The organism is Streptomyces sp. NPDC023527, assembly GCF_055560115.1.
Window position 1 is genome coordinate 53,678 of record NZ_JBVHJJ010000007.1, and the last position, 329,289, is coordinate 382,966.

Consider the following 329,289-nt stretch of genomic DNA (forward strand, 5'->3'; position numbering starts at 1 on the left):
GGACTGCGTCGTGGGGGTGGGTGTCCGCTGCGGCGGGGGGTGGGGGCGGGCTCGCCCCCGGTGGTCGGTGGCCGGCGGGGTGCAGCGGTCGGCTGCGTGGTGCGGCTGTCTCGGTGCCGCTTTCTCTTGCCGCCGCGACGGCGCGTCGTGAGGTGGCGGGATTCGGCGGTGCCGGACGGATGTGTGGGTTGAGGGTGGCTCGGCACCGCCGGACTGCGTCGTGGGGGTGGGTGTCCGCTGCGGCGGGGGGTGGGGGCGGGCTCGCCCCCGGTGGTCGGTGGCCGGCGGGGTGCAGCGGTCGGCTGCGCGGTGCGGCTGTCTCGGTGCCGCTTTCTCTTGCCGCCGCGACGGCGCGTCGCGAGATGGCGGTGTTCGGCGGTGCCGGACAGACCTATGGCCGATGAGGGCTTGGCACCGCCGGATCGCGTTGAGGGGGCGGATGTCCGCTGCGGCGGGATTGTGGGGGCGGGCTCGCCCCCCTCGTCCACTGCGGGCAGGTGGCCGGCGACAGGCCCGTAGGCCGGTGGCCGTTCCGCGTTGTCAGGGGCTGATGTGGGGTCTGGACTGCCGGCGGCATGCCGTTTAGCGTCGGGGCTGTCTGGATGATCACCGTGGAGGCTGGCATGTCCGTACCCCCGTCGTCCTCGTCGTTCGACCCGCGCGATCCCCTCGGCGTCGACGACCTGCTGGCCCCCGAGGACCTCGCCGTGCGCGAGACGATCCGTCGCTGGGCCGCCGACCGCGTCCTGCCGCACATCGCGGACTGGTACGAGCGCGGCGAACTCCCCGGCATCCGCGAACTCGCCCTCGAACTCGGCGCCATAGGCGCCCTCGGCATGCAGCTCACCGGCTACGGCTGTGCCGGTGCGAGCGCCGTGCAGTACGGGCTGGCGTGCCTGGAGCTGGAGGCCGCCGACTCCGGCATCCGCTCCCTGGTCTCCGTGCAGGGCTCCCTCGCGATGTACGCGATCCACCGCTTCGGCTCCGAGGAGCAGCGGCAGCGCTGGCTGCCCGGCATGGCCGCCGGGGAGCTCATCGGCTGTTTCGGGCTGACCGAGCCCGACCACGGCTCCGACCCCGCCGGCATGCGCACCCACGCCAAGCGCGACGGCACCGACTGGGTGCTGACCGGCCGCAAGATGTGGATCACCAATGGTTCCGTCGCCGACGTCGCCGTCGTATGGGCGCGGACCGACGACGGCATCCGCGGTTTCGTCGTGCCCACCGACCGCCCCGGATTCTCCGCCCCCGAGATCACCCACAAGTGGTCGCTGCGCGCCTCCGTCACCAGCGAGCTCGTCCTGGACGAGGTGCGGCTGCCCGCCGACGCGGTCCTGCCGGAGGTCACCGGGCTGCGCGGGCCGCTCAGCTGCCTGAGCCACGCCCGTTACGGGATCGTCTGGGGTTCGATGGGCGCGGCGCGCACCTGCTTCGAGTCGGCGCTCGACTACGCGCGGACGCGCGAGCAGTTCGGCCGGCCCATCGGCGGCTTCCAGCTCACCCAGGCCAAGCTCGCCGACATGGCGGTGGAGCTGCACAAGGGCATCCTGCTCGCCCACCATCTGGGGCTGCGGATGGACGCCGGGACGCTGCGGCCGGAGCAGGTCAGCTTCGGGAAGCTCAACAACGTACGGGAGGCGATCGACATCTGCCGCACGGCCCGGACGATCCTCGGCGCGAACGGGATCTCCCTCGAATATCCCGTGATGCGGCACGCCACCAACCTGGAATCGGTGCTCACCTACGAGGGCACCGTGGAGATGCACCAACTGGTGCTCGGCAAGGCGCTCACCGGCATCGACGCCTTCCGGTGAGCACCTGGGATGTGACGGTGGGCTAGCTCTGGTTGAAGAAGCCCCCGTTCGTGCGGGCCTGCGGCTCGCCGCTGAGCACCTGGTAGTCGGCCGGGGTGAGCAGGAAGACCCGGTTGGCCACGCGCTCGATCGAGCCGCGCAGCCCGAACGTCAGGCCGGCCGCGAAGTCCACGACCCGCTTGGCGTCGTTGGGCTCCATGCCGGTGAGGTTGACGATCACCGGCACGCCCTCACGGAAGAGCTCGCCGATGCCGCGGGCGTCCCGGAAGCCGTCCGGGGTGACCGTGGCGATGCGGGTGCCCTGTTCCTGCGCGGCCTCGTCCGCCACCCGCACCTTGGGGTTGGTCACCCAGGAGTCGCCGGGCTCGGGCCCCTCGGCGTAGTCGTCGTCGTAATAGCGCTCGTCATCGCTGTCGTCGACGAGGCCGAGCCAGGCACTCGCCTTGCGCACCGATCCCATGGACGCCTCCTCTCACACGCGGTGTGGTCCGACCGCTTCTCTATCGTCGTCCATGATGCGGATGATGTGCCAAGTGGATAGCCGCCAAGCGAGGATTTCGTGACGCATCTGGTGCAAAGCGGTTGGCGATGCGTCAGAAAGCCCGAGAGGCGTGCCATACGCTCCGGACCTGGGCATATGCCATACAGGGGGTGGTCCGCGGGCTGCGGACCGGTGTGGTTGTCCGGTGATTAGGATGCCCGGGTCCATCCACACCACACCCGGGGGAGAGAATTGTTCGGGATCATCAGGCCATGCCGGCACCGGCTGTCCGAGTCGATGCGCACGGAGTGGATGGCCCACCTGTGCGGGCTCTGTCTCGCCCTGCGCGGGGACCACGGACAGTTCGCGCGCGTGGCCACCAACTATGACGGGCTGGTCATCTCGGTGCTCGTCGAGGCGCAGTCGCCGCGTACCGAGGGTGCGAACGCCTGGCGGCGCACGGCCGGCCCCTGCCCGCTGCGCGGCATGCGCACCGCGTCGGTCGCCCAGGGCGAGGGCGCGCGGCTGGCAGCCACCGTCTCGCTCGTCCTGGCGTCGGCGAAGATGCGCGACCATGTCGCCGACGGCGACGGACTGTTGGCGCGCCGTCCGGTCGCCGCGGCCGCCCGCAAGGTCGCCGCGACCTGGGACCGCGCCGGTGCCCGTACCGGCGCCGACCTCGGCTTCGACACCGCCGTCCTGGTCGACGCGGTCGGCCGGCAGGCCGGGGTCGAGGCCCTCGCGGGCGTCGGTACACCGCTGACGGAGATAACCGAGCCGACCGAGTCGGCGACCGCCGCGGCCTTCGGCTACACGGCGGTGCTGGCCGGTCGGCCCGCCAACCGGGCGCCACTGGAGGAGGCGGGACGGCTCTTCGGGCGGCTCGCGCATCTCCTCGACGCCGTCGAGGACCTGGCGGAGGACGCCGAGAGCGGGGCCTGGAACCCGATCGCCGCCACCGGCGCGGACCTCGCGGACGTGCGGCGGCTGTGCGACGACGCGGTGCACGGCGTCCGCCTCGCCCTACGGGACGTCGACTTCGCGAGCAAGGCGCAGGGCAGGCTCGCGCACCTGCTGCTGGCGCACGAACTGGACCGGGCCGTGGACCGGGCGTTCGGCACCACCGGCCACAGCCACCGGCACGACCACGCGCCCGACCGGGCGGGGGGCGCACACGCGCACGGCCAGGCGCCCGAGGACAGGGGTGCGCGTGCCGCGTTCGGTCCGCCTCCGGTCATGCCGCCCGGCGCGCCGCCCGAGCCGCCGAGGCGTGGGCGGCAGCGCGGGCTGATCGCCGGCTGCGCGGTGTGGACCGGGCTCTGCTGCACCGGTCAGGTGTGCTGCAAGGACCCGTACAACGACCCGTGGGACGGGCGGCCGCGTGAGGGCTGGTGCGCCAAGTGCTGCGACAACTGTGATGGCAGCTGTGGTGACTGCTGCAACTGCTGCGACTGTTGCGGGGAATGCGACTGTTGTGACTGCGGGTGCGACTGCGGTTGTTGAGCAGAGTGATGCGAGGGGAGGAGCGGCCGAACCGCCGCTGATGTGAAGGCGCGAGGGCTCGCGGTCGGGTGCGGTCAGCCCTGCCGCGGGCTCGGACACGAGCCCGGGAGACATCCGGGAGAGCCGGGACACGACGCCGACCACACCCGACCGAAGTCGATGTGGTCCCGGGTGACCAGCCGTTGCCCTGAGTGCATGGGCCAAGTGGAACAGGCATCCGTTTCCTCGTCAACAGCGCCGAGACGGAGTGCCCACAGTGTGGACGGGTTGCCGGGCATTGCTTGACAGCAGACCATCACCCGGGCATAGCCTCGGAGTTCGGCCGTGCTGAGGGGCGCGGGCCGTGTGAAGGCGCACCTCCCCGTGTTCGATCCACGCATCCACGGAGCCTTCGCATGCCCGCGCATTCGGCACGTCCCTCTTTTTCGGCCCCCGCCGGCCCCGCCGCCGATCATGGCCGGACCTGCCACCGCCTGACCTGCCACGGTCGACCGCTCGGGCCACGTGCCGCCGCGCGGCCCTGTCGCCGGGGCCCGCGGCACGCCCGGCGGACCGCCGGCCGCCAGCCCCGAGGACGGCCGCGTCCTCGGCCATGACGGCCGCCCACCCCTACGCCGCCCCGCCCTCCGGGCCCGCGAGTCCGGCGCCCTCGCCGGCCAGGCAGCGCAGCCACCGCGCGCGCCGCCCTCCGGACGCCGACCGCCCAGGGCGGTGGCGCGCCGAGGGTGACATCACCCTTCTCAAGGGCCGCCGTGCCCGTACGAACCCGGTGACTTCGCCGACGACTTCGCACGACCGGCGGACCGCGCCGGCCGTCGAGCCGCGTCGCCGCGCACTGTCCGCCCGGACAGCGGGACAGTCAACTCCCACACCCCCAGGGAACGCCATGCCCGTACCCACCCGCCCCCTCCACCTCGCCGTCGCCCTCGACCGGCTCGCAGGCACCGCCGGTGTCGAGGCCTACCTCCGCGCGGCCCGGCTCGCCGAGCGCGGGAGGCTGGACTTCGTCACCCTCGGCGACACCCTCGGTCCGCCACGGCGTGGCGAGGCCCGCCTGGACGCCCTCGCCGTTCTCGCCCGGGTCGCCCCCGCCACCGAACGCATCGGCCTGATCCCTTCCGTCACCACCACCCACACCGAGCCCTTCCCCCTCTCCGCCGCGGTCGCCACCCTCGACTGGGTGAGCCGTGGCCGCGCCGGCTGGACCGTGGACGTCTCGGCCGACGAGGCCACCGCCCGCCACTTCGGCCGCGGCCCCGCCGCACTCGCCGCCGCGCTGTGGCACGAGGCGGGCGAGGTCGCCGACGCCGTCGCCCGGCTCTGGGACAGCTGGGAGGACGACGCCGAGATCCGCTCCACCGCCACCGGGCGCTTCATCGACCGCGACAAGCTCCACCGCGTCGACTTCACGGGCACCGGCTTCTCCGTCCGCGGACCCGCCGTCGTGCCCCGGCCCCCGCAGGGCCACCCGGTGATCGCCGTCGACGCCACCGACCCCCTGCCGCGCGCGTTCGCCGCCGCCCACGCGGACGTCGCGTTCGTACGCACCGGACGCCCGGGCAGGCCGGCCGACCCCTGCGCCGTACGGGCCGCCCGCGACGAGCTGCACCGGCGCGCCCGCGCCCACGGCCGGGACCCCCGCCGTGTCGTCGTCCTCGCCTCGCTGCCCATCGCGCTGTACACGGCCGCCGACGCGGTCGCCCTCGCCGACCTGGCCGGTGCCTGGTACGCGGACGGTGTCGTCGACGGCTTCCACTTCCGGCCCGAGGACCCCGGTCGGGATCTGCCCCTCCTCGTCGACGGGACCGTGTCCGTACTCCAGCACCGCGGCCTGCCGCGCTCCTTCTATCCGGGCGGAACCCTGCGCGAACACCTGTGCCTGCCCCGCCCCGCCAACCGTTACGCGCCCGCCAAGGGGACCGTATGACCCGTGTGCGCCCCCGTCCGCGGATACACCTCGCCGTGCGCTTCCCCGTCGGCGACAGCAGCACCGTCTGGCAGACCCCGCCCGCCGGCCCGGCCACCACCCCTGCCAAAGGCTCCCCATCGCGCCGCCCCTCTCATGTCGGCAGCCAGATCGACTTCGCCTCCTTCGAGCACCTCGCGCGCACCGCCGAGCGCGGCCTGTTCGACTGCTTCCTCCTCGACGAGGCGCTGCGACTGCGCGAGCACAAGGGCCGCGCGGCTGGAGGAGTTCGTCACCGCCGGGGCGGCCGACGGCTTCGTCCTCGTACCGCAGGTCGCCCCCGGCGGGCTCGACGACTTCGTCGACCGCGTCGTGCCCCTGCTGCAGGAGCGTGGCGTGTTCCGGACGGAGTACACGGGCACGACCCTCCGCGAACACCTCGGACTGCCGCGACCCGCGGCCCGAACGGCTGTGAAAGGTTGAACGGTATGAGCACCGAAGCACAACGGCAGTGGAAGGCGTGGCACGAAGAGCGCACCGGGACGGTCTCCACCCCCTACGGACCGCTCTCGCTCACTGGCACCTTCTGGCTCGCCGACCACCCGGAGGGTCGAATTCCGGCCGGACCGGGGCGCTGGACGGACGACGGTGACACCGTGCTGCTGACCGCCGCGCCCGACGACGGGCTGACCGTCGACGGACGGCCGGCCGAGGGCGAGTTCCGCCTCACCGCGGACAGCGGCCCCTCGGCGGCGCGGGTCGCGCACGGCGGCCGCAAGCTGCTCCTGCTGCGCCGCGAGGGGCAGTGGGCGCTGCGCGTCTTCGACCCGGAGTCGGCGGCCCGGAAGGCGTTCGCCGGGATCGACGTCTTCGACCACGACGAGCGCTGGGTGCTGCCGGGGGAGTTCCGCCCGTACGAGGAGCCGCGCACCGTCACCGTGGAGAACGCGGACGGGCGCGAGCGGGGCCTGGGCCTCGCCGGTGAGCTGGTCTTCGCCGTCGACGGCGCGGAGCACGCCCTGCGCGTCGCGCGGGAGGCGGACGGTTCGCTGTGGGCGGTGTTCGCCGATGCCACCGGTGGCCGGTCCGCCTACCGCTTCCGCTTCCTGCGGCCGCCCGCGCCCGGCCCGGACGGCCGGGTGAGCGTGGACTTCAACCGCGCGCTCCTGCCGCCGTGCGCCTTCGCCGAGCACTTCATCTGCCCGTTCCCGCCGCCCGGCAACACCCTGCCGTTCGAGGTGCCGGCGGGGGAGCGGAACGTCCTCACCCGCTGACACGTCGAAGCGTTGACCCGGGGTCGTCACACGCCGACGCCCCGGCGGCGCAGGGCCGTCGGGGCGCTTCGCGCTGCCGGGGTACCGTCCGAAAGATGCTCTTGCGCCATCCGGCCGTCGCCCCGAATACTCCCCACAGCGCTTGTCAGGGGCACGGCGAAAGTGGAACGCGGTGTGCCTCTTGGCTGCGCCTCACGGGCCCGCCCCACCAGCGGTCCCCGACCCCACTCGGGAGGAAGAACGTGAGGATCAAGCGCACCACCCCCCGCAGCACCACCGCTCTCGGCACCACCGCTCTCGGCACCACCGCCCGCAGGGCCAGGATCGTCGCCCTGGCATCCGGTCTCGTGGCCGCCTCCGCGCTCGTCGCCACCAACGCCCACGCCGACGCCGGCGCCACGCACTCCGCCGCCCAGCTGTCCGCCGCGAGCGCGGCCGTGCAGTCCGCGGACGTCGCGGGCACCGCCTGGGTCGTCGACAAGGCCAACGGTGACGTCGTCGTCACCGCCGACTCCACCGTCTCCGACGCCGCGATCGCGAAGATCAGACAGCAGGCCGGTGCCGCCGCCGACGCCATACGGGTCGAACGCACCCCGGGCACCTTCCGCAAGCTCCTGTCCGGCGGCGACGCGATCTACGCGCCCAGCTGGCGCTGCTCGGTCGGGTTCAACGTCCGCAAGGGCAACACCTACTACTTCCTGACCGCGGGCCACTGCACCGAGGGCAAGCCGGCGTACTACGCCAACTCCAGCCACACCACGAGCATCGGCCCCACCACGGGCACCAGCTTCCCGGGCAACGACTACGGGATCGTGCAGTACACCAACACCTCGATCGCCCACCCCAGCGCCGTGAACCTCTACAACGGCGGCTCGCAGCGCATCACCGCCGCCGGCAACGCCACCGTCGGGCAGTCCGTCCAGCGCAGCGGCTCCACCACCAAGGTGCACGGCGGCAAGGTCACCGGCCTCAACGCCACCGTCAACTACGGCAACGGCCAGATCGTCCGCGGCCTGATCAAGACCAATGTCTGCGCCGAGCCCGGCGACAGCGGCGGCGCCCTCTTCGCCGGCTCCACCGCCCTCGGCCTGACCTCCGGCGGCAGCGGCAACTGCACCTCCGGCGGCACGACCTTCTTCCAGCCCGTCGGCCCGGCGCTGAAGGCGTACGGGGTGAGCATCTTCTGACCCGCGCCGCCTGAAACCGGGGCGGTCGATACCGGGCCGCCTCGGCCCTTCGACCCTGACCGCGAGCGAGCACACCCCTTCCCCAAGCCTTGCGGCCAGCAGCACAGGAGCCCCCGGCCCGGACCCCCGGGCCGGGGGCTCGACCCCTGTTGCGGACGGGCATACCGTGGAAGAGGAAACCTGACGCGCAGGGCAGGGGGCCGTGCCATGGTCGAGGAACTGGTAGTGGCGGCGGCGAGTGCCGCGTCCGCGGGCGTGGTGTACGTGATGGCGGGCGCCCGCGTGGTCAAGCAGTACGAGCGCGGCGTCGTCCTGCGCCTCGGCCGGCTGCGGGAGCAGATCCGCCCGCCCGGCTTCACCATGGTCATCCCGGGCGTCGACCGGCTGCGCAAGGTCAATATGCAGATCGTCACCATGCCCGTACCCGCCCAGGAGGGCATCACCCGCGACAACGTGACCGTGCGCGTGGACGCGGTCGTCTACTTCAAGGTCGTCGATCCGGCGGAGGCCGTCATCCAGGTCGAGGACTACCGCTTCGCGGTCTCCCAGATGGCCCAGACCTCCCTGCGTTCGATCATCGGCAAGAGCGACCTGGACGACCTGCTCTCCAACCGCGAGAAGCTCAACCAGGGCCTGGAGCTGATGCTCGACAGCCCGGCCATCGGCTGGGGCGTGCACATCGACCGGGTCGAGATCAAGGACGTGTCGCTGCCGGAGACGATGAAGCGCTCCATGTCCCGGCAGGCCGAGGCCGAGCGCGAGCGCCGCGCCCGCGTGATCAACGCCGACGCGGAGCTGCTGGCTTCGAAGAAGCTCGCCGAGGCCGCCGCGACGATGGCCGAACAGCCCTCCGCCCTCCAGCTCCGGCTGCTCCAGACCATCGTGGCGGTCGCCGCCGAGAAGAACTCCACGCTGGTGCTGCCGTTCCCGGTGGAGCTGCTGAGGTTCCTGGAGCGAGCGGCGCAGCAGCCGTCGGCCGCGGACGCCGGTCCGTCCGCCCCGCCCGCTCCGCCGTCCCCGCCTTCTTCGTTCTCCCCGCCTTCACCGCCGGTGTGACACGCGTGACGAGGGCGCGCGCGCAAGCGTGCGCGCAACGCCAATTCCGCCTTGTACGCGCCCTCTTACGGTCGGGATACTCGACGGGCAACTTGGCATGGACGCGGCTTTCGTAAAGTCGGGAGCGCCGCGCCCGATGCCGACTGTCCTCCGGGTTCAAGGCACCTCCACTGCCGGGCCCGCCCCCCACTGGAGGTGTCCAGTTGAAGCCCAGCCGGATCCGTGCGCGGGCCGCTTCGGCCGCCCTTTCGGTCGCCGCCTTCGCGGCCGTGACCCTCGGTCCGCAGAACGCCGACGCATCGACGAGCGAGTCCCCACTCGGGCAGGGCGCGACTTCGACGGTGACATCGACCGCGGCATCGGCGGTGCGGCTCGCCACGACACTCGCCGCGAGATTGGGGGGTGTGGGCGCCGGCTCGTACTACGACAGCGCGGTGGGGAAACTCGTCGTCAACGTCACCGACCCGGCGGCCGCGGGCACGGTCCGCGAGGCGGGCGCCGAGGCCCGGGTCGTGCGCTTCTCGCAGGTGGAACTGGACTCCACCCAGGCCACGTTGGACTCCAGTGAGGCGATCCCCGGCACCACCTGGGGGGTGGACCCCAGAGCCAACCGCGTCGTCGTCACCGCCGACCCCACGGTCACGGGCGCGAAGCTGGCTCGGCTGAAGGAGATCGCCGAAAGCCATGGGGAGAAGGTGGTGATGAAGAGAAGCGCCACGAAGCTCACGCGGTTCATCCAGGGCGGCGACGCGAGCTACGGTCTCGACTTCTCCGCGAAGTGCTCGCTGGGTTTCAACGTCAAGCGGGCCGGCAAGCCGGACGCCTTCCTCACGGCCGGGCACTGCGGAAACCCGGTCAAGAGCTGGGCCGAGGCCCAGGGCGGGCCGGAGTTCGCGCACACCGCCGCGTCCAGCTTCCCCGGCGACGACTACGCCATCGCCGATTACACCGCCGCGGTCACCCACCCGAGCTCCGTGAACCTCTACGACGGCACCTCGCTGCCCATCACCGGGGCCCGTGACGCGGTCGTGGGCGACAAGGTCGGGCGCGGTGGCGGCACCACCCACGTGCACTTCGGCACCGTCCAGGCCCTCAACCAGACGGTGACCTACAAGGAGGGCCGGGTCACCGGCCTGGTCAGGACCAACGCCTGTGCCGAGCCCGGTGACAGCGGCGGTCCCTTCTTCACCTACGACCCGGGCGACCCACCCGCCGGCTCCACCGCCCTGGGACTCCTCTCGGGCGGCGACGGCGACTGCCTCCTCGGCGGGACCACCTTCTTCCAGCCTGTGACGGAGGCCCTCACCGCGTACGGCGCGACCATCGGCTGACGGCATCCCACCAGCGGGCGGCCCCCGGACACACCTCCACGGTGTCCGGGGGCCGCCTCATGCGCGAGGGCCGTCAGAGCGTCCGGCCGTCAGAGCGTCCGGCCGTCAGAACTCGAAGACCAGGCCCTTGCCTGCCTTGAACGCACACGGGTTGGCGAAGGTGTGTTCATAGCTGACCCGACGGCCTTCCCACACGCCTTCGGCGGTGACGACGATCGGGTTCCATTCCTTGGTGCAGATGGTGTCGGCCTTGACCGCGGTGACCTTGTCGAAGTCGCCACCGGCCGAGCGCAGCGCCGTGCAGGCATCCGCGGCTGCGGGGTGGGTTCCGGTGGCCTTGGGCATACAGGTCAGCGTGACCGCGCGCTGTACGCCGGAGTCGTCCCTGCTCGCGCCCTGACCGACGGTCAGGACCAGTGCGGACGGTGCGTACAGACTCTGTGTCTGCGCGGCGGGCGCGGGGGCGGGTGCGGCGTTCGCAGCCGTTGTCCCGGCCGCCACCAGGCCGCCCAGTGCCAGCGTGGCGCCCAGTGCGATGCCCCCAGTGATGTACCGCATTCCGAACACTCCCTTGTTCGTCGCTTCAGATAACGGACCGGAGTCTTGCCCAAGTTGGGCATGAACGCACACCGAACCGACACTTTCGGTCGCTGGTTGAAAACCCTGAGTAATGGCCTGAACTGGCGCGGGGCACATCGTCCCCTGGCGGCCCGAACGTCACTTAGGCTCGCGCGCATGTCTGGATTGGCAGGAAAGATGGGGAATTAATGTTACGGGGATGTTGACCAGCGAAGATTCCTTGTAATCGTCGCTGGATTCCGTGGGTGATCTTCGAAATCGCTGTTTGGGGTGACCCTGACCATCAGATCCCATGAGGTGCACCCCAGGGTGGGCGGCCCCCACCTCCCGGCCGAAAAGAGGCCCGCCAGATCACCCACCGGCGGCCCGAACGATTCAGGAGTGCGGCAGCAAATGGCCGAAGTGCACTCAGGAGGCCCCCCGGGACCGTCGTCACGTGGCCCGTACGCCCCAGGCGTTTACGCCTTCGGCTGTGAGAGCTACTCGCGGCCACCCTGGAGGGCCCCCGCGCCGCCACCCGTGGAGGGGACGGGCGGCGGCGCGGGCCGCCGGGGCCGCAATAGGTCGACGGGTGCCCCGGCGATGTCCTCGGTCAGGCTCAGCCGCCGCCCGTCCAGGGGGAGTTCCCGGCTCTCCCCGGGCGGGCTCATCCAGAGGGTGAGCGCTTCGGTGTAGGCCGAGGCCGCCGACACCGCCTCGGCCGGGAAGCGCCTCGGCGCCATGTCCCGGTGCAGGGCGGAGAGCGCGAGCCGGAACGCTTCCCGCCGGGCGGCGAGGAGTTCGGGGGGGAGCTCCCGCTCCCGGGGGCAGGAGAGGACGGCCGCCTCGTCGATCGCCCGGAACGACGGCAGCGCGCGGACCTCGGGCGGCACCTCGTACCCCCCGGTGTACTCGATGAGGTCGAACAGCGGCCGGGCCGCGCTCGCCGCCGGCCAGGACCCGGCGAACTCGCCGAAGTGATCGAGGAAGCGCTCCCGCCACCGCGGCGACATCACCGGGGCGACCATCCGCCAGGCGTCGGCCAGTCCCCTTTCGAGCGCCGTACGGGCGGGGGGCGTGCGGCCGGTGTCCGGGGGGAGGAAGTCGAGCAGGGTGTCGGCGAACGCGGGGGACTGGCCGCATTCCTCCGACCGGTCGTGAAAGATGAAGAACCATACGAGCCAGGCCGAGCCCCGCTTGAGCCGCCCGCACTCCGCGTCGGGCATCACCCGCGCCGCGAACTCCACACAGCCTGCTCTGCGGAAGCGCCGCTGGGCGGAGAAGGACTGTATGAGACCGGTCCGGCGCACCCAGCGGTCGACGAACACAGCGGCCTCCGCGGCATGCGGGTTCATCCGGCGACCGGTGACCGGCGGGCGGCGACTGGGCATGGGATTCCTCACCGGGTAGCGCTCTCGCGAATCCTCAAGGGTCTACCCGGCGCCGCGTCCGGACCACGGCTCATCAGCGCACATGTCAGCGCGCGATGCCCCACCGCGCGCCGGGTGCGACCGGCGCGCGACCACTCCGTGCGCGCCGCTTCACAAGGACGGTGGCACATGCGTTCTTCTGCGGAACGCGGCGCACACCATCGTCACCGCCGTGCCGGCCACCGCCCAGGCGGACAGCACCAGCAGCGGACCGGTCAGCGCGTTGCCCCCGAAGTAGGCGATGGAGCGGGCGGACCAGGTGCCCGCCCCCGGCGGGAGGGCCGGGCCGATGGCCCGCCAGAACGGCGGCAGCAGTGGATAGGGGTAGGCGCCGCCCGCGCTCGGGTTGCCCAGCACCACGACGATCGCGATCGCGATGCCGATGCCGACGATCCCGGCCAGCCCCTGGAGGGCCAGCGTCGTCGCCCCGACCGCGAAGACCACCAGCGCGCCCAGCCCCCACAGGGCCGGCACGCTGCCCGGCAGCGCGTCGAGGACCGGACCCGTGATGACGGCGCCGAGCAGGCCCGAGCCGATGGCGTAGAGCGCGAGCGCGGCGAGCCGGAAGCCCGCCCGCCGGGGGTTGGCGGGGCGGGCGCCCGCGCTGATCGCGAGGATCGCGGCGCACAGATAGCCGCCCACGCACCAGCCCACCACCAGATAGAACGAGGTCAGGCCGCGGGCGTCGCCGGCCGCGGCCGGCGCGGTGTCGACGACCCGCACCGAGCGCTTCTCGGCGGCCTCGGCGCGGGTGACGACCGCCTCGGCGGCCTGGGCGAGCGAGGCGCCCGCGCCGCCGGAGACGAGCAGGGTGTCGGTGGTGCCGCGCGGGTCGACGATCAGCGCCGCCTCCAGCTCGCGGTCGCGCAGCTGCCGGCGGGCCTCCCGCTCGTCGCGGACCGAGCGCGGGTCCAGCGGGCCGCCCGGCAGTCCGCCCAGCTTGCTCACCAGCTGCTCGCTGATCTGCCGCGGGGCGACGACACCGGTCGCGATGTCCGCCGGCTCCGGGCTGTGGAAGGCGCCGACGTAGGAGGTGATGAACGCGAGCTGGAGCACCAGCGCCCCGAGCACCATCAGCGCGGCGCGGGCCGTCACCGCCTCCCGTACTTCCTGGAGGAACGTCGGGTGCGCGCTGTCACCGGGGGTGCGGTCCATGCCCCGAGCCTGCGGGGTCCGGCGGGGTGCCGCAGGTGGTGCGGGCCGTTCGAGCGATCCCCGCCGCTGTTCGTACGAATGTTCGAGAAGTGGTTTATGGTGGAGAAGGAGGGGCGGAAATCGGCCATGGGGGTGCGCGACAGCGAAGACCAGCGAGAACGGGCAGGAGGCGCGCGATGACGGGATTCACGCACCTGCGCACCACCTCGGGGTTCTCGATGCGCTACGGAGCCTCGCACCCGGAGCGGCTGGCCGGGCGCGCCGCCGAGCGCGGCATGGACGCCGTCGCCCTCACCGACCGCGACAGCCTCGCCGGAGCGGTCCGCTTCGCCCGGGCGAGCGCCCGGGCCGGGGTGCGGCCGCTGTTCGGCGTGGACCTGGCCGTACGCGAGAGCCTCCCCGAGCCGGGCCCGACCGTCCGGCGGCGCACCCCCGTGCGCGGTGGTGCCTTCATCGACGAGTCCGCGCCCCGGGTGACCTTCCTCGCCCGCGACGGCGCGCCCGGCTGGGCCGCGCTGTGCGGACTGGTCTCCGCCGCCCACGCGGACCCGGGCACCGGCGGCGGGCAGCCCGCCCGCCCCGAGCTGGCCCGGGAGGACCTGGCGGCCGCCGCGGCCGGGATCCGCGCCCCGCTGACCGTGCTCCTCGGCCCCGATTCCGAACCCGGCCGCGCGCTCGCCGCCGGCCGCCCCGACCGGGCCGCACGACTGCTCGTACCCTGGCGTGAAATGTTCGGTGACGCCCTGCGCCTGGAGGTCGTCTGCCACGGCCGCGCCGGCACCGGCCCCGGCTCGCTGCGGCACGCCGCCCGCACCCTCGGCCTCGCCGCCGAACAGGGCGTACGAGCCGTCCTCAGCAACGCCGTGCGCTACGCCGACCCCGGCCAGGGACCCGTCGCCGACGTGCTCGACGCGGCCCGGCGGCTGGTGCCCATCGACCCCCGGCGGCAGGAGAACCTCGACAGCGGCGAGCGCTGGCTCAAGGGCCCCGCCGACATGGCCGCCCTCGCCGACCGGGTCGCCGAGGCCGCCGGCTTCCGGCGCGGAACCGCGCACCGGCTGCTGGCCATGACCGAGGAGACCGCCGCCGAGTGCCTCGTCGACCCCGAGGACCACCTGGGCCTGGGGTCCGTCCACTTCCCCGAGCCGCACCTGGTCGGGGCCGACCGCCGCACCGCCGCCCGCGTCCTGCGCTCCCGCTGCGCCGGCGCCATGGTGCTGCGCGGATACGACCGCGACCGCCGCTACTGGGACCGGTTGGAGGAGGAGCTGCGCACCATCGGGACGCGCGGCTTCGCCTCGTACTTCCTCACCGTCGCCCAGGTCGTCGACGACACCCGCGCGCTCGGCATCCGCGTCACCGCCCGCGGCTCCGGCGCGGGCTCCCTGGTCAACCACCTGCTCGGCATCGCCCACGCCGACCCCCTCGAACACGGCCTGCTGATGGAGCGCTTCCTGTCGGTGCGCCGGACCGCGCTGCCCGACATCGACATCGACGTGGAGTCCGCGCGCCGCCTGGACGTCTACCGCGCGATCTTCGACCGCTTCGGCGCGGACCGGGTCGCGACCGTCGCCATGCCCGAGACCTACCGGGTGCGGCACGCGATCCGGGACGTGGGCGCGGCCCTCGGCATGGACCCGGCCGAGGTGGACCGGCTCGCCAAGGCGTTCCCGCACATCCGCGCCCGCGACGCCCGGGCCGCCCTGCGGGAACTGCCCGAACTGCGCGGTGTGGCCGCCGAGGAGCACGGCCGGCTCTGGGAGCTGACCGAGGCCCTCGACGGGCTGCCCCGCGGCATCGCCATGCACCCGTGCGGGGTGCTGCTCTCCGACGCGTCGCTGCGGGCCCGTACGCCCGTGGTGCCCACCAGCGGCGAGGGCTTCCCGATGGCCCAGTTCGACAAGGACGACGTGGAGGACCTCGGGCTGCTCAAGCTCGACGTGCTGGGCGTGCGGATGCAGTCCGCGATGGCGCACGCGGTCGCGGAGATCGAACGGGCCACCGGCGACCGGCTGGACCTCGACGACCCCGCGCGGGTGAGGCCGGGCGACCCGCGCACATACGAACTGATCCGCTCCGCCGAGACGCTCGGCTGCTTCCAGATCGAGTCGCCCGGCCAGCGGGACCTGATCGGCCGGCTCCAGCCCGCGACCTTCCACGACCTGGTGGTCGACATCTCGCTGTTCCGGCCGGGCCCGGTCGCGGCCGACATGGTGCGGCCCTTCATCGAGGCCCGGCACGGCCGGGCCCCCGCCCGCTACCCCCACCCCGACCTCGAAGAGGCGCTGCGCGAGACCTACGGCGTGGTCGTCTTCCACGAGCAGATCATCGAGATCCTGCGGATCATGACCGGCTGCGACCGGCACTTCGCCGACGAGACGCGCCGCGCCCTGTCGAACCCGGAGCTGCTGGGCCGGGTGCGCGCCTGGTTCGCGGCGCGGGCGGCGGAGCGCGGCTACGCCCCCGACGTCGTCCGCCGCACCTGGGAGATCGTGGACGCCTTCGGCAGTTACGGCTTCTGCAAGGCGCACGCCGTCGCGTTCGCGGTGCCGACCTACCAGTCCGCCTGGCTGAAGGCCCATCACCCGGCCGCCTTCTACGCGGGGCTGCTCACGCACGACCCGGGGATGTACCCCAAGCGGCTGCTCCTGGCGGACGCGCGGCGGCGCGGGGTGCCGATCCTGCCGCTGGACGTGAACCGGTCGGCGGCGGCCTATCGGATCGAACTGGTGTCCGGTAATTCCGGAAGGGAGCGCTTCGGCATCCGTCTCGCGCTCTCCGAGGTGCACGGCATCACCGAGGCCGAGACCCGGCGGATCGTGGCCGGCCGGCTGGAGGGTCCGTACACCTCGCTCCAGGACCTGTGGCGACGCGCCCACCCGGGCCGCCCCGTCGCCGAACGGCTCGCGCGGGTCGGGGCGCTGGACGCCTTCGGCCCCAACCGCCGCGACCTGCTGCTGCACATCGCCGAACTCCACCGGCAGCACCGGAAGTCCACCTCCCAGCTGCCGCTGATCGACAGCGCGCGGGCCGAGCCGGTGGGCCTGCCCGACCTCGACGACGGCGAACGCCTCGGCGCCGAGCTGAGCGTCCTCGGCATGGACACCTCCCGCCACCTGATGTCCGACCACCGGGCGTTCCTGGCGGAGCTGGGCGCGCTCCCGGCGAAGCGGCTGCGCGACGCGCGGCACGGCGAGACCGTCCTGGTCGCGGGCGCCAAGGTCGCCACCCAGACCCCGCCGGTCCGCTCCGGCAGGCGCGTCATCTTCACCACCCTCGACGACGGCACGGGCCTGGTCGACTGCGCGTTCTTCGACGACAGCCACGAGGCGTGCGCGCACACGGTCTTCCACTCCTGGCTGCTGCTCGTGCGGGGCGTCGTCCAGCGGCGCGGACCGCGCAGCCTGAGCGTGGTGGGCGCGGTGGCGTGGGACCTGGCACGGCTGACGGCGCTCCGGGCGGAGGGCGGCCTGGAGGCGGTGGCGACGGTCCTGGCGGAGCCGGCGCCCGCACCGGCCCCCACGGGGCCGGACCGCCGCATCCAACTGCCCACCGGCTACGCCATGCACCCGTGGGCGGACCTCCAGCCCGCGGGCGAAGGCACCGCTACGGGGCGCAAGTTGTGGCATGCGAGCCAGGGGAGTGCGGGATGAGTACGGTGCTGCGCGTGGTTCCCTCGGACGCCGGAATTCCGGCCCGTCCGGTGATCGAGGACCGGGGTCCGGGGCAGAGCCCCGGGATCCTGTACGTCCACTTCCACCCCGCCGGAGGCGCCGCCGCGATCCTCCACGAGGAGACCTACGACGGCCTCCTCGGACTGCTCGCCGAGATGACACCGATCGTCCAGGCGCTGCCCCCCGACGCCGCGCTCATGGACGTCCGCGGCGCCGTGCGCTACTTCGGCCACGATCCGGCCGAGCTCGCCGAGCTGCTGCGCGTCCGCACGCTCGCGCGGTACGGCGTGGACTGCACGGTCGGGATCGCCGGCAACCCGATGCTCGCGCGGATGGCCGCGCAGGACGGGCTGCCCGGAGCGGTCCGTGCGCTCCCCGGGGGACCGGACGCCGTGGCCGCGTTCCTGGCCCGCAAGCCGGCCGCCGCGCTGTACGGCGTGGGGCCCGCGACCGCCCGCACCCTGTGCGCGTACGGGCTCGACAGCGTCGGCCGGATCGCCGACGCGCCGCTCGGCGCGTTGCAGCGCATCCTCGGCGCGGCCGCCGGGCGGCGGATCCACGAGCGGGCGCGCGGCATCGACCCGACGCCCGTCACCCCGGGCGCGCGGGCCCGCTCCATGGGCGCCGAACACCGCTTCACCGGCGACGAACTGGACCCCGACCACCGGCGCCGCGCGCTGCTCGCGCTCGCCGACGGGCTGGGGGCCCGGCTGCGGGGGAGCGACCAGGTCGCCCGCGGGCTGACCCTCACCGTGCGCTACGCGGACGGCTCGTCGACCACCCGCGCGAAGACCTTCGCCGAACCGACCGCGCACACACCGGAGCTGACCGCCACCGCGTACGCGCTGCACGACGCGCTCGGCCTGCAACGGGCCCGGGTGCGGGCCGTGGCGCTGCGCGCGGAGGGCCTCGGGGACGGCGAGCACGCCGCGCACCAGCTGACGTTCGACCCCGCCGACGAGAAGGCGCGCCGCGTCGAGGCGGCCGTCGACCGCGCGCGGGCACGCTTCGGCGTGGCGGCGGTGGGGCCGGCCGCCACCTGGAACGTGGCCTGATTCACTCCGTCCGACGTCTGTCAATTTGCTTGACGACAACAACAAACGACCTTCAACCTACTCGCAAGTAAGTTTACGCCTCTGTAATGCGCCGGAAACATGATTTTCCGGTGCTGCCTCGGCGTGACTACCCCCCACCTGCGAGGAGTTCAGATGAAGCTGCGTCGGAGATCCCTCCGCGACCTGCTGACCGCCCTGGCGCTGACCGTGGCGGCCGCCGCGGCCCCGACGACCGCGACGGCCGCCCCGGCCCACGCCGCGGCCACCACGAGTGGCTGGAACGACCACTCCTGCAAGCCGACGGCCGCGCACCCGCGCCCCGTCGTCCTCGTCCACGGCACGATGGAGAACTCCACCAACAACTGGTTCGCCCTCGCGCCCTACCTGGTCCGGCGCGGTTACTGCGTCTTCTCCTTCGACTACGGCCAGTTGAAGGGCGTGCCCACCTTCTACGGCCTCGGGTCGGTCACCAAGAGCGCCGAGCAGCTCTCCGCCTACGTCGAGAAGGTGCTCGGCGAGACCGGCGCCGCCAAGGTCGACCTGGTCGGCCACTCGCAGGGCGGCATGATGCCCCGCTACTACCTGAAGTTCCTCGGCGGCGCCCCCAAGGTGGGCACGCTCGTGGGCATCGCGCCCAACAACCACGGCACCACCCTGTCCGGCCTCACCAAGCTCCTCGACGTGGTCCCCGGCGCCCGCGGTGTCCTCAAGGACATGACTCCCGGCCTGAACGACCAGGTCGTCGGCTCCGACTTCATGCGCCGCCTGAACGAGGGCGGCGACACCGTCCCAGGCGTCAACTACACCGTGATCGCGACCCGCTACGACGAGGTCGTCACGCCCTACACCTCGGGGTTCCTGACGGGCCCGAACGTCAACAACATCCTGATCCAGGACCGTTGCGCGGTCGACATCTCCATGCACCTCACCCTCGGCACGATCGACCGCGTCGCCTTCCACGAGACGGCGAACGCGCTGGACCCGGCACACGCGACGCCGTCGGGGTGCTCCTCGATGATCAGCTGACCGGCGTGGCGGGGGACGGCGTGCCATCGCGGTCGGCCCGGTCGATCCAGGAGAGCGAGGCGACGCCCCCCTCTCCCTCCGGCGCTCCGCCGACGACCCGGGCCGCCCACGCGCGGGCCGTCTCGACCAGCTCCGGCCAGGGTGCCTCCCAGTCGAGCTCCCCGTCCGGGGCCGGCCCGCGCAGCCAGGATGCGCCGCCGCTCGCCGTCCGCCAGAACTGCACGGACAGCACGGCCTGGCCGTGACCGGCCAGGTCGTCCACCACCGCGGCCAGCCGGTCCGGCGGCCAGGCGTCGCCGAGGCCCGGGGCACCGGCGCGCAGGGACGCCGTGAGCGACGGCATCACCGGTGTACGGGCCCCGAGCTGCGTCAAGGCGCCCCGGATGCCGTCCGGCTCGGTGGTGTCCGGCGGCGTCCGGCGCTCCTGGCACGCCCGGTAGGCGCGCCACAGCGGCTCTACGGCCTCGACGGCGCCGAAGATCCCCCAGAGCGATGGCCGACCACTCCCGGACGGTGTCGTGCTCACTGCCCAGAAGCTCCACGAGGGCGGGCACGCACCGTTCGTCCTCCAGCGCCTCGAAGACCTCGATCGCGGTCAACTGCCCGAACCGCCCGGGCCGCGTCAGCCCGCCCACGATCGCCGAAAGCACGGCCGGGCCCAAGTAGATGAGCGCGGCACGGGCGTCCATGGAGTCGCCGGCGCTTCCGTCCAGCATCCGCACGAGCTCGTCGACGTCGTACTCCGGGGGCTGTTCCATGGGTGAAGGGTCTCAAATCCTTCCGATCGCTGCGGCCCTCAGGCCCGCGGCTGGGTAGGGGGCCGACGGATGTACCCCTGCCTCGTCCCCGGCGAGCGGCCAACTCCACTTACCCCCGGACATACGGCGTCGGTACCGTTCGAGTGACGAGCTTGCGGACCGGACGGAGCCACGATGCCTTGCCGAACTCATGAGTCTTCCCGGAATGCTCCCGTGCAGGCGGGTCGGGGGGTGCGCTGATGTTGGAGGAAGCCGAGGAGATCGGCCGCCGGGTGCGTCGAGCCCGCCTGCGGCTGGGCATGCCACAGGCCGATCTTGCCACCGCCCTGGGGAAGTCGCAGGGCTGGGTGTCGAAGATGGAGCGGGGCCTGATCGAGCTGGACCGGGTCGGGTTGCTCAACCAGGTTGCGTCCGAACTTCACATCCACCCCAATGACCTCGTAGGACGGCCGTACACCAGCTCACCGGCTGAGAACCAATGGCAGGTCGCTGCCGCCTCGATCTTGCGGGAACTCCGCCGGTACGACCTGACTCCGGTGTTCGAAGGAACCCCACGTTCGTCGACGGTTCTGTGGCAGGACATGAAGCGGCTTCACCGCCTACGCGACGCGGCGGCAAACGTGGCGATCCTGCGTTGCTTGCCGGATCTGTTCCGAGAGGCCCGAGCGCTCACCGAAGTGTCCAACGGCCACGAGCGAGAGGAGGCGTTCGCCGTCTATGCGGTCTGCTGCAAGTTCGCGCACACCGCTGCTCACGCGCTCGGGCATCCGGAGTTGATCGCCATGGCGTGCGAACGCGCCGCGTGGTCGGCCCAGCTCTCCGGCGACTCCCTGATGCCGGCTGTCGCCGACTGGATGCGGGTGTGGGACATGTGGGCCACCGCGGACTGGGCCGACGCTTTGGCCTTGTCCGACAAAGCTCTGCGCAGTGTCCAGCGGGAGTACGACCAAGGCGATCCCCTCGCCCTGCGGCTGTGGGGTTCGCTGCAACTTCGCGCCGCCGTATCGGCTGCCCGTGCGGGGAACGATCACGAGACCGATGACCGGATCCAGCACGCCCGAGTGGCCAGCGACCGGGTGGACGCCTATACCGGCGGTCCTCTGTACGACCGGCATTCGCTGACCTTCTCGGCCGGCAACGTGGAGATTCACTCCATCAGCGTGGCGCTGGAGATGGGTGACCAGACCAAGGCTCTGGCCATAAGCCGACGGGTCGACACCGCGACCCTCGAAGCCTTGCCCCACTCCCGCAGGGGTCACCACCACATGGATCTGGCCCGTGCGTGGTTGTGGGACGGCAACCGGGACAAGGCTGTCACCGAGCTGGAGAAGGCCGAACGCATCGCGCCACAGCTCATCCGTAACCACCCCATTGCGCGAGCCACCCTGCGGAAGATCGTCTACGCGGAGCGAACGATCACCCGGGAGAAGCTTCGAAGGATGTCCGACCGCTTCCACCTGGACGGATAGAGGTCGTATTACTGCGGTTCATATTCGCCCCCGGGAGCGGCTCTAACTTCTCGGGGTATGACCGGACGACGCACCGAGCAAGAGCAGGGACCGCGTCCCGCGTTACCCTGCGTGGCGCGGAACTGGAAGCCCCGACTCGGCGACCTGGCCTATGACATCACTCGTGGACGCAACGGTGTTGTCGTAGGCACCCCCGACGGCGCCGCCTGCCTGACCTATCACCTTCGGACCCCCAGCGGGGGCGACGAGTGGTCTGCCGCCGCCGACTCCTCCACCCTCCGGCCCGCTTACACGGTGACTCATGCGACTCCGACGGGGCCGGCGACGTTCGGCGACCGCGCGAAGCGGTGTGCTGTGCCGATCGCGCTGCACCACGAGGACGGGACAGTCGAAGAGACGATCCTGATCATCGGCGAGGACGAGCTGAGGCAGTACGCCGGGCAGCTGGAGAAGATCTGATTACTCCCGCCCCGGAAACCACAGTGTTGCCGAGGGCGGAGTGGGACGTTTCCCACGGCACGAGTGCGCGAACGCATCCACCACCGGAGAGGGAGAGAACCGTGACATCCAACCTGTCCGATCTCTTGGCCGAATTCGAGGGGAAGACCGTCGTCGTCACCGGCGGCGGTGGGCTGATCGGCAGCCGCATTGCCGTCCGGCTTCGCGCCGTCGGAGCCCGCGTGATCTGCGTCGGAAGGCTGGATGCCTACCCGAGCGAGGTCTACTCCGAGTTGTTCGGTATCGACACCGGACACCCGGACACCGTGGTCGGAGACGTGACAGACCGGGCCCTTGTGCGGCACGTCGTCGAGCAGTCCGACTACGTCGTCCACGCGGCAGCGATGGCGGATGTGGCCGCCTGTACCCGCGACCCCCGGGCCGCGCTGAAGACCAACGTCATCGGGACCCAGGTGCTGCTGGACGAGGTGGCTTGTTCCCTCCGTATCCGGCGCTTGTGCTTCACCTCCTCCGCGAGCGTTTACGGGAACGGTCACTCCCGCTACCCGGGGGAGCCGGTGCGGTTCAGCGAGGACGACGCCACGTCGCCGCTGTCGGTCTACGGCAACACGAAGCTGTGGGGCGAGCACCAAGTGAAGATCGCCATGGAGGCCGCCCAGGTCTCGTACGCCGTGGTCCGGTACTTCAGCGTCTACGGCGAGCCGCAGACCGTGAAGCAGGGCTCACACTCGTGGGTCGTGGCCTGGCTGGCCATGCGTGCCAGTCTCGGACTGCCGCTGGAACTCAACGGTGGCGGCTACCAGGTCCGCGACTTCGTGCACGTGGACGACATCGCCGAGGGCACGATTCGCGCGCTTGCCGCTCCCGGTGCCGACGGGCAGGTGTTGAACATCGGCACCGGGCGGCCGACGACGATTCGCAGCATCGCCGACCGTGTCCTGATGCACTACCCCGAGGCCGAACTCGTGGAGCGACCGCTCCCGGCCGGTGATCCGATGGGTGGATACGCGGATACTCGGCGCATGCACCGGTCGCTGAGCTGGAAGCCGCAGATCACCATAGAGGACGGTGTGGATCGTTACGTGAAATGGATCAACGAGCGCCCGGAGGCCACGCCGGAATGGATGCGTCAGCTGGCAGCCGCATCAAGCGTCCGGGCAGTGTGAACCCGGACTAGATGATCGGCGGGCGGCCCAGCCTGGTCATGCGCCACACCGTGGCCCATCTGATCGGTTGGCGTCGCCCGCACGGCATCCGGACCCCTTCGACGAAGCCGCCGGCCCATGCCTTCAGCCCGCCGAGGGAGCGGTTCCGGGCGAGAGTGAGCAGCGCCCACACGCTCAGGTAGGCGGGCACCAGAACAGCCGGCAGATGGCGCTTGGCCAGCCACACCCGGTTACGGGCCACCATCCGGTGGTAGACCGCGTGGCGGGTCGGCAGGGTGCGCGGATGCTGGAGGACGAGCCCGGGTTCGTAGAGGATCTGCCATCCGGCGTCCAGGGCCCGCCACGCGAGGTCGGTTTCCTCGTGCGCGTAGAAGAATTCCTCCGGCCAGCCGCCGACCTGTTCCAGCATGGGCATCGACAATGCGTGCCCACCCCCGAGGAACGTGGTCACCAGGCCCCGGCGCATCGGGTCGCCGGCCCGCAGCCGGGGGACGTGTCGCCGTTGGGTATGCCCGGTCTCGTCGGCGATCCGGAAGCTTACGATGCCGAGTTGGTGGTTCTGCCGGTACAGGTCCTGGATCCGCCCGAAGACGTCCGGGCTGATCAACAGCCCGTCGTCGTCCAGGTCGACGACGATGTCGACGTCCCTGAACTCTTGCAGGATCCGCAGTGCGACGTTGCGCCCACCGGAGACGCCCAGGTTTTCGTCGAGCTCCACCGCGGTCACATTGTCGGGCAGTGGTGGCAGCGGCGAGCCGTTGCCGACCACTACGACGCGAGTCGGGGCAGCGTCCTGCTTGGCCACGGAGTCGAGGAGGGCTCGCAGCTCTTCGGGCCGGTTGCCCATCGTCAAGATGGCGACGCCTACACGCGGGTGACGCACGGGTGAACGCTCCCTTCCACACCGGTGGTTCCGCGATGCTAGCGGCTCACCGGCCGCAGCCGGACGGAAGGGACGCCTTGAGCAGTCGGAGCTTGTGCTGACCGAGGGCGTGATGCTGCGCTGGTTCCCCGGAGCAATGGTTCCCCGACTGGTCATGGCGCCGTGGGCGCGGGGCGTGATTGAGCAGTACGAGGCCAGGGCGGCCACGCTGGCTGAGCCTGAGGCCATCGACCGAGATCCGTGAATGCGGCGACTCGTGGTCAGTCCGATGAGCTGAATCGTGAGCGAGGCAGCCTGGACGGCCTCCTGCAGCACTCCCTTGAAAACCGCTGGCCCCACCGCCCGTCGCCGGGAGAGGCTGACGCGCCGATGGTTCAGGGAACAGAAGGAGACAAGGGCAGGATGAGCGAGACGTTGACGGCGGGCAGCGAGGTGGCTGTGCGGTTGGTGAAGGCGGCGCGTACCAAGGTGCGGTATCCCGCGGTCGTGGTGAGCGACGACGGTACGCACCTCGTGATGCGCGCGCCGTGGGCCGGCGCCGAGGCCCGCGACTTCGGGTTCGTGCGCTTCGAGGGCGGCGACGTGTTCACCGAGCACTACTGGCGCGACCGCTGGTACGCCGTGAAGGAGGTACGGGCCGCCGACGGCACCCTCAAGGGCTGGTACTGCGACGTCACCCGCCCCACCGACGTCGGCCCCGACGGGATCGTCGTCGAGGACCTGGATCTCGACCTGTGGGTCTCGGCGGACGGAGCCACCGTGCTCCGCCTGGACGAGGACGAGTTCGCCGCCAGCGGCATCGAGGAGCGTGACCCGGACGCGGCCGGCCGGGCCGGTCTGGCCCTGGACGAGCTGGAGGCGCTGGCCCGCGGGGGAGGCTTCGCCGAGTTGCTCGGTGCCGGCTGAGCGCTTGGCCGCAGGTTCGAGTCCTGCCGGGGGCGCTCCGTTTGTGCCGCACGCCCCTCCTGCCGGGAGGGGCGTTTTTGTTCCTCGGCCCGCCCTTTCCAGCCGCGTTACATCCGGCCGCATGTGCCGCCGCAGTCCCGTCTGCTCATTGCGGAGCACGCTCCATCTTTGCCGTCGGCTTAGCCGACTTTCGGTATATCTGCAGTCGGTGCGCGCTATACAAGGAGCGTTACTGCAGTACGGCACCCATGTGGCGCTGCGGGGGAACGGGGATTGGGCATGTCTGAGGGTCCCGATACGATCTTCATCAGCCATGCAGGGCCGGATCGTCAGTGGGCCGAGTGGGTCGCGTGGCGCCTGGAGGAGGTCGGCCACCGGGTCGAGCTCGGCGTGTGGCACTGGCGCGCCGGCGACGACTTCGTGCGGAAGATGAGCGAGGCTCTGGCGAGGGCCACAGCGGTCATAGCCTTGTTCTCGCCTGCCTACTTTGCCGCAGGGCGGTTCACCGAGGATGAGTGGACGGCGGCCCTGGCCCGTAGGGATCGTCTCATCCCTATGGTCATCCAGCCGCTTGAGGCCAGCGAGCTGCCGCCGATCCTGGCGTCGCGAATCCGGAAGGAGCTTCACGGTCTCGACGAGACGACAGCTATCGCTGCTGTCGTGGAGGCGGTGCGTGGCCCCGCACCCCCGACCAGTCCACCCGCTTTCCCTGGCGCCCTCATCCAAGGTTCGCCCGCCGCCCCGGCGGCTCGACCCGCACAGGAGCCACGTTTTCCGTCCAGCACCGGTCTCCCTGATGTGTGGAACGTGCGTCGGCGCAATCCGCACTTCACCGGCCGCGAGACGGTTATCGACGATGTGCGGAGCAAGCTGCTTGCCGACCGACACGCCGCAGTCCAGGCACTTCACGGGCTGGGCGGGGTAGGCAAGACACAGGTCGCGTTGGAGTACGCGCACCGTTTCGCCGGGCAGTACGACCTCATATGGTGGGTCGACGCCGAACAAGTCGAGCACGTTCCACTGCGGTATGCGGAATTGGCAGCACGCCTGAAGGCAGCCAAACCCGACGCCGGCACCGAGGCCAACGCTCGTAACGCGATGCGGTGCCTGCGCACGTTGGACCGATGGCTGATCATTCTGGACAACGCCGAGGACCGAGACGCGTTGGAGGCGTGGCTGCCCGAGGGTTCCGGCCACGTCCTGATCACCTCCCGGAACCCCGCATGGAATGTGATCGTTCCTGGCCCACGTCTGGATGTATTCTCCCGCCAGGACTCCCTGACCTACCTGAACAGGCGTCTGCCCGCCCTCGCACCCGAACAGGCCGATTCGCTGGCCGACACCCTCGGAGACCTCCCCCTCGCTCTCGCCCAGGCCGCAGGTGTCTTGACCGATGGCATGCCGTTGGCACGCTACCGGCAGCTCCTGGACACCAAAACCAGTGGCCTTCTCGACCAGGGTGACACCCCGGGGTACCCCGCCTCACTAGCGGCCACCGTCACCATCGCCAGCGACCGGCTCAACGCCCGCCAGCCTGACGCGACAGCGCTGCTACGCCTCATGTCCTTTCTCGGTCCCGACCCCATCCCTACCCCCTGGCTCGCCGACGCACGTAGTCGATTGACCACCATCCCGGGCGACCACGACGACCTCATGTGGCCTCAGTCCGCCGTCAAGCCGCTCGCCCGCCTCGGCCTTGCCCAGGTTGACCACGAAACAGTTCAGATCCACCGGCTCACCCAGGCCATTGTGCGCGATCAGACCCGTAGAGGTGACACCGCCGCGATTCACGCCGACCTTGCGACGCTGCTGTCCGCTGCCGACCCGGACAACCCCGAGCTGCCTGAAACCTGGTCGCGGTGGGCCACGCTCACGTCCCATCTCACAGCAGCCCAGCTCCCGATCGGGGCACTCTCCACCCTGCGGCCCACACTGCTCAAGGCCGCCGAATACCTCATCGAAAGCGCCCAGCTGAGTGCAGCCCTCGACCTCGTCGACGCCCTTCACCATTCTTGGGCCGCCAGCCTCGGTGAGGACCATCCCGACACTCTGCGTTCCAGCCAAGCGCTCGCCGACGCCCTGCACAGCCTCGGCCACCACGCCAAAGCACGCCTTATGACCGAGGACACACTGGAGCGACGCCGACGTGTGCTGGGTGAGAATCACCCCGACACCCTCTGCTCAACCCACGACCTCGCCAATACCTTGTACGAGCTCGGGCATTACGATGAAGCCCACCGCATGCACGAGGACACACTGCAGCGACGCCAGCGGGTGCAGGGCAAGGATCACCCTGACACCCTCCAATCCGCCTGCCACCTGGCTGTCGTCCTGCATGAGCTCGGGCACCACGCCGACGCCCGCCCCATGCACGAAGACACACTGCAGCGACGCCGGCGAGTCCTGGGTGAAAACCACCCCGGCACCCTCCACTCCGCCCACGTCCTTGCCGGCACCTTGTACGCACTCGGGCACTATGACGAATCCCGTCGCATGTACGAGGACACCCTGCAGCGACGCCGACAGACGCTGGGCAAGGACCATCCCGACACCCTCCACTCCGCCCACGAACTCGCAGTCACCCTGCACCAACTCCGCCGCTACACCGAAGCCCGCCGCATGTACGACGACACACTGCAGCGACGCCAGCGGGTCCTGGGCGAGGACCATCCCGACACCCTCCGCTCCGCCCACGTCCTTGCCGGTACCTTGTACGCACTCGGGCACTATGACGAATCCCGCCGTATGGACGAGGACACACTGCAGCGACGCCAGCGGGTCCTGGGCGAGGACCATCCCGACACCCTCCGCTCCGCCCACAACCTCGCAGTCACCTTGTACGAACTCGGGCACTATGACGAATCCCGCCGTATGGACGAGGACACACTGCAGCGACGCCAGCGGGTCCTGGGCGAGGACCATCCCGACACCCTCCATTCCGCCCACAACCTCGCAGTCACCTTGTACGAACTCGGGCACCATGACGAATCCCGCCGTATGGACGAGGACACACTGCAGCGACGCCAGCGGGTCCTGGGCCAGGACCATCCCGACACCCTCCGCTCCGCCCACGAACTCGCAGTCACCTTGTACGCACTCGGGCACTATGACGAATCCCGTCGCATGGACGAGAACACACTGCAGCGACGCCGACAGACCTTGGGCGAGGACCATCCCGACACCCTCTGCTCCGCCCACGAACTCGCAGTCACCCTGCACCAACTCCGCCGCTGTACCCAAGCCCGCCGCATGCACAAGGACACACTGCAGCGACGCCGACGGGTCCTGGGCGAGGACCATCCCGACACCCTCCGCTCCGCTCGCGAACTCGCCACGTGTTGACGCGCGTTGGGTCAACGCGCCGCATGAATCCCACTCTCCAGTCCCGAGCACGCAGGGCTGCGCTCCAACCGGAACAGTCACTTCCGGTGGATACGCGCTGGCGTCGAACGCCACCTTCTCCGATGGCACTGCCCCACCGCAGGTGAGAGCGGGGATCACGGTGAACTGCCTATGCGCCTTCTGAGCGCCGCCCCCGTTTGCCGGGGCGCCCGCGGCGGAAGGCTAGCCCGTGCTGCCGAGCCCGGGAGGAACACGCATGAGACCGTCGACCACGGGGGCTGGTGGTCCGGGCCGGCTGAACGTGTTCCTCAGCCACCGCTACCACTCCCCGGCGGAGAATCAGTACTTCTGGGAGCTGCTGCGCTCCGTCGAGGACGTCTCCTTCCGGGTTGACGAGGGCGTCTCGTTCACCAGCCCCGTCCGGCTGGAGCGCATGATCAGGGACGCGGACGGGTTCGTCGGGATCCATCCGCTGATGGGCGATCCGCGGCAGACCTACCCGCTGAGCTCCCTGCGGCATCAAGCGCGCTACTTCCGGCTGGAACTGAGCATGGCCGTCCGGGCCCGCAAGCCCGCGCTGGTCTTCCACGACCGACGCCTGGACCTGGTGCTGCGGGCCCCGTCGGAGGTGCGGCTCGTCGACTACGACCCGCAGGAGATCGGTACCGAGACCCGCTCCGCACTGCCCGCCAGAGTCGAGGCCGCCTACCGCGGATTCCTCGCGGAGGCCCACACGGCGTCGTCGGCCGCCGGGGTTCGCCTGTCTCACCTCCGGCGCCATGTCGGGCTGGTCGTCTCACGGCGCAACCACGCGGTGGTGCCCGACCTCTGCGCGACGCTGCACGACCACGCCTGGGAGCCGGTGGTCCTGCCTTGGCCGCCCTACCTCAAGCTCGACCTCATCACCCGGTTGCGCCGGTGCGACTGGGTCGTCGTCGACCTCGACGACCCCGCCACCCGGCTGCTGGCGGCCTACACCCACGGCCAGTTCGTCCCGACCCTGCCGATCGCCTCGGCCACTGACGCCGAGGACGCGGTCCCGCTGGTCCCCGGCGAGGAGACCCTGTACGGGGACGCGGAGACGGGACACCGCAAGGCCATCATCCGTTGGGCTGGTCCCGAGGACCTGAGACAGTCCTTCGAGACCCACCTGGGCGTGATCGACGAACAGCCGCGCTACATCGACGGCGCGGACCGGGCCGTCGAGTACTTCCGGTCGGCCGCCAAACGCAACGAGCGTGTCTTCCTCAGCTACGCCGCGAAGGACGCGGAACCGGCCGAGGAGTTCTCCCGACTGCTCAACGACCGCTTCCACGACGTCTTCGACTACCGGTCCGCCGGGGCGTTGCGGGCCGGTGAACCCTGGATGGACGGCCTGCTCAGCGGGCTGGCGCGGTCCGCGGTCGGCGTGCTGCTCCTGTCCGAGGCGTATCTCACCAGCACGTACTGCCAGATGGAGGCGCGGGAGCTGTACCGGGCGTCGGTGGAGGGCCGGGTGAAGCTCTGGCCCGTACGCCTGGACCAGGCCGAGCTCCCCGAATTCCTCAAGAGCGTCCAGTACCGGGCGCTCTACCACCACGCGCCGCAGACCATCGTCGAGGAGCTGGTGACGGAGCTGGCCGCGGGGCGGCCGGCGCCGGAGGGGAGGTGAGCGCACATGGAGCGCGCGGGGGCGGCCCCGCGGCCCGGCTCAGCCGGAGACCAACCGGTCCGCCGCCCGCCGGCGCCGTCCCCACGCGCCGAAGCCCAGGGACGCCGCCCCCAGTGCCACCGGGATCAGCAACAGCACCCCGGAGAACGCCAGTACCCCCGCCGTGAGCAGCGCGCTGCCCACCGCCGCGTGCCAGAGGACCGTGCGGCGCGGCAGCAGGGTCAGGGACGCCAGGAGGCCGGCCAGGGTGACCGCGGCGAGGCAGGTGGACGTGGCGCGCATCAGGCGGTCCAGGTCCGCCGCGCCGAGCGCCGCCACCGTGGCGACCGCCGTGCACGCCACGGCCAGCACGGCCAGGCTGCGGCGCGGCACCTGGCCGGGTGCCGCGCCGCGCGCCAGCCAGCGGGGCGCGGCACCGTCCCGGCCGAGCGCGGCGCCCAGCCGGGAGGCGCCCGCCAGATACGTGTTGACCGCGCCGAAGGTCAGGAACAGGGCCGCCGCCGCGGCGACCGGGCGGGCCGCGGTGCCCGCGCTCCGCTCCAGCAGGGCCGTCAGCGGGGTGTCCGTCGTGGCGGCGGCCGGGCCGAGCGCGCCGATCGTCGTCACGGCGAGCGCCAGATAGAGGACGGAGACCGCGGCCAGGGTGTAGACGGTCACCCGGGGCAGGTCACGCCCGGGGTTCGCGAACTCGCCCGACAGATGGCTGGCCGCCTCCCAGCCCGCGAAGGCGAAGAAGAGGACGCCCGCGGCCGAGCCGACCGAGCCCCAGCCGTGCGGCATGAACGGGGTGAAGTGCGCGGCCCGCATGTGCGGCGCCGCCGCCAGCGCGGCCCCCAGCAGCACCGCCGCCAGCAGGGCCACGAGCAACAGCTGCACCCGCCCCGACAGGTGCAGGCCCACGCAGTTGGCGGCGAAGGACGCGGCGATGACCAGCGCCCCGACCGCCGTCGCCCCGGCCGTGCCCCAGCCCAGCGCGCCGGCCACGTAGTGCCCGCCGATGAGCGCCGCCGACACCACACCGATCGGCACGGCACCGTAGAACCACCAGCCGACCACCGCGGCAGCCCGCGGCCCCGCCGCCCGGTGCACGAAGGTCGCCACCCCGCCGCCGTCGGGGAAGCGGGCGCCGAGCGCGGCGAAGGAGACCGCCACCGGCACGCTCGTCACGAGCAGGACGAGCCACGCCACGATCGAGGCGGGGCCGGCCGCGTCGGCGGCCAGCGCGGGCAGGGCCAGCACCCCGGGCCCGAGGACGGCCCCGGCGCACAGGGCCGTGCCGCTGCCGACACCCAGCCGCCGAACGACCGGTTGCGGGGGAGCGGGAGCATGAGTGGTTCGTACGGTCATGTCGGCAGAAGCTAGCCATATCCATGACCCATTGGAGCCTCGGCCGAACTTCATTCGGTTCGTGCGCCACCATGGGGCGCATGGACGACATTGATTCGGCGATAGTGCGTGAACTCCAGCGCGACGCACGGCAGACCAACCGCGAACTGGCCGCCACGCTGGGCATCGCGCCTTCCACTTGTCTGGAGCGGGTACGGTCCCTGCGCCACCGCGGCGTGATCACCGGCTACCGCGCGACCGTCGACCTCGGGGCGCTCAACCGGCCGGTGCAGGCGCTGCTCTCGGTCCGTATCCGGCCGATGAGCCGGGAGGTCATCGAGGGCTTCAAGGCGTATGTCATCGCGCTTCCCGAGGTGCTGAACGTGTACGTGGTCGCGGGCGGCGACGACTTCCTCGTCCATGTCGCCGTCCCGGAGGTGGGTCGGCTGCACACCCTCCTGATGGACCGCTTCTCCGGGCGCCGGGAGGTGGTGGACTTCCGCAGTTCGGTCATCTACCAGCATGTGACGAAGGATGTGGTGGAACCGTTGGCTCCCTGATCCTCCGCGGCGGCGCCCGCCGTGGCAGGGTGATCACCATGACTGCGAACAGCCCCCGCTCGTCCGCCCTCGACCTCATCGGAACCGTGGTCGACCCCGGCAGCTGGACCGGCTGGGACGAGCCCGTCGGGGTGACCACGGACGATCCCGCCTACCGCGCCGACCTCCTCGCCGCGCGCGAGCGCACCGGTCTGGACGAGTCCGTCGTCACCGGCGAGGGGCGCGTCCGGGGGCGCCGAGTCGCGCTGGTCGCCTGCGAGTTCCGCTTCCTGGCCGGGTCGATCGGGGTGGCGGCGGGCGAGCGGCTCGTACGGGCCGTGGAGCGGGCCACGGCGGAGCGGCTGCCGCTGCTGGCGGCGCCTGCCTCGGGCGGTACGCGGATGCAGGAGGGCACCGTCGCCTTCCTGCAGATGGTCAAGGTCGCCGCCGCGATCACCGACCACAAGGCCGCCGGGCTGCCCTACCTCGTCCACCTCCGCCACCCCACGACCGGCGGCGTCCTCGCCTCCTGGGGTTCGCTGGGCCACCTGACGTCCGCCGAGCCGGGCGCCCTCATCGGCTTCCTCGGGCCGCGCGTCCACGAGGCCCTGTACGGGGAGGAGTTCCCCCAGGGCGTCCAGGTCGCGGAGAACCTGCTGGCGCACGGCCTGGTGGACGCGGTGCTGCCCGCCGACCGGCTCGCGGAGATCGCGGCGCGGGCGCTCGCGGTGCTGAGCGGTGAGCTTGCGGGCGCCGGGCCCGTGGATGCCGGATCCGCGCATGCCGGTCCTGCGGACGCGGGCTCCCCGGGCGCCGGACCTGCCAACGCCGGACCCGCGGAAGCGGACGCTCCGCCCTCCTCGCCCGCGCCGCCCCGCGACGTCCCCACCGCCGAATCGATTCGCCGCTCCCGTCGGCCCGAACGTCCCGGCGTCCGCGAGCTGCTGGAGGCCACCGCCACCGACGTCACCCCGCTCAGCGGTACGGGCGCGGGCGAGCGCGACCCGGGCCTGCTGCTCGCGCTGGCCCGGGTCGGCGGCGCGCCGTGCGTCGTGCTCGGCCACGACCGGGGCAGCCGCACCGCACCCGCCTCCGGTGTCCCGGCCGCGGGCCAGGCGCTCGGCCCGGCCGGACTGCGCGCGGCCCGGCGCGGGATGCGGATCGCCGCGGAGCTGGACCTGCCGCTGCTCACCGTCGTCGACACGGCCGGCGCCGCGCTCTCCCGGGACGCCGAGGAGGGCGGCCTGGCGGGGGAGATCGCCCGCTGCCTCGCCGACCTGGTGAGCCTGCCCGCGCCGACGCTGTGCCTGTTGCTGGGCCAGGGCGCGGGCGGCGCCGCGCTCGCCCTGCTGCCGGCCGACCGGGTGGTGGCGGCCCGCCACGCGTGGCTCTCGCCGCTGCCGCCGGAGGGCGCCTCGGCGATCCTCCACCGCACCACCGAGCGGGCGTTCGAGGTCGCCGACCGGCAGGGCGTACGGTCCGCCGATCTGCTGGCGAACGGCATCGTGGATCTGGTCATCGAGGAGGACGGGACGGAAGGGCTGGAAGGTGTATTTCTGCCACGCCTCGGTGTGCTCCTCGGGGCAGAGCTTTCCGCTCTCGCCGCGCGTGAGCAGGGCGAACGTCTTGCCGAACGCCGTGCACGCTATCGGCGGATCGGGCTGCCCCGATGAGTTCCGGCCAAGAATAAAAAGGGCATTGAGGGTATACGTTCGAAGGGAATTGACAAGGTAAGCCTTACCTAACCTAGTGTCTTCCTCGTGACCGAGACCGACCTCGCCCCACCCCGGCCCGCCGCCGGGCGCCCGCCCGCCCGCCGGACCGCCCTGCTGGTGGCAGGCGTCGCCGTGCTGGCCCTCTGCGCGGCGCTCAGCCTCGCCGCGGGCTCCCGCCCGGTGCCGCTCTCCACCGTGTGGCACGCGCTGACCGACGGGGACCACAGCCGCGACGGCCTGGTCGTCACCGGTCTGCGCGTGCCCCGCACGGTCATCGGGATCGTGGTCGGTGCCGCGCTCGGCGTCGCGGGCGCCGTCTCACAGGGCGTCACCCGCAACCCCCTGGCCTCGCCCACCACTCTCGGCATCAACGCCGGGGCGGGCTTCGCCGTCGTCACCGCCATCTACGCGCTGCGGCTCACCCACCCCGCGCAGTACCTCTGGTTCGCCTTCGCCGGCGCCGCGCTCGCCACCCTCGCCGTGCTGGCGCTCGCCCGCCGCGCCGGCGACCTCGACCCCGTACGGCTCGCGCTCGGCGGCACCGTCCTGGCCGCCGTGCTCACCTCCTGGACCTCCGCGGTGATGCTCGCCAGCCACCGCACCCTGGACGAGGCCCGGTTCTGGCTGGCCGGCTCCCTCGCCGGACGGCAGACCGACATCCTGCTGCCCGTCCTCGCGCCGCTGATCGTCGGCTTCGTCCTCGCCCTCGCCATCGCGCCCGCGCTCAACGCCCTCGCGCTCGGCGACGAGACCGCACAGGCGCTCGGCGTGCCCGTCGCCAAGGTCCGGGCCGCCGGCGGGCTCGCCGTGGTGCTGCTCGCCGCCTCCTCCGTCGCCGTCGCCGGGCCCCTGTCCTTCGTCGGCCTCGCCGCACCCCACCTCGTACGCCGCACCCTGGGCGCCGACCACCGCTGGCTGATCCCCGGCTGCCTGGTCGCGGGCCCCCTGCTGCTGCTCGCCTCCGACGTCCTCGGCCGGGTCGTCCTGCACCCCACCGAGCTGGAGGTCGGCATCGTCACCGCCTTCCTCGGCGCGCCCATGCTGGCCCTGCTCGCCCGGAAGGCGGCCCGATGAGCCCCCAGAGCCTGCGCACCCGGCGCACCCCGCTCGCCGCCCGGCCCGGCGCCCTGGCCCGGCAGCGCCGCCGGACCCTCCTGCTCGCCACCGGTACCGCCGTCCTCCTCCTCGCGCTGCTCGCCCTCGCGCTCGGCAGCGGCGAGGTGCCGGTGCCGCCCCTGGACGCGCTGCGCGCCCTCGTCGGCTCCGGCGACGCCGGGAACGTGATGCTCGTACAGGAACTGCGCGCGCCCCGGGCCGTCGCCGCGATCGTCGCCGGCGCCGGACTCGCCGTCGCCGGCGCGATGATGCAGCGCGTCGTCCGCAACCCGCTCGCCTCCCCAGACGTCATCGGCGTGACCGGCGGCGCGTCCCTGGGCGCGGTGGCCGTCATCGCCTCCGGCGCCTCCACCGCCTTCACGCCCCTCGGCGCCCTCGGCGGCGGGCTGCTGTCGGCGCTGCTGCTCGCGGTGCTCTCCTGGCGCGGCGGGGTCACCGTCAACCGGATCGTGCTGGTCGGCCTCGCCGTGCAGCAGGGGCTGGCCGCCGTGGTGAACCTCTTCATCGTCCAGTTCCCCGCCGAACTGGCCGCCGACGCCCTCCAGTGGACCACCGGCTCCGTCTACGGGCGCACCTGGACCGAATCGACCACCGGGGGAGCCCTGGTGCTCGCCGGGATCGCGCTGGCCCTCCTCGGCCACCGGCGGCTGTCCGTCCTCGACCTCGGCGACGAGTCCGCGGGATCGCTGGGTCTGTCACCGAACGCCGCCCGGCTCCAACTGCTGCTCCTGGCCGTCGTCCTGGCCTCCGTCGCCGCCGCCCTCGCCGGGCCCGTCGGCTTCGTGGCCCTGGCCGTCCCGCACGTGGTCCGCTTCCTCGCCGGCCCGCCCACGGTGGGCACCCTCGTGCTCACCGCCCTGACCGGAGCCGTGCTGCTGCTGGCCTCCGACCTCGTCGTCCTGCACGTACTGCCGGTGCACGGGCTGCCCGTCGGCGTGGTCACCGCCACCCTCGGGGCGCCCTGGCTGCTCGTACTGATGCTGCGTCAACTCAAGCCGAACGCTGGGAGCACCACCCGATGACCGAGAAGGCGACCCCGAACCAGCTCGCGGCCCACGGCCTGAGCCTCGGCTACGGCGCGAACGTCATCGTCGACGGCGTCGACCTGGCGATCCCCGGCGGCCGGGTCACCGCCATCGTCGGCCCCAACGCCTGCGGCAAGTCCACCCTGCTGCGCGGCCTCGCCCGGCTGCTGGCCCCCACCGCCGGCACCGTCACCCTCGACGGCGCCGACATCCACCGGATGTCCGCCCGCGCGCTCGCCCGCCGCCTGGGGCTGCTCCCGCAGCAGGCCATCGCCCCCGAGGGCGTCACCGTCGAGGCGCTCGTACGGCTCGGCCGCTACCCGCACCAGCGGATGCTCACCCCCTGGTCCAAGGCCGACCAGGCGGCGGTCGAGGCGGCGCTGGCCCGCACCGGCACCGACGCGCTGCGCGACCGGGCCGTCGACGAACTCTCCGGCGGCCAGCGGCAGCGCGCCTGGATCGCCCTCGCCCTCGCCCAGGACACCCCGCTGCTGCTCCTGGACGAGCCCACCACCTTCCTCGACCTGCGCCACCAGCTCGATGTGCTGGACCTGGTCGAGGAGCTCGACGCCGAGGACGGACGGACCGTCGTGATGGTCCTGCACGACCTCGGCCAGGCCGCCCGCTACGCCGACCACCTGATCGTCATGAGCGACGGCCGCCCCGCCGCGGCCGGACCTCCGGCGACGATCCTGACGGCCGAACTCGTCGAAAAGGTCTTCCAGGTGGAGTGCCGGGTCGTCCCCGATCCCGAGACCGGCACCCCCCTGGTCGTCCCGCGCGCCCGCTCCGGCAGACGCGCGGCCCGCTAGACACCCCCCACCGCGAGAAGCTCCCACCGCTCGAAGACAGGAATCCGCCGTGAACCCACTCCGTCCCACCCTCCTCCGACTCCGCAGAGTGATCGCCGTGTTGCTCGCCGTGCTCGTCGGCACCGCCGCGCTCGCCGCCTGCGGTGGCGACGACACCCAGCAGGACGAGAGCAAGGGCGCGTCCGACGCGGGCTTCCCCCGCACCGTCACGCACGCCATGGGCAAGGCCGAGATCAAGAGCAAGCCCAAGCGCGTCGTCGTCCTCGACACCGGCGAGCTCGACGACGTCACCATGCTCGGCATCAAGCCGGTCGGCGCGGTCTCCCCCCACATGAAGACCGAGGGCGGATTCCCCAAGTACCTCTCGGACAAGACCAAGGACACCAAGGACGTCGGCCCCATGGCCGAGCCCAACATCGAGCGCATCATGTCGCTCAAGCCCGACCTGATCCTGTCCTCCAAGGTCCGCCACGCCAAGGCGTACGACCGCCTCAAGGGCATCGCCCCCACCGTCTTCACCGAGACCACCGGTGCTCCGTGGAAGGAGAACCTGAAGGTCCACGCGGAGGCGCTCGGTCTGGAGAAGGAGGCCGCGAACGCCATGGACGCGTACGAGAAGCGCGCCAAGGCCCTCGGTGAGGAGATCAAGAAGAAGAACGACGGCAAGATGCCCACCGCCTCCGTCGTCCGCTTCGTCACCGGACCCACCCGCCTCTACCAGAAGCAGTCCTTCAGCGGCATCGTCCTGTCCGACATCGGCCTGCGCCGCCCGGAGTCCCAGGACGTCGACAAGCCGATGCTGGACGTCTCCCCGGAGCAGATCGACAAGGCCGACGCCGACCTGGTCTTCGTGACCGTCGCCGACGACCCGAAGAAGACCCAGCAGGCCGCCGTCGAGTCCAACCCGCTGTGGAAGGGCCTCGGCGCCGTCAAGAACGACAAGGTCTTCCAGGTGCCGGACGAGACCTGGATGTCCGGCATCGGCATCCAGGCCGCGAACCACGTCCTGGACGACATCGCCAGGTCCGCGGGCGTCGAGATCCCCAAGTAGCCCCGCGGGCCGCTCCTTACGAAGACACCTCACACCCCGCCGGGCCGCCGCGTGCGGTACGGCCCGGCCGGGCACCCCCTCACACCCCTGTTCACCCCGCAGCCTGCCGAAAGGCGTACCCCCATGCGGCTCTTCCTCCTCGCGCTCAACCCCACCGACTCCGTCACCGAGGGCTTCCTCCCCGCGGCCGCCCGCCTCGGTCTGCGCGTCACCCTCCTCACCGACCAGCCCGACGCGCACCGCCGCGCGTACGAGAAGGCCGTCGCCGAAGGCGGCGACCCGCTGCCCGAACTCGACGTCGTCGACTGCGACGTACGCGACTTCCGCGAGGTCATCGGACGGATCTCCCTACTCGGCCGGGCGGCACGGCCCGACGCCGTCTTCACCAACAGCGACCACCTCCAGACCCAGGCCGCGCTGGCCGCGGAATACTTCGGACTGCCCGGCAAGGACTGGAAGGCCGCGCTGCGCACCAAGAACAAGGCCCAGCTGCGCCGCAGCCTCGCCGAGGCCGGCGTCGACACCGTACGGTCCGCCGAGCTCGCCCCGCACGAGGACCCGGCCGTCCTCGAAGACCTCGACCTGCCCTTTCCCTGCGTGGTGAAGCCGCGCGAGGGCGTGGCCAGCGAGGACGTCGTCCTCGTCGCCGACGCGGACGAACTCGTGGTCCGCTGCCAGGAGATACGGGAGCGCAGGCCCGATGCCGCGCTGCTCGTCGAGGAGTACCTGGAGGGGCAGCTGTACACCCTGGAGACCCTGGGCGACGGCCACACCCTGCACACCATCGGCGCCTTCCGCACCGAGCTGTCCCCGCTGCCGTATTTCATCGAGGAGCGGCTCGACCTCCTGCCCGCCCCACCGCAGCCGCACAGCGATCAGGTCCTGGACCAGCTGCGCGCCCTCGGCGTGGGCTTCGGCGCCTGCCACACCGAGTACGTCGCCCAGGGCGACCGCGCCCGCCTCATCGAGGTCAACTACCGCGCCATCGGCGACCAGTGCGACCTGGTGCTCGCCGAACTGCTGGGTATACCTCTCTTCGAGCACATCCTGCGCACCCACCTCGGTGAGCGGCTCCCCGCCGACCTGGGCGCCCGCACGGACGGCCGGGTGCGCATGGAGTATGTCTGCGCGGAACGCGGGGGTACGCTCGAAAAGGCACCCCCGGCGAGCGACACCGAACGCGACGGCGTGCGGCTGGTCTACCGGCCGCTGCGCCAAACCGGCGAGGCGCACCCGCTCTATCGCACCAACCGCGACTACCTCGGCGTCCTGCGGGCGACCGGCACCGACCAGGGCCGGATCGACCGTGCCGTCGAGGCATTCCTGGCCGAGCGGAGCTGGGAGATCGTGTCATGAGCCTGACCAGTACGGACGTCCTGGAAGGTGAGCTCCTCCAGCGTGTCCTCAGCACCCTGCTCCGCGAGGACACCTACGGCCTGCGCAGCGGCGCCCGCGGCGAGACCCGTTCCGACGGCGACTGGCTGAGCGTCCGCGCCGGCGAGGAGACGCTGCTGCTGCCGGTCGGCCCCGACGGCTTCCAGTGCGAGATCGCCGCCCGCCGCCCCGTCCTGGAGACCGCCGACGGCACCCTCACCGGCCTGCGCCCCGTCCTCGCCCGGCTGCGCGCCGCCGCCCCGGCCGAGGACCGCGCCGGATACGACGCCTTCCTCGCCGAGTGCGACGAGGCCCTCACCGCGATCCGGCTGCACGGCGCCGTCCGCGACGACGTCGTCGCCCGGCTCGCCGCCACCTACGGCCCCCGCACCGCGAGCTGGACCGGCCTGCGCGACTCCCTCGCCTACGACGCCCTCGCCGCCTACCGCGACCACCCCGTCTACCCCACCGGCCGCGCCCGCGCCGGCCTCACCGAGGCCGAACTCCGCTCCTACGCACCGGAATTCCACCCCTCCTTCGCCCTGCGCTGGCTCGCCCTGCCCAGGGACGCCGTGCGCGGCGACACCGCCGGCCTGCCCCACTGGTGGCCCACCCCGGGCTCCCTCGGCCTGACCGGCCTCGACGCCACCCACCTGGCGATGCCCGTCCACCCGCTCACCGCCGGGGCCGCCCTCACCGAGGCGCTGCGCGCCACCGGCCTTCAGGGCTCCGCGCACCTCGCCGAGAAGCCCTGGCTGGACGTGCTGCCGACGCTCTCCACGCGCACCGTCGCCGTCGCCGACGACCCGGACACCCACCTCAAGCTCCCGCTCGCCACCGCCACCCTGGGCCTGCGCAACCGCCGCACCATCAAGCCCGGCACCCTCCTCGACGGCGAGGTCGGCCAGCGGCTCCTGGAGGAGATCACCGCCCGCGAACCGCGCTTCGCCGGCACCGTGCTCCTCGCCGACGAACGCACCCACCTCCAGGCCGACCACGAGCTCCTCGCGACCCTCGTCCGCCGCTACCCCGCCGGGCTCCACGACGCCCACGTCGTGCCCGTCGCCGCGCTCCTCGCCCCCACCCCCGGCGGCGCCCTGGTCGCCGAGGAACTCGCCGAGCGCTACTACGGCGGCTCCCTCACCGCCCTCCTCGACGCCTACCTCACCCTCCTCCTGGACTGGCACACCACCCTCTTCGGCTACGGCATCGCCCTCGAATCCCACCAGCAGAACACCTCCCTCGTCCTCGACGAACACGGCGGCACCACCCGGCTGCGACTGCTGCTGAAGGACAACGACGGGCCCCGCGTGCACGCCGTCCGCCTCGCCGCCCGGCTCGGCGGCGAGGCCGCCGACCTCCTCGGCTTCGACGACCGGCGCATCCTCGTCGCCGGCGACGCGCCCGTCGCCGACGTCTTCGCCACCATCACCGTCCACCTGTGCGCCGGCGCCCTCGCCTTCGAGCTCGCCCGGCTCGGCCGCGCCCCGCTGCCCGACCTCCTCGGCCGGCTCCGCGACCGCCTCACCGAGGCCGTCGAACGGCTGCGGACCACCGCCCCCGGCGCCGCCGCCGTCCTGCGCGCCCGCGTCCTGGAGGCCGACCGGCTGCCGGTCAAGGCCATGGTCACCGCCGGCACCCTGCTCACCAAGGAACGCTCCGGCGCCGCCGACATCAACAAGCACTACGTCGAAGGGCCCAACTACCTCCGGGGCGCCGCGCGATGACGGCCGTACTCCACAAGACCCGCACCCGCGAGGAGCGGCCCACCCTGGGCAACCGCCAGATCCACGCGGTGGCCGCCTGCTACTTCGTCGCCTCCTTCGCCGCCCTCGGCCTGCCCCCCTACCTCACCGAGATCCTGCCCTCCCTCGGCGACCGCGAGGCCCGCTGGGCCGGGCTGCTCTACATCGTCCCCACCGTCTTCGGCGCCCTCGGCGCCCCCCTGTGGGGCCGGCTCGCCGACCGCTACGGACGCAAACGCCTGCTGCTGCGCGCCCAGCTCGGCCTCGCCCTGTCCTTCCTCCTCGCCGGCTGGGCCGACAGCCTGCCCGCCTTCACCGCCGCCCTCGTCCTCCAGGGCATCCTCGGCGGCACCTTCGCCGCCTCCAACGGCTACCTCGCCGCCGCCCTCGACGGCAGCCGCCTGTCCTGGGCCCTGACCCTGATGCAGGGCAGCGCCCGGCTCGCGCTCGTCGCCGCGCCGATCCTCGTCGGCAGCCTCTCCGCCTGGATCTCCCCCCACCGCCAGTACGCGCTGCTCGCCGTCCTCCCGCTGGCCGCCGCCCTGATGCTCGCCGCCCTGCCCGAACCCCCGCGCGCCGAACCGGCCGGGCCGTCGGACGACACCGCACCGCCCCCGGAACCCGACCGCCCGGCGCTGCGCACCCTCTACGCCCTCGAATTCGCCTTCGTCCTCGCCACCGTCATCTCCTACCCGTACCTGATCACCCTGGTCGGCGAGCGCCTCCCGGGCCTGGGCCCGGCGGCGAGCGGCGTCCTCTTCGCCCTCCCGCACGTGTGCTACCTGCTGCTCGCCAAGCCCGTGCACACCGCCGTCGCCCACCGCCCCCACCTCGGCGCCGTGACCGGCTTCGCCTGCGTGGCCGTCGCCCTCGCCGGACACTGGGGCGCCGGCTCCGTGGCCTCCTTCGTACTCCTGCGGCTGCTCCTGGGGGCCGGCATGACGCTGGGCCTGGTGAGCCTGTCCGCGCTCGCCGCCGACGCCTGCCGGGGCCGCGGCCCCGGCCGGATGTTCGGCTCCCTGGAGTTCATATCCAAGGCCGGGGCCGTCGTCGCGGGAGCGGTCGCCGCCGCCTCCAACGACGCATGGGGCCCGGCCGCCCCCGTCGTCGCGGGTTCCGCCGTCGCGGCCCTGACGGCCCTCGTCAGCACCCCCACTCTCCTCCGCACCCGCTGGAGCCGCTGAATGTCCTCCGCACCCACCGCCCTCGCCGGCGTGGCCTCCGCCGACCACGTGGTCGCCCACACCCTCCTCAACTGCCTGCTCCGCGAGGTCTCCGGACCCGAGCACCAGACCGCCGTCACCGACGGCCGGCTGCTGCTGCGCCTGCCCCGCTGCGGCGTCCTGCTCCGCGCCGAACTGCGGCGCGCCTCCCTCATCGGCGCCCACCGCCTCACCGGCCCGGTCGCCGAACAGCGCGACGGCGTCTGGACCGAGCTGAGCTGGCAGCGGCTCGCCGAGTACATCCACCGCGAGCTGGAGCTGCGCACCGGCGTCCGCAACGACGAATTCCTCGGGCAGGTGGCGTCCAGCCACGCCGGCGTCAGCGCCGCCCTCGACGCCTCCCGCCCCGCCCCGGCCGGCGACGCCTACATGGACTCCGAACAGTCCCTGCTCTTCGGCCACCGCTTCCACCCCACCCCCAAGGCCCGCACCGGCGCCTCGGAGGACTGGGGCCGCTACGCCCCCGAGACCCGCGCCCGCTTCCCCCTGCACCACCTCGCCGTCCGCGAGGCGAGCGTCCGCGAGGAGAGCGCGGTGCCCGGCGCCCTGGCCGCGCTCGACCGGCAGCGGCCGGTGCCCGACGGCTACCGCCTGCTGCCCGCCCACCCCTGGCAGTACGCCATGCTGCGCACCCACCCCGCCCTGCTCGCCGCCCTCGACCGCGGCGACGTCCTCGACCTCGGCCCCGGCGGCACCCCCTTCGAGCCCACCGCCTCCGTGCGGACCCTCTACGACGGCCGGGACTTCCTGAAGTTCAGCCTCAACGTGCGTATCACCAACTGCCTGCGCAAGAACGCCGAGTACGAACTGACCGGCGCCGTCGCCCTCACCCGCCTCCTGGAACCCGTCGCCGCCGACCTCGCCGCCCGCTTCCCCGGCACCGACCTGCTGCGCGAACCCGCCTACCGCACCCTCGACCTCGGCAGCCGCGAACTCGCCGAGGGCTTCGGCGTCATCGTCCGCGAGGGCCTCGGCGCCCGCCTCGCCCCCGGCGTCACCGGACTGCTGGCCGCCGCCGTCGCCGACGAGTACCCCACCGGCGGCGCCCACCTCGGCCGCCTCCTCGACGGCGCCGGCCCCGCCGAGGCCCTCGCCTGGTGGGACGCCTACCTCGCCCTGCTCGTCCCCCCGGTCCTCGCCGCCTACTTCGACCACGGTGTCGTCCTCGAACCCCACCTGCAGAACGTCGTCCTCGGCGTCGACGCCGACGGCATGCCCCGGCAGGTCCTCTTCCGCGACCTGGAGGGCACCAAGCTGCTCCCCGGCCACCACGCCGCCACCCTCGCCGGCCTGCCCGACGACGTGGCCGGGCCCATGACGTACGACCGCGAACGCGGCTGGGACCGGGTCGTCTACTGCCTGCTCGTCAACCACATCGCCGAGATGCTCGCCGCCCTCGCCGACCGCCACCCGCGCCTGGAGCCGGAGCTGTGGTCCGCCGTCCGCCGCACCCTGGCCGCCCGGGCCGAGGCGCACGGCAACCCGCCCCTGCTGCGCGCCCTGGTCGCCGGGGTGCCGCTGCCCGCCAAGGCCAACCTCCTCACCCGCTGGGAGCGCAAGGCCGACCGCGACGCCGGCTACGTCCGCATCGCCTCGCCCCTGGTGTCGGACCTGCTGTCCGAAGCCGCCCGCACCGAGCCCTGGAGCACCACGCCGTGATCACCCCCCGCGTCGCCGCCCACGCCGCGCGCCTGCCCGCCGACGACCTGCCCGCCTACGTCTACGACCTCGCCGCGCTGGCCGAGCACGCCCGCGAGGTCCGCGCCGCCCTGCCCGGGTCCGTCGAGCTCTACTACGCGGCCAAGGCCAACCCCGCCCCCGAGATCCTCACGGCCCTCGCCCCGTACGTCGACGGCTACGAGGTCTCCTCCGGCGGCGAACTCACCCATGTCCGCAAGGCCGTCCCCGAGCTGCCGCTCGCCTTCGGCGGACCCGGGAAGACCGAGGCCGAGCTGCGCCGCGCCCTCGAACTGCGCGTCGAGCGCTTCCACGTGGAGAGCGAGAGCGAACTGCGCCTCCTCGCCGACCTCGCCGACGAACAGCCCGGGGACGCCCCCCTCGACATCCTGCTGCGCGTCAACCTCCCGGCCGGCGAGGGCGAGCTGGGCGGCGCCGCGCTGGCCATGGGCGGCCGGCCCAGCCCCTTCGGCCTCGACCCGCGCCGCGCCGAGGCGTGCCTGCCGCTCCTGCGCGGCCGGCGGCTGCGCCTGCGGGGCATCCACGCCCACCTCGCCAGCGGCCTCGACGCGGCGGCGCAGCTCGCCGTCGCCACCCGCGTCACCGACTGGGCCGCCGACCTGACCGCCCGGCACGGTCTCACACTGAGCGAGGTCAACGTCGGCGGCGGCATGGCCGTCGACTACACCCGCCCCCACACCCGCTTCGACTGGACGGCCTACGGTGCCGGCCTCGCCGAACTGGCCGCGCGCCACCCCGGATTCACGCTCCGCATCGAGCCCGGCCGGGCGCTGGCCGTCCACTGCGGCTGGTACCTCACCGAGGTCCTCGACCTCAAGCACAGCCACGGCGAGGCGTTCGCGGTACTGCGCGGCGGCACCCACCACATGCGCACCCCGGCGGCGAAGGGGCACGACCACCCCTTCACCGTGCTGCCGGTCGAGGACTGGCCGCGCGCCTGGCCGCGCCCGGCGGCCCTGGACGAGCCGGTGACCCTCAGCGGACAGCTGTGCACCCCCAAGGACACCCTCGCGAGCCGGGTGCCGGTCGCCGAGCTGAGGGTGGGGGACCGGGTCGCGTTCGCGATGGCCGGCGCGTACGCCTGGAACATCTCGCACCACGACTTCCTGATGCACCCGGCGCCGGGCTTCCACTTCCTCTCCTGAGGAGGCCCTGGGACGACTCCGCGGCGGCGCGCCTCCGAAAGTTTTACCCACCTATAGATGGTGAATGCATCTATGCGGGTCTAGCGTGATCGCCGCGGCCCGCGCGCCACCCGCGCGGCGGACCGTGACCCACGGGGGCAGAGCCGCGCCCGGGCCGGCCGGCCCCGGCGGCCTACCGAGAGGGGAGACCGCGACCATGTGCGGGATCACCGGATGGATCTCCTACGAACGCAACCTCACCACCGAGCACGGCACCCTCGACGCCATGACCCGGACCATGGCCTGCCGCGGCCCCGACGCCGCCGGGGCCTGGCTCGACACCCACGCCGCGCTCGGACACCGCAGGCTGGCCGTCATCGACATCGAGGGCGGCACCCAGCCCATGACCGTCGAGGAGGACGGCCGCACCCTCCTCGTCACCACCTACAGCGGCGAGGTCTACAATTACCGTGAACTGCGGACCGAACTGCGCGCCCGCGGCCACGACTTCCGCACCCGCAGCGACACCGAGGTCGTCCTGCGCGCCTACCTCGAATGGGGCGAGGCGTTCACCGAACGCCTCAACGGCATGTACGCCTTCGCCCTCTGGGACCCGCGCACCGAGGAACTCCTCCTGGTCCGCGACCGCATGGGCATCAAACCCCTCTACTACCACCCCACCCCCGACGGGGTCCTCTTCGGCTCCGAACCCAAGGCCATCCTCGCCCACCCCGCCGTCCGGCCCACCGTCGACGCCGAGGGCCTCGCCGAGATGATCGCCCACACCAAGACGCCGGGCCACGCCGTCTACAAGGGCATGTACGAGCTGCGGCCCGGCCACACCGCCCGCGTCCGCCGCCAGGGCCTGACCGTCAGGCGCTACTGGGCCCTCGAAGCCCACGAACACACCGACGACCTCCCCACCACCGTCGGCCACGTCCGCGAGCTGCTCGACGACATCGTCGCCCGCCAGCTCATCGCCGACGTCCCGCTGTGCACCCTGCTCTCCGGCGGACTCGACTCCTCCGCCATCACCGCCCTCGCCGCGAAGGGCCTCGCGGCCGGCGGCCGGGGCGCCGTACGCTCCTTCGCCGTCGACTTCGCCGGCCACGCCGAACACTTCACCCCCGACGCGCTGCGGCCCACCCCCGACGGCCCGTACGCCCGCGCCCTCGCCGAACACGTCACCGCCGACCACAGCGAGATCGTCCTCGACACCGCCGCCCTGATGGACCCCGTCCACCGCGAGGCCGTCCTCACCGCCCGCGACCTGCCCTTCGGCTTCGGCGACGGCGACACCTCGCTCTACCTCCTCTTCAAGGCCATCCGCGAACAGTCCACCGTCGCCCTCTCCGGCGAGTCCGCCGACGAGCTGTTCGGCGGCTACCGCTGGTTCCACACCCCCGAGGCCGTCCACGGCGACACCTTCCCCTGGCTCGTCGAGGGCGGCATCGACGACTTCTCCGGCCCGGGCGCCGGCCGCACGGCCCTCCTCGACGGCGGCCTCCTCGCCAAACTCGACCTGCCCGGCTACCGGGAGGCCCGCTACCGTTCGGCTCTCGCCGAGGTTCCGCGGCTGCCCGGCGAGAGCGGCCCGGAGCGGCGCATGCGCGAGATCGGCTATCTGCACCTGACCCGCTTCGTGCAGACCCTGCTCGACCGCAAGGACCGCGTCAGCATGGCCGTCGGCCTGGAGGTCCGGGTGCCCTTCTGCGACGACCGCCTGGTCTCCTACGTCTTCAACACCCCCTGGGCGATGAAGACCTTCGACGGCCGCGAGAAGTCCCTGCTGCGCGCCGCCGTCCGCGACGTCCTGCCCGCCAAGGTCGCCGACCGCGTCAAGAGCCCCTACCCCAGCACCCAGGACCCGCGCTACGCGGCCGCGCTGCGCACCGAACTCACGAGGGTGCTCGCCGACAAGGACGCGCCCGTACGACCGCTGCTCGACGGCGCGGCGGTGGCGGACGCGAGCGCGTACGCGGACGCGAACGCCTACCGCAGTGCCACGGAGCTCGTCCTCGGCCTCGACACATGGCTGCGCCGCTACGGCACGACCCTGGAGCTGTAGCCCCGGGGGGCACAATGGGTGGCACAACCGCCCATCAGCCAGGAGACCCACCGTGGCCTTGCACCTGACCGTCGATCCGGACGCGGCCGAACCGCCCTACGAGCAGATCCGCGCCCGGATCGCCGAGCAGGCCCGCTCCGGCGAACTCCCCGTCGGCTACAAGCTCCCGACCGTACGCGGCTTCGCCGAGGAACTGGGCCTCGCCGCGAACACGGTCGCCAAGGCCTACCGGGCCCTGGAGGCGGACGGCGTCATCGAGACGCGGGGCCGCAACGGCACGTTCGTCGCCGCCCTCGGCGACAGCGCGGCCCGCGAGGCCGCGACGGCGGCCCAGGCGTACGCGCAGCGCGCGCAGCGCCTGGGCCTCTCCCGGGAAGCGGCCCGCGCGGCGGCGGAGGACGCGCTGCGCGCGGTATACGGGTAGCGGCGGTCGGGCACCGCCGGTCCCGCCGGTGGGGGTTGCGCACCGCGGCGGCGGAAGGAAAGGTGCGACGCACCTTTCATCGGCCCCGCGCCGGGTCCCATAGGGGCAGGCCCGCCCCTATGTCCCCGCCACGACGGCGGGCAACCCCCATGGCGCAGCCCGGCGGTGCCGAACCCGCCGTCACGGGGCTACAGGTACAAGCCGGCGTCCGCGCCGTCATGCTGAGCCGGCACCGCCGCCGGCCCCGTGCCGCGCCGTAGAGCGAACAGCTCCGCGAGTGTCGCGCCCTCGCGGCCCACGCCCTCCTCCGTGCCGAGCCAGCCCGTCGCCTCCTTGCGGGTCAGCGGGCCCACCTCGATGCGGGCCAGGCAGCGGCCCGGGCGGACGACCGCCGGGTGGAGGCGCTCCAGGTCCTCGTTCGTGGTGACGCCGACGAGGACATTGCGGCCCTGGCCGAGCAGCCCGTCCGTGAGGTTCAGCAGCCGGGAGAGCGCCTGGCCCGCCGTGTGCTTGGCCTCGCCGCGGATCAGTTCGTCGCAGTCCTCCAGCAGCAACAGCCGCCAGCGGCCCTTCGCCGACCCGTCGTCCTCGCCGATCGCGATGTCCATCAGATAGCCGACGTCGTTGAACAGCCGCTCCGGATCCAGCACACAGTCCACCTGGCACCAGTCCCGCCACGACCGGGCCAGCGTCCGCAGCGCGGACGTCTTGCCCGTGCCCGGCGGCCCGTGCAGGAGCAGCAGCCGGCCCGCGATGTCGTCGGGGGTGACCTTCATCAGCCGGTCCATCGCGTCGGCGACCGGCGCCGTGTAATTGGCCCGGACCTCCTCCCACGTGCCCGCCGAGATCTGCCGCGTCGTACGGTGCGGGCCGCGCCGCGGCGAGACGTACCAGAAGCCCATCGTGACGTGCTCGGGCTGCGGTTCCGGCTCGTCCTCGGCGCCCTCGACCGCCTGCCCCAGCACCGACTTGGCCAGCTCGTCGGTGGTCGCTGTCACGGACACGTCCGCGCCGCGGTTCCAGCGGGAGATCAGCAGGGTCCAGCCCTCGCCCTCGGCGAGGGTCGCGCTGCGGTCGTCGTCCTTCGCCGAGCGCACCACGCGCGCCGCCGGCGGCAGCAGCGTCTTCCCGGACTTGACGCGCTCCACGGAACGGCTGTGCGCGTACGGCTGCTCGCCGGTGGCGAACCGGCCGAGGAAGAGCGCGTCGATGACGTCGGACGGCGAATCGCTGTCGTCCACGTTCAGCCGGATCGGCAGGGAGCTCTCCGCCGGGGTGGGGGCCGGGTCGGTGGACAGGGTCTGCCTCCTGGCTGCGGGACGTCGTTCGGCACACATGAGCCCCATGATCCGGCACCCGGGGCGCTCGCGCACCCAGGTTTTCTCCGGATCCGCCGGAGTTCGCCCGGAAGGCACCGCACACCGATTCGGTCGCGGATACCCTTGCCCGTGATGGGACGTCATCGGGTGGGGCGGGGGATTTCCGGGGCGAGGCGGTGGCGGGTCATCGCCCTGTGCGGAGTCGGCGCGGTCGCGCTGGCCCTGTTGATCACCGTGCTCGTGGGCGGCCTGCCGACCGGCGCGCCGGACGGCCCGGCGGCCCGGGTGCCCGCCGACGTCGGCTGGGGCTTCACCCACACGCAGTACAGCGCCGACCACGGCGAGGACACCGCCCGCAAGGCCGCGGAGAAGCTCCTCGCCGACGATCCCATGCCGCAGAACCAGCACATCATGGGCTGGGGCGCCGACAACCCCGAACCCCGTCCCGGCGCCTACAACTTCAAGGACCTCGACCGGCGCGTCGCCCTGATGCGCAGGACCAGCGGCACGCCCGTCCTCACCCTCTGCTGCGCCCCGGACTGGATGAAGGGCGGCGGTTCCCGTACCGACTGGTCGCAGAAGTCCCTGGAGAGAGCGCCCGACCGCGCGCACTACAAGGACTTCGCGAAGCTCGCCGGAGTGATCGCCAAGCGCTATCCGGACGTCCGCTACTTCATCGTCTGGAATGAGTTCAAGGGCTTCTTCGACGAGTCCAGGAACCGCTGGAACTACGAGGGCTACACCGAGCTGTACAACCTCGTCCACGCGGAGCTGAAGAGGCAGAACAAGGCCAACGCCGTCGGCGGCCCCTATATGAGCCTCGACAGCCATGCCCCCGGCGACAGCTCCAACGCCTCGTCCCTGCGCGGCCCCTGGGGCGCCGTCGACCAGCGGGCCCTCGACGCCATCACCTACTGGAACGACCACAAGGCGGGCGCCGACTTCGTCGCCGTCGACGGCTCCAGTTACACCCGAGACGACAACCGCCTGCTGCCCGACGAGTTCGGCGCCACCCAGAAGTTCGCCGACGCCACCACCTGGCTCCGCAAGACCACCGGCCTGCCTGTGTGGTGGTCCGAGTGGTACGTGGAACCGGGCGACGCCAACGACGACCGCAAGGGCTGGACAGAGCAGCACCGCACCGCCGTCCAGGCCACCGCCATGATGCGGCTGGCCGCCGCCGGCGCCGCCGCGGCCTTCTACTGGAACCCCCAGGAGACGACCGCCGACTGCCCCGGCTGCCTGTGGCGCAGCACCGAACTGAAGGACGGCGGCAGCGGACTGTCCATGCTGGACCTGCTGTCCCGCTTCGCCAAGTCCTTCCCGCCCCGCGCCGTCCTGCGGACCCCCGAGCTCACCGGCACCGGCCGCGACCAGGTGCACGCCCTGGCCACCGACGACACCGCGCTGGTCGTCAACACCCAGGACCGCGCCCTCACCGTCACGGTGGACGGGCGGGACGTCGACCTGGGCCCGTACGAGGTCCGCTGGCTGCCCTGACGGCCCGCGCTACGACAAGGTCGCGAGCCGCTGCACCAGCGCCGCCAGCAGAACCACCAGCAGCGGCAACGCGAACCAGTACGAGCCCTGCAACCACCGCAGCTGCCGCACCCCCGGCCCCGCCATCACCCGCACCAGCTCCCGCGCCGTCAACAGCACCAGCAGCGCCCCCGCCGCCAGCGCCCCGACCACCGTCACCGGCGTCCACGTCACCCGGGGGCCGGCCGGACCCGGCCGGGGCCGCGGGGCCTCACCGGCGGGCGGCGACTTCAGTTCGTACAGCACCGCGTCCTCATTGGACAGCACCCGCCTCAGCTCCGGCCGGCCGTCCAGGGCGCGCCGCATCCGGCCGTCCCAGTCCGGGGCGTAGCCCGCGTCGAGCTCCAGATACACCGACTGGCCGCGGTTGACCATGATGTAGGAGTGCGGACCGGCGCTCCGCAGCGCCGCGAGGAGGTCGTCCACCCGGGCCGGGTCACGCGGGGCGAGCGTCGGTTCGTACAGCACCCGCTCCATGTCCCGCGCGCCCCACGGCATGGCGGGGGTGACGCTCTTGACCGGGTCGCCGCTCATCCACAGCAGCCTTACCGTCGGCCGGTCGTGCGCGTACACGAAGTCCATGGCGGCGACCTCGCCGGGGCGCACCCGTTCGAAGGGCTCGTTGCCCCAGCGCGCCACCAGGAACCCGAAGACCAGGACCAGCCCGGCCACCAGCGCGGCCAGCGGCCCCGCGACGGCCCGCCGGGGCGCGGCGGTGCGGGGGAAGAACGCGAGCGCGACCAGCACGCAGGCGCCCGGCAGTGCGAACAGGAAGACGCGCAGGGCCACTTCGCCGCCGTAGGACTGCATGCCGAAGGCGAGGAACGGCACGGCGGTGAGCACCAGCAGCGCGACATCGCCGAACCCGGCCCGGCGCCGCCGCCACCAGCCGAACGCGGCGAACGCCAGGACACCGGCGGCCAGGGCGACCCGGACGTAGAGCACCAGCTTGTGGGTGGCGCTGCCGCCCTCGATCCGGCCCGAGACGGAGGAGGAGACATTGCCGCCCAGGGAGCCCAGCCCGCCGAACAGCTCGTCGAAGTGGCCCGACCAGTACGGCTCCGCCAGGAACCCCACCCACACCGCCAGCATCACCCCGCACAGCAGGGGCAGGCCGCGCAGCGTGGAGCGGCGCGTGAGGACCAGCGCCGTCAGGACCCCCAGCATCACGAACGGCGTGAGCTGGTGACTGGCGACCGAGGCGGCGAACAGCGCGATCAGCACCACCAGCAGCGCGCCCTGCTCCCGGCGGCCGGTCGGCGCCACCTCCGACTCGCCCGGCAGCAGCCTGCCGCGCAACTGCCGGGGCCAGCGGAACCACACCAGGAGCACGGCCACGAACAGCAGATAGAAGAGGTAATTGAGGGACTGCGGGGAGAAGTAGTCCTGCCCGACCCAGCCGCACAGGACGAACAGCCAGGCCGCCGTCCACTTCGCCCGCCAGCCCGCCCGCACGGCCCGCAGCAGCAGCGCCAGCGGTGCCAGGCACAGCAGCTGCATGACCGTCGGCCACCAGCAGATCACCTCGGTCAGGTCCACCACACCACAGGCCCTGGCCGCGAAGGCGGCGACCGCGAAGAACCCCGGCCAGCTCCAGCGCGCGTCCAGGTCCGGCGCGGCGACGCCGGTGCGGTCGATGAAGTCCAGGAAGCCCAGGTGCTGCCAGGCCGTCGCGAAGCGCGGCGCGTCCTCCAGCACCGCGGGCACGGCGTGCAGCGACACCACCGTCAGCAGCAGCACCGCCGTCAGCAGCACACGGCGCTGCGTGCCCAGCCACAGCGCGGCCGCGAACGCCACGACCAGCAGCGCGGCACCCACCAGCGTGGCCACCGGCAGCACGGACACCAGGCCCAGCCCGCCCATGGAGTCCAGATCCGCCTCGCCCATGGAGGCCAGCGGCGTCCAGTACAGCGCGAGCGCGGCCACGAGCAGCAGCCAGACGCCCGCCTCGGCGACGCGCCGCCACGGAACCGGCCGCCGGGCCGGCGCGGCCTCCGGGGCGGCCGGGCCGGGCGGCGGGGACTTCGACACGGAGACCTTCGGGGCGGACGGCGTCGGCGCGGCGGGCTTCGGCGGGACAGCGGGGGACAAGGCGACGGCCTCCGGGGCGTGACGGAGATCGGGGCGCCTCTCCAGATGATCGAAGTCCAGCCGCACCCCCAGCGGCATCGTGTCCGCGTCCAGCGCGGCCCGCAGCGCCCAGCGGGTGCCGTAGCCGCCGCCCTCGCGCTTCCCGGCGGCCGGCGGGGAGCCGGCCTCCTGCCCTAACCCCCGGCCGATGCCGCGGCGCGCCTCCCGCGGGGCGTCCCGCCGGTCACCGCGGACCGCCAGATCCGCCAGATCGCCGTCCGGCGCCACATCGGGCGCGTACGCCACCGGCGGCGCCGAGGGCGGCCCCGCATCGGCCTTCAGTGTCCGGCGCAGCCGGAACGCCGCGATGGAGGCGATCACCGTGAGGCTGCAGATCTCCGCGACGCCCGCGCCGATCAGCCCCATCCGCGGCAGGAGCAGCAGCGTCAGCCCCAACACCAGCACGCACAGCAGCCCCTGGAGATAGGCCAGCCCGGCCGTGCGGCTCTGCGCCCGAAGCACCGCGAAATAGACCTCCATCACCACCCGCAGCGCCGCCCCCACCGCGAACCAGCGCAGCAGCGGGGTCGCCGCGTCGGCGTACCCCTGGCCGAAGACCCGCAGGATGTACGGCGCCAGGAAGAACAGCAGCGCGCAGCCCGGCACCATGATCTTGGCCATCCGGCGCAGCACCGCCCGGCAGTTCTCCGCGAGCCGGGCCGGGTCGTGCGAGCTCTCCACCGTCAGGGACGCGCCCATGTTGATGGCGAGCAGGTTGATCGTGCCGCCGATGGTGGAGGCGATGTAGAAGTAGGCGTTGTCGGCGGAGCTGACCTGCGCGGCGACGATCACCGGGATGAGGTAGACCACGGCCAGCGAGAACAGCGAGCCGGTGTAGTCACCGGCGAGGAAACGCCCCACCTCGCGGTAGGACACCGGCCGCGCCGTCGCCTCCGTCGCCGCCACATGGCGGGGGACCAGCCGCCGGAACACCAGCCAGCCCAGTGGCAGCACCGATACGCCGATCGAGACGACCCAGGACATGAAGACCCCGGACGCCGGCAGCGCCGCCGCCATCCCCACCAGCAGCACCAGCTTGACCGCCGAGAAGACCGTATTGCCCACCGGCACCCAGAACGCCCGGCGCAGCCCGGTCAGCACCCCGTCCTGGAGGGTGAGCAGCGACCAGGCCACGACGGCGACGACGAACCCCAGGCCCGGCAACGGCCCGTCCAGGAGGCCGTACCCCCACGGACCCCACTGATTGAGCACCACCAGGAAGACACCGGCCGCCGAGGCGACGAACAGCGAACTCCCGGCGTACGTGCCGAAGACGAGTCGGCCCGTCCTGCGGCCCGCGACGGGGATGAACCGGGCCAGGGCCCCCGTCAGGGTGACCGCGGCGATCCCCGCCAGGAGCTTCATCATGGCGATGGCCGCCGAGCCCTGGCCGACCGCGTGCACGGAGTAGTACCGAGCGGCGATCAGCCAGTAACCCACACCGAGGACGGCGCTGATGCCGGTGTTGACCATCAGCGCGAAGGCGTTGCGGAACAGCGGGCTGCCGCCGCCCCGCCCCGGCAGCCGCAGCCTGCGGCCCACCGACCCCTCCGTCTCCCGAGCCTCGGTGCGGGTGGACGTGTCAGACACGGGCTTCGCTTGCCTTCCTGACGACCTGGCGGGTTCTGCGGACCACGGCATACCCCTTCGTCAGGGTTCTGTCCCTGACGAAGAGCCGGGCCACCCCTCGGCCCTCGACGAGCCGTTCGAACTCCGCCAGCCCGGTCGTGCGGCGCACGGTCACCCGCTCCAGGGCGTACGGCCCCTGCGGACGGGCGGCCAGGCTGTTCCCCACGGCCAGGGACACGGCGAAGCCCGCGTGGCGCACCGTGCGCCGCACCCGACGGTCGGAATAACCGTAGGGATAGGCGAACGACACGGGCGGGTCGCCCAGTTCCTCGGCCAGGATCTCACGACAGCGCTGAACCTCGAACCACAGCTCGTCGTCGGGCAGTTGATCGAGTTGCGGATGTGTGTGGCTGTGCCCGCCGATCTCGACCCCGGCCGCGGCCAGCTCCCGCACCTGGCCCCAGCTCAGCATGAGATCGAGCGCGCCACCGGCGTCGTGCTTCCCGCGCAGCCATCCCGTGGAAGCGAACAGCGTCGCCGTGAAACCATGCTCGACGAGCGCCGCGAGGGCGTGCCGGTGCACGCCCTCGTAGCCGTCGTCGAAGGTGATCAGGACCGGTTTCGCGGGGAGCCCGTGGCCGGTGCGCCACGCCTCGGCCAGCCGCCGGGCCGTCAGCGGGGTGAACCGCAGGTCGGCCAGCAGCCGCATCTGTGCCGCGAACGCCTCGGGGGAGACCGACAGCCCGTACGTCGCACGGGACGGCGAGTGCGCCACCGAGTGGTACATCAGTATCGGAACACGGTCCTCGGTCATCTCCCGACCTCTCCCGGTCTGGTCCGGTCGGGGGGTACCGTCACCTCCGCCACCGCGAACCGGCCCCCGCCCCGGTGCGCCCGAACCCGGCCGAGGGCGTAACCCCCGGCCGCCGCCGCCATCCCCGCCACGATCGCCCCGGCCCGCGCCGCGCCGCCGGGCCTGCCCAGCAGGGCGTCCCGCACCCCCCGCGCGATGCCCGCCGGCAGCACGCGCGTGGTGTACCGGCGCTCCGTCTCCAGGCCCGCGCGGGCGCCCACGCTCCGCGCCACCAGGGCCTTCGACAGGCCCTCGGCGTACGCGCGGGTGCGGAAATAGCCGAACCGCTCGCGGGCGGCCGGCACCCGGTGGTGGATCACCGACCGGTCGTCGATCAGCAGCACCGCCTCCGGCATCGCCCGGGTCAGCCGGATGCACAGCTCCGTCTCCTCGCAGCCCAGCGGCAGCCGGTCGCCGTCCCGCCCGATGCCGCTGGCGAAGCCGCCGGCGACGGCAAACGCCGACCTGCGGAAGGAGGCGTTGCCGCCGAGGACATTGCGCACCGGGACCCGCCCCGGCGGCAGCCCCCGGTAGGTGCACCCCACGACCCAGTCGAACTCCTCGGGGAACCAGACGGGCCGGCGGCGGGACTCCCAGACGGGCTGGGTCCGGCCGCCGACCGCCATGACCCGGGGGTCGGCGTACGCCTCGGCGAAGTGCCGCAGCCAGTCCCGCTCGGCCACGGCGTCGTCGTCGAGGAAGGCGATCACCTCGCCGGACGAGGCGGTGACGCCGGTGTTGCGGCCCGCGGACAGGCCGCGGGGGCCCGCGTTGGCGAGCACCCTGACCCCGTCCGCGGCCGCCCCGGCGCCGTCGTCCCCGTACCGCTTGGCGAGCCTGCGCAGCAGCGCGGGGTTGTGGTCCACGACCACCAGCGTCTCCAGCGCGGGCCACGACTGGTCGCGCACCGAGGCCACCGCGGCGAGGATGTCGTCCCAGCGGTCCTCGGTGTAGACACAGATGACCACCGAGACGTCCGGCACGGCGGCCGGGGCGGTGGGGGAAGTGGGGTTCAAGACACTTCCCCGCGGTTCGCGGCGGGTGCGATGGCCAGGTGTTGCGGCCGCCGGCGGCGCGCGCCGCGCTCCTGCAGGATGACCTTCAGGACCCGCAGTCCGTCCCGTACGGCCCGCAGATTGCTGGTGCCGTGGATGCGGACGAACTCATGGCTGGGAATCTCCTGGACGCGCAGTCCGGCCTTGACGACTCTGATGTTCATCAGGGTTTCGACCTCGAACCCGGCGCAGTCCAGGGCGATCTCGTCCAGGCAGCGCCGCCAGAAGGCGTTGTAGCCGTAGCAAAGGTCGGTGTAGCGGGCACCGAACTTGTGGTTGACGATGGAGCACAGGACGCGGTTGCCGAGCTTGCGGATCGGCGTCATGTCGTCCGTGCCGCCGCCGTTGGCGAAGCGGGAGCCCTTGGCGAAGTCCGCGCCGCCGACCAGCGCGGAGACATAGCTGACGATCTCATTGCCGTCGGCCGAGCCGTCGGCGTCGACCATGACGATGATCTCGCCGGTGCAGGCGGCGAAGCCCGTGATCAGCGCGTCGCCCTTGCCCTTGCCCAGCTGCTGGACGACCTTGACGTCCGGCCGCAGCTCCCGGGCCACCCGGATGGTGTCGTCGGTGGAATTGCCGTCCACGAGGACCACCTCGTGGATCCACTCCGGCAGCGTCTTGAAGACGTACGGGAGGTTCTCCGCCTCGTTCATGGCCGGGATGACGACGCTCACCGGTGGCGCTATCGCGAAGTGCGATGTCACCGGGCGATAGTGGCCGGTGGTCACCGGCTCTTGATCGGCCGCAGGCCGCAGGAAGGAACTCATTCCGAAGATGTCCCTCTCGTCCGGTGGACCGCCCGCCCCGGGCGGTCCAGTGATGTATCCGGTTCGAAAAGGGGGTTTCCCGCCTCACCCGGGCGGCGACGAACTACCGCATGGGCAAGGTGAGTTGGTAACGGTTGCTGGTCGCGCGACAGCGCGACTCGGCGACTGTGGTGACCGAACGCGGCACCCCCCACCGCGCCCCGCCCCGGACACCATCGCGACGCTTGAGCCCTCCCCTTGAGCCGCTCTCATGATGGGCCGATGCGGGTGGATGTACGACGGTATTGATGGTTGAGACTGTATGGCAAGAGGTGGTGCGGTGACTCCTCCTTTGGGGGTTTTTTGGGCCCGATTCCCACGTCCGGTTGACGTTCCGCGCCATTGACGGCGCACGCCCGGCGTGGTGTGCCTCAACTCCCCTCGCGAAAGCGCCCCAACCGCTTGAGCAGCCGGTCGGCGGGCTCGAAGAGTTCGGGCCGGGCCAGCACGGTGTTGCGCAGCGCCCGCACCGGCGCACGCCGTACCCGGTGCCCCAGTGCGACGGGGTGACGCCGCGTCACCCACCCCTCCCTGACGCTGAGTTCGCGGGTCTTCAGGGAGTCCTTGTACGCCTTCTCGCCGCGCCCCAGGTCCAGGTAGGCCATGCCCGCGGCGGCGGCTCCCTCCGCCATCCGCAGGTGCAGCACCAGGCCCGGCGAGTACTTCGCGTAGGCCGGGTCGTAGGCCGGGAACCAGCAGGCCAGCACCGAACGGGAGCGCAGCCCGAAGTGGGCCGCGATCGGCCGGTCGCCGGCGTAGAGGACCGACAGCAGCCCGCCGAAGGTCTCCGTGCGGGTGTGGAAGAGCTGCTCGACCAACAGCTGTATCCACGGCCGTGCGAAGCGGTCGCTGCGGCCCGTCCTCCGGTATTGCGCGGACTTCCAGCCGATCAGCGTGCGCAGCGCGGCCGGATCGCGTTCGTCGTGCACGTACCGCACCTCGCCGATGTCGCGGCCGAGCCGGCGCTCCTTGGCGAGGGTGGTGCGGGTGAACTTCGGCGACTGCTTGCGCAGCACCGTCAGATAGGGCTCGAATCCCTGCTCGACATCGACGACGGGCGAGCTGTACGAGCCGGAGGCGCCGGTCTCGAACGGCTTCTGTCCCTCCACCAGATGATCGAACTCCCACACGGACAGCCCGCATGCGAGCAGCAGCTCGCGGGCGTCCCACTGGAAGCCGGGCCGGTGCACCAGCCCCTGGGCGTCCGAGACGCCCAGGCCGATCGCGCGCCCCACGCCCAGCGCCGACCGCTGGTACGGGAAGAAGCCGGCCGGCCGGCCGTCCTCGCGGACGACCGCTATCCGCACCCCGCTCCGGCAGCGCCCCACGGCCAGGGTGAACTCCGGTGCGAGGAACGGATTGGCGAGCTGGGGCGAGCCGTCCTCGGCCGCCCGTGACTGCAGGGCCGACCAGGCGGCCCGGTCGGCCGCCGAGAGCTCACCGGGCCGGTACACGCTGATGTCCACCTCAGGAAGCCCGACTTCTCGCCGCGCGGCCCCGATGCCGCCGCGCGTGGGCCAGCAGGAACAACAGAAGGCTGACGGCCGCCACCGCGGCGACACCGCCCCGCACCGTCCAGGCGTGCAGCGCGAGCATGATCTGGGCGACGAGTACGTCGACGGCGACGGCACCACCGGCCGCCACCACCGAGCGGCTGAGCGGATCGAGCCCCCGCAGCGCGGCCGCCACGGCGCACGCGGGCGCGACGATCAGGAAGAACAGGGTGAACGGCGCGCGCAGGGGTGAGCCGATGTCGGCGAGCGCGAGCGCGGCGCCGGCCCCCGCGATGGCCGCGGCGGCGCCCGCGACGACGGGGAGGGACTCCCCGGACGGTGCTCTCCTCCCGGTGTCACCCGAGCCGGCGGACGAAGCGGCGGCCGATGGGTCGGCTGGACTGTTGGGATCGGTGAGACCGGTGGGATCTGTGAAGCTCTGCATTGGCGACTTTGCCCCCCGAAGCGCCGGATGCCGAGCTTCAATGTCGCGCAATCGGCGGAGGCCCGTCAAGATGTGAAGGCCGTGCAAGCGGGCTCCGGTTACGCCGTCGAGCCGCAACCGGAGTCTTTCCCGTGGATGAACTTCCGCGGAAATCTGTCGGCCCGTCAGAACTCCGCTTGCACCCCCTCCGGCGTGCTGTTGAGTGTTCCACTTTCCTCACACTTTTGTCATGGACACTTCCGGAAACCCTGGGTGGCTGCTACCACGAACACAGCAGAAACCCTGGTAAAGGAGGTTCCATGAAACTGTCCTGGTTCGTGAGTTCCGTGTCCGCGCTGTCCCTCACCGCCGCCCTCGCCCTCACCGGAGCCGGCCCCGCGCAGGCCGCCGAAAAGGCCGCCGGCACCGGCTATGTGGCCCTCGGGGACTCCTATTCGGCGGGCGTCGGAGCCGGCGGCTACTACCCGGACAGCGGCAACTGCAAGCGCAGCGCCAAGTCCTATCCCGCGCTCTGGGCGGCCGCGCACACCCCATCGAGCTTCGCCTTCACCGCGTGCTCGGGCGCCCGTACGGGTGATGTCCTCAAGGGCCAGCTCGGCCCGCTGAACGCCTCGACCGCACTCGTCAGCATCAGCGTCGGCGGCAATGACGCGGGGTTCGCGGACACGATGTCGACCTGTGTCTTCAGCGGCGACAGCGCCTGCCTGAGCCGGATCGACCAGGCGCGTACGTACATCAGCGGCACCCTGCCCGGTGAACTCGACAAGGTGTACTCCGCCATCACCGCCAAGGCCCCCGCCGCGCGCGTGGTCGTCATCGGCTATCCACGCTTCTACAGACTCGGCGGCGGCTGTGTGGGTGGACTGAGCGAGACCAAGAGAACCGCCATCAACGCCGCCGCCGACCACATCGACTCCGTCATCGCCAAGCGCGCCGCCGACCACGGCTTCGCCTACGCCGACGTCAACACCACCTTCACCGGCCATGAGCTGTGTTCCGGCAGCCCGTGGCTCAACAGCGTGACCCTGCCCGTCGACGAGTCCTACCACCCCAACGCCAGCGGGCAGTCCCGCGGCTACCTGCCGGTCTTCACCTCGGCCGCCTGACCCGCCCGCGCCGCGGCCGGCCGGCGCCCCGGCCCGTACGGCGACGCCGAGCTCCCCGAGGGCGCCGGTGAGCGCGAGGGGCTCACGGAAGCGGACCCGCCCGACGAGGGCTCGCGACACACCACGGTGAAAGGAACACGATCGGACGTCAGCTTCCGCGGATCCCTGACCTCGACGGCGATCCAGTCCTCCGCCGGGTCGGAGGAGTCACGCCCGGACTCGGTGTACGCACGCGAGTCCTGCCGCCGCGCGGTGAGGTCCAGGCTCCGCCAGCGGTCGTCGGAGACCCTGCCGCTGCCCGTGACCCAGCGGTAGACGACGTGGGCCGGGGTGCGCTCGACCCGGAAGGTCGCGCGGAACGAGGGCCCCTTGCCGCCGGGCGGGCAGGGCCCGCTGTACCGGTCGCGCACCGCCTCGACCGTCACCCGCAGACCGTAGGAAGAGGGACCGGAAGAAGAGGAGAGGGAAGGGGAAGGCTTTCGCGCACCACCGGACGCGTCCGTGCCCGCGTTCTTGCCCGGATCGGCGGTGGCGGCACCGCCCTGCGGCGAGCCGCCGCTGTCGTCCCTCGTCAGCGCCCACACCAGCGCCCCGGCCAGCAGCGCGAGCACCACGGCGGCCACGGCGAACACCACCCCGGCCCGGCTCCGGCGCCCGCCGTCGGGGGCGTCCCCGGGCGCGGGACCGAAGCCCGCGTCCGGCCCGCCGTCCCCGGCCGGTGTCGCCGGGCCGGGGGTGGGCCCCCGCGAGGGGAACGCCGACAGGGTCGGGGCGTGCGGGGCGGCCACCGGGGGAGGGGCGGCGCCACCCGCCACCGCCCGCAGTATCCGCTCCGCCTCCGCCGACCCGAGCCGTTCCGCCGGTTCCTTGCGCAGCAGTCCTTCCAGTACAGGCCCGAGCGCGCCCGCCCGGCGGGGTGGTGGAAGTTCCTGTTCCACCACGGCCCGCATGGTGGACAGCGGGGTGTCCTGGCGGAACGGCGAGAAGCCCTCGACCGCCGCGTACAGCATCACCCCGAGCGACCACAGGTCGGACTCGGGACCGGGCGGGCGCCCCAGCGCGCGCTCCGGCGCGAGGAACTCGGGCGAGCCCACCAGCTCCCCGGTCCGGGTCAGCGCCGAGCTGCCCTCCACCACGGCGATGCCGAAATCGGTCAGGACGATCCGCCCGTCGTTCGCCACCAGGACGTTCCCGGGCTTCACATCGCGGTGCACCACGCCCACCCCATGCGCGGCGCGGAGCGCGGCGAGCACCTCCGCGCCGATGTGCGCCGCGCGCGCCGGAGCGACACAGCCCTCGGCTTCAAGAACTTCGGCCAGGGACAGACCGCGCACCAGCTCCATCACGATCCAGGGGTGGCCCTCCTCGGACGCCACGTCGTACACCGTGACGACATTGCGGTGCGCGATCCGCGCCGCCGCCCGCCCCTCGCGCTCCAGCCGCGCGTAGAGCTGCCGCACCTCGTGGTCGAGGAGCCCGTCGGGCGCCCGGACCTCCTTCACGGCCACCTCGCGATCCAGCAGCTCGTCCCGCGCCCGCCAGACCACGCCCATGCCGCCGTGCCCCAGCCGGTCCGTCAGCCGGTAACGGCCCGCCACCAGTCGCCCGCCCCGGTCCGCCCCGCCACCCTGTCCCGCCCCGGAATTCCCGCTCATCGCCGGGCCCCCTCCCGTAAGAGAGCGATTCGGGGTGAATCTACCGCAACGGAGCGTGATTACCCCCGGTTCGGCAGGTCAGGGCCTCGGTCAACTCGCCGAGGGTGACGGCAGGTTCACGCCAGGTTTGTCAACGCCCTTGACGTTACGGTGAATCCGCCCCGCCGATGCGTGGGTGACGCGACGGGGCGGTAGGGTTACCCTGCCTGGGCCGGGTGCCTCGTACGGGTGGGGAGTTTTCGATGGATCAGATAGCAATGCGCGGCAGAGCACGAGTGCCTGCCATCAACTGCAACAGCGGCGCGACCAGCGCGCGGCTCGACCGCCATCTCGCGGTGCTGGGCGGACCCGCCCTGCCGCAGCGTGAGGTCGAGGGCGCGACCCTGCTGATGCGTGAACTGACGGCGCGTGACCAAGCGCGCGCCAAGCAGGGCCGCACCGCCAAGGTCTCGCTCTTCGCTCCCCTGAGAAGGCTGCGCCGCTCACTGTTCGGCAACCACGGCTGACCCGGACCCCGACCCGGATCGCGGAGCCCGCCGCACCTGCTCGGACCGGCGCCGTCGGCCGCATGCCCTCTCCCCGGGGGCGGTCGCACGGCGCTGCCGCACGCCCGTCCCACCCCGAGCCCCCTCTCTCACCGCCGGCATGCCCCGCGCCTGCCGTGCCGCCCGTCCGGCTCACAGCAGCGCGAACTGCCCCTCAGGCCCCTCCTCCTGGTGCTCCAGCACGGTCGCCGGACGCCGGGCCGCAGCGGGGGGCGGCAGGACGCCGGCCCGCCGCAACTCCTCCACGCCGGGCCCGGCGCCACGGCCGACCGCCTCCGCGAGCTCGCGGAGGCTCGGGCCCAGGCCGGCCAGGAGCGCCAGGACGGTGATCAGCTCCAGGAGCTCGGAGGTCCACTCCGGCGGCCAGGCGGCCGGCCGCAGCGCCTGGAGCGTGCCGGGCTCGACCGGGCCCGTACGGGCGGTGAACCAGCTCTCCAGCACGCGCACCCCGGCCACCCGGAACTCCCAGGCCGCGGCGGGCACCGGCGCGATCCGGCCGTCGCCCACGCACAGGGTCTCCTCGGCGGCGTCGTACTCCAGGCGCGAGGGCAGGACACCGGCGGGGGAGAGGGGCGCGCGGACGTAGGGCCGTCGGCCGCCCGGCATGCGGGGGCGTTCACCCGGCGCGGGGGCGCACCGCGCGCCGTAGGTGTGCAGCCACAGCGTGCGCCGGCCCAGCGCGAGCCCCTCTTCCCACTGTTCGGGCGAGGTGGTGAGCGGCACGGTCAGCCCGGCGCGGGTGGGGCGGGCCACGGCGGCGGTCCAGGCGAGGAAGTCCTCGGCGGACACCGCCCGGCCCAGGAGCCCGGCCAGCACCTCCAGGAGGCCGGGCGCGAGGTTGGATTCGAGGCCGCCGGGGCGGCGGTGGAGCGGCCGGATCCGGCCGGGCCGTCCGCCGGGGGAGTGCCCGTCCGGCAGCAGCGCCGAGAACGCCGGGCCGTCCGTGCCGGGCGCCGGTTCCAGCAGGTGGATCTGGTGCTCGTCGGCCACCCGCCACAGCTCCGGCCGGGCCGCGTCGAGCAGCCGGTGGTCGGGCAGCAGCCACTGCCGGTCGTACGGGCCGTGGGCGACGCGCACCGGCTCCGGGCACGGCCCGGCCCCGCGCGCCAGCCGGCCCGTGGGCGTGGCCTGGCCGGGCAGCTGCGCCACCGCGCTGTGCGGCGTACGGGCACGGGTCGGCCGGAACAGCGCCGTGCGGGTGGCCTCGTCCGGGGCGTCCGCGAGCGCCGCCCAGCGGGCCCGCAGCGATCCGGTGTCGGGCGCCAGCACCCAGTCACGGCCCGGCCGCGGCGGCGCCACCGACCACGGCATGAGGTCGGCCAGCGGGGGCGCGTCGGCCCGATTCGCGGTCACGCGGCTGTCCCTCCCGGAGCCGTTCGGTCGCCGGGGGCATCGTAGCGGCGCTTCAGTGCGCTTCGAGGGTGACCGTGAACGAGAAGCGGTCGCCGCGGTAGCGGATGCGCGCGACGTCCACCACCTGGCCGCTCTCGTCGTAGGTGACGCCGGTGTAGTGCAGGATCGGGCTGAGCAGCGGCACCTGGAGCAGCCGGGCCGTCTCCGGGTCGGCCAGCCGTGCCTCGACCGTGTCCGTGATGCGGCTGATGCGGACGCCCACCGCGTCGCGCAGCACCTTCGTCATCGGCCAGCGGGTGAGGTCCGCGAGGTCGATGCGCTCGGCGAGCTCGGGGCGCACGAGGTTCTCCGCCCAGTTCGTCGGCTCGCCCGACGCTTCGTCGCAGCGCAGCCGCCGGTAGGCCACCGCCTCGTCCAGGTCCGGGAAGTGCTCGGCCAGCTCGGCCGGGACCTTCTCCGGCCCGTGGCCGAGGACGGCCGTGCGCTCGCCGGACTGCTGGGCGACGATCGTGTCGACCGAGCCGAGCAGCCGCACCGGCGCGCCCCGCCGGGCGCTCGGCTCGATGAAGGTGCCGCGTCGGCGGTGCCGGGAGATCAGCCCCTCCGTCTCCAGCTCCTTGAGCGCCTGCCGCATGGTGAGGACGCTGACGCCGTAGTGCTCGGCCAGGGCGTCCTCGGTGGGCAGCCGCAGCGGGTCGCCGGTGCGGCGCCCGAGTATCGAGGCGCGCAGCGACTGCGAGACCTGGTACCAGAGCGGCAGCTTGCGGTTGAGCGCGAGGGAGTCGGGGGCGAAGGTGGTCACGGGAACTCCCTCACTGGCGGAAATGGCGTTCCAGACCCTCCCACACCGCGTCGTAGCGCGCCTGGAGGTGTCCCGCCGTCCGCGCCCGCTCGGTCACCGTGATCGGCCAGCGCGTCTCGAACATGAAGGCCAGCCCGTCGTCCACCTTGCGCGGCTTCAGCTCCGCCGCGCTCGCCTTGTCGAAGGTGTCCCGGTCCGGGCCGTGCGCCGACATCATGTTGTGCAGCGAACCACCGCCCGGCACGAAGCCCTCCGCTTTCGCGTCGTACGCGCCCTCGATCAGGCCCATGTACTCGCTCATCACATTGCGGTGGAAGTACGGCGGCCGGAAGGTGTCCTCGCCCACCAGCCAGCGCGGCGCGAAGACCACGAAGTCGACGCCGGCCAGCCCCGGGGTGTCCGACGGAGAGGTGAGCACCGTGAAGATCGACGGGTCGGGATGGTCGTAGCTGATCGAACCGATCACATTGAAGCGGCGCAGGTCGTAGACGTACGGGACGAGGTTGCCGTGCCAGGCGACGACGTCCAGCGGCGAGTGGTCGTAGGTCGCCGTCCAGAGGTTGCCGCAGTATTTGTTGATCACCTGGACCGGGCGTTCGACGTCCTCGTACGCCGCGACCGGCGCGAGGAAGTCCCGGGCGTTGGCCAGCCCGTTGGCGCCGATCGGCCCGAGGTCGGGCAGGGTGAACGGCTGCCCGTAGTTCTCGCAGACGTATCCGCGCGCGCTCCCGTCGAGCAGCTCCACCCGGAACCGCACCCCGCGCGGGACGAGCGCCACGTGCCCGGGCTCGGCGCGCAGCACCCCGAACTCCGTGCGCAGCAGCAGCCCGCCGCGCTCGGGAACGATCAGCAGCTCGCCGTCGGAGTCGCTGAACACCTTGTCCGTCATCGAGGCGTTGGCCGCGTACAGGTGCACGGCCATGCCCGAGCGCCGGCCGACGTCGCCGTTGCCGCCCAGGGTCCACAGCCCGGCGACGAAGTCGGTGCCCTCGGGTGGCTCGGGGAGCGGGTTCCAGCGCAGCCGGTTGGGGTCGGCCACCCCGTCGGCGAAGGGCGCGCTGCCCAGCTCGCCGTTGCCGAGCCGGGTGAACGGCGGGTGCGCGGCCGAGGGCCGGATCCGGTAGAGCCACGACCGGCGGTTGCTGTGCCGGGGCTCGGTGAACGCGGTACCGCTCAGCTGCTCCGCGTACAGCCCGAGCGGCGCGCGCTGCGGCGAATTGCGGCCGTGCGGCAGCGCCCCGGGGACGGCCTCGCTGCTGTGCTCGTTGCCGAAGCCGGACAGATACGCCGGCTCCTCGGCGGACTTCCGCGCCTGCTCGTGGTCCGTCTCGCTCATCGCGTGCTCCCAGCGCCGATGGATTCCTATGGGAGACCGTAGGATTCCCGGCCCCGCGCGTCAATGGATCAGCGCCGCGGAACACCGACAGCCGGCCACAAGGGCGGAACGGGTGCCTCTGGTGCCTTCCCGCCGGTGCCCATTAGGTTGAGATCGCACGGGAGTTCTGGACGTTCGTACGTTCGGCACGGCACCGACACTTCGAGGAGATGACCTGTGATCGCGCACGACGGGATGTACATCGACGGAGGCTGGCGGCCCGCCGTCGGCACCGAGACGATCGAGGTCGTCAACCCGGCCGACGAGCAGGTCATCGCCACCGTGCCGGCCGGCACCGCGGAGGACGTCGACGCCGCCGTACGGGCCGCCCGCGCGGCGCTGCCCGGTTGGGCCGCCACCCCGCCCGCCCGCCGGGGCGCGTATCTCACCGCGCTCCGCGACGCGCTCGCCGACCGCGCGGACGAGATCGCCGCCACAGTCACCGCCGAGCTCGGCTCGCCGGCCGGCTTCGCCCGGCGGGTCCACACCGGCCTGCCCATCGCCGTCGCCGGGTCCTTCGCCGAACTGGCCGCGACGTACCCCTTCGAGGAGAAGATCGGCAGTTCGACCGTCCTGCACGAGCCGGTCGGCGTCATCGGCGCGATCACCCCCTGGAACTACCCGCTCCACCAGATCGTCGCCAAGGTCGCCCCCGCCCTCGCGGCGGGCTGCACCGTCGTCCTCAAGCCCGCCGAGGACACCCCGCTCACCGCCCGGCTCTTCGCGGAGTGCGTGGCCGCGGCGGACATCCCGGCCGGTGTCTTCAACCTCGTCACCGGGCTCGGCCCGGTCGCCGGCCAGGCGCTCGCCGAGCACCCCGGCGTCGACCTGGTCTCCTTCACCGGCTCGACCGCCGTCGGCAAGCGGATCGGCGCGATCGCGGGCGCCGCCGTCAAGCGCGTCGCCCTCGAACTGGGCGGCAAGTCCGCGAACGTCATCCTGCCCGGCGCCGACCTGGAGAAGGCCGTCGCCGCCAACGTCGCCGACGTCTGCCGCAACGCCGGCCAGTCCTGCAACGCCCTCACCCGCACCCTCGTCCACGCCGACCACTACGAGGAGGCCGTCGCCCTCGCGGCCGAGGCCATCGCCGCGTACGTCCCCGGCGACCCGGCCGAGCCCGACGTCCGCGTCGGCCCGCTCGTCAACGCCCGCCAGCACGCGCGCGTGCGCGGCTACATCGACCAGGGCGTCGCGGAGGGCGCCAGACTCGTCGCGGGCGGCTCCGAGACCCCCGAAGGCCGCGACAAGGGCTACTTCGTCCGCCCGACGGTCTTCGCCGATGTGCGCCCGGAGATGACGATCGCCCGGGAGGAGATCTTCGGCCCGGTCCTGACCTTCATCAAGTACGAGGACGAGGACGAGGCCGCCCGCATCGCCAACGACTCCGTCTACGGCCTCGGCGGCGCCGTCTGGGCCGCCGACGAGGCCACGGCCGCCGCGTTCGCCCGCCGCATGGACACCGGGCAGGTCGACATCAACGGCGGCGGCTTCAACATCCTGGCGCCCTTCGGCGGCCACAAGCAGTCGGGCGTCGGCCGCGAACTGGGCCCGCACGGGCTGGCGGAGTACCTCCAGACCAAGTCCCTCCAGTTCTGAGCGCCCCGCGGGCCCCCGAAGAGGGCCCGCGGACCCGACGAGAAGGGAACGGCATGGTCCGCGCCGCCGTACTGACCGCCGTGGGCGCGCCCCTGCGGATCACCGAGATCGACCTGCCCGCGCCGGGCCCCGGCCAGGTGCGCGTCGCGCTCGCCGCCGCCGGGGTCTGCCACTCCGACCTCTCGCTGGCCGACGGCACGCTGCGCCAGCCCGTGCCGGCCGTTCTCGGCCACGAGGGCGCCGGCACGGTCACCGCCGTCGGCGAGGGCGTCGGCCATGTCGCGCCCGGCGACCGGGTCGTCCTCAACTGGGCGCCGGCCTGCGGCGGCTGCCACTTCTGCGGGCTCGCCGAACCCTGGCTGTGCGCCGAGTCCTCCGCCGCGGCCCAGGTCCCGTACGCCACGCTCACGGCGGACGGCACCCCGCTCCACCCGGGCCTGGGCACCGCCGTCTTCGCCGAGGAGACCGTCGTACGGGCGGCCGCCGTCCTCCCGCTGCCCGACGGCATACCGCTGACGGAGGCCGCGCTGCTGGGCTGCGCGGTGCTCACCGGTTACGGGGCGGTGCACCACAGCGCGCGGGTCCGGGAAGGCGAGTCCGTCGCGGTGTACGGCGTCGGCGGCGTGGGGCTCGCCACCCTGCGGTCCGCGCGCATCGCCGGCGCGGGGACCGTCGTGGCCGTCGACGTGTCACCGGAGAAGGAGGAGCTGGCGCGCGCCGCCGGCGCCACCGAATTCCTCCTCGCGGACGACACGACGGCCAAGCGGGTCCGGGCGCTCACCGGCGGTCACGGCGCGGACGTGGCCATCGAGTGCGTCGGCCGCGCCGACACCATCCGTACGGCCTGGTCCTCGACCCGACGGGGCGGGCGCACCACGGTCGTCGGCATCGGCGGCAAGGACCAGCGGGTGACCTTCTCCGCCCTGGAGCTGTTCCACTTCGGCCGTACGCTCGCGGGCTGCGTCTACGGCAACTGCGACCCGGCGAAAGACCTCCCGGTCATCGCCGAGCACGTGCGCGCCGGGCGCTTCGACCTCTCCGCACTGGTGACCGACCGCATCGGGCTCGACGGCATCCCGGCCGCCTTCGACGCCATGCCGGCCGGGCGCGGCGGCCGGTCCCTGGTGGTCTTTCCGCAGCCCTGAACGCCCCGGGGGGCTCAGCCCGGCGGCGTCCGGTCCATCGGGAGATGGATCAGTACGAGCACGAACCCGGCCACCATGAAATTGCGCCCGGCGGCCTGCAGGCCGTTCCACTTCGCCGACTGCCACATCGCGAACCACTCGCCGCCTATGGCGATGAAGCCCATTCCGAAGAGCAGCATCAGCATCACCAGCCCCACCGTGGTGGCGCGGCGGGCCGCCCCGTACCCGGCCCGCTGCGCCCCGCGCGCGGCGAGCCCGCGCGCCCAGAGCGTGGTGGCCGCGAGGAGCGCGAGCGCGGTGAGCGTCTCCCAGACGACGATCGCGACGTAGACGACGTCCTGGAGCGTGCGATCGGTGATCGCGCGCCACATCAGGTCCTTGTCCCGGAAGGTCGTGTCCATCGCCAGGACGTGCCGGACGAACTCCCGGTTCGTGCCGAAGTCGGTCATATTGCCTATGGCGACGAACGTGATGTAGAGCGCGACGGTCGCGGTGAGCGCCGCCGCCGCGACCGGCAGCGCGCCGAGGCGCAGCGGCCCTCTGGTCCGCCGGCCGCCGTCGAGCCCGGCGAGCTCCCTGAGCCGCCGCCCCCTCCCGCCCCGGCCCTTCCGGCTGGTGGCCATCCGACCTCCCGTCCGCGCGACGCCCCTGCCCCGGACCCATGCATGCCCCCGCGGCGGTGCCCCTACGCCCGGTACGGGCCTAAGCGCTTGCTCAGCCCCGGGGTATGGTGTTCGTTCCCGCCGGCGGAGGGTCCGGGGCGGGCCGGGAGAGCGGGGCGTGGGAATGGACGCGGAGGCGAAGCGTACCGAGGAGTGGGCCGACGTCACGCCGGACGCCGCCCGGCGGCTGGTGACCGCGGCCGTGGCGGCCTTCGCCGAGCGCGGCTATCACGCCACCACCACCCGCGACATCGCCGGCCGGGCCGGGATGAGCCCCGCCGCGCTCTACATCCACTACAAGACCAAGGAAGAGCTGCTCTACCGGATCAGCATCGTCGGCCACCGGCTCGCCCTCGACATCCTGCGCCGGGCCAGGGGTGCCGAGGGCGGTCCCGCCGAGCGCCTGGCCGGCGCCGTACGGGACTTCGTCCGCTGGCACGCCGAGCACCACACCACCGCCCGCGTCGTGCAGTACGAGCTCGGGGCGCTCGGCGAGGAGCACTACACCGAGATCGTGGGGCTGCGCCGGGAGACGGACGCTGTGGTCCGCGCGATCATCGAGGACGGCGTCGCGTCGGGCGACTTCGACGTCCCCGACGTACGCGGCACCACCCTCGCGGTCCTCTCCCTGTGCATCGACGTCGCCCGCTGGTTCGACTCGGAGGGCAAGCGCACCCCGGACGAGGTGGGCGCGCTCTACGCCGACCTGGTGCTGCGCATGGTCGGGCACCCCGTCGCCTGACCGGAGCCCCGGCCGGGGCTCACCAGGCGAAGCGGCTCAGCGACTCCGCCACGCACACCGGCTTCGTGCCGCCCTCGCGCTCGACCGTCACCGCCGTCGTCAGCTGGACGCCGCCCTCGACCTCGGACACCGCCGTGATCCGGGCCCGCGCCCGCAGCCGGGAGCCGGCCGGCACGGGGGCGGGGAAGCGGACCTTGCCCAGCCCGTAGTTGATGCCCATCCGCGCGCCCTCGACCCGCATCAGCGGTGGCACGAGCGCCGCCAGCAGCGACAGGGTGAGATAGCCGTGCGCGATGGTCGTGCCGAACGGGCCCGCCGCCGCGCGCTCGGCGTCGACGTGGATCCACTGGTGGTCCCCGGTCGCCTCGGCGAACAGGTCGATCCGCTTCTGGTCCACCTCCAGCCAGTCGCCGGGCCCGAGTTCCTCCCCGACCGCCGCCCGCAGCTCCTCGGGCGAGGTGAAGATCCGGGGTTCCGCCATGCCGCCGCCTCCCGTACGCGTCCTTGCATTCCAGGGCGCCTTCTAAGCGCTTGCTCAGGGTGCGGTGCGCACGGGCCGAAAGTCAACGCCCACCCCTGGCGTAAGGTCGTGACCCGTGCCGCAGATTTCGAACAATGTCCAGGAACTCACGGTCGGTCAGCTGTCCGCGCGCAGCGGCGCGGCCGTCTCCGCACTGCACTTCTACGAGTCCAAGGGCCTGATCACCAGCCGCCGCACCTCCGGCAACCAGCGCCGCTTCGACCGTGACGCGCTGCGCCGGGTCGCCTTCATCCGGGCCGCGCAGCGCGTCGGCATCCCGCTCGCCACGATCCGCGAGGCGCTCGCCGAGCTGCCCGACGAGCGCACCCCCAACCGCACCGACTGGGCGCGGCTGTCGGAGGCGTGGCGCGGCGAGCTGGACGCCCGGATCAAGCAGCTCGGCCGGCTGCGCGACCACCTGGACGACTGCATCGGCTGCGGCTGCCTCTCGCTCGACAGCTGCGCGCTGTCCAACCCCGAGGACCGCATCGGCCAGCTCGGCAGCGGTTCGAGGCTGCTGGTCGAGCGGGAGCGCTGAGACCGCGCGCGTACCGGCTCGCGGGGTCCGTTCCCGCAGTCGCCCCCGCGCGCGTACCGGCTCCGTACGCGCGCGGTCGCCGTCACCACATCGCGGGACGGCGGTCCGCCCAGGGCCTGGCCTCCTCCAGCTGGGCCGACAGGGAGACGAGCGTGGCGTCGTCCCCGTACCGGCCGGCCAGCATGACGCCGATCGGCAGCCCCTGCGCGGTCCAGTGCAGCGGCACGCTCACCGCCGGCTGACCGGTCGCGTTGTACAGCGGGGTGAAGGGCATGAAGGGGACCAGCGAGGCGAACTCGGCGGCGGGGTCACCGTCGTCGCGCAGCGCCCCCACCGGCAGCGGTGGTCGGGCCAGGGTCGGCGAGAGGATCACGTCATAGCCGGTGCCCGGTGCCTGGAGGGCGTCGGCGACCAGCTGCCCGATCATCCGCAGCCGGTAGAGGGCCGTGGCGAACTCCACCCCGCCGACGCGCCCGCCCCGCTCCCGCAGATGCCGGGTCAGCGGCAGCAACAGCTCCTCGCCGCCCTCCGGCACGGGCCGCGTCGCCGCCATCACCTCCCATACGCGCGTGAAGGCCTCCGCGAGGGTGGGATCGGCCGGAGCCGTCACCTCCTCCACCCGGTGACCGAGGTCCCGCAGCAGCGCGGCCGCCTCCTCCACCGCCCGCAGGCAGTCCGGGTGCGCTTCCAGATCCGGTATCGGAGGCCGCGCCAGCAGTGCCACCCGCAACGGCCGGGGCGCGCGCCGCGCCTGGTCGAGGAAGGTCTCGCCCGGCGGCAGCGACGGCGCGGCGTAGGGATCGCCGGGCGCCGTGCCCGCGAGCACGTCGAGGAGCGCGGCCGCGTCGGCGACCGTACGGGCCAGGGGACCGGAGGTGCCGAGCCCGGTGACGTCGTGCAGCACCGGCCCGGAACTCACCCGGCCGCGGCTGGGCTTGATGCCGAAGAGCCCGCACGCCGACGCGGGGATCCGTATGGAGCCGCCTCCGTCACTGCCGTGCGCCAGCGGCGCGAGCCCCGCCGCCACCGCGGCCCCCGCTCCGCCGCTCGAACCGCCCGCGGACCGGGAGAGGTCCCACGGGGTGCGCGCCGGCGGCGCGATGTCGTTCTCGGTGTGCGAGGCGAGGCCGAATTCCGAGGTGTTGGTCTTCCCCAGCAGGATCGTTCCCGCATCCCGCAGCCGCGTGACCACGTGGTCGTCGACGGTCGGGACGTACCCGGTCAACGCCGCCGATCCCATCGTGCACCGCACGCCCGCCACGAAGTTGAGGTCCTTCACCGGCACCGGCACGCCGTGCAGCGGTGACAGCGCGCGCCCCTCGCGGCGGGCGGCCGACGCCTCGCTCTCGGCGTCGGCCGCCTGCTTGCGGGCGAGCTCGGGGGTGACGGTGATGAACGCCCCCACGGAGGCGTCCAGCCGCTCGACGCGCTCCAGGTAGTGCTCGGTGAGTTCGACGGGCGAGATCCGTCCCGCCCGTATCGCCTCCCCCTGCTCCAACGCGGTCAGATCGTGCAGCTGACTCATGCCGTCCGCCTTCTCGTCGCCCGATGTCGCCGTGCGGGGAATCCTCGCACCGCGCACGGGCGGCGGTCACCCCCCCGCGAAGGGCTCAGGCGACGGCGTACCGGTCCTCGAACATCCGGCGCCGCGCGGCGGCCAGCGCGCCGGTGGTGAGCACGGGCACCGGCACCACGATGCCGCAGTCCGCGCAGACGGGTCCTTCCATGGGGTAGCGCTCCAGGTCGGAGTGCCATTCGAGCCGTTCCTGCGAGCACACCGGGCAGCGGTCGCCGGGCCCGGCCTCCATCGCGGCGATCACCCGGCGCAGCACATCGGCCAGGCGCGGGGCCGGGTAGGCGGTGGGGCTGACGCACGGCACGATGTCGCAACCGCCCCAGGTGTTGCGGTGCCAGTCGTCCACCGCGCTGGGCTGGCGGATGCCGTCGTGCTTCTCGCGCTTGCGGCGGTCGGCGAAGGACGCCTCGTACGCCAGCCACACCGCGCGGGCCTCCTCCAGCTCCGTCAGCGCCGAGGCCAGCCGCACCGGGTCGGGGGCGCGGTCGGCGGGGTCGAGCCCCGCCAGCTCGCACAGATGGTTCCAGGTCGCCCGGTGGCCGTACGGTGCGAAGCGTTCGAGGCATTTGCGCAGGGAGGTCCGCCGCAAGGCGATGGTGTTCCGTGGATTGCGCACCTCTCGTGCGAGTGCTCTGAAACCTGCCACTGCATCCCACCTCCGACAGCGCGGACTCGGATCGACATGGAAGGGACGTAACGCGTCGCGATTCGGATCCCTCGGGCCGGATACCGGCGGCGCGCTACGCAGTCGACCCCGCTCTGCTACCCCGAACTCGCCCACAGATGTGAGGCGGGGGGCGAGAAGGCGCGAAGGTGGCGGATCCTCACCCTCCGCTCACCGTACGATCCGACCGGCCAGCAGGACGATACGCGCCAGCTCCTCGTGGCAGATGTCGCTGTGCGCGCCCGTGGGCGGCCCGCCGCGCGCCACGACCGCCGCCGCGTCGACATTGGCGCAGCCGTCAGCCGGCAGCCCGCCGGCCAGCGCCTCCCGGAGGGAGAGCGCCGCGCAGCCGTCCACGGCCTGGATGCCCCGGCGCCCGATGGCACCCCACCGCGTGTCGTCCAGGCCCAGCAGCGAGTCGTCGTCCCCGGCCACCCGCGACGCCAGCGGATACAGCACCTCCAGCGCCGTGTCATGGCGCGAATGGCAGCACACCACGGGACCGCGCACCCGGCGGTGCAGCCCGCGCAGCGCCCCGCCCCGGTCAGAGGCGAACGGCAGCCGGGACGCGAAGGCGTACTGCGAGAAGGCGCCCTGAATCAGGGTCAGCGAGGCGACGCACCCCGTGCCCTCCGGCAGGCCGCGCAGCGCGAACGCCACCAGCCGCGCGCCGAAGCTGTGCCCCGCCAGATGCACCCGCACGCCGCCGCCCGAGCGGTCGAGCAGCCCCAGCGCGGGACCCAGGCCGTTCTGGCCGACGACGCCGGCGCGGTGCTTCATCGTGTAGTACGACGCCTGGCGCAGCAGCTCGTAAGCGCCGTGCCAGAGCTTCTTCAGCCCGCCGAACAGCTCCGGTGGGAGCGCTCCCACGCTCGCCAGCGCCGCCGTGAACATCTCGCACACCTGTACGGCGTCGGTGGTGAGCATGTCCGGCGGCGCGGCACCCGTCTCCAGGTCGGCCACGGCTGCGGGCCGGTCCGCGGTCGCGACCAGGCCGCGGACGAGCGTGACGAACTCCTCCAGCCGTGCCGGGTCCTCGGACCGCTCCGCGAGGAGCACCGCGAGCCGGTCCGCCACCGCCTCCTCGCACGGGAGGACGTCGACGAGGGCCTGCCGGGTGGCGGCGTCCAGGACCGGCGGACCGGCGGCCGCCGCCTGCCGGTCCGGGAAGTCGGGTACCGGCTCGTCGGCGAAGTGCATCGAGGGCCAGATCACCCCGACATAGCCGACCCGGGCCCCGTCCGCGCCGCCGAGGATGCCCGGAAACGGCGCGAAGAAGCGGTCGTACAGCCGCGTCGCCCTCGGCCGGTCGTTGTTCCAGCCGTGCGCGAACACCACCAGATCGGTCACTCCCGCACGCGCGACCCCGCGTATCAGCTCCTCGCGCTCGCCGGGGTCCACGTCCCCGTCGGCGTCGAACGTCAGCTCCCAGTACGGCTCCACACACATGCCCGCCATGGCGCGTCCCTCTTGAGCGGTCCGATGTGCGCTGCATCGTCCCGCCGTCAAGGGGGCCTGTCCAGCCTCGTCGGCCCGCTTCACGCTTCCGTGGTGCGGGGCGGCGGGGATCAGGGCGCCAGGAGGTCCGCCGCCCGGACGCGGTGCAGGTGGACGAGGACGTCGTAGGACCCGCGCAGCGCGGTCGTGTACTCCGGCTCCGGCCAGGCCGTGCCGATGTTCCGGGTCGGCCGCCCGGTGTCCAGCCAGGCGCGGGCGGGCTCGGGAACCCGCCGCATGTCCAGCGCCCAGGCGCGGTACGGCACTTTGTCGAGGGTGTGCTCATTGCTGCCGGGAGCGGCCGGGCCGAGGGTGACGACCCGGGTGCGCTCCTCCTCGTCCATGGCGTTGAACGAGCCCTCGGCGAAGGTGAGCCGGACGTTCACGTACGCCGCGCCCAGCCGGTCGCGCAGGAACGCGCCCTGGGTCTTGGGATACTGCGCCGGCTTGTCGGACGCGTAGGAGACGTGGGCGTTGTGTGCCGACAGCAGGATCCGCTGCCCGGTGTGGCGGAGCCACCAGGCGGTGTTGGCGGCCATCACCTCGTCGCGGTAGCGCATGCACGCGGCGACCGACTCCGGGTCGTCCAGGTCGTAGAGGTACATGCCCGCGACCTGCGAGATGGCCCGCGCGTGCTGCACGGTCAGGGCGAACTCCCGCTCGTCGCGCCCGGGTCGCCGCGCGGCCAGCAGGTCGAGCGCCTGCCGCGCGTGCTCCGCGATGGTCCGGCGCTCGCTCATCGGCCGCTTGAAGTAGGCGTCCATATAGGCGTCGGTGCCGACGCCGGGCGCCGGTCGCTGCAGGCGGTAGAGCTCGGTGAAGCGGGGGAGCAGCTCGGGGTGGTGCTCACGGACGTACGCGGTCACCCTGTCGAAGAGCTCGGGGCCGGCATAGGCCGCGTCGTTCCCCACGAAGCGGAGCTTCTCGGCGTGCCGGGTGTTGTACGCGCGCATCCACTCGAAGAGGTCGAGGTATTCGCGGGTGTTCCACATGCGGTACGCGTTCTGGAACTCCTCCCGCATGATCTGCCGGATGTCCCCCTTGCCGTGCACCACGTAGTCGTCGATGCGCGCCCCGGCGCTCCAGTTCGCCTCCAGGGCGAAGGTGGTGAAGCCCTTCTCCTCCACGAGGTGGCGGAAGACGCGGTGCTTGTTGGTGACGAACTCGTGGGAGCTGTGCGTGGCCTCGCCCAGCCCGACGACCTTCGCGTCGCCGACCATGGCGCCCAGCGGCCGCAAGTCCCGCAGGTCACCGCCCGGTTCCGTGGTCCGTAAGGGATGTGCCGCCCGGGTCAGGGCGGGGACGGGATCGGCCGGGCCGGTCCGGGCCGTGGCCGGAGCGGCGGTGACCAGTGAGCCCAGGCAGAGCAGCACGGTGAGCAACAGGGCCGGTCGGCGGGCGTGGGGCGGGGACGCCATCGGGAGCACTCCTCGGATCGCGGTGGGTGGCTGTGGCTTCGCCGCCCACGATCGCGCGGGCGGCGGACGCGCCACCAGCCGGACGGCCCCCCGAACCGTGGGGGGACAGCCCCACCCGCCCCCTTCCGCAGGTACATACCGACTGGTTAGTCTGCCCGTGCAGCCGAGCCGAGGGAGATGCGAGCGTGGGCACAGTGCGGGACGCGGGAGTCGTGGTCACCGGAGCGGGAGGCGGCATCGGAGCGGCGCTCGCCCGCCGGTTCGCCGCCGAGGGGGCCCGTGTCGTGGTCAACGATCTCGACGTCGACAAGGCCCGGGCGGTCGCGGAGGAGATCGGCGCCACGGCCGTCCCCGGCGACGCGTCGGGCGTCGTGCCGGCCGCCCGCGAGGCGCTCGGCGGGAAGGTCGACATCTACTGCGCCAACGCCGGCGTCGCCCCGGCGGGCGGCCCCGAGGTCGAGGAGGACCTCTGGGAGGCCGCCTGGGACGTCAATGTCATGGCGCACGTACGGGCGGCGCGCGAGCTGCTCCCCGAGTGGCTGGACCGCGGCAGCGGCCGCTTCGTCGCCACCGTCTCCGCCGCCGGGCTGCTCACCATGATCGGCTCCGCCCCGTACAGCGTCTCCAAGCACGCCGCCCTCGCCTTCGCCGAATGGCTCTCGCTCACCTACCGCCACTGCGGCATCGACGTCCACGCCATCTGCCCGCAGGGCGTCCGTACGGACATGCTGCGCGGCACGGGCGCGGCCGGCGAACTGGTCCTGGTCCCCACCGCGATCGAGCCCTCGCAGGTCGCGGACGCCCTCTTCGAGGGCATGGCCGCGGGCCGCTTCCTGATCCTCCCGCACCCGGAGGTCGCCGACTACTACGCGGCCCGCGCCACCGACCCCGACCGCTGGCTGCGCGGCATGAACCACCTCCAGCGCAGGCTCGAAGAGGTGCCCGGGCAGCCCGCGGGGGGCCGCGCGTGACCACGACGGCCGCGGTGGACGGCGGCGGCAGACCGGTGCCCCGGCGGCTGCTGGCCGCCGCCACCCGCCTCTTCGCGGACCAGGGCTACGACCGGACGTCCGTACAGGAGATCGTCGAGGCGGCGGGCGTCACCAAGGGCGCGCTCTACCACTACTTCGGCTCCAAGGACGACCTGCTGCACGAGGTGTACGGGCGGGTCCTGCGCCTCCAGCAGGAGCGGCTGGACGCCTTCGCGGAGGCGGACGCGCCCGTCGAGCGGCGGCTGCGCGACGCCGCCGCCGACGTGGTCGTCACCACCATCGAGAACCTCGACGACACCAAGATCTTCTTCCGGTCCATGCACCACCTCGGCCCGGAGAAGCACAAGCAGGTGCGGGCCGAACGCCGCCGCTACCACGAGCGGTTCCGCGCGCTGATCGAGGAGGGCCAGCGCACGGGCGTCTTCACCGCGGCGACCCCGGCCGATCTGGTGGTGGACTACCACTTCGGCTCGGTCCACCACCTCGCCAACTGGTACCGCCCCGAGGGCCGCCTGAGCCCCCAGCAGGTCGCCGACCACCTGGCGGACCTGCTACTGAGGGCGTTGCGGCCATAGCGGCCCGGGAGGCCGTGTGTACGGCTCTTCGGCCGCGGGCCCGCCGTTGCCGCCTTCGGCGGCGGGCGCCCTGCGGGCGCGTCCTCGAACGCCGGACGGGCTGGTTTGCGCCGAGCTCATCCGACACCAGCCCGTCCGGCGTTCGAGGACACCGCCGCGCAGCGGTGGTGCGCACGACACGACCCGCGGCCACTGCCTAGCGATACCCCCGCAACTCCCGCCGTGCCAGCGACCGCTGATGCACCTCGTCCGGCCCGTCGGCCAGACGCAGCGTGCGGGCCGCGGCCCACAGTTCGGCCAGCGGGGTGTCCTGGCTCACCCCGGCCGCCCCGTGCAGCTGGACCGCCTTGTCGATGATGTCGACGACCGTCCGCGGCGTGGCGATCTTGATGGCCTGGATCTCGGTGTGCGCGCCACGGTTGCCGACCGTGTCCATCAGCCAGGCGGTCTTCAGCACCAGCAGCCGCAGCTGTTCCACCGCGACCCGGGAGTCGGCGATCCACTCCTGGACCACGCCCTGCCGGGCGAGCGGTTCGCCGAAGGCCGTACGGGCCACCGCCCGCCGGCACATCAGCTCGATCGCCCGCTCGGCCATGCCGATCAGCCGCATGCAGTGGTGGATCCGGCCGGGTCCGAGGCGGGCCTGGGCGATGGCGAAGCCGCCGCCCTCCTCGCCGATCAGATGAGAGGCCGGGACGCGGACGCCGTCGAGGACTACCTCGGCGTGGCCGCCGTGGTAGTGGTCCTCGTAGCCGTAGACGCGCATGGCGCGCCGGACCTCCAGGCCGGGCGTGTCACGCGGGACCAGGATCATCGACTGCTGGCGGCGGGGGTCCGCGCCCTCGGGGTCGGTCTTCCCCATGACGATGAAGATCTCGCAATGGGGGCTCATCGCACCGGAGATGTACCACTTGCGGCCGGTGACGACGTAGTCGTCGCCGTCGCGCTCGATCCGCGTCTCGATGTTCGTGGCGTCCGAGGAGGCGACGTCCGGCTCCGTCATCGCGAAGGCGGAGCGGATCTCCCCGGCGAGCAGCGGCTCCAGCCACCGCTTGCGCTGCTCCTCGGTGCCGAACTGCGCGAGCAGCTCCATGTTCCCGGTGTCCGGTGCCGCGCAGTTGAGGGCCGTGGGGGCCAGCTGCGGGCTGCGGCCGGTGATCTCGGCGAGGGGCGCGTACTGCAGGTTGGTCAGCCCGGCCCCGTACTCCCCGTCCGGCAGGCTGTGCTGGTCCACAAAGAAAAGGTTCCACAGCCCCTGCCGGCGTGCCTCCGCCTTCAGCTCCTCGACGACCGGGGGAGTGTCCCAGGGGGAGGCCGACCCCGCCCGCTGCTCCTCGGCGACGGCCTCCGCCGGGTGGACGTGCTCGTCCATGAAGGCCAGCAGCCTGCCGCGCAGCTCTTCCGTGCGCGCGTCGAATGCGAAGTCCATGCCGCTCAGCCCTCCTGCAGGGTGGTGAGACCGTTGTCGATGAAGAGCGGGACGAGCTGCCCGATGCGGTCGAAGCCCGCGCCGACCGTCTGCCCCAGGGTGTAGCGGTAGTGGATGCCTTCGAGGATCACGGCGAGCTTGAAGTAGGCGAAGGCGGTGTACCACGGCAGCGCCGAGACGTCGCGCCCGGAGCCGACGGCGTAGCGCTCGACGATCTCGGCCGGTTCGGGGTGGCCGGGGGCGTCGCGCGTGGTGGTGATCGGGGAGCCGGGGACGGGCCGCTGCTCGCTGTACATCACCAGCAGGCCCAGGTCGGTCAGCGGGTCGCCGAGGGTGGACATCTCCCAGTCGAGGATCGCCCGCACGGTGTCGTCGGCGCCGACGAGGGCGTTGTCGAGGCGGTAGTCGCCGTGCACGACGGTGGGGGCGGGGGAGACGGGCAGCGCCTTGCCCAGCGCCGCGTGGAGCTCGTCGATGCCCGGCAGCTCACGGTCGCGCGAGGCGGCCAGCTGCTTGCCCCAGCGCCGCAACTGCCGCTCCAGGAACCCCTCCGGCCGCCCGAAGTCCCCGAGCCCGGCCGCCGCGGGGTCCACGGCGTGCAGCTGTACGAGCGTGTCGGCGAGGCCCAGCACGACCCGGCGGGTGCGCTCCGGGCCGATCGCGGTGAGCTGCCCGGCCGTCCGGTAGGGCGTGCCGTCGACGAACTCCATGACGTAGAAGGGCGATCCGATGACGCTCTCGTCCTCGCACAGCAGCAGCGCCCGGGGCACCGGCACGGCCGTCGGGTGCAGCGCGCTGATCACGCGGTGCTCGCGCCGCATGTCGTGGGCGGTGGCCAGCACATGCCCCAGGGGCGGCCGGCGCACCACCCAGCGGCCGATGCCGTCGGTGACGGCGTAGGTGAGGTTGGAGCGGCCCCCCTCGATCAGCTCGGCCGTGAGCGGCCCGCGCACCAGCCCGGGCGCCTCGCGCTCCAGATGCGCGCGCAGCCGCTCCGGATCGATCCCTGGGGGCGTGCCGGGGGTGCCCTTGCTCATCGAGTGCTCCTCCATGGGGAATTGAGCCCGCGGACAGACGATTCGAGATCATCATGCCGACCAGTCGGTATGCCGTCCAGAGGGTGACGGGGCCGAACTCCCGCGGATCCGCCTCCGGGCTCGGGCCGGGGCCCGGTCCCCCCGCCTCAGGCGTGGCAGGCCATGGGCCGGCCGCCGTTCATCGTCTGCATGTCGCCGAGGACGACCGGCAGGTCGAGGGGCGACGCCAGGGGCAGGCCGTCCAGCTCGGCGTAGGCGCGGTGGAGGTTGGCGACCAGCCGCTCGCTCTCGCGCAGCTCCGCGAACTCGCCGAGGTCGGCGGCGCGGGCGGCCTCCAGCGGGGTGCGGCCGGCGGCGCGCGCGTCGCGGGCGTAGCCCTGGAGCCAGCGGAAGTAGCGCTCGACGATGTCGTAGATCCCGGGGTCGGTGACCGGGCCGTGGCCGGGCACCACGGTGTGGGCGTCGAGGCCGCGCAGGATCTCCAGGGAGCGCAGCGAGCCGCTGAGGGAGCCCATCATCAGGAAGGGGGTGCCGCCGTTGAAGACGAGGTCACCGGTGAAGACGATGCCCTGCTCGGGCAGCCAGGCGATGGTGTCGCCGACGGTGTGCGCGGGGCCCGGGTGGAGCAGCCGCATCTCGATGTCGCCGAGGTGCACGGTCAGCGCGTCGGTGTAGGTGACCTGCGGCGGCGTGATGGTGACGTCGCCGTAGTCGACGCAGGGCCAGATCCCGTGCAGCTGGAGCCCCACGGCCAGGGTCTGCTCGCGGCAGTCGGCGTGCCCGAGGATCGTGGCCTCGGGGAAGACGCAGTTGCCGTAGGTGTGGTCACCGTGGTGGTGGGTGTTGACGATCGTGGTGGGCAAGGGCGCGCCGTCCCGGGTGGCGGCGTCGCGCAGCAGCCGCGCCCGCCGCTCCGTCGCGGCCGTGTCGATCAGAGCCGTCCGGCCGCCACCGGTGACGATTCCCGCGTTGTTCAGGCACCAGCCGCCGTCGGGCTGCACGAACGCGCTCACGCCGGGGGCGAGGGCGACGGTGTACGGCTCCGTCCCCTCCTCGCCGGCGGCGGGCGTGGTGGTGCTGTCGTGGGACATCGATGGCCTCCCCTCGTCGTCCGCGCGGGGTGCGCGGATCGGACTGCCCGTCAGAATACGGGCGCGCGGAAACGCGGAGGAAAGGGGCGGTCGGGTCTCAGCCGCGGTGCTCCATGCCGGGGCGCAGCCGCTCCAGCAGCCGGTAGAGCGTGGTGCGCTCGTCCTCGTCCAGGGCGTCGAGCGCGGTGTGGGTGGCCTGCATCTCGCCCCGTACGCGGCGGATGGTCTCCAGGCCCTCGTCGGTGGCCACCACGTTCTTCACACGGCGGTCGGCCGGGTCGGGCTCGCGGCGGACCAGGCCGCGGGCTTCGAGGCGGTCGACGATGCCGGTGACGTTGGAGGCGTCGCAGACCAGCAGCGTGGCGAGGCCGCGCATGGGGACCGGGCCCTTGAGCTGGGCGAGCAGCTTGGCCTGGACGGAGGTGAGGCCGTGGCGGGCGGCGGCGGCCGCGAAGTCCTGCCACTGGGCGGTGCCGAGCGCCGCCACCAGTTCCAGGAGCTGGGCCTTGGTCGGGGTGTGGGGGGAGGCGGCGGTCATGCGTTGAAGTGTACTCAAGAGCTTGAACCCTTAAAACATTAACTTGACTACCTGAAGTATTTCGACCTAATCTGTGTCGAGTTGCTTGACCTCATCAAGCATCAACGTGATGAATCACTTCAGTCATGAATCACTTCGGTCATGAAGCAACTCGAAGGACCCCGCAACCCATGAGCTCCCCAGCCGCCACCCACCAGGGCCGGTCCGAAGGCAAGCAGGCCAACGAGACGGTCATCGTCTTCGCCCTGAGCCTCGCCGCCATGGTCGTCTCGATGATGCAGACCCTGGTCGTGCCGATCCTCGGCCTCATCCAGAACGACCTGGAGACCACCACCGCCAACGTGAGCTGGGTCACGACCGCCACCCTGCTCTCCGCCGCCGTCTTCACCCCGCTGCTCGGCCGCTTCGGCGACCAGCACGGCAAGAAGAAGACCCTCGTCGCCGTGCTGGTCGTGATGGTCGCGGGCTCCGTCCTCGCCGCCGTCACCCACTCCCTGCTGTGGCTGATCGTCGGCCGGGTCCTCCAGGGCGCCGCCACCGCGATCTTCCCGCTCGCCCTCTCCGTCCTGCGCGAGGAGGTGCGCCCCGCGAAGCTGCCCGGCGCCATGGCCATGGTCAGCGGCACCCTCGCCTTCGGCAGCGGCCTCGCGCTCGTCGCCACCGGCCTGCTCACCTCGGGCGACAACCCCGACTACCGCAGCGCCTTCTGGCTGGCCACCGGCCTCGCCGCGCTCGCCCTCATAGCCGTCGCCACCCTGGTCCCCGCCACCAAGCAGACCACCGGTGGACGCACCGACGTCCTCGGCGCCCTGAGCCTCGCCGCCACCCTCGTCCTGCTCCTGCTGCCCATCACCCAGGGCCACGAGTGGGGCTGGTCCTCCGCCCGTACGATCGGCTGCTTCACCGGCGCCGTCGTCATGGCCGCGGTCTGGACGCTCGTCGAGCGCAAGGTGAGCGAGCCGCTCGTCGACATGAAGATGTTCGCCCACCGCCCGGTGCTCTTCGCCAACGTCGCCGGTCTGCTCGTCGGCTTCGGCTCCTTCGCCCTCTTCATCGGCGTCTCCTACCTCGTACAGATGCCGTCGAAGATCACCGGCTACGGCTTCGACGCCAGCGTGCTGCGCGCCTCCGTCGAGTTCCTGCTGCCCAGCACCATCGTCTCGCTGCTCGCCGCCCCCATCGGCGGCCAGCTCGTCCGGCACAAGGGCCCGCGCCTGGTCCTGCTGCTCGCCTCGCTCATCGGCACCGCCGGCTTCGTGTGGATCGCCCTCGACCACGAGCACGCGTTCTCCGTCATCGCCGCCGGCATGTTCGTCGGCGCGGCCATCAGCTTCGGCTACGCCGCCATGCCCGCCGTGATCGTCTCCAGCGTGCCGCACCACCAGACCGGCATCGCCAACGGCATCAACTCCATCTCCCGCTCGACCGGCAGCGCCATCGGCAGCGCCATGATCACCACGGTGCTGGCGTCCAAGAGCATCGAGCACCTGCCGCCGGGCGCCCCGAAGCTGCCCGCGGAGAGCCAGTTCACGCTGACGTTCGTCATCGCGGGCACCGCGTTCCTGCTGGTCGCGTTCGTCGCCTCGCTGGGCCTGCGCAAGGTCTTCGGCCCGCGCGCCGGCGAAGTGGCGGGCCACGCCACCACGGCGGACGCTGGGACCGCACCGGCCAACGCCTGACCCTCGGCACACCCCACAAGGAGCACCCCCATGAAGGCCATCAGCTACCGCGGCTACGGCGGCCCCGAGGTCCTGGAGTACGGCGACCTGCCCGACCCCAAGGTCGGCCCCGACGCCGTCCTGATCAAGGTCAGGGCCGCCGCGGTCAACCCCGTCGACTGGAAGGCCCAGGCCGGCTACCTCGACGGCGTCCTGACCCCCGTCTTCCCCGTCGTGCCCGGCTGGGACGTCTCCGGAGTGGTGGTCCAGCCCGGGGCGGACGCCCATGAGTTCGCCGTCGGCGACGAGGTCATCGGCTACGTCCGCGAGGACTTCCTCTCCCGCGGCACCTTCGCCGAGTACGTCGCGGCCCCCGTACGGACCCTCGCCCGCAAGCCGCGGAACCTCACCTTCGAGCAGGCCGCCGGACTGCCGCTGGCGGGCCTCACGGCCTACCAGTCGCTGATCAAGGCGCTGGCCGTGCGGCAGGGCGACACCGTCCTGGTGCACGCCGCGGCCGGCGGCGTCGGCTCGATGGCCGTCCAGATCGCGGTACACCTGGGCGCACGGGTCATCGGCACCGCCAGCGAGCGCAACCACGACTACCTGCGCGGCCTCGGCGCCGAGCCGGTCGTCTACGGGGAGGGCCTCGCCGACCGCGTACGGGCCCTGGCCCCCGGTGGCGTCGACGCCGTGCTCGACCTGGCCGGCGGCGAGGCGCTCACCGCCTCCCCGGGTCTCCTCGCGGAGGGCGGCCGGATCGCCTCCGTCGCCGACCCGTCCGTACTCGGCCTCGGCGGCCGCTACGTCTTCGTCCGCCCGGACGCGGCGGACCTGACCGCCCTCACCGAACTGGCGGAGAGCGGCGCGCTCACGGTGGAGGTAGCGCAGACCTTCCCCCTGGAGAAGACGGCGGAAGCGCAGCGCGCGAACGCGGAGGGCCACACGCGCGGCAAGATCGTGGTGACGGTCGACTAGCCGCCCGTCGGCCGACACGGTGCGGCGCCCTGACGGGCTTGAACGGGCAGAGCCTGGTCAAGCCCGTCAGGGCGCTCAATCAAGCCCGTCCGGCGATTGAGGGCAAGGGCGCCCCCGGTGCCGCGCACGACCCGGACCAGCCCGATCAAGCCCGTCCGGCGATTGAGGACACCCCGCCCCGGTAGGGGAAACCGCAACTCACCCCACCGGCCACCCCCGCCGCAGCCGGCGAAACGCCTCGAACCCGTCCGGCACCCACTCCCACTCCCCGAGCCGCCCCAACAGCTCCCCCTCGGAGAGAAACCCGTACCAGGCCACCTCCTCCACCTGCGGCGACACAGCCGAGTCGCAGACGACCTCGTACACCGCCGACCACCAGGACCCCCCTTCCCCCTCGTACAGGAAGCGGAAGAGCGGCGTCGGCGCCGGCAGCCCCGAGACGCCCAGTTCCTCCTCGGCCTCCCGCAGCGCCGCCTCGTCGTAGGACTCGCCCGCCCCGACCGCACCGCCGACGAACATGTCGTAGCGGGAGGGGAAGACGAGCTTCTCCGCGGTGCGCCGGTGGACGAAGATCCGTCCCTGCCCGTCCCGCGCCAGGACGAAGACGCACCGGTGGCGCAGCCCCCGCTCGTACGCCTCGCCGCGTGGCGCCCGGCCCACCACCCGGTCGCGCTCGTCCACGATGTCCAGTACCTCGTCCGCGGGCAGCGGTCGTCGCTCGGTCATGGTGCCCATCCAAGCAGCCGCGCCGAGCCGCGGGCGGTGCGGCCCGGCGCCCCGTCAGTGCGGCTGGAGGTCGCGGACGCGAGCCGGTGGCGTCGGCCCCGACGGCATCGCCGGATGGCGGCCGATCAGCACGATGCCGACCACGATCGCCGCCAGCCCCGACGCCTCCCAGGCCAGCGCCCCGGTGGTCGTCCGCAGCCGGTCGCCGAGGAACCCCACCCCGCAGGCGATCCCCGCCAGCGGCTGGGCCGCGGTGAGCGCGGGCAGCGACATCCGCAGCGGCGCGGCCTCGAAGGCGCTCTGCACCAGCACCAGCGCCGTGATGCCGAGCACCAGCACCCCGTACGGCTGCCAGCTCGTGAGGAGCGCCGTCCAGCCGCCCTGCCCCAGGCGCTCGCCGCTGACCCGGGTGAGGGCGTCCTGCACGCCGTAGAGCAGCCCGCCCGCCACCGCCAGCAGCGCGGCCTCCGCGCTCATCCGCAGGCGCTTGGCGACCGCCGTCAGCAGCAGGGCACCGCCCAGCATCAGGCCCAGGATCAACCAGTGCCGCAGGGGGTCGGTGACGGAGTCGCCGCCGTGGGGCCGGCCCGCGACGATGAAGGCCGTCACCCCGCCCGCCAGCAGCCACAGCCCGCACCAGCCCGTCCGGCCCAGCGGCTGCCTGGTCAGCCAGCGCGAGAGGGCCATCGCGAACAGCAGGTTCGTGGCCATCAGCGGCTCCACCAGCGAGATCTCGCCGTGCCCGAGGGCGACCGCGCCCAGCACCATGCCGACGATCATCAGCCCGATGCCCACCAGCCAGCGCGGCATCCGGACGAGGTCGAGCAGCAGCCGCGGGGAGAGGAAGTCACTCATCGGGGCCCGTTGGGCGGCGCTCTGCTGGAACACGAAGCCGATGCCCAGGCAGCACGCGGCACTCACGGCGAAGGCGAAGACCATCACGTCGCGCACCTCAAGGCGGACCGGTCGTAAGGGGACTTGACAGAAAACGATAGCCGCCGCGAAGACGGAGTGACGGCCGAGTACCCGTCTTTCGGGCGTCCATCCCCACCAACGGCCGACGTCCTGGGAGAGCGCCTCGGGCGGGTCCGGGAGACGAGGGCCCGTGGAGGGGAGCGCCCGAGGTATCGAACTAAGGTACGCAATACAAGAGTGCGGGTCACGGATGGGACGGAGGTGTCGAACACCCCCAACCGCCCGGCGGTGGCCCGTTCAAGCGGATCTGACGGCCCATGAGTTGATGAAGGGTCAGTTCCAAGATCGGTCTTGACTCGGAGCCGTGACTACCGCTTTGCTGTGCGTGACTGAAGTGGATGGTTTGCGGACGCCTCGACCCGGCGCCCGGAGGGGACGTACGCCGTGGAGGAACCCCGCAGATGACGCCCCCACCCTTGGGCCGCCCCCGGAACAAGGACGGACCGACCTTCGACCCCGCCCTGGACGACGCCGCACTGGCCACTGTCCGTGACGCCCTGGCCCGCGGCCGCTGGGCGGAGGCCCGCAACCTCCTCGCCGAGACCGGCGACGACTGGGACCGCCGCGGCCACCGCCTCGTCGTCCTCGCCGAAGGCCCCACCAGCGTCGCCTGGGCCCGCGAATGGCAGCTCGCCGAACCCGACAGCCCCGACGCCGCCGCGCTCCTCGCCTGCGCCACCGTCTGCCGGGCCGTCGGCGGCAAGGAGATCCCCGACGTGGCCCGCGCCGCCTGCCTGACCGCCGCCCGGATGGCACCCGCCGACCCCTCGCCCTGGCTCGGCATCCTCATCCTCGCCCACCGCACCGGCACCGACGACGAACGCGTACGCGCCTTCGACCAGGTCCGCGCCCGCCACCGGGACCACCACCACGCGCACCACCTCATGGCCGCCTGCCTGGCCGAACACCAGAAGGGCGACCGCGACGACCCCCTGCACGAGGTCTACGACTTCGCCGCCTGGGCCGCCGAGCAGGCCCCCGCCGACTCGCCCCTGGCCGTCCTCCCCGTCGTCGCCCACGCCGAGCGCTACCGCGTCCTCGCCCGCGCCGGCGTCGAACCCCCCGACCCCGCGCGCTCCGGCCACTGGACCACCCGCCGCGCCCGCCAGGTGATGAAGGCCGCCTTCGACTGGTGGCTCGAATGGGACGTCGACGACGGTACGGCCCACCCCCGCCGCAAGGTCGACCTCAACTACCTCGCCCACGCCAAGCTCCACGAAGGCCGCCTCGCCGAGGCGGCCGCCCTCCTCACCCGCATCGGGCCGCACGCGACCCGCACCCCCTGGTCCTACCCCGACCAGGACCCCAGGAAGGCGTTCCAGGCCGCCCGCCGCGCCGCCCTCGGCTCGGCCTGAGGCCGCTCCGCCGCCTCCCGCGAACACGCCCCCCCGCTCACCCCCATGGGAAGGACGACCCCGCCATGCCGACGGGCACGACGAGCGAGATCAGCACCTTCAAAGGCCAGGACAGACGCCTGCGCGCCGACCGGATAGGGGTGGCCGGGCTGCTGCTCTCGGTCGTCGCCGCCAGCGCGCCGCTGATGGTCACGGCAGGTGTCATGCCCACCACCTACGGCACCATGGCCATCGTCGGCCAGCCCCTGCTCTTCGTCATCCTCGGCGTGGTGCTGACCCTCTTCAGCTGCGGCTACGCCGAGATGAGCCGCCACGTCCACAACGCCGGCGCCTTCTACGCCTACATCGCCCGCGGCCTCGGCGGCACCGCGGGCGCGGCCGCCTCCGTCGTCGCCCTCGTGGCCTACAGCGCCATGCAGTTCGGCATCTACGGCATCTTCGGCTTCGAACTCGCCGGCCTCCTCGACAAGCACCTCGGCGTCTCCGTCGCCTGGTGGGTGCCCGCCCTCGCCGCCGTCCTGATCGTCGGCGTCCTCGGCTGGCTGAAGATAGACCTCAGCACCAAGGTCCTCGGCGTCCTGCTGCTCATCGAGTGCGTCATGGTCGTCGTCTTCGACATCGTCGGCGTCGGCAGCCCCGGCCCGGAAGGCGTCTCCCTCCACTCCTTCAACCCCGAGACGCTCAGCGGCGGCGGGCTCGGCACCGCCCTCTGCTTCACCATCGCCGCCTTCGTCGGCTTCGAACAGGCCGCCGTCTACGCCGAGGAGACCAGCCGCCCTCAGGTCGTCGTCGCCCGCGTCACCTTCCTCGCCGTCGGCTTCGTCGCCCTCTTCTTCGCCCTCAGCTCCTGGGCCCTCAGCGTCGCCGCCGGCCCGGGCGGCATCGTCGGCCTCTCCCAGGAACAGGGCCCCAACCTCCTCTTCGCCCTCACCGAGGACCGGCTCGGCGGCGCCTTCGCCGACGTCATGCACGTCTTCTACGTGACCGGAATGTTCGCCGCCATGCTCAGCTTCCACAACGTCGTCGCCCGCTACGCCTTCGCCATGGGCCGCGAAGGGCTGCTGCCCGCCGCCGTCGGCCGCACCGCCAAGGCCAGCGGCGCCCCCGCCCACGGCTCCCTCCTGCAGAGCGTCGTCTCGCTCCTCGTCGTCCTGCTCTTCGCGATCACCGACAACAAGCCCAACGGCGACCCGACCGCGCCCGTCCAGCGCCTCTTCACCTGGAGCGGCAACGTCGGCGCACTGGGCGTCATCGTGCTGATGGCCGCCGCCTCCGCCGCCGTCATCGCCTTCTTCGTCCGGCGCGGCGCCGCCCGCGCCCAGGCGCCGCGGCTGGTCGCCTCCGGCCTCGCCGGCCTCGCCCTCCTGGTCATCGCCGTCTACGCCGTCAGGGACTTCGACGTGCTGCTCGGTGCCGATCCCGGCTCGGCCCTGCGCTGGATCCTGCCCGGCGTCATCGGCGCGGCCGTCGTCGTGGGCGTCGGCTACGGGCTCGTACTGAAGTACCTGCGTCCCGAGGTGCACAGCAGCATCGGCCTGGGCAACGAGGCGTTCCAGCTGGAGAAGGCGGCCGCCGCGATCCCGCGCCCCCGCGCGGCGAGCTGACGGATCGCCTCGGGACGGCGCGGGCGCCCGGCGCCCGCGCCTCCCGTCACTTCTCCAGCAGCGGACGCAGGTGGGCGTGAGCCCACCCGCTGAGCGGGGTGGGGGTGGTGGTGAGCAGGTCACGGGGCTGCTCGGGCACCAGGTCGCGCGATCCGGTGGTCATCCCGACCACGCCCTCCACCGCCGAGGGAGGCAGCCCCGCCGCGCGCAGCGCGTCCCGCGCCGCGTCGTCGCCGACGCGGTCGAGCCGGACCGGACGCCCGAGCGCCTCGGTGAGGATCTCCGCGACCTGGTGGAAGCTGAGGTCCTCCGGCCCGTGGACGGCCTGCACCACCCGGCCCTGCCAGGTGTCGTTCAGCAGCCGGGCCGCGACCACGTCTCCGATGTCGCGCGGATCGACCCAGGGCATCGGGTGGTCGGGATCGAACGCCGTGGTCAGGACGCCCTGGGAGAGTCCTTCGAGGTCGGACAACAGGTTGGTGAAGAAGTACGCGCACCGCAGGTGCAGCACATCCGCTCCGGTGGCGTCGAGTCGTTCCTCGATCCCGGCCAGCGCGTCGATGTGCCCGACCCCGTGCCGCTTCTCCGCGCCGATACTGCTCAACAGCACCACGCGCCCCACATCACCCAGCCGGGCGGCCTCCACCAACGGTGCCGCGGTCCGCAGCGAGGTCTCGATCGGATCCGCCGTCGTGTGGGGAGTGGGGTCCACCCAGAGGACGGTCCGCGCCCCCGCCACCGCCTCGCGGACGAACCCCGCGTCCGTCAGGTCGCCCCGGCGCGCATCGACCCGCGCGCGGGTCGCCTCGTCCAGGCGGGCCGGGTCACGGACCAGGACGCGCGGACGGACGCCGGCCTGGAGCAGCAGCCGCACCACGCGCGATCCCACGTGTCCGGTCGGTGTGGTGACCACGATGGTCATCGGCACATCCTTCTCGTCCGCTTCACCGGCATTCCCCGCAGCGTGGCCGCGGTCGCCCCACCGGGCAAGCCCACACGCGCGAATCGGCCATTTCCGAGCCGGCCTAGCCCTCCAGCGCCTTGCCCACCCGCCGCGACGCCGTGAACTCGTACAGGTCCAGCACCCCCGGCGGCTCCGCCAGGCCCGGGCCGCCCGCCCGCACCCACGCGGCGATGTCCGCCAGCGCGTCGTCGTCGTTGACCAGGCCCAGCCACACCGGCCGGCCCCCGGCGGCCCGGCCCGCCGCCGACGGCTGCACGACGATCACATTCGCCTGGTCGCACACGTCCAGGCACTCCGACGCCCGCACCTGCGCGGCACCGTCCACCGCCGCCCGCAACCTCGGTATCTGCCCGGCGTGATCGACGCCCGGCACCTTGCGGGGATCACCGCAGCAGCAGCCCCGGCAGACCGTGATCCGGCAGGGGGCGGAGGCGGGGGAGGGCACGGCGCGGCCACGGTTGGAGATCATCGGGCCGATGATACGCAGGGCCCGACGTGGCCGAACAGGCTCGGGCGGGCACGCCCCGGGGGCCACCGGCCGCCCGCGCGCAGCGAAAAGCCCCAGCCGGCTGGGGCTTTCCACGGTCCGCGACGGGATCCGTCAGGCGTGCGCCTCGGCCGTCACCGGCTTCGGGATCAGGAAGGACGCCGCGAGGGCGGCGGCCAGGATGACGACTCCGGCGATCATGCCGGAGGTGTATCCGGTGGCCGACGCCGGGTCCGAGGGCAGGGCCGCCGTCTTCACCGCGTAGAGCAGCGCGAAGCTCAGGCCCGCGCCGAGGTTGAACGCACCCGCGTTGAGGCCGGGCAGGAAGCCGGGGTTCTCGTTCGGGGACAGCACGATGCCGAGCCCGTTGAGCACGATGTTCGCCACGCCCGCGTAGGTGATGCCCACCAGGACCGAGGCCACCAGCAGCATGCCGTGCGAGTGGGCGGGGATCGTGAGGATCATCAGCACGACCGACGCGGCCGCCCCCACCAGTCCGATCCGCAGGACGCGCCCGTACCCGAAGGTCGCGGCGAGCCGGCCGGCTACCGGGCCCATGGCGAGACCGGCGATCGCGTACGGCGTCAGCGTCCACCACGCCGACTCCTCGGCCGTCATGCCGAGACCGGCCTCGGCGTCCTGGGCGAACGCCGGGATCAGACCGTTCATGACGGCGAACACACCCGTCATGGTGAGCACCGTGGTCAGCAGCGTCGCCCAGGTCGCGCGCCGACGCAGGTGCCGGGTGGCGACCAGCGGGTGGGCGGTGCGGTCCTCGGTCCGCCAGAACAGGGCGAAGGCGACGGCGGAGGCGGCGGTGAGACCGCCGACGAGCGGCCAGTTCGCGGCGCCGAGCTTGCCGGCCTCGTTGAGCGCGATGAGCAGCGACCCCACCGACGCGACCAGCAGGGCGACCCCCGGCCAGTCCATCCGGCCGGCGGCGGGCACCTTGGACTCGGGGGTCAGGACGGCGACGAGCGCCGTGGCGACGACCGCCACACCGGCCATGGCCCAGAAGACCGCCTCGAAGCCGTGGTTGTCGGCGAGGAAGCCGCCCGCGAGGGAGTCGACGCCCGCGATGCCGCCGTTGACCGCGGTGATCACACCCAGCAGGGTGCCGTACCGCTTCGGCTCGGTGACCTCGACCCGCAGCATGATCAGGCACAGCGGAACGGTCGGGCCGGAGATGCCCTGCACGACACGCCCGACGAACAGCATGGGCACGCTCTGCGCCAGCGCGGCGATGACACAGCCCACGGCCATGAGGGCCAGCATTCCGGCCAGCACCCGGCGCCGGCCGATGATGTCCCCGAGCCGGGGCAGGAAGAGCGAGAACAGCGCCGCCGACGTGAAGAACGCCGTCTGGGTGAGCCCGATCTCGGCGGAGCTCGCGCCGAGGCTGTCCTCGATGCTCTTCAGCGCGGGGCTGAGCATGCTGGCGTTGAGCTGGAAGGCGACGCAGGCCGTGAGGAGCGCGGTGATCAGCACACCCACCCGGACGGGGCGGGGGGCCACGGCGCCGGCGGGCCGGTCGGCGGTGGTGCGGTCAGCGGTGTGGTCAGCGGTGGTGCGGTCAGTGCGGGAAACGTTCATGCCTACTGGATCTCTGGGAGCGAGCACACAGAAAAACCCCAGCTCAGCTGGGGTTTTTCGTTGTGTCCGAGGGGGGACTTGAACCCCCACGCCCGATAAAGGGCACTAGCACCTCAAGCTAGCGCGTCTGCCATTCCGCCACCCGGACAAGGTGTCTGTCTTTCGGGGCCGTGCCCCTTCCGACGTGGAAAACAATACCAAAGATCTGGGGGTGCTCGATCACGCGCCCGGACCGCCGCCCGACCCCTGTGACGTGCGTATGTCGGGCGCATTGCGGCCTTGGGCTCAGCGGGGCGGAGAGAGAGGATGGCCGAGGACCCACGCCGTGCGCCCACCGTGATCCGGGCCGCGCACGGCAGCGAACCAGGAGGAGGCAGCGTGAGCGAGTCGAAGCCCGCCGGCAACGCGAAGGGCGGGAGCGCCCTGACCGCCGAGGACGAGGTGGTGGACCTCTGCCGCGATCTGATCCGGATCGACACCAGCAACTACGGCGACCACTCCGGGCCGGGTGAGCGGGCCGCCGCCGAGTACGTGGCCGAGAAGCTGGCCGAGGTCGGGCTCGAACCGAAGATCTTCGAATCCCACAAGGGCCGGGCCTCGACCGTGGCCAGGATCGAGGGCGAGGACCCCTCCCGGCCCGCCCTGCTCATCCACGGCCACACCGACGTGGTGCCCGCCAACGCCGAGGACTGGACCCACCACCCCTTCGCCGGCGAGATCGCGGACGGGTGCCTGTGGGGGCGCGGCGCGGTGGACATGAAGGACATGGACGCGATGACCCTCGCGGTCGTCCGGGACCGGATGCGCTCCGGCCGCAAGCCCCCGCGCGACGTCGTCCTGGCCTTCCTCGCGGACGAGGAGGCCGGCGGCGTCTACGGGGCCCGGCACCTGGTGGACAAGCACCCCGGGCTCTTCGAGGGCGTGACCGAGGCGATCGGCGAGGTCGGCGGCTTCTCCTTCACCGTCAACGAGAACCTGCGGCTCTATCTGATCGAGACCGCCCAGAAGGGCATGCACTGGATGCGGCTCACCGTGGACGGCACCGCCGGGCACGGCTCGATGACCAACAAGGACAACGCGATCACGGAGCTGTGCGAGGCGGTCGGCCGGCTGGGGCGGCACGAGTTCCCGGTGCGGATGACCAAGACCGTACGGTCCTTCCTCGACGAGCTCTCCGACGCGCTCGGCACCCCGCTCGACCCCGAGGACATGGAGACGACGCTCGCCAAGCTCGGCGGCATCGCCAAGATGATCGGTACGACCCTGCGCAACACCGCCGCCCCGACCATGCTCGGCGCGGGATACAAGGTCAATGTGATCCCGGGGCAGGCCACGGCGCACGTCGACGGACGGTTCCTGCCGGGTTACGAGGAGGAGTTCCTCGCCGACCTCGACCGGATCCTCGGGCCGCGGGTCAAGCGGGAGGACGTGCACGCGGACAAGGCGCTGGAGACGAGCTTCGACGGCGGCCTGGTCGACGCCATGCAGTCGGCGCTCAGGGCCGAGGACCCCATCGCGCGCGCCGTTCCGTACATGCTCTCCGGCGGCACCGACGCCAAGTCCTTCGACGACCTCGGCATCCGGTGCTTCGGCTTCGCGCCGCTGAAGCTTCCGCAGGAGCTGGACTTCGCCGGAATGTTCCACGGAGTTGACGAACGTGTGCCCGTGGATGGGCTGAAGTTCGGCGCACGGGTGCTCGATCGATTCCTCGACCAGTGCTGAAACCTCGTAAATCCGTTTCCGGTTAACCGAAAAGAGTGAATGGATCGAGGGTTGGCGTAGCCCGATTACCTCCTCGTCGTTACAGGTGTGCGGTCCGCGGCTGGGACCGTTTGCCAACGAGGAGGAATCACATGCTCAAGAAGGTTGTCGCTGCTGCGGCCGTCTCCGGTGGTGTCGTCATCGCCGGTGCGGGGCTGGCCGTGGCGAGCTCGGGTGCCCAGGGTGCCGCGGTGAACTCGCCGGGCGTCGTCTCCGGGAATGTCATCCAGGTTCCCGTGTCGGTCCCCGTGAACGCCTGCGGCAACACGATCAACATCGTCGGGCTGCTGAACCCCACCTTCGGCAACACCTGTGTCAACTACTGACGTTGTGCCTCTACCCGTAAGGGTGTGAAGGCGGCTCCGGAGCGCGTCCGCGCGACTCCGGGGCCGCTGGGTTTTCGACCTGCGGGCCCATCTGCCCGCGCGTTGTTCCGATGGCAGAAGGCAAGAGAGGCAGAACTTCAATGCGACAGGCCGGTAAGAAGAGTCTGATCACGGCGGCGGCCGCGAGTGGCGTGATCGCCATGACCGGTGCTTACGCGTTCGCCGACTCGGGCGCCCATGGTGTGGCGTCCAACTCGGCGGGCGTGGCGTCCGGCAACACCGTCCAGGTCCCCGTGCAGGTGCCGGTGAACGCCTGCGGCAACACCGTCAATGTGGTCGGTGTGCTCAACCCCGCCTCCGGCAACACCTGTGTCAACGGGTCGGGCGGCCACGGGCACGGCGGTCACGGTCACGGCGGCCACGGCGGGCAGGGCGGTCACGGGGGCCACGGCGGCTCGGCCGCCCAGGGCGCCAGCCACAACGCGCCCGGCGTGATCTCCGGCAACACCGTGCAGGCGCCGGTCAGCGTTCCGGTGAACGCCTGCGGGAACAGCGTCAATGTCGTGGGTGTCGGCAACTACACCTCCGGCAACGACTGCGCCAATGTCAGTGGTCACCACCAGGGGCACCCCGGCGGGCACGAGCAGCCCGGCAAGCCGGAGCACCACAAGCCCCACCACCCCGGTGAGAAGCCCGGCCACAAGCCGCCGGCCGGTCACCACAAGCCGGCGGAGCACACCAAGCCCGCCGGTCACCACGCCGAGCACCCGGCAGGCCACAAGCCGACCGCCGTGAGCCCGGCGCACACCACGGGTCACCACAAGTCGACCGAGGTGAAGGCCGAGCACCGCGACGCGCCGCTCGCTGCCCCGGCGGCGAAGGCCGTCGAGCTCGCGCACACCGGTGCGGGCCAGCTCGGCATGGCCGGTGCCGCCAGCGCCGGACTGCTGCTGGGCGGCGCGGTCATCTACCGCCGCGCACGCTCCGCCCAGAACTGACCGGGTCGCACCGGCCAGGACGCACATAGCACGGAGCGGGCCCCGTCGTCGCGGGGCCCGCTCCGTACGCTTTCACCACGTGGCACGCACCTGGCGAATGATCCGACGCCGCAGCCGCACTCTGCGGCTGCCGTCGGGATAGAGACGCAGTCGGTCCAACTCCCAGTGTCCGTACTCGGCATGGTCGGTCAGCAAGCGTGTGGTCGCACCTCGGGAGACCCCTCTCGGCACATACACATCACAGAATTCGTATTCCGGCATCGCATCTATTGTGCGGGAACGGGTCCGGTGCGGATAGCGTCTGCACTATGTCTGATGCTGCGCAGCCAACCGCTGCCGAGGTACGCGCCGCCGCCGAGGCGGTCAAAGCCGCGCTGGACCGCCACCTCGACGCCGTCGAACGCCGGTCCGGGGAGGACGACCCGGCCGTCTACGCCGCGTTCAACGAGCTGGCCGCGACAGCCGAGGCGTACGACGAGCTGCTGTACGACGTCTATGACGAGGTCACCCCCTTCGAGATCCCCGGTGACGACACCCTGCCCGCCTATGCCGGGCCGGAGGAGCCCAGCGCCCTGAGCGTCCTGATCCGCCGGGACTACGCGGTGATCGAACCGCAGCGGCTCCTCGCGCAGGCCCAGCGGGTCGCCGACCTCGATCCCGACGTCGACGCCCCCGCGGGCACGGGCGGCTCCGCCGGCGCGGCCGGCATCGTCGGCAGCAGCGTGCACGCGGCGCTCGGCGTGCTGTTCGGCGAGTACGAACCGGACGAGATCGCCTCCCGGCACAAGGAGTTCGGCCTGGAGGAGGGCGACTCCACGCTCTGGGTCGCCGCGGCCGACGACCCCGCGGAGCCGGGGGAGTGGCTGTCGGCCCCCTTCGACCAGGCCGATCCGCAGCGGGTGATCTGCCGCTTCGATGTCAGCGCCGTCTTCGACGAGGAGCTGGACCTCGACGACGGCGATGACGACGAAGGCGATGACGTCGATGGCCTCGACGAGGGCGGCATCGAGGGCAGGGGCCCGGGCGCGGGGGCATCGCCCCGGGGCGCCGGGCGCTGACCCTTACGGGCCGCGCCGGGCCGGCCCGGCGCGGCCCCACGCTCACTCCGAGGGGCGGCTCTGCGCCCGCAGCAGGGAACGGAGCCGGGTGCTCCGTTCCTTCGCGGGCACCTCGGCGACGGCGCGCGGCAGCGCCTCGTCCACGCCCTGCACGACCGACAGGTGCCGCTCGGCCCGGCCGAACGCCGTATAGATCCACGACCTCGTCAGCGTCCGGGCCGCGTCGCCCGGCAGCACCACCACGGCCGCCGGCCAGCGTGTGCCGACCGCCTGGTGCGCGGTCACGGCCCAGCCGTGCCGCACGGCCTCGCCCACGTGCTCCTTCGGTACGACGACGGGCACGCCCGCGCAGTCCAGGCGCAGCCCCTCCGCGTCCGCGCCGACCACGGTGCCGGGGACCATCCGGCCGGGGGCCGGGACGTACGCGACCCGGTCGCCCGGGTCGAAGCCGCCGAACCGGCCGGGGCCGGGGTTCAGCCGCTCCTTGAGCGCCGCGTTGAGCGCCCGGGTGCCGGCCGGGCCGCCATGGCCCGGGGTGATGACCTGGGTCCGCTCGGCCGGCACGCCGAGCGCGCGGGGAATGGAGTCCGCGACCAGCTGCACCGTGCGGTGCACGGCCTCGGCGGGCTCCCGCACGGGCACGATCACGACCTCCTTGCCGGGCGCGGCCGGCTCGCCCAGCTCGCCGATCCCGATCCCCGACACCAGCTCGCCGATCGGGCCGGTGTCCGGGGTGCGCGAGACGACCACCGGACAGGACTGGGCGGCCACGACGTCCGCGAAGACCCGGCCGGGCCCCGCCGACCACAGCACTCCCGGGTCGCCGCTGAGCACCAGCCGTCCGCCGTCCGCCAGCGACTCCACCAGCATCGCCGCCGTCTCGACGTCCAGCTGCGGCGCGTCGAGCACGGCGAGCACGTCGAGCGCGAACGCGCCGTCCGCGTCCCGGCCCGGCCCCTCCCGCCCGGACAGCAGCCCGGCGACGGTCACGGTCTCGACGCCGTCCGCCCGGCGCCTGCCGTCCTCGGTGTGCACGGCGACACAGGCCCGCAGGCCCAGCTCGGCCGCCGCCGCGACGACGGCGACGGGCTCGGCGCGAGCCGTCTCGCCGCCGCTGTGGGCCACGAGGCCCGCACCGGCGGTCGCACGGATCAGCTGGGCGGCGGAGGGGGAGGGCGCGGCGGCAGCGGCGGCTTCCCAGTCGGCGGCCTCGAAGTTGTTGATCAGCCGGGCGAGACCGTCGGCGAGGCTCTCCTCGGCCATGGCATAGCGGTCCAGGCCCAGCAGCAGCCGCACCGGGACCTCTTCCTCGGCCGAGGCGGGTCCGGGCTGCTCCAGGGCCTCCTGGAACACGAGCACGGCGCCCTCGGCGATGGCGGCCTGGAGCGCCTCGTCCGGGTCCGGCACCGCGTGTCGGGCGAGGGCCGAGCGCAGCACGGACGCCTCCAGCACGGTGTGCCCTTCGAGGGCGGCGCGCTCCAGCAGCCAGACGGTCAGTGCCTGGGCCCGGCGCTCGTCGCCCGGACCGCACTCCGGGCCGAGCAGGGCCCGTGCGAAGCCGTCCGCCTGCTCGGGGCGGACGCCCGCGACGGCCAGGAGCCGCCAGGGGTCCTCCCGCAGTTCCTCGGCCGCCTGCTCGCCGAGTGCCTCGATCACCGGCCCGGCGAGCTGCTCCGGAGCGCCGCCGGCGGCGAGCACGGCGCGGACTCCGTCCAGGCCCTCGGCGGTCGGCGCGGGCCGCCTGCCGGCGGGAGCGGCGGGAGCGGTGGGTGCGGCGGGAGCGGTGGGTGCGGCGGGGCCGCCCGTACGCTCCGGAGCCCGGCGGACCGGCGCGGCCGGCCGGCTGGGCTCGTTGAAGAACGCCGTCGCCGGCTTCTCCCCACTCTCCACGGCCCTCACAGCGGCGGCCAACGCCTCGGCGACAGCGGACCGCCGCTTGCCTCCGGCGGTATCACCGGTCTCCTGGGGCTCCCCGGAGCCCGCGCCGGGCTTCGGCGCGGGCGCCTTCGCTGGGATGTCGGCGGCCTCGGCGTCCGGAGTGTCCCCGTCGGGTGGGGAGCCCGGCGTGCCCGCGACGGGGTCCGTGGCGTTCCCGCCGGTCGCTGCCTCAGGCTGACCCTGCCCGAGTACCGGCTGCGGGTCGCCCTCGTTCGCCGGGATGTCGGCGGCCTGGGCGTCCGGGGTGCTGTCTCCGCCGGGTGTGGGTTCCGGCGTGCTCGCGGCGGCATCCGTGGCGTCCCCGCCGGCCGACGCTCCGGGCTCGTCGAGCGAAGGCTTCCGCGCGGGCGCCTCCGCCGGGATGTCGGCGGTCCCGGCGTCCTGGGTGCCCCCGTCGGGTGCGGATCCCGGCGCACCCGCCGTGTCCCCGCCGGCCGCCGGCTCAGGCCCGCCCGGACCGGGCTCCGGCCCCTCCGCGGACGCCGGGCCCGTCTCGGGCTCCCGCGCCTGCGCGGCAGCGCCGCCCGCGCCGGGCTCCCGCTCCGAGCCGCCCGCGGCCACCGCCTCCGCGGCCGGCGCGATGGAGCCCCCCTGCGCGGTCGGAGTGCCCTCCTCCGAGGGCGTGGGGGCGGCCTCGCCGGTGAGGCGGTCGGTAGTCACAGGGTGCTCCAGTCCTGATCGGGATAGCGGTGCACGGGCGCCGACACATCGTCGAGCGCCCGGCAGATCTCGTCCGGAAGCGTAAGGGCCTCCACTGACAATGCCGCGCCGAGCTGCTGCGCGTTGCGCGCGCCGATGATCGGGGCGACGACTCCGGGGCGGTCGCGCACCCAGGCCAGCGCCACCTCCAGCGGCGTCGTCGCCAGGCCGTCCGCCGCCGTGGCGACGGCGTCCACGACGCGGCGCGCGGTCTCGTCGAGATACGGGGCGACGAAGGGCGCCAGGTGCTCGGACGCGCCCCGCGAGTCGGAGGGCGTGGCGTGGCGGTACTTGCCGGTGAGGACGCCGCGGCCGAGCGGGGAGGACGGCAGCACCCCGATGCCCAGGTCGAGCGCGGCCGGCAGCACCTCGCGCTCGATGCCGCGCTGGAGCAGGGAGTACTCCATCTGCGTGCTGGCCAGCCGGGTCCGTACGCCCGGCCCGGCCAGCTGCCACGTGGCGGCCTTGGCGAGCTGCCAGCCGCAGAAGTTGGAGACGCCCGCATAGCGGGCCCGTCCGCTGCTCACCGCGATGTCGATGGCCTGGAGCGTCTCCTCGACGGGCGTGTACGGGTCGAAGGCGTGTATCTGCCACAGGTCGACGTGGTCCGTGCCGAGCCGCTCCAGGGACGCGTCGAGCGCGTCGAGCAGATGGCCCCGGGAGCCGTCGAACCGCCGGTCGGGGTCGGGCACGCTGCCGGACTTCGTGGCGATGACCAGATCGCGGCGCGGCACGAGGTCCTCCAGCAACTGCCCCAGCAGATACTCCGCGCCGCCGTCCGCGTAGACGTCCGCCGTGTCGACGAGCGTGCCACCCGCCTCCCAGAACGTCTTGAGCTGATCGGCCGCGTCCGTCTCCCCCGTGTCCCGGCCCCACGTGAGCGTGCCGAGCCCGATCCGGGATACCCGCAGGCCCGTGCGGCCCAGATGCCTTAGCTCCATGAGCGCTGAGATTACTGGCCGCGGCGCACACCGTGGCGGCCTGTGGACAACGCCCTGTGGACAACTCACCGATGACGGACGCCGGGTCAGCGCGCTACAGTCCCCGGAACAGCGACGTTACTGATCAGTAAGGGGAGTCCGGATGAGTCGAATGAGGCTCGGAATCAACCTCGGCTACTGGGGCGCCGGGATGGACGCCGACAATCTCGCGGTCGCCCGCGAGGCCGACCGGCTGGGCTACTCGGTCTGCTGGGCCGCCGAGGCGTACGGCTCGGACGCCCCCACCGTCCTGTCCTGGGTGGCCGCGCAGACCGAGCGGATCGACGTCGGCTCCGCCATCTTCCAGATCCCCGCCCGTACGCCCACCATGACGGCGATGACCGCGGCCACCCTCGACTCGCTCTCCGGCGGCCGCTTCCGGCTCGGCCTCGGTGTCTCCGGCCCCCAGGTCTCCGAGGGCTGGTACGGCGTGAAGTTCGACAAGCCGCTCGCCCGCACCCGCGAGTACGTCGACATCGTCCGCAAGGCCATGTCCCGCGAGCGCGTCACCCACGACGGGGACCACTGGACCCTGCCGCTGCCCGGCGGCCCCGGCAAGCCCATCAAGCTCACCGTCCACCCCGTGCGCGAGCGCATCCCGCTGTACATCGCCGCCATCGGCCCGAAGAACCTGGAGCAGACCGGCGAGATCGCCGACGGCGCCCTCGTCGTCTTCTTCGCCCCCGAGCACGCGGAGGAGACCACCCTCGGTGCCCTGCGCGCGGGCCGCGCCAAGGCCGGCAAGGACCTCGACGGGTTCGACCTCGCCCCGACCGTCCCGATGGCCCTGGGCGACGACGTCGACGCCCTCGCCGACCTCTTCCGCCCGTACACCGCCCTCTACGTCGGCGGCATGGGCAGCGCCAAGCAGAACTTCTACAACAAGCTCGCCCAGCGCATGGGTTACGAGAAGGCCGCCGCCGAGATCCAGGAGAAGTACCTCTCCGGCGACAAGGCCGGCGCCGCCGCGGCCGTACCCCGCGAGCTGATCGACTCCACCGCGCTGCTCGGCCCGGTCGAGCGCGTCGCCGACCGCATGCAGGCATACGCCGATGCCGGTGTCACCACACTGTCGCTCGCCCCGGCGGGCTTCACCCTCGAGGAGCGGATCGCGAGCCTGCGGGCCGGCGTCGAGGCGCTGGAGCGGGCCGGGCTGGCGTAGCGGAGGAACGAGGGGCAAATCTACGGCCGTGGTGGGGGCTCGGGGTGTCTTCCCCGCCACGGCCGGTACTGAAGACAACGCCCGGGCGGGCGTGTGGTTACGCGCCGGGCGCACCTTCGGTCGCGCGCATTCGGCCGAGTGCGCACCGCCCTCTGTTGCCGCCCCCCGGCCATGGCACTTGAGTGCTTGTCCTCGTCCGCGCCGTGCCATCGGCCCCGCCCACAGCCTGCTGCGCGGCGAGACGCGGCTGACCGGGCGGGACATCGTCGTCCACCTCGCGCACAGCCGGGTCACCGAGCAGCGCGCCGCCGACCAGATGGACATGCTCGCCGGGCACTTCGGCGAGCACCCCGAGGTCGGCAGGGCGATCAGGATGATCTCCCACGGCGAGGCGAACCACCTCGCCTACTGCCACGAGGAACTGCTGCGGCTGTCCCGCGAGGGGCACGCCGACGTCATCCGTACCGTGCTGCGGGAGAGCGCCCTGGCCGGGATCCGCGTCCACCGGGACGTCGGCCTGGCGGTGATGGCCCGCATGGGCGCCATCCTGGGCTGGTCCCGCGCCAAGTCCCTGGCGCTTTCGCTGGGCATCCGGGCGGCGTGCCTCCAGGACCGGCTCATCGGCCGGCGGCGCATGGTCACCCTGCGCCCGCCGCGGCTCCGCGACCCGCTGGGCGGGCCCACCACCGCCGCCGAGTTCGCCTGATCCAGCACCGGCTCACAGCCAGCCGCGCCGCTTGAAGTAGCGGTGCAGCCAGACCACCACCGCGGCCATCACCACGACAGCCGCCGGATAGCCCCACGGCTGCCGCAGCTCCGGCATGTGGTCGAAGTTCATCCCGTAGATCCCGGCGATCATCGTCGGGACCGCCGCCATCGCGGCCCACGCCGAGATCTTGCGCATGTCGTCGTTCTGCTGGACGCCCATCTGCGCGAGGTGCGCGGAGAGTATGTCGGTCAGCAGCCGGTCCAGCCCGTCCACGGACTCGTTCGCCCGCGTCAGATGGTCGCTCACATCGCGGAAGAACGGCTGCGACCGCTGCGGTACGTACGGCACGCCCGCCCCCGCCAGCCGCGTCATCGGCTCGGTCAGCGGCCCCGAGGCCCGCCGGAACTCCATCACCTGCCGCTTGAAGTTGTAGATTCGCGAGGCGGTGTTGCGGGTGTCCCCGCCCACCGGGGCGAACACCTCCGCCTCCAGCTCCTCCAGGTCCACCTGGAGCTCGGCCGCCACCTCGATGTACTGGTCCACGATCGCGTCGCTGACCGCGTACAGCACCGCCGTCGGCCCGTGCCGGAGCACCTCCCGCTCCCGCTCCAGCCGCTGACGCACCTGCGCCAGGGGGCTGCCCTCGCCGTGCCGGACGGTCACCACGAAGGAGTCGCCGACGAACAGCATCAGCTCGCTCGTGGTGACCTTGTCCGCGTCGTCGTCGTAGGTGACGGGCTTCAGGACGATGAACAGCGAGTCCTCGTACACCTCCAGCTTCGGTCGCTGGTGGGCCTTGAGGGCGTCCTCCACGGCCAGCGGGTGCAGTCCGAACTCGCTGGTGACCAGCTCGAACTCCTTCTCCGTGGGCTCGTGCAGCCCGATCCACAGGAACGAGTCGCCCTGGGCGCGCGCCTCGTCCAGCGCGTCGGAGAAGTCGGCGGGGCCCTCGGTGCGGCGTCCGTCCCGGTAGATAGCGCAGTCCACGATCACGCAGGGCATTCTGCCGCCGATCGGCCCACCGAAACATCACCGGGCGCCGCCGACCGGCCGCGACGGCACCGGTGAGGACCGCCGGAGGGCGACGTAGGCTGGCGGCCATGCCCACGCTGATCCTGGTCCGGCACGGCCGGTCCACCGCCAACACCGGGGGCGTGCTCGCCGGCTGGACCCCCGGCGTCGCCCTGGACGAGCGCGGCGCCGCCCAGGCGGCCGCCCTCCCGCGGCGCCTCGACGGGCTGCCCCTTGTGACCGCCGTCACCAGCCCGCTCCAGCGCTGCCGGGAGACCCTGGCCCCCCTCCTCGCCGCCCGGCCCGGCCTGCCGCTGCACACCGACGAGCGCCTCGGGGAGTGCCACTACGGCGACTGGTCGGGCCGCAAGATCGCCGAGCTGACCGACGAACCGCTGTGGGAGGTCGTCCAGCGCCACCCCTCCGCCGCGGCCTTCCCGGGCGGCGAGTCCGTACGCGCCATGCAGGCGCGCGCGGTGGAGGCCGTACGCGACTGGAACGCCCGCGTCGAGGAGGAGCACGGCCCCGACGCCTGCTTCCTCGTGTGTTCGCACGGCGACATCATCAAGTCCCTGGTCGCCGACGCCCTCGGCCTGCACCTCGACCTCTTCCAGCGGATCGCCGTCGACCCCTGCTCGGTCACCGCCATCCGCTACACCCGCCTGCGCCCCTTCCTGATGCGCCTCGGCGACACCGGCGAGTTGCGCGGCCTGGCACCGCACCCCGAGGCGCCCGGCGTCGCGGCCGGTGCCGAAGGGGCCGAGGAGGACGGCGTCGTGGGAGGCGGGGCGGGAGCACCGTGATCGCGGTCCGCAGTAGGGTGGTGACGCGGCTCCGTCCGCCTCACCACGCGTGACCGGCACTCGGAGCGGTTACTCCACCACCGAACCAAATGGAGCAGGACGTTGTCCCGTCAGGTGTTCCTCTATGACCCACCGGACCGTTTCGTCGCCGGTACGGTCGGGCTGCCGGGCCGCCGCACTTTCTTCCTCCAGGCCACCGCGGCCGGCCGGACCACCAGCGTCGCGCTGGAGAAGGCCCAGGTAGAGGCGCTCGCCGAGCGCATCGACGAACTGCTCGACGAGGTCGTCCGGCGCACCGGCGGCAATGCCCCGGTGCCCGCCGTCGCCCCCGCCGAGCTCGCCGACACCGAGCCGCTGGAATCCCCCGTCGAGGAGGAGTTCCGGGTCGGCACCATGGCCCTGGCCTGGGACGGCGAGGGCCAGCGCATGATCGTGGAGGCGCAGGCGCTCGTCGAGCTGGAGGCCGACACCGACGAGGACCTCGTCGAGGCGGAGGAGCGCCTGCTCCAGGACGAGACCAACGGCCCGCCGATGCTGCGCGTGCGGCTGACCGGCACCCAGGCGCGCGCGTTCGCCAAGCGCGCCCTGGAGGTCGTCAACGCCGGCCGTCCGCCCTGCCCGCTGTGCAGCCTGCCGCTCGACCCGGAGGGACACGTATGCCCGCGCCAGAACGGATATCGCCGCGGAGTGTGACCCCGCACGAACTGCTCGCCCGCGGTGAGCTGACGGTGCGTGGGCGGGTCCGCGAGGCGTCCAACGCGGTGCTGTACTGCACGGTCGAGTACGAGGGCGTGAGCGCGGCCTGCGTCTACAAACCGGTCGCCGGGGAGCGACCCCTGTGGGACTTCCCCGACGGCACGCTCGCCCAGCGCGAGGTCGCGGCCTACGAGCTGTCCGAGGCCATGGGCTGGGGCCTGATCCCGCCCACGGTGCTGCGCGACGGCCCGTACGGCCAGGGCATGTGCCAGCTGTGGATCGAGCCGTCCGTCGAGGAGGACTCCGCGGGCGCGCTGCTCGCCCTGGTCGAGGGGGAGGAGCCGGGGCCGGGCTGGAAGGCCGTGGGCTTCGCCGAGGTGGGGGAGGAGCGCACCGCGCTGCTCGTCCACGCCGACGACGTACGCCTGCGCCGCCTCGCCGTGCTCGACGCGGTGATCAACAACGGTGACCGCAAGGGCGGCCACCTCCTGCCCGCCGCGGACGGTCGGCTGTACGCCATCGACCACGGCGTGACCTTCAACGCCGAGGACAAGCTGCGCACCCTCCTGTGGGGCTGGGCGGGCGAGCCGCTACCCGAGGAGGCCCTGGAGGCCCTACGGCGACTTTCGGCCGATCTGGCCGAGGACCGCCCGCTCACCGCCCGACTGGCCCAGCTCATCACTCCGGCCGAAATCCAGGCCCTGCGGGAGCGCGTCGCCGACCTGCTGCGCACCGGACGGCACCGTGAGCCCAGCGGACAGTGGCCCGCGATCCCCTGGCCACCGGTCTGATCCGCCCCCGATGCACATCGGGGGTGGCAGACGCAAGAGTGCCTATTGGGCCAACAGCCCGGTCCGGTTCGTATCCGGAACACGCGTCCGGTTACGCTTCAAGACATGCATGCCTGGCCCGCTTCTGAGGTACCCGCCCTGCCTGGCAGTGGCCGCGACCTCCGGATCCACGACACCGCGACCGGTGGACGGGTGACCCTCGTCCCCGGCCCCGTCGCCCGTATCTATGTCTGCGGCATCACGCCGTACGACGCCACCCACATGGGGCACGCGGCGACCTACAACGCGTTCGACCTCGTGCAGCGCGTGTGGCTCGACACCAAGCGGCAGGTTCACTACGTCCAGAACGTCACCGACATCGACGACCCGCTGCTGGAGCGGGCGATCCGGGACGGCGTGGACTGGACCGCCCTCGCCGAGCGTGAGACCGCCCTCTTCCGCGAGGACATGACCGCCCTGCGGATGCTCCCGCCGCGCCACTACGTGGGCGCCGTGGAGTCGATACCCAAGATCGTCCCGCTGGTGGAGCGGCTCCGCGACGCCGGAGCCGCCTACGAGCTGGAGGGCGACATCTACTTCTCCGTCGCCTCCGACCCCGCCTTCGGCGGCGTCTCCGGCCTCGACGCGGAGGCGATGCGCCTGCTGTCCGCCGAGCGCGGCGGCGACCCCGAGCGCCCCGGCAAGAAGAACCCCGTCGACCCCATGCTGTGGATGGCCGCCCGCCCGGGCGAGCCCAGCTGGGACGGCGCCTCCCTCGGCCCCGGCCGCCCCGGCTGGCACATCGAGTGCGTCGCCATCGCCCTCGACTACTTCGGCATGGGCTTCGACGTCCAGGGCGGCGGCAGCGACCTCGTCTTCCCGCACCACGAGATGGGCGCCTCGCACGCCCAGGCGCTCACCGGCGAGCACCCCTTCGCGCAGACGTACGTCCACGCCGGCATGGTCGCCCTCAACGGCGAGAAGATGTCGAAGTCCAAGGGCAACCTCGTCTTCATCTCCAAGCTCCGCCGCGACGGCGTCGACCCCGCCGCCATCCGGCTGGCGCTGCTCGCCCACCACTACCGCGCCGACTGGGAGTGGACCGACGACGTCCTGACCGAGGCCGTCGAGCGCCTCGCCCGCTGGCGCGCGGCCGTCTCCCGGCCCGACGGCCCGTCCGCCGACGCCCTGGTGGAGGAGGTCCGCGAGGCCCTCGCGGACGACCTCGACGCACCGCGCGCGCTCGCCGCCATCGACCGCTGGGCCGCCGCCCAGACCGCCGACGGCGGTACGGACGAGGGCGCGCCCGGCCTGGTCTCCCGGACCGCCGACGCGCTGCTCGGCATCGCCCTGTAGGCGACCGGCGACAGCTGATCCCGCACCTCCGACAGGGGGCGCTCCCCACCGGGAGCGCCCCCATTCGTTTGTGCAGATCCTTGTGTGCTCCGTGTGGCGGTCCGCGGCGCTGTGCTTCGGTGAGCCGGTCACTCTCCCACGGCCCGGAAGGACGCACACCATGGCAGGTTCCCTGGCACGGCGAAGACTGCTCGGGGCGGGCGCCGCACTCGGCGCGGCAGCGGTCGTGGGGCCGCCGGGCCCCGCGGCCCACGCCCATGCCGCGCACGACTGGCCCACCGCCTTCCCCCTCCCCGACGGCTTCCGCCCCGAGGGCATCGCCACCGGCCCCGGCCCGTACGCCTGGTTCGGCTCGCTCGGCGGCGGCGCGCTCCACCGCGTGAGCCTGGTCACCGGCAAGGGCGTCACCATCCCGACGGGCACCGACGCCCCCACCGTGGGCCTCAAGAGCGACGCCCGCGGCCGGATCTTCATCGCGGGCGGCCCCAGCCGGCAGCTGCGCGTCGTCGACGGGCGCGCCGGCCGGATCCTCGCCACGTACGAGGTAGGCAGGGCCGCCACCTTCGTCAACGACGTGGTGCTCACCCCACGGGCCGCCTGGTTCACCGACTCCGCCCAGGCGCAGCTCTACGGCCTGCCGCTCGGCCCGCGCGGCGAACTGCCGCCCGCCCGCGACGTGGTGACGCTGCCCCTGAAGGGCGAGTGGGCCGAGGCCCCCGGCGACGCCTTCACCACCAACGGCATCGAACGCACCCCCGACGGCAGGGCGCTGCTGGTCATCAACGTCTACGCGGACGGCGGCACCCTCTTCCGCGTCGACCCGCGCACCGGCGACGCGCGCCGCGTCGACCTCGGCGGCAAGAAGCTCCCCGACGGCGACGGCGCGCTGCTCCTGGGCCGGACGCTCTACATCGTCCAGCAGGTCCAGAACGCCGTCGACGTCTTCCACCTGGACGCCACCGGCCTGCGGGGCCGAGCCGTGGCCCGCATCACCGACCCGCGCTTCCGGATCCCGACCACGGTGGCCGCGTACGGCGACCGGCTCTACCTGCCCAACTCCCGCTTCGACGTGCAGCCGACGCCGACCACGCGGTACGACGCGGTGGCGGTGGACCGGGTGCGCTGAACCCCGGCGACCGAGGCGACCGCCTCAGCCCGGTACCCCCGGATCGACCAGCCCCGGCAGCTTCCGGGCGGTCTCCTCGTCCGCCGGCATGCAGGCGAACAGCTTGACGCCCGGCGCGTCCAGCGCCGCCAGCTTCACGTAGTCGAAGGCGAGGAGACCGGCCCGGGCATGGCGGAACTCCCGCCGGTTGGACCGGAAATCGGCGACGTCGTGCGCCTCCCACCACCTACGGAACTCCGCGCTCTCTTCCCGCAGCTCGCCCGTGAGACGGTCCAGGCGGGGATCCCCCACGCGGTGCTCCGCGTCCGCCCGGAACTGCGCGAGGAGGTGCCGCGCCTGCCCGGCCCAGTCGACGGCGAGCGTACGCATCGCCGGATCCGTGAACATCAGCCGCAGCAGATTGCGCCGCTCCGGCGGCAGCAGCGCGGGATCGCCGATCAGCCCGGCCTCGGCGCGGTTCCACGCCACCAGGTCCCAGCCGGCGTCGAGCAGATACGCCGGGTGCGGATCGAGCGCGTCCACCAGCCGCTGGAGCGCCGGCCCGGGGCCCTCGGCCGGCGGACGTTCCGGCAGCGGCTCACCGGCCAGCGCGAACAAATGCCGCCGCTCGGCCGCGTCGAGCGACAACGCCCGCGCCAGGCTCTCCAGCACCTGCCGGCTCACCGTGATCACACGGGCCTGTTCCAGCCACGTGTACCACGTGACGCTGACACCGGAGAGCTGCGCGACCTCCTCCCGGCGCAGACCGGGCGTACGGCGGCGGGGCCCGGCCGGAATGCCCACGTCGGCGGGGGTGATCCGCTCGCGCCGTGACCGCAGGAACTCCGCGAGGGACCGCCGGCGCGCGGCGTCCGCGGGGGGCTTCGGGGGTGGTCCGGATACCAGCATAAGTGGCCACTGTATGCCCGGACCCGACCGCCCGAGGATCGAGGTCATGACGCACACCCCACGCCCGGCCCCCGCACCGCCGTCGGCGCCCCCGGCACCCGAGGAGGGCGGCCCGTCGCCGTGGCGGGCCCTGTCCGTGGCGCTCGTCGGGGCGTTCATGGCCGTGCTCGACACCTTCATCGTCCTCGTCGCGGCCCCCGCCATCCGGGCCGACCTGAACGCCTCCGCCGCCGACATCCAGCTCGTCCTGGCCGGCTACCAACTCACCTACGCCACCGGCCTGATCACCGGTGCCCGCCTCGGCGACCTGTTCGGCCGCAAGCGGATGTTCATGACCGGCATGGCGCTCTTCACCCTGACGTCCGTGGCCTGCGCGGTCGCCCCCGGTGCGAACGGCCTGATCGCCGCCCGGCTGCTCCAGGGGCTGAGCGCGGCCGTGATGTTCCCGCAGGTGCTCTCGATGATCCAGGTGCTGGTCCCGGACCGGCAGCGGCCGAAGGCGTTCGGCGCCCTGGGAGCGGTCATCGGGGTGTCCGGGACGGCCGGCCAGCTGCTGGGCGGCGTGCTCGTCGCCGCCCACCTCTTCGGCTCCTCCTGGCGACCCGTCTTCTGGGTCAACGTACCGATCGGACTGCTGACCCTCGCGCTGGCCGCCGTGCACCTCCCCGAGTCACGGGTGCCCGGGGCCCGGCGTCTCGACCTGCCCGGCGCGGCGGTGCTGACGGCCGCGCTGTTCCTGCTCGTCGTGCCGCTGATCGAGGGCCGCGAGCGCGGCTGGCCGCTGTGGACCTGGTTCAGCCTGGCCGGCAGCGCCGTCGCCTTCGCCGTCTTCGCCGCCGTGGAGCGCCGCGTCGACGCGCGGGGCGGCTCACCCCTCGTACGGCTGCGGCTGCTGAGGGAACGGCCGTTCGCCGTCGGCATGGCCCTGGTCCTCCTCACCTACGCGGGCATCAATTCCTACGTCCTCGTCCTCACGCTCACCTTGCAGGACGGCCTGGGGGCGAGCGCGCTGGGCGCCGCCTTCGTCTACGTCCCCTTCGCTGCCGCCTTCTTCGCCACCAACCTCCTGGCCCAACGCCTCGCCCGGTACGGCCGGCGCGTACTCCAGGCCGGAGCACTCGTCGGCGCCACGGGCTACGGGCTCACGATCGCCCTCGCCCTCGGCACCGGGAACGGGCTGAGCGCCTGGCAGTTGGCCCTGGCCCTGATCCTGATCGGCGCCGGCAACGGGCTGCTCGTACCCCCGCTGCTGCACGCCGTCCTCTCCCGGATCGCGCCCTCGGAGGTCGGCATGGCCTCCGGCGTCCTGTCCACCGGCCAGCAGGTCGGCGGCGCGGTCGGCGTCGCCCTGGTCGGCATCCTGTACTTCGGCCGCCTGGGCGGTGCGACGCACCACGACGTCGGCGCGTACGGGCACGCGCTGGCGGTCGCCACGGTGTTCCACCTCGCGCTGACGCTCGTCCTCGCGGTCCTGCCCGCGCTGCTGCCGGACGCCGGGCGGGCGGCACGCCCCGCGGCATGACAGTGCCCGGGGCGCCCGCGCGACGCGGGTGCCCCGGGCACCGTGCGGAACCGGCTCCGGACTCAGCTCTCGCCGTCCGGCCCCTCCTCCTCCGTGTCCTCCCCGGCGGCGGACGGGGGCGCGGCCCCGTCGTCCTTGGCCGGGGGCCGCGGCGGGCGGGTGCGGCCGCTCGTGGTGTCGCGGAGATACGAGCCGTCCCGGCCCTCGGTCAGGCCCGGTTCGGCCGCGAGGCCGCCCGGCTGGCCCGGGGCCGGCGGCTGGTCGCGGCGGCGCAGATAGCGCTCGAACTCGCGGGCGATCGCCTCGCCGGACGCCTCCGGCAGGTCGGCGGTGTCGCGCGCCTCCTCCAGCGACTGCACGTACTCCGCGACCTCGCTGTCCTCGGCCGCCAGTTGGTCCACGCCCAGCTGCCAGGCCCGCGCGTCCTCGGGGAGTTCACCCAGCGGGATGCGCACGTCGATCAGGTCCTCCAGGCGGTTGAGGAGCGCCAGGGTGGCCTTCGGGTTCGGCGGCTGGGAGACGTAGTGCGGGACGGCCGCCCACAGGCTCACCGCCGGCACGCCCGCGTGGCTGCACGCCTCCTGCAGGATGCCGACGATCCCGGTCGGGCCCTCGTAGCGGGACTCCTCCAGATCCATGGTGCGGGCCAGGTCCGGGTCGGAGGTCACACCGCTGACCGGCACCGGCCGGGTGTGCGGGGTGTCGCCGAGCAGCGAGCCCAGGATCACCACCATCTCCACGCCCAGCTCATGGGCGAAGCCCAGGATCTCGTTGCAGAACGAGCGCCAGCGCATGCTCGGCTCGATGCCTCGCACCAGGACCAGATCGCGCCCCGTGCCGCTGCCCTTGCCGTCGCCGCCGCCCGTGCGCACCACGGACAGCCGGGTGGTCGGCCAGGTGACCTTGCGGACCCCGCCGTCCAGCCAGACCGTGGGGCGGTTGACCTGGAAGTCGTAGTAGTCCTCGGCGTCCAGTGCGCCGAAGACCTCGCCCTTCCACTCCCGGTCCAGGTGCGCGACCGCGCTGGAGGCGGCGTCCCCGGCGTCGTTCCAGCCCTCGAAGGCACAGATCATGACCGGGTCGATCAGCTCGGGAACCCCCTCAAGCTCGATCACCCAGCGCCTCCTTCCGACCGGTGCGGACAGGTCCGTGGCACCGGTTGCCGTTCTGTGCAGTGTTGTTCCTGGCAGCGTTCTTTCTGCCGTGCGACCCCAAGACTACGACTTCCGCGCCCCCCCTTCGCAGCCCCTGTACGAGCACTCCTCACCCTCTCCTCACGTTCGGGCGCCCCAGCCCCGCCGGTAGGCGCGCCAGTCGTCCTCGGTGGCGGCGAAGTCGACGTACAGCGCCAGGCCGAAGCGCTGCCGGCCGCGGTCCTCGCGGCCCAGGCCCAGCCGGGCGCCGCGGACGGCGGCCGCCGCCGTCTCCGCGTGACCGTGGTGGCCGAGATCGTCGGTGTGGTAGAAGGGCAGGCCCATCAGCAGGTCGGTGCCGGTGGAGGTGGCCTGGAGGGCGAGGGCCGTCTGGCGGGCCACATAGCCGCCGTAGAGGCTCTCCACGGGCAGCGCGGTGTCGTAGGACATGACCGCGATCTGGTCCACGCGGCGGGCGACCTGGCCGAAGTACTTCTGCGTCCACCACTTGGGGCTGCCCAGCACGTGCGCCGCCCGGTGCATCGAGGGCAGCGGGTCGATCTGCTGCGCGGCGACGGAGAACACCCCGCCGCCGGCCCGCACCGCCGGGCGCAGGGCGTCCAGCAGCGCGAGGAAGGAGGCGTCGCCGGTGCGTACGGGCTCGACGTCGAGGTGGACGCCCTCGAACCCGGCCCGCAGCACCTGGCGGGCGCTCTCCACCACCGCCGTGCGCGCGGACACCGAATCCAGCCGCAGTCCGCCGTCGCCCTCGCCGCGGCGGACGACCTTGTCGCCCAGCCAGGCGTGGACGCGTACGCCCGGCAGCTCGCGGTGCACGGACTCGACCAGCCACTTCGCGCGCGGGTAGGCCGAGGCGGGCAGCGTGCCGTCGTGCTCCAGCGGCCCGGCGTGCACGTACAGGTCGCGCATGCCCGTGTCGGCGATCTTCCGCTTGAGGCCGGCCAGTTCCGCGGGGCCCTTGCGGCCGTCGACCCAGGCGTGGCCCAGCCAGATGGCGTCCCGGCCCCGGGTGACGGCGTCGTCGGCGGGCGCCCCGGCGTAGGCGGCCCGCAGCGCGCTGCCGGCCAGGGCGGGCGGCAGCAGCAGGATCACGGCCAGGGCGATCGCGATGCGGATCACCACTCGTCGGCGCGGCCGCCAGCCGCGTACTTTGGACAGGATTTTGCGCGGATCCGGCCGTTCCATATAGAGAATCGCTCCTTCTTTTCCTGAAGTGACGCGATCGCGGTCCGGCCGGTTGCCGGGAACACACCGACGCGGACACACCGAGGGGAGAGACGCGCGGAGCGTCTCTCCCCTCGGGGCGCACGGGCGGTGCCGGGTGTCAGCCCTTGTCGTTCAGCATGCCCTTGACCCGGGCGCGCACGTCCTCGGTGTCCAGACCGCGGATCGTGAGCGTCGTACGGCGGCGCAGCACGTCGTCGACCGTCTCGGCCCACTCGTGGTCACGGGCGTAGACGACCTGGGCCCAGATCTCCGGGCCGTCGGGGTGGATGCGCTCGCCGAGCTCCGGGTTCTCGTTGACCAGGCGCGCGATGTCGAAGGACAGCGAGCCGTAGTGCGAGGCCAGGTGACGGGCGGTCAGCGGGTCCATGCGGCTGCCGGGCTCGCGGTCCACCAGCAGGCGGTGCGCGACGGCGTTGGGGTTGGCGACGCCGGGCAGCGGGGTGCGGCGGACCAGGCTGGAGATGGGCTCCATGTCCTCGGTCAGCGGGCTGCCGGGCAGCTTGGCGAGCTTGCTCATGACCGTACGGCCGATGTGGCGGTAGGTCGTCCACTTGCCGCCGGCGACGGAGAGCATGCCGCCCTTGCCCTCGCTGACGACCGTCTCGCGCTTGGCCTGGGCCACGTCGCCCGGACCGCCGGGCAGCACCCGCAGGCCGGCGAAGGCGTACGTCATCAGGTCGCGGTCGAGGTCGGCGTCTTGGATGGAGAACGCGGCCTCGTCCAGGATCTGCTGGATGTCGGCCTCGGTGGCGCGCACGTCCGCCGGGTCGCCCTCGTACTGGGTGTCGGTGGTGCCCAGCAGGAGCTGGTCCTCCCACGGCAGGGCGAAGGTGATGCGGTACTTGTCGATCGGGGTGGCCATGGCGGCCTTCCACGGCGACTTGCGCTTCATCACGATGTGCGCGCCCTTGGAGAGGCGGATCGACGGGTCCGCGCCCTTGTCCTCCATCTTGCGGAGGTGGTCCACCCACGGGCCGGTGGCGTTGAGCACGACGCGCGCGTCGACACCGAACTCGGTGCCGTCGGTGCGGTCCTTGAGCTCCGCGCCCGTCACCTTGCCGTGCGTGAAGCGCAGGCCGGTGACCTCGGCGTGGTTGAGGACGACCGCACCGGACTCGACGGCCGCGCGGACCGTCATGACGGCCACGCGCGAGTCGTTCATCTGGTGGTCGTAGTAGACCGCGACGGCCTTGAGGTTGTCCGTGCGCAGACCCGGGTTGTCGGCCTTGGCCTTGGCCGGGGAGATGACCTTGCCGACGCCGTCGCCGAAGGCGGACAGCGCGGAGTAGGCGAACACACCGGCGCCGAGCTTGGCCGCGCCCACCGGGCCGCCCTTGTAGACCGGCAGGTAGAAGGTGAGGGGGTTGACCAGGTGCGGAGCCACGTCCTTGGCCAGCACCCGGCGCTCGTGGTGGTTCTCCGCCACCAGCTTGACCGCGCCGGTCTGCAGGTAGCGCAGACCGCCGTGGACGAGCTTGGAGGAGGCGGAGGAGGTGGCGCCGGCGAAGTCGCCGGCGTCCACCATCGCGACCCGCAGACCGGACTGCGCGGCGTGCCAGGCCACCGAGGTGCCCAGGATGCCGCCACCGATCACCAGGAGGTCGTATGTCGCGTTCGACAGTCGGTCCCGGGTCTCGGCGCGGCTCGGGTTGGAACCGGCAGCCGGGTGCGTTCCCAGCGTCGGAACGCTCTGCGGGGTTGTCATGATTACTCCTCGTCCTCGATCCAGCCCATGGTCCGCTCGACGGCCTTGAGCCAGCTCTTGTACTCGCGGTCACGCGTGTCCGCGTCCATGCGGGGGGTCCACTCGGCGGCCCTGCGCCAGTTGGCGCGCAGCGCGTCGGTGTCCGGCCAGAAGCCGACGGCCAGGCCGGCGGCGTAGGCGGCGCCGAGGCAGGTGGTCTCGGCGACCATCGGGCGCACCACAGGGGCGTCCAGGAAGTCCGAGAGCGTCTGCATCAGCAAGTTGTTGGAGGTCATGCCGCCGTCGACCTTGAGCGCGGTCAGCTCGACACCGGAGTCCTTCGTCATGGCGTCGGTGATCTCGCGGGTCTGCCAGGCGGTGGCCTCGAGCACGGCGCGGGCGATGTGCGCCTTGGTGACGTAGCGGGTCAGACCCGCGATGACACCGCGCGCGTCGGAGCGCCAGTAGGGGGCGAACAGGCCGGAGAAGGCCGGTACGAAGTACGCGCCGCCGTTGTCCTCGACGGAGCTGGCGAGCGTCTCGATCTCGGCCGCGCTCTTGATCAGGCCCATCTGGTCGCGCATCCACTGCACGAGGGAGCCGGTGACGGCGATGGAGCCCTCGAGGGCGTAGACCGGGGCCTGGTCGCCGATGCGGTAGCCGACCGTGGTCAGCAGGCCGTTGTAGGAGTTGACGGGCTCGCTGCCGGTGTTCATCAGCATGAACGTGCCGGTGCCGTACGTCGACTTGGCCTCGCCCTCGGAGAAGCAGGTCTGGCCGAACAGGGCCGCCTGCTGGTCGCCGAGCGCGGAGGCGACCGGGACGCCGTCCAGGGCGCCGCCCTTGGCGGTGCCGTAGACCTCGGCGGAGGAACGGATCTCCGGCAGCACGGCGACCGGGATGCCCATGGAGTCCGCGATGCGCTCGTCCCAGGCGAGGTTGCGCAGGTTCATCAGCATGGTGCGGGAGGCGTTGGTGACGTCGGTGACGTGCACGCCGCCCTCGGTGCCACCGGTGAGGTTCCAGATGACCCAGGAGTCCATGGTGCCGAAGAGGATGTCGCCGCGCTCGGCGCGCTCGCGCAGGCCCTCGACGTTGTCGAGCAGCCAGCGGACCTTCGGGCCGGAGAAGTAGCTCGCCAGCGGCAGGCCGGTCTCGCGGCGGAAGCGGTCCTGGCCGACGTTGCGGCCGAGCTCCTTGCAGAGACCGTCGGTGCGGGTGTCCTGCCAGACGATGGCGTTGTGGACGGGCTCGCCGGTGTTCTTGTCCCACAGCAGCGTGGTCTCACGCTGGTTGGTGATGCCGATCGCCTTGACGTCGGCGGACGTGATGCCCGCCTTCTCGACGGCGCCGGCCACGACCTGCTGGACGTTGTTCCAGATCTCGACGGCGTCGTGCTCGACCCAGCCCGGCTTCGGGAAGATCTGCTCGTGCTCCTTCTGGTCGACGGAGACGATGCGCCCGTCGCGGTCGAAGACGATGCAGCGCGAAGAGGTGGTGCCCTGGTCGATCGCCGCGATGAACGGGCCCTGGCCGTGGGTGCCGGTGGTGGTCATGTGTGGTGTGCTCCTGGAATTCTGAAGGTCTCGGCGGATGCTCAGAACGCGATCTTGTGGATGCCCGCGGCGAGCGCGGCACCGACGAGCGGGCCGACCACCGGGATCCAGGCGTAGCTCCAGTCGGAGCCGCCCTTGTTCGGCAGCGGCAGCAGCGCGTGCACGATTCGCGGACCGAGGTCGCGGGCGGGGTTGATCGCGTAACCGGTCGGACCACCGAGCGAGAGGCCGATGCCGACGACCACGAACGCGGTCATCAGGACACCGGTGCCGCTGACGGCCAGGCCCTTGGTGAGCCCCTGCGTGAGGATCGCGAGCACGAGCACCGTGGTGGCGATGATCTCAGTGGCGAGGTTCTGCACGACGTTGCGGATCTCGGGGCCGGTGGAGAAGATCCCCAGCACGGGCCCGGCGGTGGGGGAGGCGGACTTGTCCACCATGCCCTCGTGGCCGCTGGTGGCGGCGACGATCTCCGGGTCGGTCATGTGTGCCTTGAACTGCCCGTAGTACGTGACCCACACCAGCGTCGCGCCGATTATCGCGCCGAGCATCTGGGAGCCGATGTAGAGCGGTACGTCGCTCCACGGAGTGCCACCGTCGATGGCCAGGCCGAGGGTGACGGCCGGGTTGAGGTGCGCACCGGACGGGTTGGCGATGTACGCGCCCGTCAGTACGGCGAAACCCCACCCGAATGTGATGGCGAGCCATCCCGCGTTGAGCGCCTTGGAGCGCTTCAGGGTGACGGCGGCGCACACGCCACCGCCCAGCAGGATGAGCACGGCGGTACCGATGGTCTCGCCGATGAAGATGTCGGAGCTGGACACCCGCGACTCCTTTGTCCTTCGTCCAGGGGAAGGCGAACCCCGGGTCCCTCCGGTGGTCCGCGCCCTCCGAGAGGGCTGTGATCGGCCCGCGGCGTACCCCACCATAGCGAATATTGTCGTTAGGTGTTCGACAATGCCGACCGATGAACGGCAGTTTTCTCCACGGTCAAAGGTGCGTCAAGGGTTCTGTGACCGAAAAGTCCCGGCCAAGAGGCTGGAAGTAGGCGATCGATACCCGGCAGTAACCTAACCGCGACCTACGGGCCCGACCGGACGGAATCCGGCGTGATCGTCCGTGTTCAGAAGCGGCCGGCACCCAGGTCGCGGGAGACGGCGCGCGCACAGTCCCGTACGGCCGCGACCAGCTGCGCCCGCAGCTCGCCGTTCTCGCACACCCGCTCCACGGCGCCGGTGATGCCCACCGCGCCCACCGGCATCCGCCGCCGGTCGTGGATGGGGGCGGCGACCGACGCCACACCCGCCCAGGTCTCCTCGACGTCCGCCGCCCAGCCGCGGGCCCGGGTCAGGTCCAGGATCCCCTCGAAGTCGGCCAGGCCGGTCACGGTGTGCGGGGTGAACGCCTCGCGGTCGGCCTCGGCCACCTCGCTGTGCGCCACCGGGTCGTACGCGGAGATCACCTTGCCCAGCGCCGTGCTGTGCAGCGGCTGCATCGCGCCGACCTCCAGCACCTGGCGGCTGTCGTCCGGCCGGAAGACGTGGTGGATGATCAGCACGCCCTGCTGGTGGAGCACGCCCAGATAGACGCTCTCGCCGCTCGACCGGGCGAGGTCGTCGGCCCACACCAGAGCGCGGGCCCGCAGCTCGTGCACGTCCAGGTAGCTGTTGCCCAGCCGCAGCAGCTCGGCACCGAGCTGATAGCGCCCGGACGCCGGGTCCTGCTCGACGAAGCCCTCCTGCTGCAGGGTCCGCAGAATGCCGTGTGCGGTGCCCTTCGCCAGCCCCAGCGCGGAGGCCACGTCGGACAGCCCCAGTCGCCGCTCGCCCCCCGCGAGCAGCCGTAGCATCGCCGCCGCCCGTTCGAGCGACTGGATGGTCCGTGCCATCGCGCAACCTCCTCCACATGCCGTTCGGCAATGCTGAACACTATCGGCCGATGTCGACCGAGAGATAGCTGACCGCCGACCCTTCCATGATCGCTCAGAAGTGGCCATGCCCAGGTCACGCGCGTATGGCGTACGTATCAAGCGGTGGGACACCCGTTGCTCCGTCGGCGTCGCCAGCTACGCTGACGGCGTGCGCCCTCTGCCGGAGGGCGCAAAGCCGACAGCCGTCGCAACCCCGGGAGCACTTCCATGGCCTCGTTCACGCCATCGACCGCACACACCGCCCGAGCCTCCGAACTGCGGGAGGCCCTCGCCTCCCGGGTCGTGGTGGCCGACGGGGCGATGGGCACGATGCTCCAGGCGCAGGACCCCAGCATGGCGGACTTCCAGCAGCTGGAGGGCTGCAACGAGATCCTCAACGTGACCCGCCCCGACATCGTGGCCGCGGTGCACAGGGAGTACTTCGCGGTCGGTGTGGACTGCGTGGAGACCAACACCTTCGGCGCCAACCTCGCCGCGCTGGGTGAGTACGACATTCCCGAGCGGATCTTCGAGCTGTCGGAGTCGGGTGCGCGCATCGCCCGCGAGGTCGCGGACGAGTTCGCCGCGGGCGACGGCCGCACCCGCTGGGTGCTGGGTTCGGTGGGTCCGGGCACGAAGCTGCCGACGCTGGGCCACGCCCCGTACACCAAGCTGCGCGACGCCTACCAGCAGAACGTCGAGGGCCTGATCGCCGGCGGCGCGGACGCGGTCCTGGTGGAGACCACCCAGGACCTGCTCCAGACGAAGGCGTCGGTCATCGGCGCCCGCCGGGCCCTTCAGGCGGCCGGCGCGGACCTGCCGCTGCTGGTCCAGGTGACCGTGGAGACCACCGGCACCATGCTCCTCGGCTCGGAGATCGGCGCCGCGCTGACCGCGCTGGAACCGCTGGGCATCGACATGATCGGTCTGAACTGCGCCACGGGCCCGGCGGAGATGAGCGAGCACCTGCGCTATCTCTCCCGGCACGCCCGCACGCGCGTGTCGGCGATGCCGAACGCCGGTCTGCCGGTCCTGGGCAAGGACGGCGCCCACTATCCGCTCTCGCCGCAGGAGCTGGCGGACGCGCACGAGACGTTCGTGCGGGAGTACGGGCTGTCTCTGATCGGCGGCTGCTGCGGTACGACCCCGGAGCATCTGCGGCAGGTCGTCGAGCGGGTGCGGGACATGCGCCCCGGCGAGCGGAACCCGCGCCCCGAGCCCGGCGCGGCCTCGCTTTACCAGACCGTGCCCTTCCGCCAGGACACCGCCTACATGGCGATCGGCGAGCGGACCAACGCCAACGGCTCGAAGAAGTTCCGCGAGGCCATGCTCGCGGGCCGCTGGGACGACTGCGTGGAGATGGCCCGCGACCAGATCCGCGAGGGCGCGCACATGCTCGACCTGTGCGTGGACTACGTCGGCCGCGACGGCGTGGCCGACATGGAGGAACTGGCGGGCCGCTTCGCCACCGCGTCGACGCTGCCGATCGTGCTCGACTCCACCGAGGTGGACGTCATCCGCGCCGGCCTGGAGAAGCTCGGCGGCCGCGCGGTCATCAACTCCGTGAACTACGAGGACGGCGACGGGCCCGAGTCGCGGTTCGCGAAGGTCACGGCGCTGGCCGCCGAGCACGGCGCGGCGCTGATCGCGCTGACCATCGACGAGGAGGGCCAGGCCCGTACGGTCGAGAGCAAGGTGGCCATCGCCGAGCGGCTGATCGACGACCTCACCGGCAACTGGGGGGTGCAGGAGTCCGACATCCTCATCGACTGCCTCACCTTCACCATCTGCACCGGCCAGGAGGAGTCCCGCAAGGACGGCATCGCCACGATCGAGGCGATCCGCGAGCTCAAGCGCCGCCACCCGGACGTCCAGACCACGCTGGGCCTGTCGAACATCTCCTTCGGCCTCAACCCGGCCGCCCGAGTGGTCCTGAACTCCGTCTTCCTCGACGAATGCGTCAAGGCCGGCCTGGACTCGGCCATCGTCCACGCCTCGAAGATCCTCCCCATCGCCCGCCTGGAGGAGGAGCAGGTCAAGGTCGCCCTCGACCTCATCCACGACCGGCGCGCCGAGGGCTACGACCCCCTGCAGAAGCTCATGGAGCTCTTCGAGGGCGTCAACATGAAGTCGATGAAGGCGGGCAAGGCCGAGGAGCTCCTGGCCCTGCCGCTGGACGAGCGGCTCCAGCGCCGCATCATCGACGGCGAGAAGAACGGCCTGGAGACCGACCTCGACGAGGCGCTCCGGGACCGCCCCGCGCTCGACATCGTCAACGACACGCTGCTGGAGGGCATGAAGGTCGTCGGCGAGCTGTTCGGCTCCGGCCAGATGCAGCTGCCGTTCGTCCTCCAGTCGGCCGAGGTGATGAAGACCGCCGTCGCCTACCTCGAACCCCACATGGAGAAGTCGGACTCCGAGGGCAAGGGCACCATCGTGCTGGCCACGGTCCGCGGCGACGTCCACGACATCGGCAAGAACCTCGTCGACATCATCCTCTCCAACAACGGCTACAACGTCGTCAACCTCGGCATCAAGCAGCCGGTCTCCGCGATCCTCGAAGCGGCCGAGGAGCACCGCGCCGACGTCATCGGCATGTCGGGCCTCCTGGTGAAATCCACCGTGATCATGAAGGAGAACCTGGAGGAGCTCAACCAGCGCAAGCTGGCCGCCGACTACCCGGTGATCCTGGGCGGCGCCGCCCTCACCCGCGCCTACGTCGAGCAGGACCTGCACGAGATCTACGAGGGCGAGGTCCGCTACGCCCGCGACGCGTTCGAGGGCCTGCGCCTGATGGACGCCCTCATCGCCGTCAAGCGCGGCGTCCCCGGGGCGGCGCTGCCGGAGCTGAAGCAGCGGCGCGTGCCGAAGCGGGCGACGCCTGTGCCGGAGGCCGAGGAGCCGGAGGGTTCCGTCCGTTCCGATGTCTCCGTCGACAACCCCGTCCCGACGCCGCCGTTCTGGGGCACGCGGGTGGTCAAGGGCATCCCGCTGAAGGACTACGCCTCCTGGCTGGACGAGGGCGCGCTCTTCAAGGGCCAGTGGGGCCTGAAGCAGGCCCGCGCGGGCGGCCCGACGTACGAGGAACTGGTCGAGACCGAGGGCCGCCCCCGCCTGCGCGGCTGGCTGGAGAAACTCCACACGGAGAACCTCCTCGAAGCAGCCGTCGTCTACGGCTACTTCCCCTGCGTCTCCAAGGGCGACGACCTGATCCTCCTCCACGAGGACGGCACCGAGCGCACCCGCTTCACGTTCCCGCGCCAGCGGCGCGGGCGCCGGCTGTGCCTGGCGGACTTCTTCCGCCCGGAGGAGTCCGGCGAGACGGACGTGGTCGGCCTCCAGGTCGTCACGGTCGGCTCCCGGATCGGCGAGGCCACGGCGGAGCTCTTCGCGGCGGACGCGTACCGCGACTACCTCGAACTCCACGGCCTGTCCGTCCAGTTGGCGGAGGCCATGGCCGAGTACTGGCACGCCCGCGTACGGTCCGAGCTCGGCTTCGGCGGCGAGGACCCGGCGGACGTCGAAGACATGTTCGCGCTGAAGTACCGCGGCGCCCGCTTCTCCCTGGGCTACGGAGCGTGCCCCGACCTGGAGGACCGCGGCAAGATCGCCGCCCTCCTGGAGCCGGAGCGGATCGGCGTCCACCTGTCGGAGGAGTTCCAGCTCCACCCGGAGCAGTCGACGGACGCGATCGTCATCCACCACCCGGAGGCGAAGTACTTCAACGCGCGGTAGCGCCGGGCGCTCGCCTTGGCGGTCCGGCTCAGCGGCCGGGCCGCAGGGCGACCCGGAAGTCCTCGCCGCCGTACAGCGACTCGTAACGGACCTCCAGGGTGAGCCGCCGCTCGACCAGCTCCTTGAACCCGGCGTGCGCACGCGGGTCGTAGGCGTCGACGCTCAGCAGGTACTGCGCGTAGGCGGTCGGGACGACCTCCCGCTCGCCGAACGTCACGGCGTCGGGGTGCACGGGCAGCGCGTCGCGCAGGGTGTCGACGTCGTGCCGGTGCCACGCGCCGATGACGTGGCCGTCGAGCTTCACCACGGTATGGACGACGACGGCCGGCCCGAGCCCGGAATTCGTCAGCCGTATCCCCGCCCTCCCGCCGGGCGGCCAGCCCTGATGCAACTGCAGGATGGGCCGCACGGCATGCCGGTTGTGCTGCCGCGTGGCCCGCACCTCGAAGACGGAGACGGCAAGGGAGGCGACGGCGATCACGACGGCGCATATGGCGGTGACGGTCTCGGTGTTCATGGCCCCCGCTACGAGCCGGCCTGGTCTATCGGGATCTCGTAGGCGATCTCCCAACGGGCGTCCGGCACGACGATATCGGCCGTCTCGACGGGCCGTCCCTCGACGTCGAAGTACGTCCGCTCGATCTCGGTGATGAGGTCGCCGAGGCTGATGCCCAGCAGATTCGCCTGCGCCTGCGTGGCCCGTGCCGGGCGCGGGACTTCCACGGCGGTTTCGATGACGACCCCGATGGACCGCATCCGTTCGACGACCCCCGTCCCGGCGAGCGGCCCGAGCTCCGGCAGGACCACGGGCGTATCACCGGTGATGGCCATGGGCTCCCAGCTCTCGGAGAGCTGCACGGGACGGCCGTCCGCCAGGAATTCGTAGACGGTCCGGACGCAGGGGTCGCCGGGCTCGATCGCGAGGCGCTGGGCGATGCGACCCGGTGCCGCGACGCGCGCCTCGGAGTGCGAATCCCACGTGCCGCGCCGCCCCTGCTCCCGCATGTCGGAGCGGAAGGGCGAGTCACCGCGCGGCTCGCGGTGCCGGGAGCGCACCATGCGCAGCCGCTCGCGCGGTTGCCGCACGTAGGTGCCGGACCCGGCGCGGCCCTCCAACAGGCCCTCGATGATGAGGCGCTCCTGCGCCTTCTGGAGAACGTTGGGGCCCACGTCGTAACCGGCGGCCAATTGGGCACGCGAGGGCAGACGCTCACCGACACCCCACTCACCTGCGGCGATCCGACGGCGTAGGTCTTCGGCCACGCGCATGTACGGCGGCTTCTGTGCGGCCATGCGGCTCTCTCCGTGCTGTACCGACGAGGCGTCTCCTGCTGGGGAATTGACAACCTAATGCATCAGGTGGATTCTAATGCATTAGAAATACGTTACGTGATCACCTGCTCACTCGGGGACATCTGTGCGTACTGCAAGGGTCCAGGCCATGGTGCTCGCCGCCCACTTCGAGGCGGCGACACGGCGTGAGCCGCGTACCGACGAGAACTCCGAGCGCGTCCGCGTCGAGGTCGACCTCCCGCCGGAACTGAGCGACAAGGCCCGCCGCACCGTCCTCGCCGCGCTCGCGGGTGCGGACCGGTACGGACACGACTGCACCCAACAGGGCGCGATCGTCTGGGCGGAACTGGACCAGAGGAGAGACAAGTGACCGCTCGCCCCGACGCGAAGCACTGGCTGGCGCAAGCCGCCGCCGATCCCCCTGCCGTCACCCGCCTCTGGGCCGTGGGCCATCCCGCGCCCCTCATGGTCGGGCGCCAGTGGGACCTCGTACGCCTCGACTTCGCTGTGGCCACCGCCGCCATCACGCAGCTCAAGACACGCGGCGACCACATCGGCCCGTACGTCATGGGCGGCGTCGAGCGCGCGATGTGGTGGCTGCTTCCGCTCGGGAGCGGCAAGGGCTTCAGGGACGTGCCCGGCGTGACCCCGTACCGCCGGGGCGCGGAGCTGTTCACCCCGCCGCCGGGCAGGTACGCCGGGGAGCGGGTGTGGGTCCTGCCGGACGGGGACGACGGCCGGGCGCACATCCTCACCTCGGCCGACGAGCTCCGCGCCGCACTCGAAGTCGCCCATCGCCGCCTGGCCGGAAGGGCCACCCCGTGCCCGTGACGCGGGAGCCCCGGCCGTACACGACACCCGAATGCCGGCTCGGCCGGCACTCGGCCTGCCCCGGGGGCACCGGCATTCGTCGCATCGGCGCGCGCCCGGGCCGTCACCTCGTCGAGCGGCTGCGTTGCGCCTGTCCGTGTGGCCACAGGCCGTAGCCGTCGGCCCGGATATCGAAGAGACGTCCCGCGCCCGCCGCCGTAGAATTGTCGGTCCGGTGAAGGCCGGTCCGGCGGACCCGTAAGGGTTTGCCCGGGCCGGCCTTCGTGTCCCCCAGGAGGTGTGCACGGATGACCAGCAGCATTCCCGCGGTCGCGTCCCGTCCGACCGCAGGTTCGGCCCTGCAGGCGGTTCTGCTCGACATGGACGGCACCCTCGTCGACACCGAAGGGTTCTGGTGGGAGGTGGAGGTGGCCGTCTTCGCCGAGCTGGGGCATCAGTTGCTGGAGGAGTACCGCCAGGTGGTCGTCGGCGGGCCCATGTCCCGCAGCGCCTCGTTCCTCATCCAGGAGACCGGCGCGAAGATCGCGCTGACCGAGCTCACCGTCCTGCTCAACACCCGCTTCTCCGAGATGATCGGCGGCGGGGTGCCGCTGATGCCCGGCGCCCGCAGACTCCTCGCCGAGCTGGCCGCGCACTCCGTGCCGACCGCACTGGTGTCCGCCTCGCACCGGACGATCATCGACAAGGTGCTCAGCACGCTGGGACCCGAGAACTTCGCGCTGACCGTCGCGGGCGACGAGATGGAGCGTACGAAGCCGCACCCGGACCCGTATCTGCTGGCGGCGGCCCGGCTCGGGGTGGAGCCGGGGCGGTGCGCGGTGGTGGAGGACACCCTGACCGGCGTACGGGCCGCGGAGGCGGCCGGCTGCCGGGTCGTGGCGGTGCCGTCCGTCGCGCCGATCCCGGCCGCGGCCGGGCGCACGGTCGTCGGCTCGCTGGAAGAAGTCGATCTCCGATTTCTCCGCGGGCTGATGAAGGGCTGATGAAGGGCTGATCCTGGGGTCCATGACCCGAATGCACCGACGCGTGCACCGAGCGTGGCCGCCGGAAATGTTCATGGAACTCTCGGCGTCGGGGCGATTGTTTTCCGTGACGAAAGTCCCGGCTGAATTCCGGCGGTCTTCGAAGGACCCCGCGAACGACCCGTGAGTGAGTTTCGTCACCGGGTCAAGGGGTGGCGGGTGGGGAATCGATCACGCCATGGCATTTTTATGCCGTGGAAGCGCACCCTTGTGTCCTGATTGATGATCTCGTGCGTGAATCGTTCCCGCGTCCGGATATCGGTGAATCGGCACCGTTATCGCCGCGTGATATTGCGTCAACTTCACCGTGTTCCGGGGGGAGTGGCCCCGCGCACTAATCTTTTCGCGAGAACTTCATGGCTGCCCGGTGGGCCGACGCGTCAGACGTCGGTATGGTCCCGGGAACCGATCGCATCACAGGGAGTACCCCACACAATGAATCGCAAGACGTTGGCGCTGCCGACCCTGGCAGCCCTCCTCGCCCCCGTGCTCGTCGCTTGTGGCGGGAGTGACGGAGCGGGGAAGGGCAGCGGCGCCATCGTCATCGGCACCACCGACCGGTTCGAGGAGACGACCGACGCGCCCGCGCCGTTCGACCCGGCCGCCGCGTACGACATCGGCGCGTGGAACGTCCTGCACAGCACGTTCCAGACGCTGCTGCGGCTGCCCCGCTCCGGTACGGCGCCGGTTGCCGACGCGGCCTCCAAGTGTGCCTTCGGGGACCGCAAGAACGAGCAGTTCCGCTGCACCCTGCGCAGTGGCCTGAAGTTCTCCAACGGGCACGCGCTCACCGCGGAGGACGTGAAGTTCTCCATCGACCGGGCCCGGACCATCAACTTCGAGAACGGCCCGGTGTCGCTGCTCAGCAACATCGACTCGGTGGAGACCCCGAACGACCTCGAGGTCGTCTTCCACCTCAAGTCGCCGGACGCGACCTTCCCGCAGAAGATCGCCACCCCGGCCGCGGCCATCGTCGACAGCGAGACGTACGCCAAGAACAAGCTCGACAACGGCTTCAAGGTCGTCGGCTCCGGCCCGTACACCCTGGACACCCAGGAGAAGGACGGCCGCGTCGTCAAGGCCGTCTTCTCCCGGAACAAGCAGTACCAGGGCGCGGTCGAGGTGCGGAACGACAAGGTCGAGATGCGCTTCTTCGACGACGCGAAGTCGATGGAGGGCGCGCTGAAGTCCGGCGACATCGACATCATGAACCGCACCCTGACTCCCGAGCAGCTCGGCCGGATGCGCGCCGCCTCGGACAAGGGCGTCCGCCTGCTGGAGGCCCCCGGGCAGGAGATCAGCTTCCTGGCCTTCAACACCGACGACCCGACGGTGAAGAACAAGGCCGTGCGCCAGGCGATGGCGCAGCTGGTCGACCGCCAGGCGCTGGCCCGTGACACCTACGAGCGCACCAGCGACCCGCTGTACTCCCTCGTGCCCAGCGGCATCACCGGCCACCAGAACTCCTTCTCCAACAAGTACGGGGAGCCCAGCGCCGACAAGGCGCGCGCCCTGCTGAAGGGCGCGAACATCACCACGCCGGTGTCGCTGACCCTCACGTACACCGACGACCACTACGGCGAGACCACCGCCAAGGCGTTCCAGGCGCTCCAGAAGCAGCTCAACGCCAGCGGGCTGTTCAACGCCAAGATCAAGGGCGTGAAGTGGTCGGACTTCCGGCCCGAGGCCGCGAAGGGCAAGTACGCCGTCTACGGCATGGGCTGGTTCCCCGACTTCCCGGACCCGGACAACTTCGTCGCCCCGTTCTTCGGCAAGGACAACTTCCTCCGCTCCCCGTACCAGAACGCCAAGATCAGCTCTCAGCTGATCCCCGACTCCCGCGAGGCGGCGCAGCGCGATACCGCCGCCAAGTACTTCCAGCAGGCCCAGGACATCGTCGCCGAGGAGGTGCCGGTGCTGCCGCTGTGGCAGGGCAAGCAGTACGTGGCGGCCCGGGACAATGTCACCGGCGCCGAGTGGGCTCTCAACTCCGCCTCCGAGATACAGCCGTGGGAACTGGGCCGCGGCGTGTGAGGCATCAGCTCGTCAGACCGGTTCTGCCGAAGATCTCATCGGACGATCAAGGAAACTGTGAGGAACGTGCACGTGAGGAAACGTGACCAGTGGCTTGCCGCCCCGCTCGGTGCGGGGCTCGCCGCCGCCCTGCTCACCGGGTGCGGTTCGGAAGACGGCAAGGCCGGCGGCACCGGTGAGTCGGTGGTCATGGGGATGTCCGACGACGTCCTGGCCACCGACCCGGCATCGGGTTACGACCCGGGCTCCTGGCTGCTGTTCAACAATGTCTTCCAGTCGCTGATGAGCTTCCCCAAGGGGAGCACCACTCCTCAGGCGGAGGCCGCGAAGACCTGCAAGTTCGAGAACGAGAGCAGCACGACGTACAAGTGCGAGCTCCGGGACGGGCTGAAGTTCAGCAACGGCCACGACCTCACCTCCGAGGACGTCGCCTACTCGTTCCGCCGGACGATCAAGATCCATGACAAGAAGGGTCCGGCCGACTCGCTGCTGTCGACCATCAAGGACATCCAGACCCCGGACAAGTCCACGGTCGTCTTCCACCTCAACCGGTCCGACGCCACCTTCCCGCAGAAGATCGCCTCCGGTGCCGGTTCCATCGTGGACAGCGAGGAGTACCCGGCGGACCGGCTGCGCACCGACGGCAAGGCCATCGGCTCCGGCGTCTACAAGCTGGACTCCTTCGACAAGAAGAAGGCCAGCTTCTCGGTCAACACCTCCTACCAGGGGTCGGCCGGCACCGTGAACAACCGCGGCGTCACGATGAAGTTCTTCCACGGCAACCAGTCGGAGCTGAAGACCGCCGTCCAGGACGGCAGCGTCGACCTCGCCTACCGTGGTCTGGCCATGAAGGACATCGCCGACCTGGACGCCGCCTCCGGCAAGTACCACCTCAAGGTCGTCGAGGGCACCAGTGCCGAGGTCCAGCACCTGGTCTTCAACACCAAGGACCCGGTGGTCGGCAAGGTCGGCGTCCGCAAGGCCATCGCCTACCTGGTGGACCGCGGCACGCTCGTACGCGATGTCTACAAGCGCACCGCCGAGCCGCTGTACTCCATCGTTCCCAGCGGCATCACGGGCCACAAGACCCCGTTCTTCGACACCTACGGCGACCAGCCGCAGCGCGACAAGGCCGCCGCCGCCCTCAACTCCGCGGACATCAAGGGCAAGGTCAAGCTGACCCTGTGGGCCACCCCGATCCGCTACGGACCGGGCACCGTGCCGGCGTTCCAGGAGATCGCCCGCCAGCTCAACAAGAGCGGGCTCTTCGAGGCGGACGTCAAGAGCGTCCCGCTGGAGGAGTACGAGAAGGGCATGGAGGCCGGCAAGTACGGCGTCTACGTCAAGGGCTGGGTTCCCGACTACCCGGACCCCGACAACTTCACGGCCCCGTTCTTCGGTGAGGGCAACGTCCTCTTCAACAACTACGACTCCAAGGACATCACCGAGCGCATCCTGGCCACCGCCGCCGAGGGCAACCGCCCGGCGACGATCCCCAACTTCGCCAAGGTGCAGAGCACCGTCGCCCAGGACCTGCCGATCCTGCCGCTGTGGCAGGGCAAGCAGTACGCCGTGGCCAACGAGCGCATCTCCGGCCTCCAGTGGACCCTCGACGCCTCGACCGTCTTCCGATTCTGGGAGATCAGCAAGGCCGCCAAGGGCTAGCCGCCGAGGCACCACCGCCGAACGCCGTGTGGCCCCGACCCTTCACCAAGGGTCGGGGCCACACGGCCTTCTCGGCGTCGGCTCACTGCGCGCCGGGGCGCACCAGACCGCTCTCATAGGCATAGACCGCGGCCTGCACCCGGTCCCGCAGGCCCAGCTTCGTCAGCACGTGCCCGACATGCGTCTTGACCGTCGTCTCGCTGACGAACAGGTCGGCCGCGATCTCCGCGTTCGACAGCCCGCGCGCGACCAGCTTCAGCACCTCGACCTCACGGTCGGTCAGGGTGTGCAGCGTGTCCGGCAGCGGCTCCTCGCCCGACGGCAGGTGACCGGCGTACTTGTCGAGCAGCCGCCGGGTGATGCTCGGCGCCAGCATCGCCTCGCCGCCCGCCACCACCCGGATCGCCTGCACCAGCTCATGGGCCGGCGCGTCCTTCAGCAGGAAGCCGCTGGCCCCCGCCCGCAGCGCCTCCACCACGTACTCGTCGAGGTCGAAGGTGGTGAGCACCAGCACCTTCGCCGGGCCGTTCCGCTCCGGCCCGGTGATCTGCCGGGTCGCCTCCACCCCGTCCATCCGCGGCATCCGGATGTCCATCAGCACCACGTCGGGCTGGAGCGCCCGCACCTGGTCGAGCGCCTGGAGACCGTCCCCGGCCTCACCCACGACCGCGAGGTCCTGTTCCGCCTCGAGGATCATCCGGAAGCCGGTACGCAGCAGCGGCTGGTCATCGACCAGTAGGACGCGGATCGCCACGGGAACTCCTTCGTTAGACCGCGTCCATTCTGCCCTGGCCCGCCCCCTCGGAGGTCACCCGCCCGTCCCGCTGCGCCACGACGGGCGCCACGGCCTCCACGGGCACGACGGGCAGGGGATACGGCGGGGGAGTGCCGCCGAACTCGGGGCAGACGGCCTGGTGGTCGCACCAGCCGCACAGCTTCGTGGGGCGGGGCCGCCAGTCGCCCGTGTCCGTGGCCAGCTCGATGGCCTCCCACAGGGCCCTCAACTTGCGCTCGACGACCAGCAGCTCCGCCTCCGCCGGGTCGTACGTCAGCACATCGCCGCTGCCCAGATAGACCAGCTGGAGCCGGCGCGGCACCCGGCCCCGCAGCCGCCACATCACCAGGGCGTAGAACTTCATCTGGAACAGCGCCTCGGACCGGAACTGCGGCGCCGGGGCCTTGCCCGTCTTGTAGTCCACGATCCGCACATCACCGCTGGGCGCCACGTCGACCCGGTCGATGAAGCCGCGCAGCGTCAACCCCGACGCCCCGCCGGCCCCCGCGCCCTCGATCACCGTCTCCACGTACAGCTCGCGGTCGGCGGGCTCCAGGCGCGTCGGGTCCTCCAGCGTGAACCAGCGCTCGACCAGCCGCTCCGCCTCCGCCAGCCACGTCGCCAGCCGGTCCGCGTCGTGCGAGCCGTCGTCCTGGAGGAACAGCTCCGCCAGCTCCGGCCGGGCCGCCAGCAGCTTCTCCCACTCACCCGGCACCAGGCCCTTGGCCCGCGGCGCGGTCCGCTCGGCCGCCGGGGCGTCGAAGAGCCGCTCCAGCACCGCGTGCACCACCGTGCCCCGCGTCGCCGCCGCGCTCGGCTTCTCCGGCAGCTTGTCGATCACACGGAAGCGGTAGAGCAGCGGGCACCGCATGAAGTCCCCGGCGCGCGAGGGCGACAGCGCGGCGGGCCGCGCCGCGGGCCGCGCACGCCGCTCCCCGGCCTCCGGCGGGGCGTCCCCGGCCGGTGCGGGCGCGGACGGAGCGGGCACGGACGGCGCGGACGCGGGCGGAGCGGCGGGCTCGACCGTGCCGGCCGGATCGGCCTGCCCGGCCGATCCGAGCGGCACGGACGACCCGGCCGCGTCCCCGGCGCTTTCCTCAGTGGCGAATCCCATGACAGGAACCCTACGGCCCGTCACTGACAGTCGGCCGCATACCATCGACGACAGACCCCCTCGCACTGCATGATCGAGACAACGCACCTGGGGTGCGGGGGCCGCATCCGACGAGGGGACACCGTGGACGACAGCGGGCAGGGCCGGTCCGGCAGCGGGGGCGCCGGGACCCAGGGCGAGCCCGGGGAGCGCAAGCCGAGAAGGCCGCGCGAGAGCGGCGGCGGCATCCTCATGGGCCGCCCCTTCGGCGTGCCCGTCTACGTCGCGCCCAGCTGGTTCCTCGTCGCCGCCCTCATCACCTGGGTCTTCGGCGGCCAGCTCGACCGCGTCCTGCCCGAGCTCGGCCGCGCCCGCTATCTGGTCTCCCTCTTCTTCGCCATCGCCTTCTACGCCTCCGTGCTCGTCCACGAGCTGGCGCACACCGTCGCGGCCCTGCGCTTCAAGCTGCCCGTGCGCCGCATCCAGCTCCAGTTCTTCGGCGGCGTCTCCGAGATCGAGAAGGAGAGCGAGACCCCGGGCCGCGAATTCGTCCTCGCCTTCGTCGGCCCCCTGCTCTCCCTGATCCTCGCCGGGGTCTTCTACCTCGCCCTCCTCGCCGTCGAGCCCGGCACCGTCCCCGGCGTCCTCCTGGGCGGCCTGATGGTCTCCAACCTCCTCGTCGCGGCCTTCAACCTGCTCCCCGGCCTCCCCCTGGACGGCGGCCGCATGCTCCGCGCGGTCGTCTGGAAGATCAGCGGCAAGCCCATGACCGGCACCGTCGCCGCCGCCTGGATCGGCCGCGCCCTCGCCGTCGCCGTCCTCGTCGGCCTGCCCCTGCTCACCCGGGCCGGCGGCGTCGGCGACGACTCCGAGAGCTTCGGCGGCGTCGACTCCCTCACCGACGCCCTCCTCGCCGCGATCCTCGCCGCCATCATCTGGACCGGCGCCGGCAACAGCCTGCGCATGGCCCGCCTGCGCGAACGCCTCCCCGACCTCAGGGCCCGCACCCTCACCCGCCGCGCCGTCCCCGTCGAGGCGGTCACGCCCCTGTCCGAGGCCCTGCGCCGCGCAGGCGAAGCCGGCGCCCGCGCCCTCGTGGTCGTCGACGGCCTGGGCACCCCCACCGCGCTCGTCCGCGAGTCCGCCATCGTCGGCGTCCCCGAGCACCGCCGCCCCTGGGTCGCCGTCAGCGCCGTCGCCCAGGACATCAAGGACGGCATGCGGGTCTCCGCCGAGCTCTCCGGCGAGGACCTCCTCGACGTCCTGCGCACTACCCCCGCCAGCGAATACCTGGTGGTCGAGGACACCGGCGAGGTCTACGGAGTGCTCTCCACCACCGACGTCGAACGCGCATTCGTGGCAGCGATGGCGCGACCCCAGCCCCAGGGCCGGTAGGCTGGTCACATGTCCGAACCGACCGGTGCCGCCCGCCGACGCGGCCCCTTCCAGGTCGGGGACCAGGTCCAGCTCACCGACCCCAAGGGACGCCACTACACCTTCACGCTCGAAGCCGGGAAGCAGTTCCACACCCACAAGGGTGCCTTCCCGCACGACGAGCTGATCGGTGCTCCCGAGGGCAGTGTTGTCCGTACCACGGGAAACGTCGCCTACCTCGCGCTGCGCCCCCTGCTCCCCGACTACGTCCTGTCCATGCCGCGCGGAGCCGCGGTGGTCTACCCGAAGGACGCGGGGCAGATCCTCGCGATGGCCGACATCTTCCCCGGCGCCCGCGTCGTGGAAGCCGGTGTCGGCTCCGGCTCCCTGAGCAGCTTCCTGCTGCGCGCCATCGGCGACCAGGGCATGCTGCACTCCTACGAGCGCCGCGCCGACTTCGCCGAGATCGCCACCCAGAACGTCGAGCGCTACTTCGGCGGCCCCCACCCCGCGTGGCAGCTCACCGTCGGCGACCTCCAGGACAACCTGTCCGACACGGACGTCGACCGCGTGATCCTCGACATGCTCGCCCCCTGGGAGTGCCTCGAGGTCGTCCGCAAGGCGCTCGTCCCCGGTGGCATCCTCTGCTGCTACGTGGCGACCACCACCCAGCTCGCCCGGACCGTCGAGTCCATCCGCGAGATCGGCTGCTTCGCCGAGCCGTCGGCCTGGGAGACCATGGTCCGCACCTGGCACGTGGAGGGCCTGGCCGTCCGCCCGGACCACCGCATGATCGGGCACACCGGCTTCCTGCTCACCGCCCGCCGCCTCGCGGACGGCGTCGAGCCGCCGCTGCGCCGCCGCCGCCCCGCGAAGGGCGCCTACGGCGAGGACTACGACGGTCCCGGCAGCCAGAGCGGCTCCGCCGAGCGCTGAGTCCACTCCCGGCCGCACCCTCACCCCGGCGCCGCCGCCGAGAACCGCATCGCGGAACTCGGCGGCGGCGCCCGTTCGTTGAGCTCCACCACGGGCAAACCCCCTGTTCCCCGGCGCCCCGCCGTATGGCACGATGCGGATCGACCCCGCAGTCACCGCCCACAGGAGTCAGCGCGCGTGCAGTCACCGGCAGGACCCGGCCCGACCGTGACCCCCGAGGTATCCGACCCGCTCCCGCACTCCCGCCCCCGCGCGGCGCACTGGGCGGTCACCGCCGCCGCGCTCGCCGCCGTGATCACCGCCACCGCGCTGTCCGGCCCGGCTGACGACACCGCCACCGCCTCGGCGCCCGCGCCCGTCGCCGCGCCCGCGGCGGCGCCCGACCCGGACGCCGCGCGCTATCCCCTGGACTGCGGCGACGCCGGCGTGGACGTGGTCCGGCGGGCCGCCGCCGACCTCGACGGCGACGGACGCCCCGAGACCACCGCCGTCGTCCGCTGCCGCTCCGGCGCGGGCACCCCGCCCAGCGGCGTCTACGTCCTCGGCCCGGCCGCCGGACCGGGCGAACCGCCGCGCGTCCTGGCGACCCTGGTCGACCCCGGCGAGAGGATGAGCGTCACGCGCTTCGCGGTGACCGGCGGGACCATTTCGGCCACCCTGCTCGGCTACTCCACCCCGAAGGTGCCGCGTTGCTGCCCGGACCGCAGCCGAACCGTCGAATGGCGGTGGAAGGGCGGCAAGTTCGTCCTCACCGCCCTGCCGGTCGCGGGGAGTGTGTGAGGGGTCACTCGGCGTCGGGGCCGTAGACCTCGACCTTGTCCGAAACCCGGCGGACGTGGATGCAATCGCCGGGGCAGTCCTTCGCCGACTCCCGCACGTCGGCGAGCAGCGGCAGCGGTACGGGCGTGGTGGCACCCTGGGCCTGGAGCAGCTCGTCCTCGGGGCTCTTCACATACGCCAGACCGTCGATGTCCAGCTCGAAGACCTCGGGGGCGTACTGGGCGCAGATTCCGTCGCCGGTGCACAGGTCCTGGTCGATCCAGACCTCGAGGTCGCCGAGTCCTTCGTCCTGCACGGTCATCTCGCCTGCCGTTTCCTACGTACGTGAACCAATTGGAGCCAGCCCTGACGGGTGTTGACCGACTCGACGATACAACCGCCCGCTTTCCGATGTTGATGGGTGGGTATTCCCCTGCTGTGAGGACGTGCGCAAGGGTGAAGATCGGACACACTCCGACCGGGTTTGTGATCTAGGGGTTTCAACCTGCACCGGCCCAGGTAGGGTCAGGAAGCGTCCAGCTCCCCTTGGAGGAGGTGAGGACCGTGGCAGCCCACGACGACGACATGAACCGCGGCATCCGGCCGGGACGAGGGTCTGACGACCTCGCGAGCCAGGTTGCCTATTTCGAGCAGGAGATCGCCGTCCTGCGACGCAAGCTCGCCGACTCTCCGCGTCACACGAGGATTCTCGAAGAGCGGATCGTCGAGCTCCAGACGAACCTGGCCGGCGTGTCCGCTCAGAACGAGCGGCTCGCCAATACCCTCCGTGAGGCCCGCGACCAGATCGTGGCACTCAAGGAGGAGGTCGACCGGCTCGCACAGCCGCCGGCCGGCTTCGGGGTCTTTCTGCAGGCGAACGAGGACGGCACCTGCGACATCTTCACCGGAGGCCGCAAACTCCGGGTCAATGTCAGCCCCAGCGTCGAGCTCGAGGACCTCCGGCGAGGCCAGGAGGTCATGCTCAACGAAGCCCTCAACGTGGTCGACGCCATGGAGTACGAGCGGGCCGGGGACATCGTCACCCTCAAGGAGATCCTTGAGGACGGCGAGCGCGCCCTGGTCATCGGGCACACCGACGAGGAGCGGGTGGTGAGGCTCGCCGAGCCGCTGCTGGACATCACCATCCGCCCCGGCGACGCCCTCCTGCTCGAACCCCGCTCCGGCTACGTCTACGAGGTCATCCCGAAGAGCGAGGTCGAGGAGCTCGTCCTCGAAGAGGTCCCCGACATCGACTACACGAAGATCGGCGGCCTGGGAAACCAGATCGAGCTGATCCGCGACGCGGTCGAGCTCCCCTACCTCTACCCCGACCTCTTCAAGGAGCACGAACTGCGGCCGCCCAAGGGCGTGCTGCTGTACGGCCCGCCCGGCTGCGGCAAGACGCTCATCGCCAAGGCCGTCGCCAACTCCCTTGCCAAGAAGGTCGCCGAGGTCACCGGACAGCCCGCGGGGAAGAGCTTCTTCCTCAACATCAAGGGCCCCGAGCTGCTCAACAAATACGTCGGCGAGACCGAGCGGCACATCCGGCTGATCTTCCAGCGCGCCAGGGAGAAGGCGAGCGAGGGCACCCCCGTCATCGTCTTCTTCGACGAGATGGACTCCCTCTTCCGCACCCGCGGCTCCGGAGTCAGCTCGGACGTGGAGAACACCATCGTCCCGCAGCTGCTCTCCGAGATCGACGGCGTGGAGGGCCTGGAGAACGTCATCGTCATCGGCGCCTCCAACCGCGAGGACATGATCGACCCCGCGATCCTGCGCCCCGGCCGCCTCGATGTGAAGATCAAGATCGAGCGTCCGGACGCGGAGGCCGCCAAGGACATCTTCTCGAAGTACCTGACCGCCACCCTGCCCATCCACGTGGACGACCTCGCCGAGCACGCCGGCGACGCGAAGTCCGCCGTGGCCGGCATGATCCAGTCGGTCGTCGAGCAGATGTACGCGGAATCCGAGGAGAACCGCTTCCTGGAGGTCACCTACGCCAATGGTGACAAGGAAGTCCTGTACTTCAAGGACTTCAATTCCGGCGCCATGATCCAGAACATCGTGGACCGGGCCAAGAAGATGGCCATCAAGGCATTCCTCGACCACAACCAGAAGGGTCTGCGCGTCTCCCACCTGCTCGCCGCCTGCGTGGACGAGTTCAAGGAGAACGAGGACCTGCCCAACACCACCAACCCGGACGACTGGGCCCGGATCTCCGGCAAGAAGGGCGAGCGGATCGTCTTCATCCGTACCCTCGTCACCGGAAAGCAGGGCGCCGACACCGGTCGCTCCATCGACACGGTGGCCAATACCGGTCAGTACCTGTAAGAACGTCGTCCGGCCGCGAATGCCCTGTCCACCCGCCCCGGCGGGAGGACGCCCGGGGCGTCCGCGGCCGGACGTGTTTTTCCGGGCAGCCGGGCCGCATTTCCGCCAGGATTCCGGCACGGGGGCATTGATCGACCGGGTACGGCACGAACCGGAGCAATGACTGTAATGATCTCCCCACCGCCGCAAAGCCGTTCTAGGCTCTTCGATACCGCCGCGATGCGCAGTGGGGGATCGGGGACCGGACACGGACCGGATGCGCAGCGGTACTTGAGCGCCGACCCCACCAGGGGGCGCCGCCGGGCAAGGAGGGCCGCATGACCGTACGGCGAGTAATGGGCATTGAGACGGAGTACGGGATCTCCGTCCCCGGTCACCCGAACGCCAATGCCATGCTCACCTCGTCCCAGATCGTCAACGCCTACGCGGCGGCGATGCACCGGGCGCGACGAGCCCGCTGGGACTTCGAGGAGGAGAATCCGCTGCGGGACGCCCGCGGCTTCGACCTCGCCCGTGAGGCCGCCGACTCCAGCCAGCTCACGGATGAGGACATCGGCCTGGCCAATGTCATCCTCACCAATGGCGCGCGGCTCTACGTCGACCACGCGCACCCCGAGTACAGCTCCCCGGAGATCACCAACCCGCGGGACGCCGTCCTGTGGGACAAGGCCGGCGAGCGGATCATGGCCGAGGCCGCCGAGCGCGCCGCCCAGCTGCCCGGAGCCCAGCCGATCCATCTCTACAAGAACAACACCGACAACAAGGGCGCGTCCTACGGCACCCACGAGAACTACCTGATGAAGCGGGAGACCCCCTTCTCGGACATCGTGCGGCACCTGACGCCCTTCTTCGTCTCCCGGCAGGTGGTCACCGGCGCCGGCCGCGTCGGCATCGGCCAGGACGGCCACGAGCACGGCTTCCAGCTCAGCCAGCGCGCGGACTACTTCGAGGTCGAGGTCGGCCTGGAGACCACGCTCAAGCGCCCCATCATCAACACCCGCGACGAGCCGCACGCCGACGCGGAGAAGTACCGCCGCCTGCACGTGATCATCGGCGACGCGAACCTGTCGGAGATCTCGACGTATCTGAAGCTGGGCACCACGGCCCTGGTGCTGTCGATGATCGAGGACGGCTTCATCGCCTCCGACCTGGCCGTCGAACAGCCGGTCCGCACCCTCCACCAGGTCAGCCACGACCCCACGCTGAAGCGGCTCATCACGCTCCGCAGCGGGCGCACCCTCACCGCCGTGCAGCTCCAGATGGAGTACTTCGAGCTGGCGCGCAAGTACGTCGAGGACCGCTTCGGGGCCGACGCGGACGAGCAGACCAAGGACGTCCTCACCCGCTGGGAAGACGTGCTGGGCCGCCTCGAACACGACCCGATGAGCCTGTCCGGCGAGCTGGACTGGGTCGCCAAGCGGGAGCTCCTGGAGGGCTACCGCCGCCGCGACAGCCTGGACTGGGACGCGGCCCGGCTGCACCTGGTCGACCTCCAGTACGCGGACGTACGCGCCGACAAGGGCCTGTACAACCGCCTGGCGGCCCGCGGCCGGATGAAGCGGCTGCTGGACGAGACCGAGGTCCAGCGGGCCCGCACGGCCCCGCCGGAGGACACCCGCGCGTACTTCCGGGGCCGCTGCCTGGAGCAGTACGCCGACGACGTGGCGGCCGCGTCCTGGGACTCGGTCATCTTCGACCTCCCCGGCCGTGACTCCCTGCAACGGGTCCCCACCTTGGAGCCACTGCGGGGCACCCGCAACCACGTCAAGGAGCTCCTGGACCGCTGTCGCACGGCGGAAGACCTGGTACGGGTCCTGTCGGGCGGCTGAGCGGTGACCGGCGAGGGGTCTGAGAAGGCTGCGTTCTGGGAATCATCACGGTGGTTCCGGGACGTTGTAGCAAGTACAGGGCCGATGTCGGACCCTGCTTGTAGGGTCGGATCTTGTAGGGCCGAGCACGTCTGAACTACCTCTGATCTTGTACGTCGAAGCGAGCGGGGTGAGGGATATGGCGACCAAGGACACCGGCGGCGGGCAGCAGAAGGCCACGCGATCCACGGAGGACGTGGAGGAGCAGGCCCAGGACGCACAGGTCTCGGAGGACCTCAAGGAACGACAGGAGAAGCTGTCGGACGACGTGGACTCCGTACTGGACGAGATCGACGACGTCCTCGAGGAGAACGCCGAGGATTTCGTGAGGTCATTTGTTCAGAAAGGCGGGGAATAGCAAATAATGTCCGAATTGCATCAAGGGAAGAAATGTTCTCGATGCAAGCGGACATTGCCTCGCGATGCGTTTGCCTCCAACCAATCGCTGAAGGACGGCCTCCAGTCGTACTGCCGGGTATGCGCTGCCGAGTACTACAAGCAGCGTCAGGAGGCGAAGGGCTGCGTGGTGCGGGTGAGGGTGCCTGTGCCGCGCGGGCACAAGCGTTGCCCGGACTGCGAGCAGGTGAAGCCTCACAGCGAGTGGGAGAAGAACAAGACCTCGTCCGACGGATGGGCGAGCTACTGCCGGGAATGCCGTGCGGAGCGCAATCGCGACAGCTATTTCCGACGCAGATATGGTCTGACCCTGGATGAATTGCGTGATCTCGTGAAACAGCAAGGCGGCGTGTGCGTCATCTGTCTCGACGCCCGCCCCGAGCACGTGGACCATGATCACGAGACGGGTAAAATCCGGGGCGTACTGTGCTTCAGCTGCAACGCGGCGTTGGGGCAGTTCAAGGATCGGGCGGACGCGTTGAGGCGGGCCGCCGCATACGTGGAAGGAAACGTGTGGAAGCCAACACTCGTAGCACCGGGCGTCTACCAGCTGCCTTCCTGACACCCGGCTCCTCGTCGTTCATGGATTTCCTCGGCGCGCACTCCCCGGAGCTCCTGCCGGGCAACCGGGTGCTCCCCCCGGTGCAGGGCGCCATCGAGATCCCGCACGGCACGACCATCGTCGCGGCCTCGTTCCCCGGCGGTGTGGTGCTGGCCGGTGACCGGCGGGCGACGATGGGCAATGTCATCGCGCAGCGCGACATCGAGAAGGTCTTCCCGGCCGACGAGTACTCGGCCGTCGGCATCGCCGGCACGGCCGGCCTCGCCGTGGAGATGGTCAGGCTCTTCCAGCTCGAACTGGAGCACTTCGAGAAGGTCGAAGGCGCCCAGCTCTCCCTGGAGGGCAAGGCGAACCGGCTGTCCACGATGATCCGCAGCAACCTCGGCATGGCCATGCAGGGCCTCGCCGTGGTGCCGCTCTTCGCGGGCTGGGACGTCGACCGGCAGAAGGGCCGCATCTTCTCCTACGACGTGACCGGCGGACGCTCCGAGGAGCACGGCTTCGCGGCCACCGGCTCGGGTTCGGTCTTCGCCCGCGGTGCCCTGAAGAAGCTCTTCCGGGAGAACCTCACGGAGAGCCAGGCCACCACGCTCGTCGTCCAGGCCCTGTACGACGCCGCCGACGACGACTCCGCGACGGGCGGCCCCGACCTGGCGCGCCGTATCTACCCGATCGTCACCGTCATCACCGACGAGGGATTCCGCAGGCTCACCGAGGCCCAGTGCTCCGAGATCGTCCGCGCGATCCACGAGCGTCGGCTGGAGGAGCCCGACGGCCCGCGGGCCGCGCTGCTCTGAGGGCCGTCCGATGCCTTGTGGAATTGACTCGTCACTGACAGAAAGGGACGGATAGCCGGTGTCGACGCCGTTCTACGTCTCACCCCAGCAGGCCATGGCCGACCGCGCCGAGTACGCCCGCAAGGGCATCGCGCGCGGGCGCAGCGTCGTCGTGCTCCAGTACACCGACGGCGTTGTCTTCGTCGCCGAGAACCCGTCCCGCGCGCTGCACAAGGTCAGCGAGATCTATGACCGGATCGCCTTCGCGGCGGTCGGGAAGTACAACGAGTTCGAGAATCTGCGGATCGGCGGTGTTCGCTACGCCGACCTGCGCGGCTACACCTACGACCGCGAGGACGTCACCGCGCGCGGGCTGGCCAATGTCTACGCCCAGACGCTGGGCACCATCTTCTCCAGCGCCGGCGAGAAGCCGTACGAGGTGGAGCTGATCGTCGCCGAGGTCGGGGCAGGCCCCGAGGACGATCAGATCTACCGCCTGCCGCACGACGGCTCCATCGTCGACGAGCACGGCTCGGTCGCGGTCGGTGGCAATGCCGACCAGATCAGCAGCTATCTCGACCAGCGGCACCGGGACGGGATGACCCTGTCCGAGGCGCTCAAGCTCGCGATGGAGTCCTTGACCCGGGACAGCAACGGCGGGGAGGCGCGCACGCTGACCGCCGAGCAGCTGGAGGTCGCGGTCCTGGACCGTACGCGGCCGCAGCAGCGCAAGTTCAAGCGGCTGCTGGGTCGGCAGCTCTCCCGCCTGCTGGAGGAGGACGCGGCCGGTGGCGCAGCCGATGCCGCGGCTTCCGAGGCGGAGGGCTCCGGGGACGCGGAGGAGTAGTCGGGGTCTCCCCAAGAAACGCCGGACGGGCTGGGATCTGCATTTCCCAGCCCGTCCGGCGTTTCTATGACGGTTTTCAGCCGCTGACGACCGCCGTCGCCGTCGTGCCGCGGCCGACGAGCTCCACCGGCAGGGCCACCGCGGTCGGCGGCCTGCCGTCCAGGACGGCCATCAGCGCGCGCATACCGGCCTCTCCCACGGCCTCGGCCGGCAGTCGGACGGTGGTGAGCTCCGGCTCGACCGCGGTGGCCAGCGACAGGTCGTCGAATCCGGTCACCGAGACGTCGTCGGGGACGCGCAGTCCCAGGCGTCGGGCGGCCTTGCACGCACCTGCGGCGAGGATGTCGTCGTCGCAGATCAGGGCGGTGGGGCGGGGGCCGGGCCGGGTGAGGGCGCGCTCGGCGGCCCGCAGCCCGTCGGGGACGGTGAGGGCGGCGGGTTCGGTGCGCACGTCCGTGCCGGCGGCCCCGCGCAGTGCCTCGGCCAGGGCGCGGGCCCGGACGTGGAAGGTCCAGGAGTCGATGTCGGCCGCGAGGTGGACGAAGCGGCGGTGGCCGAGGGCGAGCAGGTGCTCGGTGACCTGGCGCATGCCGTCCGCGATGTCGAGGTTGACGGTGGCCGACGCCTCGGCGCGCCGGGGGTCGCTGTCGAGCATCACCAGTGGCAGGCCGCCTTCGCGGAGGGCGGTCAGGGCCTCGGCCGCCATGGAGGACGCGATGACGCCGTCGAGGGTGGCGCGGGCCGAGGCGAAGGGGTCGCGGGCGGGGCCGACGCCTTCCGGGGAGGGGTAGAGGACGACGCCGACACCGTGCTCGGCGGCGACGCGGGCGGCGCCCGTGTAGACACGGGCGAAGAACTCGTTGGTGAGGGCCGGCACGACCATCAGCGCGGTTCGGGTCCGGCCGAGGCGGAGGTTGCGGGCGGCGAGATTCGGCCGGTAGCCGAGGCTCCGGGCGGCGGACCGCACGGCCTCCGCGGTGCGCTCGGAGACCCGGCCCCGCCATTTCTCGCCCATGACGAGCGAAACAGTCGCCTGCGAGACCCCCGCGACGCGCGCGACGTCCCGGCTGGTGGCCCGGGCCCCGGTCCGGGGCCCGCGAATGCTGGGCCAGCGGTCCCCTCCGGGTGTGTCGAGCGGGACGGTCCCGTCGGTCGCGGATGGCCGGGCGCCGGGGCCGTCGTGCGGGTGGTCGGGCACGCCGGTGCGGCCGCCGGGTGTGCCCTCGGCTCGGTCGTCGTGCTGGATGTCCCGTGCGGAACCGGGCTGGTGGCCCGGCCCGTCCTCGGGGGCGCCGCGGCGGTCGGTCGGCTTACCGGGCTCGTCCCCGGCGGTGAGGGCTGCCTCGCCCTGGTCGGCGTCGTCCCGCTGTGCCGACCCGGCTCCGCTGCCCGGCCCGTCCTCCTTGGGCGTCCGCGCGTCCGCGCGTCCGCGCGCGCCCGAGTCGTCCGGACCCCGGTCCTCGCCCGTCGCGCGCCCGGCGACGGGCCCCGCGGCCACCCCCGCGGTCCCGGTCTCTCCGCCGCTGGTCACTGGCTGCCTCCCCTGTACCGGCCCGCGACGGTTGGACCCGCGGGCTGCGGCCATGGTACGTATAACGGCGCTAGTTATACGTAAAACCGTACTGGCTCGGTCGAAAACGACCCGGGTCGAACGAGAGGCGGACCATGGCAGGGGCGGGCGGCGGATACGTCGAGATGCTCAGGACGCGGCATGCGGCGCGGCTGCTGACCGGCACGCTGGTGGGGCGGCTGCCGAACGCGACCGCCGCGCTGGCGATCGTGCTCTTCGTCCGCGCCGAGGGCGGCAGCTACACCCTCGCCGGTGCGCTCTCCGCCGTCTACGGCGTGGCCAACGCCTTCGGCCAGCCGCTGCTCGGCCGGGCCGTCGACCTCTTCGGGCAGCCGCGCGTGATCCTGCCCTCGGCCGTCCTGGCCGCACTCGGCATGACGCTGTTCACCGTGGTCGGCACGGACCCGCTGCCGCTGTCCTACCTCGCCATGATCGTGGCCGGCTTCTTCACGCCGCCGCTGGAGGGCGGGCTGCGGGCCCTGTGGCCCTCGGTCCTCAAGAGCGAGGACGACATCCACGCCGCCTACTCCCTCGACGCGATCGCGCAGGAACTGATCTACGTGGTCGGTCCGCTGATCGTCATGCGGATCGTGGCCTACTGGTCCGAGGCCGGCGCGCTGTTCGTCCTCAATGTGCTCGGTCTCCTGGGCGCCCTCGCCGTGGTCACCTCGCCGCCCTCGCGGAAGTGGCGCAGCGAGGCCCGCGAGGCGCACTGGCTGGGCGCGCTGCGCTCGCGCGGGCTGCTGGTGCTGCTCGGTTCGTTCTTCTTCATCGGCTCGGCCCTGGGTTCGATCGCCGTGGCGGCGGTCGCCTACGGTGACGGCCACGGTGGTGGCGACGTCGCCAGCTACCTGCTCTCGGCCCTCGGCGTCGGCGCCCTCATCGGGGGTTCGATCTACGGTGCGCGGCAGTGGCCTGGGAGCCCGGAGCAGCGGCTGCGGGTGCTCGTCGTCGGTCTCGCGGTGGGGTACGTGCCGCTGCTGCTGGTGCCGGGCGTCGTCACCATGGTGATCCTCGCCGGGGCGGCCGGTGTCTTCCTGGCGCCCGCGCTGGCCTGCGCGTTCGTCGTCGTGGACCGGCACGCGCCGCGGGGCACCGTCACGGAGGCGTTCTCGTGGCTGGTGACGTCCTTCGGTGTCGGTGCGGCCATCGGTACCGCCTTCGTGGGCCCGGCGGTCGAGCACGGCGGCGCGCGGGCCGGTTTCATGGTCGCGGTGGGCGGCGGTGCGGCCGCCCTGCTCGTCCTGGTGCTGGCGCGGCGCTCCCTCGGAGCTCCCGATGCCCGGTCGACGGTCGTGGCCCGGTCGGAAAATGATCGGAACGGTGCTGTCGAACCCGGTTTCAGAGCAGGGCATCAGGCGTAATGTTCAGTCATGGATCGCCGCATTTTCGGGCTGGAGAACGAGTACGGCGTCACGTGCACGTTCAGGGGACAGCGCCGACTGTCACCTGACGAAGTGGCGCGCTACCTCTTCCGCCGTGTCGTTTCCTGGGGGCGCAGCAGCAATGTCTTCCTGCGCAACGGTGCTCGTCTCTACCTGGACGTGGGTTCGCACCCGGAATACGCAACTCCCGAGTGCGACAGTGTGATCGAGCTGGTCACCCACGACAAGGCGGGCGAGCGCATTCTTGAGGGCCTGCTCGTCGATGCCGAACGCCGCCTGCATGAGGAGGGCATCGCGGGCGACGTCTATCTGTTCAAGAACAACACGGACTCGGCGGGAAACTCCTACGGCTGCCATGAGAACTACCTCGTGGCCCGCCATGGCGAGTTCTCCCGGCTCGCGGACATTCTCATCCCCTTCCTCGTGACGCGGCAGTTGCTGTGCGGTGCGGGGAAGGTGCTGCAGACCCCGCGGGGCGCGGTCTACTGCGTCAGTCAGCGTGCCGAGCACATCTGGGAGGGCGTCAGCTCCGCGACGACGCGGTCGCGTCCGATCATCAACACCAGGGACGAGCCGCACGCCGACGCCGAGCGGTACCGCCGGCTGCATGTGATCGTCGGCGACTCGAACATGTCCGAGACGACGATGCTGCTGAAGGTCGGCGCCACCGACCTCGTCCTGCGCATGATCGAGGCGGGCACGGTGATGCGCGACCTGACCCTGGAGAACCCGATCCGGGCGATCCGCGAGGTCAGCCACGACATCACCGGCAGACGAAAGGTGCGCCTGGCCAGCGGCCGCGAGGCCTCCGCCCTGGAGGTCCAGCAGGAGTACTACGAGAAGGCCGTGGACTTCTGCGAGCGCCGGGGGATCCGTACGGGCACGGTGGAGCGGGTCCTGGAGCTGTGGGGCCGCACGCTGGAGGCGATCCGGGAGGAGGACCTGGACCGGATCCAGACCGAGATCGACTGGGTGATGAAGTACCGGCTCATCGAGCGGTACCGCGCCAAGAACAACATCACCATGTCCCATCCCAGGGTCGCGCAGATAGATCTGGCGTATCACGACATCCATCGTCGCCGGGGGCTGTATTACCTGCTGGAGAAGCGGGGTCAGGCGGCCCGGGTGTGCAATGACCTCAAGATTTTCGAGGGCAAGTCGGTGCCGCCGCAGACCACGCGGGCCCGGCTGCGCGGTGATTTCATCCGCCGGGCGCAGGAGCAGCGCCGTGACTTCACGGTCGACTGGGTGCATCTGAAGCTCAATGACCAGGCGCAGCGGACGGTGTTGTGCAAGGACCCGTTCCGGTCGGTGGACGACCGGGTGGAGAAGCTGATCGCCGGGATGTAGGAGCGGTGGGCGGCCGCCGTACGGGCGGACGGCGGTGGGGCCGGTGAGCACGGGCTCCACCGCTGTCGCGTGCCATGGTTAGAGTGGCCCCGTCCAATGTGTCCGACCGCCGCCCGTCTCGAGGGAATTCCGTGCGCCGAATCGCAGCCCTGCTGATCGCCCCCCTTCTGCTAGTCACCGCTTCGGCGTGCGGCAGCGACGACTCCGGCAAGTCCGGTGAGCCACCCGCGGTCAGTGGTGCGGAGGGTCAGAAGCCCAAGATCGAAAAGGGGAAGGGCGACGCCCCCAAGGATCTGAAGATCAAGGTCCTCAAGGAGGGCGACGGCGCCACGCTGAAGAAGGGCGACGCCCTGACGGCCAATTACCTGGGTCAGCTGTGGAACGGCAAGGTCTTCGACAACAGCTGGGACCGCGGCCAGCCCGCCACCTTCGAGATCGGCACCGGCAAGGTCGTCAAGGGCTGGGACGAGGGCCTGGTGGGCCAGAAGCTCGGCAGCCGTGTCGAGTTGGTCATCCCGCCCGACAAGGGTTACGGCGACCAGGGCCAGGGCGAGACGATTCCCCCGAAGTCCACCCTTGTCTTTGTCGTGGACCTCAAGAGCGTCACGCCGAACAAGCCCGAGGGCAAGGTCGTCGAGCAGAAGGACGACGCGCTGCCGAAGGTGGGCACGAACACCGACGGCAAGGCCCCCTCGGTCACGATTCCCAAGGGTGACGCCCCGTCGAAGGCGGTGTCCGAGACGATCATCGAGGGCAACGGCAAGGCCGTCGGCAAGGACGACAGCATCAAGACGCACTTCGAGGCCTTCCTCTGGAAGGACAGCAAGCCGCTGGACAACACCTGGACCCAGGGCGGCATCCAGTCGGTGGCGCTGAAGAGCCTGCCGGGCTGGCAGGAGGGGCTGGCGGGCAAGAAGGTCGGCAGCCGCGTGATGATGGTCGTGCCGAAGAGCGCGCTCACCGAGGAGCAGCAGAAGCAGTTCGACTCGCCGGTGGTCTTCGTCGTCGACATCCTGGGCGTCGGCTGACCGTCCCTGCCGAGGGATGCGCCGAGGAACGCGCCGAGGGGCCCGCTGAGGGATCCGCTGATCGCGTCGAGTGACCGCGTCGGCCGATCCCACCTCCGGACATCTGCCAGACTTGCACGGTTGTCTACAAGATTCTTTCGTAGGAGCAATTTCGTGAGCATCGACAAGCCCGAGATCGACTTCCCGGGTGGCGAGCCGCCGACCGACCTGAAGATCCGGGACATCTGGGAGGGCGACGGCGCCGTCGCCAAGGCCGGCGACATGGTCAAGGTCCACTACGTGGGCGTGGCCTTCTCCACCGGCGAGGAGTTCGACGCCAGCTGGAACCGTGGCGCCCCGCTCCAGTTCCAGCTGGGTGTCGGCCAGGTCATCGCCGGCTGGGACCAGGGTGTCCAGGGCATGAAGGTCGGCGGCCGCCGCGAGCTGATCATCCCCGCCCACCTCGCCTACGGCGACCGCGGCGCGGGCAACGCCATCGCGCCGGGCGAGACGCTGATCTTCGTCTGCGACCTGGTGTCCGTCTGACACCTCGGGGAACCCCGGGCCGAGGGCCCATGCCTACGGGCATGGGCCCTCGGCTTTTGCCGGAGGAGTCCGGAGCGGTACGGTCAACGGTTGAGAGCACAAGTAGAGAGGGCGTCGATGGCGATTGCCAAGGCCGAGCGGCTGATGAACCTGGCGCTGTGCCTGCTGGGCACGCGTCGTCCGCTCAGCAAGCGGGAGTTGCGGACCTCGATCGAGGCATATCGGGAGGCCTTCGGGCTGTCGGACGCCGCGACCGGAAGCGATGACGCCTTCAACCGGATGTTTGAGCGCGACAAGGACGATCTGCGCGAGCTCGGCCTGATCATCGAGACGGTCGAGAGCCTCGACGGCGAGACCGGCTATCTCGCCCGCCGGGACAGCAACCGCCTCCCGCCGGTCACCCTCGACGTCGAGGAGGCGGCCGCGCTGGGCCTGGCGGCCAAGGTGTGGCAGCAGGCCCGCCTCGCCGGTGCCGCCAGCGGCGCCCTCCAGAAGCTGCGCGCGGCCGGCATGCCGCTCGCCGACGACCCGTACGAGAGCCACAGCGCCCTCGAACCGCACATCCCGGTCCACGAGGCGGCCTTCGAACCGCTGATGCTCGCCGCCCGCGACCGCCGCCCGGTGATCTTCGACTACCGCAAGGCCAACGCCGCCCGCCCCGAGCAGCGGCACGTCGAGCCCTGGACCCTGGAGTGCTGGCGCGGCCACTGGTATCTGGCCGGCTGGGACCGCGACCGCGGCGCCGAGCGGGTCTTCCGGCTCTCCCGGATCACCGGCAAGGTGCGCTCCCGGGGCATCCCGTTCACCGCCCCGGTGCCCGACCACGTCACCGTCCGCGAGACGGTCGAGACCTGGGCGGGGGAGACCGCCACCGGCACCGCCCGGATCAAGGTCCGGGCCGGCCACGGCTATCCGCTGCGGGCCCGCGCCCTGTCCGCCCGTGACCTCGGTGACGGGTGGGACGAGCTGGAGATCCCGTACGGGCACGGGCTGGACGCCTGGCTGGTGGAGTTCGGCCCCGATGTGATCGTCCTCGAACCCGCCGAGCTGCGGGCCGATGTGGTCGACCGGCTGCGCGCCGTGGCCAAGGGCTGACCCGGGCGGACGCCGACCCGAGCAGAGCAGATCAGACGAGAGCCGGAAGGGAACGGAACCGACTTCTTATGGCCGGAAACGCCATCGACCAGACGCGGCGGATGCTGTCGCTGGTCACCTATCTGCGGGAGCGCCCCGGTGCCCGGGTCGCCGATGTGGCACGCGCCTTCGGCATCACCGAGGACGAGCTCATCGGTGACCTGGATGTGCTGCCGATGTGCGGCACCAGCTTCCGCGGCGGCGATCTGCTGGACATCGACACCGACGGCGACCGCATCTGGTGGCACAACCCCGATGCCTCCGGCACCAGCACCGGCGAGCCGCTGCGGCTCGCCGCGGACGAGGCCACCGCGCTGCTGGTGGCCGCCCGGGCCGTCGCCACCCTCCCGGGCCTGCGGGAGAGCGACCGGCAGGCGCTGGTGCGCGCCACCGCCAAGATCGAGACCGCGGCCGGAGAGGCGGCGGGCGCCAGCTCCCGGCTGTCGGTCACCTTCGAGTCCGAGGGCGGCGTCTTCGCCGACGTCGACCGGGCCATCGCCGAGCGCCGCCGGGTCTGGCTGCGCTACTACTCTCCCGCCCGCGACGAGCTCACCGAGCGCGAGGTCGACCCCATCCGGCTGTTCGCCGTCGGCCACACCTACATGGAGGCGTGGTGCCGCCTCTCCGAGGCGCGGCGCACCTTCCGCCTGGACCGGGTGGCCGAGATCCGACTGCTGGACGAGCCCTCCGACCCGCCGCCCGTGGAGCTGCGCGACCTGTCCGAGGGGCTGGTGCAGCCGGCCGCGGAGGACCCCGAGGTCGTCGTCGAGGTCGGGCCCGGCGGCCGCTGGGTCGCCGAGTACTACCCGCACGACGAGGCCGAGGAGCTGCCCGAGGGCGGCCTGCGGATCACCCTGCGCACCCCGGAGCCGGCCTCGCTGCGCCGGCTGGCGCTGCGCCTGGGCCGGGACGGCCGGATCGTCACCCCGCCGGAGCTGGCGGACAGCGCCCGGGACGCGGCGCGTGAGGCGCTCGCGGCATACGGCGAGTGAGGGGGCCGACCATGGACACGGGAACGACGACGGACACGCGCATGACCACCGCCGCGACCTTCATGGCGGCCTGCCCCGACTGCCGGGGCCGCTTCGAGCTGGCCGCGGCGGCGCTGCGGCTGGCGATCGGGGCGAGCGACCGGACCACGTTCTACTCCTTCACCTGCCCCGACTGCGGCTCGGCCGTCCGCAAGCCGGCGGGGGAGCGGATCGTGGAGCTGCTGACGGGCGGTGGGGTGAGCACCCTGCGGCTGCACTCCTCGGTGTGAGCCGCGCCGTGCCCCGCGCCCGTACGGTGTGACTCGTACCGTGCCCCGCGCCCGTACGGTGTGATCCGTACGACTCATGGAGCTCCGGTCCGATCCACCGCGACCGGCGCAATCCGGCCATCTCCCCCCGCCCCGATAGGCTCGCCCCCATGTTCTGGCCCATGCTCGCCATCGCCCTCGCCTTCTGCGGCATCGCCGTGCTCGGTGTGCTCGCCGCCCGGGTCCTGGTGGAGGTGCGGAGACTGGCCGGACAGGTGTCCGAGAGCTCGCGGCGTATCACCCGTGCGGCCGAGGACCTCGAACGGGCGGCGACCCCGCTGGCCGCGCACGTCGCGCACACTTCGCGCCAGGACTGAGGGGCCGGGGCCGACTCGGCCGGCCCTGGGCGGTCCCGGCCTTTCCTGGGGTCCGGGGCCTGGCGGTACGCTGTTTTGGGTGACCCTGCTGACGAGGCGGAGGGTCGCAGCCGGGCGTACGCACAGGGATTGCCCAGCGTTTACCCCTGCGCGTTACGATCGCTGCCGTACGACTGATGGACAAATGTCCGATCAGGTGGCAGTACCCACACTCATGCCGCTTCGGTGAGAAGGTAAACGCATATGTTCGGAAGGCTCGGCGCCCCCGAGATCATTCTTATTCTCGTCGTCATCGTCCTGCTGTTCGGTGCGAAGAAGCTTCCGGACATGGCGCGCTCGCTCGGCAAGTCCGCCCGCATCCTCAAGAGCGAGGCCAAGGCCATGAAGTCGGAGGGCCAGGACAACGCCTCCGCCCCGGCCGACCCGCCCGCCTCCGCCCAGACCCCTCGTACGATCAAGGCCGCCCCCGGTGATGTCGCCGGTGCCCGCCCGGTGAACGAGCCGAGCGACCACACGACGCAGCAGCACTGACCCAGGGATGATCGGGCGGCCGCCGATGGCGCCGTCTGCCGCACGAGATAGGGATGTGGGTTGCTCAAGCCTGCCCGCAAGAAGGAGAAGGACCCCGAGGGGCGGATGCCGCTCGCGGAGCACCTGCGTGAACTGCGCAACCGCCTGGCGAAGGCCGTCCTGGCCATCGTCGTGGTGGCCGTCGTCGCCGCGTTCTACAACAAGCAGATCATGGACTTCCTGTCCGCCCCGGTGCCCAAGTGCCCCGGCCGGGACCTGAGCCAGAGCCGCGGCGGCAACTGTGCGGTCCTGGTCTTCAACAGCCTGGCGTCGCCGTTCACCACCACGGTGAAGGTCTCCCTGCTGGCCGGCGTCACCGTCTCCGCGCCGGTCTGGCTCTACCAGCTGTGGGCGTTCCTGGCGCCCGGCCTGCACAAGAACGAGAAGAAGTACACGGTCGCCTTCGTGGCCACGGCCGCGCCGCTGTTCGTCGCGGGCGCCTACCTCGCCTACGTGATCATGCCCACGAGCATGCGGGTGCTGCTGAGCATCACCCCCGACTCCGCGGCCAACACCCTCAACCTGGACGACATCCTCGACTTCACCGTCCGGATGATCCTCGTCTTCGGCCTGGCCTTCGAGCTGCCGCTGATACTGGTCATGATGAACATCGCCGGCATGGTCACCGGCCGGACGATGATCAAGTGGTGGCGCGGCGTCGTCATGGGCGTCTTCGTCTTCGGCGCGGTCGCCACGCCGAGCACCGACCCGCTGGGCATGTGCGTCCTCGCCGTGCCGATCATCATTCTCTACTTCGGCGCCGTCGGGTTCTCGCTGCTCAACGACAAGCGCCGCGCGCGGCGCAACCCCGACCGTCTGCTGGACGACGACGAGGCCGCACCGCTGGACCTCACCCCGGAGCCGGTCGGTGACTCCCAGCCGCTGCCCGCCCTGAGCGAGCGGCCCGCCCGGCGCACCGGCTACGACGACGTGACCTGACGCGTCACGCACCTCCTTTCCGCCGTGGGGCGGCCGCTTCCCGGCGACCGCCCCAAGGCGTTCCCCGACCCGGTATCGTCCCCGGGTGACCAGCGAAATCACCCTCTTCGTCAACCCGACGGCGGGCCGTGGGCGGGGCGCGCGCGCCGCGCAGCCGGCGGCCCGGGTGCTGCGCGACGCCGGCTTCTCCGTCCGTACCGTCCTGGGCGAGAACGCCCCCGACGCGCTGCGCCGGGCCCGCGAGGCCGTGGCCGCCGGCACGGGCGCGCTGATAGCCGTGGGCGGCGACGGCATGTCCTCGCTCGCCCTCCAGGCGGTCGCCGGGACACCGACGCCGCTCGGCGTGGTGGCCGTCGGCACCGGCAACGACTTCGCCCGCGCGGCCGGCCTGCCCGTCCGCGACCCCGCGGCGGCCGGCCGGGTCATCGCCGAGGCGCTCAAGGGCGACGGCGGCCGGGCCGTGGACCTCGGCAGGGCCGGTGACACCTGGTTCGGCACCGTCCTCGCCTCCGGCTTCGACTCACGGGTCAACGACCGCGGCAACCGGATGCGGTTCCCCACCGGACGACTGCGGTACGACGTGGCCCTGCTCGCCGAGCTGGCCGCCCTGCGGACGACCGCGTACCGGATCACCCTCGACGACGGGCCCGAGCTGGAGGTCGAGGCGACGCTCGTCGCGGTCGGCAACAGCGGCTCGTACGGCGGCGGCATGCGCATCTGCCCCGGCGCTCGCCTGGACGACGGGAAGTTCGACGTCACCGTCATCGGTCCGTGCAGCCGGACCACGCTCCTGAAGGTCTTCCCGAGGGTCTACAAGGGCACCCACGTCGGCCACCCCGCCGTGACCGTGCACCGGGCGGCCGCGGTGCGGCTCGCGGCGCCCGGCGTCACCGGCTGGGCCGACGGCGAGCCGCTGGGCCCGCTGCCGCTCACCGCCGTCACGGTGCCGGGCGCCGTGCGGCTCCTGGGAGCTCGATAAAGATCGGGTGCGGTGTCGGACCTCCCCGGTAGGCTCGTACACAAGATGACCGACGACATGTCCCCTGCTGAGCGCTACGCCCTGTCGAGGGTGCGCGCCGCCGAGCAGGCCACCGCACTCGCTCCCTTCCGCGAGATGTACGAATTCGAGCTCGACCCGTTCCAGATAGAGGCCTGCAAGGCACTGGAAGCGGGCAAGGGCGTGCTGGTCGCGGCGCCGACCGGATCCGGCAAGACCATCGTGGGCGAATTCGCCGTCCACCTGGCCCTGACCCAGGGCCGCAAATGCTTCTACACCACCCCGATCAAGGCGCTGTCGAACCAGAAGTACAGCGACCTCGTCAAGCGCTACGGTGCGGCCAAGGTCGGCCTGCTGACCGGTGACAACAGCGTCAACGCGGACGCCCCGGTGCTGGTGATGACCACCGAGGTCCTGCGCAACATGCTCTACGCCGGCTCGCCGGCCCTCATCGGCCTCGGCCACGTGGTCATGGACGAGGTGCACTACCTCTCCGACCGCTTCCGCGGCGCCGTCTGGGAGGAGGTCATCATCCACCTCCCGGAGTCGGTGACCCTGGTCTCCCTGTCCGCCACCGTCTCCAACGCCGAGGAGTTCGGCGACTGGCTGGACACCGTGCGCGGCGACACCGAGGTGATCGTCTCCGAGCACCGGCCCGTGCCCCTGTGGCAGCACGTGCTGGCCGGCCGGCGGATGTACGACCTCTTCGAGGAGAAGCACAACCGCGAGGGCACCCCCGGGACCGGCCGCCGCGAGGTCAACCCCGACCTGGTGCGGCTGGCCCGCATGGAGAACAGCCGCCCCTTCGGCGGCCGCGACCGCCGGCGCGGCAATCTCCGCGAGGCCGACCGCGAGCGCGAGCGGCGCCAGCGCAGCCGGATCTGGACACCGAGCCGCGTCGAGGTCATCGAGCGGCTCGACGCCGAGGGCCTGCTGCCCGCCATCACCTTCATCTTCAGCCGCGCCGGCTGCGAGGCCGCCGTGCAGCAGTGCATGTACGCGGGGCTGCGGCTCAACGACACCGAGGCGCGGGCCCGGGTCCGGGAGATCGTCGAGGAGCGCACCTCCTCGATCCCCGACGAGGACCTGCACGTCCTGGGCTACTTCGAGTGGCTGGAGGGCCTGGAGCGCGGCATCGCCGCCCACCACGCGGGCATGCTGCCGACCTTCAAGGAGGTCGTGGAGGAGCTGTTCGTCAAGGGCCTGGTCAAGGCGGTCTTCGCCACCGAGACACTGGCGCTGGGCATCAACATGCCGGCCCGCTCGGTGGTCCTGGAGAAGCTCGTCAAGTGGAACGGCGAGCAGCACGCCGACATCACCCCCGGCGAGTACACCCAGCTGACCGGCCGCGCCGGGCGGCGCGGCATCGACGTCGAGGGCCACGCGGTCGTGCTGTGGCAGCGCGCCATGGACCCGGGCGCCCTCGCCGGTCTGGCGGGCACCCGCACCTATCCGCTGCGCTCCAGCTTCAAGCCGTCGTACAACATGGCGGTCAATCTGGTCTCGCAGTTCGGGCGGCACCGCTCGCGGGAGCTGCTGGAGACGTCCTTCGCGCAGTTCCAGGCGGACAAGTCGGTCGTCGGGATCTCCCGGCAGGTGCAGAAGAACGAGGAGGGCCTGGCGGGTTACCGCGAGGCCGTCACCTGCCACCTGGGCGACTTCGAGGAGTACGCCCGGCTGCGCCGCGACCTCAAGGACCGCGAGAACGAGCTGGCCAAGCAGGGTGCCACCCAGCGCAGGGTCGCGGCCGCGGCGGCGCTGGAGAAGCTCAAGCCCGGTGACGTCATCCATGTGCCGACGGGGAAGTTCGCGGGCCTGGCGCTGGTGCTGGACCCCGGCCTGCCCGCGGGCCGCACGGACCGCCACCGCGGCTTCGAGTCGCAGGACGGCCCGCGCCCGCTGGTGCTGACCGCCGAACGGCAGGTCAAGCGACTGGCGTCGATCGACTTCCCGGTGCCGGTCGAGGCGCTGGAGCGGATGCGGATCCCCAAGTCCTTCAACGCCCGCTCCCCGCAGTCGCGGCGCGACCTCGCCTCCGCGCTGCGCACCAAGGCCGGGCACCTGGTGCCCGACCGGCAGCGCAAGCGCCGTTCGGAGGCCGCCGACGACACCGAGATCACCCGGCTGCGCACCGCGATCCGCGCGCATCCGTGCCACGGCTGCGACGAGCGCGAGGACCACGCCCGGTGGGCCGAGCGCTATCAGCGCCTGCTGCGCGACACCCGCCAGCTGGAGCGGCGCATCGAGGGCCGGACGAACACCATCGCCCGCACCTTCGACCGGATCTGCGCGCTGCTGACCGACCTCGGTTATCTGCGGTCCGACGAGGTGACCGAGGACGGCCGTCGGCTGGCCCGGCTCTACGGCGAGCTGGACCTGCTGGCCTCCGAGTGCCTGCGCGACGGTGTCTGGGACGGGCTGAAGCCCGCCGAGCTGGCGGCGTGCGCGTCGGCGCTGGTGTACGAGTCCCGGGCGGCCGACGACGCGGCGCCGCCCAGGCTGCCCACGGGCCCGGCCCAGGAGGCGCTCGGCGAGATGGTCCGCATCTGGGGCCGGCTGGACGCCCTGGAGGAGCAGCACAAGATCAACCAGGCGGAGGGTGTCGGCCAGCGCGAGCCGGACCTGGGCTTCGCCTGGGCGGCCTTCCGGTGGGCCTCCGGCCACGGGCTGGACGAGGTGCTGCGGGAGATCGAGATGCCGGCCGGCGACTTCGTGCGCTGGTGCAAGCAGCTGATCGACGTCCTCGGCCAGATCGCGGCGGCCGCGCCGCAGGGCAGCCCCGTCACGCGCAACGCCCGCAAGGCGGTCGACGGGCTGCTGCGCGGCGTGGTGGCGTACTCCTCGGTGGGTTGATCCCACCGCATCCCCGGTCAGGGGCGGTCCGTGTCCTCCGTGGCGCGGGCCGCCTCGGCGCGGGTGCGGCGGCGTAGGAGGGTGTAGGTGCCCAGGGCGGTGAGGACGGCGGCGGCGAGCGCGGAGCCGGCGCTCACGGCGATCACGGTTCCGATGCCGAAACCGTCCTCCTCCTCATCCTCGTCCTCGTCCGCCAGCGCGGCCTCGCTGGTCTTGTCGACGACATCGTCGTAGCTCTTGGGGCCGGCGCAGAAGTCGCGGTTGCCGGGGTCCATCTCCGGCACCACGGTCAGTTCGACGGTGTCCAGGGCCTGGCCCTCGCCGTGGTCCTTGAGCGCCACGGGGTAGGTGCCGGGGGTGATGTCGCAGAGGACCATGCCGGCGGCCTGGGCGTAAGGGACGCCGTTCTTGCCCTCCCGGAACCGCTTCGCCTTGATGGTGATCTTCTTGACGAAGGCGGGCGATTCGAGGGTCACATAGCCGTTGGCGTCGTCGAGCGTGCCGTCGTCGATCGTCACGGTGAACGTGGCCTCGCGGCCGCGCTGTGTCGGCGCGGCCGCGGTGACCGACCAGGAGGGGTCCGCCCAGGCGTCGGCGGTCGTCGTGAGGACGAGCGCGGCGGCCGCCGCGCTCGTCAGGGCTATGCGGGCACGGGTCGTCATGGGCCCGAGGGTATCGATGTCCCGCCCGGTGCCCGGCGCGGAACCGCCCCGGGGCTAGGCGGCCGGTGTGTCCGCGGACGCGGTCTCCTGCTCAGCCTCCACCTGCTTGTTCCACTCCGGCTTCGACGCCTGCCAGCCGTCCTCGTCGTGCCCCCGGCGCCAGTAGCCGGAGATCGACAGCCGCTCCCGCGGGATCTCGCGCTCCACCCGGAGATGGCGGCGCAGCTCCTTCACGAAGCCCGCCTCGCCGTGGACGAACGCCTGCACGTCGCCGGCCGGGAAGTCGAGCGAGCACACGGCCTTGACGAGGGCCTCGCCGACCGGCGCGCCGCCGCGGTGCAGCCAGGTGATCCGGACGCCCTCGGGCAGGTCGAGCCGCTGCTCCTCCGCCGCGTCCGCGACCTCGACGAAGGCGTGGACGACCGCGCCCGCCGGCATCCGCTCCAGGGACGCGGCGATCGCCGGCAGCGCGCTCTCGTCGCCCGCGAGCAGGTGCCAGTCGGCGGCCGGGTCGGGGGAGTAGGCGCCGCCGGGGCCGAGGAAGAACACCTCGGTGCCGGGCTGCGCGGCCACGGCCCACGGCCCGGCCAGCCCCTCGTCGCCGTGGACGACGAAGTCGATGGCCAGCTCGCGCGCGGCACGGTCGAAGGAGCGCACGGTGTACGTGCGCTTCACCGGCCACTGGTCGCGCGGCAGGTCGCGCTGGATGACCTCCATGTCGAAGGGCTCGGGGTAGGCGACGCCCTCGACGGGGAAGAGCAGCTTCACGTAATGGTCGGTGTGTTCGCCGGCCCCGAAGTCCGCGAGCCCCTCCCCGCCCAGGACGACCCGCACCATGTGCGGCGTCAGCCGCTCGGTGCGCACCACGCGCGCGCGGTTGAGCTGGGGCTTCTTCCGGACGGGACGGTCTGCCATGGCTGTCTCCCCTGGTAACTTAAGTTAGGCACACCTAACTTAACAGCTCAGCCGGCGAGAACGGCGAGCAGTCGCTGCAACGAACCGCCCAGTCCCCAGCGCTCGGCCAGCTCCTCCAGCGTCATGGGGTCGCGCGGCTCGGCGGGCAGCGCCGCGTCGAACGGCGCCAGCGGCACATCGGAGGCGACCCGCACCACCTTCGGCGCCACCGCCAGATACGGGCCCGCCTCCACCAGGCGCCTGCGCTGCGCCGGCGTCAGCTTGGACGCCGGGTCGGCGGCGGCCGCCATGATCCCGGCCAGATCGCCATGGGCGGCCAGCAGCTTCGCGGCCGTCTTCTCGCCGACGCCCGGCACCCCCGGCAGGCCGTCGCTGGGGTCGCCCCGCAGCAGCGCCAGATCGGCGTACCCGGCGCCGTCCACGCCGTACTTCTCCCGCAGCAGCGCCTCGTCGACGACCTGGAGGGAGCCGACGCCCTTCAGCGGATACAGCACCCGCACCCCCCGCCGGTCGTCCACGAGCTGATAGAGGTCGCGGTCGCCGGTGACGATGTCCACCGGCCCCCGCGCCCGCCCCGCCAGCGTGCCGATCACGTCATCGGCCTCGTAACCCACGGCACCGACACGGGCGATACCGACCGCGTCGAGCACCGCCTCGATCACCGGCACCTGCGGGGAGAGGGTGTCGGGGGTCTCCTCCTCGTCCGGGCCGGCCTCGACCTCCTCGGCCACCCGGTGCGCCTTGTACGAGGGGATCAGCTCGACCCGCCACTGCGGCCGCCAGTCGAAGTCCATGCAGGCCACCAGGTCGTCCGGGTGGTGGTCCTGGACCAGGCGGGCGATGAAGTCGAGCAGGCCGCGCACCGCGTTCACGGGCGTGCCGTCCGGGGCCCGCACGGTGTCCGGCACACCGAAATAGGCGCGGAAATACAGAGAAGCGGTGTCGAGGAGCATCAGGCGTCGCGTCACGCCCCCGATCATGCCGCATCCCACTGACACGCCCCGGCGGACATGTGAAGTGGATCACTGTTCCGTTTGCCCCGAATGATCGAGGGCAGGCGCGGCACCGGAGCGGACCCCGCCACCGCGCCCTCGCGGCGCGGCGGGCACGCGGACCGAAACCGCACCGCTCCACGTCCCGGCCCGATGGGGGGTGTCGGGGCAGTGCTGAGTTCGACCCGAGAGGTTTATGTGTCCAGGCTCCAGGCCGAGCACTTGTACAAAGTGTTCGGCACCCGACCCGAAGCCGCCGTCAAACGACTCGAAGGCGGCGCGGGCCGCGACGAGCTGCGCGCGGACGGCACCACCGCCGCGGTCATCGATGCCTCCTTCGAGGTCGAGGCCGGCCAGATCTTCGTGGTGATGGGTCTGTCCGGATCCGGCAAGTCCACGCTGCTGCGCATGCTCAACGGCCTGCTGGACCCCACCGCCGGACGCGTCCTCTACGACGGCCAGGACCTGACCGCCCTCTCCCCGCGCGAGCTGCGCGCCGTGCGCTCCCGCGGCATCAGCATGGTCTTCCAGCACTTCGCGCTCTTCCCGCACCGCAGCGTGCTGGAGAACGCCGGCTACGGCCTCGAAGTACAGGGCGTACCGCGCGAGGAGCGCGAGCAGCGCGCCGCCGAGGCCCTGGAACTCGCCGGCCTGGGGGGCTGGGAGGCCTCCTGGCCCGACGAGCTGTCCGGCGGCATGCAGCAGCGCGTCGGCCTCGCCCGCGCGCTCGCCACCGACGCCGACCTGCTGCTGATGGACGAGTCCTTCAGCGCCCTGGACCCGCTGATCCGCCGCGACATGCAGGACCAGCTGCTCGACCTCCAGACAAGGCTGAAGAAGACCATCGTCTTCATCACCCACGACCTCAACGAGGCCATGCGCCTGGGCGACCGCATCGCCGTCATGCGCGACGGCCGCATCGTCCAGAACGGCACCGCCGAGGACATCCTCCTGCGGCCCGCCAACGACTACGTCGCCTCCTTCATCCAGGACGTGGACCGCTCCCGGGTCCTCACCGCCGGATCGATCATGGACGCGCCGGGTGGCGGCCACAGCGCGCGCGAGATCCTCGCGGCCGCGCCCGCCACCGTCGCCAGCGGGACGCCGGTCTGCGAGCTGTTCGCCCCCTTCGCCCGCAGCGGCGCCCCCGTCGCCGTCGTCGACGACCGCGGCGAGCTCGCCGGGATCGTCACCCGCGACCGGATGCTGGCCGCGCTGGGCGACGAGCCCGCCGTCGCGCCGACCGACGAGCCCAAGGAAGACGAGCGCAAGGAAGCAGTGATCGCCGGTGCCTAGGATCCACTTCGGCCAGTGGGTCGAGTCGGCCGTCAGCTGGCTCCAGACCCACCTGAACTGGCTGTTCGACGCCATCAGCACCGTCCTCACCGGTGCCTACGACGGTGTGAACGCCGTGCTCGGCGCCCCCCACCCGCTGCTGATGGCCGGCATCCTCGCCGTCGTCGCCTGGTGGCTGCGCGGCCTGGCGGCCGCCGTCGTCACCTACGCCGGTCTCGCGCTCGTCGACTCCTTCGGCCTGTGGGACGAGGCGATGGCGACGCTCTCGCTCGTCCTCGTCGCCAGTGTGCTCACGCTCCTGATGGCCGTGCCCCTGGGCATCTGGGCGGCGCGCAGCCGGGCCGTCAGCGGTGCGCTGCGGCCCGTACTGGACGTCATGCAGACCATGCCGGCCTTCGTTTACCTGATCCCCGGCGTGATGTTCTTCTCGATCGGACCCATGCCCGGTCTGATCGCCACCGTCGTCTTCTCCATGCCGCCGGGCGTGCGGATGACCGAGCTGGGCATCCGCCAGGTCGACGGCGAACTCGTCGAGGCCGCGCGCGCCTTCGGCACCACCCCGCGCGACACCCTCGTCCGCGTCCAGCTGCCGCTGGCGCTGCCCACCATCATGGCGGGCGTCAACCAGGTCATCATGCTGGCCCTGTCCATGGTCGTCATCGCGGGCATGGCCGGCGCGGGCGGCCTCGGCGAGGCCGTGTACGCGGCCGTCACCCAGGTCGACATCGGCGGCGGCGTCGAGAGCGGCCTGGCCGTCGTCATCCTCGCCATCTACCTGGACCGGATGACCGGCTCCCTCAACGAGCGGGTCTCCCCGCTCGGCCGGCGCGCCCTGGCCAAGGCCGCGGCGACCGCGCGCGGCACCGCCTACGCCACCTTCCTGCGCTACCGCCCCGGCACCGCGGTCGCCACCGTCGGCGTCGTCGTCCTGGCGCTGATCGCGGGTGGCATGAACCTCGCCGGGGGCGGCGACAAGGACAGCGTGGCCGCGGGCAAGAACGTCGGCCAGGGCAAGCGGATCAAGCTCGGCTACTTCCCCTGGGACGAGGCCGTCGCCACCACCTACCTCTGGCAGAACATCCTGGAGGACCGCGGCTTCAAGCCCGAGGTCAAGCAGCTCGACCCCGGCCCGCTGTACACCGCGCTCGCCCAGGGGCAGATGGACGTGCAGTTCGACTCCTGGCTGCCCACCACCCACAAGCGCTACTGGGAGCTCTACCGCGACCGGCTCACCGACCTGGGCACCTGGTACGGACCCACGTCGCTGGAGCTGACCGTGCCCGCCTACATGAAGGACGTCAACTCGATCGACGACCTCAAGGGCAAGGGCGGCCAGTTCGGCGGCAAGGTCGTCGGCATCGAGTCGAGCGCCGGCAACATGGGCATGCTCAACAGCAAGGTGCTCAAGGAGTACGGACTGGACGGCGAGTACAAGGTCGTCTCCTCCACCACCTCCACGATGCTCGCCGAGCTGGACCGCGCCTACAACAAGAAGGAACCGATCGTCGTTCCGCTGTGGTCCCCGCACTGGGCGTACGCCAAGTACGACCTGAAGAAGCTCAAGGACCCCAAGGGCGTCTGGGGCGCCGGTGAGCAGATCCACACCATCGGCAAGAAGGACTTCGCCAAGGACTTCCCCAAGGCCGCCGGCTGGATGAAGGACTTCAAGATGTCCGAGAAGGAGCTCGCCTCCCTGGAGGCCGAGCTGCAGAACGGCGGCAAGGGCAAGGAGAAGGAGTCCGCCCGCCGCTGGCTGGACGCCCACCCGGACATGGCCGACAAGCTCGCGCCCGTGGACGCGTAGGCACCGCACGGCCCCGGGCACGGGCCCCGCATACCGTCTCGCGACGGTATGCGGGGCCCGTCGCCGCTCCACGAGCGCACGGACCGGGGCGCGCCGTCCGCGCCGAGTACGGTGTGATCATGGCCATTCACCGTGCCGTACGCCGTGTGGTGTCCCTCGTCCCCTCGCTCACCGAGGCCGTCGCCGCGACCGAACGCGGGCTGCTCGTCGGCGCCACCGACTGGTGCGACCACCCCGCCGGGCTCGACGTCGCCCGCGTCGGCGGCACCAAGAACCCCGACCCGGCCCGCATCGCGGCCCTCGCGCCCGACCTCGTCCTCGCCAACGAGGAGGAGAACCGCGCACCCGACCTGGCCGCGCTGCGCGCCGCCGGGCTGAACGTCCTGGTGACCGAAGTACGCACCCTCCAGCAGGCCTTCACCGAACTGGAGCGGGCCCTGGTGGACGGCTGCGGCCTGCCCCGGCCCGGCTGGCTCGCGGACGCCGAGGACGCCTGGCGCGACGTCCGGGCCGGCGCGCCGTCCGTACGAGCCGTGGTGCCCATCTGGCGGCGGCCCTGGATGGTCCTGGGCCGGGACACCTTCGCCGGCGACGTCCTCGCCCGGCTCGGCGTCGACAACGTCTACGCCGGGCACGCCGAACGCTATCCGCGCGTGCCCGTCGAGGAGTTGAACGCGTCCGGCGCCGGGCTCGTCGTCCTGCCCGACGAGCCCTACCGCTTCACCGCCGACGACGGCCCGGAGGCGTTCCCCGCCCTGCCGTACGCGCTCGTCGGCGGCCGGCACCTCACGTGGTACGGACCGTCGCTGACGGAAGCACCGGCCGTACTGGGCGCGGCCCTTCGAGCAGCCGGCCGCTGACCAGCCCGCGCACCGTCCGCGCCCCGGCCACCGCCCAGGCCGCGACCAGCAGCCCGTACAGGCCCACCGCCAGCCAGGAGAAGGCGTGCAGACCGGTGTGGCGCGCAAGACCCGCGGCGCCCGTGACGCACGTGCCCACAGGGAAGGTGAACGCCCACCACGTCATCGTGAACCCCATGCCGCGCCGGAACGCCCGCACCACCATGGCCCCCGCCAGCACCAGCCACAACAGCGCGAAGCCCAGCACCGGAACGCCGTAGAGCACGGCGAAGGCCCCCATCGCGTGCGCGTACGGGGCGACGGCGCCCGGCGCGGCGTCGGCGAGGTTGTTCACCGCGGTGGTCGACTGTCCCAGCGGTCCCAGCACGAGGAAGAGCGCCGGTGTCAGCGCGAGCGGCAGGGGCCCGTGGTGGACGAGCCGGGAGAAGATCAACGGCAGGACGATCAGCGTCGCCAGCAGACTCATCCCGAACAGCGCGTAACAGCCCAGCACCATCGCCTCCCGCCACTGCCCGGCCGGAAGGTGCGGTACGAGCGCGGGACCCACCGCGGCGGACACCATCGGCGCGACCACGGGCAGCAGCCACACGGGGGAGGCGCCGCCGGCGTCGATCTTGTGCCTGGTCACCATCAGATACGGCACGACCGCCGCCGCGCCCAGCCCGAGCACGGTGCCGGCCACCCACAGCACGGCGGCCACGGCCACGCCCGCCCGCACGCCGACGACCCCCGATCCGACGGACAGGGTCGCCCCGCCGACCGCGAGCAGGGCCATCGCCAGGCAGCCGTAGAACGGCGCGACGGCCGGGTCGGCGAGGTGCCGGCGGGCCTGGTCGGGGTGGCGCGCCCAGTGCGTGGCGCGTGCCGCGAGCAGGACGAGCAGGGCGATGGCGGCCAGCGCCCATACGGCCTCGTACGCGCCGCGCGGGGTGTCTCCCGGCAGGGAGGAACCGGCGGTCGCGACGATGGCGGTGCCCATGACGGTGGCGTACCAGTTGGGGCCGAGGTGGCGGACGGTGCGGGTGTTCATGTGCCCACGGTCGCCCGGCGGGCGGGCGCGCACTAGGGGCCATGGGTCTATGCGGGCATAAACTGGGTTTATGACCCCCTCGCCGTCCCTCGCGCACCGGGTCCCCGACCTGGGGGCGCTGGAACTGCTGCTCGCCGTGGCACGGCTGGGCAGCCTGGGGCGCGCCGCGCGGGAGGTGGGCATCACCCAGCCCGCCGCGAGCAGTCGCGTCCGCGGCATGGAGCGGATGCTGGGCGTCGCCCTCGTCGAACGCTCTCCCCGCGGGTCCCGGCTGACCGAGGCGGGTGTCCTCGTCACGGACTGGGCGCGGCGCGTCGTGGAGGCCGCGGAGGTCTTCGACGCCGGGGCGCAGGCGCTCCGCAACCGCCGGGACTCCCGGCTGCGGGTCGCCGCGAGCATGACGACCGCGGAGTACCTGCTCCCTGGCTGGCTCATCGCGCTGCGGGGGCTGTTGCCGGACACGGCGGTCTCGCTGAGCGCCGGTAACTCCACGGTGGTCGCCGCGCGGGTGCTCGCCGGCGAGGCGGACCTCGGCTTCGTCGAGGGCCTGGACGTACCGGCCGGCCTGGACGGCACGGTCATCGGCCACGACAGGCTGGTGGTCGTGGTGGCCCCGTCCCATCCGTGGGCCCGCCGCCGGGCGCCGATCGACCCCGCCGAGCTGGCGTCGACACCGCTGATCCTCCGGGAGCGTGGGTCGGGCACGCGCCAGGTGCTGGACGCGGCGCTGGCCGGTGGCCTGGCCGAGCCGTTGCTGGAGCTGGCGTCCACGACCGCGGTGAAGGGGGCGGTGGTCAGCGGGGCCGGACCGTCCGTGCTGAGCGAACTGGCCGTCGGGGACGAGCTGGCCGGCCGCCGGCTGGTGGAGGTCCCGGTCCGGGACCTGTCGTTGCGGCGTGCCCTACGGGCGGTCTGGCCGCAGGGCCACCGGCCCTCCGGGCCGGCGCGGGAGCTCTTGGGGTTGACCCGGGGATAGGCGGGGGTCCGTTTCCCGCGGCGGGAAACGGACCCCATCGGCCGATCGTCAGATCGACGCCACCAGCCCCTCGATCAGCCGGAGATCCTCCCCGACTTCCGGGTGCCACTGCACCCCCACCGCGAAGCGCGGGCCCTCCACCTCAAGGGCCTCCACCGTCCCGTCCTCCGCGTACGCCGAGGTCACCAGCCCCTCGCCCAGCCGGTCGACCGCCTGGTGATGGTGCGTGGCGACGGCCACCGCCTCAGGGATGAGACGGCCCAGCCGGCTGTCCGGGGACGGTTTGACCAGGTGGTCGGAGAACACCCCCGCCCGCGGGTTGTGGGCCTCGTGGCCCACGATGTCCGGCAGGTGCTGGCACAGCGAGCCCCCCGCGTGGACGTTCATCAGCTGCATGCCCCGGCAGATCCCGAGCACCGGGATCCCCCGGTCCAGCGCCGCGTCCAGCAGCGCCAGCTCCCACCGGTCGCGTTCGGGAACCGGTGTTCCCGCGCGTTTGTGCGGGGTCTCGCCGTAGAGCGCGGGGTCGAGGTCCTCGCCCCCGGCGAGGACGAGCGCGTCCAGGCGCCGCACGATGGACGCGGCGACCGCGGGCTCGTCCGGGGGCAGGAGCGCCGCCAGCCCACCCGCCCCCTGCACGTAGGAGGTGTACGCCGCGGGAAGCAGAGCCGCCGGCAGGTCCCAGGCCACCCCCCAGCGGGCCCGGGTCAGATACGTGGTGACGCCGATCAGCGGCTGCACAGCCATGCGCGTCGGATCCTTTCTGTCGTCGTTCTCAGGTCAGTTCCGCCTCCGCCGCGGCCAGCGCCGCGAACTCCTCCTCCGGCGCGCTCGCCACCAGCCGGTGCCGGCTGTAGAGGGCGAAGTACAGGGCGGCGACCACGTACACGCCCAACGCGACGAACGCGGCCTTCATGTCCACCAGGAACGTCGCCACCAGCGCCGCGCACGCCAGCACGAAGGCGACGATCGAGGTCACCACGCCGCCAGGCGTACGGTACGGCCGCGGCAGGTCCGGTTCGCGGCGGCGCAGCACAACGTGGGAGAGCGACATCAGCGCGTACGAGATCGTGGCGCCGAAAACCGCGACGTTGAGCATCAGCGCGCCGTCGCCGGTGGTCGCGGCCAGGGTGAAGCCCAGGGCGCCGGGGACCAGCAGGCCGAGGTAGGGGGCCTTGCGGCGGCTGGTGAGGGAGAGGAAGCGGGGGAGGTAGCCGGCCCGGGACAGCGCGAAGAGCTGCCGGGAGCCGGCGTAGATGAGGGAGAAGAAGGAGGCCACCAGGCCCGCGAGCCCGGCGTAGTTGACGACGCGGCCGAGCGTGGTGGGCCGGCCGTCGTTCTGAAGGGCGGCGACCAGGGGGTTGCCGGCGTCCTTCATGGCGTCGGCGCCGCCCGCGCCGGTGGCGGCGAGGAAGGTCAGCAGGGCGAGGACGAGCAGGATGCCCATGGAGGTGGCCATGGCCTTCGGCAGCGAGCGTGCCGGGTCCTTCGTCTCCTCGGCCGCCAGGGGGACGCCCTCCACGCCGAGGAAGAACCACATGCCGAACGGGAACGACGCCCAGATGCCCAGCACCCCGAACGGCAGCCACGACGAGGCGCCGAAGGCGTCGTGGTCGACGGCGATGTCGTTCAGCCGGCCCGAGTCGAAGTCGGTGAAGGCCCCGGCCGCGAAGATCAGCAGCGCGGCGACGGCGATGCCCGTCACGATGAAGCTGAACCGCAGCGCCTCGCCCACACCCCACAGGTGGATGCCGATGAAGACGACGAAGCAGGCCAGGTACACCGGCCAGGAGGACGTGAGCCCGAACAGGTGCAGCGATTCGACGTAGTCGCCGATGAAGAGGGAGATCGCCGCCGGCGCGAGGACGTACTCGATGAGGATCGCGGTGCCGGTCAGGAAGCCGCCCCAGGGGCCGAGCGCCCGGCGGGCGAAGCCGTAGCCGCCGCCGGCCGTCGGCAGGACCGCGGCCATCTCGGCGAGCGCGAAGACCATACAGGTGTACATCAGCCCCATCAGGACGGCGGCGATGGCGAGCCCGCCGAAGCCGCCCTGCGCGAGGCCGAAGTTCCAGCCGGAGAAGTCGCCGGAGACGACGTAGGCCACGCCGAGGCCGGTGAGCAGGAGCGGGCCGGCGCTGCCCCGGCGCAGGGTGCGCCGGTCGAGGTAGTCGTCGGGGCCGTCGGCCGGAGGCCCACCGGCGGAGCGGGGTGGTGCCGTGGGTGTCTCCGTGCGATCGGCCATGGACGGCTCCTGCCCTCGGGGGTTAAAGGTTGTGCCGCATACCTTTGCCATGGTGGCGGGACCAAAGCAACCCTCTTGCGTAAAAGACTGGTTACTTACGAGAGGAACCCCCGCAGCAGCGCGGCCGTGCCGCAGCAGTGCTCGCGCATCACACCGCGCGCGCCGTCGGCGTCACCGGCCAGGACCGCCCCGACCAGCGCGGTGTGCTGGGCCTGGGAGTGTTCGAGGTTGCGCACCAGCAGCGGGATGCAGTCCAGCAGGTCGTTGACCGTCGCCCGGACGGCCGCGTACTGCGCCGCGAGCGTGGGGGAGCCCGAGAGCTCCGCCAGCGTCAGGTGGAAGAGCGTGTCCAGGCGCCGGTAGTCGGCCAGCGGCGCGTCGTGGGTGGCGGCCAGCGCCGCCCGCAGCCGCTCCACCTGGTCCTCCGCCAGGCCGTGCGCCGCACACAGCCCGGCCGCTCCCACCTCCAGCACCTCGCGGAACCGCAGGATGTCCTCGACGTCGACGGCGGCCACCCGGCGCCGCAGCTCCGCGGTGCCCGACGTCGCCGTGACCGTGCGGCCGCGGACGAACGTACCTCCGTACCGGCCGCGCCGGCTCTCCACCACGCCCTCTTCCTGGAGCACCTTCAGCACCTCGCGCAGCGTCACCCGGCTGATGTGCAGCCGGTCCGCCAACTCCCGCTCCGAGGGCAGCCGTTCCCCGTCCGGGACCAGCCCCAGCCGGACGATCTGGAGTATCTGCTCCAGGGCCTCCTCGAAGCCGTTGCCCGTCCGGACCGGTCGCAGCACCGGCGCAAGCAGGTCCGCCGAATCCTCGTCCACGGCACCCCTTCCCAATCAAAGGTCTGTACGCATACCTTATGACCTCCGGTTGCGCAGACAGGAGGCTTTCCCGTGGCAGACCGCACACCCCCGCTTTCCGTCGACGAGCTGCGCAGGCTCGTCGACGCCGGGGAGATCGACACAGTCGTCCTCGCCTTCACCGATATGCAGGGAAGGCTCCAGGGCAAGCGGTTCGCCGCCCGGTACTTCCTCGACCAGGTGCTCGACCACGGCACCGAGGGCTGCAACTACCTCCTCGCGGTCGACGTCGACCTCAACACCGTGGACGGCTACGCCATGTCGTCCTGGGAGCGCGGCTACGGAGACTTCGCCCTGCACGGCGACGCCGCCACCCTCCGCCGCACCCCGTGGAACCCCGGCACCGCGCTCATCACCGCCGACCTCGCCTGGCACGACGGCTCACCGGTCCCGGCCTCCCCGCGGCAGATCCTGCGCGGCCAGCTCGACCGTCTCGCCGAGCGCGGCTGGAGCGCCTACGCGGGCACGGAGCTGGAGTTCATCGTCTTCAAGGACACCTACGAGGAGGCGTGGGGCCGCGCCTACCGCGGCATGACCCCCGCCAACCAGTACAACGCCGACTACTCCGTCCTCGCCACCGGCCGCGTCGAGCCGCTCCTGCGCCGCATCCGCAACGAGATGGGCGCCGCCGGCATGACGGTGGAGTCCGCCAAGGGCGAGTGCAACCTCGGCCAGCACGAGATCGTCTTCGTCTACGACGAGGCCCTCGCCACCTGCGACCAGCACTCCGTCTACAAGACCGGAGCCAAGGAGATCGCCGCCCAGGAGGGCATGGCGCTCACCTTCATGGCCAAGTACGACGAGCGCGAGGGCAACTCCTGCCACATCCACCTCTCGTTGCGCGACGAGGCCGGCGCGCCGGTGCTGGCCGACGAGGCGGGCCCGTACGGCATGTCGAAGACCATGCGGCACTTCCTGGCCGGACAGCTCGCCGCCCTGCGCGACTTCACCCTGCTGTACGCGCCGAACATCAACTCCTACAAGCGCTTCCGGCCCGGCTCCTTCGCCCCCACCGCCGTCGCCTGGGGCCCCGACAACCGCACCTGCGCCCTGCGCGTCATCGGCCACGGCCCCTCCCACCGCTTCGAGAACCGGCTCCCCGGCGGCGACGTCAACCCCTACCTCGCCGTCGCCGCCATGGTCGCCGCCGGGCTCCACGGCGTCGAGAACGAGCTGGAGCTGCCCGAGGCGTGTACCGGCAACGCCTACAGCGGTGACGCCGCGCACGTCCCCACGACACTGCGCGAGGCCGCCGACCTGTGGGAGGCCAGCCCCATAGCGCGTGCCTCGTTCGGGGACGAGGTGGTCGAGCACTACCTCCACATGGCGCGCGTCGAACAGCAGGCGTACGACACCGCCGTCACGGACTGGGAGCGCTTCCGCTCCTTCGAGCGGATGTAAGGACCCTACGTTGCACGAGATCATCAATCCGGCGACCGAAGAGGTCATCGCGACCGTTCCCGTCGCCACCCCGGGGGACGTCGACGCCGCCGTCGTACGGGCCGCCAAGGCCCAGATCGGGTGGGCGGCGCTCGCCCCCGGCGACCGGGCCCGGCAGCTGCGCCGCTTCGCCGCCGTCGTCGACCAGCACGTCGAGGAGCTGGCGCTGCTGGAGGTCCGGGAGGCCGGTCACCCCATCGGCAACGCCCGCTGGGAGGCGGGCAACGTCCGTGACCTGCTCGACTACGCCGCGGGCGGCGTCGAGCGGCTCACCGGCAGCCAGATCCCCGTCGCCGGCGGGCTGAACGTCACCTTCCACGAACCGCTCGGCGTCATCGCCGTCATCGCCCCGTGGAACTTCCCGATGCCCATCGCCGGCTGGGGCCTCGCCCCCGCGCTCGCCGCGGGCAACGCCGTGCTCCTCAAGCCCGCCGAGACCACCCCGCTCACCGCCCTGCGGCTGGCCGAACTCGCGCTGGTGGCCGGGCTGCCCGAGGGCCTCTTCCAGGTCCTGCCGGGAGACGGGCCCGTCGTGGGCGACGCCCTCGTGGAGCACCCCGGCATCGCCAAGGTCGTCTTCACCGGCTCCACCGCCGTCGGCAAGCAGATCATGGCCAAGTGCGCGGCGAACGTGAAGCGCGTGACCCTCGAACTCGGCGGCAAGAACCCCAACATCGTCTTCGCCGACGCCGACATCGAACAGGCCGCCGCGGCCGCCCCCGGCTCCTTCCTCGACAACACCGGGCAGGACTGCTGCGCCCGCAGCCGCATCCTGGTCCAGCGGAGCGTCTACGACCGCTTCATGGAGCTGCTGGAGCCCGCGGTGAAGTCCTTCGTGGTCGGCGACCCCACCGACCCGGCCACCCAGATGGGGCCGCTCGTCTCGGCCGCGCACCGCGAGCGCGTACGGTCCTTCGTCCCCGAGTCCGCCCCCGCCGCCATCCGCGGCGAGATCCCGGCCGGGAAGGGCTTCTGGTACCCGGCGACCGTCCTCGAAGGCGCCCCGGACGACCCCGCCGCCGTCGAGGAGGTCTTCGGGCCGGTGGCCGTCGTGCTGCCCTTCGAGGACGAGGCGGACGCGGTACGGCTCGCCAACGCCACCGACTACGGCCTGTCCGGCTCGATCTGGACCCGCGACGTCGGCCGCGCCCTGCGGGTCTCCCGCGCCGTCGCGGCCGGCAACCTCTCCGTCAACTCCCACAGCAGCGTCCGCTACTGGACGCCCTTCGGCGGCTTCAAGCAGTCCGGCCTCGGCCGGGAGCTGGGCCCCGACGCGCTCGCCGCCTTCACCGAGACCAAGAACGTGTTCATCAGCACCGAGGAGACCAAGTGACCGACCAGACCCCCGTCTGCCGCCGACTCGTCGGCCGTACCGCCGTCATCACCGGTGCCGGCAGCGGCATCGGCCTGGCCACCGCCCGGCGCCTCGCCTCCGAGGGTGCCGACGTCGTCTGCGCGGACATCTCCGAGAGCGCCGGCAAGGCCGCCGCCGAAGAGGTCGGCGGGCTCTTCGTCAAGGTCGACGTCACCGACCCGGAGGAGGTCGAGGCGCTGTTCAAGACGGCGTACGACACCTACGGCTCCGTCGACATCGCCTTCAACAACGCCGGCATCTCCCCGCCCGACGACGACTCCATCCTCACCACCGGGCTCGACGCCTGGAAGCGCGTCCAGGAGGTCAACCTCACCTCCGTCTACCTCTGCTGCAAGGCAGCGCTGCCCTACATGCAGCGGCAGGGCAAGGGCTCCATCATCAACACCGCCTCCTTCGTCGCCAGGATGGGCGCCGCCACCTCGCAGATCAGCTACACCGCCTCCAAGGGCGGCGTGCTCGCGATGTCACGCGAGCTGGGCGTGCAGTTCGCCCGCGAGGGCATCCGCGTCAACGCCCTGTGCCCGGGGCCGGTGAACACCCCGCTCCTGAAGGAGCTGTTCGCGAAGGACCCGGAGCGGGCCGCGCGCCGCCTCGTGCACGTCCCCGTCGGCCGGTTCGCCGAGCCCGAGGAGATCGCCGCCGCCGTCGCCTTCCTCGCCAGCGACGACTCCTCCTTCGTCAACGCCGCCGACTTCCTGGTCGACGGTGGCATCGCGGGCGCCTATGTGACCCCGTTGTAGGGTCCATGATCAGAGCCGGGACCGGGCGGCCATGTCGGTGGTCCGGCCCCGGCGCACGTCCTGCCCCACCCGTACGCACCAAAAGAGATCCCATGCGCAAGAAGTCCGCCATCGTCGTCGGCCTCCTGGCCGCCGCGGCCCTCGCCACGTCGGTGCCCGCCACGGCGGCCCCCGCCCACGCGAGCCGCGCCAAGTGCCCGCAGCTCGACAAGAGCCTGAAGTGGTACGGCGACAACCGCGCCAAGCTCCAGAAGATGATCGACGAGCGCGGCACCTGTTCCGGCGACCGCACGGGTGCCCGCCCCGTGGCGGCCTTCGACTGGGACAACACCGTCGTCAAGAACGACATCACCGACGCCACGCTCGCCTGGGCCCTGCACCACGACAAGATCCTGCGGCCCAAGACCTGGACGTCCACGAGCAAGTGGCTGACCCCGGCCGCCGACCGCGCCCTGACCAAGGCGTGCGGCACGTCCGTCCCCGTCGGCAAGCCGCTGCGCACCTCGACGAACACCGCCTGCGCCGACGAGATCTTCGAGATCCGCGAGAAGTCGCAGACCATGGGCGGCGAGCCCGCCTTCGCCGGCGACTGGAACCACCGCCGCACGGTGCCCGCGTACGCCTGGATCCCGCAGCTCTTCGCCGGCCACACCCCGGACGCCCTGACCTCCTTCGCCAAGAAGGCGCGCGCCGAGCAGCTCGCCGCGCCCGTCGGCACCAAGCAGACCGTCGGCACGCACACCATCGCCGGCTACGTCCGCTACTACGACCAGCAGAAGGACCTCATCCGCACGCTCAAGGCGGCCGGCTTCGACGTCTACATCGTCTCCGCCTCCTCCGAGCCCATCGCGGAGGCGTGGTCCAGCGGTGTCGGCCTCGACCGCAAGCACACCATCGGCATCCGCAGCATCACCGAGCACGGCCGCCTCACCACCGCCATCAAGGGCTGCGGTGACGTCACCGGCACGGGCGGCGAGGCCCTGCCGTACATGGACGGCAAGCGCTGCATGATCAACCAGGAGATCTTCAAGATCAAGGGCGCCAAGGCCTGGAAGCAGCAGGACTTCGCGCACCGCATCGCCCTGGGCGCGGGCGACGCCGACACCGACGTGACGTTCGTCAACGACGCCACCGGCGCGCACGTGGCCATCAACCGCAACAAGCCCGAGCTGATGTGCCGCGCCCTCGACGACGCGGACGGCCGCTGGGTGGCCAACCCGATGTTCATCGACCCGATGCCGCGCAAGTCCGGTGCGTACCCCTGCGCGACCACCGGCGCCACCAACCCCGACGGGACCCACGCCCCGGTCCGGCGCGCCGACGGCTCGATCATCCCCGACCAGGCCGACCTGGCCTGACGGACGGGCGGCACCGGGCCGCGCGGTCAGACGAACGTGCGGCCCTCGCCCCGGTAGGTGGGGACCGTGTCCACCACACGGTCCCCGTCCACCAGCCGCAGCGCCTCGAAGCGCTCGCACAGCTCACCGGCCTTCGCGTGCCGGAACCACACCTTGTCGCCCACCAGCAGATCGTCGGCGGGCTGACCGATCAGCGGCGTCTGCACCTCGCCGACGCCCTCCCGGGCGTCGTAGCGCAGCCCCGGCGGAAGGTAGGGCTCCGGGAGCCGGTCGCGGCCCACCGCGCCCGAGGCCGGATAGCCGCCGCCCATCACCGTCACCACGCCGACGCCCGGGCGGCGCACCACCGGCAGCGCGAACAGCGCGGCCGGGCGGCCCCGGAACGAGGTGTAGTTGTCGAACAGCCGCGGTACGAACAGCCCCGACCCGGCGGCGACCTCCGTCACCGCCTCCTCCGCCGCGGTGTACTGCACGCTGCCCGTGCCCCCGCCGTTGACGAACTCCAGCTCCGCGACCTCCCGTACGGCCCGCACGGCCTCCGCCCGGCGCGCCGCCAGTTCCTTGCGGGCCGCCGCCTGCATCAGCCGGATCGCCCGCGACAGTACCGGCCGCCCCGCGACCGAGTCACCCACGCCCGCCACATGCGCCTCGTACGCCATGAGGCCCACCAGCCGGAACCCGGGGCGGCGCACGACCAGCCCGGCCAGCTCCGCCAGCCGCACCGGGTCGCGCAACGGCGACCGCAGCGCGCCGACCCGCACCCGGCCGGCCAGCAGCCGCAGCGAGGTGTCCAACTCCAGGCAGACCCGCACCGTTTCGCGCCCGGACCGGGCCGCGTCGATCAGCGCCAGCTGGGCCGGGTCGTCCACCATCACCGTCACCGCGCCCGCGAGCTTCGGATCGGACGTCAGCTCCGCGAACCCCGCCCGGTCGACCGACGGATACGCCAGCAGCACGTCCCGGACCCCCGACCGCGCCAGCCACAGCGACTCCGCCAGGGAAAAACTCATCACCCCCGTGAACCCGTCCCGCGCCAGCACCCGCTCCAACAGCGCCCGGCAGCGCACGGACTTGCTCGCCACCCGGACGGGCTTGCCCCGCGCCCGCCGCACCAGATCCGCGGCGTTCGCGTCGAACGCCTGGACGTCCACCACGGCCAGGGGCGCGTCGAGGGAAGCGGTGGCCCGGTCGTAGCGGGCCCGGTCGAACGAACGGGCGGGAAGAGCCAGCATGGGCGCAGCCTGCCAGAGCGCCACCGCCACGGGTAGGGGCCCGGCGCGAGATGGCTCCCGCACGCGTCCGCCCCGTAGAGTGGCGGCCACGCCGTGGGCCGAGCGCCGGTGGCGGGATGTCCGGATACGAACCGGCCCGCCCCGAAGGCGATCGGGCGCGGTACGGCGAGCCAGCTCGCGAGGGAGAGCGCAGGGTTGAGCACCGAAGCGGATGCCATGCCGCCGTCGGCTCCCACGCTGCCCGCGCGGAGACCGGCCGTTCCACCGCAGCTGCCGCCGATGCCCGCGACACCTCCACCGCGCGCCGCCGCCCCACCGCCCACCGCGCCGCGCGGCCCGGTGCGCACCGCCACGGCCGCCGCGTGCCTCGTCCTCGGCGTCGGACTCATCGGCGGCGCGCTGGCCGGGAGTTGGCTGGCCGGAGCGCCGGACCGGTTCTCGGCGACACAGCGCGCCTTCACCCAGGGCCGCGCCCTGTGGCGCACCGTCCCCGTGGACCAGCTCTTCCCCAGCACCCTGCACGCCCCCGGCGCGGGCCCCGGCGGCGCGGACCGCGACTGGATCCGCGTCGGCGTCGCCCCCGACAGCGACTGCGCGGACGCCTTCGACCCGCTCCTGGCGAAGGCACTGGCCCCCGCGGGCTGCGAACGCCTGCTCCGCGCCACCTACATCGACACCACGTCCACCACCGTCACCACCGTCGGCCTCCTCGTCACCGCCACCGGCGACGAGGGCATGCGCACCCTCCGCCGACGCTTCGCCGCCGAACACCTCGACGACCGCGCCGACCTGATGCCCCGCCCCTACGCCCCACCCGGTACCGTGGCCGAACGCTTCGGCGACGCCCAGCGCGCCAGCTGGCGCATCACCGTCCTCACCGACGCCCCCGCCGTCGTCTACGCCGTCACCGGCTTCGCGGACGCCCGTACGGGCACCCCACCGCAGCCCGCCGCCCGCGCCCTCGCCCCCGGCGCCACCACCGCCCCCGCCCAGGCGGGCCTCGGCCACGAGGCGACGGCCCTGGCCGACCGCCTGGACCGCACCTTCCACGAGGCGCTGCGCGCGGCGACGAAGGAGAGCGAACGATGAGGACGGCCCGCACCGTCGCCGCCCTCGCGACCGCCCTGGCCCTCACGCTGCTGCCCGCCGGCCCCGCCCGGGCGGACGACATACGCGTACAGGAGTGGGCCCTCGACACGCTGCACACCGAGGACGCCTGGCGGACCACCAAGGGCGCGGGCATCACCGTCGCCGTCCTCGACACCGGGGTCGACGACGGGCACCCCGACCTGAAGGGCCAGGTCCTGCCCGGCAAGGACCTCGTCGGCTTCGGCGCCGGCCCCGGCGACCGGGCCTGGGCCCGCCACGGCACCGCCATGGCCGGGATCATCGCCGGCCGCGGACACGGCCCCGACGGCGCCGACGGCGTCCTGGGCGTCGCGCCCGAAGCGAAGATCCTCCCGGTGCGGGTGATCCTGGAGGACGGCGACCCGTCCCGCCCCAAGGCCCGCGGCGCCCGGGGCTCCGCCCTCGCCGACGGCATCCGCTGGGCCGCCGACCACGGCGCCGACGTGATCAACCTGTCCCTCGGCGACGACAGCGACACCGCCCACCCCGAACCCCGCGAGGACGCCGCCGTGCGGTACGCCCTGAGCAAGGGCGCCGTCGTCGTCGCCTCCGCCGGCAACGGCGGCGAACAGGGCGACCACATCTCCTACCCGGCCGCCTACCCCGGCGTCATCGCCGTCACCGCCGTCGACCGCTACGGCAACCGCGCCGCGTTCTCCACTCGCCGTTGGTACGCGGCGGTCAGCGCACCCGGCGTCGACGTCGTGATCGCCGACCCCGACCGCCGCTACTACGAAGGCTGGGGCACGTCCGCGGCCGCCGCGTTCGTCTCCGGAGCCGTCGCCCTCGTACGGTCCGCCCGACCCGGCCTGAGCCCGGCGCAGGTCCGCCGCCTCGTCGTCGACACGGCCCACGGCACGCCGCCGGGCGGACGATCCGACGCGGTCGGCGCCGGGGTCGTGGACCCGGCCGCGGCGATTGCGCTGGGCGCGCGGGTTCCGGGCGAACCGGCGCCGCCGCTCGGCCATCCGGCCCGGTACTTCGGTCCTGGCCCACACGAGGTGGGTACCTCTGCCCCGGGTACGGGGCCACTCGCCGTGGGGGCTGGGTGTCTCGGAGCGGTGCTCCTGGTGACCTCGGCGGTGCTTTTGCGGCGTAGCCGCAGGTCTTGACGTCGTTTCGGGGTTCTCCTGTTTGCCCTCGTGCGGGCGCGTTGTCCGCTGCGCGGGGCTGTCAATGGTGCGGGGTCGGGCCTCCGCGGGTGCTTGTCAGGGCTGCTTCGCTTTACGCCCTGACAAGCACCCGCTCCGACCCGCCCCCTCCCGTGGAGGGTGGGAGGAAAACCAGTTGGTGGTTTGGGTGCGCTGTCGCGTTGCCGGTCACTACCGGTCTTTTCTTCCACCCACCGGCAGGAGGGGGCGGGTCGGAGGGGGTGGTGTGTCGGGCGTAAAGCGAAGCAGCCCGACACACCACCCCCGCAGGCCCGACCCCGACCAGCCACAAGCCCCGCGCAGCGGACACCGCAGCGGGAAACGCGCCCGCATGAGGGCAACCGTGCGCACCCAGAATCCCGACCCGCCCCGCGCAGCGGACCCGCACGAGGGGTGATAGGGGGGCCGAACCCCCAAAAGCCCGGCCGGTAGGCTCACCCCGTGCTGAAGAACATCCCCGACCCAGGTTTCTCGGACGACGACGGCTCCGCCGACGTAGCCCTCACCAAGGCGCTCGCCGCCTGGGCGGCGGATCCCGCCGCGGAGGCCGAGGTCCTGGCCGCCCTGCGAGCCGCACGGCTACTCGTGCCGGTCGTGGCCGTGCTCGGCGAGGTGGAGACCGGGCCGGACGGCCTGAAGCGGGAGAAGACCAGCGACATGGCCGTGCCGACGCTTCAGGCGCCGGACGGGCGCAAGGCGCTGCCCGCGTTCACGTCGATCGAGACGCTGGCCCGCTGGCGCGCGGACGCGCGCCCCGTGGCGGTGCCGCTGCACCAGGCGTTGCAGGCGGCCGCGCACGAGAAGGCGGACACGATCGTCCTGGACCTCGCGGGGCCGGTGTCGTACCAGCTGACGGGCCCGGCGCTGCTGGCGCTGGCCGAGGGGCGGACGAGCGTCGACCCGCTGGCGGACCCGTCGGTGGCCGACGCGCTGCGGAGCGTTCTGGCGGCGGAGCCGGGCGTCCTGCGGGCCCACCTGGGCCCGTCGCGGGAGGCGGACGGCACGCTGGCGCTGACGCTGGTCGAGGACTCGGCACACCACGAGGTGGTGCAGCGGGTGGCACAGGCACTGGCGGCGGACGACGTACTGCGCGCCCGGCTCGTACAGGGGCTGGACATGGCCTTGGTCCCGGCCGGGACCGCCCTGCCGGGAGAGCCGCTCTTCCAGCGCTGAGCGCAGACCGCAAAGCAGGCCCGGCGGGGGCCGACCTCACCGTTCGAGCGCCGGCCGCAAGGACACCCGGCGGGGGCCGACCTCACCGTTCGAGCGCCGGCCGCAAGGCCAGAACGCGCGGGGGGAACGGGATCGTCCGACAATGCGAGGACAGTCCACGAGATCCCCGGGAGGACCCATGGACGCCGTGAAAATGGGATCTTTGCAGCTCGACTCGGTGCAGATGAGAACCGTCGTGGCGGAATTCGCCGGCACCGCGCTGCTGGTCTTCTTCGCCGTCGGCTCCGCGGTACTCGCGGCCGACTACATCGGGGTCCTGGGTATCGCCCTGGCCTTCGGCTTCACTCTTCTGGCCCTGGCGTACGCCCTGGGGCCGATCTCGGGCGCCCATGTGAACCCCGCGGTGACGCTGGGCTTCCTGGCGCAGGGCCGCATCACGCTGCGTACGGCGATCGAGTACTGGATCGCACAGCTGCTGGGCGGCATCGTCGGCGCGGCGGTGCTGTTCCTGCTGGCCAAGCAGGTGCCGGGGCTCAAGACGCACGGCGCGTTCGGCAGCAACGGCTACGGTGACCGGTCGGCGGTGCACATCAACACCGGCGGCGCGTTCCTCGCGGAGGTCGTCCTGACGTTCCTGCTGGTCTTCGTCGTGCTCGCGGTGACCCACAAGGTGGCGGTCGTCGGCTTCGACGGGCTGCCCATCGGCCTGGCCCTCGCCGTGATCCACCTGGTGGGCATCCCGCTGACCGGCACGTCCGTGAATCCGGCGCGGAGCCTGGGCCCGGCGCTGTTCGCGGGTGGTGCCGCGCTGTCCCAGCTGTGGCTGTTCATCGTCGCGCCGCTGGTCGGCGGGGTGCTCGCAGCCCTGGCGCACGAGTGCACGCACCCGCGGATGGGGCCGGCCAACGTCGCGGACGAGCGGTCCACGGCGCCGCACCCGGCCCCCTCGGCGCGCCCGGGGACCAGGCCGCGCCCGGACGCCACGCCGCCCCCCGACACGCTGCCCCCGGAGGGGTGAGACTCAGCCGAAGACGGGCCCGGTGTACTTCTCGCCGGGCCCCTTGCCGGGCTCGTCCGGTACGACGGACGCCTCGCGGAAGGCCAGCTGCAGCGATTTCAGACCGTCGCGCAGCGGTCCCGCGTGGAAGTTGCTGATCTCGGTGGCGCTGGCGGTGACCAGCCCGGCGAGCGCGGTGATCAGCTTGCGGGCCTCGTCGAGGTCCCTGTGCTGCTCGCCCTCCTCGGCCAGGCCGAGGTTGACCGCCGCCGAGCTCATCAGGTGCACCGCGACCGTCGTGATCACCTCGACCGCGGGGACGTCCGCGATGTCACGGGTCATGGTGTCGAAGTCCGGTGTCTCTTCGGTGGGGGTCGCGTCGCTCATGGGGCCCACGATACGGCCCGGCGCCGAATCGGTTCGCCACGGGTTGGCACCCCACGCTCGCACGCTGCTAAGGTGGTGCCTACGACCGGCTGGACACTCACGTGCCCGGCCCGCAAGTGGAGGCTCCGAACTCCCACCTCGTCGATCCACGATCGGCAGGTCTCCGGTCAGGTAGCGCCCATCGTTCCGTACGGACGATGGAGCTGCCCGATAGCCCCGCGGCTCACACCGTGGTGGTTCCGGTTTCATGGAGCCCCGCCTGTGTCCCGTCCGGGGCATTTTTTGATGCATCGGCGCGGTTGGTACGAAAACAGACGTTACGCGGCTGTCCGCCAGACAACCGTGTGGTGCAACCTAGGAGGCCCCATCAGCACCGAGCCCCGCATCAACGACCGGATTCGCGTCCCCGAGGTGCGACTCGTCGGTCCGAGCGGCGAGCAGGTGGGCATTGTGCCGCTCGCCAAGGCCCTTGAGCTCGCGCAGGAGTACGACCTCGACCTGGTCGAGGTCGCCGCTTCCGCCAGGCCGCCGGTCTGCAAGCTCATGGACTACGGCAAGTTCAAGTACGAGTCGGCCATGAAGGCCCGTGAGGCGCGCAAGAACCAGGCGCACACGGTCATCAAGGAGATGAAGCTCCGGCCGAAGATCGACCCGCACGACTATGACACCAAGAAGGGTCACGTCGTCCGGTTCCTCAAGCAGGGCGACAAGGTCAAGATCACGATCATGTTCCGTGGTCGCGAGCAGTCCCGCCCCGAGCTGGGCTACCGACTGCTGCAGCGGCTGGCGGAGGACGTCCAGGACCTCGGTTTCGTCGAGTCGAACCCGAAGCAGGACGGCCGAAACATGATCATGGTTCTCGGTCCTCACAAGAAGAAGACCGAGGCGATGGCCGAAGCCCGCGAGGCGCAGGCCGCTCGCAAGGCGGAGCGCCAGGGTGTCTCCGCCGAGCAGGAGCAGTCCGCCGAGCAGGAGCAGTCCGCCGAGGAGCCTGCAGAGGCGTGATCCCGGGGCGTTCGCGCCCTGGCTTCACCCCCGGGGCAGCCGCCCCGGACAGCAACCGAACACAGCTGACGCTCCCGTGTGCCCGTTCGCGGGCCCGGGGAGCGCCACCGACGAGGAGATACGGCGCGATGCCGAAGAACAAGACGCACTCCGGTGCCAGCAAGCGCTTCAAGATCACTGGCTCCGGCAAGGTCATGCGCGAGCGCGCCGGCAAGCGCCACCTGCTCGAGCACAAGTCGTCCAAGCTGACGCGCCGCCTCACCGGCACCGTCGAGCTGGCCCCGGGCGACGCCAAGAAGATCAAGAAGCTTCTCGGCAAGTGACGCTCCGCACCCCGTTCGCACGGGGTGCGCGTCGGACCGGGACCCATTCGAATTCGGGCCGCGTGAGAACGCACCGCGGCCCCGCTACAAGGAGTTAAACAAGTGGCACGCGTCAAGCGCGCAGTCAACGCGCACAAGAAGCGTCGGGCGATCCTCGAGGCGGCCAGCGGCTACCGCGGCCAGCGGTCGCGTCTGTACCGCAAGGCCAAGGAGCAGGTCACCCACTCCCTGGTCTACAACTACAACGACCGCAAGAAGCGCAAGGGCGACTTCCGTCAGCTGTGGATCCAGCGCATCAACGCCGCTGCCCGCCAGAACGGCATGACGTACAACCGCCTCATCCAGGGTCTGAAGGCCGCCAACATCGAGGTGGACCGCAAGATCCTGGCCGAGCTCGCGGTCAACGACATGAACGCGTTCGCCGCGCTCGTCGAGGTCGCGCAGAAGGCGCTGCCGGCCGACGTGAACGCCCCGAAGGCCGCCTGACCCGGCGCCCCAAGGCTGTGCAACGGACCCGCAGGCCCCCGCGGCCTGCGGGTCCGACGCTTTTCGTACCACCGCACACGACCGCACCCGACCGACCTACGAAGTGAGCCGCCGCCCATGGGCACCCCCGAGCTGATCTCCCCGCGCTCCCCCCGCGTCATCGCCGCCCGCCGGCTGGCCAAGCGCAGTTTCCGGGTCAAGGAGCGCCGGTTCATCGCCGAGGGCCCCCAGGCCGTACGCGAGGCGATCGAGCACCGCAGCGCCGGTGAGCCCACCCTCGTCGAGCTCTTCGCCACCGTCGAGGCCGCCGGGCGGCATGCGGAGATCGTCGAGGCCGCGCACGCCGCGGGCGTACGGGTGCACACCGCGGACGACGACGTCGTCGCCGACCTCTCGCAGACCGTCACCCCGCAGGGGCTGGTCGGTGTCTGCCGCTTCCTCGACTCGCCCTTCGAGGAGATCCTCGCCGCCCGCCCCAAGCTGGTCGCCGTCCTCGCGCACGTACGCGACCCCGGCAACGCCGGTACGGTCCTGCGCTGCGCGGACGCCGCCGGCGCGGACGCCGTCGTGCTGACCGACGCCTCCGTGGACCTCTACAACCCCAAGTCGGTCCGCGCCTCCGTCGGCTCCCTCTTCCACCTGCCCGTCGCCGTCGGCGTGCCCGTCGAGCAGGCCGTGCGCGGCCTCCAGGGCGCCGGCGCGCGGATCCTGGCCGCCGACGGGGCGGGCGAGCGGGACCTGGACGGGGAGCTGGACCGGGGCACCATGGGCGGTCCCACCGCCTGGATCTTCGGCAACGAGGCGTGGGGGCTGCCGGAGGAGACCCGCGCCCTCGCGGACGAGGTCGTACGGGTACCGATCCACGGCAAGGCCGAGAGCCTGAACCTCGCGACGGCCGCCGCGGTGTGCCTCTACGCCTCGGCTCGTGCGCAGCGTGCACCCGGAGGGTGCCGCTCCGTGACCTTCAGCTAGTAGGGTTGCCCTCCGGGGGCTCGGGAGGGGGTGCGGATGATGAACGTCAGGACTTCCGGAAGCGTGGCCGACGCCTGCTCGGACGCTTCCCGCGAGGCCCGGGACGTCCGCGATCCCCGCGGCTCGCGCGAGGCGCCGGGAGCGGCGCTCGGCGGCCTCGGACTGGACCCCGACGACCTGCCCGACGGCCTGGTCGTGGCGGACGAGAACGGCCGCGTGACCTGCTTCAACGCCGCCGCCGCCCGGATCACGGCGGTGCGGCCGCACGACGCCCTCGGCCGGTCGCTGGAGAGCGCGCTGCCGTTCGAGGACCTGGAGGGCCGCCGCTGGTGGCCGCTGACCGACCCGTACGGCGGCCTGAGCACCCGGGTCGGCCAGCCCGAGCGCAATCTGCTGCTGCCGGGCGGCCGCGAGGTGCTCGTCTCCGCCCGTTACGTCCGCGAGCGGCCCAACGGCCCCGTGCGGCGGCTGGTGGTCCAGCTGCGCGGCACCGAGGCGCGCCGCCGCACCGAGCGCAGCCACGCCGAGCTGATCGCCACCGTCGCCCATGAGCTGCGCTCGCCGCTGACGTCCGTCAAGGGCTTCACGGCGACGCTGCTGGCGAAGTGGGAGCGGTTCACCGACGACCAGAAGCGGCTGATGCTGGAGACCGTCGACGCCGACGCCGACCGCGTCACCCGCCTCATCGCCGAGCTGCTCGACATCTCCCGGATCGACTCCGGCCGGCTGGAGGTGCGCCGCCAGCCCGTGGACATCGTCGCCGCCGTGCGCCGGCACATCCAGGCGCACACCGCCGCCGGGCAGCCCGAGGAGCGCTTCGCGGTGCGGGTCGTCGAGCCGCTGCCGCAGCTGTGGGCCGACCCCGACAAGGTCGACCAGGTGCTCGGGAACCTCCTGGAAAACGCGGTGCGCCACGGCGCCGGAAAGGTCACCATAGAGGTGTCACCGGCGTTGCTGAAGTCCCGGACGGAGGGTACGGCGGTCACCGTGAGCGATGAGGGGCCCGGGATCCCGGAGGAGTCGATGAACCGCGTCTTCACCCGCTTCTGGCGGGGCAGCAAGCGCGGCGGCACCGGCCTGGGTCTGTACATCGTCAAGGGCATCGTCGAGGCGCACGGCGGGACGATCACCGTGGACCGGGCCGCCCGCGGCGGCGCCCAGTTCCGATTTACGTTGCCCGTGGGCGCCCCGGCCTTTCTCTCCCAGGGTTGAGAGCGGACCGGCAGCCCGCGGGCCCACCCCACCACACGCGCCCTTTAGACTCGACCTTTGGCACCTTTGGCACGACCTTGGCACCAACACAGTCGGGCAAAGCCGCTCCCAGCGGTAGCTGGGGGACAATCGGAAGCACGGGAAGAGATGTCCGCACCCAATAAGTCGTACGACCCTGTCGAGGTCGAGGCACTGAAACCGGAAGAGATCGAGCGCATGCGGGACGAGGCGCTCGCCGCCTTCGCCGCCGCCGGCGACCTTGACGCGCTCCACGGCGCGAAGATCGCCCACACCGGTCCCACCTCGCCGCTGTCCCTCGCCAACCGCGAGATCGGCGCCCTGCCGCCGCAGGCCAAGGCCGAGGCGGGCAAGCGCGTGGGCATGGCCCGCGGTGCCGTCAACAAGGCCCTCGCCGCCCGCCAGGCCGAGCTGGAGGCCGAGCGCGACGCCCGGGTGCTGGTCGAGGAGGCGGTGGACGTCACGCTGCCGTACGACCGCACCCCCGCCGGCGCCCGGCACCCGCTGACCACGCTCTCCGAGCGCATCGAGGACGTCTTCGTCGCGATGGGCTACGAGGTCGCCGAGGGTCCCGAGGTCGAGGCCGAGTGGTTCAACTTCGACGCCCTGAACTTCGAGCCGGACCACCCGGCGCGTGCGATGCAGGACACGTTCTTCGTCCAGGGCAAGGACGGCAAGGCCGACTCCGGCGTCGTGCTGCGCACCCACACCTCCCCGGTGCAGGTCCGCTCCATGCTCGACCGTGAGCCGCCCATCTACGTGATCTGCCCGGGCCGCGTCTACCGCACCGACGAGCTGGACGCCACCCACACCCCGGTCTTCAACCAGGTCGAGCTCCTCGCCATCGACGAGGGCCTGACCATGGCGGACCTCAAGGGCACCCTCGACCACATGGTCCGGGCGCTCTTCGGCAGGGACATGTCCACCCGCCTGCGGCCGAACTACTTCCCGTTCACCGAGCCGTCCGCCGAGATGGACATGCAGTGCTACGTCTGCCGCGGTGAGTCGGTCGGCAACCCCGACCGCCCCTGCCGCACGTGCTCCAGCGAGGGCTGGATCGAGCTGGGCGGCTGCGGCATGGTCAACCCCCGGGTGCTGATCGCCGCGGGCATCGACCCGGAGAAGTACAGCGGATTCGCCTTCGGGTTCGGCATCGAACGGATGCTGATGTTCCGCCACAACGTCGAAGACATGCGAGACATGGTCGAGGGTGACGTGCGCTTCACCCGGCCGTTCGGGATGGAGATCTGATGCGGGTCCCGCTTTCTTGGCTGCGGGAATACGTCGACCTGCCGGCCGGTGAGACCGGTCGCGACGTGCAGGCCAAGCTCGTCGCCGCCGGCCTCGAGGTCGAGCGTGTCGAGCAGCTCGGCACGGGCCTCAAGGGCCCCCTGGTCGTCGGCAAGGTCCTCACGATCGAGGAGCTGGAGGGCTTCAAGAAGCCCATCCGCTTCTGCACGGTCGACGTCGGCACGGCCAACGGCACCGGCGAGCCGCAGGAGATCGTCTGCGGCGCCCGCAACTTCTCCGTCGGCGACAAGGTCGTCGTGGTCCTGCCCGGCGCCGTGCTGCCCGGCGACTTCGCGATCGCCGCGCGCAAGACGTACGGCAGGACGTCCCACGGCATGATCTGCTCCGGCGACGAGCTGGGCATGGGCGACGACGGCACGCACGGCATCATCGTGCTGCCGCAGGAGTACGAGCCCGGCACCGACGCCATCGAGCTGCTGGAGCTCGTCGACGAGGTCCTCGACATCGCCGTCACCCCCGACCGGGGCTACTGCCTGTCGATGCGCGGCGTCGCCCGCGAGGCCGCGATCGCCTACGGCCTGCCGCTGCGCGACCCGGCCCTGCTGGACGTGCCGGCGCCCAACGGCTACGGCTACGCCGTCAAGGTCGCCGACCCGGCCGGCTGCTCGCGCTTCACCGCCCGTACGGTCACCGGTGTCGACCCCGCCGCGCACTCCCCGATCTGGCTCCGGCGCCGCCTCCAGAAGGCGGGCATGCGCCCGATCTCGCTCGCCGTCGACGTCACCAACTACGTGATGCTCGAACTGGGCCAGCCGCTGCACGCCTACGACCGGTCCCGCCTCGACGGGCCGATCGGGGTGCGCCGCGCCGAGCGCGGCGAGAAGCTCACCACCCTCGACGGCGTCAAGCGCACGCTGCACCCCGAGGATCTTGTCATCACCGACAACCGCGGCCCGATCGGCCTCGCGGGTGTCATGGGCGGCGCGGACACCGAGATCGCCGACCACGCGGCGGGCCACGGCTCCACCGAGGTCGTCGTCGAGGCCGCGCACTTCGACGCCGTCGCCATCGCCCGCGCGACCCGCCGGCACAAGCTGTCCTCCGAGGCGTCCAAGCGCTTCGAGCGCGGGGTCGACCCCAACGCCGCCTCCGCGGCGGCCCAGCGCACCGTCGACCTCCTGGTGCTGCTCGGCGGCGGCACCGCCGAGGCCGGCGTGACCGAGGTCGTCGCGCCCTCCGGGCCGCGCACGATCCAGATCCGCGCCGACCACCCGGACCGCGTCGCCGGCGTCGAGTACGGCCGCGAGACCGTCGTCCGCCGCCTCCAGGAGGTCGGCTGCGACGTCTACGGGCAGGACGAGCTGATCGTCACCGTGCCCAGCTGGCGCCCCGACCTCACCGACCCCAACGACCTCGCCGAAGAGGTCATCCGGCTGGAGGGCTACGAGAACCTGCCCTCCACCCTGCCGCAGCCGCCCGCCGGGCGCGGCCTGACCGAGCGTCAGCGCCTGCACCGCCGCGTCGGCCGCGCGCTCGCCGGCGCCGGATACGTCGAGGCCCCCAGCTACCCCTTCCTCGGGGACGCCGCCCTCGACCAGCTCGGCCTCACCGCCGACGACCCGCGCCGCACCGTGGTGCGACTGGTCAACCCGCTGGCCGACACCGAGCCCGCGCTGCGCACCACCCTGCTGCCGGGGCTGTTCGCCGCCCTGCGCCGCAACGACGGCCGTGGCGAGCACGACCTCGCGCTCTTCGAGACCGGGCTGGTCTTCCGGCCGACCGGTTCCGAGACGGACTCGGTCCGGCTGCCCGTCGACCGCCGCCCGACCGACGAGGAGATCGCCGGCCTGAACGCCGCGCTGCCCCGGCAGCCGCGGCACGCCGCCGTCGTCCTCGCCGGCGCGCGCGAGCAGGCCGGCTGGTGGGGCAAGGGCCGCCCGTCGACCTGGGCCGACGCCATCGAGGCCGGCCGCGCGGTCGCCCGCGAGGCCGGCGTGGAGCTGATCGTCCGCCAGGACCAGCAGGCGCCGTACCACCCCGGCCGCTGTGCCGCGCTGTTCGCCGTCGTCGACGGCGAGCGGCTGCCAGTCGGCAACGCCGGCGAGCTGCACCCGCGCGTCATCAAGGCGTTCGGCCTGCCGGAGCGCACCTGCGCCATGGAGATCGACCTCGATCTCCTGGGCCGGGCGGGCACCGGAGCCGTCGAGGCACCGCACGTCTCCACCTTCCCGGTGGCCACCCAGGACGTCGCGCTCGTCGTCGACTCCTCGGTCCCCGCCGCCGACGTCGAGGCCGCGCTGCGGGCCGGCGCCGGTGAACTCCTGGAGTCGCTGCGCCTGTTCGACGTCTTCACCGGCGAGCAGCTCGGCGAGGGCAAGAAGTCGCTGGCCTACGCGCTGCGCTTCCGCGCCGCCGACCGCACCCTGACCGCGGACGAGGCGTCGGCCGCCCGCGACACCGCCGTCGCCTCGGCGGTCGAGCGCACCGGCGCGGTGCTGCGCGGGGCGTGAGCCCACCGCATCCCCGCGAGGCGGTGAAAACCGCTGACCACACGAGGGGCGCATCCGGTTCACCGGGTGCGCCCCTCGCGCGTGCCATCGTTCCGGAGTGTCCGAATATCACTCAATAGGGTGGAATTGAAGGCCCAGGTCGTTACTTGGCGGTGAGTGCTCGCGAGAATCGAGCGCGTCATTGCTGCTAGGGGGGCCGACGGCATGATCCGGACAAAGGCGGTGCGCTGGCGGAAGGGCGCGGTGTTCGCCCTCCCCGGACTCTGGGTCCTGGCCGTCATGGCGTGGGAGCTGCTGAGCCCCCGCGGCACCCAGGCCGCCCAGCTGCTCGCCGCCACACCCGCCATCGCCTGCGCGGGCAGCGGCCGCCGCCAGTGCGTCGTGCTCGCCGGGGGCTGCGCCCTGGTCGCGCTCGTCCCTCTCGGCTCGGCCGGCCGCGTGGACGCCCCCGGCAGGCTGGCCACCTGCTGCGCCACCGTCGCCGTCGCCGCGGCCGCCTATGCCATCACCCGCCGCAGGCGCCGGCTCGTACGCGACCTGGAGCGGGCCCGGGAGATCGCCGCCACCGCGCAGCGGGTCCTGCTGCGGCCGCTGCCGCCCCGGCTCGACGGCATGACGCTCGCCGGCGGCCATCTGTCCGTCAGCGAGGGCACGCTCGTCGGCGGGGATCTCTACGAGGCGCTGGCCACCCCGCACGGCGTCCGCGTCGTCATAGGGGATGTGCGCGGCCACGGCTTCACCGCGATCGGCACCGTCGCCGCCGTCCTCGGCAGCTTCCGCGAGGCCGCCCACGACGAGCCCGCGCTGCCCGGCGTGCTGCGCCGCCTGGAGCGCGCGCTCCAGCGCCACGTGGGGGAGCGGTCCTGGGCCGAGCACCCGGCGAGGTCAGAGGCGGAGCCGGAGCGTTCGGCGGGGGAGGAGTTCGTGACCATCCTGCTGCTGGAGGTGAGCGCCGACGGCGTGGTCACGGCGCTCAACTGCGGCCACCCCTGGCCGTACCGCCTCTCCGGATCGGCCGGCCGCCGCGCCCGGGCCGCCGCCGTCGGGCGCGGCGAACCGCTGCCCCCGCTCGGACTGTTCCCGCTCCCGGCCGAGCTGCCCGTGGCCCGGCTGACCCGGCTGCTGCCCGGCGACGCGCTGGTGCTCCACACGGACGGCGCGGAGGACGCGCGCGACGCCCGGGGCGCGTTCTTCCCCCTGGCCAGGACCCTGGCCGAGGCCGCGCACGGCGCGCCCATCGTCCCCGCCGCGGTGATCGAGCGCGTCCAGAGCGCCCTGTTGCGCCACACCGGCGGCCGGCTCTCCGACGACATCGCCCTGCTGGTGCTGCGCAATGACCAACGCCACGCGCCCGACCGGAGACCCTGTGGACACCTGGCCCGGTCGGGGCGGTCACCGCGGTAGGAACCGGGGCGCCGAGGGCGCGTACGCCCGGCGCGGGCCGGGATGAGTGCACCGTTCCGCTCTGACGCAAAGCGACGGCCGGTTCACACCCCGTGCGAAGGGATCTCCATTACGCTGACCTCACCGAGCTCATCGGAGGGCACGATGGAGCCCAACACACTGCTTGACGCCATCCTTGACGAGGCGGGGATATCCCACGCCGGACTGGCCGCCCATGTCAACGCGGCGGGCCGGGCCCGAGGTCTGGCGCTGCGCTACGAACACACCGCCGTCGCCCGCTGGTTGCGCGGCCAGCGGCCCCGCGGCCAGGTGCCGGACCTGATCTGCGAGGTCCTGGGCGAGCGGCTGCACCGCGCGCTGACCCTCGACGACATCGGCCTCGGCACCCCCGGCAGCCCCAGGGTGCCGGGCACCCCGCTCTCCGGCTTCGTCGAGCGCGCCACCGCCCTGTGGCGCTCCGACGAGCAGCAGCGCGAGCACGTCGTCACCGCCCCCGCCGTCACCGGGACCCCCGCCGTCATCCCGGTCTGGGAGTGGGAGAACCCGCCCGAGGACGCCGACGTCTCCCGGCGCGGCCTCACCCGGGTCTCCATGGACGACATCGAGATGCTGCGCGCCGCCCGCTCCCACTACGAGCAGATGTACCGCAAGGCCGGCGGCATCGCCACCCGCGCCCGGGTAGTGGGCTTCCTCAACGCCGAGGCCGCGCCCCTGCTGCGGGGCAGCTACCCCGATGAGACGGGCCGTCAGCTGCACCGGGCCACCGGCGGGCTGGTCGCCGTCGCCGGCATCTGCGCGTACGACTCCGACGCGCACGGCCTGGCCCAGCGCTACTTCCACCAGGCGCTGCGGCTGGCGAAGGCCAGCGGGGACCGGGGCCTCGGCGCGTATGTGATCGCCCTCCTCGTCAACCAGTCGCTGTTCATGCGGGAGTACCGGCAGGCGGTCGCGTTCGCCGAGTCCGCGCTGCGGGCCGGTGGCGAGGAACTGACCCCGGCGCTCGCCGCCGACCTGTACGCCATGCAGGCCAAGGCGTACGCACGGCTGGGCGACGGCGCGGGGGCGCTCGCCTGCATCCGCCGCGCCGAGACCGCCGCCGACCGCATCCGCCGTGGTCAGGAACCCGCCGAGACCGGCTATGTGCAGCCCGGCCTGGTGAACGTACAGGTGGCCGAGGCGCTGCTCAGCCTCGGTGACCTCGGACCCGCCCGTGAGCACGCGGACCGGGCCGTCGACACCCCCGCCCACGACCGGGGCCGTGTCCACCGGCTCGCCATGCTCACGCACATCGAGCTGCGTCAAGGAGACGCGGACAAGGCGGTGGCCACCGCACGGGAGATGACCGAGCAGGCGAGAGGCATGGAATCGCAGCGCTTACGGGATCGGCTCCGGGCGGTGCGCGAGCACCTGATCGAGAGTGGGTGTGCGGCCACTGCCGAGGCCGCCGAGATGATCGACGGGGCGTTGCGCGTGCCCCTGTGAGGACAGCGCCCGGTGAGGTGGCCACCTCGGCGGAAGGTGGCAACACGTGCGTTGGAAGAATCTCAGGGAACGGACCGTCTACGCGAACCGATGGTTCCGGGTCAATCTCGCGGACGTCCAACTCCCCGACGGCCGCCACCTCGACCACTTCCTCATCCGGCTGCGGCCCGTCGCCGTGGCCACGGTGGTCAACGAGGCCAATGAGGTCCTGCTGCTGTGGCGGCACCGCTTCATCACCGACAACTGGGGCTGGGAACTGGCCGCGGGCGTCGTCGAGGACGGCGAGGACCTCGCCTTCGCGGCCGCCCGTGAGATGGAGGAGGAGACCGGATGGCGGCCCGGCCCCCTGCGACACCTGATGTCCGTCGAACCGTCCAACGGCCTCACCGACGCCCGGCACCACATCTACTGGTCCGAGGAGGCGGAGTACATCGGTGAGCCGGAGGACGACTTCGAGTCGGACCGCCGCGAGTGGGTGCCGCTCAAGCTGGTGCCCGACATGATCGGCCGCGGTGAGGTGCCGGCCGCCAACATGGCGGCCGCGCTGCTCCTGCTGCACCACATCCGGCTCGGCTGAGCGTCCCGCGCGCGGCGGGGTCAGGTCTGTCCCGCGCTCATCGGCCGACCGCCTGCCAGACGGTCAGCGCCAGGGCGGCGAGCCCGGTGAGCGCGGCAAGCGACGGCAATGGCCACCTGCCGTGTTCCAGGACCCGTACCCGCCCGGCCAGTTCGCTGATGTCGCGCTCCGACTGTTCGCCGCGTTGGGTGAGGAGGGCGAGGTGGCCGTCGATGCGGACGATGCCGACATCGAGGCTACGACGAAGCTCCGCGAGCTCAGCCGATTTGACGGCCTGCTCGGGATGGATGGTCACGGTCCGTACCCCTTCCGGAAGGCTCTCCGTGTGTGTCCGACGAGGTGAGTGAACCGCGTGAGCAGGCCGAACGGGAGCGTGTGCGGGGGGTATATGCGAGTCACCGCCGCACACCCCGTGTGAACACGGGTGTGCGGTGGTGACGTTGCGTAGCTGTCGGGCGTCTCAGTACGTGTAGAAGCCCGAGCCCGTCTTGCGGCCGAGGCGGCCCGCGTCGACCATGCGCTGGAGCAGCGGGGGAGCGGCGTACAGCGGCTCCTTGTACTCGTGATACATGCTGTCGGCGACCGAGGCGACCGTGTCCAGGCCGATGAGGTCGGCCAGCTTGAGCGGGCCCATCGGGTGGGCGCAGCCCAGCTCCATGCCGTTGTCGATGTCCTCGCGGCTGGCGATGCCCGACTCGAACATCCGGATCGCGGAGAGCAGATACGGGATGAGGAGGGCGTTGACGACGAAGCCGGAGCGGTCCTGGGCGCGGATGGCGTGCTTGCCCAGCACCTGGGCGACCAGCGTCTCGGCGCGCTTGATGGTCTCCTCGCTGGTGGTCAGCGCGGGGATCAGCTCGACGAGGTTCTGCACCGGCGCCGGGTTGAAGAAGTGGATGCCGATGACCTGGTCGGGGCGGGAGGTCGCCACGGCCAGCTTCACCAGGGGGATGGAGGAGGTGTTGGAGGCCAGGATGGCGTCCGGGCGGGTGATCACCTGGTCGAGGACCTGGAAGATCTCCGTCTTCACCTGCTCGTTCTCGACGACGGCCTCGATGACCAGGTCCCGGTCGGCGAACTCGCCCAGGTCCGTGGTGAAGCTCAGCCGTGCCAGGGTCGCGTCGCGCTCCTCTTCGGTGATCTTGCCGCGCTCGGCGGCCTTCCCGAGGGAGTTCGTCAGGCGGGTACGGCCCAGCTCCAGAGCCTCGCCGGTGGTCTCCGCGACCTTGACGTCCAGGCCGGCGCGGGCACACACCTCCGCGATGCCCGCGCCCATCTGGCCGCAGCCCACCACTCCGACGCGTGCCACGTCTGCCACAGTGTCCGTCACATCGTGCCTTTCGCTGATCTTGGTCGACCGGCGGGTGCCCTGTCCCGCACCGGGTCCGCACCGAAGGTGCCGGTGGAGGCCCCCGGCTCCCGCCTCGTTCCAGACGTTACTCCGCGACAGGCGGTGCTGATGGGGCCGGGGCGGGCATGCTGTGGCCGTATGGTGTGACCGATCCGACAAGGAGTGGGCCGCATATGGGGCGAATCAGTCGAAGAGGGTTCACCGTCGCCGCCGCGGGAGTGATGTCCGCGATGCTCACGACCGGCGAAGCGGGCGCCCTGGAAGCACCTGATCGGGAAGACGCTCCGGAACGCGCTCCGGAAGGGCTCCCGCGGAAGCGCGAATTCCGGGGCATGTGGATCGCCACCGTCGTCAACATCGACTGGCCCTCGAAGCCGGGCCTCGGCCCCGACCGCCAGCGGGCCGAGCTGATCACCCTGCTCGACACCGCCGTGGCGCGGCGGCTCAACGCCGTGGTCCTCCAGCTCCGGCCCACCGCCGACGCCTTCTGGCCCTCACCGTACGAACCGTGGTCGGAGTACCTGACGGGCACTCAGGGCAAGGACCCCGGGTGGGATCCGCTGGCTTTCGCGGTGCGCGAGGCCCACAAGCGCCGCCTGGAGCTGCACGGCTGGTTCAACCCCTACCGCATCGCCAACCACACCGACCCCAGCAGACTGATCGCCACCCATCCCGCGCGCATCCACCCGGAGTGGGTGGTGCCCTACGGCGGCAAGCTCTACTACAACCCCGGCCTGCCCGAGGTGCGCCGCTTCGTGCAGGACGCGATGCTCGACGCCGTGGCGCGCTACGACCTGGACGGCGTGCACTTCGACGACTACTTCTACCCGTATCCGGTGGCCGGGCAGCGCTTCGACGATGACGCGGCGTACGAGCGCTACGGCGCCGGCTTCCCCGACCGGGCGGCCTGGCGGCGCGCCAACATCGACCGCCTCGTACGGGAGATGGGCGAGCGCATCAAGCGGCGCAAGCGGCACGTGCGGTTCGGGATCAGCCCGTTCGCGGTGTGGCGCAACAAGACCACCGACCCGCTGGGCTCCGACACCCGGGCCGGCGTGCAGACCTATGACGACCTCTGCGCCGACACCCGCAAGTGGGTGCACGAGGAATGGATCGACTACATCGTCCCGCAGGTCTACTGGCACATCGGCTTCGCCGCCGCCGACTACGCCACGCTCGTGCCCTGGTGGGCGGAGGCCGTGCGCGGCACGGACGTGCACCTCTACATCGGCGAGGCCCTCTACCGGGCCGGCGACCCGGCGCAGCCCGCCCCCTGGCAGGACCCGGCCGAGCTCTCCCGGCACCTCACCCTCGCCCGAAACCATCCCGAGGTGCTCGGCCACATCTACTTCTCCGCCAAGCAGGTCGTCTCCGACCCCATCGGGGCGATGGCGCGCGTCGTCGAGGACCACTACCCCCGCCGCGCGCGCCCGCCGCGCTGAACCGCGCAGGCACCCTCAGGCGCGGCGCCCGCGCGGTCAGCAGGTGCCGCGGTTACCCGATGTCCTGGGACTTGCGGTGATCCACGCTGGTGTCCGGGCCCGGCGACATGATCGACTCGTGTCCGTTCGCGGCCCGGACGCGGAAGGGCGGGGTGCCATCGGGGCCCAGCACTTCCACGATCTCCACGACCCGATCGTGCTCTCCGACCACCCGGCCGTGCGTGACCAACCGGTCGCCCTTGCTCGCATGCATTGGCGGTGCCCTTCCGCTTCGAGGTCCGATTTCGTGATCCGACACGTGCGCTGGAAGACACTGCCAAGTCTACGGTCGGAGGAGGTGGATGGCCCCTCCCCGTGACCATTCGGGCGAGAGGCGAGGTCAGCGGTGCGCCCGCTGCGTCACCCCGATGCAGATGAGCACGGCGACGGCCGCGACCGGCGCCGCGGGCGTCAGCCGCTCGCCGAGCAGCAGCACCGACCAGACCAGGGTGAGCAGCGGCTGGGCCAGCTGGAGCTGGCTGGCCCGGGCGACGCCGATCGCGCCCATCCCCCGGTACCAGATCCACATGCCCACGAACTGCGACCCCACGGCCACCCACAGCAGCCCCGCGACGGTGTGCCCGGTGAGCTCGACGGGCTCGTGGCACAGCGCGACCGCCGCGCCGGACACCGACATCGGCAGGCACAGCACGAGCGCCCAGCCGATCACCTGCCAGCCCGGCATCTCCCGCGCCAGCCGGCCGCCCTCCGCGTAGCCCGCCGCGCACAGCAGCAGGGAAGCGAAGAGGTAGAGGTCGCTGACGGACGGCCGGCCGCCGCTCTGCTGCACGGCGAAGGCGATCACCACGGCGGCGCCGGTCAGCGCCGCCGCCCAGAAGGCGCGCGAATGCCGGGTGCGGGTCCGCAGCGCCGAGTACGCGGCGGTGGTCAGCGGCAGCAGACCCACGACCACGGCGGCGTGCGAGGTCGTCGACGTCCGCAGGGCGAGCGTGGTGAGCAGCGGGAAGCCGATCACGGCACCACCGGCGACGGCGAGGAGCCCGGCCCAGTGGCGGCGGGCGGGCGGTGTCACGCGCCGCGCGAGCAGGCAGCCACCGGCGACCAGCCCGCCCAGCACGATCCGGCACGTGGTCACCGACCACGGCCCGAGACCTTCCAGGGCCCAGGCGGTGGCGGGGAACGTGAGGGAGAACGCGGCGACGCCGAGCGCGGCGAGGAGGAGGCCGCCGTCGAGGCGACGGGGCGAGCGGGCGGCCGCGGGGGGCGCCACCGGGTCGTGCACTGCTATCGTCGCGCGCCCAGTAGCGCTATCTTTCACTCTCATGCATGAGCGTAACAGCGTCGCCGACCTGGCCGGGATCCTGCGTGGTGAACTCGACCGCTACTCTCCGGGTGAGAAGCTGCCGTCCAGCCGGGCCCTGGTCGACCGCTTCCGCGTCAGCCCCGTCACCGTCTCCCGGGCCCTCGCCGGGCTGGCCGCCGAGGGCCTGGTCGTCACCCGCCCCGGCGCGGGAGCCTTCCGCGCCGAGCCGCACGCCGCCCCGGCCCGCCCCGGCGACACCTCCTGGCAGCAGGTCGCCCTCAGCGTCGAGAGCGCGGGCGAGGCCGTCCCCCGGTCCGTCGACGCCTCCGGGGTGGTCACCACGCTCGCCGAGCCGCCGCCCGGCGTCATCGAGCTCAGCGGCGGCTACCTCCACCCCGTCCTGCAGCCCGAGCGCGCCCTCGCCGCCGCCCTCGGCCGGGCCGGCCGGCGCCCCGGCGCGTGGGGCCGGCCGCCCATCGACGGCGTGACGGAGCTCCGCGCCTGGTTCGCCCGCGAGATCGGCGGCCCGGCCGGCACCCTCGCCGCCTCCGACGTCCTGATCACCGCCGGCGGCCAGAGCGCGCTCACCGCCGCGCTGCGCGCCCTCGCCCCGCCCGGTGCGCCCGTCCTCGTCGAATCGCCCACCTACCCCGGCATGCTCGCCGCCGCCCGCGCCTCCGGGCTGCGGCCCGTGCCCGTACCCACCGACGCCCGCGGCGTGCGCACCGACCTGCTCGCCGAGGCGTTCCGGGCCAGTGGCGCCCGCGTCTTCGTCTGCCAGCCGCTCTTCCAGAACCCCACGGGCGCGGTGCTCGCCGACGACCGGCGGCGCGAGGTCGTACGGGTCGCCCGCGAGGCCGGGGCCTTCGTCATCGAGGACGACTTCGCGCGCCGCCTCGCCCACGAGGACGCCCCGCCGCTGCCGCCCGCCCTCGCCGCGGACGACCCCGACGGGATCGTCGTCCACGTCTGCTCGCTCACCAAGGCCACCTCGCCCAGCCTCCGCGTGGGCGCCCTCGCCGCCCGCGGCCCCGTCCTCGAACGCCTGCGGGCCATCCAGGTCGTCGACAGCTTCTTCGTCCCGCGACCGCTCCAGGAGGCCGCGCTCGAACTCGTCGGCTCGCCCGCCTGGCCGCGCCACCGGCGCACCATCGCCGCCGAGCTGCGCACCCGGCGCGAGGCCCTGCTGACCGCGCTGCGCAGGGAACTCCCAGGGTTCCGCGAGGAGTTCGTGCCGCCCGGCGGCTTCCATATCTGGGTGCGCCTGCCGGACGGCACCGACGAGAGCGCCCTAGCCGCCGGTGCCCTGCGCGCCGGGGTCGCCGTCACCCCCGGCCGCCCGTACTTCGCCGCCGAGGCCCCCGCCCCCCACCTGCGGCTGAGCTTCGCGGCGGTCGCGGGCACCGCGGAGCTGGCGGAGGGCGTCGCCAGATTGCGCACGGCGTACGAGGAACTGCCGGAGTGAACCCGGCGGCCGCGCGGCGCGGATCGACGCCGCACCGTAAAAGTCCGTGGGGCGACGCGGGGGCGGGTACTAGAGTCGGGAGCATGGCTGCAGACGAGGGTGGGCCCGTGCGGGTCGACAGCTGGATCTGGTCCGTACGGCTCACGAAGACACGCTCACTGGCCGCGACGGCCTGCCGCGCCGGGCACGTACGCGTCAACGGCGAACGCGCCAAGCCGGCGCAGACGGTGCGTACGGGCGACGAGGTGCGGGTGCGCCTCGAAGGGCGCGAGCGGATCGTCGTCGTCTCGCGGCTGGTCCGCAAGCGGGTCGGCGCGCCCGTCGCCGCCGAGTGCTACGTCGACAACAGCCCGCCGCCACCGCCGCGCGAGCAGATCGCGGTGGCCGCCGTCCGCGACCGCGGCGCGGGCCGCCCGACCAAGCGCGACCGGCGCGAACTGGAACGGCTCCAGGGACGCGGCGGGCCCGCGGCCCCGTGACACCGGCCGCGGCCCGCCCGCACCCTCAGCGGAACTCGTGGACGACCTCGATCGGCCCCACGATGTGCGCGTTGAACTCGTCGAGCTCCTCGGCCGGCACCCACAGTTCGAGGATCGTGCGGCCGCCGGCCTGCTGGACGGGGTAGCGGGCGAGGAAGCCGGACTCGACCTCGAAGCGCGTCACGAAACCGGCGCCGTCGAAGCGGACGTTCCAGTCCCGCGCGATCCGGATCGCGTAGTCCTCGTTGAGCACCGGATAGAAGATCGGCTGCTCCGGCAGCCGGGGCGGCCACGCCCGCCACGCCGACTTCCGCACCAGATCCAGCTCCTCGGGCCCGGTGGGGCGCCACAGGGTCGTCGTCATGGGCCGGCTGGTCATGGCTGAGCTGCTCTCTGACGGACGGACCGTCGCGATCGGCGGGTCGGGGAGCGTGGACGATAGCGGGCGCCGGGGGACGGGCGCCAAGGAATTTCTTCCGGGTGGGCTCGTGTGGGGTGGGCGCGCTCCTACAGGGGCGCCAGGAACATGAGCACCTCGTCGCGGTCGTCACCCGGCGCGAGCCGCAGCGCGCCGGGGCGGCGGCCGATCTCCTTCCAGCCCAGCCGGCCGTAGAAGTCCTCCAGGCCGACCCCGCCCCGGGCGGCGAGGTGCAGCTGTTCGAGACCCATCTCCTCCCGGGCGACCTCCCGCGCCCGCCGCATCAGAGCCGCGCCGATGCCGCGCCCGCGCACGCCCGTACGCGTCTGTACGTGGTGGACCGTGCCCCAATGCCTCGTCAGGGGACCGGGGTCGCGGCGTATGTTCAGCCAGCCCGCCAGGTCCCCCTCGGCCGTGGCCGTCAGCAGCCGGCTCCGGTCGGGCGCCAGCCCGGCGACGATCGCGTCCGCGGCCGGGGCGACGTGCTCCGCGTCGACGGGCGGGAACGGGAAGCCGGCCGCGCCTCCCGCGTTGGTGACCTCCACCCAGCAGTCGATCAGTGAGCGACGGAGTTCGGGAGCGACGTCCCAGGGGTGGGCGAACTGCTGGATACGGACGTCAACGGTGCTGGTCATGGTGGCAGTCTGACAAACGTCGCCGGCCGTACCCGATGGCGCCCTCAGGTCGCGAAGCGGCGTACGTAGCGCCGTTGCCAGGGCGTCTCGACGGCGCGGCGGTCGTAGTGCCGGCGCACGAAGTCCACCGCCCGGTCGGCCGGCACGCCGTCGAGGACGGCCAGGCAGGCCAGCGCCGTCCCGGTCCGGCCCCGGCCGCCCCCACAGGCGACCTCGACGCGCTCGGCGCCCCCGGCGCGGGCCCACGCCTCGCCGAGGACCTCCCGTGCGCGCGCGTGGCTGCTGGGCAGCCGGAAGTCCGGCCAGCGCAGCCACTCCGCCTCCCAGGGCACCTCCGGGGGCCGCTTGCCGAGCAGATGGACGGCGTACGTGGGCACCGGCCCGGCCGGCAGTGGCCGGCGCAGCGCGCGGCCTCGGACCAGACGGCCGGAGGGAAGCCGCAGAACGCCGACGTCGGTGGGCTGCCAGTTCTCGGTCACGCCCTCACGGTATTCGGCGCGGGTGCGATGGGGCGAGAGACCGGCCCCGGCGACGGCCTCGACGCCGCCCGTGCCGGGTCGGGAACGGCCGAGGACCCGGGTGAGCGCGGGTCCCTCCGCCGCCGAGGAGATCTTCGCCCTCCTCGAACAGGGCTGGGCGGCCGCCCACCCCGGCGCCCGTACCTGATCGGTCAGACGGCCGGGGCCGGGGCGCGGCGGACGCGCAGGACGTCCTGTGCGTGACCGATGTCGTACGTGCCGTCCGGCCGGGCGAAGTGCTTCTCCACGTACGCGGCCAGGTCGGCCCTGGTGGGCAGCGGGTCGAGCTCGCCGAGCGTGGGCACGTTGACCGCGAACTCGGCCACGTCCAGGGCCTCGTCGGGGCGAGCGGTCCGGTAGTGGACGTCGAGGGTCTCGATGGACCAGTCGGACACCCGGTCCGCTTCCCGCTCCTCCAGCCGGCGGGCGAGGGGCCGCAGGTCGAAGCGCGCACCGGTGAAGTGCCGGACCATCCGCATGCACGCGTTGTCCGGATTCTGGAGCATGACCACGAGCGTGCCGCCCGGCGCGACCCACCCCAACACGCGCCGCAACATGGGCATCACGCTCTCCTCGGGCACGTAATACAGCATGTGCGAGAGGAGGGCCAGGTCCGCCCGCTCCCCGGGCTCGGCCCGGTCGACGGGCTCGGATACGACGACGGCCCCGGGACACGCCCGGCGGAGCCTCTCCCGCATCGCCGCACTGGGCTCGACGGCCACCGTCCGCTCGAAGTGCCGCCCCAGGTGAGCGGTGGTCGTGCCGTCACCCGCGCCCACGTCCAGGAACACCCGCCGTCGCCCGAGCCCGGTGACGAGCCCGGTCAGGTAGGCGTGCGTGACGGCCTTCTCGTCCGTACCGGCCAGGAACAGCTCGAAGGCCCGCCGGTACGCGGCACCCGACACGTCCAGCACCCGCACCGGCCCGGAACCCGCGGACAGCGACGACACCCGGCACCAGCCCTCTCGACGATTCCCGTGACCGAGCCATGCCATCCCGGCGCGGAGCGGCCGGCGGGCAAAGACGTTCCTGCCCGCGTGTCGCGTCCGACCGGGGCGCCGGCCGGCCGCCGCCGGAAGATGTCACTTCCGCCCCACCCGCAACCCACATCCCAGCTCACGCGTCGCATCACGCATGGAACGTGAATGGCTCTTCTCCCTCATCCCTCTGACGATCGGCCTGGCCTTCCTCGGTGTCGGCGTGTACGGCCTGCGCCGCTCCGCCGCGCTCCGCCGCACCGGTGTCACGGCCCAGGCCCGGATCGTCCGCCACGAGATCACGAAGGGCGACGAAGGTGCCAAGTTCAAGCACCCGGTCGCGGCCTGGACGGCCCGGGACGGGCACACGTACGAGCACTCGTCCAGGCTCGGCCGCGGAGCCGTCGGAAACAACTTCGGCGTGGGGGCGTACGTCGTGGTCCGATACGATCCGCGGGCCCCGCACCGGTTCGAGATCGAGGGCTGGGACACGAAGGCGGTCGACCTGCTGTTCACCGTGCTGGGGTCGGTATTCACAGCGGGCACGACGATCGCGTTGCTCGTCCGGCTGCTCACCCTCTGACCGCGGCCGGCTCCCGGCGGCCACCGTCACCCATCACTTCACGGAGCACCTCGTGCTCGTCACCTGCCTCCATGGGCTCCGCGGCGAGCCGGACCCGGGCGCGACCTGAACACGGGTATGTGAGGGCCGTTCACCGGTGACCAGTAAGCTGACGATGTGTCAAAGCCGGGCCCGAGGCCTGGATCGAGTGGAACACATCAAGAGAACAGGGTGCTCAGGTTGAACAGATTCAAGGCCGCCGTTGTCGCCATCGCCACCATGGCCGGACTGGCCGTGGCCGTCTCACCGGCCCAGGCAGCCGACACCTGCACCGCGGGGGGCGGCGGCAAGTACATATGTGATTACGGCGTGGAGAAGCACGCGCTTCCGAACGGCGAGAAGGAACAGTTCCTGGTCGGCCTCGACTATGCGGTGTGGACGCGCTGGACCATCAGCAAGCAGTGGACCGGATGGGTGTCCTTGGGCAAGCCCGATCCTCTCGGTTCCGCCCGCGCCACGAGCGATATCACCGTGACGGATCAGCAGTGGCAGGGCGACTTCCGAACGACGATCACCCTCCGCAACAGCAACGGCGCCCTCGTGGGCAAGACGCGCCTCGCCCTCGGGTCGGGCTGGCTGCCTTGGGACTTCCCCAACTGCTGCTGACCGGGTGTTCCGCTCTCTGGATCGTGGGTGACCCCATGGTCGGCCGCCGCGCCGGACCGGGGTGGTTTCGCCGGTGATGCGGCAAGTCATGAGGCCGGTCGTGGCGATCACGGCCTCGGAGCGGTGCGGGCGGGTTTCGTGGCCACGGGCCGGGCGGGCCCGGTCGGCCTCGCTGTCAGTGCTCTGTGTGATGATGCGGACGCGTCCCGGGGGAGTGGGCCGCGGTCTGCTGATTGCCAGGGGGTTGGGGATGGGCGCGGGTACGGAGCCGGACGGTTCGTCCAGGTCGGACGAGGAGTGGGAGCGGTTTCTGCGCGAGTCGGTGGCGGGTGTCGCCGACGCGCCCAAGGAGCCGTCGGCGCGGGCCCGCGACGTGGCGAAGCGGCTGCGCGCGGAGCCCGGCGGCGGCCTGGAGGGCTGGCGCGGCTACACGCCCGCGCGGCCCAAGCGGCGCACGGGCTGGTACGTGGTCGGGCTGCTGGCCTCGCTGGTGCTGCTGGTGGTGGCGCTCGCGCCGGGGCGGATAGTGGACCTGTTCGCAGGCGCCGACTCCCCGCCGTCGGCGGCCGAGACCGCCCGCCCGACCCAGGCACCCCCGGCGGAGGCGGCCCGACGCCCCACCATGGACGAGCCGTTCCGCGGCTCGCCGGCGGCGAGCTGGGCGAACGGAGCGGCGGGGATCGCCGTGCCGAAAGCCGGGGCCGTCGGCTGGATGAGCGCGGCCGAGGTCGAGCGGGCCCTCGCCCGCAGCCGGGACTTCCTCGTCGCGTCCGGCCTGGACCGCGGGGTGCTGCGGGGCGAGCGCCCCGAGAAGGCGATCGCGCTGATCAACCCGCACCAGAAGGACGTCCAAGACCTTCTGAAAACCGCTTTCCGAACCCCGGGCGAGAAGAACGACCCCCTCCTCCTCTTCAGTCGCTTCCAGCCCTCCCGCACCCACCTGGTCGGCGACGTCGTGAAGACCCGGGGCCGGCTCACCTACCGGGAGGGCGAGCGCGGCGCGCTCCAGGTGACCGCCGACGTCACCTTCGTCTACCCGGTCACCCGCGCGGAAGCGGGCGGCGACGGCGAGATCGTGCGCACGATCGTCCGGCGCGAGCTGGTCCTGAGCTGGGACGACCCTGGCAAGGTGATCACCGAGCCGGGCACGTTCTCGATCGTCTCGTACAAGTACGACATGACCAACGGCGGCTGCGGCGCCCCCACGGGCTACTTCACCCCGCCCTTCGGCGCGGACCGCCGGGCGGACGGAGCCGGCGCGGAGGTCGACCCCTACGACCGCAGCGCGCCGGTCGGGCGGGGCGAGTCCTCTGGGGACGAGTGCGGGAGGGCGACGCGGTCCTAGCGGGCGTTACTCGCTGTTACTCGATGGAGGCCACCTCACACCTCATTGCATAAAACTTCATTGCTTCGTATAGTCATGCCATCGACCAGGAGGGGCCCGATGGCAATCCGTGCGGCAGTGGCAGGTGCGAGTGGATACGCAGGCGGTGAAGTGCTGCGTCTGCTGCTCGCGCACCCCGAGGTGCGCATCGGCGCTCTGACCGGGAACTCCAACGCCGGGCAGCCCCTCGGGGCGCTCCAGCCGCATCTGCCGGCGCTCGCCGACCGGGTGCTGGAGGCCACCTCGGCCGACGTGCTCGCCGGGCACGACGTCGTCTTCCTCGCGCTGCCCCACGGGCAGTCCGCCGAGGTCGCGGCGCGGCTCGGGGACGACGTGCTGGTCATCGACTGCGGCGCGGACTTCCGGCTGCGGGACGCGGGGGACTGGGAGCGGTTCTACGGCACGCCCCACGCCGGGACCTGGCCCTACGGGCTGCCGGAGCTGCCCGGCGGGCGCGAGGCGCTGCGCGGGGCCAAGCGGATCGCCGTCCCCGGGTGCTTCCCGACCGCCGTCTCGCTCGCGCTGCACCCCGCCTACGCCGCCGGGCTCGCCGAGCCCGAGGCCGTGATCGTCGCCGCGTCCGGGACCTCCGGCGCCGGCAAGGCCGCCAAGCCGCACCTGCTCGGCAGCGAGGTCATGGGCTCCATGACCCCGTACGGCGTCGGCGGCGGCCACCGGCACACCCCGGAAATGATCCAGAACCTCTCCGCCTCGGCGGGGGAGCCGGTCTCGGTCTCCTTCACCCCGACCCTGGCGCCCATGCCGCGCGGCATCCTCGCCACGTGCGGCGCCAAGGCCCGGCCGGGCGTCACCGCGGAGGCCGTACGGGCAGCGTACGAGAAGGCCTACCGGGACGAGCCGTTCGCCCGCCTCCTGCCCGCCGGACGGTGGCCGTCCACCGGCGCCGTCAACGGCTCCAACACCGCCCTGATCCAGGTCGCCCTCGACGAGGCGGCCGGCCGCATCGTCGCCATCAGCGCGATCGACAACCTCACCAAGGGCACCGCCGGCGGCGCCGTGCAGAGCATGAACGTCGCCCTCGGCCTCCCTGAGGAGCTGGGACTGCCGGCCGACGGATTGGCGCCATGAGAGCCCGGAGCACCCGCAGCGCACGCGGCGTCCGCCGCGTCCTCGCGACCGTACTCGCACGGCTGACACCGTGCGACACCCCCCAGGACACCACGACCGAGCCAGCCGACGAGGAGTCGCAGTGAGCGTGACCGCAGCAAAGGGATTCACCGCGGCGGGCATCGCCGCCGGGATCAAGGAGAGCGGCAACCCCGACCTCGCCCTGGTGGTCAACGAGGGCCCCCGCCTGGCCGCCGCCGGCGTCTTCACCTCCAACCGCGTCAAGGCCGCCCCCGTCCTGTGGTCGGAGCAGGTGCTCAAGGGCGGACAGGTCTCCGCCGTCGTCCTCAACTCCGGTGGTGCCAACGCCTGCACCGGACCGCTGGGCTTCCAGGACACCCACGCCACCGCGGAGAAGGCCGCCGAGGTCCTCGGCGGCAACGCCGGCGAGATCGCCATCGCCTCCACCGGCCTCATCGGGGTCCGGCTGCCGATGGACAAGCTGCTGCCCGGCATCGGCAAGGCCGCCGCCGAACTGTCCGCGCACGGCGGCGAGAAGGCCGCCATCGCCATCAAGACCACCGACACCGTCCACAAGACCGCCGTGGCCGAGGGCGACGGCTGGACCGTGGGCGGCATGGCCAAGGGCGCCGGCATGCTCGCGCCGGGCCTGGCCACCATGCTCGTGGTCCTCACCACCGACGCCGACCTCGACGCCCCGGCGCTCGACCGGGCGCTGCGCGACGCCACCCGCACCACCTTCGACCGGGTCGACTCCGACGGCTGCATGTCCACCAACGACACCGTCCTGCTGCTCGCCTCCGGCGCCTCCGGGGCCACCCCCGCCCACGACACCTTCGCCGAGGCCGTACGGACCGTCTGCGACGACCTCGCCCGCCAGCTCATCGGCGACGCCGAGGGCGCCTCCAAGGACATCCGCATCGAGGTGATCAACGCCGCGAGCGAGGACGACGCCGTCGAGGTGGGCCGCTCCCTGGCCCGTAACAACCTCCTCAAGTGCGCCATCCACGGCGAGGACCCCAACTGGGGCCGGGTGCTGTCCGCGATCGGCACCACCTCCGCCGCCTTCGACCCCGACCGGCTCAACGTGGCGATCAACGACGTGTGGGTCTGCCGGAACGGCTCGATCGGTGACGACCGCGACCTCGTCGACATGCGGTACCGGGAGGTCCGTATCACCGCCGACCTGGCCGAGGGCACCGAGTCCGCGATCATCTGGGCCAACGACCTCACCGCCGACTACGTCCACGAGAACAGCGCGTACTCCTCATGAGCCTCATCGACCGGACCGACCAGATCGGTCAGCCCCAGGAGCCCGGTGCCACGAGCACCACCCGCAAGCACACCGCCCTGCCCAAGGCCCGCACACTCATCGAGGCGCTGCCCTGGCTGACGCGGCATCACGGCAAGACCGTCGTCATCAAGTTCGGCGGCAACGCCATGGTCGACGAGGAGCTGAAGTCCGCCTTCGCGCAGGACGTCGTCTTCCTGCGCCACGCGGGCCTGCGCCCGGTCGTCGTGCACGGCGGCGGGCCGCAGATCAGCGCCCAGCTCGACCGGATGGGCCTGGTCTCGGAGTTCAAGGCCGGGCTGCGGGTGACGACTCCCGAGGCGATGGAGGTCGTACGGATGGTCCTCGCCGGCCAGGTGCAGCGCGAGCTCGTCGGGCTGCTCAACCGGCACGGTCCACTCGCCGTCGGCATGACCGGCGAGGACGCCCGGACCATGACCGCCACCAAGCACTACGCCGAGATCGACGGCGAGCGCGTGGACCTCGGCCGGGTCGGCGAGATCACCGGCATCGACACCGGCGCCGTCCAGGCGCTGCTGGACGACGGCCGGATCCCGGTGATCTCCTCCATCGCCCGCAGCGCCGACGACGGCGACGCCAACGGCGTCTTCAACGTCAACGCCGACACCGCGGCCGCCGCGCTCGCCGCGGCCCTCGGCGCCGAGACGCTGATGGTCCTCACCGACGTCGAGGGCCTCTACGAGGACTGGCCGCACAGCGACGAGGTCATCAGCCGGCTCACCGCGAGCGAGCTGGAACGGCTGCTGCCCGAGCTGGCCAGCGGCATGGTCCCCAAGATGGAGGGCTGCCTGCACGCCGTGCGCAACGGCGTCACCACCGCCCGCGTCATAGACGGGCGGGTCCAGCACGCGATCCTGCTGGAGATCTTCACCGATGAAGGCGTCGGAACGATGGTCGTGCCGGACGACGCCGCGACGGCCACCGGCGTCACAGACGAGGGGGACACACCATGAACACCAACACCGCGCTCACCGGGCGCTGGCAGGGCGCCCTGATGGACAACTACGGCACCCCCCGCCTCCCCCTCGTCCGCGGCACCGGCAGCACCGTCTGGGACGCCGACGGCAACTCCTACCTCGACTTCGTCGGCGGCATCGCCGTCAACTCCCTCGGCCACGCACACCCCGCGATCGTCAAGGCGGTCTCCGACCAGATCGCCACCCTCGGCCACGTCTCCAACCTCTTCGTCGCCGAACCCCCGGTCGCCCTCGCCGAGCGGCTGCTACACCTCGCCGGGCGGCCCGGCCGGGTCTACTTCTGCAACTCCGGCGCGGAGGCCGTCGAGGCGGCCTTCAAGATCGGCCGACGGACGGGCCGCCGGCACATGGTGGCCGCGACCGGCGGCTTCCACGGCCGCACCGTGGGCGCCCTCGCCCTCACCGGACAGCCGGCGAAACAGGAGCCCTTCCTGCCGCTGCCCGGTGACATCACCCACGTTCCGTACGGGGACGTCGAGGCGCTCCGCGCGGCGGTGACCACCGACACCGCGCTGCTCGTACTGGAGCCGGTGCAGGGCGAGAACGGCGTCGTCGTGCCGCCGCCGGGCTATCTGGCGGCCGCCCGGGAGATCACCCGGGCCACCGGAACGCTCCTCGTCCTGGACGAGATCCAGACAGGTATCGGTCGCACCGGGCACTGGTTCGAGCATCAGGCGCAGGGCGTCGAGCCCGATGTCGTCACCCTCGCCAAGGGCCTCGGCGGCGGGCTGCCGATCGGCGCGACGCTGGCCTTCGGAGCCGCCGCCGACCTGCTGACACCCGGTCAGCACGGCTCCACCTTCGGCGGCAACCCCGTCGTCTGCGCCGCCGCCCTGGCCGTACTGGACACCCTGGAGAGCGAGGGAATCCTCGCCGGCGTCCGGCGCGCGGGCGAGCGGCTGCGTGACGGGATCGCCGCCCTCGGCCACCCCCTCGTCGACCGCGTCCGTGGTACGGGCCTGCTGCTGGGTATTGTCCTTTCCAAGCCCCTCGCACCGAAGGTGCAGCAAACGGCACAGGACGCGGGTCTCCTGGTGAACGCGGTCGCACCCGACGTGGTGCGGCTGGCTCCTCCACTGATCATCACCGAAGATGAGGTGGAAACGTTCCTCCAGGCGCTGCCCGGCGTCCTGGACAGCGCTGTTGCCGCTGACGCCGCCGGCGGCGAGGGGGCGTAGGAGGCCGACGGGGCCACGGGGAACGACGATGCGGAGACTGACGAGACGATGACCGAGGCGCAGGAGCCCGAGCCGATCCACGGCGGACAGGCCGTACCGCAGACCCGCACCGCCCGCCACCGCAGGATCGTGGACATCCTCAGCCGGCAGCCGGTGCGGTCGCAGAGCCAGCTCGCCAAGCTGCTCGCCGACGACGGACTGTCCGTCACCCAGGCGACGCTCTCCCGCGACCTCGACGAACTGGGCGCGGTCAAGATCCGCAACACCGGTGGCGAGCTCATCTACGCGGTGCCCTCCGAGGGCGGCGACCGCACCCCCCGCGCCCCGCTGGGGGAGTCGGCGACCGAGGCCCGCATGGGCCGCCTCGCGGGTGAGCTGCTGATCTCGGCGGAGGCGTCCGCCAACCTCGTGGTGCTGCGCACCCCGCCGGGCGCCGCCCAGTTCTTCGCCTCGGCCATCGACCAGGCCGGCGTCCACGAGATCATCGGCACCATCGCGGGCGACGACACCGTCATGCTCATCAGCCGCGACCCCAAGGGCGGCCAGGCCCTGGCCGACCACCTGTTGAGGCTGGCGCAGAAGGAACGCTGAGCCCTGCCGCGGCCGCCCGCCGCCGTGCCACTGTGGACCAGGGTGTCCGGCGGCAGGGAGGGTGTCGATGCTGGCAGTACGCGCGCGATCGCTGTTCGACGGGGTCTGTGCCGAGCGCGTCGAACGGCCGCTGGTGCTGATCGACGACGGGCGGATCATCGCCGTCCGGTCCGGCGGTGAGCCGCCGGCCGGTGCCCGGACGGTCGACCTGGGCGAGGCGACGCTGCTGCCCGGCTTCGTGGACACCCACGTCCACCTGGCCTTCGACGCGAGCGACGACGTCGTCGGCCGGGTGCGCCGGGCCGACGACGAGGAACTGCTGGAACGCATGCGGGCCGCGGGCCGGGCGGCGCTGGCCGCGGGCGTGACGACCGTACGGGACCTGGGCGACCGCGGCTATCTCGCGCTGCGGCTGCGCGAGGAGACCGCGAAGGACCCCGCGGCCGGACCGCGGGTGCTCGCCGCCGGACCGCCGATCACCACTCCGGGCGGCCACTGCTGGTTCCTCGGCGGCGTCGCCGAGGGCGTCGAGGGCGTACGGGCGGCCGTACGCGAACGCGCCGCGCGCGGCGTCGACGTGGTCAAGGTGATGGTGACCGGCGGCGATCTGACCACCGGCTCGGACCCGTACCGGCCGCAGTACGGGCCCGCCGAACTCCGCGCCGCCGTGCGCGAGGCGCACCGCCACGAGCTGCCGATCACCGCCCACGCCCACGCGGCGACCGGGATCGCCGACGCCGTCGCCGCCGGCTTCGACTCCGTCGAGCACTGCTTCTTCCTCACCGACGACGGCGTCGACTACGACCGCCGCGTTCTCGACGAGATGGTCCGCGCGGGCGTCGTCGCCTCCCTCACCCTGGGCGCGCTGCCGGGCGGCCCGCCGCCCCCGCCGCACATCGCCCGCCGGGTCGCCGGCCTGGCCCCCGGGCTCGCCGCGATGCGGCAGGCGGGCGTGACCATGGTCTGCGGCAGCGACGCCGGGGTCTTCCCGGTCAAGCCGCACGGCGGCTACGGGTACAGCGTCGCCGCGATGGTGGAGATGGGCTTCACGCCCCTGGAGGCGCTGCGCGCCGCCACCTCCACGGCGGCGCGGATGTGCGGCGTCGCCTGCCACAAGGGCTGCGTCGCCCCCGGCTACGACGCCGACCTCGTGGCTCTGGCCGGCGACCCGCTCACCGACATCGCGGCCGTGCACGCGGTGACGGCGGTCTTCCGGGCGGGGGTACGGGTGGGCTGAGCGGGCCGGGGACGGCTGACGCGGCGTCGAACGATCGGCGGTGCCGCCCGCCGGATGCCGCCGACGTGATCCGCGCGCCGCCGTGACACGGCGGGCGCGGCGGATCCCGTACCCCCTGCCCTCGTTCAGGCGGCGGTCCGCGCGACGGCGTCCGCGACGACCGCCCGGAGTTCGCCCGTGCGGTCGAACGTCTCACGCTGCCTGCCGGCTCCACCGCCCCGGCCGAGCAACCGGGCCACCGACTCCCGTACCAACTCCAGGTCCCCGGCGTCCGAGAGAGCCTCGTGGACGTGGCTCAGCAGCGCCTTCACCACCGTCTCCGCGGGAGCGGGGGCCCACGTCAGCGGATGGACGAGATGGCCCGACACACCGGACCGCGCCGCGCGCCAGTTCGCCAGCCGCAGCAGCCCCACCGTGGCCGGCGCCGGCGGCTCGCCCGCGCGCCAGGCGCGGGCCGCCGTCTCCACCAGGGCCCTGACGAGCGCCGCGATCAGCACGGTGTCATCGGCGTCCAGGCAGACGTCCGCCACCCTGATCTCCACGGTGGGGTAGTTGCGCGACAGGCGCGCATCGAAATAGATCATGCCCTGGTCGAGCAGCGTCTCCGTCGCCAGGAGCGCCCGCACCTGCGCGTGGTACGCGTCGGCCGAACCGAACACCTCCACCGGCCCCGCCGACGGCCACCGGCCCCAGACCAGACTGCGGTAGCTGTCGTAACCGCTGTCGTTCCCCTGCCAGAAAGGGGAATTCGCGCTCAGTGCGAGCAAGGGGGCCAGCCACGGCCGGATCCGGTCCAGGACCGCGACCCCCTCCTCGTCCGACTCGACGCCCACATGGACGTGGCAACCGCACGTCAACTGCTCCTGAGCCGTCAGCCCGAACTCCTCCGCCACCTTCCGATAGCGCCGCCCGGTGCTCAGCGAGGGATCGACGGGCAGGGGCGAGGTGGCCAGCGCCGCCACTTCCGCCCCGGCGCGCCGCGCCTGCTCCGCGGCCGTGCTCCGGCCCCTTCGCACCTCCGCCGCCAGCTCCGCCAAATCGGTCGTCGGCCGGGTCGCGGTCTCCAGCTGTTCCCGCTGCAACTCCTTCTCCAGGGCCGCCTCGTCCTCGCCCCCGGCCTCCGCCCGGGCCAGGACCGTCCCCGCGACCGCACGGGGATTCCGGGTCTCCGGGTCCACGAGGAGCAGCTCCTCTTCCACACCGACGCTGCGCATTGCGGCCGCTCCTTCCAGTGGTCCGTCGGACATGCTGGTTCCCGGAGCCGGACGGAATACTCCGCCGGGGACCGGGCGGCGCCGCTGCCGGAGAGCCGGCCATGGGACGGCGGGCGCGGGGTAGCCGTCCGCCCATGGCGAAGATTCTGGTGGGCACGTGCTCCTGGACCGACCCCGCCCTCGTGGCCTCCGGCTGGTACCCACCCGGAGCGCGGGGGCCCGAGGGCCGGCTGCGCCACTACGCGGACCGCTTCCCCGTGGTGGAGGTCGACGCGACGTACTACGGCCTTCCCAGCACCCGCAACAGCCGGCTGTGGGTGGAGCGGACGCCCCACGGGTTCACCTTCGACGTCAAGGCGTTCGCGCCCCTGACCGGCCACGCCGTACGAGCCGGCGCGCTGCCCGCGGACCTCCGGCCGGCGGGCCCGGCGCAGCGCCGGGTGGCGTGCGACGAACTCCCGTCCGGGGTAGTGGACGAGTTGTGGGAACGCTTCACGGGCGCACTGCGCCCCCTGCGGGAGTCCGGCCGGCTGGGCGTTGTGCTGTTGCAGTTCCCGCCGTGGCTGCGCCCGGGCGCCCGGGCCCACGCCGCTCTGGCGGAATGCCGTGAGCGCGCGCCGGGGCTGCCGCTCGCGGCCGAGTTCCGCCACGCCGCGTGGCTGGTGCCCGACGAGCTTCCCCGCACCCTCGACGTGCTGGGCGCCCACCGCATGTCCCTGGTGGCCGTCGACACCGCGCAGACCGTCCCCGCGGCTCTGCCGCCGACCGACGACGTCACCCACCCGGACCTGGCGGTCGTCCGCTTCCACGGGCGCTCCGGCGCCTGGGGGACGGGCGGCAAGGAGGACCGCTTCCGCCACCGCTACACGGCCGCCGAGCTGATCCCGTGGACGGAACGGATCCGGCGGCTGGCCCGCCGCGCGAAAGAGGTGCACGTCCTGTTCAACAACTGCTGCGCCGACGCCGCGGTCAGCGCCGCCGCGACCATGCGGCACCTGCTCACGGACACCCCGGATCTCGCGGAAGCGGTGACCGTTGCCGGCCCCGCGAGGTGACCCGGCCGGGCCGGCGCCGGGCTCACATACGAAAGGCGGGCCCACCTCATACGAAAGATGGGCCCCTCATACAAGAAAAAAGCCCCTGATCTGCGGTTTCCCGCACATCAGAGGCTTCTTTCCACCGTCGGGGCGGCGGGATTTGAACCCACAGCGTGACACGTCGTCATGGCAGGTGTTCGGTCTATGGGCCCAAGAAGGTGTGCACGTGGTTTGGAGCGCCCACAGCGAACTGACTCATGAACACTTGTCGCGAGCTGGTGTCTGCAGTGTGTTCACACCACTCGAAAGCGTTTATGGGTACAAGTTCAGGAAAGCCGTCGCGCCATTCTTTCCCATCCGCCGAGTGGGCGTAGGTGTACCAATACGTATTTACATCCAGGACGTTACCGCCATAGACGACGGCGGACTGACCTGCTTCGATTTGCCACCAGCCCTTTTTGATCCAGTCGCCCCCGTCAGGGCAATTGGGCCGGTACCACTCCACCATCGCCCATATGAGCGAGTTGTGTTGATTCACAAGTTTCAGCGACATCATGCTTCCTTACCCGAAGCCGGTTCCTTGCGGACCGCTGTGCCGGTGCTCTTCGACCGAACCGACGTCTCTGACTTTTCGGCAGGGCGGGATTGGCTTGTCGTGGTACTCGACTCGACCCCTTGTGCAGCCGGCTGTCCGTAGGACAGTGCGCGATCCAGGTTATTTTCGTCCGCATTGGTTGTCGGATCCACGTGTTCGAACCGGTCACGAGACATTGGGCACTCCTGCTTGTGTGGTCCGTGGAGAGCGCTGGCCTACAGGAAATGTAGGGACTGTATTTTTCCCTTGACCTCATTGACCAGGCCAAGCGTGGCATCACCATTATCGCCCGCAGCCATAACCTGTTGGAAAAAGCTTCGGTCGCCTATGAAGAGATGCAGGATCGACAGACGCATACCATTGCGGTTTCCTGCGACTTCGGCTTGGTTGTTGATGACGTCACTGAAGCCGTCATTCTTCAGCTCATTTGCGATTACGCCCTTCAGTTCTCCAATATTGCCCAGCGCTTCGCTGAGCTCCATGCGGCGTGTATCAGCGAACAGGGCTACCATTACGCACCTCCGATGGTGATTATCGCCCGAAGTGCTTTCTGTGATCAGTCTGACACGGCAAGGAGCCCAACGCATGTCGAAGAAATTGCAGGATCGACGACTGAAAAAACAACTATTGACTTGGCAACGGTGAGCCCTCGATAAAATCAGGGATTCACCTGGCGCGACGCGCCTGCTCGGTGGATTCACGTGGCAGCAGTTGATGAAGCAGGCCGGAGTCCGTCGGGTTCGTCTGTACGAGGCCCGTCACGCCTGCCTCTCCCGGATGGCCGGCAACGGCGTGCCCGACACGGTGGTCTCGGTCCGGGCCGGACGCGGCGACCTGTCCTTCACCGAGCGGGTCTACGTCCATCCGGATCCGAAGAGCCTGCGGGCCGGCTTGGACAAGCTCGGCGAGCTGCTGACTGCCGGCTGGCCAAAATCTACAGCAACCATGACAAATCGTGACAAGATCGCCCGAAGCAACGACGAAGGCCCTGCCTCACCGAAGTGAGACAGGGCCTCTGATCTGGGCCTTCGCCCATCTGCACCGTCGGGACGGCGGGATTTGAACCCACGACCCCTTGACCCCCAGTCAAGTGCGCTACCAAGCTGCGCCACGTCCCGGTGCCGTGTCCCTCCGGGTGTTCCCGGCGGGGCGTGCAAGAAGAAAATATCCTGTTTGGCGGCGTGATCCAAATCCGGGCCCCCGCGCGAGCGCTCGCGCCCGGACCCCCTCCCTCATTCACCCGTACCGGGGATTGACGAATCATACGGCCCAGTGCATAGTTATGCCTATCACCGAATGCACCCCCGTAAGGAGAACCCCGTGACCGAGCGCGTCGTACTCGCCTACTCCGGCGGTCTGGACACCTCCGTCGCCATCGGCTGGATCGCCGAGGAGACGGGCGCCGAGGTCATCGCCGTTGCCGTGGACGTCGGTCAGGGCGGCGAGGACCTGGACGTCATCCGCAAGCGCGCGCTCGCCTGCGGGGCGGTCGAGGCGGAGGTCGCGGACGCCAAGGACGAGTTCGCCGAGGAGTACTGCCTCCCGGCGATCAAGGCGAACGCCCTCTACATGGACCGGTATCCGCTGGTCTCCGCCCTTTCCCGGCCGACGATCGTCAAGCACCTCGTCGCCGCCGCCAAGAAGCACGGCGCGACCACCGTCGCCCACGGCTGCACCGGCAAGGGCAACGACCAGGTCCGCTTCGAGGCCGGCATCTCCTCCCTCGCGCCGGAGCTCACCTGCATCGCCCCGGTCCGTGACTACGCCATGACCCGGGACAAGGCCATCGCCTTCTGCGAGGCCAAGAACCTCCCGATCGCGACCACCAAGAAGTCGCCGTACTCCATCGACCAGAACGTCTTCGGGCGGGCCGTGGAGACCGGCTTCCTTGAGGACATCTGGAACGCCCCGATCGAGGACGTCTACGACTACACCGCCAACCCGGCCACCCCCCGGGAGGCCGACGAGGTGATCATCAGCTTCGAGCAGGGCGTCCCGGTCGCCATCGACGGCAAGCCGGTCACCGTGCTCCAGGCCATCCAGCAGCTCAACGACCGGGCCGGGGCGCAGGGCGTCGGCCGGCTCGACATGGTCGAGGACCGGCTGGTCGGCATCAAGTCCCGGGAGATCTACGAGGCGCCCGGCGCGATCGCGCTGATCACCGCCCACCAGGAGCTGGAGGCCGTCACCGTCGAGCGCGAGCTCGCCCGCTACAAGCGGCAGGTCGAGCAGCGGTGGGCCGAGCTGGTCTACGACGGCCTGTGGTTCTCCCCGCTCAAGCGGGCCCTGGACGGCTTCATCGCCGAGGCGAACGAGCACGTCACCGGCGACATCCGGATGACCCTGCACGGCGGCCGGGCCGTCGTCACGGGCCGGCGGTCCCAGAAGTCGCTGTACGACTTCAACCTCGCCACCTATGACACCGGCGACACCTTCGACCAGTCCATGTCGAAGGGGTTCATCGAGATCTTCGGCCTGTCCTCGAAGATCGCCGCCAAGCGCGACCTGGCGCAGTAGCCCGCGGCTCGCATCGACGACCCACTCCTCCCGCCCGGCCGCACGGGCGGGAGGATCACCGCCCGGCGCCGTGCGCCACGGCAGACCAGGAGCTATTCCAAGATGACCACCGGATCGCAGTCCCCCGCCGGAGGCGACGGCGTACGGCTGTGGGGCGGCCGGTTCGCCGACGGCCCCGCCGAGGCGCTCGCCAAGCTCTCCGCCTCCGTCCACTTCGACTGGCGGCTCGCCCCGTACGACATCGCCGGCTCGCGCGCCCACGCCCGCGTCCTGCACAAGGCCGGGCTGCTCGACGACGGCGAGCTGCGGCGGATGATGGAGGGGCTCGGGCTCCTGGAGGCCGATGTCGCCGCCGGCACCTTCGTCGGCACCATCGCCGACGAGGACGTCCACACCGCCCTGGAGCGCGGTCTGCTGGAGCGGCTCGGCCCCGACCTCGGCGGCAAGCTGCGCGCCGGGCGGTCCCGCAACGACCAGGTCGCCACGCTCTTCCGGATGTATCTGCGCGACCACGCCCGGATCATCGGCGGGCTGATCGCCGACCTCCAGGAGGCCCTCGTCGGCCTGGCGGAGGCCCACGCGGACGTCGCCATGCCCGGGCGCACGCACCTCCAGCACGCCCAGCCGGTGCTCTTCGCCCACCATGTCCTCGCCCACGTCCAGGCGCTCGGCCGGGACGCGGAGCGGCTGCGGCAGTGGGACGAGCGCACGGCCGTGTCGCCGTACGGCTCGGGCGCGCTCGCCGGATCCTCCCTCGGGCTGGACCCGGAGGCGGTCGCGGCCGACCTCGGTTTCGAGCGCGGCTCGGTGGGCAACTCCATCGACGGGACGGCCTCGCGGGACTTCGTCGCGGAGTTCGCCTTCGTCACGGCGATGATCGGCGTCGACCTCTCGCGGATCGCCGAGGAGGTCATCATCTGGAACACGAAGGAGTTCTCCTTCGTGACCCTCCACGACGCCTTCTCCACCGGCTCCTCGATCATGCCGCAGAAGAAGAACCCGGACATCGCCGAGCTGGCGCGCGGCAAGTCCGGGCGGCTGATCGGCAATCTCACCGGCCTGCTGGCGACGCTCAAGGCGCTGCCGCTCGCCTACAACCGCGACCTCCAGGAGGACAAGGAGCCGGTCTTCGACTCCTGCGACCAGCTGGAGATCCTCCTCCCGGCGTTCACGGGCATGATGGCGACCCTCACCGTCAACCGCGCCCGGATGGAGGAACTGGCCCCCGCCGGTTTCTCCCTGGCCACCGACATCGCGGAGTGGCTGGTCAGGCAGGGCGTGCCGTTCCGTGTGGCGCACGAGGTCGCGGGGGAGTGCGTCAAGGAGTGCGAGGCGCACGGCATCGAGCTCGACCAGCTCACGGACGAGCAGTTCGCCGCCATCTCGCCGCACCTGACGCCCGAGGTCCGTGGCGTCCTCGACGTGGCCGGCGCGCTCGCTTCGCGCAGCGGGCGCGGCGGCACGGCGCCCTCGGCGGTCGCCGTCCAGCTGGCCGAGGTCAAGGCCGACCTCGCGGTCCAGCGCGAATGGGCGGACGCGAAGCGCTGACCCCTCCTCGCTGAGACGTCGAAAACCCGGATGAGACATCACTGTCTCATCCGGGTTATCGTCGTCTCATGAGTGTCGACCGTGACCATGTGCTCGCCGAGGCGGCCGCCCTGCTCACCCGCAAGGCGACCGCCTCCATGGACGAGATCGCCAAGGCCGCAGGCATCAGCCGCGCCACCCTCCACCGCCACTTCGCCGGGCGCGACGCGCTCGTACGCGCCCTCGAACAGCTCGGCATCCAGCAGTTCGAGCAGGCCCTGGACGAGGCCCGGATCGAGGAGGGCGACGCGGCCGAAGCCGTCCGCCGGCTGATCGCGAAGACCGAGCCGGTCGCGGGGATCATGGCCTTCCTCTTCACCGAGAACCAGCTCTACGAAGCCGGCGTCGACGGAGGCTGGAACCGTCTCGACGCCCGCGTGACGGCCCTGTTCCGCCGGGGTCAGGAGGAGGGCGTCTTCCGCCTGGAGCTGTCGGCCGCCTGGCTCACCGAGGCGCTCTACGGACTGATCGGCGCCGGCGCGTGGGCCGTGCAGGACGGCCGGGTCGCCACCAAGGACCGCACCCGGATGGTCGCCGAGCTGCTGCTCGGCGGCGCGCAGCGGAGGATGAAACAGTGACCAGCGACGCCGCCCGCCCGCCGTACGAAGCGCCGCGCCCCGGACGCTGGCTCGCGCTGGCCGTCCTGGTGCTGGCCGTCCTCCTCGTCGCCGTCGACGCGACCGTCCTCGGCCTCGCCACCCCCTTCCTCAGCGAGGACCTGCGCCCCTCGGGCACCCAGCTGCTGTGGATCGGCGACATCTACTCCTTCGTCATCGCCGGGCTGCTGGTGTCCATGGGCAGCCTCGGCGACCGCATCGGCCGCAAGAAGCTGCTGCTGTGCGGCGCGGTGGCGTTCGGCGCGGTGTCCGTGCTCAACGCCTACGCCACCAGCCCCGAGATGATGATCGCCGCCCGCGCCCTGCTGGGTGTGGCGGGCGCGACGCTGATGCCGTCCACCCTCGCGCTCATCCGCAACCTCTTCCACGACCCCAGGGAGCGCAGCTTCGCCATCGGCATCTGGGGCGCGATGGCCTCCGCCGGCGCGGCCGTCGGTCCGGTCGTCGGCGGCTTCCTGCTGGGGCACTTCTGGTGGGGCTCGGTCTTCCTGATCAACCTGCCGGTGATGGCCGTCCTCGTCGTCGTCGGCGTCAAGCTGCTGCCCGAGTCCCGCGACCCGGCCCCCGGCCCCTGGGACCTGCTCAGCGTCGTCCTGTCCATGGTCGGCATCGTGGCCATCGTCTACGCGGTCAAGGAGACGGCGGCCTACGGCCCGCGCTGGGAGTACGCCCTGGCGGGTGTCGTCGGCGTGCTGGCCCTGGTGTGGTTCGCCCGGCGGCAGCTGAGGCTGCCCAAACCGCTGCTGGACATGCGGCTCTTCCACCACCGGGGCTTCTCCGGCGCGGTCCTCGCCGACCTGCTGACCATCCTCGGCCTGTCCGGGCTGGTCTTCTTCCTCTCGCAGTTCCTCCAGCTGGTGCAGGACCGCAGCCCGCTGGAGGCGGGCCTGGCGGAGCTGCCCGCCGCCGTCGGAGCGGTCACGGCGGGCCTGCTCGCCGGGCGGGCCGCCCGCCGCTGGTCGGTGCGGTCGGTGGTGGCCGGCGGGCTCGCGGGCATCGGGATCGCGCTCGCGGTGCTGGTCTGGCTCCAGGCCGGCACCGCCTACCCCGCGCTCGGCGCCGTCCTGCTGGTCGTCGGCGTCGGAGCAGGCTTCTCCTTCACCGTCACCGCGGACGTGATCCTCTCCAGCGTGCCCAAGGAGCAGGCGGGCGCGGCCTCGGCGGTCTCCGAGACGGCGTACGAGCTCGGCGCGGCGCTCGGCATCGCGCTGCTCGGCTCGATCGTCACCGGCGTCTACCGCGACTTCGTGACCCCCGCCGACGTGCCGGCCGGCGCGGCCGCCGACGCGCACGACTCCCTCGGCGGCGCGGTCGAGGCGGCCGCGGAGCTGCCGGGCGGACAGGGGGAGGCGCTGCTCACCTCCGCCCAGGACGCCTTCGTCGACGGCCTGCGGATCGCCTCCGGCGTGGGCGCGGTCGTGCTGCTCGCCACGGCCGTGGCGGCGTGGTTCCTGTTGCGAGGCCAGAAGCTGGAAGAGGGCGCCCAGGATCACTGAGCTCCCAGGAAGCGTCGCTGAGCACGATGTGGCTCAAGTGAGCAGCAAACCTCACCACGGGCCGGGGCGGCAAGCCCCGGCCCGTGTGACATTTCCCGGAAACAATCGTCCTTGACGACATCCTTATGCACAGGGAACGATCTCGACCACTGGTCGACATTGTCGAACATGGTTCGGACGAGAGTCCGTGCACCTAAGGAATCCCCCACCATGCGTATGCGCAAGACAGTCAGGTTCCTGCTGGCCGCGGCGGCCACCGCGACGCTCGGTCTCACGGGCCTCGCGACCCCCGCCTCCGCCTCCGTCCTCGACATCCCGCCGCGCGGGGCCAACGACTGGTCCTGCAAGCCGGACTCGGCCCACCCGCAGCCCGTCGTGCTGGTCAACGGCACCTTCAAGCTGATGGCCGAGAACTGGGCCAAGCTCTCGCCGAAGCTCAAGGAGGCGGGCTACTGCGTCTTCGCCTTCAACTACGGGCACCTGGAGACCGACCCCATCCCGCAGGCGGCGGCCGAGCTCAGGGACTTCGTCGAGGCCGTGCGGGGCGCGACGGGCGCCGAGAAGGTCGACATCGTCGGCCACAGCCAGGGCGGCATGATGCCGCGCTACTACGTCAAGTTCCTCGGCGGCGCGGACAAGGTCGACGACCTCGTCGGCATCGTCCCCTCCAACCACGGCACCAAGAACCCCCTGGCCATCCCCGCCGGCTGGACCATCTGCCCGTCCTGCGTCGACCAGCAGGTCGGCTCGCCGCTGCTGCGCAAGCTCAACGAGGGCGAGGAGACCCCGGCCGGCCCGGACTACACGGTCATCACCACGCGCTACGACGAGGTCGTCATCCCGTACACCAGCGCGCTGCTGACCGGCCCGGCCGAGCACCTCACCAACATCGTCCTGCAGGACAAGTGCCCGCTCGACCTCTACATGCACGACCAGGCCACCAAGGACCCGGTCGTCGCCCAGTGGGTGCTCGACGCCCTGGCGCACAAGGGCCCGGCCGACCCGGGCTTCCAGCCCCAGTGTGTCGGCCGGGCCTAGTGGTCCCGGATCAGGAGTGCGGTGGACGGGCCGCCGTCAGGCGGCCTTGGACTCCCGCGCCTTGGTGGCGTAGACGTCCACGTACTCCTGGCCCGACAGGCGCATGACCTCGCTCATGACCTCGTCGGTGACGGCGCGCAGCACATAGCGGTCGCGGTCCATGCCCTCGTAGCGGGAGAAGTCCAGCGGCTCGCCGAAGCGCACCGTCACCGGCGCGAGCCGGAGCATGCCCTTGCCGCCCGGCTGGACCTTGTCCATGCCGATCATCCCGAACGGAACCACCGGCGCGCCCGTCATCAGTGCGAGGCGGGCGATGCCGGTCCGGCCGCGGTAGAGGCGGCCGTCGGGGGAGCGGGTGCCCTCGGGGTAGATCCCGAAGACCTTGCCCTCCTCCAGCACCCGGCGGCCCGTCATCAGCGCCGCGACACCGCCGCGGCCGCCGTCGCGGTCCACCGGGATCATGCCGGACGAGGTGAAGAACCACGCCATCAGCCGGCCCTTGATCCCCTTGCCCGTGACGTACTCGTCCTTGCCGATGAAGAACACCTGCCGCTTGACGACCAGCGCGAGGAAGAGCGAGTCGACGAACGTGACATGGCTGCCGGCCAGGATCACCGGCCCGCTCCCGGCGATGTGCTCGGTGCCCTCGACCTTGGGGCGGTACAGGACGCGCATGAGCAATCCGAGGAACGCCTTGAGCAAGATGCGGGACAACGGGCCCTCCGGTCGTGGTGGTCGTGAGGCGCATGCCTGCGCAGGGGCTGACCATACTCGTCGGTACCCGTGGTGCGCACACCGGGTTCATGCACCTGATACGCAGTGTTGACGTGAGTTTGGACCCCGTTTGACCTTCGTCCTCCCACAGGTAAGTCGTACGTGTCTACGATCGGCGCGTCTGACAGGTGCCGGACAGGCACCGGAGCAATACACGCTAGGAGCGTTCATGGAGCACGAGCACCGGCCGGGCAGGCGCACCCTTCTCGGGGCGGCGGCCGCCCTCGGAGCGGGAGCGGCCGTCCTCGGCGGCGGAGCCGGCCCGGCGGCCGCCGCGTCGCGCGGCAACGCACACGGGCACGGGGACTCCGGCTCGTACAAGGACCTGCCGGTCCCGACCGTCATCGGACACCGCGGCGGCTGCGGCTACCGGCCCGAGCACACCCTCGGCTCCTACCAGTTCGCCCTCGACAACGGCGCGGACGTCATCGAGCAGGACGTCGTGCCCACCAAGGACGGCCACCTCGTCTGCCGGCACGAGAACGACATCACCGCCACCACCGATGTCGCCGACCACGCGGAGTTCGCCTCCCGCAAGACGACGAAGACCGTCGACGGCGAGGCCCACACCGGCTGGTTCACCGAGGACTTCACGCTCGCCGAGCTGAGGACGCTGCGCGCCAAGGAGCGCATCCCCGGCACCCGGCAGCACAACACCCTCTACGACGGTCACTGGCAGGTCCCCACCTTCGAAGAGGTCCTGAAGTGGGCCGACGAGCAGGGCCGCAAGCGCGGCCGCCGCGTCTGGCTGCACGTCGAGACCAAGCACCCCACCTACTTCCGCAAGGCGGGACTGGGCCTGGAGGAGCGTCTGGCCAAGCTGCTGCGCCGCTACGGGCGGGCCGGCCGCAACACCCATACGTTCCTGCAGTCCTTCGAGCCCAGCAGCCTCCAGCGGCTGAACAAGCTCGGCGTCGACTGCCCCAAGGTGCTCCTGCTCGACGACCTCACCACCCGCCCCTGGGACTTCACCGAGGCCAAGGACCCGCGCACGGTCGCCGACCTCATCACCCCCAAGGGCCTGAAGTGGGTCTCCGGCTTCGCCCAGGGCATCGGCCCGTGGGTGAACCTGATCATTCCCCGGGACAAGAACGACAGGCTCACCAAGCCGACCACGCTGGTGCGCGACTCCCACGCGGCGGGGCTGATCCTGCACCCGTACACCATGCGCAACGAGAACAGCTTCCTGCCGGCGGACTTCCGCCGCGGCACCGACCCCAACGCCTACGGCGACGCCCTCGGCGCCTTCCAGGTCTACTTCGCCACCGGCATCGACGGGATCTTCTCGGACAACTGCGACACCGCGGCGATAGCCCGCGCCGACTTCGTCAAGAAGTAGCCGCCACGTCAGGGCCGGGCGCGCGTTCTCACTCGGACGAGTGACCGCGCGCCCGGACGGCAACCGGCGGGACGGGCGGCCACGTCCCGCCGGTCATGACACCCAACGATCTTCTTACCGCGCTCCGCCCGCTGCTGGCGGCCGAGTGCGCGGCGGAGGCGCCGGCCGCCGGCGTCGAGGCCGCCGACCTCGAACAGGCCGTGTGGGTGCGGCTGCTGAGCGACCGGGCCACCACCCGCAGCCGCCCCGCCGTCGCCGCCCTGCGGATACGCGCCGCGGTACGGGCCGAGGCCCGCGTGGCGCGCCGCCTGGCCCGGCGCGAGGTGCTCTACGACCCGACCGCCGGCGAGCCGTCCGGCGGCTCCGGCTCCTGTGTCGAACAGGCGGTGCTGGCCGCCGAGGAGGGCCGGGTGCTGCGGGCGGCCGTGCGGCGGCTGCCCGGCCGGTGCCCCCGCCTGCTGAGCGCGCTGCTGTCCCGCAGCGACCCGACGTACCGAGAAATCGCAGGCGAGTTGGGAATGTCACAGGGATCTTTGGGGCCCGTACGTTCCCGTTGCCTTGGTTGCCTGCGCAGAATGCTCACGGCGGAGGTTGCGGCTCCTGGACGTTGGGGAAAGGAGCGGTAGACAACCGGTGCCATGGAGACGACGTGCATCCGCGACGGCTCCTGTCAGGGCGGACCGAACCGAAAAGGGGAGGCGTGCGCACATGGGCATGAGCGTGACCATCTCTGCGGCGACCGAAGACGATGCCGAGCGGATCCTCAAACTGCAGTACCTCTGTTACCAGGGGGAGGCCGAGCTGTACGGCGACTACTCCCTCGCCCCCCTCACCCAGAGCCTCGCCGAACTGCGCACCGAACTGGACGCCGGCCTGGTGCTGGTGGCCCGGCTCGGCGACGAGGTCGTCGGCTCGGCGCGCGGCACCGTCGACGGCGACGGCACGGGCGTGATCTCCGGGCTGATGGTCCACCCGAGGATGCGGCGGCACGGCCTCGGTGGACGCCTGCTGACGGCCATCGAGGAACGGCTCGCGGTCGAACGCTCCGCCAGGCGGTACCGGCTCGCCGCCGGCCACCGCAACGAGGGCAATCTGCGCCTGTACCGCAAATGGGGTTACGAGCGGGTCGCCGCCGAGCAGCTCACCCGCAAGCTCACGCTGGTGACCCTGGAGAAGAGCCCCGCCGAGGCGGCTGCGAACGACGGCGACCCGGAGGCCGCCTTCGCGAGGAGCGCCTAGCGCGCGCCGCCCGGGACCGCTCGGCGCAGCCAGATCATGGCGGTCACCGGCAGGATCACCGGGATGAAGAGATAGCCCATCCCGTAGTCGGACCACACCGTCGCGTCGGGGAAGTCCGACGGCGCGACGAGGGTCCACGTCCCGACGACCAGGACACCGGCCAGCTCGGCGGCGCAGCACACCAGCGCCGGCCTGCGGGCCGCCGGTCCGCCGCGGACCAGGGAGTACGTGATGAAGGCGTACACCACCGCGGCGATCGCCGACAGCACGTAGGCCAGCGGCGCCCGGCCGAAGTCCACGATCATCTGGACGATCGAGCGGGACGCCGCGGCCACGGTGAAGACCCCGTAGAGCCAGACCAGCAGGCGGCCCGGCCCCTCGCCGAGGTTGAACGCGGGCTTGTCGCCCGCCACGGGTCCGGACATGGTCAGCCTCCCCAGATGTCGTACAGCCGCACTTCGAGCACGGCCAGGATCACGCCGCCCGCCGCCACGGTGGCCGAGCCCCAGCGGGTGCGCTCGGCGAGCGACATGAAGCCGGCCGCCGGGACGGCGGCCGCCGAGCCGAGCAGATAGGCCACGAAGATCGCCGTGCCCTGCGCGGGCCTGTCGCCGCCGCCCAGGCGCACCACGCCGATGACGAGCTGGACGAGTGCCAGGACGGACACCACGGCCATGCCGATGAAGTGCCAGTCCTTGGTGGACTGGTCGCGCGAGAAGGCGAAGCCGCACCAGGCGGCCAGCGCGAAGGCGGTCACACCGACCGCGAGCGTCAGCGCGTCGATCACCGTGGCCCCCGCGCGGCGCGGGCGTGCGGATGGGGCTTGACAAGCATGGGACGACTTTAATGGCCCGCCGCCCGCGCCCGGCGCGCGGCCCCGGGCGTGCGCCGGGCGCGTCGTGGCCTTGGCCACAAAGCGCCCTCCGGACGGCCTCCCGACAGGGTGCCCCGCAGGGTCGACGACCCGTGTTCGTACAGGTCACGAGCGGGATGAAGATCATCGACAGAGCAAGGGATGTGTCCACGGACCGGCCATGAACGTCCGCTATTCGGACAGGCTTGGCCGACCCGCACATCCGTCTGTTTTACTTTCCCGCATGACCACGACGAGCACCCGCACTCTTGCGACCGAGGCGATCACGACGCCCGGTGCTGCTCGTCGCATGTGTCGAATGTGTGACTGCTGAGGGCCCCCGTTCCGTGCCTCGCGCCCCGAAGCGAGACCCGTAGAGCCCCGCACCGCGTCCCCGCCGGACGCGGATACGGACGGCTCCGCCCCGCGTCACCAGTACCCCCGACCACCGCGCACCGCGCGCCCCCGGGGCTCACCGATGCCGCGTTCCGCAATGAATGCCCGTGCCGGCACCACCACCGCCGCGCACTCGACAGTGACGGAAACCCCTGTGATCACCACTACGGGCCTGACAAAGGTCTATCGCTCACGCGGCCGCGAGGTCACCGCCCTCGACGGTGTCGACCTCCATGTGCGTGAGGGCGAGGTGTACGGCGTCGTCGGCCAGAGCGGCGCCGGCAAGTCGACCCTCATCCGCTGCGTCAACCTCCTGGAGCGCCCCAGCTCCGGCACGGTCACCGTGGACGGACACGACCTCACCGCCCTCGCCGGCCGCGGCCCCCGCGCCAACAAGGCGCTGCGCGAGGCCCGCAGCCACATCGGCATGGTCTTCCAGCACTTCAACCTGCTCTCCTCGCGCACCGTGCAGGGCAACATCGAACTGCCGCTGGAGATCCTCGGCGTCTCCGGCAAGGAGCGCAGCCGCAAGGCACTCGAACTCCTCGACCTCGTCGGCCTCGCCGACAAGGCCAAGGCCTACCCCGCCCAGCTCTCCGGCGGCCAGAAGCAGCGCGTCGGCATCGCCCGCGCCCTCGCCGGCGACCCCAAGGTGCTGCTCTCCGACGAGTCGACGTCCGCGCTCGACCCGGAGACCACCCGCTCCATCCTCCAGCTGCTGCGCGACCTCAACCAGCAGCTCGGCCTCACCGTCCTCCTCATCACCCACGAGATGGAGGTCGTCAAGACGATCTGCGACTCCGCGGCCCTGATGAAGGGCGGCCGCGTCGTGGAGTCCGGCACCGTCTCCGGCCTGCTCGCCACCCCCGGCTCCGAGCTGGCCGCCGAGCTCTTCCCCGTCGGCGGCGAGCCCTCCGGCGAGGACCGTACGGTCGTGGACGTCACCTTCCACGGCGAGGCCGCGACCCAGCCGGTCATCTCCCAGCTGTCGCGCACGTACAACATCGACATCTCCATCCTGGGCGCCGCGATGGACACCGTCGCCGGCAAGCAGGTCGGCCGCATGCGCATCGAGCTGCCCGGCCGCTTCGAGGAGAACGTCGTCCCGATCGGATTCCTGCGCGAGCAGGGACTCCAGGTCGAGGTGGCACCCGTGCACATCCCGGCACCCGCCGACGAGCTCCTCAAGGAAGGTGCCAAGTGACCTGGTCCGAAATGCAGCCCCTGCTGCGTGACGCCTGTCTGGACACCCTCTTCATGGTGTGGTGGTCCACCGTCTACGCCATCGTGGGCGGCCTGCCGCTGGGCATCCTGCTGGTCCTCACCGACCGCGGCGCCCTGCTCCAGAACGTCGTGGTGAACAAGGTCATCGGCGTGGTCGTCAACCTCGGCCGCTCGCTGCCCTTCATCATCCTCCTGGTCTGGCTGATCCCCTTCAGCCGCATGGTCGTCGGCACCTCCATCGGCCCCAGCGCCGCCGTGGTCGCCCTCGCCATCGGCGCCATCCCCTTCTTCGCCCGCCTCGTCGAGACCGCCGTCCGCGAGGTCGACAACGGACTGGTCGAAGCGGCCCAGTCGATGGGCGGCGGCACCTGGACCGTCGTCCTCAAGGTGCTCCTCCCGCAGGCCCTGCCCTCGCTCATCGCCGGCCTGACCACCACCGTCATCGCCCTCATCGGCTACTCCGCGATGGCCGGCGCGGTCGGCGGCGGCGGCCTCGGCAACCTCGCCATCGCCTACGGCTTCCAGCGCCACGAGACCGGCCTGATGAACATCACCATCCTGCTGCTCATCGTCATCGTGACCGCCGTACAGCTCGCCGGCGACCTGGCCGTACGACGCCTCGCCCGGCACGGCGGCCGGCAGACGGCCGCCGTGGGCATCCGCCGCCTCCTCCCCGCGCCCCGCAAGCCCGCCGACGCCACGGACCCCGCCACCACGGAGGCGGTCGCCCTCACCAAGACCCGCTGAGCCCCGCCCAGGGCAGGCACCCACAACCCCACGAGCCCGGACCCTTTGCCGGGCGGCAACACCTCGTGACATCAAGAAAGAGGCACTCTTCGTGCGTACCACCGTCAAGCTCACCGCCGCCATCGCCGCGGCCGCCGCGCTCACCCTCGGCCTGAGCGCCTGCAGCGCCCCCTCCGACACCTCCTCCGGCGGCTCGGAGAAGAAGGGCAAGGACGCCGACCCGTCGGCAACCCTCACCGTCGCCGCCAGCCCCACCCCGCACGGCGACATCCTCAACTACGTCCGCGACAACCTCGCGAAGAAGGCCGGCCTCAACCTCAAGGTGCGCGAGTTCCAGGACTACGTCCTGCCCAACACCGCCACCCAGAACGGCGAGGTCGACGCCAACTTCTTCCAGCACAAGCCCTACCTCGACGACTTCAACAAGAAGAACAAGACCGACATCGTGCCGGTCGTCAACGTCGAGATCGAGCCGCTCGGCCTCTACACCAAGAAGGACAAGAAGCTCACCGACCTCGCGGACGGCTCCACCATCGCCGTGCCCAACGACGCCACCAACGAGGGCCGCGCGCTGAAGCTGCTCGCCGACAACGGCGTCATCAAGCTGAAGGACGGCGTCGGCGCCGAAGCAAAGCTCGCGGACGTCGAGGACAAGAAGGGCGTCAAGTTCACCGAGCTGGCGGCGGACCAGATCCCCTCCCGCCTCGCCGACGTCGACGCCGCCGTCATCAACGGCAACTTCGCCATCGGCGCCAAGCTCAACCCGGCCAAGGACTCCATCGCCCTGGAGAAGGCCGAGGGCAACCCCTATGCCAACTTCCTCGCCGTGAAGAAGGGCAACGAGGCCGACCCGCGCATCGCCAAGCTCGCCAAGCTCCTGAACTCCGACGAGGTCAAGAAGTTCATCGAGGAGAAGTACAGCAACGGCGCGGTCCTCCCCGCGTTCGGTGCCGTCAAGAGCTGACCCTCCGACAGCCCCCGTAGCCCGTACGGCCGCAGGCCCCCGCACCCATCGGTGTGCGCGGGCCTGCGGCCGTACGGGGACGCGCTTGGCGCACCCACGCATCGATGCTGCATGCTGGTGCACTCAAAGCCCGGACCGCACCCGTCCCGAGCCCACACCCTCCCCGGCGTTGGAGCAGCGCATGACATCCACCTTCCCGGACATCTCCATCAGTACGGACCGACTGGTGCTGCGCCCGTTCGACGGGGAGGACGTCCCCGCGCTCGTGGAGATGATGAGCGACGAACTCGTCACCGCCTGGACCGCCACGCCCCACCCCTACACCACCGCCCACGCCCGCGACTGGGCCCTGCGCCAGGCACCCGCCGAGCGCACCCGAGGTCGCGGAATCGTCTTTGCGGTCACCGAGTTCCTCACCCACCGCCTCGTCGGCTGCGTGCGCCTGCACCACACCGACTGGCGCACCCTCTCCGCCGAGATCGGCTACGTCGTCGCCCCCTGGGCCCGCGGCGAGGGCTACGCCTGCGAATCCGTCATGGCCGTCGCCGAGTGGCTCTTCCGCGACCAGCGCTTCGAGCGCCTCGAACTGCGCACCCCCGCCGACAACACCGCCTCCCAGCAGGTCGCCCAGAAGGTCGGCTGCATCAGCGAAGGGGTGCTGCGGAACGCCTGGATAGCACGCAGCCGCACCGAGGACGGCGGCTGGACGGAGATCCGCACCGACCTCATCGTCTGGAGCCTGCTGCCCGAGGACCTCGACGAGGTACGCGAACAGCACGCCGGCGGAACCGGCTACGCCGGGGCCTTCCCCGACTGGCGCTGACCCGCGCCGCACCACCGATCCGATCCGGTCCGTCCCGAACCGGTCCGGTACGGACCAACCGGGGTACTCTCACGGTGCCCTCACCAGCCACCGCTGGACGGCACCCCCAGCCACCACGGGCCACTCACCCAGCCACTGCTGGGCGGCGACCCGGCGACAAGCCAGGAGAATGACGACGATGGCCGACCGGGTCACGGTGATCGGGTGGGACGGCTCACCGCTGACGGACGCGGCCCGCTCCGCCCTCGCGGCCGCCACCCTCGTGGCCGGCGCCGCGCACCACCTGGCACTGCCCGAGATCCCGGCCGCCGCCGAGCGCGTCCGGCTCGGCAGCCTCGACCTCGCCGCCCGCCGCATCGCCGGGCACCGCGGCTCCGCCGTGGTCCTCGCCGACGGCGACCCCGGCTTCTTCGGCGTCGTACGCACCCTCCGCGCACCCCAGCACGGCCTGGAGGTCGAGGTGGTGCCCGCGGTCTCCTCCGTCGCCGCCGCGTTCGCCCGCGCGGGCATGCCCTGGGACGACGCCCAGGTCGTCGTCGCCCACAGCCGCGACCTGCGGCGCGCGGTCAACGTCTGCCGCGCCCACACCAAGGTCGCCGTCCTCACCTCGCCCGGCGCCGGCCCCGCCGAACTCGCCCTCCTCCTCGGGCCCGTCCACCGCACCTTCGTCATCTGCGAGGAACTGGGCACCGACCGCGAACAGGTCACCGTCCTCACCTCCGACAAGGTCGCCGACCACGCCTGGCGCGACCCCAACGTCGTCATCGTCATCGGCGGCGCCGGCCCCGGCGCCGGACAGCCCACCGCCGAGGGCTGGGGGGCCGCGCGCTCCCGGACCGGCGGCGGCTGGCTCGCCGGCCGCGACCCCAACTACCCGCCGGCCGTCCGCGGCTGGGCGCTGCCCGCCGACGCCTACGGCACCGACCTCGGCGAGGGCGAGTCCACCGAGCTGCGGGCCGCCCAACTCGCCCGCCTCGGCCCCCGCGTCGGCGACCTCGTCTGGGACATCGGCTCCGGCAGCGGCGCCGCCTCCGTCGAGGCCGCCCGCTTCGGCGCCGCCGTCATCGCCGTCGACCGCGACGCCGACGCCTGCGGCCGCACCACCGCCGCCGCCCGCCGCTACGGCGTACAGCTCCAGGTCGTCCACGGCACCGCGCCCCACGTCCTGGAGGACCTCCCCGAGCCCGACGTCGTCCGCGTCGGGGGCGGCGGTGCCCCCGTCGTCGCCGCCTGCGCCGCCCGCCGGCCCGAGCGGATCGTCGCCCACGCCGCGACCCGCGACGAGGCCGAGGCCATCGGCGGCGCCCTCGCCGAGGGCGGCTACGCCGTCGAGTGCGCCCTGCTCCAGGCAGTGGAGCTGGACACCGCCGCCTGGACGGAGCGCGAACGCTCGGTCACCTTCCTGCTGAGCGGCCGCCGCACCCACCTGTGACCTTGGTCCGCCGGGCGGAGGGTAGGCTGGCGGATCGTTGTACCGCCCCCCGGTGTCCGACAACACAGTCGTCAATGTCCCGAACGCACCCTCCTTTTGGTGGGAGCACGGCAAGGTAGGGGCGGGCGACATGCAACGTGCCGCGAGGCATGGACGCTCGTTCTTGACTATGGGCGTGAGCGTGGAAGGAGCACTACCGATGGGCGAGGGGTACGCATGACCGACACCGGCCAGTTCCCGGGCGAGGGACAGCCGGAGAACGCAGGCGCGCTGCCCGGCCACCCGTTCCCCACGGAAGCCGCAGCCCCTGCCGACACCGGAGCCCCCACCGCCTACACCTTCCACGACCACGCGGACGGTGCCGAGGCGGACGCCGCGGAAGAGGACGACCTCCTGCTGATGCCGGGCGCCCAGGGCGCCTGGATGGAGCAGCCGGCCGCCCAGGGCGGTACGCACGAGACCGGCGGCCGCGACACGGGCTCGGTCGACTACGGCGACGTCCGCACGCCCCCGCCCGCCGCCCCCGCGCCCCAGCGCCGCCCGCTGCACATGGGCCCGCCCGTGCCCGACCCCACCGGCGGAGTCGTACGCTCCCTCGCCGACCGCGGCCCGGCCCCGGCCCACCGGGCCGACCCGCCCACGTTGTCCGGGCAGGGCCCCGAATACCTCGACGTCACCCACGACGCCACGGCGCCCCGCCTCGGCGAGGTGCCCCAGCAGCAGCCGGGCACCTGGGACGCGCAGCCGCAGCAGGCCCCGACCCCGCCCACCGCGTACGTACCGCCGCAGGCAGTGGCCGCCGACCGCCCTGGTCAGCCGACCGGCGCGGCCCCGTCGATAGTCGCCGACGCCCCCGCGCAGCACGCCGCCGAACCCGCCGCGAGCGTCGACATGCCGGTTGAGACGACGTCAGCACCCACCCCGGCCCCGGCCGCGCCCGTCGCTGAGACGACGTCAGCGCCCGTCGCCGAGAACGTGCCGCCCGCCGACGCCGCCGCGGCGGCCGTGGCCCAGGCCCTGGCACACGCCACGGGCCGGCAGGAGCCGCAGCCGGCGCCCGCCGCCGAGCCGGTCGCGCAGGCCGCACCGGAGCCGCAGCCGGCGCCGGTCGCGGAGGCCGTCCAGCAGGTGCCGGTCCCCGAGGCCGTCGCCCCGGTGGCCGCCGCCGAAGAGGCTGTCGCGGTTGCGGAGCAGGCGGAAGCGCAGGTCGTTTCAGGCATGCCGGCCGCCGCCGAGGCCGTGCAGCCGGTCGCGGCTGTCGAGGAGCCGGTCCAGGACCAGCAGATGGTGACGGCCGCGCCGGTCGCGGAGGCCGTGGCGGTGCAGCAGGCTGCCCCCGTCGAGAGCGCGGCCGAGCCGGAAGCCGCGCTTCAGCAGGCCCCGGCCGCCGAGGCCGTGACCGCTGCCGTTGCCGAGGCTGTTCAGCCGGGTGTGATCGCTGAAGGCGTCGCGGTGGCGGCAGCGGACCCGGGCCAGGAGGCCCAGGCCGAGCCCTCCACCGCTGATGCCGTTCAGCCGAATGTGATGACTGAGGGTGCTGTTGTGGCGGATGTGAGTGCAGGTCAGCAGGTCGCGGCCGATATGCCGGTCGCGGAGGCTGTCCAGCCGGTTGCCGCCGTCGCGGATGCCGCCCAGGCGCAGATGCCGCCGGTGGAAGCACCGGTAGCCCAGGTCGCCCAGCCGGTCGCGGTCGCCGAGGGTGTGGCCGTGGCGGATGCCCAGCACGCTCCGGCCGCTGTGCCGATGACCGGGACCGCACAGCCGGCCCCGGCCGTTGTGGCGGACGCCGCCCAGGAGCAGCAGGTGGCCGCCGCGCCGGCCGCCGAGGCCGTCCAGCAGGGTGTCGCGGCCGCCGTTCAGGGTGAGCCGGTCGCGGCCGCCCAGCCGACCCCGCCCGCCGAGCCCGTTCAGCAGGACGTCCCGGTCGCCGCCGCCGTTCAGGACCAGCCGGTCGCGCCGTCCGCTGCCGAGGTCGCGCAGCCGGAGCAGCCGACCGCCGCCGCGGTACAGGACCCCGAGGACACGGCCCCGGCGGCAGAGGGCACCGCCGTGCCGACTGTCGACGCCGTCCGGGCGGAGCAGGCATCGATCCCCGAGCAGCAGACTCCCGCACCGGCGGAGGCCCTTGCCGTCCAGCAGGCTCCGGTACCGGCGGCCGAGGCTCCCGTGCCGGCCGCGTCCGAGCCCGTGCCGGCCGCCTCCGATGACCAGCCGGCCATCGAGCAGACGCCCGTCGCGGAGGCCGCTCAGCAGCCCGAGCCGACGGCCGAGCCCGTGAACGCCGAGGCCGAGCAGGCTCCCGCGCCCGCCGCCGAACCGCAGCCGGCCGCCCCGCAGGAGCCCCAGGCCGAGGCCGCACAGCCCGTCACCGAGGATGCCGAGCCCGTACCGGCCGTACACCTCCCCGCGCCCCAGCCGGAACCGGAGCCCACCGCCGCCGAGCCGACCGCCCCGCAGCCGGCGACCGTCCCCGCGCCGCCTGTCGCCGCGCCCGCCGAGGCGGAGGCGCGGCCGGAGCCCGTGGCGGACGAGACCTCCGTGGCGGACGAGACCCCTGTAGCGGACGAGACCCCTGTAGCGGACGGGAATCCCGCAGTGGACGACAAGGCAGCCGAGGCCGTGGCCGAACTCCCCACCGAGCCGGTCGGACCCGCCGCCGTCGGGTACGCCGACGCCGAGCGCGACGCCGTGCACCGCGTGATGCGCGAGCGCCGCGACATCCGCAAGGGCTTCCGCCGGGACCCCATCCCGCACGAGGTCCTGCTGCGCGTCCTCGAAGCCGCGCACACCGCGCCCAGCGTCGGCCACTCCCAGCCGTGGGACTTCGTGGTCATCCGCTCCGAGGACACCCGCCGGACGATGCACGAGCTGGCCGCCCGCCAGCGCGACGCGTACGCCAAGTCCCTCCCCAAGGCGCGGGCCAAGCAGTTCAAGGAACTGAAGATCGAGGCCATCCTCGACACGCCCGTCAACATCGTCGTCACCGCCGACCCCACCCGCGGCGGCCGCCACACCCTCGGCCGGCACACCCAGCCGCAGATGGCCCCGTACTCCTCCGCGCTCGCCGTCGAGAACCTCTGGCTCGCCGCGCGCGCCGAGGGCCTCGGCGTCGGCTGGGTGAGCTTCTTCGACGAGCGCGAGATGGTCCGCGAGCTCGGCCTGCCCGAGCACCTGGAGGTCGTCGCCTACCTCTGCGTCGGCTACGTCGACGAGTTCCCGGAAGAGCCCGAGCTGATGCAGGCCGGCTGGGCCAAGCGCCGCCCCCTGTCGTGGGTCGTCCACGAGGAGACGTACGGGCGCCGGGCCCTGCCCGGTGAGGACCCGCACGACCTCCTCTCGGAGACCCTGCGCGGCATCCGCCCGCTCGACGCCAAGGCGCTCGGCGAGGCGTGGGAGCGCCAGAAGCGCATGACCAAGCCGTCCGGCGCGCTCGGCATGCTGGAGATCATCTCGGCGCAGCTGTGCGGTCTGTCGCGCAAGTGCCCGCCGCCGATCCCCGAGCCCGCCGCCGTCGCGATCTTCGCGGGTGACCACGGGGTGCACGCCCAGGGCGTCACGGCGTGGCCCCAGGAGGTCACCTCCCAGATGGTCGCCAACTTCCTGGGCGGCGGCGCGGTGTGCAACGCCTTCGCCAACCAGGTCGGCGCCGAGGTCTGCGTCGTCGACGTCGGTGTGGCGGGCGACCTGCCCAGCACCCCCGGCCTGCTGCCGCGCAAGATCCGCCCCGGTACGAGCGACTTCACCGCCGGCCCCGCGATGACCCGCGAAGAGGCGCTGCACGCCGTCGAGGTGGGCATCGAGACGGCCCGTGACCTGGTCGCCGCCGGCAACAAGGCGCTGCTGACGGGCGAGATGGGCATCGCCAACACCACCGTGTCGGCCGCCCTCATCTCCGTCTACACCGACGCCGACCCGGCCGAGATCACCGGCCGCGGCACCGGCATCAACGACGAGATGCACGCCCGCAAGATCGATGTCGTACGCCGCGCCCTGGAACTGCACCAGCCGGACCCCAAGGACCCGATCGGCGTCCTCGCGGCCGTCGGCGGCCTGGAGCACGCCGCGCTCGTCGGCCTGATCCTGGGCGGCGCGTCGCTGCGCACGCCGGTGATCCTCGACGGCGTCAGCGCGGGCGCCGCGGCGCTCGTGGCGCGCGCCATCGCCCCCGAGGCGCTGGCCGCGTGCATCGCGGGCCACCGCAGCGCGGAGCCCGGCCATGTCGCGGCCCTCACCAAGCTGGGGCTGCGTCCGCTGGTCGACCTCGACCTGCGCCTGGGCGAGGGCACGGGCGCGCTGCTGGCCCTGCCGGTCGTGCAGAGCGCGGCCCGCGCGATGCACGAGGTGGCGACGTTCGACACCGCGGGCGTCACGGAGAAGGGCTGACACCCTCGGAATACGCCTGACGGGTGGGTGCGGCGCCGCGGCGCCGCACCCACCCCACGGAGACTCCCGGGCCCCCGGGAGGGGCATGACGCGTGATTTGCGGTGGCTTGGGGGGCTCGCTCGACGGGAAACCGCACCCGCCGTGCATCAGGCGGCCCCGGAACGGCCCGTACCGCCCCGCCCCCGAGCCCCCGACGCACCGTAGGGTGTCCCCACCAGCGCATTCGCCGCCACCAGCGCATTCGCCCACGAGGAGACCCGCACCCCCATGGCCGAGTACAACGAAGCCGCCGCCTACCCCGTCGGACTGCGCCTCGCCGGACGCCGCGTCGTCGTGCTCGGCGCCGGCCAGGTCGCCCAGCGCCGGCTGCCCGCGCTGCTGGCCGCCGGTGCGGACGTGCTGCTCATCTCCCCGTCCGCCACCCCTTCCGTGGAGGCCATGGCCGAGGCAGGCGAGCTGCGCTGGGAGCGGCGCGGCTACCGCGAGGGCGACCTCGACGGCGCCTGGTACGCCCTGATCTCCACCGACGACCCGGACGCCAACCGCACCGCCTCCGCCGAGGCCGAGGCCCGCCGCGTCTGGGCCGTACGCAGCGACGACGCCTCCGCCGCCTCCGCCTGGACGCCGGCCACCGGCCGCAGCGAGGGCGTCACCGTCGCCGTGCTCACCGGTCAGGACCCGCGCCGCTCCGCCGCCGTCCGCGACGCCATCGTCGAGGGCCTGCGCGAGGGCAGCCTGGCCGCCCCGCACTACCGCGCCCGCGCCAAGGGCGTCTCGCTCGTCGGCGGCGGCCCCGGCGACCCGGACCTGATCACCGTGCGCGGCCGCCGCCTCCTCGCCGAGGCGGACGTGGTCATCGCCGACCGCCTCGGTCCCCGCGACCTCCTCGACGAACTCCCGCCCCACGTCGAGGTCATCGACGCGGCGAAGATCCCGTACGGCCGGTTCATGGCCCAGGAGGCCATCAACAACGCGCTCGTCGAGCACGCCAAGGCCGGCAAGGCCGTCGTCCGGCTCAAGGGTGGCGACCCGTTCGTCTTCGGCCGCGGCATGGAAGAGGTCCAGGCGCTCGCCGAGCACGGCATCCCCTGCACCGTCGTCCCCGGCGTCTCCAGCACCATCAGCGTGCCCGGCGCCGCCGGGATCCCGGTCACCCACCGGGGCGTGGCGCACGAGTTCACGGTCGTCAGCGGCCATGTCGGCCCCGACGACCCGCGGTCGCTGGTCGACTGGGAGGCCGTCGCCAGGCTCCGCGGCACGCTCGTCCTGCTGATGTCCGTGGAGAACATCGGCGCCATCGCCGCCACGCTCGTACGCCACGGCCGCTCGGCGGGCACCCCCGTGGCGGTGGTGCAGGAAGGCACGACCGCCGCCCAGCGCCGCGTCGACGCGACCCTCGCCACGGTGGGGGAGCGGGTCGTGGCCGAGGGCATACGGCCTCCCGCCGTCATCGTGATCGGCGAGGTCGTCTCGGTGGGCCCGGCCGGGGACCGGTGAGGCGCCCCACCGCCTAGCGGCGGCCGTCCCGCAGTACCAGCACGTCGACAGCACCACCCACGAGGACATGGCATGGCCGAGCTCATCACCATCGACGACCCCGCCGATCCGCGCCTGCGCGACTACACCGGCCTGACCGACGTCGAACTGCGGCGCCGCCGCGAACCGGCCGAGGGCCTCTTCATCGCCGAGGGGGAGAAGGTCATCCGGCGCGCCCGCGAGGCCGGGTACGCGATGCGGTCCATGCTGCTGACGGCCAAGTGGGTCGACGTCATGCGCGACGTCATCGACGAGGCCGAGGCGCCCGTCTACGCCGTCACCCCCGAACTCGCCGAGCGGGTCACGGGTTACCACGTCCACCGGGGCGCCCTCGCCTCCATGGAGCGCAAACCGCTCCCGGACGCCGGCGAACTGCTGGGCGGCGCGCGGCGCGTCGCGGTGCTGGAGAGCCTGGTCGACCACACCAACATCGGCGCCATCTTCAGAAGCGCGGCAGCCCTCGGCATGGACGCCGTGCTGCTCTCACCGGACTGCGCGGACCCGCTCTACCGGCGGTCGGTGAAGGTGTCGATGGGCGCCGTCTTCTCCGTGCCGTACGCCCGCCTGGAGACCTGGCCCCGCGACCTGGAGACCGTCCGCGAGGCGGGCTTCCGGGTCCTCGCCCTCACCCCGGCCGAGCAGGCGCTCTCGCTCGACGACGTCGCCCCGCACCGGCTGGACCGGGTCGCGCTCATGCTCGGCGCCGAGGGCGAGGGACTGTCCGCGCGGGCGCTGCGGGCGGCCGACGACTGGGTGCGCATCCCGATGGCCCACGGCGTGGACTCCCTCAACGTCGGAGCGGCGGCCGCGGTGGCGTTCTACGCGGTGACGACGGGCCGCCCTCAGGCTTGAGCCCGGGTGCCCGGCGCCACCGCCCGGGGCGTCGCCAGCCTGAGCGTCATCTGCCCGCAGGTCACGACCTTGCGTGGCAGGCCTGAGGATCATCCACCCCCAGAGTCACGCCCTTGCGTCGCCGCCCCGACCATCATCCGCCCCCAGGTCACGACCCCGAGCGTCACCGCCCCGCGCGTCACCGGTCCCCAGGCCATCCCCCTGGACGTCAGCGTCCAGGGCGCGAGCGTCCCCGCCCTGCGACAGCACCAAGGGCGTACGCGGCACCTCGCCCATGCTGTGCGCCGGGCCCTGGCAGCCCTGTGCCACCGCGATGCCCAGCGCGACCAGCACCGTCACCACCACGAAGACGGTCACCCGCTGCCGCAGCAGCCGCCGGTCCGGCCCCGGACGCCGCGCACCCGGACCCGTACGGGGACCGGGACGCGAGCCGCCACGGGAGGCGCCCGACCGCCGCGCGCCGGCCGGGCCGGCGAGGCCACCCGCGCCGCGCTGGGCGGGCGGCCGGGCCGGGCCGGCGGAGCGGCCGGCGTCGGCGGGCCGGGACGGCGCGTGCGGGCGCGGCGCCGGGGCCTGGAGCGTGCGCCGCTCGGTGTGCTGCTCCTCGTAATCCGCGGCCCGCTGCCCGGACGGGCGCTCCGGCTCCCGGCGCGGCGACGGTTGCCTGCCGTCCGGCAGGCCGTGCGCCTCGCGGGCCGCGATCTCCTTCAGGCGCAGCGACAGCTGAAGCGTGCTCGGCCGCTCCTCGGGATCCTTGGCCAGACAGGCGTGCACCAGCGGCGCCAACGCGTCGGGTACGGCCATGAGCTGGGGTTCCTCGTGCACGACGCGGTAGAGCATGACCTCCGAACTCCCCTGGCCGAAGGGCGAGTCCGCCATGGAGGCGTACGCGAGGGTCGCGCCGAGCGCGAAGACGTCCGTCGCGGGCGTCACCGCGGCGCCGCGCACCTGTTCGGGCGCGAGGAAGCCGGGGGAGCCGACCGCCGTGCCGACGTGCGTCAGCGTGCTCGCGCCGGTGGCCCAGGCGATGCCGAAGTCGATGATCCGGGGGCCCTTGGGCGACAGCAGGATGTTCGACGGCTTGAGGTCGCGGTGCACGACCCCCGCGTCGTGCACCGCGAGGAGCCCCTCGGCCAACGCCGCGCCGATGGAGGCGGTCTGAGCCGCCGACAGCGGCCCGTCCTCGTTCACCTTGTCGTGCAGGGAGGGCCCGGGTACGTACTGCGTCGCGAACCACGGCCGGTCCGCGTCGAGGTCGGCGGCCACCAGCCGCGCCGTACAGCCGCCGCGGATCCGCCGGGCGGCCGAGACCTCACGCGCGAACCTCGAGCGGAACTCCTGGTCCTCGGCCAGGTCCGGCCGGATCACCTTCAGTGCCACCCGCTGCCCGCGCCGATCCGAGCCGAGGTACACCACGCCCATGCCGCCCGCGCCGAGCCGGCGGTGAAGCCGGAACGAGCCGACGACACGCGGGTCCTCGCGCCGGAGCCGCATCATCGCCATCTTCATCCCCGCTGCCCGGTCCGTCTGACGGGGCCCAGCTTACGGATTGACGGGCGGGCGCGCTGATAGGCCGCGCATGCGTCGGCGACCGGTTTACCCGCGCCCGCCCGGATCCGCGACGGGCGGGCGGGGGCGGCGCGTTGCCGGCGGCCCGCCGAGGGGCGGGTGGCCAAGAGGCCGCAGGGGGAGGGGGATTGGGGGATCGGGGCACGACGGGAGGCAGAGGAGAAGAGGTACGGAAGAGGCGGGTGGGGCGTACGAAGCGGTGGGGGAGGGGGCCGTGGCGATGGGGATGATCTTGACCGGAGGAGGTGTGACGGAAGTGAGCGAAGTCACCCGGTCCGGTGGGGGTGAGGGCTTGCGGGGCGACCCCTCCGGGAAGTCCCCGGGGTCGGGGCGATCCATCTCCAACCAGAGGAGTAGCCGCCCGGCGCCCGCTCATCCTCCGGGAGGCCCGGCAACGGTACGCGGGCATGACGACCGGCCCGGTGCCCCGCGCCTAATGTTGAGGACGAGCGGCGGGCGTAGCACTCGTCCCCCGAGGTCAGACGCCCGTCGCTCCTACGCGCAACGACAGGGCGGGACAGGGACCGGCAGGACAGGAGAAGGCGATGGCGGACACCGCGGGACGCACGGTCACCCGGGCACGCGGCCTCAAGGCGGCGGCCGCCTTCGGCACCCGTCCGTCCGGCACCCGTCATCCGCTGGTCGCCGCGGCCATGGTGCTGCCCCTCGCCGCGCTCATGGCCGTGGCCTTCGGCGGCTGGGACGCCGTCGTCATCCAAGCGTCGTCCGTGGCCGGAATGCTGGGGCGCTGAGGCGCCTCAGGCCCGGGAGAGCGGCCCGGGCCGGGGACAACCCGGCTGATCAACCCCGTGGGGACGGGGGCACGGCGGACGGCACGACGAGCCGGGTACCTGGGGAGGTACCCGGCCGTCGCGTATCCGCACCCGTCCGAGGACGACGACAACGGCCGAGGGCAGCGATCAAGGACAACGACAACGACCGAGGGCCGGAGCTCAAGTGCTCCGGCCCTCGGCCGATTCGTGTGCGCGATACTGGGATTGAACCAGTGACCTCTTCCGTGTCAGGGAAGCGCTCTCCCGCTGAGCTAATCGCGCGGGAAGGTCCGCGAGGACCTCGGTGGACGATACTGGGATTGAACCAGTGACCTCTTCCGTGTCAGGGAAGCGCTCTCCCGCTGAGCTAATCGTCCATGGTGCGACGTGCGCGATACTGGGATTGAACCAGTGACCTCTTCCGTGTCAGGGAAGCGCTCTCCCGCTGAGCTAATCGCGCGGGAAGGTCCGTGAAGACCTCGGTGGACGATACTGGGATTGAACCAGTGACCTCTTCCGTGTCAGGGAAGCGCTCTCCCGCTGAGCTAATCGTCCTTGGAGGTGGAGACGGGATTTGAACCCGTGTAGACGGCTTTGCAGGCCGTTGCCTCGCCTCTCGGCCACTCCACCAGGAGTGCGGGGGACGGGAAGATCCCCCAACATCGAGCGGACGACGAGACTCGAACTCGCGACATCCACCTTGGCAAGGTGGTGCTCTACCAACTGAGCTACGTCCGCAGTGTCCGCCCGGTCCGCTTGCGCGTCCCGGCGACGTGTTGAACTCTAGCGGATTCCAGCGCCAGCTCAAATTCCGTTTCCGCAGCGTGCTGCGCTGATTGTCCGCCCGGGTCGCCCCGCGCGGCCCCGCCATAGACTCATTGACGTGCACAGCTCTCCCCCGATGCTCCCTCCGATGGCCCGCTTCGGTGGCCTCCTCGCCACTGACCTGCGCGATGTCACCCGTGACCCGGCAGCCCTGGACTCCACGGGCTGGTGGGCCGTGGTCGCCGACTTCGAGGGCGACCTGCTGTGCGCCCGCTTCGGGGACGTACGCCCCGCACCCGCCCCCGCGGCCGTCCCCGGCCAGTGGCGCGGCCCCGCCCGCGAGGACTGGACCAGCTCCCTGGACCGCGCCGCCTACACCGCGGGCGTACGGCGCATACGCGAGCACATAGCGGCCGGCGAGGTCTACCAGGCCAACCTCTGCCGCGTCCTCGGCGCGCCCCTGCCCGACCCCGCCGACTCCGCGCCCGCGGACATCGACGCCCTGGCCGCCCTGCTGGCCCGCGGCAACCCCGCCCCGTACGCCGGCACCGTACGGCTGCCCGCGCACGGCGTGGAGGTCGCCACCGCCTCGCCCGAGCTCTATCTGCGCCGCACCGGCCGCACGGTCGAGTCCGGGCCGATCAAGGGCACCGGCCGCACCGCCGAGGACCTGCTGGAGAAGGACCACGCCGAGAACGTGATGATCGTGGACCTGGTCCGCAACGACCTCGGGCGTGTCTGCGCCACCGGATCCGTGACCGTCCCCGCACTCTGCGCGATCGAGCCGCACCCGGGCCTGGTCCACCTCGTCTCCACCGTGCGCGGCGAGATCGCCGAGGGCGCCGGATGGGCCGAGCTGTTCGCCGCCACCTTCCCGCCCGGATCCGTCACCGGCGCGCCCAAGGCCAGCGCCCTGGAGATCATCCGCGCCCTGGAGCCCGCCGCCCGCGGCCCCTACTGCGGCGGCGTCGGCTGGGTCGACGCCGACCGCGGCACCGGCGAACTGGCGGTCGGCATCCGCACCTTCTGGATCGACCGGACCACCGGCCCCCGGCCCGTCCTGCGCTTCGGCACCGGCGCCGGCATCACCTGGGGCTCCGACCCGGAGCGCGAGTGGGCCGAGACGGAGCTGAAGGCTTCCCGGCTGCTCGCGATAGCGTCGGAGACCCATCAGCCGCTCGGAGGGACGAAACGGTGACGATCTGGCTCAACGGTTCGCTGCGCGACCCCCACAGCGCCCAGGTATCGGTCTTCGACCACGGCCTGACGGTCGGCGACGGCGTCTTCGAGACCCTCAAGGCCGAGCACGGCCGCGCCTTCGCCCTGACCCGCCACCTCACCAGGCTGACGGCCTCCGCCCGCGGCCTCGGCCTGCCCGACCCCGACCTCGACGAGGTCCGCCGGGCCTGCGCGGCGGTCCTGGACGCCGACCCCATGCCCTTCGGCCGGCTGCGGATCACCTACACCGGCGGGCTCTCCCCGCTCGGCTCCGACCGCGGCGACGGCGGCCCCACCCTGGTCGTGGCCCTCGCCGCGACCGACCGGCGCCCGGACACCACGACCGCGATCACCGTGCCCTGGACCCGCAACGAACGCGGCGCGCTCGCCGGGCTGAAGTCCACCTCCTACGGGGAGAACGTCGTCGCCCTCGCGCGGGCCCGGGAGCGGGGCGCCACCGAGGCGCTGTTCGCCAACACCGCGGGCGCCCTCTGCGAGGGCACCGGCTCCAACGTCTTCGTCGTCCTCGACGGTGAGCTCCACACCCCGCCGCTGGCCTCCGGCTGCCTCGCCGGCGTCACCCGCGCCCTGGTCGTGGAGTGGACCGGCGCCAAGGAGACCGAGCTGCCGATGGACGCCCTCGACCGCGCCGAGGAGATCTTCCTGACCTCCACCCTGCGCGACGTCCAGGCGGTCCGCCTCGTCGACGACCGCGAACTGCCGGGCGCCCCCGGCCCGGTGACCCTCAAGGCCATGCGGATCTTCGACGAGCGGGCGGCCGCGGACATCGATCCGTAAAGGCCGTGACGCGGGGCCGCCGGGCAGGTACAAAACGAACGTGACCACCACCCTGCGCCCCACCGCACCCGAACAGCGCACCCCCGACGGCGGCCGGTCCCGCTCGTACGAGGTCTGCGTCAACAGCCGGCCCGTCGGCCGCACGGACCTGGCCACGGACCGGCGCTTCGGCCCCCGCGTGGGCCGGATCGTCCGGCTCGGCATAGACCCGCGCGACCGCCACCGCGGCCGCGGCACGGTCGCCGCGCTCGCCGCCGAGGAGGTGCTGCGGGGCTGGGGCTGCGAACGGGTCGAGGTGTCCGTCGACGCGGCCGCCGAGGTGGCGCTGGGACTCGCCGGCGCCCTCGGGTACGTCGAGCGCAACCGCCACATGGCCAAGCCGCTGACCACCGCCCCCCGGCTGCCCGAGGGCTCCGAGGGGCGGCCGATGACCGAGGCGGAGTTCGGCCCCTGGCAGGAGCGGGGCAGGGAGGTCTACGCGCGGACCTGGATCGACCGGGGCGTCCCCGCCGCGCAGGCTTACGCCAAGGCCGACGCCGACCACCGCGAGACGCTCGCCGAGGGCCTGGCCACACCCGGCACGTTCCTGGGCGTCCTGACCCACCACGGCACGGCGGTGGGCACCCTGTGGGTCGCGCTGCGCGCGGCCGCCCCCGACGGGCCGGGCGCGTACGTCTACGACGTCCGGGTCGACGACGAGCACCGGGGCCGGGGGCACGGCCGGTCACTGATGCTGCTGGCCGAGGACCGGGCGCTGGCGGCCGGCTCGGGCCGGATCGCCCTCAACGTCTTCGCCGACAACACCCCGGCGCTACGGCTGTACGAGTCGCTGGGCTACCGCCCCACCCGGTTCCACCTGCACAAGGCGCTGCTCTAACCGTCCCGGCCCAGCAGCCGGTCCACGATCGCCTCGACGCGCTCGCGCAGCCCCTCCTGGCTCTTGCCGCCGTCCAGCCGCTCGCCGTCGATCACATAGGTCGGGGTGCCCGTCACCCCGATCGCCTTGCCCTCCGCCTGGTCCGCGTCGACGATCAGCAGGTGCCGGCCGTCGATCAGCGCGGTGTCCACCTCCTCGGCGTCCAGCCCGAGCTCGCCGGCCACCTCCACGAGCAGCTTCTCGCCCCGGGCGGCCAGCTCCTCGACCCGGCCCAGCACCGCCTCGGCGTACGGCCACCCCTGCCCCTGCTCAGCCGCCTCCTCGGCGGCCTGGGCGGCCGCGTAGGCGTGCTTGTGCTTCTCCAGCGGGAAGTGGCGCAGCCGGATCTCCAGCCGGTCGCCGTAGCGGGCGCGCAGGGCGCGCAGGTCGTCGAGGGCGCCGCGGCAGTCGGGGCACTGCAGCTCGCACCAGACATCGAGGACGGGACGGGCGGTGGCGCCGGTGTGGGAGTCGCTCATGGGGCCAGTCTCGCAGTCCGTACGCCCCGGAGCCGTACCGGTCCCGCCCGGCGCATCCTCCCCCAGGCCCCGCCCGCCCCGCGCCCGGCTCGGCCCTGGGGAGGAGCGGCCCCCGAGATGACCCGGAGATCTCCCGGAGCCCGCGTCCGTTCCTGGCTGGAGAGGCGCCGGCCGGTGCAGGATGGAAGGCGGAGCCAGGAAACGCGAGGAGCGAGGAGGAGCGGATGCTGATCTCGACCATCTGCACGGCGGTGTCCGCGGCCGGTCTGGGCATAGCGGCGCTGACGGCCTACCGCAGGCGGTTCCTCGCCGCGACGCGCACGGCCGCCTACGCGCTCGTACCCCTCGGACTGGTCATGACGGGGATCATCGACTGGGTCACCGACGTCGTCCTCAAGCCCACCGTCTGGGCCGGATTCGGCGTGCTCGCGCTCTCCGCCCTGCTGTTCATGGCGAGCCGGGTCGTCGAGCGCCGCCGGCTCGGCGGCGGCCGCGAGGAGCGCCCCGCCGCCGCGAGCGCGGGGCGTGATGCCGTGGCCCCGGCCGGCTCCGCTCCGTCACTGGGACCGGGCCGCACCGAGGCCGCTCCCCGGCCCAAGGGCAAGAAATCGGGCGGCGGCGAGGACTTCTCCGATATCGAGGCAATTCTCAAGAAGCACGGAATATAAACGGAATCTCCGGGCGCGGAGCGAGCTGTCGCGTCGTCAGATTTTCCGATGCCGCCCGGAAGCGCCGGTGAAGTGGCGGAATCAGGTCGTTCCCGACGTTCTCGATGCGAATTCCCGTATAGGTATCGGCCGGACACCGCCTCCGCGTCCGCTCAGCCGACGGTTCCCTTGCGCCGCGCCCGGTACGCGGCGACATGCAGCCGGTTCCCGCAGGTGCGGCCGTCGCAGTAGCGGCGCGAGCGGTTGCGGGAGAGGTCCACGAAGGCCCGCCCGCAGTCCGGCGCCTCGCAGCGCCGCAGCCGCTCCCGCTCGCCCGCCACGACGAGGAACGCCAGCGCCATCCCGCCGTCCGCCGCCAGGTGCTCGGCGACGGAGGCGCCGGGCGCGAAGTAGTGGATGTGCCAGTCGTAGCCGTCGTGGTCCGTCAGCCGGGGCGTCGTGCCGGCCTCGGCGACCATGGCGTTCAGCAGCTCGGCGGCCGCGGCCGTGTCCTCGGCCGCGAACACCCGGGCGAACCGGTCCCGCACGGCCCGGACGGCCGCCACGTCCCGCTCCCGGAGAACGGCGGCGCCGCTGATGTCATTGCGCTCGACGTAGCGGCGCAGCGCCGCCAGGTCGGCGAGGCCCTCGCGGGCCCCTCCGACGGAGCCCGCCGGCGCCTCGGCCGAGGTGTTCACGAGATCGACGACGGCGTCGAGCGCGCACCGGGTGTCGTGGTTGATCAGCACGGTTCGTTCGCTCCCTGGCCGGCTGGGGTAGGGCGGCATGTGTTCGATCGGGAGGTCGACTCTAGCGCTTCGGCAACGCGACGGCGCCGTCGCCCGCGAGGATCCGCGGGGACGGCGCCGAAGGTCGTCGTGCCCTGTGCGAGGGACGCGCGCCCGACCCCCCGAGTGGGCGGGCGCGCCTGGTGTCAGCTACCGGCCGGCCTCAGCTCTCCGCCAGGATGTGCGAGAGCTCGGTATCCAGGTCGAAGTGACGGTGCTCGGTGCCGGGCGGCACCGCGGCGTCGGTCCGCTTCAGGAACGACTCCAGGGCTCGCGCCGGAGCCTCCAGCAGGGCCTCGCCCTCGGGAGAGCTCAACGCGATGCACACGACGCCCTGACCGTGGCTGCGGGACGGCCAGACACGGACGTCGCCGGTGCCGGTGGGCCGGTGCAGACCCTCGGCCAGCAGATCTCTGGCGAAGACCCACTCGACCGTCTCTTCGGCTCCGGTATGGAAGGTGGCGTGCACGGCATACGGATCGGCCGTGTCGTACCGCAGGCCTGCGGGCACAGGCAGTGAGGATTCGCTCGACACGACGAGGCGCAAGTGCAGCTCGCAGCTGACCGTGGTGTTCATAAGCGCCAGGGCCTTTCGCTCAGTGTGCGCTCGGGGATTCGCACGTCGGCGAAATCGACATGCCACCTACGGTGCCGTTGTAAACCCCTCTGACCGTTTTGAGGCTCTTCGGATACCTCGTACGGCGCAGTCGTCCGCCCGCCAATACCGCCATTCCGGTGAGTTCCGGTTCGGTCCGGTACGTTGGGGCGTATGAATGCGGAGAGTGACGAGCGGCGGCCGGACGCGACGGCGGCCACGAACGGGGACGGCGCCGGGGCCGGCGGGGACGGCACCCAGGGGTCGGAGCCCGCCCTCGGGTCGCGGGCGCCGCACTTCATCAAGCGCTCCCGGCCGCTGCACCTCAGCTGGCAGGTCGGGGTCTTCGTCGTCGGCCTCGCCGTCGTGGTCGCCGGCGTCATCATGCTGCCCCTGCCCGGCCCCGGCTGGCTGGTGATCTTCGGCGGCATGGCGATCTGGGCGACCGAGTTCGTCTGGGCCCAGCTCGTGCTGCGCTGGACCAAGCGCAAGGTCACCGCGGCGGCCCAGCGCGCCCTGGACCCCGCGGTCCGCCGGCGCAACATCATCCTCACCACGATCGGGCTGGTGATCATCGCCGTGCTGGTGGGCGTCTATGTGGCGAAGTACGGCATGACCATGCCGTGGCACGCTCACCGCTGAGAACCGCCCGGCATGGTTCTGGACACCGTCTGACATGCGGTAATGTTTGCGGTGCGCCCGGGCGATTAGCTCAGCGGGAGAGCGCTTCGTTCACACCGAAGAGGTCACTGGTTCGATCCCAGTATCGCCCACAGCGGACCGAGGGTCCGTGAGGTTCACACCTCACGGACCCTCGGTCCTTTTGTGTGCCTCCACGCGCCTCGGGGCACCCCGCCGCCCGGCGTCGCCGCCCCGGCCGCCGGCCGGCGCGAAGGAGATTTGATGGAGAGCCGCCGCGGCCTGTATTGTTCAGTCCGTTCCCGGGGGCGGCCCCGAGGACGAAACCCGGGCGATTAGCTCAGTGGGAGAGCGCTTCGTTCACACCGAAGAGGTCACTGGTTCGAACCCAGTATCGCCCACCCCGGTCAAGGCCGGTCCGCCAACAGACGGACCGGCCTTGCGCGTTGTTCAGGCGGCCGCGGGCAGCGACGGCCGCAGCGGCCACGCCGGATCGCACCGCTCCTCCGAGCCGTTCCGCGTGAACCACGCCTGCAGACCCCGCGCCTGCGCCGCGTGCCACACCGCCTGCCGGGCGTGCAGCTCGGCCGGGCTCAGCCGCTCCAGCCGCTCCGCGAAGCGGCGCCCCACCGCCCGTACGACCTCCATCGACGCCAGCGCGTCCGAGGCCGCGTCATGCGCGCCCGTCAGCTCCACCCCGTACTGCGCGCACAGGTCGGTCAGGGTGCGCCGGCCCTTGCGATAGCGGTCCAGGTGCTTGTCGAGCACCCACGGGTCCAGCACGCACAGCGCCGCACCCCCCAGATACGCCGCCAGCGTCGACGCCCGGTGCCGCCGCAACTCCCGGTCCAGCAGCGTCAGATCGAACGGCGCGTTCATCACCACCAGCGGGGTGTTCCGCGCCGCGTGCCCGGCCAGCGACCGCGCCACCTCCTCCATCACCGGCGCGGGCCACCGCCCGTTCCGCTGGAGATGCCCGTCCGTGAGGCCGTGTATCGCCGTCGCCCCCGACGGAACCGGGATCCCCGGATCCACCAGCCAACTCGTCACGATCGGGTGCGCCCCCGACTCCGACTGCACCACGACGGCCGCCGACACGATCCGGTCGCGCTCGACATCGACCCCCGTGGTCTCGGTGTCGAAGGCGGCGAGTGGCCCCTCGAACCAGCACATCGTCCAACTCCTCGCGCTCGCCTGCCCATTGGCGTGAATCCGCCCTCCCCGCGAGGTGATACCCGGCTACGCCGTGGCGCGAACCGTCCTTGTTTGCAGTGGAGTTGCAAAGGAGACAACACAGATGTACGGACCGACGGTCCGATGACGCCCGGAGGGATTCGGACATGGCGTTCCCACGCCCCGAACCGAGCGGGCTGCTGCAAGGACGGACCCCCTCCCCCCGCGGCGCGCTCGCCACCACCGCCTGCATGGAGACGCTCCAGGTCGGCTATCTGCACGCCGTCGCGGCCGCGGCCGGCTGTTCCCTGGCCCAGCCCTTCCCCGACTACGGCATCGACTGGCACGTCAGCCACACCGCCCCCGGCCACACCATCGACGACGAGGTCACCATCAAGGTGCAGCTCAAGAGCACCTACCAGCTCGGCCCCCGCACACCGGGACCCGACCGGGCCGCTTCGGCGTCCGTACCGCCCTCCGCCCCGGCCTTCTCCTTCACCCTCGACAACGACCACCTGATCAAACTGGCCCGCACCCCCGTCTCGGTCCACAAGATCCTCGTCGTGATGATCGTGCCCCGCGCCCGCGACGACTGGCTGCGCGCCGATCACGACGGCCTCGAACTGCGGCACTGCTGCTACTGGACCAACCTCGCCGGCCACCCGGTGACGGGCCGGCGCAGGACTACTGTGCGGATCCCGACCACACGCGTCTTCGACGACCGCGCGCTCTGCGAGATCATGACGCGGGTCGGGACGGGAGGGAGACCCTGATGCACCGGCCACCGCAAGAGCCCACGGAGCGCATAGGCCCCGCACGACCCGCCAGCCCCGGACCCGGCGACCGACCCGCCCCCGTGGAGTGCCCCGACCCGCACATCCTCGGCGCCCTGCTCGCCCGTCACGGCTGGCGACGGCGCGGCGGAACCCCCGGCGCCTACAGCCGCTGGACCCCGCCCGACGGCGGCGGCACCAGCCTGCTGCTCCCCGAGAGCCGCGCCTTCCCCGACAGCGCCGACCTGCTCACCGAGGCGCTCACCGCCCTGGAACGCAGCGCCGCGCCCTCCGCCCGCGACGTCCTGCTGTCGCTGCGCGTGCCGGGCGACGAGATCCACTGGTGGCGCGAGGTCCCCGAACCCACCGTCCCGGCCGCCGCCTGGGCCGCGCAGGAACGGCTGCGCACCGGGGCACGCGCGATGCTCCTGGCCGCCGCGCTCGCCGCGCACGGGCCGGCGGGCTACCACGGCGCCCGGCACCGCCGCCGCGCCGAGGCGGCCCTCGACCGGCTGCTCGTCGGCCCCGCCCCGGGCGGCCGGGAGCTGACCGTCTTCCTGCCGGTGGGGGAGGGCGGGGGCGAAGGCGCCAGGCCGGTCACCACCGCGCTGCTGCGCGCCCTGTACGCCGCCCGCGACGCCACGGACCTCCAGCGGGCCACGGGGAGCCGCGAGGCGTTCGAGTCGGCCGTCGAGGTCGGGGTCTGCCATGAGCTGACCGAGGCGGTCGGCACGCTCGTACGCGGCTCGGCGGGCGTCCGGATCGCCCTGCACTGGTCCCCGGCCGCCGGCCCGCCCGAGGGCTTCGCCGCCCACCCCGAGCCGGTGGAGTTCTCGCCCGGCGACCTCCCCGCCCTGCGCGAGGCCGGCGCCCGGTACGTACGGAACGAGCCCTCGGTGCCGGTGCGGCTCACGGGTGCCGTGGTGCGGATGCGGCGTGACGATCCGGCCGGGACCGGGGTGGTGCGGCTGCGGGTCCTCGACGGGGCGGAGGTGGCTCAGGTGCGGGTCGCCCTCGGCGAGGACGACTACCGCGTCGCCGGCCACGCGCACCTGGTGGGCGTGCCGGTCCGGGTGAGCGGCCGCCTGGAGAGCCGGGGCGGATTCCGCCGCCTGACCGACGCCGCGGACCTCACGCCCGTACCGGTCGACGACGCCGAACGGGACCGGCTGCTGAAGTCGCTCCACGAGAACCTGGACTTCTTCGAGGGGGCCCGCGAGGGCGACTAGGGGCGCTCGGGTAAACCGTTTCGCGACCAGGGGTCCGGGCTCGGTACGATTCAGGCGCGCAGCGTCCGCTGTCGCGACCCTTGAGTCAGGAGAGACCGGTGTCAGACGTCCGTGTGATCATCCATCGCGATTCCGAGCGGGAAGAGCGCGTGGTGACGACGGGCACTACGGCCGCCGATCTCTTCGCCGGTGAGCGCACCATCGTCGCCGCGCGTGTCGCGGGCGAGCTGAAGGACCTGGCGTACGTCGTCGCCGACGGCGAGGAGGTCGAACCCGTCGAGATCTCCTCGAAGGACGGCCTGGACATCCTGCGCCACTCGACCGCGCACGTCATGGCGCAGGCCGTGCAGGAGCTCTTCCCCGAGGCCAAGCTGGGCATCGGCCCGCCGGTCAAGGACGGCTTCTACTACGACTTCGACGTCGAGAAGCCCTTCCACCCCGATGACCTCAAGGCCATCGAAAAGCGCATGCAGGAGATCCAGAAGCGGGGCCAGAAGTTCTCCCGCCGTGTGGTCACCGACGAGGCCGCCCGCGAGGAGCTCGCGGACGAGCCGTACAAGCTGGAGCTGATCGGCCTCAAGGGCTCCGCCTCGCACGACGACGGCGCGGACGTCGAGGTGGGCGCGGGCGAGCTCACCATCTACGACAACCTGGACGCGAAGACCGGCGAGCTGTGCTGGAAGGACCTCTGCCGCGGTCCGCACCTGCCCACCACCCGGTTCATCCCGGCGTTCAAGCTCATGCGGAACGCCTCGGCGTACTGGCGGGGCAGCGAGAAGAACCCGCAGCTCCAGCGCATCTACGGCACCGCCTGGCCGACCAAGGACGAGCTGAAGGCGCACCTGGAGTTCCTGGCCGAGGCCGAGAAGCGCGATCACCGCAAGCTGGGTGCCGAGCTCGACCTCTTCTCCTTCCCCGACGAGCTGGGCCCCGGCCTCGCGGTGTTCCACCCCAAGGGCGGCATCATCCGCAAGGAGATGGAGAACTACTCGCGCAAGCGGCACGAGGTCTCCGGCTACGAGTTCGTGAACACCCCGCACATCTCGAAGGAGCACCTCTTCGAGACCTCCGGGCACCTTCCGCACTACGCGGAGGGCATGTTCCCGCCCATCGAGTTCGACGGGCAGAACTACCGCCTCAAGGCCATGAACTGCCCGATGCACAACCTGATCTTCAAGTCGCGCGGGCGTTCGTACCGTGAGCTGCCGCTGCGGCTGTTCGAGTTCGGCACGGTGTACCGGTACGAGAAGTCCGGCGTCGTCCACGGCCTGACCCGCTCGCGCGGCTTCACCCAGGACGACTCGCACATCTACTGCACCAAGGAGCAGATGCCGGAGGAGCTCGACACCCTCCTCACCTTCGTGCTCGACCTGCTGCGCGACTACGGCCTGAACGACTTCGAGCTGGAGCTCTCCACCCGCGACCCCGAGTCGGACAAGTTCATCGGCTCCGACGAGGACTGGGCGGAGGCCACCGAGGCGCTGCGCCTGGCGGCCGAGAAGCAGGGGCTGCCCCTGGTCCCGGACCCGGGCGGCGCCGCGTACTACGGCCCGAAGATCTCCGTGCAGGCCAGGGACGCGATCGGCCGCTCCTGGCAGATGTCGACGATCCAGGTCGACTTCAACCAGCCCAAGCGGTTCGGCCTGGAGTACACGGCGGCGGACGGCTCGCGCCAGCAGCCGGTCATGATCCACCGTGCGCTCTTCGGCAGCATCGAGCGGTTCTTCGGCGTGCTGCTGGAGCACTACGCGGGCGCGTTCCCGGCGTGGCTGGCCCCGGTCCAGGCGGTCGGCATCCCGATCGGTGACGCCCACGTCGAGTACCTGCGGAAGTTCGCCGACGAGGCGAAGGAGAAGGGGCTGCGGGTCGAGGTCGACGCCTCCTCGGACCGGATGCAGAAGAAGATCCGGAACCATCAGAAGATGAAGACCCCGTTCATGATCATCGTCGGTGACGAGGACATGGCCGCGGGTACGGTCTCCTTCCGCTACCGGGACGGGTCGCAGGAGAACGGCATCCCGCGCGAGGAGGCGATCGCCAAGATCGCCGACGTGGTGGAGCGCCGCGTCCAGGTGTGACGCGCTTCCCGCGCTCGCGGTGACAGGAGGGGGCGGCCCATCGGGCCGCCCCCTCCTGGCGTTCGCGCCCCCGCCGGGGAATATGCTGGCCCGCATGACGAGTGAGCCGGAGCAGCAGTTCGGAGTGGGGGCGCCGGATGCCTTCCAGCGCCTGTGGACGCCCCACCGGATGGCGTACATCCAGGGTGAGAACAAGCCCACCGGGCCGGGGGCCGACGACGGCTGCCCGTTCTGCTCCATTCCCGCCAAGAGCGACGAGGACGGGCTGATCATCGCCCGGGGCGAGCACGTCTACGCCGTGCTCAACCTCTACCCCTACAACGGCGGCCACTGCATGATCGTCCCCTTCCGGCACGTCGCCGACTACACCGACCTGGACGAGGCGGAGACCGTCGAGCTCGCCGAGTTCACCAAGCGGGGGATGCGGGCGCTCCGTACCGCTTCCGGCGCGCACGGGTTCAACGTGGGGATGAACCAGGGCGTGGCCGCCGGCGCCGGCATCGCCGCTCACCTGCATCAGCACATCGTTCCGCGCTGGGGCGGCGACACCAATTTCATGCCGGTCGTCGGCCACACCAAGGTGCTGCCCCAACTGCTCGCGGACACCCGCAAGATGCTCGCGGACGTCTGGCCCACCGAGTAGGGGCCTGTCACCCGCCCGGCCGACGGGGACACGCGCCGGGTAAAAAAGGGCGAATCTCCCAAAGTCTTAATAAAGAGAAGTTCTAATGGTGCGGTGACTTTCCTTCACCGCCGCACCGTGCTGCGCGCGGCCGCGGGCAGCGCCCTCACGGGGGCGGCCGCGGCCGGCTGCGGCGGGCGCGACGACGCCGGCCCCCGGGCCGCCGACCCGTCCGTACGGCCGACCGCGCCCCCGGCGTCGGCCGCCCGGTCCGCCTCGCCCGCGCGGCCCGGTCCGTCCGCGTCGCGCACCCCGCCGGCGCTGCCCGCGGGGCTGCCCCCGCAGATCGAGCACGGCCCCCGCACCGGCCGTGCCGTGGCGCTCACCTTCCACGGCCAGGGCGACCCCAAGTCCGCCACCGCGTTGCTGGCCGAGGCCGAGCGGGCCGGGGCGCGGGTGACCGTGCTGGCCGTCGGCGAGTGGCTCGACGCCCAGCCGGAGATGGCGCGCCGGATCCTCGACCACGGCCACGAGCTGGGCAATCACACGATGCGCCACCTCGACATGGCGCGGATGACGCCGGCCGTCGCCGCCGCGGAGATCACCCAGTGCGCGGACCGGCTGCGCAAGCTGACGGGTGGCATCGGCCGCTGGTTCCGGCCGTCGCGGACGCGGCTCGCCACCGAGCGGGTGGTCCGGGCCGCCCGCGAGGCCGGATATCCGCACGTCCTCTCGTACGACGTGGACTCCCTCGACTTCACCGACCCGGGCGCGGAGGCGATCCGGCGTACCGTGCTGGGGGCGGTGCGGCCCGGGTCGGTCGTGAGTCTGCACTTCGGGCACGCCGGCACGGTCGCCGCGCTGCCCGCGATCCTCGACGGCCTGCACCGGCGCGGTCTGCGCGCGGTGACGACAACGGAGCTGCTGACCCGATGATCCAGTCCTCGTACGACCGACAGCCCGACCCCCAGGACGTGCGGCGGCCCGCCCCGCGACTCCGGCGCCCTGCCCACCGGTCGCGGCTGCGCAAGGCCCGCTGGGCGCTGCTGTTCGCCGTCGCCGGCGCCCTGCTGGCCACCGGTTGCGGCGGCGGGGACTCCAGCGACGAGGCGGCGGACGCCCACCCGCGCCAGGCCAACCCGCGCAAGGAGCCGGAAGCGCCGGCGGGGCTGCCGGGGATGCCACCGCTGCTCGATCCGAACGACCTGTACGCGGCGGACCGGCCGAACGCGCTGTCACCGGTGGTCAAGGGGTTCCCGTCGCGGGTGTACGTGCCCAACACGGAGTCGAACACGGTCAGTGTCATCGACCCGAGGACGTACAAGGTCGTCGAGACCATCCCGGTGGGCGAGCAGCCGCAGCACGTGGTGCCGTCGTGGGACCTGAAGACGCTGTGGGTCAACAACGACCGGGGACACACCCTCACGCCCATCGATCCGGCCACCGGCAAGGCGGGCAAGACCGTCGACGTCCACGATCCGTACAACCTCTACTTCACGCCCGACGGGAAGTACGCGGTGGTGATGGCGTCCATGGACCGGGAGCTGGTCTTCCGGGACGCGCACACGATGAAGCGGAAGAAGACGGAGCCGGTGTCGTGCCGCGGGGTCAATCACGCGGACTTCTCGCCGGACGGGAAGTACTTCATCGTCTCCTGTGAGTTCTCCGGGGAGCTGCTGAAGGTCGACACGGCGAAGATGAAGGTCATCGGTCAGCAGAAGCTGCCGTTCGAGGGCGCGATGCCGCAGGACGTGAAGATCTCCTCCGACGGCCGGACCTGGTACATCGCCGACATGATGGCCGACGGGGTCTGGGTGCTGGACGGCGACAAGTTCACCGAGCCGAAGCTGATGCCGACCGGCAAGGGCGCGCACGGGCTGTACGTCAGCCGGGACTCCAAGTCGCTGTACATCTCCAACCGGGGCGAGGGCTCGGTCTCGGTGCTGGACCTGCCGACGCGCAAGCTGGTGAAGAAGTGGGAGCTGCCGGACGGTGGCAGCCCGGACATGGGCGGGGTGTCGGCGGACGGCAAGGAGCTGTGGCTGTCGGGGCGTTACGACGCGGAGGTCTATGTGATCGACACCCGGGACGGGCACCAGATCGCGAAGATCCCGGTGGGCGCGGGGCCGCACGGGCTCGCGGTCTACCCGCAGCCGGGCCGGTACTCGCTGGGCCACACCGGGATCTTCCGGTGAGGCCCAGCGGGTGACGGTGGGTCAGGCGTTGTAGACGTCGGCCTGGCGGGGCTGCGGGTCCTGGATGGCGCCGCTGAGGTTCATGGCGCGTCCGGCGAAGCGCTCGGTGTTCACGCCGTTCTCCGCGAGGACGCGCAGCGCCGCCTCGTGCACCACCCGCAGCACGGGGGTGGTGGCGCGCAGCGCGTCGTCGGCCATGAAGCGGTGCCGCCAGGGCTTGTCGGCCCAGGCGTGCCGCAGGCCGAAGGGCTCGGGCAGGACGAGCTTGCCGCCCCAGTACTCCAGCAGTGGGGGGTACCAGGTGAGCGGTGCGCGGGCGGCGAGCCGGACGACCTCCTTGGGCGGCACGACCGACAGCTTGCGCGTGCGGGTCTCCCAGAACTTGACGGTCTTGGCGACCGTCTTGGTGCGGGCGGCGGGCTTGCCCATGAAGAGGCCGTGCACGGGGCCGAGGGCGTGGCCGGTGACCTCGATGCGCAGGGTCTTGTGCAGGACGGTGACGGTGATCAGCAGGGTGATGACCAGCTGGCCGTCCCAGAGGACGAACTGCACGCCGAGGTAGTGCCGGCTGCCGGCGCCGAACTGCTGCTCGTTGCAGATCTTCTGGAGCTCCGCGCCCCGTATCTGGTAGCCGTCGGTGCCTTCGGGGCGGGAGACGGCGCCGGCGCCCTCGCCGACGGGGGAGACCACCCAGTGTTCGACGGAGGGGGTGGGGAAGCCGCCGGTGTGCACCGGGCTGCGCTCCAGCAGCCGCAGCTGGTCGTGGATGGCCCGGATGACGTCCCAGCTGCGGAAGGGGTTGATCTCCTTCTCGGGGTCGGAGGGGACGAGCTCCTCGGCGAGCTGCCAGCTGCCCCAGCGGGTGCCCATGCCGAGGATGCCCTTGGGACCGGCGTAGAAGGCGACGTTGCTGTGCTGTTCGGCGGCGAGCCGCTCCAGGGACTGGCGCAGCCGTTCGGCGGCGGTCTCGCCGGGGTTCTTGGGCACGGCCTCGGGGATCTTGGCGCCGATGCCGCCACCGGAGAGCAGGCCCGTCCAGCGGTCGCGGAGATCCTTGGCGGTGCGCTCGCACTCGACCTTGGCCCAGACGCCGCCGATGAGGGGGGCGATGATCATGGCGCGGAGATAGAAGCCCCAGAAGCCGTGGAAGGGCATCTTCACCAGGAAGATGACGGCGAAGACGGCGAGGGCCGCGAGGAGGGCCATGCCGAGGGCGCCGGTTCGTTTGTTCTGGGCGCCCGCGAGGGTGCGGCGGAGCTGGAAGGAGCCGAGCCACAGCAGCACGCCGGGGAGGAAGAGCAGCCCGAAGACGAGCATGATGACGGTGAGCCGGGCGTCGCGCTGCTTGCGGATGCGGCTGGCCGCCAGACAGTGCTCGACGACGGGCTGCGGGTCGAGGCCGAAGGACTGGATCAGCGGCTTGCGGCCGGCGCCGAGGACCCGCAGCTGCACGGCGCGGGAGAACGCCTCGCCCAGGTTGGGTTCGAAGAGCGAGATACGGGGTGGCTTGACCTCGGAGGTGGCCCAGTCGGAATTGGCCTTGAGGAGCCCGTCCACCGGTCCGTCGCGATAGGCGGCCGAGGCGAGTGCCTGGGTCGCCGCCGTCTGTCCGGAGGAGCCCGAGAGCGGGATCTGTGCACCCGGGCTGAAGTCGAACGCGTCCCCTGCTGCCACTGCTGCCCCCAATGCGCCGCATGCCCATCCCGCGGCCTGCCTGACGACGACCGCCCGCGCCATACGTGTTGGTCCGCGGCTCCAGCGTATCGGCGTGGGGTGCCGGCTGTCGCAGGAGATCGCAAAGCCGCCCGCCTCGGATGAGTTGAGGCGGGCGGCTTGTGAACTATCAGCCGTTATCGGCGAGTTCGCGGACGCGGTCGGCGACCTGAGGGGGCATCGGTTCGTGGCGCGCGTAGGACCGGCTGAAGCGCCCGGTGCCGTGGGAGAGGGAGCGCAGGTCGATGGCGTAGCGGCCGATCTCGATCTCCGGGACCTCCGCGCGTACGAGCGTCCGGCCGGGACCGGACTGCTCGGTGCCCAGCACCCGGCCGCGCCGCCCCGACAGATCGCTCATCACCGGGCCGACGTAGTCGTCGGAGACCAGGATCCGCATCTCCGTGACGGGTTCGAGGAGGTGGATGCGGGCCTCGGCGGCGGCCTCGCGCAGGGCGAGGGCGCCCGCCGTCTGGAAGGCGGCGTCGGAGGAGTCGACCGAGTGCGCCTTGCCGTCCAGGAGCGTCACCCGCACGTCGACCAGCGGATAGCCGGCGGCGACGCCGCGGGCCGCCTGGGCCCGTACGCCCTTCTCGACGGAGGGGATGAACTGGCGGGGGACCGCGCCGCCGACGACCTTGTCCACGAACTCGATGCCGGAGCCGCCGGGCAGCGGCTCGACCTCGATCTCGCAGATGGCGAACTGCCCGTGGCCGCCGGACTGCTTGACGTGCCGGCCGCGGCCGGCCGCCTTCGAACCGAAGGTCTCGCGCAGCGACACCTTGTGCGGCACCACGTCGACCCGTACGCCGTACCGGGAGCGCAGCCGCTCCAGGGCCACCTCGCGGTGCGCCTCGCCCAGGCACCACAGCACCACCTGGTGGGTGTGCGGGTTCTGCTCCAGGCGCATGGTCGGATCCTCGGCCACGAGCCGGGACAGGCCCTGGGAGAGCTTGTCCTCGTCGGCCTTGCTGTGCGCCTGGATGGCGACGGGCAGCAGGGGGTCGGGCATCTGCCAGGGCTCCATCAGCAGTGGATCGCCCTTGGCGGAGAGGGTGTCGCCCGTCTCGGCGCGGCCGAGCTTGGCGACGCAGGCGATGTCCCCGGCGATGGCCTGGTTGAGCTGGCGCTGGTGCTTGCCGAAGGGGGAGGAGAGGGCGCCGACGCGCTCGTCGACGTCGTGGCTCTCGTGCCCGCGGTCCTCCAGGCCGTGCCCGGAGACATGGACGGTCTCGTCGGGGCGCAGGGTGCCGGAGAAGACGCGTACGAGCGAGATCCGGCCGACGTAGGGGTCGGAGGAGGTTTTGATCACTTCGGCGGCCAGCGGACCCGAGGGGTCGCAGGCCAGGCGTGGCCGGGCTCGGCCGTCGGGGGTGGTGACGGCGGGGGCCTCGCGCTCGGCCGGGCCGGGGAAGCCGCCGGTGATCAGCTCCAGGAGTTCGACGGTGCCCAGCCCCTGCCGGGCGCCCTCGGCGGCGGGGGCGGCGGCGAGCACGGGGTGGAAGCTGCCGTGCGCCACGGCCTGTTCCAGGTCCTCGATGAGGGTCTTGACGTCCATCTCCTCGCCGCCGAGATAGCGGTCCATGAGGGTCTCGTCCTCGCTCTCGGCGATGATCCCCTCGATGAGCCGGGCGCGGGCCTCCTCGATCACCGGGAGCTGCTCGGCCCCCGGCGCGGTCTCGGAGCGTTCGCCGGAGGAGTAGTCGAAGACGCGCTGCGAGAGCAGGCCGATGAGGCCGGCGACCGGGCGGTGCCCGTCGGGCCCCTCGGGGCCGTGCAGCGGCAGATACAGCGGCAGCACGCTGTCGGGGGAGTCGCCGCCGAAGGCGGCGCGGCAGGTCTCCGTCATCTCCTGGAAGTCCGCGCGGGCTGCCTCCAGATGGGTGATGACGATCGCCCGCGGCATCCCGACGGCCGCGCACTCCTCCCACACCACGCGGGTCGCCCCGGCGATGCCCTCGGTGCCCTCCGCCGCCGAGACGACGAAAAGGGCCGCGTCCGCCGCTCGCAGACCGGCCCTGAGCTCGCCGACGAAATCGGCGTAGCCGGGTGTGTCCAACAGATTGATCTTCATCCCCGCCCATTCGACAGGGACCAGGGACAGCTGGACCGAGCGCTGCTGGCGGTGCTCGATCTCGTCGTAGTCGGAGATCGCGGCGCCGTCCTCCACCCGGCCGGCCCGGTTGACCGCGCCGGTGGCCAGCGCCAGCGCCTCCACCAGGGTCGTCTTCCCGGCTCCGCTGTGGCCGACCAGCACCACATTGCGTACGTGGCTCGGCCGGTCGGCCGTCACTGCCCTGCCCGCGGCCCCTGGGTTCATGCCCGTCTTCTCGCCCATGTGTCTCGCCTCCCGGTCGACACGTGCGGTACTTCGAGCTTTCCACCGCCGTCACGCTGCGTCCATACATCGAACACAGAGGCGTATACCGGTGGCGGTACGGGTGGGGCTAGCCGGGCGGTGTGCTCCGGGCCCCCAGGACCGGCAGCACCGCCGCGACGAGCCAGCCCCCGTCCGGTCCGGGCCGGGCGCTCAGCTCGCCGCCCACTGCCTCGACGCGCTCGCGCAGGCCGACCAGGCCGAAGCCGCCGCGGCCTCCGGCGGGCGAGCCGGCGCGCTCGCCGGGCGGCCCGTTCCCCACCTCCACCAGCAGTCCTTCCGTTCCCGCCGGCTCCGTGCGGGTGTCGAGCCGGACCGTGACGGCGGGGGCGCCGGGCGCGTGGCGGCGGACGTTGGTCAGCGCCTCCTGCACCACGCGGTGCACGGAGGTCTCCACCTCGGGCGCGAGCCGGGCCCGGCGGGCGGCCGGGGTGATCTCCAGGGTGACGGGCGGGCCGCCGGACCGGCCGAACTCCGCCGTCAGGGTGGTCAGCGCGGCCGGCAGCTCGCCGGGCCGCACCGAGCGGCCCTCCTCCTCGCGCAGGACCCGCACCAGGCGGCGCATCGAGTCCAGCGTCTCCGTCCCGGCCTGCTCGATCGAGCGCAGCAGCGGGTCCACCTTCTCCGGCGCCCGCTCGCGGACCGTACGGGCGGCGCGGGCCTGGATGACGATCCCGGTGACGTGGTGGGCGACGAAGTCGTGCAGATCGCGGGCGAGTTCCAGCCGTTCTCCCTGGCGTACGGCGGCGACCGCGCGGGTGCGGCGGCCGTCGAGCACCCGCAGATAGCTGCCGAGGCCGAGGGCGGCGCCGCACAGGAAGGTCAGCAGGAAGGAGGCGAAGAACGCCTCGAAGTCCTCGAACAGGCGCAACGGCATCGCGATGACCGCCGCCGCCAGGGCCGCGCAGAGCGTGATCAGCAGCGGTGGCGGCCCGGCCTCGCGGGCGGTGTGGGCGAGCAGCAGCAGGAAGCAGACGGCCTCGACCACGCCGAAGCCGTAGGTGCCCGCGCCGGGCCGGCTCAGGGCGTAGGTCAGCGCTCCCGAGCCCACGGCCGCGATCGCCGCCCGCCATTCGAGGGTGAGACGGGGGAGCGGGAGGAGCAGGAGGGCGGCCGCGAGCGGGCCGGACACGGCGGGCAGCCAGACCAGGCGCTGGCCGGGCAGGCCGTGGGCGGACTCCGCCGAGAACAGGTCGAGCAGCCAGAGCGCCCCCAGTCCGGCGCAGACCGAGCAGGTGATCAGCCGACGGGTGCGACGGGGGAGCGGAGCATGATCTTCCACATCTCGCAGGCTACGGAAAGCCGGAGCCGAAAGGGGGCAGGAGCCGCAGCGAGTGGTGCGTGCGCGGCGGCCCCCGGCCGCCTGGCTACGATGGGCCAGCCGGTGGCCTCCTGACCACCCGGCCCGATACGACCCTCCGGGAAGGCCATGCTGAACAAGTACGCGCGTGCGTTCTTCACGCGTGTTCTCACGCCGTTCGCCGCCCTGCTCATCCGCCTGGGCGTCAGCCCCGACGCGGTCACCCTCATCGGGACCGGCGGTGTGATGGCGGGTGCGCTGGTCTTCTACCCCCAGGGCGAGTTCTTCTGGGGCACGGTCACCATCACCCTGTTCGTCTTCTCCGACCTGGTCGACGGCAACATGGCCCGCCAGCTCGGCCGCTCCAGCCGCTGGGGCGCGTTCCTCGACTCCACCCTCGACCGGGTCGCCGACTCGGCGATCTTCGGCGGCCTCGCCCTCTGGTACGCCGGACGCGGCGACGACCTCGCCCTGTGCGCGGTCGCGATCTTCTGCCTCGCCAGCGGCCAGGTCGTCTCGTACACCAAGGCCCGCGGCGAGAGCATCGGCCTGCCCGTGAACGTCAACGGCCTCGTCGAGCGCGCCGAGCGGCTCGTCATCTCGCTGGTGGCGTGCGGCTTCTCCGGACTGCACAAGTTCGGCGTCCCGGGTATCCAGATCCTGCTGCCCATCGCCCTGTGGATCGTGGCCCTCGGTAGCCTCGTCACCCTGATCCAGCGAGTGGTGACCGTGCGCCGCGAGGCGGCCGAGGCCGACGCGACGCCGGTCCAAGGGGGTGGTGCCGGGTGAGGGAGAAGCTGACCGACGCGCTGTACGGGCTCGGCTGGGGAACGGTGCGCAAGCTCCCCGAACCCGTCGCCGTACGGCTCGGACAGCGGATCGCCGACATCGCCTGGAAGCGGCGCGGCAAGGGCGTGCTGCGCCTGGAGGCCAACCTCGCCCGGGTCGTGCCCGACGCGGGCCCCGGGCGGCTGGCCCAGCTCTCGCGGGCCGGCATGCGCTCGTACATGCGCTACTGGATGGAGTCCTTCCGGCTGCCCGCCTGGAGCGCGGACCGCATCCGCGACGGCGTCGGCATCCAGAACACGCACTACCTGGAGGAGGGCCTGGCCTCCGGGCGCGGCGTCGTCCTCGCCCTGCCCCACATGGGCAACTACGACCTCGCCGGCGCCTGGGTCCCCACCGCGCTCGGGGTGCCCTTCACGACCGTCGCCGAGCGACTGAAGCCCGAGAGCCTCTACGACCGGTTCGTCGCCTACCGCGAGGGGCTCGGCATGGAGGTCCTGCCGCACTCCGGCGGCAGCGCCTTCGGCACCCTCGCCCGGCGGCTGCGCGCCGGGGGACTGGTCTGCCTGGTCGCCGACCGTGATCTGTCCTCCTCCGGCGTGGAGGTGAAGTTCTTCGGCGAGGCGACGAAGATGCCCGCCGGACCCGCGATGCTCGCCGTGCGGACGGGCGCGCTGCTGCTGCCCGTCACCCTCTGGTACGACGGGCCGCTGATGCGGGGGCACATCCACGCGCCCGTCGACGTCCCCGAGACCGGCACCCGGCCCGAGAAGGCCGCGGCGATGACCCAGCGACTGGCCGACGCGTTCGCCTCCGGCATCGCCGAGCACCCGGAGGACTGGCACATGCTCCAGCGGCTGTGGCTCGCCGACCTCGGGAAGGAGACGCCGTGAGGATCGGGATCGTCTGCCCGTACTCCTGGGACGTCCCCGGCGGGGTCCAGTTCCACATCCGGGACCTGGCCGAGCACCTCATCCGGCTCGGCCACGAGGTCTCCGTGCTGGCACCGGCGGACGACGAGACGCCGCTGCCGCCGTTCGTCGTCTCCGCCGGCCGAGCCGTCCCCGTCCCGTACAACGGCTCCGTCGCACGGCTGAACTTCGGCTTCCTCTCCGCCGCGCGCGTCCGGCGCTGGCTGCACGACGGCGACTTCGACGTCATCCACATCCACGAGCCCACCTCCCCCTCGCTGGGCCTGCTGGCCTGCTGGGCCGCGCAGGGCCCGATCGTGGCGACCTTCCACACCTCCAACCCCCGCTCCCGGGCGATGATCGCGGCCTATCCGATCCTCCAGCCCGCCCTGGAGAAGATCCGCGCCCGCATCGCCGTGAGCGAGTACGCCCGCAGGACGCTGGTCGAGCACCTCGGCGGCGACGCCGTCGTCATCCCCAACGGCGTCGACGTGGACTTCTTCGCCCGGGCCGAGCCCAAGGCGGAGTGGCAGGGCGGCCCCGACGGCGCGACGATCGGCTTCATGGGCCGGATCGACGAGCCCCGCAAGGGACTTCCCGTCCTGATGCGCGCCCTGCCCAGGATCCTCGCCGAGCGCCCCGGCACGCGGTTGCTGGTCGCCGGGCGCGGCGACGAGGAGGAGGCCGTCGCGTCCCTGCCCGTGGAGATGCGCGAGCGCGTGGAGTTCCTCGGCATGGTCAGCGACGAGGACAAGGCACGGCTGCTGCGCAGCGTCGACGTCTACGTGGCCCCCAACACCGGCGGCGAGTCCTTCGGCATCATCCTCGTCGAGGCGATGTCCGCGGGCGCGCCCGTCCTCGCCAGCGACCTGGACGCGTTCGCGCAGGTCCTCGACAAGGGCGCGGCCGGCGAACTCTTCGCCAACGAGGACGCGGACGCGCTGGCCACCGCGGCCCTGCGCCTGCTGGGCGACCCCGCGTACCGCACCGCGCTGAGCGAGCGCGGCTCCGCGCACGTACGCCGCTTCGACTGGTCCCGGGTCGGGGCGGACATCCTGGCCGTGTACGAGACGGTGACGGCGGGCGCGGCCTCGGTGGCGGCGGACGAACGCACGGGGCTGCGGGCGCGGTTCGGGCTGGCGCGGGACTGAGGGTCCGGTGTCCACGATCGGACGGGCTCGGATTCAGGCGGACCCGATCCAGCCCGTCCGGGGGCACCTCCCAGCGGTAGCCGGGGGAGCTTGAGGACCGGGGTCCGGGGCGGAGCCCCGGTGGGCAAGCCGTCAGTGACCGGTAACGTGGCGCCGCGTGACCACACTGATCTGGATCGTCGCCGCACTCGTCGTCATCGGCGTCTATCTGAGCTGGACCGCGGGCCGCCTGGACCGGCTGCACAGCCGCATCGACGCGGCCCGCGCCGCCCTCGACGCCCAGCTGCTGCGGCGCGCCTCGGTCGCCCAGGAGCTCGCCACCGCCGGGGTGCTCGACCCGGCGGCCTCGATCGTCCTCTACCAGGCCGCCCACGCCGCCCGGCAGGCGGAGGAGGAGCACCGCGAGGTCGCCGAGAGCGAGCTCAGCCAGGCGCTGCGGGCCGTTTTCGCGGAGGCCCCGCAGGTGGAGGCCGTACGGGAGGCGCCGGGCGGCGAGGAGTCGCTGTCGGAGCTCGGCGGGGCCGTCCGGCGGGTGCCGATGGCCCGGCGGTTCCACAACGACGCGGTCCGCGCCGCGCGGGCCGTCCGCAAGCACCGCGTGGTGCGCTGGTTCCGGTTGGCGGGCCACGCGCCGTTCCCGCTGGCAGTCGAGATGGACGACGAACCGCCCGCCGTGCTGGGCGACCGGACAGGCCACTGACCTCGAATTGGCTCTTTTTCCGGTGACCCCGCCACGGATTGGATGAGGTCGCAGCTTTACCGCCCTTGATAGTGAGGTCACCACGTGTCCAGCACGACCCCGAACGCCACCAGCCCCGAGACCGGCACCGCGCGCGTCAAGCGCGGCATGGCCGAGCAGCTCAAGGGCGGCGTGATCATGGACGTCGTCAACGCCGAGCAGGCGAAGATCGCCGAGGACGCCGGCGCCGTGGCGGTCATGGCTCTGGAGCGGGTCCCGGCCGACATCCGCAAGGACGGCGGCGTGGCCCGGATGTCCGACCCGAACATGATCGAAGAGATCATCGGCGCCGTCTCCATCCCGGTCATGGCCAAGTCCCGCATCGGCCACTTCGTCGAGGCCCAGGTCCTGCAGTCCCTCGGCGTCGACTACATCGACGAGTCCGAGGTCCTCACCCCGGCCGACGAGGTCAACCACAGCGACAAGTGGGCGTTCACCACCCCCTTCGTCTGCGGTGCCACCAACCTGGGCGAGGCCCTGCGCCGCATCGCCGAGGGCGCGGCCATGATCCGCTCCAAGGGCGAGGCCGGCACCGGCAACGTCGTGGAGGCCGTCCGTCACCTGCGCCAGATCAAGAACGAGATCGCCAGGCTGCGCGGCTTCGACAACAACGAGCTCTTCGCCGCCGCCAAGGACCTGCGCGCCCCGTACGAGCTGGTCAAGGAGGTCGCCGAGCTCGGCAAGCTGCCCGTCGTCCTCTTCTCCGCCGGTGGCGTCGCCACCCCCGCGGACGCCGCGCTGATGCGCCAGCTCGGTGCCGAGGGCGTCTTCGTCGGCTCCGGCATCTTCAAGTCCGGTGACCCGGCCAAGCGCGCCGCCGCCATCGTGAAGGCCACCACCTTCTACGACGACCCGAAGATCATCGCGGACGCCTCCCGCAACCTCGGCGAGGCCATGGTCGGCATCAACTGCGACACCCTCCCCGAGTCGGAGCGCTACGCCAACCGCGGCTGGTAATTCCGCTGTCCTCCGGTGGGCGGCCCGCGCTTCACGGGCCGCCCACCGCCGCAATGCTGTGAGAGGTACCCCGTGACAACCTCCGTCGACAACCCCGTCATCGGCGTGCTCGCCCTTCAGGGTGACGTCCGCGAGCACCTGGTGGCCCTGGCCGCGGCCGACGCCGTCGCCCGCCCGGTCCGCCGCCCCGAAGAGCTCGACGGCCTCGACGGCCTGGTGATACCCGGCGGCGAGTCCACCACCATGTCCAAGCTGGCGGTCGCCTTCGGGATGCTGGAGCCGCTGCGCGAGCGGGTCCGCGCCGGGCTGCCGGTCTACGGCACCTGCGCCGGCATGATCATGGTCGCGGACAAGCTGCTGGACGGCCGCGAGGACCAGGAGACGCTCGGCGGCATCGACATGATCGTGCGCCGTAACGCCTTCGGGCGGCAGAACGAGTCCTTCGAGGCGACCATCGACGTCGCCGGCGTCGACGGCGGCCCGGTCGAGGGCGTCTTCATCCGCGCCCCCTGGGTCGAGTCCATCGGCGCGAGCGCCGAGGTGCTGGCCACGTACGACGGTCACACGGTGGCCGTGCGCCAGGGCAACGTGCTGGCGACCTCCTTCCACCCCGAGCTGACGGGCGACCACCGGGTGCACGGCCTCTTCGTCGAGATGGTGCGCGCGGCGCATCAGTAAGGTGCGCGCGTCACCGCCCCTTGAGGGGTGGTGGTTGGGAGACGGGTGGGCCTGTCCCGGTAGGATCTCAGTCGTTCGTTGCAGAATTGGTTACGCGAAGGAGACAGGCGGATGTCCGGCCACTCTAAATGGGCTACGACGAAGCACAAGAAGGCCGTGATCGACGCCAAGCGCGGCAAGCTCTTCGCGAAGATGATCAAGAACATCGAGGTGGCGGCCCGCACGGGCGGCGCCGACCCGGCCGGTAACCCGACGCTGTTCGACGCCATCCAGAAGGCGAAGAAGAGCTCGGTCCCGAACAAGAACATCGACAGCGCGGTCAAGCGCGGTGCCGGTCTCGAAGCGGGCGGCGCCGACTACGAGACCATCATGTACGAGGGCTACGGCCCGAACGGCGTGGCCGTGCTCATCGAGTGCCTCACCGACAACCGCAACCGCGCCGCCTCCGACGTGCGCGTCGCCATGACCCGCAACGGCGGCTCGATGGCCGACCCCGGCTCGGTGTCGTACCTCTTCAACCGCAAGGGCGTCGTCATCGTCCCCAAGGGCGAGCTCACCGAGGACGACGTCCTCGGCGCGGTCCTGGACGCGGGTGCCGAGGAGGTCAACGACCTCGGTGAGAACTTCGAGGTGCTCTCCGAGGCCACCGACATGGTCGCGGTGCGCACCGCGCTCCAGGAGGCGGGCATCGACTACGACTCCGCCGAGGCCAACTTCGTGCCCACCATGCAGGTGGAGCTCGACGAGGAAGGCGCGCGCAAGATCTTCAAGCTGATCGACGCGCTGGAGGACAGCGACGACGTGCAGAACGTCTTCGCCAACTTCGACGTCTCCGACGAGGTCATGGCCAAGGTCGACGCCTGACGCGTCGTCTGGCACACGGTCCCTTCCGACGGGCCGACGGGACACCACCCGTCGGCCCGTCGGCGTGATCGGGCGTTGTCAGTGGCAGCGGATAGTCTGCGAACAGACGACTGAAGGAGGGGGCGTTGATGCGCGTACTGGGCGTGGATCCCGGCTTGACCCGGTGCGGCGTCGGTGTGGTGGACGGCGTCGCCGGCCGGCCCCTGCGCATGGTGGGTGTGGGAGTGATCCGCACCCCGGCGGACGCCGAGGTCGCCGATCGCCTCGTGCTCATCGAGCGCGGCATAGAGCAGTGGCTGGACGAGCACCGCCCCGAATTCGTCGCCGTGGAGCGGGTCTTCAGCCAGCACAACGTCCGTACGGTCATGGGCACCGCGCAGGCCAGCGCGGTCGCGATGCTCTGCGCCGCCCGGCGCGGGCTGCCCGTCGCCCTGCACACCCCCAGCGAGGTCAAGGCCGCCGTCACCGGCTCCGGCCGGGCCGACAAGGCCCAGGTCGGCTCCATGGTCACCCGCCTGCTGCGACTGGACGCGCCCCCCAAGCCGGCCGACGCCGCCGACGCGCTGGCCCTGGCCATCTGCCACATCTGGCGGGCCCCGGCGACCAACCGCCTCCAGGAAGCCGTGGCCGCCCACCGCCGCACCCCGCGTCCCCAGGACGCCGTCGTACGAACCCTGAAGGGCAGCGCATGATCGCCTTTGTCTCCGGCCCGGTCGCGGCCCTCGCCCCGGACACCGCCGTCGTCGAGGTCGGCGGCGTCGGCATGGCCGTCCTCTGCACGCCGAACACCCTCTCCACCCTCCGCATCGGCCAGCACGCCAAGCTCGCCACCTCCCTGGTGGTGCGCGAGGACTCCCTGACCCTCTACGGCTTCGCCGACGACGACGAGCGCCAGGTCTTCGAGCTGCTCCAGACCGCCAGCGGCGTCGGCCCGCGCCTCGCCCAGGCCATGCTCGCCGTCCACACGCCGGACGCCCTGCGCCGCGCGGTCGCCACGGGCGACGAGAAGGCCCTCACCGCGGTCCCGGGCATCGGCAAGAAGGGCGCGCAGAAGCTGCTGCTGGAGCTGAAGGACCGGCTCGGCGAACCGGTCGCCTCCGGCGGAGTCGCCCGGGGCGGTGCCTCCGCCGCCGCGGGCTGGCGGGAGCAGCTGCTCGCCGCGCTGGTAGGCCTCGGATATGCCGCCCGTGAGGCGGAGGAGGCGATGGCGGTGGTGGCGCCGCAGGCCGAGGCGGTCACCGCCGGCGGCGGCACGCCGCAGGTCGGCCAGCTGCTGCGGGCGGCGCTGCAGAGTCTGAACCGCGCGCGCTGACCGTGGGCTCAGCCCAGCCCGATCAGCCCGTCCGGGGGCACCTCCCAGCGGTAGCCGGGGGGATTGAGGACCGGGGTCCGGGGCGGAGCCCCGTTCAGGAACCGGCGGCCCGACCCCGCCGCACCGCACCATCACCGACCGTGAGGTTCAACCCGTGAACTGGGACGACGAGTCCGCACCCGCCGCCGCCGAGCGACTGGTGGCGCCCGCCGCCGACGGCGAGGAAACCGCCGTCGAAGCCGCCCTCCGCCCCAAGGACCTCCGCGAGTTCGTCGGTCAGGAGCGGGTCCGCGAGCAGCTGGACCTGGTCCTCAAGGCCGCCCGCGCCCGGGGCGCCACCGCCGACCACGTCCTGCTCTCCGGCGCGCCCGGTCTCGGCAAGACCACCCTCTCCATGATCATCGCGGCCGAGATGGGCGCCCCCATCCGCATCACCTCCGGCCCCGCCATCCAGCACGCGGGCGACCTCGCCGCGATCCTCTCCTCCCTCACCGAGGGCGAGGTGCTGTTCCTCGACGAGATCCACCGCATGTCCCGGCCCGCCGAGGAGATGCTGTACATGGCGATGGAGGACTTCCGCGTCGACGTCATCGTCGGCAAGGGCCCCGGTGCCACCGCCATCCCGCTGGAGCTGCCGCCCTTCACCCTCGTCGGCGCCACCACCCGCGCCGGCCTGCTGCCGCCCCCGCTGCGCGACCGCTTCGGCTTCACCGGGCACATGGAGTTCTACGTCCCCGCCGAGCTGGAGCGCGTCATCCACCGCTCCGCCCGCCTCCTCGACGTGGAGATAGACGCCGCCGGAGCCGCCGAGATCGCCGGGCGCTCCCGCGGCACCCCCCGTATCGCCAACCGCCTCCTGCGCCGGGTGCGCGACTACGCCCAGGTCAAGGCCGACGGGGTGATCAACCGCGAGACCGCCGAGCAGGCCCTGGACGTCTACGAGGTCGACGCCCGCGGCCTCGACCGGCTCGACCGCGCCGTGCTCACCGCCCTGCTCAAGCTCTTCGGCGGCGGCCCCGTGGGGCTCTCCACCCTCGCCGTCGCAGTGGGCGAGGAGCGCGAGACGGTCGAGGAGGTCGCCGAGCCCTTCCTCGTACGGGAGGGTCTGCTGGCCCGTACGCCCAGGGGCCGGATCGCGACCCCGGCGGCCTGGACGCACCTCGGTCTGGTGCCGCCCCAGCAGGCCGCGGGCGGCCCCGGACAGGGGGGACTCTTCGGCGGATGACGGCGCGGGTGCTGGTCCGCTCAGGAACCCCGGTGCCATGCTGGGCGTTGTTCCATAGGCGCGGACTCGCTTAGACTCCGCCGATGCCCGTCCGTACAGGCGCGGCATACCACCCCCGTAGACCAGGCCGCCCCCGCGGTCGTGTGAAGGAAACCCCGTCCCGTGAATATCGTGACTCTCCTGCCGTTCATCGTGCTTATCGGGGCCATGTTCCTGATGACCCGGTCGGCCAAGAACAAGCAGCGCCAGGCGGCGCAGATGCGCGACCAGATGCACCCGGGCACCGGTGTGCGGACGATCGGCGGCATGTACGCCACCGTCAAGGAGGTCAACGACGACTCCGTCCTCCTGGAGATCGCCCCGGGCGTTCACGCGATCTACGCGAAGAACGCCATCGGTGCCGTCCTGGAGGACGCGGAGTACAACCGCATCGTCCACGGGATCGAGCCGGACGAGTCCGAGACCCCTGTCGTCCCGGACGACGCCTCGTCGCTGACCGAGGACGCCGACGCCGCCCCGGCCGAGAAGAAGATCGACCTCGGCAAGGACGCCGCCGGCGACGCCGAGGCCGGTGCCGCGGACAAGGCCGAGGACGCCGACAAGGCCGAGGACGCGAAGCGGGACGGCAAGAAGGACGGCGACACCGACGCGAAGTAGCCCCTTCAGGGAACCGCGGAGCACCGCACGAGCGGTGCGCCGCGGTTCCCTTACGGTCTAGGCTCCGGCGGGGGGCAGGTCCCCACAACACTTCGTGGCCGCCCGGCGAAACACCCGACGCCGGGCGGTTGGACAGGGAGAAACGACAAGGTGGCAGCACCGAAGAAGGGCCGCAGGTCCCCGGGCGGCCAGGGCAGGCCGGGCCGCGTCCTGGCCCTGATCCTGATCGCCATGGTGGCGCTCACCGCGGGGATGTTCGCCTCCGGGCGCACCACCCCGCGACTGGGTATCGACCTCGCCGGGGGCACCAGCTTCACGCTGGAGGCGAAGAACGAGCCCGGCAAGCCCAACGCGATCAACCAGACCAACATGAACACGGCCGTCGGCATCATCGACCGCCGTGTCAACGGTCTCGGTGTCTCCGAGGCCGAGGTCCAGACGCAGGGCGAGAAGCACATCATCGTGAACATCCCCAAGGGGACGAACGCGAAGCAGGCCCGCGAGCAGGTCGGAACCACCGCCAAGCTGGGCTTCCGCCCCGTGCTGAGCGTGGCCGACGGTGCCAAGACCCCCGAGCCGGCCCCCAGCTCCTCCGCCTCCGGCAAGGACAAGGCCGACAAGGGCGCCGACAAGAGCAAGGACGACAAGAACAAGCCGTCCGGCTCCCCGTCGGCCTCCGCCTCCGCCAAGACGCAGGGCCGGGCCGTCACCGACGCGCTCAAGGCGGACGGCACGCCGTCCCCCAAGGCGAGCGCCTCCGTCGGCGGCGACAAGGCCAAGGACGACAAGGCCGACGACAAGGCCAAGGACGAGGGCGCCAAGAAGGACGACAAGTCCAAGAAGGACCCCACGCCGTCCCCCGCCGACGTCGCCGCCCTGGACTGCTCCACCAAGGACGGCCGCTCCAAGGCGAGCAAGGCCGCCGCGCGCGCCCCGCTCACCGACGTGATCGTCGCGTGCAAGAAGGACGGCACGGCCAAGGAGATCCTCGGCCCGGTGGCCGTGGAGGGCACCGGGGTCAAGGACGCCGACGCCGTCTTCGACAGCCAGCAGGGCAAGGGCTGGATCGTCCAGCTGAAGTTCACCTCGGGTGGTTCCAAGAAGTTCGCCGACGTCACCGGCCAGCTGGCGACCAAGCAGCCCCCGCAGAACCAGTTCGCGATCGTCCTGGACGGCGAGGTCGTCTCCGACCCCTCGGTCTCCAGCTCGATCTCCGGCGGACAGGCGGAGATCTCCGGCGGCTTCACCCAGGAGAGCGCCCGCGACCTCGCCAACATCCTGTCGTACGGCGCCCTGCCGCTGTCCTTCGACGTCGCCACGGAGACCACGGTCACCGCCGCGCTCGGCGGTGAGCAGCTGCGCGCCGGTCTGATCGCCGGTGCCATCGGCCTCGCGCTCGTGATCATCTACCTGGTGGCGTACTACCGCGGTCTCGCGCTCGTCGCCCTCGCCAGCCTCCTGTGCTCGGCGATCCTCACCTACACGATCATGGTGTTGCTCGGTGAGGCCATCCAATTCGCGCTGAACCTGCCGGCGGTCTGCGGCGCCATCGTCGCGATCGGCATCACCGCCGACTCCTTCATCGTCTACTTCGAACGCATCCGGGACGAGATCAGGGAGGGCCGGACCCTGCGCCCGGCCGTGGAGCGGGGCTGGCCGCGTGCCCGCCGCACCATCCTGGTCTCCGACTTCGTGTCCTTCCTCGCCGCCGCGGTGCTCTTCATCGTCACCGTCGGCAAGGTCCAGGGCTTCGCGTTCACCCTCGGTCTGACCACCCTCCTCGACGTGGTCGTGGTCTTCTTCTTCACGAAGCCGCTCATGACGCTCCTCGCGCGCCGCAAGTTCTTCGCCAGCGGCCACCCGTGGTCCGGGCTCGACCCCAAGCGGCTCGGCGCCAAGCCCCCGCTGCGGGCCTCCCGCCGTCGCCCCACCGCCCCCGTCGACCCGAAGGAGGCGTGAGATGTCCAAGCTCGGCAACCTCGGCGCCCGGCTCTACCGCGGTGAGGTCGGCTACGACTTCGTCGGCAAGCGGAAGATCTGGTACGGCATCTCGATCCTGATCACCATCACGGCCATCGTCGGCCTGGCGGTGCGCGGTCTGAACATGGGCATCGAGTTCTCCGGTGGCGCGGTCTTCAACACCACCAAGACGTCCGTCTCGGCCGAAGCGGCCAAGCAGACGGTGGAGGAGACCTCCGGCCACACGGCCATCGTCCAAAAGCTCGGCAACGGCACGCTGCGCGTCCAGGTCAGCGAGCTCACCACCGAGCAGTCCCGCACCACCCAGCAGGCCCTGGCCAAGAAGCTGGACGTCCCGCTGGACAAGGTCAACACCGACATCGTCGGCCCCAGCTGGGGTGACCAGATCGCCAACAAGGCATGGACGGGCCTGGCGGTCTTCATGATCCTCGTGGTGATCTACCTGGCGATCGCCTTCGAGTGGCGCATGGCGCTCGCCGCCCTCATCGCCCTGATCCACGACCTCACCATCACCGTCGGTGTGTACGCACTGGTCGGCTTCGAGGTCACCCCGGGCACCGTGATCGGTCTGCTGACCATCCTCGGTTACTCCCTCTACGACACCGTCGTCGTCTTCGACGGTCTCAAGGAGGGCGCGAAGGACATCACCAAGCAGACCCGCTTCACCTACAGCGAGATCGCCAACCGCAGCCTCAACGGCACCCTGGTGCGCTCCATCAACACCACCGTCGTGGCGCTGCTCCCGGTCGCCGGCCTGCTGTTCATCGGCGGCGGCTTCCTCGGCGCGGGCATGCTCAACGACATCTCGCTCGCCCTGTTCGTCGGCCTCGCGGCCGGCGCGTACTCCTCGATCTTCATCGCCACCCCGCTGGTCGCCGACCTCAAGGAGCGCGACCCGCAGATGAAGGCCCTGACCAAGCGGGTGCGGGCCAAGCGCGCCTCCGCCGCCGCCAAGGCCGAGTCGGGCGTCGAGGTCGAGGCGTACGACGAAGGCTTCGAGGACGACGAGCCGGAGGACGCGCCGCCGGCCGGCGTCGTCCGCCAGGGCTCGAACCGCAGCCGCGGTGGCCGCGGCCGTTCGTCGGGCAAGCGCCGATGAGCGCCGTGAGCGTCGGCACCGCCGACCAGAAGCTGCGCGACCTGCTGCTCTCGCACATCCACGATGTGCCGGACTACCCCAAGCCGGGCGTGATGTTCAAGGACATCACCCCGCTGCTCGCCGACGCCGAGGCGTTCGGCGCGCTGACCGACGCGCTCGCCGGACTCTGCGAGCGGTACGGCGCGACCAAGGTCGTCGGCCTGGAGGCCCGCGGCTTCATCCTGGGCGCGCCGGCCGCCGTCCGCGCCGGGCTCGGCTTCGTGCCCGTGCGCAAGGCGGGCAAGCTCCCGGGAGCGACGCTGGCCCAGGCGTACGACCTGGAGTACGGCACCGCCGAGATCGAGATCCACGCCGACGCCGTGGGCGCCGGCGACCGGGTCCTGGTCATCGACGACGTCCTGGCCACCGGCGGCACGGCGGAGGCTTCGCTGAAGCTGATCCGCCGGGCCGGGGCCGAGGTGGCCGGCGTCGTGGTGCTGATGGAGCTCGGTTTCCTGCCCGGCCGCGAGCGGCTGGCGGGGGAGCTCGGCGGAGCGCCGCTGGAGGCGCTGATCACCGTCTGATCGCACGATCGGCCTCATGGGGCGGGCACCGGGGAAGACCCGGTGCCCGCCCCATGTTGTGCGGGGCACAGGCGGGCGCGCGGCGGTCACCCGCCGTGGCTCGATACCATGGCAGTCCCGGACCTGATCGGGGGGCCGGACCCGCATGAGGAGTGCTCTTGCCAGACGAGGCCCAGCCGCTCACCGCCGCACAGCCGGACAAGCCGTCTCCCGAGGCCGCGGCGGCCGCGGGCACGCCCCAGGGCCGCCCGCAGAGCGCCCCTGAGCCCAAGGGCGCCCCCGGCGCCCCGGAGGCCCCTGCCCTCCCCAACGGCCAGGCGCGCCCCACGCCCGCCCCGGCCACCCGCCCCACCGCCGACAAGCCGGCCGGCGGCGCCCCCGCGGGCGCCTCACCCGTTCGGCCCACTCCCACGCCGGGAACCCCGCCCCGCTCCGGCTCCTCCAGCCGGGTCCGGGCCCGCCTCGCCCGTCTGGGCGTCCAGCGCTCCAGCCCGTACAACCCGGTGCTGGAGCCGCTGCTGCGGATCGTCCGCGGAAACGATCCGAAGGCCGACGCCACGACCCTGCGCCAGCTGGAGCGCGCCTACCAGGTCGCCGAGCGCTGGCACCGCGGCCAGAAGCGCAAGAGCGGCGACCCGTACATCACCCACCCCCTCGCGGTGACCACGATCCTCGCCGAGCTGGGCATGGATCCGGCCACCCTGATGGCCGGGCTGCTGCACGACACCGTCGAGGACACCGAGTACGGCCTGGACGACCTGCGCCGCGACTTCGGCGACCAGGTGGCCCTGCTGGTCGACGGCGTCACCAAGCTCGACCGGGTGCAGTTCGGCGAGGCCGCGCAGGCCGAGACCGTGCGCAAGATGGTCGTCGCGATGGCCAAGGACCCCCGGGTCCTGGTGATCAAGCTGGCCGACCGCCTGCACAACATGCGCACCATGCGCTACCTCAAGCGGGAGAAGCAGGAGAAGAAGGCCCGCGAGACGCTGGAGATCTACGCCCCGCTGGCACACCGGCTGGGCATGAACACCATCAAGTGGGAGCTGGAGGACCTCGCCTTCGCGATCCTCTACCCCAAGATGTACGACGAGATCGTCCGCCTCGTCGCCGAGCGCGCCCCCAAGCGCGACGAATACCTGGCCATCGTCACCGACGAGGTCCAGGCCGACCTGCGCGCCGCCCGCATCAAGGCCACCGTCACCGGCCGCCCGAAGCACTACTACAGCGTCTACCAGAAGATGATCGTGCGAGGCCGCGACTTCGCCGAGATCTACGACCTGGTGGGCATCCGCGTCCTCGTCGACACCGTCCGCGACTGCTACGCGGCGCTCGGCACCGTCCACGCCCGGTGGAACCCGGTCCCGGGGCGGTTCAAGGACTACATCGCGATGCCCAAGTTCAACATGTACCAATCCCTGCACACGACGGTCATAGGCCCCAGCGGCAAGCCCGTCGAGCTGCAGATCCGCACCTTCGACATGCACCGGCGCGCGGAGTACGGCATCGCCGCGCACTGGAAGTACAAGCAGGAAGCCGTCGCCGGGGCCTCCAAGGTCCGCACCGACGTGCCCAAGAACGCCGGCAAGAACCAGGACACCGTCAATGACATGGCCTGGCTGCGGCAGCTGCTGGACTGGCAGAAGGAGACCGAGGACCCGGGCGAGTTCCTGGAGTCCCTGCGCTTCGACCTCTCCCGCAACGAGGTCTTCGTCTTCACGCCCAAGGGCGATGTCATAGCGCTGCCGGCCGGGGCCACCCCGGTCGACTTCGCCTACGCCGTCCACACCGAGGTCGGCCACCGCACCATAGGCGCGCGGGTCAACGGGCGGCTCGTACCACTGGAGTCGACCCTCGACAACGGCGATCTGGTCGAGGTCTTCACCTCCAAGGCGCCCGGCGCCGCCCCCTCCCGCGACTGGCTCGGCTTCGTCAAGTCACCGCGCGCACGCAACAAGATCCGCGCCTGGTTCTCCAAGGAGCGCCGCGACGAGGCCATCGAGCAGGGCAAGGACGCCATCGCGCGCGCCATGCGCAAGCAGAACCTGCCGATCCAGCGGATCCTCACCGGCGACTCGCTCGTCACCCTCGCGCACGAGATGCGCTATCCGGACATCTCCTCCCTCTACGCCGCCATCGGCGAGGGTCATGTCGCGGCCCAGGGCGTGGTCCAGAAGCTCGTCCAGGCCCTCGGCGGCGAGGACGCGGCCACCGAGGACATCGAGGAGAGCGCCCCGATCCGCGGCCGCTCCAAGCGGCGCTCCAGCTCCGACCCGGGCGTGGTCGTCAAGGGCGTCGACGACGTGTGGGTGAAGCTGGCCCGCTGTTGCACACCCGTGCCGGGCGACCCGATCATCGGCTTCGTCACCCGCGGCAACGGCATCTCGGTGCACCGCGCCGACTGCGTCAACGTCGACTCGCTCTCGCAGCAGCCCGAGCGGATCATCGACGTCGAGTGGGCGCCGACCCAGTCGTCGGTCTTCCTGGTGGCCATCCAGGTCGAGGCGCTGGACCGCTCCCGGCTGCTGTCGGACGTCACACGCGTCCTGTCCGACCAGCACGTCAACATCCTCTCCGCCGCCGTGCAGACCTCCCGCGACCGGGTGGCCACCTCACGGTTCACCTTCGAGATGGGCGACCCCAAGCACCTGGGGCACGTCCTGAAGGCGGTCCGGGGTGTGGAGGGCGTCTATGACGTCTACCGCGTGACGTCGGCGCGCAGGCCGTAACACCGCAAGCGGACACAGGTAAGGGGCTCCGGCAACAGCCGGAGCCCCTTACCCGTGCGCCGGGGTGTCAGCCGCCGAACTCCTCAAGACCCTTCAGGGCCTGGTCCAGCAGGGCCTTGCGGCCCTCCAGCTCCTTCGTGAGCTTGTCGGCCTTGGCGTCATTGCCCGCGGCACGCGCCTTGTCCGCCTGCTCCTGGAGCTTGTCCACGGCCGCCTGGAGCTGCCCGGTCAGGCCGGCCGCACGGGCCCGCGCCTCCGGGTTCGTACGCCGCCACTCGGTCTCCTCGGCCTCCTGGATGGCGCGCTCGACGGCGTGCATCCGGCCCTCGATCTTCGGGCGGGCGTCCCGCGGCACATGGCCGACGGCCTCCCAGCGCTCGTTGATCGAACGGAACGCGGCCCGCGCCGCCTTCAGGTCCGTGACGGGGAGCAGCTTCTCCGCCTCGACGGCCAGCTCCTCCTTGCGCGTGAGGTTGACCTGCTGCTCGGCGTCGCGCTCGGCGAACACCTCGCCGCGCGCCTGGAAGAAGACGTCCTGGGCGCCGCGGAAGCGGGTCCACAGGTCGTCCTCCGCCTCGCGCTGGGCCCGGCCCACGGCCTTCCACTCGGACATCAGCTCGCGGTAGCGCGCGGCCGTCGGCCCCCAGTCCGTGGACCCGGAGAGCGACTCGGCCTCGGCGACCAGCCGCTCCTTGGCCTTACGGGCGTCCTCGCGCTGCGCGTCCAGCGACGCGAAGTGCGCCTTGCGGCGCTTGGAGAACGCCGAGCGGGCGTGCGAGAAGCGGTGCCACAGCTCGTCGTCCGCCTTGCGGTCCAGCCGGGGCAGGCCCTTCCACGTGTCGACCAGGGCGCGCAGCCGCTCACCGGCCGAGCGCCACTGCTCGCTCGCCGCCAGCTCCTCGGCCTCGGCGACCAGCGCCTCCTTGGCCGTACGAGCCTCGTCGGACTGCTTGGCCTTGGCGGCCTTGCGCTCCTCGCGGCGGGTCTCGACCGTGGAGACGAGCTTGTCGAGCCGTGCCCGCAGCGCCTCCAGATCGCCGACCGCGTGGTGCTCGTCGACCTGCGTGCGCAGGTGGTCGATCGCGGTCATCGCGTCCTTGGCCGAAAGGTCGGTGGTCCTGACCCGGCGTTCGAGGAGGCCGATCTCGACGACCAGGCCCTCGTACTTGCGCTCGAAGTAAGCGAGGGCCTCCTCGGGAGAGCCCGCCTGCCACGATCCGACGACCTTCTCGCCCTCGGCGGTACGCACGTACACAGTCCCCGTCTCATCGACGCGGCCCCATGGGTCGCTGCTCACAGCGCCTCCTCCACATGATGCCGGGGCCGGTGCGCGGCCCCTCGGGCATCGTCCACAGTTGTTCCGGCAGGGCCGCGCCCTGACCGGTCCGACGGCTTGATCGATTGAGTGTCGACCGGGTGCGTTGCAGCCGCCGGAGCAGGCACCCTACACAACGCCAACATAGGCGACCGGCGACCCGGCTGTCCGTATCCCGCGCGACCGGAATTTCGCTGAACGGGCATGGAGAAGCCGGTCGGAAGCCACCGGCGGACCGTCAGGACTTCGTCACCGCCGCCTTGTTGATCACGACGGTGGCGTTCGGGGCGCCGTCGCCCGCACCCGACTGCTCGCCCGCCGCGGCGATCTTCTTGAGTACCTTCATACCTTCGGCGCCGACCTTCCCGAAGGGCGTGTAGTTCGCCGGCAACTGGCTGTCCTCGTAGACGAGGAAGAACTGGCTGCCGCCGGTGTCCGGACCCCGGTTGGCCATCGCGACCGTGCCGGCCGGATACACGCCGCCCTTCAGGGCGGGATCCTTGAGGTTCTCGTCCTTGAGGGTGTAGCCGGGGTCGCCCGCGCCGGTGCCCTTGGGGTCGCCGCACTGGAGCACGGAGATGCCCGCCGGCGACTTCGTCAGGCGGTGGCACCGGGTGTGGTCGAAATAGCCCTGGCCGGCCAGGAAGTTGAAGGAGTTGACCGTGTGCGGGGCCTTGGCCGCGTCCAGCTTCAGGTCGATGGCGCCGCACGTGGTGTCGAGCTTCATCGCGTACGAGCCGGACTCGTCGATGCTCATCTCCGGCTCCGACTTCCACGTCTTCGTGGCCGGCGCGCCCGGGGCGGGCTTGGCGCACGGGTCCGGGCCCTTGCTGGGCGTCGGCGCGGCGGCGTCGGCCGTGTCCTTGGTGGACTTGCCGTCGTCACCCGACAGAGCGCCCGTGGCGAAGGCGGTCGCGCCCGCGGCCAGCACCACCGCGAGACCGGCGGCGATCACCGCGTTCCGGCGGCGCGCCTTGCGCCGGGCCGCCTCCCTGCGCTCCTGCTGCCGCTCGAACTTCTCCCGGGCGAGCTGCCGCCGCCGCTGCTCGTTACTGGCCACCGGGTCGTCTCCTCGTGCCGTCTCGTCCAGGTCGTGAGCCTTGTGTTGCGCGTGTGCCCGTACCGTATACGGGTTCGCGGCGGCGGGAGTGCCGCCGGTAGGCTCTGTAACCGGCCGAGATCCCCGCCGGGGCCCTCGCCGATCCGCTGCTGGAATTTCCGCTGGTCGATCTTTAAGGACGAACGTGCTCATTGCCGGGTTCCCCGCCGGGGCCTGGGGGACCAATTGCTATCTGGTCGCCCCGGCCGCAGGCGAGGAGTGCGTGATCATCGACCCGGGCCACCAGGCCGCCCAGGGCGTCGAGGAAGCACTCAAGAAGCATCGGCTCAAGCCCGTCGCCGTCGTCCTCACCCACGGGCACATCGACCACGTCGCCTCGGTCGTCCCGGTGTGCGGCGCCCACGACGTCCCCGCCTGGATCCACCCCGCCGACCGCTACATGATGAGCGACCCGGAGAAGGCCCTGGGCCGTTCCATCGGCGCGCGGCTCATGGGCGAGCTGACCGTGGGGGAGCCCGACGACGTCAAGGAGCTGACCGACGGCTCCCGGCTGGACCTGGCCGGGATGGAGTTCACCGTCGCGCACGCGCCCGGCCATACCAAGGGGTCGGTGACCTTCCGGATGCCCGCGACCTCCGACATCCCGTCGGTGTTCTTCTCGGGCGACCTGTTGTTCGCCGGCTCCATCGGACGCACCGACCTGCCCGGCGGTGACCACGCCGAGATGCTCCAGTCGCTGGCACGCGTGTGCCTGCCCCTGGACGACTCGACCGTGGTGCTCTCCGGCCACGGCCCCCAGACCAGCATCGGCCGCGAGCGCGCCACCAACCCGTATCTGCGGGACCTGGAAGCAACAGCCGACGACGCGCAACGCGGCCTCGGAAGCGGTCCTACCGCCGCTCCGCGACGAGGAATGTGACGATTTTTCCGTGAGCACCTTCAAGGCCCCCAAGGGCACCTACGATCTGACCCCGCCCGACTCGGCCGTCTTTCTCGCGGTGCGCGAGGCCATCGCCGCGCCGCTCAAGCGCTCCGGGTACGGCTACATCGAGACCCCCGGCTTCGAGCAGGTCGAGCTGTTCTCCCGCGGTGTCGGCGAGTCCACCGACATCGTGACCAAGGAGATGTACACCCTCACCCAGCGCGGCAAGGAACAGCTCGCGCTGCGCCCCGAGGGCACCGCCTCCGTGCTGCGCGCGGCGCTTGAGGCCAACCTGCACAAGGCCGGCAACCTCCCGGTCAAGCTCTGGTACTCCGGCTCGTACTACCGCTACGAGCGCCCGCAGGCCGGCCGCTACCGCCACTTCTCGCAGGTCGGCGCCGAGGCGATCGGCGCCGAGGACCCCGCGCTGGACGCCGAGCTGATCATCCTGGCCGTCGACGCCTACAAGTCGCTGGGCCTGAGGAACTTCCGCCTGCTGTTGAACTCGCTGGGCGACAAGGAGTGCCGCCCCGCCTACCGGGACGTCCTCCAGGACTTCCTGCGCGGCCTCGACCTCGACGACGACACCCGGCGCCGCATCGAGATCAACCCGCTGCGCGTCCTGGACGACAAGCGCGACGACGTTCAGAAGCAGCTCGTCGGCGCGCCCATGCTCCGCGACCACCTGTGCGAGGCGTGCAAGGAGTACCACGAGCAGGTGCGCGCGCTCCTGACCGCCGCCGGCGTCGCCTTCGAGGACGACGAGAAGCTCGTGCGCGGCCTGGACTACTACACCCGCACCACCTTCGAGTTCGTCCACGACGGCCTCGGCTCGCAGTCCGCGGTGGGCGGCGGCGGCCGCTACGACGGCCTGTCCGAGATGATCGGCGGCCCCGCGCTGCCGTCCGTCGGCTGGGCGCTCGGCGTCGACCGCACGGTCCTGGCGCTCAAGGCCGAGGGCATCGAGCTCGACCTGCCGGCCGCCACCCAGGTCTTCGCCGTGCCGCTGGGCGAGGAGGCCCGGCGGGTGCTCTTCGGTCTGGTGACCGAGCTGCGCCGGGCGGGCGTCGCCACCGACTTCGCGTTCGGCGGCAAGGGCCTGAAGAACGCCATGAAATCGGCCAATCGCTCGGGCGCCCGCTTCGCGCTCGTCGCGGGCGAGCGGGACCTGGCCGAGGGCCTGGTGCAGCTCAAGGACCTGGAGAGCGGCGAACAGACGGCCGTGGCCGTCGACACCGTCGTGAGTGAACTCCTGGCTCGGCAGGGCTGATTGTCGGGGCCGTGGTGCAGAATGGGCGGCAACGACCGACTGATGGGATCAACGGCGCTATGACCACTTCGGCACTTGACCGTTCGGACACCGACGGCGCGGAGCGGGACGGGCCCGCGACGGGAGCGGTGGGCGGCGGGCGCGCGTTCGCCCTGCTGCTCGTCATCACCGGTGCCATGGGGCTGCTGGCGTCCTGGGTCATCACGCTCGACAAGTTCAAGCTGCTCGAAGACCCGAACTTCGTGCCGGGCTGCAGCCTGAACCCCATCGTGTCCTGCGGGAACATCATGAAGAGCGAGCAGGCGCACGCCTTCGGCTTCCCCAATCCCATGCTGGGCCTGGTCTGCTACGGCGCGATCATCGCGATCGGGCTCGCGCTGCTCTCCGGCGCCCGCTACCCCCGCTGGTACTGGCTGGGCATGGAGGCCGGCACGCTCTTCGGCGTCGGCTTCGTCACCTGGCTCCAGTACCAGTCGCTGTACGTCATCGGCTCGCTGTGCCTGTGGTGCTGCCTCGCCTGGGTCGCCACCATCGTCATGTTCTGCTACGTGACCGTGCAGAACATCCGGCACGGCTTCATCCCACTGCCGGACGGGCCGCGCCGCGCGGTGCTGGAGTTCCACTGGGTGGTCCCGGTGCTGTGGATCGGCGTCATCGGGATGCTGATCCTCACCAAGTGGTGGGACTTCTGGACCGGCTCCTCCTGATCGCCCTCTGCTCCTCTCGACGCCGTCGGACCTCTCGGTCCGGCGGCGTTGTCAGTAGGAGGGCATAGGGTTTCGAACGTGGAACCCGATCTGTTCACCGCAGCCGCAGAGGACCGCCAGGAGAAAGACCCGGCGAGCAGTCCGCTGGCCGTCCGGATGCGCCCGCGCACCCTCGACGAAGTCGTCGGCCAGGGCCATCTCCTCAAGCCCGGCAGCCCGCTGCGGCGCCTGGTGGGGGAGGGCAGCGGCGGCCCCGCCGGGCCCTCCTCGGTGATCCTCTGGGGTCCGCCCGGCATCGGCAAGACGACGCTCGCCTATGTCGTCAGCCAGGCCACCAACAAGCGCTTCGTGGAGCTTTCCGCGATCACCGCGGGCGTCAAGGAGGTGCGGGCCGTCATCGACGGCGCCCGCCGCGCCTCCGGCGGCTACGGCAAGGAGACCGTCCTCTTCCTCGACGAGATCCACCGCTTCAGCAAGGCCCAGCAGGACTCCCTGCTGCCCGCCGTCGAGAACCGCTGGGTCACCCTCATCGCGGCCACCACGGAGAACCCCTACTTCTCGATCATCTCCCCGCTGCTGTCGCGCTCCCTGCTGCTGACCCTCCAGGCCCTCACCGACGACGACCTGCGCGCCCTGCTGCGCCGCGCCCTGACCGACGAGCGCGGCCTGGGCGAGGCCGTCACCCTGCCCGAGGACGCCGAGGGCCATCTGCTGCGCATCGCCGGCGGCGACGCGCGGCGCGCGCTGACGGCCCTGGAGGCGGGGGCCGGGTCGGCCATCTCCAAGGGCGAGGGCGAGATCACCCTGGAGACGCTGGAGGAGGCCGTCGACCGGGCGGCGGTGAAGTACGACCGCGACGGCGACCAGCACTACGACGTCGCCAGCGCGCTCATCAAGTCCATCCGCGGCTCGGACGTCGACGCCACGCTGCACTACCTCGCCCGCATGATCGAGGCGGGTGAGGACCCGAGGTTCATCGCCCGCCGGCTGATGATCTCGGCCAGCGAGGACGTCGGCCTGGCCGACCCCACCGCCCTGCAGACGGCGGTCGCCGGCGCCCAGGCCGTGGCGCTGATCGGCTTCCCCGAGGCCCGGATCGTGCTGGGTCAGGTCGCCGTGGCGCTCGCGCTCGCGCCCAAGTCCAACGCCGCCTACCTCGCGATCGACGCGGCTCTCGCGGACGTCCGCGCGGGCCTCGCCGGCCCTGTGCCCCCGCACCTGCGCGACGGTCACTACAAGGGCGCCGCGAAGCTCGGCCACGCGCAGGGATATGTGTATCCCCATGACGTGCCGGGCGGGATCGCCGCGCAGCAGTACGCGCCGGACGCGATTCACGGCAAGCGCTATTACGAACCCACGCGGTACGGCGCGGAGGCACGGTACGCGGATGTGGCGGAGCGGGTGCGGGGTCGCCTGCGCGGCGAGCAGCCTCCGTCAGGGGACTGACTCCGGGGCGGGCCTCGGCCCTTCTCCGCGCGGTGTCCTCAATCGCCGGACGGCTTGATTTTCCGCCCGCCTGGGAGCATCTCCCAGCGGTCGCCGCGGGAGATGGAGCCCGGGAGCGGGAGCCGGTCAGCCCAGCGCCGCTTCGAACAGCGTGTGCATCGCCCGGCGCAGCTGGACGATGTCCCGCACCGGCTCGGGGAATTCGAAGCGGGCGTCGAAGGAGCGGTCGGCCACGGTCCCCGCGCCGTGCCCCCGCGTGAAGCGCACGCGCAGCCCGAAGCGGTCCAGGGACAGCGGCACCGCCCGGTCGCGCTCGTCGTACAGCCCGCGCTCGCCCAGCAGCGTCCCCAGGCCGCGCACCTGATCGCCGTGGGCGGAGTGCAGGTGCTGGAGCAGCTCCGCCTCGTGCGCGACGAGCGGGTCGGGCTCGGCGCGGGCGAAGTCCTCCGCGTCGAAGCTCTCCGCGCCCCACAGGTCGTCGACACTGGTCTCGCCGACCTCCAGCCGCAGCATCATCCGGCCCGGGTCGGTCACCCCGGGCGCGCACGTCAGCCAGCCGGAGACCCAGGCGCGGCCCCGGATACGGTTGGGCACGGCGACCGGCGCCACATCGGTGAGCTCCAGCACGGCCGCCAGCTCGTCGTCCTGCGCGTGCGTGGCGGCGCGCACGGCCGGGGAGTCGGCGGGGAAGACGAGGAAGATCTCGCCGTCGGGCCCCACGCTGCGCGCCTCGGGCGTCAGCAGGTCGGGTCGCGCGCACGGGGTGACGCTCAGCCCTGGAATGAGCAGTACCGCGGAGCATGTACTCTGTACGAGAGTTCGTGTGCGCTCGGCTGCTGACGGCATCCGCGCGATTTCTAGCCCGCTGGGACGCGGCAGACCATGAGCTGATCGGACCTCCGTCGAGTCGATGCCTTGAGCTGCGTCGACATTCTCGTCTGTGTTGTCTGTGACGCGCGTGGTTTTCCCAGGGCGAGACATGCGATCTCCTTGAGTAAGGTGAGCCTAACCTAACCTACAACGGAGGTCTGGAGAACGTGCCTAACCAGTCGCGTCCCAAGGTCAAGAAGTCCCGTGCGCTCGGTATCGCGCTGACCCCGAAGGCTGTCAAGTACTTCGAGGCCCGCCCCTACCCGCCGGGTGAGCACGGCCGCGGCCGCAAGCAGAACTCGGACTACAAGGTCCGTCTGCTCGAGAAGCAGCGTCTGCGCGCCCAGTACGACATCAGCGAGCGCCAGATGGCCCGCGCCTACGACCGTGCCAAGAAGGCCGAGGGCAAGACGGGCGAGGCGCTGGTCGTCGAGCTCGAGCGCCGCCTCGACGCGCTGGTCCTGCGTTCGGGCATCGCCCGCACCATCTACCAGGCCCGCCAGATGGTCGTCCACGGCCACATCGAGGTCAACGGTGGCAAGGTCGACAAGCCGTCCTTCCGCGTCCGTCCCGACGACGTCGTGATGGTCCGCGAGCGCAGCCGCAGCAAGTCCCTCTTCGAGGTCGCCCGCGCCGGTGGCTTCGCCCCCGACGGTGAGACCCCGCGCTACCTCCAGGTCAACCTGGCCGCGCTGGCCTTCCGCCTGGACCGCGAGCCGAACCGCAAGGAGATCCCGGTGATCTGCGACGAGCAGCTCGTCGTCGAGTACTACGCCCGCTGATCCAGGGGCAGTAGCGCTCTCCCGGAGCGTCTTCGCTCAGCCCGTCGTCTCCCCGGCCCCCGTGGCCGGAGAGCCGGCGGGCTCGTGCGTTCCCGGGGACCACGGGCGTACGGACCCCCGCGCGCCCGGCAGGGCCGCGGGGGCCGTCCAGGGCCCACCGCCCAGCGCGCGCGCCGTCGCCGCGTCCAGGTCCAGCCCGGCGCCCTCGCGCAGGCACTCCTCGTAGCGCCGGGCGCCGAGCCGCTCGCGCAGCCGGCGCTCGCACAGCGCGTGCGGGGCGTTGAAGAACCGGGAGCCGAACAGCGGCAGCCCCACCGAGCGCCACAGCCGCCCCGCCGCTCCCTGGAGCACCGCGGCCTCCACCGCTCCGTCCTCCGAGCCGCTCTCCTCCAGCGTCACCAGCGCCAGCAGCTCGATCGCCAGCACCGCGCCCACCAGGTCATGGAAGTCGCGGTCGAGGGTCAGACACTCCTCCAGCAGCGTCCGGGCCGCGGCCGGATCGCCGCCGCTCCAGGCCGTGAAGCCCAGCACATACAGCGCGTAGGCCAGCGCCCAGCGCTCGCCGTGCTCCTCGCAGACCTCGCGCACCTCCTCGCACAGCTTCACCGCGCCCGCCGGATCGCCCTGGAAGGCGATGGCCATTGCCAGCTCCACCTGACCCATCAGCACATTGCTGTTGAGCTCGCCGAGCTCGCGGTACCGGGCCAGCGCCGTGCGCAGCAGCTTCTCGGCGCCCGGCATGTCGTCCGAGACCAGGGCCAGACAGCCGGTGCGGTGCTCGGCGTACGCCAGCGCCCGGGCGTTGCCGGTGCGCTCGGCGGCCTCCCGGCACTCCTCCAGCGCCGCCACGGCACCGGCGGCGTCGCCCTGGAGGACCGCCACGTGGCCGGCCACCCACAGCGCCTTCAGCCGCGTCTCCTCGGTGGCCGCGTTGTCCGCGGGCACCTCCAGCGCCCGGTCCAGCCAGTGCCGCCCCTCCGCGAGCCGGCCGCACCCCACCCAGCAGAACCACAGCGACCCCGCCAGGTACTGGCCGATGTGGGCCTCTCCGCTCGCCTCCAGGCTGTACTCCAGGGCGAGGCGGAGATTGGGCAGCTCCGCCTCGACGCGGGCCGCCACCTCGCTCTGCCGGGGGCCGAACCAGTCCAGCTCGCACCAGGTGGCCAGGCCCATGTACCAGTCGCGGTGCCGGCGCCGCATCCGCTCGCTGTCGCCCAGGGCGTCCAGCCAGCCGGCCCCGTACATCCGCACGGTGTCCAGCAGCCGGTAGCGCGGCCCCAGCGCGGTGTCCTCGCGCACCACCACGGACTGCGTCACCAGCTCGCTCAGGACGTCCAGCAGGTCCTCGGCGGGCAGTTCGGGTCCCGAGCAGACGTATTCCGCCGCCTCCAGGTCGAAGAGGCCCGCGAAGACCGTCAGCCGCGCCCACAGCAGCCGCTCGGAGGGCGTGCACAGCTCATGGCTCCAGCCGATGGCCGTCCGCAGCGTCTGATGGCGCGGCAGCGCGCCCCGGGCGCCCCCGGTCAGCAGCCGGAACCGGTCGTCCAGCCGCTCCAGTACCTGGCCGACCGACAGCGTGCCCAGCCGCGCCGCCGCCAGCTCCAGGGCCAGCGGAATGCCGTCGAGCCGCCGGCACAGCCCGGCCACCGCGCCGGCCTCCGCCGGACCGGGCCGGGAGCGCGGGCGGGCGGCCGCCGCGCGGTCCTCGAACAGCGCGGCGGCCTCCGGTCCGGGCATCGGCGACAGCGGGAAGACCTGCTCGCCCGCGATCTCCAGCGGCCGCCGGGACGCCACCAGGATCCGCAGCCCCGGCGCCCGCCGCAGCAGGTCGCGCACCAGCGGAGCGCAGTCCTCGACGAGGTGTTCGCAACCGTCCAGGACGAGCAGCAGCCGCCGGTCCGCGAGCTGATCCAGCAGCCAGGCGCGCGGCGGACAGCCCGTGTGATCGGTCAGCTCCAGCGCGGCGGCGATCGCGTGGTCCAGCAGGAGGGGGTCGGTCAGGGCCGACAGCTCGGCCAGCCACACCCCGTCGAAGAAGCGATCCTGCACCGTGGCGGCGAACCGCACGGCCAGCCGGGACTTGCCGACCCCGCCGACCCCCGTGACCGTGACCAGCCGCGCGCGCTCCAGCCGGTCCGCCAGCGCCTCCAGCTCGCCCTCCCGGCCGATGAACCGGCCGAGCTCGGCGGGCAGGTTGCCGGGCGGCGCGGACCGGCGGGGGCCGGGAGCGGCGCCGTGGGGCGGGGGACCGGACAGCGGAGAGCCGGAGAGCGGTGACATGGCACACAGAGAGTACTGATGAGTGCGCGCACCGTAAACTCCGCCTGGGGTGGCCCGCCCCCGCGCAGACAATGCGGTACGGGTCCCGATGCCCGGCGCGATAAGGTCGTACTGGACGTTCCATGGACCTACCAGGGACATCCGGCGGGCGTCCGAGGACGCCCCTGGAGCAAGCAGCGGGAAAGCGACGACCAGCAGCAGGGAGCGGTGCAGCGTGTCCGGTGGAGAGGTGGCCGGGATCCTCGTGGCCGTCTTCTGGGCGATCCTCGTGTCCTTCATGGCCCTGGTGCTCGTGCGCCTCGCGCAGACGCTGAAGGCCGCCACCAAACTGGTGGCCGACGTCAGCGAGCAGGCCGTGCCCCTCCTCGCCGACGCCTCCGCGACCGTGCGCTCCGCCAACACCCAGCTCGCCCGCGTCGACTCGATCGCCGCGGACGTCCAGGAGGTCACGGCGAACGCCTCCGCGCTCTCCTCGACCGTCTCCTCCGCCTTCGGCGGACCGCTGGTCAAGGTCGCCGCGTTCGGCTACGGCGTCCGCCGCGCGATCGGCCGCAAGGCGGAGCCCGCGCCCGGCGGCCCCGTGTTCGTCGGCAGAGCCGTCGACCAGACCCTGCCGTCCGCCCGGCGCGGCAGCCGTCGTACCCGTCGGAAGGGTTGACCCCAGAAATGTTCCGCCGAACCTTCTGGTTCACCACCGGTGTCGCAGCCGGTGTCTGGGCCACCACCAAGGTCAACCGGAAGCTCGCCAAGCTCACCCCGGAGAGCCTCGCGCTCCAGGCCGCCGACCGCGCGGTCATCGCGGGCCGCCGGGTCAAGCTCTTCGCCCTCGACGTGCGCGACGGCATGGCGCACCGCGAGGCGGCCCTGAAGGACGCGCTCGGCCTCACCGCGGTACCAGGGGCGCCCGACCCCGACCACCGCGAACTCCCCGAGCAGCGCCGGCTGGCCGCCCTCGAACAGCAGCACACCTACCACTTCACCCGGAATGAGGACCACTGATGGAGTCGGCTGAAATCCGCCGCCGCTGGCTGAGCTTCTTCGAGGAGCGCGGGCACACCGTCGTCCCTTCGGCGTCGCTCATCGCGGACGACCCGACTCTGCTCCTGGTCCCCGCGGGCATGGTCCCCTTCAAGCCGTACTTCCTCGGCGAGGTCAAGCCGCCCTTCCCGCGCGCCACCAGCGTGCAGAAGTGCGTCCGTACGCCGGACATCGAAGAGGTCGGCAAGACCACCCGCCACGGCACGTTCTTCCAGATGTGCGGCAACTTCTCCTTCGGCGACTACTTCAAGGAAGGCGCCATCAAGTACGCCTGGGAGCTGCTCACCAGCTCCGTGGCGGACGGTGGCTACGGCCTGGAGCCCGAGAAGCTCTGGATCACCGTCTACGAGCAGGACGACGAGGCCGAGCGCATCTGGCGTGACGTGATCGGCGTGCCGGCCGAGCGCATCCAGCGCCTGGGCATGGGCCCCAACTACTGGTCCATGGGCGTCCCCGGCCCGTGCGGCCCGTGCTCCGAGATCAACTACGACCGCGGCCCCGAGTTCGGCGTCGAGGGCGGCCCGGCCGTCAACGACGAGCGGTACGTGGAGATCTGGAACCTGGTCTTCATGCAGTACGAGCGCGGCGCCGGCGAGGGCAAGGAGGACTTCCCGATCCTCGGCGAGCTGCCCAGCAAGAACATCGACACCGGTCTCGGCCTTGAGCGCCTGGCGATGATCCTGCAGGGCGTGCAGAACATGTACGAGACCGACACCCTGCGCGTCGTCATGGACAAGGCCACCGAGCTGACCGGTGTCCGCTACGGCGCCGCCCACGGTACCGACGTGTCGCTGCGCGTGGTCGCCGACCACATGCGCACCTCCGTCATGCTCATCGGCGACGGCGTCACCCCCGGCAACGAGGGCCGCGGCTACGTCCTGCGCCGCATCATGCGCCGCGCCGTCCGCAACATGCGCCTGCTCGGTGCCACCGGCCCGGTCGTCGCCGAGCTGGTCGACACCGTGCTCAAGACGATGGGCGAGCAGTACCCCGAGCTCCTCACCGACCGCAAGCGCATCGAGACCGTCGCCCTCGCCGAGGAGGCCGCGTTCCTCAAGGCCCTCAAGGGCGGCACCAACATCCTCGACACCGCCGTCACCGAGACCAAGGCCGCCGGCGGCACGGTCCTCGGCGGCGACAAGGCGTTCCTGCTCCACGACACCTGGGGCTTCCCGATCGACCTCACCCTGGAGATGGCCGCCGAACAGGGCCTGTCCGTGGACGAGGACGGCTTCCGGCGCCTGATGAAGGAGCAGCGGGAGCGCGCCAAGGCCGACGCCAAGGCCAAGAAGACCGGCCACGCCGACCTGTCGGCCTACCGCGCGCTGGCCGACACCGCCGGCGAGACCGACTTCACCGGCTACACCCGCACCGACAACGAGGCCACGATCGTCGGCCTGCTCGTCGACGGCGTGTCCTCGCCCGCCGCCACCGAGGGCGACGAGGTCGAGGTCGTCCTCGACCGCACCCCCTTCTACGCCGAGGGCGGCGGCCAGCTCGCCGACCAGGGTCGGATCCGGCTCGACAACGGCGCCGTCATCGAGATCCGCGACGTGCAGAAGCCCGTCCCGGGCGTGAGCGTCCACAAGGGCGTCGTCCAGGTCGGCGAGGTCACCGTCGGTGCCTCCGCCCACGCCGTCATCGACGTCGCCCGCCGCCGGGCCATCGCCCGCGCCCACAGCGCCACCCACCTCACCCACCAGGCGCTGCGCGACGCGCTGGGCCCGACGGCCGCCCAGGCCGGCTCGGAGAACTCGCCCGGCCGCTTCCGCTTCGACTTCGGCTCCCCGGCCGCCGTGCCCGGCACCGTCCTCACGGACGTCGAGCAGCGGATCAACGAGGTCCTCTCCCGTGAACTCGACGTCCACGCCGAGGTCATGAGCATCGACGAGGCCAAGAAGCAGGGCGCCATCGCCGAGTTCGGCGAGAAGTACGGCGAGCGCGTGCGCGTGGTGACCATCGGCGACTTCTCCAAGGAGCTGTGCGGCGGTACGCACGTCGCCAACACCGCCCAGCTGGGTCTGGTCAAGCTGCTCGGCGAGTCCTCGATCGGCTCCGGCGTGCGCCGCGTGGAGGCGCTGGTCGGCGCCGACGCCTACAACTTCCTGGCCAAGGAGCACACGGTCGTCGCCCAGCTCACCGAGCTGGTCAAGGGCCGCCCGGAGGAGCTGCCGGAGAAGATCTCCGGGATGCTCGCCAAGCTCAAGGACGCCGAGAAGGAGATCGAGCGCTTCCGCGCCGAGAAGGTGCTCCAGGCCGCCGCCGGTCTCGCCGAGGGTGCCAAGGACGTCAATGGTGTGGCGCTGGCCGTCGGCCGGGTACCGGACGGCACGGGCGCCGACGACCTGCGCAAGCTGGTCCTCGACGTACGGGGCCGGATCCAGGGCGGCCGCGCCGCCGTGGTGGCGCTGTTCACCGTCGTCAACAGCCGTCCGCTCACCGTCATCGCCACCAACGACGCCGCACGCGAGCGCGGTCTCAAGGCCGGCGACCTGGTGCGTACGGCCGCCAAGACCCTCGGCGGCGGAGGCGGCGGCAAGCCGGACGTCGCCCAGGGCGGCGGCCAGAACCCGGACGCCCTCGGCGAGGCCATGGCCGCCGTCGAGCGGCTCGTCGCGGAAGCGGTCTGACCGCCGTGCGACGCGGCAGGCGCATCGCCGTCGATGTCGGGGACGCCCGGATCGGGGTCGCCTCGTGCGACCCCGACGGGATCCTCGCCACTCCGGTCGAGACCGTCCCCGGCCGGGACATCCCGCAGGCCCACAAGCGGCTCGTGGCGATCGTCGCGGAGTACGAACCGATCGAGGTCGTCGTCGGTCTGCCCCGCTCCCTCAAGGGGGGAGAGGGGCCGGCCGCGGCCAAGGTGCGGACCTTCGCCAAGGAGATGGCCCGCCGGGTGGCGCCCGTGCCCGTCCGGCTGGTCGACGAGCGGATGACGACCGTCACGGCCACGCAGGGACTGCGCGCCTCCGGTGTCAGCTCCAAGAAGGGCCGCTCCGTGGTGGACCAGGCGGCCGCCGTGGTCATCCTCCAGAACGCCCTGGAGACGGAGAAGGTCTCCGGCCGGCCGCCCGGCGAGACCGTCGACATGGTCATCTGATCGCAGTACGGTAACGTTCCGCGCTGACAAGGCAGTCGTTCGTACGTCTCCCGTGCAGGACCGACGATTGGGAACCGGCGCTCACAGAGCGCCCACCGGCTGCCGCTGTGCGGCTCAAGGGGATCGATGACTGAGTACGGCCGGGGATCCGGCTCCCAACCGTGGCATCCCGAGGACCCTCTGTACGGGGACCCGGGATACGACGGACACCAGCACCCGCAGCAGCCGCACCCGCAAGCGCACCCTCAACAGCAGCAGTACGGCCAGCAGCAGTACGGCTGGGACCCCTCGCAGGGCGCGGGGGGTCCGTACGGCGGCCAGCCGGGGGAGCAGTACGGGCAGCAGCCCGTCGACCCGTACTCCGGCGGCCGGCCCGACTACTACGGCACCCAGGACGCCTACCCGCCGCCGCAGCCGCAGCACATGCGCCGGCAGGAGGAGCAGCGGCACCAGCAGCAGGAACAGCAGCAGGTGCCGCACCAGTCCCACCAGGGCTACGAGCAGCAGCACGCGCCGCAGCAGGAAGAGTGGCGCTCGGAGCCCGACGAGGAGAAGCTCTCCCTCTTCGACGACCGCCCCGAGGACACGGCCACGGTCGTGGACGACGACGCGGACGAGGCGCCCGAGGAGCAGCCCCGCGGCCGTGACCGGCGCGGCAAGAAGGGCCAGAAGGGCAAGAAGAACAAGCGCCGCAGCGGTACCGCCTGCCTCGTCGTCGCCGTGGTGCTCCTCGGCGTCGTGGGCGGCGGCGGTTATCTCGCGTACGACTACTGGCAGACCCACTTCGGCGCCGCGCCCGACTACGACGGCGAGGGGACCGGGCAGATCCAGGTCGAGATCCCCAAGTCCGCGAGCCTGACCGAGATGGGCTCCGTCCTGCAGAAGGCGGGCGTGGTCAAGAGCGTCGGCGCCTTCACCGAGGCCGCGGGCGCCAACCCCAAGGGCAAGGCCATCCAGCCGGGCATCTACATCCTCCGCAAGGAGATGTCGGGTGCGGAGGCCGTGCGGATGATGACCGACCCCAAGGCGCTCAACGCCCTCACGCTGGGCGAGGGCATGAAGTCGTTCGAGATCTACGCCGCGATCGACAAGAAGCTCGGGCTCAAGGACGGCACCACCAAGGACGTGGCCAAGAGCCAGGTGAAGAACCTGGGGCTGCCCGCCTGGGCCGGCAACAACCCGGACATCAAGGACCCGCTGGAAGGGTTCCTCTTCCCCTCGCAGTACAGCGCCGCCAAGGGCACCAAGCCCGAGGACATCCTCAAGCAGATGGTCGCGCGGGCCAACGAGAACTACGCCCAGCAGGACCTGGAGGGCAAGGCCAAGGAGCTGGGGCTGAAGTCCCCGCTGCAGGTCGTCACGCTCGCCAGCCTCGTCCAGGTCGAAGGCAAGTACAAGCACGACTTCGACAAGATCTCCCGGGTCGTCTACAACCGGCTCAAGCCGGACAACAAGGAGACGTACGGCCTCCTCGACTTCGACTCCACGGTCAACTACGCCCGCAAGCAGAGCACGCTGGACGTCGGGGCCGTCAGCGACCTGCGGAAGTTCAACGACCCGTACAACACCTACAAGATCAAGGGCCTGCCTCCCGGCCCGATCAGCAACCCCGGCATGGAGGCCCTGAAGTCGGCGCTCCAGCCGGCGCCGGGCCCCTGGTACTACTTCGTCTCGATCAACGAGAACGAGACCTTGTTCGCCGTGACGAACGAGGAGCACAACAAGAACCGCGAGCGGTACAACAAGGAGCACAAGAAGGGCGGCCAGTGAGCACCCGCCACCGTGCGGCCGTCCTCGGTTCGCCGATCGCCCACTCGCTCTCGCCGGTCCTGCACCGGGCCGCCTACGCGGGGCTCGGCCTGGGGGAGTGGACGTACGACCGCTTCGAGGTCGACGAGGCGGCGCTGCCCGGCTTCCTCGACGGCCTGGACGCCGGCTGGGCCGGGTTGTCGCTGACCATGCCGCTCAAGCGGGCGGTGATCCCGCTGCTCGACGAGGTCAGCGGGACCGCCGCCGCCGTCGAGGCCGTCAACACCGTCGTCCTCACCGACGACGGCCGCCGCCTCGGCGACAACACCGACATCCCCGGCATCACGGCCGCCCTGCGCGAGCGCGGCGTCGAGCAGGTCGCCTCCGCCGCCGTCCTCGGTGCCGGGGCCACCGCGTCCTCGGCCCTCGCCGCCCTCGCCCGGATCTGCTCCGGCGAGGTCACCGTCTACGTCCGCAGCACGGCGCGCGCCGCCGAGATGCGCCAGTGGGGCGAGCGGCTGGGTGTGTCCGTACGCACCGCCGACTGGTCCCTCGCCTCCTCGGCCCTCGCCGCGCCGCTCGTGATCGCCACGACCCCGGCGGGCGCCACCGACGCCCTCGCGGGCGCCGTGCCGGAGCGGCCCGGCACCCTCTTCGACGTGCTGTACGAGCCGTGGCCGACCCCGCTGGCCGCCGCCTGGGCGGCGCGCGGCGGCGCCGTCCTCGGCGGCCTGGACCTGCTGGTCCACCAGGCGGTGCTCCAGGTCGAGCGGATGACGGGGTGCCCCGTCGCACCGCTGGCCGCGATGCGCGCCGCGGGTGAGGCGGCGCTGGCGGCCCGCGCCGCGTGACCTGCCGCAGGCTTATGCGTTGATCCGGAGAGCCGAGCCTCTTTCTCCGCCGTTGCGGAGGTGATCCGCCGTATTTCCGGATGCCGGCGAGCTCGGCTTGGTGCTTTCTGCGTCTGCGGGGCTCGGGCGGCGGCCGATTCGGTCGCCGCCCGCATGTGACTTTCTACGTCCGTACCCTGGACCTGCCCCCTTCACCCGCGACAGCTCGTGGGAGGATTCTCACCAAGTATTTCGCTTGGCCAAGGCTACTGAGGAGCACCGTTGAGCAGGTTGCGCTGGCTGACCGCGGGGGAATCGCACGGCCCCGCACTCGTGGCGACGCTGGAGGGCCTTCCCGCCGGCGTGCCGATCACCACGGACATGGTGGCGGACCACCTCGCTCGGCGGCGTCTCGGCTATGGGCGCGGCGCCCGCATGAAGTTCGAGCGCGACGAGATCACCTTCATCGGCGGTGTCCGGCACGGCCTGACGATGGGTTCCCCGGTCGCGATCATGGTGGGCAACTCCGAGTGGCCCAAGTGGGAGAAGGTCATGGCGGCCGACCCCGTGGACCCCGCTGAGCTGGCTGATCTGGCTCGCAACGCCCCCCTGACCCGACCCCGCCCTGGCCACGCGGATCTCGCGGGCATGCAGAAGTACGGCGTGGCAGATGCCCGCCCGATCCTGGAGCGCGCCTCCGCCCGGGAGACCGCCGCCCGCGTCGCCCTCGGCGCCGTCGCCCGCTCCTTCCTGAAGGAGACGGCCGGCATCGAGATCGTCTCCCACGTCGTCGAGCTGGCCGCGGCCAAGGCCCCGTACGGCATCTACCCCAAGCCCTCCGACGTCGAGCGCCTCGACGCCGACCCGGTGCGCTGCCTCGACACGGACGCGAGCAAGGCGATGGTCGCCGAGATCGACCAGGCCCACAAGGACGGCGACACCCTCGGCGGCGTCGTCGAGGTCCTCGCCTACGGCGTCCCGGTCGGCCTCGGCTCGCACGTGCACTGGGACCGCCGCCTCGACGCCCGCCTCGCCGCCGCGCTGATGGGCATCCAGGCCATCAAGGGCGTCGAGGTCGGCGACGGCTTCGACCTCGCCCGGGTGCCCGGCTCCAAGGCACACGACGAGATCGTGGCCACCGACGAGGGCCTGCGCCGCACCTCCGGCCGCTCCGGCGGCACCGAGGGCGGCCTGACCACCGGCGAGCTGCTGCGCGTACGGGCCGCGATGAAGCCCATCGCGACCGTGCCCCGCGCCCTGGCCACCGTCGACGTGACCACCGGCGAGGCCACCCAGGCGCACCACCAGCGCTCCGACGTCTGCGCCGTGCCGGCCGCGGGCATCGTCGCCGAGGCGATGGTGGCGCTGGTGCTGGCCGACGCCGTGACCGAGAAGTTCGGCGGCGACAGCGTCCCCGAGACCCGGCGCAACGTCCGGAGCTACCTCGACAACCTGGCCATCAAGTGACCTCGCCCCTCGTCGTGCTGGTGGGCCCGCCGGGAGCCGGCAAGTCCACCATCGGTGCCCTGCTCGCCCAGCGGCTGGGCACCGGTTACCGCGACACGGACGCCGACATCGAGCGCCTGGCCGGCAAGCCCATTCCGGAGATCTTCATCGACGAGGGCGAGCCGCACTTCCGCGAGCTGGAGCGGCGGGCCGTGCGCGACGCCGTCGCCGAGCACCCCGGGGTGCTCTCCCTCGGCGGCGGCGCGATCATGGACGACGGCACCCGCGCCCTGCTCACCGGCCTGCCGGTGATCTTCCTCGACGTCGAACTCTCCGACGCCGTCCGGCGAGTGGGCCTGGACGCCCCGCGCCCGCTGCTCGCGGTCAATCCGCGGCAGCGCTGGCGCGAGCTGATGGAGGCGCGCCGCCCGCTGTACACCGAGGTCGCCCGCGCCACCGTCGCCACCGGCGGCCGCACCCCGGCCGAGGTGGCCGACGCCGTCATCGAGGCGCTGGCGCCACCCCGGGACCGTACCCCCGACACCACGCAGTGAGGAACGCATGACCGACGCCCCCACCCGCATCCAGGTCGCCGGCAGCGCGGGCACCGCGCCGTACGAGGTCCTGGTCGGGCGCCAGCTGCTGGGCGAGCTGCCCGGGCTCATCGGCACCCAGGCCAAGCGCGTGGCCGTGCTGCACCCCGAGGCGCTCGCCGAGACCGGCGAGGTGCTCCGCGCGGACCTGGCCGCGCAGGGCTACGAGGCCATCGCCATCCAGCTCCCCAACGCCGAGGAGGCCAAGACCGTCGAGGTCGCGGCCTACTGCTGGAAGGCCCTGGGCCAGACCAGCTTCACCCGCACCGACGTCATCGTCGGCGTCGGCGGCGGCGCCACCACCGACGTGGCCGGCTTCGTCGCCGCCACCTGGCTGCGCGGGGTGCGCTGGATCGCCGTGCCCACCACGGTGCTGGGCATGGTCGACGCGGCCGTCGGCGGCAAGACCGGCATCAACACCGCCGAGGGCAAGAACCTCGTCGGCGCCTTCCACCCCCCGGCGGGTGTCCTGTGCGACCTGGCCGCGCTGGAGTCGCTGCCGGTCCACGACTACGTCAGCGGCCTCGCCGAGATCATCAAGGCGGGCTTCATCTCCGACCCGGCCATCCTCGACCTCATCGAGGCGGACCCCGAGGCGGCCCGTACGCCGCGGGGTCCGCACACCGCCGAGCTGATCGAGCGCGCCATCCGCGTCAAGGCCGAGGTCGTCTCCAGCGACCTCAAGGAGTCGGGGCTGCGCGAGATCCTCAACTACGGCCACACCCTCGCCCACGCCATCGAGAAGAACGAGCGGTACAACTGGCGGCACGGCGCGGCCGTCTCCGTCGGCATGGTCTTCGCCGCCGAACTGGGCCGGATCGCCGGCCGGCTCGACGACGCGACCGCCGACCGCCACCGCGCGATCCTCCAGTCCGTGGGCCTGCCCGTCACCTACCGCGGTGACCAGTGGCCCAAGCTGGTGGAGAACATGAAGGTCGACAAGAAGTCCCGCGGCGACCGGCTGCGCTTCATCGTCCTCGACGGCCTCGCCAAGCCCACGGTCCTGGAGAGCCCGGACCCGGCGATGCTGCTGGCCGCGCACGCGGAGATCGCCGCGTGAAGCGGAGGGTGTTCGTCCTCAACGGTCCCAACCTCGGCCGTCTCGGCTCCCGCGAGCCCGATGTCTACGGCGCGACCTCCTACGCCGGCCTGGTGGCGGAGTGCGCCCGGCTCGGCGAGGAGCTCGGCTTCGCCGTCGAGGTCCGGGAGACCAACGACGAGGGCGAGCTGGTCCGCTGGCTGCACGAGGCCGCCGACGGCTCGATTCCCGTGGTCATCAACCCCGGCGCGTTCACGCACTACTCGTACGCGATGCGGGACGCGGCCGCGCAGCGCACGGCGCCGCTCATCGAGGTGCACATCTCCAACCCGTACGCACGGGAGGAGTTCCGCCACACGTCCGTCATCGCGGCGGTCGCCAGCGGGACGGTCGCCGGCTTCGGCATCGGCTCGTACCGGCTCGCGCTGCGCGCGCTGGCGGAGGAACTCACGGGCTGAGAGGGCCGTTCCACGGGGGACGGCCGGGGGAGTCCTGCTCTCGGGGTACTCTCCCGTCTGCCCGTATCCGGGGGCTCCGCCCCCGGGCCCCCGGTCCTCGATCGCCGGACGGGCTGGATTCCAGCCCGTCCGGCGATCGAGGACAAGAAACGGTGAAAGGGCGGGGCAGGGGCACATCTTCCGGCCTCGCCCGCTCACCCCGCGCCAGTCGCCCGCACGAGACGGAGTGCCACCGGATGCAGTACCCCGTGGGACAGCCGCTGCCACCCTCCCACCCCCCGATGCCGCCTGCCCCGGCCCCGGCACCCGCCTGGCCCGTACCTCCACAGGCCCCCGCCGCCACCGGGCACTTCCCGATACCCACGGACGTCGCCGCCGCCACGAACGCCGCCGTCGCCGTCCTCCTCATCGGCCCCGCCGGCGCCGGCAAGACGACCGTGGCGCGCCACTGGGCGGACACCCGCCGGGTGCCCACGGCGCACATCAGCCTCGACGACGTCCGGGAATGGGTGCGGTCCGGCTTCGCCGACCCGCAGTCCGGGTGGAACGACCACTCCGAGGCGCAGTACCGCCTCGCCCGCCGCACCTGCGGCTTCGCCGCCCGTAACTTCCTCGCCAACGGCATCTCCTGCATCCTCGACGACGCCGTCTTCCCCGACCGGCCCGTCGTCGGCCTCGGCGGCTGGAAGCGGCACGTGGGCCCCGGCCTGCTGCCCGTCGTCCTCCTGCCGGGCCTGGAGGTCGTCCTGGAGCGCAACGCCGAGCGCACCGGCAACCGCCGCCTGAGCGACGAGGAGGTCGCCCGCATCCACGGCAGGATGGCCGGCTGGTACGGCTCCGGGCTGCCGATCATCGACAACACCCAGCAGGACGTCGCCACCACCGCCCGCCTCCTGGACGACATCGTCGCCCGCTCCGTGGCCGGCCCGCCCGGCTGCTAGGCACGGCCGCGTTCCCGGTCGGACGCGCTGGAACGGCCGTCCGCGGCCCGCGGTCGTAGGCTCGGAAGCATGTCCGAGGTGTACGCGGCACGCCGCGCGCGGCTGCGCGAGCGGTGCGAGGCGGCCGGGAGCGAGGCCGCCCTGGTGTCCGGCGGCGCCAATGTCCGGTATCTGGCCGGAGGCGCCCCGCCGGGCGCCACCCTGCTCGTGGGCCCCGGCGCGGACGTCCTGCTGTACTGCCGGGACTCCTTCGGCAACACCCCCGACGACCGGCTCGCCGAGGGCCTGCGCGTCCAGGAGCTGCCCGCGCCCGACAGCGACACGGCCGTGGCCGGCGCCGAGCGGGCGGCCGCGGCCGGCGCCGGCTCGCTCGCCGTCGAGGAGCACCACCTCACCGTCGCCCGCCACCGCGCCCTGCGCTCGGTCGCCCCCCGGCTGCGCCTGGACGACCTGGGCACGGCCGTGGAGCAGCAGCGGCTGGTGAAGGACCCCGAGGAGATCTCCTCGCTGCGGATCGCCGCGGAGATCGCCGACCAGGCCCTGGGGGAGCTGCTGGAGTCGATCCTCGTCGGCCGCACCGAGCGCCACCTGGCGCTGGAGCTGGAGCGCCGGCTGGTCGACCACGGCGCGTCCGGGCCGGCCCTGCCGACGTCGGTGGGCACCGGGCCCCATTCCGGGCTGGCCGGCCACACGCCCACCGACCGGCGCGTCGAGGAGGGCGATTTCCTCAGCGTCTGCCTGGGCGCCGACTACCGCGGCTACCGCAGCGAGATCGCCCGTACCTTCGTCATCGGCACCACCCCGGCCGACTGGCAGATCGAACTGTACGAGCAGGTCTTCGCGGCGCAGCGGGCCGGCCGGGAGGCCCTCGCGCCGGGCGTTCCGTACCGCGATGTGGACCGCGCGGCGAGGGTCGTACTGGAGGCCGCGGGCCACGGCGAGCGGCTCGGACCGCGCATCGGACACGGCGTGGGACTCGAAAACGACGAGGACCCTCGGCTGACGCCGTCGGCAATGGGTAAACTGGACGCTTGCGTGCCGGTCACCGTAGATCCGGGGGTTCACCTCCCGGGGCGGGGCGGCGTCCGGATCGATGACACGCTCGTCGTTCGCCCCGAGGCGGACGGCGGACCCGAGCTACTCACCATTACGACCAAAGAGCTGCTCGCGCTTTAGCGGCGCACCGCACTTTCTGGTTCCACCAGTCCAGGAGATACCGCAACCGTGGCATCCACGAACGACCTCAAGAACGGCATGGTGCTCAAGCTCGAAGGCGGCCAGCTCTGGTCCGTCGTCGAGTTCCAGCACGTCAAGCCCGGCAAGGGTCCCGCCTTCGTCCGCACGAAGCTGAAGAACGTGCTCTCCGGCAAGGTCGTCGACAAGACCTTCAACGCGGGCGTGAAGGTCGAGACGGCCACCGTCGACAAGCGGACGATGCAGTTCTCGTACATGGACGGCGAGTACTTCGTCTTCATGGACATGGACACGTACGACCAGCTCATGGTCGACCGCAAGGCCGTCGGTGACGCCGCCAACTTCCTGCTCGAGGGCTTCGAGGCCACCGTCGCGAAGCACGGCGACGAGGTCCTCTACGTCGAGCTGCCGGCCGCCGTGGAGCTCGTCATCGAGCACACCGAGCCGGGTGTCCAGGGCGACCGCTCCACCGGTGGCTCCAAGCCCGCCAAGCTGGAGACCGGCTATGAGATCCAGGTCCCGCTCTTCATCACCACGGGTGAGAAGATCAAGGTCGACACCCGTACCGGCGATTACCTCGGTCGGGTGAACAGCTAACCGTGGCCGCTCGCAGCAAGGCCCGTAAGCGCGCCTTCCAGATCCTCTTCGAGGCCGACCAGCGCGGTACCACCGTGCAGAACGTCCTCGCGGACTGGATCCGCCACTCGCGGTCCGACGACCGTCAGCCTCCGGTCAACGAGTACACGATGCAGCTGGTCGAGGGATACGCGGAGCACGTGACCCGTATCGACGACCTGATCGCGGACTACGCGGTCGACTGGGATCTGGACCGGATGCCGGTCGCCGACCGGAACATCGTGCGCCTCGGCGCGTACGAGCTCATCTGGGAGGACGAGACCCCGGACGCGGTGGCGATCGACGAGGCGGTGCAGCTCGCCAAGGAGTTCTCCACCGACGATTCGCCGGCCTTCGTCAACGGTCTGCTCGGCCGCTTCAAGGAGCTCAAGCCGAGCCTCCGGCGCGAGGAGCGGTAGGGCGCGCGACCCGCAGCGACGAGAAAACCGCCGGGGCGGGACAATCCGAAAGGATTGTCCCGCCCCGGCGGTTTTGGTATCAGCCGTATCCCGGCGGTGGGCGCTATGCGTCCTCGTGCTGGACGGCGCGGCGCGCGTCCGCGTCGAGGACGCCCCAGCTGATGAGCTGCTCGGTGAGCACCGACGGCGACTGGTCATAGATCACGGCAAGGGTGCGCAGATCGTCCTGGCGGATCGACAGGACCTTGCCGTTGTAGTCGCCACGCTGGCTCTGGATGGTCGCCGCATAGCGCTGGAGCGGGCCTGCCTTCTCGGCCGGCACATGGGCCAGCCGCTCAAGGTCCAGGACCAGCTTCGGCGGCGGCTCGGCGGCCCCGCCCGGCGTGGTGCCCGGCAGCAGTTCCTGCACCGGAACGCCGTAGAAGTCGGCCAGCTCGGCCAGGCGCTGCACGGTCACGGCACGGTCGCCGCGCTCGTACGAGCCCACTACGACGGCCTTCCAGCGGCCCTGGGACTTCTCCTCGACGCCATGCAGGGACAGGCCCTGCTGGGTGCGGATGGCGCGGAGCTTGGCCCCGAGCTGTTTGGCGTATTCGCTGGACATAAAGCTCCCCGGACGCTGTATCAACGTGCGGCTTTGCCGCGTGGCTGGTTACTCACTGTGAGGTTACGCAGCGTAATCTGACTTCGTCAAGCCGAATGGTCCATAGGCGTCCCCCGTCAGGGGCGATGGCGAGTGTCGGCGCGGACCCTGGTAACGTGAAACTGTTAATCCGACGTCCTTTAAAGTCCGTCCCGTGAGGCGGAGAAGGAGGTCCGTTTCGTATGGACGCACACCGTGACGCGCACCCCGTGGGGTCCGTCGGTTCCCCGGTCGGTCCGGCCGCCCGTCCCGTGCTCGAAGCACCGGACATCGCCCGGGTCCTGACCCGTATCGCCCACGAGATCGTCGAACGCGCCAAGGGCGCCGACGATGTGGTGCTCCTCGGCATTCCGACGCGCGGAGTCTTCCTCGCCCGCCGACTGGCCGCCAAGCTCGAAGAGATCACCGGTGGCACGATGCCGGTCGGCTCGCTCGACATCACCATGTACCGCGACGACCTGCGGCTGCGCCCCGCCCGCGCGCTCGCCCGTACGGAGATCCCCGGCGAGGGCCTCGACGGCCGCCTGGTGATCCTCGTCGACGATGTGCTCTTCTCCGGCCGCACGATCCGCGCCGCGCTCGACGCGCTGGGCGACATCGGCCGGCCCCGCGCCGTCCAGCTCGCGGTCCTCGTCGACCGCGGCCACCGCGAACTCCCGATCCGTGCCGACTACGTCGGCAAGAACCTCCCCACGTCGCTGCGGGAGACGGTCAAGGTCCAGCTCACCGAGGAGGACGGCCGCGACAGCGTGCTCCTCGGCACGCGCGAGACCGCCCCGGCCGAGCAGTAGCGGCTGCCCGCGCGGCCCCGCGGTGCCGGGGCCGCGAAGCCGTGTGCCCGGCTGTTGCCCGTTCACACCCCCATACGTTCCTCAACCACGGAGCAACCGGATGAAGCGCCACCTCATCTCGGCCGCCGATCTCACGCGCGACGACGCCGTCCTGATCCTCGACACCGCCGAGGAGATGGCCCGGGTCGCCGACCGGCCGATCAAGAAACTCCCCACCCTGCGCGGCCGCACCGTCGTCAACCTCTTCTTCGAGGACTCGACGCGCACCCGCATCTCCTTCGAGGCCGCCGCCAAGCGGCTGTCCGCGGACGTCATCAACTTCTCCGCCAAGGGCTCCTCGGTCTCCAAGGGCGAGTCGCTGAAGGACACCGCCCTGACCCTGGAGGCGATGGGCGCGGACGCCGTCGTCATCCGCCACCACGCCTCCGGCGCGCCCTACCGGCTCGCCAACTCCGGCTGGATCGACGGCGCCGTCGTCAACGCCGGCGACGGCACCCACGAGCACCCCACCCAGGCGCTCCTGGACGCCTTCACCATGCGCCGCCGCCTCGTCGGCCGCGACGCCGGCCTCGGCAAGGACCTCGCCGGCCGCCGGATCACCGTCGTCGGCGACGTCCTGCACAGCCGGGTGGCCCGCTCCAACGTCCACCTGCTGCACACCCTCGGCGCCCAGGTCACGCTCGTCGCCCCGCCGACCCTGGTGCCGATCGGCGTCGAGCAGTGGCCCTGCGAGGTCTCCTACGACCTCGACAGCGTGCTGCCGAAGTCCGACGCCGTGATGATGCTGCGCGTGCAGCGCGAGCGCATGAACGCCGCCTTCTTCCCCACCGAGCGTGAGTACGCCCGCCGGTACGGGCTCGACGGCGACCGGATGGCCCGGATGCCGGAACACGCCATCGTCATGCACCCCGGCCCGATGAACCGGGGTATGGAGATCACCGCACAGGTCGCCGACTCCGACCGCTGCACGGCCGTGGAGCAGGTCGCCAACGGCGTCAGCACCCGGATGGCCGTTCTCTATCTTCTGCTCGGCGGCGCCGAGCCCGCCGTCACCGCCCCCCGCACCGAGGAGAACAAGTAACCATGAGCAAGATCCTTATCCGTGGTGCGAAGCTCCTCGGCGGCGAGCCGCAGGACGTCCTCATCGACGGCGAGACCATCGCCGCGGTGGGCACGGGCCTCGACGCCGGCGACGCCACGGTCATCGAGGCCGACGGCAAGATCCTGCTGCCCGGCCTGGTCGACCTCCACACCCACCTGCGCGAGCCCGGCCGGGAGGACTCCGAGACCGTCCTGACCGGCACGCGCGCCGCGGCCAGCGGCGGCTACACGGCCGTCTTCGCCATGGCCAACACCTTCCCCGTCGCGGACACCGCGGGCGTCGTCGAGCAGGTCTGGCGGCTGGGCAAGGAATCCGGCTACTGCGACGTGCAGCCCATCGGCGCCGTCACCGTCGGCCTGGAGGGCAAGCAGCTCGCCGAGCTGGGCGCCATGCACGACTCCGCCGCCGGCGTCCGGGTCTTCTCCGACGACGGCAAGTGCGTCGACGACGCTGTGATCATGCGCCGCGCGCTGGAGTACGTGAAGGCCTTCGGCGGTGTCGTGGCCCAGCACGCCCAGGAGCCCCGGCTCACCGAGGGCGCCCAGATGAACGAGGGCATCGTCTCCGCCGAGCTCGGCCTGGGCGGCTGGCCGGCCGTCGCCGAGGAGTCGATCATCGCCCGCGATGTGCTCCTCGCCGAGCACGTCGGCTCCCGCGTGCACATCTGCCACCTCTCCACCGCCGGCTCCGTCGAGATCGTCCGCTGGGCCAAGTCCCGCGGCATCGACGTGACCGCCGAGGTCACCCCGCACCACCTGCTCCTCACCGACGAGCTGGTGCGCTCGTACAACCCGGTCTACAAGGTCAACCCGCCGCTGCGCACCGAGCGCGACGTCATGGCCCTGCGCGAGGCCCTCGCCGACGGCACCATCGACATCGTCGCCACCGACCACGCCCCGCACCCGCACGAGGACAAGGACTGCGAGTGGGGTGCGGCCGCCATGGGCATGGTGGGTCTGGAGACCGCCCTGTCGGTCGTGCAGCACACCATGGTCGAGACCGGCCTGCTCGACTGGGCCCAGGTCGCCGACCGGATGTCCTTCCGCCCGGCCGCCATCGGCCGCCTCACCGGCCACGGCCGTCCCGTCGCCGTCGGAGAGCCCGCCAACCTCACCCTGGTCGATTCGGCTTACCGTGGAGTGGTGGACCCCGCGGGCTTCGCCTCCCGCAGCCGCAACACCCCCTACGAGGGCCGTGAGCTGCCGGGTCGCGTCACCCACACCTTCCTGCGGGGCCGCGCGACGGTCGTGGACGGGGAACTGGCGTGACACCTGCACTGATCAATCTGGCGGACGGGGAGAAATCCCAGGCCGTCACCGACTGGGCCGCACGCATCGGCTGGGTCGTCGGGCTGCTGCTCTTCATCGCGCTCGTCTACTGGCTGATGCGCGAGGGCTGGAAGTGGCGCGGCACGCTCCAGGGCGACCTGCCCGAGCTGCCCACGGCACCCGCCGAGCCCGGCCGGGCCGAGCTGACCATGACGGGCCGCTACCACGGCTCCACCACCGCCGGCCAGTGGCTCGACCGCATCGTCGCCCGCGGCCTGGGCACCCGCAGCCGTGTGGAGCTGACCCTGACGGACCAGGGCGTCGACGTCGTCCGGCCCGGCGCGCAGGACTTCTTCATCCCGGCCGACGCGCTGCGCGGCGCCCGGCTCGACAAGGGCATCGCGGGCAAGGTCCTCGCCGAGGGCGGCCTGCTGGTGATCACCTGGGAGCACGGCGACAAGCGGATCGACTCCGGCTTCCGCTCCGACCGGGCGGCCGAGCACGCCGCCTGGGTCGAGGCCCTGGGCGGAAACAGCACGGAACACACACAGCACAACGAGAACAAGACGGAAGGCGCACGATGACGACCTCCACCCGGGGAGCCGCGAAGGTTCCCGCCGTACTCGTCCTGGAGGACGGCCGGACCTTCCGCGGCCGTGCCTACGGGGCCGTGGGGGTGACCTTCGGCGAGGCGGTCTTCAACACCGGCATGTCCGGCTACCAGGAGACCCTGACCGACCCGTCGTACCACCGCCAGGTGGTCGTCATGACCGCCCCGCACATCGGCAACACCGGCGTGAACGACGAGGACCCCGAGTCGGCCCGTATCTGGGTCGCCGGCTACGTCGTCCGCGACCCCGCCCGCACCCCCTCCAACTGGCGCTCGCGCCGCTCCCTCGACGAGGAGCTCGCCCAGCAGGGCGTCGTCGGCATCAGCGGCATCGACACCCGCGCCCTGACCCGCCACCTGCGCGAGCGCGGCGCCATGCGGGTCGGCATCTTCTCCGGCAACAGCCTGCCCGACGAGGGCACGATGCTCGCCGAGGTGCGCCAGGCCCCCGAGATGCAGGGCGCCGACCTCGCCGCCGAGGTCGCCACCAAGGAGAGCTACGTCGTCCCCGCGATCGGCGAGAAGAAGTTCACCGTCGCCGCGGTCGACCTCGGCATCAAGGGCATGACCCCGCGCCGGATGGCCGAGCGCGGCATCGAGGTGCACGTCCTGCCCGCCACCGCCACGCTGGAGGACATCTACGCCGTCGCCCCCGACGGTGTGTTCTTCTCCAACGGCCCCGGCGACCCGGCCACGGCCGACCACCCGGTCTCCGTGATGCGCGGCGTCCTGGAGCGGAAGACCCCGCTCTTCGGCATCTGCTTCGGCAACCAGATCCTCGGCCGCGCGCTCGGCTTCGGCACCTACAAGCTGAAGTACGGCCACCGCGGCATCAACCAGCCCGTGCAGGACCGGACGACCGGCAAGGTCGAGGTCACCGCGCACAACCACGGCTTCGCCGTCGACGCCCCGCTCGACAGCGCGACCGACACGCCCTACGGCCGGGTGGAGGTCTCCCACGTCTGTCTCAATGACAACGTGGTGGAGGGTCTCCAGTTGCTCGACCAGCCGGCATTCAGCGTCCAGTACCACCCCGAAGCAGCAGCGGGCCCGCACGACGCCGCCTACCTGTTCGATCGCTTCGTCTCCCTGATGGAGGGCCAGCGTGCCTAAGCGCACCGACATCCAGTCCGTTCTGGTCATCGGCTCCGGCCCGATCGTCATCGGCCAGGCCGCCGAGTTCGACTACTCCGGTACCCAGGCCTGCCGCGTCCTGAAGTCCGAGGGCCTGCGGGTCATCCTGGTCAACTCCAACCCGGCCACGATCATGACCGACCCGGAGATCGCAGACGCCACGTACGTCGAGCCGATCACCCCGGAGTTCGTCGAGAAGATCATCGCCAAGGAGCGCCCCGACGCGCTCCTGCCCACCCTCGGCGGCCAGACCGCGCTCAACACCGCGATCTCCATGCACGAGCAGGGCGTCCTGGAGAAGTACGACGTCGAGCTCATCGGCGCCAACGTGGAGGCCATCCACAAGGGCGAGGACCGCGACCTGTTCAAGGGCGTCGTCGAGGCCGTCAAGGCGAAGATCGGGCACGGCGAGTCCGCCCGCTCGGTCATCTGCCACACCATGGACGAGATCATCGCGGGCGTCGACGAGCTCGGCGGCTACCCCGTCGTCGTCCGCCCCTCCTTCACCATGGGAGGCGCCGGCTCCGGCTTCGCGCACGACGAGGAGGAGCTGCGCCGCATCGCCGGCCAGGGCCTGACGCTCTCCCCGACCACCGAGGTGCTCCTGGAGGAGTCCATCCTCGGCTGGAAGGAGTACGAGCTGGAGCTGATGCGCGACAAGAACGACAACGTCGTGGTCGTCTGCTCCATCGAGAACTTCGACCCGATGGGCGTGCACACCGGTGACTCGATCACCGTCGCCCCGGCGATGACGCTCACCGACCGCGAGTACCAGCGGCTGCGCGACATCGGCATCGCGATCATCCGCGAGGTCGGCGTCGACACCGGCGGCTGCAACATCCAGTTCGCGGTCAACCCCGAAGACGGCCGGATCATCGTCATCGAGATGAACCCGCGCGTCTCGCGGTCCTCGGCGCTCGCCTCCAAGGCCACCGGCTTCCCGATCGCGAAGATCGCCGCCCGGCTGGCCGTCGGCTACACGCTGGACGAGATCCCCAACGACATCACCGAGAAGACCCCGGCGTCCTTCGAGCCCACGCTCGACTACGTCGTCGTCAAGGCCCCCCGCTTCGCGTTCGAGAAGTTCCCGGCCGCCGACGCCACCCTCACCACGACCATGAAGTCGGTCGGCGAGGCCATGGCCATCGGCCGTAACTTCACCGAGGCGCTGCAGAAGGCGCTGCGCTCGCTGGAGAAGAAGGGCTCGCAGTTCGACTTCGTCTCCGAGCCCGGCGACAAGACCGAGTTGCTGGCCAAGGCGGGCATCCCCACCGACGGCCGGATCAACACCGTCATGGACGCCATCCGCGCCGGCGCCACCCAGGGCGAGGTCTTCCACGCCACCCGCATCGACCCCTGGTTCGTCGACCAGCTCTTCCTGATCCACGAGATCGCCGAGGAGCTGCGCGACGCGGTCAAGCTGGAGCCGGGGATCCTCGCAGAGGCCAAGCGCCACGGCTTCTCCGACGCCCAGATCGCCGCCATCCGCGGCCTGCGCGAGGACGTCGTCCGCGAGGTCCGCCACGCGCTCGGTGTCCGCCCGGTCTACAAGACGGTCGACACCTGCGCCGCCGAGTTCGCCGCGAAGACCCCGTACTTCTACTCCTCCTACGACGAGGAGTCCGAGGTCGCGCCGCGCGAGAAGCCCGCGGTGATCATCCTGGGCTCGGGCCCGAACCGCATCGGCCAGGGCATCGAGTTCGACTACTCCTGCGTCCACGCCTCCTTCGCGCTCAGCGACGCCGGCTACGAGACCGTGATGGTCAACTGCAACCCCGAGACCGTCTCCACCGACTACGACACCTCCGACCGGCTCTACTTCGAGCCGCTCACCCTGGAGGACGTCCTGGAGATCGTCCACGCGGAGACCCTCGCCGGCCCCGTCGCGGGCGTCATCGTCCAGCTCGGCGGCCAGACCCCGCTCGGCCTGGCCCAGGCGCTCAAGGACAACGGCGTGCCGATCGTCGGCACCTCGCCCGAGGCCATCGACCTCGCCGAGGAGCGCGGTGCCTTCGGCCGGGTGCTCACCGAGGCCGGGCTGCCCGCGCCGAAGTACGGCACCGCCTTCTCCTTCGAGGAGGCCAAGGGCATCGCCACGGCCATCGGCTACCCCGTCATGGTCCGCCCGTCCTACGTGCTCGGCGGCCGCGGCATGGAGATCGTCTACGACGAGCCCTCCCTCGGCGAGTACCTGGAGCGGCACGCCGGCCTGATCTCCGAGCACCCGGTCCTCATCGACCGCTTCCTCGACGACGCCATCGAGATCGACGTCGACGCGCTCTACGACGGCCAGGAGCTCTACCTCGGCGGCGTCATGGAGCACATCGAGGAGGCCGGCATCCACTCCGGCGACTCCGCCTGCGCGCTGCCCCCGATCACCCTCGGCGGCTACGACATCAAGCGGCTGCGCGCCTCCACCGAGGCCATCGCCAAGGGCGTCGGCGTCCGCGGCCTGATCAACATCCAGTTCGCCATGGCCGGCGACATCCTCTACGTGCTGGAGGCCAACCCGCGCGCCTCCCGCACCGTCCCCTTCACCTCGAAGGCGACCGCCGTGCCGCTGGCCAAGGCCGCCGCCCGCATCTCGCTGGGCGCCACCGTCGCCGAGCTGCGCGCCGAGGGCATGCTGCCCAGGGAGGGCGACGGCGGCACGCTGCCGCTGGACGCGCCGATCTCCGTCAAGGAGGCCGTGATGCCGTGGAGCCGCTTCCGCGACGCCTCCGGCCGCGGCGTGGACACCGTCCTCGGCCCGGAGATGCGCTCCACCGGCGAGGTCATGGGCATCGACAAGGTCTTCGGCACGGCGTACGCCAAGTCGCAGGCCGGCGCGTACGGCGCGCTGCCCACCAAGGGCCGCGCGTTCGTCTCGGTCGCCAACCGCGACAAGCGCTCGATGATCTTCCCGGCCCGTGAGCTGGTCGCCCACGGCTTCGAGCTGCTGGCCACCTCCGGCACCGCCGAGGTCCTCAAGCGCAACGGCATCAACGCCACCGTCGTGCGCAAGCAGAGCGAGGGCGAGGGCCCGAACGGCGAGAAGACGATCGTCCAGCTCATCCACGACGGCCAGGTCGACCTGATCGTCAACACCCCGTACGGCACCGGTGGCCGCCTCGACGGCTACGAGATCCGTACCGCCGCGGTCGCCCGCGCGGTGCCCTGCCTGACCACGGTCCAGGCGCTCGCCGCCGCCGTGCAGGGCATCGAGGCGCTGACCCGCGGTGACGTGGGCGTGCGCTCGCTGCAGGAGCACGCGGAGCACCTGACCGCCGCCCGGCAGTAGATCCTCGCCCGTCCGCCCGCCCCTCTCACGGGGCGGGCGGACGGCCATGACGGACACCCCGCTCGCCCAACGAAGGTCTGGCCCCCCCCATGTACTCCCTCTTCTTCCGACTGATCTTCCGGCGGATGGACCCCGAGCGGGCTCACCACCTGGCCTTCAGGTGGATCCGCCTCGCCGCGGCCGTCCCCGTGCTGCGCACCTTCGTCGCGGCCGTCCTCGCCCCCCGCCACAAGGCGCTGCGCACCGAGGCGTTCGGCCTGCGCATGCACGGCCCCTTCGGCCTCGCCGCCGGCTTCGACAAGAACGCCACCGCCATCGACGGCATGACGATGCTCGGCTTCGACCACGTCGAGATCGGCACCGTCACCGCGCAGCCGCAGCCCGGCAACCCCAAGAAGCGCCTCTTCCGCCTCGTCGCGGACCGCGCGCTGGTCAACCGCATGGGCTTCAACAACGACGGCTCCGCGGCCGTCGCCGAGCGCCTGGCCACCCGCAAGGCGGCCTTCCGCACGACGGTCGGCGTCAACATCGGCAAGACCAAGATCGTGCCGGAGGCGGAGGCCGTCGCCGACTACGTCACCTCCACCGAGCGCCTGGCCGCCCACGCCGACTACCTCGTGGTCAACGTCTCCTCCCCGAACACGCCGGGGCTGCGCAACCTCCAGGCCACCGAGGCGCTGCGCCCGCTGCTGAGCGCCGTCCGCGAGGCCGCCGACCGCACGGTCACCTCCCGCCGCGTGCCGCTACTGGTGAAGATCGCCCCCGACCTCGCCGACGAGGACGTCGACGCCGTCGCCGACCTCGCCGTCGAGCTGGGCCTGGACGGCATCATCGCCACGAACACCACGATCGCCCGCGACGGACTGGGCCTGCGGACGCCGAAGGGCACCGTCGAGGCCATCGGCGCCGGCGGCCTGTCCGGCGCCCCCCTCAAGGCCCGCTCCCTGGCGGTCCTGAGCCGCCTGTACGCCCGTGTGGGCGACCGGATCACCCTCGTAGGGGTCGGGGGCATCGAGACCGCCGACGACGCCTGGGAGCGCATCCTGGCGGGCGCCACGCTCGTCCAGGGCTACAGCGCCTTCATCTACGAGGGTCCGTTCTGGGCCCGGGGGATCCACCGGGGCCTCGCCGAGAAGCTGGCCGCCAGCCCGTACGCCACCCTCGCCGAGGCCGTCGGCGCCGAGCACCGGAAGGTGACCGCATGACCTCCGTGACCCCCCTGGAGCCCTTCGGCGCCCGGCTGCGCCGCGCCATGGACGAGCGCGGACCGCTCTGCGTCGGCATCGACCCGCACGCCTCGCTGCTCGCCGACTGGAACCTCACGGACGACATCCGGGGCCTGGAGCGCTTCACGCGCACCGTCGTGGAGGCGCTGGCCGACCGGGTCGCCGTCCTCAAGCCGCAGTCCGCGTTCTTCGAACGCTTCGGCTCGCGCGGCATCGCCGTCCTGGAGCGGGCCGTCGCCGACGCCCGCGCCGCCGGCGCGCTCGTCCTCATGGACGCCAAGCGCGGCGACATCGGCTCCACCATGGCCGCCTACGCCGCCACCTACCTCGACCCGGCCTCGCCGCTGTTCTCCGACGCCGTGACCGTCAGCCCCTACCTCGGCTACGGCTCGCTGCGCCCGGCCCTGGACCTGGCGCGCGAGAGCGGCACCGGCGTGTTCGTCCTGGCGCTCACCTCCAACCCCGAGGGCGCCGAGGTGCAGCACGCGCTCCGGGCCGACGGCAGGAGCGTCGCCGCGACCATGCTGGAGCACCTGAAGGCCGAGAACGCGGGGGCGCGGCCCATGGGCTCGTACGGCGCGGTCGTCGGCGCGACGCTGGGCGACACGCTCGGCGCGGCCGGCGCCGACCTGGCCATCGACGGCCCGCTGCTGGCCCCCGGCATCGGGGCCCAGGGCGCGACCGCCGCCGACCTGCCGAAGGTCTTCGGCGCCGCCGTGCGCGACGTCGTGCCCAACGTCAGCCGTGGCGTCCTGCGCCACGGTCCGGACGTCGCGGCGCTGCGCGCGAGCGCGGCACGTTTCGCGGACGAGGTGCGGGAAGCGGTGGACGCGAGCGGGCCAGTGGCGCGATAACGCCCACGTCGGGCAAGAATTGTCGGGCAGTATGCCCGGAAAAGTCCTGGTCGAGCGAGTCTGACCAGGACTTTTCGTCTGTTCTCGCTGACTGGAGCGGGATCGGCCGCTAGTCTCCGACGAGAGCGAACGTGCAAGCGCGTTGCTCGTTGCTCCCCAGGTGTGGGCCGACTAGGTTCCTCACCGGTCCGTTATCCGACAGTTCGATATCCGAGGTGACGTAGGCGTGGCTCTTCCGCCCCTTACCCCTGAACAGCGCGCAGCCGCGCTCGAAAAGGCCGCCGCGGCTCGCCGGGAGCGCGCCGAGGTCAAGAATCGGCTCAAGCACTCCGGCGCCTCGCTGCACGAGGTCATCGAGCAGGGCCAGAAAAATGAAGTCATCGGCAAGATGAAGGTCAGCGCACTCCTGGAGAGCCTTCCGGGTGTGGGCAAGGTCCGCGCCAAACAGATCATGGAGCGGCTCGGGATCTCCGAGAGCCGCCGGGTGCGCGGGCTCGGCTCCAATCAGATCGCCTCTTTGGAGCGTGAGTTCGGCGGCAAGGCCGCCTGACGTTCCCAGGCACTCCTGGGAACCGGGATAATCGCTGCATGAGTTCTGCAGTCTCCCGGGGGACGTCCCCCGTCCCCCCGGCCGGACAACCGCGGCTGACCGTGCTCTCCGGCCCCTCCGGGGTCGGTAAGAGCACGGTCGTCGCCCATATGCGCAAGGCCCACCCCGAGGTGTGGCTGTCGGTCTCCTGCACCACCCGCAAGCCGCGCCCCGGCGAGCGGGAGGGCGTCCAGTATTTCTTCGTGGACGACGGTGAGTTCGACAAGCTGATCGCCAATGGTGAGCTGCTGGAGTGGGCCGAGTTCGCCGGCAACCGCTACGGCACCCCGCGCCAGGCGGTCCTCGACCACCTGGAGGCCGGCGAGCCCGTCCTGCTGGAGATCGACCTGCAGGGTGCCCGGCAGGTCCGCGAGACCATGCCGGACGCCCAGCTGGTCTTCCTCGCGCCGCCGAGCTGGGAGGAGCTGGTCCGCCGGCTCACCGGCCGGGGCACGGAGTCGCCCGAGGTGATCGAGCGCCGGCTGGCGGCCGCGAAGGTCGAGCTGGCCGCCGAGTCGGAGTTCGATGTGACGCTCGTCAACACCTCCGTCGAGGACGTGGCGCGCGAACTGCTAGCCTTGCTCCGTTGACCATCTTTCTTCACCCCCCTTCGGAAGGCAGAGAGTGTCCTCTTCTATCACCGCGCCCGAGGGCATCATCAACCCGCCGATTGATGAGCTGCTCGAGGCAACCGACTCGAAGTACAGCCTGGTGATCTACGCCGCCAAGCGCGCGCGTCAGATCAACGCGTACTACTCGCAGCTCGGCGAGGGCCTGCTGGAGTACGTCGGCCCCCTGGTGGACACCCACGTCCACGAGAAGCCGCTGTCCATCGCGCTGCGCGAGATCAACGCCGGCCTGCTGACCTCCGAGGCCATCGAGGCCCCGGCGCAGTAAGCGGCGGAAACAGACGTCACCAAGGGCCCGGCAGCACAGCTGCCGGGCCCTTGGTGTGTCATGGGGTACGGAGAAACCCACGGAAGTGTGCGAGAGCGCGGGGAGAAGCGAAGCGATGGACAAGCCCAAGGTCGTCCTGGGGGTCAGCGGCGGGATCGCCGCCTACAAGGCGTGTGAGCTGCTGCGCCGCCTCACCGAGTCGGGGCACGACGTACGGGTCGTCCCCACCGCCGCGTCGCTGCACTTCGTCGGCGAGGCGACCTGGTCCGCGCTCTCCGGCCACCCCGCCGCCACCCAGGTGTGGGACTCCGTCCACGAGGTGCCGCACGTGCGGATCGGGCAGGAGGCCGACCTCGTCGTCGTCGCGCCCGCCACCGCCGACATGCTGGCCAAGGCCGCGCACGGCCTCGCCGACGACCTGCTGACCAATACGCTCCTCACCGCCCGCTGTCCGGTCGTCTTCGTGCCCGCCATGCACACCGAGATGTGGGAGCACCCGGCCACCCAGGAGAACGTCGCGACGCTGCGCCGGCGCGGCGCGGTCGTCGTCGAGCCCGCCGTCGGGCGCCTCACGGGCGTCGACACCGGCAAGGGGCGGTTCCCGGAGCCGGCGGAGATCTTCGAGATCTGCCGCCGGGTGCTGGCCCGCGGCGCCGGGGCCCCGGCCGCCGACCTCGCCGGCCGCCACGTCGTGATCAGCGCGGGCGGCACCCGCGAGCCGCTCGACCCGGTCCGCTTCCTGGGCAACCGCTCCTCGGGCAAGCAGGGGTACGCCCTGGCCCGTACGGCCGTCGCACGCGGCGCCCGGGTCACGCTCGTCGCCGCCAACAGCGAGCTGCCCGACCCCGCCGGGGCCGATGTGGTGCGCGTCGGCACGGCCGTGCAGCTGCGGGAGGCGGTGCTCAAGGCGGCGGCCGACGCGGACGCGGTGGTGATGGCGGCCGCCGTCGCCGACTTCCGGCCGGCCGCGTACGTCACCGGAAAGATCAAGAAGCGGGACGGCCAGGACCCGGAACCGGTCGTTCTGGTGCGTAATCCGGACATCCTCGCCGAGATCTCCGCGGACCGCCCCCGGGCCGGGCAGGTCGTGGTGGGCTTCGCGGCCGAGACCGACGACGTCCTCGCCAACGGCCGCGCCAAGCTCGCACGCAAGGGATGCGACCTCCTCGTGGTCAACGAGGTGGGGGAGCGCAAGACCTTCGGTGCGGAGGAGAGCGAAGCGGTCGTGCTCGCGCCCGACGGCACGGAGATCCCGGTCCCGTACGGACCGAAGGAGACCCTCGCCGACACCGTCTGGGATCTTGTGGCGCACCGTCTCTCCTGAGGTTCCAGGTATTCCCGGGACGCGAGGTGTCGCAGGTCACCCCGCCGGTGATGTGGGACCGGATGCCCCAACCACGCGAACGCCGGATAAACTGGCCACTGGACTCGCGTCGAGCGCAGCTCTCGGCCGGGTCCGTCAATGATCAGCCAGCAGCCGCTGCAACCCCAGGGAGCGATGTGTCCCGCCGCCTGTTCACCTCGGAGTCCGTCACCGAGGGCCACCCCGATAAGATCGCTGACCAGATCAGCGACACCATTCTCGACGCGCTGCTCCAGGAGGATCCCACCTCCCGCGTCGCCGTCGAGACCCTCATCACCACCGGCCTGGTGCATGTCGCCGGTGAGGTGACGACGAAGGCGTACGCGCCGATCGCGTCGCTGGTGCGCAACAAGATCCTCGAAATCGGATACGACTCGTCCAAGAAGGGCTTCGACGGCGCCTCCTGTGGCGTGTCGGTGTCCATCGGCGCGCAGTCGCCCGACATCGCGCAGGGCGTCGACACCGCGTACGAGAGCCGCGTCGAGGGCGACGAGGACGAGCTCGACAAGCAGGGCGCCGGCGACCAGGGCCTGATGTTCGGCTACGCCTGCGACGAGACCCCCGAGCTGATGCCGCTGCCGATCCACCTGGCGCACCGGCTCTCCCGCCGCCTGTCGGAGGTCCGCAAGAACGGGACCATCCCCTACCTGCGCCCCGACGGCAAGACCCAGGTCACCATCGAGTACGACGGCAACAAGGCCGTGCGCCTGGACACGGTCGTCGTCTCCTCCCAGCACGCGTCCGACATCGACCTGGACTCGCTGCTCGCTCCCGACATCCGGGAGTTCGTCGTCGAGCACGTGCTCAAGGAGCTCGTCGAGGACGGCATCAAGCTCGACACCGACGGCTACCGCCTGCTGGTGAACCCCACCGGCCGCTTCGAGATCGGCGGCCCGATGGGCGACGCCGGCCTGACCGGCCGCAAGATCATCATCGACACCTACGGTGGCATGGCCCGCCACGGCGGCGGTGCCTTCTCCGGCAAGGACCCGTCCAAGGTCGACCGCTCGGCCGCGTACGCGATGCGCTGGGTCGCGAAGAACGTGGTCGCCGCGGGCCTGGCCACCCGCTGCGAGGTGCAGGTCGCCTACGCGATCGGCAAGGCCGAGCCGGTGGGTCTGTTCGTCGAGACCTTCGGCACCGCCACGGTCGACGTGGAGAAGATCGAGACCGCGATCGGCGAGGTCTTCGACCTCCGCCCGGCCGCGATCATCCGCGACCTGGACCTGCTCCGCCCGATCTACGCCCAGACCGCGGCGTACGGCCACTTCGGCCGCGAGCTCCCCGACTTCACCTGGGAGCGCACGGACCGCGTGGACGCGCTGAAGAAGGCCGCGGGGCTGTAGGCCCTCCGCACCACCCGTAGCGCACGGCCCCGGACCGGAAGAAACGGTTCGGGGCCGTTGTGCTGCCGCCAAAGCCCTGGCAGGGCGGGCCGGCGGATCGATAGCCTGCTCCCGCGCCGGGGTGCCCGGTGCGCAGGTGGCGGATCCTTCCGGGGCGAACGCCCCTCGCGGGTTCGAATCCCGCCGCCGGCCCTGTGGCCGGTGTGGCCGAGCGGTCCAAGGCACAAGCACGCCGCCGCCGACCCCTGATCTCGGGCACCCCGCGCGCGGCCGCCCTTGTCAGTGCTCTCTGATAGGACTGGAGCCGTGAGCAGCGAGAACGGGCGGTCGGGGCCGGGGGAGCCCTCTGCGGGGGAACCGCAGGGGGCCGAGCAGCTCGCGCTCATACGGGAGACCGTCCGCCAGGCCAAGGTGCCGCGCGCCAAGCCGCGCACATGGCGGGGCGCGGCGCTCGCCGAGGAGTTCCCGGTGGCCCGGGTGCTCGTGGACAAGGGCCTCATCCACCTCGATCAGTACTTCGACTACGCCGTGCCCGCCGCCATGGACGCCGAGGCACGTCCCGGCGCCCGGGTGCGGGTGCGGTTCGGCGCCCGGGTGGCCAAGGGGCGCCGCGAGGGCGGGGAGCTGCACAACGGCTTCATCGTCGAGCGGCTCGCCGAGAGCGACTACCGCGGCCCCCTGGCGCCCCTCGCCCAGGTGCTCTCCCCGGAGCCCGTGCTCGGCCCCGCCCTGCTCGCCCTGTGCCGCGCCGTCGCCGACCGGTATGCCGGGACCCTCGCGGACGTCGTCCAGCTGGCCGTGCCCCCGCGCCGGGCCCGCGCCGAGAGCGCGCCCTCGCCCGCGCCACTGCCCCCGCCCGCCCCGCCCGAGCCCGGCACCTGGACCCGGTACGCCACCGGCCCCGCCTATCTCGACGCCGTCGCGCGCGGCGACTCACCCCGCGCGGTATGGACGGCGCTGCCCGGCCCGCACTGGCCGGCGGAGCTGGCGCGGGCCGCCGCCGCCGCGCTCGCCTCGGGCCGCGGCGCGCTGATCGTCGCTCCGGACGGCCGCTCGGCCGCCCGCGTCGACGCCGCCCTCACCGAGCTCCTCGGCGAGGGCCGGCATGTGCTGCTGACCGCCGACACCAAGCCGGAGGAGCGCTACCGCCGCTGGCTCGCGGTCAGCCGGGGGTCCGTACGGGCCGTGGTCGGCACCCGCGCCGCGATGTTCGCGCCCGTGCGCGACCTGGGGCTCGCGGCGATCTGGGACGACGGCGACTCCAGCCACAGCGAGCAGCACGCGCCGCAGCCGCACGCCCGCGAGGTGCTGCTGCTGCGGGCGGCGCACGAGAAGGCGGCGTTCCTGCTGGGCGGCTTCGGCTGCACGGTCGAGGCGGCCCAGCTCGTCGACACCGGCTGGGCGCTGCCGCTGACCGCCCCCCGCGAGCGGGTCCGGGCCACCGCCCCCCTGATCCGCACGGTGGGCGACGCCGACCAGGCACGGGACGAGGCCGCGCGGGCCGCCCGGCTGCCGACGCTCGCCTGGCAGGCCGCCCGGGAGGGCCTCAAGCACGGCCCGGTGCTGGTCCAGGTGCCGCGCCGCGGCTATGTGCCGCGCCTGGCCTGCGAGCGGTGCCGGGAGCCCGCGCGGTGCGCGCACTGCGCCGGGCCCCTGGAGGCGCGCGGTGGCGACGGCGAGCTGCACTGCGGCTGGTGCGCCCGCGAGGCGCCGCGGTGGCACTGTCCCGAGTGCGGCGGTTTCCGGCTGCGGGCCCAGGTCGTCGGCGCCCGGCGCACGGCCGAGGAGCTGGGCCGCGCCTTCCCGGCCGTGCCCGTACGCACCTCCGGGCGTGACCACATCCTCGACACCGTCCCCGACGGGCCCGCGCTCGTCGTCTGCACACCCGGTGCCGAGCCGGTGGCCGAAGGCGGCTATGCGGCGGCGCTGCTGCTCGACGGCTGGGCGATGCTCGGCCGCCCCGACCTGCGCGCGGGGGAGGAGGCGCTGCGCCGCTGGCTGGGCGCCGCCGCGCTCGTGCGCGGCCAGGAGGAGGGCGGCACGGTGGTCGTCGTCGCCGAGCCGACGCTGCGGCCGGTGCAGGCGCTGGTCCGCTGGGATCCGGCCGGGCACGCGGTGCGCGAGCTCGCCGACCGGGCCGAGCTGGGGTTTCCGCCGGTGTCCCGGATGGCGTCGGTGACCGGCCCTCCGGAGGCCGTCGCGGATCTGATCGCCGTGGCGGAGCTGCCGGCCGGCGCGGAGGTGCTCGGCCCGGTGCCGCTCCCGGTGACGGCGGCGGGCCGCCCGCGCCGCCAGGGCGATCCGCCGCCGGGGGAGCAGTGGGAGCGGGCCCTGGTGCGGGTGCGCCCGGGGCAGGGCGGCGAGCTGGCGGCGGCCCTCAAGGCGGCCCAGGCGGTCCGGCTGGCCCGCCGCGACGGGGAGCCCGTACGGCTGCGGATCGACCCGCCGGACATCGGCTGACGGGCCGGCGCCCGCCGACCCGGTGGAGGGCCTCTGCTCGTCGGCTCGGTGGAGGGCCGCTGGTCGCCGCCGCGACGGCGCCGGGCGGCGCGGCCCGGCGGGTGGCCGACGGGTGCCGGGCTGCCCTCGGGGCGCCCTGCCGAGCGGCGCGGGGCCCTTGCGGCGGCGGCCCGCACGACGGGGGCGCGCCGGACTCCGGCGGGCCGCCGGCCCGTATGCGACGGGGCGGGGCGGGCGGCGGACCTACCCGTTGCGCGGCCCCGGGAAGACCGGGGGGCGCGGCTCCTCGCGGTGCGGGACCGTGGCGGCCTGGCCCGGGACCGCGCGGGCGGCGGGGACGACCGGGACGGCGGCCGGCTCGGTGGTGCGGACGGCCTCGGCGGGCTCCGGGGCGCTCTGGCCGTTCGTCCGGCGCGCGCCGTAACGGCGGTGCACCGCCTGCTTGGTGACCCCCAGCGCCGAACCCACCGCGTCCCAGGAGAAGCCCAGCGAGCGGTCGAAGTCCACCGCCGCCGTCACCAGCGTCTCGACACTGTCACGCAGCTCCTGCGCCAGCCGCACGGTCGGCGCGGGGGCCCGCCCGTAGACGACGAAGCCCGCGGACGGGCCGGTGCGCCGCGGGCGGTAGACGTTGCCCAGCTGAGCGGTGAGGGTGCGCAGGGCGTCCACCTGCCTGCGGACCCGCTCGATGTCCCGGACCAGAAGATGCAGGCTGGCCCGTGCCTGGGCGTCGTGGGTTGCGTGGTCGGCCATGAAGAAGCCTCTCGGACCGGCGGGGTAAAAGGACTAAAAAAGGCGAGAGTTGACAAGGAACGGAAGCGGGCCGCTACTGCGGCCCGTTACGGTCAATCTCTCTTGACCACAACGCGCCACGGCCCGCCGGGTCACGGTATGGGGGCGCACATCCGCCGGAATGGGGCGTGTGACCGCCCGTACGCCCCCTGATCGCCGGGCCCTCTAGACTGGTGGGCTGTTCCACTCGGCGCTCGAGGAGAGGTAGTTCGCCACCCATGAGGCTCGTCTTCGCCGGTACCCCCGAGGTAGCCGTCCCCGCCCTCGACGCCCTGATCGCCTCCGGCCGCCACGAGGTCGTCGCCGTGGTCACCCGGCCGGACGCCCCCGCCGGGCGCGGCCGCCGGCTGGTCGCCAGCCCCGTCGCCCAGCGCGCGGAGGAGGCGGGCATCGAGGTGCTCAAGCCCGTCAAACCGCGCGACGAGGACTTCCTCGTCCGGCTGCGCGAGATCGCCCCCGACTGCTGCCCGGTCGTCGCCTACGGCGCGCTGCTGCCCAAGGCCGCCCTGGACATCCCCGCGCAGGGCTGGGTCAACCTGCACTTCTCCCTGCTGCCCGCCTGGCGCGGCGCGGCCCCCGTCCAGCACGCGATCCTCGCCGGCGACGAGGTCACCGGCGCCTCGACCTTCCTGATCGAGGAGGGCCTGGACTCCGGACCCGTCTTCGGCGTGGTCACCGAGCACGTGCGCCCCACCGACACCAGCGGCGACCTCCTGACGCGGCTCGCGTTCGCGGGCGCCGGGCTGCTCTCGGCCACCATGGACGGCATCGAGGACGGCACGCTCAAGGCCGTGCCCCAGCCCACCGAGGGCGTCTCCCTCGCCCCGAAGATCAATGTCGAGGACGCCCAGCTGGACTGGTCCGCGCCCGCGCTGCGCGTGGACCGCGTGGTGCGCGGCTGCGCCCCCGCCCCCGGCGCCTGGACGGTCTTCCGCGGAGAGCGCCTGAAGGTGATGTCCGTCGCCGTCACCCCCGACCGCACCGAGCTGTCGCCCGGCGAGATCGCCGCCGGGAAGAACTCCGTGCACGTGGGCACCGGTTCGCACGCGGTGGAGCTCCAGTGGGTCCAGCCGCAGGGCAAGAAGCCGATGAAGGCCGCCGACTGGGCCCGGGGTGTGCGCATCGCCGCAGGCGAGCGGCTCGGCGGGGCCTGACGGCAGCGCGTAGGCTGGAGCCCTTCACCACACCAGCCCCGGAGCACCTTTCGTGAACGATCAGGCGTCTCGTCAGCGACCCAGCCGCCCCGCAAAGCCCTACCGCCGGCCCAAGAAGGACCCGGTGCGGATCCTCGCCTTCGAGGCGCTGCGGGCCGTCGACGAGCGGGACGCCTACGCGAACCTGGTCCTGCCGCCGCTGCTGCGCAAGGCCCGCGAGCAGGAGGGCTTCGACGCCCGCGACGCCGCGCTCGCCACCGAGCTGGTCTACGGCACGCTGCGCCGCCAGGGCACGTACGACGCGATCATCGCCTCCTGCGTCGACCGGCCGCTGCGCGAGGTGGACCCGCCGGTGCTCGACGTGCTGAGCCTGGGCGCGCACCAACTGCTCGGTACGCGCATCCCGGCGCACGCGGCGGTGTCGGCCAGCGTCGAACTGGCGCGGGTCGTGCTGGGCGACGGGCGGGCGAAGTTCGTCAACGCCGTCCTGCGGAAGATCACGGCGCATGACTTCGACGGCTGGCTGGAGAAGGTCGCCCCGCCGTACGAGGACGACCCCGAGGAGCACCTCGCCGTCGTCCACTCGCACCCGCGCTGGATCGTCTCCGCCCTGTGGGACGCGCTCGGCGGCGGCCGGGCCGGCATCGAGGACCTGCTCGACGCCGACAACGAACGGCCCGAGGTGACCCTCGTCGCCCGCCCCGGCCGCTCCACGACCGAGGAGCTGCTGGCGGCGGTCGGCGAGGACTCGGCGCTGCCGGGCCGCTGGTCGCCGTATGCCGTACGGCTCGCCGAGGGCGGCGAGCCCGGCGCGCTGGACGCCGTGCGCGAGGGGCGGGCCGGCGTGCAGGACGAGGGCAGCCAGCTGGTCGCCCTGGCCCTCGCCGAGGTGCCCGTGGAGGGTCCGGACAGCCGCTGGCTGGACGGCTGCGCCGGGCCCGGCGGCAAGGCCGCCATGCTCGGCGCGCTCGCCGCGCGGCGCGGCGCCGCGCTGCTGGCCTCCGAGAAGCAGCCGCACCGGGCCCGCCTCGTCGAGCGGGCCCTGGCCGGCAACCCCGGCCCGTACCAGGTCATCGCCGCCGACGGCACGCGCCCGCCGTGGCGCGAGGGCAGCTTCGACCGGGTGCTGGTCGACGTGCCCTGCACGGGCCTGGGCGCCCTGCGCCGCCGCCCCGAGGCGCGCTGGCGCCGCCGTCCCGAGGACCTGGCCGGCTTCGCGCCGCTCCAGCGGGACCTCCTGCGGGAGGCGCTGCGCGCCGTGCGGGTCGGTGGCGTGGTCGGCTACGCGACCTGCTCGCCGCACCCGGCCGAGACGAGGGCGGTCGTCGACGACGTCCTCAAGCGGGACGGCGTCAGCGCGGAACGGATCGACGCCCGCCCGTTCATGCAGGGCGTCCCGGCCCTGGGCGACGGCCCTGACGTGCAGCTGTGGCCGCATCTGCACGGTACGGACGCGATGTATCTGGCACTGCTTCGCCGCACGGCGTAAGGCGGTTGGACACCGCCGGCTCATCCGGGGCGCGCCCCGGGTCCCCAGCGGGAGGGGTCCGGCGCTCTCCCGCTGCCGCGACGGCGGTGTCCGGCCGGTTGGAAGATCAAGCCCGTCCGGCGATCGAGGACACCGCGCGGAGCGGCGGCCGGGGGCCCGGGGGCACCGCCCCCGGTCGTGGGAAGGGGCGGGTAGGGGAAAGAACCCCCGCCATGGCAGGCTTAAGGGCATGGCCGTGCAGATCAACCCCAGCATTCTCTCCGCCGACTTCGCCCGCCTCTCCGACGAGGCGCGGGCCGTCAAGGGCGCCGACTGGCTCCATGTCGACGTGATGGACAACCACTTCGTGCCCAACCTCACCCTCGGCGTGCCGATCGTCGAGTCGCTGAGCCGGGCCACGGACACCCCGCTGGACTGCCACCTGATGATCGAGGACCCGGATCGCTGGGCGCCGCAGTACGTCGAGGCCGGGGCCGGTTCGGTGACCTTCCACGCCGAGGCCGCCGCCGCGCCCGTACGCCTGGCGCGGGAGATCCGGGCCAAGGGCGCGCGCGCCTCGATGGCGCTCAAGCCGGCGACGCCGATCGAGCCGTACGAGGACCTGCTGCCCGAGCTGGACATGCTGCTCATCATGACCGTCGAGCCCGGCTTCGGCGGCCAGGCGTTCCTCGACATCATGCTGCCCAAGATCCGCCGCACCCGTGAGCTGATCTCGCGTCACGGCCTCGAGCTGTGGCTGCAGGTCGACGGCGGGGTGTCGGTGGAGACCATCGAGCGCTGCGCGGACGCGGGTGCGGACGTCTTCGTGGCCGGCTCCGCCGTCTACGGTACGGACGACCCCGCGGCCGCCGTACGTTCCCTGCGCGCGCAGGCGGAGCAGGCCACGGCCGCCGCGCCCTGGGCCTGCGCACACTGAGCGGCCCCCGGCGCTCGCCCGAAATGCTGAGCGCGAGGGGTCAGGGCCTGATCAAGGACCGCCGCATCTGACAGGATGACGGTTGAGTCCACGGATTTGAACACAGAAGTGAGGAGACCGCGGTGTCGACGGGCCGTTCAGCCACGCCGATGGGGCCCGCCGAGCTGGTGCAGGCGGCGGCCATGGCCCGCCGCTTCTACCTCGAGGGCAAGTCGAAGATCCAGATCGCCGAGGAGTTCGGCGTGAGCCGCTTCAAGGTGGCCAGGGTGCTGGAGACGGCCCTGGAGCGCGACCTCGTGCGGATCGAGATCCGGGTGCCGGCCGAGCTGGACGCGGAGCGCTCCGACGCGCTGCGCGCCCGCTACGGCCTGCGCCACGCGGTCGTCGTCGAGTCCCCGGCGGACGCCGCGGACGACGCGCCCGACCCCGAGAACCTCGGCGAGGTGGCGGCTGACCTGCTCGGCGAGCTGGTGCACGAGGGTGATGTGCTCGGCCTCGCCTGGGGCCGCTCGACCATTCACATGGCCGCGGCCCTGCACCGGCTGCCGCCGTGCACCGTCGTCCAGCTCACCGGCGTCTATGACGCGGGCACCGCCGAGCGCGGCTCGGTGGAGGCGGTACGCCGGGCGGCGCAGGTCTCCGGCGGCGAGGCGCACCCGATCTACGCCCCGATGCTGCTGCCCGACTCCGCCACGGCCGACGCGCTGCGCGGCCAGACGGGCATCGCCCGGGCCTTCGACTACTTCGACAAGGTCACCGTCGCCGCCGTCTCCATCGGCTCCTGGGCGCCGGGCATCTCGACCGTCTACGACATGCTCACCGAGGAGGAGCGCGCCCACTACGCCTCCCTCGGTGCCGCCGCCGAGATGTCCGCGCACCTCTTCGACGCCGACGGCCGCCGCATCGGCCGTGACCTCGGGGAGCGGTGCATCACCGTCGAGGCGGACCGGCTGCGCCGTATACCGGAGGTCGTCGCGATCGCCGGCGGGCTGCGCAAGGCGGCGGCGATCGGCGCGGTGCTGCGGTCCGGGCTGGTCACCAGCCTGGTCACGGACACCGCCGCCGCGGACCACCTCCTGCTGGAGACCGGCCCCGGCCCGCGCCCGGCCCTCGACCGGGCGGACCCGGACCAGGGCTGACCGCGCTCCGGCACCCGCCCGGGACCCCACAGCAGGGCCCGTTCCTCCGAGTGAGGGGCGGGCCTTTGGCGTACCCGGGGCGGGCCGGCCCGTGCCGCGTGACCGCTGCTCCTTCGCGTTCCCGCATGAAGGAGCAGCTCGTCGGCCACCGCATCGACGTCGGCGTGCCGTCGAAGGAGAGCCGGGGCGCGCTCGGCGAGCTCGTCCACAAGGCCCCGAGAGCTCTTGGCGGAACCCACAAGCGGTGTCACCCACCCCTGGCCGAAGTCATGAAATCGGCCTCCGGTTCGTCGGTTTTCGGCGTCATCATGGATGATGGGTCCAGGAACCTCAGCCCGATCCGGTGCTGGCTCGGTGCTGACTCCCCACCCGCTCTGTACATAAAACCGCAGGTGAGAGAGCCAGTATGCGATTCCTCAATGACCAGAAGCCGCCGTACGACCTGACGTACGACGATGTGTTCATGGTGCCGAGCCGTTCCGCGGTCGGTTCCCGTCAGGGCGTGGATCTGTCCGCCCCCGACGGGACGGGCACCACCATCCCCCTCGTCGTCGCCAACATGACCGCGATCGCCGGCCGCCGCATGGCCGAGACCGTCGCCCGCCGCGGTGGCCTCGTCGTCATCCCGCAGGACATTCCGATCGAGGTCGTCACCGAGGTCATCTCCTGGGTCAAGGGCCGTCACCTCGTGCTCGACACCCCGATCGTCCTCGCCCCCACCCAGACCGTCGCCGACGGCCTGTCCCTGCTGCACAAGCGGGCGCACGGCGCGGGCGTCGTCGTCGACGGCGACCACCGCCCGATCGGCGTCGTCACCGAGTCGGACCTGACCGGCGTCGACCGCTTCACCCAGCTCTCCGAGGTCATGTCGAAGGAGCTGCTGCTCCTCGACGCCGACATCGACCCGCGCGAGGCGTTCAACCAGCTCGACGCCGCCCACCGCAAGCTGGCCCCCGCGGTCGACAAGGACGGCCGCCTCGCCGGCATCCTCACCCGCAAGGGCGCCCTGCGCGCGACCCTCTACACCCCCGCCACCGACGCCGACGGCAAGCTGCGCATCGCGGCCGCCGTCGGCATCAACGGCGACGTGGCCGGCAAGGCCAAGGCCCTGCTGGAGGCCGGTGCCGACACGATCGTCGTCGACACCGCGCACGGCCACCAGGAGTCGATGATCAGCGCGATCAAGGCCGTGCGCGGCCTCGACCCGCGGGTCCCGATCGTCGCGGGCAACATCGTCGCGGCCGAGGGAGTGCGCGACCTCATCGAGGCCGGCGCGGACATCATCAAGGTCGGCGTGGGCCCCGGCGCCATGTGCACCACCCGCATGATGACCGGCGTGGGCCGCCCGCAGTTCTCCGCCGTCCTGGAGTGCGCCGCCGAGGCCAAGAAGTACGGCAAGCACGTATGGGCCGACGGCGGCGTCCGTCACCCGCGCGACGTCGCCATGGCGCTCGCGGCCGGTGCCTCCAACGTCATGGTCGGCTCCTGGTTCGCCGGCACGTACGAGTCCCCGGGCGACCTCCAGCAGACCGCCGACGGCCGGCAGTACAAGGAGAGCTTCGGCATGGCCTCCGCTCGCGCCGTGCGCAACCGCACCAGCGAGGAGTCGGCCTACGACCGGGCCCGCAAGAGCCTGTTCGAGGAGGGCATCTCCACCTCCCGCATGTTCCTCGACCCGGCCCGCCCGGGCGTCGAGGACCTGATCGACTCGATCATCGCGGGTGTCCGCTCCTCCTGCACCTACGCGGGCGCCGGCTCCCTGGAGGAGTTCGCCGAGCGCGCCGTCGTCGGCGTCCAGAGCGCCGCCGGCTACGCCGAGGGCAAGCCGCTGCACGCCAGCTGGCAGTAGTCCTCGCGCGGTACGGAAAGCGGTACCGAAGCGATACCGAAAGGGGCGCGGCCTGGGTCTCCAGGTCGCGCCCCTTCGGCGTTCCCCGGGCCTGCCGCGAACGGCCGCGGAGACCCCCCTGAACGCCGACATGTACCGATTCATGATGCGACGTGCAACGATCGCCCGTTCCGGCCCCCCACGCGCAATGATCAAACGGGCATACGCAAGAATGGTGCATTACGAGCGCACGCACCCACCTCGTAGGGTCTGCGCTGTACGTGGAGTGGCGGATACCGCTTGCTCGCGGTCCCCCTTCATCCATGGGTCAGCTCTGCCCTGCCGGCGCGCACCCTCGGGCGGCCGTCGAGTCTGCCGGGCCCCTCCCCGCCCTCGACAGGCAGCGACCGAATGGAGCCCCCAGTGTTGGACCAGGGCACAGCGCCCCCCGCCGCAGGCGACGAGAAGTCGTCCCCGCGTCCGGCCCTCGGCTTCGCCGCCGCCCTCATGCGGCGCAAGCCCGTGGAGCGGCTGGTCGCCGAGGGCGGCCAGGGCGAGGGTGGCTCGCTGCGCCGCTCGCTCGGCATGTGGCAGCTGACGATGATCAGCATCGGCGCCACCCTCGGCACCGGCATCTTCGTGGTGCTCGGCGGCGCGGTGCCGAAGGCCGGTCCGGCCGTGATCATCTCGTTCGTCATCGCCGGCATCACCGCGCTCTTCTCGGCCCTGTCCTACGCCGAGCTCGCCGGCAGCATCCCGGTCTCCGGATCCTCGTACTCCTACGCCTACGCGACCCTCGGCGAGATCGTCGCCTGGGTCTGCGGCTGGTGCCTGATCCTGGAGTACGGCGTCTCCGTCGCGGCGGTCGCCGTCGGCTGGGGCCAATACCTCAACGAGCTGCTGGACGGCACGATCGGCGTCACCATCCCCGGCTGGCTGGCCAACCCGCCCGGCACCGACGGTGGCCTCTTCAACCTGCCCGCGCTGCTCGTCGTCCTGCTGTGCATGGCCTTCCTGCTCGGCGGGGCCAAGGAGAGCGCCCGCGCCAACACCATCATGGTCGGCGTGAAGATCGTGGCCCTGCTGCTCTTCTGCGCCGTCGCCTTCACCGGCATCCGCGCCGGCAACTACGCGCCGTTCATGCCGCTGGGCCTCGGCGGCGTCAGCGCCGCGGGCGCCAGCCTCTTCTTCTCCTACATCGGCTTCGACGCCGCCTCCACGGCGGGCGAGGAGGCCAAGGACCCGAAGAAGGACCTGCCGCGGGCGATCATGCTCTCGCTGCTCATCGTCACCGCGCTCTACGTCCTGGTCGCCGCGGTCGCCGTCGGCGCCATGCCGTGGGGCGACTTCGAGGGCTCCGAGGCCGCCCTCGCCGGGATCATGAAGGACGTCACCGGCCAGAGCTTCTGGGCCGTCCTCCTCGCCGCCGGCGCCGTCATCGCCATCGCCAGCGTCGTCCTGACCGTCCTCTACGGCCAGACCCGCATCCTCTTCGCGATGTCCCGCGACGGACTCGTACCCAAGACGTTCGCCAAGGTCCACGAGAAGACCGGCGTGCCGCGCGCCAACACGGTGATCGTCTCGCTGTTCTGCGGCATCCTCGCCGCCGCCGTGCCCCTGGGCGAGCTCGCCGACGCCACCAGCATCGGCACGCTCTTCGCCTTCGCGCTGGTCAACATCGCCGTCATCGTGCTGTTCTTCACCCGTCCCGACATGAAGCGCACCTTCCGGGCGCCGCTGTCGGGCGTACGGATCCCGCTCGGCTCCCGCCGGGTGCCGCTCGCACCGATCTTCCCGGCCATCGGCTTCGGCCTGTGCGTCTACATGATGATCAGCCTGCCCGGCAGCACCTGGATGTACTTCGGCGGCTGGATGGCCGTGGGACTTGTGATCTACTTCATGTACGGGAAGAGCCGCTCGCGGCTCGCCCAGGAAGCACAGGTACCCCTAGAGAAGTGATCCACCCGCAGTGCGACAGATGAACGATCTCGACCAGCGCATCGTGCATGCCCTCGCCGAGGACGCCCGCCGCTCCTACGCCGACATCGGCACCGAGGTCGGCCTGTCCGCGCCGGCCGTCAAGCGCCGCGTGGACAGACTGCGGGCCGAGGGCGCCATCACCGGGTTCACCGTCCGGGTGGACCCGGCGGCGCTCGGCTGGGAGACCGAGGGGTTCATCGAGATGTACTGCCGCCGGAACACCTCCCCGGAGGCCATCCACCGCGGCCTGTCGCGCTATCCGGAGGTGGCGTCCGCCTCGACCGTCACCGGCGAGGCGGACGCCATCGTCCAGGTCTTCGCCTCCGACATGCGCCACTTCGAGCGGGTGCTGGAGCGCATCGCGGGGGAGCCGTTCGTCGAGCGCACCAAGTCCGTGCTGGTGCTCTCCCCGCTGCTGCGCCGCTTCAGCTCCGGCGCGCCTTCCTGACGGTCACCGCCGTCCGGGCCGAGACGCCCGCGTGGCGCCGGACGCGCCCGCGATACTGACGCCATGCCGACAGCCCCTGGTGAGATCCCCGAGCGCCGGGACGCCCCGAGCCGCCTCGACCTGAATCTGATCGTCGCCCTCGACGCGCTGCTCGCCGAGGAGAGCGTCACCGCTGCCGCCGACCGGCTCGGCCTCTCCGGCCCCGCCATGAGCCGCACCCTCGGCCGCATCCGCCGCGCCCTCGGGGACCCCGTGCTCGTACGCGCCGGACGCCACATGGTCCCCACCCCACGCGCGCTGGCCATGCGCGCCGACGTGCGTCGCGTCCTCGACGACGCGCGGGCCCTCTTCGCCGCCGGGGCGCCCGTCGACCCCGCCACCCTGCACCGCTCCTTCACCCTCAGCGCCCACGACAGCCATGTGCTGGCCTACGGCGCCGCCCTGCTCGGCCGGGCCGGCCGGGAGGCGCCCGGCGTCACCCTGCGCTTCCTCGCCGAGGGCCCCGCCCAGGCGGCGCCGCTGCGCGACGGCACCATCGACCTGGAGCTCGGCGTCATCGACCGCGACGAACCGGAGATCCGCTTCGAGCCGCTGCTGGAGGACCGCGTGGTCGGCGTCGCCCGCCCCGGGCACCCCCTCCTCGACGGCCCCCTCACCCCCCGCCGCTACGCCGCCGCGCGCCACGTCGTCGACTCCCGGCGCGGCCGGCTGTCCGGCCCCGTCGACGAGGCGCTCGCCGCCCGCGGTCTGCGCCGGCGCGTCATCGCCACGGTCCCGACCTCCGCCGCCGCCCTCTACGTCCTGAGCGGCACCGACGCCGTCGGGCTCGTCTCCGAGCGGATCGGCGCCCCCGCCGCGGCCGCCCTCGGCCTGCGCACCTTCGAGATACCCCTGGACCTGCCGCCGCTGTCCATCCGCATGGCGTGGCACCCGCGCCACGAGGCCGACAGCGGCCACCGATGGCTGCGCGAGCTCGTACGGGACGTCGTCCGCGCGGCTACGGGAGCGGCTCCCACGGAGCCACGGTGAAGTCGCCCGACTCCAGCTTCTCCAGCGGCGCGGAGCTCACGCACTTGGGCAGGTCCTTGGTCGCGCGGGGGTCGTTCGTCGGAACCCAGCTGTAGCCCAGGCGGTCGCCCCGCTTGCCGTGGTCGTTCACGGTGAAGCCGACCCGCATGCCCTTGAGGCCGTCGAGGTCCGTCTCGGTGACGATGCCGGTGGTCACCGCGGACTTGCCGCCCGAGATCAGGCAGTCGATCCGGCCCTCCGCGAAGACGTGCTTGCCGTTCGGGTAGACATGGCTGAGGCGGAACGTGCCCTGCGCCTTGTCGAGCATCCCGTGGGCGTCGAAGGTGAAGTGAACCTTGTCCCCGGCGGGCCGGTACATCTTGGCCGAACCGGTGAGGCTCGGCTCCTTCGGGCGCTCGGCGCCACCGTTGTCGGAGGCGAGGGCCATCCCGGTGGCCGAGGCGGCCAGCAGGACGGCACCGCCGACCGCGGCGAGACGGGTCCGGGTGGGCGAGAGGCGGAGACGGGACATGGCGGCAGCCCTTTCGGTGCGCTGAGCGGAGACCGGGCGGAGCCGGCCGGGCCGTTCTCCGGCCTGCCACCACCTTCCCGCCCGGAGCCCTCCGCGCTCGTCGGGCCACAGACCGATCATGCTCCGCCGCGCGGCGGAACCGGCCGCGACCCCCTCCGACCGGAGGGGGAGACGCCCCCGCGCCCCCGGGCCCACGTGCCCCGCGCAACGAATCGAGCCATCCGGCCCCAAAGGCGCAACGAATCGCCCGCTGATGCGCAACGGACGCGCCTTGTCGGGGTGAGTTACCGGCCCGTACCGTCAAGTCGTCTTCCAAACGAACGCCCGCTCGACAGTGAGCTCGACAGGTGAAAGAGGCAGCATGACGCCGCTGCGTATCGCGCTGTACCAGGGCCCCGCCGGCGTCCCCTCCTCCACCGCCGACAGCCTGGCCTCGCTCGACGCCGCCGCCCGCCGGGCCGCCGCCGCGGGCGCCCGGCTGCTGCTGACCAACGAGCTCTACCTCACCGGCTACGCCCTCGGCCCGGCGGTCCGCGACCTCGCCGAGCCCGCCGACGGCCCCGGTGCCGAGGCCGTCGCCCGCATCGCCGCCACCTACGGCCTGGCCGTCGGCTACGGCTACCCCGAGCGCGGCACGGACGGTGAGAGCGACGCGATCTTCAATTCGCTCCGGCTCATCGGTCCGGACGGCGCGAGCCTGGCGAACTACCGCAAGACCCACCTCTTCGGTGCGTACGAGACCACGTACTTCCGCCCCGGCTCCGACCCCGTCGTCCAGACCGACCTCGACGGCGTCCGCCTCGGCCTGCTGATCTGCTACGACATCGAGTTCCCCGAGCCCGTACGCGCCCACGCCCTGGCCGGCACCGAGCTGCTGCTCGCGCCCACCGCGCTGATGCGCCCGTACGAGATCGTCCCGCAGACGATCATCCCGGCCCGGGCGTGGGAGAGCCAGCTCTACATCGCGTACGCCAACCGCTGCGGCGCCGAGGGCGACTTCGCCTTCGCCGGCCTCAGCTGCCTCGCCGCCCCCGACGGGACCGTGCGGGCCCGCGCGGGCGCCGGCGAGGACCTGATCGTCGCCGACGTCGACCCGGCGCTGCTGAAGGCGTCCCGCGCCGAGAACACCTATCTGAGCGACCGGCGACCGGAGCTGTACACCTCGCTCATCTGACCCCCCACCGCCGAGGCGCAGCCCCCCGCGGCCTCGCTCAGAGCCGTCACCCCCTTCCCGCAGGAGAGTTCAGCCGATGACGTCCATGGTGCCCAACGCCGCCCACGACGAGCAGTCGGAGCCGGCCCTGCCGCCGATCACGATGTTCGGCCCGGACTTCCCCTTCCCGTACGACGACTTCCTGGCCCACCCGGCCGGCCTCGGCCAGATACCGGCGACCGAGCACGGCACCGAGGTCGCGGTCATCGGCGGCGGCCTGTCGGGCATCATCGCCGCCTACGAGCTGATGAAGATGGGCCTCAAGCCCGTCGTCTACGAGGCCGACAAGATCGGCGGCCGGCTGCGGACCGTCGGCTTCGAGGGCTGCGACCCCTCGCTCACCGCCGAGATGGGCGCGATGCGCTTCCCCCCGAGCTCCACGGCGCTGCAGTACTACATCGACCTGGTGGGCCTGGAGACCAAGCCGTTCCCCAACCCGCTGGCCCCGGACACCCCCTCGACCGTCGTCGACCTCAAGGGCGAGTCGCACTACGCGAAGACCATCGACGACCTGCCCGCGGTCTACCGCGAGGTCGCGGACGCGTGGAACGCCTGCCTGGAGGAGGGCGCCGACTTCTCCGACATGAACCGCGCCCTGCGCGAGCGCGATGTGCCGCGCATCCGCGAGATCTGGGCGAAGCTCGTCGAGAAGCTCGACAACCAGACCTTCTACGGCTTCCTGTGCGAGTCGACCGCCTTCAAGTCCTTCCGCCACCGCGAGATCTTCGGCCAGGTCGGCTTCGGCACCGGCGGCTGGGACACCGACTTCCCCAACTCCATCCTGGAGATCCTGCGCGTCGTCTACACCGAGGCGGACGACCACCACCGCGGCATCGTCGGCGGCAGCCAGCAGCTCCCGCTGCGGCTGTGGGAGCGCGAGCCCGGCAAGCTCGTCCACTGGGCGCCGGGCACCTCGCTGTCCTCGCTGCACGGCGGCGACCCGCGCCCGGCCGTGACCCGGCTGCACCGCACGGCGGGCAACGGCATCACGGTCACCGACGCGACCGGCGACATCCGTACGTACAAGGCGGCGATCTTCACCGCGCAGTCGTGGATGCTGCTGTCGAAGATCGAGTGCGACGACTCGCTCTTCCCCATCGACCACTGGACGGCGATGGAGCGCACCCACTACATGGAGTCGTCCAAGCTGTTCGTCCCCGTCGACCGGCCGTTCTGGCTGGACAAGGACGAGGAGACCGGCCGTGACGTCATGTCGATGACGCTCACCGACCGGATGACCCGCGGTACGTACCTCCTGGACGACGGTCCGGACAAGCCGGCTGTCATCTGCCTCTCGTACACCTGGTGCGACGACAGCCTCAAGTGGCTGCCGCTGTCGGCGAACGAGCGCATGGAGGTCATGCTCAAGTCGCTCGGCGAGATCTACCCCAAGGTCGACATCCGGCGCCACATCATCGGCAACCCGGTCACGGTCTCCTGGGAGAACGAGCCCTACTTCATGGGCGCGTTCAAGGCGAACCTGCCCGGCCACTACCGCTACCAGCGGCGCCTGTTCACCCACTTCATGCAGGACCGGCTGCCGGAGGACAAGCGCGGCCTGTTCCTCGCGGGCGACGACATCTCCTGGACGGCGGGCTGGGCCGAGGGCGCCGTGCAGACCGCCCTCAACGCGGTGTGGGGCGTGATGAACCAGTTCGGCGGTGCCACGGACGGCACCAACCCCGGCCCGGGCGATGTCTACGACGAGATCGCGCCGGTGGAACTGCCGGAGGACTGAGGACCCCGAGGCCCCCGGAAACCTCTGGAAACCCCTGGAGACCTCCAGGGGCCTCACCCCAGCGGCGTCAGCAGACACCGCCCCACCAGCCCCACTCCGGAGTCCATCCGGTAGGTGAGCTCGTCCGTCACGTCCGACAGCCCGCGCACCGCCCACAGCGCCCGGAACGACGCCCACGCCGCGCCGCGCGCCGCGTCCAGGCTCCAGGAGCCCACCAGGTGGGTCAGCGGATCGGCGACGTCCAGCAGATCCGGGCCGGGCATCAGCTCCTCCCGGATCCGCTCCTCCATGGCCGCGAGCAGCTCGCCGATCCGGTCGAAGTCGCCCTGCAGCGCCGCCGGTTCGACATCCCGGGCCCGGCAGGTGTCGGCGAGCGCGAGGGCGAGGTCGTGCCCGATGTGCGCGTTGATCCCCGCCAGCGCGAACTGCAGCGGCTGCACGGCCGGATGGCCCCGCAACTGGAACAGCGGCCGCCAGCACGCGGGCGGCCGGCGCCCCACGGCGGCCCGGTCGACAGCGGCCAGATACCGCCCGGCGAACCGTACGTCCAGCTCGGTCGCCACGCGCCCGTCCTCGAACCCGCCGGCCGCCACCTGCCGGCCGATCTCCCGCGTGACCGTCAGATAGACCCGGTTGAACACCGCCACCCCGTCCCGCGGCGGCAACGCCTCGTCCAGCCTCCGCATCCGCGCCACGACGTCCTCGATGCCGGCCGGTGCGGCGGGTAGCGCCCATGTCATCGTCATACACACAGAGTGACATGTGTGTACGCAGCGTAGGGGATCGGGTGCGGCAGATGACCGGAACGGATGAACGGGCGGGGGTTGGCGCGACTGATGCCGGGCGCGGGGCCCGCCCCGGCCGCCGGCCCGGTTTGGTGCTTCCGAAGCCATCGACTATGAATCGCCTTGGCCTCTGCGACGCGCGGGGCCCTGCGAACGGAGAATGAACATGGCGGGCTTCGGATGGAAGCTGCATGGCGATGGCAAGCATCTGAGGCCCGGCGAGGTCGTCAAGCCCGGCGAACGGCTGTCGTGGGGACGCACCGTCGGGCTCGGTGCCCAGCACGTCGTCTCGATGATCGGCGCGTGCTTCGTCGCCCCGATCCTCATGGGGCTGGACCCCAACCTGGCGCTGATGGCATCGGGCGTGGCGACGGTCCTGTTCCTGGTGATGACGCGCGGGCGCGTCCCCAGCTACCTCGGCTCCTCGCTCTCCTTCGTCGGTGTGTCGGCGGTCATCGGGAGCCAGGGCGGGGACGCCGGCACCCTGACCGGCGCCATGCTCGTGGTGGGTGCCGCGCTGGCGGCCTGCGGAGTGGTCATCCAGGCCATGGGGGCCCGGGTGATCCACGCCGTCCTGCCGCCGGTGGTCACCGGCGCGGTCGTCATGCTGATCGGCTTCAACCTGGCCCCGGTCACCGCGAAGACCTACTGGCCGCAGGACCAGTGGGCCGCCCTCGCCACGATGCTCTTCACGGGGCTCGCGCTGGTGGTGCTGCGGGGCTTCTGGTCCCGCATCGCGATCTTCCTCGGCCTCGTCTTCGGCTACGCGCTGTCCTGGATCCTCGACCGGACCGCCGGGAAGATCCACTCGGCCGACGGCTCCGGCAAGGTGACGGACCACTGGCGCATCGACTTCTCGGGCGTCGCCAAGGCGGACTGGATCGGCACGCCGACCTTCCACGCGCCGAACTTCTCGCTCTCGGCGATCCTCGTCGCGCTCCCGGTGCTGGTGGCCCTCATCGCCGAGAACGCCGGTCACGTCAAGGCCGTCGGTGAGATGACCGGGGACCCGCTCGACGACAAGATGGGCGTCGCCATCATCGCGGACGGCAGCGCGACCATGCTCTCGACCGCGGTGGGCGGCCCCGCCACCACGACGTACGCGGAGAACATCGGCGTGATGGCCGCGACGCGCGTCTACTCCACGGCCGCGTACTGGGCCGCCGCCGGCTTCGCGCTGCTCTTCGGTCTCTGCCCGAAGTTCGGCGCCGTCGTCGCCGCCATCCCCGGCGGGGTCCTCGGGGGCATCACCGTCATCCTCTACGGCATGATCGGCCTGTTGGGCGCCCAGATCTGGGTACGGAACAAGGTCGACTTCGCACAGCCCCTCAACCTGGTGCCGGCCGCCGCGGGCGTCGTCATCGGCATCGGCGACGTCTCCCTGAAGATCAGCGACAACTTCGAACTGAGCGGCATCGCCCTGGGCACCCTCATCGTGCTCACCGGCTACCACGCGTTGCGCTGGCTCTCCGCGGCAGCGAGCCGCCGCGAGCCTTCGCTGCTGGATGGGGGGACTACGGGGTACGACGAGGCGGGGCGGGAGTCGTCGTCTTGACCTCGGCGTCGTGGAGCTGGCCCGGTACGGGGCCTACTCACTCCAAGGATGACCTGGCCCCCGGACTTCGGTCAGCCCGGACTGGCGCGGCTGGACGGGCGCGATTCTGGCGTGCGTTCCATCTCCAGCACTAGGCCATCGCCTCACTCCTCCACTGACATTGGCGCCACATGCCGAAGGGCCCCTCCGCAATGCTGTTGCGTAGGGGCTCTCCTGTTATGGGGGACTGCAGAAATAGGGTCGCTAGTCCTCGGCGCGTACACCCAGTCTAATCAAGTGAACCGCAAGGAATGAGCCGAGAAAGGAACTCGTCAAACGACTTGGCCACCTGTCGGGGGATACGGTCTTCATCGATGTATGCGACTGCTGGTTCACCGCCCGGCCCGCACTGGGAGTAGTCGAGCATTACAGTATCGTGGCCGGCGGAAGGCGTGTCGCAAATCACTACGCCGATTTCCGGATACTGCCATTCTGATACCAAGTAGGAACTTCCTCCGTCGGCCGAGGAGTCGATTCCCCAGGCTCCGCCGATTCCCCTAATCCCGCTGATCTCGAAATGGTCGTCAGCCCAAGACGTTGGGAATGCTGTGGGATAGCAGCGATATCGCGGGGTTCCTCCGTTCCGCAGGAGCAACACTTCGATATAGCTGCGGGGCAAGCGCACACCGAGATCCTCCTCGGCCTGACGGATCATGTCGCCGTCGAGCGGAGGCCCGGTGTAATAGTCGCTGTCTTCAAATAGCTCCGGCATCAAAAACCTCCGGTATGCCCGGTGTCGGCGTGAACTCGCCTCTGGATGAGCTGCATACGACCAGAGTCTTGATGATGATGCCACGTGTAGCCGGGTGGGGTCGAAGGCAGCCCTGCCGCTTGATTGGCCAGTCTGAAGTCCTTCGATCGACTACCAGTGAGCTGAATCCGAACGTCTGGCACTTGCGGGTGACGCCATGCCGAGAAGTCGGGGAACCCATCGGTATCGAACGGGACGTTCGTTTTCGGATGGACACCTCCGGCGAGTTTCCCGTTCCGTACCTTCGGGACCCCACCATTGGCGCAATCGCATGTGGATGGATGCCCTGTGACATTTCCACCGCAATTGTGAACCAGAATCGGGGTACCCCCCGCCAGCACATGGTACGTGTGGACGCCGCTGACGGTCAGGTCGTGGGTGCGTTGCTGTTTGACGAAGTGACGCGTCGCCTTGACCTCGACCGTCTCCCCGCTCGACGTGCGCAGGTGAGCGCCCGCCCGGAGGTCGCCCGCGTCGACCCATCGCTTTTCGTCGGTCTCCCAGAACGGATGCGTGTCGGTGGCGATGATGCTCGCCGCGCCCCGGTCCGTCTC

General features: G+C 72.2%; 294 protein-coding genes, 10 tRNA genes and 2 pseudogenes. 207 read left to right on the plus strand and 99 right to left on the minus strand.

Annotated elements, in window-relative coordinates; translation table 11 throughout:
• The first annotated feature begins 623 nt into the window (after positions 1-623).
• A complete protein-coding gene (locus ACZ303_RS15595) occupies positions 624-1,814 on the plus strand; it encodes an acyl-CoA dehydrogenase family protein (protein WP_467339157.1) in 1,191 nt (396 codons plus the stop codon).
• A 22-nt stretch (positions 1,815-1,836) separates the two neighbouring features.
• On the opposite strand, the gene ACZ303_RS15600 is transcribed toward ACZ303_RS15595, so the two are convergent.
• Complete coding sequence (locus ACZ303_RS15600; protein ID WP_467339159.1) at positions 1,837-2,274, minus strand: cell division protein SepF; 438 nt, start codon at positions 2,272-2,274, stop codon at positions 1,837-1,839.
• A gap of 273 nt (positions 2,275-2,547) precedes the next feature.
• Between ACZ303_RS15600 and ACZ303_RS15605 the strand changes: the two genes are divergently transcribed.
• The 7 genes and pseudogenes from ACZ303_RS15605 (at position 2,548) to ACZ303_RS15635 (ending at position 10,552) form a co-directional block, all read left to right on the plus strand.
• Complete coding sequence (locus ACZ303_RS15605) at positions 2,548-3,798, plus strand: DUF5685 family protein (protein WP_467339161.1); 1,251 nt, start codon at positions 2,548-2,550, stop codon at positions 3,796-3,798.
• An 886-nt stretch (positions 3,799-4,684) separates the two neighbouring features.
• A complete protein-coding gene (locus tag ACZ303_RS15610) occupies positions 4,685-5,725 on the plus strand; it encodes an LLM class flavin-dependent oxidoreductase (protein ID WP_467339163.1) in 1,041 nt (346 codons plus the stop codon).
• 243 nt (positions 5,726-5,968) lie between these two features.
• Positions 5,969-6,187 (plus strand): annotated as a pseudogene (locus ACZ303_RS15615) (F420-dependent methylene-tetrahydromethanopterin reductase); the annotation flags it as partial.
• A 5-nt stretch (positions 6,188-6,192) separates the two neighbouring features.
• Positions 6,193-6,978: a DUF1684 domain-containing protein gene (locus tag ACZ303_RS15620; protein WP_467339165.1), complete on the plus strand. Its 786-nt coding sequence runs from the start codon at positions 6,193-6,195 to the stop codon at positions 6,976-6,978.
• A gap of 242 nt (positions 6,979-7,220) precedes the next feature.
• Complete coding sequence (locus tag ACZ303_RS15625; protein WP_467339167.1) at positions 7,221-8,165, plus strand: S1 family peptidase; 945 nt, start codon at positions 7,221-7,223, stop codon at positions 8,163-8,165.
• A gap of 207 nt (positions 8,166-8,372) precedes the next feature.
• Positions 8,373-9,221, plus strand: a complete 849-nt coding sequence (locus tag ACZ303_RS15630; protein ID WP_467339169.1) for a slipin family protein — start codon at positions 8,373-8,375, stop codon at positions 9,219-9,221.
• Positions 9,222-9,424: 203 nt separating this feature from the next.
• A complete protein-coding gene (locus ACZ303_RS15635; RefSeq protein WP_467339171.1) occupies positions 9,425-10,552 on the plus strand; it encodes a S1 family peptidase in 1,128 nt (375 codons plus the stop codon).
• Between the two features lie 105 nt (positions 10,553-10,657).
• Here ACZ303_RS15635 and ACZ303_RS15640 read toward each other — a convergent pair whose 3' ends face one another.
• The 3 genes from ACZ303_RS15640 to ACZ303_RS15650 all read right to left on the minus strand — a co-directional run bounded on the left by ACZ303_RS15640 (position 10,658) and on the right by ACZ303_RS15650 (position 13,695).
• Positions 10,658-11,110, minus strand: coding sequence for a subtilase-type protease inhibitor (locus tag ACZ303_RS15640; RefSeq protein WP_467339173.1), 453 nt, complete (start codon positions 11,108-11,110; stop codon positions 10,658-10,660).
• Positions 11,111-11,610: 500 nt separating this feature from the next.
• Entirely contained in the window at positions 11,611-12,501 is an 891-nt protein-coding gene (locus ACZ303_RS15645; RefSeq protein ID WP_467339175.1) for a terpene synthase family protein, read from the minus strand.
• Positions 12,502-12,651: 150 nt separating this feature from the next.
• Complete coding sequence (locus ACZ303_RS15650) at positions 12,652-13,695, minus strand: YhgE/Pip domain-containing protein (protein ID WP_467339177.1); 1,044 nt, start codon at positions 13,693-13,695, stop codon at positions 12,652-12,654.
• Positions 13,696-13,871: 176 nt separating this feature from the next.
• Here ACZ303_RS15650 and ACZ303_RS15655 point away from each other — a divergent pair, with 176 nt between their 5' ends.
• From ACZ303_RS15655 to ACZ303_RS15665, 3 genes are all read left to right on the plus strand, one after another.
• Positions 13,872-17,348 (plus strand): DNA polymerase III subunit alpha, encoded by a 3,477-nt coding sequence (locus ACZ303_RS15655; protein WP_467339179.1) that lies wholly within the window; start codon positions 13,872-13,874, stop codon positions 17,346-17,348.
• Positions 17,345-18,424, plus strand: coding sequence for a DNA polymerase Y family protein (locus ACZ303_RS15660; protein ID WP_467339181.1), 1,080 nt, complete (start codon positions 17,345-17,347; stop codon positions 18,422-18,424). Before ACZ303_RS15655 ends, ACZ303_RS15660 begins: the two co-directional genes overlap by 4 nt.
• Before the next feature lie 153 nt (positions 18,425-18,577).
• Positions 18,578-19,450, plus strand: a complete 873-nt coding sequence (locus tag ACZ303_RS15665; protein ID WP_467339183.1) for an esterase/lipase family protein — start codon at positions 18,578-18,580, stop codon at positions 19,448-19,450.
• Here ACZ303_RS15665 and ACZ303_RS15670 read toward each other — a convergent pair.
• Positions 19,443-19,976, minus strand: a complete 534-nt coding sequence (locus tag ACZ303_RS15670) for a hypothetical protein (RefSeq protein WP_467339185.1) — start codon at positions 19,974-19,976, stop codon at positions 19,443-19,445. The two genes, ACZ303_RS15665 and ACZ303_RS15670, sit on opposite strands and share 8 nt — an antisense overlap.
• A gap of 471 nt (positions 19,977-20,447) precedes the next feature.
• On the opposite strand from ACZ303_RS15670, the gene ACZ303_RS15675 reads away from it, so the two are divergent.
• Positions 20,448-21,677 carry a helix-turn-helix domain-containing protein gene (locus ACZ303_RS15675; RefSeq protein WP_467339187.1) on the plus strand — a complete coding sequence of 410 codons (1,230 nt, stop codon included), beginning with the start codon at positions 20,448-20,450 and terminating at the stop codon, positions 21,675-21,677.
• Between the two features lie 560 nt (positions 21,678-22,237).
• Positions 22,238-23,302, plus strand: a complete 1,065-nt coding sequence (locus ACZ303_RS15680; RefSeq protein WP_467339190.1) for an NAD-dependent epimerase/dehydratase family protein — start codon at positions 22,238-22,240, stop codon at positions 23,300-23,302.
• Between the two features lie 7 nt (positions 23,303-23,309).
• Here the strand turns inward: ACZ303_RS15680 and ACZ303_RS15685 are convergent, their stop codons facing one another.
• Positions 23,310-24,185, minus strand: coding sequence for a glycosyltransferase family 2 protein (locus ACZ303_RS15685; protein ID WP_467339192.1), 876 nt, complete (start codon positions 24,183-24,185; stop codon positions 23,310-23,312).
• Between the two features lie 402 nt (positions 24,186-24,587).
• On the opposite strand from ACZ303_RS15685, the gene ACZ303_RS15690 reads away from it, so the two are divergent.
• The 3 genes from ACZ303_RS15690 (at position 24,588) to ACZ303_RS15700 (ending at position 30,084) form a co-directional block, all read left to right on the plus strand.
• Complete coding sequence (locus tag ACZ303_RS15690; RefSeq protein WP_467339194.1) at positions 24,588-25,091, plus strand: ribonuclease FAU-1 family protein; 504 nt, start codon at positions 24,588-24,590, stop codon at positions 25,089-25,091.
• Between the two features lie 279 nt (positions 25,092-25,370).
• Positions 25,371-28,433 carry an FxSxx-COOH system tetratricopeptide repeat protein gene (gene fxsT / locus ACZ303_RS15695; protein WP_467339196.1) on the plus strand — a complete coding sequence of 1,021 codons (3,063 nt, stop codon included), beginning with the start codon at positions 25,371-25,373 and terminating at the stop codon, positions 28,431-28,433.
• A gap of 256 nt (positions 28,434-28,689) precedes the next feature.
• Positions 28,690-30,084: a toll/interleukin-1 receptor domain-containing protein gene (locus ACZ303_RS15700; RefSeq protein WP_467339198.1), complete on the plus strand. Its 1,395-nt coding sequence runs from the start codon at positions 28,690-28,692 to the stop codon at positions 30,082-30,084.
• A 39-nt stretch (positions 30,085-30,123) separates the two neighbouring features.
• Here ACZ303_RS15700 and ACZ303_RS15705 read toward each other — a convergent pair whose 3' ends face one another.
• A complete protein-coding gene (locus tag ACZ303_RS15705; protein WP_467339200.1) occupies positions 30,124-31,431 on the minus strand; it encodes an APC family permease in 1,308 nt (435 codons plus the stop codon).
• Between the two features lie 80 nt (positions 31,432-31,511).
• Between ACZ303_RS15705 and ACZ303_RS15710 the strand changes: the two genes are divergently transcribed.
• From ACZ303_RS15710 to ACZ303_RS15770, 13 genes are all read left to right on the plus strand, one after another.
• Positions 31,512-31,970 (plus strand): Lrp/AsnC family transcriptional regulator, encoded by a 459-nt coding sequence (locus tag ACZ303_RS15710; RefSeq protein WP_467339202.1) that lies wholly within the window; start codon positions 31,512-31,514, stop codon positions 31,968-31,970.
• A gap of 38 nt (positions 31,971-32,008) precedes the next feature.
• The gene (locus ACZ303_RS15715; RefSeq protein ID WP_467339204.1) at positions 32,009-33,622 is read left to right on the plus strand and encodes a carboxyl transferase domain-containing protein; all 1,614 of its coding nucleotides are present in this window, start codon (positions 32,009-32,011) and stop codon (positions 33,620-33,622) included.
• Positions 33,623-33,775: 153 nt separating this feature from the next.
• On the plus strand, positions 33,776-34,738 hold the full coding sequence (locus ACZ303_RS15720) for a FecCD family ABC transporter permease (protein ID WP_467339639.1): 963 nt from the start codon (positions 33,776-33,778) through the stop codon (positions 34,736-34,738).
• Entirely contained in the window at positions 34,735-35,802 is a 1,068-nt protein-coding gene (locus ACZ303_RS15725) for a FecCD family ABC transporter permease (protein ID WP_467339206.1), read from the plus strand. Before ACZ303_RS15720 ends, ACZ303_RS15725 begins: the two co-directional genes overlap by 4 nt.
• Positions 35,799-36,617, plus strand: coding sequence for an ABC transporter ATP-binding protein (locus ACZ303_RS15730; protein ID WP_467339208.1), 819 nt, complete (start codon positions 35,799-35,801; stop codon positions 36,615-36,617). The genes ACZ303_RS15725 and ACZ303_RS15730 overlap by 4 nt, the downstream gene beginning before the upstream one ends.
• Before the next feature lie 49 nt (positions 36,618-36,666).
• Positions 36,667-37,668: an ABC transporter substrate-binding protein gene (locus ACZ303_RS15735; protein ID WP_467339210.1), complete on the plus strand. Its 1,002-nt coding sequence runs from the start codon at positions 36,667-36,669 to the stop codon at positions 37,666-37,668.
• Between the two features lie 123 nt (positions 37,669-37,791).
• Positions 37,792-39,024: an ATP-grasp domain-containing protein gene (locus ACZ303_RS15740; RefSeq protein ID WP_467339212.1), complete on the plus strand. Its 1,233-nt coding sequence runs from the start codon at positions 37,792-37,794 to the stop codon at positions 39,022-39,024.
• Complete coding sequence (locus ACZ303_RS15745; protein WP_467339213.1) at positions 39,021-40,769, plus strand: IucA/IucC family protein; 1,749 nt, start codon at positions 39,021-39,023, stop codon at positions 40,767-40,769. The genes ACZ303_RS15740 and ACZ303_RS15745 overlap by 4 nt, the downstream gene beginning before the upstream one ends.
• Complete coding sequence (locus tag ACZ303_RS15750; RefSeq protein WP_467339215.1) at positions 40,766-41,971, plus strand: MFS transporter; 1,206 nt, start codon at positions 40,766-40,768, stop codon at positions 41,969-41,971. The genes ACZ303_RS15745 and ACZ303_RS15750 overlap by 4 nt, the downstream gene beginning before the upstream one ends.
• The gene (locus tag ACZ303_RS15755; RefSeq protein ID WP_467339216.1) at positions 41,972-43,669 is read left to right on the plus strand and encodes an IucA/IucC family protein; all 1,698 of its coding nucleotides are present in this window, start codon (positions 41,972-41,974) and stop codon (positions 43,667-43,669) included. It begins immediately after the preceding gene.
• On the plus strand, positions 43,666-44,853 hold the full coding sequence (locus ACZ303_RS15760) for a type III PLP-dependent enzyme (protein WP_467339218.1): 1,188 nt from the start codon (positions 43,666-43,668) through the stop codon (positions 44,851-44,853). The genes ACZ303_RS15755 and ACZ303_RS15760 overlap by 4 nt, the downstream gene beginning before the upstream one ends.
• 196 nt (positions 44,854-45,049) lie before the next feature.
• Positions 45,050-46,900: an asparagine synthase (glutamine-hydrolyzing) gene (asnB, locus tag ACZ303_RS15765; RefSeq protein WP_467339220.1), complete on the plus strand. Its 1,851-nt coding sequence runs from the start codon at positions 45,050-45,052 to the stop codon at positions 46,898-46,900.
• Between the two features lie 52 nt (positions 46,901-46,952).
• Positions 46,953-47,324 carry a GntR family transcriptional regulator gene (locus ACZ303_RS15770; RefSeq protein ID WP_467339222.1) on the plus strand — a complete coding sequence of 124 codons (372 nt, stop codon included), beginning with the start codon at positions 46,953-46,955 and terminating at the stop codon, positions 47,322-47,324.
• Positions 47,325-47,512: 188 nt separating this feature from the next.
• Here the strand turns inward: ACZ303_RS15770 and ACZ303_RS15775 are convergent, their stop codons facing one another.
• Complete coding sequence (locus tag ACZ303_RS15775) at positions 47,513-48,661, minus strand: DUF5925 domain-containing protein (protein ID WP_467339223.1); 1,149 nt, start codon at positions 48,659-48,661, stop codon at positions 47,513-47,515.
• A gap of 114 nt (positions 48,662-48,775) precedes the next feature.
• Between ACZ303_RS15775 and ACZ303_RS15780 the strand changes: the two genes are divergently transcribed.
• Entirely contained in the window at positions 48,776-50,143 is a 1,368-nt protein-coding gene (locus ACZ303_RS15780; protein ID WP_467339225.1) for a xylan 1,4-beta-xylosidase, read from the plus strand.
• A gap of 9 nt (positions 50,144-50,152) precedes the next feature.
• On the opposite strand, the gene ACZ303_RS15785 is transcribed toward ACZ303_RS15780, so the two are convergent.
• The 6 genes from ACZ303_RS15785 to ACZ303_RS15810 all read right to left on the minus strand — a co-directional run bounded on the left by ACZ303_RS15785 (position 50,153) and on the right by ACZ303_RS15810 (position 58,536).
• Positions 50,153-53,902 (minus strand): lipopolysaccharide biosynthesis protein, encoded by a 3,750-nt coding sequence (locus tag ACZ303_RS15785; RefSeq protein ID WP_467339227.1) that lies wholly within the window; start codon positions 53,900-53,902, stop codon positions 50,153-50,155.
• Complete coding sequence (locus tag ACZ303_RS15790) at positions 53,895-54,695, minus strand: polysaccharide deacetylase family protein (protein ID WP_467339229.1); 801 nt, start codon at positions 54,693-54,695, stop codon at positions 53,895-53,897. The genes ACZ303_RS15785 and ACZ303_RS15790 overlap by 8 nt, the downstream gene beginning before the upstream one ends.
• Positions 54,692-55,750 carry a glycosyltransferase family 2 protein gene (locus tag ACZ303_RS15795; RefSeq protein ID WP_467339231.1) on the minus strand — a complete coding sequence of 353 codons (1,059 nt, stop codon included), beginning with the start codon at positions 55,748-55,750 and terminating at the stop codon, positions 54,692-54,694. The genes ACZ303_RS15790 and ACZ303_RS15795 overlap by 4 nt, the downstream gene beginning before the upstream one ends.
• Complete coding sequence (locus tag ACZ303_RS15800; protein WP_467339233.1) at positions 55,747-56,559, minus strand: glycosyltransferase family 2 protein; 813 nt, start codon at positions 56,557-56,559, stop codon at positions 55,747-55,749. The genes ACZ303_RS15795 and ACZ303_RS15800 overlap by 4 nt, the downstream gene beginning before the upstream one ends.
• Positions 56,560-56,969: 410 nt before the next feature.
• Positions 56,970-58,064: a GNAT family N-acetyltransferase gene (locus tag ACZ303_RS15805; protein ID WP_467339235.1), complete on the minus strand. Its 1,095-nt coding sequence runs from the start codon at positions 58,062-58,064 to the stop codon at positions 56,970-56,972.
• 1 nt (position 58,065) lies between these two features.
• Entirely contained in the window at positions 58,066-58,536 is a 471-nt protein-coding gene (locus ACZ303_RS15810; protein WP_467339237.1) for a hypothetical protein, read from the minus strand.
• 299 nt (positions 58,537-58,835) lie between these two features.
• Between ACZ303_RS15810 and ACZ303_RS15815 the strand changes: the two genes are divergently transcribed.
• Positions 58,836-59,642 (plus strand): SGNH/GDSL hydrolase family protein, encoded by an 807-nt coding sequence (locus tag ACZ303_RS15815; RefSeq protein WP_467339239.1) that lies wholly within the window; start codon positions 58,836-58,838, stop codon positions 59,640-59,642.
• Here the strand turns inward: ACZ303_RS15815 and ACZ303_RS15820 are convergent.
• Positions 59,612-61,297 carry a serine/threonine-protein kinase gene (locus ACZ303_RS15820; RefSeq protein ID WP_467339241.1) on the minus strand — a complete coding sequence of 562 codons (1,686 nt, stop codon included), beginning with the start codon at positions 61,295-61,297 and terminating at the stop codon, positions 59,612-59,614. The genes ACZ303_RS15815 and ACZ303_RS15820 overlap by 31 nt on opposite strands.
• A 242-nt stretch (positions 61,298-61,539) precedes the next feature.
• Between ACZ303_RS15820 and ACZ303_RS15825 the strand changes: the two genes are divergently transcribed.
• Positions 61,540-61,803, plus strand: a complete 264-nt coding sequence (locus ACZ303_RS15825) for a hypothetical protein (protein WP_467339243.1) — start codon at positions 61,540-61,542, stop codon at positions 61,801-61,803.
• 171 nt (positions 61,804-61,974) lie between these two features.
• On the opposite strand, the gene ACZ303_RS15830 is transcribed toward ACZ303_RS15825, so the two are convergent.
• From ACZ303_RS15830 to hmgA, 3 genes are all read right to left on the minus strand, one after another.
• A complete protein-coding gene (locus ACZ303_RS15830) occupies positions 61,975-63,153 on the minus strand; it encodes a type ISP restriction/modification enzyme (RefSeq protein ID WP_467339641.1) in 1,179 nt (392 codons plus the stop codon).
• A gap of 94 nt (positions 63,154-63,247) precedes the next feature.
• On the minus strand, positions 63,248-63,997 hold the full coding sequence (locus ACZ303_RS15835) for a GntR family transcriptional regulator (protein ID WP_467339245.1): 750 nt from the start codon (positions 63,995-63,997) through the stop codon (positions 63,248-63,250).
• A gap of 10 nt (positions 63,998-64,007) precedes the next feature.
• Complete coding sequence (gene hmgA, locus ACZ303_RS15840) at positions 64,008-65,333, minus strand: homogentisate 1,2-dioxygenase (protein WP_467339247.1); 1,326 nt, start codon at positions 65,331-65,333, stop codon at positions 64,008-64,010.
• 216 nt (positions 65,334-65,549) lie between these two features.
• On the opposite strand from hmgA, the gene ACZ303_RS15845 reads away from it, so the two are divergent.
• Positions 65,550-66,968, plus strand: coding sequence for an aldehyde dehydrogenase family protein (locus ACZ303_RS15845; protein ID WP_467339249.1), 1,419 nt, complete (start codon positions 65,550-65,552; stop codon positions 66,966-66,968).
• Between the two features lie 53 nt (positions 66,969-67,021).
• The gene (locus ACZ303_RS15850; protein ID WP_467339251.1) at positions 67,022-68,113 is read left to right on the plus strand and encodes a Zn-dependent alcohol dehydrogenase; all 1,092 of its coding nucleotides are present in this window, start codon (positions 67,022-67,024) and stop codon (positions 68,111-68,113) included.
• Positions 68,114-68,127: 14 nt separating this feature from the next.
• Here ACZ303_RS15850 and ACZ303_RS15855 read toward each other — a convergent pair whose 3' ends face one another.
• Positions 68,128-68,736 carry a DUF2165 domain-containing protein gene (locus tag ACZ303_RS15855; protein WP_467339253.1) on the minus strand — a complete coding sequence of 203 codons (609 nt, stop codon included), beginning with the start codon at positions 68,734-68,736 and terminating at the stop codon, positions 68,128-68,130.
• A gap of 163 nt (positions 68,737-68,899) precedes the next feature.
• Between ACZ303_RS15855 and ACZ303_RS15860 the strand changes: the two genes are divergently transcribed.
• A complete protein-coding gene (locus tag ACZ303_RS15860) occupies positions 68,900-69,517 on the plus strand; it encodes a TetR/AcrR family transcriptional regulator (RefSeq protein WP_467339643.1) in 618 nt (205 codons plus the stop codon).
• A gap of 19 nt (positions 69,518-69,536) precedes the next feature.
• Here ACZ303_RS15860 and ACZ303_RS15865 read toward each other — a convergent pair whose 3' ends face one another.
• Positions 69,537-69,998 carry a MaoC family dehydratase gene (locus ACZ303_RS15865; RefSeq protein ID WP_467339255.1) on the minus strand — a complete coding sequence of 154 codons (462 nt, stop codon included), beginning with the start codon at positions 69,996-69,998 and terminating at the stop codon, positions 69,537-69,539.
• 115 nt (positions 69,999-70,113) lie between these two features.
• On the opposite strand from ACZ303_RS15865, the gene soxR reads away from it, so the two are divergent.
• Positions 70,114-70,575: a redox-sensitive transcriptional activator SoxR gene (gene soxR / locus ACZ303_RS15870; protein ID WP_467339257.1), complete on the plus strand. Its 462-nt coding sequence runs from the start codon at positions 70,114-70,116 to the stop codon at positions 70,573-70,575.
• An 82-nt stretch (positions 70,576-70,657) separates the two neighbouring features.
• Here the strand turns inward: soxR and ACZ303_RS15875 are convergent, their stop codons facing one another.
• The 4 genes from ACZ303_RS15875 to ACZ303_RS15890 all read right to left on the minus strand — a co-directional run bounded on the left by ACZ303_RS15875 (position 70,658) and on the right by ACZ303_RS15890 (position 75,730).
• Positions 70,658-72,100, minus strand: coding sequence for an amidase (locus ACZ303_RS15875; protein ID WP_467339259.1), 1,443 nt, complete (start codon positions 72,098-72,100; stop codon positions 70,658-70,660).
• A gap of 85 nt (positions 72,101-72,185) precedes the next feature.
• Positions 72,186-72,797: a hypothetical protein gene (locus ACZ303_RS15880; protein ID WP_467339261.1), complete on the minus strand. Its 612-nt coding sequence runs from the start codon at positions 72,795-72,797 to the stop codon at positions 72,186-72,188.
• A gap of 189 nt (positions 72,798-72,986) precedes the next feature.
• On the minus strand, positions 72,987-74,273 hold the full coding sequence (locus ACZ303_RS15885) for an alpha/beta fold hydrolase (RefSeq protein WP_467339263.1): 1,287 nt from the start codon (positions 74,271-74,273) through the stop codon (positions 72,987-72,989).
• 110 nt (positions 74,274-74,383) lie between these two features.
• Positions 74,384-75,730 (minus strand): erythromycin esterase family protein, encoded by a 1,347-nt coding sequence (locus ACZ303_RS15890; RefSeq protein ID WP_467339265.1) that lies wholly within the window; start codon positions 75,728-75,730, stop codon positions 74,384-74,386.
• A 185-nt stretch (positions 75,731-75,915) separates the two neighbouring features.
• On the opposite strand from ACZ303_RS15890, the gene ACZ303_RS15895 reads away from it, so the two are divergent.
• Together ACZ303_RS15895 and ACZ303_RS15900 are read left to right on the plus strand one after the other, a co-directional pair.
• A complete protein-coding gene (locus tag ACZ303_RS15895) occupies positions 75,916-76,701 on the plus strand; it encodes an SDR family oxidoreductase (RefSeq protein ID WP_467339267.1) in 786 nt (261 codons plus the stop codon).
• A complete protein-coding gene (locus ACZ303_RS15900; protein WP_467339269.1) occupies positions 76,698-77,297 on the plus strand; it encodes a TetR/AcrR family transcriptional regulator in 600 nt (199 codons plus the stop codon). The genes ACZ303_RS15895 and ACZ303_RS15900 overlap by 4 nt, the downstream gene beginning before the upstream one ends.
• 196 nt (positions 77,298-77,493) lie before the next feature.
• Here the strand turns inward: ACZ303_RS15900 and ACZ303_RS15905 are convergent, their stop codons facing one another.
• From ACZ303_RS15905 to ACZ303_RS15920, 4 genes are all read right to left on the minus strand, one after another.
• Complete coding sequence (locus tag ACZ303_RS15905; RefSeq protein WP_467339271.1) at positions 77,494-78,726, minus strand: acyl-CoA dehydrogenase family protein; 1,233 nt, start codon at positions 78,724-78,726, stop codon at positions 77,494-77,496.
• A gap of 5 nt (positions 78,727-78,731) precedes the next feature.
• Positions 78,732-79,763: a phosphotransferase family protein gene (locus tag ACZ303_RS15910; RefSeq protein ID WP_467339273.1), complete on the minus strand. Its 1,032-nt coding sequence runs from the start codon at positions 79,761-79,763 to the stop codon at positions 78,732-78,734.
• A gap of 146 nt (positions 79,764-79,909) precedes the next feature.
• Complete coding sequence (locus tag ACZ303_RS15915; protein WP_467339275.1) at positions 79,910-80,854, minus strand: MBL fold metallo-hydrolase; 945 nt, start codon at positions 80,852-80,854, stop codon at positions 79,910-79,912.
• 97 nt (positions 80,855-80,951) lie between these two features.
• Positions 80,952-81,392, minus strand: a complete 441-nt coding sequence (locus tag ACZ303_RS15920; RefSeq protein WP_467339277.1) for a MarR family winged helix-turn-helix transcriptional regulator — start codon at positions 81,390-81,392, stop codon at positions 80,952-80,954.
• A gap of 170 nt (positions 81,393-81,562) precedes the next feature.
• Between ACZ303_RS15920 and ACZ303_RS15925 the strand changes: the two genes are divergently transcribed.
• Positions 81,563-83,071: an MFS transporter gene (locus ACZ303_RS15925; protein ID WP_467339279.1), complete on the plus strand. Its 1,509-nt coding sequence runs from the start codon at positions 81,563-81,565 to the stop codon at positions 83,069-83,071.
• A 30-nt stretch (positions 83,072-83,101) separates the two neighbouring features.
• Positions 83,102-84,028 (plus strand): NADP-dependent oxidoreductase, encoded by a 927-nt coding sequence (locus ACZ303_RS15930; RefSeq protein WP_467339280.1) that lies wholly within the window; start codon positions 83,102-83,104, stop codon positions 84,026-84,028.
• Positions 84,029-84,226: 198 nt separating this feature from the next.
• On the opposite strand, the gene ACZ303_RS15935 is transcribed toward ACZ303_RS15930, so the two are convergent.
• Both ACZ303_RS15935 and ACZ303_RS15940 read right to left on the minus strand, forming a co-directional pair.
• Positions 84,227-84,754 (minus strand): NUDIX hydrolase, encoded by a 528-nt coding sequence (locus ACZ303_RS15935; RefSeq protein WP_467339282.1) that lies wholly within the window; start codon positions 84,752-84,754, stop codon positions 84,227-84,229.
• A gap of 54 nt (positions 84,755-84,808) precedes the next feature.
• The gene (locus ACZ303_RS15940) at positions 84,809-85,693 is read right to left on the minus strand and encodes a DMT family transporter (RefSeq protein WP_467339645.1); all 885 of its coding nucleotides are present in this window, start codon (positions 85,691-85,693) and stop codon (positions 84,809-84,811) included.
• A gap of 437 nt (positions 85,694-86,130) precedes the next feature.
• Between ACZ303_RS15940 and ACZ303_RS15945 the strand changes: the two genes are divergently transcribed.
• Both ACZ303_RS15945 and ACZ303_RS15950 read left to right on the plus strand, forming a co-directional pair.
• The gene (locus ACZ303_RS15945) at positions 86,131-87,084 is read left to right on the plus strand and encodes a hypothetical protein (protein WP_467339284.1); all 954 of its coding nucleotides are present in this window, start codon (positions 86,131-86,133) and stop codon (positions 87,082-87,084) included.
• Between the two features lie 65 nt (positions 87,085-87,149).
• Complete coding sequence (locus tag ACZ303_RS15950; RefSeq protein WP_467339285.1) at positions 87,150-88,688, plus strand: APC family permease; 1,539 nt, start codon at positions 87,150-87,152, stop codon at positions 88,686-88,688.
• A gap of 46 nt (positions 88,689-88,734) precedes the next feature.
• On the opposite strand, the gene ACZ303_RS15955 is transcribed toward ACZ303_RS15950, so the two are convergent.
• The 4 genes from ACZ303_RS15955 to ACZ303_RS15970 all read right to left on the minus strand — a co-directional run bounded on the left by ACZ303_RS15955 (position 88,735) and on the right by ACZ303_RS15970 (position 91,880).
• A complete protein-coding gene (locus tag ACZ303_RS15955) occupies positions 88,735-89,610 on the minus strand; it encodes an NmrA family NAD(P)-binding protein (RefSeq protein ID WP_467339287.1) in 876 nt (291 codons plus the stop codon).
• 103 nt (positions 89,611-89,713) lie between these two features.
• The gene (locus ACZ303_RS15960) at positions 89,714-90,121 is read right to left on the minus strand and encodes a (2Fe-2S) ferredoxin domain-containing protein (protein WP_467339289.1); all 408 of its coding nucleotides are present in this window, start codon (positions 90,119-90,121) and stop codon (positions 89,714-89,716) included.
• A gap of 132 nt (positions 90,122-90,253) precedes the next feature.
• Positions 90,254-91,732 carry a uridine transporter UriT gene (gene uriT, locus ACZ303_RS15965; protein ID WP_467339291.1) on the minus strand — a complete coding sequence of 493 codons (1,479 nt, stop codon included), beginning with the start codon at positions 91,730-91,732 and terminating at the stop codon, positions 90,254-90,256.
• A gap of 63 nt (positions 91,733-91,795) precedes the next feature.
• A tRNA-Leu gene (locus ACZ303_RS15970) sits at positions 91,796-91,880 on the minus strand.
• Between the two features lie 230 nt (positions 91,881-92,110).
• Between ACZ303_RS15970 and ACZ303_RS15975 the strand changes: the two genes are divergently transcribed.
• From ACZ303_RS15975 to ACZ303_RS15985, 3 genes are all read left to right on the plus strand, one after another.
• Positions 92,111-93,454, plus strand: a complete 1,344-nt coding sequence (locus tag ACZ303_RS15975) for a M20/M25/M40 family metallo-hydrolase (RefSeq protein WP_467339293.1) — start codon at positions 92,111-92,113, stop codon at positions 93,452-93,454.
• Positions 93,455-93,585: 131 nt separating this feature from the next.
• Complete coding sequence (locus ACZ303_RS15980) at positions 93,586-93,819, plus strand: chaplin (RefSeq protein WP_467339294.1); 234 nt, start codon at positions 93,586-93,588, stop codon at positions 93,817-93,819.
• 140 nt (positions 93,820-93,959) lie between these two features.
• On the plus strand, positions 93,960-94,817 hold the full coding sequence (locus ACZ303_RS15985) for a chaplin (RefSeq protein ID WP_467339296.1): 858 nt from the start codon (positions 93,960-93,962) through the stop codon (positions 94,815-94,817).
• Positions 94,818-94,889: 72 nt separating this feature from the next.
• Here the strand turns inward: ACZ303_RS15985 and ACZ303_RS15990 are convergent, their stop codons facing one another.
• Positions 94,890-95,078 carry a DUF5703 family protein gene (locus ACZ303_RS15990; RefSeq protein WP_344088386.1) on the minus strand — a complete coding sequence of 63 codons (189 nt, stop codon included), beginning with the start codon at positions 95,076-95,078 and terminating at the stop codon, positions 94,890-94,892.
• 47 nt (positions 95,079-95,125) lie between these two features.
• On the opposite strand from ACZ303_RS15990, the gene ACZ303_RS15995 reads away from it, so the two are divergent.
• Positions 95,126-95,875: a hypothetical protein gene (locus ACZ303_RS15995; RefSeq protein ID WP_467339300.1), complete on the plus strand. Its 750-nt coding sequence runs from the start codon at positions 95,126-95,128 to the stop codon at positions 95,873-95,875.
• Positions 95,876-95,917: 42 nt separating this feature from the next.
• Here ACZ303_RS15995 and ACZ303_RS16000 read toward each other — a convergent pair whose 3' ends face one another.
• Together ACZ303_RS16000 and ACZ303_RS16005 are read right to left on the minus strand one after the other, a co-directional pair.
• Positions 95,918-98,473, minus strand: a complete 2,556-nt coding sequence (locus ACZ303_RS16000) for a helix-hairpin-helix domain-containing protein (RefSeq protein WP_467339302.1) — start codon at positions 98,471-98,473, stop codon at positions 95,918-95,920.
• Positions 98,470-99,453: an aldo/keto reductase gene (locus ACZ303_RS16005; protein WP_467339303.1), complete on the minus strand. Its 984-nt coding sequence runs from the start codon at positions 99,451-99,453 to the stop codon at positions 98,470-98,472. Before ACZ303_RS16005 ends, ACZ303_RS16000 begins: the two co-directional genes overlap by 4 nt.
• Before the next feature lie 151 nt (positions 99,454-99,604).
• Between ACZ303_RS16005 and ACZ303_RS16010 the strand changes: the two genes are divergently transcribed.
• Both ACZ303_RS16010 and ACZ303_RS16015 read left to right on the plus strand, forming a co-directional pair.
• On the plus strand, positions 99,605-100,654 hold the full coding sequence (locus ACZ303_RS16010) for an LLM class F420-dependent oxidoreductase (RefSeq protein ID WP_467339647.1): 1,050 nt from the start codon (positions 99,605-99,607) through the stop codon (positions 100,652-100,654).
• A gap of 199 nt (positions 100,655-100,853) precedes the next feature.
• Positions 100,854-101,360, plus strand: a pseudogene (locus ACZ303_RS16015) (ferritin-like domain-containing protein); the annotation flags it as partial.
• A gap of 12 nt (positions 101,361-101,372) precedes the next feature.
• Here the strand turns inward: ACZ303_RS16015 and corA are convergent.
• Positions 101,373-102,365, minus strand: a complete 993-nt coding sequence (corA, locus tag ACZ303_RS16020) for a magnesium/cobalt transporter CorA (protein ID WP_467339304.1) — start codon at positions 102,363-102,365, stop codon at positions 101,373-101,375.
• Positions 102,366-102,463: 98 nt separating this feature from the next.
• On the opposite strand from corA, the gene ACZ303_RS16025 reads away from it, so the two are divergent.
• From ACZ303_RS16025 to ACZ303_RS16045, 5 genes are all read left to right on the plus strand, one after another.
• Positions 102,464-103,177 carry a histidine phosphatase family protein gene (locus tag ACZ303_RS16025; protein ID WP_467339305.1) on the plus strand — a complete coding sequence of 238 codons (714 nt, stop codon included), beginning with the start codon at positions 102,464-102,466 and terminating at the stop codon, positions 103,175-103,177.
• A 102-nt stretch (positions 103,178-103,279) separates the two neighbouring features.
• On the plus strand, positions 103,280-103,870 hold the full coding sequence (locus tag ACZ303_RS16030; RefSeq protein WP_467339306.1) for a DUF3090 domain-containing protein: 591 nt from the start codon (positions 103,280-103,282) through the stop codon (positions 103,868-103,870).
• On the plus strand, positions 103,834-104,664 hold the full coding sequence (locus ACZ303_RS16035; protein ID WP_467339307.1) for an SCO1664 family protein: 831 nt from the start codon (positions 103,834-103,836) through the stop codon (positions 104,662-104,664). The genes ACZ303_RS16030 and ACZ303_RS16035 overlap by 37 nt, the downstream gene beginning before the upstream one ends.
• A gap of 105 nt (positions 104,665-104,769) precedes the next feature.
• The gene (gene mshC / locus ACZ303_RS16040; protein WP_467339308.1) at positions 104,770-105,999 is read left to right on the plus strand and encodes a cysteine--1-D-myo-inosityl 2-amino-2-deoxy-alpha-D-glucopyranoside ligase; all 1,230 of its coding nucleotides are present in this window, start codon (positions 104,770-104,772) and stop codon (positions 105,997-105,999) included.
• A gap of 160 nt (positions 106,000-106,159) precedes the next feature.
• Complete coding sequence (locus ACZ303_RS16045; RefSeq protein WP_467339309.1) at positions 106,160-107,125, plus strand: NHL repeat-containing protein; 966 nt, start codon at positions 106,160-106,162, stop codon at positions 107,123-107,125.
• A gap of 24 nt (positions 107,126-107,149) precedes the next feature.
• On the opposite strand, the gene ACZ303_RS16050 is transcribed toward ACZ303_RS16045, so the two are convergent.
• Complete coding sequence (locus tag ACZ303_RS16050; RefSeq protein WP_467339310.1) at positions 107,150-108,013, minus strand: helix-turn-helix transcriptional regulator; 864 nt, start codon at positions 108,011-108,013, stop codon at positions 107,150-107,152.
• A gap of 46 nt (positions 108,014-108,059) precedes the next feature.
• Between ACZ303_RS16050 and ACZ303_RS16055 the strand changes: the two genes are divergently transcribed.
• A complete protein-coding gene (locus ACZ303_RS16055; protein ID WP_467339312.1) occupies positions 108,060-109,535 on the plus strand; it encodes an MFS transporter in 1,476 nt (491 codons plus the stop codon).
• 62 nt (positions 109,536-109,597) lie between these two features.
• Here ACZ303_RS16055 and ACZ303_RS16060 read toward each other — a convergent pair whose 3' ends face one another.
• From ACZ303_RS16060 to ACZ303_RS16085, 6 genes are all read right to left on the minus strand, one after another.
• On the minus strand, positions 109,598-110,650 hold the full coding sequence (locus ACZ303_RS16060) for a PAC2 family protein (RefSeq protein WP_467339313.1): 1,053 nt from the start codon (positions 110,648-110,650) through the stop codon (positions 109,598-109,600).
• 159 nt (positions 110,651-110,809) lie between these two features.
• Positions 110,810-111,874 carry a glycoside hydrolase family 18 protein gene (locus ACZ303_RS16065; RefSeq protein WP_467339314.1) on the minus strand — a complete coding sequence of 355 codons (1,065 nt, stop codon included), beginning with the start codon at positions 111,872-111,874 and terminating at the stop codon, positions 110,810-110,812.
• A 139-nt stretch (positions 111,875-112,013) separates the two neighbouring features.
• Positions 112,014-113,621, minus strand: coding sequence for a glycerol-3-phosphate dehydrogenase/oxidase (locus ACZ303_RS16070; RefSeq protein WP_467339315.1), 1,608 nt, complete (start codon positions 113,619-113,621; stop codon positions 112,014-112,016).
• Positions 113,622-113,623: 2 nt separating this feature from the next.
• Positions 113,624-115,156 (minus strand): glycerol kinase GlpK, encoded by a 1,533-nt coding sequence (gene glpK / locus ACZ303_RS16075; protein ID WP_467339316.1) that lies wholly within the window; start codon positions 115,154-115,156, stop codon positions 113,624-113,626.
• Between the two features lie 41 nt (positions 115,157-115,197).
• Complete coding sequence (locus ACZ303_RS16080) at positions 115,198-115,980, minus strand: MIP/aquaporin family protein (RefSeq protein ID WP_467339317.1); 783 nt, start codon at positions 115,978-115,980, stop codon at positions 115,198-115,200.
• Positions 115,981-116,279: 299 nt separating this feature from the next.
• Positions 116,280-117,044, minus strand: a complete 765-nt coding sequence (locus tag ACZ303_RS16085) for an IclR family transcriptional regulator (protein WP_467339318.1) — start codon at positions 117,042-117,044, stop codon at positions 116,280-116,282.
• A 249-nt stretch (positions 117,045-117,293) separates the two neighbouring features.
• Between ACZ303_RS16085 and metH the strand changes: the two genes are divergently transcribed.
• Positions 117,294-120,800, plus strand: coding sequence for a methionine synthase (gene metH, locus ACZ303_RS16090; RefSeq protein ID WP_467339319.1), 3,507 nt, complete (start codon positions 117,294-117,296; stop codon positions 120,798-120,800).
• Between the two features lie 28 nt (positions 120,801-120,828).
• On the opposite strand, the gene ACZ303_RS16095 is transcribed toward metH, so the two are convergent.
• Positions 120,829-121,317: a hypothetical protein gene (locus tag ACZ303_RS16095; RefSeq protein WP_467339320.1), complete on the minus strand. Its 489-nt coding sequence runs from the start codon at positions 121,315-121,317 to the stop codon at positions 120,829-120,831.
• Between the two features lie 8 nt (positions 121,318-121,325).
• Positions 121,326-122,093 carry a GntR family transcriptional regulator gene (locus ACZ303_RS16100; RefSeq protein ID WP_467339321.1) on the minus strand — a complete coding sequence of 256 codons (768 nt, stop codon included), beginning with the start codon at positions 122,091-122,093 and terminating at the stop codon, positions 121,326-121,328.
• A 124-nt stretch (positions 122,094-122,217) separates the two neighbouring features.
• Between ACZ303_RS16100 and ACZ303_RS16105 the strand changes: the two genes are divergently transcribed.
• From ACZ303_RS16105 to ACZ303_RS16125, 5 genes are all read left to right on the plus strand, one after another.
• Positions 122,218-122,463: a hypothetical protein gene (locus ACZ303_RS16105; protein ID WP_467339322.1), complete on the plus strand. Its 246-nt coding sequence runs from the start codon at positions 122,218-122,220 to the stop codon at positions 122,461-122,463.
• Entirely contained in the window at positions 122,460-122,924 is a 465-nt protein-coding gene (locus ACZ303_RS16110) for a hypothetical protein (protein WP_467339323.1), read from the plus strand. Before ACZ303_RS16105 ends, ACZ303_RS16110 begins: the two co-directional genes overlap by 4 nt.
• 287 nt (positions 122,925-123,211) lie before the next feature.
• The gene (locus ACZ303_RS16115; protein ID WP_467339324.1) at positions 123,212-123,907 is read left to right on the plus strand and encodes an HAD family hydrolase; all 696 of its coding nucleotides are present in this window, start codon (positions 123,212-123,214) and stop codon (positions 123,905-123,907) included.
• Between the two features lie 474 nt (positions 123,908-124,381).
• Complete coding sequence (locus tag ACZ303_RS16120) at positions 124,382-125,980, plus strand: ABC transporter substrate-binding protein (RefSeq protein ID WP_467339325.1); 1,599 nt, start codon at positions 124,382-124,384, stop codon at positions 125,978-125,980.
• Between the two features lie 72 nt (positions 125,981-126,052).
• Positions 126,053-127,645 carry an ABC transporter substrate-binding protein gene (locus ACZ303_RS16125; protein ID WP_467339326.1) on the plus strand — a complete coding sequence of 531 codons (1,593 nt, stop codon included), beginning with the start codon at positions 126,053-126,055 and terminating at the stop codon, positions 127,643-127,645.
• A gap of 82 nt (positions 127,646-127,727) precedes the next feature.
• Here the strand turns inward: ACZ303_RS16125 and ACZ303_RS16130 are convergent, their stop codons facing one another.
• Complete coding sequence (locus tag ACZ303_RS16130; protein ID WP_087928839.1) at positions 127,728-128,399, minus strand: response regulator; 672 nt, start codon at positions 128,397-128,399, stop codon at positions 127,728-127,730.
• Between the two features lie 13 nt (positions 128,400-128,412).
• On the minus strand, positions 128,413-129,534 hold the full coding sequence (locus tag ACZ303_RS16135) for a RecB family exonuclease (RefSeq protein WP_467339327.1): 1,122 nt from the start codon (positions 129,532-129,534) through the stop codon (positions 128,413-128,415).
• A 69-nt stretch (positions 129,535-129,603) separates the two neighbouring features.
• Between ACZ303_RS16135 and ACZ303_RS16140 the strand changes: the two genes are divergently transcribed.
• From ACZ303_RS16140 to ACZ303_RS16150, 3 genes are all read left to right on the plus strand, one after another.
• Entirely contained in the window at positions 129,604-130,908 is a 1,305-nt protein-coding gene (locus ACZ303_RS16140) for a site-2 protease family protein (protein WP_467339329.1), read from the plus strand.
• 9 nt (positions 130,909-130,917) lie between these two features.
• Positions 130,918-131,823, plus strand: coding sequence for a tRNA (adenine-N1)-methyltransferase (locus tag ACZ303_RS16145; protein WP_087928842.1), 906 nt, complete (start codon positions 130,918-130,920; stop codon positions 131,821-131,823).
• Positions 131,824-132,030: 207 nt separating this feature from the next.
• Entirely contained in the window at positions 132,031-132,603 is a 573-nt protein-coding gene (locus ACZ303_RS16150; protein WP_467339330.1) for a hypothetical protein, read from the plus strand.
• A gap of 4 nt (positions 132,604-132,607) precedes the next feature.
• Here the strand turns inward: ACZ303_RS16150 and ACZ303_RS16155 are convergent, their stop codons facing one another.
• The gene (locus tag ACZ303_RS16155; protein ID WP_467339331.1) at positions 132,608-132,904 is read right to left on the minus strand and encodes a ferredoxin; all 297 of its coding nucleotides are present in this window, start codon (positions 132,902-132,904) and stop codon (positions 132,608-132,610) included.
• A gap of 242 nt (positions 132,905-133,146) precedes the next feature.
• Between ACZ303_RS16155 and arc the strand changes: the two genes are divergently transcribed.
• The 6 genes from arc to prcA all read left to right on the plus strand — a co-directional run bounded on the left by arc (position 133,147) and on the right by prcA (position 139,362).
• Positions 133,147-134,913: a proteasome ATPase gene (gene arc, locus ACZ303_RS16160; RefSeq protein ID WP_467339332.1), complete on the plus strand. Its 1,767-nt coding sequence runs from the start codon at positions 133,147-133,149 to the stop codon at positions 134,911-134,913.
• 317 nt (positions 134,914-135,230) lie between these two features.
• The gene (gene dop, locus ACZ303_RS16165) at positions 135,231-136,742 is read left to right on the plus strand and encodes a depupylase/deamidase Dop (RefSeq protein ID WP_467339334.1); all 1,512 of its coding nucleotides are present in this window, start codon (positions 135,231-135,233) and stop codon (positions 136,740-136,742) included.
• Positions 136,743-136,920: 178 nt separating this feature from the next.
• Positions 136,921-137,139: a ubiquitin-like protein Pup gene (locus ACZ303_RS16170; protein WP_058045164.1), complete on the plus strand. Its 219-nt coding sequence runs from the start codon at positions 136,921-136,923 to the stop codon at positions 137,137-137,139.
• A gap of 6 nt (positions 137,140-137,145) precedes the next feature.
• Positions 137,146-137,739 carry an endonuclease VII domain-containing protein gene (locus ACZ303_RS16175; protein ID WP_467339335.1) on the plus strand — a complete coding sequence of 198 codons (594 nt, stop codon included), beginning with the start codon at positions 137,146-137,148 and terminating at the stop codon, positions 137,737-137,739.
• A complete protein-coding gene (gene prcB / locus ACZ303_RS16180) occupies positions 137,691-138,536 on the plus strand; it encodes a proteasome subunit beta (protein ID WP_467339336.1) in 846 nt (281 codons plus the stop codon). The genes ACZ303_RS16175 and prcB overlap by 49 nt, the downstream gene beginning before the upstream one ends.
• 58 nt (positions 138,537-138,594) lie before the next feature.
• A complete protein-coding gene (gene prcA, locus ACZ303_RS16185; RefSeq protein ID WP_467339337.1) occupies positions 138,595-139,362 on the plus strand; it encodes a proteasome subunit alpha in 768 nt (255 codons plus the stop codon).
• A gap of 76 nt (positions 139,363-139,438) precedes the next feature.
• On the opposite strand, the gene ACZ303_RS16190 is transcribed toward prcA, so the two are convergent.
• Positions 139,439-140,377 (minus strand): LacI family DNA-binding transcriptional regulator, encoded by a 939-nt coding sequence (locus ACZ303_RS16190; RefSeq protein ID WP_467339649.1) that lies wholly within the window; start codon positions 140,375-140,377, stop codon positions 139,439-139,441.
• Between the two features lie 650 nt (positions 140,378-141,027).
• Here ACZ303_RS16190 and ACZ303_RS16195 point away from each other — a divergent pair.
• The 12 genes from ACZ303_RS16195 (at position 141,028) to ACZ303_RS16250 (ending at position 153,330) form a co-directional block, all read left to right on the plus strand.
• Complete coding sequence (locus ACZ303_RS16195) at positions 141,028-142,296, plus strand: MFS transporter (protein ID WP_467339338.1); 1,269 nt, start codon at positions 141,028-141,030, stop codon at positions 142,294-142,296.
• A 9-nt stretch (positions 142,297-142,305) separates the two neighbouring features.
• Positions 142,306-143,667: a Pup--protein ligase gene (gene pafA / locus ACZ303_RS16200; protein WP_467339340.1), complete on the plus strand. Its 1,362-nt coding sequence runs from the start codon at positions 142,306-142,308 to the stop codon at positions 143,665-143,667.
• Positions 143,668-143,798: 131 nt separating this feature from the next.
• A complete protein-coding gene (locus tag ACZ303_RS16205; RefSeq protein ID WP_467339341.1) occupies positions 143,799-144,695 on the plus strand; it encodes an FKBP-type peptidyl-prolyl cis-trans isomerase in 897 nt (298 codons plus the stop codon).
• Between the two features lie 153 nt (positions 144,696-144,848).
• Entirely contained in the window at positions 144,849-145,220 is a 372-nt protein-coding gene (locus ACZ303_RS16210; protein ID WP_467339342.1) for an FKBP-type peptidyl-prolyl cis-trans isomerase, read from the plus strand.
• Between the two features lie 117 nt (positions 145,221-145,337).
• Positions 145,338-146,315, plus strand: a complete 978-nt coding sequence (locus tag ACZ303_RS16215) for a helix-turn-helix transcriptional regulator (RefSeq protein ID WP_467339343.1) — start codon at positions 145,338-145,340, stop codon at positions 146,313-146,315.
• Positions 146,316-146,383: 68 nt separating this feature from the next.
• The gene (locus ACZ303_RS16220; RefSeq protein WP_467339344.1) at positions 146,384-147,346 is read left to right on the plus strand and encodes a helix-turn-helix transcriptional regulator; all 963 of its coding nucleotides are present in this window, start codon (positions 146,384-146,386) and stop codon (positions 147,344-147,346) included.
• Between the two features lie 11 nt (positions 147,347-147,357).
• A complete protein-coding gene (locus tag ACZ303_RS16225) occupies positions 147,358-147,615 on the plus strand; it encodes a hypothetical protein (RefSeq protein WP_467339345.1) in 258 nt (85 codons plus the stop codon).
• A gap of 149 nt (positions 147,616-147,764) precedes the next feature.
• Positions 147,765-147,971, plus strand: coding sequence for a hypothetical protein (locus tag ACZ303_RS16230; RefSeq protein WP_467339346.1), 207 nt, complete (start codon positions 147,765-147,767; stop codon positions 147,969-147,971).
• Between the two features lie 243 nt (positions 147,972-148,214).
• Positions 148,215-148,502, plus strand: coding sequence for a Sec-independent protein translocase subunit TatA (tatA, locus tag ACZ303_RS16235; RefSeq protein ID WP_467339347.1), 288 nt, complete (start codon positions 148,215-148,217; stop codon positions 148,500-148,502).
• Positions 148,503-148,562: 60 nt separating this feature from the next.
• Positions 148,563-149,480 (plus strand): twin-arginine translocase subunit TatC, encoded by a 918-nt coding sequence (gene tatC, locus ACZ303_RS16240; RefSeq protein WP_467339348.1) that lies wholly within the window; start codon positions 148,563-148,565, stop codon positions 149,478-149,480.
• 85 nt (positions 149,481-149,565) lie between these two features.
• Positions 149,566-150,459 carry a diacylglycerol kinase gene (locus tag ACZ303_RS16245; protein ID WP_467339349.1) on the plus strand — a complete coding sequence of 298 codons (894 nt, stop codon included), beginning with the start codon at positions 149,566-149,568 and terminating at the stop codon, positions 150,457-150,459.
• 45 nt (positions 150,460-150,504) lie between these two features.
• On the plus strand, positions 150,505-153,330 hold the full coding sequence (locus ACZ303_RS16250; protein ID WP_467339350.1) for a DEAD/DEAH box helicase: 2,826 nt from the start codon (positions 150,505-150,507) through the stop codon (positions 153,328-153,330).
• Between the two features lie 17 nt (positions 153,331-153,347).
• Here the strand turns inward: ACZ303_RS16250 and ACZ303_RS16255 are convergent, their stop codons facing one another.
• Genes ACZ303_RS16255 through ACZ303_RS16265 form a run of 3 tightly spaced genes read right to left on the minus strand, consistent with a single transcriptional unit; the run spans position 153,348 to position 155,860 of the window.
• Positions 153,348-153,992, minus strand: coding sequence for a hypothetical protein (locus ACZ303_RS16255; RefSeq protein WP_467339351.1), 645 nt, complete (start codon positions 153,990-153,992; stop codon positions 153,348-153,350).
• A 54-nt stretch (positions 153,993-154,046) separates the two neighbouring features.
• Positions 154,047-154,907, minus strand: coding sequence for a siderophore-interacting protein (locus ACZ303_RS16260; protein WP_467339353.1), 861 nt, complete (start codon positions 154,905-154,907; stop codon positions 154,047-154,049).
• A gap of 47 nt (positions 154,908-154,954) precedes the next feature.
• On the minus strand, positions 154,955-155,860 hold the full coding sequence (locus ACZ303_RS16265) for a 5'-3' exonuclease (RefSeq protein WP_467339651.1): 906 nt from the start codon (positions 155,858-155,860) through the stop codon (positions 154,955-154,957).
• 237 nt (positions 155,861-156,097) lie between these two features.
• Here ACZ303_RS16265 and ACZ303_RS16270 point away from each other — a divergent pair, with 237 nt between their 5' ends.
• From ACZ303_RS16270 to ACZ303_RS16280, 3 genes are all read left to right on the plus strand, one after another.
• Entirely contained in the window at positions 156,098-157,195 is a 1,098-nt protein-coding gene (locus tag ACZ303_RS16270; protein WP_467339354.1) for a quaternary amine ABC transporter ATP-binding protein, read from the plus strand.
• Positions 157,188-158,999 carry an ABC transporter permease/substrate binding protein gene (locus ACZ303_RS16275; protein WP_467339355.1) on the plus strand — a complete coding sequence of 604 codons (1,812 nt, stop codon included), beginning with the start codon at positions 157,188-157,190 and terminating at the stop codon, positions 158,997-158,999. The genes ACZ303_RS16270 and ACZ303_RS16275 overlap by 8 nt, the downstream gene beginning before the upstream one ends.
• 119 nt (positions 159,000-159,118) lie before the next feature.
• Positions 159,119-159,859 (plus strand): helical backbone metal receptor, encoded by a 741-nt coding sequence (locus ACZ303_RS16280; RefSeq protein ID WP_467339356.1) that lies wholly within the window; start codon positions 159,119-159,121, stop codon positions 159,857-159,859.
• Here the strand turns inward: ACZ303_RS16280 and ACZ303_RS16285 are convergent.
• Positions 159,786-160,889, minus strand: a complete 1,104-nt coding sequence (locus ACZ303_RS16285) for a TDT family transporter (RefSeq protein WP_467339357.1) — start codon at positions 160,887-160,889, stop codon at positions 159,786-159,788. The genes ACZ303_RS16280 and ACZ303_RS16285 overlap by 74 nt on opposite strands.
• Before the next feature lie 70 nt (positions 160,890-160,959).
• Here ACZ303_RS16285 and ACZ303_RS16290 point away from each other — a divergent pair, with 70 nt between their 5' ends.
• Positions 160,960-161,865, plus strand: a complete 906-nt coding sequence (locus ACZ303_RS16290) for a LysR family transcriptional regulator (protein WP_467339358.1) — start codon at positions 160,960-160,962, stop codon at positions 161,863-161,865.
• A 48-nt stretch (positions 161,866-161,913) separates the two neighbouring features.
• On the opposite strand, the gene ACZ303_RS16295 is transcribed toward ACZ303_RS16290, so the two are convergent.
• From ACZ303_RS16295 to ACZ303_RS16305, 3 genes are all read right to left on the minus strand, one after another.
• Complete coding sequence (locus tag ACZ303_RS16295) at positions 161,914-162,612, minus strand: gamma-glutamyl-gamma-aminobutyrate hydrolase family protein (protein WP_467339360.1); 699 nt, start codon at positions 162,610-162,612, stop codon at positions 161,914-161,916.
• Positions 162,613-162,640: 28 nt separating this feature from the next.
• Entirely contained in the window at positions 162,641-164,107 is a 1,467-nt protein-coding gene (gene eat / locus ACZ303_RS16300; RefSeq protein ID WP_467339362.1) for an ethanolamine permease, read from the minus strand.
• A 95-nt stretch (positions 164,108-164,202) separates the two neighbouring features.
• The gene (locus ACZ303_RS16305; protein WP_467339363.1) at positions 164,203-164,931 is read right to left on the minus strand and encodes a FadR/GntR family transcriptional regulator; all 729 of its coding nucleotides are present in this window, start codon (positions 164,929-164,931) and stop codon (positions 164,203-164,205) included.
• Positions 164,932-165,003: 72 nt separating this feature from the next.
• On the opposite strand from ACZ303_RS16305, the gene ACZ303_RS16310 reads away from it, so the two are divergent.
• From ACZ303_RS16310 to ACZ303_RS16325, 4 genes are all read left to right on the plus strand, one after another.
• The gene (locus tag ACZ303_RS16310) at positions 165,004-166,371 is read left to right on the plus strand and encodes a glutamine synthetase family protein (protein WP_467339364.1); all 1,368 of its coding nucleotides are present in this window, start codon (positions 165,004-165,006) and stop codon (positions 166,369-166,371) included.
• Between the two features lie 10 nt (positions 166,372-166,381).
• The gene (locus tag ACZ303_RS16315; protein WP_467339365.1) at positions 166,382-167,743 is read left to right on the plus strand and encodes an aldehyde dehydrogenase family protein; all 1,362 of its coding nucleotides are present in this window, start codon (positions 166,382-166,384) and stop codon (positions 167,741-167,743) included.
• Entirely contained in the window at positions 167,740-168,525 is a 786-nt protein-coding gene (locus ACZ303_RS16320; RefSeq protein ID WP_467339366.1) for a 3-oxoacyl-ACP reductase, read from the plus strand. The genes ACZ303_RS16315 and ACZ303_RS16320 overlap by 4 nt, the downstream gene beginning before the upstream one ends.
• A gap of 92 nt (positions 168,526-168,617) precedes the next feature.
• Positions 168,618-169,883, plus strand: a complete 1,266-nt coding sequence (locus ACZ303_RS16325) for an HAD family hydrolase (RefSeq protein WP_467339367.1) — start codon at positions 168,618-168,620, stop codon at positions 169,881-169,883.
• Positions 169,884-169,909: 26 nt separating this feature from the next.
• Here the strand turns inward: ACZ303_RS16325 and ACZ303_RS16330 are convergent, their stop codons facing one another.
• On the minus strand, positions 169,910-171,115 hold the full coding sequence (locus ACZ303_RS16330; RefSeq protein ID WP_467339369.1) for an alanine racemase: 1,206 nt from the start codon (positions 171,113-171,115) through the stop codon (positions 169,910-169,912).
• Between the two features lie 195 nt (positions 171,116-171,310).
• Here ACZ303_RS16330 and ACZ303_RS16335 point away from each other — a divergent pair, with 195 nt between their 5' ends.
• From ACZ303_RS16335 to ACZ303_RS16350, 4 genes are all read left to right on the plus strand, one after another.
• Positions 171,311-172,204 (plus strand): hypothetical protein, encoded by an 894-nt coding sequence (locus ACZ303_RS16335; protein WP_467339371.1) that lies wholly within the window; start codon positions 171,311-171,313, stop codon positions 172,202-172,204.
• Positions 172,201-173,355: a type VII secretion-associated serine protease mycosin gene (gene mycP, locus ACZ303_RS16340; RefSeq protein WP_467339372.1), complete on the plus strand. Its 1,155-nt coding sequence runs from the start codon at positions 172,201-172,203 to the stop codon at positions 173,353-173,355. The genes ACZ303_RS16335 and mycP overlap by 4 nt, the downstream gene beginning before the upstream one ends.
• A gap of 480 nt (positions 173,356-173,835) precedes the next feature.
• A complete protein-coding gene (locus ACZ303_RS16345) occupies positions 173,836-174,567 on the plus strand; it encodes an SseB family protein (protein ID WP_467339373.1) in 732 nt (243 codons plus the stop codon).
• A gap of 217 nt (positions 174,568-174,784) precedes the next feature.
• Entirely contained in the window at positions 174,785-175,585 is an 801-nt protein-coding gene (locus tag ACZ303_RS16350; protein ID WP_467339653.1) for an MIP family channel protein, read from the plus strand.
• A gap of 3 nt (positions 175,586-175,588) precedes the next feature.
• Here the strand turns inward: ACZ303_RS16350 and ACZ303_RS16355 are convergent, their stop codons facing one another.
• Positions 175,589-175,951 (minus strand): DUF1844 domain-containing protein, encoded by a 363-nt coding sequence (locus tag ACZ303_RS16355; protein WP_467339375.1) that lies wholly within the window; start codon positions 175,949-175,951, stop codon positions 175,589-175,591.
• A 342-nt stretch (positions 175,952-176,293) separates the two neighbouring features.
• On the opposite strand from ACZ303_RS16355, the gene infC reads away from it, so the two are divergent.
• The 10 genes from infC (at position 176,294) to ACZ303_RS16405 (ending at position 187,191) form a co-directional block, all read left to right on the plus strand.
• Positions 176,294-176,956 (plus strand): translation initiation factor IF-3, encoded by a 663-nt coding sequence (gene infC / locus ACZ303_RS16360; RefSeq protein WP_467339376.1) that lies wholly within the window; start codon positions 176,294-176,296, stop codon positions 176,954-176,956.
• 128 nt (positions 176,957-177,084) lie between these two features.
• A complete protein-coding gene (gene rpmI / locus ACZ303_RS16365; protein ID WP_184733640.1) occupies positions 177,085-177,279 on the plus strand; it encodes a 50S ribosomal protein L35 in 195 nt (64 codons plus the stop codon).
• Between the two features lie 102 nt (positions 177,280-177,381).
• Complete coding sequence (gene rplT / locus ACZ303_RS16370; protein WP_344093255.1) at positions 177,382-177,765, plus strand: 50S ribosomal protein L20; 384 nt, start codon at positions 177,382-177,384, stop codon at positions 177,763-177,765.
• 117 nt (positions 177,766-177,882) lie between these two features.
• A complete protein-coding gene (locus ACZ303_RS16375) occupies positions 177,883-178,737 on the plus strand; it encodes a TrmH family RNA methyltransferase (RefSeq protein ID WP_467339379.1) in 855 nt (284 codons plus the stop codon).
• A gap of 39 nt (positions 178,738-178,776) precedes the next feature.
• Positions 178,777-179,949, plus strand: a complete 1,173-nt coding sequence (locus ACZ303_RS16380; RefSeq protein WP_467339380.1) for a sensor histidine kinase — start codon at positions 178,777-178,779, stop codon at positions 179,947-179,949.
• A 147-nt stretch (positions 179,950-180,096) separates the two neighbouring features.
• A complete protein-coding gene (gene pheS / locus ACZ303_RS16385; protein WP_467339381.1) occupies positions 180,097-181,218 on the plus strand; it encodes a phenylalanine--tRNA ligase subunit alpha in 1,122 nt (373 codons plus the stop codon).
• The gene (pheT, locus tag ACZ303_RS16390) at positions 181,218-183,728 is read left to right on the plus strand and encodes a phenylalanine--tRNA ligase subunit beta (protein WP_467339382.1); all 2,511 of its coding nucleotides are present in this window, start codon (positions 181,218-181,220) and stop codon (positions 183,726-183,728) included. Before pheS ends, pheT begins: the two co-directional genes overlap by 1 nt.
• Before the next feature lie 204 nt (positions 183,729-183,932).
• Positions 183,933-185,132, plus strand: a complete 1,200-nt coding sequence (locus ACZ303_RS16395; RefSeq protein ID WP_467339383.1) for a PP2C family protein-serine/threonine phosphatase — start codon at positions 183,933-183,935, stop codon at positions 185,130-185,132.
• A gap of 144 nt (positions 185,133-185,276) precedes the next feature.
• On the plus strand, positions 185,277-186,614 hold the full coding sequence (locus ACZ303_RS16400; protein ID WP_467339385.1) for a tetratricopeptide repeat protein: 1,338 nt from the start codon (positions 185,277-185,279) through the stop codon (positions 186,612-186,614).
• Positions 186,615-186,660: 46 nt separating this feature from the next.
• Positions 186,661-187,191, plus strand: a complete 531-nt coding sequence (locus tag ACZ303_RS16405; protein ID WP_467339387.1) for an NUDIX hydrolase — start codon at positions 186,661-186,663, stop codon at positions 187,189-187,191.
• Between the two features lie 37 nt (positions 187,192-187,228).
• Here the strand turns inward: ACZ303_RS16405 and ACZ303_RS16410 are convergent, their stop codons facing one another.
• On the minus strand, positions 187,229-187,486 hold the full coding sequence (locus tag ACZ303_RS16410) for a hypothetical protein (RefSeq protein WP_467339389.1): 258 nt from the start codon (positions 187,484-187,486) through the stop codon (positions 187,229-187,231).
• Positions 187,487-187,651: 165 nt separating this feature from the next.
• Positions 187,652-188,509: a 3-hydroxybutyryl-CoA dehydrogenase gene (locus ACZ303_RS16415; protein WP_467339391.1), complete on the minus strand. Its 858-nt coding sequence runs from the start codon at positions 188,507-188,509 to the stop codon at positions 187,652-187,654.
• Between the two features lie 206 nt (positions 188,510-188,715).
• Here ACZ303_RS16415 and ACZ303_RS16420 point away from each other — a divergent pair, with 206 nt between their 5' ends.
• Positions 188,716-189,984, plus strand: a complete 1,269-nt coding sequence (locus ACZ303_RS16420) for a glycoside hydrolase family 10-like protein (protein WP_467339393.1) — start codon at positions 188,716-188,718, stop codon at positions 189,982-189,984.
• 52 nt (positions 189,985-190,036) lie between these two features.
• On the opposite strand, the gene ACZ303_RS16425 is transcribed toward ACZ303_RS16420, so the two are convergent.
• Both ACZ303_RS16425 and ACZ303_RS16430 read right to left on the minus strand, forming a co-directional pair.
• On the minus strand, positions 190,037-190,237 hold the full coding sequence (locus tag ACZ303_RS16425; protein ID WP_467339395.1) for a DUF1918 domain-containing protein: 201 nt from the start codon (positions 190,235-190,237) through the stop codon (positions 190,037-190,039).
• Between the two features lie 126 nt (positions 190,238-190,363).
• Positions 190,364-191,308 carry a DMT family transporter gene (locus ACZ303_RS16430; RefSeq protein ID WP_467339397.1) on the minus strand — a complete coding sequence of 315 codons (945 nt, stop codon included), beginning with the start codon at positions 191,306-191,308 and terminating at the stop codon, positions 190,364-190,366.
• On the opposite strand from ACZ303_RS16430, the gene ACZ303_RS16435 reads away from it, so the two are divergent.
• Positions 191,307-192,752, plus strand: a complete 1,446-nt coding sequence (locus ACZ303_RS16435) for an aminotransferase-like domain-containing protein (RefSeq protein ID WP_467339399.1) — start codon at positions 191,307-191,309, stop codon at positions 192,750-192,752. The two genes, ACZ303_RS16430 and ACZ303_RS16435, sit on opposite strands and share 2 nt — an antisense overlap.
• Positions 192,719-193,231 carry an RNA-binding S4 domain-containing protein gene (locus tag ACZ303_RS16440; RefSeq protein ID WP_467339654.1) on the plus strand — a complete coding sequence of 171 codons (513 nt, stop codon included), beginning with the start codon at positions 192,719-192,721 and terminating at the stop codon, positions 193,229-193,231. The genes ACZ303_RS16435 and ACZ303_RS16440 overlap by 34 nt, the downstream gene beginning before the upstream one ends.
• A gap of 25 nt (positions 193,232-193,256) precedes the next feature.
• On the opposite strand, the gene ACZ303_RS16445 is transcribed toward ACZ303_RS16440, so the two are convergent.
• The 4 genes from ACZ303_RS16445 to ACZ303_RS16460 form a co-directional block, all read right to left on the minus strand.
• Positions 193,257-193,610 carry a hypothetical protein gene (locus tag ACZ303_RS16445; protein WP_467339401.1) on the minus strand — a complete coding sequence of 118 codons (354 nt, stop codon included), beginning with the start codon at positions 193,608-193,610 and terminating at the stop codon, positions 193,257-193,259.
• A gap of 128 nt (positions 193,611-193,738) precedes the next feature.
• Positions 193,739-194,284, minus strand: a complete 546-nt coding sequence (locus tag ACZ303_RS16450) for a GNAT family N-acetyltransferase (RefSeq protein WP_467339403.1) — start codon at positions 194,282-194,284, stop codon at positions 193,739-193,741.
• 44 nt (positions 194,285-194,328) lie between these two features.
• Positions 194,329-194,763, minus strand: coding sequence for a protein-tyrosine phosphatase family protein (locus tag ACZ303_RS16455; protein ID WP_467339405.1), 435 nt, complete (start codon positions 194,761-194,763; stop codon positions 194,329-194,331).
• A gap of 191 nt (positions 194,764-194,954) precedes the next feature.
• Positions 194,955-195,752: a class I SAM-dependent methyltransferase gene (locus ACZ303_RS16460; protein ID WP_467339407.1), complete on the minus strand. Its 798-nt coding sequence runs from the start codon at positions 195,750-195,752 to the stop codon at positions 194,955-194,957.
• 184 nt (positions 195,753-195,936) lie between these two features.
• Between ACZ303_RS16460 and ACZ303_RS16465 the strand changes: the two genes are divergently transcribed.
• The 10 genes from ACZ303_RS16465 to ACZ303_RS16510 all read left to right on the plus strand — a co-directional run bounded on the left by ACZ303_RS16465 (position 195,937) and on the right by ACZ303_RS16510 (position 204,775).
• Entirely contained in the window at positions 195,937-196,362 is a 426-nt protein-coding gene (locus tag ACZ303_RS16465) for a DUF3592 domain-containing protein (RefSeq protein WP_467339409.1), read from the plus strand.
• 210 nt (positions 196,363-196,572) lie between these two features.
• Positions 196,573-197,007 carry a hypothetical protein gene (locus ACZ303_RS16470; RefSeq protein ID WP_467339411.1) on the plus strand — a complete coding sequence of 145 codons (435 nt, stop codon included), beginning with the start codon at positions 196,573-196,575 and terminating at the stop codon, positions 197,005-197,007.
• Between the two features lie 250 nt (positions 197,008-197,257).
• On the plus strand, positions 197,258-198,352 hold the full coding sequence (locus tag ACZ303_RS16475; RefSeq protein WP_467339413.1) for a hypothetical protein: 1,095 nt from the start codon (positions 197,258-197,260) through the stop codon (positions 198,350-198,352).
• Between the two features lie 99 nt (positions 198,353-198,451).
• Positions 198,452-199,480 (plus strand): N-acetyl-gamma-glutamyl-phosphate reductase, encoded by a 1,029-nt coding sequence (argC, locus tag ACZ303_RS16480; protein ID WP_467339415.1) that lies wholly within the window; start codon positions 198,452-198,454, stop codon positions 199,478-199,480.
• Positions 199,477-199,605 carry a hypothetical protein gene (locus ACZ303_RS16485; RefSeq protein WP_467339417.1) on the plus strand — a complete coding sequence of 43 codons (129 nt, stop codon included), beginning with the start codon at positions 199,477-199,479 and terminating at the stop codon, positions 199,603-199,605. Before argC ends, ACZ303_RS16485 begins: the two co-directional genes overlap by 4 nt.
• Positions 199,602-200,753, plus strand: coding sequence for a bifunctional glutamate N-acetyltransferase/amino-acid acetyltransferase ArgJ (gene argJ / locus ACZ303_RS16490; RefSeq protein ID WP_467339419.1), 1,152 nt, complete (start codon positions 199,602-199,604; stop codon positions 200,751-200,753). Before ACZ303_RS16485 ends, argJ begins: the two co-directional genes overlap by 4 nt.
• Positions 200,750-201,745 (plus strand): acetylglutamate kinase, encoded by a 996-nt coding sequence (gene argB, locus ACZ303_RS16495; RefSeq protein WP_467339421.1) that lies wholly within the window; start codon positions 200,750-200,752, stop codon positions 201,743-201,745. The genes argJ and argB overlap by 4 nt, the downstream gene beginning before the upstream one ends.
• On the plus strand, positions 201,742-202,947 hold the full coding sequence (locus ACZ303_RS16500) for an acetylornithine transaminase (RefSeq protein ID WP_467339422.1): 1,206 nt from the start codon (positions 201,742-201,744) through the stop codon (positions 202,945-202,947). The genes argB and ACZ303_RS16500 overlap by 4 nt, the downstream gene beginning before the upstream one ends.
• Positions 202,948-202,995: 48 nt before the next feature.
• Positions 202,996-203,538, plus strand: a complete 543-nt coding sequence (locus tag ACZ303_RS16505; protein ID WP_215082477.1) for an arginine repressor — start codon at positions 202,996-202,998, stop codon at positions 203,536-203,538.
• Positions 203,539-203,605: 67 nt separating this feature from the next.
• Positions 203,606-204,775 (plus strand): metal-dependent hydrolase family protein, encoded by a 1,170-nt coding sequence (locus tag ACZ303_RS16510; protein ID WP_467339426.1) that lies wholly within the window; start codon positions 203,606-203,608, stop codon positions 204,773-204,775.
• A 125-nt stretch (positions 204,776-204,900) separates the two neighbouring features.
• Here the strand turns inward: ACZ303_RS16510 and ACZ303_RS16515 are convergent, their stop codons facing one another.
• Positions 204,901-205,989 carry a glutamate--cysteine ligase 2 gene (locus tag ACZ303_RS16515; RefSeq protein WP_467339428.1) on the minus strand — a complete coding sequence of 363 codons (1,089 nt, stop codon included), beginning with the start codon at positions 205,987-205,989 and terminating at the stop codon, positions 204,901-204,903.
• Positions 205,990-206,123: 134 nt separating this feature from the next.
• On the opposite strand from ACZ303_RS16515, the gene ACZ303_RS16520 reads away from it, so the two are divergent.
• Positions 206,124-207,044 carry a DUF72 domain-containing protein gene (locus ACZ303_RS16520; RefSeq protein WP_467339430.1) on the plus strand — a complete coding sequence of 307 codons (921 nt, stop codon included), beginning with the start codon at positions 206,124-206,126 and terminating at the stop codon, positions 207,042-207,044.
• 184 nt (positions 207,045-207,228) lie between these two features.
• Here the strand turns inward: ACZ303_RS16520 and ACZ303_RS16525 are convergent, their stop codons facing one another.
• Positions 207,229-207,582, minus strand: a complete 354-nt coding sequence (locus ACZ303_RS16525; protein ID WP_467339432.1) for a DUF1036 domain-containing protein — start codon at positions 207,580-207,582, stop codon at positions 207,229-207,231.
• Between the two features lie 254 nt (positions 207,583-207,836).
• Entirely contained in the window at positions 207,837-208,103 is a 267-nt protein-coding gene (locus tag ACZ303_RS16530) for a hypothetical protein (protein WP_467339434.1), read from the minus strand.
• Between the two features lie 232 nt (positions 208,104-208,335).
• Between ACZ303_RS16530 and ACZ303_RS16535 the strand changes: the two genes are divergently transcribed.
• Entirely contained in the window at positions 208,336-208,626 is a 291-nt protein-coding gene (locus tag ACZ303_RS16535; protein WP_467339436.1) for a hypothetical protein, read from the plus strand.
• Positions 208,627-208,665: 39 nt separating this feature from the next.
• On the opposite strand, the gene ACZ303_RS16540 is transcribed toward ACZ303_RS16535, so the two are convergent.
• Positions 208,666-208,739 (minus strand) — tRNA-Pro (locus tag ACZ303_RS16540).
• 202 nt (positions 208,740-208,941) lie between these two features.
• Here ACZ303_RS16540 and ACZ303_RS16545 point away from each other — a divergent pair.
• The 5 genes from ACZ303_RS16545 (at position 208,942) to ACZ303_RS16565 (ending at position 214,876) form a co-directional block, all read left to right on the plus strand.
• Complete coding sequence (locus tag ACZ303_RS16545) at positions 208,942-210,138, plus strand: argininosuccinate synthase (RefSeq protein ID WP_467339438.1); 1,197 nt, start codon at positions 208,942-208,944, stop codon at positions 210,136-210,138.
• Positions 210,139-210,240: 102 nt separating this feature from the next.
• Positions 210,241-211,686, plus strand: coding sequence for an argininosuccinate lyase (gene argH / locus ACZ303_RS16550; RefSeq protein ID WP_467339439.1), 1,446 nt, complete (start codon positions 210,241-210,243; stop codon positions 211,684-211,686).
• A gap of 68 nt (positions 211,687-211,754) precedes the next feature.
• Positions 211,755-212,303, plus strand: a complete 549-nt coding sequence (locus tag ACZ303_RS16555) for a TetR/AcrR family transcriptional regulator (RefSeq protein ID WP_467339440.1) — start codon at positions 211,755-211,757, stop codon at positions 212,301-212,303.
• Complete coding sequence (locus tag ACZ303_RS16560; protein WP_467339442.1) at positions 212,300-213,838, plus strand: MFS transporter; 1,539 nt, start codon at positions 212,300-212,302, stop codon at positions 213,836-213,838. Before ACZ303_RS16555 ends, ACZ303_RS16560 begins: the two co-directional genes overlap by 4 nt.
• Before the next feature lie 210 nt (positions 213,839-214,048).
• Positions 214,049-214,876, plus strand: a complete 828-nt coding sequence (locus ACZ303_RS16565) for an alpha/beta fold hydrolase (RefSeq protein WP_467339444.1) — start codon at positions 214,049-214,051, stop codon at positions 214,874-214,876.
• Between the two features lie 36 nt (positions 214,877-214,912).
• Here the strand turns inward: ACZ303_RS16565 and ACZ303_RS16570 are convergent, their stop codons facing one another.
• Positions 214,913-215,590 (minus strand): lysophospholipid acyltransferase family protein, encoded by a 678-nt coding sequence (locus ACZ303_RS16570; protein ID WP_467339446.1) that lies wholly within the window; start codon positions 215,588-215,590, stop codon positions 214,913-214,915.
• A gap of 229 nt (positions 215,591-215,819) precedes the next feature.
• On the opposite strand from ACZ303_RS16570, the gene ACZ303_RS16575 reads away from it, so the two are divergent.
• The 3 genes from ACZ303_RS16575 to ACZ303_RS16585 all read left to right on the plus strand — a co-directional run bounded on the left by ACZ303_RS16575 (position 215,820) and on the right by ACZ303_RS16585 (position 218,228).
• Positions 215,820-216,989, plus strand: a complete 1,170-nt coding sequence (locus tag ACZ303_RS16575) for a glycerophosphodiester phosphodiesterase (RefSeq protein WP_467339448.1) — start codon at positions 215,820-215,822, stop codon at positions 216,987-216,989.
• A 95-nt stretch (positions 216,990-217,084) separates the two neighbouring features.
• Complete coding sequence (locus tag ACZ303_RS16580; protein WP_467339450.1) at positions 217,085-217,615, plus strand: sigma-70 family RNA polymerase sigma factor; 531 nt, start codon at positions 217,085-217,087, stop codon at positions 217,613-217,615.
• 7 nt (positions 217,616-217,622) lie between these two features.
• A complete protein-coding gene (locus ACZ303_RS16585) occupies positions 217,623-218,228 on the plus strand; it encodes a GNAT family N-acetyltransferase (protein WP_467339452.1) in 606 nt (201 codons plus the stop codon).
• On the opposite strand, the gene ACZ303_RS16590 is transcribed toward ACZ303_RS16585, so the two are convergent.
• Entirely contained in the window at positions 218,225-218,653 is a 429-nt protein-coding gene (locus ACZ303_RS16590; protein ID WP_467339454.1) for a hypothetical protein, read from the minus strand. The two genes, ACZ303_RS16585 and ACZ303_RS16590, sit on opposite strands and share 4 nt — an antisense overlap.
• A gap of 2 nt (positions 218,654-218,655) precedes the next feature.
• Positions 218,656-219,015, minus strand: coding sequence for a hypothetical protein (locus ACZ303_RS16595; protein WP_467339456.1), 360 nt, complete (start codon positions 219,013-219,015; stop codon positions 218,656-218,658).
• 559 nt (positions 219,016-219,574) lie between these two features.
• Between ACZ303_RS16595 and ACZ303_RS16600 the strand changes: the two genes are divergently transcribed.
• The 8 genes from ACZ303_RS16600 (at position 219,575) to ACZ303_RS16635 (ending at position 231,439) form a co-directional block, all read left to right on the plus strand.
• Complete coding sequence (locus tag ACZ303_RS16600) at positions 219,575-220,681, plus strand: methionine ABC transporter ATP-binding protein (RefSeq protein ID WP_467339458.1); 1,107 nt, start codon at positions 219,575-219,577, stop codon at positions 220,679-220,681.
• On the plus strand, positions 220,678-221,448 hold the full coding sequence (locus ACZ303_RS16605) for a methionine ABC transporter permease (RefSeq protein ID WP_467339460.1): 771 nt from the start codon (positions 220,678-220,680) through the stop codon (positions 221,446-221,448). The genes ACZ303_RS16600 and ACZ303_RS16605 overlap by 4 nt, the downstream gene beginning before the upstream one ends.
• 91 nt (positions 221,449-221,539) lie before the next feature.
• Positions 221,540-222,412 (plus strand): MetQ/NlpA family ABC transporter substrate-binding protein, encoded by an 873-nt coding sequence (locus ACZ303_RS16610; RefSeq protein WP_467339462.1) that lies wholly within the window; start codon positions 221,540-221,542, stop codon positions 222,410-222,412.
• Positions 222,413-222,593: 181 nt separating this feature from the next.
• Complete coding sequence (locus ACZ303_RS16615; protein WP_467339464.1) at positions 222,594-223,235, plus strand: GNAT family N-acetyltransferase; 642 nt, start codon at positions 222,594-222,596, stop codon at positions 223,233-223,235.
• A gap of 178 nt (positions 223,236-223,413) precedes the next feature.
• On the plus strand, positions 223,414-224,667 hold the full coding sequence (gene cbiE / locus ACZ303_RS16620) for a precorrin-6y C5,15-methyltransferase (decarboxylating) subunit CbiE (RefSeq protein WP_467339466.1): 1,254 nt from the start codon (positions 223,414-223,416) through the stop codon (positions 224,665-224,667).
• A 216-nt stretch (positions 224,668-224,883) separates the two neighbouring features.
• Positions 224,884-229,050: a nicotinate-nucleotide--dimethylbenzimidazole phosphoribosyltransferase gene (cobT, locus tag ACZ303_RS16625; RefSeq protein WP_467339468.1), complete on the plus strand. Its 4,167-nt coding sequence runs from the start codon at positions 224,884-224,886 to the stop codon at positions 229,048-229,050.
• A 268-nt stretch (positions 229,051-229,318) separates the two neighbouring features.
• On the plus strand, positions 229,319-230,548 hold the full coding sequence (gene cobA / locus ACZ303_RS16630; RefSeq protein ID WP_467339470.1) for a uroporphyrinogen-III C-methyltransferase: 1,230 nt from the start codon (positions 229,319-229,321) through the stop codon (positions 230,546-230,548).
• A 72-nt stretch (positions 230,549-230,620) separates the two neighbouring features.
• Positions 230,621-231,439 (plus strand): TrmH family RNA methyltransferase, encoded by an 819-nt coding sequence (locus ACZ303_RS16635; protein WP_467339472.1) that lies wholly within the window; start codon positions 230,621-230,623, stop codon positions 231,437-231,439.
• 105 nt (positions 231,440-231,544) lie between these two features.
• On the opposite strand, the gene ACZ303_RS16640 is transcribed toward ACZ303_RS16635, so the two are convergent.
• A complete protein-coding gene (locus ACZ303_RS16640) occupies positions 231,545-232,942 on the minus strand; it encodes a serine/threonine-protein kinase (RefSeq protein WP_467339655.1) in 1,398 nt (465 codons plus the stop codon).
• A 611-nt stretch (positions 232,943-233,553) separates the two neighbouring features.
• Between ACZ303_RS16640 and ACZ303_RS16645 the strand changes: the two genes are divergently transcribed.
• Positions 233,554-233,760, plus strand: coding sequence for a hypothetical protein (locus ACZ303_RS16645; protein ID WP_467339474.1), 207 nt, complete (start codon positions 233,554-233,556; stop codon positions 233,758-233,760).
• Between the two features lie 231 nt (positions 233,761-233,991).
• On the opposite strand, the gene ACZ303_RS16650 is transcribed toward ACZ303_RS16645, so the two are convergent.
• The 6 genes from ACZ303_RS16650 to ACZ303_RS16675 all read right to left on the minus strand — a co-directional run bounded on the left by ACZ303_RS16650 (position 233,992) and on the right by ACZ303_RS16675 (position 234,519).
• Positions 233,992-234,063: transfer RNA gene (locus ACZ303_RS16650), tRNA-Val, on the minus strand.
• Between the two features lie 23 nt (positions 234,064-234,086).
• Positions 234,087-234,158 (minus strand) — tRNA-Val (locus tag ACZ303_RS16655).
• Between the two features lie 11 nt (positions 234,159-234,169).
• Positions 234,170-234,241, minus strand: a tRNA-Val gene (locus tag ACZ303_RS16660).
• Between the two features lie 23 nt (positions 234,242-234,264).
• Positions 234,265-234,336 (minus strand) — tRNA-Val (locus ACZ303_RS16665).
• A gap of 1 nt (position 234,337) precedes the next feature.
• A tRNA-Cys gene (locus tag ACZ303_RS16670) sits at positions 234,338-234,411 on the minus strand.
• Positions 234,412-234,446: 35 nt separating this feature from the next.
• Positions 234,447-234,519 (minus strand) — tRNA-Gly (locus ACZ303_RS16675).
• 163 nt (positions 234,520-234,682) lie between these two features.
• Between ACZ303_RS16675 and ACZ303_RS16680 the strand changes: the two genes are divergently transcribed.
• The 3 genes from ACZ303_RS16680 to ACZ303_RS16690 are packed head-to-tail and all read left to right on the plus strand — an operon-like array spanning position 234,683 to position 237,439.
• The gene (locus ACZ303_RS16680; protein ID WP_467339657.1) at positions 234,683-235,744 is read left to right on the plus strand and encodes a chorismate-binding protein; all 1,062 of its coding nucleotides are present in this window, start codon (positions 234,683-234,685) and stop codon (positions 235,742-235,744) included.
• Positions 235,741-236,562, plus strand: coding sequence for an aminotransferase class IV (locus ACZ303_RS16685; protein WP_467339476.1), 822 nt, complete (start codon positions 235,741-235,743; stop codon positions 236,560-236,562). The genes ACZ303_RS16680 and ACZ303_RS16685 overlap by 4 nt, the downstream gene beginning before the upstream one ends.
• Positions 236,563-236,602: 40 nt before the next feature.
• Positions 236,603-237,439 carry a GNAT family N-acetyltransferase gene (locus tag ACZ303_RS16690; protein WP_467339477.1) on the plus strand — a complete coding sequence of 279 codons (837 nt, stop codon included), beginning with the start codon at positions 236,603-236,605 and terminating at the stop codon, positions 237,437-237,439.
• On the opposite strand, the gene ACZ303_RS16695 is transcribed toward ACZ303_RS16690, so the two are convergent.
• Positions 237,436-237,957 carry a DsbA family protein gene (locus ACZ303_RS16695; protein ID WP_467339479.1) on the minus strand — a complete coding sequence of 174 codons (522 nt, stop codon included), beginning with the start codon at positions 237,955-237,957 and terminating at the stop codon, positions 237,436-237,438. The genes ACZ303_RS16690 and ACZ303_RS16695 overlap by 4 nt on opposite strands.
• 224 nt (positions 237,958-238,181) lie before the next feature.
• Here ACZ303_RS16695 and ACZ303_RS16700 point away from each other — a divergent pair, with 224 nt between their 5' ends.
• The gene (locus tag ACZ303_RS16700; protein ID WP_467339481.1) at positions 238,182-238,625 is read left to right on the plus strand and encodes a hypothetical protein; all 444 of its coding nucleotides are present in this window, start codon (positions 238,182-238,184) and stop codon (positions 238,623-238,625) included.
• Positions 238,626-238,777: 152 nt separating this feature from the next.
• Here the strand turns inward: ACZ303_RS16700 and ACZ303_RS16705 are convergent, their stop codons facing one another.
• Together ACZ303_RS16705 and ACZ303_RS16710 are read right to left on the minus strand one after the other, a co-directional pair.
• A complete protein-coding gene (locus ACZ303_RS16705) occupies positions 238,778-239,353 on the minus strand; it encodes a CGNR zinc finger domain-containing protein (RefSeq protein WP_467339483.1) in 576 nt (191 codons plus the stop codon).
• A 202-nt stretch (positions 239,354-239,555) separates the two neighbouring features.
• A complete protein-coding gene (locus ACZ303_RS16710) occupies positions 239,556-239,969 on the minus strand; it encodes an SsgA family sporulation/cell division regulator (RefSeq protein WP_003959770.1) in 414 nt (137 codons plus the stop codon).
• Positions 239,970-240,161: 192 nt separating this feature from the next.
• On the opposite strand from ACZ303_RS16710, the gene ACZ303_RS16715 reads away from it, so the two are divergent.
• The 3 genes from ACZ303_RS16715 (at position 240,162) to ACZ303_RS16725 (ending at position 241,027) form a co-directional block, all read left to right on the plus strand.
• A complete protein-coding gene (locus tag ACZ303_RS16715) occupies positions 240,162-240,629 on the plus strand; it encodes a TIGR02611 family protein (RefSeq protein WP_467339485.1) in 468 nt (155 codons plus the stop codon).
• Positions 240,630-240,688: 59 nt separating this feature from the next.
• Positions 240,689-240,760: transfer RNA gene (locus tag ACZ303_RS16720), tRNA-Val, on the plus strand.
• Between the two features lie 195 nt (positions 240,761-240,955).
• Positions 240,956-241,027 (plus strand) — tRNA-Val (locus ACZ303_RS16725).
• Between the two features lie 49 nt (positions 241,028-241,076).
• Here ACZ303_RS16725 and ACZ303_RS16730 read toward each other — a convergent pair.
• A complete protein-coding gene (locus tag ACZ303_RS16730; protein WP_467339487.1) occupies positions 241,077-241,799 on the minus strand; it encodes an exonuclease domain-containing protein in 723 nt (240 codons plus the stop codon).
• Positions 241,800-241,966: 167 nt separating this feature from the next.
• Here ACZ303_RS16730 and ACZ303_RS16735 point away from each other — a divergent pair, with 167 nt between their 5' ends.
• The 6 genes from ACZ303_RS16735 to ACZ303_RS16760 all read left to right on the plus strand — a co-directional run bounded on the left by ACZ303_RS16735 (position 241,967) and on the right by ACZ303_RS16760 (position 248,696).
• Positions 241,967-242,572 (plus strand): DUF4365 domain-containing protein, encoded by a 606-nt coding sequence (locus tag ACZ303_RS16735; RefSeq protein ID WP_467339489.1) that lies wholly within the window; start codon positions 241,967-241,969, stop codon positions 242,570-242,572.
• Entirely contained in the window at positions 242,572-243,801 is a 1,230-nt protein-coding gene (locus tag ACZ303_RS16740) for a hypothetical protein (RefSeq protein ID WP_467339491.1), read from the plus strand. Before ACZ303_RS16735 ends, ACZ303_RS16740 begins: the two co-directional genes overlap by 1 nt.
• A gap of 98 nt (positions 243,802-243,899) precedes the next feature.
• Entirely contained in the window at positions 243,900-245,879 is a 1,980-nt protein-coding gene (thrS, locus tag ACZ303_RS16745) for a threonine--tRNA ligase (RefSeq protein WP_467339493.1), read from the plus strand.
• A gap of 82 nt (positions 245,880-245,961) precedes the next feature.
• A complete protein-coding gene (locus ACZ303_RS16750) occupies positions 245,962-246,522 on the plus strand; it encodes an HIT family protein (protein WP_467339495.1) in 561 nt (186 codons plus the stop codon).
• Between the two features lie 93 nt (positions 246,523-246,615).
• Positions 246,616-247,437: a polysaccharide deacetylase family protein gene (locus tag ACZ303_RS16755; protein ID WP_467339497.1), complete on the plus strand. Its 822-nt coding sequence runs from the start codon at positions 246,616-246,618 to the stop codon at positions 247,435-247,437.
• Positions 247,434-248,696 carry a YVTN family beta-propeller repeat protein gene (locus ACZ303_RS16760; RefSeq protein ID WP_467339499.1) on the plus strand — a complete coding sequence of 421 codons (1,263 nt, stop codon included), beginning with the start codon at positions 247,434-247,436 and terminating at the stop codon, positions 248,694-248,696. Before ACZ303_RS16755 ends, ACZ303_RS16760 begins: the two co-directional genes overlap by 4 nt.
• Positions 248,697-248,717: 21 nt before the next feature.
• Here the strand turns inward: ACZ303_RS16760 and ACZ303_RS16765 are convergent, their stop codons facing one another.
• The 3 genes from ACZ303_RS16765 to ACZ303_RS16775 all read right to left on the minus strand — a co-directional run bounded on the left by ACZ303_RS16765 (position 248,718) and on the right by ACZ303_RS16775 (position 254,065).
• Positions 248,718-250,433, minus strand: a complete 1,716-nt coding sequence (locus ACZ303_RS16765; protein ID WP_467339501.1) for a hypothetical protein — start codon at positions 250,431-250,433, stop codon at positions 248,718-248,720.
• Positions 250,434-250,539: 106 nt separating this feature from the next.
• Complete coding sequence (locus ACZ303_RS16770; protein WP_467339503.1) at positions 250,540-252,744, minus strand: elongation factor G-like protein EF-G2; 2,205 nt, start codon at positions 252,742-252,744, stop codon at positions 250,540-250,542.
• Between the two features lie 109 nt (positions 252,745-252,853).
• Positions 252,854-254,065, minus strand: a complete 1,212-nt coding sequence (locus tag ACZ303_RS16775) for a sensor histidine kinase (RefSeq protein ID WP_467339505.1) — start codon at positions 254,063-254,065, stop codon at positions 252,854-252,856.
• Positions 254,066-254,212: 147 nt separating this feature from the next.
• Here ACZ303_RS16775 and pgsA point away from each other — a divergent pair, with 147 nt between their 5' ends.
• The 15 genes from pgsA (at position 254,213) to ACZ303_RS16850 (ending at position 269,731) form a co-directional block, all read left to right on the plus strand.
• Entirely contained in the window at positions 254,213-254,872 is a 660-nt protein-coding gene (gene pgsA / locus ACZ303_RS16780) for a phosphatidylinositol phosphate synthase (protein ID WP_467339507.1), read from the plus strand.
• Complete coding sequence (locus tag ACZ303_RS16785; protein WP_467339509.1) at positions 254,869-255,762, plus strand: phosphatidylinositol mannoside acyltransferase; 894 nt, start codon at positions 254,869-254,871, stop codon at positions 255,760-255,762. Before pgsA ends, ACZ303_RS16785 begins: the two co-directional genes overlap by 4 nt.
• The gene (locus ACZ303_RS16790; RefSeq protein WP_467339511.1) at positions 255,759-256,931 is read left to right on the plus strand and encodes a glycosyltransferase family 4 protein; all 1,173 of its coding nucleotides are present in this window, start codon (positions 255,759-255,761) and stop codon (positions 256,929-256,931) included. Before ACZ303_RS16785 ends, ACZ303_RS16790 begins: the two co-directional genes overlap by 4 nt.
• A gap of 157 nt (positions 256,932-257,088) precedes the next feature.
• A complete protein-coding gene (locus ACZ303_RS16795; protein WP_467339513.1) occupies positions 257,089-257,631 on the plus strand; it encodes a LemA family protein in 543 nt (180 codons plus the stop codon).
• Positions 257,632-257,715: 84 nt separating this feature from the next.
• A complete protein-coding gene (pdxS, locus tag ACZ303_RS16800; protein WP_467339514.1) occupies positions 257,716-258,627 on the plus strand; it encodes a pyridoxal 5'-phosphate synthase lyase subunit PdxS in 912 nt (303 codons plus the stop codon).
• Between the two features lie 72 nt (positions 258,628-258,699).
• Positions 258,700-259,305, plus strand: a complete 606-nt coding sequence (pdxT, locus tag ACZ303_RS16805; protein ID WP_467339516.1) for a pyridoxal 5'-phosphate synthase glutaminase subunit PdxT — start codon at positions 258,700-258,702, stop codon at positions 259,303-259,305.
• A gap of 111 nt (positions 259,306-259,416) precedes the next feature.
• Positions 259,417-260,169, plus strand: a complete 753-nt coding sequence (locus tag ACZ303_RS16810) for a YebC/PmpR family DNA-binding transcriptional regulator (RefSeq protein ID WP_467339518.1) — start codon at positions 259,417-259,419, stop codon at positions 260,167-260,169.
• Positions 260,170-260,297: 128 nt separating this feature from the next.
• The gene (gene ruvC / locus ACZ303_RS16815) at positions 260,298-260,861 is read left to right on the plus strand and encodes a crossover junction endodeoxyribonuclease RuvC (RefSeq protein WP_467339520.1); all 564 of its coding nucleotides are present in this window, start codon (positions 260,298-260,300) and stop codon (positions 260,859-260,861) included.
• Entirely contained in the window at positions 260,858-261,481 is a 624-nt protein-coding gene (gene ruvA, locus ACZ303_RS16820) for a Holliday junction branch migration protein RuvA (protein WP_467339522.1), read from the plus strand. The genes ruvC and ruvA overlap by 4 nt, the downstream gene beginning before the upstream one ends.
• 154 nt (positions 261,482-261,635) lie before the next feature.
• Positions 261,636-262,706, plus strand: coding sequence for a Holliday junction branch migration DNA helicase RuvB (ruvB, locus tag ACZ303_RS16825; RefSeq protein WP_467339524.1), 1,071 nt, complete (start codon positions 261,636-261,638; stop codon positions 262,704-262,706).
• A 162-nt stretch (positions 262,707-262,868) separates the two neighbouring features.
• Positions 262,869-263,363: a preprotein translocase subunit YajC gene (yajC, locus tag ACZ303_RS16830; protein WP_467339526.1), complete on the plus strand. Its 495-nt coding sequence runs from the start codon at positions 262,869-262,871 to the stop codon at positions 263,361-263,363.
• 150 nt (positions 263,364-263,513) lie between these two features.
• Complete coding sequence (gene secD / locus ACZ303_RS16835; protein WP_467339528.1) at positions 263,514-265,322, plus strand: protein translocase subunit SecD; 1,809 nt, start codon at positions 263,514-263,516, stop codon at positions 265,320-265,322.
• Position 265,323: 1 nt separating this feature from the next.
• Positions 265,324-266,442 (plus strand): protein translocase subunit SecF, encoded by a 1,119-nt coding sequence (secF, locus tag ACZ303_RS16840; RefSeq protein WP_467339529.1) that lies wholly within the window; start codon positions 265,324-265,326, stop codon positions 266,440-266,442.
• Positions 266,439-267,005 carry an adenine phosphoribosyltransferase gene (locus ACZ303_RS16845; RefSeq protein ID WP_467339531.1) on the plus strand — a complete coding sequence of 189 codons (567 nt, stop codon included), beginning with the start codon at positions 266,439-266,441 and terminating at the stop codon, positions 267,003-267,005. Before secF ends, ACZ303_RS16845 begins: the two co-directional genes overlap by 4 nt.
• A gap of 158 nt (positions 267,006-267,163) precedes the next feature.
• The gene (locus ACZ303_RS16850; protein WP_467339533.1) at positions 267,164-269,731 is read left to right on the plus strand and encodes a RelA/SpoT family protein; all 2,568 of its coding nucleotides are present in this window, start codon (positions 267,164-267,166) and stop codon (positions 269,729-269,731) included.
• Between the two features lie 67 nt (positions 269,732-269,798).
• Here the strand turns inward: ACZ303_RS16850 and ACZ303_RS16855 are convergent, their stop codons facing one another.
• Both ACZ303_RS16855 and ACZ303_RS16860 read right to left on the minus strand, forming a co-directional pair.
• Entirely contained in the window at positions 269,799-271,028 is a 1,230-nt protein-coding gene (locus ACZ303_RS16855; RefSeq protein WP_467339535.1) for a DUF349 domain-containing protein, read from the minus strand.
• 256 nt (positions 271,029-271,284) lie between these two features.
• Complete coding sequence (locus ACZ303_RS16860; protein ID WP_467339537.1) at positions 271,285-272,106, minus strand: peptidylprolyl isomerase; 822 nt, start codon at positions 272,104-272,106, stop codon at positions 271,285-271,287.
• 184 nt (positions 272,107-272,290) lie between these two features.
• On the opposite strand from ACZ303_RS16860, the gene ACZ303_RS16865 reads away from it, so the two are divergent.
• The 4 genes from ACZ303_RS16865 (at position 272,291) to ACZ303_RS16880 (ending at position 276,451) form a co-directional block, all read left to right on the plus strand.
• Entirely contained in the window at positions 272,291-273,025 is a 735-nt protein-coding gene (locus ACZ303_RS16865; protein WP_467339539.1) for an MBL fold metallo-hydrolase, read from the plus strand.
• Between the two features lie 10 nt (positions 273,026-273,035).
• The gene (hisS, locus tag ACZ303_RS16870; RefSeq protein WP_467339541.1) at positions 273,036-274,298 is read left to right on the plus strand and encodes a histidine--tRNA ligase; all 1,263 of its coding nucleotides are present in this window, start codon (positions 273,036-273,038) and stop codon (positions 274,296-274,298) included.
• Between the two features lie 59 nt (positions 274,299-274,357).
• A complete protein-coding gene (locus tag ACZ303_RS16875) occupies positions 274,358-275,005 on the plus strand; it encodes a vitamin K epoxide reductase family protein (RefSeq protein ID WP_467339543.1) in 648 nt (215 codons plus the stop codon).
• Between the two features lie 78 nt (positions 275,006-275,083).
• The gene (locus ACZ303_RS16880) at positions 275,084-276,451 is read left to right on the plus strand and encodes a replication-associated recombination protein A (RefSeq protein ID WP_467339545.1); all 1,368 of its coding nucleotides are present in this window, start codon (positions 275,084-275,086) and stop codon (positions 276,449-276,451) included.
• Between the two features lie 126 nt (positions 276,452-276,577).
• On the opposite strand, the gene ACZ303_RS16885 is transcribed toward ACZ303_RS16880, so the two are convergent.
• Positions 276,578-277,297: a DUF2470 domain-containing protein gene (locus ACZ303_RS16885; RefSeq protein WP_467339547.1), complete on the minus strand. Its 720-nt coding sequence runs from the start codon at positions 277,295-277,297 to the stop codon at positions 276,578-276,580.
• Between the two features lie 191 nt (positions 277,298-277,488).
• On the opposite strand from ACZ303_RS16885, the gene rpsD reads away from it, so the two are divergent.
• The gene (rpsD, locus tag ACZ303_RS16890; RefSeq protein ID WP_467339549.1) at positions 277,489-278,103 is read left to right on the plus strand and encodes a 30S ribosomal protein S4; all 615 of its coding nucleotides are present in this window, start codon (positions 277,489-277,491) and stop codon (positions 278,101-278,103) included.
• 36 nt (positions 278,104-278,139) lie between these two features.
• On the opposite strand, the gene ACZ303_RS16895 is transcribed toward rpsD, so the two are convergent.
• Entirely contained in the window at positions 278,140-280,383 is a 2,244-nt protein-coding gene (locus ACZ303_RS16895) for an ATP-binding protein (RefSeq protein ID WP_467339551.1), read from the minus strand.
• A 229-nt stretch (positions 280,384-280,612) separates the two neighbouring features.
• On the opposite strand from ACZ303_RS16895, the gene ACZ303_RS16900 reads away from it, so the two are divergent.
• The 14 genes from ACZ303_RS16900 to nusB all read left to right on the plus strand — a co-directional run bounded on the left by ACZ303_RS16900 (position 280,613) and on the right by nusB (position 293,805).
• Positions 280,613-281,041 (plus strand): DUF948 domain-containing protein, encoded by a 429-nt coding sequence (locus tag ACZ303_RS16900; RefSeq protein WP_467339659.1) that lies wholly within the window; start codon positions 280,613-280,615, stop codon positions 281,039-281,041.
• An 8-nt stretch (positions 281,042-281,049) separates the two neighbouring features.
• Positions 281,050-281,382, plus strand: a complete 333-nt coding sequence (locus tag ACZ303_RS16905; RefSeq protein ID WP_467339553.1) for a DUF6167 family protein — start codon at positions 281,050-281,052, stop codon at positions 281,380-281,382.
• Positions 281,382-284,051 (plus strand): alanine--tRNA ligase, encoded by a 2,670-nt coding sequence (gene alaS, locus ACZ303_RS16910; RefSeq protein ID WP_467339555.1) that lies wholly within the window; start codon positions 281,382-281,384, stop codon positions 284,049-284,051. The genes ACZ303_RS16905 and alaS overlap by 1 nt, the downstream gene beginning before the upstream one ends.
• A 5-nt stretch (positions 284,052-284,056) precedes the next feature.
• Positions 284,057-284,521, plus strand: coding sequence for a Holliday junction resolvase RuvX (ruvX, locus tag ACZ303_RS16915; protein WP_467339557.1), 465 nt, complete (start codon positions 284,057-284,059; stop codon positions 284,519-284,521).
• Between the two features lie 126 nt (positions 284,522-284,647).
• Positions 284,648-286,291, plus strand: coding sequence for an endolytic transglycosylase MltG (gene mltG / locus ACZ303_RS16920; protein ID WP_467339559.1), 1,644 nt, complete (start codon positions 284,648-284,650; stop codon positions 286,289-286,291).
• The gene (locus tag ACZ303_RS16925; RefSeq protein ID WP_467339561.1) at positions 286,288-287,121 is read left to right on the plus strand and encodes a shikimate dehydrogenase; all 834 of its coding nucleotides are present in this window, start codon (positions 286,288-286,290) and stop codon (positions 287,119-287,121) included. Before mltG ends, ACZ303_RS16925 begins: the two co-directional genes overlap by 4 nt.
• A gap of 261 nt (positions 287,122-287,382) precedes the next feature.
• Positions 287,383-288,567 carry a chorismate synthase gene (aroC, locus tag ACZ303_RS16930; protein ID WP_467339563.1) on the plus strand — a complete coding sequence of 395 codons (1,185 nt, stop codon included), beginning with the start codon at positions 287,383-287,385 and terminating at the stop codon, positions 288,565-288,567.
• A complete protein-coding gene (locus ACZ303_RS16935) occupies positions 288,564-289,100 on the plus strand; it encodes a shikimate kinase (RefSeq protein WP_467339565.1) in 537 nt (178 codons plus the stop codon). Before aroC ends, ACZ303_RS16935 begins: the two co-directional genes overlap by 4 nt.
• Positions 289,101-289,107: 7 nt before the next feature.
• The gene (gene aroB / locus ACZ303_RS16940) at positions 289,108-290,199 is read left to right on the plus strand and encodes a 3-dehydroquinate synthase (protein WP_467339567.1); all 1,092 of its coding nucleotides are present in this window, start codon (positions 289,108-289,110) and stop codon (positions 290,197-290,199) included.
• Positions 290,196-290,636, plus strand: a complete 441-nt coding sequence (gene aroQ / locus ACZ303_RS16945) for a type II 3-dehydroquinate dehydratase (RefSeq protein ID WP_467339569.1) — start codon at positions 290,196-290,198, stop codon at positions 290,634-290,636. Before aroB ends, aroQ begins: the two co-directional genes overlap by 4 nt.
• Before the next feature lie 236 nt (positions 290,637-290,872).
• Positions 290,873-291,577, plus strand: a complete 705-nt coding sequence (locus tag ACZ303_RS16950; RefSeq protein WP_467339571.1) for an AAA family ATPase — start codon at positions 290,873-290,875, stop codon at positions 291,575-291,577.
• Between the two features lie 69 nt (positions 291,578-291,646).
• The gene (locus ACZ303_RS16955) at positions 291,647-292,753 is read left to right on the plus strand and encodes a M24 family metallopeptidase (protein ID WP_467339573.1); all 1,107 of its coding nucleotides are present in this window, start codon (positions 291,647-291,649) and stop codon (positions 292,751-292,753) included.
• 48 nt (positions 292,754-292,801) lie between these two features.
• On the plus strand, positions 292,802-293,368 hold the full coding sequence (gene efp / locus ACZ303_RS16960) for an elongation factor P (RefSeq protein ID WP_467339575.1): 567 nt from the start codon (positions 292,802-292,804) through the stop codon (positions 293,366-293,368).
• Positions 293,369-293,370: 2 nt separating this feature from the next.
• The gene (gene nusB / locus ACZ303_RS16965) at positions 293,371-293,805 is read left to right on the plus strand and encodes a transcription antitermination factor NusB (RefSeq protein ID WP_467339577.1); all 435 of its coding nucleotides are present in this window, start codon (positions 293,371-293,373) and stop codon (positions 293,803-293,805) included.
• 103 nt (positions 293,806-293,908) lie between these two features.
• Here nusB and bldD read toward each other — a convergent pair whose 3' ends face one another.
• Entirely contained in the window at positions 293,909-294,409 is a 501-nt protein-coding gene (gene bldD, locus ACZ303_RS16970) for a transcriptional regulator BldD (protein ID WP_004948690.1), read from the minus strand.
• A gap of 221 nt (positions 294,410-294,630) precedes the next feature.
• On the opposite strand from bldD, the gene pyrR reads away from it, so the two are divergent.
• The 14 genes from pyrR to ACZ303_RS17040 all read left to right on the plus strand — a co-directional run bounded on the left by pyrR (position 294,631) and on the right by ACZ303_RS17040 (position 311,368).
• Positions 294,631-295,239, plus strand: a complete 609-nt coding sequence (gene pyrR, locus ACZ303_RS16975; RefSeq protein WP_467339580.1) for a bifunctional pyr operon transcriptional regulator/uracil phosphoribosyltransferase PyrR — start codon at positions 294,631-294,633, stop codon at positions 295,237-295,239.
• Positions 295,240-295,339: 100 nt separating this feature from the next.
• Complete coding sequence (locus ACZ303_RS16980; protein ID WP_467339582.1) at positions 295,340-296,320, plus strand: aspartate carbamoyltransferase catalytic subunit; 981 nt, start codon at positions 295,340-295,342, stop codon at positions 296,318-296,320.
• A 2-nt stretch (positions 296,321-296,322) separates the two neighbouring features.
• Entirely contained in the window at positions 296,323-297,609 is a 1,287-nt protein-coding gene (locus tag ACZ303_RS16985) for a dihydroorotase (protein ID WP_467339584.1), read from the plus strand.
• Positions 297,606-298,193, plus strand: coding sequence for a PH-like domain-containing protein (locus tag ACZ303_RS16990; protein WP_467339586.1), 588 nt, complete (start codon positions 297,606-297,608; stop codon positions 298,191-298,193). Before ACZ303_RS16985 ends, ACZ303_RS16990 begins: the two co-directional genes overlap by 4 nt.
• Positions 298,190-299,332, plus strand: coding sequence for a glutamine-hydrolyzing carbamoyl-phosphate synthase small subunit (gene carA / locus ACZ303_RS16995; protein WP_467339588.1), 1,143 nt, complete (start codon positions 298,190-298,192; stop codon positions 299,330-299,332). The genes ACZ303_RS16990 and carA overlap by 4 nt, the downstream gene beginning before the upstream one ends.
• Positions 299,325-302,633, plus strand: coding sequence for a carbamoyl-phosphate synthase large subunit (carB, locus tag ACZ303_RS17000; RefSeq protein WP_467339590.1), 3,309 nt, complete (start codon positions 299,325-299,327; stop codon positions 302,631-302,633). The genes carA and carB overlap by 8 nt, the downstream gene beginning before the upstream one ends.
• A gap of 89 nt (positions 302,634-302,722) precedes the next feature.
• On the plus strand, positions 302,723-303,838 hold the full coding sequence (locus ACZ303_RS17005) for a quinone-dependent dihydroorotate dehydrogenase (RefSeq protein ID WP_467339592.1): 1,116 nt from the start codon (positions 302,723-302,725) through the stop codon (positions 303,836-303,838).
• 5 nt (positions 303,839-303,843) lie between these two features.
• Entirely contained in the window at positions 303,844-304,713 is an 870-nt protein-coding gene (gene pyrF, locus ACZ303_RS17010) for an orotidine-5'-phosphate decarboxylase (protein WP_467339661.1), read from the plus strand.
• Positions 304,714-304,939: 226 nt separating this feature from the next.
• Positions 304,940-305,263, plus strand: coding sequence for an integration host factor (locus ACZ303_RS17015; RefSeq protein ID WP_087928986.1), 324 nt, complete (start codon positions 304,940-304,942; stop codon positions 305,261-305,263).
• Positions 305,264-305,301: 38 nt separating this feature from the next.
• On the plus strand, positions 305,302-305,892 hold the full coding sequence (gmk, locus tag ACZ303_RS17020; protein ID WP_467339595.1) for a guanylate kinase: 591 nt from the start codon (positions 305,302-305,304) through the stop codon (positions 305,890-305,892).
• A gap of 34 nt (positions 305,893-305,926) precedes the next feature.
• On the plus strand, positions 305,927-306,199 hold the full coding sequence (gene rpoZ / locus ACZ303_RS17025; RefSeq protein ID WP_004948662.1) for a DNA-directed RNA polymerase subunit omega: 273 nt from the start codon (positions 305,927-305,929) through the stop codon (positions 306,197-306,199).
• Positions 306,200-306,314: 115 nt separating this feature from the next.
• Positions 306,315-307,523: a bifunctional phosphopantothenoylcysteine decarboxylase/phosphopantothenate--cysteine ligase CoaBC gene (gene coaBC / locus ACZ303_RS17030; RefSeq protein WP_467339597.1), complete on the plus strand. Its 1,209-nt coding sequence runs from the start codon at positions 306,315-306,317 to the stop codon at positions 307,521-307,523.
• Between the two features lie 176 nt (positions 307,524-307,699).
• The gene (gene metK / locus ACZ303_RS17035) at positions 307,700-308,908 is read left to right on the plus strand and encodes a methionine adenosyltransferase (RefSeq protein ID WP_467339599.1); all 1,209 of its coding nucleotides are present in this window, start codon (positions 307,700-307,702) and stop codon (positions 308,906-308,908) included.
• A 306-nt stretch (positions 308,909-309,214) separates the two neighbouring features.
• On the plus strand, positions 309,215-311,368 hold the full coding sequence (locus tag ACZ303_RS17040; RefSeq protein ID WP_467339601.1) for a primosomal protein N': 2,154 nt from the start codon (positions 309,215-309,217) through the stop codon (positions 311,366-311,368).
• Between the two features lie 243 nt (positions 311,369-311,611).
• On the opposite strand, the gene ACZ303_RS17045 is transcribed toward ACZ303_RS17040, so the two are convergent.
• On the minus strand, positions 311,612-312,121 hold the full coding sequence (locus ACZ303_RS17045) for a hypothetical protein (protein ID WP_467339603.1): 510 nt from the start codon (positions 312,119-312,121) through the stop codon (positions 311,612-311,614).
• Positions 312,122-312,378: 257 nt separating this feature from the next.
• On the opposite strand from ACZ303_RS17045, the gene fmt reads away from it, so the two are divergent.
• The 8 genes from fmt (at position 312,379) to ACZ303_RS17085 (ending at position 322,143) form a co-directional block, all read left to right on the plus strand.
• Positions 312,379-313,314, plus strand: a complete 936-nt coding sequence (gene fmt, locus ACZ303_RS17050) for a methionyl-tRNA formyltransferase (protein ID WP_467339605.1) — start codon at positions 312,379-312,381, stop codon at positions 313,312-313,314.
• A 52-nt stretch (positions 313,315-313,366) separates the two neighbouring features.
• Positions 313,367-314,803: an RsmB/NOP family class I SAM-dependent RNA methyltransferase gene (locus tag ACZ303_RS17055; RefSeq protein WP_467339607.1), complete on the plus strand. Its 1,437-nt coding sequence runs from the start codon at positions 313,367-313,369 to the stop codon at positions 314,801-314,803.
• Positions 314,804-315,032: 229 nt separating this feature from the next.
• The gene (rpe, locus tag ACZ303_RS17060) at positions 315,033-315,719 is read left to right on the plus strand and encodes a ribulose-phosphate 3-epimerase (protein WP_467339609.1); all 687 of its coding nucleotides are present in this window, start codon (positions 315,033-315,035) and stop codon (positions 315,717-315,719) included.
• 149 nt (positions 315,720-315,868) lie between these two features.
• Positions 315,869-316,858, plus strand: a complete 990-nt coding sequence (locus ACZ303_RS17065) for a sugar-binding transcriptional regulator (protein WP_467339663.1) — start codon at positions 315,869-315,871, stop codon at positions 316,856-316,858.
• Between the two features lie 406 nt (positions 316,859-317,264).
• Positions 317,265-318,707: a GuaB1 family IMP dehydrogenase-related protein gene (locus tag ACZ303_RS17070; RefSeq protein ID WP_467339611.1), complete on the plus strand. Its 1,443-nt coding sequence runs from the start codon at positions 317,265-317,267 to the stop codon at positions 318,705-318,707.
• A 402-nt stretch (positions 318,708-319,109) separates the two neighbouring features.
• Complete coding sequence (locus ACZ303_RS17075) at positions 319,110-320,645, plus strand: amino acid permease (RefSeq protein ID WP_467339613.1); 1,536 nt, start codon at positions 319,110-319,112, stop codon at positions 320,643-320,645.
• 19 nt (positions 320,646-320,664) lie between these two features.
• Entirely contained in the window at positions 320,665-321,114 is a 450-nt protein-coding gene (locus ACZ303_RS17080) for an Lrp/AsnC family transcriptional regulator (RefSeq protein WP_215083385.1), read from the plus strand.
• 63 nt (positions 321,115-321,177) lie between these two features.
• A complete protein-coding gene (locus tag ACZ303_RS17085; RefSeq protein ID WP_467339616.1) occupies positions 321,178-322,143 on the plus strand; it encodes a LysR family transcriptional regulator in 966 nt (321 codons plus the stop codon).
• Here the strand turns inward: ACZ303_RS17085 and ACZ303_RS17090 are convergent.
• Complete coding sequence (locus tag ACZ303_RS17090; RefSeq protein WP_467339618.1) at positions 322,112-322,654, minus strand: hypothetical protein; 543 nt, start codon at positions 322,652-322,654, stop codon at positions 322,112-322,114. The two genes, ACZ303_RS17085 and ACZ303_RS17090, sit on opposite strands and share 32 nt — an antisense overlap.
• Before the next feature lie 361 nt (positions 322,655-323,015).
• Between ACZ303_RS17090 and ACZ303_RS17095 the strand changes: the two genes are divergently transcribed.
• Positions 323,016-323,828, plus strand: a complete 813-nt coding sequence (locus ACZ303_RS17095) for a carbon-nitrogen hydrolase family protein (RefSeq protein ID WP_467339620.1) — start codon at positions 323,016-323,018, stop codon at positions 323,826-323,828.
• Positions 323,829-323,904: 76 nt separating this feature from the next.
• On the plus strand, positions 323,905-325,605 hold the full coding sequence (locus ACZ303_RS17100; protein WP_467339621.1) for a flavin monoamine oxidase family protein: 1,701 nt from the start codon (positions 323,905-323,907) through the stop codon (positions 325,603-325,605).
• Between the two features lie 53 nt (positions 325,606-325,658).
• On the opposite strand, the gene ACZ303_RS17105 is transcribed toward ACZ303_RS17100, so the two are convergent.
• On the minus strand, positions 325,659-326,351 hold the full coding sequence (locus tag ACZ303_RS17105) for a DUF5995 family protein (RefSeq protein ID WP_467339623.1): 693 nt from the start codon (positions 326,349-326,351) through the stop codon (positions 325,659-325,661).
• A 205-nt stretch (positions 326,352-326,556) separates the two neighbouring features.
• Between ACZ303_RS17105 and ACZ303_RS17110 the strand changes: the two genes are divergently transcribed.
• Positions 326,557-327,945, plus strand: coding sequence for a uracil-xanthine permease family protein (locus ACZ303_RS17110; protein ID WP_467339625.1), 1,389 nt, complete (start codon positions 326,557-326,559; stop codon positions 327,943-327,945).
• Positions 327,946-328,213: 268 nt separating this feature from the next.
• Here the strand turns inward: ACZ303_RS17110 and ACZ303_RS17115 are convergent, their stop codons facing one another.
• Positions 328,214-328,696: an SMI1/KNR4 family protein gene (locus ACZ303_RS17115; RefSeq protein WP_467339627.1), complete on the minus strand. Its 483-nt coding sequence runs from the start codon at positions 328,694-328,696 to the stop codon at positions 328,214-328,216.
• The coding region (locus ACZ303_RS17120; RefSeq protein ID WP_467339629.1) for an HNH endonuclease at positions 328,696-329,289 on the minus strand (594 nt) is incomplete at its 5' end. The genes ACZ303_RS17120 and ACZ303_RS17115, both read right to left, overlap by 1 nt.

Coding starts and splice junctions, on each gene's coding strand:
- ACZ303_RS15595 (WP_467339157.1), top strand. CDS start 624: ATGTCCGTACCCCCGTCGTCCTCGTCGTTCGACCCGCGCGATCCCCTC.
- ACZ303_RS15600 (WP_467339159.1), bottom strand. CDS start 2,274: ATGGGATCGGTGCGCAAGGCGAGTGCCTGGCTCGGCCTCGTCGACGAC.
- ACZ303_RS15610 (WP_467339163.1), top strand. CDS start 4,685: ATGCCCGTACCCACCCGCCCCCTCCACCTCGCCGTCGCCCTCGACCGG.
- ACZ303_RS15620 (WP_467339165.1), top strand. CDS start 6,193: ATGAGCACCGAAGCACAACGGCAGTGGAAGGCGTGGCACGAAGAGCGC.
- ACZ303_RS15630 (WP_467339169.1), top strand. CDS start 8,373: ATGGTCGAGGAACTGGTAGTGGCGGCGGCGAGTGCCGCGTCCGCGGGC.
- ACZ303_RS15640 (WP_467339173.1), bottom strand. CDS start 11,110: ATGCGGTACATCACTGGGGGCATCGCACTGGGCGCCACGCTGGCACTG.
- ACZ303_RS15645 (WP_467339175.1), bottom strand. CDS start 12,501: ATGCCCAGTCGCCGCCCGCCGGTCACCGGTCGCCGGATGAACCCGCAT.
- ACZ303_RS15650 (WP_467339177.1), bottom strand. CDS start 13,695: ATGGACCGCACCCCCGGTGACAGCGCGCACCCGACGTTCCTCCAGGAA.
- ACZ303_RS15655 (WP_467339179.1), top strand. CDS start 13,872: ATGACGGGATTCACGCACCTGCGCACCACCTCGGGGTTCTCGATGCGC.
- ACZ303_RS15660 (WP_467339181.1), top strand. CDS start 17,345: ATGAGTACGGTGCTGCGCGTGGTTCCCTCGGACGCCGGAATTCCGGCC.
- ACZ303_RS15665 (WP_467339183.1), top strand. CDS start 18,578: ATGAAGCTGCGTCGGAGATCCCTCCGCGACCTGCTGACCGCCCTGGCG.
- ACZ303_RS15675 (WP_467339187.1), top strand. CDS start 20,448: ATGTTGGAGGAAGCCGAGGAGATCGGCCGCCGGGTGCGTCGAGCCCGC.
- ACZ303_RS15690 (WP_467339194.1), top strand. CDS start 24,588: ATGAGCGAGACGTTGACGGCGGGCAGCGAGGTGGCTGTGCGGTTGGTG.
- fxsT (WP_467339196.1), top strand. CDS start 25,371: ATGTCTGAGGGTCCCGATACGATCTTCATCAGCCATGCAGGGCCGGAT.
- ACZ303_RS15700 (WP_467339198.1), top strand. CDS start 28,690: ATGAGACCGTCGACCACGGGGGCTGGTGGTCCGGGCCGGCTGAACGTG.
- ACZ303_RS15705 (WP_467339200.1), bottom strand. CDS start 31,431: ATGACCGTACGAACCACTCATGCTCCCGCTCCCCCGCAACCGGTCGTT.
- ACZ303_RS15710 (WP_467339202.1), top strand. CDS start 31,512: ATGGACGACATTGATTCGGCGATAGTGCGTGAACTCCAGCGCGACGCA.
- ACZ303_RS15715 (WP_467339204.1), top strand. CDS start 32,009: ATGACTGCGAACAGCCCCCGCTCGTCCGCCCTCGACCTCATCGGAACC.
- ACZ303_RS15725 (WP_467339206.1), top strand. CDS start 34,735: ATGAGCCCCCAGAGCCTGCGCACCCGGCGCACCCCGCTCGCCGCCCGG.
- ACZ303_RS15730 (WP_467339208.1), top strand. CDS start 35,799: ATGACCGAGAAGGCGACCCCGAACCAGCTCGCGGCCCACGGCCTGAGC.
- ACZ303_RS15740 (WP_467339212.1), top strand. CDS start 37,792: ATGCGGCTCTTCCTCCTCGCGCTCAACCCCACCGACTCCGTCACCGAG.
- ACZ303_RS15745 (WP_467339213.1), top strand. CDS start 39,021: ATGAGCCTGACCAGTACGGACGTCCTGGAAGGTGAGCTCCTCCAGCGT.
- ACZ303_RS15750 (WP_467339215.1), top strand. CDS start 40,766: ATGACGGCCGTACTCCACAAGACCCGCACCCGCGAGGAGCGGCCCACC.
- ACZ303_RS15755 (WP_467339216.1), top strand. CDS start 41,972: ATGTCCTCCGCACCCACCGCCCTCGCCGGCGTGGCCTCCGCCGACCAC.
- asnB (WP_467339220.1), top strand. CDS start 45,050: ATGTGCGGGATCACCGGATGGATCTCCTACGAACGCAACCTCACCACC.
- ACZ303_RS15775 (WP_467339223.1), bottom strand. CDS start 48,661: ATGTGTGCCGAACGACGTCCCGCAGCCAGGAGGCAGACCCTGTCCACC.
- ACZ303_RS15780 (WP_467339225.1), top strand. CDS start 48,776: ATGGGACGTCATCGGGTGGGGCGGGGGATTTCCGGGGCGAGGCGGTGG.
- ACZ303_RS15790 (WP_467339229.1), bottom strand. CDS start 54,695: ATGACCGAGGACCGTGTTCCGATACTGATGTACCACTCGGTGGCGCAC.
- ACZ303_RS15800 (WP_467339233.1), bottom strand. CDS start 56,559: ATGAGTTCCTTCCTGCGGCCTGCGGCCGATCAAGAGCCGGTGACCACC.
- ACZ303_RS15810 (WP_467339237.1), bottom strand. CDS start 58,536: ATGCAGAGCTTCACAGATCCCACCGGTCTCACCGATCCCAACAGTCCA.
- ACZ303_RS15815 (WP_467339239.1), top strand. CDS start 58,836: ATGAAACTGTCCTGGTTCGTGAGTTCCGTGTCCGCGCTGTCCCTCACC.
- ACZ303_RS15820 (WP_467339241.1), bottom strand. CDS start 61,297: ATGAGCGGGAATTCCGGGGCGGGACAGGGTGGCGGGGCGGACCGGGGC.
- ACZ303_RS15825 (WP_467339243.1), top strand. CDS start 61,540: ATGGATCAGATAGCAATGCGCGGCAGAGCACGAGTGCCTGCCATCAAC.
- ACZ303_RS15830 (WP_467339641.1), bottom strand. CDS start 63,153: ATGCCGTGGTCGGTGGCGCCGCCGCGGCCGGGCCGTGACTGGGTGCTG.
- hmgA (WP_467339247.1), bottom strand. CDS start 65,333: ATGAGCGAGACGGACCACGAGCAGGCGCGGAAGTCCGCCGAGGAGCCG.
- ACZ303_RS15850 (WP_467339251.1), top strand. CDS start 67,022: ATGGTCCGCGCCGCCGTACTGACCGCCGTGGGCGCGCCCCTGCGGATC.
- ACZ303_RS15855 (WP_467339253.1), bottom strand. CDS start 68,736: ATGGCCACCAGCCGGAAGGGCCGGGGCGGGAGGGGGCGGCGGCTCAGG.
- ACZ303_RS15860 (WP_467339643.1), top strand. CDS start 68,900: ATGGACGCGGAGGCGAAGCGTACCGAGGAGTGGGCCGACGTCACGCCG.
- ACZ303_RS15865 (WP_467339255.1), bottom strand. CDS start 69,998: ATGGCGGAACCCCGGATCTTCACCTCGCCCGAGGAGCTGCGGGCGGCG.
- ACZ303_RS15875 (WP_467339259.1), bottom strand. CDS start 72,100: ATGAGTCAGCTGCACGATCTGACCGCGTTGGAGCAGGGGGAGGCGATA.
- ACZ303_RS15885 (WP_467339263.1), bottom strand. CDS start 74,273: ATGGCGGGCATGTGTGTGGAGCCGTACTGGGAGCTGACGTTCGACGCC.
- ACZ303_RS15890 (WP_467339265.1), bottom strand. CDS start 75,730: ATGGCGTCCCCGCCCCACGCCCGCCGACCGGCCCTGTTGCTCACCGTG.
- ACZ303_RS15905 (WP_467339271.1), bottom strand. CDS start 78,726: ATGGACTTCGCATTCGACGCGCGCACGGAAGAGCTGCGCGGCAGGCTG.
- ACZ303_RS15910 (WP_467339273.1), bottom strand. CDS start 79,763: ATGAGCAAGGGCACCCCCGGCACGCCCCCAGGGATCGATCCGGAGCGG.
- ACZ303_RS15915 (WP_467339275.1), bottom strand. CDS start 80,854: ATGTCCCACGACAGCACCACCACGCCCGCCGCCGGCGAGGAGGGGACG.
- ACZ303_RS15920 (WP_467339277.1), bottom strand. CDS start 81,392: ATGACCGCCGCCTCCCCCCACACCCCGACCAAGGCCCAGCTCCTGGAA.
- ACZ303_RS15925 (WP_467339279.1), top strand. CDS start 81,563: ATGAGCTCCCCAGCCGCCACCCACCAGGGCCGGTCCGAAGGCAAGCAG.
- ACZ303_RS15930 (WP_467339280.1), top strand. CDS start 83,102: ATGAAGGCCATCAGCTACCGCGGCTACGGCGGCCCCGAGGTCCTGGAG.
- ACZ303_RS15935 (WP_467339282.1), bottom strand. CDS start 84,754: ATGACCGAGCGACGACCGCTGCCCGCGGACGAGGTACTGGACATCGTG.
- ACZ303_RS15940 (WP_467339645.1), bottom strand. CDS start 85,693: ATGGTCTTCGCCTTCGCCGTGAGTGCCGCGTGCTGCCTGGGCATCGGC.
- ACZ303_RS15945 (WP_467339284.1), top strand. CDS start 86,131: ATGACGCCCCCACCCTTGGGCCGCCCCCGGAACAAGGACGGACCGACC.
- ACZ303_RS15950 (WP_467339285.1), top strand. CDS start 87,150: ATGCCGACGGGCACGACGAGCGAGATCAGCACCTTCAAAGGCCAGGAC.
- ACZ303_RS15955 (WP_467339287.1), bottom strand. CDS start 89,610: ATGACCATCGTGGTCACCACACCGACCGGACACGTGGGATCGCGCGTG.
- ACZ303_RS15960 (WP_467339289.1), bottom strand. CDS start 90,121: ATGATCTCCAACCGTGGCCGCGCCGTGCCCTCCCCCGCCTCCGCCCCC.
- uriT (WP_467339291.1), bottom strand. CDS start 91,732: ATGAACGTTTCCCGCACTGACCGCACCACCGCTGACCACACCGCTGAC.
- ACZ303_RS15980 (WP_467339294.1), top strand. CDS start 93,586: ATGCTCAAGAAGGTTGTCGCTGCTGCGGCCGTCTCCGGTGGTGTCGTC.
- ACZ303_RS15985 (WP_467339296.1), top strand. CDS start 93,960: ATGCGACAGGCCGGTAAGAAGAGTCTGATCACGGCGGCGGCCGCGAGT.
- ACZ303_RS15990 (WP_344088386.1), bottom strand. CDS start 95,078: ATGCCGGAATACGAATTCTGTGATGTGTATGTGCCGAGAGGGGTCTCC.
- ACZ303_RS15995 (WP_467339300.1), top strand. CDS start 95,126: ATGTCTGATGCTGCGCAGCCAACCGCTGCCGAGGTACGCGCCGCCGCC.
- ACZ303_RS16005 (WP_467339303.1), bottom strand. CDS start 99,453: ATGGAGCTAAGGCATCTGGGCCGCACGGGCCTGCGGGTATCCCGGATC.
- ACZ303_RS16010 (WP_467339647.1), top strand. CDS start 99,605: ATGAGGCTCGGAATCAACCTCGGCTACTGGGGCGCCGGGATGGACGCC.
- corA (WP_467339304.1), bottom strand. CDS start 102,365: ATGCCCTGCGTGATCGTGGACTGCGCTATCTACCGGGACGGACGCCGC.
- ACZ303_RS16025 (WP_467339305.1), top strand. CDS start 102,464: ATGCCCACGCTGATCCTGGTCCGGCACGGCCGGTCCACCGCCAACACC.
- ACZ303_RS16035 (WP_467339307.1), top strand. CDS start 103,834: ATGCCCGCGCCAGAACGGATATCGCCGCGGAGTGTGACCCCGCACGAA.
- mshC (WP_467339308.1), top strand. CDS start 104,770: ATGCATGCCTGGCCCGCTTCTGAGGTACCCGCCCTGCCTGGCAGTGGC.
- ACZ303_RS16045 (WP_467339309.1), top strand. CDS start 106,160: ATGGCAGGTTCCCTGGCACGGCGAAGACTGCTCGGGGCGGGCGCCGCA.
- ACZ303_RS16050 (WP_467339310.1), bottom strand. CDS start 108,013: ATGCTGGTATCCGGACCACCCCCGAAGCCCCCCGCGGACGCCGCGCGC.
- ACZ303_RS16055 (WP_467339312.1), top strand. CDS start 108,060: ATGACGCACACCCCACGCCCGGCCCCCGCACCGCCGTCGGCGCCCCCG.
- ACZ303_RS16065 (WP_467339314.1), bottom strand. CDS start 111,874: ATGGAACGGCCGGATCCGCGCAAAATCCTGTCCAAAGTACGCGGCTGG.
- ACZ303_RS16070 (WP_467339315.1), bottom strand. CDS start 113,621: ATGACAACCCCGCAGAGCGTTCCGACGCTGGGAACGCACCCGGCTGCC.
- glpK (WP_467339316.1), bottom strand. CDS start 115,156: ATGACCACCACCGGCACCCACGGCCAGGGCCCGTTCATCGCGGCGATC.
- ACZ303_RS16085 (WP_467339318.1), bottom strand. CDS start 117,044: ATGGCACGGACCATCCAGTCGCTCGAACGGGCGGCGGCGATGCTACGG.
- metH (WP_467339319.1), top strand. CDS start 117,294: ATGGCCTCGTTCACGCCATCGACCGCACACACCGCCCGAGCCTCCGAA.
- ACZ303_RS16095 (WP_467339320.1), bottom strand. CDS start 121,317: ATGAACACCGAGACCGTCACCGCCATATGCGCCGTCGTGATCGCCGTC.
- ACZ303_RS16100 (WP_467339321.1), bottom strand. CDS start 122,093: ATGGCCGCACAGAAGCCGCCGTACATGCGCGTGGCCGAAGACCTACGC.
- ACZ303_RS16115 (WP_467339324.1), top strand. CDS start 123,212: ATGACCAGCAGCATTCCCGCGGTCGCGTCCCGTCCGACCGCAGGTTCG.
- ACZ303_RS16120 (WP_467339325.1), top strand. CDS start 124,382: ATGAATCGCAAGACGTTGGCGCTGCCGACCCTGGCAGCCCTCCTCGCC.
- ACZ303_RS16135 (WP_467339327.1), bottom strand. CDS start 129,534: ATGGGATTCGCCACTGAGGAAAGCGCCGGGGACGCGGCCGGGTCGTCC.
- ACZ303_RS16140 (WP_467339329.1), top strand. CDS start 129,604: ATGATCGAGACAACGCACCTGGGGTGCGGGGGCCGCATCCGACGAGGG.
- ACZ303_RS16145 (WP_087928842.1), top strand. CDS start 130,918: ATGTCCGAACCGACCGGTGCCGCCCGCCGACGCGGCCCCTTCCAGGTC.
- ACZ303_RS16155 (WP_467339331.1), bottom strand. CDS start 132,904: ATGACCGTGCAGGACGAAGGACTCGGCGACCTCGAGGTCTGGATCGAC.
- dop (WP_467339334.1), top strand. CDS start 135,231: ATGACCGTACGGCGAGTAATGGGCATTGAGACGGAGTACGGGATCTCC.
- ACZ303_RS16170 (WP_058045164.1), top strand. CDS start 136,921: ATGGCGACCAAGGACACCGGCGGCGGGCAGCAGAAGGCCACGCGATCC.
- ACZ303_RS16175 (WP_467339335.1), top strand. CDS start 137,146: ATGTCCGAATTGCATCAAGGGAAGAAATGTTCTCGATGCAAGCGGACA.
- ACZ303_RS16190 (WP_467339649.1), bottom strand. CDS start 140,377: ATGGGCGAGAAATGGCGGGGCCGGGTCTCCGAGCGCACCGCGGAGGCC.
- ACZ303_RS16195 (WP_467339338.1), top strand. CDS start 141,028: ATGGCAGGGGCGGGCGGCGGATACGTCGAGATGCTCAGGACGCGGCAT.
- pafA (WP_467339340.1), top strand. CDS start 142,306: ATGGATCGCCGCATTTTCGGGCTGGAGAACGAGTACGGCGTCACGTGC.
- ACZ303_RS16215 (WP_467339343.1), top strand. CDS start 145,338: ATGGCGATTGCCAAGGCCGAGCGGCTGATGAACCTGGCGCTGTGCCTG.
- ACZ303_RS16220 (WP_467339344.1), top strand. CDS start 146,384: ATGGCCGGAAACGCCATCGACCAGACGCGGCGGATGCTGTCGCTGGTC.
- ACZ303_RS16225 (WP_467339345.1), top strand. CDS start 147,358: ATGGACACGGGAACGACGACGGACACGCGCATGACCACCGCCGCGACC.
- ACZ303_RS16230 (WP_467339346.1), top strand. CDS start 147,765: ATGTTCTGGCCCATGCTCGCCATCGCCCTCGCCTTCTGCGGCATCGCC.
- tatA (WP_467339347.1), top strand. CDS start 148,215: ATGTTCGGAAGGCTCGGCGCCCCCGAGATCATTCTTATTCTCGTCGTC.
- ACZ303_RS16250 (WP_467339350.1), top strand. CDS start 150,505: ATGACCGACGACATGTCCCCTGCTGAGCGCTACGCCCTGTCGAGGGTG.
- ACZ303_RS16255 (WP_467339351.1), bottom strand. CDS start 153,992: ATGACGACCCGTGCCCGCATAGCCCTGACGAGCGCGGCGGCCGCCGCG.
- ACZ303_RS16260 (WP_467339353.1), bottom strand. CDS start 154,907: ATGGCAGACCGTCCCGTCCGGAAGAAGCCCCAGCTCAACCGCGCGCGC.
- ACZ303_RS16265 (WP_467339651.1), bottom strand. CDS start 155,860: ATGCTCCTCGACACCGCTTCTCTGTATTTCCGCGCCTATTTCGGTGTG.
- ACZ303_RS16280 (WP_467339356.1), top strand. CDS start 159,119: ATGGCCATTCACCGTGCCGTACGCCGTGTGGTGTCCCTCGTCCCCTCG.
- ACZ303_RS16285 (WP_467339357.1), bottom strand. CDS start 160,889: ATGAACACCCGCACCGTCCGCCACCTCGGCCCCAACTGGTACGCCACC.
- ACZ303_RS16290 (WP_467339358.1), top strand. CDS start 160,960: ATGACCCCCTCGCCGTCCCTCGCGCACCGGGTCCCCGACCTGGGGGCG.
- ACZ303_RS16295 (WP_467339360.1), bottom strand. CDS start 162,612: ATGGCTGTGCAGCCGCTGATCGGCGTCACCACGTATCTGACCCGGGCC.
- eat (WP_467339362.1), bottom strand. CDS start 164,107: ATGGCCGATCGCACGGAGACACCCACGGCACCACCCCGCTCCGCCGGT.
- ACZ303_RS16325 (WP_467339367.1), top strand. CDS start 168,618: ATGCGCAAGAAGTCCGCCATCGTCGTCGGCCTCCTGGCCGCCGCGGCC.
- ACZ303_RS16330 (WP_467339369.1), bottom strand. CDS start 171,115: ATGCTGGCTCTTCCCGCCCGTTCGTTCGACCGGGCCCGCTACGACCGG.
- mycP (WP_467339372.1), top strand. CDS start 172,201: ATGAGGACGGCCCGCACCGTCGCCGCCCTCGCGACCGCCCTGGCCCTC.
- ACZ303_RS16355 (WP_467339375.1), bottom strand. CDS start 175,951: ATGAGCGACGCGACCCCCACCGAAGAGACACCGGACTTCGACACCATG.
- rpmI (WP_184733640.1), top strand. CDS start 177,085: ATGCCGAAGAACAAGACGCACTCCGGTGCCAGCAAGCGCTTCAAGATC.
- ACZ303_RS16375 (WP_467339379.1), top strand. CDS start 177,883: ATGGGCACCCCCGAGCTGATCTCCCCGCGCTCCCCCCGCGTCATCGCC.
- ACZ303_RS16380 (WP_467339380.1), top strand. CDS start 178,777: ATGAACGTCAGGACTTCCGGAAGCGTGGCCGACGCCTGCTCGGACGCT.
- pheS (WP_467339381.1), top strand. CDS start 180,097: ATGTCCGCACCCAATAAGTCGTACGACCCTGTCGAGGTCGAGGCACTG.
- pheT (WP_467339382.1), top strand. CDS start 181,218: ATGCGGGTCCCGCTTTCTTGGCTGCGGGAATACGTCGACCTGCCGGCC.
- ACZ303_RS16395 (WP_467339383.1), top strand. CDS start 183,933: ATGATCCGGACAAAGGCGGTGCGCTGGCGGAAGGGCGCGGTGTTCGCC.
- ACZ303_RS16400 (WP_467339385.1), top strand. CDS start 185,277: ATGGAGCCCAACACACTGCTTGACGCCATCCTTGACGAGGCGGGGATA.
- ACZ303_RS16420 (WP_467339393.1), top strand. CDS start 188,716: ATGGGGCGAATCAGTCGAAGAGGGTTCACCGTCGCCGCCGCGGGAGTG.
- ACZ303_RS16425 (WP_467339395.1), bottom strand. CDS start 190,237: ATGCATGCGAGCAAGGGCGACCGGTTGGTCACGCACGGCCGGGTGGTC.
- ACZ303_RS16435 (WP_467339399.1), top strand. CDS start 191,307: ATGCATGAGCGTAACAGCGTCGCCGACCTGGCCGGGATCCTGCGTGGT.
- ACZ303_RS16430 (WP_467339397.1), bottom strand. CDS start 191,308: ATGAGAGTGAAAGATAGCGCTACTGGGCGCGCGACGATAGCAGTGCAC.
- ACZ303_RS16445 (WP_467339401.1), bottom strand. CDS start 193,610: ATGACCAGCCGGCCCATGACGACGACCCTGTGGCGCCCCACCGGGCCC.
- ACZ303_RS16450 (WP_467339403.1), bottom strand. CDS start 194,284: ATGACCAGCACCGTTGACGTCCGTATCCAGCAGTTCGCCCACCCCTGG.
- ACZ303_RS16465 (WP_467339409.1), top strand. CDS start 195,937: ATGGAACGTGAATGGCTCTTCTCCCTCATCCCTCTGACGATCGGCCTG.
- ACZ303_RS16475 (WP_467339413.1), top strand. CDS start 197,258: ATGGGCGCGGGTACGGAGCCGGACGGTTCGTCCAGGTCGGACGAGGAG.
- argC (WP_467339415.1), top strand. CDS start 198,452: ATGGCAATCCGTGCGGCAGTGGCAGGTGCGAGTGGATACGCAGGCGGT.
- ACZ303_RS16485 (WP_467339417.1), top strand. CDS start 199,477: ATGAGAGCCCGGAGCACCCGCAGCGCACGCGGCGTCCGCCGCGTCCTC.
- argB (WP_467339421.1), top strand. CDS start 200,750: ATGAGCCTCATCGACCGGACCGACCAGATCGGTCAGCCCCAGGAGCCC.
- ACZ303_RS16500 (WP_467339422.1), top strand. CDS start 201,742: ATGAACACCAACACCGCGCTCACCGGGCGCTGGCAGGGCGCCCTGATG.
- ACZ303_RS16505 (WP_215082477.1), top strand. CDS start 202,996: ATGACCGAGGCGCAGGAGCCCGAGCCGATCCACGGCGGACAGGCCGTA.
- ACZ303_RS16510 (WP_467339426.1), top strand. CDS start 203,606: ATGCTGGCAGTACGCGCGCGATCGCTGTTCGACGGGGTCTGTGCCGAG.
- ACZ303_RS16515 (WP_467339428.1), bottom strand. CDS start 205,989: ATGCGCAGCGTCGGTGTGGAAGAGGAGCTGCTCCTCGTGGACCCGGAG.
- ACZ303_RS16520 (WP_467339430.1), top strand. CDS start 206,124: ATGGCGAAGATTCTGGTGGGCACGTGCTCCTGGACCGACCCCGCCCTC.
- ACZ303_RS16525 (WP_467339432.1), bottom strand. CDS start 207,582: ATGATGTCGCTGAAACTTGTGAATCAACACAACTCGCTCATATGGGCG.
- ACZ303_RS16530 (WP_467339434.1), bottom strand. CDS start 208,103: ATGGAGCTCAGCGAAGCGCTGGGCAATATTGGAGAACTGAAGGGCGTA.
- ACZ303_RS16535 (WP_467339436.1), top strand. CDS start 208,336: ATGAAGCAGGCCGGAGTCCGTCGGGTTCGTCTGTACGAGGCCCGTCAC.
- argH (WP_467339439.1), top strand. CDS start 210,241: ATGACCACCGGATCGCAGTCCCCCGCCGGAGGCGACGGCGTACGGCTG.
- ACZ303_RS16555 (WP_467339440.1), top strand. CDS start 211,755: ATGAGTGTCGACCGTGACCATGTGCTCGCCGAGGCGGCCGCCCTGCTC.
- ACZ303_RS16565 (WP_467339444.1), top strand. CDS start 214,049: ATGCGTATGCGCAAGACAGTCAGGTTCCTGCTGGCCGCGGCGGCCACC.
- ACZ303_RS16575 (WP_467339448.1), top strand. CDS start 215,820: ATGGAGCACGAGCACCGGCCGGGCAGGCGCACCCTTCTCGGGGCGGCG.
- ACZ303_RS16580 (WP_467339450.1), top strand. CDS start 217,085: ATGACACCCAACGATCTTCTTACCGCGCTCCGCCCGCTGCTGGCGGCC.
- ACZ303_RS16590 (WP_467339454.1), bottom strand. CDS start 218,653: ATGTCCGGACCCGTGGCGGGCGACAAGCCCGCGTTCAACCTCGGCGAG.
- ACZ303_RS16600 (WP_467339458.1), top strand. CDS start 219,575: ATGAATGCCCGTGCCGGCACCACCACCGCCGCGCACTCGACAGTGACG.
- ACZ303_RS16615 (WP_467339464.1), top strand. CDS start 222,594: ATGACATCCACCTTCCCGGACATCTCCATCAGTACGGACCGACTGGTG.
- cbiE (WP_467339466.1), top strand. CDS start 223,414: ATGGCCGACCGGGTCACGGTGATCGGGTGGGACGGCTCACCGCTGACG.
- cobT (WP_467339468.1), top strand. CDS start 224,884: ATGACCGACACCGGCCAGTTCCCGGGCGAGGGACAGCCGGAGAACGCA.
- cobA (WP_467339470.1), top strand. CDS start 229,319: ATGGCCGAGTACAACGAAGCCGCCGCCTACCCCGTCGGACTGCGCCTC.
- ACZ303_RS16635 (WP_467339472.1), top strand. CDS start 230,621: ATGGCCGAGCTCATCACCATCGACGACCCCGCCGATCCGCGCCTGCGC.
- ACZ303_RS16640 (WP_467339655.1), bottom strand. CDS start 232,942: ATGGCGATGATGCGGCTCCGGCGCGAGGACCCGCGTGTCGTCGGCTCG.
- ACZ303_RS16645 (WP_467339474.1), top strand. CDS start 233,554: ATGGCGGACACCGCGGGACGCACGGTCACCCGGGCACGCGGCCTCAAG.
- ACZ303_RS16680 (WP_467339657.1), top strand. CDS start 234,683: ATGCTCCCTCCGATGGCCCGCTTCGGTGGCCTCCTCGCCACTGACCTG.
- ACZ303_RS16695 (WP_467339479.1), bottom strand. CDS start 237,957: ATGAGCGACTCCCACACCGGCGCCACCGCCCGTCCCGTCCTCGATGTC.
- ACZ303_RS16700 (WP_467339481.1), top strand. CDS start 238,182: ATGCTGATCTCGACCATCTGCACGGCGGTGTCCGCGGCCGGTCTGGGC.
- ACZ303_RS16710 (WP_003959770.1), bottom strand. CDS start 239,969: ATGAACACCACGGTCAGCTGCGAGCTGCACTTGCGCCTCGTCGTGTCG.
- ACZ303_RS16715 (WP_467339485.1), top strand. CDS start 240,162: ATGAATGCGGAGAGTGACGAGCGGCGGCCGGACGCGACGGCGGCCACG.
- ACZ303_RS16730 (WP_467339487.1), bottom strand. CDS start 241,799: ATGTGCTGGTTCGAGGGGCCACTCGCCGCCTTCGACACCGAGACCACG.
- ACZ303_RS16735 (WP_467339489.1), top strand. CDS start 241,967: ATGGCGTTCCCACGCCCCGAACCGAGCGGGCTGCTGCAAGGACGGACC.
- ACZ303_RS16740 (WP_467339491.1), top strand. CDS start 242,572: ATGCACCGGCCACCGCAAGAGCCCACGGAGCGCATAGGCCCCGCACGA.
- ACZ303_RS16750 (WP_467339495.1), top strand. CDS start 245,962: ATGCTGGCCCGCATGACGAGTGAGCCGGAGCAGCAGTTCGGAGTGGGG.
- ACZ303_RS16760 (WP_467339499.1), top strand. CDS start 247,434: ATGATCCAGTCCTCGTACGACCGACAGCCCGACCCCCAGGACGTGCGG.
- ACZ303_RS16765 (WP_467339501.1), bottom strand. CDS start 250,433: ATGGCGCGGGCGGTCGTCGTCAGGCAGGCCGCGGGATGGGCATGCGGC.
- ACZ303_RS16770 (WP_467339503.1), bottom strand. CDS start 252,744: ATGGGCGAGAAGACGGGCATGAACCCAGGGGCCGCGGGCAGGGCAGTG.
- pgsA (WP_467339507.1), top strand. CDS start 254,213: ATGCTGAACAAGTACGCGCGTGCGTTCTTCACGCGTGTTCTCACGCCG.
- ACZ303_RS16810 (WP_467339518.1), top strand. CDS start 259,417: ATGTCCGGCCACTCTAAATGGGCTACGACGAAGCACAAGAAGGCCGTG.
- ruvC (WP_467339520.1), top strand. CDS start 260,298: ATGCGCGTACTGGGCGTGGATCCCGGCTTGACCCGGTGCGGCGTCGGT.
- ruvA (WP_467339522.1), top strand. CDS start 260,858: ATGATCGCCTTTGTCTCCGGCCCGGTCGCGGCCCTCGCCCCGGACACC.
- secF (WP_467339529.1), top strand. CDS start 265,324: ATGTCCAAGCTCGGCAACCTCGGCGCCCGGCTCTACCGCGGTGAGGTC.
- ACZ303_RS16845 (WP_467339531.1), top strand. CDS start 266,439: ATGAGCGCCGTGAGCGTCGGCACCGCCGACCAGAAGCTGCGCGACCTG.
- ACZ303_RS16875 (WP_467339543.1), top strand. CDS start 274,358: ATGACCACTTCGGCACTTGACCGTTCGGACACCGACGGCGCGGAGCGG.
- ACZ303_RS16885 (WP_467339547.1), bottom strand. CDS start 277,297: ATGCCGTCAGCAGCCGAGCGCACACGAACTCTCGTACAGAGTACATGC.
- ACZ303_RS16895 (WP_467339551.1), bottom strand. CDS start 280,383: ATGTCACCGCTCTCCGGCTCTCCGCTGTCCGGTCCCCCGCCCCACGGC.
- ACZ303_RS16905 (WP_467339553.1), top strand. CDS start 281,050: ATGTTCCGCCGAACCTTCTGGTTCACCACCGGTGTCGCAGCCGGTGTC.
- alaS (WP_467339555.1), top strand. CDS start 281,382: ATGGAGTCGGCTGAAATCCGCCGCCGCTGGCTGAGCTTCTTCGAGGAG.
- mltG (WP_467339559.1), top strand. CDS start 284,648: ATGACTGAGTACGGCCGGGGATCCGGCTCCCAACCGTGGCATCCCGAG.
- aroB (WP_467339567.1), top strand. CDS start 289,108: ATGACCGACGCCCCCACCCGCATCCAGGTCGCCGGCAGCGCGGGCACC.
- ACZ303_RS16950 (WP_467339571.1), top strand. CDS start 290,873: ATGCAGTACCCCGTGGGACAGCCGCTGCCACCCTCCCACCCCCCGATG.
- ACZ303_RS16955 (WP_467339573.1), top strand. CDS start 291,647: ATGTCCGAGGTGTACGCGGCACGCCGCGCGCGGCTGCGCGAGCGGTGC.
- bldD (WP_004948690.1), bottom strand. CDS start 294,409: ATGTCCAGCGAATACGCCAAACAGCTCGGGGCCAAGCTCCGCGCCATC.
- pyrR (WP_467339580.1), top strand. CDS start 294,631: ATGGACGCACACCGTGACGCGCACCCCGTGGGGTCCGTCGGTTCCCCG.
- ACZ303_RS16980 (WP_467339582.1), top strand. CDS start 295,340: ATGAAGCGCCACCTCATCTCGGCCGCCGATCTCACGCGCGACGACGCC.
- ACZ303_RS16985 (WP_467339584.1), top strand. CDS start 296,323: ATGAGCAAGATCCTTATCCGTGGTGCGAAGCTCCTCGGCGGCGAGCCG.
- carA (WP_467339588.1), top strand. CDS start 298,190: ATGACGACCTCCACCCGGGGAGCCGCGAAGGTTCCCGCCGTACTCGTC.
- ACZ303_RS17005 (WP_467339592.1), top strand. CDS start 302,723: ATGTACTCCCTCTTCTTCCGACTGATCTTCCGGCGGATGGACCCCGAG.
- gmk (WP_467339595.1), top strand. CDS start 305,302: ATGAGTTCTGCAGTCTCCCGGGGGACGTCCCCCGTCCCCCCGGCCGGA.
- coaBC (WP_467339597.1), top strand. CDS start 306,315: ATGGACAAGCCCAAGGTCGTCCTGGGGGTCAGCGGCGGGATCGCCGCC.
- ACZ303_RS17045 (WP_467339603.1), bottom strand. CDS start 312,121: ATGGCCGACCACGCAACCCACGACGCCCAGGCACGGGCCAGCCTGCAT.
- fmt (WP_467339605.1), top strand. CDS start 312,379: ATGAGGCTCGTCTTCGCCGGTACCCCCGAGGTAGCCGTCCCCGCCCTC.
- rpe (WP_467339609.1), top strand. CDS start 315,033: ATGGCCGTGCAGATCAACCCCAGCATTCTCTCCGCCGACTTCGCCCGC.
- ACZ303_RS17065 (WP_467339663.1), top strand. CDS start 315,869: ATGGGGCCCGCCGAGCTGGTGCAGGCGGCGGCCATGGCCCGCCGCTTC.
- ACZ303_RS17070 (WP_467339611.1), top strand. CDS start 317,265: ATGCGATTCCTCAATGACCAGAAGCCGCCGTACGACCTGACGTACGAC.
- ACZ303_RS17080 (WP_215083385.1), top strand. CDS start 320,665: ATGAACGATCTCGACCAGCGCATCGTGCATGCCCTCGCCGAGGACGCC.
- ACZ303_RS17085 (WP_467339616.1), top strand. CDS start 321,178: ATGCCGACAGCCCCTGGTGAGATCCCCGAGCGCCGGGACGCCCCGAGC.
- ACZ303_RS17090 (WP_467339618.1), bottom strand. CDS start 322,654: ATGTCCCGTCTCCGCCTCTCGCCCACCCGGACCCGTCTCGCCGCGGTC.
- ACZ303_RS17095 (WP_467339620.1), top strand. CDS start 323,016: ATGACGCCGCTGCGTATCGCGCTGTACCAGGGCCCCGCCGGCGTCCCC.
- ACZ303_RS17100 (WP_467339621.1), top strand. CDS start 323,905: ATGACGTCCATGGTGCCCAACGCCGCCCACGACGAGCAGTCGGAGCCG.
- ACZ303_RS17105 (WP_467339623.1), bottom strand. CDS start 326,351: ATGACGATGACATGGGCGCTACCCGCCGCACCGGCCGGCATCGAGGAC.
- ACZ303_RS17110 (WP_467339625.1), top strand. CDS start 326,557: ATGGCGGGCTTCGGATGGAAGCTGCATGGCGATGGCAAGCATCTGAGG.
- ACZ303_RS17115 (WP_467339627.1), bottom strand. CDS start 328,696: ATGCCGGAGCTATTTGAAGACAGCGACTATTACACCGGGCCTCCGCTC.